The 450,172-nt window shown below is 66.7% G+C and carries 436 protein-coding genes, 10 tRNA genes, 5 pseudogenes and 1 riboswitch (2 of these 452 running past the window's edge); of the genes and pseudogenes, 193 read left to right on the top strand and 258 right to left on the bottom strand.

All coding sequences use genetic code 11. The features are described from left to right. Positions 1–327 carry the 3' portion of a pyridoxamine 5'-phosphate oxidase family protein gene (locus O5K39_RS14365; protein WP_271144299.1) on the top strand. The gene continues 189 nt to the left of window position 1, outside the view, so 327 of the gene's 516 nt are visible here — the last part of the coding sequence; its start codon lies beyond the left edge, outside the window; its stop codon occupies positions 325–327. Between the two features lie 2 nt (positions 328–329). On the opposite strand, the gene O5K39_RS14360 is transcribed toward O5K39_RS14365, so the two are convergent. Then, positions 330–635 carry a hypothetical protein gene (locus O5K39_RS14360; protein ID WP_271144298.1) on the bottom strand — a complete coding sequence of 102 codons (306 nt, stop codon included), beginning with the start codon at positions 633–635 and terminating at the stop codon, positions 330–332. A gap of 171 nt (positions 636–806) precedes the next feature. Between O5K39_RS14360 and O5K39_RS14355 the strand changes: the two genes are divergently transcribed. After that, positions 807–1,850, top strand: a complete 1,044-nt coding sequence (locus O5K39_RS14355; protein WP_271144297.1) for a histidine kinase dimerization/phosphoacceptor domain -containing protein — start codon at positions 807–809, stop codon at positions 1,848–1,850. Next, positions 1,847–2,824 (top strand): L-lactate dehydrogenase, encoded by a 978-nt coding sequence (locus O5K39_RS14350; protein WP_271144296.1) that lies wholly within the window; start codon positions 1,847–1,849, stop codon positions 2,822–2,824. The genes O5K39_RS14355 and O5K39_RS14350 overlap by 4 nt, the downstream gene beginning before the upstream one ends. Here the strand turns inward: O5K39_RS14350 and O5K39_RS14345 are convergent. The 5 genes from O5K39_RS14345 to ligA (O5K39_RS14325) form a co-directional block, all read right to left on the bottom strand. Continuing rightward, positions 2,808–3,458 (bottom strand): YoaK family protein, encoded by a 651-nt coding sequence (locus O5K39_RS14345; RefSeq protein WP_271144295.1) that lies wholly within the window; start codon positions 3,456–3,458, stop codon positions 2,808–2,810. The genes O5K39_RS14350 and O5K39_RS14345 overlap by 17 nt on opposite strands. Beyond that, on the bottom strand, positions 3,455–5,767 hold the full coding sequence (locus O5K39_RS14340) for a glycosyl hydrolase family 65 protein (RefSeq protein WP_271144294.1): 2,313 nt from the start codon (positions 5,765–5,767) through the stop codon (positions 3,455–3,457). The genes O5K39_RS14345 and O5K39_RS14340 overlap by 4 nt, the downstream gene beginning before the upstream one ends. Beyond that, positions 5,764–6,498, bottom strand: coding sequence for an HAD family phosphatase (locus O5K39_RS14335; protein WP_271144293.1), 735 nt, complete (start codon positions 6,496–6,498; stop codon positions 5,764–5,766). Before O5K39_RS14335 ends, O5K39_RS14340 begins: the two co-directional genes overlap by 4 nt. Before the next feature lie 106 nt (positions 6,499–6,604). After that, positions 6,605–9,127 carry a cation-translocating P-type ATPase gene (locus O5K39_RS14330; RefSeq protein WP_271144292.1) on the bottom strand — a complete coding sequence of 841 codons (2,523 nt, stop codon included), beginning with the start codon at positions 9,125–9,127 and terminating at the stop codon, positions 6,605–6,607. A 665-nt stretch (positions 9,128–9,792) separates the two neighbouring features. After that, positions 9,793–10,203: a protocatechuate 4,5-dioxygenase subunit alpha gene (gene ligA / locus O5K39_RS14325; protein WP_271144291.1), complete on the bottom strand. Its 411-nt coding sequence runs from the start codon at positions 10,201–10,203 to the stop codon at positions 9,793–9,795. Between the two features lie 162 nt (positions 10,204–10,365). On the opposite strand from ligA (O5K39_RS14325), the gene O5K39_RS14320 reads away from it, so the two are divergent. The 4 genes from O5K39_RS14320 to O5K39_RS14305 are packed head-to-tail and all read left to right on the top strand — an operon-like array spanning position 10,366 to position 13,439. After that, positions 10,366–11,442, top strand: a complete 1,077-nt coding sequence (locus O5K39_RS14320) for an aromatic ring-hydroxylating dioxygenase subunit alpha (protein WP_271144290.1) — start codon at positions 10,366–10,368, stop codon at positions 11,440–11,442. A 57-nt stretch (positions 11,443–11,499) separates the two neighbouring features. After that, the gene (locus tag O5K39_RS14315) at positions 11,500–11,904 is read left to right on the top strand and encodes a nuclear transport factor 2 family protein (protein ID WP_271144289.1); all 405 of its coding nucleotides are present in this window, start codon (positions 11,500–11,502) and stop codon (positions 11,902–11,904) included. A 51-nt stretch (positions 11,905–11,955) separates the two neighbouring features. After that, a complete protein-coding gene (locus tag O5K39_RS14310) occupies positions 11,956–12,714 on the top strand; it encodes a GntR family transcriptional regulator (protein ID WP_271144288.1) in 759 nt (252 codons plus the stop codon). 17 nt (positions 12,715–12,731) lie between these two features. Beyond that, complete coding sequence (locus O5K39_RS14305) at positions 12,732–13,439, top strand: alpha/beta hydrolase (RefSeq protein ID WP_271144287.1); 708 nt, start codon at positions 12,732–12,734, stop codon at positions 13,437–13,439. Between the two features lie 90 nt (positions 13,440–13,529). Here O5K39_RS14305 and O5K39_RS14300 read toward each other — a convergent pair whose 3' ends face one another. Next, positions 13,530–15,806: a TonB-dependent receptor gene (locus O5K39_RS14300; protein WP_271144286.1), complete on the bottom strand. Its 2,277-nt coding sequence runs from the start codon at positions 15,804–15,806 to the stop codon at positions 13,530–13,532. Between the two features lie 125 nt (positions 15,807–15,931). Between O5K39_RS14300 and O5K39_RS14295 the strand changes: the two genes are divergently transcribed. From O5K39_RS14295 to O5K39_RS14260, 8 genes are all read left to right on the top strand, one after another. After that, entirely contained in the window at positions 15,932–16,831 is a 900-nt protein-coding gene (locus O5K39_RS14295; RefSeq protein WP_271144285.1) for a LysR family transcriptional regulator, read from the top strand. A gap of 115 nt (positions 16,832–16,946) precedes the next feature. Beyond that, on the top strand, positions 16,947–18,065 hold the full coding sequence (locus tag O5K39_RS14290) for an FAD-dependent oxidoreductase (RefSeq protein ID WP_271144284.1): 1,119 nt from the start codon (positions 16,947–16,949) through the stop codon (positions 18,063–18,065). 17 nt (positions 18,066–18,082) lie between these two features. Then, on the top strand, positions 18,083–18,985 hold the full coding sequence (locus O5K39_RS14285) for a VOC family protein (protein WP_271144283.1): 903 nt from the start codon (positions 18,083–18,085) through the stop codon (positions 18,983–18,985). 3 nt (positions 18,986–18,988) lie between these two features. Beyond that, positions 18,989–20,149, top strand: coding sequence for an alpha/beta fold hydrolase (locus O5K39_RS14280; protein WP_271144282.1), 1,161 nt, complete (start codon positions 18,989–18,991; stop codon positions 20,147–20,149). Between the two features lie 4 nt (positions 20,150–20,153). After that, positions 20,154–20,645 carry a hypothetical protein gene (locus tag O5K39_RS14275; protein WP_271144281.1) on the top strand — a complete coding sequence of 164 codons (492 nt, stop codon included), beginning with the start codon at positions 20,154–20,156 and terminating at the stop codon, positions 20,643–20,645. 10 nt (positions 20,646–20,655) lie between these two features. Beyond that, entirely contained in the window at positions 20,656–21,444 is a 789-nt protein-coding gene (locus tag O5K39_RS14270) for a cyclase family protein (protein WP_271144280.1), read from the top strand. After that, on the top strand, positions 21,441–22,409 hold the full coding sequence (locus tag O5K39_RS14265; RefSeq protein ID WP_271144279.1) for a fumarylacetoacetate hydrolase family protein: 969 nt from the start codon (positions 21,441–21,443) through the stop codon (positions 22,407–22,409). The genes O5K39_RS14270 and O5K39_RS14265 overlap by 4 nt, the downstream gene beginning before the upstream one ends. Positions 22,410–22,559: 150 nt before the next feature. Further along, positions 22,560–23,609, top strand: a complete 1,050-nt coding sequence (locus O5K39_RS14260; protein WP_271144278.1) for an alpha/beta hydrolase — start codon at positions 22,560–22,562, stop codon at positions 23,607–23,609. A gap of 18 nt (positions 23,610–23,627) precedes the next feature. Here the strand turns inward: O5K39_RS14260 and O5K39_RS14255 are convergent, their stop codons facing one another. From O5K39_RS14255 to O5K39_RS14240, 4 genes are all read right to left on the bottom strand, one after another. Continuing rightward, positions 23,628–24,431, bottom strand: coding sequence for a FadR/GntR family transcriptional regulator (locus tag O5K39_RS14255; protein ID WP_271144277.1), 804 nt, complete (start codon positions 24,429–24,431; stop codon positions 23,628–23,630). A 74-nt stretch (positions 24,432–24,505) separates the two neighbouring features. Beyond that, positions 24,506–27,223: a glycoside hydrolase family 2 TIM barrel-domain containing protein gene (locus O5K39_RS14250; protein WP_271144276.1), complete on the bottom strand. Its 2,718-nt coding sequence runs from the start codon at positions 27,221–27,223 to the stop codon at positions 24,506–24,508. A 32-nt stretch (positions 27,224–27,255) separates the two neighbouring features. After that, the gene (locus O5K39_RS14245) at positions 27,256–28,578 is read right to left on the bottom strand and encodes an MFS transporter (RefSeq protein WP_271144275.1); all 1,323 of its coding nucleotides are present in this window, start codon (positions 28,576–28,578) and stop codon (positions 27,256–27,258) included. A 123-nt stretch (positions 28,579–28,701) separates the two neighbouring features. Further along, complete coding sequence (locus O5K39_RS14240; protein WP_271144274.1) at positions 28,702–31,605, bottom strand: TonB-dependent receptor; 2,904 nt, start codon at positions 31,603–31,605, stop codon at positions 28,702–28,704. Positions 31,606–31,882: 277 nt separating this feature from the next. On the opposite strand from O5K39_RS14240, the gene manD reads away from it, so the two are divergent. The 4 genes from manD to O5K39_RS14220 all read left to right on the top strand — a co-directional run bounded on the left by manD (position 31,883) and on the right by O5K39_RS14220 (position 36,899). Continuing rightward, the gene (gene manD, locus O5K39_RS14235; protein ID WP_271144273.1) at positions 31,883–33,091 is read left to right on the top strand and encodes a D-mannonate dehydratase ManD; all 1,209 of its coding nucleotides are present in this window, start codon (positions 31,883–31,885) and stop codon (positions 33,089–33,091) included. Next, positions 33,091–34,506 carry a glucuronate isomerase gene (uxaC, locus tag O5K39_RS14230; protein ID WP_271144272.1) on the top strand — a complete coding sequence of 472 codons (1,416 nt, stop codon included), beginning with the start codon at positions 33,091–33,093 and terminating at the stop codon, positions 34,504–34,506. The genes manD and uxaC overlap by 1 nt, the downstream gene beginning before the upstream one ends. Continuing rightward, entirely contained in the window at positions 34,503–35,972 is a 1,470-nt protein-coding gene (locus O5K39_RS14225) for a mannitol dehydrogenase family protein (RefSeq protein ID WP_271144271.1), read from the top strand. The genes uxaC and O5K39_RS14225 overlap by 4 nt, the downstream gene beginning before the upstream one ends. Before the next feature lie 276 nt (positions 35,973–36,248). Next, on the top strand, positions 36,249–36,899 hold the full coding sequence (locus O5K39_RS14220; RefSeq protein ID WP_271144270.1) for a PAS domain S-box protein: 651 nt from the start codon (positions 36,249–36,251) through the stop codon (positions 36,897–36,899). Between the two features lie 55 nt (positions 36,900–36,954). On the opposite strand, the gene istB is transcribed toward O5K39_RS14220, so the two are convergent. Further along, the gene (gene istB / locus O5K39_RS14215) at positions 36,955–37,683 is read right to left on the bottom strand and encodes an IS21-like element helper ATPase IstB (RefSeq protein ID WP_271143524.1); all 729 of its coding nucleotides are present in this window, start codon (positions 37,681–37,683) and stop codon (positions 36,955–36,957) included. Next, positions 37,670–39,181, bottom strand: coding sequence for an IS21 family transposase (istA, locus tag O5K39_RS14210; RefSeq protein WP_271143525.1), 1,512 nt, complete (start codon positions 39,179–39,181; stop codon positions 37,670–37,672). The genes istB and istA overlap by 14 nt, the downstream gene beginning before the upstream one ends. A gap of 120 nt (positions 39,182–39,301) precedes the next feature. On the opposite strand from istA, the pseudogene O5K39_RS14205 reads away from it, so the two are divergent. Then, positions 39,302–40,282: pseudogene (locus O5K39_RS14205) on the top strand (methyl-accepting chemotaxis protein); the annotation flags it as partial. Beyond that, the gene (locus tag O5K39_RS14200; RefSeq protein WP_271144269.1) at positions 40,283–40,756 is read left to right on the top strand and encodes a chemotaxis protein CheW; all 474 of its coding nucleotides are present in this window, start codon (positions 40,283–40,285) and stop codon (positions 40,754–40,756) included. It begins immediately after the preceding pseudogene. Positions 40,757–40,839: 83 nt separating this feature from the next. Here O5K39_RS14200 and hutC read toward each other — a convergent pair whose 3' ends face one another. Together hutC and O5K39_RS14190 are read right to left on the bottom strand one after the other, a co-directional pair. Continuing rightward, positions 40,840–41,565 (bottom strand): histidine utilization repressor, encoded by a 726-nt coding sequence (hutC, locus tag O5K39_RS14195; protein ID WP_271144268.1) that lies wholly within the window; start codon positions 41,563–41,565, stop codon positions 40,840–40,842. Further along, positions 41,562–42,968, bottom strand: a complete 1,407-nt coding sequence (locus O5K39_RS14190) for a formimidoylglutamate deiminase (RefSeq protein ID WP_271144267.1) — start codon at positions 42,966–42,968, stop codon at positions 41,562–41,564. The genes hutC and O5K39_RS14190 overlap by 4 nt, the downstream gene beginning before the upstream one ends. A gap of 87 nt (positions 42,969–43,055) precedes the next feature. Between O5K39_RS14190 and hutI the strand changes: the two genes are divergently transcribed. The 5 genes from hutI to O5K39_RS14165 are packed head-to-tail and all read left to right on the top strand — an operon-like array spanning position 43,056 to position 48,856. Beyond that, entirely contained in the window at positions 43,056–44,261 is a 1,206-nt protein-coding gene (gene hutI / locus O5K39_RS14185) for an imidazolonepropionase (RefSeq protein ID WP_271144266.1), read from the top strand. Beyond that, positions 44,258–45,805: a histidine ammonia-lyase gene (gene hutH, locus O5K39_RS14180; RefSeq protein WP_271144265.1), complete on the top strand. Its 1,548-nt coding sequence runs from the start codon at positions 44,258–44,260 to the stop codon at positions 45,803–45,805. Before hutI ends, hutH begins: the two co-directional genes overlap by 4 nt. After that, the gene (gene hutG / locus O5K39_RS14175) at positions 45,805–46,626 is read left to right on the top strand and encodes an N-formylglutamate deformylase (protein ID WP_271144264.1); all 822 of its coding nucleotides are present in this window, start codon (positions 45,805–45,807) and stop codon (positions 46,624–46,626) included. Before hutH ends, hutG begins: the two co-directional genes overlap by 1 nt. Next, entirely contained in the window at positions 46,623–48,290 is a 1,668-nt protein-coding gene (gene hutU, locus O5K39_RS14170) for a urocanate hydratase (protein ID WP_271144263.1), read from the top strand. The genes hutG and hutU overlap by 4 nt, the downstream gene beginning before the upstream one ends. Further along, positions 48,287–48,856, top strand: coding sequence for a HutD family protein (locus O5K39_RS14165; protein WP_271144262.1), 570 nt, complete (start codon positions 48,287–48,289; stop codon positions 48,854–48,856). The genes hutU and O5K39_RS14165 overlap by 4 nt, the downstream gene beginning before the upstream one ends. A 38-nt stretch (positions 48,857–48,894) precedes the next feature. On the opposite strand, the gene O5K39_RS14160 is transcribed toward O5K39_RS14165, so the two are convergent. Genes O5K39_RS14160 through O5K39_RS14150 form a run of 3 tightly spaced genes read right to left on the bottom strand, consistent with a single transcriptional unit; the run spans position 48,895 to position 51,313 of the window. Continuing rightward, on the bottom strand, positions 48,895–49,752 hold the full coding sequence (locus O5K39_RS14160; RefSeq protein WP_271144261.1) for a type II secretion system protein GspK: 858 nt from the start codon (positions 49,750–49,752) through the stop codon (positions 48,895–48,897). Then, positions 49,752–50,315, bottom strand: coding sequence for a prepilin-type N-terminal cleavage/methylation domain-containing protein (locus O5K39_RS14155; protein WP_271144260.1), 564 nt, complete (start codon positions 50,313–50,315; stop codon positions 49,752–49,754). The genes O5K39_RS14160 and O5K39_RS14155 overlap by 1 nt, the downstream gene beginning before the upstream one ends. After that, the gene (locus tag O5K39_RS14150; protein WP_271144259.1) at positions 50,312–51,313 is read right to left on the bottom strand and encodes a penicillin-binding protein activator; all 1,002 of its coding nucleotides are present in this window, start codon (positions 51,311–51,313) and stop codon (positions 50,312–50,314) included. Before O5K39_RS14150 ends, O5K39_RS14155 begins: the two co-directional genes overlap by 4 nt. Positions 51,314–51,327: 14 nt before the next feature. Between O5K39_RS14150 and O5K39_RS14145 the strand changes: the two genes are divergently transcribed. After that, positions 51,328–52,095 (top strand): hypothetical protein, encoded by a 768-nt coding sequence (locus O5K39_RS14145; protein ID WP_271144258.1) that lies wholly within the window; start codon positions 51,328–51,330, stop codon positions 52,093–52,095. Positions 52,096–52,101: 6 nt separating this feature from the next. On the opposite strand, the gene O5K39_RS14140 is transcribed toward O5K39_RS14145, so the two are convergent. Genes O5K39_RS14140 through gspL form a run of 4 tightly spaced genes read right to left on the bottom strand, consistent with a single transcriptional unit; the run spans position 52,102 to position 56,477 of the window. Next, positions 52,102–53,337, bottom strand: a complete 1,236-nt coding sequence (locus tag O5K39_RS14140) for a type II secretion system F family protein (protein WP_271144257.1) — start codon at positions 53,335–53,337, stop codon at positions 52,102–52,104. A gap of 4 nt (positions 53,338–53,341) precedes the next feature. Further along, positions 53,342–54,847 (bottom strand): type II secretion system ATPase GspE, encoded by a 1,506-nt coding sequence (gene gspE / locus O5K39_RS14135; RefSeq protein ID WP_271144256.1) that lies wholly within the window; start codon positions 54,845–54,847, stop codon positions 53,342–53,344. After that, complete coding sequence (gene gspM, locus O5K39_RS14130; protein ID WP_271144255.1) at positions 54,844–55,353, bottom strand: type II secretion system protein GspM; 510 nt, start codon at positions 55,351–55,353, stop codon at positions 54,844–54,846. The genes gspE and gspM overlap by 4 nt, the downstream gene beginning before the upstream one ends. After that, positions 55,350–56,477: a type II secretion system protein GspL gene (gene gspL, locus O5K39_RS14125; protein WP_271144254.1), complete on the bottom strand. Its 1,128-nt coding sequence runs from the start codon at positions 56,475–56,477 to the stop codon at positions 55,350–55,352. The genes gspM and gspL overlap by 4 nt, the downstream gene beginning before the upstream one ends. Positions 56,478–56,508: 31 nt before the next feature. On the opposite strand from gspL, the gene gspG reads away from it, so the two are divergent. From gspG to gspD, 5 genes are all read left to right on the top strand, one after another. Then, positions 56,509–56,988: a type II secretion system major pseudopilin GspG gene (gene gspG / locus O5K39_RS14120; RefSeq protein ID WP_348637109.1), complete on the top strand. Its 480-nt coding sequence runs from the start codon at positions 56,509–56,511 to the stop codon at positions 56,986–56,988. Positions 56,989–56,991: 3 nt separating this feature from the next. Further along, entirely contained in the window at positions 56,992–57,459 is a 468-nt protein-coding gene (locus O5K39_RS14115; RefSeq protein ID WP_271144253.1) for a prepilin-type N-terminal cleavage/methylation domain-containing protein, read from the top strand. Next, the gene (gene gspI, locus O5K39_RS14110; RefSeq protein ID WP_271144252.1) at positions 57,456–57,839 is read left to right on the top strand and encodes a type II secretion system minor pseudopilin GspI; all 384 of its coding nucleotides are present in this window, start codon (positions 57,456–57,458) and stop codon (positions 57,837–57,839) included. The genes O5K39_RS14115 and gspI overlap by 4 nt, the downstream gene beginning before the upstream one ends. Continuing rightward, the gene (locus O5K39_RS14105) at positions 57,836–58,645 is read left to right on the top strand and encodes a type II secretion system protein N (RefSeq protein WP_271144251.1); all 810 of its coding nucleotides are present in this window, start codon (positions 57,836–57,838) and stop codon (positions 58,643–58,645) included. The genes gspI and O5K39_RS14105 overlap by 4 nt, the downstream gene beginning before the upstream one ends. An 82-nt stretch (positions 58,646–58,727) precedes the next feature. Beyond that, entirely contained in the window at positions 58,728–60,728 is a 2,001-nt protein-coding gene (gspD, locus tag O5K39_RS14100; RefSeq protein ID WP_271144250.1) for a type II secretion system secretin GspD, read from the top strand. Here the strand turns inward: gspD and O5K39_RS14095 are convergent. From O5K39_RS14095 to hmgA, 3 genes are all read right to left on the bottom strand, one after another. After that, positions 60,722–61,918 (bottom strand): hypothetical protein, encoded by a 1,197-nt coding sequence (locus O5K39_RS14095; protein ID WP_271144249.1) that lies wholly within the window; start codon positions 61,916–61,918, stop codon positions 60,722–60,724. The genes gspD and O5K39_RS14095 overlap by 7 nt on opposite strands. A 91-nt stretch (positions 61,919–62,009) precedes the next feature. Then, the gene (locus O5K39_RS14090) at positions 62,010–63,116 is read right to left on the bottom strand and encodes a phytase (RefSeq protein WP_271144248.1); all 1,107 of its coding nucleotides are present in this window, start codon (positions 63,114–63,116) and stop codon (positions 62,010–62,012) included. Positions 63,117–63,231: 115 nt separating this feature from the next. Further along, entirely contained in the window at positions 63,232–64,536 is a 1,305-nt protein-coding gene (hmgA, locus tag O5K39_RS14085; protein ID WP_271144247.1) for a homogentisate 1,2-dioxygenase, read from the bottom strand. 152 nt (positions 64,537–64,688) lie between these two features. On the opposite strand from hmgA, the gene O5K39_RS14080 reads away from it, so the two are divergent. After that, the gene (locus O5K39_RS14080) at positions 64,689–65,180 is read left to right on the top strand and encodes a pentapeptide repeat-containing protein (RefSeq protein WP_271144246.1); all 492 of its coding nucleotides are present in this window, start codon (positions 64,689–64,691) and stop codon (positions 65,178–65,180) included. A gap of 62 nt (positions 65,181–65,242) precedes the next feature. Then, positions 65,243–66,136 carry a pentapeptide repeat-containing protein gene (locus tag O5K39_RS14075; protein ID WP_271144245.1) on the top strand — a complete coding sequence of 298 codons (894 nt, stop codon included), beginning with the start codon at positions 65,243–65,245 and terminating at the stop codon, positions 66,134–66,136. A 305-nt stretch (positions 66,137–66,441) separates the two neighbouring features. Here the strand turns inward: O5K39_RS14075 and aspS are convergent, their stop codons facing one another. Next, entirely contained in the window at positions 66,442–68,220 is a 1,779-nt protein-coding gene (gene aspS / locus O5K39_RS14070) for an aspartate--tRNA ligase (RefSeq protein WP_271144244.1), read from the bottom strand. 179 nt (positions 68,221–68,399) lie between these two features. Here aspS and O5K39_RS14065 point away from each other — a divergent pair, with 179 nt between their 5' ends. The 5 genes from O5K39_RS14065 (at position 68,400) to O5K39_RS14045 (ending at position 73,598) form a co-directional block, all read left to right on the top strand. Then, the gene (locus O5K39_RS14065; protein WP_271144243.1) at positions 68,400–68,687 is read left to right on the top strand and encodes a YciI family protein; all 288 of its coding nucleotides are present in this window, start codon (positions 68,400–68,402) and stop codon (positions 68,685–68,687) included. 85 nt (positions 68,688–68,772) lie between these two features. Beyond that, complete coding sequence (locus tag O5K39_RS14060) at positions 68,773–69,450, top strand: DnaA/Hda family protein (protein ID WP_271144242.1); 678 nt, start codon at positions 68,773–68,775, stop codon at positions 69,448–69,450. A 45-nt stretch (positions 69,451–69,495) separates the two neighbouring features. Beyond that, complete coding sequence (locus O5K39_RS14055; protein WP_271144241.1) at positions 69,496–71,709, top strand: RNA degradosome polyphosphate kinase; 2,214 nt, start codon at positions 69,496–69,498, stop codon at positions 71,707–71,709. Continuing rightward, complete coding sequence (locus O5K39_RS14050; RefSeq protein ID WP_271144240.1) at positions 71,706–73,193, top strand: Ppx/GppA phosphatase family protein; 1,488 nt, start codon at positions 71,706–71,708, stop codon at positions 73,191–73,193. The genes O5K39_RS14055 and O5K39_RS14050 overlap by 4 nt, the downstream gene beginning before the upstream one ends. 42 nt (positions 73,194–73,235) lie before the next feature. Next, the gene (locus O5K39_RS14045) at positions 73,236–73,598 is read left to right on the top strand and encodes a VOC family protein (RefSeq protein ID WP_271144239.1); all 363 of its coding nucleotides are present in this window, start codon (positions 73,236–73,238) and stop codon (positions 73,596–73,598) included. A gap of 44 nt (positions 73,599–73,642) precedes the next feature. Here O5K39_RS14045 and rnd read toward each other — a convergent pair whose 3' ends face one another. After that, complete coding sequence (gene rnd, locus O5K39_RS14040; protein ID WP_271144238.1) at positions 73,643–74,791, bottom strand: ribonuclease D; 1,149 nt, start codon at positions 74,789–74,791, stop codon at positions 73,643–73,645. 80 nt (positions 74,792–74,871) lie between these two features. Between rnd and purM the strand changes: the two genes are divergently transcribed. Continuing rightward, entirely contained in the window at positions 74,872–75,903 is a 1,032-nt protein-coding gene (purM, locus tag O5K39_RS14035) for a phosphoribosylformylglycinamidine cyclo-ligase (protein WP_271144237.1), read from the top strand. Between the two features lie 582 nt (positions 75,904–76,485). Here purM and O5K39_RS14030 read toward each other — a convergent pair. Then, entirely contained in the window at positions 76,486–77,262 is a 777-nt protein-coding gene (locus O5K39_RS14030) for an acetoacetate decarboxylase family protein (protein ID WP_271144236.1), read from the bottom strand. Between the two features lie 301 nt (positions 77,263–77,563). Here O5K39_RS14030 and O5K39_RS14025 point away from each other — a divergent pair, with 301 nt between their 5' ends. Both O5K39_RS14025 and O5K39_RS14020 read left to right on the top strand, forming a co-directional pair. Beyond that, positions 77,564–77,794, top strand: a complete 231-nt coding sequence (locus tag O5K39_RS14025; RefSeq protein ID WP_271144235.1) for a hypothetical protein — start codon at positions 77,564–77,566, stop codon at positions 77,792–77,794. Positions 77,795–77,802: 8 nt separating this feature from the next. After that, positions 77,803–78,483, top strand: coding sequence for a TetR/AcrR family transcriptional regulator (locus O5K39_RS14020; RefSeq protein WP_348637108.1), 681 nt, complete (start codon positions 77,803–77,805; stop codon positions 78,481–78,483). A gap of 182 nt (positions 78,484–78,665) precedes the next feature. Here the strand turns inward: O5K39_RS14020 and O5K39_RS14015 are convergent, their stop codons facing one another. After that, positions 78,666–79,136, bottom strand: coding sequence for a hypothetical protein (locus O5K39_RS14015; RefSeq protein WP_271144233.1), 471 nt, complete (start codon positions 79,134–79,136; stop codon positions 78,666–78,668). 118 nt (positions 79,137–79,254) lie between these two features. Here O5K39_RS14015 and O5K39_RS14010 point away from each other — a divergent pair, with 118 nt between their 5' ends. After that, a complete protein-coding gene (locus O5K39_RS14010; protein WP_271144232.1) occupies positions 79,255–79,656 on the top strand; it encodes a hypothetical protein in 402 nt (133 codons plus the stop codon). Here the strand turns inward: O5K39_RS14010 and O5K39_RS14005 are convergent. The 8 genes from O5K39_RS14005 to O5K39_RS13970 all read right to left on the bottom strand — a co-directional run bounded on the left by O5K39_RS14005 (position 79,647) and on the right by O5K39_RS13970 (position 86,929). Continuing rightward, positions 79,647–80,132, bottom strand: a complete 486-nt coding sequence (locus tag O5K39_RS14005) for a cupin domain-containing protein (RefSeq protein WP_271144231.1) — start codon at positions 80,130–80,132, stop codon at positions 79,647–79,649. The two genes, O5K39_RS14010 and O5K39_RS14005, sit on opposite strands and share 10 nt — an antisense overlap. Before the next feature lie 261 nt (positions 80,133–80,393). Next, a complete protein-coding gene (gene pobA, locus O5K39_RS14000; RefSeq protein WP_271144230.1) occupies positions 80,394–81,575 on the bottom strand; it encodes a 4-hydroxybenzoate 3-monooxygenase in 1,182 nt (393 codons plus the stop codon). Continuing rightward, positions 81,572–82,513 carry a Gfo/Idh/MocA family oxidoreductase gene (locus O5K39_RS13995; RefSeq protein ID WP_271144229.1) on the bottom strand — a complete coding sequence of 314 codons (942 nt, stop codon included), beginning with the start codon at positions 82,511–82,513 and terminating at the stop codon, positions 81,572–81,574. Before O5K39_RS13995 ends, pobA begins: the two co-directional genes overlap by 4 nt. Positions 82,514–82,530: 17 nt before the next feature. Further along, positions 82,531–83,373 carry a class III extradiol dioxygenase subunit beta gene (locus O5K39_RS13990; protein ID WP_271144228.1) on the bottom strand — a complete coding sequence of 281 codons (843 nt, stop codon included), beginning with the start codon at positions 83,371–83,373 and terminating at the stop codon, positions 82,531–82,533. Next, complete coding sequence (ligA, locus tag O5K39_RS13985; protein ID WP_271144227.1) at positions 83,373–83,786, bottom strand: protocatechuate 4,5-dioxygenase subunit alpha; 414 nt, start codon at positions 83,784–83,786, stop codon at positions 83,373–83,375. Before ligA (O5K39_RS13985) ends, O5K39_RS13990 begins: the two co-directional genes overlap by 1 nt. Beyond that, positions 83,783–84,808, bottom strand: a complete 1,026-nt coding sequence (locus tag O5K39_RS13980) for an amidohydrolase family protein (RefSeq protein ID WP_271144226.1) — start codon at positions 84,806–84,808, stop codon at positions 83,783–83,785. The genes ligA (O5K39_RS13985) and O5K39_RS13980 overlap by 4 nt, the downstream gene beginning before the upstream one ends. Continuing rightward, on the bottom strand, positions 84,805–85,692 hold the full coding sequence (locus O5K39_RS13975; RefSeq protein ID WP_271144225.1) for an NAD(P)-dependent oxidoreductase: 888 nt from the start codon (positions 85,690–85,692) through the stop codon (positions 84,805–84,807). The genes O5K39_RS13980 and O5K39_RS13975 overlap by 4 nt, the downstream gene beginning before the upstream one ends. A gap of 70 nt (positions 85,693–85,762) precedes the next feature. Next, on the bottom strand, positions 85,763–86,929 hold the full coding sequence (locus tag O5K39_RS13970; RefSeq protein WP_271144224.1) for a LysR family transcriptional regulator: 1,167 nt from the start codon (positions 86,927–86,929) through the stop codon (positions 85,763–85,765). Positions 86,930–87,030: 101 nt separating this feature from the next. Here O5K39_RS13970 and ligK point away from each other — a divergent pair, with 101 nt between their 5' ends. From ligK to O5K39_RS13950, 4 genes are read left to right on the top strand one after another with little or no spacing between them, the layout of a single operon-like run. Further along, positions 87,031–87,705, top strand: a complete 675-nt coding sequence (ligK, locus tag O5K39_RS13965; RefSeq protein ID WP_271144223.1) for a 4-carboxy-4-hydroxy-2-oxoadipate aldolase/oxaloacetate decarboxylase — start codon at positions 87,031–87,033, stop codon at positions 87,703–87,705. Further along, complete coding sequence (locus tag O5K39_RS13960) at positions 87,698–88,753, top strand: 4-oxalomesaconate tautomerase (RefSeq protein ID WP_271144222.1); 1,056 nt, start codon at positions 87,698–87,700, stop codon at positions 88,751–88,753. The genes ligK and O5K39_RS13960 overlap by 8 nt, the downstream gene beginning before the upstream one ends. Next, positions 88,750–89,640, top strand: coding sequence for an amidohydrolase family protein (locus O5K39_RS13955; protein WP_271144221.1), 891 nt, complete (start codon positions 88,750–88,752; stop codon positions 89,638–89,640). The genes O5K39_RS13960 and O5K39_RS13955 overlap by 4 nt, the downstream gene beginning before the upstream one ends. 11 nt (positions 89,641–89,651) lie before the next feature. Further along, on the top strand, positions 89,652–90,836 hold the full coding sequence (locus O5K39_RS13950) for an MFS transporter (protein WP_271144220.1): 1,185 nt from the start codon (positions 89,652–89,654) through the stop codon (positions 90,834–90,836). Positions 90,837–91,065: 229 nt separating this feature from the next. Here O5K39_RS13950 and O5K39_RS13945 read toward each other — a convergent pair whose 3' ends face one another. From O5K39_RS13945 to O5K39_RS13925, 5 genes are all read right to left on the bottom strand, one after another. Continuing rightward, positions 91,066–91,857 (bottom strand): ABC transporter ATP-binding protein, encoded by a 792-nt coding sequence (locus tag O5K39_RS13945; RefSeq protein ID WP_271144219.1) that lies wholly within the window; start codon positions 91,855–91,857, stop codon positions 91,066–91,068. Continuing rightward, entirely contained in the window at positions 91,854–92,840 is a 987-nt protein-coding gene (locus O5K39_RS13940; protein ID WP_271144218.1) for an iron ABC transporter permease, read from the bottom strand. The genes O5K39_RS13945 and O5K39_RS13940 overlap by 4 nt, the downstream gene beginning before the upstream one ends. Further along, entirely contained in the window at positions 92,837–93,721 is an 885-nt protein-coding gene (locus tag O5K39_RS13935; protein ID WP_271144217.1) for an ABC transporter substrate-binding protein, read from the bottom strand. The genes O5K39_RS13940 and O5K39_RS13935 overlap by 4 nt, the downstream gene beginning before the upstream one ends. 99 nt (positions 93,722–93,820) lie before the next feature. Further along, positions 93,821–95,812, bottom strand: coding sequence for a TonB-dependent receptor (locus O5K39_RS13930; RefSeq protein WP_271144216.1), 1,992 nt, complete (start codon positions 95,810–95,812; stop codon positions 93,821–93,823). 150 nt (positions 95,813–95,962) lie between these two features. Continuing rightward, positions 95,963–96,155: riboswitch (cobalamin riboswitch) on the bottom strand. A gap of 36 nt (positions 96,156–96,191) precedes the next feature. Beyond that, positions 96,192–96,283: transfer RNA gene (locus O5K39_RS13925), tRNA-Ser, on the bottom strand. 127 nt (positions 96,284–96,410) lie between these two features. Here O5K39_RS13925 and O5K39_RS13920 point away from each other — a divergent pair. From O5K39_RS13920 to O5K39_RS13905, 4 genes are read left to right on the top strand one after another with little or no spacing between them, the layout of a single operon-like run. After that, positions 96,411–97,982 carry an exopolysaccharide biosynthesis polyprenyl glycosylphosphotransferase gene (locus O5K39_RS13920; protein ID WP_271144215.1) on the top strand — a complete coding sequence of 524 codons (1,572 nt, stop codon included), beginning with the start codon at positions 96,411–96,413 and terminating at the stop codon, positions 97,980–97,982. Further along, the gene (locus O5K39_RS13915) at positions 97,982–99,433 is read left to right on the top strand and encodes a lipopolysaccharide biosynthesis protein (RefSeq protein WP_271144214.1); all 1,452 of its coding nucleotides are present in this window, start codon (positions 97,982–97,984) and stop codon (positions 99,431–99,433) included. The genes O5K39_RS13920 and O5K39_RS13915 overlap by 1 nt, the downstream gene beginning before the upstream one ends. Further along, positions 99,430–100,362 carry a glycosyltransferase family A protein gene (locus tag O5K39_RS13910; RefSeq protein ID WP_271144213.1) on the top strand — a complete coding sequence of 311 codons (933 nt, stop codon included), beginning with the start codon at positions 99,430–99,432 and terminating at the stop codon, positions 100,360–100,362. The genes O5K39_RS13915 and O5K39_RS13910 overlap by 4 nt, the downstream gene beginning before the upstream one ends. Position 100,363: 1 nt before the next feature. Then, complete coding sequence (locus O5K39_RS13905; protein WP_271144212.1) at positions 100,364–101,308, top strand: glycosyltransferase family 2 protein; 945 nt, start codon at positions 100,364–100,366, stop codon at positions 101,306–101,308. On the opposite strand, the gene O5K39_RS13900 is transcribed toward O5K39_RS13905, so the two are convergent. Continuing rightward, positions 101,305–102,006 (bottom strand): hfsB, encoded by a 702-nt coding sequence (locus O5K39_RS13900; protein ID WP_271144211.1) that lies wholly within the window; start codon positions 102,004–102,006, stop codon positions 101,305–101,307. The two genes, O5K39_RS13905 and O5K39_RS13900, sit on opposite strands and share 4 nt — an antisense overlap. Positions 102,007–102,067: 61 nt before the next feature. Then, a complete protein-coding gene (locus tag O5K39_RS13895) occupies positions 102,068–103,510 on the bottom strand; it encodes a chain-length determining protein (protein WP_271144210.1) in 1,443 nt (480 codons plus the stop codon). 147 nt (positions 103,511–103,657) lie between these two features. On the opposite strand from O5K39_RS13895, the gene O5K39_RS13890 reads away from it, so the two are divergent. Next, positions 103,658–104,365 (top strand): polysaccharide biosynthesis/export family protein, encoded by a 708-nt coding sequence (locus O5K39_RS13890; RefSeq protein ID WP_271144209.1) that lies wholly within the window; start codon positions 103,658–103,660, stop codon positions 104,363–104,365. A 50-nt stretch (positions 104,366–104,415) separates the two neighbouring features. Here O5K39_RS13890 and O5K39_RS13885 read toward each other — a convergent pair whose 3' ends face one another. Together O5K39_RS13885 and O5K39_RS13880 are read right to left on the bottom strand one after the other, a co-directional pair. Further along, positions 104,416–104,718: a sel1 repeat family protein gene (locus O5K39_RS13885; protein WP_271144208.1), complete on the bottom strand. Its 303-nt coding sequence runs from the start codon at positions 104,716–104,718 to the stop codon at positions 104,416–104,418. Positions 104,719–104,913: 195 nt separating this feature from the next. Further along, positions 104,914–105,633 (bottom strand): glutathione S-transferase N-terminal domain-containing protein, encoded by a 720-nt coding sequence (locus tag O5K39_RS13880; protein WP_271144207.1) that lies wholly within the window; start codon positions 105,631–105,633, stop codon positions 104,914–104,916. Positions 105,634–105,804: 171 nt separating this feature from the next. Here O5K39_RS13880 and O5K39_RS13875 point away from each other — a divergent pair, with 171 nt between their 5' ends. Continuing rightward, a complete protein-coding gene (locus tag O5K39_RS13875) occupies positions 105,805–106,902 on the top strand; it encodes an RcnB family protein (RefSeq protein WP_271144206.1) in 1,098 nt (365 codons plus the stop codon). A gap of 169 nt (positions 106,903–107,071) precedes the next feature. Then, entirely contained in the window at positions 107,072–107,533 is a 462-nt protein-coding gene (locus tag O5K39_RS13870; RefSeq protein ID WP_271144205.1) for an RcnB family protein, read from the top strand. Positions 107,534–107,594: 61 nt separating this feature from the next. Here the strand turns inward: O5K39_RS13870 and gatB are convergent, their stop codons facing one another. Next, complete coding sequence (gatB, locus tag O5K39_RS13865) at positions 107,595–109,097, bottom strand: Asp-tRNA(Asn)/Glu-tRNA(Gln) amidotransferase subunit GatB (RefSeq protein ID WP_271144204.1); 1,503 nt, start codon at positions 109,095–109,097, stop codon at positions 107,595–107,597. A gap of 100 nt (positions 109,098–109,197) precedes the next feature. On the opposite strand from gatB, the gene O5K39_RS13860 reads away from it, so the two are divergent. Next, the gene (locus O5K39_RS13860; protein ID WP_271144203.1) at positions 109,198–109,515 is read left to right on the top strand and encodes a hypothetical protein; all 318 of its coding nucleotides are present in this window, start codon (positions 109,198–109,200) and stop codon (positions 109,513–109,515) included. Between the two features lie 44 nt (positions 109,516–109,559). Here O5K39_RS13860 and gatA read toward each other — a convergent pair whose 3' ends face one another. The 3 genes from gatA to O5K39_RS13845 all read right to left on the bottom strand — a co-directional run bounded on the left by gatA (position 109,560) and on the right by O5K39_RS13845 (position 112,344). Next, entirely contained in the window at positions 109,560–111,038 is a 1,479-nt protein-coding gene (gatA, locus tag O5K39_RS13855; RefSeq protein ID WP_271144202.1) for an Asp-tRNA(Asn)/Glu-tRNA(Gln) amidotransferase subunit GatA, read from the bottom strand. A gap of 2 nt (positions 111,039–111,040) precedes the next feature. Next, positions 111,041–111,328, bottom strand: coding sequence for an Asp-tRNA(Asn)/Glu-tRNA(Gln) amidotransferase subunit GatC (gene gatC / locus O5K39_RS13850; protein WP_271144201.1), 288 nt, complete (start codon positions 111,326–111,328; stop codon positions 111,041–111,043). 437 nt (positions 111,329–111,765) lie between these two features. Beyond that, entirely contained in the window at positions 111,766–112,344 is a 579-nt protein-coding gene (locus O5K39_RS13845) for a hypothetical protein (RefSeq protein WP_271144200.1), read from the bottom strand. A gap of 117 nt (positions 112,345–112,461) precedes the next feature. Here O5K39_RS13845 and ruvX point away from each other — a divergent pair, with 117 nt between their 5' ends. The 4 genes from ruvX to pyrC are packed head-to-tail and all read left to right on the top strand — an operon-like array spanning position 112,462 to position 116,151. Next, a complete protein-coding gene (gene ruvX / locus O5K39_RS13840) occupies positions 112,462–112,941 on the top strand; it encodes a Holliday junction resolvase RuvX (RefSeq protein ID WP_271147163.1) in 480 nt (159 codons plus the stop codon). Continuing rightward, entirely contained in the window at positions 112,938–113,861 is a 924-nt protein-coding gene (locus tag O5K39_RS13835; protein WP_271144199.1) for an AEC family transporter, read from the top strand. The genes ruvX and O5K39_RS13835 overlap by 4 nt, the downstream gene beginning before the upstream one ends. A 23-nt stretch (positions 113,862–113,884) precedes the next feature. Continuing rightward, positions 113,885–114,877, top strand: a complete 993-nt coding sequence (locus O5K39_RS13830; protein ID WP_271144198.1) for an aspartate carbamoyltransferase catalytic subunit — start codon at positions 113,885–113,887, stop codon at positions 114,875–114,877. Next, the gene (gene pyrC / locus O5K39_RS13825) at positions 114,874–116,151 is read left to right on the top strand and encodes a dihydroorotase (RefSeq protein WP_271144197.1); all 1,278 of its coding nucleotides are present in this window, start codon (positions 114,874–114,876) and stop codon (positions 116,149–116,151) included. Before O5K39_RS13830 ends, pyrC begins: the two co-directional genes overlap by 4 nt. Before the next feature lie 28 nt (positions 116,152–116,179). Here pyrC and fabD read toward each other — a convergent pair whose 3' ends face one another. Both fabD and O5K39_RS13815 read right to left on the bottom strand, forming a co-directional pair. Next, positions 116,180–117,124, bottom strand: coding sequence for an ACP S-malonyltransferase (fabD, locus tag O5K39_RS13820; RefSeq protein WP_271144196.1), 945 nt, complete (start codon positions 117,122–117,124; stop codon positions 116,180–116,182). 37 nt (positions 117,125–117,161) lie between these two features. Then, on the bottom strand, positions 117,162–118,124 hold the full coding sequence (locus O5K39_RS13815) for a LysR family transcriptional regulator (RefSeq protein WP_271144195.1): 963 nt from the start codon (positions 118,122–118,124) through the stop codon (positions 117,162–117,164). Between the two features lie 123 nt (positions 118,125–118,247). Between O5K39_RS13815 and O5K39_RS13810 the strand changes: the two genes are divergently transcribed. Together O5K39_RS13810 and O5K39_RS13805 are read left to right on the top strand one after the other, a co-directional pair. Further along, on the top strand, positions 118,248–118,946 hold the full coding sequence (locus tag O5K39_RS13810; protein WP_271144194.1) for a pirin family protein: 699 nt from the start codon (positions 118,248–118,250) through the stop codon (positions 118,944–118,946). A gap of 68 nt (positions 118,947–119,014) precedes the next feature. Continuing rightward, positions 119,015–119,416, top strand: a complete 402-nt coding sequence (locus O5K39_RS13805; RefSeq protein WP_271144193.1) for a DoxX family protein — start codon at positions 119,015–119,017, stop codon at positions 119,414–119,416. A gap of 49 nt (positions 119,417–119,465) precedes the next feature. Here O5K39_RS13805 and O5K39_RS13800 read toward each other — a convergent pair whose 3' ends face one another. The 4 genes from O5K39_RS13800 to O5K39_RS13785 all read right to left on the bottom strand — a co-directional run bounded on the left by O5K39_RS13800 (position 119,466) and on the right by O5K39_RS13785 (position 123,322). Beyond that, on the bottom strand, positions 119,466–121,175 hold the full coding sequence (locus O5K39_RS13800) for a M56 family metallopeptidase (protein ID WP_271144192.1): 1,710 nt from the start codon (positions 121,173–121,175) through the stop codon (positions 119,466–119,468). Continuing rightward, complete coding sequence (locus tag O5K39_RS13795; RefSeq protein WP_271144191.1) at positions 121,172–121,558, bottom strand: BlaI/MecI/CopY family transcriptional regulator; 387 nt, start codon at positions 121,556–121,558, stop codon at positions 121,172–121,174. The genes O5K39_RS13800 and O5K39_RS13795 overlap by 4 nt, the downstream gene beginning before the upstream one ends. Before the next feature lie 83 nt (positions 121,559–121,641). Further along, entirely contained in the window at positions 121,642–122,445 is an 804-nt protein-coding gene (locus tag O5K39_RS13790; protein ID WP_271144190.1) for a chorismate mutase, read from the bottom strand. A 292-nt stretch (positions 122,446–122,737) separates the two neighbouring features. Beyond that, positions 122,738–123,322: a prephenate dehydratase domain-containing protein gene (locus O5K39_RS13785; protein ID WP_271144189.1), complete on the bottom strand. Its 585-nt coding sequence runs from the start codon at positions 123,320–123,322 to the stop codon at positions 122,738–122,740. A 130-nt stretch (positions 123,323–123,452) separates the two neighbouring features. Between O5K39_RS13785 and O5K39_RS13780 the strand changes: the two genes are divergently transcribed. Next, positions 123,453–124,655, top strand: a complete 1,203-nt coding sequence (locus O5K39_RS13780) for an FAD-dependent oxidoreductase (RefSeq protein ID WP_271144188.1) — start codon at positions 123,453–123,455, stop codon at positions 124,653–124,655. On the opposite strand, the gene O5K39_RS13775 is transcribed toward O5K39_RS13780, so the two are convergent. The 4 genes from O5K39_RS13775 to glmU all read right to left on the bottom strand — a co-directional run bounded on the left by O5K39_RS13775 (position 124,652) and on the right by glmU (position 129,865). Next, complete coding sequence (locus O5K39_RS13775; RefSeq protein WP_271144187.1) at positions 124,652–126,022, bottom strand: 3-deoxy-7-phosphoheptulonate synthase class II; 1,371 nt, start codon at positions 126,020–126,022, stop codon at positions 124,652–124,654. The two genes, O5K39_RS13780 and O5K39_RS13775, sit on opposite strands and share 4 nt — an antisense overlap. 79 nt (positions 126,023–126,101) lie before the next feature. Next, positions 126,102–127,496, bottom strand: coding sequence for a glutathione-disulfide reductase (gene gor, locus O5K39_RS13770; protein ID WP_271144186.1), 1,395 nt, complete (start codon positions 127,494–127,496; stop codon positions 126,102–126,104). A gap of 145 nt (positions 127,497–127,641) precedes the next feature. Next, complete coding sequence (gene rpiA, locus O5K39_RS13765) at positions 127,642–128,325, bottom strand: ribose-5-phosphate isomerase RpiA (RefSeq protein ID WP_271144185.1); 684 nt, start codon at positions 128,323–128,325, stop codon at positions 127,642–127,644. 178 nt (positions 128,326–128,503) lie between these two features. Next, entirely contained in the window at positions 128,504–129,865 is a 1,362-nt protein-coding gene (gene glmU / locus O5K39_RS13760) for a bifunctional UDP-N-acetylglucosamine diphosphorylase/glucosamine-1-phosphate N-acetyltransferase GlmU (RefSeq protein ID WP_271144184.1), read from the bottom strand. 75 nt (positions 129,866–129,940) lie between these two features. Between glmU and O5K39_RS13755 the strand changes: the two genes are divergently transcribed. After that, positions 129,941–130,657, top strand: coding sequence for an HAD-IA family hydrolase (locus O5K39_RS13755; protein WP_271144183.1), 717 nt, complete (start codon positions 129,941–129,943; stop codon positions 130,655–130,657). 339 nt (positions 130,658–130,996) lie between these two features. Continuing rightward, positions 130,997–131,443, top strand: a complete 447-nt coding sequence (locus O5K39_RS13750; RefSeq protein ID WP_271144182.1) for a hypothetical protein — start codon at positions 130,997–130,999, stop codon at positions 131,441–131,443. Between the two features lie 48 nt (positions 131,444–131,491). On the opposite strand, the gene O5K39_RS13745 is transcribed toward O5K39_RS13750, so the two are convergent. Next, complete coding sequence (locus O5K39_RS13745) at positions 131,492–131,893, bottom strand: helix-turn-helix domain-containing protein (protein WP_271144181.1); 402 nt, start codon at positions 131,891–131,893, stop codon at positions 131,492–131,494. 104 nt (positions 131,894–131,997) lie between these two features. Between O5K39_RS13745 and O5K39_RS13740 the strand changes: the two genes are divergently transcribed. Beyond that, positions 131,998–132,741 (top strand): SDR family NAD(P)-dependent oxidoreductase, encoded by a 744-nt coding sequence (locus O5K39_RS13740; RefSeq protein WP_271144180.1) that lies wholly within the window; start codon positions 131,998–132,000, stop codon positions 132,739–132,741. 148 nt (positions 132,742–132,889) lie between these two features. Next, a complete protein-coding gene (locus O5K39_RS13735) occupies positions 132,890–134,179 on the top strand; it encodes a dicarboxylate/amino acid:cation symporter (RefSeq protein ID WP_271144179.1) in 1,290 nt (429 codons plus the stop codon). On the opposite strand, the gene O5K39_RS13730 is transcribed toward O5K39_RS13735, so the two are convergent. From O5K39_RS13730 to O5K39_RS13715, 4 genes are all read right to left on the bottom strand, one after another. Then, positions 134,176–134,319, bottom strand: a complete 144-nt coding sequence (locus O5K39_RS13730; protein ID WP_271144178.1) for a hypothetical protein — start codon at positions 134,317–134,319, stop codon at positions 134,176–134,178. The genes O5K39_RS13735 and O5K39_RS13730 overlap by 4 nt on opposite strands. 45 nt (positions 134,320–134,364) lie before the next feature. Further along, the gene (locus tag O5K39_RS13725; RefSeq protein ID WP_271144177.1) at positions 134,365–135,405 is read right to left on the bottom strand and encodes a DNA adenine methylase; all 1,041 of its coding nucleotides are present in this window, start codon (positions 135,403–135,405) and stop codon (positions 134,365–134,367) included. Positions 135,406–135,412: 7 nt separating this feature from the next. After that, positions 135,413–136,858, bottom strand: coding sequence for a pyruvate kinase (pyk, locus tag O5K39_RS13720; protein WP_271144176.1), 1,446 nt, complete (start codon positions 136,856–136,858; stop codon positions 135,413–135,415). A gap of 122 nt (positions 136,859–136,980) precedes the next feature. After that, on the bottom strand, positions 136,981–138,639 hold the full coding sequence (locus O5K39_RS13715; RefSeq protein ID WP_271144175.1) for an alkaline phosphatase family protein: 1,659 nt from the start codon (positions 138,637–138,639) through the stop codon (positions 136,981–136,983). Positions 138,640–138,862: 223 nt separating this feature from the next. Between O5K39_RS13715 and O5K39_RS13710 the strand changes: the two genes are divergently transcribed. Then, a complete protein-coding gene (locus O5K39_RS13710) occupies positions 138,863–139,420 on the top strand; it encodes a hemerythrin domain-containing protein (RefSeq protein WP_271144174.1) in 558 nt (185 codons plus the stop codon). Between the two features lie 4 nt (positions 139,421–139,424). Here the strand turns inward: O5K39_RS13710 and O5K39_RS13705 are convergent. The 3 genes from O5K39_RS13705 to O5K39_RS13695 all read right to left on the bottom strand — a co-directional run bounded on the left by O5K39_RS13705 (position 139,425) and on the right by O5K39_RS13695 (position 142,030). Next, positions 139,425–139,569 (bottom strand) — tRNA-OTHER (locus O5K39_RS13705). Positions 139,570–139,583: 14 nt separating this feature from the next. Next, positions 139,584–140,048: a hypothetical protein gene (locus O5K39_RS13700; protein WP_271144173.1), complete on the bottom strand. Its 465-nt coding sequence runs from the start codon at positions 140,046–140,048 to the stop codon at positions 139,584–139,586. Between the two features lie 1,085 nt (positions 140,049–141,133). Continuing rightward, positions 141,134–142,030, bottom strand: a complete 897-nt coding sequence (locus tag O5K39_RS13695) for a LysR family transcriptional regulator (RefSeq protein ID WP_271144172.1) — start codon at positions 142,028–142,030, stop codon at positions 141,134–141,136. 112 nt (positions 142,031–142,142) lie between these two features. Here O5K39_RS13695 and O5K39_RS13690 point away from each other — a divergent pair, with 112 nt between their 5' ends. From O5K39_RS13690 to O5K39_RS13675, 4 genes are read left to right on the top strand one after another with little or no spacing between them, the layout of a single operon-like run. Next, complete coding sequence (locus tag O5K39_RS13690; protein WP_271144171.1) at positions 142,143–143,333, top strand: MFS transporter; 1,191 nt, start codon at positions 142,143–142,145, stop codon at positions 143,331–143,333. A 21-nt stretch (positions 143,334–143,354) separates the two neighbouring features. Further along, the gene (locus O5K39_RS13685) at positions 143,355–144,449 is read left to right on the top strand and encodes an alpha/beta hydrolase (RefSeq protein WP_271144170.1); all 1,095 of its coding nucleotides are present in this window, start codon (positions 143,355–143,357) and stop codon (positions 144,447–144,449) included. Next, positions 144,446–144,955 (top strand): cupin domain-containing protein, encoded by a 510-nt coding sequence (locus tag O5K39_RS13680; RefSeq protein ID WP_271144169.1) that lies wholly within the window; start codon positions 144,446–144,448, stop codon positions 144,953–144,955. The genes O5K39_RS13685 and O5K39_RS13680 overlap by 4 nt, the downstream gene beginning before the upstream one ends. Then, complete coding sequence (locus tag O5K39_RS13675) at positions 144,952–145,698, top strand: SDR family oxidoreductase (RefSeq protein WP_271144168.1); 747 nt, start codon at positions 144,952–144,954, stop codon at positions 145,696–145,698. Before O5K39_RS13680 ends, O5K39_RS13675 begins: the two co-directional genes overlap by 4 nt. Positions 145,699–146,211: 513 nt before the next feature. On the opposite strand, the gene O5K39_RS13670 is transcribed toward O5K39_RS13675, so the two are convergent. The 5 genes and pseudogenes from O5K39_RS13670 to O5K39_RS13650 all read right to left on the bottom strand — a co-directional run. Next, positions 146,212–147,129, bottom strand: coding sequence for a hypothetical protein (locus O5K39_RS13670; protein ID WP_271144167.1), 918 nt, complete (start codon positions 147,127–147,129; stop codon positions 146,212–146,214). Positions 147,130–147,299: 170 nt separating this feature from the next. Continuing rightward, on the bottom strand, positions 147,300–149,726 hold the full coding sequence (locus tag O5K39_RS13665) for an AAA family ATPase (RefSeq protein WP_271144166.1): 2,427 nt from the start codon (positions 149,724–149,726) through the stop codon (positions 147,300–147,302). After that, a complete protein-coding gene (locus O5K39_RS13660; RefSeq protein ID WP_271144165.1) occupies positions 149,726–150,268 on the bottom strand; it encodes a hypothetical protein in 543 nt (180 codons plus the stop codon). Before O5K39_RS13660 ends, O5K39_RS13665 begins: the two co-directional genes overlap by 1 nt. A gap of 23 nt (positions 150,269–150,291) precedes the next feature. After that, on the bottom strand, positions 150,292–152,001 hold the full coding sequence (locus O5K39_RS13655) for an SIR2 family protein (protein ID WP_271144164.1): 1,710 nt from the start codon (positions 151,999–152,001) through the stop codon (positions 150,292–150,294). Positions 152,002–152,219: 218 nt separating this feature from the next. Continuing rightward, a pseudogene (locus O5K39_RS13650) lies at positions 152,220–152,396 on the bottom strand (hypothetical protein); the annotation flags it as partial. Here O5K39_RS13650 and O5K39_RS13645 point away from each other — a divergent pair. The 3 genes from O5K39_RS13645 to O5K39_RS13635 are packed head-to-tail and all read left to right on the top strand — an operon-like array spanning position 152,342 to position 154,955. Then, positions 152,342–153,958, top strand: a complete 1,617-nt coding sequence (locus tag O5K39_RS13645) for a type IV secretory system conjugative DNA transfer family protein (protein ID WP_271144163.1) — start codon at positions 152,342–152,344, stop codon at positions 153,956–153,958. The pseudogene O5K39_RS13650 and the gene O5K39_RS13645 overlap by 55 nt on opposite strands. Positions 153,959–154,000: 42 nt before the next feature. Next, positions 154,001–154,387 carry a hypothetical protein gene (locus tag O5K39_RS13640; protein ID WP_271144162.1) on the top strand — a complete coding sequence of 129 codons (387 nt, stop codon included), beginning with the start codon at positions 154,001–154,003 and terminating at the stop codon, positions 154,385–154,387. After that, positions 154,371–154,955: a hypothetical protein gene (locus O5K39_RS13635; RefSeq protein WP_271144161.1), complete on the top strand. Its 585-nt coding sequence runs from the start codon at positions 154,371–154,373 to the stop codon at positions 154,953–154,955. The genes O5K39_RS13640 and O5K39_RS13635 overlap by 17 nt, the downstream gene beginning before the upstream one ends. Before the next feature lie 39 nt (positions 154,956–154,994). Here O5K39_RS13635 and O5K39_RS13630 read toward each other — a convergent pair whose 3' ends face one another. Together O5K39_RS13630 and O5K39_RS13625 are read right to left on the bottom strand one after the other, a co-directional pair. After that, positions 154,995–156,005, bottom strand: coding sequence for a hypothetical protein (locus O5K39_RS13630; protein ID WP_271144160.1), 1,011 nt, complete (start codon positions 156,003–156,005; stop codon positions 154,995–154,997). Continuing rightward, entirely contained in the window at positions 155,918–156,823 is a 906-nt protein-coding gene (locus O5K39_RS13625; RefSeq protein WP_271144159.1) for a hypothetical protein, read from the bottom strand. Before O5K39_RS13625 ends, O5K39_RS13630 begins: the two co-directional genes overlap by 88 nt. A gap of 59 nt (positions 156,824–156,882) precedes the next feature. Between O5K39_RS13625 and O5K39_RS13620 the strand changes: the two genes are divergently transcribed. Next, positions 156,883–157,482: a hypothetical protein gene (locus O5K39_RS13620; RefSeq protein WP_271144158.1), complete on the top strand. Its 600-nt coding sequence runs from the start codon at positions 156,883–156,885 to the stop codon at positions 157,480–157,482. Between the two features lie 13 nt (positions 157,483–157,495). Here O5K39_RS13620 and O5K39_RS13615 read toward each other — a convergent pair whose 3' ends face one another. After that, a complete protein-coding gene (locus O5K39_RS13615) occupies positions 157,496–158,395 on the bottom strand; it encodes an endonuclease/exonuclease/phosphatase family protein (RefSeq protein WP_271144157.1) in 900 nt (299 codons plus the stop codon). Positions 158,396–159,183: 788 nt separating this feature from the next. On the opposite strand from O5K39_RS13615, the gene O5K39_RS13610 reads away from it, so the two are divergent. Both O5K39_RS13610 and O5K39_RS13605 read left to right on the top strand, forming a co-directional pair. Continuing rightward, positions 159,184–159,537 (top strand): helix-turn-helix transcriptional regulator, encoded by a 354-nt coding sequence (locus O5K39_RS13610; RefSeq protein WP_271144156.1) that lies wholly within the window; start codon positions 159,184–159,186, stop codon positions 159,535–159,537. Then, complete coding sequence (locus O5K39_RS13605; protein WP_271144155.1) at positions 159,534–160,832, top strand: type II toxin-antitoxin system HipA family toxin; 1,299 nt, start codon at positions 159,534–159,536, stop codon at positions 160,830–160,832. Before O5K39_RS13610 ends, O5K39_RS13605 begins: the two co-directional genes overlap by 4 nt. 405 nt (positions 160,833–161,237) lie before the next feature. On the opposite strand, the gene O5K39_RS13600 is transcribed toward O5K39_RS13605, so the two are convergent. The 3 genes from O5K39_RS13600 to dnaE form a co-directional block, all read right to left on the bottom strand. Continuing rightward, entirely contained in the window at positions 161,238–162,521 is a 1,284-nt protein-coding gene (locus O5K39_RS13600; protein WP_271144154.1) for a site-specific integrase, read from the bottom strand. Between the two features lie 228 nt (positions 162,522–162,749). Beyond that, a complete protein-coding gene (locus O5K39_RS13595; protein ID WP_271144153.1) occupies positions 162,750–164,186 on the bottom strand; it encodes a M28 family peptidase in 1,437 nt (478 codons plus the stop codon). An 85-nt stretch (positions 164,187–164,271) separates the two neighbouring features. Next, positions 164,272–167,733, bottom strand: a complete 3,462-nt coding sequence (gene dnaE, locus O5K39_RS13590) for a DNA polymerase III subunit alpha (protein ID WP_271147162.1) — start codon at positions 167,731–167,733, stop codon at positions 164,272–164,274. A 288-nt stretch (positions 167,734–168,021) separates the two neighbouring features. On the opposite strand from dnaE, the gene O5K39_RS13585 reads away from it, so the two are divergent. Next, complete coding sequence (locus tag O5K39_RS13585) at positions 168,022–168,138, top strand: hypothetical protein (RefSeq protein WP_271144152.1); 117 nt, start codon at positions 168,022–168,024, stop codon at positions 168,136–168,138. A 23-nt stretch (positions 168,139–168,161) separates the two neighbouring features. Here the strand turns inward: O5K39_RS13585 and O5K39_RS13580 are convergent, their stop codons facing one another. From O5K39_RS13580 to O5K39_RS13555, 6 genes are all read right to left on the bottom strand, one after another. Continuing rightward, positions 168,162–168,686 carry a hypothetical protein gene (locus tag O5K39_RS13580; RefSeq protein WP_271144151.1) on the bottom strand — a complete coding sequence of 175 codons (525 nt, stop codon included), beginning with the start codon at positions 168,684–168,686 and terminating at the stop codon, positions 168,162–168,164. A gap of 124 nt (positions 168,687–168,810) precedes the next feature. Continuing rightward, a complete protein-coding gene (locus O5K39_RS13575) occupies positions 168,811–169,512 on the bottom strand; it encodes an ABC transporter ATP-binding protein (RefSeq protein ID WP_271144150.1) in 702 nt (233 codons plus the stop codon). Then, positions 169,505–170,794, bottom strand: coding sequence for a lipoprotein-releasing ABC transporter permease subunit (locus O5K39_RS13570; RefSeq protein ID WP_271144149.1), 1,290 nt, complete (start codon positions 170,792–170,794; stop codon positions 169,505–169,507). Before O5K39_RS13570 ends, O5K39_RS13575 begins: the two co-directional genes overlap by 8 nt. 11 nt (positions 170,795–170,805) lie before the next feature. Then, positions 170,806–172,119, bottom strand: coding sequence for a proline--tRNA ligase (proS, locus tag O5K39_RS13565; RefSeq protein WP_271144148.1), 1,314 nt, complete (start codon positions 172,117–172,119; stop codon positions 170,806–170,808). Positions 172,120–172,224: 105 nt separating this feature from the next. After that, positions 172,225–173,364 (bottom strand): DUF2336 domain-containing protein, encoded by a 1,140-nt coding sequence (locus O5K39_RS13560; protein ID WP_271144147.1) that lies wholly within the window; start codon positions 173,362–173,364, stop codon positions 172,225–172,227. Between the two features lie 93 nt (positions 173,365–173,457). Further along, positions 173,458–174,252 (bottom strand): transglycosylase SLT domain-containing protein, encoded by a 795-nt coding sequence (locus O5K39_RS13555; RefSeq protein WP_271144146.1) that lies wholly within the window; start codon positions 174,250–174,252, stop codon positions 173,458–173,460. A gap of 174 nt (positions 174,253–174,426) precedes the next feature. On the opposite strand from O5K39_RS13555, the gene O5K39_RS13550 reads away from it, so the two are divergent. Further along, positions 174,427–175,161: a TonB family protein gene (locus tag O5K39_RS13550; protein WP_271144145.1), complete on the top strand. Its 735-nt coding sequence runs from the start codon at positions 174,427–174,429 to the stop codon at positions 175,159–175,161. Here the strand turns inward: O5K39_RS13550 and O5K39_RS13545 are convergent. Next, positions 175,151–176,197, bottom strand: coding sequence for an FAD-dependent oxidoreductase (locus O5K39_RS13545; protein ID WP_271144144.1), 1,047 nt, complete (start codon positions 176,195–176,197; stop codon positions 175,151–175,153). The genes O5K39_RS13550 and O5K39_RS13545 overlap by 11 nt on opposite strands. A 50-nt stretch (positions 176,198–176,247) precedes the next feature. After that, positions 176,248–178,095 carry a phosphoenolpyruvate carboxykinase (GTP) gene (locus O5K39_RS13540; protein ID WP_348637133.1) on the bottom strand — a complete coding sequence of 616 codons (1,848 nt, stop codon included), beginning with the start codon at positions 178,093–178,095 and terminating at the stop codon, positions 176,248–176,250. A gap of 247 nt (positions 178,096–178,342) precedes the next feature. Here O5K39_RS13540 and O5K39_RS13535 point away from each other — a divergent pair, with 247 nt between their 5' ends. The 6 genes from O5K39_RS13535 (at position 178,343) to O5K39_RS13510 (ending at position 183,083) form a co-directional block, all read left to right on the top strand. Continuing rightward, entirely contained in the window at positions 178,343–178,954 is a 612-nt protein-coding gene (locus tag O5K39_RS13535) for a DUF938 domain-containing protein (RefSeq protein WP_271144142.1), read from the top strand. Positions 178,955–178,990: 36 nt separating this feature from the next. Beyond that, positions 178,991–179,464: a heme-binding protein gene (locus O5K39_RS13530; protein ID WP_271144141.1), complete on the top strand. Its 474-nt coding sequence runs from the start codon at positions 178,991–178,993 to the stop codon at positions 179,462–179,464. 86 nt (positions 179,465–179,550) lie between these two features. Continuing rightward, complete coding sequence (locus tag O5K39_RS13525) at positions 179,551–179,937, top strand: hypothetical protein (RefSeq protein WP_271144140.1); 387 nt, start codon at positions 179,551–179,553, stop codon at positions 179,935–179,937. Positions 179,938–179,981: 44 nt separating this feature from the next. Next, the gene (locus O5K39_RS13520; protein ID WP_271144139.1) at positions 179,982–180,737 is read left to right on the top strand and encodes a pseudouridine synthase; all 756 of its coding nucleotides are present in this window, start codon (positions 179,982–179,984) and stop codon (positions 180,735–180,737) included. Between the two features lie 56 nt (positions 180,738–180,793). Beyond that, positions 180,794–182,659, top strand: a complete 1,866-nt coding sequence (gene mutL, locus O5K39_RS13515) for a DNA mismatch repair endonuclease MutL (protein ID WP_271144138.1) — start codon at positions 180,794–180,796, stop codon at positions 182,657–182,659. Positions 182,660–182,807: 148 nt separating this feature from the next. Continuing rightward, positions 182,808–183,083: a YjhX family toxin gene (locus O5K39_RS13510; protein WP_271144137.1), complete on the top strand. Its 276-nt coding sequence runs from the start codon at positions 182,808–182,810 to the stop codon at positions 183,081–183,083. Here O5K39_RS13510 and rsmD read toward each other — a convergent pair. The 3 genes from rsmD to O5K39_RS13495 are packed head-to-tail and all read right to left on the bottom strand — an operon-like array spanning position 183,066 to position 185,657. After that, positions 183,066–183,641, bottom strand: coding sequence for a 16S rRNA (guanine(966)-N(2))-methyltransferase RsmD (gene rsmD / locus O5K39_RS13505; RefSeq protein ID WP_271147161.1), 576 nt, complete (start codon positions 183,639–183,641; stop codon positions 183,066–183,068). The two genes, O5K39_RS13510 and rsmD, sit on opposite strands and share 18 nt — an antisense overlap. After that, entirely contained in the window at positions 183,641–184,072 is a 432-nt protein-coding gene (locus O5K39_RS13500) for a GFA family protein (RefSeq protein WP_271144136.1), read from the bottom strand. Before O5K39_RS13500 ends, rsmD begins: the two co-directional genes overlap by 1 nt. Before the next feature lie 22 nt (positions 184,073–184,094). Continuing rightward, positions 184,095–185,657 (bottom strand): pseudouridine synthase, encoded by a 1,563-nt coding sequence (locus O5K39_RS13495; RefSeq protein ID WP_271144135.1) that lies wholly within the window; start codon positions 185,655–185,657, stop codon positions 184,095–184,097. Positions 185,658–185,669: 12 nt separating this feature from the next. On the opposite strand from O5K39_RS13495, the gene tadA reads away from it, so the two are divergent. After that, entirely contained in the window at positions 185,670–186,131 is a 462-nt protein-coding gene (gene tadA / locus O5K39_RS13490) for a tRNA adenosine(34) deaminase TadA (protein ID WP_271144134.1), read from the top strand. Between the two features lie 7 nt (positions 186,132–186,138). Then, on the top strand, positions 186,139–186,549 hold the full coding sequence (locus tag O5K39_RS13485) for an MliC family protein (RefSeq protein WP_271144133.1): 411 nt from the start codon (positions 186,139–186,141) through the stop codon (positions 186,547–186,549). 4 nt (positions 186,550–186,553) lie between these two features. On the opposite strand, the gene O5K39_RS13480 is transcribed toward O5K39_RS13485, so the two are convergent. From O5K39_RS13480 to O5K39_RS13470, 3 genes are read right to left on the bottom strand one after another with little or no spacing between them, the layout of a single operon-like run. Beyond that, a complete protein-coding gene (locus tag O5K39_RS13480; protein ID WP_271144132.1) occupies positions 186,554–187,141 on the bottom strand; it encodes a GNAT family protein in 588 nt (195 codons plus the stop codon). Next, on the bottom strand, positions 187,138–188,241 hold the full coding sequence (aroB, locus tag O5K39_RS13475; protein WP_271144131.1) for a 3-dehydroquinate synthase: 1,104 nt from the start codon (positions 188,239–188,241) through the stop codon (positions 187,138–187,140). The genes O5K39_RS13480 and aroB overlap by 4 nt, the downstream gene beginning before the upstream one ends. Next, the gene (locus O5K39_RS13470; RefSeq protein WP_271144130.1) at positions 188,238–188,801 is read right to left on the bottom strand and encodes a shikimate kinase; all 564 of its coding nucleotides are present in this window, start codon (positions 188,799–188,801) and stop codon (positions 188,238–188,240) included. The genes aroB and O5K39_RS13470 overlap by 4 nt, the downstream gene beginning before the upstream one ends. Positions 188,802–188,864: 63 nt before the next feature. Here O5K39_RS13470 and O5K39_RS13465 point away from each other — a divergent pair, with 63 nt between their 5' ends. After that, complete coding sequence (locus tag O5K39_RS13465; RefSeq protein WP_271144129.1) at positions 188,865–189,779, top strand: tyrosine recombinase; 915 nt, start codon at positions 188,865–188,867, stop codon at positions 189,777–189,779. A 20-nt stretch (positions 189,780–189,799) separates the two neighbouring features. Here the strand turns inward: O5K39_RS13465 and O5K39_RS13460 are convergent, their stop codons facing one another. Continuing rightward, positions 189,800–192,835, bottom strand: coding sequence for a calcium-binding protein (locus O5K39_RS13460; RefSeq protein WP_271144128.1), 3,036 nt, complete (start codon positions 192,833–192,835; stop codon positions 189,800–189,802). Between the two features lie 583 nt (positions 192,836–193,418). Between O5K39_RS13460 and O5K39_RS13455 the strand changes: the two genes are divergently transcribed. The 3 genes from O5K39_RS13455 (at position 193,419) to O5K39_RS13445 (ending at position 195,486) form a co-directional block, all read left to right on the top strand. Next, a complete protein-coding gene (locus O5K39_RS13455; RefSeq protein ID WP_271144127.1) occupies positions 193,419–194,369 on the top strand; it encodes an acetyl-CoA carboxylase carboxyltransferase subunit alpha in 951 nt (316 codons plus the stop codon). A gap of 62 nt (positions 194,370–194,431) precedes the next feature. Beyond that, a complete protein-coding gene (locus O5K39_RS13450; protein ID WP_271144126.1) occupies positions 194,432–195,007 on the top strand; it encodes a response regulator in 576 nt (191 codons plus the stop codon). Then, entirely contained in the window at positions 195,004–195,486 is a 483-nt protein-coding gene (locus tag O5K39_RS13445; RefSeq protein ID WP_271144125.1) for a chemotaxis protein CheE, read from the top strand. Before O5K39_RS13450 ends, O5K39_RS13445 begins: the two co-directional genes overlap by 4 nt. A gap of 1 nt (position 195,487) precedes the next feature. Here the strand turns inward: O5K39_RS13445 and O5K39_RS13440 are convergent, their stop codons facing one another. The 5 genes from O5K39_RS13440 to O5K39_RS13420 all read right to left on the bottom strand — a co-directional run bounded on the left by O5K39_RS13440 (position 195,488) and on the right by O5K39_RS13420 (position 200,027). Further along, positions 195,488–197,329 (bottom strand): ABC transporter ATP-binding protein/permease, encoded by a 1,842-nt coding sequence (locus O5K39_RS13440; protein WP_271147160.1) that lies wholly within the window; start codon positions 197,327–197,329, stop codon positions 195,488–195,490. A 97-nt stretch (positions 197,330–197,426) separates the two neighbouring features. Continuing rightward, the gene (locus tag O5K39_RS13435; RefSeq protein ID WP_271144124.1) at positions 197,427–197,786 is read right to left on the bottom strand and encodes a DUF5615 family PIN-like protein; all 360 of its coding nucleotides are present in this window, start codon (positions 197,784–197,786) and stop codon (positions 197,427–197,429) included. Continuing rightward, positions 197,783–198,004 carry a DUF433 domain-containing protein gene (locus O5K39_RS13430; protein ID WP_271144123.1) on the bottom strand — a complete coding sequence of 74 codons (222 nt, stop codon included), beginning with the start codon at positions 198,002–198,004 and terminating at the stop codon, positions 197,783–197,785. The genes O5K39_RS13435 and O5K39_RS13430 overlap by 4 nt, the downstream gene beginning before the upstream one ends. Positions 198,005–198,016: 12 nt before the next feature. After that, on the bottom strand, positions 198,017–199,033 hold the full coding sequence (locus O5K39_RS13425; protein ID WP_271144122.1) for a beta-eliminating lyase-related protein: 1,017 nt from the start codon (positions 199,031–199,033) through the stop codon (positions 198,017–198,019). 4 nt (positions 199,034–199,037) lie between these two features. After that, positions 199,038–200,027: a mechanosensitive ion channel family protein gene (locus O5K39_RS13420; RefSeq protein ID WP_271144121.1), complete on the bottom strand. Its 990-nt coding sequence runs from the start codon at positions 200,025–200,027 to the stop codon at positions 199,038–199,040. A 324-nt stretch (positions 200,028–200,351) separates the two neighbouring features. Here O5K39_RS13420 and O5K39_RS13415 point away from each other — a divergent pair, with 324 nt between their 5' ends. From O5K39_RS13415 to O5K39_RS13400, 4 genes are all read left to right on the top strand, one after another. After that, positions 200,352–200,549 carry a hypothetical protein gene (locus tag O5K39_RS13415; RefSeq protein ID WP_271144120.1) on the top strand — a complete coding sequence of 66 codons (198 nt, stop codon included), beginning with the start codon at positions 200,352–200,354 and terminating at the stop codon, positions 200,547–200,549. Between the two features lie 1,270 nt (positions 200,550–201,819). After that, positions 201,820–203,229 (top strand): magnesium transporter, encoded by a 1,410-nt coding sequence (mgtE, locus tag O5K39_RS13410; RefSeq protein ID WP_271144119.1) that lies wholly within the window; start codon positions 201,820–201,822, stop codon positions 203,227–203,229. Positions 203,230–203,364: 135 nt separating this feature from the next. After that, positions 203,365–204,909 (top strand): glycoside hydrolase family protein, encoded by a 1,545-nt coding sequence (locus O5K39_RS13405; protein WP_271144118.1) that lies wholly within the window; start codon positions 203,365–203,367, stop codon positions 204,907–204,909. 164 nt (positions 204,910–205,073) lie between these two features. Then, positions 205,074–205,802, top strand: a complete 729-nt coding sequence (locus O5K39_RS13400) for an exopolysaccharide biosynthesis protein (RefSeq protein WP_271144117.1) — start codon at positions 205,074–205,076, stop codon at positions 205,800–205,802. A gap of 6 nt (positions 205,803–205,808) precedes the next feature. On the opposite strand, the gene O5K39_RS13395 is transcribed toward O5K39_RS13400, so the two are convergent. Next, positions 205,809–206,264 (bottom strand): response regulator, encoded by a 456-nt coding sequence (locus tag O5K39_RS13395; protein ID WP_271144116.1) that lies wholly within the window; start codon positions 206,262–206,264, stop codon positions 205,809–205,811. A gap of 150 nt (positions 206,265–206,414) precedes the next feature. On the opposite strand from O5K39_RS13395, the gene O5K39_RS13390 reads away from it, so the two are divergent. Beyond that, positions 206,415–207,017: a sensor histidine kinase gene (locus O5K39_RS13390; RefSeq protein ID WP_271144115.1), complete on the top strand. Its 603-nt coding sequence runs from the start codon at positions 206,415–206,417 to the stop codon at positions 207,015–207,017. A 59-nt stretch (positions 207,018–207,076) separates the two neighbouring features. Here the strand turns inward: O5K39_RS13390 and O5K39_RS13385 are convergent. Next, a tRNA-Pro gene (locus O5K39_RS13385) sits at positions 207,077–207,153 on the bottom strand. Positions 207,154–207,434: 281 nt separating this feature from the next. On the opposite strand from O5K39_RS13385, the gene O5K39_RS13380 reads away from it, so the two are divergent. Beyond that, positions 207,435–207,508: transfer RNA gene (locus O5K39_RS13380), tRNA-Gln, on the top strand. A 17-nt stretch (positions 207,509–207,525) separates the two neighbouring features. Here the strand turns inward: O5K39_RS13380 and ilvC are convergent. After that, positions 207,526–208,545: a ketol-acid reductoisomerase gene (gene ilvC, locus O5K39_RS13375; protein ID WP_271144114.1), complete on the bottom strand. Its 1,020-nt coding sequence runs from the start codon at positions 208,543–208,545 to the stop codon at positions 207,526–207,528. On the opposite strand from ilvC, the gene O5K39_RS13370 reads away from it, so the two are divergent. The 3 genes from O5K39_RS13370 (at position 208,544) to O5K39_RS13360 (ending at position 211,207) form a co-directional block, all read left to right on the top strand. Further along, positions 208,544–209,086, top strand: coding sequence for a DUF924 family protein (locus O5K39_RS13370; protein WP_271144113.1), 543 nt, complete (start codon positions 208,544–208,546; stop codon positions 209,084–209,086). The genes ilvC and O5K39_RS13370 overlap by 2 nt on opposite strands. Positions 209,087–209,265: 179 nt before the next feature. Then, positions 209,266–210,363, top strand: a complete 1,098-nt coding sequence (locus O5K39_RS13365; protein ID WP_271144112.1) for an NADH:flavin oxidoreductase — start codon at positions 209,266–209,268, stop codon at positions 210,361–210,363. Positions 210,364–210,460: 97 nt separating this feature from the next. Further along, on the top strand, positions 210,461–211,207 hold the full coding sequence (locus O5K39_RS13360; RefSeq protein ID WP_271144111.1) for a sterol desaturase family protein: 747 nt from the start codon (positions 210,461–210,463) through the stop codon (positions 211,205–211,207). Between the two features lie 20 nt (positions 211,208–211,227). Here the strand turns inward: O5K39_RS13360 and O5K39_RS13355 are convergent, their stop codons facing one another. From O5K39_RS13355 to O5K39_RS13310, 10 genes are all read right to left on the bottom strand, one after another. Beyond that, a complete protein-coding gene (locus tag O5K39_RS13355) occupies positions 211,228–211,551 on the bottom strand; it encodes a YbjQ family protein (RefSeq protein WP_271144110.1) in 324 nt (107 codons plus the stop codon). Between the two features lie 2 nt (positions 211,552–211,553). Next, a complete protein-coding gene (locus O5K39_RS13350) occupies positions 211,554–212,081 on the bottom strand; it encodes a dihydrofolate reductase (RefSeq protein ID WP_271144109.1) in 528 nt (175 codons plus the stop codon). Between the two features lie 51 nt (positions 212,082–212,132). Then, on the bottom strand, positions 212,133–212,801 hold the full coding sequence (locus O5K39_RS13345; RefSeq protein WP_271144108.1) for an aquaporin: 669 nt from the start codon (positions 212,799–212,801) through the stop codon (positions 212,133–212,135). Positions 212,802–212,880: 79 nt separating this feature from the next. Continuing rightward, a complete protein-coding gene (locus O5K39_RS13340; protein ID WP_271144107.1) occupies positions 212,881–213,201 on the bottom strand; it encodes a phosphoribosyl-ATP pyrophosphohydrolase in 321 nt (106 codons plus the stop codon). 10 nt (positions 213,202–213,211) lie between these two features. Continuing rightward, positions 213,212–214,063 carry a thymidylate synthase gene (locus O5K39_RS13335; protein ID WP_271144106.1) on the bottom strand — a complete coding sequence of 284 codons (852 nt, stop codon included), beginning with the start codon at positions 214,061–214,063 and terminating at the stop codon, positions 213,212–213,214. Between the two features lie 324 nt (positions 214,064–214,387). Then, positions 214,388–215,044 (bottom strand): SMC-Scp complex subunit ScpB, encoded by a 657-nt coding sequence (gene scpB / locus O5K39_RS13330; protein ID WP_271144105.1) that lies wholly within the window; start codon positions 215,042–215,044, stop codon positions 214,388–214,390. Then, complete coding sequence (locus O5K39_RS13325) at positions 215,041–215,865, bottom strand: ScpA family protein (protein ID WP_271144104.1); 825 nt, start codon at positions 215,863–215,865, stop codon at positions 215,041–215,043. The genes scpB and O5K39_RS13325 overlap by 4 nt, the downstream gene beginning before the upstream one ends. A gap of 3 nt (positions 215,866–215,868) precedes the next feature. After that, positions 215,869–216,918 carry a beta-N-acetylhexosaminidase gene (gene nagZ / locus O5K39_RS13320; RefSeq protein WP_271144103.1) on the bottom strand — a complete coding sequence of 350 codons (1,050 nt, stop codon included), beginning with the start codon at positions 216,916–216,918 and terminating at the stop codon, positions 215,869–215,871. After that, a complete protein-coding gene (locus O5K39_RS13315; RefSeq protein ID WP_271144102.1) occupies positions 216,919–217,677 on the bottom strand; it encodes an SPOR domain-containing protein in 759 nt (252 codons plus the stop codon). 73 nt (positions 217,678–217,750) lie between these two features. After that, positions 217,751–218,956, bottom strand: coding sequence for a deoxyguanosinetriphosphate triphosphohydrolase (locus O5K39_RS13310; RefSeq protein WP_271144101.1), 1,206 nt, complete (start codon positions 218,954–218,956; stop codon positions 217,751–217,753). A gap of 125 nt (positions 218,957–219,081) precedes the next feature. Between O5K39_RS13310 and erpA the strand changes: the two genes are divergently transcribed. The 4 genes from erpA to O5K39_RS13290 all read left to right on the top strand — a co-directional run bounded on the left by erpA (position 219,082) and on the right by O5K39_RS13290 (position 221,441). Then, on the top strand, positions 219,082–219,399 hold the full coding sequence (gene erpA / locus O5K39_RS13305) for an iron-sulfur cluster insertion protein ErpA (protein ID WP_271147159.1): 318 nt from the start codon (positions 219,082–219,084) through the stop codon (positions 219,397–219,399). Between the two features lie 70 nt (positions 219,400–219,469). Further along, positions 219,470–219,766 (top strand): metalloregulator ArsR/SmtB family transcription factor, encoded by a 297-nt coding sequence (locus O5K39_RS13300; RefSeq protein ID WP_271144100.1) that lies wholly within the window; start codon positions 219,470–219,472, stop codon positions 219,764–219,766. Further along, positions 219,763–220,449, top strand: coding sequence for an SdpI family protein (locus O5K39_RS13295; RefSeq protein ID WP_271144099.1), 687 nt, complete (start codon positions 219,763–219,765; stop codon positions 220,447–220,449). Before O5K39_RS13300 ends, O5K39_RS13295 begins: the two co-directional genes overlap by 4 nt. 29 nt (positions 220,450–220,478) lie before the next feature. After that, complete coding sequence (locus O5K39_RS13290) at positions 220,479–221,441, top strand: alpha/beta fold hydrolase (protein ID WP_271144098.1); 963 nt, start codon at positions 220,479–220,481, stop codon at positions 221,439–221,441. Here the strand turns inward: O5K39_RS13290 and O5K39_RS13285 are convergent. Genes O5K39_RS13285 through O5K39_RS13275 form a run of 3 tightly spaced genes read right to left on the bottom strand, consistent with a single transcriptional unit; the run spans position 221,423 to position 224,483 of the window. Then, complete coding sequence (locus tag O5K39_RS13285; RefSeq protein WP_271144097.1) at positions 221,423–222,160, bottom strand: prephenate dehydrogenase; 738 nt, start codon at positions 222,158–222,160, stop codon at positions 221,423–221,425. The genes O5K39_RS13290 and O5K39_RS13285 overlap by 19 nt on opposite strands. After that, on the bottom strand, positions 222,157–223,491 hold the full coding sequence (locus O5K39_RS13280; protein ID WP_271144096.1) for a dihydroorotase: 1,335 nt from the start codon (positions 223,489–223,491) through the stop codon (positions 222,157–222,159). The genes O5K39_RS13285 and O5K39_RS13280 overlap by 4 nt, the downstream gene beginning before the upstream one ends. A gap of 29 nt (positions 223,492–223,520) precedes the next feature. Continuing rightward, positions 223,521–224,483: a glycosyltransferase family 9 protein gene (locus O5K39_RS13275; RefSeq protein ID WP_271144095.1), complete on the bottom strand. Its 963-nt coding sequence runs from the start codon at positions 224,481–224,483 to the stop codon at positions 223,521–223,523. A gap of 98 nt (positions 224,484–224,581) precedes the next feature. Here O5K39_RS13275 and O5K39_RS13270 point away from each other — a divergent pair, with 98 nt between their 5' ends. Continuing rightward, entirely contained in the window at positions 224,582–224,740 is a 159-nt protein-coding gene (locus O5K39_RS13270; protein WP_271144094.1) for a hypothetical protein, read from the top strand. 42 nt (positions 224,741–224,782) lie between these two features. Continuing rightward, the gene (locus O5K39_RS13265) at positions 224,783–225,586 is read left to right on the top strand and encodes a folate-binding protein (protein ID WP_271144093.1); all 804 of its coding nucleotides are present in this window, start codon (positions 224,783–224,785) and stop codon (positions 225,584–225,586) included. 289 nt (positions 225,587–225,875) lie between these two features. Here the strand turns inward: O5K39_RS13265 and O5K39_RS13260 are convergent. After that, positions 225,876–226,535 (bottom strand): annotated as a pseudogene (locus tag O5K39_RS13260) (alpha/beta fold hydrolase); the annotation flags it as partial. Positions 226,536–227,394: 859 nt separating this feature from the next. Between O5K39_RS13260 and O5K39_RS13255 the strand changes: the two are divergent. The 3 genes from O5K39_RS13255 (at position 227,395) to O5K39_RS13245 (ending at position 230,245) form a co-directional block, all read left to right on the top strand. Next, positions 227,395–227,964: a DNA-3-methyladenine glycosylase I gene (locus tag O5K39_RS13255; RefSeq protein WP_271147158.1), complete on the top strand. Its 570-nt coding sequence runs from the start codon at positions 227,395–227,397 to the stop codon at positions 227,962–227,964. A gap of 60 nt (positions 227,965–228,024) precedes the next feature. Then, positions 228,025–229,464 (top strand): beta-lactamase family protein, encoded by a 1,440-nt coding sequence (locus O5K39_RS13250; RefSeq protein WP_271144092.1) that lies wholly within the window; start codon positions 228,025–228,027, stop codon positions 229,462–229,464. Between the two features lie 97 nt (positions 229,465–229,561). Beyond that, positions 229,562–230,245, top strand: a complete 684-nt coding sequence (locus O5K39_RS13245) for a ribonuclease HII (RefSeq protein ID WP_271144091.1) — start codon at positions 229,562–229,564, stop codon at positions 230,243–230,245. A gap of 8 nt (positions 230,246–230,253) precedes the next feature. On the opposite strand, the gene O5K39_RS13240 is transcribed toward O5K39_RS13245, so the two are convergent. Then, entirely contained in the window at positions 230,254–233,112 is a 2,859-nt protein-coding gene (locus O5K39_RS13240) for a DUF6298 domain-containing protein (protein WP_271144090.1), read from the bottom strand. Between the two features lie 425 nt (positions 233,113–233,537). Here O5K39_RS13240 and O5K39_RS13235 point away from each other — a divergent pair, with 425 nt between their 5' ends. The 3 genes from O5K39_RS13235 to O5K39_RS13225 all read left to right on the top strand — a co-directional run bounded on the left by O5K39_RS13235 (position 233,538) and on the right by O5K39_RS13225 (position 237,400). Then, complete coding sequence (locus O5K39_RS13235; protein WP_271144089.1) at positions 233,538–235,028, top strand: family 43 glycosylhydrolase; 1,491 nt, start codon at positions 233,538–233,540, stop codon at positions 235,026–235,028. Position 235,029: 1 nt separating this feature from the next. After that, positions 235,030–236,625, top strand: a complete 1,596-nt coding sequence (locus O5K39_RS13230; RefSeq protein WP_271144088.1) for a pectate lyase — start codon at positions 235,030–235,032, stop codon at positions 236,623–236,625. Positions 236,626–236,734: 109 nt separating this feature from the next. Then, on the top strand, positions 236,735–237,400 hold the full coding sequence (locus tag O5K39_RS13225) for a hemolysin III family protein (RefSeq protein WP_271144087.1): 666 nt from the start codon (positions 236,735–236,737) through the stop codon (positions 237,398–237,400). 3 nt (positions 237,401–237,403) lie between these two features. Here the strand turns inward: O5K39_RS13225 and hflX are convergent, their stop codons facing one another. The 7 genes from hflX to O5K39_RS13190 all read right to left on the bottom strand — a co-directional run bounded on the left by hflX (position 237,404) and on the right by O5K39_RS13190 (position 245,484). After that, positions 237,404–238,726: a GTPase HflX gene (hflX, locus tag O5K39_RS13220; RefSeq protein WP_271144086.1), complete on the bottom strand. Its 1,323-nt coding sequence runs from the start codon at positions 238,724–238,726 to the stop codon at positions 237,404–237,406. A gap of 301 nt (positions 238,727–239,027) precedes the next feature. Further along, entirely contained in the window at positions 239,028–239,273 is a 246-nt protein-coding gene (gene hfq, locus O5K39_RS13215; protein WP_013269198.1) for an RNA chaperone Hfq, read from the bottom strand. Between the two features lie 141 nt (positions 239,274–239,414). Continuing rightward, entirely contained in the window at positions 239,415–240,275 is an 861-nt protein-coding gene (locus O5K39_RS13210) for a D-amino-acid transaminase (protein ID WP_271144085.1), read from the bottom strand. Further along, positions 240,275–241,684, bottom strand: a complete 1,410-nt coding sequence (locus O5K39_RS13205) for a sigma-54 dependent transcriptional regulator (protein WP_271144084.1) — start codon at positions 241,682–241,684, stop codon at positions 240,275–240,277. The genes O5K39_RS13210 and O5K39_RS13205 overlap by 1 nt, the downstream gene beginning before the upstream one ends. Positions 241,685–241,695: 11 nt before the next feature. Next, positions 241,696–243,963, bottom strand: coding sequence for a PAS domain-containing sensor histidine kinase (locus O5K39_RS13200; RefSeq protein WP_271144083.1), 2,268 nt, complete (start codon positions 243,961–243,963; stop codon positions 241,696–241,698). After that, positions 243,960–245,015 carry a tRNA dihydrouridine synthase DusB gene (gene dusB / locus O5K39_RS13195; protein ID WP_271144082.1) on the bottom strand — a complete coding sequence of 352 codons (1,056 nt, stop codon included), beginning with the start codon at positions 245,013–245,015 and terminating at the stop codon, positions 243,960–243,962. Before dusB ends, O5K39_RS13200 begins: the two co-directional genes overlap by 4 nt. 49 nt (positions 245,016–245,064) lie before the next feature. Then, positions 245,065–245,484, bottom strand: coding sequence for an MAPEG family protein (locus tag O5K39_RS13190; RefSeq protein ID WP_271144081.1), 420 nt, complete (start codon positions 245,482–245,484; stop codon positions 245,065–245,067). Positions 245,485–245,594: 110 nt separating this feature from the next. Here O5K39_RS13190 and O5K39_RS13185 point away from each other — a divergent pair, with 110 nt between their 5' ends. Next, positions 245,595–246,758, top strand: a complete 1,164-nt coding sequence (locus O5K39_RS13185; protein WP_271144080.1) for a bifunctional 2-C-methyl-D-erythritol 4-phosphate cytidylyltransferase/2-C-methyl-D-erythritol 2,4-cyclodiphosphate synthase — start codon at positions 245,595–245,597, stop codon at positions 246,756–246,758. Positions 246,759–247,539: 781 nt separating this feature from the next. On the opposite strand, the gene O5K39_RS13180 is transcribed toward O5K39_RS13185, so the two are convergent. After that, the gene (locus tag O5K39_RS13180; protein ID WP_271144079.1) at positions 247,540–249,843 is read right to left on the bottom strand and encodes a fused MFS/spermidine synthase; all 2,304 of its coding nucleotides are present in this window, start codon (positions 249,841–249,843) and stop codon (positions 247,540–247,542) included. A gap of 98 nt (positions 249,844–249,941) precedes the next feature. Between O5K39_RS13180 and O5K39_RS13175 the strand changes: the two genes are divergently transcribed. Then, entirely contained in the window at positions 249,942–250,430 is a 489-nt protein-coding gene (locus O5K39_RS13175; RefSeq protein WP_271144078.1) for a CinA family protein, read from the top strand. Continuing rightward, positions 250,427–250,657: a sulfurtransferase TusA family protein gene (locus O5K39_RS13170; protein WP_271144077.1), complete on the top strand. Its 231-nt coding sequence runs from the start codon at positions 250,427–250,429 to the stop codon at positions 250,655–250,657. Before O5K39_RS13175 ends, O5K39_RS13170 begins: the two co-directional genes overlap by 4 nt. On the opposite strand, the gene O5K39_RS13165 is transcribed toward O5K39_RS13170, so the two are convergent. Continuing rightward, positions 250,617–251,576 (bottom strand): YihY/virulence factor BrkB family protein, encoded by a 960-nt coding sequence (locus tag O5K39_RS13165; RefSeq protein WP_271144076.1) that lies wholly within the window; start codon positions 251,574–251,576, stop codon positions 250,617–250,619. The genes O5K39_RS13170 and O5K39_RS13165 overlap by 41 nt on opposite strands. Before the next feature lie 188 nt (positions 251,577–251,764). Between O5K39_RS13165 and O5K39_RS13160 the strand changes: the two genes are divergently transcribed. Further along, complete coding sequence (locus O5K39_RS13160; RefSeq protein ID WP_271144075.1) at positions 251,765–253,102, top strand: diguanylate cyclase; 1,338 nt, start codon at positions 251,765–251,767, stop codon at positions 253,100–253,102. A 14-nt stretch (positions 253,103–253,116) separates the two neighbouring features. Here the strand turns inward: O5K39_RS13160 and O5K39_RS13155 are convergent, their stop codons facing one another. The 6 genes from O5K39_RS13155 to O5K39_RS13130 form a co-directional block, all read right to left on the bottom strand. Continuing rightward, positions 253,117–255,150, bottom strand: coding sequence for a TonB-dependent receptor (locus tag O5K39_RS13155; RefSeq protein WP_271144074.1), 2,034 nt, complete (start codon positions 255,148–255,150; stop codon positions 253,117–253,119). Next, entirely contained in the window at positions 255,147–255,794 is a 648-nt protein-coding gene (locus tag O5K39_RS13150; RefSeq protein WP_271144073.1) for an ATP-binding cassette domain-containing protein, read from the bottom strand. Before O5K39_RS13150 ends, O5K39_RS13155 begins: the two co-directional genes overlap by 4 nt. Continuing rightward, positions 255,791–256,498 (bottom strand): molybdate ABC transporter permease subunit, encoded by a 708-nt coding sequence (gene modB, locus O5K39_RS13145; RefSeq protein ID WP_271144072.1) that lies wholly within the window; start codon positions 256,496–256,498, stop codon positions 255,791–255,793. Before modB ends, O5K39_RS13150 begins: the two co-directional genes overlap by 4 nt. Then, entirely contained in the window at positions 256,482–257,282 is an 801-nt protein-coding gene (gene modA / locus O5K39_RS13140) for a molybdate ABC transporter substrate-binding protein (RefSeq protein ID WP_271144071.1), read from the bottom strand. Before modA ends, modB begins: the two co-directional genes overlap by 17 nt. Before the next feature lie 57 nt (positions 257,283–257,339). After that, complete coding sequence (locus O5K39_RS13135; protein ID WP_271144070.1) at positions 257,340–258,851, bottom strand: tryptophan halogenase family protein; 1,512 nt, start codon at positions 258,849–258,851, stop codon at positions 257,340–257,342. A gap of 155 nt (positions 258,852–259,006) precedes the next feature. Then, positions 259,007–261,781, bottom strand: coding sequence for a TonB-dependent receptor (locus tag O5K39_RS13130; protein WP_271144069.1), 2,775 nt, complete (start codon positions 261,779–261,781; stop codon positions 259,007–259,009). Between the two features lie 352 nt (positions 261,782–262,133). Here O5K39_RS13130 and O5K39_RS13125 point away from each other — a divergent pair, with 352 nt between their 5' ends. Further along, positions 262,134–263,879 carry an alpha-amylase family glycosyl hydrolase gene (locus O5K39_RS13125; RefSeq protein ID WP_271147157.1) on the top strand — a complete coding sequence of 582 codons (1,746 nt, stop codon included), beginning with the start codon at positions 262,134–262,136 and terminating at the stop codon, positions 263,877–263,879. After that, entirely contained in the window at positions 263,876–265,507 is a 1,632-nt protein-coding gene (locus O5K39_RS13120; RefSeq protein WP_271144068.1) for an alpha-glucosidase, read from the top strand. The genes O5K39_RS13125 and O5K39_RS13120 overlap by 4 nt, the downstream gene beginning before the upstream one ends. A gap of 182 nt (positions 265,508–265,689) precedes the next feature. Here the strand turns inward: O5K39_RS13120 and O5K39_RS13115 are convergent, their stop codons facing one another. Beyond that, positions 265,690–266,748: a LacI family DNA-binding transcriptional regulator gene (locus tag O5K39_RS13115; RefSeq protein WP_271147156.1), complete on the bottom strand. Its 1,059-nt coding sequence runs from the start codon at positions 266,746–266,748 to the stop codon at positions 265,690–265,692. A gap of 64 nt (positions 266,749–266,812) precedes the next feature. Between O5K39_RS13115 and O5K39_RS13110 the strand changes: the two genes are divergently transcribed. From O5K39_RS13110 to O5K39_RS13080, 7 genes are all read left to right on the top strand, one after another. Further along, positions 266,813–268,885 (top strand): glycoside hydrolase family 97 protein, encoded by a 2,073-nt coding sequence (locus O5K39_RS13110; RefSeq protein ID WP_271144067.1) that lies wholly within the window; start codon positions 266,813–266,815, stop codon positions 268,883–268,885. Beyond that, the gene (locus tag O5K39_RS13105; RefSeq protein WP_271144066.1) at positions 268,882–270,402 is read left to right on the top strand and encodes an MFS transporter; all 1,521 of its coding nucleotides are present in this window, start codon (positions 268,882–268,884) and stop codon (positions 270,400–270,402) included. The genes O5K39_RS13110 and O5K39_RS13105 overlap by 4 nt, the downstream gene beginning before the upstream one ends. A 17-nt stretch (positions 270,403–270,419) precedes the next feature. Beyond that, on the top strand, positions 270,420–271,325 hold the full coding sequence (locus O5K39_RS13100) for an alpha/beta hydrolase-fold protein (RefSeq protein WP_271144065.1): 906 nt from the start codon (positions 270,420–270,422) through the stop codon (positions 271,323–271,325). A gap of 17 nt (positions 271,326–271,342) precedes the next feature. Continuing rightward, positions 271,343–273,829 (top strand): glucan 1,4-alpha-glucosidase, encoded by a 2,487-nt coding sequence (locus tag O5K39_RS13095; RefSeq protein ID WP_271144064.1) that lies wholly within the window; start codon positions 271,343–271,345, stop codon positions 273,827–273,829. A gap of 35 nt (positions 273,830–273,864) precedes the next feature. Further along, entirely contained in the window at positions 273,865–275,148 is a 1,284-nt protein-coding gene (locus O5K39_RS13090; protein ID WP_271144063.1) for a sugar MFS transporter, read from the top strand. A gap of 145 nt (positions 275,149–275,293) precedes the next feature. Further along, positions 275,294–276,160, top strand: a complete 867-nt coding sequence (locus tag O5K39_RS13085; protein ID WP_271144062.1) for an SMP-30/gluconolactonase/LRE family protein — start codon at positions 275,294–275,296, stop codon at positions 276,158–276,160. Further along, on the top strand, positions 276,157–277,020 hold the full coding sequence (locus tag O5K39_RS13080) for an aldose 1-epimerase (protein ID WP_271144061.1): 864 nt from the start codon (positions 276,157–276,159) through the stop codon (positions 277,018–277,020). The genes O5K39_RS13085 and O5K39_RS13080 overlap by 4 nt, the downstream gene beginning before the upstream one ends. Positions 277,021–277,029: 9 nt before the next feature. On the opposite strand, the gene mfd is transcribed toward O5K39_RS13080, so the two are convergent. Both mfd and O5K39_RS13070 read right to left on the bottom strand, forming a co-directional pair. Continuing rightward, entirely contained in the window at positions 277,030–280,479 is a 3,450-nt protein-coding gene (gene mfd / locus O5K39_RS13075) for a transcription-repair coupling factor (RefSeq protein ID WP_271144060.1), read from the bottom strand. Continuing rightward, positions 280,479–280,805, bottom strand: coding sequence for a succinate dehydrogenase assembly factor 2 (locus tag O5K39_RS13070; RefSeq protein ID WP_271144059.1), 327 nt, complete (start codon positions 280,803–280,805; stop codon positions 280,479–280,481). The genes mfd and O5K39_RS13070 overlap by 1 nt, the downstream gene beginning before the upstream one ends. Before the next feature lie 619 nt (positions 280,806–281,424). Between O5K39_RS13070 and recG the strand changes: the two genes are divergently transcribed. Beyond that, the gene (recG, locus tag O5K39_RS13065) at positions 281,425–283,521 is read left to right on the top strand and encodes an ATP-dependent DNA helicase RecG (protein WP_271144058.1); all 2,097 of its coding nucleotides are present in this window, start codon (positions 281,425–281,427) and stop codon (positions 283,519–283,521) included. Here the strand turns inward: recG and O5K39_RS13060 are convergent. Genes O5K39_RS13060 through kdsA form a run of 4 tightly spaced genes read right to left on the bottom strand, consistent with a single transcriptional unit; the run spans position 283,518 to position 287,964 of the window. After that, positions 283,518–284,627 (bottom strand): DUF3089 domain-containing protein, encoded by a 1,110-nt coding sequence (locus O5K39_RS13060; RefSeq protein WP_271144057.1) that lies wholly within the window; start codon positions 284,625–284,627, stop codon positions 283,518–283,520. The genes recG and O5K39_RS13060 overlap by 4 nt on opposite strands. Beyond that, positions 284,624–285,613, bottom strand: a complete 990-nt coding sequence (gene rfaD / locus O5K39_RS13055; protein WP_271147155.1) for an ADP-glyceromanno-heptose 6-epimerase — start codon at positions 285,611–285,613, stop codon at positions 284,624–284,626. Before rfaD ends, O5K39_RS13060 begins: the two co-directional genes overlap by 4 nt. A 5-nt stretch (positions 285,614–285,618) precedes the next feature. After that, complete coding sequence (gene rfaE2 / locus O5K39_RS13050) at positions 285,619–287,079, bottom strand: D-glycero-beta-D-manno-heptose 1-phosphate adenylyltransferase (RefSeq protein ID WP_271144056.1); 1,461 nt, start codon at positions 287,077–287,079, stop codon at positions 285,619–285,621. Positions 287,080–287,097: 18 nt separating this feature from the next. Then, positions 287,098–287,964 carry a 3-deoxy-8-phosphooctulonate synthase gene (kdsA, locus tag O5K39_RS13045; RefSeq protein ID WP_271144055.1) on the bottom strand — a complete coding sequence of 289 codons (867 nt, stop codon included), beginning with the start codon at positions 287,962–287,964 and terminating at the stop codon, positions 287,098–287,100. A 115-nt stretch (positions 287,965–288,079) separates the two neighbouring features. On the opposite strand from kdsA, the gene O5K39_RS13040 reads away from it, so the two are divergent. Next, positions 288,080–289,540, top strand: coding sequence for a deoxyribodipyrimidine photo-lyase (locus tag O5K39_RS13040; RefSeq protein WP_271144054.1), 1,461 nt, complete (start codon positions 288,080–288,082; stop codon positions 289,538–289,540). On the opposite strand, the gene O5K39_RS13035 is transcribed toward O5K39_RS13040, so the two are convergent. Beyond that, positions 289,531–291,108: a cryptochrome/photolyase family protein gene (locus O5K39_RS13035; RefSeq protein ID WP_271144053.1), complete on the bottom strand. Its 1,578-nt coding sequence runs from the start codon at positions 291,106–291,108 to the stop codon at positions 289,531–289,533. The two genes, O5K39_RS13040 and O5K39_RS13035, sit on opposite strands and share 10 nt — an antisense overlap. Here O5K39_RS13035 and sseA point away from each other — a divergent pair. Continuing rightward, on the top strand, positions 291,107–291,946 hold the full coding sequence (gene sseA / locus O5K39_RS13030; RefSeq protein WP_271144052.1) for a 3-mercaptopyruvate sulfurtransferase: 840 nt from the start codon (positions 291,107–291,109) through the stop codon (positions 291,944–291,946). The two genes, O5K39_RS13035 and sseA, sit on opposite strands and share 2 nt — an antisense overlap. Here sseA and O5K39_RS13025 read toward each other — a convergent pair. Beyond that, the gene (locus O5K39_RS13025) at positions 291,943–293,265 is read right to left on the bottom strand and encodes a dicarboxylate/amino acid:cation symporter (protein ID WP_271144051.1); all 1,323 of its coding nucleotides are present in this window, start codon (positions 293,263–293,265) and stop codon (positions 291,943–291,945) included. The genes sseA and O5K39_RS13025 overlap by 4 nt on opposite strands. Before the next feature lie 38 nt (positions 293,266–293,303). Further along, positions 293,304–294,410 (bottom strand): amino acid ABC transporter substrate-binding protein, encoded by a 1,107-nt coding sequence (locus tag O5K39_RS13020; protein ID WP_271144050.1) that lies wholly within the window; start codon positions 294,408–294,410, stop codon positions 293,304–293,306. Between the two features lie 82 nt (positions 294,411–294,492). Between O5K39_RS13020 and metC the strand changes: the two genes are divergently transcribed. Further along, positions 294,493–295,665 (top strand): cystathionine beta-lyase, encoded by a 1,173-nt coding sequence (gene metC / locus O5K39_RS13015; protein WP_271144049.1) that lies wholly within the window; start codon positions 294,493–294,495, stop codon positions 295,663–295,665. Here the strand turns inward: metC and O5K39_RS13010 are convergent. The 16 genes from O5K39_RS13010 to O5K39_RS12935 form a co-directional block, all read right to left on the bottom strand. After that, positions 295,662–295,925 (bottom strand): hypothetical protein, encoded by a 264-nt coding sequence (locus O5K39_RS13010; RefSeq protein ID WP_271144048.1) that lies wholly within the window; start codon positions 295,923–295,925, stop codon positions 295,662–295,664. The two genes, metC and O5K39_RS13010, sit on opposite strands and share 4 nt — an antisense overlap. A 20-nt stretch (positions 295,926–295,945) precedes the next feature. Beyond that, a tRNA-Arg gene (locus O5K39_RS13005) sits at positions 295,946–296,022 on the bottom strand. Positions 296,023–296,328: 306 nt separating this feature from the next. Continuing rightward, entirely contained in the window at positions 296,329–297,672 is a 1,344-nt protein-coding gene (locus O5K39_RS13000; RefSeq protein WP_271144047.1) for a hypothetical protein, read from the bottom strand. A gap of 240 nt (positions 297,673–297,912) precedes the next feature. Further along, complete coding sequence (locus O5K39_RS12995) at positions 297,913–298,464, bottom strand: hypothetical protein (protein WP_271144046.1); 552 nt, start codon at positions 298,462–298,464, stop codon at positions 297,913–297,915. Then, complete coding sequence (locus tag O5K39_RS12990; protein ID WP_271144045.1) at positions 298,461–298,622, bottom strand: hypothetical protein; 162 nt, start codon at positions 298,620–298,622, stop codon at positions 298,461–298,463. The genes O5K39_RS12995 and O5K39_RS12990 overlap by 4 nt, the downstream gene beginning before the upstream one ends. Then, positions 298,619–299,023, bottom strand: a complete 405-nt coding sequence (locus tag O5K39_RS12985) for a hypothetical protein (RefSeq protein ID WP_271144044.1) — start codon at positions 299,021–299,023, stop codon at positions 298,619–298,621. Before O5K39_RS12985 ends, O5K39_RS12990 begins: the two co-directional genes overlap by 4 nt. Continuing rightward, positions 299,020–299,586, bottom strand: coding sequence for a hypothetical protein (locus tag O5K39_RS12980; protein ID WP_271144043.1), 567 nt, complete (start codon positions 299,584–299,586; stop codon positions 299,020–299,022). Before O5K39_RS12980 ends, O5K39_RS12985 begins: the two co-directional genes overlap by 4 nt. A 325-nt stretch (positions 299,587–299,911) precedes the next feature. Further along, positions 299,912–300,736, bottom strand: coding sequence for an ASCH/PUA domain-containing protein (locus tag O5K39_RS12975; protein ID WP_271144042.1), 825 nt, complete (start codon positions 300,734–300,736; stop codon positions 299,912–299,914). 564 nt (positions 300,737–301,300) lie between these two features. Continuing rightward, positions 301,301–301,474, bottom strand: a complete 174-nt coding sequence (locus O5K39_RS12970) for a hypothetical protein (protein ID WP_271144041.1) — start codon at positions 301,472–301,474, stop codon at positions 301,301–301,303. Further along, complete coding sequence (locus tag O5K39_RS12965) at positions 301,471–301,803, bottom strand: DUF4326 domain-containing protein (protein ID WP_271144040.1); 333 nt, start codon at positions 301,801–301,803, stop codon at positions 301,471–301,473. Before O5K39_RS12965 ends, O5K39_RS12970 begins: the two co-directional genes overlap by 4 nt. 20 nt (positions 301,804–301,823) lie before the next feature. Further along, positions 301,824–302,456 (bottom strand): hypothetical protein, encoded by a 633-nt coding sequence (locus O5K39_RS12960; RefSeq protein ID WP_271144039.1) that lies wholly within the window; start codon positions 302,454–302,456, stop codon positions 301,824–301,826. A 2-nt stretch (positions 302,457–302,458) separates the two neighbouring features. After that, complete coding sequence (locus O5K39_RS12955) at positions 302,459–302,812, bottom strand: hypothetical protein (RefSeq protein ID WP_271144038.1); 354 nt, start codon at positions 302,810–302,812, stop codon at positions 302,459–302,461. Further along, a complete protein-coding gene (locus O5K39_RS12950; protein WP_271144037.1) occupies positions 302,809–303,633 on the bottom strand; it encodes a Nin-like protein in 825 nt (274 codons plus the stop codon). The genes O5K39_RS12955 and O5K39_RS12950 overlap by 4 nt, the downstream gene beginning before the upstream one ends. A 49-nt stretch (positions 303,634–303,682) precedes the next feature. Next, positions 303,683–304,342: a hypothetical protein gene (locus tag O5K39_RS12945; RefSeq protein WP_271144036.1), complete on the bottom strand. Its 660-nt coding sequence runs from the start codon at positions 304,340–304,342 to the stop codon at positions 303,683–303,685. Further along, on the bottom strand, positions 304,342–305,034 hold the full coding sequence (locus O5K39_RS12940) for a lambda exonuclease family protein (protein WP_271144035.1): 693 nt from the start codon (positions 305,032–305,034) through the stop codon (positions 304,342–304,344). Before O5K39_RS12940 ends, O5K39_RS12945 begins: the two co-directional genes overlap by 1 nt. After that, complete coding sequence (locus O5K39_RS12935) at positions 305,034–305,510, bottom strand: hypothetical protein (protein ID WP_271144034.1); 477 nt, start codon at positions 305,508–305,510, stop codon at positions 305,034–305,036. Before O5K39_RS12935 ends, O5K39_RS12940 begins: the two co-directional genes overlap by 1 nt. Before the next feature lie 94 nt (positions 305,511–305,604). On the opposite strand from O5K39_RS12935, the gene O5K39_RS12930 reads away from it, so the two are divergent. Beyond that, positions 305,605–305,997: a hypothetical protein gene (locus tag O5K39_RS12930; protein ID WP_271144033.1), complete on the top strand. Its 393-nt coding sequence runs from the start codon at positions 305,605–305,607 to the stop codon at positions 305,995–305,997. Positions 305,998–306,074: 77 nt separating this feature from the next. Here O5K39_RS12930 and O5K39_RS12925 read toward each other — a convergent pair whose 3' ends face one another. The 7 genes from O5K39_RS12925 to O5K39_RS12895 form a co-directional block, all read right to left on the bottom strand. Further along, on the bottom strand, positions 306,075–306,278 hold the full coding sequence (locus O5K39_RS12925; RefSeq protein WP_271144032.1) for a hypothetical protein: 204 nt from the start codon (positions 306,276–306,278) through the stop codon (positions 306,075–306,077). Beyond that, on the bottom strand, positions 306,275–306,454 hold the full coding sequence (locus O5K39_RS12920; RefSeq protein ID WP_271144031.1) for a hypothetical protein: 180 nt from the start codon (positions 306,452–306,454) through the stop codon (positions 306,275–306,277). Before O5K39_RS12920 ends, O5K39_RS12925 begins: the two co-directional genes overlap by 4 nt. Then, positions 306,451–306,672, bottom strand: coding sequence for a hypothetical protein (locus tag O5K39_RS12915; RefSeq protein ID WP_271144030.1), 222 nt, complete (start codon positions 306,670–306,672; stop codon positions 306,451–306,453). The genes O5K39_RS12920 and O5K39_RS12915 overlap by 4 nt, the downstream gene beginning before the upstream one ends. After that, positions 306,669–307,013: a hypothetical protein gene (locus O5K39_RS12910; RefSeq protein WP_271144029.1), complete on the bottom strand. Its 345-nt coding sequence runs from the start codon at positions 307,011–307,013 to the stop codon at positions 306,669–306,671. Before O5K39_RS12910 ends, O5K39_RS12915 begins: the two co-directional genes overlap by 4 nt. Beyond that, complete coding sequence (locus O5K39_RS12905; protein WP_271144028.1) at positions 307,010–307,369, bottom strand: hypothetical protein; 360 nt, start codon at positions 307,367–307,369, stop codon at positions 307,010–307,012. The genes O5K39_RS12910 and O5K39_RS12905 overlap by 4 nt, the downstream gene beginning before the upstream one ends. Before the next feature lie 360 nt (positions 307,370–307,729). Next, positions 307,730–308,125, bottom strand: coding sequence for a hypothetical protein (locus O5K39_RS12900; RefSeq protein ID WP_271144027.1), 396 nt, complete (start codon positions 308,123–308,125; stop codon positions 307,730–307,732). Continuing rightward, a complete protein-coding gene (locus tag O5K39_RS12895) occupies positions 308,125–308,493 on the bottom strand; it encodes a hypothetical protein (protein WP_271144026.1) in 369 nt (122 codons plus the stop codon). Before O5K39_RS12895 ends, O5K39_RS12900 begins: the two co-directional genes overlap by 1 nt. An 85-nt stretch (positions 308,494–308,578) precedes the next feature. On the opposite strand from O5K39_RS12895, the gene O5K39_RS12890 reads away from it, so the two are divergent. From O5K39_RS12890 to O5K39_RS12845, 10 genes are all read left to right on the top strand, one after another. Further along, the gene (locus O5K39_RS12890) at positions 308,579–308,782 is read left to right on the top strand and encodes a hypothetical protein (protein ID WP_271144025.1); all 204 of its coding nucleotides are present in this window, start codon (positions 308,579–308,581) and stop codon (positions 308,780–308,782) included. Positions 308,783–309,107: 325 nt separating this feature from the next. Further along, positions 309,108–309,458 (top strand): hypothetical protein, encoded by a 351-nt coding sequence (locus O5K39_RS12885; protein WP_271144024.1) that lies wholly within the window; start codon positions 309,108–309,110, stop codon positions 309,456–309,458. Next, positions 309,455–309,943: a hypothetical protein gene (locus O5K39_RS12880; RefSeq protein ID WP_271144023.1), complete on the top strand. Its 489-nt coding sequence runs from the start codon at positions 309,455–309,457 to the stop codon at positions 309,941–309,943. The genes O5K39_RS12885 and O5K39_RS12880 overlap by 4 nt, the downstream gene beginning before the upstream one ends. Further along, entirely contained in the window at positions 309,940–310,380 is a 441-nt protein-coding gene (locus tag O5K39_RS12875) for a RusA family crossover junction endodeoxyribonuclease (RefSeq protein ID WP_271144022.1), read from the top strand. The genes O5K39_RS12880 and O5K39_RS12875 overlap by 4 nt, the downstream gene beginning before the upstream one ends. Then, positions 310,380–310,631, top strand: a complete 252-nt coding sequence (locus O5K39_RS12870) for a hypothetical protein (RefSeq protein ID WP_271144021.1) — start codon at positions 310,380–310,382, stop codon at positions 310,629–310,631. Before O5K39_RS12875 ends, O5K39_RS12870 begins: the two co-directional genes overlap by 1 nt. After that, positions 310,628–310,795 carry a hypothetical protein gene (locus O5K39_RS12865; protein ID WP_271144020.1) on the top strand — a complete coding sequence of 56 codons (168 nt, stop codon included), beginning with the start codon at positions 310,628–310,630 and terminating at the stop codon, positions 310,793–310,795. Before O5K39_RS12870 ends, O5K39_RS12865 begins: the two co-directional genes overlap by 4 nt. Continuing rightward, entirely contained in the window at positions 310,792–312,210 is a 1,419-nt protein-coding gene (locus O5K39_RS12860) for a DnaB-like helicase C-terminal domain-containing protein (RefSeq protein ID WP_271144019.1), read from the top strand. Before O5K39_RS12865 ends, O5K39_RS12860 begins: the two co-directional genes overlap by 4 nt. Next, positions 312,203–312,724, top strand: a complete 522-nt coding sequence (locus tag O5K39_RS12855; RefSeq protein WP_271144018.1) for a hypothetical protein — start codon at positions 312,203–312,205, stop codon at positions 312,722–312,724. The genes O5K39_RS12860 and O5K39_RS12855 overlap by 8 nt, the downstream gene beginning before the upstream one ends. Beyond that, entirely contained in the window at positions 312,721–313,650 is a 930-nt protein-coding gene (locus O5K39_RS12850) for a DUF1376 domain-containing protein (protein ID WP_271144017.1), read from the top strand. The genes O5K39_RS12855 and O5K39_RS12850 overlap by 4 nt, the downstream gene beginning before the upstream one ends. A gap of 352 nt (positions 313,651–314,002) precedes the next feature. Next, positions 314,003–314,254, top strand: coding sequence for a hypothetical protein (locus O5K39_RS12845; RefSeq protein ID WP_271144016.1), 252 nt, complete (start codon positions 314,003–314,005; stop codon positions 314,252–314,254). Here the strand turns inward: O5K39_RS12845 and O5K39_RS12840 are convergent. The 6 genes from O5K39_RS12840 to O5K39_RS12815 all read right to left on the bottom strand — a co-directional run bounded on the left by O5K39_RS12840 (position 314,231) and on the right by O5K39_RS12815 (position 316,104). Beyond that, on the bottom strand, positions 314,231–314,524 hold the full coding sequence (locus O5K39_RS12840) for a hypothetical protein (protein WP_271144015.1): 294 nt from the start codon (positions 314,522–314,524) through the stop codon (positions 314,231–314,233). The genes O5K39_RS12845 and O5K39_RS12840 overlap by 24 nt on opposite strands. Next, on the bottom strand, positions 314,521–314,745 hold the full coding sequence (locus O5K39_RS12835) for a hypothetical protein (RefSeq protein WP_271144014.1): 225 nt from the start codon (positions 314,743–314,745) through the stop codon (positions 314,521–314,523). The genes O5K39_RS12840 and O5K39_RS12835 overlap by 4 nt, the downstream gene beginning before the upstream one ends. Next, positions 314,745–315,374 (bottom strand): hypothetical protein, encoded by a 630-nt coding sequence (locus tag O5K39_RS12830; RefSeq protein WP_271144013.1) that lies wholly within the window; start codon positions 315,372–315,374, stop codon positions 314,745–314,747. The genes O5K39_RS12835 and O5K39_RS12830 overlap by 1 nt, the downstream gene beginning before the upstream one ends. 3 nt (positions 315,375–315,377) lie before the next feature. Continuing rightward, positions 315,378–315,656 carry a hypothetical protein gene (locus O5K39_RS12825; RefSeq protein ID WP_271144012.1) on the bottom strand — a complete coding sequence of 93 codons (279 nt, stop codon included), beginning with the start codon at positions 315,654–315,656 and terminating at the stop codon, positions 315,378–315,380. Positions 315,657–315,749: 93 nt separating this feature from the next. After that, positions 315,750–315,935, bottom strand: coding sequence for a hypothetical protein (locus tag O5K39_RS12820; RefSeq protein WP_271144011.1), 186 nt, complete (start codon positions 315,933–315,935; stop codon positions 315,750–315,752). 4 nt (positions 315,936–315,939) lie between these two features. Then, on the bottom strand, positions 315,940–316,104 hold the full coding sequence (locus O5K39_RS12815) for a hypothetical protein (RefSeq protein WP_271144010.1): 165 nt from the start codon (positions 316,102–316,104) through the stop codon (positions 315,940–315,942). Between the two features lie 286 nt (positions 316,105–316,390). Here O5K39_RS12815 and O5K39_RS12810 point away from each other — a divergent pair, with 286 nt between their 5' ends. The 14 genes from O5K39_RS12810 to O5K39_RS12745 all read left to right on the top strand — a co-directional run bounded on the left by O5K39_RS12810 (position 316,391) and on the right by O5K39_RS12745 (position 328,091). Next, the gene (locus O5K39_RS12810) at positions 316,391–316,987 is read left to right on the top strand and encodes a hypothetical protein (RefSeq protein WP_271144009.1); all 597 of its coding nucleotides are present in this window, start codon (positions 316,391–316,393) and stop codon (positions 316,985–316,987) included. Positions 316,988–317,174: 187 nt separating this feature from the next. Next, positions 317,175–317,921 carry a hypothetical protein gene (locus O5K39_RS12805; protein WP_271144008.1) on the top strand — a complete coding sequence of 249 codons (747 nt, stop codon included), beginning with the start codon at positions 317,175–317,177 and terminating at the stop codon, positions 317,919–317,921. Between the two features lie 63 nt (positions 317,922–317,984). After that, a complete protein-coding gene (locus tag O5K39_RS12800; protein ID WP_271144007.1) occupies positions 317,985–318,443 on the top strand; it encodes a hypothetical protein in 459 nt (152 codons plus the stop codon). A 42-nt stretch (positions 318,444–318,485) separates the two neighbouring features. Then, entirely contained in the window at positions 318,486–320,027 is a 1,542-nt protein-coding gene (locus O5K39_RS12795) for a hypothetical protein (RefSeq protein WP_271144006.1), read from the top strand. After that, positions 320,024–320,434 carry a hypothetical protein gene (locus tag O5K39_RS12790; protein ID WP_271144005.1) on the top strand — a complete coding sequence of 137 codons (411 nt, stop codon included), beginning with the start codon at positions 320,024–320,026 and terminating at the stop codon, positions 320,432–320,434. The genes O5K39_RS12795 and O5K39_RS12790 overlap by 4 nt, the downstream gene beginning before the upstream one ends. Continuing rightward, positions 320,385–320,696: a hypothetical protein gene (locus tag O5K39_RS12785; RefSeq protein ID WP_271144004.1), complete on the top strand. Its 312-nt coding sequence runs from the start codon at positions 320,385–320,387 to the stop codon at positions 320,694–320,696. The genes O5K39_RS12790 and O5K39_RS12785 overlap by 50 nt, the downstream gene beginning before the upstream one ends. Next, positions 320,696–322,243, top strand: a complete 1,548-nt coding sequence (locus O5K39_RS12780; protein ID WP_271144003.1) for a portal protein — start codon at positions 320,696–320,698, stop codon at positions 322,241–322,243. The genes O5K39_RS12785 and O5K39_RS12780 overlap by 1 nt, the downstream gene beginning before the upstream one ends. Next, positions 322,240–322,524, top strand: a complete 285-nt coding sequence (locus tag O5K39_RS12775) for a hypothetical protein (RefSeq protein ID WP_271144002.1) — start codon at positions 322,240–322,242, stop codon at positions 322,522–322,524. The genes O5K39_RS12780 and O5K39_RS12775 overlap by 4 nt, the downstream gene beginning before the upstream one ends. Then, positions 322,496–323,245, top strand: coding sequence for a hypothetical protein (locus O5K39_RS12770; protein ID WP_348637132.1), 750 nt, complete (start codon positions 322,496–322,498; stop codon positions 323,243–323,245). The genes O5K39_RS12775 and O5K39_RS12770 overlap by 29 nt, the downstream gene beginning before the upstream one ends. Before the next feature lie 14 nt (positions 323,246–323,259). Further along, entirely contained in the window at positions 323,260–324,195 is a 936-nt protein-coding gene (locus O5K39_RS12765; RefSeq protein WP_271144000.1) for a major capsid protein, read from the top strand. 52 nt (positions 324,196–324,247) lie between these two features. Then, positions 324,248–324,637 carry a hypothetical protein gene (locus tag O5K39_RS12760; protein WP_271143999.1) on the top strand — a complete coding sequence of 130 codons (390 nt, stop codon included), beginning with the start codon at positions 324,248–324,250 and terminating at the stop codon, positions 324,635–324,637. Beyond that, positions 324,637–325,173, top strand: a complete 537-nt coding sequence (locus O5K39_RS12755) for a hypothetical protein (protein ID WP_271143998.1) — start codon at positions 324,637–324,639, stop codon at positions 325,171–325,173. The genes O5K39_RS12760 and O5K39_RS12755 overlap by 1 nt, the downstream gene beginning before the upstream one ends. A 108-nt stretch (positions 325,174–325,281) precedes the next feature. Continuing rightward, entirely contained in the window at positions 325,282–325,899 is a 618-nt protein-coding gene (locus tag O5K39_RS12750) for a hypothetical protein (protein ID WP_271143997.1), read from the top strand. Then, positions 325,899–328,091, top strand: coding sequence for a hypothetical protein (locus tag O5K39_RS12745; protein ID WP_271143996.1), 2,193 nt, complete (start codon positions 325,899–325,901; stop codon positions 328,089–328,091). Before O5K39_RS12750 ends, O5K39_RS12745 begins: the two co-directional genes overlap by 1 nt. Here the strand turns inward: O5K39_RS12745 and O5K39_RS12740 are convergent. Next, positions 328,088–328,882 carry an NUMOD3 domain-containing DNA-binding protein gene (locus O5K39_RS12740; RefSeq protein WP_271143995.1) on the bottom strand — a complete coding sequence of 265 codons (795 nt, stop codon included), beginning with the start codon at positions 328,880–328,882 and terminating at the stop codon, positions 328,088–328,090. The genes O5K39_RS12745 and O5K39_RS12740 overlap by 4 nt on opposite strands. 141 nt (positions 328,883–329,023) lie before the next feature. Between O5K39_RS12740 and O5K39_RS12735 the strand changes: the two genes are divergently transcribed. From O5K39_RS12735 to O5K39_RS12695, 9 genes are all read left to right on the top strand, one after another. Further along, positions 329,024–329,479: a hypothetical protein gene (locus O5K39_RS12735; RefSeq protein ID WP_271143994.1), complete on the top strand. Its 456-nt coding sequence runs from the start codon at positions 329,024–329,026 to the stop codon at positions 329,477–329,479. Beyond that, positions 329,480–331,699 carry a transglycosylase SLT domain-containing protein gene (locus tag O5K39_RS12730; RefSeq protein ID WP_271143993.1) on the top strand — a complete coding sequence of 740 codons (2,220 nt, stop codon included), beginning with the start codon at positions 329,480–329,482 and terminating at the stop codon, positions 331,697–331,699. Then, a complete protein-coding gene (locus O5K39_RS12725; protein ID WP_271143992.1) occupies positions 331,696–335,646 on the top strand; it encodes an LPD38 domain-containing protein in 3,951 nt (1,316 codons plus the stop codon). The genes O5K39_RS12730 and O5K39_RS12725 overlap by 4 nt, the downstream gene beginning before the upstream one ends. A gap of 42 nt (positions 335,647–335,688) precedes the next feature. After that, complete coding sequence (locus O5K39_RS12720) at positions 335,689–338,178, top strand: hypothetical protein (protein ID WP_271143991.1); 2,490 nt, start codon at positions 335,689–335,691, stop codon at positions 338,176–338,178. A 2-nt stretch (positions 338,179–338,180) separates the two neighbouring features. Next, positions 338,181–339,572, top strand: coding sequence for a hypothetical protein (locus O5K39_RS12715; RefSeq protein ID WP_271143990.1), 1,392 nt, complete (start codon positions 338,181–338,183; stop codon positions 339,570–339,572). After that, on the top strand, positions 339,569–339,853 hold the full coding sequence (locus O5K39_RS12710) for a hypothetical protein (RefSeq protein WP_271143989.1): 285 nt from the start codon (positions 339,569–339,571) through the stop codon (positions 339,851–339,853). Before O5K39_RS12715 ends, O5K39_RS12710 begins: the two co-directional genes overlap by 4 nt. 79 nt (positions 339,854–339,932) lie before the next feature. Further along, positions 339,933–340,196 carry a hypothetical protein gene (locus tag O5K39_RS12705; protein ID WP_271143988.1) on the top strand — a complete coding sequence of 88 codons (264 nt, stop codon included), beginning with the start codon at positions 339,933–339,935 and terminating at the stop codon, positions 340,194–340,196. Further along, on the top strand, positions 340,193–340,669 hold the full coding sequence (locus O5K39_RS12700) for a M15 family metallopeptidase (protein WP_271143987.1): 477 nt from the start codon (positions 340,193–340,195) through the stop codon (positions 340,667–340,669). The genes O5K39_RS12705 and O5K39_RS12700 overlap by 4 nt, the downstream gene beginning before the upstream one ends. A gap of 121 nt (positions 340,670–340,790) precedes the next feature. After that, positions 340,791–341,090, top strand: coding sequence for a hypothetical protein (locus O5K39_RS12695; protein WP_271143986.1), 300 nt, complete (start codon positions 340,791–340,793; stop codon positions 341,088–341,090). A 170-nt stretch (positions 341,091–341,260) separates the two neighbouring features. Here the strand turns inward: O5K39_RS12695 and O5K39_RS12690 are convergent, their stop codons facing one another. From O5K39_RS12690 to O5K39_RS12655, 8 genes are all read right to left on the bottom strand, one after another. Next, positions 341,261–341,566 carry an ETC complex I subunit gene (locus O5K39_RS12690; protein ID WP_271143985.1) on the bottom strand — a complete coding sequence of 102 codons (306 nt, stop codon included), beginning with the start codon at positions 341,564–341,566 and terminating at the stop codon, positions 341,261–341,263. Positions 341,567–341,637: 71 nt separating this feature from the next. Further along, complete coding sequence (locus tag O5K39_RS12685; protein WP_271143984.1) at positions 341,638–341,886, bottom strand: hypothetical protein; 249 nt, start codon at positions 341,884–341,886, stop codon at positions 341,638–341,640. A 183-nt stretch (positions 341,887–342,069) separates the two neighbouring features. Beyond that, a tRNA-Pro gene (locus tag O5K39_RS12680) sits at positions 342,070–342,146 on the bottom strand. Positions 342,147–342,193: 47 nt separating this feature from the next. Next, positions 342,194–342,667 (bottom strand): DUF192 domain-containing protein, encoded by a 474-nt coding sequence (locus tag O5K39_RS12675; protein WP_271143983.1) that lies wholly within the window; start codon positions 342,665–342,667, stop codon positions 342,194–342,196. Positions 342,668–342,695: 28 nt separating this feature from the next. After that, positions 342,696–343,259 (bottom strand): cold-shock protein, encoded by a 564-nt coding sequence (locus O5K39_RS12670; RefSeq protein WP_271143982.1) that lies wholly within the window; start codon positions 343,257–343,259, stop codon positions 342,696–342,698. A 239-nt stretch (positions 343,260–343,498) separates the two neighbouring features. Further along, positions 343,499–343,573 (bottom strand) — tRNA-Glu (locus tag O5K39_RS12665). A gap of 89 nt (positions 343,574–343,662) precedes the next feature. Continuing rightward, positions 343,663–345,468: a single-stranded-DNA-specific exonuclease RecJ gene (gene recJ, locus O5K39_RS12660; RefSeq protein ID WP_271143981.1), complete on the bottom strand. Its 1,806-nt coding sequence runs from the start codon at positions 345,466–345,468 to the stop codon at positions 343,663–343,665. 12 nt (positions 345,469–345,480) lie between these two features. After that, entirely contained in the window at positions 345,481–345,951 is a 471-nt protein-coding gene (locus tag O5K39_RS12655; protein ID WP_271143980.1) for a hypothetical protein, read from the bottom strand. A gap of 70 nt (positions 345,952–346,021) precedes the next feature. On the opposite strand from O5K39_RS12655, the pseudogene phaC reads away from it, so the two are divergent. Together phaC and O5K39_RS12645 are read left to right on the top strand one after the other, a co-directional pair. Beyond that, positions 346,022–348,024 (top strand): annotated as a pseudogene (gene phaC, locus O5K39_RS12650) (class I poly(R)-hydroxyalkanoic acid synthase). After that, on the top strand, positions 348,021–348,404 hold the full coding sequence (locus tag O5K39_RS12645; RefSeq protein ID WP_271143979.1) for a hypothetical protein: 384 nt from the start codon (positions 348,021–348,023) through the stop codon (positions 348,402–348,404). The pseudogene phaC and the gene O5K39_RS12645 overlap by 4 nt, the downstream one beginning before the upstream one ends. Here the strand turns inward: O5K39_RS12645 and msrB are convergent. The 6 genes from msrB to O5K39_RS12615 form a co-directional block, all read right to left on the bottom strand. Continuing rightward, the gene (gene msrB / locus O5K39_RS12640; protein ID WP_271143978.1) at positions 348,391–348,897 is read right to left on the bottom strand and encodes a peptide-methionine (R)-S-oxide reductase MsrB; all 507 of its coding nucleotides are present in this window, start codon (positions 348,895–348,897) and stop codon (positions 348,391–348,393) included. The two genes, O5K39_RS12645 and msrB, sit on opposite strands and share 14 nt — an antisense overlap. 68 nt (positions 348,898–348,965) lie before the next feature. Further along, positions 348,966–349,898 carry an N-acetyl-gamma-glutamyl-phosphate reductase gene (gene argC / locus O5K39_RS12635; RefSeq protein WP_271143977.1) on the bottom strand — a complete coding sequence of 311 codons (933 nt, stop codon included), beginning with the start codon at positions 349,896–349,898 and terminating at the stop codon, positions 348,966–348,968. Next, positions 349,895–350,119: a hypothetical protein gene (locus tag O5K39_RS12630; protein ID WP_271143976.1), complete on the bottom strand. Its 225-nt coding sequence runs from the start codon at positions 350,117–350,119 to the stop codon at positions 349,895–349,897. The genes argC and O5K39_RS12630 overlap by 4 nt, the downstream gene beginning before the upstream one ends. Positions 350,120–350,189: 70 nt before the next feature. Then, the gene (gene rpsI, locus O5K39_RS12625; protein WP_271143975.1) at positions 350,190–350,678 is read right to left on the bottom strand and encodes a 30S ribosomal protein S9; all 489 of its coding nucleotides are present in this window, start codon (positions 350,676–350,678) and stop codon (positions 350,190–350,192) included. A 2-nt stretch (positions 350,679–350,680) separates the two neighbouring features. Beyond that, positions 350,681–351,157 carry a 50S ribosomal protein L13 gene (gene rplM, locus O5K39_RS12620; protein WP_271143974.1) on the bottom strand — a complete coding sequence of 159 codons (477 nt, stop codon included), beginning with the start codon at positions 351,155–351,157 and terminating at the stop codon, positions 350,681–350,683. A gap of 419 nt (positions 351,158–351,576) precedes the next feature. Further along, entirely contained in the window at positions 351,577–352,638 is a 1,062-nt protein-coding gene (locus O5K39_RS12615; RefSeq protein ID WP_271143973.1) for a COX15/CtaA family protein, read from the bottom strand. A 151-nt stretch (positions 352,639–352,789) separates the two neighbouring features. Between O5K39_RS12615 and O5K39_RS12610 the strand changes: the two genes are divergently transcribed. Both O5K39_RS12610 and O5K39_RS12605 read left to right on the top strand, forming a co-directional pair. Beyond that, positions 352,790–353,050 carry a transglycosylase gene (locus tag O5K39_RS12610; RefSeq protein ID WP_271143972.1) on the top strand — a complete coding sequence of 87 codons (261 nt, stop codon included), beginning with the start codon at positions 352,790–352,792 and terminating at the stop codon, positions 353,048–353,050. Next, complete coding sequence (locus O5K39_RS12605; RefSeq protein ID WP_271143971.1) at positions 353,047–353,268, top strand: DUF2842 domain-containing protein; 222 nt, start codon at positions 353,047–353,049, stop codon at positions 353,266–353,268. The genes O5K39_RS12610 and O5K39_RS12605 overlap by 4 nt, the downstream gene beginning before the upstream one ends. 56 nt (positions 353,269–353,324) lie before the next feature. Here the strand turns inward: O5K39_RS12605 and O5K39_RS12600 are convergent, their stop codons facing one another. The 8 genes from O5K39_RS12600 to O5K39_RS12565 form a co-directional block, all read right to left on the bottom strand. Next, positions 353,325–354,197, bottom strand: a complete 873-nt coding sequence (locus O5K39_RS12600) for a hypothetical protein (protein WP_271143970.1) — start codon at positions 354,195–354,197, stop codon at positions 353,325–353,327. A 217-nt stretch (positions 354,198–354,414) separates the two neighbouring features. Then, a tRNA-Pro gene (locus tag O5K39_RS12595) sits at positions 354,415–354,491 on the bottom strand. Between the two features lie 60 nt (positions 354,492–354,551). Further along, positions 354,552–354,992, bottom strand: coding sequence for a MerR family transcriptional regulator (locus O5K39_RS12590; protein WP_271143969.1), 441 nt, complete (start codon positions 354,990–354,992; stop codon positions 354,552–354,554). Between the two features lie 4 nt (positions 354,993–354,996). Next, positions 354,997–355,305 carry an integration host factor subunit alpha gene (locus O5K39_RS12585; RefSeq protein ID WP_271143968.1) on the bottom strand — a complete coding sequence of 103 codons (309 nt, stop codon included), beginning with the start codon at positions 355,303–355,305 and terminating at the stop codon, positions 354,997–354,999. A 75-nt stretch (positions 355,306–355,380) separates the two neighbouring features. Continuing rightward, entirely contained in the window at positions 355,381–356,358 is a 978-nt protein-coding gene (locus tag O5K39_RS12580; protein WP_271143967.1) for a beta-ketoacyl-ACP synthase III, read from the bottom strand. Continuing rightward, on the bottom strand, positions 356,358–357,440 hold the full coding sequence (gene plsX, locus O5K39_RS12575; protein ID WP_271143966.1) for a phosphate acyltransferase PlsX: 1,083 nt from the start codon (positions 357,438–357,440) through the stop codon (positions 356,358–356,360). The genes O5K39_RS12580 and plsX overlap by 1 nt, the downstream gene beginning before the upstream one ends. A gap of 94 nt (positions 357,441–357,534) precedes the next feature. Then, complete coding sequence (locus tag O5K39_RS12570) at positions 357,535–358,056, bottom strand: DUF177 domain-containing protein (RefSeq protein ID WP_271143965.1); 522 nt, start codon at positions 358,054–358,056, stop codon at positions 357,535–357,537. Further along, positions 358,053–358,598 (bottom strand): ubiquinol-cytochrome C chaperone family protein, encoded by a 546-nt coding sequence (locus O5K39_RS12565; protein WP_271143964.1) that lies wholly within the window; start codon positions 358,596–358,598, stop codon positions 358,053–358,055. The genes O5K39_RS12570 and O5K39_RS12565 overlap by 4 nt, the downstream gene beginning before the upstream one ends. A gap of 87 nt (positions 358,599–358,685) precedes the next feature. On the opposite strand from O5K39_RS12565, the gene bamE reads away from it, so the two are divergent. Further along, positions 358,686–359,165, top strand: coding sequence for an outer membrane protein assembly factor BamE (bamE, locus tag O5K39_RS12560; protein ID WP_271143963.1), 480 nt, complete (start codon positions 358,686–358,688; stop codon positions 359,163–359,165). A 208-nt stretch (positions 359,166–359,373) separates the two neighbouring features. Here bamE and O5K39_RS12555 read toward each other — a convergent pair whose 3' ends face one another. The 16 genes from O5K39_RS12555 to O5K39_RS12480 all read right to left on the bottom strand — a co-directional run bounded on the left by O5K39_RS12555 (position 359,374) and on the right by O5K39_RS12480 (position 374,219). Beyond that, a complete protein-coding gene (locus tag O5K39_RS12555) occupies positions 359,374–361,521 on the bottom strand; it encodes a sodium-translocating pyrophosphatase (protein ID WP_271143962.1) in 2,148 nt (715 codons plus the stop codon). A gap of 167 nt (positions 361,522–361,688) precedes the next feature. Next, entirely contained in the window at positions 361,689–362,120 is a 432-nt protein-coding gene (locus tag O5K39_RS12550) for a hypothetical protein (protein ID WP_271143961.1), read from the bottom strand. A 42-nt stretch (positions 362,121–362,162) separates the two neighbouring features. Then, positions 362,163–363,152 (bottom strand): thiamine-phosphate kinase, encoded by a 990-nt coding sequence (thiL, locus tag O5K39_RS12545; RefSeq protein WP_271143960.1) that lies wholly within the window; start codon positions 363,150–363,152, stop codon positions 362,163–362,165. Between the two features lie 6 nt (positions 363,153–363,158). Then, positions 363,159–363,689 carry a transcription antitermination factor NusB gene (gene nusB, locus O5K39_RS12540; protein ID WP_271143959.1) on the bottom strand — a complete coding sequence of 177 codons (531 nt, stop codon included), beginning with the start codon at positions 363,687–363,689 and terminating at the stop codon, positions 363,159–363,161. Continuing rightward, on the bottom strand, positions 363,686–364,147 hold the full coding sequence (ribH, locus tag O5K39_RS12535) for a 6,7-dimethyl-8-ribityllumazine synthase (protein ID WP_271147154.1): 462 nt from the start codon (positions 364,145–364,147) through the stop codon (positions 363,686–363,688). The genes nusB and ribH overlap by 4 nt, the downstream gene beginning before the upstream one ends. After that, complete coding sequence (ribB, locus tag O5K39_RS12530) at positions 364,144–365,280, bottom strand: 3,4-dihydroxy-2-butanone-4-phosphate synthase (protein WP_271143958.1); 1,137 nt, start codon at positions 365,278–365,280, stop codon at positions 364,144–364,146. Before ribB ends, ribH begins: the two co-directional genes overlap by 4 nt. Next, positions 365,277–365,867: a riboflavin synthase gene (locus O5K39_RS12525; protein ID WP_271143957.1), complete on the bottom strand. Its 591-nt coding sequence runs from the start codon at positions 365,865–365,867 to the stop codon at positions 365,277–365,279. The genes ribB and O5K39_RS12525 overlap by 4 nt, the downstream gene beginning before the upstream one ends. A 55-nt stretch (positions 365,868–365,922) precedes the next feature. Further along, entirely contained in the window at positions 365,923–366,585 is a 663-nt protein-coding gene (locus tag O5K39_RS12520) for a RibD family protein (protein WP_271143956.1), read from the bottom strand. Beyond that, complete coding sequence (gene nrdR / locus O5K39_RS12515; protein ID WP_271143955.1) at positions 366,585–367,043, bottom strand: transcriptional regulator NrdR; 459 nt, start codon at positions 367,041–367,043, stop codon at positions 366,585–366,587. Before nrdR ends, O5K39_RS12520 begins: the two co-directional genes overlap by 1 nt. Before the next feature lie 7 nt (positions 367,044–367,050). Next, positions 367,051–368,337 carry a serine hydroxymethyltransferase gene (gene glyA, locus O5K39_RS12510; protein WP_271143954.1) on the bottom strand — a complete coding sequence of 429 codons (1,287 nt, stop codon included), beginning with the start codon at positions 368,335–368,337 and terminating at the stop codon, positions 367,051–367,053. Between the two features lie 75 nt (positions 368,338–368,412). After that, positions 368,413–368,592 (bottom strand): hypothetical protein, encoded by a 180-nt coding sequence (locus O5K39_RS12505; protein ID WP_271143953.1) that lies wholly within the window; start codon positions 368,590–368,592, stop codon positions 368,413–368,415. Further along, complete coding sequence (gene hemA / locus O5K39_RS12500; RefSeq protein ID WP_271143952.1) at positions 368,592–369,818, bottom strand: 5-aminolevulinate synthase; 1,227 nt, start codon at positions 369,816–369,818, stop codon at positions 368,592–368,594. The genes O5K39_RS12505 and hemA overlap by 1 nt, the downstream gene beginning before the upstream one ends. A gap of 201 nt (positions 369,819–370,019) precedes the next feature. Next, positions 370,020–370,784: a methyltransferase gene (locus O5K39_RS12495; protein ID WP_271143951.1), complete on the bottom strand. Its 765-nt coding sequence runs from the start codon at positions 370,782–370,784 to the stop codon at positions 370,020–370,022. Positions 370,785–370,850: 66 nt separating this feature from the next. After that, on the bottom strand, positions 370,851–371,633 hold the full coding sequence (locus O5K39_RS12490) for a hypothetical protein (RefSeq protein ID WP_271143950.1): 783 nt from the start codon (positions 371,631–371,633) through the stop codon (positions 370,851–370,853). A 748-nt stretch (positions 371,634–372,381) separates the two neighbouring features. Continuing rightward, positions 372,382–373,428, bottom strand: a complete 1,047-nt coding sequence (locus O5K39_RS12485) for an enoyl-CoA hydratase/isomerase family protein (protein ID WP_271143949.1) — start codon at positions 373,426–373,428, stop codon at positions 372,382–372,384. A gap of 86 nt (positions 373,429–373,514) precedes the next feature. After that, positions 373,515–374,219 carry a hypothetical protein gene (locus tag O5K39_RS12480; protein WP_271143948.1) on the bottom strand — a complete coding sequence of 235 codons (705 nt, stop codon included), beginning with the start codon at positions 374,217–374,219 and terminating at the stop codon, positions 373,515–373,517. Positions 374,220–374,340: 121 nt separating this feature from the next. On the opposite strand from O5K39_RS12480, the gene hemB reads away from it, so the two are divergent. Both hemB and O5K39_RS12470 read left to right on the top strand, forming a co-directional pair. After that, complete coding sequence (gene hemB / locus O5K39_RS12475; protein ID WP_271143947.1) at positions 374,341–375,345, top strand: porphobilinogen synthase; 1,005 nt, start codon at positions 374,341–374,343, stop codon at positions 375,343–375,345. Positions 375,346–375,405: 60 nt separating this feature from the next. After that, positions 375,406–376,614, top strand: a complete 1,209-nt coding sequence (locus tag O5K39_RS12470; protein WP_271143946.1) for a hypothetical protein — start codon at positions 375,406–375,408, stop codon at positions 376,612–376,614. A gap of 4 nt (positions 376,615–376,618) precedes the next feature. On the opposite strand, the gene O5K39_RS12465 is transcribed toward O5K39_RS12470, so the two are convergent. Then, entirely contained in the window at positions 376,619–377,710 is a 1,092-nt protein-coding gene (locus O5K39_RS12465; protein WP_271143945.1) for an alpha/beta fold hydrolase, read from the bottom strand. A 100-nt stretch (positions 377,711–377,810) separates the two neighbouring features. Between O5K39_RS12465 and O5K39_RS12460 the strand changes: the two genes are divergently transcribed. Continuing rightward, positions 377,811–378,452: a peptidylprolyl isomerase gene (locus O5K39_RS12460; protein ID WP_271143944.1), complete on the top strand. Its 642-nt coding sequence runs from the start codon at positions 377,811–377,813 to the stop codon at positions 378,450–378,452. On the opposite strand, the gene O5K39_RS12455 is transcribed toward O5K39_RS12460, so the two are convergent. The 3 genes from O5K39_RS12455 to O5K39_RS12445 are packed head-to-tail and all read right to left on the bottom strand — an operon-like array spanning position 378,430 to position 380,425. After that, positions 378,430–379,284, bottom strand: coding sequence for an NAD(P)-dependent oxidoreductase (locus tag O5K39_RS12455; RefSeq protein WP_271143943.1), 855 nt, complete (start codon positions 379,282–379,284; stop codon positions 378,430–378,432). The two genes, O5K39_RS12460 and O5K39_RS12455, sit on opposite strands and share 23 nt — an antisense overlap. Before the next feature lie 11 nt (positions 379,285–379,295). Next, the gene (locus O5K39_RS12450; RefSeq protein ID WP_271143942.1) at positions 379,296–379,802 is read right to left on the bottom strand and encodes a flavin reductase family protein; all 507 of its coding nucleotides are present in this window, start codon (positions 379,800–379,802) and stop codon (positions 379,296–379,298) included. A 59-nt stretch (positions 379,803–379,861) separates the two neighbouring features. Further along, positions 379,862–380,425, bottom strand: a complete 564-nt coding sequence (locus tag O5K39_RS12445) for a DUF922 domain-containing protein (protein ID WP_271143941.1) — start codon at positions 380,423–380,425, stop codon at positions 379,862–379,864. A gap of 102 nt (positions 380,426–380,527) precedes the next feature. Here O5K39_RS12445 and O5K39_RS12440 point away from each other — a divergent pair, with 102 nt between their 5' ends. Then, the gene (locus O5K39_RS12440; protein ID WP_271143940.1) at positions 380,528–381,430 is read left to right on the top strand and encodes a flagellar motor protein MotB; all 903 of its coding nucleotides are present in this window, start codon (positions 380,528–380,530) and stop codon (positions 381,428–381,430) included. Between the two features lie 196 nt (positions 381,431–381,626). On the opposite strand, the gene gmk is transcribed toward O5K39_RS12440, so the two are convergent. From gmk to fabF, 4 genes are all read right to left on the bottom strand, one after another. Continuing rightward, a complete protein-coding gene (gmk, locus tag O5K39_RS12435) occupies positions 381,627–382,268 on the bottom strand; it encodes a guanylate kinase (protein ID WP_271143939.1) in 642 nt (213 codons plus the stop codon). Further along, on the bottom strand, positions 382,258–383,145 hold the full coding sequence (locus tag O5K39_RS12430; protein WP_271143938.1) for a YicC/YloC family endoribonuclease: 888 nt from the start codon (positions 383,143–383,145) through the stop codon (positions 382,258–382,260). The genes gmk and O5K39_RS12430 overlap by 11 nt, the downstream gene beginning before the upstream one ends. Next, complete coding sequence (gene mltG / locus O5K39_RS12425; protein ID WP_348637131.1) at positions 383,142–384,290, bottom strand: endolytic transglycosylase MltG; 1,149 nt, start codon at positions 384,288–384,290, stop codon at positions 383,142–383,144. The genes O5K39_RS12430 and mltG overlap by 4 nt, the downstream gene beginning before the upstream one ends. 93 nt (positions 384,291–384,383) lie before the next feature. Beyond that, positions 384,384–385,664, bottom strand: a complete 1,281-nt coding sequence (gene fabF, locus O5K39_RS12420) for a beta-ketoacyl-ACP synthase II (RefSeq protein ID WP_271143936.1) — start codon at positions 385,662–385,664, stop codon at positions 384,384–384,386. A 164-nt stretch (positions 385,665–385,828) separates the two neighbouring features. On the opposite strand from fabF, the gene O5K39_RS12415 reads away from it, so the two are divergent. Next, entirely contained in the window at positions 385,829–387,004 is a 1,176-nt protein-coding gene (locus tag O5K39_RS12415; protein WP_271143935.1) for a hypothetical protein, read from the top strand. 151 nt (positions 387,005–387,155) lie between these two features. Here the strand turns inward: O5K39_RS12415 and O5K39_RS12410 are convergent, their stop codons facing one another. The 4 genes from O5K39_RS12410 to O5K39_RS12395 form a co-directional block, all read right to left on the bottom strand. Next, the gene (locus O5K39_RS12410) at positions 387,156–387,395 is read right to left on the bottom strand and encodes an acyl carrier protein (RefSeq protein ID WP_271143934.1); all 240 of its coding nucleotides are present in this window, start codon (positions 387,393–387,395) and stop codon (positions 387,156–387,158) included. Between the two features lie 174 nt (positions 387,396–387,569). Next, the gene (locus tag O5K39_RS12405) at positions 387,570–387,821 is read right to left on the bottom strand and encodes a hypothetical protein (RefSeq protein ID WP_271143933.1); all 252 of its coding nucleotides are present in this window, start codon (positions 387,819–387,821) and stop codon (positions 387,570–387,572) included. Continuing rightward, positions 387,818–388,558 (bottom strand): 3-oxoacyl-[acyl-carrier-protein] reductase, encoded by a 741-nt coding sequence (gene fabG / locus O5K39_RS12400; RefSeq protein WP_271143932.1) that lies wholly within the window; start codon positions 388,556–388,558, stop codon positions 387,818–387,820. The genes O5K39_RS12405 and fabG overlap by 4 nt, the downstream gene beginning before the upstream one ends. A 177-nt stretch (positions 388,559–388,735) precedes the next feature. Further along, a complete protein-coding gene (locus O5K39_RS12395) occupies positions 388,736–389,653 on the bottom strand; it encodes a glycerophosphodiester phosphodiesterase family protein (RefSeq protein ID WP_271143931.1) in 918 nt (305 codons plus the stop codon). Positions 389,654–389,787: 134 nt separating this feature from the next. Here O5K39_RS12395 and plsY point away from each other — a divergent pair, with 134 nt between their 5' ends. Continuing rightward, positions 389,788–390,426 carry a glycerol-3-phosphate 1-O-acyltransferase PlsY gene (gene plsY / locus O5K39_RS12390; RefSeq protein ID WP_271143930.1) on the top strand — a complete coding sequence of 213 codons (639 nt, stop codon included), beginning with the start codon at positions 389,788–389,790 and terminating at the stop codon, positions 390,424–390,426. Then, on the top strand, positions 390,423–391,508 hold the full coding sequence (gene dprA / locus O5K39_RS12385; protein ID WP_271143929.1) for a DNA-processing protein DprA: 1,086 nt from the start codon (positions 390,423–390,425) through the stop codon (positions 391,506–391,508). Before plsY ends, dprA begins: the two co-directional genes overlap by 4 nt. Here dprA and O5K39_RS12380 read toward each other — a convergent pair. The 10 genes from O5K39_RS12380 to folK form a co-directional block, all read right to left on the bottom strand. After that, positions 391,456–392,724 (bottom strand): serine hydrolase domain-containing protein, encoded by a 1,269-nt coding sequence (locus O5K39_RS12380; protein ID WP_271143928.1) that lies wholly within the window; start codon positions 392,722–392,724, stop codon positions 391,456–391,458. The genes dprA and O5K39_RS12380 overlap by 53 nt on opposite strands. Before the next feature lie 23 nt (positions 392,725–392,747). After that, a complete protein-coding gene (gene era, locus O5K39_RS12375; protein ID WP_271147153.1) occupies positions 392,748–393,701 on the bottom strand; it encodes a GTPase Era in 954 nt (317 codons plus the stop codon). Positions 393,702–393,706: 5 nt separating this feature from the next. Next, positions 393,707–394,420, bottom strand: a complete 714-nt coding sequence (rnc, locus tag O5K39_RS12370) for a ribonuclease III (RefSeq protein WP_271143927.1) — start codon at positions 394,418–394,420, stop codon at positions 393,707–393,709. Next, positions 394,420–395,193 carry a signal peptidase I gene (gene lepB, locus O5K39_RS12365; RefSeq protein WP_271147152.1) on the bottom strand — a complete coding sequence of 258 codons (774 nt, stop codon included), beginning with the start codon at positions 395,191–395,193 and terminating at the stop codon, positions 394,420–394,422. The genes rnc and lepB overlap by 1 nt, the downstream gene beginning before the upstream one ends. A 446-nt stretch (positions 395,194–395,639) precedes the next feature. Beyond that, on the bottom strand, positions 395,640–396,041 hold the full coding sequence (acpS, locus tag O5K39_RS12360; RefSeq protein WP_271143926.1) for a holo-ACP synthase: 402 nt from the start codon (positions 396,039–396,041) through the stop codon (positions 395,640–395,642). Beyond that, entirely contained in the window at positions 396,038–396,799 is a 762-nt protein-coding gene (locus O5K39_RS12355) for a pyridoxine 5'-phosphate synthase (RefSeq protein WP_271143925.1), read from the bottom strand. Before O5K39_RS12355 ends, acpS begins: the two co-directional genes overlap by 4 nt. Before the next feature lie 2 nt (positions 396,800–396,801). Further along, the gene (gene pyrE, locus O5K39_RS12350; protein ID WP_271143924.1) at positions 396,802–397,389 is read right to left on the bottom strand and encodes an orotate phosphoribosyltransferase; all 588 of its coding nucleotides are present in this window, start codon (positions 397,387–397,389) and stop codon (positions 396,802–396,804) included. Positions 397,390–397,405: 16 nt separating this feature from the next. Next, a complete protein-coding gene (locus tag O5K39_RS12345) occupies positions 397,406–399,586 on the bottom strand; it encodes a bifunctional (p)ppGpp synthetase/guanosine-3',5'-bis(diphosphate) 3'-pyrophosphohydrolase (protein ID WP_271147151.1) in 2,181 nt (726 codons plus the stop codon). Between the two features lie 110 nt (positions 399,587–399,696). Beyond that, positions 399,697–400,056 carry a DNA-directed RNA polymerase subunit omega gene (gene rpoZ / locus O5K39_RS12340; RefSeq protein ID WP_271143923.1) on the bottom strand — a complete coding sequence of 120 codons (360 nt, stop codon included), beginning with the start codon at positions 400,054–400,056 and terminating at the stop codon, positions 399,697–399,699. 291 nt (positions 400,057–400,347) lie between these two features. Continuing rightward, positions 400,348–400,911: a 2-amino-4-hydroxy-6-hydroxymethyldihydropteridine diphosphokinase gene (gene folK, locus O5K39_RS12335; protein WP_271143922.1), complete on the bottom strand. Its 564-nt coding sequence runs from the start codon at positions 400,909–400,911 to the stop codon at positions 400,348–400,350. On the opposite strand from folK, the gene O5K39_RS12330 reads away from it, so the two are divergent. From O5K39_RS12330 to O5K39_RS12315, 4 genes are all read left to right on the top strand, one after another. Then, positions 400,910–401,482 (top strand): NYN domain-containing protein, encoded by a 573-nt coding sequence (locus tag O5K39_RS12330; protein ID WP_271143921.1) that lies wholly within the window; start codon positions 400,910–400,912, stop codon positions 401,480–401,482. The two genes, folK and O5K39_RS12330, sit on opposite strands and share 2 nt — an antisense overlap. 88 nt (positions 401,483–401,570) lie before the next feature. Beyond that, positions 401,571–402,509, top strand: coding sequence for a hypothetical protein (locus tag O5K39_RS12325; protein WP_271143920.1), 939 nt, complete (start codon positions 401,571–401,573; stop codon positions 402,507–402,509). Between the two features lie 27 nt (positions 402,510–402,536). Then, positions 402,537–403,484 carry a hypothetical protein gene (locus O5K39_RS12320; protein WP_271143919.1) on the top strand — a complete coding sequence of 316 codons (948 nt, stop codon included), beginning with the start codon at positions 402,537–402,539 and terminating at the stop codon, positions 403,482–403,484. A 150-nt stretch (positions 403,485–403,634) separates the two neighbouring features. Then, positions 403,635–403,766 (top strand): hypothetical protein, encoded by a 132-nt coding sequence (locus tag O5K39_RS12315; protein ID WP_271143918.1) that lies wholly within the window; start codon positions 403,635–403,637, stop codon positions 403,764–403,766. A gap of 9 nt (positions 403,767–403,775) precedes the next feature. Here O5K39_RS12315 and smpB read toward each other — a convergent pair whose 3' ends face one another. Further along, the gene (gene smpB, locus O5K39_RS12310) at positions 403,776–404,279 is read right to left on the bottom strand and encodes an SsrA-binding protein SmpB (protein WP_077355737.1); all 504 of its coding nucleotides are present in this window, start codon (positions 404,277–404,279) and stop codon (positions 403,776–403,778) included. Next, positions 404,279–405,175, bottom strand: coding sequence for a 4-hydroxy-tetrahydrodipicolinate synthase (gene dapA, locus O5K39_RS12305; RefSeq protein WP_271143917.1), 897 nt, complete (start codon positions 405,173–405,175; stop codon positions 404,279–404,281). Before dapA ends, smpB begins: the two co-directional genes overlap by 1 nt. 111 nt (positions 405,176–405,286) lie before the next feature. On the opposite strand from dapA, the gene O5K39_RS12300 reads away from it, so the two are divergent. After that, entirely contained in the window at positions 405,287–407,356 is a 2,070-nt protein-coding gene (locus O5K39_RS12300; protein WP_271143916.1) for a lytic transglycosylase domain-containing protein, read from the top strand. 14 nt (positions 407,357–407,370) lie between these two features. Here O5K39_RS12300 and O5K39_RS12295 read toward each other — a convergent pair whose 3' ends face one another. Then, positions 407,371–408,018 (bottom strand): TetR/AcrR family transcriptional regulator, encoded by a 648-nt coding sequence (locus tag O5K39_RS12295; protein WP_271143915.1) that lies wholly within the window; start codon positions 408,016–408,018, stop codon positions 407,371–407,373. Positions 408,019–408,114: 96 nt separating this feature from the next. On the opposite strand from O5K39_RS12295, the gene O5K39_RS12290 reads away from it, so the two are divergent. From O5K39_RS12290 to O5K39_RS12280, 3 genes are all read left to right on the top strand, one after another. Beyond that, positions 408,115–409,521, top strand: a complete 1,407-nt coding sequence (locus O5K39_RS12290) for a glycosyltransferase (protein ID WP_271143914.1) — start codon at positions 408,115–408,117, stop codon at positions 409,519–409,521. 9 nt (positions 409,522–409,530) lie between these two features. Beyond that, on the top strand, positions 409,531–410,427 hold the full coding sequence (locus tag O5K39_RS12285) for a class I SAM-dependent methyltransferase (RefSeq protein WP_271143913.1): 897 nt from the start codon (positions 409,531–409,533) through the stop codon (positions 410,425–410,427). Positions 410,428–410,504: 77 nt separating this feature from the next. Next, a complete protein-coding gene (locus tag O5K39_RS12280) occupies positions 410,505–411,251 on the top strand; it encodes an RNA methyltransferase (RefSeq protein ID WP_271147150.1) in 747 nt (248 codons plus the stop codon). Here O5K39_RS12280 and O5K39_RS12275 read toward each other — a convergent pair. After that, positions 411,235–412,521, bottom strand: a complete 1,287-nt coding sequence (locus tag O5K39_RS12275; RefSeq protein ID WP_271143912.1) for an MFS transporter — start codon at positions 412,519–412,521, stop codon at positions 411,235–411,237. The genes O5K39_RS12280 and O5K39_RS12275 overlap by 17 nt on opposite strands. A 63-nt stretch (positions 412,522–412,584) precedes the next feature. Next, on the bottom strand, positions 412,585–415,047 hold the full coding sequence (hrpB, locus tag O5K39_RS12270; protein WP_271143911.1) for an ATP-dependent helicase HrpB: 2,463 nt from the start codon (positions 415,045–415,047) through the stop codon (positions 412,585–412,587). Positions 415,048–415,221: 174 nt separating this feature from the next. On the opposite strand from hrpB, the gene O5K39_RS12265 reads away from it, so the two are divergent. Next, the gene (locus O5K39_RS12265; protein ID WP_271143910.1) at positions 415,222–416,883 is read left to right on the top strand and encodes an amino acid permease; all 1,662 of its coding nucleotides are present in this window, start codon (positions 415,222–415,224) and stop codon (positions 416,881–416,883) included. A gap of 175 nt (positions 416,884–417,058) precedes the next feature. On the opposite strand, the gene O5K39_RS12260 is transcribed toward O5K39_RS12265, so the two are convergent. From O5K39_RS12260 to O5K39_RS12245, 4 genes are all read right to left on the bottom strand, one after another. Next, positions 417,059–417,143, bottom strand: a tRNA-Leu gene (locus tag O5K39_RS12260). A 37-nt stretch (positions 417,144–417,180) separates the two neighbouring features. Beyond that, entirely contained in the window at positions 417,181–417,483 is a 303-nt protein-coding gene (locus tag O5K39_RS12255; protein WP_271143909.1) for a hypothetical protein, read from the bottom strand. 25 nt (positions 417,484–417,508) lie between these two features. Continuing rightward, positions 417,509–418,906 carry a DUF6880 family protein gene (locus O5K39_RS12250; protein ID WP_271143908.1) on the bottom strand — a complete coding sequence of 466 codons (1,398 nt, stop codon included), beginning with the start codon at positions 418,904–418,906 and terminating at the stop codon, positions 417,509–417,511. 131 nt (positions 418,907–419,037) lie between these two features. After that, complete coding sequence (locus O5K39_RS12245) at positions 419,038–421,830, bottom strand: TonB-dependent receptor (protein WP_271143907.1); 2,793 nt, start codon at positions 421,828–421,830, stop codon at positions 419,038–419,040. Between the two features lie 458 nt (positions 421,831–422,288). On the opposite strand from O5K39_RS12245, the gene O5K39_RS12240 reads away from it, so the two are divergent. Then, positions 422,289–423,629 carry an MFS transporter gene (locus O5K39_RS12240; protein ID WP_271143906.1) on the top strand — a complete coding sequence of 447 codons (1,341 nt, stop codon included), beginning with the start codon at positions 422,289–422,291 and terminating at the stop codon, positions 423,627–423,629. Next, a complete protein-coding gene (locus tag O5K39_RS12235; RefSeq protein WP_271143905.1) occupies positions 423,626–425,488 on the top strand; it encodes a hypothetical protein in 1,863 nt (620 codons plus the stop codon). Before O5K39_RS12240 ends, O5K39_RS12235 begins: the two co-directional genes overlap by 4 nt. A gap of 10 nt (positions 425,489–425,498) precedes the next feature. Here O5K39_RS12235 and O5K39_RS12230 read toward each other — a convergent pair whose 3' ends face one another. Beyond that, positions 425,499–427,148: a M28 family metallopeptidase gene (locus O5K39_RS12230; RefSeq protein ID WP_271143904.1), complete on the bottom strand. Its 1,650-nt coding sequence runs from the start codon at positions 427,146–427,148 to the stop codon at positions 425,499–425,501. A 320-nt stretch (positions 427,149–427,468) separates the two neighbouring features. Further along, on the bottom strand, positions 427,469–428,275 hold the full coding sequence (locus tag O5K39_RS12225) for an RNA methyltransferase (protein ID WP_271143903.1): 807 nt from the start codon (positions 428,273–428,275) through the stop codon (positions 427,469–427,471). Positions 428,276–428,340: 65 nt separating this feature from the next. On the opposite strand from O5K39_RS12225, the gene O5K39_RS12220 reads away from it, so the two are divergent. Next, positions 428,341–428,415: transfer RNA gene (locus O5K39_RS12220), tRNA-Asn, on the top strand. 296 nt (positions 428,416–428,711) lie between these two features. Here the strand turns inward: O5K39_RS12220 and O5K39_RS12215 are convergent. The 3 genes from O5K39_RS12215 to O5K39_RS12205 form a co-directional block, all read right to left on the bottom strand. Continuing rightward, positions 428,712–428,906 (bottom strand): hypothetical protein, encoded by a 195-nt coding sequence (locus O5K39_RS12215; protein WP_271143902.1) that lies wholly within the window; start codon positions 428,904–428,906, stop codon positions 428,712–428,714. A 248-nt stretch (positions 428,907–429,154) separates the two neighbouring features. Further along, the gene (locus O5K39_RS12210) at positions 429,155–429,601 is read right to left on the bottom strand and encodes an AlpA family phage regulatory protein (protein WP_271143901.1); all 447 of its coding nucleotides are present in this window, start codon (positions 429,599–429,601) and stop codon (positions 429,155–429,157) included. Positions 429,602–430,248: 647 nt separating this feature from the next. Then, the gene (locus O5K39_RS12205) at positions 430,249–431,625 is read right to left on the bottom strand and encodes an Hsp70 family protein (RefSeq protein WP_271143900.1); all 1,377 of its coding nucleotides are present in this window, start codon (positions 431,623–431,625) and stop codon (positions 430,249–430,251) included. 84 nt (positions 431,626–431,709) lie between these two features. On the opposite strand from O5K39_RS12205, the gene O5K39_RS12200 reads away from it, so the two are divergent. Beyond that, positions 431,710–432,168, top strand: coding sequence for an MAPEG family protein (locus O5K39_RS12200; protein ID WP_271143899.1), 459 nt, complete (start codon positions 431,710–431,712; stop codon positions 432,166–432,168). Between the two features lie 93 nt (positions 432,169–432,261). Here the strand turns inward: O5K39_RS12200 and folE are convergent, their stop codons facing one another. Together folE and O5K39_RS12190 are read right to left on the bottom strand one after the other, a co-directional pair. Beyond that, complete coding sequence (gene folE, locus O5K39_RS12195) at positions 432,262–432,762, bottom strand: GTP cyclohydrolase I (RefSeq protein ID WP_348637130.1); 501 nt, start codon at positions 432,760–432,762, stop codon at positions 432,262–432,264. Between the two features lie 74 nt (positions 432,763–432,836). Next, a complete protein-coding gene (locus O5K39_RS12190; RefSeq protein WP_271143898.1) occupies positions 432,837–434,858 on the bottom strand; it encodes an FAD-dependent oxidoreductase in 2,022 nt (673 codons plus the stop codon). A gap of 323 nt (positions 434,859–435,181) precedes the next feature. Here O5K39_RS12190 and O5K39_RS12185 point away from each other — a divergent pair, with 323 nt between their 5' ends. Genes O5K39_RS12185 through O5K39_RS12170 form a run of 4 tightly spaced genes read left to right on the top strand, consistent with a single transcriptional unit; the run spans position 435,182 to position 438,242 of the window. Beyond that, on the top strand, positions 435,182–435,949 hold the full coding sequence (locus O5K39_RS12185) for an aldolase/citrate lyase family protein (RefSeq protein ID WP_271143897.1): 768 nt from the start codon (positions 435,182–435,184) through the stop codon (positions 435,947–435,949). Positions 435,950–435,991: 42 nt separating this feature from the next. Continuing rightward, a complete protein-coding gene (locus O5K39_RS12180) occupies positions 435,992–436,987 on the top strand; it encodes a thiamine pyrophosphate-dependent dehydrogenase E1 component subunit alpha (RefSeq protein ID WP_271143896.1) in 996 nt (331 codons plus the stop codon). An 11-nt stretch (positions 436,988–436,998) separates the two neighbouring features. Continuing rightward, on the top strand, positions 436,999–438,000 hold the full coding sequence (locus O5K39_RS12175; RefSeq protein WP_271143895.1) for a transketolase C-terminal domain-containing protein: 1,002 nt from the start codon (positions 436,999–437,001) through the stop codon (positions 437,998–438,000). Positions 438,001–438,002: 2 nt separating this feature from the next. After that, positions 438,003–438,242 (top strand): biotin/lipoyl-containing protein, encoded by a 240-nt coding sequence (locus tag O5K39_RS12170; protein ID WP_271143894.1) that lies wholly within the window; start codon positions 438,003–438,005, stop codon positions 438,240–438,242. A 51-nt stretch (positions 438,243–438,293) separates the two neighbouring features. Here O5K39_RS12170 and O5K39_RS12165 read toward each other — a convergent pair whose 3' ends face one another. Continuing rightward, positions 438,294–439,541, bottom strand: a complete 1,248-nt coding sequence (locus O5K39_RS12165) for an amidohydrolase family protein (protein ID WP_271143893.1) — start codon at positions 439,539–439,541, stop codon at positions 438,294–438,296. Positions 439,542–439,556: 15 nt separating this feature from the next. Further along, entirely contained in the window at positions 439,557–441,284 is a 1,728-nt protein-coding gene (locus O5K39_RS12160) for an amidohydrolase family protein (protein WP_271143892.1), read from the bottom strand. A 277-nt stretch (positions 441,285–441,561) separates the two neighbouring features. Between O5K39_RS12160 and O5K39_RS12155 the strand changes: the two genes are divergently transcribed. Next, the gene (locus O5K39_RS12155; RefSeq protein ID WP_271143891.1) at positions 441,562–441,858 is read left to right on the top strand and encodes an antibiotic biosynthesis monooxygenase; all 297 of its coding nucleotides are present in this window, start codon (positions 441,562–441,564) and stop codon (positions 441,856–441,858) included. Between the two features lie 40 nt (positions 441,859–441,898). Here the strand turns inward: O5K39_RS12155 and O5K39_RS12150 are convergent, their stop codons facing one another. From O5K39_RS12150 to O5K39_RS12115, 8 genes and pseudogenes are all read right to left on the bottom strand, one after another. Beyond that, positions 441,899–442,864: an alpha/beta hydrolase gene (locus tag O5K39_RS12150; RefSeq protein WP_271143890.1), complete on the bottom strand. Its 966-nt coding sequence runs from the start codon at positions 442,862–442,864 to the stop codon at positions 441,899–441,901. A gap of 153 nt (positions 442,865–443,017) precedes the next feature. Beyond that, positions 443,018–443,641, bottom strand: a complete 624-nt coding sequence (cofC, locus tag O5K39_RS12145) for a 2-phospho-L-lactate guanylyltransferase (RefSeq protein WP_271143889.1) — start codon at positions 443,639–443,641, stop codon at positions 443,018–443,020. Next, a complete protein-coding gene (gene cofD / locus O5K39_RS12140; protein ID WP_271143888.1) occupies positions 443,638–444,570 on the bottom strand; it encodes a 2-phospho-L-lactate transferase in 933 nt (310 codons plus the stop codon). The genes cofC and cofD overlap by 4 nt, the downstream gene beginning before the upstream one ends. Next, positions 444,567–445,333: pseudogene (gene cofE, locus O5K39_RS12135) on the bottom strand (coenzyme F420-0:L-glutamate ligase). The gene cofD and the pseudogene cofE overlap by 4 nt, the downstream one beginning before the upstream one ends. A 2-nt stretch (positions 445,334–445,335) precedes the next feature. Further along, positions 445,336–446,001 (bottom strand): NADPH-dependent F420 reductase, encoded by a 666-nt coding sequence (gene npdG, locus O5K39_RS12130; protein WP_271143887.1) that lies wholly within the window; start codon positions 445,999–446,001, stop codon positions 445,336–445,338. Between the two features lies 1 nt (position 446,002). After that, positions 446,003–448,327: a 5-amino-6-(D-ribitylamino)uracil--L-tyrosine 4-hydroxyphenyl transferase CofH gene (gene cofH / locus O5K39_RS12125; protein ID WP_271143886.1), complete on the bottom strand. Its 2,325-nt coding sequence runs from the start codon at positions 448,325–448,327 to the stop codon at positions 446,003–446,005. Between the two features lie 35 nt (positions 448,328–448,362). Then, a complete protein-coding gene (locus tag O5K39_RS12120; RefSeq protein ID WP_271143885.1) occupies positions 448,363–449,316 on the bottom strand; it encodes a TIGR03619 family F420-dependent LLM class oxidoreductase in 954 nt (317 codons plus the stop codon). Further along, positions 449,313–450,172, bottom strand: partial view of a Gfo/Idh/MocA family oxidoreductase gene (locus O5K39_RS12115; RefSeq protein WP_271143884.1) — the 3' portion only. It continues 220 nt past the right edge of the window; only the last 860 of its 1,080 coding nucleotides appear in the window; its start codon lies beyond the right edge, outside the window — the gene reads right to left on this strand; its stop codon occupies positions 449,313–449,315. The genes O5K39_RS12120 and O5K39_RS12115 overlap by 4 nt, the downstream gene beginning before the upstream one ends.

Here is a 450,172-nt window from a genome sequence, read left to right as displayed (position 1 = left end):
GCCAATCTTCAAGCCGACCCACGTGTCTCGATCGCGATCCATTCGAACATGGAGGTCGGCGGTACGGTCGGCGTCTCCATGGCAGCGCGCGCGGTCGAAGTCAGCGACCCGGCCGAGGTCGAGCGCCTTAACCGCCTGATGTTCGCGCGTTGGCCCCAGGTCAGCGTCTATTGTCCGGCGACCAGCTCGATCGCGATCATCTGCCTGAAGCCAGAATTGATCTGCGCCATCAGCGCATCGGCCGGGCGAAGCCAGACCGAATGCTTCTCTCTTGGCGATGCCGCAGCGGGCCCAGACGCAGTCAGCGCCGAGGCCCGCCTGTTCTGAGGTCAGGACTGCGAGAGACGGACCAGGGCGAAGGTGGCGAGCAGGGCCACGATCGCGCCGGTCACCACGCTTGTGCTGACGGGATAGGCCCGGACGGTCTCAGAAACCTGGGCGCGCGTTGTCGCCGCAGAATTTTCGGCCTCGTCACGCAGACGATCGGCGGCGCGGGTGATGGCCTTGGTCGATCGCGCGATGGCGTCGCTCGCTTCGGAGCCAGTCTTCTTCGCGGCGTCCTTCAGATGGTCGGTGGCTTCGTCGGCGAAATCATGAAGGTCGCGGCTCAGGGTCTTCAGGGCGGCATGGGTCATGGGGAGGCTCCTTTGGATGACGCGCCATCCAAGCGGATCGGTGGGGCGAAGTCGGTGATCTGGATCAAGGCGCGTGCGCGTCGATCGGACTAACTGATGATGACCGCCTCGAGATCGGGCCCACCGGGCCGGGCCCCCGGCGGGAGTAACGGCCCCCGGGGTGGGCCTACCATGCCGACGACACTCCTCGCTCCGCCCTCTGATGTTTCCCTGAATCTCGCACTGTCACTCATCTCTGCCTCGGTCGCCCCGGTGCTAATGCTGGACGGCGATCTGTGTGTCCTGGCCGCCAGCCGGAGCTTTCTGGAAAGCTTCAATGTCGGACCTGAGGATATTCCTGGCGCGCGACTGGTCGACTTGGGCACGGGCGAATGGAAGGTGCCTCAGCTCTGGTCGCTGCTGAAGGCGACAGCCTACAGTCAAGCGTCGATCCAGGCTTACGAGATGGATCTCAAGTCCTCGCGTGGTCTGCGCCGGCTGGTCCTGAATGCTCAGCGCCTGGATTATGGCGACGGGCATGGCGTCAGACTGCTTCTGTCCATTCAGGATGTGACTGACGCACGCGCCAGCGAACGTCAGAAGGACGACCTGATCCGCGACAAGGCGATCCTGGTGCAGGAGGTCCAGCACCGAACAGCCAACAGCCTGCAGATCATCGCCAGCGTGCTCATGCAGGGGGTGCGCAAGGTGGGCTCGGACGAGAGCCGCGATCACCTGCGCGACGCCCACCAGAGGATCATGTCGGTGGCAGCCGTGCAGCGCCAACTGGCCAGTTCGGATCTCGGTGACGTCGAACTCCGGGGCTATTTTACCGACCTGTGCCGCAGCATCGGCGACTCGATGATCCGCGACCACAACCAGCTCAGCCTGAAGGTCACCGTCGACGACAGCATTGCCTCATCGGGAAAATCTGTCAGCCTTGGCCTGATTGTCACCGAACTTGTGATCAATGCGCTCAAGCATGCCTTCCCGAATGATCGCGACGGTGAGATCGATGTCGACTACCGCTCGCATGGCGAGGGGTGGACCCTGACGGTCTGCGACGACGGCGTCGGGATGCCCGACGGCTCACAGGCCGCCAAACCGGGTCTGGGCACCGGCATCGTCCAGGCGCTCGCCAATCAGCTCGGAGCGACGATCGACATCGCCGATGCCAAACCCGGCGTACGCGTTTCTATCGTCTGCCGACCTCCAGCATCGGATCCGCCGGCATGACATCTGAACCGGTCGGTCCTGCCCAAGGCCGCATTGCGATCATCGGCGCGGGCCATGTCGGTGCGGCGGCGGCTTACGCCATCATGCTGCGCGCGCTGTTTCACGAGATCGTCCTCATCGACAGCAATCGCGCCCTGGCCGAAGCAGAGGCCGCAGACATCGCAGACGCCAACGCGCTCGCACGGCCTGTGCGCGTCCGGGCGGGCGACTACGCTGACGCCGCAGGCGCGGCCATTGCCGTCATCACAGCCGGGGGCGTCACACACGGGACTCAGAGCCGCCTGTCGGTGGCCGCCGAAAGCGCCGCGATCGTGGCCGAGTGCGTGGGCTCGCTGATGACCGCAGGCTTTCACGGCCTCATCGTGGTGTCGTCCAACCCGGTCGACCTGATGACATTCGTGGCCGTGCGGCGATCCGGCCTCAAGCCCGCTCAAGTGATTGGAACCGGCACTCTGCTCGACACCAGCCGCCTGAAACAGACTTTGTCCGAGGCGGTGGAGGTATCCCCCGCCTCCATCGAAGCCTTCGTCCTTGGCGAGCACGGAGACAGCGAGGTCGCAGCCTTCTCCACGGTCGGCATCGGCGGACAGACGCTTCAACAGTTCTGCGCTGGTTCACGAGTCCTCGACCAGGCTGCGATCGCGCGACAGGTCCGCGACGCCGGCTATGACATCGTCAAGGGCAAGGGCTACACCTCCTGGGGCGTGGCGACCGCGATCGTTCGCATTTGTGAGGCCATCATTCGCGACGAGCGGGCTGTTCTTCCGGTCTCGACCTTGCTGACCGGGCAATACGGCCTGTCGGATGTCTGCCTGAGCCTGCCCTGCATTCTGGGCGCGAAGGGTGTCGAGAGGATCCTTACTCCGGAACTCGACGAGGATGAGACGGCCGCTCTGGCGGCGTCCGCCAGCATCCTGAGGACAGCCCTCGCCGCCCTGACGACGGACGCCGTCCCCCTTACGCCCCAGGCTTGAGATCGGGGCCGAGGACGATGGTGATGGTCGTCAGCGTCGCCATGATGCCGACAGCCCCGACCAGGGCGTTCATGCCTAGCGCGCCGTAGGCCAGGGCACCCCCGACTGCGCCCGCGAGCAATCCCGTCCAGAGCAGGAGGAAAGGCACCCATCCATAGCGGTCCCCGCCGAGCAACGCCGCCGTGAGCCGTTTCCCCAGTTTGACCAGGGTTCCGGTCATATAGGTCAATCCGATCCTGACTTCGCCGTCCTCCGCAAACACCGTGTTTTCCGCGCCCATGGCGAGCACCATCGGGATCACGATGAATACGCCTTCTCCTGTCCAACTCAGGAGAAGCGCCGCCGCCAGGAGAAGTGTCACCAGCCCCAGAACCGCCGGCCTCCGATGGCGCCCCGCCAACCGTCCGACGACGGTGCCCAGCATGACACCCACAACAAAGGTGACGATCAGAACAGCGGCGAATCCCGCATCAGAGGTGTTCTCCGCGACTCCGATCCCCAGTCGTGTCGAGTTGCCGCTCATGAAGGAGACGAAGAAGCCGCCGGTCAGCAGAAAGCCTACGGCATCGACATAGCCGGCGACACACGAGAAGCAGACGGCGAGTGCGCGGATCCGATGGTCATAGTGCATCATGATTGCGCAGCGGCGGCATCGGCCGGCCCGCTCGACAGGTCGATGACAAGCGCCCGTCCCTGCTCCAGCCCGTAGCGAACAGCTCTCAGTTGAACCGTCATCGGTTCGCCCGACTCGAGAAGAATTCGGATCGATCCGGCCCCGATAGCGATCGACAGACGGCGTCCGCGCCACTGCAATGGAATCCGAAGGGCTGTCCATTCCTGCGGGATGCAGGGACTGAGCGCCACGCCGTCGTCCCGCAGAGACACGCCTGCGAAGCCCAGCACCGCCATCATCCAGACGCCGCCCTGAGCAGCGATGTGGATGCCGCCGGCGATCGCGGCCTTGTCGTCGCCGAGATCGATCGTTCCTGTTCGCTGGAACAGGTCGAGTGCTCTTTCGGTCTGCCCCAGCCGCGCAGCGACCAGGCCGTGCATCGCTGTGCTCAGAGAGCTGCCATGGCCGCACCTCGGCTCGTAATGGTCGAAATTGGTCTCGACGATCCCGGTCGAATAAGCCTCCGGCAGAAGCGCCAGAAGGGCGACCACGTCCGCCTGTTTGATGACCTGCGATCTGGCCGTCCGGTCGCGCCCGAGCACGACATCCATCGGCACCGACCGACCCGCGTAGGCATTGAGTTCGATGGTCTCAAGCCCGTTGTAGCCCTCGAACTGTTCGAACAGGCCGGTGTCGGGATTGAGACCTGTCTCGATGGTCCGTGACGCCTCAGCCCAGCAATCCAGTTCGTCCGGTCCGAGGTCGAGCCGTCCGGCCAACTCCGCCCAGTGATCCGGCCAGCGGCTTTGCATCAGACCCGCGATCTCCAGCCCTCGCTCGATGTTCCACCGGGCCATTCCATTGGTGAAGGCATTGTCATCGATCGTCTCATGATACTCGTCGGGCCCGATCACGCCACGGATGTGACGGCGTCCATCCGCTTCCAGGGCAGCGCGACTTTCCCAGAACCGGGCCGTCTCGAGGATGATCTCGGCGCCGGCGTCTTGAAGAAACGCCTCGTCGCCCGTCGCCATCCAGTACTGCCAGACTGCCCAGGCGACATCGGCGCTGATGTGCTGTTCCTGCATCCCGCACAGGATGGCGAGCACCTGCCGGTCGGGGCCGACGGTGTGATCCGGCGTCGCCTCGGCGCCGGTATCGGCGGATTCCCAGGCGTAGAGCGCGCCGCGCCATCCGAGCCGTTTCGCCTTGGCGCGGGCCTCGCCCAGGGTGTGAAACCGGTACATGAGCAGGGCCCGGGCCGCCTCCGGCCAGGTCAGGCAGTAGAACGGGATCAGGAAGATTTCGGTGTCCCAGAAGACGTGACCGGCGTAGTCGTCGCCGGTCAGGGCCCGGGCGGCGATCGAAACGGTCTCGTCGTCGGGATTGGCGGCGCTGTTCAGATGGAAGACGGCGAACCGCACAGCCTGCTGTGCCGCCGGGTCGCCCTCGATCACCACGTCGCTGGCCGCCATACGCATGGACCACGCCGCCTCATGGGCCGCCAGCGCGGCCCTCCAGCCCAGCCGCGTGACTTGATCGCAAACGTCCTTGGTTTCAGTGGCGAGATCCTCCACCTCAGGGCCGCCCCGGCCGAAAACGACCAATCGTGTGAAGGTGACGCTCTGGCCGCACGGGGCGGACCAGGTCCACGTCCCGCCCGGCGTTGTGGCGGGACCTTCGGGCTGGACCACGCCATCGATCGTAAGTGAATTGGAAAGCGCCATCGCAAGCCGCCAGAGCGATTGGCAGGTCCGCCAGACCCGCGGACCCGCTTCTTCATCGAAGGCTATCAGGGCCGGATCCGCGCTGCCGATCCCGGCGATGAGGCTGACGGTCCCTTCGCCCTCAAGCACATCGATCCGCAGCCGCTGCAGACCCAGGGATCGTCGGCTCACCGACACCAGACGAAGTTCACGAACCCGCAGGCTGATATCGGCATTGGCGTGATGACAGGTCGTCTGGAGAAGCCCCCGCTGCATATCGAGGCTCAATGCATGGGATGGATCGCCCGCCGGCTCGTGGGTCATCGGTCCCCCCGGCGAGATCAGCCGAACCCGGAGCCAGTCCGGGGCCGGGACGAGCCGGGGGACCGCACCCGGCGTGTTGGCCGTGTCGAAAAGCCCCGCCACCAGGGTCCTCGACGGCGAAACCCAGCGGTCGGCCTCGATGAACGGCCGCTCCCCGCGCACACCCAGAAAGCCGTTGCTGAGTGCGAAGCGCGACTGCCGGCTGCTTTCGCGCAAGGCATCGTAACCCAAGGCCTCGAGACGCCAGGCCGGGTCGAGCGTCGGCGCGAACTCGTTGTCGGGCGGTGGATTCCTCGTCATGCGGCATGTCTTTCGAGCTGGCCGTTCGCGAGGGCCTCGACGTCGATCTCATCCAGATCTTCGACGACCATGTCCGCGCCCGCCGAAGCCAGCTGATCGGCTTCGCCTGAGCGGGCCAACCCGATGACGCGCATTCCGCCCCGACGGGCCGCCTCGATGCCGACGACCGCATCCTCGATCACGACGCAATGGCGGGGCCGCCCCTTCAACGCCTCGGCAGCGAGCAGGAATAGGTCGGGATCCGGCTTGCCATGCGAGACGGGGCGGCCCGAGACGTCGGCGGTCAGGGCGTCCAGCAAGGTTTCGCCGTCGTCGAGGCGGATTTCGCGCATCATCGCGGTCGCATTCCGCGACGAGGACGCCGCCGCCATCGGGATGCCGCGCGTTCGGAGCGCGAGGACAAGGCGTAGAGCATCTGGAAAGGCCTCGACCCTTCCCTCCGCCATCATGGCTTCCAGCCGGGCCTGCTTGTGAGCGGCGTAGTCTGCTGCACGCTCGCTGGCGTCCGGCACGCCCAGGACCAAAAGCGCCGCAAGCGCACCGTCGAGTCTCGGCTTGCCCGCGACCTCTGAACGATAAAGCGCTGGTGTGAATCGCGCCGGATCGGCGAACCCCGCCAGCGCGTCGCGCCAGGCCCGCTCGTGCGGCGAACGCAGCAACACGCCATCGACATCGAAGATGATCGCCGTCCTGGGGCCGGCGTGGTCGCGATAAGGGCTGGCGGCGGTCAATGCGACGTCAGGATGGGCGGGCGCTTGGGCATGGGTCGGTCCTTCGGACTTCATGCTGTCGGGGTCGGCACCGCCTGTCGTTGAGACAGATCAACGACAGGACGGATCAACCGACCAGAACGGCTTGCGACCCTTGCTGTCTTGTGGACCTGGCCCTCGCCCACCCCATGATCCAGCGCCAGGGTCCGGCCCAGCCGCCGCTAACAACGGCCACAGCCATCGCCAGGAAGAGGTCTTCTCCAGACGGCGTGGCGAACCGGAACAGTCCCTCGACGAAGGGAACGCAGACGCAGACCGCAAGAACGGTCGCTGCGCTGGCGCAAATCAGCCAGAAGATCCGGCGGTGGGGATCGAACAGAGACACGCCCGACGTGGCCGAGTCCGTCAGAGCCAGCACCATGTTCGCGATCGCAAGGGCGATGAAGGCCGCGGCGCGAGCCTCCGTTTCCGGTGCCTGAGCGAGCATCCAGACATAGAAGCCGAGCACCCCGGACAGGATGACCAGGCCCTGCAGGGCCCCGAACGCGATCTGAAGTGGGCCGAACAGCGACGCTGTATCGGAACGGGGCGGCTTCTTCATCGCGTCAGCTTCGCTGGGCTCCGCCTCGAAGACGAGAGAGCAGACGGGACTGATCACCAGTTGAAGGAAGACGACATGAGCCGGAAAAAGCAGCGGCGGCGCGCCCATCAGGATCGGGATCAGCGCCAGTCCGGCCAGCGGCACATGAACTGCGACGATGAACGTCAGCGCCTTGCGAAGATTGGCGAAGATCCGGCGGCCCAGGCGAACCCCGCCGACGATGGCACCGAAACTGTCGTCCATCAGGACGATGTCGGCCGCCTCCCGCGCGACATCCGTCCCCCGTTTTCCCATGGCAATCCCGATGTCGGCCGCCCGGAGCGCGGGCGCGTCGTTGACCCCGTCTCCTGTCATGGCGACGATCTCGCCATCCGCCTTGAAGGCTTGGACCAGCGCCAGCTTCTGCTGAGGCTGGATGCGAGCAAAAACCCGGACCATGCGGATGCGTTCGGAAAGTTCGCCGGGCGACAAAGCCGCGATCTCGTCTCCCGTCATCACGCCCGGTCCCACATCGATGCCGGCCTGCCGGGCGATCTCGAGCGCAGTGGCGGGGTAGTCGCCCGTGATCATCGCCACACTGATTCCGGCGCGACGCGCATCCTGCAAGGTGCCCGGCACATCCTCTCGCACCGGATCGAGAAAGCCGATCAGCCCGATGAAGGTGAAGAGGGCCTGATCCGGATCGGTGAATCCAGCGTCGGCCTGACGGACCGTTGCAACGCCAAGGACGCGGAGCCCTCTGGCCGCCATCGCATCAAGAGCGTCTCTTGCCGGCGCGAGGGTCTTCTCCGAAGCCCTGCACAGGCTGAAGATCGCCTCCGGTGCCCCCTTGGCCGCAGCAGCCGGGCTGCCGTCCGCAAGCCGCCATGTCTGGATCACGGCCATCCGCTTGGCTTCAAGCGGCCAGGCCCGGGTCAATGTCCCGCCGCCCGTCGATGGCGCCCGCTCGCGAATGGCGCGGTCCATCGGGTCGGTCGGCTGCGACGCGCTTGCTAAGGCCGCCGCGTCAAGGACCAGACCGGCATCGGGCGGCAAAGGGCCGGCCGAGGCGTCGACACCCTTTCCTTCGACCCAGACCTCGGCCACCGACATCCGGTTCTCCGTCAGGGTGCCGGTCTTGTCGACGCACAAGAGGGTGGCGGATCCCAGAGTCTCGATCACCGCGCCGCGCCGTACCAGAACCTGATGGCGCGCCAGCCGCCAGGCGCCCAGCGCCATGAACACGGCAAGGACGGTCGGGAACTCTTCGGGAATGAGCGAGATGGCGACGGTAGTGCCCGCGAGCAGGGCTTCGATCCAGTCGCCCCGCATCAGCCCGTAGGCCAGGACGACCGTGGCGCTGAGCACAACCGCCAGAACGCCGAACAAGGCGACCAGGCGTCCCGTCGATCTCTCCAGATGCGTCCGGTCAGGCCCAATGGCGGCCAGTGAGGTTCCGATCTGTCCCAATCTCGTCCGGGCGCCGGTCTCCAGCACTTCGACCACGCCCTGGCCGGACACGACGAGCGTGCCGGAAAAGACGGCGTGGGCGGCGCTGTCTCCGCTGCCGCCGTGATCCGAGGTCGCCTGCCAAACGGTCTTGATGACCGGGGCGGACTCTCCCGACAGGGTGGACTCATCGACGCTCAGCACGTCGCCATCGACAAGACGACCATCGACGGGCAGCCGTTGGCCCTCGCTCACCAGCAGGATGTCGCCCTGAACCAGCCGGTCGATGGCGAGCGTGCACGCGACACCGGATCTCATGACCCGGGCGGTCGGCTCGGACAGGTCGCGCAGCGCCTTCAGAGCGCTTTCGCTCCGGGCTTGCTGCACCACGACCAGACTGATCGTTCCGAGTGCGGCAAGCGTCAGAAAGAGACCCTCGGCGAGACTGCCCAGAGCCAGATATAGCCCGGCCGCAACGACCAGCAGAAGGAACATTGGTTCTCTCAGGGTCGAAAGCAGAATTCTGACCAGGCTGCGGGCGTGCACAGGCGAAGGAATGTTCGGACCCGCGGCCAGGAGCCGTCGGTCGGCCTCATCTTTATCGAGACCGGGCCATGTCACGTCCACATCATCAAACCCGTCGCAGCCCCGATCGAGCCAGGCGCACCTTAGGTCAAGCGCACGACGACACCTTGATTCAGGTCAAGATCGGCTCGACAAAGCCTGAGTCAGGCAAAGACCACGGTTGCAGCAGAGGTAAACAGGTAGGACTTGCGCGAACGATCGACGGCCAGTCGACCGAATTCAGCCAATGTCGAGGCACGCCTTTCGCATTCATTGCTGCACAATTGCTCCGGATAGGAGATCGCCGGAAAGCGCTGTGAACTTAGTCCTAGCGCAACTGAAGGAGACACCCATGTCTGCTCATGCGGCGGCCTCGCGCCAAGCCTGGTGCGCGCTCCGCGAAGCCGTTAATGGTCTTGCGAGAGGTCAGATGTCGCTGTGTAGAAGGTTTTGTACACGACGCCGTGCCCGGTCGGAAACCGCTGCTCCGAGGCTGCGACTGAACGGCTGACAGTGTCACTCCCGCTTGCGAACAGGCAGGTGCGAGTTCTCGACCCGGTTGTTCTCACGCAGTCGCCGGGGATGATGGATATGCTTCGGGCCGAGGGCGTCCACCGCTTCGACGGAAGCCTTCAATCCATCGTCACGATGTGCTCCGGCTCAGTGGAGACGAATTTGTATTGGGCTGACAGCACCGCCAACCTGGCCGCACAAAACCCGGTTCAGTAGTTGTCCCTGATTGATCGCAGCCCCACCGGTGATCGCCCGCCGGCGATCATCATGGCGGTATAGTCCTCGAAGCTCATGTCGGTCATCGTCGACACCCCTTGTGCGAAGCTGATGCCGTCGGCGAAGATGAGTTTCGCCAAGAAGTATATGTTGCCGCCTAGCTCGATGGCGCGGTTGAAGTCCCTGACCAGGACAGCCTGCTTCTGTGCCTCCGTCATCGGCCATTGATCGAGATAGGCCCGCTCGTCGGATCTGAACCTGTCACGGTTGGTCGCCACCATCAGGCTCATGGCGAACTGGTTGAGGTGATAGCCCTGTCGCGCCCGGGCCGCGGTGAAGATGCGGGTACCGGGAATGTCGTCGAGGGCGTCCAAGTCGGTCTGCCGATCCCGATACACCGTCATGACAGGACACCGTCCGTTCGGATGCTGCCGAACCGGGTCGGTCGTCCGTGCATCGCAATCATGTTGCTATCTCCAAGATTGGATCCAATCCTTGACTGGTCCGTGCACAAATGCCCTTATTGGATACAATAAGCGCCATTCAAGGCCGTGTCGAGGATCACCATGGAACATCCGCCCGCCCCCTGGCCCCGAAATGCCTGGTACGTGGCCTGTACTCCCGACGAGATCGCGGAGAAGCCCCTGGGCCGTCAGATCTGCGGAGAGCGGATGGTGTTCTTCCGAGGTGCCGAAGGTCAGGTTCAGGCACTTGAGGACTTCTGCCCCCATCGGGGTGCGCCGCTGTCCCTGGGCTTCGTTCGGGAGGGCCATCTTGTGTGCGGCTATCACGGCCTGACCATGGGCTGCGACGGCCGCACGGTGAGCATGCCGGGTCAGAGGGTCAGCGCATTCCCCGCCATCCGCAGCTATGCCGTGATCGAACGCCACGGATTCATCTGGGTCTGGCCCGGAGATCAGGACAAGGCCGACGCCGGCGCGCTTCATCCCCTGCCCTGGGCCGAAAGTCCTGACTGGGTCTATGGCGGCGGTCTGTTTCACATCAAATGCGATTATCGTCTGATGATCGACAACCTGATGGACCTGACGCACGAGACCTATGTCCATGCGTCCAGCATCGGCCAGAAGGAGATCGACGAGGCACCCGTGAATACCGAGGTGTCGAACGATGAGATCATCACCAGCCGGTACATGGAGGACATCACGGCACCACCGTTCTGGGCGATGGCGATGCGGGAGGCTGATCTGGCTGAGGACAGTCTGGTGGATCGCTGGCAAGTCTGCCGGTTTTCCCTGCCCAGCCATGTGATGATCGAGGTCGGGGTCGCCCTGGCGGGCCAGGGTGGCAAGGACGCACCGGCAGCGGTCAAGGCCTCAAGTGTCGTGGTCGATTTCATCACGCCCGAGACGGAGACGTCGCACTGGTATTTCTGGGGCATGGCCCGGAACTTCAAGATCGAGGATGAAGCCCTGACCGAGAAAATCCGGCAAGGCCAGGGAGCGATCTTCTCGGAAGATTTGCAGATGCTGGAACAACAGCAAGCCAATCTGGACCGTCACAAGGACCGCAGACTGCTCAAGCTCAATATCGATGCGGGCGGAGTGCGATCCAGGATGCTGATACAGCGCGCAATCGCGGCGGAGGCGGCCACGTCTTCGGACGTGACTGAGGCGGTGGTTTGACGGTGGTTTGGGCGCGTGTCGCAGGGGCGGGTCGGCTAGCGCCCTCCGGATACCACCATGATTGAGACACTGGGGGCTGAAGCCGCTTGCACCCGACTGATCTTTCAGTTTGCGGCTGCGAACGATGCCGGGCGGTGGGAAGACGCTGCCGCCCTGTTCGTTGAGGACGGTCTGTTCGCTCGGCCCACCGCGCCCGACCAGCCAGTCGTGGGTCGGACGGCGATCCTCGCCGCGTTTCAGGCGAGGCCGCCTCGGTTGACACGCCACTTGGTTTCCAACGTCATCGTGACGACCGAGTCCGAGACCGAGGCACATGCCCACAGCCTGATCCAGCTGTATCTGGAGGGCGAGAATGGTCAGGCGAAGCCCCCTCTGATCGGGGAGTTCCACGACAGGCTCGTCTTTGTCACGGCCGGCTGGCGATTTCGCGAGCGCAGAGGCGCGCTCATTTTCCGACCATGAGTCAGCGGCTCAGCATTGACAGTCGACCGGCCTTCGCGCGTGTCTGATCGCATGTCAGACAAGCCGCTTGCCACGCGAATCCGGCAGATGATCCTTCAGGGTCAACTCAAACCCGGCGAGCGGTTGACGGAGACCGGCCTTGCCGAGCGGCTGGGCGTGTCACGCACGCCGATAAGGGGGGTCCTGCCGTCCCTCGCCGCCGAGGGGTTTCTGGTCCCCGTGGGTCGGCGTGGCTACGCCGTTGCGGCGTTCAGCGACCGTGAAAGCTTTGAGGCCCTCGAACTGCGTGCCCTGCTGGAAGGCCAGGCCGCGCGGATGGTTGCCCGCAACGGCCCGTCAGCAGACCTGCTGGCCCAGCTCGAACTCTGCCTGAAGCAGGGGGATGCACTGTTTGACCATAGCCGACCCGACCGCGTGGACCGCGACGCCTATGGTGAGATGAACGAACGGTTTCACACCTTGATCGTGGAGGCGGCTGGATCACCCCTGCTGGAGTCCATGATCGAGCGGCTGAATCACACCCCGTTCGTGGCCCCCTCGGTGCCGGTCTTCAATGACACCGAGGGCGAAGCGACGTTCACCCTGCTGTTCCGGGCGCACGGGCAACACCATGCCCTGGTCGAGGCCATTCGCGAACGAGACGGTACCCGCGCCGAGACCCTGTTTCGCGAGCATGCCTTCGCCCAGCGCCAGAGCCTGTCGGCGCGAGATGCAGGCAAGACCTCGGAACCGTCGCCCGTCCGCCCGGTGTCGCCACGACGGCGCGCGCCGATCGCCCAGGGTCGCCGCCCGCTGACTGCACTTGCCTGACTATTCGCAGGAAAATCATGCCCATCTCTTTAGCGGCTCCTCCGCTCTTTCTCCCGGGACTGCTCTGCGACGAGCGTATCTGGGCGGGCCAGCTCGAAGCGTTTGCTGCGTTCAATCCGGTCGTGGCGCGCTATGGATTGAGCCGCTCGCTGACGGAAATGGCCGAGGTCGCCCTGGCCGCCGCGCCGCCCCGCTTTTCTCTGATCGGGCATTCCATGGGGGCCCGCGTTGCCCTTGAAATCCATCGCCGAGCCCCGGAACGGATCGAGCGGCTGGCGGTGCTCGACACGGGAGTTCACCCGCCACAGCCCGGTGAAGCCGAGAAGCGTCACGCCCTCCTCGATCTCGGGAAGCGAGAAGGCGTGGACCGGATGGTCGATGTCTGGCTTCCGCCCATGGTTCACCCCGATCGCCAGACCGACCCGACCTTGATCGGTCCACTGCACGCCATGGCGACGTCGATGGGTCTGTCGGTGTTCGAGGCCCAGATCGAAGCCCTGCTGGGGCGACCGGACGCAGCGCCTCTGCTGTCCTCGATCGAGGTGCCGACGCTTGTCGGAGTTGGGCGTCAGGACGTCTGGAGCCCGCTGGCCCAGCACCAGGCCATCGCCGCCGGTATCCCCGGTGCCACCCTGTGTGTGTTCGAGGATAGCGGCCACATGTCCCCGGTCGAGGCGGCCGATCAGGTCAATGCTGCCCTCAAGGCCTGGTTGACCGCAGACTGAAACATCAAAGGCCGGAGCACTGCGATGCGCTCCGGCCTCCGATCCTGTCTCACGCCAGACCTTCGTTGTCTGGCCTTGCGATGCAGCCGCCTACATCTTGAACGATACGCGAAGGCCGAACGTCCGGGGCGGCCGAAGCTGATTGTAGATGGTGCCGGCCTTGGCCGGGCTCTGGAACGAGTTTGCAAACACCAGCTCGTCTTCGATGTTGTTGACGAAGCCGGTGACCGCCACGCCGCCTGACGGTGCTTCCCAGGTCACACGGGCATTCGACATCATGTAGGCGTCCTGCCGTCCGAGTTCGAGGTAATCGATCGAAAGGTACCGCGAGGATTCGAGGCGCGTATCGGCCGACAGGATCAGCCGGCCGCTGTCCCCGAGTTCGAGCGTCTTTTCGTATCCGAGTTGCAGCGACCATTTCGGCGCGTTCACCAGCGGACGCCCGGAACAATCGACGTTGTAGATCCTGGCCGCAGCGCTGGCCCCGGTCTGGGTGGTCGGGGTAACCGTACAACCGATGGACGGCGCAGCACCGGTCGTGGAATAGGCCTGGTACTTCAACTCGTCATACTGGGCGTCCAGATACTGAAGATTTGCCGAGAACAGGTCCGTTCCGGTGGGCTGGAAGACCATTTCCAGTTCAGCGCCCGCGATGGTCGCGGCCCCGGCGTTCTCGGTCAGGAAGATCGGTCCAAAGACCGGACCACCAGGGGTCGAGGCGACCTGGACAGGCCCGAGGTGCGACACCTGCTGGTCCTTGTAGTCCCAGTAGAAGGCCTCTGCATTCAGCTGCAGCGTATTGTCCAGAAAGCGGTTCTTCGACCCCAGGGTGAACGCTGTCATGTTCTCGGGCGCGGAGAACCCGTTGACTTGGGCGGGAAACAGAACCCCGGATTTGAAGCCCGTCGCAACCGACGCGTACAGAAGCGACGATTGGCCTGCGTCGAACTCGATCCCGGCTTTGTAGGTGACCTTCTCGAACTCGATCTCAGCGTCCGTGTCGCTGCGAATGTCGAGGATGATCGGGCGCAACGGGAAGACACCGGCGACAAAGCCAACGAAAGGCAGGGTGTGAGCTTCGGTGACCTGGCCCTTGGTATCCTTGGTGTAGCGCAGCCCGCCGGTGACCCGGAACCGATCGGTGACACTGTATGTGCCCTGGCCGAACAGGGCGACGCTGTCGGTTTTCAGATCCGAAAAGATCCGTGTGCCGTTGCTGCCCTGATCGAAATTCTGGTTGGCATCGACCGATTCAGAAAAGCCGTAGGCGCCCACGACCCAGGTGAGATTGCCGACGTCGCCGGCGAGCCGGGCCTCCAGCGAGGACTGTTCGGAGTTTTCCTCGACGTCGATCAAGAAGCTGGAAGCGAAGCTTCGGAAGTCGAGGTCCGTCTTGCGATAGGCCGGGATGACCGTGAGGCGCGCGAACCCCAGGTCCGCGTTGATCGTCGTGGCGATCCCCAGGAAGGTGTTGTCCTGATAGCCATTGCCGTCGGCGATGACCTGGGGCACGGGCGCGGTCGGGGTACGGGCAACATAGGCAGCGACGACGCGGGGATCGCTCGGTCCCAGGCGATTGTCGCCATCGAGAAGGGGCATGATCGTGCCGCCTGAACCCATGCCTCCGACGTTCGCGTAGTCGATCGACAGGGTGGCGTTCACCGCATCGTTGAAATCACCGCGTAGCTGGCCGCGAACGGCCCAGGTGTCTTCATCGTCGTAGCCGTCGCTGAAATAGCCGTCGTGCTGGGCCACTTGCCCGGCCAGGCGGAACGCGAAACGATCGCCGAGCGGCAGGTTGATCGCACCCGAGGACTTGATCGCGTCGAAGTTTCCATACTCGGCCGTCAGATTGCCGCTGGTCTCGCCGAGACGGGGCTTGGCTGTGATCACATTGACCGCACCGCCCGTGGCGTTGCGCCCGTACAGCGTGCCTTGCGGCCCTTTCAGAACCTCGAGACGCTCCAGATCATAGAAGAGGCCGGCGGGAGCGGCGGGGCGAGACAGATAAACGCCGTCCAGGTTGAACGCGACGCCCTGTTCGGCAAAGGCGTTGGCACCGAACGTGCCCACGCCGCGCAGGTAGATCTGGGTGAACGACGCCGCAGGGGCCACCTGTAGCGCGGGAACCAGGCGCGTCAGATCGGTGGCCTGGGTGATGCTCTGTTCGGTCAGGGTTTCGCCGGCAACGGCACTCACCGCGATGGCCGCGCGCTGGAGGTTTTCCTCACGCCGTTGTGCGGTCACGACGATATCTTCCAGTCCGGTGTACTGCTCGTCGGACTGAGGCGGGTTGGTTTGGGCATGGGCCGCAAACGGCATGATCGCACAGGCCATCGCTGCGCCTGTCAGCAGGAACTTCTTCACGGCATTCTCCCCGGATGTTTAGAGCCTCTGCTCTGCGGCAGATCGAACTTGACCGTGGACACCTGGCATCCATTTGTGAAATCATTTGTTTTGATTGGAATGGGCCAATCCCATGGATACATGAGTTGCGCTTCAAAGGACTTGATCTCAATCTGCTCGCCGCTCTCGACGTGCTTCTTGAGTGCCGCAGCGTGTCACGTGCTGCGGATGTGCTCAACCTGAGCCAACCGGCCGTCAGTGCCGCCCTGGGTCGATTGCGTACCTTCTTTGGAGACGAACTGCTCACGACCCACGGCAAAAGGATGTATCCGACGGCCTACGCCGAAGCCCTGATGCCGCAGGTGCGGGATTGCCTGAGGGGTGTCGAGCTCATGATCTCGTCCTCGACGGTGTTCGACCCGTTAACGAGCCAGAGGACGTTCCGGATCATTGCTTCGGACTATGTGATCGTGGCCGCCATCGTTCCGCTTGTCGCAAGACTGGTTGAAATCGCTCCGGCTGTTCGGCTGGAGATGGTTTTGCCGAATGAGGTGAGCATTGAGCATGTCGCCCAGGGCAAGGCCGACCTGCTGGTGACGCCGCAGGATTTCACGTCGCCAGAGCTCGCGAGCGAGCTTCTCTACGAGGAGCGTCACGTGGTCGCTGGCTGGTCCGAAAACCCGGTGTTCAAGAGGCCCCTGACCGAAGAAGACGTCATGTCGGCCGGTCATGTCGGGGTCGCCATGGGCAATGCCCGCCTCGGCGTCTTCAGCGACAAGCATTTCATGATGCTGGGCAGGGATCGACGGGTCGAGGTGACGACGGCCTCCTTCACCACCGTGCCCTGGTTGCTGAAGGACACGATGCGGCTTGCGGTCATGCACGAACGGCTCGCCGAGACCATGAGTGCCTGGTTTCCCATCGCCTATGCACCCCTTCCGTTCGAGATTCCGCTCATGCGCCAGATGATGCAGTTCCATACGACCCGACGCAGCGATGCGGGTCTGGCCTGGTTGAGAGAAGAGCTTCGCAACATCACGACATGATGCATCGGTCGTGCTGATACATTTTGATCCAAACAATAACATTTACAGATGTCGTTGCAGGATGTCTTTTGGTCAGACCAGGCTCTCGTGAAGAGGAGCGAGGGAGGATCAAGCGGTGCAGTCACTCAACATTCTGGTTATCGGCGGCGGCATCGGCGGACTGACTTCCGCGATCGCGCTGTGTCGCGAAGGCTATGCCGTCGACGTCATCGAGAAGGACCCGACCTGGTCGGTCTATGGCGTCGGGATCATCCAGCAAGGCAACGTCATTCGCGCGATGAAGGACCTCGGCATCCTCGACGACTACATCGAGGCGGGCTTTGGGTTCGACCACGTCGACGTGTTCATCCCGACAGGCCAGCAGGTCGCCCACATCCCGACTCCCAAGCTTGTCGAGGGCTATCCCTCCAACGTCGGCATCGGACGCAAGGCCCTGCACAAGGTGCTTGGGGATCGTGCCAAGGCCGCCGGCGCGGATATCCGTCTTGGGCTCACGGCGATAGGCCTGGACGACGATGGCGAAGGTGTCGATGTCACTTTCAGCGACGGAACCACGGGCGGCTATGACCTGGTGATCGGTGCCGACGGTCTGTATTCCACCACGCGCGCCGAAATCTTCCCCGACGCACCGTCGCCCGCCTTCACCGGACAGTCGGTCTGGCGCTACAACCTGCCGCGATCGCCCGACGTCACGGGCCTGTGCGCCTACGAAGGTCCGATCGGGATCGGCCTGGTGCCGTTGTCCGACGCCATCATGTACATCTATGTGACGACGCCCGAGCCGGGGAATCCCTGGTACCCGCGCGAGACCCTGGCCGCAGCGATGCGAGCGAAGCTGGACCGCGCGATCTCGCCCGCGATCGTCTCGATCAAGGACCAGATCACCGTTGATGACGCGGTCGTCTACAAGCCGCTGGAGTGGGTCTTTCTTGAGGGTGACTGGCACAAGGGTCGCGTGGTCCTCCTCGGGGATGCTGTACACGCTACGACCCCGCATCTGGGACAGGGGGCGGGGATGGCCATCGAGGACTCCATCGTCCTGGCCGAAGAACTTGCCCGCGCAGACACCATTGAGAGCGCCTTCAGCGCCTATCGCGAGCGCCGCTATGACCGGTGCCGCTACATCGTCCAGGCCTCGCGCGCGATCTGCGAAGGCCAGATCGGGACCGGGCCGCTCATCGAAAACGCAAAGGCGACCCAGGACATGTTCCGCGTCGTCGCCCAACCCATCTGAGTTCAAGGAAGCATACCGTGGCGAGAGTCAGCGATATTCGATACGTCGGTTACGGCGTCAGCGATCTGGAGGCAGAGCGCAAATTCTACGCCGACACCTGGGGTCTGACCGAGGTGGGCGAAAGCGACGGCATGGTCCACCTCGCAGCCCAGGGCGACGACGAATTGTTTGTGGTTCGGTTGCGCGCTTCGGATCGCAAACAGATCGACGTCATCGCATTTGCTGCCGACAGCCGTGACGATGTGGATGCCCTGCACCAGCAGGTCACCGATGCCGGGTGCAAGATCGTCTTCGCCCCCCGTGATCTCGACACCCTGGGGGGCGGCTATGGCTTTCGCTTCTTCAGCCCCGACGGCTTGCCGTACGAGATTTCCAGCGATGTTGCGCGCGGACCCTCGCGTGAACTGGTCCGTTGGGAGGGCATTCCCCAGAAGATCAGCCACATCGTTCTGCATTCGCCCAATCACAAGGCGGCCGCGGCATTCTTCGTCGATGTGCTGGGCTTCAAGGTCAGCGACTGGCTGGGCGATTTCATGGGTTTCCTGCGCTGCAACGAATGGCATCACCGGCTTGCCGTCCTCCCCGGACCGCCGTGCCTGAACCACGTCGCCTATGACATGCTGAGCGTCGACGACATGATGCGTGGCATCAGTCGCCTGAAGACCCAGGGCACCGACATCCAGTGGGGGCCGGGACGCCACACCGCCGGCAACAACACCTTCAGCTATTTCGTGACGCCCGGCGGCTTCACCGTCGAATACACGTCCGAGCTCGAAAGGGTCGATGACGAGACCTGGGTCGCCCAGGTCCACACCCCCAGCGCAACGACCATGGATCAATGGGGTATCGGCGTGGGTGGTCCACAGACCATGCCTCACCCCGAGCCGGACGCCGGTCTGTTCCAGCCCGTCGGAGTCTGACGCATGGCCTTGTTCGAATACTTTCCCAACTACGTCTGGAACCTGTCGGTCGCCATCGCCCTCGAGAGCGGTGGCCAGATCGGCGAGGTCGTCGATATGTGCAAGCCGCTGCTGGACGCGGCGGCCAAGGGCGAGGATGCGGGGACGGTCCAGTTCGCCGAGCAATGGGCGAAAAAGGCCGACACCCTGATCGGGCTCGCCGACGAGGATGTGGCGCGTGGCCGGTCCTTCTCGGCCGGAACGAAGCTGGAGCGGGCGTCGCTGTATCTGCTCTGTGCCGAGCGGATGCAGGGCCATGGCCACCCCGGGCGAGACGCGACATTTGCCAAGGCGCAGGATGCCTTCAAACGCGCCATGGTCCTGGGCGATACGGGCGTCGAACGCGTCGAGATCGCCTATGAAGGCTCCACCTTCCCGGCCCTCTTCTGTCGTGCGCCCGGCGAAGGGCCCAAGCCTGTGGTCGTCTATTGCAACGGCCTGGATAGCTCCAAGGAGCTGCTCTACTGGAGCAAGCTGCATCAGGCGCTGGCCCGGCGCGGCATCTCCACCCTGCTGGTCGACCAACCCGGAACCGGCGAGGCGCTGAGGCTGAAGAATTTGCCCGCGACCGCGCATTCCGAACGCTGGGCGACGCCGGCGCTGGAGTGGCTGCTGACCCAACCCGACGTCGATCCCGACCGCATCGGCATGACCGGCATCTCGCTGGGTGGCCACTATGCGCCGCGGGCCGTGGCCTTCGAACCCCGCTTTGCCGCCGGAGCCGTCTGGGGCGCGAACCACAACTGGGCCGAAGTCCAGCAGAAGCGGCTGCGTCGCGAGGGCGAGAATCCCGTTCCCCACTACTGGGGTCACGTCATGTGGGTGTTCGGGGCCTCCGACATGGACGATTTCCACGCCAGGACCCAGGACATGACCCTGAACGGCGTGATGGAAAAGATCACCGTCCCCTTCCTGGTCACCCACGGTGAAAAGGACCGCCAGATCAGCCTCGAATACGCCCATCAAAGCTACGACCAACTGACAAACAGCCCCAGCCGCGAGCTGAAGATCTTCACCGCCCGCGAAGGTGGCGTCGAGCACGTCGGGGCAGACAACATGTCCTTTGGCCGCGACTTTATTGCCGACTGGTTCGCCGAGACGCTCGGCGGACGGACCGGAGCGTGAGGTGATGAGCCCGTTGAACGCCTACATCGCCCGCGAATCTGCCATCGGCTCGGTCATCAATCTGGTGATCGGCTCAGCATTTTTCCTCGTGGTCTTTCGGGGTCAGAGCGATCCTGCCGTCTGGGGACCCGGGGGCCTGATCCTGGACTGTGTGCCCCAGGGCTTCATGATCGGACTGATGAGCATCATCCCCGCCATGCTGATTACGCGCATGCGCGTGGCCAAGGGACTGTCGCTTCCGGTCCCCTCAAAGACGGGAAGCGTCCTTCCGTCCAACCCCTTCCTGCGCGGAATCCTGGTGGCCCTTGCCAGCATGGTCTGCCTGGTCGGGGTCGCCGCTGCTCTCGCCTGGGCGACGGGCGCTCACAGCCTGCCCTTCTGGCCCGCGTTCGTCCTGAAGGCCCTGCCCGGTATCGCGGTCCCGTGGATCGTCTGTCCCTCGGCGATCAAGGTTGCCCTGGCCCCGCGCGCCGCACCCGTGCCGATTTCAAGCTGAGGAGAGGCCCATGCCTCGTCGCTTCGTCGATCTGTCGATCTATCTGGAAAACGACGTCATTACCGATCCGCCCTTCCTGCGGCCCAAGATAACCTACGAGACCCATGACGAAACCGTCGAGGGGATGAAGTTCTTCTTCAAGGACCTCGAGGCCAAGGATCTTCCCGGCGGGCAGGGATTCGCGGCGGCGGAATGGGTCACCCTGACCACGCACAACGGCACTCATCTGGACGCGCCCTGGCATTTCCATCCCACGATGGACGGCGGCCAGCGCGCCATCACGATCGACGAGGTGCCGCTGGAATGGTGCTTTCAGGCCGGGGTCAAACTGGACTTCCGCCATTTCGACAACGGCTACGTCGTGACGGCCGCCGACGTCGAGGCAGAACTGGCCCGGATCGGTCACACGTTGCGGCCGCTGGATATCGTCCTGGTCAACACGGCCGCCGGTGGAGCGATCGGCAATCCGGACTTCGTCAACATCGGCTGCGGCATGGGCTATGAGGCGACCATGTATCTGCTGGAGCGCGGCGTTCGGGTGACGGGCACCGACGCCTGGTCCTGGGACGCGCCGTTTGTCTACACGGCCCAGCGGGTGGCCGAGACCGGCGACACCTCCCTGATCTGGGAAGGGCACAAGGCGGGCCGCGACATCGGTTATTGCCACCTGGAGAAGATGCACAATCTGGAGGCCCTCCCCCCCTTCGGCTTCACAGTCTCCTGTTTTCCGCACAAGATCAAAGGTGCCTCGGCAGGCTGGACCCGCGCCGTCGCCATCTTCGAGGATGACGCCGCATGAGGCTGGCGACGGTATCCAACGGGTGTCCGGACGGCACCCTGATCGTCGTTTGCGAAGACGGCACCCGCTTCCTGACCGCGTCCGAATGGCCGACGCTTCAGGCCGCGCTCGACGACTGGGTGCGCGCCGAGCCGGAACTGACGGCCCTCGCGCGCCTGCTGGATGCCGGCGACGGCGATCCGCTGGCAAGTGACCGATTGATGGCCCCCCTGCCCCGCGCCTGGCAATGGCTGGATGGCTCGGCGTATCGAAGCCACGGCGAGTTGATGGAGCGGCTGTTCGGCTCCCCGCCCCCGCCGCCTGAACGGCCCCTGATGTATCAGGGGATGTCGCATCGGTTTCTATCGGCGACGGAAGACGTGATCCTGCCCCGGACCGAGGACGGTATCGACTTTGAGGGCGAGTTCGGCGTCATCACCGACTTCGTCCCCATGGGCGTCACTGCCGACCAGGCGATGGCTCACATCAAGCTGATCGTTCAGATCAACGACTGGTCACTGCGTGTCCTGGCCCAACCCGAGATGAAGACGGGGTTCGGTTGGGTCCAGGCCAAACCGGCTTGCTCGGTCGCTCCCTTCGCCGTCACGCCGGATTCGCTTGGCGAGCACTGGCGCGATGGGCGCGTTCACCTGCCGCTGCGCGTGGACTGGAACGACACATGGTTCGGTGCCCCCCTTGGAGGGCTGATGGGTTTCGGCTTTCATGAACTGGTCGCGCACGCGGCCGGGACCCGTGACCTTTGCGCCGGAACCATCATCGGATCAGGCACCGTTTCAAATCCCGATTTTCGGGAGGTTGGGTCCAGTTGTATCGCCGAGCGGCGCGGCATCGAGATGCTGGACGAGGGCCAGGCACGAACCGCCTATATGCAGTCCGGCGACCGGGTCCGGATGGAGGCGTCCTTTCCCGACGGGAAGCCCCTGTTCGGACCGATCGATCAGGTGGTCCGCGCACCAAACACGTGACCCCGCGCGCCGCACAGAATTGGCATGACCAATATCCGAAGCCGTGCTATCTGGACTAGCCTTTGGGGTGGCCTGCCTGAAGTGGCTCCCGCCCGCGGTCTCCGAAGTTTGCGAGACGGCCGCTGATCCTCATTTTCGTTTGGAAAGCCCATGACATCCGTTCTGCTCAGCCGCCGGACCCTCCTTTCCGCAGCAGGCCTGTCCACGGCCGCACTCGGCACTGCAGCACTCGCCCAGACCAGTCCGCCACAAGGCCGCAGCTGGCCGACATCCTGGCCCGCCGCCGGCCCCGACCTTGCGGGAACCCCTGCCGCCCCGGTCGTCATACCGTCGGCACCGGAACCCCAGGGCATCATATCCGACGCCAGCTTTCCCCTCTGGCCTGAAGCCAAAATGCCTGACGCGGCCCACACCGAGGCCGCACGTCTGGTTCTCGAGCGCGGCGCGCCCGGCGGCCATGACCGGGCTATCCTGCACGTCAACCAACCCATTCTCGAAGTCTTTCGCCCGGCGGTGCCGAACGGCGCTGCGGTGATCATCGCGCCCGGCGGCGGTTATTTCCGGTTGGCAATCGACAAGGAGGGCGCGGCCCCGGCACGGCGGCTGAACCAGTCTGGCGTCACGGCCTTCGTGCTGAACTATCGACTTCCCGCCGATGGCTGGGCCTCGGGATACGACGCACCGGTCCAGGATATTCAGCGTGCTATCCGGCTGGTTCGCGCACGTGCCGCGACCTGGAACCTCGACGTCGCTCGCATCGGCGTGATGGGATTTTCAGCCGGTGGAAACCTGGCCGCCGCCGCCGTGACGCGTTTCGACGATCAGATCTATGCGGCCATCGACGCCGCGGATGGCCTTTCGGCGCGGCCAGACTTCGCCTGTCTTTGCTATGCCGCCATGAGCATGGGCAACCGTCCCCAGGGCGACGCCAGCCCCGGCGACCTGCGCCCGCTGGACCAGCGCGTCCGATCGGGACTGCCGCCCGTCTTTCTCGTGCACGCGGCCGATGACGACACCGTGCCGGTCTCCCACAGCCTGGCCATGTTCACAGCCTGCAAGGCCGCTGGCGTCCCGGTCGAGATGCACGTCTATCAGGAGGGTGGGCACGGGTTCGGGCTGTCCCTCCCCGATGACCGGCCTGCATCGCATTGGCCGGACGCCTTCGACACCTGGGCCCGCAGAACCGGAATCTTCGGCTGACGATCCGGGCTGCCTTGCCTAAAGCGCGAGCGAACGTGCGTAGCGGGCGCGGGTCGAGGCGATCGCAAGGCGAGCCGTAGCCAACGCTTCTTCCTCCGTCGCGAACAGCAGGTGTTCGATCACCTGCCCAAGATGCGCGCGCATGGCCAACCTGGCCCGGGCCGGATCATGAGCCCTCAGGGCCTCGACAATCGCCAGGTGTTCCTCGACCACGGGCCGAACGTTGGCGGTTCGCGCCTTGGCGTGAAGCAAGGCGCACTCAGGGGCTTCGGAGCGCAGCCTCCACAACTCGGCGACCATGTGGACGACGGCGGCGTTTCGGCTGGCGGCAGCGATGGCCATGTGAAAAGCCCTGTCGGCCGTCTCGCTGACGCCGGGCCGGCGGTTCTCATCCTCGATCTGGCGAACGAGTTCGTCCAGTTCCGCCAGCTCCTCGTCGGTGATGAAGGTCGCAGCCAGACCGGCAGCCTCGCCCTCGACCAGCAATCGAGCCTCGGTCAGTTCGAAGGCTGACACGCCGAACCCGGGCTGATCCCGGTCGCCGGGCAGTCGCATCACATAGGCACCCGATCCGATCCGAACCTCGATCAGCCCCTGAACCTCGAGCGAGATGATCGCCTCGCGCACTGCCGGACGGCTGACCCCATACTCAGCGGCGAGCTCGCGCTCGGCCGGAAGGCGATCGCCGACCTTGAACTTGCCGGAGGCCAGTTCGTCGAACAGCTTGCGCGCCAGTTTCTGGTACAGCCGATCCGGCTGCACGGACTGTTCGTCAGGCTCACCATCGACGGCCGGACGGGTCGCGATCGGGCGTGCAGACATCAGGATTCCAATAAAAGGCCTTACCAGTTCAGGGTGACAGGCCACCCTGTCGTCGTCAATCGGCCGCCTCGGCTTCAGTTCCGCACGATTTCGATCCCGGAGACGATCGCATCCCCCGTTTTGGGCTCAAACCGCAGCGTCAGGATACCGTTGCGCACCGTCACGCGAACTTCCCGCTTGAGTTCGGTCAGGAGGCCGCCGGACAGCACGCGCACATCGAGTCCCGTCAGAACGGTCTTACCATCGGCCAGCACATCGAACACCCTTTCTCCGACATCGGCCTGGGGTTCGACGAAAGTCAGGGTGACCGTATAATCGCCGTCGGCCAGCGGTACGGCATATGTGAAGGTGCCGCTCCGGAAGGTGCGGGCCACGTCCGTATCGGACCCGACGATCGGTCGTGCCGTGGCTGGTCGGCCATAGCCGGCGGGCGGAATGTCGGTCGTGCCCGCCGTCCCTCCCTCGAAGAAGGTGTCCGAGCCGAACCGACCTCTTGGTGACCGGGCTGCCATCAAGGCCCCACTGTCAATCCGGACCGCACGGGCCGCTTCTTCATCCAAGGTCCATTCGACCTCATCCTGCACCGGTCCATCGGCGAAAGCGCCTCGTGCAACGACACGGTTCTGGCCGGGAGCCAGCTTGATTCGCCAGCTACAGGTGAACTGGGGACAGGCGGTCCTGACGCCGACGCTCTCGCCATTTACGAGCAGATCCGTAGACGCGGCGTTGCTGTAGACGCTCATGTCGACGAATTGGTAGGCCCGGTCGGTGTAGCGCCTCCCGTTGATATGGACCGTGGGCGAACCGCTCCAGTTGGCCTTGTAGAAATAGAAGGCGTCCTTGCGGACAGCCCGGTCATAGGTGACCAGGCCCTTGGTGTTGATGTCGTCGGCATCCCCTTCGCGGCGAATGGTCGTGGCAAAGTCGAAGCCGACCCAAAGCCAGGTCGCCCACAGGTAGGATCGATCCTTGATCTGGCGCCAGTTCTCCTCATGGACCCAGGACTGGTACTCCTCGGGCTGGCTGCGACCACGCATGTCGACGGGACCGCCCAGCGGGTTGTCGGTATGCATGGTGACGGCACCGCCGGCACCGTATTCACTCAACGAGATCGGCTGGTCGGGCCTCAGACTTCTGAACCGGTCCAGGTGCGGGCCCAGTTCCTCGGGGCGACCATAATACCAGCCGAAGTACCGATTGGCACCGTTCAGGTCCGCAGCGACCGCCGTGGTCGGCACAGCGGCGTCCGCGGCAAAAATCCGACCCTCGCAGCAGTTGGCCAGCGCCGTCGGGCGCGAGGGATCGAGCGTCTTTGCCAGATCGTCGAGCCTGTTCAGCAGCGGCATGGGGTCGGGCGGGACGACCGAAACACCGCCGGTCAGAAATCCGGGAAGGGAGTTGCCGAAATCGACTTCGTTCGCGATGCCCCAGGTCATGACCGAGGCGTGGTTCTGGTTCTGGCGGATCAACTCGGCCAGCTGCCGGTCGGCGTCGGCCAGCAGAGCCTCTGACGGCTCCGCCGCGCCGCCGTTGGTCCAGGCGGACACCAACGGGATCTCGTCCCACAGGATCAGGCCGTAGCGATCGGCCAGTTCGTGAATGACCGGACCATGCTGATAGTGGGTCAGACGGATCGTATTGGCGCCCATCTCCAGCAGCGTCCTGACGTCCTCCTCGACCTGTTCCGGACTGACCGCCCAGCCCTCCCCTTCCCGGTCCTGATGATATCCCACACCGCGAAGAGGCGTTTGACGACCGTTGAGGAACACCCCCTTTTCGGGATCAATCCGGATCTGGCGAACACCGAACGGCTGATCATGGGCATCGACCGGCGTGCCTTTGCTGTCCCGGACCTCGACCTCCAGCCGATACAGGTACGGGTCTTCGACACCCTGCCACAGCCGTGCGTCATCGAGCACGAGCGTCTGAATCGAGGTTCCCCCCTGCCCCGCTTCGACGCGGATGACCTGGGATTCCTGCACAGCCACCCGACCGGACACGTCGACGAGTTGGGCCATGATCGTCACGGCTTCGGCCTTCGGACCGTCGTTCCGTAGCCGCGTCTGGACCTCGATCTCGGCCCTGTCTCCTTCGATCTTCGTGGTGGTCGCGTAGACGCCAGGACCGCCGAAATCTTCCATATCGATGTGGATCGGGCTGGTCCCGATCAGGGCGACCGGCCTGTACAGGCCGCCGTGAACGAAGAAATCGCCCTTCAGAGGCAGGACATCCCGTGTCGAAGGGCTGGTGTTCGGGTCACTGTTGTCAGTCTTCACGACCAGGACGTTCGCCTGGCCGGGCCTGATCGCGGCGGTGGCATCAAGACGAAAGCGGGAGAACCCGCCCCGGTGATCTCCCAGGCGGACGCCGTTCAGCCAGACTTCGGCGGTGCGGCTGGCCGCGTCGAACTGGAGCCAGGCCCTCTTTCCCTCCAATGTCGACGGCGGCGTGAAAGTCAGCCGGTACCAGCCGATCCCTTGCGTCTTGTTGATCGTATCGACGGTGTTCGGATGCGGTCTGGACGTATCGAGATAGTTTCCGACGCGGTTCCACGTGTGCGGCACCTGAACCCGTTCCCACGCCTGGTCGGCAAAGTCGGGCTGTTCCGCACCTTGAAGGCCGTCGTCCTGGCGGAACCGCCATCCCGACGCCAGTGGCAGCGTTATCCGCAATGTCGAAGCCTCGGCCGGGCGGTTGGCTGAAGCCGGGGCGACGGACCCGCCGAGCGCTATGGGACCCGCACAGGCGGAAAGTACGCCCGCTGCTGCGGTGACCAGAAGGAGGGCTTTCATCATCAACTCCGAAAAGACTTACTCAGGACAGGTCAGGGAGGTGGAGATTGGGCACCGTCGCCAAGGCGCGCCGGTGCGTACCGCGGCGAGATCACATGGATCAGCAGCAGGGCCAGCAGATAGACCGTGCCGGCGACCACAAAGATGGGGGTATAGGTGCCGATCTTCTCCAGCACCTGGCCGACGTATTTGGAGAAGACCATGCCGCCGATGCCGCCCAGCATCCCGCCGATGCCCACGACCGACCCCACGGCCGAGCGCGGGAAGACGTCGCCGGGCATGGCATAGAGGTTGGCCGAGAAGCCCTGGTGAGCGGCCGTCGCCACGCCGATGATCAGGACCGCGATCCAGACGTTGGAGGCATAGGCCGCGAACATCACGGGCACGGCCAGCAGGGCGCAGATCAGCATGGTGGTCTTGCGCGCCCGGTTCAGGCTGATCCCCTTGTGCATCATCCGCGACGACAGCCAGCCACCCCCGACCGAGCCGACGTCGCTGAGCAGATAGATTGCCACCAGCGGCGGGCCGAAGGTTTTCAGGTCCAGTCCGTAGCGCTTGCCCAGGAAGTCCGGCAGCCAGAACAGGAACATCCACCAGACCGGGTCGATCAGGAATTTGCCGCCGGCATAGGCCCAGGTTTCCTTGACGGTCAGCAGCTTGAGCCAGCCCACCTTCTCGGCCGGATCGGCCGGGTCCTGTTCGATATAGGCCAGTTCGGTGGCCGACAGGCGCTTCTGGTCACGCGGCTTGCGATAGACCAGCAGCCAGATCGGCAGCCAGATCAGCCCCATCAGGCCGGTGATCACAAAGGCCATCTGCCAGCCGAAGGCCAGCACCAGGGCGGGCACCAGCAGGGGCGTGACGATCGCGCCGATATTGGTGCCGGCGTTGAACAGGCCGGTGGCCAAGGCGCGTTCCTTCTTCGGGAACCACTCGGTCACGGCCTTGATCCCGCCGGGAAAGCCGCCGGCCTCGCCGACGCCCAGCAGCATCCGCGCCATGATGAAATGCGTCAGGTCGCGCGCCCCGCCGTGCAGGATGTGGCCGACCTGCCAGATGGCGAAGGCGATGCCCAGGCCGAACCGGGCCCCGATCTTGTCCATCAACCGGCCCCAGATCGCATAGAACAGGGCGTAGGAGGCCTGGAACCAGAAGACGATGTCGGCATAGTCCGTCTCGGACCAGCCGAACTCCGTCGACAGGGTGGGCTTCAGCACCCCGATCATCTGCCGGTCGACGTAGTTGATCACCATGGCCGCGAACAGCAGCCACATGATCAGCCACCGGTACTTGCCCGGCGACGGCGCCTTGATCGAGATCGGGCCTGATGGACCTGACGTGGAATCTGCAGTCATGCCGGGTACTGACGTCCTTCGCAGCGAGACGCGGCCGATTGGCCGTCATGTCCCCAGTTTCCGCGTCGTGCGGGAGGCGGACCGGAACACGCCGTTCCGATCCGCCGCTTACGACGCCGCGTCTTAGAAGCTGACCCGGATGCCGGCCTTGAAGGCGCGGCCAAGCAGGTCATAGTAGGCCGTACCAAACGCCGGTTGAGGCGGCTGCTTGTCAAAGACATTATCGAGGTTGAAGAAGATTTCGCGCTTGTTCTCGTCGCCCAGATTGTAGCGAACGCCCAGATCGACGTAGGTGACGGCTGCGATCATGTTGTTGTTGATGCTATTGACCAGGGCAGGACTGTAAGCGTCCGAGTCCGGTCCGATCAGCCCCTTGTTCTGACGGCTTTCGGCGATGAAGCGCGCAGCCGCATTCACGGAAAGGCGATCCAGTTCGTAGGACACCGACGTGTTGACCAGCCATTTCGGCAGACCTGCGGTGCCCCCGAATTGAGCTCCGGTCTGGCCCGCACGGTTGATGCCGTTCGGGAACAGGGCTGAAACATCCGTCGAGGTGCGGAACTCGAAAGTCCGGGTCGCCTGAAGGTTCAAACCGACACGGCCCACCAGCCGGTCGCTGAAGTCGCCGAGATCGCGACGATAGTTGGCCTGGATATCGACGCCAGTGGTCTTGAACGCCGCGACGTTCGCGGTTGTCCCGACAACGGCCGTGATCTGACCCGTCGCGAAGTTGTTGCCTGCAAACGTGATCAGCGAACAGTAGGGCCCATTGTTGTAGACGCCACCCGGCAGGCAGTTGTTGATGACGGTCTGGGGAGAGGTCGAGGTGATCGCATCAGCAATCTCGATGTCGTAGTAGTCGGCCGACAGTTTCAGGCCCCGGATGAACTGCGGCTGATAAACCACACCAAAAGTTTGGGTCGTCGATTCTTCGGGAAGCAGGTTGGGGTTGCCCCCCACCGTCACGCCTGCCCCATTCGTGATCGGAGGGACGCCTGGCCGTGGGTCGGCCGGCAACGGCAGCGATGACGTCACGGGCGTGAACAGTTCCAGCAGGTTGGGGGCCCGGATATCGCGCGACCGGGTGGTGCGCACGGTAATCTCCGACGTCGGTTCCCAGGTCAGGCCCGCCTTCCAGGTCGTGACCTGGCCAGAGGTGCTGTAGTCAGTCACGCGGACCGCGCCGTTGAAGTCCAGCGACTGGGCAAGCGGCACGTCCCTGAGCAAGGGCACGATCGTTTCCACATAGGCTTCCGAGACAGTCTGCTCGACCCTTGGCAGGGCGCTGCCGCCCGACGTCAAAAAGCCGCCAGCCAACGAGATCGGGTCAGCCGTGACCTTGAGCGACTCGATCCGGTGTTCCACGCCCACACCGATCGACACTGGGCCCGCCCAGGTCGAGAAGGGTTCGCCCTGAAGGTTGGCGACGACCTCACGCAGACCGGATTCGCTGGTGCCCGACGCCGTGCCGAGCACATAGGCCCGGGCCTCCGCCGAGGGATTGGCACGCCCCAGGATATTCAGAGGAACGCAACCCGCCGCGCGCGCCGCGACATTGCGACAGACCGTGACGCCGCCGACGGAGATTGCGTCGATGGCGTTGCGGAAATTTGTGCTCAGAAAGTTGTTGGTGATCGTCCGGTCACTGACGTTCGACGCATAGGTGAACGCCGCGTCCCATTTCCATGTCTCGCCGAAATGGCCACGAAGACCGGTCTGGAGCCGCACCGTATCCTTGACGATATGGCTGACGTTCGGGCCGAAATCGCTGCCGATATAGCCGATCGAGATGCCGTTGGCGGGGACCAGCGCGTACTGGGCCGGGGTCAGGGCCTGTTGCAGGAAGATGTTGTCGCGGGCGATGGGCAATGCCGGCCCCGCCCCTGCGCCATCACGGCGGACCAGGATCACACCGTCGGCTGTCGCCTGGGAGACGAGCGGCTCGATGTAGGCCGAGATGTTGTCATTCAGGTCATAGGTCAGCTTGGCCAGAAAGTTGACGCGGCCGATTTCGGGCCTCAGTTGCTGTAGGTTTCGATGATTGATCCCTGCGGCGGCGTTGGCGGCCAGGGCGGCGTCCGTGAACACATCCAGCGACGTGCCCAGATTGCCGTAGAGCCCGGGCGTGAAGACTGCGGTTGTCACCGCCCCGTTGGCGCCCGGTACGAAGGCCAGGCCTCGCAGGCCCCCGGCCGTGACGATCAGACCGCCTGAGGTCGCATTGCCGAACAGAATACTGGAGTTCGGCGCGACGACGTTGGCGGCAATTCCCGAGGGGCGGACCGGGAAAGGGTTGTTGCCCACCGCCTCGCGGCCCCAATCCCGGTCATTGTAGGGGGAGGTGCCGTCGTCCTGATTGTACTCGAGGCCGGCGATGAGGTGTCCGCGTCCCTCGGCGAAAGATCTGCCCCCCGCAACACTGGCGAAATAGTTCTGGGCGTCACCGTATTCGGTCTGACCGTACTGGACCGTCGCGCGAACGCCTTCCATGCGGTCATCCAGGATGATGTTCACGACACCTGCCACGGCATCCGACCCATAGGCGGCCGATGCGCCGCCGGTCACGACATCGATGTTGCGGATAAGGGCCGTCGGGATGACGCTCAGATCGGTTGCACCCGGCGTATTGCCCTGGCCGGGGATGTTGGTCTGGGCCAGTCGTCCGCCTTCGAGCAGCACCAGGGTGCGCGCCGGCCCCAGACCTCGCAGATCAACAAGGAAGGCACCCGTATTGCCGATGCCTCCGGCGGCCGGGGTGACACCGGCACGGAACGAGGGAATGCGGTTCAGCGCGTCACCCAGGTTGACCGTCGCCCGCTCCAGCAGGACCTCGGCGCTGACGACCGTGGTCGGTGTCGGTGCCGAAAAACCGTCTCGTGCGATCCGTGATCCGGTCACCACGACATCGTCCACCGATGCCTCCTGAGGCACAGCCTCGGCTGCAGGCACAGCCTGCGCCATCGCCGCGGGTGCCAGCGCAAGCGCGCTCACGGCGGTCAGGCCAAATCTGTAGAGTGCTGAACGCATATCGGTCTCCCCTGATGTCACCTGGGCCTCGCCCGGCGGCTTTTGTCGTTGAGGTCAGAACTGACCTAGCCAATATCACCTGTCAACCAATTATTGGCTGTACCAAAATCGGCTCTGCCGCGCTTAATCATCTTACCTGTTCAAATTCAACTGATTAGGTTTAGAATGCATCCCACGCCGACACGATCGAGCGCTCCTTCACGGAAATATTTGGCATTACCAATCTGGATTTGTCCGATGAAACTGCTAGACGGCGATCAAAGATTGAGGAAACGCGATGAAGATCGAGTCGGCTAAAGTCATTGTCACCTGCCCCGGGCGAAACTTTGTGACGCTCAAGATCACGACGGATCAAGGCGTCTATGGCATCGGGGATGCGACCCTGAACGGCCGCGAGCTGTCCGTCGTGTCCTACCTTGAAGACCACGTCATTCCCTGCCTGATCGGTAAGGATCCCCGGCGGATCGAGGACATCTGGCAATACCTGTATCGAGGCGGCTACTGGCGTCGCGGTCCGGTCACCATGTCCGCCATCGCTGCGGTCGATACCGCACTGTGGGACATCAAGGCCAAGATGGCCGGAATGCCGCTCTATGACCTGTTGGGCGGCAAGAGCCGTGAGGCCGTCATGGTCTATGGCCACGCCAACGGCATCGATCTGGCCGAGACCGTCGATGAGGTCGGTCGGTATATCGACATGGGCTACCGCGCCATCCGGGCCCAGTCCGGTGTTCCCGGCATCAAGGACGCCTACGGCGTGGGCCGCGGCAAGATGTACTATGAACCCGCAGACGCCGCCCTGCCCTCCGAGACGGTCTGGGATACCCGGAAATATCTGAACTTCGTACCCAAGCTGTTCGACAAGCTGCGCGACACCTATGGGTTCGACCACCATTTGCTGCACGACGCCCACCACAGGCTGACCCCGATCGAGGCAGGCTCCCTCGGCCACCGGCTCGAGCCCTATCAGCTGTTCTGGCTGGAAGATGCGACCCCGGCGGAAAACCAGGAGGCGTTCAAGCTGATCCGTCAGCACACCACGACGCCACTCGCCGTCGGTGAGATCTTCAACACGATCTGGGACGCCAAGGACCTGATCCAGAACCAGTTGATCGACTATATCCGGACGACTGTGGTCAGGGCCGGGGGCATAACCCACCTGCGTCGAATCGCAGACTTTGCCGCGATCTGGCAGGTCCGGACCGGAAGCCATGGCGCCACCGACCTGTCCCCCGTCACTATGGGGGCGGCTCTGCATTTCGACGTCTGGGTCCCGAACTTCGGCATTCAGGAATATATGCGCCATACGCCCGAGACCGACGCGGTCTTCCCCCACGACTACACCTTCGACAAGGGCTTCCTCTATCCAGGCGAGAGGCCGGGTCACGGCGTCGATATCGACGAAGCCGAGGCGGCCAAATACCCTTACAAGCCCGCCTACCTCCCCGTCGCCCGGCTGGAAGACGGCAGTATGTGGAACTGGTAGTGACCCAGTCCCTTCGCCTTCATCCCGACCGCCTGTTCCCTGTCGATCCCGACACGCGCGGTGTGGCGCGGCGTCTGTATGCGCAGATCAGGGACCTGCCGATCATCAGCCCGCACGGGCATACGGACCCGGCGTGGTTTGCGCTGAACGAGAACTTCGCCAATCCGGCCGAGCTGCTGATCACGCCGGACCATTATGTCTTCCGCATGCTGCATTCCCAGGGGATGGCGATGGAGGATCTGGGCGTTCCGCGTGCCGACGGCGGCCCGGTCGAGACCGATCCAAGGGCGATCTGGCGGAGGTTCGCCGAGAACTATCACCTGTTCCGCGGGACACCGTCGCGGATGTGGCACGACTGGGTCTATGCCGAGGCGTTCGGCATTGATGTGCGGCTGTCAGCCGAGACGGCGGACCACTATTACGACGTCATCGACGCGGCGCTGAAGACCGAGGCCTTCCGGCCGCGCGCCCTGTTCGAGCGGTTCAACATCGAGGTGATCACGACGACCGAGTCGCCGATCGACACGCTCGAGCATCACAAGGCCATTGCGGCCTCGGGCTGGAAGGGGCGGGTCCTGACCGCCTATCGCCCCGATCCGGTGGTCGATCCCGACTATGAGGGGTTCCGCGACAATCTGAAGGTGCTGGCCGACCAGACCGGCTTCGACACGATGACGTGGGACGGATACCTGGACTCGCTGCGGGCGCGGCGAGCGTTTTTCGCGTCCATGGGGGCCACCTCGACGGACCACGGCCACCCGACCGCCTTCACCGCCGACCTGTCGAAGGCGGATGCGCAGGCCCTGTTCGCCCGCGTCTCGACGGGCCCGGCGACGCCTGCCGACGCCGAACTGTTCCGGGGCCAGATGCTGACCGAGATGGCGGCCATGTCGGTCGAGGACGGGCTGGTCATGCAACTGCATCCGGGCAGCTTCCGCAACCACTCGGCGACGGTGTTCGAGCGCTTCGGTCGCGACAAGGGCTGCGATATCCCGACCCGGACCGACTATGTGCGGGCGCTGAAACCCCTGCTGGACCGGTTCGGGTCGGACACCCGGCTGACCCTGATCCTGTTCACCCTCGACGAGACCTCCTACAGCCGCGAACTGGCCCCGCTGGCCGGGCATTATCCGGCGCTGAAGCTGGGGCCAAGCTGGTGGTTCCACGACAGTCCCGAGGGGATGCGCCGGTTCCGCGAACAGACGACCGAGACGGCCGGCTTCTACAACACCGTCGGCTTCAACGACGACACCCGGGCCTTCCTGTCGATCCCGGCCCGTCACGACGTGGCCCGGCGGATGGACTGCGGCTTCCTGGCCAAACTGGTGGTCGAACACCGGATGGAGGAGGACGAGGCGCATGAGCTGGCCCATGCCCTGACCTATGGTCTGGTCAAGGCGGCCTACAGGCTGTGAGCCGGCTGTCGGACGCTTCGCTGTCGCGCCTGCCGGCCGAGGTCGCCCGGCCCGGCTACGACCGGGCGGCGGTCAGGACCGGCGTGGTCCACCTGGGCATCGGGGCCTTCCACCGGGCGCACCAGGCGGTGGTGTTCGACGATGCCCTGGCGTCAGGCGACCTGCGCTGGGGGGTGCTGGGCGCGTCGCTGAGGTCGCCCTCGGTGGCCGAACAGCTGAACCCGCAGGACGGCCTCTATACCCTGGTGGTGCGCGACGGGGCCGAGGAGCGGCTGAGGATCATCGGGGCCGGCAAGGAGGTCATGGTGGGGCCGCAGGACCCGGCGGCGCTGGTGGCCGCCATGGCCGATGCGGACGTCCACATCGTCACCCTGACGGTGACCGAGAAGGGCTATCGCCTCGACCCGGCGACGGGCGACCTGATGCTGGACGACCCCGAGGTCGCGGCCGATCTGATCGACATCTCCAGGCCGATCACGGCACCCGGCTTCATCGTTGCGGCCCTGAAGGCGAGGAAGGCTGCGGGGCTCAAACCCTTCACCGTCATCAGTTGCGACAACCTTCCCCACAACGGCAAGCGGATCCGCGCCGGGGTGCTGGAGATGGCGCGGCGCATTGATCCGGAGTTGGCCGACTGGATCGCCGCCGAGGGGGCCTTCCCCCAGACCATGATCGATCGGATCGTGCCGGCGACGACGCCTGACGACATCGACCGGCTGGAGGCCCGCCTCGGCGTCCGCGACGAGGGCATGGTCAAGGCAGAGCCCTTTACCCAGTGGGTGGTGCAGGATCGGTTCGCCGGCGAGCGGCCCGACTTCGCCGCCTACGGCGTGCAACTGACCGAGCGGGTCGAGCCTTGGGAGGACGCCAAACTGCGTCTTCTGAACGGGGCCCATTCGGCGGTGGCCTATCTGGGGGCCCTGTCCGGGCATGCCCATGTGCACGAGGCGGTCGCGCAACCAGCCCTGCGCGCCGTGGTGCTGTGGCTGTGGGACGAGGCGCAGACGACGTTGAACCCGCCGCCGGGCCTCGACATCGCCGCCTATCGCACGGCCCTGATGGCGCGGTTCGACAACGCCGCCCTGATGCACCGGACCTATCAGATCGCCATGGACGGCTCCCAGAAACTGCCGCAGCGCCTGCTGCACACGATCGAGACCCGGCTGGCGGCGGGAGAGTCGATCGACGCCCTGGCCCTCGGCGTCGCGGCCTGGATGCGATGGCAGGACGGGGTGGACGAGGCGGGCAACCCCTATGTCGTGCAGGACCCGCTGGCCGAACAGACGGCGCGATTGCTGGCCGGGGCGGATACGGATGAGGCGAAGGTTGACGCGCTGCTCAGCCTGTCGGCCGTGTTCTCGCCCACGCTGGCGGCCGATGAGCGGTTCAGTTCCGCCTTGTCCACGGCCTATGCCGGTTTGCGGCGGGACGGGGTGCTGGGGGCGGCGAGAACGTTGTCCAACTAGACGTCAAACTCGGGTTGATGCTGTTGGCAAGAGGCCAACCTGTGCAGTTAGCAGGCCCTCCAGCAACTAGAAAGTGTGCGAAGTCAGAACCGTATCTGATTCAATATCCGTTAGATATCAAGATTTTAATCTCCAATAAAAGCAACGTTAAGCCTCCCCTGCGCGATCCAATGAGCGTTGCGTGGTCAAGCAACCGAAAGTTATATCGTCGTTAAGGGTATTACATTACGTCAGGTACGGAAGTCGCCATTTGGCTCGGAATTCGGGGGAACCAGAATGTTCGGACGCAGCAGAAAATCGGACACAACTGAAGCACGGGCTAGACGGGATCTTGAAAACAAGCTGGATTCCATCTCCCGATCGCAGGCCATCATCGAGTTCAGCCTCGACGGAACTATCCTGACAGGAAACGAGAACTTTCTGTCAGCAATGGGATACTCGGCGGCCGAGATCGTCGGCCGCCACCATAGTATTTTCATAGATCCCGTAGAGGCCGCGACCGACGGCTATCGAGAATTCTGGCAGAAACTGCGTGACGGCCAGTTCGTCTCTCAAAAATTCCGTCGCCTGGCGAAGGGTGGCCGAGAGGTATGGATACAGGCCTCTTACAATCCCGTCCTTGATGCCGACGGCAAGGCCTACAAGGTCATGAAGGTGGCCGTGGACATCACCCAGGCGGAGCAGGAAGCCGCTCGCAGGGAGGTTGCCCGCAAAAGCGCTGAGGAGACCCAACTGGATCTCGTCCGCACCCTGGCAGACAGCCTCAGTCGCCTGTCCGATGGAGATCTGACCGTGAGGATCGAGGGTGATCGGACCGGCTGTCAATCGGCGTCTAAAAGGGACCCCTTATCGGCGTGCAATAGGGACCCCCTTTTGGGGTTCGTGATGGACGTCACGAGCGCACCGCTTGCGAGGGTTGGGGCGTAGGGAGGGCGTAGCCCGACCGGAGGCTCAACCCTCGCTTGGCGTTCTTCGTGGTGGGTCAGCTGCGGTGTTTGAAGCGCCAGCTGTCGTTGCCGGTCTCGACGATGTCGCAGTGGTGGGTGATGCGGTCGAGCAGGGCCGTGGTCATCTTGGGATCGCCGAACACGGTCGGCCATTCGCCGAAGGCGAGGTTGGTCGTGACGATCACCGAGGTCCGCTCGTAGAGCTTGCTGATCAGGTGGAACAGCAACTGACCGCCCGAGCGGGCGAACGGCAGGTAGCCGAGCTCGTCGAGGACCACGACGTCGAGGCGGCAGAGGTGAGCAGCCAGCGCACCGGCCTTGCCCAGGCGGGTCTCCTCCTCGAGGCGGTTCACCAGGTCGACGGTGTTGAAGTAGCGGCCACGCGCCCCGGCGCGCACGACGTTGGCGATGATGGCCGTGGCCAAGTGGGTCTTGCCCGTGCCGGTCCCGCCGACCAGCACGATGTTGCGCCGGTTCGCCAGGAAGGAGCCGCTGTGAAGCGAGCGCACCAGTCCCTCGTTGATCGGCGTGCCGTCGAACACGAAGGCGTCGAGGTCCTTCACGGCCGGCAGCTTGGCTGCCGCCATCCGGTACCGGATGGAAGCCGCATGCCGGTGGGTCGTCTCGGCGCGGAGCAGGTCGGCGAGGATCTCCATGGTCGTACGCTTGCGCTGCAGGCCCGTGGTGACCGCTTCGTCGAAGGCGCCGGCCATGCCCTTGAGGCCCAGGCCGGTCAGGGCCGCCATCATCTCATGCCGCTGCATGCAGGCCTCGCAAGCTGTCGTAGCGGTCGCAGTCCGCCAGAGGCGGATGCCGCAGCGCCAGGTCGTCCGGTGTGACGATGCTCAGCGGCCGGGGCGGTTCGCGCCGGCGCGCCAGGATGTTGAGGATGACGTCGTCGCTGACGGTCCCGGCGGCGAGCGCCTCGCGCGCGGCAGCCTCGACCGGCTCCAGGCCGTCTTCCAGCACCGCCGCCAGCACCCGCACGAACCGGCGATCGGCCTCGTCGCCTGAGCCCAGCTTGCGGCGCAGGCGCGCCAGCGCGGGCGGCAACTCCCAGTCCTGGAACGGCGCGCCATTGCGCAGGGCCCCGGGCTTGGTCGCCAGCACCGGCAGGTAATGCCAGGGATCGTAGAGGGTCCGGTCGCGACCGAAGAACCGACGATGGTCGGCGATGACCTCTCCCTCGCAGCGCACGACGATCCGGTCGGCATAGGCGCGGACCTGCACCGTGCGTCGCCCGGCTCTGGCCATCACCGAGTAGCGGTTGCGGTCGAAGCTGATCAGGCAGGTCCCCGTCACCGCGTGTTCGCTCTCGTGGAAGCCGTCGAACGGGCCCAGCATGGGCTGCAGCGCCGGACGCTCGGCGGCCAGGGCCTGAGCGACCGTCAGGTCCTTCTGCTCGGGATGCTGGCGCAGCTCGCCCCAGCGACGGCATTCTGCCTCCAGCCAGCCGTTCAGCTCCTCCAGGCTGGTGAAGCGCAGGCGCGGCTGGAAGAACCGTCCCCGCGCCGTCTGGACCTGGTGCTCGACCTGGCCCTTCTCCCAGCCGGCCGCTGGCGAACAGGCCGTCGGTTCGACCATGTAGTGGCTCGCCATGACCAGGAAGCGCCGGTTGAACAGCCGGTCCTTGCCCGTGAACACCGTCGTCACCGCCGTCTTCATGTTGTCGTAGATCCCGCGCGTCGGCACCCCGCCGAAGAAGGCGAACGCCCGCGCATGCGCGTCGAACAGCATCTCCTGGGTCTCGCGCGGGTAGGCCCGAACATAGATCGCGCGTGACGCGCACAGTCGCATGTGCGCCACCTTCACCCGCATCGGCTTGCCCGCGATCTCCACGTCCTCGTGGCTCCAGTCGAACTGGTAGGCTTCGCCCGGCTGGAACATCAGCGGGATGAACGTCGGCGCATCGGCTACGCCCCGGCGTCGCTTCAGCCGCCACCCCGCCGCGTAGCGCCGGACCGCGTCGTACGACCCGTCGAACCCCTCGCGCACCAGCAGGTCATGGACCCGCGTCATCCGCAGCTTCTCGCGCCGCGGCCGCGCCTCGTCCTCTTCCAGCAGTTCATCGAGCCTGGCCTGGAACGGCGCCAGCCTCGGCAACGGCTGCACCGCCCGCCGATAGGCGAACTCCGCATCAGGCTCCCGGATCGCCTTGCGCACCACCTTGCGCGACAATCGAAGGTCACGCGCGATCGCCTTGATCGCCTTCCCGGACGCAAACTCGCGCCGGATCCTCAACACCGTCTCCAACACCAACATCCCGAACTCGCCGCCTGACATCCGCCAAGCCGCCACCGTTAGACCTCAGGGATGAGGGGTCCTTATTCGACGCCGATCACACCGCTAACGGGGTCCCTTTTCCACGCCGATCCACAGACCGGCACGCACAAGACCGTTCAGGATGATTTCAACGCAGCCATCGAAAGCCTCCGCGTCACCCTCGACGAAGTGTTGCAGAGCGTGGGCTCGATCCGCAGCGGTTCCGACGAGATCGCCGGGGCCTCCGATGACCTGTCCCGTCGCACCGAGCAACAGGCTGCCAGCCTGGAAGAGACTGCGGCGGCGCTGGATCAGATTACGGCCACGGTCAAACGCAGTGCCGCCGGAGCCATGCAGGCAGCGAACGTCGCAAGCGGCACCCGTTCGGACGCTGAAAAGTCCGGACTGGTGGTCCGGGAGGCGGTGATCGCCATGGGCGAAATCCAGCAGAGTTCCAACGAGATCGGCCAAATCATCGGCGTCATCGACGAAATCGCCTTCCAGACCAACCTTCTGGCCCTGAATGCGGGGGTCGAGGCTGCCCGGGCTGGGGACGCCGGTCGTGGCTTTGCAGTCGTCGCCCAGGAAGTCAGGGCTTTGGCCCAGCGATCCGCGACCGCGGCCAAGGAGATCAAGGCATTGATTTCGGCCTCGACGTCACAGGTTTCCAAGGGCGTGAAGCTGGTGGACGATACCGGCGCGGCGCTGGCAACGATCGCCGGCAGCGTCGCCGAGATGGACGGCCTGATTGCCGAGATTGCCGCTTCCGCGCAGGAGCAATCGACGGCGCTCGCCCAGGTCAACTCGGCTATCAATCAGATGGATCAGGTCACCCAGCAGAACGCGGCCATGGTCGAAGAGACGACGGCCGCCGCTGGAATCCTGCAATCTGAAACGGGCCAGCTGGCTGGACTGGTCAAACGGTTCAATACCGGGTCAGCCCTCGCGGGCCATGGTTCCATCAACAACCCGGTCCTGGAAGCGCGCGGCCGGATCGAGGCGTTTGCAAGGGCGAGCGCACCTTCCATTCCCGCAAGGCGAGCTGCGCCACGATCGGTCGGCAATACCGCGCTGAAAGCTTCCGAATGGGAGCAGTTCTAGATGTCGCCGCTTTCTATCGACGCTGCCGGTTCCGGCGGCATGCTGGAGTTGATCTCGTTCGAGATCGGGGGTCAGGAATACTGTATCGACGTCCGTTCGGTACGGGAGATCAGGGGCTGGACCCCCACGACGCCGATGCCTCAGACGCCGGACTATGTTCTGGGCGTCATCAACCTGCGCGGGGCGGTCATGCCTGTGCTGGATCTGCGTTGCCGCCTGGGTCTCGGACGGACCGAGCCGACATCGCGCCACGTCATCGTGGTGGTCCAGCATGATACGCGCATGGCCGGCATGCTTGTGGACGGCGTGCAGGAAACCTTCCAGTTGGCCGCCAACCTGCTCCAGGACCCGCCCGTGATGGGCTCCGACGCCAACGAGCAATTCGTCGATGCCATCATTCCGATGGAAGGACGAATGCTGTCCCGATTGGTGGTCGAATCACTGTTGCCCCAGGCGATAGCTCAGGCTGCCTAGTGCCAGACTGACATCGGGCGGACGGCCGCTTCCAAATCACTGGCAGAACCATGAAGGTCCGACGGATCGCCGGGTGTTGCACGTCAAGCCTTATCGGCCCGCGGGGTGAACCGGGCGACCAGATCATAGGCTTCACCCGGAAACGTCAGACGGACGTGGGTAACCGGGTCATGGCCTCGCCAGGTTCGCCTTTGCAGGCAAAGGCAGGCGACCGACGTCTCGATCAACAACCGTTTGGCCGTCGCCCTGGACGGATTGACCGCGCTGATTCTGTGCTCAGCCTCTGTCCACGGGACCGCACCCAGAAGCCAGGCACCGGGAGGCGTTATTCCGAAATCAACCCGCTCCGCGTCAGGCGCGGCGCCCAGACTGATCAGGCGAGCTTCATGGGCAAACGGTCGTCCGCTGGCCAGATGCAGACATTCCAGCACGAGCACCGGCCCCGACACCGCCCGGTCCAGTGCCTCGTCGTCATCCTGACTGGAGACCCTGATCGTTCGCGACAGGAGTTCATAGCCGTAGGGGTCGCCACGGCTCATGATCTCGGTCTGGATGTCCGGGATATCCAGAACCGCCGAATGAACGGGCGGCCGGGCGACGAAGGTTCCGGCACGGCGACGACGCACGATCAGGCCCTCATCCACCAGTGGCCCCAAGGCCTTGCTGACCGTCATCCGTGAACAGCCGTACTGGACCATCAGGTCGTGCTCGGTCGGGATCCGATATCCAGGCGGCCACTGACCCGACAGAATCCGTTCCGCGATTTCGGACCGGATCCGCCTGTGCAACGTCGGCTCGGCCGGCGTCATGCGTCGCTCAGCACCCGGGACAGCGCTCTGGCGTAGCCGCGGACAATGTCAGGGCGAGCGACGTGGCGCCCCTCCTTGACGACCTGCCGCCCCCGCCGCCAGACGGCGTCGATCGATCCGTCGCCAGTCACGAATATCCAGTGATCCAGAGCGTGGTCTCCAGGCGGGGCGGCGCTGCCGTCCGGAGCGGCCAGGGCGATGATGTCCGCGACCTGACCCTCGCCAAGGCCGGCGATGACGTCGGCTCCCGTGGCCTGTGCGCCGCCGGCCAGCGCGTCCCGCACCATCGCTCCGCCGGTGGAGCCGCCTGCCGGGTCGGCCATGACGTTGCGCGACCGCTGTAACAGCCGCTGGGAATATTCGAGCATCCGCAGTTCCTGGCCGGCGCTGATGGACACATTGGAATCCGACCCCACGCCCCAGACACCTCCCGCCGCCAGATAGTCCGCCGCCGGGAAGACCCCGTCGCCCAGATTGGCCTCCGTGATCGGACACAGGCCCGCGACCACACCGCTGGCCGCCATGCGCTGGAGTTCGCCGGGCGAAGTGTGTGTGGCGTGGACCAGGCACCAGCGGCGATCGACCTCGACCGTGTCGAACAACAGGTCCACGGGCCGCACGCCCGACCAGGCCAGACAATCCTCGACCTCCCGAACCTGTTCGGCGATGTGGATATGGATCGGCCCGCGAGACATGCCGCACACAGCGCGCAACTCTTCGCCCGTCACGGCGCGCAGACTGTGGGGGGCGACGCCGAGAACGGCGTCAGGCAGGTTTGAGGTCGCGCGACCGCTTTCCTGAAGCAGACGCTGAAAGCCGTCCAGGTCATTGACGAACCTGCGTTGTGCCTCGACCGGTGCCGCACCGCCAAACGCGGAGTGGGCGTAGAAGACCGGCAGCAGGGTCAGAGCGATCCCCGTCTGCTCGGCAGCCGCCGCGACGGCCTCAGCCATCTCGCCCGGATTGGCAAAGGGCCGGCCGTCGATGTTGTGATGCAGATAGTGGAACTCCGCCACGCGGGTGAACCCGCCCTCCAGCATCTCGGCAAAGGCCATGGCCGCGATGGCCGCGACCTCATCGGGTCTCAGCCGATCGACGAACCGGTACATGGTCTCGCGCCAGGTCCAGAAGCTGTCCCTTGACGAACCGCGAACTTCCGCCAGCCCCGCCATACCGCGCTGAAACGCATGGCTGTGGAGATTGGCCAGCCCCGGTAGCCCTGTCGCATGGACCGAGTCATCGGGCGCGGCGGCGACGTCGGTCACGATACTGTCGATCAGTCCGTTGCGAAGGCCTATGCGGACCGACCGGGCCCATCCTGTGTCCAGCAGGGCCTGTTCAAACCACAGCCAGGCCGGCGGTGAGGCGGTATCCGGTCCGGCTATCGGTGTATCGACTGTCACTGGACAATCCTCATCGCTCTGCAATATGTCTATACAATATCGAGCCGGTCGCCTAGCGATTCCTGTCTCGAAACAGGAGGGCTGAGGGTGGATTGCGATCGCGTCTGGACCAATGCCCGGCTCGCGTCCCTGGCTCCCGGGCGACCGGGGCTCGGCGTCGTCGACCACGGCCTCGTGGCATCGCGGGACGGCCGCATCCTGTATGCCGGTCCGGCGCAGGACGCCCCCGCCCTTAACCCCGCCAACATCGACGATTGCGCCGGTCGCTGGATCACACCGGGGTTGATCGACCCCCACACCCATCTGATCCACGGCGGCGACCGTGCGCATGAGTTCCAACTGCGTCTTGCCGGTGCGACCTATGAAGAGATCGCACGCGCGGGCGGCGGCATCGCCTCTACGGTCAAGGCCACGCGGGCGCTCGACGAGGCGGGTCTGATCGCCACCGCCCTGCCCCGCCTCGATGCCCTGATCGCCGAGGGTGCGACGACTGTCGAGATCAAGTCGGGATACGGCCTGTCGCTGGAGCATGAGCGACGTATGCTTCTGGCCGCCCGCCGCCTGGGCGAACTCCGGCCCGTGTCGATCAGCACGACGTTCCTCGGCGCCCATGCCCTGCCGCCCGAGTTCGCGGGCGACGCCGATGGCTATATCGATCTGGTCTGTCGCGAGATGATCCCGACCCTTGCGGCCGAGGGCCTGATCGACGCAGTGGACGCGTTCTGCGAAGGCATCGGCTTCACCCTGGACCAGACCCGCCGGATTTTCGACGCCGCACGCGCCCACGGCCTGCCCGTCAAGCTGCACGCCGAACAGTTGTCGAACCAGCATGGCGCTGCGCTGGCAGCCGAGTTCGGAGCCCTGTCCGCCGATCATCTCGAATATCTCGACGATGCCGGGATCGCCGCCATGGCAAAGTCGGGCGTCGTCGCAACCCTGCTGCCGGGTGCTTACTACTTCATGCGCGAGACACACCTGCCCCCGATCGCAGCCCTGAGGACCGCGGGCGTGCCGATGGCCCTCGCCACCGACTGCAACCCCGGCACCTCGCCCCTGACGTCGCTGTTTCTGACGATGAACATGGCGGCGACCCTGTTCAGGATGACGGTCGAGGAATGCCTGGCCGGGGTCACCCGCGAAGCCGCCCGCGCGCTAGGCCAGATCGACAACGTTGGCACGCTGGAGGTCGGAAAACGGTGCGACCTCGCGATCTGGGATATCGAACGACCGGCCGAACTGGTCTATCGCATGGGCCTCAACCCGCTCCATGCCCGCGTCTGGAGAGGCCAATGACCGCAGCGCCCGCCATCGAACACATCGTGATGCGCCCCGGCGAGGTCAGCCTGACCGACTGGCGCGCCATCTATCGCGGCGCATCCGCGACCCTGCACCGCGACGCCGCCGAGCCGATCCGGGCCAGCGCCGCTGCCGTCGAACGCATCCTGGCGCGTAGTGAGCCGGTCTATGGGATCAACACGGGCTTTGGAAAGCTGGCCGGGATCCGGATCGAGGCCGGCGACCTGGCGACCCTGCAACGCAATATCGTGCTGTCCCACGCGGCGGGCGTCGGCGAGCCGTCACCGACGCCGGTCATCCGCCTGATGCTCGCGCTGAAACTGGCCAGCCTGGCCCAGGGCGCGTCGGGCGTGCAGCCTGCGACCATCGCCTTGCTGGAGGCCCTGATCGTGCGGGGCCTGACGCCCGTCATTCCCTGCCAGGGCTCGGTCGGCGCGTCAGGCGACCTCGCCCCTCTCGCCCATATGGCGGCTGCGATGATCGGCGTCGGGGAGATCGAGGTCGACGGCGTCCGCAGGCCGGCCACCGACGCGCTAGCCGCAGCCGGTCTGGCCCCATTGACGCTGGGTCCGAAGGAAGGACTGGCGTTGTTGAACGGCACCCAGTTTTCGACGGCCAATGCGCTCGCGGCCCTGTTCGGTGCCGAGGCCCTGTTCCAGAGCGCCCTGGTCACAGGTGCCCTGTCCACCGAGGCGGCCAAGGGTTCGGATACGCCATTCGATCCGCGCATCCACACCCTGCGTCGCCACGTCGGTCAGATCGAGACCGCCGCTGCCCTGCGCACACTCATGAACGGCTCGGCCATCCGCGCCTCCCATGCCATCGACGACGAGCGGGTTCAGGATCCCTATTGCCTGCGTTGCCAACCTCAGGTCATGGGGGCCGCGCTCGACGTCCTGCGTCAGGCGGCGACGACGCTGTCGATCGAGGCCAACGGCGTCAGCGACAACCCCCTGATCTTCCCGGACACCGACGAGGCCCTGTCCGGCGGCAATTTCCACGCCGAGCCCGTCGCCTTCGCCGCCGACATGATCGCCCTGACCATCTGCGAGATCGGTTCGCTGTCGGAACGCCGTATCGCGATGCTGGTGGACCCTGCCCTGTCGGGTCTGCCCGCCTTCCTGACCGCCCGACCAGGCCTCAACTCCGGCTTCATGATCCCGCAGGTGACCGCCGCCGCCCTGGTGTCAGAGAACAAGCAGAAGGCCTATCCGGCCAGCGTCGATTCCATTCCGACCTCGGCCAATCAGGAGGATCACGTTTCCATGGCCGCTCACGGCGCGCGCCGCCTGCTGGCCATGGTCGAGTCCGCCAACGCGGTCGTCGCCATCGAACTGCTGGCCGCCGTCCAGGGATGCGACTTCCACCGCCCGCTGACGTCAAGCGCGGCGCTGGAAGCGGTCCGGGGCACTCTTCGAGATCAGGTTCCCCATCTGGATGAGGATCGCCATTTCCATCCTGACATAGACGCAGCGCTCGGCCTCGTGCGGTCGGGCAAGGTCGTCGCGGCGGCGGCTCATGCCCTCCCGGGGGTCTGCTGATGGACTGGCTGGAGGTCCATCGCGGGGACGCCCCCCTGATCGTCAGCCTGCCCCACACGGGCTTCGACCTTCCGCCTGAGCTGGCAGACGCCTTCGTCTCGCCGTGGCTGGCGACCCGTGATGCCGACTGGTGGATCGACAGGCTCTATGATTTCGCGAGAGATCTCGGCGCGACCACCATCCGCACGCGCCTGAGCCGGAGCGTCATCGACGTGAACCGCGATCCATCCGGAGCCTCCCTCTATCCCGGCCAGTTCACGACCGGCCTTTGCCCGACCGAGACGTTCGACGGAGAGGCCCTGTACGCTGGCGCTTCGCCGACGGCGGCCGAAATTGCGCATCGTCGAACGGTCTGGTTCGACCCCTACCACGCCGCCTTGACCGACGAGATCGACCGACTGCGCGGCCAGCACAAGCGCGTCGTTCTCTATGACGCCCACTCGATCCGTTCGGTTGTGCCGTCGCTGTTCGAGGGCGTGCTGCCCAATCTGAACATCGGCACGAATGGCGACGTCTCCTGTGACCCGGACTTGACCCGCGCAGTCGAGGCCGCCTGCGACGCCGGTCCCTTCAGCCGCGTCACTAACGGGCGGTTCCGCGGCGGCTGGATCACCCGTCACTACGGCGAGCCTGACGAGGGCGTCCACGCCATCCAGATGGAACTGGCCTGTCGCGGATATATGGACGACCCGGCCGAGGCCCCCACGTCCGCGACCTGGCCCTCCCCCTACCGTCTCGAACAGGCGGCACCGATGCGGGCTGTCCTGACCGATGTTCTCACCGCCTGCCTGACCTTCGCCCGCGCCGGGAGCCCGTCATGAACCGCAACGACCCCACCCGCGTCATCCGCGCCGCCACCGGTCCCGACCGCACCTGCAAGAGCTGGCTGACCGAGGCCGCGCTGCGGATGCTGATGAACAACCTCGATCCCGACGTCGCAGAACGGCCTGAGGAACTCGTCGTCTATGGCGGCATCGGCCGTGCGGCCCGCGACTGGAAGAGCTTCGACACCATCGTCGAGACCCTGCGCCGGCTTGAGGACGACGAGACTCTGCTGATCCAGTCGGGCAAGCCGGTCGGGGTCTTCCGCACCCACGCGGATGCACCACGCGTCCTGCTGGCCAACTCCAACCTCGTGCCGCACTGGGCGACGTGGGAGCATTTCAACGAGCTCGATCGCAAGGGCCTGGCCATGTACGGCCAGATGACGGCCGGGTCCTGGATCTACATCGGTGCCCAGGGCATCGTTCAGGGCACCTATGAAACCTTCGTCGAGATGGGTCGCCAGCATTACGGCGGAGACCTGTCGGGCCGCTGGCTGCTGACGGCGGGTCTCGGCGGCATGGGCGGTGCCCAGCCCCTCGCCGCGGTCATGGCGGGGGCATCATGCCTGGCCGTCGAGTGCGATCCCTCCCGCATCGCCATGCGGCTGCGCACCGGCTATCTGGATCGGGCGACCGAGAACCTCGACGAGGCCCTGGCCCTGATCCGAGCGGCCTGCGAAGCAAACACGCCGATCTCTGTCGGACTGCTGGGCAATGCCGCCGAACTCCTGCCCGAGTTGTTCCGGAGCGGCGTTCGGCCTGACCTGTTGACCGATCAGACCTCGGCCCACGATCCGATCAACGGCTATCTGCCCAGGGGCTGGACGCTGGACCGATGGACGGCCATGCGCGCCCAGGCCCCGGATCAGGTCGAGGCGGCCGCCCGCGCATCGATGGCCGAACACGTCCAGTCCATGCTTGATTTTCAGGCGGCGGGCGTCCCCACGGTCGATTACGGCAACAACATCCGCCAGATGGCCAAAGAGGCGGGCGTCACGAATGCCTTCGACTTCCCCGGCTTCGTCCCGGCCTATATCCGCCCCCTGTTCTGTCGAGGCATCGGTCCGTTCCGCTGGGTGGCCCTGTCCGGCGATCCCGAGGATATCGCCAGGACCGACGCCAAGGTGAAGGAACTGATCCCCGACAATCCGCACCTCCACAACTGGCTCGACATGGCCGCCGCCAAGATCAAGTTCCAGGGCCTGCCCGCCCGAATCTGCTGGGTCGGTCTGGGCGACCGCGACCGGCTGGGCCTTGCCTTCAACGAGATGGTGGCGTCGGGCGAGCTGAAGGGTCCTATCGTCATTGGCCGCGACCATCTGGATTCAGGCTCCGTCGCCTCGCCCAACCGCGAGACCGAGGCCATGCGCGACGGTTCGGATGCGGTCTCCGATTGGCCCCTGCTGAACGCCCTGCTCTCGACGGCATCGGGCGCGACCTGGGTGTCGCTCCACCACGGCGGCGGGGTCGGCATGGGCTTTTCCCAGCATGCCGGTCTGGTCATCGTCTGCGACGGGACGGAGGCGGCTGCGAAGCGGATTGCGCGTGTCCTCTGGAATGACCCGGCGACGGGCGTGATGCGCCACGCCGACGCGGGCTATGACATCGCCTTGAACACGGCACGCGAGCAAGGACTGGACCTGCCCGGCATCCTGGGATGACCACAACCATACTGCGGGCCGCCGACCGTATCGCCATGCCGTGGAAGAACGGCGGAGGCGTCACTCGCGAGGTCGCCGTCTGGCCTCCAGAGGCGGGACTCGATGATTTCGACTGGCGCATCAGCATGGCGGAGGTCGGTGAACCCGGCGCATTTTCTCTGTTCCCCGACGTGGACCGCTGCCTGACCGTGATCGAGGGATGCCTGCACCTGACGTTCGACGACGAGACCTCCGTTCCGCTAGATGCGCAGTCGGAGCCCTGGGACTTTCCAGGTGACCGGGCCTGTCACGGCCAGCCCATAGGTGGACCGGTGCTGGACCTCAATGTCATGTGGCGACGCGGTCGGTTTCGATCCCAGGTCAAGCGGGTGTTGGACATGACGTGGCGCCCGACAGGTGTCGCCTCACTCCTGATTGCCTTTGCACCACTGACAATCGCCGACGACCGTGTCTCGGCCGGGACAAGGCTTGGGCCGATGGATGCATGGCTTTGCCACGACCCTTCCACGCCCATCGATTTGGTAATCGACGGCCCGGCGCTCGCCATCGAGATCCAGGCCTTGTGACCACACCTCAGCCTGCTCATCTCGAATAGGCCGGCGCGTTACTTCGAGGCAGCTGCGGTCCTGCGTCGGGCGTAGACCAGAACTTCGGGTCCACGGCGTCCGGATTGCCTGATCAGCGAGCTTACGATCCTTTGACGCGTGTCACCGACCTGGACCTCTGAGGTCACCCGAAAGAAGTTCGAGGTGAAGCCGACGCCGGGCGGGGCGTAGATGTCCCTGCGTGCCAGATCCTGGGGCGTCAGCACCCCCCGGTTCCTTTGCCGCGTGCGAACCAGCAGACCCGCGGTCATGGGGCTATCGAACAACACGGCTATCATCCGCTCGTCCGCAGTATTCAGGTTGATGCTGGTATCCAGAGGCAGAACGGTGATTAAGGGTCGCAGCGCCGCGATCTCGGCCACCGTGAGGCCGACGGTGCTTAGTTGATCCAGATTGGCCAGAGGACCGCTGGCCCTCACGAGGGCGATGATCGGCGTACGCAGGGCCGGACGCAGACCGACGGCGGCCAGAATCTTGCCCAGTCGCTCTTCGGTCACCAGTCCACCGTTCGCCACGGTATTCAGATTGAACCGGGCCTGGTCGTCGGTGATGGTCAGGCTGAAGGTCCCGCCCTCGATGGCGATGTCCTGCTCCCGAATCGCGGCCCAGGGTTCGGCCGAGTTGTCCGTCTCGGGCGCGGTCGCGGCGTCGCGGCGCAGTGCCGTGACCGCAGAAAGCTCGCCCGATCGCGCGATCACCCCCGCCTGTGACGCCTCGCGCAGCCGCACCGTTCGGTCGATGGCATCCGACTGGGACGAGACCATCAGCAGCACGACCAGGGCGGACAGGGCGACGATGAAGAGCACATTGACCAGGATCAGCCCCGACCGCGCCTCGCGTGATTGTGGACGCGACATCAGGGCAGCCTCGGCAGTTCCACGACGCGACGCAGGGGCCCGCTCAGCCCCCCGCCGTCGGGGGCCAGGATCAGGGTCGCCTCGATGGCGCCCGGCCGTTCAGGCGACAGGCCTGCAGCCAGAGCCAAGGCTGGCGTTGGCACCACCCAGGCACCGGCCGGGTCCAGAAAGCGCAGGCTGATCCCCGATACTCCGCGGATCAGCACCTGCTCGCCGCCTGCCCCGGCCTGACGGACCAGATCGCGACCTTTCACGCCATATCGCACCGCCATCGTACCGCCCGCAGCCGCAGCGGGCGCGCGCTGGAACGCGATGGAGTCCGCAGTGATGACGACCGGGGCCGGCGTCATCGACTCGAAGTCCAAGGTCATCAGGTACATGGCCCGCTGGAGTTGAGCCAACTGCTCCAGCCGGCCGTCCAGCCTCTCCTGTGTCCGGATGATCCCGCTCAGCATCGCGAATCCGGCCAGCGAGATCAACGCGAACAGGGCCATGGCGACCAGCAGTTCGATCAGGGTGAACCCGTTGGCGACCGCTCGCTTTCGGGCATGCCCCTGGGTCATTGTCCGGTCGCGCGTGCGACCACGCGCGTTGCTCCCTGCGAAACCACCTGGATCGCCAGTTCACGGGCGCAGCCGCCGTCTGCGGTGAAGCGCACGGCGCCGAGTGCGCCCTGGAATCCTTCGGGTGCCAGCAATCCGTCGCGGCTCACTCGTCCCGCCGCATCCAGACGTCGAACGACGCCCGCGGCATCGAACGCCAGGGCCGCGAGCAGGCCCGGCGCACTGCTGTGCCTGGCCTCATAGGTCTGGGCGAAGCTGGCGAAGGCGGCGGGATCGGGTGCGGCGAACCATGCCCCCTCGACGGTGCCGAGGACAGCCCCTGTTCCCTCCGACCAGGACGACGGGCCCAACAACTGGATACCCAGTTCCACGATCCGCCCGCACACCTCGATCGTTGCCGGATCGGAACGGCAGGCCAGCACCGCGTCCGGCAAACTCCCGCCCGACGCCGTGCTCAGCAGGCCGGCCAGCCCCTCGCCTGCACCTAGGAGGCCGGCGATATCCGCCTCGAAGACTTCCACGCCGAGCCTGGACGCATGGGCGCGGGCGGCTGTGAGGGACTGAACAGACCATGTCTCAGCGTCGGTCAGGATGGCGATGCGGCGAACGCCACGACTGCGGGCATAGGCCAAGATTGCCGACACACCCTGGGATGCCGTTATGCCCATGCTGAAGGCACCCGTCGCGCGAACCGCAGCATCGTTGGAAAAAGCCAGGACCGGCCGACCCGCAGCAGCCGCTGTGACGGAGTCGACCTCCGCCGCAAAGACGGGGCCCATGATCAGGCCGATGCCGGCAGCGACGGCGCGGCCGGTTGCCAGAGCTGCACCCTCGGCCGTACCACCCGTGTCCAGCACGAGAAATTCGGGCTGTTTTCGATCTGCGGGCTGCGCCAGGGCGGCCGCCCGTGTCATGCTGACCGCAAGGTCGGCGGATGCGCCGGTCAGAGGCAACAGCAAAGCCGTCCGGGGCGGAGTTTCCGCCGCCCAGGCCGACATTGGAGACACCAGAGATGCCAACCCTGCTGCTGTCGAGAGGCCGAGCCAGCGACGTCGATCGAGTGTCATTTCAGTCCGTCCTCGCCGATCGGCTGCGTCGCATGGGGCCGATGACGTTCACGATCATCGGCCTGGTCACGTTCCTGCTGGCGCTTGTCGTCACCATGCCTGCCGCCATGCTTTTCAAGCTCGCCGGTATGAATGCACCAGACGCGGTGGGCACGATCTGGAAAGGCGAGGCCGCCATAGGAGACCAGACCGCCGTGTCCTGGCGCGTGCGCCCGGTCAGTTCTCTTCTGCGATTCGGGATCGTCAGTGACGTGCAGATGCGGGGCGGCACGACGGATCTGGTCGCGACCGGCCTGTGGCGTCCGGGCGCTGTGAGGCTTGAGGAGATGTCGGGGCTGGCCGGGCCGGGCCTGACCGACACCCTGACCGGGGACCTGCCCATCCGGTGCGATCTGACCTTCGTCGTCGATATGGACCGGATCGTCCTGGCCGGTCGCCGATCCGGTGCCGAGGGCCGCGTCCGCAGCGGACCTGGGTCGTGTTCGGCGCGCGATCTTGTCGGGGCGGGCTCGCTGCCGGTCCCCGCAATGACTGGGCAATCAACCATGGACGTCAACGGCACATCGGCCTGGCTTTCGTCAAGCAGCGCACAGGGCCGCCTCGCCCAGTTGACGATCGATCGGCAAGGCCGGCTGAAAGTCACTGTGCTGGACGCCGGTGCCGCGATCCTGCCGGCACTGATCGGGCGGCCGGTCATGGAAAGCCAGCTCTGACCCACCCTACATCCCCGCCAGATTGTTCAGATTGACGATCGGCATCAGGATCGCCAGCACCAGCAGCAGCACCACGCCGCCCATGAACAGCAGGATGGCCGGCTCGACCAGGGCGACCAGTGTGGCGCTGAGCGCTTCGGTGTCGGCGTCCAGATCACGGGCGGCACGGCCCAGGGCGTCGCCGAGGCGGCCGCTGGCCTCTCCGCTGGCGACGACGGCGATCAGCATGGGAGGGAAACAGTCGGCCTCGGTCATGGCGCGTTGCAGACTGGCCCCCTCGCGAACCCTCGCGCCGACCAGCCTGGCTCGCTCCCGCAGCCAGGCGTTGGGTGTCACGGCGGCAGCGGAGTTGACGGCATCCACCAAGGGAACACCGCTGCCGATCAGGGTCGCCAGACTGCCGGCAAACCGCGCGGCGTTCAGCTGAAGGCTGAACCGTGAGGTCGGGGGGCGGCGGGCGATGAAGCGGGCGAGCCGTATGCTGTTTGCCTCTACGGCCAGCCAGCGCTGGGCTGCGACCGCTCCGACCAAGGCCAGCAGCCCTGCTATCCAGCCAAAGCTCTGAATCCCGGCGCTCAGCCCGATCAGCAGACGGGTCAGCAACGGCAGCTGGACCCCGCGTGAAACGAACACCCGGGTGATGTCGGGCACCACGAAGACCAGCATCAGACCGATGATCAGGACCGACACCAGGGCCAGCAATGCCGGATAGATCAAGGCCAGCTGGACCTTCTTCTGCGATCGCTCGCGACGTTCGACGAAGTCGGTCAGATGCGACAGCACCTCCTCCAGTCGCCCCGACTGCTCACCTGCGGCGACGGAGGCGCGATAGAAGGCGGGGAAGACCCGGGGGTGTTCGCCGAGGGCTGAGGCAAAGCTGCGACCCTCCAGCACCGCACTGCGGACCCCGTTCAACACCGGGCCCTCGGGACGGTTCGCGTTCTGGACCCCGAGGATACGCAGCGCCTCCTCGATGCGGATGCCGCTGCCGATCATGGTCGATAGCTGACGCGTCAGGGCGGCCAGGGCGCGGGCGCCGACGCGCGGACGGAACAGATCGGTCAGGAATGAGGCTCCGCTCGACCGCCCGGCGTCGGTCGCTGAAGCGGTTGGGATCACCTCTGTCGGAATAAGGCTCCGCTCGCGCAATGCACGTCGGGCACCGGCCAGGCTGGCCGCTTCGATCACGCCGCGTTGCGCCTTGCCGCCGCCGTCGAAGGCCTTGAAGCTGTAGGCCGGCATGGGGTCAGCTCTCGTCCTGCACGACGCGCAGGACCTCCTCGATCGTGATCAGGCCCTCCAGGATCTTGGCGGCTCCGTCCTCGATCAGGCCGGTGCCGGAGCGCCGCGCCGCGCGGGTCAGGTCTGCCTCGGACGCGCCGTCGTGGATAAGCGTCTGGAAGGCCTCGTCGACCTCGACGACCTCATAGATGCCCAGCCGGCCCTTGTAGCCCTCATCGCGGCATTCGGCACAGCCGCGCGCGCGCCAGACCGTAGCCCCGACCGGTACCGCGCCGCCGAGCAGGTCGTGGTCGGACTGGGTCGCCGGATGCGGGACCCGGCAATGCGGACAGACGCGGCGCACCAGCCGCTGGGCCACCAGACCGACCAGCATCGGCGCCAGCAGATAGCGCTCGACCCCCATGTCGATCAGCCGCGTGACGCTGCCCACCGCGCTGTTCGTATGCAGGGTCGAAAGCACCAGGTGACCGGTCATGCTGGAACGCACGGCGACCTCGGCGGTCTCGTGGTCGCGGATCTCGCCGACCATGATGACGTCTGGATCCTGGCGCAGGATGGCCCGCAGGCCTCGGGCAAAGGTCATGTCGATGCGGGCGTTGACCTGGGTCTGGCCGATCCCCTCCAGTTCGTACTCGACCGGATCCTCGATCGTCATGATGTTGCGGCGGCGATCATTGAGCCGGGTCAGGGCAGCATAAAGGGTCGTCGTCTTGCCCGAGCCGGTTGGGCCGGTGACCAGGACGATGCCGTGCGGCCGGGCGATCATCCGCTCGATGGCCTCAAGGTCGCGAGTCCGCAATCCCAGCCGAGTCAGATCCAGCCGTGTCGCATCCCGGTCGAGCAGTCGCATGACGACCCGCTCGCCATGCTGGGAAGGAATAGTCGAAACACGGACGTCGAGATCCAGCCCACCGACCCTCAACTTGACCCGTCCATCCTGGGGCACGCGTTTGTCGGCGATGTCGAGGTGGGCCATGACCTTGACCCGGCTGACCAGCAGCGGTGCAAGGGCCCGATCCGGCTGGATCATGTCGCGCAGGACACCATCCACCCGGAACCGCACCACGACCCGCTTTTCCTGGGTCTCGATGTGAATGTCCGAGGCCCCTTCCCTCACCGCCTCGAGCAGCAGGGCGTTGATCAACCGGATGACCGGCGAGTCGTCGCGCTGATCCAGCAGGTCATCCACGGCCGCAGCGGAATCCGCCAGGGCGGCCAGATCGTCGCCGGAGGCCACGGTGAAGTCCGCCGACTGTCCGGCCAGGCTGCGGTAGCGCTCGCGCAGGGCCAGATCGAAGGGCCCGTCATCCAGCGGCGTAAAGGGGATCGCCGAACCGAACAGCCGCTGGACCTCCAGCAGCGCCTCCAACGCCAGGGGGCGACGGTGAACACAGGTCGGGCCGGTCGGCGTATCGACGATCATCACCCCGTTCTGGCGGGCGAACGCATAGGTCAGCTCGGGCGGGCCGGGCCGAACCTCGATGATGTCTTCGACGATCAGTTCGGTCATGGGCGGGTCAGGGTCAGGCGGGCATTCACGACCCCGGGCGAGGTCTGCCGTTCGATTTCCGCGCTCTGCGCCATCACGCCCTGCTCACGTTCCAGTCGATCGATCCAGGTCATGAGGGCGACGAAGTTCACACTTTCGAGGGCGACGACCGTCGTCTCGCCCTGCTCGGCGATCTCGCGGATCGGCAGGGCCGCTTCTGCGGCGGTCATCGTCGCCACGGTTTGGAGCGATCCGCCGGCGATCTTGCCCGTCGTTGGCCTCAGATTGGGACCGGCAGCGCGGAGCCGGACCTCCAGCGCGTCGAAAAGGGCAATCTCGGCCCTCGCTTCGCGCCGAACCTCGATCAATGGCCTGGCGATGCCGTTGATGATGACAGCGAGCGCGAGGAGGACGGCGAGGCCGCAGAGCAGCAGGCGCTCGCGCGGCTGGCGTTCGCTCCACCAGGACCGGCCTCGCACAATCCAGACATCGACACCACGACCGGCGTTCAAGAAGGCCACGGTCACGCTGGCGCTCCGGCGGAAATCACGATCCGGTCGCGAGCCTTGCCGCCCTCGACGGTCGCCCCGCCGGACACCGGGCTGAGCCCGGCACCGGCCAGCGCGCTGTGGGCCTGTTGCAGGGCCGCCGGATCGGCAGCCTCCAGTGCCAGGGTCAGACCGGCTTCGCCAGCATAGCCCACGGAGGTCAGGGTCACCGAAGGACCCAGGGGTTGCAACGCCCGTGCGGCTCGGCCCAGCAGAGGGGTCAGACCCGACGGAGCCACGGGCGGGCGTGGCAACATCGCCTCAGCCGTCACCGCCAGGTCGCCGCCGGGCGGCCCTCCGGCCTGCGTCACCAGGGTGGCCACGGACGCCCTCTTCTCATCGGCCGACCGCATCAGGCCCAGGGTGTCGATGGTCAGCAGGCCCGCGTGCGCGATCAGACCCAGAACCACGACGAGTGCCGCCTGACGCAACCAGGACCGGTTGGTCGAAACGGTCGCATAGGCCCCCTGACGCAGGTTCAAAGGCACGGTCCCGGCCATTACGGGCCAGACCATAAGCCCGTCGTCCATCCGGTCGTGGGCAATCCCGGCCGGCAACGGCTCACCATAGGAAGACAGTAGCGGACGACCCGCCTGGTGCCAGATCATTTCCAGCGCGCTGACCGGGATCGCAAAAGCCGATCCGTCCCCCGTGCGGACGAGAGCGCGCGCGCCCAGCAAGGCGATCGACCAGGCGTCGGCAGCCGGGATCGGCAAGGCCAGGGCGTCCGGAACCATGGCAGCCTGGCTGAGGTCAGCCTCGGCGGAGGCGCACCATGCCGCCATGCGATCGTGACGCACGACGCCAGCAAGATAGCGCCCCGGCGCCACGGCTTCGCCCAAGGCAGTGTGCGACAGTTCCGGCGACTCCGCGATCCTGTCCTCGATAACGAAGGGCAAGGCAGCGGCCCTCTGGGCACGCCCCGGCATCGGAAGGTCGAGCACAAGCACCCGGACGTCTTCGGTCGGGACCAGGATAACGGGCGCACCCGCCCAACTTACATTCACCAGAGCCAGACCTTCATGGCTAAACTGCCAGACGCCCTTGATAGACCCGCTATTGTGAAGGTTTTTTGGCCCATCTGGACTTTTCAGGTCAGGCATCATAGCCCCCGAGGCTGGGTAGATGGTGGTCATGATGTTACGAACGCCAAAGCGTCGGCGAGACAATTCCTGGACGGTCCATAGCCGAGAATCTGCGTCGAGGTCAGGCTTTACTCTGATCGAGATGATCGTGGTGCTGGCGATCATCGCCGTGGTCGCGCTCATGATCCTGCCCAATATCATCGGTCGTCCGGATCAGGCGCGGGTGACCGTGGCCAAGACCGATCTGCGCGCCATCTCCGCGGCCCTGAAGGTCTATCGCCTCGACAACGGCGACTATCCGACGACGGGACAAGGACTGGCCGCCCTGGTCGATCGACCGACCACGCCGCCAGTGGCAAGCAACTGGTCCGAAGAGGGATATCTGTCCGAGGTTCCGGTCGATCCCTGGGGGACGGCCTATGTCTACAGAAGCCCGGGCACCGGCCGGCCGTTCGATCTGATGAGCCTGGGCAAGGACGGCAAGGCCGGTGGCGAAGGCCTTGCCGCGGACCTCCTGGCGGATCGCTGAGGCATGGGCCAGCCCGCGGCAGCACGGATCCACGACCCACGCGCCGGCATGACGCTGGTGGAGGTGCTCGTGACCCTGGCGATCGTGGGCGTGCTGACGACGATGGTGGTCCTCGGGATGGGGCTGACGCGAAGCGGTTCCGACGCGCGAACCGAGGCGAACCTGCTGGCTGCACGGCTGGGTGGGGCCGTGGACGAAGCGCTGGTGTCCCGGCGGCCGGTCTCCCTGTCCTGGGACGCCGAAGGCTATGGGCTGATGACGACGGATGATGCCGGGCGCTGGACGGCGACCGGTGAAGGCCGACACCGCCTCCCCGCTGGGCTGACCCTGGGCGGCAACGCCCCGAACATGGTGATCGTGGACGGCGATGGAGGCGGAAACGCCATCGCCCTGTCCATCGGCGACGAGCGGGGCGGCTGGACCGTCGATTTCGACGGTCTGACGGCGACGACGCGGGCGGGGTCCACATGACATCGCTCTCCGCGCGCCATCGCGACGGCTTCACCCTGATGGAGGCCCTCGTCGCTCTTGCCATCCTCGCGATCGCAGGCGCTGGCCTGATCGGGGCGACCGAGGCCCATATCGATCAGGTGCGAGGGCTCCAGAACCGGGTCGTCGCCCAGTGGGTCGCCGAGAACCGGATGGCAGAGCTGAGTCTTCAGGGTGGAACGCCGACCGACGGCACCGACCGGGTCGATATGCTTGGCCGCTCATGGCGGGTCGAGGTCGAGGTCAGGCCGAGCGACGATCCGGACCTGTCGATGGTCAACATCGGCGTGACCCCCGTCGGCGCTCGCGGCGCGGCGGCGAAGCTGACGGGGTTCGTCGATCGTCAGGGTGGATCGGCATGATCCGTCACATCGTCATTTTCGACCGGCTGTTCGACGCCCGGCATGGGCCATTGGCGCTGAAGGTCTTGATCCTGCTGGTGGTGATCTCGGTCGGGGCGGCGGCCGCAGGTGTGTTCTGGCGCGTGTCCGGACTGGACGACGGGCGTGACAGGATCGCTGTCGCACCCCCGCCCCCTTCGTCGGCGGTATCGGCCGACCTGCCCGCCATTCTCGCCTGGTCGCCGTTCGGAGGAGCCGCAGCCACGACCCAGGCAGCAGGCGGTGGCCTGATCCTGAAGGCGATCTTCCTCGCGATTCCGGCCGAGGCGTCCAGCGCCGTGATCGCCGTCGGCGAAGCCCCCGCCGTCTCCGTCAGCCCCGGACAGACCCTGGCGACCGGTGCCGTCGTCCAGTCCATCCACGTCGATCACGTGATCCTGCAGGTCGGGGCCCAGACCGAGCGGCTGGATTTTCCTGCACCGCCCGCCCTGATCGACGCTGCGGCACCACCGGCGACCGGTCTGACCATCATCACGCCCGCGACCCCGGCCCCGTCGCCGGTGGTCGCCGGCACCGCCGCAAGCGCGCTCCAGGGCGCGGGCGTCGCTACGACCGATCAGGGCTACCGCATCGGCGACGCCGTTCCGCCCCCCCTCCTCGCGGCGGGTCTGCAGCCCGGCGACATCATCACCCGCGTCAACAATCAGACCGTCGCCGGCAACACCGACCCCCAGGCGATCCTGAACCAGGCCGTCCAGTCTGGCGGGGCCCGGGTCGACGTCATCAGAAATGGAAGGACGCTCACCCTGTCCTTCCCGCTGCGTTAGGAGACCCGCGATCAAACCGCTGCACCTTACCCGCACGGCCCCCCTTCGTAAGGTCCTGACGCTCTCGCTGAGCGCAAGCCTGTTGCTGGCCACGCCCGGTCTGGCCCAGACGCCTGCCCCCGACGTCTCGGGCGGGGTTGTGGTCAATATTCGCGGCACCGACATCAAGGATGTCGCTGAACAGATCTCTCGCATCACCGGCCGGACCCTGATCCTGGATCCCAGCGTGGCGGGCGTCGTCAACGTCACCTCGGCCGAGCCCTTGAGCGTCAACGGCGTCTGGGACCTGTTCCTGTCCGTCCTTCGTGTCCAGGGATACGGCGCGGTCCGCAGCGGCAACGCATGGCGGATCGTCCCCCAGGCGGCTTTGATCCAGAACGGCTCGACCGATCTGCGCCGGGCCCGGACCCAGGATATCGTCACCCGCCTGATCCGCCTGCGGAACCTTGCCCCCGATCAGGCCGTGCGAGTGTTGCGGCCGCTGGTCGCCTCATTTGGCAGTCTGGAATCGGTCAACTCGCCGCCCGCCATCATCGTCACCGACTATGCCGAGAACGTCCGTCGGATCGAACAACTGGCCCAGGCGCTAGACAGCGGCAGCGGCCAGGCGTTCGAGAGCATCAGCCTGCGCTACGCTAGCGCGACCGACGTCGGCCAGTCGATCACCAGCCTGCTGGCCCCCGTCGGCGAGGGCGCGGGCATCCGTGTCGCCGTCGACGAGCGCAGTAACATCGTATTGGTGCGCGGGGACGCCAACAGCATCCGCGAGGCCCGAAAGGTCGCCGAGGCGCTCGACATCCCCGGAGGATCGGCCCCGATCACCCGGGTCGTCCGCCTGAGCCACGGCGACGCCGAGACGGTCACCGACGTCATGCGCGGTCTTCTGGGTGCGCCGCAGGAAGCGACCAACCCCGTGGCCCGTGCTCTCGGATCGACTTCGCAACAGGCCCAGCTCAGCGCCGTCGCGCAGATGGCGGCACGCGCCCAGGGTGGCACCGCTGCGGTACCCGGTCAGGCCGGTCAGGCATCCGCTCCCGTCGTCGTGGCCGCGCCTCAGGTTACCGGAGCCGGCGGCATTCGATTGACCGACATCACGATCCAGCCCGCGCCCGAGTTGAACGCCATCGCCCTGCGCGGCTCACCCGCCGCCGTCGCCGAGATGGAGGCCCTGATCGGTGAACTCGACATTCGTCGGCCCCAGGTCACGATCGAGGCCGCCATCGTAGAGATCACCGGCGAACAGGCCGAACAGCTGGGCGTGCAGCTCGGTTTCGGCGGCGCGGCCATCGACTCCGCATCGTCGGGCGGGACGTCCTTCTCCTCGACCGGCGTCTCGCTGCGTCAGGTTCTGCTGGCACTGGGCGTGACGGCCGCATCGGCCCTGGCACCCGAGGGCGCGTCAGCGGTCATTCGGGGTGGCAGCGACTTCAGCCTGCTGGTTCAGGCTCTGGGCACCTCGGCCCGCGCCAACCTGCTGTCGACCCCCAGCATCACCACCCTGGACAACGAACCGGCCGAGATCGTCGTCGGCCAGAACGTCCCGTTCCGCACCGGCAGTTTCGCCACCGACGGCAACACCATCAACCCCTTCACAACGATCGAACGTCAGGACGTCGGCATCACTCTCAAGGTCATCCCGCGTATCCACGACGGCGACGTGATCCGGCTCGAGGTCGCGCAGGAGGTTTCCTCCCTCGTCAACTCGACCCTGGCCGGGGCGGCGGACCTGATCACCAACCGGCGCAGCATCGAGACGACCATCCTGGCCGACAACGGCCAGACGATCGTGCTGGGCGGATTGATCAGCGACGACAGGCTGTCGGCCGACAGCCAGGTGCCGATCCTGGGCGACATCCCGATCCTGGGCCGGGCGTTCCGCACCACGCGCGAGAGCACCTCGCGGCGCACCCTTTTCATCTTCCTTCGCCCGACCATCCTGCGCGATCCCGCCGATGCGGCTGCGGCGGCCCGGGCCCAGTTCGATCGACTGCGGACCGAAGAGACCGTCCCCACACGCGGCTGGAGCCTGCTGGCCTATCCCCCGGGCCCCCGACTGCCGGCCGAGATCGACGGGGTCTATTGACCGTTGACGTCGCCGGAGGCCTGACCCGCCTCTGCGGTGGACCGGCGGGCCAGAATGGCCTGGAGCAGGTGCGCTCCGTCAGGCCTCGGCCGCGACCAGGGCACGATCACGAGCGGGGCATGATGCTCCGAATCGGACGCGGCCCCGCCATCCGTCGCGATCTCGGACAGACACCCAACGCGCAAGGTCACCATTCGCCGCGCTGTCCGCGACAGGGCCGCATAGGTTCGATCATCGAGCGGGTCGGCGCAGGCCACGACCAGGGACCAGTCATCCAACTCCACGACACGCAGCGGATGCTTCTGGATGAAGGCGTCCAGAACCATGTCTCCTGAAGTATGAGCCGGTGTCGTCGCGGGATCCCAGCGCGACAGGCCCGTGATCGCACAATAGGCATCCGCCAGATTCGCATCCGTCACCGCACCGACATCGCAAAGCGCCTGCTCGACGGGTCGGGTGAGACGCGCGGCCCGGTCGCAGGCCGACGCCAGCAGGGGCAGCGGAACGCTGTGCCGGCTCAGCAACCAGTCCACAACGGCGTCGCGCTGGGTGGAGTTGGCCACGGCAGCAGGACGCGCGGAGGTATGAGCGAAGCGGCGGCTCAGACCCATGATCAGGGGTTGGCCAAAGCGAACAGCCAGACCGGCGACGACCGCTGCGACCAGTATCAAGGCCGCATACAGCCCCCACGCTTTCCCCCGGGGGTCGGAGACAACTGCCGGGCCGTCGTCTGAGGCAGGTTGCTGGGCGATCGTCGCCTTCGGGGTCGCCAAGGGTGCGCCAACGATCAGCGGCCTTGGCGTCTCGACCATTGCCACAGAGACATCCGCCAGACGATACCCCTCCCCATCCCGAACCAGGGCGATGCCGTGGTTGGACAGTTCGGCGGCGAAGGCGATCTCGAGGTCCTCGACCGTCATCGGCTCGGCGATCGACAGGGTGATGTCGGCGTCCACGCCCTGATCGATCCGCACGGTGGAGGCCAGCGATTTGACGAGGACGGCGTCAGCGGCCTCCGGCAGCGGCGTCTGGGACAGGCTGATCAGATAGAAGGATCGGGCATCCGGGCCCGGTGCCGCTCCTGCCCCGCCGGCCGAGCCGAAGAGGAGCACCGCGCCGATGCAAAGAGGCATGGCATACGAAGCGACCTCGGCCAGAAGCCGGCGACCGCGCCTCAGCCGTTCGATCATGTCCGCACCGACGGCGGCTGACTTGCAGGGCGGAAAGCCAGCATGGGCTCTCCATCGGGCAGGACGGTCAGATTGTCCAGACGAGCCCCGATCAGAGGCCGAGCGCCGCCTTGATCGCGGCCCAGTCCACCAGTTTGAAGTTCTGGCGCTCGCCGGTCGAACCGGGGATTTCATCGACGTCGTCCTGGACCACGATCAGGCCTTGGGCATAGCCGCCGATCGGGCCGGCGATGGCGGCAATGCCGTCCGTCCCGGTCACGGCGTCGATTCCGCCGCCGGCCACGACCGAGAACCGGCCGCGATAGGTGGTGGACCCATCGACGCGCCAGATCGAGAAGGCGGAATCGCCCTGGCTGGACGCCATGAGCCAGGTCGCGCCGTTCTCCTTCAGCAGGGCCAGGCCCTCGACATCGGGAGCCAGGACGTCGCTCGGCGCACGGGCAATGGACTCACGACGCGAGCCCCGCGCCGGATCCAGCGAATAGCGCCAGACGCCCCGGGCCTCTTCGCCGATGTAGACAACGCCCGCCTCTTCATCGATGACGCAGCCCTCGGTCTGGCTGCCGACGTCGTATCGCTTCTCGACCATGCCGACGGGATTGCCGTCGGGGCCGACGGATACGGCAACCTGGCGGACCTGACCGTCCGTCCCGTTGATGATCACGATGAAACCATCGCCGCGCTTGCCGACACACAGGCCGTAGGGCTCGTCGAGGTCGACGGGGATCAATCCCCATTGGCGGGTCTGGAGCGTCGCGGGATCCATGATGAACAGGACGATGCCGAACCGGTCGAGACTGCGGTCGCTGGTCGCGACCAGAACCTGCGCCCGGCCGTCGATCACGAAGCCTTCGCGCAGGTCGACGTTGTTCGGCTGTCCGCCAGCCAGGTTCTGCAAGACCGATCCGTCGAGCCGATAGGCGTAGAGGCCGGCCTTCTTGTCGGTGCCGAAGATCACGGCCCGGTTCGGGTCCGCCCGATCGACCCAGATCGCCGGATCGTCGGCGGCGTCGGCGTTGGCCGTGCCGACCGCGACCGTCTCGGCCGACGCGAGAACCGGCGTGCCGACGCCGACCGTCATCCCGGCCGAGTCTGACGCGCCGGTTTCTTCACCGGTTGGGGCCGTGGTGGCGCAGGAGGCGAGCATGAGGGCACTCGCGCCGGCGGCGACCAGCGCCAGGGTTTTCAAGCGATTCATGGCCCGTCCCAATCTCATCCGTTCGTCACGAAAGGCCGCCCGGCCCCCGCGCCGCCGCCTTAGGGGCGGTTGATGTCAGAGCCTTGTCAGTTTCACGACACCATCTTTGTGGTCGCTATGCGTTCGGAGGAACCCGCCCCTTGTCGAACCCGGCCCAGACGTCGTCGTAGTCGAGCTGCATCGTAGGAGCCTCCATCGCGAAGTCGGTCGGGCGGATCACCCAGCGGCTCTCGAACATGAATGCCAGGGTATCGGCGATCTTGTGCGGCTTGAGGTCGGCCTGGATGGCCCCGCCGTAGCTGGCCTGATCCGGGCCGTGACCGCTCATCTGGTTGTGCAGCGAGGCCCCACCGGGCGCGAAGCCGCCGGCCTTGGCATCATAGACCCCTGTCACCAGCCCCATGAACTCGCTCATGACGTTCCTGTGGAACCAGGGCGGACGGAAGGTGTGTTCGGCCACCATCCAGCGCGGCGGGAAGATCACGAAGTCGCAGTTGGCCGTGCCCGGCACCTCTGACGGGCTGGTCAGGACGGTGAAGATCGAGGGGTCGGGATGGTCGTAGCTGACCGTATTGATCGTGTTGAACCGTCGCAGATCATAGCGGCACGGGGCCAGGTTGCCGTGCCAGGCGACGACGTCGAACGGCGAGTGGTCCAGGATCGTCGCCCACAGACCGCCCTGGAATTTCTGGATCAGTTCGCAGGGTTCGTCGATGTCCTCATAGGCGGCGACCGGCGTCTCGAAATCGCGCGGGTTGGCCAGACCGTTGGAGCCGATGGGGCCGAGGTCGGGCAGGCGGAACAAGCCCCCGTAATTCTCGCAGACATAGCCGCGGGATGGTCCCTCGACGGCGACCCGGAAACGGACGCCGCGCGGGATCAGGGCCATCTCCTGCGGTTCCACCGCCATCACGCCGAACTCCGTCGTGATGGTCAGCCGGCCCTCTTGAGGTACGATCAGCATCTCGCCGTCGGCGTTGAAGAAGGCCCGGTCCTGCATGGACCGGTCGCAGGCATAGAGGTGGATACCGATGCCGGCCCCGGTCGCCACATCGCCGTTGCCGCCGTAGGTCACCAGCCCCTCGACGAAATCCTGCGACGCCTCCGGCATCGGCAGAGGATCCCAGCGCAGGCGGTTGGGGTCGGCCGGTCGGTCGAACGGCGCGGACTTCAGCAGCGATGCGCCGGCCCAGGGCCTGAAGGCGGCGTGGTTGGCGGCGGGGCGCAGGCGGTACAGCCAGCTGCGGCGGTTCTCGACCCGAGGCGCGGTAAAGGCGGTGCCTGACAGCTGTTCCGCATAGAGTCCGAACGGGGTGCGCTGGGGCGAGTTCTTGCCGACCGGCAGAGCGCCTTCGACCGCCTCGGTGGCGAAGTGGTTGCCGAAACCGGTCAGGTATCGAAGGCGGGCGTCCTCGCTCACGGCGTCTCCTTTTCGAGATCGTTTCCAGATGCCCGACTCGCCCCGGGTCGCGTTCGAGTCAAGCCGCCCGGCCCGACCAACCGTCTGAAAGGAGGATTGAAACCTTTTCGGTTCAGGATCGATCCGTGGTGCGCCACAGCCGGAGCCTGTCGATGAAGCCGATCCTGATTTCCACACTCGCCGCCGCCATCTTTGCGGCTGCCCTGCCCGCCTCGGCACAGAACGCGGGCCAGATCGCGCGAGTGCGTGGCGGGGCCAGTTGTTCGGGCTGCAACCTGTTCCAGGGCGACTTCTCCGGGCTGGAGGCGAACGGCCTGAACCTGTCGGGATCGCGGCTGCGCCAGTCGGACCTGAGCCTCAGCGTCATGAACCGCACCCGGTTTTCCGGTGCCGACATGAGGGATGTCGAAGCCTACGGCGCAGTGTTCTCGTCGTCGAACTTCTCGCGGGCCGATCTGACCAACGCCAGCTTCGTCGGGACCTATCTGGAGGGGGCCAATTTCGCAGGCGCGACCCTGGTCGGGACCAACTTCTCCGGCGCCGAGATGGCGCGGGCAACGGGTCTGACGCAGGCCCAGTTGAACCGCGCGTGCGGCGACGAAGCGACCGTCCTGCCTGGCAGCCTGCACATTCCCGCCTGCTGAAGACCTCCATTCTTACCGCGATTTAAGTAGGCCCCGTGGGCGTTCGGGGGCATTGAGAGCTCGTGAAACAGATCGCTCGCCCTCTCCATCGCCTCCTCGCCACGGCTCTCGGCGCGTCCGCCGTCCTGGCCGGAACGTCCGCGCTCGCCGAGGTCCGGCTGAGCGTTCAGGACCGCGACGTGGCCCGGACCATCTCGCTGGGCGGGTCGTGCAACCGGTGTGAGCTGTCGGGCCGGAACCTGTCGGGGGCCACCTTCAACGGTGCGACCTTCATTTCGGCGACCCTGGTCGGCTCGAACCTGCGCGGGGCAGAGATGGTCGGCTCCAACTTCTCGTCCAGCGACTTCACCCACGCCGACATGCGCGGCGCGGAGATCAACGGGGCCAACTTCACCGCCTCGGTGTTCGTGGACACGTCGCTGAGCGGAGCCTCGTCGGCCGGAGCCGTCTTCTCGCGGGCCAACCTCAGCCGGGCCAACCTGTCGGGTGCCGAGTTGATGGGCGTGAACATGAACGGGGCGGTCCTGGCCGACGCCAACCTGAACGACGCCGAGCTGATGGGCGCGACCCTGGCCAATGTCAGCGCGCGCAACGCTTCCTTCGTGGGGGCGGAGATGCAGGCGTCCAACATGGGCGGCGGCGACTTCTCGGGCGCGAACTTTCAGAACGCCGAGATGGACAACGCCCGCTTCACCGGCGCCGTCTTCGGTCGCGCCAACTTCGCCGGGGCCTCGCTGCGCCGCGTCGATATCCGGGGCGTGGACCTGTCGCGCGCCCGCGGCCTGACCCAGAGCCAGGTGTCGGAGGCCTGTGGCGACGACAATACCCGCCTGCCCGGGTCGCTGCGCGCCACGCCTTGCCGGAGCCGGATGATGGTCGTCCGGCCGGCGGTGCCGAGGCCACCCGCACCGCCGGCCCCGCCCTCGATCGTGCGGCACTACGCGGCAGCTGACTGAACCGATCGGCGTCCGAGCCGGGGTTCACGCGCGGCGCATGGCCTGCGGCGTTGCTTTTGTCACCGTGCCAAATCCCTGGGTGACATAGGGTGACATTGGCCTGGTCACGCACCTGAATTCAATGGCTTGGGTGGCCAAGCTCGGAGATCGCGTCAAGCTCTACTCTGCCTGCACGACGTAGCTTCGCAGAAGTTCGTCTCATCGCCTTGTCAAAGACCCGGCGACGAGATGGGAACGGATACAGCGATGAGCAAGGGATGAATAGGTCTTTTTTCCTATACTCCTACCATCGCCGCCTCGCCGGCCTATTTGAGCGGCAGGGCCGTGCGGATGTGGACGTCCTTCAGCTGACGTTCGCCGGCCTCGGTCGGGGCGTTCATCAGCAGATCCTCGCCCTGCTGGTTCAGCGGGAAGGCGATGACCTCGCGGATCGCGACCTGGTTGGCCAGCAGCATGACGATACGGTCGATGCCGGGGGCCAGACCGCCGTGCGGTGGTGCGCCGTAGCGGAAGGCGTTCAACATGCCGCCGAACTGATCCTCGACCACCGAGGCGTCATAGCCCGCGATCTCGAAGGCCTTCAGCATGATCTCGGCCTTGTGGTTCCGGATCGCACCCGAGCACAGTTCATAGCCGTTGCAGACGATGTCGTACTGATAGGCCAGGATATCGAGCGGATCCTTGGTCGTAAGCGCCTCAAGCTCGCCCTGGGGCATCGAGAAGGGGTTGTGGCTGAAGTCGACCTTCTTCTCCTCGTCCGACCATTCGAACATGGGGAAGTCGACGATCCAGCAGAACTCGAACCGACCCTCGTCGATCAACTTCAGCTCCGTGCCCAGCCGGGTCCGGGCCGAACCGGCGAACTTGTAGAAGACGGACGGGTCACCGGCGACGAAGAAGGCCGCGTCGCCCTTGCCGAGTCCCAGACCCGCCATCAGGGCATCGGTCGCCTCGGCACCGAGGTTTTTGGCGATCGGCCCGCCCCAGGCGTTGTTGTCGTCCGACCAGAAGATATAGCCGAGGCCCGGCTGGCCCTCGCCCTGGGCCCAGGAGTTCATCCGGTCGCAGAAGGCGCGCGATCCGCCGCCGGCTGCCGGGATCGCCCAGACGGCGTTCTTCGCATCCGCGCCGAGGATCTTCGCGAACAGGCCGAACCCGCCGTCGCGGAACTGCTCCGAGACGTCCGCCATCTTGATCGGGTTGCGGGTGTCCGGCTTGTCGGTGCCGTACCAGGCGATGGAGTCTCGGTAGGGGATGCGCGGGAAGGGATAGGGGGTGACCGACTTGCCGTCGGCGAACTCCTCGAACACCCCGTGCATGACGGGCTCGATCGCAGCAAAAACATCCTCTTGGGTAACGAAGCTCATCTCGACGTCGAGCTGATAGAACTCCAGCGAACGGTCGGCGCGCAGGTCCTCGTCGCGGAAGCAGGGCGCGATCTGGAAATAGCGATCGAAGCCCGAGACCATCAGCAGTTGCTTGAACTGCTGGGGGGCCTGCGGAAGGGCGTAGAATTTGCCGGGATGCAGGCGCGACGGCACCAGGAAGTCGCGGGCACCTTCAGGGCTCGACGCCGTCAGGATCGGCGTCTGGTATTCTAGGAACCCCTGGTTGACCATGCGCTGGCGGATCGACGAGATCACGCGGCTGCGCAGCACGATGTTCTTGTGCAGTGTCTCGCGGCGCAGATCGAGGTAGCGGTGCTTGAGGCGCAGTTCCTCGGGGTATTCCGGCTCGCCGAAGACCGGCAGCGGCAGTTCGGCGGCTTCGGACAGGACCTCGACGCCGGTGACCTTCAGCTCGATCTCGCCGGTCGGCAGGGTGGCGTTGATGACCGAGGCGTCGCGGGCCACGACCTCGCCGTCCACCCGGATCACGCTCTCGGCTCGCAGCCGCTCGACGGCCTCGAAGCCCGGCGTCTCGGGGTGCAGCACCAGCTGGGTCAGGCCATAGTGGTCGCGCAGGTCGATGAACAGCAGGCCACCGTGGTCACGCTTCCTGTGGACCCAGCCGGACAGGCGGACATTGGCCCCCGCATCCGCGATTCGGAGGGCGCCGCAGGTGTGGGAGCGATAGGCGTGCATGAGGGATTTCGTCTGTATCGGGCCGCGAAACGGCGGGAATTGGAAGGCGCGGAAGGGCGCATCATCGCCCCCGAAAGTCAAGGTCGGACGGGTGCGCGCCGCCTCTCCTGCCCCACATCGCATTGTGAACCTTCGGCCGAATCCACATATCAGCGAGATCGAAGCCCACGAGGAAGCGCATGTTCGTCGTCACCCTGACCTATACCGCTCCGGCCGAACGCGTGGACGCGGTGCGTGCCGAGCATCGTGACTGGCTGGATCAGCATGTCGCCAGTGGCCTGTTGCTGGTCGCCGGGCCTCAGGTTCCGCGCACCGGCGGCGTCTTCATCGTCAGCAGCAAGCTGGACCGGGAGGCTCTGACGGCCGTGCTGGAGGAAGACCCGTTCAAGATCCATGGCGTGGCGGATTATGCGATCGTCGAGTTCGAGGCGACCAAGGTCAATCCGGCGCTGGCGGCCCTCGTCTGAAGGCGATCCACAGGGCCAGGCGCTTGTCCACCTCACCGTCATCGCCGTTAACCGACATCCGGCCGATCGAGGCTAGGGTGGCGGCATGCTCGCGCGTCGAACCATGACCGATCAGCTTCGCCTCCCGCTGCAAAGTGACGGGGTCGATCCGGCGTTCGTCCGGTCGAACTGCAACGCCGAGGCCGCCGCCATCCTGGACCGCTGGCCCGACGACGCCGGGCGGGTCATGGCCCTGTGCGGACCCGCCGGTTGCGGCAAGAGCCATCTGGCCCGGCTGTGGGCGGAACGTGTCGGCGCCCTGGCCCTCGTCGGCGCCGAGGCGGCGACGGCCGATCCGATCGAGCTGGAAGGCCGGCCCGTGCTACTGGACATCGCCCAGGACGCCGACGACGAGACCCTGTTCCACCTGATCAACCTGGCCCAGGCGGATGGCGGGGCCCTGTTGCTGGTCTCACGCCCCTCCCCGCGCCGCTGGGACGTCAGCGTGCCCGATCTCAGGTCCCGGCTCGATGCCTTGAGGGTCGTAGCGATGGAGGCGCCCGACGACGCGGTGCTATCCGCCATCCTGCGGGCCCGGTTTGCCGAGCGAAGCATCACCCCGGCCGAGGACGTCATCGACTATCTGGTCCGTCGCATCGACCGCTCGGCCCAGGCGGCGGCGGACATCGTGGCGCGGCTCGACGCCGAGCACCGGCCCGTGACCCGGGTGCTGGCGCGTCAGGTGATCGAGGCCAATCCCGACAGCGGCGACCTGTTCGAGTGACTTTGGCGGTTGCAGCCGTAACAAACTGACCCCAGAACGCTCGTCATGTCCGACGCCGCCATCTCAGACACGACGACCGGGACCGAGGTCCCCGATTCCCGCGCGCCGCAGCTGGCGCTCGACGAAGCCCTGATGACCTCGCCCGAGCGGTTCTTCAACCGCGAGATCAGCTGGCTGAAGTTCAACACCCGGGTGCTGGAAGAGGCCGCCAACCCCGTCCATCCGCTGCTGGAACGGCTGAGGTTCCTGTCCATTTCGGCCAACAATCTGGACGAGTTCTTCATGACCCGGGTCGCCGGTCTGAAGGGCCAGGTTCGCGAGCGGGTGCGTGTGCTTTCCGCCGACGGCCTGACCCCGGCCGAACAGCTGGAACGGATCAACGTCCAGGCCGGCGAGCTGATGGCCGAGCAGCAGCTGCGCTGGGGCCAGTTGCGCAAGGAGCTGACGGAGGCCGGGATCGAGGTCATCCATTCGGCCAGGATCACCCGCACCGAAAAGGACCGGCTCGAACCCGAGTTCCTCAACCAGCTGTTCGCCGTGCTGACGCCGCTGGCCATCGACCCGGCCCACCCGTTTCCGTTCCTGCCCAACCTGGGCTTCTCGCTGGTGCTCAAGCTGAAGCGACGGGCGGACAGCCGGACCCTCTATGCCCTGGTGCCCGTGCCGACCCAGGTGCGCAGGTTCTGGGAGCTGCCGACCGATGGCCGGTCCAAGCCGGGTCGGCGGCGGTTCGTGGCGCTCGAGACCCTGCTCCTGCTGTTCATCGACCACCTGTTCCCCGGCTGCGACGTTCTGGAAAAGGGCCTGATCCGGCTGATCCGCGACAGCGACATCGAGATCGAGGAAGAGGCCGAGGATCTGGTTCTGGAATACGAGGAGGCGCTGAAGCAGCGCCGCCTGGGCGAGGTCGTGCGGATCAAGATCGAGGCCTCGACGCCGGACGACCTGCGCGATTTCATCGTCGGCGAACTGGAGGCCGCGCCTCAGGACGTGGTCATGGTCAACGGGATGCTGGGCCTGGCCCAGCTATCCGAGCTGATCCCGAACGGCCATCCTGAGCTGAAATTCCCCGGCTATGAACCCCGCTATCCCGAGCGGGTCCGCGACCAGGGCGGCGACGTCTTCGCCTCGGTTCGCGAGAAGGACATCCTGATCCACCACCCGTTCGAGAGCTTCGACGTGGTGGTGCAGTTCCTGCGTCAGGCGGCGCGGGACCCGAACGTCATCGCGATCAAACAGACCCTGTACCGCACCTCCAAGGACAGCCCCATCGTCGCCGCCCTGATCGAGGCGGCCGAGAACGGGAAAAACGTCGTCGCCCTGGTCGAGATCAAGGCCCGGTTCGACGAGGAGGCCAATCTGCGCTGGGCCCGGGCGATGGAGCGGGCCGGGGTTCACGTCGTCTTCGGCTTCGTCGAATACAAGACCCACGCCAAGCTCAGCATCGTGGTCCGGCGCGAGGGCGAGGCGCTGAAGACCTACTGCCACTTCGGCACCGGCAACTATCACCCGGTGACGGCCAAGGTTTATACCGACCTCAGCCTGTTCAGCTCGGACCCCGTGCTGGCCCGCGATGCGGGGCGGGTGTTCAACTACATCACCGGCTATGCCGAGCCCGACGACCTGGAAGCCCTGGTCGTCTCGCCGCTGAACATGAAGTCGACGCTGATCGAACTGATCGGTCAGGAGATGGCGGCGGCGGCCAAGGGCAAGCCGGCGGCGATCTGGGTCAAGCTGAACGCCCTGGTCGATCCCGAGATCATCGACGCCCTGTACCGCGCCAGCCAGTGGGGCGTGCGGATCGAGCTGGTGGTGCGGGGCATCTGCTGCCTGAGACCGGGAGTACCCGGCCTGTCGGAGAACATCCGGGTCAAGTCGATCGTCGGACGGTTCCTGGAGCACAGCCGGATCATCTGTTTCGCCAACGGCCGCGACCTGCCGCACGACAAGGCCAAGGTCTTCATCTCTTCGGCCGACTGGATGGAGCGCAATCTGAACCGGCGGGTCGAGCTGATGACGCCGATCAGGAACGCCACGGTCCATGACCAGATCCTGGACCAGATCATGGTCGCCAATCTGAAGGACGATATGCAGAGCTGGTCGCTGAACGCCGCCGGCGACTATGTCCGCGTCACCGCCGACCCTGATCGGCCCTTCTCTGCGCACCAGTATTTCATGACCAATCCCAGCCTGTCGGGGCGAGGCCGCAAGGTGAAAAACAAGCCGCAAGCGCTTCGCTACGTTCGGCAGGGTCGATGAACGTGATCTATGCGCCGCCCCGCGAGGCGGCCGTGATCGACATCGGGTCGAACTCGGTGCGGATGGTGCTGTACCGACTGGAAGGCCGGGCCATCTGGACCGTGTTCAACGAGAAGGTCCTGGCGGGTCTGGGCCGCGACCTGCCTGCCACGGGTCGACTGTCGCCGGCGGGCGTGACCATGGCCCTGACCACCCTGCGCCGGTTCGCGGCGGTGCTGGAGGGGGTCAAGCCGGCCTATACCTTCGTCGCGGCGACGGCGGCGGTGCGCGAGGCCATCGACGGCCCCGACTTCTGCGGTCAGGTGGCGGCCCAGACCGGGCTGCAGGTCCGCGTCCTGTCGGGCGAGGAGGAGGCGCACTATTCGGCGCTGGGCGTGATCGCAGGGGACCCGTCGGCGGCAGGGGTCGTGGCCGACATGGGCGGGTCCAGCCTGGAGCTGATCCGGATCGGCGAAGGGGCGCTGGAGGCCGGCGTCACCCTTCCGCTCGGCCCCTTCAGCCTGGCGGACGCCGAAGGGTTCGACGTCGATCGCCTGAGGGCCCGGGTCGGTCTCATCCTGAAGCCCGTAGCCAAGCCGTTCGCGGCCGATCATCTGCATGCCGTCGGTGGCGGCTGGCGCTCGCTGGCCCAGCTGCACATGGCGATCAGCGACTATCCGCTGAAGATCGTCCACCAGTATGCGATGACCGCCGACGATGCCCGCGACGTGGCGCGGCTGGTGGCGCAGCAGTCCCGGGCCTCGCTGGACCGGCTGCCGGGCGTGTCGCGCAAGCGGGCCGAGACCCTGCCCTATGCCGCCCTGGTGCTGGAGGGGCTGATCGATCGGCTGGGGCTGAAGACGATCCATTTCTCGGCCTGGGGCCTGCGCGAAGGTCTGTTGTTCGAGGCGCTGGACCGGGACGAGGCGGCAGAGGACCCGCTGATCGCCGGGTGTGAGGCGCTCGGGGCCCGGCAGGGGATTTCGCCCCACCTGCCCGCCGCACTCAACGGCTGGCTGACCAACCTGATCGCCGCCCTGCCGCCGGCGTTCGGCGCGCAGCGGGACGGGGTTCTGGCCGCCGCCGCCTGTCGCCTGGCCGATCTGGGGGCTCGGCTGCATCCCGATCACCGGCTGGAGCTGGCCTTCGACCAGGTGCTGAGGGCACCGATTCCGGGCCAGACCCATGCCGAACGGGTCTTCCTGGCCTGCGTGCTGAACGCCCGGTACGGCGGGGGCTCCGCGACGCCGAGCCCCGCCGTCACCGACCGGCTGCTGGGCGAGGACGCACGGCTGAGGGCACGGGCCCTGGGGCTGGCGATCCGGCTGGGGTGCGATCTGTCGGGGCGATCGCCGCAGTTGCTGGCCAATGCGGCGCTGACGGTGTCAGGCTCAACGCTGAAGCTGACCGCTTCGGACGGATATGCCGCCGTCCTGCTGGGCGAACAGACCCGGCGTCGGGCCAAGGCCCTGGCCGAGGCGATGAAGCTGAAGCTGGAAATCTGACGGGCGACGGTCCACGGTTGCGCCTTGATGGAGGGTGCGGACATGGCGGTCACCGGTATCGGCGGGTTCTTTTTTCGGTCGCAGGATCCCAAGGCCCTGGCGGCCTGGTATCTGACGCACCTGGGGGTCGGGGCGCCGGAGGGGATGTTCCTGTGGGACCAGCAGGCGGGGCCCACGGTGTTTTCGCCGTTCAAGGCCGACACGGACTATTTCGCCGCGGACAAGTCATGGATGCTGAACCTGCGGGTCGATGACCTGGACGGCATGCTGGCCACGCTGCGGGCCGCCGGGATCGAGATCACCACCAAGCCCGAGTGGGACGCCTCGCCAGAGATCGGCCGCTTTGCACGCATCCACGACCCCGAGGGCAATGCGATCGAGCTTTGGCAGCCGCCGGCGCCCTGATCTCTCCTCCCCATCGGCCAAGCGGCCGACGGGGAGGAGAACCGTCACTCGATCTCGACCACCTCGACCCGGGCACCGTTGAGGACCAGGGCGATTTCGCCGCGCTTGAGCTTCAGGGCGTCCTCGCCGAACAGCTGGCGGCGCCAGCCCTTCATGGCGTCGACATCGGCTTCGTCGGACAGGGCGATCTTTTCCAGGTCGGCGACATTGGCGATCAGTTTGGAGGCGACGCCGGCATTGTCGCTCTTTGCCTTGAGCAGGACCTTGAGCAGTTCGACGACCGAGGGCGGCGCCGGCTGGTTGTGGCTGGGCCGGTCCATCTTGGGCGCGTGGGCTTCGGGGTCGGCCATGACCCGCTTCAGTTCCTCGATCAGTTCGAGACCCAGGCGTGAGCCGCCGAATCCCTTGGGCACCGAGCGCAGGCGGTTGAAGGCCTCGACGTCGAGGGGGGCCTGGGTCGCGATCTCGTCGATGGCCTCGTCTTTCAGGATGCGACCGCGCGGCTGGTCGCGGTCCTGGGCCGCCTGTTCGCGCCAGACGGCGGTCGCCTTGAAGGCCGCCAGGTATTTGGCGTTGAACTTCTTGGGCTTCAGCCGCTTCCAGGCCTTGTCCGGCGTCGTGTCGTAAAGCTCTGGATCGACCAGATCCTCCATCTCCGACATGACCCAGTCCAGCCGGTTCTCCTTGATCAGCCGGTCGCGCAGCTTGGGATAGAGGGCCGCCAGATGAGTCACGTCACCGATGGCATAGGTCAGCTGGGCGTCCGACAGAGGGCGGCGCGACCAGTCGGTGAAGCGGCTGCCCTTGTCCAGGTCGATCCGCAGCATCTGACGCACCAGCGAATCATAGCTGACCTGATCGCCGAAGCCCGCGGCCATGGCGGCGACCTGGCTGTCGAACATCGGCTTGGGCATCGCCCCCAGCTTGACGAAGATCTCGGTGTCCTGACGCGCGGCGTGGAAGACCTTGATCACGACCGGGTCGCGCAGGATGTCCAGGAAGGGCCCCAGGTCCAGTCCCTCGGCCAGGGGATCGATGATCGCCTCATGCGTCGGGGTCGCCGCCTGGATCAGGCACAGCTTGGGCCAGTAGGTGGTCTCGCGCATGAACTCGGTATCGACCGCGATAAACGGTGCGGTCGATACGGCCTCGCAGAAGGCAACCAGAGCGTCATTGGTGGTGATCGGCGTCATTCGGATGCTATAGCCCCGCGCACAGGCGTTGTGGCAAGAGCCACGACATATTTCCGCACTGATTCAGGCCTCGCGAACCCATGAGCGATACACCAAAGCCGCTGGACAACGGCCTGACCTATGCCGACGCAGGCGTCGACATCGATGCGGGCGAGATGCTGGTCGAGGCGATCAAGCCCCTGGCCAAGTCGACGCGACGGCCGGGTGCCGAAGCGTCGCTGGGCGGATTCGGGGCCCTGTTCGACCTCAAGGCCGCCGGATTCGTCGATCCGCTGATCGTCGCCACGACCGACGGCGTCGGCACCAAGCTGAAGATCGCGATCGAGACGGGCCGTCACGATGGCGTCGGCGTCGATCTGGTCGCCATGTGCGTCAACGACCTGCTGGCGCAGGGTGCCGAGCCCCTGCTTTTCCTCGACTACTATGCGACCGGCAGGCTGGAGATCGACGCGGCGCGTCGGGTCGTCGCCGGGATCGCCGAGGGTTGCCGTCAGGCCAGCTGCGCGCTGGTGGGTGGTGAGACGGCCGAGATGCCGGGCATGTATTCGGGCGGCGACTACGATCTGGCGGGTTTCTCGCTGGGCGCCGTCGAACGGGGCCACGCCCTGCCCTATCTGGATCGCCAGTTCGCCGGCGACGTCATCATCGGCCTGGCGTCCTCCGGGCCGCACTCCAACGGCTATTCGCTGATCCGCAAGGTGGTCGAGAAGTCGGGTCTGTCGTGGGGCGATGACGCGCCGTTCGCCAAGGACCGGTCGCTGGCCCAGGCCCTGATGGAGCCGACGCGCATCTATGTGAAGCCGGTCCTGCCGCTGATGAAGGCTGGTCTGATCAAGGGCGCGGCCCATATCACCGGCGGTGGCCTGATCGAGAACCCGCCGCGCTGCATCGCCGAGGGCCTGACCCCGTCGTTCGACTGGGACGCTTGGCCGATGCCGGCGGTGTTCAAGTGGCTCGGCGAGGTCGGCGGGATATCGGATCACGAGTTGCGCCGGACGTTCAACTGCGGCATCGGCTTCATCCTGATCGTGGCTCCGGAGAACGTCGAGGCGGTGCTGGAAGGCCTGCTGGAAGCCGGCGAGGCGGCATTTGTCTGTGGGCAGCTGGCCTGACGCCTGGTTGGTGGCCGGTGGTTAGGTGTTCAGTCCCGAGGGGTGATGGACTCAGTATAGCTGGTCGCACAGATCGTGAGGAACTATGGGCCAGATACTTCACGGCAGCGCCACGGCCACGCACGCTGTCCGAGCCGGGATACAGCGATCGAAAGCTCCGCTCAAGAATCTAGCAGCGCGCTACGGCCGGAACCGAAAGCCCGTAGCGAAGTGGCGCAAGCGCGTCTTCGTCCGCGACGCGGCCATAGGTCCCCAGGCCCCTCGATCGATGGTGCTGACCGCCGACGAGGAGGCAATGGTCGTCGCCCTTCCACAAGCATGCCCTGCTTCCCTTGGACGACTGCCTTTGCGCCCGGCCGGCGACGATCCCGCACCGAAGCTGGTCAGCCCTGCACCGCTGTTTGCAACGGCAAGGCATCAGACGGCTGCCTAGGATCAAGGGCGACAGGATCGCCCTGAAGATCTTCAGGCCTTATGCGCTGGCCACTTCCACATCGACATCGACGAAGTGTGGATCGTGGCGGGTAAGCTGCACCTGTTCGTCGTGGAAACCAGCCAGGGCGGGGTCCGAACGATTTGCGGTCAGGCGGGCTCGACGGTTCGGTGGGAGTTCATCGCGACGGCGACACCGGGGCCCGAGAACTTGACCATCTCGACATCGACGATTTCGAGAATGTCGAGGTCGGCCATGCCGTTGACGACATGGAATGACAGGGGCAGCTGTGCCCAGGTGGCCTTGATCCAGGCCAGTTCACCCCTTCCGGTCCACCGCCGGAACTCGAAGTCGTCGAAGTTGATATTGGCGACCGTGCCGCCGCTGCCCGCCGGGGCGGCCGATGTCGTCACACAGGCGACGTCGGCCCCCTCCTTGCCGCCCGGGCTCGTGCGAGGCACATATTTGTAGTACATCTGGACACCACCGCCGGAGCCGGGAAGCTTGCGCTCCGGATTCTCTTCCTCGACGAGGTCGGTCAGGCGGATGTTGAAGAAGGTGTGATCATACCAGCTCACATCACAGGACGCGGTTCCGGCCGACTCGTCCCAGTCGATGTCGGTGAAGTTGGCGAACATCTTGGGGAAGCCCAGTTCATCGCGGCCCGTCATGATCGCGTCGGGGCTGCCCTCCCAGATCACGGGACACAGTGCCCCGTCGAGCCTTTCGGTCTTGCCCTGGTAGGTCACGGGAAAATCGATGGACAGGATGCCGTAGCCACGACCGGCCAGCCAGTAGAGGTCCTTGAACCAGGCGCAGCGGGCGGACACGAACGGGTCGCCACGCAGGCTGAAGCCGGGCGGGAGCAGCTTCTCCAGCGTTGCCGGATCGGTACGGAAGCTCGTCTTCATCCAGAGGGAGTTCATCCGCCCCCCTCCTCCGGCGTCCACATCCTGCCGTCGGGGTGCTGGCGGGGGCCAGGCGCGGGGCCGAACATGATCGGCATGCGGTAGCGGGATGCGGGGTTGGTTACGAAGGCCATGGTGATGTTGCCTTTCGTGGAAGCAGTTTGGCCGGCGATAAAGTCGCATCGCGTTTTTCGCGAACGCCCGCCGGTCTATGGGTTGGAAATCAGGGTGTAGGGACGAGATCCGGCCTGGGCGCTCCACTGACGGCTGCGGGCGCTCCGGTCAGTGCGGCGGTCCAGGCGGCCATCAGATCGACGGCGTGTCCGGTGCCAAAAACATGACGATCCGGACGGATCAGCACCGCCTCGGCACTCGCGTCCGCCAGCCAGAGAGCGATCTGTTGGGCGAAAGGCGCGGCTTCGGGCTGATCGAGGTCAAGAACCGCAACGCCCGACACCTTCGGCAGATCGCGCCCGATGAGGGGCGGTCCGATTCCGGGCAGGAGCGCCCTGCCGTCACGATATTGAAAAGAGGGTACAATTATGACTAGGTGGTCAAATGGCAAAGACTGGCACGAAAAAGTCCGACACACCGATCGAAATCCTTGCTGCACCGCGGGTCGATCGCCGGGTGGTCAGAACACGCGCCGCAATCATGGGAGCCGGCCAACGTCTCTTCGGGGCCAGAAACTTCGACGGCGTGACGATCGACGACATCGTGGAGTCCGCCGACGTCGCAAAAGGGAGCTTTTACAATCATTTCGAGGACAAGCAGAGCCTGGCCGACGCGATCGTCGAACTGGTCCAGAGCGATTGCGAACGCGAAGTGTCCATGATCAACACGGGCGTCACCGATCCAGCGACGCGCATGGCGCGGGCCATGGTCGGGCTTGTCCGGTATTCCCGTGAACACCCCGATCGATACCGGGCCATGGTCAACCTGACCAAGCGCGCCGATGTCGCCGCCCCGATCAATGCCGGCGTCAGGCACGATATCGAGATCGGCCTCGCAGCGGGCCAGTATCATTCCATCACGATCGAAGGTGGCGTCCTCGTCGCCTTCGGCATGATCGCCTACACCATCGACTACCTTTCGAACACGCAGGTGTCCAAGTCGCCCCAGGCGATCACTCAGGAGATGGCGTTCATGCTTCTGCGGGCCCTCGGCGTCAGAAGCCCCAAGGCGAAATCAGTTTCTCAGTCGGTCGTCACTGAACTGCTCGGTGAGCATACGGCCTGACCGGCTATCGACAGCGCGTCGGCGCGGTTTGAAAGCCGCAGTAGCGTTGCAGCCAGGCCGCGCCGGTCGGACGGCACCTTACGGTATCTGGCACCCGGCCAGACACGCCAGTCGCCCCCCCCCCCCCCCCCCGGCTTCAAGCACAACTCCGATTGATGGCCATAATCGAACTGTTCGGCTGTTCAGGCTCGCTTGTCGGGCGCAATCGGGTTGCCGACATCTCGCGGCAGGGCGCGTTGAACCAAGGTCGCCAGGTCGCCGTCGTGACGAAAGCCGAGTTCGTCCGCGACTCGTGTGTCCAGAGGCGGCTGGCTGGCGAACTGGCCCTCGACGGCGGGATCGGGCTCGTATCGAATCTGCGACGGACTGTCGGGAAGTCGCGCCTTGATGGCCGCCACCAGCGCCCCGATCATCACCCTCTGGGCCGGCAGATTGAACGCTCTGCGCTCGCCGAGACGTTGCCTCGGCAATTTCGCCGCGTGGATCAGGGCATCGACACAGGCCTGGATCGAAATCAACCATGAGGTCCCGTCGGCCGAGACAGGCATGCTGAAATCCTCGCCGGCTGCCACCGCGAAGAACACCTGGTTGAGAAAGGCTGACTTCAGCCGGGCGTCCGCGCCCGGACGCGCCACAATCCCGGGCAGACGCAAGGCGACGCCGTCGATCCAGCCCCGCGCTGTGAACTGCTGAAGCGCGACTTCGCAGATCAGCTTCTGGGCCCCCGTAGATCATCACGGGATCGGTCGGCGTATCGTCATCGATGCGGTCATGCCGGCGTGGTCCGTAAACGGCGATCGAACTCGCGAAGACGACGCGAGGGTTGGTCGACAGATCACGCAGCGCCTCGAACAGGGACAGCGTCGCATCGATATTGACGCGGCGCGCCAGCGCAGAGTTCGCTTCGGCCGCACCGCCCAGGATGCCGGCCAGATGAAAGACGAGGTCCGCGCCCCCATCGATCAACGCCTGCTGAATATCGGGGTCGCACAGGTCGCCTTCGACAAGGCGGACCCTCGGATCGTCCGGGGTACCCGTGAGATCCCGATCGTTGAGCGAGAACTCGGCCTGGGCGTAGGCCGGGTTGTTCAGCATCGCCCGCACGAGGGACGCCCCCACATAGCCGCCGGCACCCGTCACAACGACCCGCTGTGGCTGGCGGATCACGGATGAATCTCAGGCAGGACCCGGCCGCCGACTTCCACCGGAATGGCCTCGATCAACACGAACACGATCCGGCAGACCGTATCGACCGAGGGATTGCGCCAGAGGTGGTTGGTGCCACGCTGTACGACGATGTCGCCTGCGGACAGCGCGACCACGTCTCCGCCGTCGAGTTCCAGCTCCAGCTTGCCCGACACGATGATCCCGTAGTCGATCGAATAGCTGCGATGGAGTGGGGATGACTTGCCCGGCAGCATGTCGACGACCCGGATCACCGACCCGCCGTTCAGCGTGAGGCCCGCCGGGATGGGCCCGTCGCTGCCGTCATTGAGGTCGGCCGGCACCGCCGGTGTGGTCCAGATGAGCTGGAAGTCGGCGTCACCACTCGGGATCGGAGCAGGCGTCAGCTGCTCGTCGCTGCGGATGACCGACCGGCCCTCCGGATCGTGCGTCGTCACAATGCGGCGGACTGGCAGGGCAGACATCAGCGGGCGTCCGCCGAAAGACTGCCACGGCGCAGTGCAGTTGCAGCCATCGGTCTGAAGAGGCCGGCACTTTCAATGCGAATACACAGCGACTTCACAACCATTTCCCCACCCGCGACCCTTCTTTTGCGGGCCTGGGACAAAAGGCTAGTCTACGAAATGGATCTGTAAATGTGATTGTTTGGATCAATCACAATCCGTCTTGCGAATGCGGACGCCCGACCGCCGCAGCCTCAAGTCTCACCGCCGCAGCCTCAAGTCTCACAGAGGAAGACCGACGTAGTTCTCGGCAATCGCTGTCCTGGCCGAGCGGGAACCGGCGATATAGTCCAACTCCGCCTGCTGCATCCGCCGGTCAAAAGCGTCCGTCCCGGGGAACCGGTGCATCAGGGTCGTCAGCTGCCAACTGAACCGCTCGGACTTCCAGACCCGGGCAAGGGCCTTTTCCGAATAGCCCGCGACGCCGTCCTCATCACCGGACTTGAAGAACCGGATCAGGGCGTCGGACAGATAGGCGACGTCGGAGGCGGCCAGGTTCAACCCCTTCGCCCCGGTCGGCGGGACGATGTGAGCGGAATCCCCGGCCAGGAACAGCGACCCGTGCCGCATGGGCTCGAACACGAAGGATCTCAGCGGCGCGATCGACTTCTCGATCGCCGGCCCCCGTGTCATCCGGGCCGCCGCTTCCGGACCCAAGCGCACGGCCAGCTCGTCCCACAGCCGGTCATCGGGCCAGAGCGCGATGTCTTCATCCACCGGCACCTGGATGTAGTACCGGCTGCGCGTCTCTGATCGCATGGACGCCAGGGCGAAGCCGTTCGGATGGTTTGCGTAGATCAGTTCGTGGTGACACGGCGGCACATCGGCCAGAATGCCGAGCCAGCCGAACGGATAGACCTTCTCATAGACCCGCCCGACGCTGTCCGGGATGGCCTTGCGCGACGGTCCGTGGAAGCCGTCGCAGCCGCAGATGAAACGCGCGTCTAGCCGGTGCTCCACCCCGTCCCTGGAATAGGTCAGCCAGGGCGTGTCGCTCTCGATATCGTTGAGGGTCACGTCGCCCGCCTCATAGACGATCTGCAGTCCCCGCGCCTCGGCGACGTCCATCAGGTCGCGCGTGACCTCGGTCTGGCCATAGACGGTGACGGTCTTGCCGGTCAGTTCGCCGACGTTGATGTGGATCAGCTTCTCCCCGTCCGCCAGATAGAATCCGTCGTGCGGCAGGCCTTCGGCCTTCAGTCTTTCGTTGATGCCCAGCTTGTGCAGCAGGTCGGTCAGGGTCGCCTCCAGCACCCCGGCCCGAATCCGGCCCAGCACATAGTCGGCGCTGGCGCGCTCGACGATGACGACCTCGATCCCCTCCAGCCGAAGCAGATGGCCGAGCAGAAGCCCGGCCGGGCCCCCGCCGACGATCGCGACCTGGGTTTTCTGGACGGTCGTCATGCCTGCAACTGCTTTTCGAGCTGGTCGAGGATGCGGTAGCAGGGCAGCACCTGGGCGACCGAACTGTTGGGCTCACGGCCTTCGCGGATCGCGGCGATGAACTCGCGGTCCTGAAGCTCGATGCCGTTCATCGACACGTCGACGTTCGACACATCGACCTGTTCCTCCTTGCCGGTGAACAGGTCGTCATAGCGGGCAATCCACGTGCCGTTGTCGCCGATATAGCGGAAGAAGGTCCCCAGCGGCCCGTCGTTGTTGAACGACAGCGACAGGGTGCAGATCGCGCCAGATTCGCTCTTGAGCTGGATCGACATGTCCATGGCAATCCCAAGCTCGGGATGCAGTGGCCCCTCGATGGCATTGGCCTTGACGATGGGGCCGCACTGATAGGCGAACAAATCGACCGTATGGGCCGCGTGGTGCCACAGCAGGTGGTCGGTCCAGCTGCGCGGCTGGCCCTTGGCGTTCATATTCTTGCGGCGGAAGAAATAGGTCTGGACGTCCATCTGAGAGATGGCCAGTTCCCCGGCGACCACCTTCTTGTGGATCAGTTGGTGGCTCGGATTGAAGCGCCGGGTGTGGCCGACCATGCAGATCAGACCGGTCTCGTGCTGCTTGTCGTTGACGGCCTCGGCGTCGGCCAGGCTGTCGGCCAGGGGAATCTCGACCTGGACGTGCTTTCCGGCATCCATGCAGGCAATGGCCTGGGCGGCGTGCATCTGGGTCGGGGTACACAGGATGACCGCATCGACTTCGGGCATGGCCAGGCTTTCAGCCAGGTCGGTCGTGACGTGTTTGATGCCGTATTTGTCCGCGACAGCCTGGGTCGGCTCCAGAGTCCGGCCGATCAGGCTGACGACCTCGACACCGTCGATCAACTGCAGTCCGTCGAGGTGTTTTTCACCGAATGCGCCGGCGCCGGCGAGTGCGATCTTCATGGGGGAATCTCCTGAAATCAGGTGACGGGTTCGAGCACGATGTGCCCGACCGCGGTGTTGGAAGCGGGCACATGGTAGTGCCGGTGAAGTTCGCGGACGTCGGCGCCCAGCGCCCCGCGCATGATCAGCCACATGACCATCTCGATGCCTTCGGAACCGGTCTCGCGCAGGTATTCGATGTGCGGGATGTGACGCAGGCGCTCTGGATCGGCGGTCAGGTCGTCGAGGAAGCGCTGGTCCCATTCCTGGTTGATCAGGCCGGCACGCGGCCCCTGGAGCTGGTGGCTCATGCCGCCCGTGCCCCAGATCTGGACGTTCAGGTCTTCGGGATAGGAGGCGACCGCACGCGCGATGGCTTCGCCCAGGGCGTAGCAACGATTTCCCGTAGGAGGCGGATATGTAACCACATTCACCGCCAGCGGCACGACCTTGCACGGCCAGGCCTCGGGCTGGTTGAACATCAGACTCAGCGGCACGGTCAGGCCGTGGTCGACGTCCATCTTGTTGACGATGGTCATGTCGAAATCGTCGAGGATGCACGACTGGGCGATGTGCCAGGCCAGATCCGCATCGCCGATGACGTCGGGCACCGGGCGCGCGCCCCATCCCTCGTCGGCCGAGGCGTAGCGTTCGGCGCACCCGATCGCGAAGGTCGGGATGAAGTTCATGTCGAAGGCCGTAGCGTGGTCATTGTAGACCAGGATCACGACGTCGGGTTTCTGGGCCTTCTCCCACGCCCGTGTCCATTCATAGCCGGCGAACACGGGGGCCCAGTATGGCTCGCCCGTCCTGTCGTGATCGATGGTCGCGCCCAGGGCGGGTACATGGCTGGTGGCAACGCCGGCGGTGATACGGGCCATCAGAGGGATTCCTTCTTGGAACGAAGACCCACCGGCGAGCGACCGCCGGCGATCATCATCGCCTGATAGTCAGGCTGGCTCATGCCGGTCATGGTTCCGACGGCCTGCAGGAAGCTGATCTCGTCGGTGAAGAAGACCTTGGCGAGGAAGTAGATGTTGCCGCCTTCGTCGAGCGCAGCATTGTAGTCGCGGGCCAGGACCGCGGCCTTCTGCGCCTCGGTCATCGGCCATTCGTCAAGGTAGGCGCGCTCGTCCGCCTTGAACCGCTCGCGGTTGTCGGCCTGCATCAGTGTCATGCAGAACTGGTTCAGCCAGTAGCCCTTGCGTGCGCGGGCGGCAGTGAATACGCGGGTGCCGGGGATATCCTCCAGTTCTTCCAGATACTCGTGGATATCCTGCGTCTCCGCGATCATCGCCCCTGCCCTTTCAGGATCGCGTCGAGGCGGGGAAACACGCGACGCGCATTGCCCTCGAAGATCGCGTGGCGCTGGTCGTCCGACACGTCGAGCGCATCGACATAGCGTTTGGTGTCGTCGAAATACTGGCCGGTCTCGGGGTCGATGCCGCGCACCGCCCCGACCATTTCCGAGCCGAACAGGATGTTCTTGGTCTCGATCACCTTGACCAGCAGATCGACACCCGGCTGGTGATAGACACAGGTGTCGAAGAAGACGTTGTTCATCAGGTGCGACGCCAAAGCCGGCTTCTTGAGCATGTCGGCCAGGCCGCGATACCGGCCCCAGTGATAGGGCACGGCCCCTCCCCCATGCGGGATGATCAGCCGCAGGGTCGGGAAGTCCTTGAACAGATCGCCCTCGATCAGCTGCATGAAGGCGATGGTGTCGGCGGCGATGTAATAGGCACCGGTGGCGTGCAGGGCGTGGTTGCAGCTGCCGGAGACGTGGATCATGGCCGGAACGTCCAGCTCGACCATCTTCTCGTAGAACGGATACCAGTAGCGGTCGGTCAGGGGCGGATGCTGGAAATGGCCGCCGCCGGGGTCGGGATTCAGGTTGCAGCCGATGAAGCCCAGTTCGTTGACGCACCGTTCCAGCTCGGCGATCGAACCGGCCAGATCGGCTTTGGGCGACTGGGGCAGCATGCAGACGCCGACGAAGGTTTCGGGGTACAGGCCCACGACCCGCGCGATCAGATCGTTGCAGCGCCGGGCCCATTCCAGGCTGACCGCTTCGTCCCCGACGTGGGGCGCCATGGTCGAGGCGCGCGGCGAGAAGATCGTCAGGTCGGCACCCCGTTCCCGGAGTAGCTTCAGCTGGTTCTTCTCGATCGTCTCGCGGATGTCGTCGTCGGAGATATCGGGATAGGCGGGCGCGGGCTCACCGGCTCGATACGCCGACACCTGCGCCTCGCGCCAGGCCGTGTGGGCCTCGGGTGCCGTCGTATAGTGGCCGTGGCAGTCGATAATCAGGGTCATGCGGCTTTCGCCCTTCTGTTCAGCACCGAGGCGATCTTGGAGAGCAGGCCAACGGGAGGCGTCTTGAGACCGAGCGATCCGACGGCGGCCTGACGGACCACCGTGCCCCGGCTCATGTCCGACCCGACGCCGAGGTCGTCCAGCGTGCGAACCACCTCCTCCATCTCGGCCGAGCGACGCAGGCCGTGGACCATCATCCGGTCGAGGTTGTAGTCGGCGCGCGGGCCCCAGTCGGCACCGGGCCAGCTGGCATCCAGTGAGGCGATCACCTCGTCGAGCACCCCCGCCTCGCTCGCGGCCAGGACGCATTCGGTGCTCAGGGCCTCGAGCCCCTTGATCATCACCGAGCGGATCATCTTGATCGAGGACGCTCGACCGACCTCACGCCCCACGACGCGGATGTTGGTGAACCCCAGACGGTCAAGGGCCTGGGCCGCGTCTTCGGCCTTGGCACCGCTCAGCAACAGAGGCGCGACCATGGCGGCGGGTTGGACCGGGGACATCACGGCGACGTCGACATAATGGCCACCCGCAGCCTCGATGGCCCGGGCGCCGGCGCGCTTGGTCTCGGGGGCGACGCTGTTGAGATCGCAGTAGAGGGCACCGGGCGCCATCGACCTGGCGGCCTCGACCGCAACGGCCAGAGCCTGATCGGCGGTGACCAGCGACAGGATGACGGCGGCCCCTGCGACGGCGTCGGCCGCAGCGTCGCTGCCGACGACGCTCGCGGCCTGATAGTCGGCCCATTTCGCATCGCGCGTCGCCGCGTCGTCGGTCAGGCGATCGTAAACCCGCGCCCGATTCCCCCAGCCGCCCGCAGAGGCGAACGTCTGCCCCGCCTCGCCGAAGCCGATCACGGCTATGCCATCAAGGTTCAGAACCATGGGACGGGGATAGGCAGGTCCGCCTCAACCGGCCAATCGGATTGTCCGCCGCCCTATCAAGAAATACGAACTATGGGTTCATAGCGATAAGCCGGGCCTGCTCGCCGAGCACATCGAGAAACCGGCGCTGAAGCGCGGTGGGCCGCCAATCCGCACGGGAAGTGACGCCGATCGTGCGGCTGACGTCGCCGGGGGCGTCGGCGACCTTGACCAACCAGCCTGCATCCAGCTCGACGGCCACCTGATCCGGTGACAGCAGGGTCAGGAAATCACTCTGCAACAGCATCTGGCGGATCATGATGACCGACCCGCACTCGATCGGCACGCGCGGCGCGACCGCGCCCGCCGCCTCGAACATCGCCTGCCACTGGGAACGCAGTGGCGTTCCGGGCGCCGGTGTGATCCATGGATAGGCCAGCATCCTCTCAGGTGTCATCGGCTCCGCCGCCCCGGCGAGCGGATGGCCGGCCCGCGCCAGGATGACGGGCCGATCCTCGAACAACGGTGTCTGAATGAGACCCTCGTCCGTGATGCTGGAGCGAAGCGCGCCGACCATCATGTCGATCTCGCCATCCCTGAGCGGCCCGATGAGTTCGGCATGAGACCCCTCGATGATCCCGACGCTGACCTCGCCATGCAAGGCGTGGAAAGCCCCCACGGCCGCTGGCAGCAGGCGGGCGCGCGACAGGGGCATGGCACCGACGGTGATCCGGCCGACCTCGCGCCCCTCGAGCAAGGCCAGTTCCGACATCGCCGAGCGCAGTTCAGCCTCGCCCAGCCTGAACCGTCGCGCGACCCCCGCGCCCCGCGCCGTCAGCGCGACCCCCTTGCCACGCCGCTCGACCAGGATATGGCCGATCGCCAGCGAGAGGTCGCCGACCGCCCGATGCAGGGACGGCTCGCTGAGCCCGGTCTCGGCGGCGGCACCGGAATAGCTCCCGCGCCGCGCCAGGGCAAGGAAGGCGCTGATCTGGGCCGCCGTCGCATGGCGGCTGTCCATCAGCCTGATCGCCGCCGCGACACGCGGTGCCAGCAGGGTCGCCGCCGCCGTCGGCGTCATCCCGCCGGGCCGTCTCTCGAACAGGGGCAGGCCGATCTGCCGCTCCAGCTTGGCGATACCCTGGGTGATCGCGGGCTGGGTCAGGTTCACGACGCGAGCGGCCGCGCTGATGCTTCCGGTCTCCACGACAGCAGCGACGGCACGCAGATGGCGGATATTGAGAGCGAATGGTTCCACGGACGAGACTTAGCACAGGCTAATATGCACACCAGCTTTCCCATTAGCGCTGAACACCGCGCGCTCGCATCACCTTCGGTGCTGAACTCAAGGGAGCCGTCATGGCGGGCATCGTCGTCCAGAACATCCACCGCGTTGACCTCGCAACCATCGACGGTCTCGCCGCCTGTGGCGTGGCCACGGTCCACGAGGCCCAGGGGCGCACCGGACTGCTGGCCCCGCACATGCGGCCCATCTACGTCGGAGCCCGGATCGCCGGATCGGCGGTGACCATCTCCGCCCCTCCGGGCGACAACTGGATGATCCACGTCGCCATCGAACAGCTTCGTGAAGGCGACGTCCTGGTTCTGGCACCGACCAGCCCCTGCACCGACGGCTATTTCGGCGACTTGCTGGCCACCTCGGCCCAGGCGCGCGGTTGCCGTGGCCTGATCATCGACGCCGGGGTGCGTGATGTGCGCGATCTGACCCAGATGAACTTTCCGGTCTGGTCGAAGGCGGTCCACGCCCAGGGCACGATCAAGGGCACCCTGGGCTCGGTCAATGTGCCCATCGTCTGCGCCGGTGCCGTGGTGAACCCCGGCGACGTGGTCATCGCGGACGACGACGGCGTCTGCGTCGTGCCCCGCACCGACGCGGTCGAGGTACTGAAGAAGGCCCAGGCCCGGGAGGCGCTTGAAGAGTCCAAGCGCCAGCGCCTCGCCGCTGGCGAACTGGGCCTCGACATCTATGACATGCGCGGCAAGCTGGCCGAGATGGGCCTCAAGTATGTCTGACTCCGCTCGCGTGATGTGGATGCGGGGCGGGACGTCCAAGGGGGGCTATTTCCTGGCCGACGACCTGCCCGCCGATATCGCCGAACGGGACGCCTTCCTGCTGCGGGTCATGGGCTCGCCCGATCCGCGCCAGATCGACGGCATGGGCGGCGCCGATCCGCTGACGTCCAAGGTCGCCGTGGTGTCGAGGTCGGACCGCGACGGCGTCGATGTCGACTATCTGTTCCTGCAAGTCTTCGTGGACAAGGCCATCGTCACGGACCAGCAGAACTGCGGCAACATCCTCGCCGGGATCGGTCCCTTTGCCATCGAGCGCGGCCTGGTCCCCGCGACCGGGGACGAAACCCCCGTCACCATCTTCATGGTCAACACCGGCCAGATCGCCGTCGCCTCGGTCCGGACGCCGGACGGAGCGGTGACCTACAATGGAGACGCCCGCATCGACGGTGTGCCCGGAACCGCCGCCCCCGTGCCGCTGGAGTTTCGCGACACGGCCGGATCGAGCTGCGGAGCCCTGCTGCCCACCGGCAACGCCGTAGACGAGGTTAACGGCGTCCGCGTCACCCTGATCGACAACGGCATGCCCTGCGTCGTCTTCAAGGCCGAGGACGTCGGCGTGACGGGATACGAAACGCGGGAGGAGCTCGACGCCGACGAGATCTTGAAGGCCAGGATCGAGGCCATACGGCTGATCGTCGGGCCGATGATGAATCTGGGCGACGTGGCCGACAAGTCGGTGCCCAAGATGATGCTGGTCGCCCCACCCCGGAACGGTGGCGCGGTCACGGTCCGCAGCTTCATCCCCAAACGCGCCCACGCCTCGATCGGCGTCCTGGGTGCCGTCAGCGTGGCCACCGCCTGCCTGATCGACTGCTCACCCGCCGCTGAGGTCGCGGTCATTCCGGACGGCCGCAAGAAGACCCTGTCGGTCGAACATCCGACCGGCGAGACCACCTGCGTCATGGAACTGGACGAGGCCGGCACCGTCGTCACCTCGGCCATGCTCCGCACTGCCCGCAAACTGATGGATGGGATTGTCTTCGCATGAGTGAGCGCATTGTCAGCTGGCACGCAAACGCGTCGAAGCCAAAGTTCACGCCGCCCCCCGGTGCCGTTGACGCCCACTGTCATGTCTTCGGGCCCATGGCCGAGTTCCCGTTCAGCGCCAAGGCCAAATACCTGCCCGAGGACGCAGGTCCGGAGATGCTGTTCGCCCTGCGAGACCATCTCGGCTTTTCCCGCAACGTCATCGTCCAGGCCAGTTGCCACGGCACGGACAACGCAGCGACCCTGAATGCCATCGCGAAGTCGAACGGCATGGCGCGCGGTGTCGCCGTTGTCGATCCGGCAATCACCACCCAAGAGCTGAACGCCCTGCATGACGGCGGCATTCGTGGCGTCCGCTTCAACTTCCTCAAGCGGCTCGTGGACGACGCGCCCAAGGACCGGTTCATCGAGGTCGCAAAACGCATCCAGGATCTGGACTGGCATGTCGTCATCTATTTCGAGGCCGACATCCTGGACGAGATGCTGCCCTTCCTCGATGCTATTCCGACGCCCATCGTCATCGATCACATGGGTCGGCCGTCGATGTCGCAGGGCCCCGACGGTCCGGAAATCACGGCGTTCAAGGCCCTGCTCGACAGCCGCGACGACATCTGGACCAAGGTCACCTGCCCCGACCGGCTGTCGGCACAGGCCGACCCGTGGGACGACTTCGTCGAGGTCGTGCGGCCCATCGTCGAACGCTATCCCGACCGGATCCTGTGGGGCACCGACTGGCCGCACCCGAACATGCAGGACAATATCCCCGACGATGGCCATCTGGTCGATGTCATCCCCCGCATTGCCGTCACAGCCGAACTGCAACACCGGCTGCTGGTCGCCAATCCGATGCGCCTCTACTGGCCTGAACAGCCCGTGAGCGCTCGATGAGAGCCGCCAGTATGGCGATCATCATCGGGCTGTGTTTCGCCGTCGCCGTGCTGGAAGGCTTCGACATCCAGGCGATGGGCGTCGCCGCGCCGCGCATGGCCCCCGAACTGGGGCTTGGGCCGGACCAGATGGGGATGGTTTTCGCCATCGCCAATGTCGGTCTGGCGATCGGGGCTGCCTTCGGAGGCTGGCTGGCCGACAAGGTGGGGCGCAAGCCCGTCTTCATCGGCTCCGTCGCGGTGTTCGGGGTCTTCACCCTGGCGACGATGGTGGCGGACACCTTTCCGGTCCTGACCGCCGTCCGCTTCCTGACCGGCCTAGGCCTCGGCGCGGCCCTGCCCAATATGGTGGCGATCGCGTCAGAGATCAGCCCGCCGGGACGACGCACCCTGATAACGTCCCTGATCTTTTGCGGCATGCCCGTGGGGGGCGCGACCTCGGCCCTTGTCGCCGCCAACCTGCCCCAGGGTGTGGACTGGCGCGCCCTGTTCCTGCTGGGCGGTGCGGCACCGCTGATCCTGATCCCGGCCTTCGTGATCCTACTGAAGGAGACCCGCGCCGTCGTCGATGCGACCAGGGCCAGGCCGCCATCCCTGGCGAATGTCCTTTTTGGCGGAGGACGCGCGGCCCCGACCCTGCTGATCTGGCTGGCCTTCTTCCCGACCCTGATGATCCTGTATCTGCTGCTGAACTGGCTGCCGACCCTGGCCGTCGCCAAGGGGCTGTCGGCGTCCGTGGCGCCGCAGACCGCCCTGTATTTCAATCTGGGCAGCGTGGTGGGATCGATCGTCCTCGCCGCCTGCGCGGACCGGTTCGGATGGCGCTGGCCCCTGGCCCTGGCCTTCGCCCTGTTCATCGCGGCCATCGTCGGTATGGCAACCGTCACCACGGCGACCCCGATCCTGATCCTCAGCGCCGGCGCCGGCTTCTGCCTGCTAGGATCCCAGTATGCCCTGTACGGCGTAACGGCCGGCTACTACCCGGCCCTGGGGCGGGGTGCCGGTGCCGGCGCGGCGATCAGCGTGGGGCGGCTGGGATCCATCGCCGGCCCCATCCTGGCCGGGGCCATGCTGGGTGCCGGCGCGCCGGTCGCAGACGTCTTGAGGGTCATGATCCCCATCGCCGCTTTCGCCGGCCTCACCGCCTTTGCCCTCAGCTTCATCCGGCCGGGCGGCGACAGAGACCAGACGGCCTGATCCCCCGCATCGCGGCCTTGGCGCATCAAGGGGCCGTCTGGTGAGGATCGCTGCATTAACAGGCGAGCCAGCACGAGCTGGCGATGCTTGTCGGCGAAAATCACGGCCGACTGATCGAAGACCTGAAACGGATCGTCGAACACTCCACGTGACCGGGCCGGACGGTGATCTGCGCGAAAGTCGTCGTCAGGCGCACCGCTGAGCAGGCCGCGCGGTGCGCTACTGGCCGCTACTCGACTTTTGCACGCGACGACGTCCGGCTCTGCACGTCGATCAGCGGGCCGCCAGGGCCTTCGATCCGCGTCGACTCGACACCGTAGGCACGGCGCAAAATCTCGGGCGTCAGCGCGGCATCGGGGCGGCCGTCGGCCAGGACCTGGCCCTGCGACAGGACAACGACTCGGTCCGATATCCGGAACGCCATGGACAGATCGTGCAGGGTGACGACGACGCCGACACCATCACGGGCCAGTCTTCCGAACAGAGCGGCGGCATCGAGTTGATGGGCGGGGTCCAGGCCCGTCAGGGGTTCGTCGGCCAGCAGCCATTCCGGCTCACTGGCAAGCGCGCGCGCCATCAGCACCCGTGCGCGCTCGCCGCCCGACAGGCTGTCGACCAACCGGTGCTCGAACGCCGTCACATCGGCAGACGCCATGGCCCTGTCGACGGCAGCGCGATCCCCATCCGTCTGGCCTCGTGCGCCGATGAAGGGGGTCCGCCCAAGTTCAACCAGGGTGCGGCATTCGATGGGCCAGGCGATCTCAGGAGTCTGGGGCAGGTAGGACAGGCGACGCGCGCGTTGGCGAGGCTTGACCCCGGTGAGGTCGGCTCCATCCAGCGTAACCCGGCCAGAGTTTGGCTCGCGCAGGCCTGCCAGACAGGTCAGCAGGGTCGACTTGCCCGCACCGTTGGGACCGACGATGGCCGTCACGCCCCCGGCAGACAGGCTCAGGTCGATGCCGGAGAGGATCGATCGCGAGCCGATCGTCACACCCAGATTTTCGCAGGCCAGGACGCTCACGTCATCGTCCTCCGCAGGCGGAGCAGGAGCACCAGGAAGAAGGGGGCACCGAGCACGGCCATGGCGACGCCCAGTTTCACCTCCACCGCCGCCGGGATGACCCGGACCACGATATCGCCGGCCAGCACGATGACGGCACCGCCCAGCAGGCTGGGGCCCAGCAAGGCCCCCGGCCGGCCCCCGACGAAAGGCCGCAAAAGATGCGGCGTGACCAGTCCGACGAAGCCGATGACGCCCGTCACCGCCACGCTCGCCCCCGCTGCCAGACCGACGCCGAGCGCCAGAAACCAGCGCGTGCGCGACATCGAGACGCCGAGCGACCGTGCGCCCATCTCGCCCAGGGTGAGGGCGTCGAGGACCCGGCCTGTGGCGAGCAGCAACCCACATCCGACGGCGATGAACGGCAGGGCCATCGTCACCTCATCGAAGCTGCGATCCGCCAGCGATCCCATCAGCCAGTCTACGATCTCGCTGACGGCCCAGGGGTTGGGGGCGAGCGACAAGGCCAGCGACAGTCCGGCGCTGGACAGGACGTTCAGGATCGCTCCCGCCAGGATGAAGGTCACCATGCTGGACGCCGCGCCCGACAGCAGCATCAGGAGGCCGACCCCGATGAGGGCACCGCTGATCGCCGCGACCGGCAGGGCCCACGGCGCGACCGCCGTGACCCCGTAATAGAGGGTCAACACCGCTCCCAGAGCGGCCATGCCCGAGACACCCAACACGCCCGGATCGGCCAAGGGGTTGCGCGTGTATCCCTGCAAGGCCGCACCCGACAGGCCGAGCGCTGCACCGACCCCGATCCCCAGAAGGGTCCGCGGAAGGCGAAGCTCGAACACGATCGACCAGCGGGGGTCGGCGCCGAACGAGGTCCACGCGCTCCATGGGGCCCAGACCCGGCCCGCCAGCAGGCTGACCATCGACAGGATCACCAACAGGCCGATCAGGCCCGCATAGAGAAGGGGACGGCTGACCGGCTTCATGCGGAGCTCGTCTCTGCTGCGTCGCGCGCCCGCGCCAGGGCCGCCGCCGTCTGGATCAGCACCGGGCCGCCACAGAACAGCAGACGCTCCGGAAAGGTCGCCCGCCGGATCCGCTCGGAGACGGAGGCCAGCGCCGGATGGCGGACCAGCCGCTCGGCCCGGCTGGGGGCACCGGCGGTCGCTTCGCCGGACAGCAGGACATCCGGCGGATCGGCGATGATCCGTTCCAGCGGCACGCTCATCGACTGGCGCAGCCCATAGTCGGTCGCGGCGTTGCGGAACCCGGTTCGGGTCAGCATCTCGTCCATCAGGGTGCCGGGCGCCGATGCGAAACCGCCCGGCATGAAGACCAGGGCCGACAGGGGCTTTGCGCCGGGGGATGGGTCTGCGGCCTGCAAGGCGGCCTCGATCCGCGCGACGACCGCCTCGCCGCGATCGGGATGGCCGATCAGGGTCGCCACCTCACGCACCTGTTTCAGACTGTCGGCAACCGTCTCCGGCACAGGGAACACCCCGGACCGGACACCGAGGCGTTCCAGCAGATCGACCCGCGCCTGACCCGGCCCGGACAGCACAAGATCCGGCGTCAGATTGATGATCTCCTCGATCGTCCCGCGCGTGGACGGCAACTGGCGGGCCTGTGCGGCGATGGTCGAGTTGTAGGCGTCGGAGGAATAGTGGCTGAGCGCCGCGATCTGCGACCGGTCGGCGACCTCCAGCAGGATGACGTCCAGGCACGGATTGACCGACACGATGCGTCGCGGCGGACCGGCAGCCGACCCGACGGGTGCCACCGGATGGGCCGACCCGCACGCCGCTGTGGCGAGCGCCAGCGTCAGCCCACCCGAGACGGCCGCGCGGCGGTCCAGTGTCTTGGTCAACTGTCCCTCCCCTGCTGCCGGGCCCACACTGGCCGCTCCACACTGTGATGCAAGCACGGCTCGGCGCGGACGGATCGAACCGTCCGCGCCACCGTCACTCTAGAAACGCGCCCGGACACCGATGAAGGTCCCGCGACCCGCGACACCATAGGTCCGCGTCGTCTCATAAACCTCGTCCCCGACGTTCTCGATCCGGCCATAGATCTCGACCGTGTCGTTGACCGGATAGGACGCCCTCAGATCGACCAGGGTGTAGGCGTCGAGCCGTGCCGTGTTGGACGCATTGTCGAAGCTTTCGCCCGCATAGCGCGCCGCCACCGTCGTCGACAGGCGGAAAGGCCAGACATAGGTCGCCGACAGGTTCGCCATGTCCTGGGGCCGACGCGCCAGTTCCCTGCCACGGTTGGTGTCGGGGGATTCGTTCATCGTTTCAGTGAAGGTATAGTTGGCGTCCAGTTGCAGCGCGCCGAACGTCCCCTGGGCCGCCAGCTCCACGCCATTCGCGCTGGTTTGGGCGATGTTGGCGTAATAGCCGAAGCGCCGGATTAGGACGGGGGGGGAGCCCGGGGCCGCCGTGCTTCGGAAGCACAGCGGGTTCGAAACGATGGTTTCTGTGCCCGTGCAGGAGGCGAAGTCGATCTGGTTGGTCGTGTCCCGATCAAAGTATGTCGCCGAAACGACCACCGCGCCGCCGAACAGGTGCTGCTCGACACCGGCGTCCCACCCATCCGCCTCTTCCGGAGCCAGGGCGACATTCCCGTACTCGCTGTAGAGCTGATACAGGCTGGGGGCCTTGAAGCCCTGGCCGAAGCTGGCACGCAGCACCGTCGAACCACCGTTAGGCGCCCAGGCGGCCGCCGCCTGACCCAAGGTCTTGCCGCCAAAGGCATCGTGTTCGTCACGGCGCACACCGCCGGTCAGGGTAAGCCCATCGACCACCTCGGCCTGAAGCTGTGCATAGAAGCCATCGAGCCCGACTGAGGCCGTTGCCGGGACAGGGTTCGGGGTGAAGGACGACGGCGAGGCGCTGCGGAACTCCGAGTCCTCGTGTTCGGCCCCAAAGGTCGCGGTCCAGCCTTCGCGGATGTCGAACACGCCCTGGTATTCGTAGCGCCTGTTCTCACCGCGCGAGTCGAAGGTCAGGGTGGTGTTGGCCTGGGCCGGGTTGAAGCTCTGGCGATCGGTGCGCGTGAAGCCATAGGCCACCCGGTTCTTCAGCCGGTCCTCGAACAGGTCGAAGTTGACGCCCGCATAGGCGACCAGATCCTTGGTCGTTCCATATTCGTTGGTATCGGCGAAGGAGAACGCCGGGGCCGGGAATCCATCGAAATCGACCGTGCCACTCGAATAGACGGCGCGCAGGTCGAGCGAGACATCTTCGGTCACCTTGACGTTGACGCGCCCGCTCAGGCCCGTGTTCTCATAGGCGTCGTCCTCGGTTCCGCGTGCGAAGGCCGAGAAACCATCCGTCTGATAGTGAGAGGCCGCGACGCGCCAGTCGATCCGGTCGCTCGCGCCACCGATCCCGCCGCGCAGAGAGTGCGTGCCTCGCGAACCGGCCTCGGCGTCCAGCGACGCCTGGAACGGTCGGGTCGGCCGGGCGGTGACCAGGCTGACGACGCCGCCGATCGCCTGTGATCCCCACAGGGTCGACTGGGCCCCACGCAGAACCTCGATCCGGGCGACGTCGCCGGTCAGCAGGTTGCCGAAATTGTAGCCCGCGCCGGGCGCGGACGGATCGTTCAGCTTGACGCCGTCCACGACGACCAGGGTCTGGTCACCCTCTGCCCCGCGAATGCGCAGGGCCGTGGGCTGGCCCGGCCCGCCGTTTCTGGTGACGCCGACGCCGGGTGTGCGGGCCAGAAGATCGACCACCGCTACGGCCTGGCTGGCCTCGATCTGACTCGTGGTCAGGACGGTGACCGACTGGCCGACCCGATCGGCAGGCTGAGCGGAGCGGTTGGCCGTGACGACGACGTCGCCCAACAGGGCCGTATCCTGATCGGTTGTCTGAACGGCCTGCGCCGAAGCCGTCGTGGCGGTGAGGAGAAGCGCGGCCGTGGCGGCACTGAGGTGGAGTGCGGTCTTCATTTCGGGTCCAATCCCTTGCTCGACAACGAGCCGGCCGAGATCGATCGCGATCGGACACCAGACGCGCCCGGTCGCGACCGCGCTCGCACGCGGCCCAACAGACGTCGTCATTCGGGTAGATCCCGTTCCGCTCGGCACACCACGTCCGCGCGAAGGACGACCACGACGGGCAGGTCTCCTGGCTCACGGGTCAATGCCGGTGCGCACCGCCTTCCCAGACCCGGGGGTCCAGTGGCTGATGGTGCGCGGGCTCGCCGCTTACAGTTGCGTGGGCAGTCCGGGATTTACACCCGAGTTCCCTTTTCATCCTCATCGCTGAGGAACCTGTCGCGGGGCTGCCCTTAGGGCAGGTCGTTCACATAGGCAACGGGAAAGGTTCTGGCGGAGACGGAGGGATTCGAACCCTCGGTACCCCTTACAGGGTACGACGATTTAGCAAACCGTTGCCTTCAGCCACTCGGCCACGTCTCCGGCAGGCGCTGTCGATAGCGAAGACCGTCGCCGGGCGCAATCGGGGGAGCGCCAAAGTTCGCGCGTTAACGCGACATCCATGGGGGTTGTGCAGGATGGGGCGTCCTTGTCACCGCGCCGGTTGTCCATGTCCTCCACCCTGAATGCCAGCCGCCAGCCCTCCCGCGAGCGCAGGCCACTGGATGTGAGCGGGCTCCAGGCCCTGGCGGCGACGGCCGCCCGTGGCGGGTCGGACGCAGAGGTCGCGGGTTCTGCGCGACGCGGCCCCTTCCGACCCGAAGTCTGGCTGAACGCCCGGCAAAGGCATGCCTCGCGCCTCGCGGGCCACTATTTCCGGGCGATCGACGTACTGGCGGTCCTGTCCGTGACTCTTGTCTGCGGCTGGGCGGCGGGGTCAGGCAGCCTGCTGCAGGACCGGCTGGCGCTGGTTCTGCCGTTCGGGCTGGGCGCGATCATCGTCCTGGGCCTGATGCGGTCGCTGAGCCTGTACCGGTTCTCGCGCGGCGAAGCCGTGCTGATGCATCTGGGCCGCGTTGCTGCCGTCGTGATGGCAGGCGGAGCGGTCGCCATGGCCATCGGCCTGCTGATCGACCCGGTGGAGGCCGATCTGGCTTGGCTGCTGATCTGGGCGGCCACCACCCTGCTGACCCTCTATACCCTGCACCTGATCTGGAGCGGGACGGTCGCGCGCTGGCGCGCCTCGGGCGCCCTGACCCCCAACGTGGTGCTGGTGGGTGCCACCAAACATGCCGAACGCCTGATCAAGGAGGCCCTGAAGCGGCGTGACATCAATGTTCTGGGCGTGTTCGACGACCGTCTCGCGCGATCGCCCCAGAGCATCGAGGGCGTGCCGGTGCTGGGTGGATCGAACGACCTGCTGACCCACAAGATGACGCCCTATGTCGACCGCATCGTCCTGGCCATCGATCCCAACGCCCAGGCCCGGGTGCGCGAACTGACCGCACGCCTGCAGACCCTGCCCAACGAAGTCATGCTGCTGGTCGATCCGCAGGGGTCGGATGAGCGCAATGCCGCCCTCGAACGGCTGGCGCGGGCACCGCTGGCATCGCTGGACGGCCCGCTGGACGCCGACCGCCGCGCGTTCAACAAGCGGATGCAGGACATGCTCGTCGGGGGCCTTGCGCTGTTTCTGCTGGCCCCTGTGATCGCCCTGACAGCATTGGCCGTACGCCTCGACAGTCCCGGCCCGATCTTTTTCCGCCAGCGTCGCCACGGCTTCAATCAGGAAGAGATCGTCGTGTGGAAATTCCGCTCCATGCGCCAGGAGACGGCCGACGCCACCGCCTCGCGTCAGGTCACGGCCGACGACGACCGGGTCACCCGTGTCGGCAAGATCCTGAGGTCCACCAGTCTGGACGAACTGCCCCAACTGCTCAACGTGCTCAAGGGCGAGATGTCGCTGGTCGGCCCGCGCCCGCACGCCATCGGCATGAAGACCGGCCAGATCGAATCGGCCCTGCTGGTCGCCGAATACGCCCACCGCCACCGGATGAAGCCCGGCATGACCGGCTGGGCGGCCATCAACGGCTCGCGCGGCCCGCTCCATAATGCCCAGGACGTGCGTCGCCGCGTCCAGCTCGACGTCGAATACATCGAGCGCCAGTCGCTGTGGCTCGACCTGTGGATCATGGCCCTGACCGTGCCGGTCCTGCTCGGCGATCGTCTGGCGGTTCGCTGATGTTCTGGCGGGGCGTCTGGGGCTATCTGCCGGCCAACATCGTCCAGGGCGTCGTCGGGTTCGGCGCGATCTGGGTCTTCACGCGTCTGTTGAGCGCCGACGATTTCGGCCGCTATGCCCTGGCCTTTTCGATCACGATCCTGGCCCACGTCCTGGTCTTCAGCTGGCTGGAAGCGGCTATGGCGCGCTACTGGGCGGCCCAGACCCCGGGTCAGTCCATGGCGGCCCATTTCGCCAGCCTGTACCGTACGACCTTCATCCTGATCGCCCTGTTCGTGCCAGTGGCCGGGATCACCCTGTGGCTCGTGCCGCTGGATCCGGTATTCAAGATCGCCATCGGCGCGGGATTGCTGGGCTGTCCGGTGCGCTGCCTGACCAAGCTGGCACAGGAGCGCTATCGCGCGGCGGGAGAGGTCTCGCGCTCGGCCCTGCTCGACATCGCCACTACCATCGGCGGCCTCGCGATCGGCGTGGGTTTCGCCCTCGGCGGCGCGGGCGGCGCAGCGCCCCTGATCGGGCTGGGGCTCGCCCCCCTGTGCGCCCTGCCCTTCATCCTGCCGGGCGAGCTGCGACAAGCCAGGGCCGGTGTCGTCGAAGTGGCGCGGCTCAAGACCTATGCCGCCTATGGCTATCCGATCGCGGCGTCGCTGACCCTGGCGCTGGTGCTGGCCTCGACCGACCGGTTCCTGCTGGCCATCTTCATGGATGAGGCGGCGGTCGGCGCCTATCACGCGGGCTATTCCATCGCCAACCGGACGCTAGACGTGCTGTTCCTGTGGCTAGGCGCGGCGGGTCAGCCGGCGCTGGTCATGGCGCTGGAGCGCGGCGGGCTGGATCGTCTCAAGGAAGCCGCAAAGGAACAGGCCTCGACCTTCTTCCTGATCGGCATTCCGGCGGCGGCCGGCGTGGCCCTCGTGGCGCGCCCCCTCGCCGAGGTCATGATCGGCCCGGACCTGCGCGACGCCGCCACCCTGGTGACGCCGTGGATCGCCCTGTCGGCCCTCCTCTACGGCATGACCGCCTACTATTTCGGCCAGGCCTTCACCCTGGGCCAGAAGACGCGGCTGCTGCTGGTCGCGATGATCATCCCCGCGGTGGCGAACGTCCTGCTCAACCTCGTCCTGATCCCCCGCTTCGGCCTGGTCGGCGCGGCGTGGTCGACGGCGATCAGCTTTGGTCTGGGGATGCTGGCGACCCTGGCCATGGGTCGCAAGGTCATCCCCCTGCCCATTCCGTGGGACTGTCTGATCCGCTGCCTTATCGCGGCGGGATTGATGTCGCTTGTGGTATGGACCCTGCCTCCGATCGGAGGCTTCCCCGAGCTGATGCTGGACGCCACCGTCGGGGCCCTCGTCTATGGCGCGGCGGCGGTCACCATGAACGCGGCGGGCGTACGGGACCTGATCCTGCGCCTCGTCGCCCAGGCCCGGCAGCGCAGGGCCCCCGCATGATCGTCAGAACCTTCTCCAACCCGGCCAGCCTGACCGCACAGCCGATCCTGTCGGTCCTGATCCCGTTCCTGCGCGACGACCCCCTGCCCCTGCTCGAGGCGCTGGAGACCGAAGCTGCTGCGCTGACCGGAGCCGTCGAGGTCGTGGTCATGGACGACGGCACAGCTGATCCAATGCTGACCCAGGCAATCGAGACCCGGATCGCGACCTTCGCCCTGCCCGCCACCCTTTTGACTCTGGCCACAAACGAAGGCCGATCCAAGGGCCGCAACCGACTGGCTACGGCGGCGCGGGGAAACAGCCTGCTGTTCCTCGACAGCGACATGCGGCCCGACACGCCGCATTTTCTCGGGACCTGGGCCGATCTGGTGCGGCGCGACGATCCCGCCGTCGCCTTCGGCGGCTTCTCACTGTTGCAGGCCCCGACCGACCGGCGCTTCGCCGTCCACAGGTCGATGGCGGCGAAGTCCGAATGCGTGCCCTGCGATATCCGCGCCCTGACGCCCGAGAAATACGTCTACACCTCCAACCTGCTGGTCCGCCGCAACGTCTTCGACAGCGAAGGCTTCGATGCCGCCTTCGCCGGCTGGGGCTGGGAGGACGTGGAGTGGGCCATGCGGGTGTCGCGACGATATCCCGTCATCCACGTCGACAATCCGGCGACCCACATGGGCCTCGACACCGTCCAGGCCCTGGCCGGGAAGTATGAGCAGTCGGCCGCCAACTTTGCCCGCGTCATCGCCAAACACCCCGACATCATCCAGACCTACCCCAGCTTCAAGGCTGCCCGGTTGCTGAAACGCATCCCGGCACTGGGGGCCATCCGCCCCTGGATCCGCCGCGCCGCGATGATGCAGCCCCTGCCGGTCGCGACCCGCGCCTTCGCCCTGCGCCTCTACCGCGCCGCCCTCTATGCCGAGGCGGTCTGAGATGGGCGATGTCGCGGTCCTGATCCCCACGATGCGGCGGCCCGAAAGCCTCGCCCGCGCGCTGCGGTCGGTCTTCGCGCAGACTGGCGTGGCCGACCGACTGGCCGAGATCGTCGTCATCGACAACGACCCGACCGGCAGCGCGGCAGGGGTTGTGGCCGGCTTGGCCGCCGAAAGCCCCTGCCCCCTGATCTATCACCACGAGCCGCGACCCGGCGTCGCGACGGCGCGCAACGCCGGTCTGAGCCGCACCTCAGTCCCCCTGATCGCCTTCCTCGACGACGATGAGGCGGCCGAGGCCGACTGGCTGGCTCGTCTGATCGCGGCGCGCGAGGCCCTGGGCACGGACGTCGTCTTCGGCCCTATCCACGGGCGGGTGCCCGAAGGAACGGGCTGGGCCGGTGCCTATCTGGAACGGTTCTTCGGCCGCGAGGGGCCGGCAGCGACGCAGGTAATCGACCACGCCTACGGCTGTGGCAACTCCCTGATGGTGCGGGCCACCGCCCTGCCCGGCGCAACCCCGTTCGATCCGGCCGCCGACCGCAGCGGCGGCGAGGACGACGCCCTTTTCCAGGCGCTGGAAGCGCGTGGCGGCACCTTCGGCTGGGCCGCCGACGCCTGGGTCGACGAGTTCGCCCCGCCGCACCGCGCCACCATGCGCTACGCCCTCGCCCGCGCCTTCGCCTATGGCCAGAGCCCCAGCCAGTTGGCGGCACGAGACCGCAAACCCTTCGCCGTCGCCCGCTGGATGCTGATCGGTGCCGCCCAGGCCTTCGTCTGGGGTTCCGTGACGGTCGCCTTCAGTGTGATCGGCAGCTCACGGCGGGCAGAGATGATGGACCGGACCGCAAGGGGCATGGGCAAGGTCCTTTGGTTCAAGGGCTTCGAACCCCAGTTCTACGGCGCGCGCGAACTGGCCCGCCTGGATGCGCTGAAGCCCGCCTAGCCGGTCAGGCGCTTCAGGAACGGCGGGGCCTTGTAGGTCGAACGGTTGACCACGATCCCGGCGATCCGCCCGCCCACGGCCTCGATCTCGTCGCGCAAGGTGACCGGCTCATTGGCCGGCGTCGATCCGGCCGAAACTACCAGCACGGTGGCGTCCACATAGGGGGCCAGGGTCAGGGCGACGTCGTTCCGGTCGGCGGCGGGGGCGTCGATGATGATGGTATCGCCGTGCTTGCGCATGGCGTCCCAGTAGCGGGGATCCGGCAAGGGCTCGGCGCGCTGTCCCGAACGCAGCCCCTCGGCTCTGAACCGGGTGACCCATAACCGACCGCCGAGACAGGCGCGGGCGGTCATCAGACGCGACGGCGCGACCGGCTTGTTGTCGCGTCCCAGCACCGGCGGGGTCACGACATAGAAGACCGATCCGTCGGGAGAGGCCGCCGCAGAAGGTCCCAGTCGCCCGAACCGTTCCGGCTCGGCGGCCACCGCCTCCTGCTGACCCTGCTGGATCAGGTCCGCGTCGATCAGCCAGGCGGGCTTGCGCGCCCTGACGGCGGCCAGTCGGGCGAACTCACGGGCGACCGTCGAGGTTCCTTCACCAGTCGTGGCGCAGGCGAACTGGATCACCCGGCCGCGATGAGCGGGTGCCGGTCCCAGCGCGGCCCAGAGGCCCGCCATCTCGGATGTCAGATCAACCATCGAATCGGTTACGCGTTACACGGGTTCTCAAGGCTAACACGCAGACCTCACGGCGCGCGCCTCAAGCCTTCATCGGCGCGACCGCGAGCACCGGCAAGTCCAGGGTTCGGCCGGCCGAGGCCGGGGTGATGAAGCCCCGCCGGCTGAACACCCGCAGCAGACCGACGCACAGGGCCGTGAACCCGGCGAACAGGAAGACCAGGGCCAGCAGCGGTGCCTTCAGGCTGGACCCCCGTGTCGGCGCGGCGGGGTCGGAGATCACGATGACATTATCCGCCCCGTTGCGGACCAGATCGTTCTCGGCCCGGCTCTGGCTGCCGCGTTGCTGGAACTCGCGGATGCTGGCCGTCAGGTTGTCGCGGTTGCCAGCCAGGATGGTGTTCTCGGATTCCAGCGCCGTCAGCCGCGCCTGGCGTTGGCCGATCGTGGCAAGCTGCCCATCGAGCACCGCCAGCTTGGCGGCCAGGGCGTCGCGGTCGGCCTCGGCCGTGGTGCGGGTGGTTTCCAGCGCAGTCCAGTTGGTGTTGGGCCCGGTGCGGACCTCCTTGGCCCCGACCGTGTCGCCCCCGGCGACATAGGCCTGCATGGCCGCGATCTCGGCGTCCTTGTCCTTCACCGGCTGGGCATCGGGCGTATAGCGCGCCAGCAGTTGCTCCCGCTCGGTGCGCAGCGTCAGGATCCGGTCCTGGGCCGAGATGTTCAGGTCCTGCTGCAGCACGATCTCGGCGGGCGTCATGGCCAGTTGTTGTTCGATCGTGGCCAGCCTCTGCGTCGCCTGGGTCAACTGGGCCTGGGTGCTCAGCCGGTCTGCGAAGGTCGTCTGATAGCTCGCCGCCGCCGCCGCCTTGGCCGTGGTGAAGTCGCCAATGTCGTTGGAGGCCAGGAACTGCTCATAGGCCGCGTCCACCTCGGCCAGTTCGCCCTCGAAGGCGGTCTTCTGGCGATCGATCGCCGACGTCGATCCATCCTGGAACACCTCGCGGCGATAGCCCCGATAGGCCTCGATGATCGCGGCCAGGACGTTGGCCGACTTCTCGGCGTTGTCGCTCTCATAGCCCAGGGAGATGATGCCGCTGGTCGGGGTCGTGCCGATCGACAGGCTGTCGTTGATCTCCTTGATCGCGTCGCCTTCCTGCTTGGCCATCGGCGCGGTGGAGGGCTTGGTCTGGAAGGCGGAGACGCCCAGGGTGCGGACGGCGCGCAGCTTGACCTCGCGGCTGCCGATGATCTGGGCCTCGGTATTGGCGATCTCGCCGGGCGTCGGCGGTGCCGGCCGTTCGGTCAGGGTGCCGACCCGCGACTGATAGACATATTCCTGACCGGCCCCGGCATAGATGGTGGCCCCGGCCACATAGGTCTTCTTGATCGTCAGAACCGCCGCCGCACCGATCGCGAACACGACCAGGAAGATCAGGATCATCAGCCCCAACTCGCGGAACAACAGGCCGATCACGTCCAGAAGGCCGTAACGCGGTCGGGTCGATACGGTGGCCGTCGAACGCATGACTGGGGCGAATCCGAAGAATCTGGGAATGATGCCGATCCTTGGCGGACCCGCATTAACCATTGGTTACCCATAACCGGCGAGCCTCACCGATATCGCTTCCCGGCCGAACGAGACCCCATGATTCCCGACCGCCGACACCTGTTGATGCTCATCGGCGCCGCGGCCCTGACTGGGTGCGGCGCCGCCCAAGGCATGACGCGCCAGGATCGCGGCCTGACCGGCGAGCGGATCACGACCGAAGGGTTCGAGCCCGTCGGCTTTTCCGACTGGACGGACGCCGAGCCGGAGTACCTGCTCTATCCCGGCGACGAGATCGAGATCGCCACGCCCACAGCACCCGAACTGACCCGTACGCTGAAGGTCGGCCCGGACGGCCGCGTCGCCCTGCCCCTGATCGGCCAGGTGATGGCGGCGGACCGCACCCTGTTCGAGCTGGAGACCAACGTCTCCTCGGCCCTGGCGTCACAGCTGGTGCGTCCGGTGGTCGAGATCACCCTGAAACAGGCCGGGCCGTTGAAGGTCTGGGTCACGGGCGAGGTGCGGACACCGGGCGTCTACGACATGCCGGGTGACATCGATGCGCTCCAGGCCGTCGTCATGGCCGGCGGCTATCTGCCCAGCGCACGGTCGAACAAGGTCGGGGTGATCCGTAGAGGGCCGGGCGGAACCCGCATGTTCCGGGCCATCGACCTGCGCGAGCGTCGCGGCGAGGTCGTGGCCCTGCGTCGGGGCGACATGATCTGGGTTCCGCGCTCGACTCTTGGGGAACTGGCCAACTTCTTCACCCAGGTGAAGGCGGCCCTGCCGGTCGGCTTCAACTACACGATCAACGGCCAGTACCAACAGTTTTAGGGGCTACCGCTCCCGACGCGGTCGCTCGCTGCTTGAGCCCGGCGGTCTCGTCAGGCGGCGAACTTAACCACGCCGGCGTCGACATAACGGCGGGCCGCGGCCTGGGCCTCGGCGATCTCCTCGCGTTCCATCTCGGCCGACATCTCGCGGCGATAGACGCGGGCTTCCATCGAACCCTTCATGGCCGCCAGATTGAAGATCATGTGGGCCGAGACCCGGTCCATCGGACATCCGCCCGACCCGGACGAATACATCATCCCCAGGCGGAACAGGGCGTCACCGTCCATCTCGGCGGTCGGCAGGGGGAGACCGGCAACGTCGGCGGTCTCGAACTCAGGCATCGCTTCTTGCATCACCAGATCCTCGTTGACGCCGCCCTTTCTGGGCCCGTCCTTGTAGGTCTGATCAAATACCCGTGGTTTGAAGTTAAAGTTAACGGCGCAGAGGCCCGCGAATTCTTTTCAGTAAAGGCGAAGTGAACACTGAAGTCGACGTTCACATCCTCTCAAGTCGCCGGTAACGCGGGATTCATATAGGTACAGGCGGGGTTAACGCGCGCGCTGACCGAACAGAAGTTTGCGGGCGTCTTCGGCCGCCTTGCCCGAGGCCGCCAGATTGCCTCTCAACGCCTCGCCCAGCGCGCGCCCGGCGATCACGGCAGGGCGCGACCCCACCCGATCCAGCCAGGCCTTCAGGTTCGGGAACTCATCGATGTTCTGCCCCTGGAGTTCCGGCAGGACCCAGGGCCAGGCGGCCATGTCGGCGATGGAGTAATCCCCGGCCAGATAGTCGCGGTCGGCCAGCCGCCGATCCATGACGCCATACAGCCGATGGGTCTCGTTGGTGTAGCGGGCGACGCCATAGGCGATGTGGCGCTGATCCGGCGTGATCGCCCGGGCATACTGACGGAAATGATGGGTCTGGCCCGCCATCGGGCCCAGCCCGCCGACCTGCCAGAACAGCCACTGATCGATCTCGGCCTTGCGGCGCAGGTCGGTCGCATAGAATTTGCCGGACTTGGCGGCCAGGTATTGCAGGATGGCCCCGGATTCAAAGATCGACAGCGGCAGGCCGTCGGGCCCGTCTGGATCGATGATGGCGGGCATCCGGCCGTTGGGGCTGATCTTCTGGAAGGCCGGCTCGAACTGCTCGCCCTTGCCGATGTTGACCGGCTTTAGCTCATAGGCGAGGCCCATCTCCTCCAGAGCGATGGACACCTTCCAACCGTTCGGCGTGGGCCAGTACCAGAGTTCGATCGGACGGGGCATGGCGATCCTGATGGGGGGGCTGAGGCGGCGATCCGCACGGGTGAAGCTGGGTGTCTCCGCCTCGTTACGCAACCCGGCTTCTGGCCCAACGCGACATTCAGCCGGGGTTCATGCGACAAGGACGACACCTGTCCACAAGCCGCCCGGGAAGGGCGTGCGGGGAAAACGACCATGAAACGCTCTCTGATGGTGTTTGCAGCCATCTCCGCCTTTGTCCTGCCGGCTCTCGCGCCGGTGGCGACCCTCGCCCAGGACATCGGCGACCGGGGTCAGGACGACCGCGCCCAGGGCCCCCGTCGTGACGGTGGGCGTCCCGGCAACCGCGAGGAAACCGCCGGCGGCGATCGTGGAGGCCGCGACACCAGCGGCGACCGCCGCGGCGGTGACGGCGACCGTGGCGGCGGAGGTGGCGGAGGCCGACCGGCTCGCGACGAAACACCTGCACCGCCGGCTCCGCAGCCTCAGCCAGACCGCTCGGGCGGTCAGGACAGGGTCAGCAGGCCCGACCTCGGGGGCGGCAATGCCGGCCAGGATCGGGGCGGACGTGATCGCGGCGATCGCAACGGTGGCAACAGCGGATGGAACGGGGGCGGCCAGAACCGTCCCGACCGGGACCGGCCCGACAACGGCAACGGCAACGGGGGCTGGAACGGCGGCAACCAGGGTCGCCCCGGCCAGGATCGGCCAGGCCAGGACCGCCCCAATCGCCCCGGCAACGACAATGGCGGCTGGAACGGCAACGGTGGCTGGAACGGCGGCAATCAGGATCGCCCCGGCCGGGACCGCCCGGGCCAAGATCGTCCCAACCGGCCGGACAACAACGGCGGCTGGAACGGCAACGACCGCAACCGTCCGGGCGACTGGAACAACGGCGGCGACCGCAGCCGCGACCGGGACCGGACGCGCCAGGAGTACCGCAGCCGCTTCGATTCCAATCGCTGGCAACAGAACTGGAACCGCAGCCACCGCTCCGACTGGTGGCGGTCGGACCGTCGCTTCAACGGCTGGTCCGGCGTCCGCTTCGGCTTCTATTTCGCGCCCGGCTACGGCTACTACAGCGTTCCCCGGAACTACTATGGCCGCCACTACACGATCGGCGACTACCTGCCCTCGATCTTCTGGCGCTATTCGGTGAACGACTATCGCACCTATGGGCTGGGCTATCCGCCCCCGGGCACGCGGTGGGTCTATGTCGACAATGCGATCTATCTGATCGACGAGTACGACGGCTATATCATCGATGTGATCCGCGACGCCTGGCGCTGGTAGACAGGCCATCCGCGACGATTTCGGCCCCTCTTCGGAGGGGCCGTTTTCGTATGGGCGCGCCGGTTAACCCTGAATGGGGCGTTCAGGATCGGTTCAGGCGCGGCCGACGATCCTGTCCTCACGGTGGGGTTCAACGGCCGCTGCAGGCGGCTCAGCTCAGGAGACCGAGATGAAGAGGATGATCAAGTTCGCCGCGCTTGCCGTCGCCACGGTGGCGATGACCGCAGCGCCCATGGCCGCGTCGGCCCAGTCGTGGCGCGGCGGTGGCGACCGGGACCGCGACGGCCGCTACGAGCGCTGGGAGCGCCGCGCGGACCAGAACCGCCATGACGGCGGCCGTTATACCCGCAACGAGCGTTACAACGACTACCGGCGCGGCCAGCGGGATCAGTACCGGGACAACCGCTACTACGGCCCGCCGCACGGCAACGCCTATGGCTATAACCAGCGTCGCTGGTACCGGGGGGCCACCCTGCCCTATCAGTACCGGTCCAACTGGTACATCCGGGACTACAACCGCTACGGCTATGCGCCTCCGCCGCGTGGCTACGGCTACTACCGCACCGACACCGGCGACATCGTCGTCGCGGCGCTGGCGACCGGGGTGATCCTGTCGCTGCTGGGAAACTGAGCCCCGCAAGCCATTGATATGAAGAGCCCGCCCGGAGCGATCCGGGCGGGCTTTTCGTTGCCTACAGCCCCAGCTTGGCCTTCAGGATCGCGTTGACCGAGGCCGGGTTGGCCTTGCCGCCGGTGGCCTTCATGACCTGGCCGACGAACCAGCCCAGCGCCTGGGGCTTTTCGGCGACGGCGGCGGCCTTGTCGGGGTTGGCGGCGATCAGGTCGTCGACGGCCTGCTCGATGGCACCCGTGTCGTTGACCTGAACCAAGCCGCGCGCCTCGACCACCTGACGGGGCGAGCCTTCGCCGTTCCAGACGTGGTCGAAGACTTCCTTGGCGATCTTGGAGGAGATGACACCCTCCTCGATCAGGGCGACCAGTTCGGCGACGTGGGCGGCCGGGAGCGGGCTGGCGTCGAACTCAAGCCCGTCCGCCGACAGCCGGGCCGACAGTTCGTTGGTGACCCAGTTGGCGACCAGCTTGGCGTCGCGACCGGCGGCGGCGGCCTCGAAATAGTCGGCCTTGGCCTGGTCCGAGATCAGGACGACGGCGTCGTATTGCGACAGGCCGTACTGGCTCATCAACCGGCGGCGCTTCTCGTCGGGCAGTTCGGGCAGGTTGGCCTTGATGTCGTCGATCCAGGCCTGTTCGAGTTCAAGCGGCAACAGATCGGGATCGGGGAAGTAGCGGTAATCATTCGCCTCTTCCTTGGACCGCATCGACCGGGTCTCGTTCTTCGTCGGATCATACAGGCGGGTCTCCTGGATGATCTTGCCCCCGTCCTCGAGGATCTCGATCTGGCGGCGCGCCTCGATGTTGATGGCTTGGCTGATGAAGCGGAACGAGTTGACGTTCTTGATCTCGCAGCGCGTGCCCAGGTGCTTGAAGTCGCCGTCCGCCTTGAACTTGGCATACTGGCCCTCGCGGCAGACCGAGACGTTGACGTCGGCCCGCAGGTTGCCCTTTTCCATGTCGCCGTCGCAGGTGCCCAGATAGATCAGGATGGTCCGGATCTTCTTCACATAGGCGACGGCCTCTTCCGGCGAGCGGATGTCGGGCTTGGAGACGATCTCCATCAGGGCGGTGCCGGCGCGGTTCAGGTCGACGAAGCTCTCGGTCGGCGACAGGTCGTGGATCAGCTTGCCCGCGTCCTGTTCCAGGTGCAGCCGCTCGATGCCGACGTTGAAGAACGACCCGTCCTCGGCCTCGACCTCGACGACACCCTCGCCGACGATGGGGAAGTACAACTGGCTGATCTGATAGCCGGTGGGCAGATCGGGGTAGAAATAGTTCTTGCGGTCGAACTGGCTGCGCTTGTTGATCTGGGCCTTGAGGCCCAGGCCGGTCTTGACCGCCTGTTCAACGCAGTGGCCGTTCAGGGTCGGCAGCATGCCGGGAAAGCCCGCATCGACCAGCGACACCTGCTCGTTCGGCCCCGCGCCGAAGCCCACGGCAGCGCCGGAGAACAGCTTGGCCTTCGACGCCACCTGGGCGTGGATCTCCAGCCCCATGACGATTTCCCAGGCTCCGGTGCGGCCCTGGATGAGGTTTGATTTGGTCGTGGTGTCGGTCATGGGGCTTGATTAGCGTCCTGAAGCGATCGGCGAAAGTTGCTGTCTTGAGCCTGTCTCAAATCAATGTTCTCGTAACGTTGGGAAACAGCCAGGAAACACCATGACCAAGACCCTCGCCGCCTTCGCCGCGCTCGCCCTCGTCGCGGCGCCCCTGACCAGCGCAACGAGCGCCGCCGTGGCCCAGACCGCGCCGGCACCGGCTCCGCTGACCGTGAACAGCCCGATCAAGGCGCTGCTGGCCAACCCCGCGACCAAGGCCATCCTCGACAAACACCTGCCCGGCCTGGCGAACCACCCGGCCCTGCCTCAGTTCCAGGACATGACATTGACCCAGGTCATGCCGATGTCGCAGGGGGCGGTGACCGCCGAGATCATCGCTGCCATCGACACCGACATCAAAGCTCTGCCGGCCCGTTGATCAGACCGGGCCTCTCCCCCAAGGAGAGGCCCGGGCTCGCTAGTTCACCACCACTTATCCGCCTTGCCGGTAAAGCCCGCCGCCTTTTCCAGCGCCGACGCCACCTGGAACACCGTGGCTTCGTCCAGGGCCTTGCCGATGACCTGAAGGCCCAGCGGCAGTCCGTTCGGATCGACGCCGGCGGGGACCGAGATGCCCGGCAGGCCCGCCAGGTTGGCGGTCACCGTGAAGATGTCGTTGAGGTACATGGTCACCGGATCGACCTCCTTGTCGCCGATGGCGAAGGCGGCCGACGGGGTGGAGGGGGTCAGGATGGCGTCGACCTGGTCCCAGACGTTGTCGAAGTCCTCGGCGATGCGGCGGCGGACCTTCAGCGCCCGGACGTAGTAGGCGTCGTAGAATCCGGCCGACAGCACATAGGCGCCGATGGTCAGGCGGCGCTGGACCTCCTTGCCGAAGCCCTCGGCGCGGCTGGTCTCGTAGAGGTCGGTCAGGCTGGTGGCGTTCTTCGCCCGATGCCCGAAGCGCATTCCGTCATAGCGGGCCAGGTTGGACGAGGCCTCGGCCGGGGCGACGATATAGTAGGTCGGCAGGGCATATTTGGTGTGCGGCAGGGAGATGTGGACGATCTCGCAACCGGCGTCCTTGAGCCAGGTCATGCCCTGGGCCCACAGGGCCTGAATCTCGTCAGGCATGCCGTCGACGACGTATTCGGCCGGGACGCCGATGCGCAGGCCCTTGACCGAGTTGCCGACGAAGCGGGACCAGTCGGGTGTGGGGATGTCGAGGCTGGTCGAATCCTTGACGTCGAACGAGCACATCGACTTCAGTAGCAGGGCCGCGTCCTCGACGTTCTTGGCGATCGGCCCGGCCTGATCCAGCGAACTGGCGAAGGCGACCATGCCGTAGCGGCTGGCCCGGCCGTAGGTGGGCTTGATCCCGACCGTGCCGGTGAAGGCGGCCGGCTGGCGGATCGAACCGCCGGTGTCCGACGCCGTGGCGGCCAGGCAGAGGTCTGCGGCGACGGCGCAGGCCGATCCGCCCGAGCTGCCGCCCGGGGTCAGGTCAGCGTTTGAACCCTTTGATTTCCAGGGGTTCACGACCGGACCGAAGGCCGATGTCTCGTTTGACGAGCCCATGGCGAACTCGTCCATGTTCAGTTTGCCCAGCATCACCGCCCCGTCGCGCCACAGGTTGGCGGTGACGGTGGATTCATACGGCGGGACGAAGCCGCGCAGCATGTTGGAGCCGGCCGTGGTCTGGACACCGTCGGTGCAGAACAGGTCCTTGATGCCCAGCGGCGCGCCTTCCAGGACGCCGCCCTGGCCGGCGGCGAGGCGAGCGTCGGATGCCCTGGCCATGTCGATCGCCTTGTCGGCGGTGACCTCGACATAGGCGTTCAGGGTCGGGTTGGCGGCCTCGATGTTGGACAGGAAGGCGCGGGTGATCTCTTCCGAGGAAAAGGTCTTCGCCTTGAGGCCGTCGACGGCCCCCTTGAGGGTCAGTTGGGTCAGGTCGCTCATGACTATTCCACCACCTTGGGCACGGCGAAGAAGCCGTCGGCGGATTTGGGGGCGTTGGACAGGACGTCGGCGACCTTGTTGCCGTCGGTGACGACGTCGTCGCGCAGACGCAGGGCCTGGGCGACGTTGGAGGTCATCGGTTCGACGCCCTCGACGTCGACCTCGCTGAGCTGGTCGATCCAGGCCATGATGCCGTTCAGCTCGCCGGCAAGCGGCTCCAGCCGGTCTTCGGGCGTCTTGATGCGGGCGAGAAAGGCGACCTTGCGCACGGTCGCTGCGTCGATGGCCATGCGGCCCTCCGGATAGTCGAGGCGAGAGGGCCGGTGACTAGCCGTCCGGGGCCGGAATCACAAGGATTCGCGCCAAGGACGGGCGGTGCGGCCGGAGCGTTCAGACAGAAAAACAGAGTCCGAAAGGTCTGAATGGTCCGAACTCGCCGATAGCCGGACTCAAAAAACGGAGTCCGATGAGTCCGGAGAGTCCGGACTCAAAAACAGAGTCCGGTGAGTCCGTTGAGTCCGGACTCTGCCGGTGCCGCGGGTGGTTTCTGGCTGCGATTGTCAAAGACCGGGGTCGAGCGGGCAGTCTACCACGGCCGCGACCGGCGCCAGGTCGAAGGGCGCGAGATCGCGGCAATCCCTTGCAGGACAAGGGATTGGTGAGGCGAAGTTGGATAGATGGGCCCTACTCCCCGTCACGCTCATCCCCGCGACGGCGGCCTGACGATCTAATCCGCCGGCATCATCCGCACATTGACCGGCTGGGTCTCGTGGATGGGGCCGACGGGGAAGACGATGATGGCGCGGCGTTTGCGGCTGCCTATCGTGCCGTCGGCATCCATGGTGCTTTCCTCGATTTCCAGATCGACCTGGCCCGGCACCTCGTTCAGCACCTTGAAGTCGAGGAAATCGCCGAGGCCATAGACCCACCAGCCGTCGGCCGGGCTACGGTAGAAGGCGATATAGGTCTGGAGCCCGTTCATGGCGGGATCGCCGCCGGCCGTGCCGAAGATCTTGGCCCCAACGCCCTGCTGCTTTTCCAGAGCATACAGTTCGACCACCCCGGCCGAATATTGCAGGGTCTCGTCCGGCAGGGCCTTGACCGGCAGGCCGCGCGACGTGGGCGTCAGGGGTGCGATGGTCGGCGGCGTTCCGGCCGTTTCCGGCACGACGGTGGGCGGTGCCGGGGTCGCAGCCGTCGGCGCGGCGGGCTGCTGGAAGGCGGTCCAGGCGGCGGTCAGCCGGTCGCAGCCCGCCAGGGATACGGCGGCCAGCAGGGCGGCGGCGGTGATCAGGCGCGTGGTCATCGGTTCCTCCGGTTCGGCGCGACAGTGGCGCGACACACGGCGCGATACAACGGCGTTCGCCCACAAGGACGTCGCGCGACCTTTGACGCAGACCTGCGCGGGGTCTACCGCACCGCCGTGCCCGTACTCGACCTTCTCGACCTGTCCGCCGCCTGTCCGCCCAATACGGCGTGGATGGGCCTCGACCTCGGTGAACAGACGATCGGTGTGGCGACGTCGGACACATCCCGGATGATCGCCAGCCCGCTGGAGCTGGTGCGCAAATCGAAATTCACCCAGGACGCCGAACAGCTGTTCCGGCTGATGGCGCATCGCAAGGTGTCGGGGCTGGTGATCGGCCTGCCGGTCAATATGGACGGGACCGAGGGGCCGCGCGCCCAGTCGTGCCGAGCCTTCGCGCGCAACCTGATCCGGTTGCGGGACATTCCCATCGCCTTCTGGGACGAGCGGCTGTCGACCAGCGCGGTCGAGCGGTTCCTGATCGACGAGCTGGACCTGAGCCGCAAGCGCCGTGCGGGGGTCGTCGATCGCACCGCCGCCGCATGGATCCTGCAAGGGGCGCTGGACCGCGTGCGTGACCAGGCGACCTGGGCATGAACGGCTTGCTGCTTGGCGTCCTGCCCGTCTTCGCCCTGATCGCCATCGGCTATGGGCTGAAGAAATCGCATTTCCTGCCGGACGAGACCTGGCGGCCGATCGAGAAGCTGTCGATCAACCTGCTGTATCCGGGATTTCTGATCCCGGCGATCTGGGACGCGGACCTGTCGGGCGACAGCGCGGGCGCGGCCGGGGCGGCCGCTGTCACCGCCGTCATCATCGTCGGGGGGGTGCTTCTGGCGGCCAGGCCGCTGCTGAAGATCGACGGCCCGGCCTTCACCAGCGTGTTCCAGGGCTCGATCCGCTGGAACAGCTTCGTCTTCCTGCCGGTGATCCAGGTCGCGTTCGGGGCCGAGGGTCTGGCGCTGGCGGCCGTGATGATCGCCTGCATCATCCCGGTGACCAATATCGCCTGCGTCGCGGTGTTGGCGCGCTGGGGGGCGGACCAGAAGGGGGTGTCGCCCGTGGCCCTGGCCCAGGCCATGCTGGCCAATCCGATCCTGGTTGCCTGTCTGATCGGGCTGGCGCTGAACCTGCTGAAGGTCCCGCCGGTCCCTGGAATCTACGAGACCCTGAAGCTGATCGGGTCCGCCGCCCTGCCGCTGGGCCTGATCGTGGCCGGAGCGGGCCTGAGTTTCGCGGAGGTCGCGCGCCGCAAATGGACCATCGCGGGCGTGACCCTGGTCAAGTTGGGCGTGATGCCGCCGCTGATGTGGGGCCTGTGCATCCTGTACGGCGGCGATGAACTGGCCCAGGCGACAGCCCTGCTGTGCGGGGCCGCACCCGGCGCTGCGGCCGCCTATCTGCTGGCGCGACAGATGGGTGGGGACGCGCCCTTGATGGCCGGGATCGTCGCCCTGACGACCGTGCTCAGCGCGCTCAGCATCCCGATCCTGCTCGCCCTGTTCCATATGGCCTGACGAATCTCTATAGGCGGGCCTCGATGACCCAGCCCCATGCCGTCACCGACCTGATCTCCGAGCGGCTGGTCCCGTTCCCGACCCCCCATTTCCTGTCCGCCGGCGACCTGAACCCGCCGGCTGCACTGGCCCTGCTGGATGTCGCCGACGTGTTCGTCGATCTGAACCGGCTGGCGGCCAGCGAGGGCGGCAAGACGCTGGACCTGCTCAGCGGGCGCACGGTCGTGAACATCTTCTTCGAGAACTCGACCCGGACCAGTTCGTCGTTCGAGATCGCGGCCAAGCGGCTGGGGGCCGATGTGGTGACCATGCCGGTGCAGGCGTCCTCGGTGGCCAAGGGCGAGACCCTGATCGACACGGCCGTGACCCTGAACGCCATGAAGCCCGACATTCTGGTGGTGCGTCACGGGGCGTCGGGCGCGGCGGCCCTGCTGAGCCAGAAGGTCGGCTGCGCGGTCGTCAATGCAGGCGACGGACGGCACGAGCATCCGACCCAGGCGCTGCTGGACCTGCTGTCGCTGCGACGCGCGTTCGGGGATGTGGGCGGGCTGACCGTCGCGATCTGTGGCGACATCACCCACAGCCGGGTGGCGCGGTCGAACGTGGCGTTGCTGTCGATGATGGGGGCTCGCGTCCGGCTGATCGGGCCGCCGACCCTGGTGCCCGGCGACGCCGACCGCTGGGGCTGCGAGGTGTTCCATGACATGCGCGAGGGGCTGGAAGGCTGCGACGTCGTGATGATGCTGCGGCTGCAGCTGGAGCGGATGGAGGGGGCGCTGGTGCCGTCCACGCGCGAGTATTTCCGTTTCTGGGGCCTGGACCGCGAGAAACTGGCCTGGGCGAAATCCGGCGCGAAGGTCATGCATCCGGGGCCGATGAACCGGGGCGTGGAGATCGATTCGGACGTCGCAGACGACCTGTCGGTGTCGCTGATTCAGGATCAGGTCGAGATGGGGGTGGCGGCGCGGATGGCGGTGCTGGCCTCGCTCTGGGCCCGGTCGGGAGCCGCCCGATGACCGCCATCGCCATCATCAACGCCCGGCTGCTGGACCCCGCCAGCGACTATGACGGTCAGGGCGGGATCCTGATCGCCGACGGGCGGATCGTCGAGGTCGTGCGCGGCGGCGACGTCCGTGTGCCGGCGGGCGTCGAGGTCGTGGACGCGCGGGGCCTGTGCCTGTCGCCCGGCCTGATCGACATCCGGGTCAAGACCGGCGAACCCGGTTTCGAGCCCAAGGAGACGCTGAAGTCGGCCAGTCTGTCGGCGGCGGCGGGGGGCGTCACCACCATCGTCATCCAGCCGGACACCGATCCGGCCGTGGACGACCCGGCCATGGTGGACTTCATCCAGAGGCGAGGCGCGGCGCTGAACCTGGTCAATGTCTATGCGGCGGGCGCGGCGACCCAGCGGCGCGAGGGCCAGCGGATGGCCGAGATCGGCCTGATGCACGAGGCGGGGGCCCTCTATTTCACCGACGGCGACCGGGTGATCGCCTCGAGCCGGACCCTGCAGCGGGTGATGAGCTATGCCGCCGCCTTCAACGCCCTGATCGCCTGTCGGCCCGCCGATCCATGGCTGAGCGAGGGCGGTGTGGCGACCTCGGGGGAACTGGCGATGCGTCTGGGGCTGTCGGGCGTACCCGCCATCGCCGAGCGCATCCAGCTGGATCGCGACCTGGCCCTGGTCGAACAGACGGGCGCGCGGTTCCTGGTCGATCAGATCTCGACCGCCGATGCGCTGGACAGTCTGGCGCGGGCGCGGGGCAAGGGGCTGGAGGTCGCGGCCAGCGTCTCAATCAACCACCTGTGCTTCAACGAGATCGACATCGGCGACTACCGGACCTTCTACCGGCTGGACCCGCCGCTGCGGCCCGAGAGCGACCGACAGGCGCTGATCGAGGCGGTGCGCGACGGGCTGATCGACGTCATCACCTCGGCCCACGCCCCCCTGCCCGCCGAGGACAAGCGCCGTCCGTTCGCCGAGGCGGCGCCGGGGGCCATCGGGCTGGAGACCTTGCTGGCGGCCGCGCTCAGCCTGCACCACGAGGACGGGGTTCCATTGCTGGATATCCTGCGGCCGATGACGGCGGGACCGGCGGCACTGCTGGGGCTGGACAGCGGCGTGCTGGAGCCGGGCGCACCGGCGGACGTGGTGCTGTTCGACCCCGACGCGCCGGTGATGGTGGATGCCGCGACGCTGAAGTCCAAGTCCAAGAACTCGCCCTTCGACGGGCGGCGGTTGCAGGGCAAGGTCATCGGGACCTGGGTGGGCGGCCGGAAGGTTCACTGACCCTCTCCCCCGCCGGGGGAGAGGCAGATCAGAGGCTCTTGGCGAACGCTTCCAGATCCTCGGCCGTGTTCAGCGCCACGGCCTCCGCGTCGGGCGCGCCGCGCTTGGCCATGCCGGTCAGGACCTTGCCGGAGCCGACCTCGGCGAAGCGGGTGACGCCGCCCTCGCCCGTCATCCAGTTCAGGCTCTCGCGCCAGCGGACGCGGCCGGTGACCTGTTCGACCAGCAGGCGGCGGATGACCTCGGGATCGGTCTGGGGGCTGGCGGTGACGTTGGCGACCAAGGGCACGGCGGGGGCCAGGATGGTGGCCGAGGCCAGGGCATTGGCCATCTCGTCGGCGGCGGGCTGCATCAGCGGGCAGTGGAAGGGCGCCGAGACGTTGAGGTGGATGGCGCGGGCGCCCAGTTCCTTGGCCTTTTCGATGGCGCGTTCGACGGCGGGCTTGTCACCCGAAATGACGATATTGCCGCCGACATTGTCGTTGGCGACGACGCAGGTTCCGACCTCGGACCCCGCCGCCGCAGCCGCCTCGGCCAGGACCAGATCCGTCTTGGGCCCGATCAGGGAGGCCATGCCGCCGACGCCGACCGGCACCGCGCGCTGCATGGCCTGGCCGCGCAGCTTCAGCAGGCGCGCGGCGTCGGTCAGGGTGATCGACCCGGCGGCACACAGGGCGGAATACTCGCCCAACGAATGGCCGGCGACATAGGCGGCCTGGGTCACGTCGAAGCCGAACTCGGTCTTCAGCACCCGCATCGCCGCCATCGACACCGCCATCAGGGCCGGCTGTGCGTTCTCGGTCAGGGTCAGCAGGTCCTCGGGCCCCTCGCGCATGATCTGCGACAGGTTCTGGCCCAAAGCCTCGTCGACCTCGGCCAGGACGTCGCGGGCGACGGGGAAGGCGTCCCCCAGCAGACAGCCCATCTTCAGGCTCTGACTGCCCTGACCGGGAAACAGCAATGCAAGCGACATTCGAGGCGCCCTCTGATTATTGATTTGGCGCGGAGGGCTAGGCCAATCGTGACGCGGGGGCAAGCGGGGCGCGCCGCCCGACCGTATCGCCGGGCCAGAGCGGTGCCGTGAAGACGGCCGCCAGATGGTCCATGAGGGCCGCGACCCGGGCCGGCCGGGGCCCTCCCCCCGGTGCCACCAGATGCAGGTTGATCTCCGGCAGAGACCAGTCCGGCAGGATCACTTCCAGCCGCCCCTCGGCGATGTCGCGCCAATGGATGAACTCCGGCTGTTCGGCGATGCCGAGGCCCGCACAGAGGGAGGCGGTCAGGGCATCGGCGTTGTTGGCGCGCAAGGGGCCGGCCAGCCGCACCACGGCCTCCTCACCCGTCGTCACATGCCGGAACCGCCAGGTGTTGGGCGTCGGCAGATAGGCATAGCCGAGGCAGGCGTGGCGCACGAGGTCATCGGGATGGCTGGACCGGCCACGCTGTTCCAGATAATCGGGCGAGGCGACCAGATGCCGCCGGATCGGGCGTAGCTTGCGCGCCGTCAGCGACGAATCGGGCAGGGCCGCGATCCGGAGCGCGCAGTCGAAACCGCCGCCGACCAGATCGACGGTCTCGTCCGACAGATGCAGATCGATCGACACGTCGGGGTGACGGGCCAGGAAGTCCGGCAGGGCAGGTGCCACATAGGTCATGCCGAACGACATCGGCGCCGCCAGACGCACCAGTCCGCGCGGCGTGATCGACTGATCCAGGGCCTGGGCCTCGGCTTCCTCCGCCTCATGCACCATCTGGGCGGCGCGGGCGGCCAGGGTGCGCCCCGAATCGGTGAGGGCGAAGCGGCGCGACGTCCGGTGCAGCAGGGTGGTGCCCAGCCTCTGTTCCAGCCGCGTCACAGCCTTGGACACGGTCGCCTTGGACAGGCCCAGCGCCTCGGCGGCCCCGGAAAACGACTGCGTCTCCGCCACGCGGGCGAAGATGGCGAGGGCTTCGAGGTCGGGGAGTTTGGACATGATTTCGGAAACCGTGTGTTTCGGCCGTTTCTATTTCTGAACCTAAACCGATCGCTATCTTGTCCTCAAGCCACAGCGGCGCCGACATCGGCCGGCCGCATAGATCAAGACAGGGACAAGACCATGATCGAACTCCGACCTTTCGACAGCCTCGGCGGCGCGAACCACGGCTGGCTGAACGCCAAGCATCACTTTTCCTTCGCCAACTACTATGATCCCAAGCGGATGAGCTGGGGCAATCTGCGGGTCTGGAACGACGACGAGATCGCCGCTGGATCGGGCTTTCCGCCCCATCCCCACGCCGACATGGAGATCATCACCTATGTGCGCGAAGGGGCGATCACCCACGAGGACAGCTTGGGCAACAAGGGCCGCACGGTCGCGGGCGACGTCCAGGTGATGAGCGCCGGCACCGGCATCCGTCACGCCGAATACAATGCCGAGCCCGACCTGACCCGGATCTTCCAGATCTGGATCGAGCCGACCCGGCGCGGCGAAAAGCCGACTTGGGGCGCCAAGCCCTTTCCCAAGGGCGACCGCGCGGGCCAGTTCGTGGTCCTGGCATCCGGCTTTGACGAGGACGCTGATGCACTGCCGATCCGCACGGATGCCCGGGTCGTGGCGGCGACGCTGAGGGCCGGCGAGACCGCGACCTATCCGCTGGGCGCGACGCGACGCGGGTATCTGGTCCCCGCTGTGGGCTCCATCGAGGTGAACGGCGTGCGCGCCAACGCCCGCGATGGACTGGCCATCACGGGCGAGGAGACGATCACCGTCACCGCCGTCAACGACAGCGAGATCGTGCTGGTCGACGCGGCCTGAGCTCCATCCCGTCCGGCCGCGTGACGCAGCCGGACGGATCTTCCTTCAAGCCCTGAAAGGCAAAAGACATGACCACCTTCAATACCTCGGCCCTGGCACCCAAGACCCTGGCCGCCCTACGCATCGTTGCCGGACTACTGTTCCTCGCCCACGGCCTGATCAAGCTGTTCGGCTTTCCGGAAGGCGCAGAGCCCGGCCAGGTGCCGCTGCTCAGCCTGATGGGCGTCGGCGCGGTCCTCGAGGCGGTCGGCGGAGCTCTGCTGGTGCTGGGCCTGTTCACCCGGCCCACAGCCTTCGTCTTGTCGGGCGAGATGGCCGTGGCCTACTGGATGTTCCATGCGCCCAGCAGCCCCTATCCGGCCGTGAACGGCGGCGATGCGGCCATCCTGTTCTGCTTCATCTTCCTGTACCTGGCCTGTGCGGGTGGCGGCGCCTGGACGCTCGACAGCCGGATCCGCACACGGCGCTAGACGGATCGGCCGCGACGCGTGATCGACGCGTCGCGGCCCTCCCCGGTTCTCAGTCGGCGCGACCCGCGTCGGCCGCCAGGCGAGCCGCGCGCTGGTCCAGCGTGTCCGCACGCGACCGCAGACGGGGCGCAGCGGCCTGAAGCTGGGCGTCAGTGACCGTTCGACCGTCCGCCTGGGCGCGGGCGATCTGTTCGGCGCGGAAGGCGGGATCTTCCAGTTGTGCGGCGGCACGGCGCATCTGTTCGGCACCCTGATGCATCTGCTCGGCACCGCCCTGCATGTGAACGCGAGCGTTGGTCCGGGCGTGCATGGCCTGTTGGCGTGCCGTGCGGGCCATCTCGCGCGCATGCTCGGCCTGCATCCGGGCGTCCGCCCGCAGGGGCGCAGCGGCTCGGGCATGGACGCGCGCCTGAGCGGCGTGAGCACGAGCCTGGGCGGCGGCGGCGCGGGCGTGACGGCCGGCCTCGCGTGCCTGACTGCGGGCACGGGCGAACTCGGCGCGTTCGGCGGGGGTGGCCTGACGGCTGACGCCGTTCTCGGTGATGACCCAGTTGTGGCGGCCGTGACCTGCGGGCGGCGCCGGGGGCGCGGGCGGAGCGGGCGGCGCGGGCGGCGCGGCCCAGTTCGCAGTCGGCGGTGCGGGCGGGGCCGGTGGGGCGTTACCGTCCCGAGGTTCCGGCGGAGCAGGCGGAGCGGGCGGAGCCGGTGGCGCTGCAATCTGGAGCAGGGCCGGAAGCGCTGCGATCGGTCCCGCCGGCGGCGCTGACACCGCGACCGGCGGGACCGGGGGAAGCGGCGCGGTCGGGGCCCGGTCGTGCAGTTCCAGGGCGGCGAGCGGCGTGGCGACGACGACCAGGGCGGCGATGGACAGGCCGATGGCCAGCGGGCGACGTGGCGTGCGAGAGGCGGTCATGAGGCGTTTGATCCTTCTTTTGAGCGAGCGGGGGTCGGCCGCCATGGCGAGCGCGACGGGGGAGTTGGGGACGGCGGCGAGGCCGATCAGGGTGCGGGCATAGGCATGACGATCGACGTGGCGCACGGCCTCAGCGTCGGCGGCGTCCTCGGAGGCTGAGGCCAGGTCGGCGACCGCCTTCCACACCAGGGGATTGAACCAGAACAGGGCGAGCGCCAGCCGCGACAGCATCAGGAACAGCCAGTCGCGCCGCCTCAGGTGCGCCAGTTCGTGGGACAGGATGGCGGCGGCCGTGTCGGGCGCGGACAGGCTGGCGCGGTCGATCAATATGGCACCCGGCGACAGACCCCAGCTCAGCGGCCCGGCAACGCGGAGACTGGCCGACAGGCGCGGCGGACGACGACCCCCCAGCCGGCTCAGGGCCGCCGTCCAGTCGGGACAGCGCACGACCTGTGACTGTCGCGTCCAGACCGCCAGGGTCCAGATGCCCGCAACGAGCCGCGCGGTAATGCTGAGGGCGCCGACGGCCCAGACCCACCCGGCGACGACGATCGCCGATGGCCAGCGCAGTTCTCCGGACAGGGCGACGCCCGCCACCGCCGCTGTGGTGCCCGACCAGAGGGGTTCGACGGGGGTGGGTGCGACCTGTGATGCCGGCAGGACGTCGAGCGCCAACGTCGGCAGGATCAACATGGCCACCGGCAGGAGCAGCAGCAGCATCAGGGTCGCCCGCAGCACCAGCACACGGTCGGTGGGTCGTCGGGCCACGCCGTGGGCCATGGCCAGACCGGCGGTGGCGATCAGGCTGGACTTGAGCAGCAGGCCGATCAGCAGGGACAGGGTCACGACCGCCCCTCCCCGCTCTTGGCTTCAGCCGTGTCGATCAAGGCCTTGAGTGCGGCGGCGTCCTCGGCGCTCAGCCGGTCTCCCAGACCCAGAAGGGCCGTCGCGGCGCTGGCCGCCGACCCGGCGAAGAAGGTGTCGACCATCCGGCGCAGCACACCCTCGGCCACGTCGTCGGGGCGGGAGACGGGCTTGAACGCGACCCCTGCCCCGCCCGCCTGACGGCTGACCAGCCCCTTGGCCTCCAGCCGGGTCAGCATGGTGCGGACGGCCGAATCGCTGAGGGGATCGGACAGGGCGGCGCGGACGTCGGCCGCCGTCGCGGTCTCCAGACGACACAGGGTCTCGAAGACCTCGCGTTCGCGTCGGGGCAGGGTTTCGATCATGGCCGACCTCGCTACAAGTGTGGCGCTACACTTGTAGTGAAATCAGGCCAGATCAAGGCGTCATGATGAACTCGGCGACAGGCTCAGCCGATAGCGCCGACGCAGCCTTCGGCCTCGCCGGGCGCCAGATCGGCGTCCGTGAGGGCCAGGGACCAGCCGTGGTGGGTGGACAGGCCCCAGCGGCGCGCGCCGCCACCGTCACCGGCATCGCCGCCGGCGGTGACGATGACGCGACGGCCGGTCGGCAGGGCCGGCGGGTCGATCTTGCCGACGGCCAGCGCCGTGGGCTCACCACCGCCCAGGCCGAATCCGTCGAACACCGAAAGACCCGACCATTCGCGGCGCAGGCCGACCCACCAGGCGTCGTCGTTGTTGATGGCCAAGACGGCGACGCCGTGACCCTCGGCAGCGAAGGCGAGCGCCTTCTGGGGGTCGCGGACCATGCGGATGTCGGCGGCCATGCCGAAGCGCTGGCGGGCCCCGTCGAAGGCGCGGGTCGGCTCGGTCGGGGCCCAGACCTGGACCTGGAGCTGGCCCTGGCGTGCCAGGCCCCAGCCGACGATCTCGCGCCACAGGCTCGATACCGCCTCGGCATTCTGCGGGTCACAACGCGACAACATGCGCGCCTGGACCGTCTGTTCGCGATCGGGCCGCAGCTTCGTGTGGGGGCCGTGCGGGGCGTCCTTGGCCTTGCCGACCATGGCGGCGACGGCGAGGCGGCGCTCAAACAGCTCCAGCAACTGGTCGTCGATCAGGTTGATCTCATCGCGCAGGGCGGCCAGGGCCATCTGCTCGGGGGTCATTTCGGCGGGGTTCATGTCAGGCCAGAGCTCATGGGTGGGGGCCTGCTTGAGGGCTTGGTCGGATTCGATGATGGAGACGGACATTTAAGAGGGGCTTTCGATACGGAAATTTCGATGATGGGCGAATGGGTGCGCCGCCGCCCCGGTCAGGGCGGTCGCCGGCGAGGCTGTCAGGAGCGGGTGCCGCTCGAGGCCTCAGCCGGCGTATCGAAAGCCGTAATAGGTGCCGCCGAAATAAAAGGAGGCAACCGCGCGCGAACGGGTCGAAAGGGTCAGAACGGTTGCGCGCAGCGGGGACATGGTCGAATCCAGATGCAGATCATGACGATCTGCCGGTCAGGTAACGGCCCTTAAGACACGCAATGATCGTGCGTCGTCAACCCCGTGCGGGGGCCAGCAGCACAAAGCGCGTCCGATTGTCCGGCGAATCCTGCAGATCGTTGCGCAGAATCTCCAACCCATAGGCCTCGGCGGCGGCTATCGGGGCGAGCGCCGCGCGGGTGCTGTCACCGGCCTCGGCGACGTCGCGGGCCGCGCCGGCGGTGTCGAAGGCGACGACGATGTCGCAGTTCAGACCGGCCAAGGTCTTGCGGCACTGATCCAGGGCGATCGGGTGGCTTTCGATAGTGCGGATCTCGGACAGGCGAGCCCCCGGCAACGCCATCAGGGCGTGGCGGATCGGACGCCAGACATCGGCCAGCACCGCATAGCCCCCTTCCCGCACCAGGGTCGCGGCGGGCTCGACCGCACCGATGGTCGAGTTCTCGATCGGGATCAGGGCCAAGTCGCAATCGCCGGATGCCAGCGCCCCAAGCGCCAGATCGAAGCTCTCGAACGGCACGGCGATGTCCCAAGGCCGCAGGGCCATACAGGCCTCGTGGCTGAAGGCACCGGGCGCGCCCTGATAGGCGACCCGGCCGGGCGTATCGTCATTCTCGGGTCGGCCGATCTGGTCGGGCATCGCGGGTTCCTTGGTTCGCCGCTGCATTTGAGGCGCCGGTCGCCGCGCCACAACCCCCTGCCGGCGCGATGAGGCACTGGCGAGGCGGATGGGGTCACGCTAGGTTCGCGGACCGTATCCGTGAGGCGTCATGACCCCTTCAGCCCAGACCAGCCGACGCGTCCTGTTGTCGGGGTTGGGCGGCCTGGGGCTGAGCAGCGCGCTGTCGGCCTGCGCCTCGACGGCGCCGGTCACGATCGCACCGTCACGGCCCCGGTTTCTCGCCCCGGCTGCTCTCGCACCATTGCGGCTGGATGCACGGCTGATCACCCGCACCACCGTCTGCCTCAGGCCCTTCCGCGCGGCCGGCCCCCGGATCGAGGTCGAACCCGTCGGCGACAAGCGGGTGGTCCACAACTATGGCCACGGCGGCTCGGGCTGGTCCCTGTCCTGGGGGTCGGCAGCCATCGCGGCGGCCTATGCGATGCAGGGCGGCACGCGCGAGGTCGCCGTGATCGGCTGCGGCGCGATCGGTATCACGACGGCCATCACACTCCAACGCGCCGGGGCGAAGGTGACGATCCATGCCTCCGAGCGGCTGCCCGAAAGCCGGTCGGCGCGGGCGTCGGGCATGTGGACGCCGGATTCGCGGATCGCCGATGCGGACAGGGTCGATGCCGCCTTCCCGGCGCTGTGGGAGCGGATGGCGCGGCTGTCCTGGGCGCGGCACCAGACCTATGTCGGACTGCCGGGCGAGCCGGTGTCGTTTCTGGACCGATACATCCTGGCCGACGCGGCCGGCCCACCCAAGCCGGCCGCCGCGCCCCGTCCCGAGGCCGATCGCAAGGAGGTCCGGTTCGCGGTCTACCCCGACGCCCTCTACGACATCGTGCCGCGCTCACGCCAGCTGACGGCGGAGGAACACCCCTTCCCCGTCGCCTCCGCACGGCGGCTGACGCAGATGCAGTTCAACGTCGCCGACCTGGCCGACCGGCTGACCACCGAGTTCCTGAGAGAAGGCGGGCGGATCGAGACACGGACCTTCCATTCACCGGCCGAGCTGGCGACCCTGCCCCAGCCGGTCATCGTCAACTGTACCGGATACGGCGCGCGGGCCCTGTTCGGAGACGATAGCGTGGTGCCCGTGCGGGGCCAGATCGCATGGCTGCCGCCCCAGCCGGAGGTCCGCTACAGCCTGTACTACAACGGCGTGTCGGTGATCCCCCGGCCTGACGGCGTGGGGATCCAGGGCCTGCGGGGCGGCGACATGCTCGGCTATGGCGACGACGACGAGACGCCGGATCGCGCCGACGCCGAGGCCGCCATCGCCCGGGCCGCGACCCTGTTCGTTTAGGCCGCCCGCGACTGGTTCAGACGCCCGAGCTTGAGCCGCTCGGCCACCAGGAAGGCCAGTTCCAGCGCCTGATCGGCATTCAGGCGGGGATCGCAGTGGGTGTGGTAACGGCTGGACAGGTCGTCCTCGGTCACGGCCGTGGCCCCGCCCAGACATTCGGTCACGTTCTGGCCGGTCATTTCCAAGTGGACCCCGCCGGGGTGGACCCCCTCCGCCTCGGCCACGTCGATGAAGGTGCGGACCTCGCTCATGATCCGGTCAAAGGGCCGGGTCTTGTAACCGTTGTCGGCCTTCAGGATGTTGCCGTGCATCGGGTCGATCGACCACACCACCTTGCGGCCCGCCGCCTTGACCGCCTTCATCAGGCCGGGAAGGCGCTTGCCGACCTTGTCGGCGCCGAAGCGGCCGATCAGGGTCAGGCGTCCGGGCGTGTTGTCCGGGTTCAGGACGTCAGCGAGACGCAGGATGTCGTCGGCCTCCATTGTCGGGCCGCATTTGACGCCGATCGGATTCCTGATGCCGCGCATGAACTCGACGTGGGCGCCGTCCAGCTGGCGGGTGCGCTCGCCGATCCACAGCATGTGGGCGGATGTGTCGAACCATTCGCCGGTGCCTCCATCCAGCCGCGTCAGGGCACTCTCGACATTCAGCAGCAAGGCCTCGTGCGAGGTGAAGACCTCGACGCGGCTGAGATCCGGATGGGTCTCGGGCGTGACGCCGACCGCCTCCATGAAGGCCAGGGCCTCGGTGATCTTGTCGGCCAGCTCGCGATACTGGGCCCCCGCGCCATTGTCGGCGAACCCGAGCGTCCAGCGGTGGATGTTGTACAGGTCCGCGTAACCGCCGCTGGCGAAGGCCCGCAGCAGGTTCAGGGTCGACGCCGACTGGTTGTAGGCCTTCAGCAGACGCTGCGGATCGGGAATGCGATCTTCCGCCGTGAAGGCCGAGCCGTTGATATTGTCGCCGCGATAGGACGGCAGGGTGACGCCATCGATTTCCTCGACCGGAGACGAACGCGGCTTGGCGAACTGACCGGCGATGCGGCCGACCTTGACCACCGGCTTCCTGCCCGCGAACGTCAGGACCACGGCCATCTGCAGGATCAGGCGGAAGGTGTCGCGGATGTTGTCGGTCGAGAACTCCTTGAAGCTCTCGGCGCAGTCGCCGCCCTGCAAAAGGAAGGCGTCGCCGGCCTCGACCTGGGCCAGTTTGGCGGTCAGGGTCCGCGCCTCGCCGGCGAAGACCAGCGGCGGCATGGCGCGCAGCTCGTCCTCGACGGCGGTCAATGCGCGCGCGTCCGGATAGTCCATCGGCATATGCACGACGGGCTTCGATCTCCAGGATTCAGGGGTCCAGCGACTGTTCATGCCGCGCGATATAGTCCTGAAGGCCTGTTCCGACAATAAAACTCCGCACGTTGCCGCTGGTAGCGGAACTTCAACCTCGTCACCCCGCGCTCATCGTCGGGGACTGCTTCTCCTTCAGGGTGACCAGTTCCTCGGCCATGGTGGGGTGGACCGCGCAGGTGGCGTCCCACTGGGCCTTGGTCAGGCCGGCCTTCACGGCGATGGCAGCCAGCTGGATCATCTCGGGGGCCTCGGGGCCGACGATATGGACGCCGACGACTTTCTGCGACGCGGCATCGACGACCAGCTTCATCAGGACGCGCTCGTCGGAGCCGGTGAAGGCGTATTTCATCGGCCGGAAGCGGGTCAGATAGACATCGACTCCCGCCGAACAGGAGTGCCGCGCCTCGCTCTCGCTGAGGCCGACCACGCCGACCGGCGGCTGGCTGAACACCGCCGTGGCCACGGCCTCATAGTCGAAATGCTGAGGGTTGTCCTTGTAGACCGTCTCGTGAAACGCCACCGCCTCGCGGATGGCGACGGGGGTCAGGTTCATCCGGTCTGTGACGTCGCCGATGGCCCAGATGTTCTCCGCCGTCGTCTTTGACAGCTGATCGACGACGATCGCCCCTTTGTCGTTCAGGTCGACGCCCGCCGTCTCCAGCCCCAGATCCTTCACGTAGGGCACGCGGCCGGTGGCGAACATGATGACGTCGGTCTCCAGCGTCATGCCGTTCTCGAGGTGGCTGACCAGACCGGTTTCCGTCTTCTCGATCGACCTGTGCTGGCAGCCCAGGACCACCTTGATGCCGCGCTTCTCGATCTCTCCAGCCAGATGCGCGCGCACGTCGTCGTCGAAACCGCGCAGGATGTTGGGCCCGCGATAGATCAGGGTTGTCTCGACGCCCAGCCCGGCGAAAATCCCTGCGAACTCCACCGCGATATAGCCGCCGCCTGCGATCATGATCCGCCTGGGCAGTTCCGGCAGGTGGAAGGCTTCTTCGGATGTGATCGCGTGTTCGATCCCGGGCAGGCCCTCGGGCATCCACGGTCGACCGCCGGTGGCGATCAGGATCTTCTCGGCGGTATAGGTCCTGGGTTCGCCGCCGTCGCGGTGGGTGACCTCGACCGTGTGCGCATCCTTGAGCACGGCCCGGCCATGAACCAGATCGACACCGGCCTTGCCCAGGTTGGCCGCATAGATGCCCGACAACCGGGCGATCTCGACATCCTTGGCCTCAAGGAACTTCGGCCAGTCGAAGCTGGCCTCGACCGTCCAGCCATAGCCCTCGGCCGTGTGGAACTGGTGGGCGAAGTCGCTGGCCATCACCATGAATTTCTTGGGCACACAGCCCCGGATCACGCAGGTGCCCCCGACCCGGAACTCCTCGGCGATCGCCACCCGCTTGCCGCCCAGCGCCGTCAGCCGCGCCGCGCGGACGCCGCCGGAGCCCGCGCCGATGACGAAGAGGTCGTAGTCGTAGGTGTCGGTCATGAATATCCGCTCATCCCGGCGAAAGCCGGGACCCAGTGTTTTGGGCGATCGGTCGCCCCGATCCAGAAGAGCCGCTTATCCCACGCACCCTGCCCCGCGAAAGAACTGGGTCCCAGCTTTCGCCGGGATGAGCGGATTATTGTGTTCAGGGAAGTAGGACGTCCACGCCGGAATCCAAGCCGATGATCGCCTCATCTGCCAGATCGAGGAACAACCCGTGTTCGACCACCCCGGTGATCAGCTTCAGATCATCCGCCAGCCGCACCGGATCGTGGATCGCCCCACAGGCCGCGTCATAGATCAGGTTGCCGCCGTCGGTACGCACCAAAGCCCGGTCGGCTTGGCGCAGGCGCGCGGGCATGGCGATCTCGTGGTCCAGAAGGACATCGGCGATGCGGTTGGCGGTGGTCTTGTGGCCGAAGGCGACGACCTCGATCGGCAGGGCGAAAGCGCCCAGCACCGGCACGACCTTCGCAGCGTCCGCGATGACGATGCAGGACCGCGACGCCTCCCACACCAGTTTCTCGCGCAACAGGGCCGCCCCGCCGCCCTTGATCAGGGCCAGGCCCGGGCCGATCTCGTCGGCGCCGTCGACGGTCAGGTCGATCTTCGGCGTATCGTCCAGGGTCGACAGGGTCAGCCCCAGTTCCCGCGCCAGGTCGGCCGTCTTCTCCGATGTCGGGACGCAACGGAGATCCTTGAGCCCCCGCGCCGCCAGCGCCTTGACGAACCACGCGGCGGTCGAGCCGGTGCCGAGGCCGACGATCATGCCGGACTCGACACGAAGCGCGGCGGCTTCACCGGCGAGACGTTTCTGGAGGTCGCTCATGTCATCTCCGTCCCCTCTCCCATCGGGAGAGGGCTTGAGGCTCGCGGAGCGCAGCGATGCGCAAGCCGAAAGGGTGAGGGGTTAGGGTGCGAACCAGTGAAGGCAGAACCCCTCACCCTTTCGCGTTTCCAATCGCTTCGCTCTTGGACGCTCAAGCCCTCTCCCTCTGGGAGAGGGGTCATTTTCGCGACTCCTTCTTCGCCTTGGCCTTGTCCCGGAACGCAGCACCCGCTCCGGCCTTGTTGACCTGCCGCCCACGCGCCAGGGCCAGGGCATCGGCCGGCACGTCCTCGACGATCACCGAGCCCGATCCCACGATCGCCCCCGCCCCGATCGTCACGGGCGCGACCAGGGCCGAGTTGGAGCCCACGAAGGCCCCCTCGCCCACCACTGTCTGCGCCTTGTTGAAGCCGTCGTAGTTGCAGAAGATCGTGCCCGCGCCGATGTTCGCGCCAGCTCCGACCGACCCGTCGCCCAGATAGGACAGGTGATTGGCCTTGGCACCCGCGTCCATGCGGACGTTCTTGACCTCGACGAAATTGCCCACCTTGGACCCCTCCCCCAGGTCGGCGCCGGGTCGCAGGCGTGCATAGGGACCGACCTCGGCGCCCGACGCCACTGCCGCCCCCTCGATGTGGGAGAAACTGCGGATACGGGCCCCGCCCTCGATCCGCGCGCCGGGGCCGAAGACCACGAACGGCTCGATCACCGTGCCGGGGCCGACCTGGGTGTCCCAGGCGAAATGGACGGTGTCGGGGGCCGACATGGTGACGCCGGCGGCCAGGAAGGCGTCTCTCTGCACCGACTGGAACAGGGCCTCGGCCTGGGCCAGTTCGGACTGGGCGTTGACGCCCATGACCGAGTCCTCCGACGCCATGGTCACCAGCGTCGGCGCCCCACGCTTACGGGCCAGTTCGACCACATCGGTCAGATAGTATTCGCCCTTGGCGTTGGCGTTGGTGACCTCCGACAGCAGCTCGAACAGCAGGCCGACCGGCGCGGCCATGACGCCGGAGTTGCAGGTGGTGATGGCCAGGACCTGTTCGGACGCCTCCTTCGCCTCGGTGATGGCGGCCAGGGTGTCGCCCTCCATGACCAACCGGCCATAGGTGCCGGGATCGCGCGCCTCGAACCCGATCACGGTGACCCCGTCGTGAGACGCGAAGACCGGCTCGATGTCGGCGGCCTTCAGCAGGGGCACGTCGCCATAGGTGATGACCACCTGGCCGACGAAATCGCCCAGCACGCCTTGTGCGGCACGGACGGCATGGCCGGTGCCCAGCGGCGGGTCCTGGACCGCGATGGCGTCCTCGCCCAGACGCGCGACGACATGGGCGCGGACCTCCGGCGAATGGCTTCCGACCACCACCACGATCCGCTCGCACCCCAGGGCCTCGGCCGCATCGATGGCGTGGTCCAGCATGGCGCGGTGGCCGACCGGATGCAGAACCTTGGGCAGGGGCGACTTCATCCGCGTGCCCTGGCCGGCGGCGAGGATGATGGCGGCCCTCTTTGATGACGGCTGGGTATGGGTGGTCATGAATCGGTCCGGCGGCTAGTCGGTACGACTTAACCCCATCCCTGTCCCGGCGGGAGGGGGAACAGAGGATGAAACATGACCGATCGCGACCTGGAAGGCTGGACCATCGCCTTCGACCTGGACGGCACACTGGTCGAGACGCACGGGGATCTGGTCGGGACGCTGAACCGGATGCTGGTTCGGCACGGCCTGCCGACCGTGCCGATGGAGGGGGCGGCCGAGCTGATCGGCGGGGGCGCGCGGCCTCTGCTGGAGCATGGCTTCGAGCGCACCGGAGCGCCGGTCGAACAAGCCCGCGACCCCGCCCTTTATGACGCCTTCATCGCCGACTATATCGAGCATATCGCCGACCATTCGCAGCCTTACGAAGGCTGTGTCGAGACGCTGGAGGCGCTGAGCGCGCGCGGCGCCCTGCTGGTCGTCGCCACCAACAAGCGGACGGATCTGTCCGAACTGCTGCTCAACAAGCTCGACCTGACCCGCCATTTCGCCGCCGTCGTCGGGCCCGACAAGGTCAGCGCGAGAAAGCCCGCAGCCGCCCACCTTCAGGAGGCGGTCCGATTGGCCGGAGGCGACCCATCGATGGCCATCATGATCGGCGACGCCGCCCCCGACGTCGGCGCCGCCCGCGCCGCCGACATGCCCTGTATCGTCGTCACCTGGGGCTACACCCCGATCCCGCCCGAAGACCTCGGCGGCGACGTCCTCATCGACCATTTCGACGACGTCGAGGAGGCCATCGACGGGTTGCTGGCGGACTTCTATGTGACGCGGGCGTTAGCGGGGGTTTGAATCGTGGGGGAAGCGAAATCGAGGAAAGCCCGCTTCCTGGCTGCAAACCCGATCTGTTGCTACTGCGGCTCCTCCCCCTCAACGGAGGAGGATCATTGCCCTGCAAGAATATGCTTTCGAGAAAAGGTCGGGCCTGACGGCTGGAGTTTCCCTAGTTGTTCAGCTTGCAATCGGGCGATTAGCGGGACCGAACAGGTCGTAGCATTTTACATTCGCGCGTTGGATCACACGGACGAGAACTATCGGGAAGCCGATATCCAAAGATTGACAGCAGGTATTAGAAACAACGCGCCTGAAGTGTTTCCCAAGCTGGACCAATCGGCAGCTGAGAAACGTCGAATGATGGCCGATCTCGGAATTCAGAGGACACCCGGAGTATTTCTTTCGGACGAGCCAGTCCTTCCTATTCCAGCTGGCATTGATCGGCATTTTGAGTACTTCGCTAGAAAACTCACGGCAGCCCTATTTTATCGAAATAATGGGCGGTCGCTGACCGAAAGCCATTTTGTCATGAATCAGTGGTTTCAGACGCAAAGCGGGACGCTGGCCGACGTTCTAGAAACTCTGGCACCAGTCTGGAACCGCACCCTCATCGGCTCACGACCCAATCTGGATTTCGGAGATCAGCTTTCGATTGTCATCGGTACCGCCCACGACAGCGACGTGTTCACTTACGTTGCACAGTTTGGGACGTCTCTTTGCTTTTGGGGCGGCGCTGGAAAGCCGGAAAATGAAGAACAACATCCCGGTTGGAAATCCTATCGTCCAATCAAAGACGGAATTTGATGCTTTTGGTCACTACGTCGATCTACGGCCAGTGACGGCATGAATGACTTATAACCCCGCCTTCGCCGCATCGAACGTCGCCCGCGCCGTCTCGATCCGTTCCAGATGCTCGGCGGCCCAGCCCCACACCCCGCAGAACGCTTCGGCCAGGCTGAACCCCATGTCCGTCAGCCGGTACTCCACCTTGGGCGGCACCACCGGATGCACCGTCCGCACCACCAGGCCGTCGCGCTCCATCTGGCGCAGGGTCTGGGTCAGCATCTTCTGGCTGATGCCGTCGGACAGCTGGCCGATGCGGGTGAAGCGCAGTTCGCCGTTCTCGGCCAGGACATCCAGCACGATCATCGTCCATTTGTCGGCGACCCGGCCGATCACCTCGTTGACCAGGGCCTCGACGCGCGGATCGACCTCTGGATAGTCGGTTCGGGGCTGAAACGCAGGCGCGGTCATTGGTATCCTTCCGGTAAGTACCGAACGTTCCGGTGCCTACTTTCCAATGGAGAGCGACAGGCATACATCGCCGGACATCGTTGTTCCAGCCCCGGAGAATTCCCATGAACACCGCATCCGACACCGTCCTGATCACCGGCGGCGGCACCGGCATCGGGCGCGCGTTCGCCGAGGCCCTGCACGCGAAGGGCGCCAAGGTCATCATCGCCGGCCGACGCGCCGCCCCGCTGGAAGAGGTCGTCGCCGCCAATCCCGGCATGGCCCATGTCGTGCTCGACGTCGCCGATCCGCAGGCCATCAAGACCGTCGCCGCCCGGGTCATCGCCGACCACCCCGACCTGAACGTCGTCATCAACAACGCCGGGATCATGAAGCCGGAGGCCCTGTCCGGCGGCGTCTTCGACCTGTCGATCGTCGAGGAGACGATCGGCATCAACCTGCTGGGCACGATCCGGCTGACGGCGGCCCTGCTGCCGCATCTGCTGACCCGGCCCTCGGCCACGGTCGTCACCGTCTCGTCCGGCCTCGCCTTCGTGCCCCTGGCCGCCACGCCCACCTACAACGCCACCAAGGCCGCCATCCATTCCTGGAGCCAGTCCCTGCGCCATCAGCTGAAGGACACGACGGTCAGGGTCGTCGAATGGGCCCCGCCCGGCGTGGCCACCGACCTGATGCCCGGACACGCCCAGGACCCCCGCTCCATGCCGTTGGACGAATTCACCGCCGAAAGCCTGGCGCTGTTCGAGGCGGGCCACGACGAGGTGCTGGTCGAGCGGGTGAAGTTCCTGTCGGGTGCCGAGGGTCGCGGGGAGTATGCACAGGTGTTCGAGATGCTGAACGCGCACTGAGCCTTCCTTCTCCCCTTGCTGGAGAAGGAAGGAGGCATCGACTTTTTCTAAACCCTGCGGACCGATCCGTTCGCCGCCCGCTGTGTTGCTGTTTTCGGTTAGAGTCCGCACATTCGCGGACCTTCGCTCCCCCGAAAGCCGTTCGCCGATGATCGCCCGCTTCTTCGCCATCCCGCTGTGGATCCGCACCGCCGTGGGCTTCGGGCTGGGCATCGTCGCGGGGCTGATCCTGCGCGAACAGGCCGAGGTCTGGCTGCAGCCGATCGGCGACCTGTATCTGAACCTGATCCGCATGGTCGTCGCGCCGCTGGTGCTGTTCACCATCGCCTCGTCGATCGCAAAGCTGGGCGAAGGGGCCGGGGCGGTGCGGCTGGGGGTCAGAACCATCGTCTGGTTCGCGATCACATCCTTGCTGGCCGTGCTGGTCGGGTTCGCCTTCGGGCATCTGATCAACCCAGGGATGGGCCTGGCCAACCTGCCGCTGGGCGAGGTCAAGCCGCGCGAGATTCCCACCCCGCTGGAAGTGCTGCTGGGCGTCGTACCGAGGAATCCGTTCGCGGCCCTTAGCGAAGGCAAGGTGCTGCAGATCATCTTCTTCTCGGCCCTGGTCGGGGTGGCCCTGGTGGCACTGGGCGAGCGGGCGGCGACGGCGCGGCGGTTCGTCGATGAAGGGGCCGCGATCATCTTCCGCATCACCCGCTGGGTGATCCAACTGACGCCGTTCGGGGTCTTCGGCCTGATCGGCTCGGTCGTCGGGGGCTATGGCTGGGAGGCGCTGCTGCCCCTGATCAAATTCATCGTCGCCATCTATGCGGCCTGCCTGTTCCACATCCTGGTGGTCTATTCGGGGCTGCTGAAACTGCACGGGCTGAAGGTCACGGCCTTCTTCCGGGGGGCCTTCGCCGCGCAGCAGACGGCGTTCGCGACCTCGTCCTCGCTTGGCACATTGCCCATTACGCTCCGCCAGACGGTCGAGCGGCTGGGCGTTCCCCAGGCCTATGCGGCCTTCGCCGTGCCGCTGGGCGCCAACGTCAAGATGGACGGGTGCGGGGCCATCTATCCGGCCATCGCGGCCATATTCATCGCCCAGTATTTCAAGATCGACCTGACGCTGACCCAGTACGTCCTGATCGGGCTGACCGCGGTACTCGGGTCGCTGGGGACGGCGGGAGTGCCGGGCACCTCCATCGTCATGCTGACCCTGACATTGTCCACGGCGGGCCTGCCGCTGGAGGGGATCGGCTATATCGTCGCCATCGACCGGATCATCGACATGATGCGCACCGCCACCAATGTGACGGGCCAGATGCTCGTCCCCGTGCTGGTCGCAAAGGAAGAAGGCATCCTGAACGAGGACATCTATGACGGCCGGGTCGCCTGGCTGCCCGGCGATCCCGAGGCCGAGGGGCCTGCGGCGGTGCCGGCCGGAGGCATCTAGATGTGCAGCGCGCCGCCCAGCATTGCCCCGACGACGGCGGCGACCACGCCACCAGCGGCGATCGTGACCCAGGCGGGCAAGGCCTGAAGCGCTTGCGACACGGTCGGCTCAGGCGACCGGCGGACGGGGGTGGCATTCACGGCTTCCATAGGTCGGGTAACGGACTGAGGCCGGATTGTGTTCCGTCAGGCCGCGACCGGCAGTTCCTCGGGCCGTTCGGTGACCACGAACAGGTATTCGACATTCCGTAACCGCCCGACCGTGCCGACCTTCTCGCCCTTGGGGCTGTGAATGCCGATGCGGGCCCCGACGTAGCGAGGCCGGGCGATCTCGACGACCCGGACATGGCCGCGCGAGGACAGGATGGCGACCAGCTGATCGCGCGACAGATAGCCCTCATCGTTGAATGACACGATCAGATTGGGGGCCCGGATCGCCGCCACCACCGCCTCCAGCGCCGGACCGATACCGGGCTTGGAGTTGAAGGCACTCTTCCTCGTCCGCACATCGACCCGCTTGTTGGCGATGCCATAGGTCTCGGGCCTGTCCCACAGCACCAGGCTCTCCCAGCAGTGGTAGTTTCCCAGATAGGAGTGCTGATTGTACGGCGGGTCGAGGTAGACGAGGTCGCCGTCGAACTGGCCGGCGACGTCCAGCGCGTCGGCGTGGGTGGCGCGGCATGGACCGCCGGGCACGGCCGGCAACAGGTCGGGCATCCGCAACATCAGCGGCTTCAAAGCGCGCGGGGCCCAAGACTTCATATAGGCCATGTGGACGCCGGCGGTGGAATCCACACGGTCAGCCGCCTCCATGAGCGAGACCAGGGCGATGGCCTTGAGTTCGGGCTCCAGCCCCATGGCCTCGATCCGGTCGCGCATCGCGTCGATCCGGGCGCCGTTGTCGGGATGGAAGAAGCGGGCGTCCTCGCAGAAGGCCTTGGTGAACCAGCCGGGCTCGGGGGTCGTTGCGGCAAGGTCGGCGAGGACTACGGCGGCGCGGTCGGCCCAGACCTCGCGATCGGCCTGGACGTAGGCGGTGGCCAGGGTGTGGGCATAGGCGTTGTGGTCGTTCGACCATACCCGATGACCCTGGCCCTTCAGCGCATGGCCGACGCGGGCCGTGCCGGAGAACAGGTCGCAGACCACGCCCCGCTCGGGCAGCAGGGCGTTCACCGCCTCCAGGATCGGGGGCAGCAGCGCACGCTTCGACCCCAGATATTTGATCATTCGCCCGTCAGGTTTTCCGCGACCGTTTCGCCGCCTTGGCCGGAGCATGGGCCAGTCGCAGCAGATTCGCAGCCCCCGGCGCACCGAAAGGCGTTCCGGCGAGCACCAGGATACGCTGGCCGGGTTGGGCCAGGTCGAACTTGACCGCGCTTTCGACGGCCAGATCGGTGACGTCCTCCAGCGAGGCGGGATCCTTGCCCAGACGAGTCTCCAACCCCCAGACCAGGGCCAGACGACGCGCCGTCGCAGGGTTCGGGGTCAGCGCCAGCACCGGCTGCAGCGGCCGCTCGCGCGACATCCGCCGCGCCGTGCCGCCCAGGCTGGTGAAGACCACGATACAGGCCGTCGACTGGGCCTCGGCCGCCTTGCGCGCCGCCGCGACCAGGGCGTCGGCGTCGATGTCGTCCATACCTGCGTGTTCGGCGTCCATCAGGCTGGGCCACAGCGGGTCCTTCTCCACCCGCTCGATGATCCGGCTCATGATGCCGACCGATTCCAGCGGATAGTCGCCCGACGCCGTCTCGGCCGACAGCATCAGGGCGTCGGCACCTTCATAGACCGCATTGGCCACGTCCGACGCCTCGGCCCGGGTCGGGGCCGGGGCCGAGGTCATCGACTCCAGCATCTGGGTCGCCACGATGACCGGGATGCCGCGCTGACGGGCGGCGCGGATGATCATCTTCTGCGCGACCGGCACCTCTTCGGGGTCGAGCTCGACGCCCAGGTCGCCGCGCGCGACCATGACGCCGTCGGAATAGTCCATGATCGCCCCCAGGTCGGCCAGGGCCTGGGGTTTTTCGATCTTGGCCAGACAGGCCGCCTGACCGTTCACCAGCCGCTTCAGCTCGGCCATGTCCTCGGCCTTCTGGACGAAGCTGAGCGCGACCCAGTCGACGCCGATCCGCAGGGCGAAGGCCAGGTCCTCGCGGTCCTTGGGCGTCAGGGCCGAGACCGGGATCACCGCCTCCGGCACCGCCACGCCCTTGCGGTCACTGAGCTTGGAGCCGCTCTCGACCGTGACGTCGGCCCATTCGTCGGTACGATCGCCGACGCGCAGCCGGACCCGGCCGTCGTCGAGCAGCAGCAGCATCCCCTTCCTCAGGGCCTTGAAGATCTCCGGATGCGGCATCTGCACCCGTGTCGCGTCGCCGGGCGTGGGGTCCAGGTCGAACCGCATGGTGTGGCCGGGCTTGACCGAGATCTCGACATCGGCGAACCGTCCGAGCCGCAGCTTGGGCCCTTGCAGGTCGGCCAGCACGCCCAGCGGACGCTGCAGCGCCATCTCGGCCCCGCGCACGGCCTTCAGGGCGGCGGCGTGATCGTCATGCGAGCCGTGGCTGAAGTTCAGGCGAAAGACATCGACCCCGGCCTGGGCCAGTTGCTTCACCATTCCGGGCGCGCGGCTTGCGGGCCCCAGGGTCGCGACGATGCGACCGCGTCTTGCTCTGTTCATCTGTGTCCCGTTTGACGGAAGCGTTTCCTCAGGATTCGCTTCTGCCCCCCAAACGCGCACGGCGTAAGCCCGGGCTCAAGCCGGAAACGAGAAGTGACGCCCTGTAACGCGTCAACGATCCATCACGGCGCGACGGGACAGGGTGCCTCGTCGAACAGATGCAGGCAGCGCCCATCGATCTCGGCGGGCGGCGTCAGGCCGACCAGATGCGCCAAGCTGGGGGCGATATCGACGGTGCGGATTGGCCAGAACCGTTCCTGCGCCTGACCTCCGGGGCTCCAGAAGATGATCGGCACGCGCCGGTCATAGTCCCAGGGCGAGCCGTGACTGGCGATCGAGCCTCCGATGCGCGCGCCGGACGTCAGGTTGGGTGCATAGGCGCGCAGGATGTCGGCCCCCCTGCCCTGTACGGCGCTGAGGCGCAGGCGCTCGCGTACCGTCAGCTCTTCGGGATCGGCGTCCCGCGCCGGCATGGGTTCGGCCAGCAGTTCGTCGCGGGGTACCGCAAGGACGATATTGGGCTCCGCGTTCAACAGCGGCACGGCGGCGGCGATGACCTGGCTGCGCAAGGGCTCGGCCAGGGACACCCGCTCAGCGTCGGCGACGATGAAACCGGTTCCCCCGCTCTGGAGCGGCGGCGCGGCCAGACTGAACTGGGCCATCAGCTTTTCGTTGATGCGTGGCAGCAGGGTCGGGTCGTATCGGCCGGCGACCGCGCCCCGGTCGCTCATTCGCTCGGGAAAGTCCGAGCCGCCGTGGTCGGCGGTCAGGACGACGACCACACCGCCGGGAACCTCGGTCAGCTGGCCAAGGAAGTCGCCGAGCGCGGCATCCAGGCGCATCATCTGCTCGCACATCTCCGGCCCCTGGGTGCCATAGCCGTGGCCGATCTTGTCCGTGCCCGACAGGCTGACGCCGAGCATGTCGGTGACGCCACGACGGCCCAGTTGCTGACGATCCAGCAGGTCGGAGGCGGCCGCTAGGGTCGTTTCATCCAAGGCCGGCGAGTTCTCCAGCGAATAGTTCATCGGCGGCAGGCCGGCGGTGAAGGTCTGGCCGCTGATCGTTGATGTCCCGGCCATCTCCAGACAGGCCGGATGCCGCACGGTCCAGGTCGTCACCGGCGTGGCCTTGAAGTGCGATACATAGGCTGCGTTGAACTCGGCGATGGGAGCCAGGCGCTCCGCCGCCGTCTGGCCCGGTTCGAGATAGGTGGTCATGCCGAAGCCTTCGGCCAGCCAGAAAGCGCCGTCGGGCCTGTGGCCAGCCAGGGTAATCGCACCTCGATCCTTGCCCGAGACGGCATAGACACGGCTGGTCGGGCTCTTCGCCTTCAACCAGTCGGCCATGGTGGTGACGCGCATGTTGTCGGGACCGACCGGACCGTTCTCGCCCGCCGAGCCGTCGGCGATCGTGTTCTTCGGCGCCGCCAGGCAATAGGCCTCCTGACCCGTCGCAGGGTCGATCCATTCGTTGGCGGGGATGCCCGTATGGGTCGGGAAGGCACCAGTCAGGACGGTCGAATGACCGGGGCAGGTCGTGGTCACGCCCTGGGCCTGATAGCCGTTGACATAGACCACGCCCTGATCGGCGAGGGTTTTCAGACCACCGCTGAATCGACCGCGATACTGGTTGAATAGATTGGCGCTGAACTGATCGATGACGATCGTCACGATGAGAGCGGGTTGAACCGGTGCCGATGCCTCGCGCGGCGTCTGGGCCTGAACCGCGACCGGCAGGGTTGCGACCAGGGCAGCGGCGATCAGTGGCGCGAGGTTCAAGGCGGGGCTCCAGCGAGTTGGTTCGGCCGACCCTGTACCGGGTCGGTATTGCGCAGGCGTGACAGTGGCGAGAAAGGCCATGGCCCGGCAAGGACGATCTGGAGCCAGTGCCTCTTCATTTGTGCGGAACTGGACAATTCCTCAACGATTTCTGCGAGTCATTCTCTGTGGAACCGGTGTTCTCTTGCCGCTTTTTCGATCAGCCAGTGCAAGGAGAAACCCCATGGCCCAGTCATACGAAGAGATGGATGCCGTCGCCCTGCTGAAGGCGGATCACCGCAAGGTCGAGGAAATTTTCGAAGCCTTCGAGAAGGCCACCAACTCGTCGAAGAAGCAGACCCTGGCCAACCAGGCCTGTCTGGAGCTGAAGGTCCACACCGCGATCGAAGAGGAGATCTTCTATCCGGCCTGTCGCGGCAAGATCGAGGAGGACCTTCTGAATGAAGCCTATGTCGAACATGACAGCGCCAAGCTGCTGATCAACGAAATCGAGGCGATGAGCCCCGACGAGGACTTCTACGACGCCAAGGTCAAGGTGCTGTCCGAAGCGATCGAGCACCACGTCGAGGAAGAGGAAAAGCGCGCCGAAGGCATGTTCGCCCAGGCCCGCGCCGCCGGCCTCGACATGGACGCCCTGGCTGACGCCATGCGGGCCCGCAAGGCCACCGCCATGGAAGAGTTCCAGGCCGGCAAGCCCGCCGTCACCCTGACGATGGAGGGCGACGACACCGAAAAGGCCATGATGACCCGGTCTGACGACGCGCCAGCCGCGCCGAACTGAAGACTGGTGCGGGCGGCCGGGCTCGAACCGGCACTCCGTGAGGAAGCAGATTTTAAGTCACACACGCCAGCATCAATGGATTGATACTTATCATGTTTCTATCACACACCATTAGAATGTGTAAGGTTCTGTGTAACTTCAACGCCCACTTCGCGTACTGAATTCAGCCTTCGTACGCCTGCGTTACCCCCAACGAGCAAGCGCGACACGCATCTAGGATCAACAGACATTTGGGAATCAGGAAGTCGGCGCGCTCCGGGGCAAACCAGACGCCGTTGAACTTACCGCCGTGGAACAGGTTGTTTCGAACCCGCCGAACATATTGAAGCAGAAGGTCAGTCTCTGAGGCCGCCTGCGGCTGAACTTCAGACCAGCTCAACACGCCGTTAGTCACAATCTGCTTGTTGGGAGGGGCAGCCAACAAGCCCTCGGCTGCGTCTCGAACGGCGGCGTCATTCTGCCGCTTCACCTTGAATTCGTCCTGAATCGCCGCAGCAAAAGCTTCCCAATTTGCCTCTGCATTCCCGTCAGGGCGTCTCAGGAAGCCAGCAGCCTTGAGCGCGTACTCCGTGCGGGCAAACGCGACGAAAAGTTCATTTCCCAATCTGTGGAGCCGAGCGTCTTCCATCAGAACAGCTTAGCATGACAGCCTTGGTTTCCACCGCGCCACGGCTCTCATTAAGGCCCTTATCCCTCGACGTAATTTTCCCATGATCCTGCTAGGGAGGATCAGCGTGGATCAGTACTGGACTCTCCTCGGGTGCGGGTCACGCCAGTTAGATCGTGTTTGCCAAGTGGCCGCAGATCGCCCTGATTGTCGCCGCATCTATGATGCCTCCGTTGGAGAGGCACGCGGTCGCAACGCTTTCTACAGCATACCAAACGTGCGCCTTTGCGAGGTGGAAGTCCGCCGTTGCCAAGCCAACCGCTACCACACTGATAATGTCTGCCGCAGGTACGCACGGATGGGTAGTTAGGTGGCTGTGAACGAACCCATGATCTCCCGGCTGAGCAATCAACGCTTGGTTCAGCCCTATTGCGTGAAGCTTCGCGTCACTCGCTGCCCCAGCGCAGATAATGGCGGCGTTTCTGACTGCGTCGCGTTCTTGAACGCCGATTGGTTGATTGGCGTCGGGTGCAAATAGGTTGACCTTCGTGTTCCCGAATGCGCCAGCGACCGACGTCGCGGCATTGAGGTCGATCCCTCCCGATACGCCAGGCCCGCAACAAACAGCGATTACAGAATGTGCCGCTTCGTGGTGAGCGACGATTTCACGGTGAGTCAGAGCGCTAGCCATGCGCCCGTCACAACATGATTCTCAGCGGGACGCTCATCGGCTCACCGATCTCAGTTTGCGATAACCGAACGAGACATCAACTGAGACGTCAAAGCGCGTCCTACATGGGTCGCGCCATGGATTGCGAGACGTTCCAGGGTTGGGTCGAGAACCACGCGGTCGCGACGACCGGGAAGTGACGCAGCGGGTCAAAACCCGGACAACCACAAGTTCCGCAGAGAGTGAGATGCAGACGTACTGGGTTCAGGTTCCAGCGCCAGCCCAAGAGCGGACCTGCCAAAGGTCGAATGAGATTCAGAGGCGGCCCAATTCCGCGGCCCACACGTCAGCATGAGACTTGGGCCGGGAGGCGGACCTTCTCAGCGTCAGCGATGAATCAGAAGCAGGCGTTGCCTGCTAGCCGGAAAGACGGCTCTCAACTGTCCCGATACCGCAGTGAGTCCACGACGATTTGGAAGGCAGCAAGGTTCTGACGACGGCTTGGGTAGTAGAGGAAATAGCCTTCGAACATTGGGGACCAGTCGTCCAGAACCAGTTCCAGCGCGCCTGACGCCAGATGGGACGCGACGATGTCGTCGGGCACATAGGCGATCCCCAGCCCGCTGACGGCGGCTTCGATCATGGCATAGGAGTTGTTGAAGGTGACCTGGCCGTCGACGCGGACGCGCAAGGCCTGACCGTCCCTCTCGAACTCCCAGGCGTAGAGGCTGCCCGCCGACTCGTGGCGCATGTTGATGCACGAATGGGCGACAAGGTCCTTGGGATGAACCGGCCTGCCGCGTTCGGCCAGGTAGCCGGGTGAGGCGACGGCGACGAGCCGCCAGTCGGGGCCGATGCGCACGGCGATCATGTCCTTCTCGACGCTTTCGCCGAGCCGGACGCCGGCATCGAACCGCTCCTCGACGATATTCCGGAAGGTGCTGTCGAGGATCAGTTCGACCTTGATGTCGGGATAGGCGGCGAGGACCGGTTTGAGTTTGGGCCACACCACGCTTTCCAAAGCGTGGTCGGACAGGGTCAGTCGGATGGAGCCTGCCGGCCTGTCCCGCACGCTGGTCAGGCTTTCGATTGCCTGCTCGATCTCGGCCAGGCGCGGGGTGATCGTTTGCAGCAGACGCTCGCCCGCCGCCGTGGGCGCCACGCTACGCGTCGTGCGGGTCAGCAACCGGATGCCCAGACGCGCCTCAAGCTGACGGATGGCATGGCTGAGCGTGGACTGGGCCACACCGATCCGGGCGGCGGCCTTTGTGAAGCTGCGCTCCTCGGCAACGATCTGGAACCAGGTCAACTGGTTCAGGTCTGGTCCGGCCATGGACGGCCTCCGCGATTAATCGTCTGCATCGATTAGTTCATACCGATCTCTCTGGCTAATCGCTTTGAACGCCAGAGCCTAGTTTGTCCCTCGACGAAAGAGGGAGACGACCATGCTCGCCGCCGCAGCACCGACATCCGAAGCCACGACGCCGACCGCCGCCTGGGGCGCGGTGCTGTCGATGGCGCTGTGCGTCGCGTTGCTCATCGCGTCGGAGTTCATGCCGGTCAGCCTGTTGACGCCCATGGCCGAGGGTCTGGGCGCCTCCGTCGGGCAGACCGGTCAGGCTATCTCGATCAGCGGCCTGTTCGCCATCGTCGCCAGCCTGGCGGTCACCACCGTGGCGGGACGCCTGAACCGCAAATGGGTCCTGATCGCGATGACGGGTTTGATGGCGATCTCGCTGGTGCTGGTCGCCGCCGCGCCGAACTTCGAGGTCCTGATGGTCGGACGCGCCCTGCTCGGTCTCTGCATCGGCGGCTTCTGGGCGCTGGCGACCTCTGTCATCATGAGGCTGGTCCCGGCGTCGGACGTGCCGCGCGCCCTGGCCCTGATGTATGGCGGTCAGGCCATCGCCGCCGCCTTCGCCGCGCCGATCGGCAGCTATCTCGGCGGCCTGTTCGGCTGGCGCGAGGTCTTCTGGGCCTTGACCCCGATCGTGGTCGCCAATCTCGTCTGGCACGTCGTCGCACTGCCGTCGCTGCCCGCCCGTGGACGGCGGGGGATCGGCGATATGCTGGACCTACTGCGTCGCCGATATTTCCTGACCGGCCTGATCGCCTCGATGCTGTCCTGGGGCTCGGCCTTCACCCTGTTCACCTATCTGCGGCCCTTCCTCGAACAGGTGACGGGCGTGGGCGTCACCGGCCTGTCGATCCTGCTTCTCGCGCTCGGCTGCGCCGGCTTCCTCGGCACCTGGGCCTCAAGCCGCTTCATCACCGGCGACGTCTCCAGAGTTCTGCGTCTGCCGGCCCTGGTGATGGGCGCGGTCACCGCAGGACTGTTGGCTTTCGGCGGCTGGCCGATCGCCGTTGGTCTCCTCTTGGTCGTCTGGGGCGCGATGAACACCGCCATGTCGGTGATCTGGATGACCTGGATGTCCCAGAACGCCGAGGACGCGCCCGAAGCCGCAGGCGGCCTGATGGTCGCCGCCGTCCAGGCCTCGATCCTGTTGGGCGCCGTCGTCGGCGGCCTGCTGCTGGATCACCTGTCCATCAACGCCGTGCTGATCGCTAGCGTCACCCTCGCCGTCACCGCGGTCCTGATCGTCCGCGACGGCCGCACCCTCCTGAAACCCCGCTGAGCAGAAACCACGGAGCCCGACATGACCCCGACTTCCCCCGACCTTCAGACCCGGCCGTCCCCCGCGATGGACCGTCGCGGCCTGATGAAACTGACCGGCGCCGGCGTGACCGCCCTGGCCGCCGCCTCCCTCCTCCCCACCTCCGATGCAAAGGCGCAAACCATGACCAGCGACTGGGACAAGGTGTTCCCCCGCAACGATGCCGTCGACCACCAGAAGGTCAGCTTCTCCAACCGCTACGGCATCACTCTGAGCGGCGATCTGTATCGACCCAAGGGGCGCGACGGCCAACGTCTGGCGGCCCTCGCGGTCGGCGGGCCGTTCGGTGCGGTCAAGGAACAGTCGTCGGGTCTCTATGCCCAGACCATGGCGGCGCGGGGCTTCGTGGCCCTGGCGTTCGATCCGTCGTTCACCGGCGAAAGCGGCGGACAGCCGCGCAACGTCGCATCGCCCGACATCAACACCGAAGACTTCATGGCGGCGGTGGACTTCCTCGGCCTGCACCCGTCGGTCGATCAGGAGCGGATCGGCGTGATCGGCATCTGCGGCTGGGGCGGCATGGCGCTGAACGCCGTCGCGGCCGACAAGCGCGTCAAGGCCGTCGCGAGCAGCACCATGTATGACATCAGTCGCGTGTCGGCGCGCGGATACAACGACAGTGTCACGCCCGAACAGCGGGCGCAGTCGCTGGAGCAGATGAGCCGCCAGCGCTGGGAGGATGCGCGCAACGGCAGCCCTGCCTACGGCCCTGCATCAAATGAACTGAAGGGCGGCGAGCCGCAGTTCATGGTCGACTACCACGCCTACTATATGACGCCGCGCGGCTATCATGCGCGGGCGGTCAACTCGGGCAATGCCTGGACGCAGACCAACCCGCTGTCCTTCATGAATATGCCGCTGCTCACCTACATCGCCGAGATTTCCCCGCGACCGATCCTGCTGATCCACGGCGAGAACGCCCACTCTCGCTATATGAGCGAGACGGCCTTCGGGGCGGCGGCGGAGCCGAAGGAACTCCTGATCGTCCCCGGCGCCAGCCACGTCGACCTCTATGACCGCGTCGACGTTATCCCGTTCGACCGGCTGACGCGCTTCTTCGAGGAGCACCTGGCTTGATCGGTTCAGTTCTCTCAGCCACGGCCGCCCTGTTGGGCACCGAAACCCTCACGCAGTCGCAAGAAGGCGCTCCCGCCATGGAAATCACCCGCGAGGCCGACCAGACCACCATCGAAGGTCCGGCCGAATGGTTCACCGGTCGCGTCACCATCAGCGGCCAGTTTCAGCGCGAGGCACCCTCGCGTGTCGGCGGCGCCATCGTCCGCTTCGAGCCCGGAGCCCGCACGGCCTGGCACGTGCATCCGCTGGGCCAGACCCTGATCGTCACCGAAGGCGTTGGCTGGACCCAGATCGAGGGCGGCCCGAAGCTGGAGTTCCACGCCGGCGACATCCTGTGGTGCCCACCCGAACACAAGCACTGGCACGGGGCCAGGCCGCACGAGGCCATGACCCACATCGCCATCCAGGAAAGCCAGAACGGCTCGCCCGTCACCTGGCTGGAGCATGTGACCGACGAACAGTATCTCGCCGACACGTCGGCCGGCGAAGCAGAGGCAGATCAATGACCGACAACATCACAGGCAAGACCATCGTCATCACCGGCGCGTCCTCCGGCATGGGTGCGGCGGCGGCCCGCCACCTGGCTGCGAAGGGCGCCAACGTCGTCCTCGGCGCGCGGCGCACCGATCGCATCGAGGCCCTCGTGGCCGAGATCTCCGCCGCAGGCGGCAAGGCCATCGCCGTGGCGACCGACGTGACGGAGCGCGATGACCTGAAGCGTCTGGTTGATGCGGCGATCGAGACCTATGGGCGGATCGACGTGATCATCAACAACGCCGGCGTCATGCCCCTGTCGCCGCTGGAGCGGGTCAAGGTCGACGAATGGAACCAGATGATCGACGTCAACCTGAAGGGCGTCCTCTACGGCGTCGCCGCCACCCTGCCCCACATGATCGCCCAGAAGTCCGGCCACATCATCAACGTATCGTCCGTCGCGGGCCACAAGCTGTTCGGCGGTTCGGCGGTCTATTCCGCGACCAAGTTCGCGGTGCGCGCCTTATCGGAAGGTCTCCGCCAGGAGATGGCGCCCCACAACATCCGAACCACGATCATCTCGCCGGGTGCGGTGAAGACAGAACTCCTCGACCACATCAGCGAGACCGACGTTCAGAAGGCCAATCAGGACTATGTCGCCGAGATCGGCGTGCCCGCCGAAACCCTGGCCCGGCTGGTCGCCTTCGCCATCAACGAGCCCGAGGATGTGGGCATCAACGAAATCCTGTTCCGACCCACCGCCCAAAAACTCTGAAATCCAACGTCCAACATCGCCGGGCGGTCGCCAGATACCAGCCGATGCGAAGCAGAAAGCGGACACTCCGAAAGTCGCCTCAGAGTCAGAAGCAGACTGCTAGCCGGAAAGACGACCTTCAACTGTCCCGAAACCGCAGTGCATCCCCCACGATCTGGAAGGCAGTAAGGCTCTGACATCGACTGGGATAGTAGAGGAAATACCCCGTCGAACAGAGGCGACCAGTCGTCCAGCACCAGTGCGCCTGACCCGCGAACAGTTTGCGTGATTGCCCTTGACGGGATTTCCGGGCCAGATCGCCACTAACAAGATGCGAGGCTTCGTTGAGGTGGGGCAGCAACAGGAACGACCATGATCCGATACTCGCGATCTGGCCGAGCTATCGCCCGATCATGAGCCGCTACCACATGATCGAATTGGTTGAGACGCAGGGCGACGGGTTAGGTGGCACGAAAGACGCGTTCAAATCGATCGCGGGTTCGTGATGGATGGAGAGATAACCACACGCATAACCTAGGTGAACCGCTGGGCAGCGTCGTTGAGGTGGTTTGCGAGCCTCAACCCCCCAGTCGTGTCAGGTGAGGGGGTCAAGTAAGTCATCATGCACTTAAGGCTCATGAAATAAGGCTGGCGGCCTTCCGCCGGAATCGCTGAGGACACCGCTTGGCCAAAGAAGAGAACCGGTGGTACCGCCTTCCGGGCCGGACCTAGGATGTCACGCCACTCCTCAGGTTCGAACACGTCCAGCTGGTGAGCGATGGCGCAGATCTGATGGTGGAGCTCAGCCTTGACCATCTCCTCCGGCTGCGAAGATGAAGCCGATGGCCACAGCGCCCCGTAGTCGAGCTCATTCTTGACGTTGAGGACGACTAGACCGTGGTCAGCCGCCGACGCCTCGATCTGATCGGATGCCTTTTTAATGTTGTCGAAAAGGGTCTGCGGCTTCCGACTGTGCAACGTCTTCAACGCCAGCGCCCAGCGCTTGCCTCTGAAGTCCAGCATCACATCGGGATTATCGCCCTTCGAGTGATTGGGGTCATCGAGCGAAATGTTCGAGCCAGCGGTCATGGCCAGCGCGGCGATATAAAGCTCAATCACCTTGTTTGCGTCGCCGTCCGTTACAACGCTCGGCGCGTTTTGGACGACAGTCGTCCCCGCCAGCATCTTTAGGTGCGAGAGGAGCTGTGGAAAATCGACATGGTTCTCGACCGCCGCTACCTTGCCCGCGAGGTCTACAAAACCCATCGCTTGGCTGACGACGGAGCGCGCGTCGGCAGGGCGACTATCTGGGCGACGCCACATATTCAGAACGTCGGTCATCGCCAGCGCCTCCGTTTCCGAAGACGCCCTAAGATCCACCCCGCTTGCGCTCAGGATCGTCAGGAACCGATCGACCGTTTCGTTGGCGCTTTCGAAGGTGGGATACGACATCTTTGAGCCTCTCAACGAACCTGAGCGCCTATTCCAGGCACTTGGCTGGCCCTTAGCCAGCTCACGGAAACCAGTTTGGTGTTGTCCCGCCACCGCTCGACATTCAACTGTCGGAACCAGTATTGCACGATACCTCGACGGGCCTGCTCTCAGCAGTTAACCCGTGGACGTTACGCGGCTATCGCACGGTCGGCGACGAACAGTTTCGGATCCCAGCGACTGGTGGTCTGACCTACGGCGTTGCGGCCGAGCTCTATGATGTTTAGCCGGTCGCCTTCGAAGGCTGGGCTCAGTTCCAAAGCTAGATAGTCGAAGAGGGACCGCTCATGCACAGCGATGATTACCTGCCGCTTCATCTGCTTTGACAGCGTCCGGAGAAGCGCCGCGAATTGCGCGATATGGACCTCATCCATGCTTTGTACCGGATCGTCGATCACCAGCATGGGTAACTTCGCGTCCATGGAAAGGTGGAGAGCGAGGAAGAGTGTCAGAGCAGCGGTGTTCAGATTTCCCGCGCTCAACATTGCTCGGGGGTTACCACCCTTGCCACCGCGTCTGTGGTGTGTCTCGAGAATAGCCTCAATATCCGCAGCGCCGACGTCGGGAATGGCGAAGGCAGGAATAAAAGGCTCCTCAGGGGCCAGGCGCACGAACAGGTCACGCCACACCGCGTTGAGTTCATCGTTAAACACTCGCCGTACAACGTGACCACGCGCTTCGCGGGTTTGCCTCACGAGATCCTTTCCAAGCTCGATGATGGCATCCGCCGAGCTCTTTTGATGGCGGAGGATCGTCAATCTGGCCTCGGCCTGCTGACGCAGCTCGCCCAGTCGTTTGCGCTCGATAACGTCTTGGCTCAGGATGGATACAGCCTCTATTGCGGAACGGCGCGCGCCTTGACGGCCAGTCAGCGCAACCTCCTTCTCGACGAGCTTGATCCGGACTGCGTCGAGAAGGGCGCTTGTCGGCATGCCGTCGAGGACGGTTACATCGACGCGTGCCGCGAGCTCTTCTAGGCTCAACCTCAACACGACGGACGATTGATCCGCGCTTTGAACCGCTATGACCGATCGAGCGACGCGCTCCGCTTCGGCGCGAAGACCATCCCCCGACTGCATCGCTGGCAGCATCTGCACGAGTTGGGTGCCTACCTCGGAGAGATCCGCGGCACGGCGTTTGAGAAGGTTGAGATCCGTGTCCGCGACGACCTGGGCTGATGCGGCCACCAGTTCGCGTTCGAGCCGGTTCACCTCGGCGTTGTTTTGCGCTCGTCCCTGTACGAGCGACTGCAGCCGGCCAGACTGCTCGACCAACGAGGCGATCTTCGCAGTCAGATAGGCGTGCAGCGGAGTCGTGGAAACCTGCGAAAAATCCCGGTCGCATACTGGGCACTGTTCCCCGTGGATATGCTCAGCGAGTTCCGACAGCCCCTCCGCCAAGCCGTCATCGCTCTCGGCGGCGGCTTCAATCTCCGTGTCCAACCGTGCGACACGCGCGCGAACTTCGTCGAGCTGTTGAGATGTCTCGTTGCGCCGCGCGAGCGCCAGTTCGTGGCTTGAGATAAGCTGACCTACCCGAGTGAGGTCACCCGTGATCCGGGTTTCCAGAGATCTGGCTCGATCCACAAAGGACGCTTCCTCCGAAACAGAGAGGTCGACGAATAAGCCGGCGGCGCGCGTCAGGAGGGCGTTGATCGCAGGAGCCTGCGATTGCCTCCAAGCTTCGAGATTACTGCGGGCGATTTGTTGGTCGGCCTCGGCCTTGGCCCGTTCAGCGGCTCCGGGTGACGTACTCGTTGCCGCCATGCTCGCTTGCGATACGTCAAGCTCGCGCCGCGCCCGAACCAGGTCCACAAGCTCGAGCTCTTCTGGGTCGGTCTTCAGGCGGCGTGCAAGTTCTGGAAGATCGGCGACGACGACGAGCAGCGACGGATCGACGGTCGAGAGCGTGTCCCGCAGCTTCGGCTCTGTTTCGGCCAGACGCGCAGCGATCTCATCGTCTTGTCGCCGGAGATCGGCGACGCTTTTCTCGATTACGGGAATGTCGTCTCGGCCGAGGCCATAGGCGGGCACCGGGATCTTGAGCCTGGCGATGTTTCCTGCAGAATACAGGCCGCCGATCATCGCTTCCATCCGATCCAACCCCAGCAGCTCCTTCACGAAGCGCGTCAGCGGCGAGTCCGATTTCTTGTCAGTGTGCTGATAGATCTCAAGAAGGCGACCTAGAGTCGACTGAGCGAGGTAGCTGCGCTCGCTGAAAAAACTGGCTTCAGGTTCCTGAAGAAGCGGCGCTCCTGAGATGCCGTCAGTCGTAACCCTGAACTCCCCGGAACGAAGAGCGCCATCGGCCTCTGAGATCTCCAGACGGATTTCTCCGAACGGTCGATCCTTGTGGGGAAGATAGGCTAGATAATCCGGCTCGGCGCGCGACAGCGCAGGAACGCCACCCGTCAGAGCCAGTTCGATAGCCGATAGGAGGCTAGTCTTTCCGGCACCGTTTGGGCCGTGGATGAGAACGATTGGCGCATCGAGCGAGACGTCGACAACCCCGTCGATACTGCGAAAATCCTTCACGTAGAGCGACTTCAACCGATACATCAGACGGTCTCCCCGTCATCCGGATCGCCGGGATCGAAGATTTGGGATATGGCGGCGTGAAAACGGGCGCGCACCGAGTCTTCGCCGAACTTCGACGCCTCGAACAGCTCACGCGCGAGCGGGTCGTCAGGTAGCGCCAACGACTCGCCTGTTCCTAGGTCACGATCGAGCGAGAGCGAGGCAGGCAGCTCAAGCGGTAACAGGATCGCCAGCTGGTCCCTGAGGTCGGCGGGATTGGCGGCTTCCTCCACCGCCAGAACACGGCCGACCTGAGCCAGCGCTTCCAGCGCTTTACCCACAGGCCGGGGGCCGACGACGATCGTGGTTAGAGGGCGATGGGACCGCATCACATCGAGCGCTCTGGCGATTCCGTCTACCTGCAACAGAACCTTGCGCTCACCATCAGCCATATCACCGATGATGACGAGGTCCGCCGAATGATCGACACCGGTGAAGGCACCTGCCACATCGAAGGTGAGGCCGGCAATCTGAAGAGGCGTGCCGATCCGTCGGTATCCGGCGCTGACGAGAAGGTCGGCCACGCGCTCTGCAGGAACAACAGCTGTCACAGCGCCACCTTGCTGCGGAAGCGTTCGAGAAGATCCTCAACCTCGGAACCTGAAGCCAGCAACTCCTCGAGGCTGACCTCTCGCACGGTCGCGAGGCCCGTTCGGCCAGGAGGCCGGCGCGGAGACCGCGGCATTGCCGGCGGATTCTCGTGACTGTGGATGATCACCGCGTCGTCATTGTCCGCAATCAGTCCATTTGTGCCGAGGCGGATCGCCGCGCGCTGACTGGCGGCGAAATAGACGCGGGCGGGTCCGCTTCGTCCGGACAGTAGAAGCGCGCCTGAAGTCGCATCCGCCGCGTCCGGCTTCTCCGCGGTCCACAGACCACGCTCCAGACCCAAGCCGATCAGGCCTGAAGCGATGGCGAACTCACAGACGCCGCTGCCTGCCAGTGTCGGATCGGCGGGCATGCGGTCGATGGCATCCGGCGAGATCGGCACATAAACGCCACCCGATGCGTCCGGCAGGGTTCCATCACGCAACATGGTCATCGCGCGGCCCGAAAGGGTGAGAAGCTCGCTCACCGCAATGGCAGTCGGCTCAAGCCCTTCGGAGATATGATTGCGCGCGTGTTCGAGCCCTCTGTGCAGCTTTTCCCGATCTGCATCCGCTAGATCCGGCAGCTTGTGGGTCACCAGCATCTTCAGCTTCGCCGTGATGACAAAAAGGTACAGCGCGAGAAGTAGCGGCTTGGCGTAGGCTTGGACCAGAGCCTCGGCTTCCATCAGCGGTCGATGTTCGGGGGTGTAATCAAGGTGGTAGACGTTCTGAAGCAGGCTTTCCTGATCGCCTCCGAGTGCATTCTCGGAGAAGGCGTACGCCGGCGGATGGGACGGCCAACGCCACGCCAGCTGAGCTTCGGCCGCAGCGAAGAGCCCCTGAATGTTTGAGTCCTGAGCCGACAGACCCAGCATGAGGGTGGGTCTGGTGACGATAAGATGAGTGAGGAACGGCGCCACGACAGGGTTGTTCGCCACCCAGCCATTGATCTGGCTCTGGCGCGCTATGAGATGCTTGCGGAATTCACCGGGGTTGTTGAGCGCAGCCAGGGCGCAGCCGTGAAACTTGTAGAGATTGGCGCGGCGCCGAGCGCTTCGGACATCCGACGGTGCGACTGCGACGCGCAATATCGGCTGTGCGCCAGCGAGCGAGCTTATCGCCCGCTCTACCAAGGGGTCCCAGTTCGCCGACGGCATTTCAGAGGCGGCGCCCTCAATCGCCAGCGCCGCAAGGCAGAGGTGTTCAGCATCCGGCTCTATCGTCGCGTCGGCGTAGATACTGGCCGCATTGAGAATGTCCCAGAGCAGATAGTCGGCCTCTTCCCCGTCCACGGTCACATTCAGCATGCGGGCGTAGTTGTTGATCAAGCGGGCGGCCAAAATATCAAACGCCGGCCACTGGTCGGGGGAGAGGGAGAAATCGATCCCCGACTGCTCATCATCGCTCGGAGTGGTGAGCGCAACGACAGCAGTAAGCGCCTTGCGGAAGCGGCAGGCGTTGTCCGCCGACACGACCCGCGCTTGCAGTTCGATCAGGATACGCTTCGCCAGGTCTCGGAGGTCAGGCATCCGCTCTCGCGAGATCCCTGACCCGAGCCAGAAGGCGTAACGATCATTGGCGACGCCGTCCGCAAGTTCGCGTTTGGGTCCGTCCAGCATGTCGAGCGTGGCGCGGACCGATATCGTAGCTGCCGGCGGCGCGGGCATTCAGCTCGCCGCCCGAGATGGCGTGGAAACGACGCTTATGCATCTGGGCGCCTGCCGCCAGCTGCATGGTCCATATTCGGGGTGAAGCCGGGACTCAGTCATCCTCTCATCATTAAACAACCGGAAGGACACGTCGATGACCGTTTCGTCCTTGGCGCAAAATGCGGTCAGGTCGGAGGTGAGGCGGCGGCACGGCCTCACCTCCACATTTCGTCTACCTATGCCCAGACTTTGTTCAACACGGCTGCCGCCAGCGCTGCCTTGTCCTGAGGAAGAAACCGGCCGTAGTGCGCCTGAACGGTGGCCGGCGTGTCCTGGATCGCATAGCTGGCCTGCTCATATGAGCCGGTCGTCTTCAGAACATGGGTCGCGAGCACATCTCGGACACTGTGAGGACTGTGGATCGGCGTGGAAAAGGGACCCCGTTAGTCATGCCGACCCGTTCTGGGCTGAAGCGGCCCGTACCGGCTTCATCGGTGTGGGCGCCTATGTCGCCGCGACCCCGGACCTGCCCTTCACCCTGGGCGAGATCTACCGCCAGCTGACCGACGGCGACCCGCGCGACCGGCTGCCCAAACTGCTGGAGCAGCGCCGCAAGGACGGCGATCCCCTGCCCGCCGGAGCGGTGACGGCCCTGAACGACTTCTGCAGTTCGGGCGAAAACACTTTCGCATCGATCCGGCAGTCGATCACCACCCGCATGGGGCTCTGGCTCAATCCGCTGGTGGATGCTGCGACCAGCCAGAGCGACTTCGATCTGCGCGGGATCCGCGGCGGCCGGCTGTCGCTCTATCTGGCGGCCTCGCCCGAGAACATGGATCGGGTCGCTCCGCTGTACGCCCTTCTGTTCCAGCAGCTCGTCGATCTCAATAGCCGCGCCCTGCCTGACGCGAGCGATCCCCAGACCCTGGTGCTGCTGGATGAGTTCGCGCGGCTCGGTCGCGCGCCTGTGCTGGCGCACGCCTTCGCCTGGGTTGCCGGATACGGCCTGCGTCTGCTGCCGGTCATCCAGAGCCCCTCCCAACTCCGGGCGCTTTATGGTCCCGACGTGACCGAGGATATTCTCACCAACTGCGGGCTGGAGATCGTCTTCGCGCCCAAGGAGCTCAAGGTGGCGCAGGAGCTGAGCGAACGGCTCGGCTACTACACCTACCGGGGACGCAGCCGCAGCCGGCCGATGGGACTGGGGCAGGGCCGGCGAAGTCTCACCGATTCCGATCAGAAGCGCGCCCTCATGCTGCCGCAGGAGCTGATGCAGTTCCCGCAACACGCCCTGATCGTGTTGAAGGCGGGCCTTGCTCCGACGCGCGGACGCAAGCTCGTCTACTTCTCGGACCCCCGCTTCACCGCCAGGCAGCGCCCACCGCCGGATGTGCCGGTCGCGCCCACGCCTGCGCGTTCGACAGCGACCGTCCCACCAACAACGATGTCCTCAGATGGGGAGACAGACATGGATTTCGACAGCATCGTTCGCCGCTTCGCTGCCGAGGGCCTGACGCCTCCACCGCCCGGCGCCTCCGAGAAGGACGTGCAGGCGTGGCTCGATCGGGTGACCGAGCACCCTGACCTCCTCTATGTCAGACAATGCGTCGAAAAATTCCGAGTGCCGGGACAGGATTGCCTCGGCCGGTTTGAAGGTCGCCGCGAAGTAGCGGTCGAGGATGTCCTCACCTTCCAGCACCCGGAAATCCATGTCGGCGTCGGCTTCCGACCGCTTGCGGGGTTCATACTCTCTCGCGTGACCCAGGATGACGGCATCTTCCGGATCCGTCGTGCGTCCATGGATATGCAAGATGCGATCTTCGGGCACTCCGTAGAAACGCGTCAGCGTCGGAGTATAGTTGAAGGAGAGGTAGCGTGCCGTCGTTGGAATCGCGAGACGCGGTCCGCTCCAGCTCTCGCCCAAGGGAATCGGAAGCGTCCTCAGCCAAGCATGAAAACTCGCTTTCAGCCGTGAGGACAGGGCCGCAGCGATCTGCTCGACCTCATACTGGTAGGCATGGTTGTCGGCGTCGCTCCAGTCGTCGGCGCCGGGGCTGTTCAGGAAGATCGAGGCCTGATCGGTGACGTGGTCGGTATCGAGCCAGGCGAGGTTTTCCTCCAGCCGCGACCAGAGGGTCTCGCCGACCGGCGCTGGAATGAAATCCTCGGCAGTGTCGGCGAGGCGAGCGTCGGTCGCCCGCACATACGCCCCGAAGTGGGCGTAGCTCGACGGTATCTGATGATGCAGATCGAAGCCGTTGCCGATTATGTAAAGACGTCGACGTTGATCGACAGGGGTGGTGCGACTGCCGATAGTCGGCGCTTCTGGCTGCATGACGTCTATCCCCCTATTCTTTCAAAGGCGGATTCGCGGGGAGAGTTCAATCATGATGGAACCGGATGAAGTGGACCTCGACTTCGGTGCGTTCGGCGACGGCGGGAACGACGGCGGTGGTGGCGGTCGTGGCCCGGAGCGTCCGGAGGACGAGGGCGGCGGTCTGATCGGCTTTCTGGTCGATCTGGACGTGGCCCTCCGCGAGGTCGGCGGCGAGCTCCAGAACCTCGAAGATGTCGATTATGACTTTGCCTTCCCGGGACTTGGGGGGCTTTCCTTTATGGGCGGTCAGCTCGCCCTCGAGGATGCGCGACCGCGGGTCAAGGTGCTCATCCGTGACCTGACCGAGAACTATCCGCTGCGCCAACCCCAACTGGCGGCCGTTGGCCTGACCGGACAACCTGTCGTCTACAAGACCCGCATGGCCGGTCGCCGAAACTCGGTTCGCCAACAACTGCAGGAACTCGGCGAACGGTTTCGGGCCTGGCAGCGCTATTTCGACCTGGCGGCCTCGATCGTCAGCAGTCTTCTCGAAGCGATGCAGGAGATACCAGGAATGAAAGCGCTCATCGAAGCCCTCAAAGAGTTGCTCGAATTTCTCGCGTTCAATGCAGAGGAAATATCGGAGCTGCACTAGCGCCCCGCAGCACCATCGAACGATAGCGGTCGCGAACCCTCAGCTCTGGACAGGGAACTCAGTGCCACCCGGCAGGCCGCGCCCTTCGCTCAGGCGATCTTGCGCATCTCTCAGCGCGGCCAAAAGCTGCGCATTACTGTCGCCCCGGCTGTAGTAAAGCATCTCGGGGACAAGCGCGGAAGGGTACTGGATGACCTTCGCCCACTCCTCGATGAAGTCGTTGCAAGCCCACAGCAGGTTATGAATCAATAGGCCGAGTACGGGCTTGAGTGGCCCTAACTCGTTTGGCTCCATCTCATCGTCACGCCAGATGCGAATGTCCTCGAATGGGCCGAGGTTTCGCGCGATGAGGAAACCGTCGTCGCCGGTGTACAGCGCCTTGACCGCATAGCCCTTGTGCACAAGATCGTCGCGGAACTTACGTAGCCGCAGGAAGAGCGGCGCATGACGCGCGTAGCACTCGGCGATCCCTTGCGGCAGGCCGTAGATGCGAGCGATGTCTGTGGCCGCACGCGGCACAGCGCCCTTCACCGCCATCTCGGCAAAGCTGCGCTTCAGGGCGCGCTTCGATGCCCTCGGATCGGTCAGCCGGACGTTCTCCCAAAGACAGGACAGCATCTCCTGAAGCAGATCGAACATGCTTCGGCATACAGTCAGTATGTACTCAACCTCCGTGCAGGCCATGCGTGATCGAGCCGCCGAGCCAGAGGCGTGAATGAGGTCGAGCTTCGCAAGAGAAGCAGCCAGGTTGAACAGATCGTCTTGGAACGCGCCGAATGACCGCGTAAGACCTTTGATGAGGGCATGCTGGGCGATGAAGTTGAGGTGGATTGTCGTAAAGTCCCCCTCCTTTTCCGCTTCCACGGCGAAGTAATAAGACTCGGCAGGCTCTCCAAGAATTTCGACAAATGCATTGTCACCGGTCTGGACCCAGACCCTCCAACGACCATCGACGTGGAACGTTAGCGACGGCACGAAGAGAGACCGCTTAAGCTGTTCCTTGTCGAGGTATGGGATGTCCTCGATTTTCGAGATTTGACCTGGCGCCATGGTCCTGATCTGGCGGGATGGGGCTGTCGGCGCAAGATACTGCTCCACGCCACGGAGTTAGCGACGTCGAAGGGCTTGCCCTGGACATGCGGCAGCTGGTCATAACGCCGATGGAGCTTGTTCCCGATGGTCTTGGCAAATCTTAGCGCCGCCGGGCCGAAGAACAGGGCGTCCCGGTCGGCTGGCGGCGCGACCCTGGGCGCGTTGAGGTGGTCGAAACGCTTTTCAGGATTGGCGGTCACGGCTTCGACCCAGGCCTCGCCGCCGTGGCGATTGCGAATGTGAAAGTCCGGAGACTCGAACGGCTGGCTGACATGCAGGCCCTGCTCTCGGAACGCCGCCAGCAATTGGGCTTCCCACATGCGGGTATGGAAATTCCCGGTCTGGCAATCTCCGGCCCAGTTCCGGTCCGGATTGGGGAGAGCGAGGTAGAGCTGGTTCAGTATCCACGCGGCCAGATGATGCGACGGCGTGCGCAGGGAGTCGAAGATGGGACTGGGGGTACGGCCCTGAAGGTCGTGAAGGCCTGCCCGTGGGGCGGTGTTGGGCGGCAGCGGTTCGGCCGGCGCGCCGATGCGCAGCAGGGCTTCAAGGCGCTCCTGCGCATGCTTGAGCGATCGGAATCCGAACTCGCGCGCCGTCTCGGTCCAGACGTCATCGACCCGACGCCGCATGGCGATGACGCCGAGCTCGCCGGTCTCGGCATGCCGTGTCACGATCCCGCAGGTGGCTCCCTCAGGATCGCCCCAGGCGCCGACGGGCACCCGGTCGCCGAACCCGTGCCCGGCCGGCAGGGCAAGGGCGATGATGCGGAGCATGTTCTCCGGAATAAGATCCATTTCCGCATTATGACGCGAAGGTTCGACAGGAGGACAGGATGAGTTTCGAGGCGCTTCTCAGCAAACCGTTCCGTTGGCCACAGGCCGGTGATCGACTGTTCACCGTCTCACCTGACTGGGACGGCAACGCCACCCTCGTGAAGCCGCCCCACAGCCGGATGGTTCTGATGATGACCGGCTACAAGCGGGCGGGGGACCTGATGGTAGCCCACGCGACCGACGACCGCGGCGATCGGGACACGCTCGTGTTTCCGATCCTGTTCAACTACCGCCAGTTCATAGAGCTGTCGCTAAAGTATCTGATCGCGACCTATGGCCCCTCTGTCGAGGTCGAAGCGATCTGGAAATCTCACGACCTCTCCGTTCTCTGGACGCGGTTCAGGACGGTCGTCGAGGGCTTCGGCGTCGCCGACCCCGACGGCGCCGACGAGGCGGTCGGCCGCATCGTCGCGGAGTTCGCGGTCGTGGATCCCGGCTCGTTCTCTCACCGCTATCCCGTCGATACCAAGGGCCGCCCGATCGCGCTCGCCCTGGACCATGTTGACCTTGTCGCCCTGGCCGATGTCATGAACACCGTAGATGACTATTTCACGGGCTGCGACGGCTACCTGGATGCGCTTGAAAGCGCGGCTCCCTGATTGCTGCGGGACCTCAGCCGGCGATGCGAACCGAGATCGGGCAGTGGTCCGAAGGATGCTCAGTCTCCGCGATCCCGCCATAGCGATACTCTTCGAATGACTCCGGCTCGACGCGTGCGGTCGCGACCGATCCGGTCGCGATGAAGTCGATGTACTCACGATAGCGGGCCTTGCAGCCCGCCGGCCTGTCGCCGGAGGCCAGCGTAAGCCCCGATCCGGCCGGTTCGCCATCGTTTAGATCGGCCAGGAAAGCGTCATTCCGGCTCGCGAGACGGCGGTTCCAGTCCCCAAGCACGACGAAGGCCTCCCCTTTCGCAGCCCGCGCCTCCGTCCATCCTTCCAGCACCGGGAGCTGGTCGAACAGGACAGGGCAGTCAGGATCCGTCGGTTCGCGGCCAGAGTTGCAGCCGGATTTCAGATGCACCGCCAGCAGCCGCACGGGCCGACCGCGAGACACGGTCACATCCACGCCCCAGCGCAGGTCCGGACTTCCGAGCGCCAGCGCGTTGAGGTCGGGATGGCGTGTCCAGGGCACGCCCCTGCGGATCGCGAAGCCGACGGCCTGGTTCTGGATGAACAGGCCCGGCTGAGCCCGGCATTCGCTGCTGCGCGTGCTGGGCGAGCGGCCTGACATGACCACGTCATAGATCGCCGGGTCGAACACCCGTTCCGCAGCTGCCTTGTTCTGAACCTCCTGGAAGGCGATCACATCGGCGTCCAGTGCGCGGACATGATCGCGCAGTCGGGCGTAGTCCGCCTCGGTACGGGGGCTGCAGCCCTCGCCGTCACGCTCGGCGAGGTGCTCGATATTCCAGCTCGCGACCTTGAGGCTCCCGCTATCGCGGTTCGGCGTCATGCCGATGCATCCGGACAGGACGATAGCCGAGAGTGAAAGCGCGATGAGGGGTTTCATGTTCGAGGTCCTCGCCGGGAAGGGTGCGGCCCGGCCGACGGCGGGTCGGCGCGGGACCGCAGCCGGGCGCGAGGTCGGTCGCGGTCCGGCAGTATCGCCTATCGTATCGAACCGATTCCCGCGATGCGTCATTCCAAGGCCGCGCCGTCGATTGCGTCGTAGCCACGACCCTGTAGGCTGGCCGCGACGGGTTCCGGAACGATAGGGGCCGACCGAGAGCCGGGGGACGCTTGGCGTCGGCGGCGGCTGGTCCTGAAACCCCGGGCTTCCTCGCAGAAGTTCCAGGCCCGTCCCCCATTCGACTGCCCGTCAACTCAAGGGAGCGTTCACTGACAAGCTCCAGCCTCTGAGCCCAGCACGAAGAGGGCTCACGAAAAGCGCCATCCTGCTGCGGCACTCGGGCTTGGGTCTCATCGGAGTGGCGGTGGCGTTCGCCGCGACTTCCACGGGCGGGGGCATCGCGATCGGACACGGCGCCGAAGCCCTGCCGATTGCCCCATTCGCCGCAGTTCCGATCGCGCTTGGCACCTTGTCCTCCCTGACGCCAGCATCCCTGACGCCAACATCCTGACAGGCAAGGCCAGCGACAACCGCTCGCGACAGGACGCTACAGACCTATTGATAGCTTTCACGTCCCTTAAGTCGCCAGACTTGGCGACTTAAGGGCTTAAACGACCCGAAGTCGCCATCTATGACGAGTTAGAAGGAAAGGACTTCCTACGTATAAGTCGCCATTGTTGACGAATTAACCCCTTAAGGGGTATATAAGTCGCCGAAGGTGGCGAATTATGAAGGTAACCAATCTTACCACAGATCAGGCGGTTCTGACCGAGGTCGGGCGCAGGATGGCGGACTACCGCCTGCAACGCCACATGACCCAATCGCAGTTCGCTGAGGCCGCTGGGGTGTCGAAGCGCACAGTAGAGCGCCTTGAGGCCGGAGACTCTGTCCAATTGATCAATCTGGTTCGCGCGCTTCGGGTGTTGGAGAAGCTGGACGGTCTCGACCGGTTCCTTCCGGATGCGCCGGCCAATCCGATCGACCTGCTGGAGCGGCAAGGCAAGGTTCGCCAACGGGCCCGGCCTGACGCGCGCCCGGACGACGACGCGACCCAACCCTGGCGCTGGGGTGACGAGGCATGACCATCGCCGCCGTCAATCTGTGGGGCCGCCGGATCGGGGCCGTCTCGCTGGCTGAGGGCGCCGACGTCGCGACCTTCGCCTATGAACCCGCCTTCCTGCGCTCGCAGATTGAGGTGGCACCGCTGTTCATGCCGCTCAGCGACCGAATCTACAGCTTTTCCGGCCTGAACCCCGAAAGCTTCTACGGCCTGCCGGGCATGCTCGCGGATGCCCTGCCCGACCGCTACGGCCACACACTGATCAACGCCTGGCTGGCGACGCAGGGGCGAACTCCGGACAGCGCCGACGCCGTCGAACGGCTCTGCTACATGGCCTCTCGCGGCATGGGCGCCCTGGAGTTCACGCCTGCCGCCGGCCCGCGCACGCGCAAGTCCGAGCGAGTTCACATCGAGACCCTCGTCGAGCTGGCGTCGGAAGTGCTGACCAACCGCAACACCCTGCAGGTCTCTTTCGGAGACCCGGACAAGGCCGACGCGCTGCGGGAAATTCTTCAGGTCGGCGCCTCGGCCGGGGGCGCCCGCGCCAAGGCGATCATCGCCTGGAACCCGGATACGAACGAGGTCCGGTCAGGTCAGGTCGATGCCGGCGACGGCTTTAGCTACTGGCTGCTCAAGTTCGACGGCGTCAGCGACAACCGGGACCGCGGCCTGGCCGACCCGCAAGGGTTCGGCGCTGTGGAGTTCGCCTATTCGGAAATGGCCAAGGCGGCCGGCATCAACATGACCGACTGCAGGCTACTGCCGGAGGGCGGCCGCAGACACTTCATGACCCGCCGCTTCGACCGCACGGAGACCGGCGGCAAGCTGCACATGCAGTCATTGGCCGCCCTCGCCCACTACGACTACTGCAGCCCGGACAGCTACACCTATGAGCAGGCCTTTCAGGTCATGCGGCAGCTGAACCTGCCGATGGACCAGATGGAGGAGCTGTTCCGACGCATGACGTTCAACGTCGTCGCCCGAAATCAGGACGATCACGTCAAGAACATCGCCTTCCTGATGGATCGCAACGGCGTCTGGTCCCTGTCCCCCGCCTACGACGTGACCTGGGCCCTGGACCTGACGAACCAGTGGCTGCGGCAGCACCAGATGTCGGTGAACGGCCGGCGCAAGGACATCTCACGGGCGGATCTCGAAGCCTGCGCGGCCACCGCTTCGATCAACGCCACCCGCGCCCGCGCCATCATCGACGAGGTCGTCGCGACGGTCGCGGACTGGCCCCGGTTCGCCGAGGCGGCCGAGGTCGATGACTTCATGCGGAAGTCGATCGACCCCAGCCTCAAGGCGGATTTCTAGCGACAAGCGACGGGCGCCGCTGGCCCATTTCAGGAGCAGCGTTCATCGGATTAAGTTTGGTGCGGGCGGCCGGGGTCGAACCGGCATGGGCAAAGCCCGACGGATTTTCATACCACTTCGACTTTCGCCGCCGCGCCGAAGCGCGTTCGTGGTCTGGACTATCCCTTCGTCGTAGCCCGAAGGCCTTAGACGCCGCCCGTCTAGTCTCTACACCTTCCCGTCCGGAGACGGGCTTGGCTCGGGATCGCCATTTGACAGGGTTCCCCGACTTTGAGCGGTTCTACGTCCGGGATTTCCCCCGGCGCACTCAATCCTCAGCTTAAGTCCGTTGCGTCTACCAGTTTCGCCACGCCCGCGGGCCGAACCGCTCTATAGCCGCGTTCGATCACTATCGCCAAGGCGAGTTCAGTCGACGTCCGTCGCCAGAGCCTTCGCCACCCGCCGTTTGGCGGGCTTTAGCTTGCGGACATTGATGGCCGATGCGTCGAGCACGTTCTTGATGTGGGAGGCGTAATATTTCTCGATCATCTCCACGCTGGTGCGGCAGTTCTTGGCCACCTGGTAGATGTCGGCGCCCTCCATCAGTCTCATCGAGATGTAGGTATGACGCAGGCTATAGGCCGTCCTTGGCTTGCCATCCCGATCCTTCTTGAGACCTAGTTCGTCAAGGATCGCGTTGAGAAGCTCGCGTTGCACCAGCCCGAAGACGAGATCGGTGGGCTGACCATTCTTGCGTTTCAGCACCCGCTCAAAGGGGCGGACGGCTCCCGGCATGCTCTTGCAGTAGCCGACGCCGCGCTTGCCACGCACCTCGATCTCGAGGATCCGTTCGCTGGTCGCCTCATCCTTGACGATCGAGACGTCCCTGAACTCCAGGCGCTGCGCCTCGTCGGGACGCAGCCCGGTATTGACCATGAATATTACGAAGTCGTGAAACTGCTCGCATTCTTCGCGCCAGCGTTCCTTCTTCGGGTTCTTCGCGCGTTCTCGGGTCGCTTCGTAAAGACGCTTGTATTCTTCGGGTGAGAACCAGGCCCGGTGGCTCACCTTGCCGGAAGCTCGATATGGGTTGCTCATATCCGGAAGCGCCGAAATCCATCCTTTCCGGTTCGCGGTCTTCAGAACCTGCCGGAGACAGACCATCTCGTTGTGGAGGGTCTGGCGGCTCGGCCGTTTCCAGACCCTGGCCTTGCCGATCCGCTCCTGACCATCCGAGACGAAGCGCACCCGCTGCGGTTCGTCGGGAGGCGTGACGCGGTGCAGCCGGTAATCCTGGATCCGACCGGCGGAGACTTCGGAAATCGGCAGGTCGCCAAAGAACGGATTCAGATAAAGCCGGATCACCCGCCCCTTGCCGGCGACGTAGTGGGTGTTCCGCTCACCGAGCGTCATCGCCTCGAACTCCTTTTCGAAGACGGCCGCGGCCTCACGGAAGGTCTTTTCGCCCGGCCGTTTCGGCGCGACTCGTGCAGGAATGACGACAGACGTCTCCGGCGCCGCCGGTAGCTTCCCGGACTTGCGAAGACGATCCTCGGCGACCCGGTCGAGATACCACTCGCGCGCAAATTCTCGCGCGAAAGCGATGTTCGTTTCCTTCGTCGACTGACGATGGTTGCGACCGTTGAGATAGGTCGCGCATTGCCAGAACCGGCTGTTCTCGCGACGGTACACGTGAAGCTTGCCGTCCATGAGGGAGTGAGACTCCGGCACATGACCTCCTTGCCGCATGCGGCAACTGTGTAAGGTATGTGTAAGTCTCTACCCTTCGCAACCAGTTGATTTAGCTACGTAAATCTACGGTAGTGGGTTTTAAGTCTGCTGCGTCTACCATTTCGCCACGCCCGCAACGCCGCCGGAGACCCTCCGGCGGCGTTTCTGCGCTACCTGCACGGGGCGCGGTCGTCCACCGGTTTCGGTTCAGGGAGCCGGCGGCGTCACCGGCTTCATCGCGCGGAAATCGACATCCGAATCGGCGGCCAGCCAGACCAGGGCAGTCCAGGCGGCGACGTTCTGGGTCATCTGGACCGGGTCGATCTTGTCCAGGGTGTCGTCGGCGGTGTGGTGCAGGTCGAAATAGCGGATGCCGTCCTGGTTCAGGCCGAACACAGGCACCCCGGCCTGGACGATCGGGCCGATGTCGGCGCCGCCGTTGAGCTCGGGCTGACCGGCAGGCAGGACGCCGATCGGAAACAGCACCCGTCCGGCGATCCGCGCGAATTCCGACGTCTGCGCGCCGACAGGCAGGCCCAGCGAATAGATGCGGTCGGCCCCAAAATCGCTCTCGCCCGTGAACACGTGACCGGCCAGTTCGGCGGGGCTCAAGGACCGCAGATAGGCGCCGCCGCCATTGCCGGTATTGGTCGGCTGGGCCACCTCTTCGGCCCCGAACAGGACGACCCGGACCGTGCGCTCGGCTCCGCCCTTGTCGAGGATGGCCTTGGCCGCCGCGATGGTGATGGCGCCCCCCGCCCCGTCGTCGATGGCGCCGGTGCCCAGGTCCCAGCTGTCCAGGTGGGAACCCAGCAGCACGATCTCGTCCGGCCGCGCCCGGCCGGGCACATCGGCGATGACGTTCTGGGAGGTCGTCTCATAGGTGCGGGCCGTGGACGACAGGCGCAGGCGAACCGGCTCGCCCATGGCCAACAGACGGCTGAGCTGGTCTGCGTCGGGCGCGCTCAGCGCAAAACCCGGCAGCGGCACCTTGCCGTCGACATAACGGGTGGTGCCGGTGTGCGGCATGCGGTGTTCGTCCGACCCGACCGAACGCATGATGAAGGCCAGCGCGCCCTTCTTGGCCGCCTCGTTCGGGCCGGCACCCCGGATGCGGGTCAGGGGTCCGTAGCCGGAGCCGTCCTGGTTCGCGACCAACTGGCCTGCATCGACATAGGCGATCTTGCCGGTCAACGATCCCGCCGGGGCCGCGATCAAGGCCTCGAGCGTGGCGAAGCGGACCACCTCGGCTTCGATGCCTCCCGCCGGGGTCGGGATCGAGTGGCCCAGGGCGGCGACGACCAGCCTTTGGGGATGATCACCGAGGATCGACGCGCTCTCCTCGCCCCGCTCCCACCCGACCAGGGGGAAGGACTGGATGCGTACGTTCTTGAACCCGAGCCCCTTCAGATACTCGGCGGACCAGGCGGCGGCCGCCTGCTCCGACGGGGAGCCGGCCGGGCGAGGGCCGAACCGGGTGGTCAACTGAGTGACGTAGTCCAGGGCCACGTTGTCGCTCAGCACCTGGTCACGCAGCTGTTCGGCCGTCGCGATCGTCGCCGCATCCTGTGCGACGGCCGGGGCCGACAGGCCGCACACGGCGGCAAGTGCGAGGGCGGAAACAAACAGGGTGCGGGCGGACATGGGGGCGACTCCGGACAGGACGAGCGACGGGCTTAGCGGGTCAGGGCGGAGGCGGAAAGCGGGGAAGCACCACTATGGCCGGCCGTCACGCGTCCTCCAGCATCAAGACACCTGGCGCAGACTTGAGCGCGCCGCGCAGGGCACCGTCCAGCCGATAGCGGCCGGGTAGTTTCAGCTCGACCTCGCGCCGGCCGTCGAGCGAGGCGACCAGCGAGACCTCGCCACCCTTGCCGCCCCGATCGGTCGACAGCGATCGTTCCAGCCGGGAGCGGATCGCCTCCGGGTCCGTGCCGCGCGCCGAGACGTGGACACGCAGGCCCGCCGTCGAATCGTCGATCATCGCCTCCAGCCGCGAGGCGTCGTCGCCGAAGAACCGCACCTCGCCGTCCGCGGCCTTGGCGCGGATGCGGACGAGGACAGAGGTTCCGACCTCCAGCACCTCGCGGCATTTGCGCAGCTGTTCGGGCGGAAACAGGCATTCGAACTCGCCGGTCGGGTCCGAGAAGGTGACGAAAGCGAATTTCTCGCCGGTGCGCGCGCTGGCCCGCTCCTGACGACGCCGCACCACCCCGGCCATCATGAAAGCCTCGTGCCCGCTTTCGGCCAGGGCCGTGGCCTCTGCGACGAAGGTGACGCGCTTGCGTTTCAGGGCCGGGACCATGTCCTCCAGCGGGTGACCCGACAGGTAGAAGCCGACCGCTGACAATTCGTGATCCAACTGCTCCGGCCCGATCCACGGTTCGACGGCCTTCAGCCGTGGCCGCGCGGCATGGGCCTGATCGGCGCCGAACAGACTGACCTGGGACGAGGCGCGTTCCGCCGCGACCGACTGGCAATAGGCCATCAGGACGTCGGCCTGTTCAAACAGCTGTCGCCGGTTGGGGTGGAAGGTGTCGAACGCGCCCGCCTTGGCCAGCCCTTCCAGCGCCCGCTTGTTGACGCTTCGCGGATCGACCCGTTCGAGGAAGTCGAAGATGTCGGCGAACCGTCCGCCGGTCTCGCGCACCTCGACCACATGCTTCATGGCCTCGAGGCCCACGTTGCGGATGGCCCCCAGGGCATAGAGGACGACGCCCTTGTCGTCTTCCTGGGCTACGTCGAAGTCGGCCGAGGACCGGTTCACGTCGGGCGCGCGCACCGGCACGTCGAACTTGCGGGCGTCCTGATAGAAGACCGCCAGCTTGTCGGTGTTCGACAGATCGAGCGACATCGAGGCGGCGAAGAACTCGACCGGGTGGTTCGCCTTGAGCCAGCCCGTCTGGTACGAAATCAGCGCATAGGCGGCGGCGTGCGACTTGTTGAAACCATAGCCGGCGAACTTGGCGACGAGCTCGAAGATGCCGTCCGACTGCTGTTCCGGCACGAATTTCTCTGAGGCGCCCTTGATGAAGCGCGCCTTCTGGACGTCCATCTCCTCCTTCTTCTTCTTGCCCATGGCCCGGCGCAGAAGATCGGCCTCCCCCAGCGAATAGCCCGCCAGGATCTGGGCTATCTTCATCACCTGTTCCTGGTAGATGATGACGCCGTAGGTCTCGGACAGCGTCTCCTTCAGCGAGGGATGCAGATAGTCGACCTCGGCCCGACCGAATTTCCGGTCGATATAGGTGTCGATCATCTCCATCGGGCCGGGGCGATAGAGGGAAATCAGCGCGGTGATCTCCTCGATGGAGCCACAGCGCATCTTGCGCAGAGTGTCGCGCATCCCCTGGGATTCCAGCTGGAACACCCCGACCGTCTGGCCCGAGGCCATGAGCTCATAGGTGCGCGTATCGTCCAGCGGCAGCAGGTTGAAATCCTGCGCCGCGCCACGCCGCTTCAGATAGGTCGAGGCGCGGTCCAGCACCGTCAGGGTCTTCAGGCCCAGGAAGTCGAACTTCACCAGACCGGCCGGCTCGACCCATTTCATGTTGAACTGGGTGGCCGGGATGTCCGAGCGCGGGTCCTGATACAGGGGTGTCAGCTCGACCAGCGGCCGGTCGCCGATGACGATGCCCGCCGCGTGGGTCGAGGCGTTGCGGTAAAGGCCTTCCAGCTCCAGCGCCGTGGCCAGCAGCTTGGCCACCGCCGGCTCGGCGTCGCGCGCCTCCTTCAGCCGGGGCTCGATCTCGATCGCCTGGGCCAGGGTGGTGGGGTTGGCCGGGTTGTTCGGTATCATCTTGGCCAGGCGATCCACCTGCCCCAGCGGCATCTGCAGCACCCGGCCGACGTCGCGCAGCACGGCGCGGGCCTGGAGCGTGCCGAAGGTGATGATCTGGGCCACGCGGTCGCGGCCGTAGCGCTGCTGGACGTAGTCGATGACCTCCTCGCGGCGCTCCTGACAGAAGTCGATGTCGAAGTCGGGCATGGAGACCCGTTCGGGGTTCAGGAACCGCTCGAACAGCAGGCCGAACCTCAAGGGATCCAGATCGGTGATGGTCAGGGCCCAGGCGACCAGCGACCCGGCCCCCGACCCCCGGCCCGGCCCCACGGGGATGCCGTGCGACTTGGCCCATTTGATGAAGTCCGCCACGATCAGGAAATAGCCGGGGAAGCCCATCTGCTGGATGATCCCGACCTCCCACTCCAGCCGGGTCCAGTAGTCGGCCTCGGGCGCGGAGGGCGCGACCTGTCGCAGCCGTTCCTTCAGCCCCTCGCGGGCCTGGTGCATCAGTTCGTCGGGCTCGGACCGGCCATCACCGGTGTCGAAACGCGGCAGGATAGGGGCGTGGGTCCTGACCAGAAAGGCACAGCGCCGCGCGATGTCGATGGTGTTGTCACAGGCCTCGGGCAGGTCGGCGAACAGGGCGCGCATCGCCTCGGCCGGCTTGAACCAGTGCTGGTCGGTGATCCGGCGGCGATCCTCCTGTCCCGTGAAGGCCCCGTCGGCGATGCACAGCAGGGCGTCGTGCGACCGGGCCTGGGACTGTTTGGCGTAATGGACGTCGTTGGTGGCGACCAGCGGCACGTCATGGTCATAGGCCCAGGCCACCAGACCCTGTTCGGCCTGTCCCTCGCTGGGCAGGCCGTGGCGTTGCAGTTCGACGTAGAAGCGGTCGCCGAAGACCTCGGCCATCGTGGCCAGTGCGGCATGGGCCTCGGCGGGCTTTGACTGGACGAACAGGGGATCGACGGGGCCGTCGGGGCCGCCGGACAGCAGGATCAGCCCCTCGGAATGGGCGACCACCCTTGACCAGGGCACGCCGGGTTCGTCGTCGCCGGCGTCCAGATAGGCCGAGGACGACAGGGCCGACAGGTTCAGCCATCCCGTTTCGTCCTGGGCGATCAGGACGATGGTCGCGACCTTGGCCCACCGCTCGGCGATCTTGCCGCCGATGCCGGTGACCGGCAGGGCGCAGGCGATCAGCGGCTGAACCCCCGCCCCCTTGGCGGCCTCGGAAAACTCCAGCGCCCCGAACAGATTGGCCCGGTCCGCCACCGCCACGGCCGGCATCCCGGCCCCCGAGGCCAGGCCCGGAATCTTGCCCGCCTTGATCGCGCCTTCCAGCAGCGAATAGGCCGAACGGACGCGGAGGTGGACGAAGCCCTGGTTTCCGGTGGTGTCGGTGATGGCCTGTTCCTCGCGAGCAGGCCGAAAACGACTCACGCGACCAGAGTCGCCGCCTGCCAGACCATCCAGACAAAGCCGCCGCACGATGCAAGCGACAGCATATCCCTGACCCACCTCGACATCGTCTTATCCCCAGATTGCGTGTTCCGGGAATGTTCTATGTTGGCTTTTTGTTCTCGTCAACAGGCTTTGGGGCGAGTTTTCCACGACAGACGACGGGATCACACGTTAGACTGATCCGGACGCCCCTCCCCGCCATCCCGGCGGGCGGCGCACGGAGTATCGGTCATGGCCAAGGGTCAGGTGCGCAGCAACAAGGAAACGCGGAAGCCCAAGGCCGAGAAGGCCAAGCCCGCCGTGGTCGTAGGCACCTCGCCCTTCACCCAGGTTCCCGGCAAGAAGTAGCCACTCGCTGAGGGAGCGGCCGCTCAGTGCGGCCAGACCTCCTTCAGGACGTCGACCTTGCCGTCCTTCTGGCGGACTTCCAGCGAGGGCACGTCGGGCTTGCCCTCGGCGAACAGCTCATAGATCACCGCGCCGTCGGCGGCCTGGGTGCTTTCGATGACGCGGACGGGGGTCAGGCCGGCGCGGGCGGTCTCGGCGGCGGCGCGGACGGCGGCGGGGGCCTCGGTCCAGACGATGTCGCGCTGGATCTCGACCACGGTCCAGCCCTGGGGCGTTTCCAGCAGATCGAACTCGATCTCGGCGCCGTTCAGCGTGCCCTCGACGTCATAGTAGCTACGGCCCTCGCGTTCCTTCAACTCGGCCTCGGCAACGATGAAGCCCGGCCGAGCGGCCTGGACGACGGCGACGACCTCGGGCGGGATGTCGGCGGCGGCGGTGGGCGTGATATCCGTGACCGGGGCGACGGGTGCCGATGCGGGCTCGGACGCCGGCTGCTGACAGGCGGCCAGGGTGACGGCACAGGCCGATATCAGGACGAGGCGGATCATGGGCGGTCTCCGGCGACGGTGAGGGCGCGAGCCTAGGCCCGCCCCTGCCGAACCGCAAAGACCGGATCGCCACACCCCGGGGATCGATCCAGACCCCGAAAGCATCGATCAGCCCACCCTTGGCTCAGTAGGCGTGGCTCTCCGCCGGGCGTTCTTCCAGATGGCCGTCCTTCAGGGCGAAGACGCGGTCCATGTGGCCGGCCAGCTCCATGTTGTGGGTGGCGATCAGGGCGGCGACCCCTGTGTCCTTGACCAGTCTCTGAAGCGACTCGAACACCGTCTGGCTGGTGGTGGGATCCAGGTTGCCGGTCGGCTCGTCGGCCAGCAGCAGGCGCGGCTGGTTGGCGAGCGCCCGGGCCAGAGCGACGCGCTGTTGCTCGCCCCCCGACATCTGTGCCGGCTGGTGCAGGACGCGTTCGGCCAACCCCAGCGACCCCAGCGCCGCCTCGGCCATGCGCCGCGCCTCGGCCTGGGGCCGACCGGCGATACGGATCGGCAGGGCGACGTTGTCCCGCGCGTCGAACTCGGGCAGCAGATGGTGGAACTGATAGACGAAGCCGATCCGGTTCAGGCGGATGCGGGTCCGGGCCCGTTCATCCAGCGCGCCGACATCCTCGCCGTCGATCATGACCGTGCCGTCGGTGGGCCGTTCCAGCAGGCCGGCGGCGTGCAACAGGCTCGACTTGCCCGACCCCGAAGGCCCGATCAGGCCGACGATCTCGCCCGGCATGACGTCCAGATCGACGCCGCGCAGTACGGTCAGCTCGCCGCGCCCGGTGACATAGGTGCGGGTGATCCCGCGCAGGCTCAGGACCGGATTACTCATAACGCAGCGCCTCGACCGGATCGATCCGGGTCGCCAGCCACGACGGGATGATGCTGGCCACGCAGGACATGAAGACGGCCCACAGGGTGATCCAGACGACGTCCATCGGGTCCACCTTGGCCGGGATGGCGTCCAGCATGTAGACGTCGGCGTTGAACAGCTGGGTCTGGAAGACGAACTCCAGGAAATGCTGGATAGCTCCGATGTTCAGGCAGAACAGCAGGCCCAGGATCAGGCCCACGATCGTGCCGGCCACCCCGATCGACGCCCCAGCCATGAAGAAGACCCTCAGGATCGACGACGGGCTGGCTCCGATGGTCCTCAGGATGGCGATGTCACGGGTCTTGTTCTTCACCAGCATGACGATGCCGGAGATGATGTTCAGCGCCGCGATGGCGACCACCATCCCCAGGATGATCGACATGGCCACCCGCTCGACCTTCAGCGCGCCCCAGAAGGCGGCCAGGCGCTGGGTCCAGTCGGTGACGAGTGATCCGGCGCCGGCCGCGTCACGGACAGGGGCCAGGTAGTCCTGCACCCGATCGGCCTCGTCGACCTTCAGCTCGATGACGTCCCACAGGCCCTCCTTGCCGAAGAACAGCTGCGCCTGTTCCAGGGGCATGAAGATGAAGGCGCGGTCGTAGTCTGCGGTGCCTGAAGAGTAAGTTCCACCAACAAAGTAGGTCTTGGACTGCCCGCCCAGATTGCCGAGAGCGCTCTCTGCCCCCGTCGGCGAATAGACGGTGATCGGGTCGCCGACCCGTACGCCCAGTTGGTCGGCCAGAGCCTGTCCGATCAGAATGTTATTGCCGCCGTAAAAGCCGCGCCCGAAGCTCGCTTTAGCCTCGTCCGACAGGCTGGCCGACACATACTGCATCGTTTCGAGGTCTTCAGGTCGCAGACCGCGGACGTAAGCACCGGTCGTCTGGCCCGCAGCGCGGATGATGGCCTGGGCCTCCACCAGGGGGCTGACACTTACGACGCCGGGCACGGCCTTGATGCGGGTCAGGGCCGCGTCACGCTCGGGCGAGGTCAGGACCGCGCCCTGAACGTACATATGGCCGTTGAAGCTGAGCATCCGGCCCAGCAGTTCGGAGCGGAAGCCCGACATGATGCTGAGCACCACGATCAGGGCCATCACGGCCAGCATGATCCCGAAGAAGGAGATGATCGCGATCAGCGCCACCCCGCCCTCCTTGCGCTTGGCGCGCAGGTAGCGAAGGGCCAGGCCGATTTCCCACGACGAGAAGGCACCGGCGGGTTTGGAAGGCTTCGCGGCCAAGGAAGCGTCCGTCAAGCCAGCTTCTCCAGCGCCTGATCCAGCGCCACCGACACCTTCTCCCCCGTCGCGCGGCGCTTCAGCTCGACCACGCCGTCGGCCAAGCCCTTGGGGCCGATGGTCAGTTGCCACGGCACGCCGATCAGGTCGGCGGTCGCGAACTTGCCGCCCGGGCGTTCGTCGGTGTCGTCGTACAGGACGACCTTGCCGGCCGCCTCTAGCCGCGCGACCGCATCCTCGCACGCCGCGCTTACGGCTTCGTCGGAGGCGCGCAGGTTGATGACCACCACGTCGAACGGGGCCACGGCGTCGGGCCAGATGATGCCGGCATCGTCATGGCTGGCCTCGATGATGGCCCCCAGCAGACGCGACACCCCGACGCCATAGGAGCCCATATGGACCTCGGTGTCCTTGCCGTCGGGACCGGCCACCTTCGCCTTCATCGGCGCGGAATATTTGGTGCCGAAGTAGAAGATGTGGCCCACCTCGATGCCGCGCGCGGTCAGGCGATCGGCCTCGGGCGTCTGGGCCTCAAAGGCGGCGGCGTCGTGCATCTCTTCGGTGGCGGCGTACATGGACGTGCGCTCGTCGAAGACGCCTTGCAGGTCATCCCAGTCCACGTCGTTGCCGGGGGCGGGCATCTCGACCAGGCGGCGGTCGCAGAAGACCTGGCTTTCGCCCGTATCGGCCAGGACGATGAACTCGTGAGACAGGTCGCCGCCGATGGGTCCGGTGTCGGCGCGCATAGGCACGGCCTTCAGCCCCAGCCGCGCGAAGGTGTTCAGATAGGCCGTGAACATGCGGTTGTAGGCCTTCCTCGCCGAGGCCTCGTCGACGTCGAACGAATAGGCGTCCTTCATCAGGAACTCGCGGCCGCGCATGACGCCGAACCGTGGCCGGCGCTCGTCGCGGAACTTCCACTGGATGTGAAACAGGTTCAGCGGCAGGGCCTTGTAGCTCTTGACGAAGCTGCGGAAGATGTCGGTGATCATCTCCTCGTTGGTGGGCCCGTACAGCAGCTCACGCTCGTGCCGGTCGGTGATGCGAAGCATCTCCGGACCATAGGCGTCGTACCGGCCGCTCTCGCGCCACAGGTCGGCCAGTTGCAGCGTCGGCATCAGCACCTCGACCGCCCCCGCCCGTTCCTGCTCCTCGCGCACGATCTGCTCGATGCGGTTCAGCACCCGCAGCCCCAGCGGCAACCAAGCATAGATACCGGCCGCCTCCTGCTTGATCATCCCGGCGCGCAGCATCAGCTGGTGCGACACGATCTGGGCGTCCGAAGGGGCTTCCTTCAGGATGGGCATGAAATAGCGCGACAGGCGCATGGGGCAGACTCTCGTGGCGAACGGCGTCCCTCGCTTTAGCGGGTCACCAAGGGCGAAAGCTAGGCAGAACGATCCTTCTCTACCCGCAAGGGCAGAAGGACGGGTTCAGGCCGCGTTCGCCGCCTTCATCACCGGCGGAGCCGCCTGATCCAGCCGCTCCATCAGATAGGCCAGATCGTCGCGCGGCGCGTTCGGCCGCTGGGTCAGGAACCGTTCCAGCATCCGCTCGCGGAAGGCCTCGCCCGACGTATCCGCCCCCTCGGCCTGAAGCGCGCGCCAAGTGTCGACCCCGGCCCTATAGGCTTGGAACAGCCGCGGCGGCAGTCCCGCCCGGTCATACAGGGCCTTCAGCCCCAGCGGTCCGGCGTCGTGGATCATCAGCCAGGCGCGCGAATGCGGCGTGGACGTCAGCTCGGCCAGGCCGTGCTCGAACAGGGTCATCTGCCCCCGCGCCAGCGCCCGCAGCAGCAGCGACGCCGTCAGCGCCTTCCTGGCGTTCAACTGCGCCACGAACCGGGGCAGGTCTGCGCTGGACGCCGCCTGATCGACCAGATCGACGGTGGCCCGCTCCCGCGCAAAGGTCGCCAGACGGATCGCCGTCTCGGGCGCCACCGCATGACGGCTGACCAGATGCTCGCGCACCGCGTCGCTGGCCAAGGCGATCAGCTTCTCGGTGATGTCCAGCGGCAGGACCTGGCGATAGGCCAGGGCCGCCACGATCTCCGGGGCGTCGCCGAACCGGTCGATGGTCCGCGCCATGGCCCGCTCCGACAGGTCGGCGTTGTCGTTGGACGCCAGGGTCCGCACCGCCTGTTCGCAGCCGTCGACGCTGAGCGCCTCGGCGACATCGCGCGAGACCCTGGGCCGGGCCGCGATCGCGATCTGGCGCACGGCCGATCCCGCCTGGATGATCTCGATCAGGTCCTCGTCGGTGAAGACGGGCGAAAAGCCGATGATGGGCAGGGCGACACTGTCCACGTCGGCCGCCAGCCGCCGCGCCACGTCATGGGGGATCAGGTCGGACGCCTTCAGCGTCACCGCCATCGAGCGCCGCACCAGCTCAGCGGCATCGTTGGCCAGTACCCTCAGGATCTTCTGCGCCGCCTCGCGGTCCTCGTCGGTCAGCTCGGCCCGGTCGATGGAGCGGCACAGCTTGTGCGCCGCCGCCGCCCGCTCGTCCTCGTCGGTCGCCTTGATCAGGCGACGGATATCCATGTCGGTCAGCCGGGCGCGGAAGGCGGTCATGGACGAACTCGTTTCAGGGAATCGGACGCTGAGGCGTCACCTTCAGCCTGCCATGCTTAATGGCCGGTTTACTATCCGCCGCCCGCGCTGAATTCAGACCCTGTCGGGTCCCGGCGAAAACGCCCCACCGAAGCCCGAGGATTTGCCGTCCTCGCCCTGCCCCAGCAGCATGGCCAGCAGGTTCTGGTTCTGCTTCAGCCGTTCCAGCCGCGCCGCCAGCATGATGTCGCGTTCCTGGTCGCTCGGCGGCGTACGGGGCGCGCCCGTGACCGCCGCCGGAGCACCGTCGCCCGCCGTCTTCTGCAGATTGGCGTGAACCTCGGCCACCGTCGCCGGCCGCCCGTCACGATAGAAGATCGACCGGTTCGCCTGTGCCGCCTCCGGGAACAGGGCCGCCGCGCTCGATCCCGGACGCGAGCTCATCGCTTCCATCAGCCGCCCCGCGCCTGCGGGGCCCAGGAAGTGCGCCGCATACAGGTCGCCCGCCCCCGGCTCGCGACCGGTCCGGCCCCTCAAATAGGCTGCGTTCGACGCCGTCAGCTCCGCCGCCATGGTCGAGGCGGCCTGGGGGTCGAACCTCAGGTCCATGACCACATTGCGTGCCGAACCCTCGACCCGCCAGCGCCCGTCCGAGCCCCGATGGATCAGGTCGGCATACTGGCCGTATCCGTGCTTGGCGCCCGCCGACTTGACCGTGGCCAGCCAGGTCTGCTCGATGAACTGGAACAGCCCCGCCGCCGACGAGGTCCGGGCCTTGGCCGACGGGTTCATCGAACTTTCGCGCCGGGCGGTCTTCATCAGGAAGTCGAAATCCACGCCGGTCGCATGGGACGCGCGCCGGATCGCCGCCTCCACGCCCCCTGCCGATGGAATCGCTCCGACTGTCATAATGAGCCGGAAGCTGACGGATCGTGGTTAACGGAACCTTAATATCGCGCCCCGGTGGCAGGCCTCCCAACTTACCGACGATAAGCTGAAACACCGCCGAAATCCCGCCACAAGCTGCGCGCGAACTTCCGTCGTGGCGGGCCGGGGGCGGCTTCCAACGAGGGAGTGACGGCCATGATGATAAGAGCTGCCGGCGGACCGGGATTGATCAGCCCGCTCGACTACGGCGAACGCAAGGGCTTCCGGTTCAACCGCAACACCTGGATCGCCATCGGGGTGGTGACCCTGGGCCACATCGGCGTCGGGGCGGCCATCTACTACCAGCGGTTCGAGGCGCCGGCCCAGCCGGAGTCCCCTCCCGGCAATCCGATCGACGTCACCATGATGACCCGGCCCCAGCCGCCGGTCGTCGATCCGATCGACGAGCCCAGGCCGGTTCCGCCGAACCTGCCGGTCCACATCTCGCCCATCCCCGTGCCCACCACCATCGAAACGATCGCCGCGATCCCCGGCCCGCGCACCGAATCGAACACCTTCACCATCGCGACCCCTGTGCCGGTGCCGACGCTCGATGCCACGCCGGCGCCGGTCGATCCGCCCCGGCCGCCCGCCGTCATCACCCGCCCCCGCTGGGCCAGCCAGCCCAGCGCAGCCCAGATGGAGCGGGCTTTCCCCCGCCGGGCGCTGACCGACGGCATCCCGGGCACGGCCTCCCTGAACTGCCTGGTCTCGGCCGCCGGGACGCTCAGCAACTGTTCGGTGGCGTCCGAAACCCCGCGCGGCCAGGGCTTCGGCCGCGCGGCCTCCAGCCTGACGCCCTTCTTCCGGATGAGCCCCGGAACCGTGGACGGTCAGGCGATCGACGGCGCTCGCGTCGCCTTCACCGTCCGCTTCGCCGTCAGCGAGTAAGGAACCGCCGAGGGTCCAGGGCGGCGGCGTGGGGCGATCCCGCGCCCCCGTCCTGGATTTCGCCTTCGATCGCCTCGGCCACGACCCGGGCGACCAGCGGCCCCAGCAGCCAGCCGTTCCGACGCGGTGCCAGGGCCAGGTACAGCCCCGGCTCGCCGCTCGCCCCCGCCATGGGCAGGCCGTCCGGTGTCGCGCCGCGTATCCCGACCCGCCACTCGACAGGTCCGGCGAGCGGCCGGCCCAGAAGCTGTTCGGCCGCATCGATCAGTTGTCGGCCCGCCGCCGCGTCCGGCTCCAGATCCCGTCGTCCCGGCTCCATCGTCGCCCCGATCAGCGCCCCTTCGCCCGACGGCGCGACATAGATGCCCAGCCCCCTGAGCACGGCGTCGGTCCGGTCCGGCACAGACCCGATCTGGCCCCGGATCGGCTGGATCCGCGCGATCAGCCGCGCCACCTCGGGCGGCAGGCCCGTGACCGGCTTCGAAGCCCCCGTGGCCAGCACCAGGGTCCGCGCCTCGATCTCGCCCTGCCCAGTCGCGACCTTCCAGCCGGTCGCCGTGCGCGCCACGGACCCGACCCACGCCGAAATCACCGGACGCGACAGGACCGCCCGCATCGCTGCCAGCGCCGGGCCCGGCTCGATCAGCACATCGGACGTAACCGAGACCCGACCGTCGTCAGTCACCGAACCGGGCTGGATTTCGAGCTGTTCTATGGCCTTGTTCATGGCCGTCGTCTGACGCCCGGCCCAGAAGGTCCTCGCCGGATGGATCGCGATCCCCACACCTTTCGCAAATCCGTCCCAGAGCGACCGCGCGTCCCGCATCAGTACGGCGCGCTCAGGCGTCACCCGGTCCATGACGGCTTCCAGGGTCGGCGCGATCATGCCCGCCGCGACAGACGAGGCGTTGGACACGCCCGTATCCACCACCCGCACGTCATGGCCCCGCCGCGTCAGCTCGACGGCGGTACACAGGCCCAGCACGCCCGCGCCGATGATCAGGATGTCGTTGGGGATGTTGTCGGACTGCGGCACGGGCGGTCCTTCGACCGCCCGCACTCCGATTTCAAGACGTCAAAGCGTCCTCAGGCCGAAACGGCCAGCGCGCCTTCGGCATTCAGCCGCTCGACCAGGGCCTCGTGCTGCTTCCACAGTGTCCTGGGCAGGCGGTCGCCGAACTTCTCGTAGAAGGCGGGGATCAGCGAGGCCTCTTCGCTCCACACCTGGGCATCGACGTCGAGCAACAGGTGCAGGTCCGCGTCAGACAGGCTCAGACCCGATAGATCCAGCGCCTGCGCCGACGGTACCCGCCCGACCGGCGTGTCGACCGCGCTGGCTTCTCCGTCCAGACGGCCGGCGATCCATTTCAGGACCCGCGCATTGTCGCCGAATCCCGGCCAGACGAACTTGCCGTTGTCGTTCTTGCGGAACCAGTTGACGAAATAGATGCGCGGCAGCTTGGACTTGTCCGTCGCCTTCTCACCCAGCTTCAGCCAGTGCGCGAAATAGTCGCCCATGTTGTAGCCACAGAAGGGCAGCATTGCGAACGGGTCGCGGCGCAGCTCGCCGATGGCGTTTTCCGCCGCCGCCGTGCCTTCCGACGCCACGGTCGAGCCCAGGAACACCCCGTGCTCCCAGTCGAAGGCCTCGGTCACCAGCGGCACGGCCGAAGCGCGGCGTCCACCGAACAGGATGGCGTCGATCGGCACGCCCCTCGGATCTTCCCACTCCGGCGCGATGGTCGGGCACTGGGACGCGGGCGAGGCGAAGCGGGCGTTCGGGTGGGCCGCGGGCTCGCCGGATGCGGCGTCATAGGGAACGCCCTTCCAGGTCGTCATGCCGTCGGGCGCTTCGTCCGTCATCCCTTCCCACCAGACGTCGTTGTCAGCGGTGAGCGCGGTGTTGGTGAAGACGGTGTTGGACGCCAAGGTGGTCATGGCGTTGGTGTTCGACTGATGGCTTGTGCCCGGAGCTACGCCAAAGAAGCCGGCCTCGGGGTTCACGGCATACAGGCGGCCGTCATCGCCGAACCGCATCCAGGCGATGTCGTCGCCGACCGTCTCGGCCTTCCAGCCCGGCAGGGTGGGTTGCAGCATGGCCAGGTTGGTCTTGCCGCAGGCGCTGGGGAAGGCGGCGCAGACGTATTTTACCCGGCCCTTGGGATCGGTGAGCTTGAGGATCAGCATGTGCTCGGCCAGCCAGCCCTCGTCGCGGGCCATGACCGAGGCGATCCGTAGCGCGTAGCATTTCTTGCCCAGCAGGGCGTTGCCGCCGTAGCCCGAACCGTAGGACCAGATTTCCCGCGTCTCGGGGAAATGAACGATCCATTTGTCGGCGTTGCACGGCCACGGCACATCGGCCTCACCCGCCTTCAACGGCGCGCCCAGCGTATGCACGGCCGGAACGAACACGCCGTCGTCACCCAGCACGTCCAGCGCCGCCTTGCCCATCCGCGTCATGATGCCCATCGACACGGCGACGTAACCGCTATCGGTGATCTCGACGCCGAGCGCCGAAATCTTGGAGCCGAGCGGCCCCATCGAGAACGGCACGACATACATCGTGCGCCCGATCATGCAGCCGTCGAACAGCCCGTCCAGCCGCTCGCGCATCTCGATCGGATCGGCCCAGTTGTTGGTCGGGCCGGCGTCCAGTGCGTCCTCGGAACAGATGAAGGTGCGGCTCTCCACCCGCGCCACGTCGCGCGGATCGGACACGGCGTAATAGCTGCCGGGCTTCTTGACCGGGTCCAGCGCCTTCAGCGTGCCCCGGGCGATCAGATCGGCGACGATCGCGCTCTTCTCGGTCTCGGAACCGTCGCACCAGTGGACCCGGTCCGGCTTGGTCAGGGCGGCGATCTGCTCGACCCAGGCGATCAGCCGTTTATGCCGGGTCGGGGCCGGCAAAAGGCCGGGAATCGCGACCGATTCGATCTCGAGTGCTGACAATCTGGTGCTCCTGAACCATCGGCCGGGCGCTCTTTGAACGGCACCTCGGATACCCTGAAACGTAACATGACGTGATATTTCAGTTACAAAGACACGTCGGCGGACCTTGCGTCAACCGCCTGCACCCGGGCGATTCCGATGACACCGGTTTCCATCGTCCGAGCGCGGGTTTGTGTCGCAACCGAGCCTCACGCCCGCTAACGAAGACGGCATGGAGACCCTGGACCCCGCGATGACCCGATCCGCGACGGCGCTGCATTCCCCTGCCGCAGAGCGGAACGCCGCCGCCATCCTCGCCGTCCTGCGCACCCATCTGCCGGCGCGGGGCCGGGTGCTGGAGATTGCCTCAGGCACGGGCCAGCACGCCCTCGCCTTCGCCAGTGCCCTGCCCGACATCGACTGGACCCCGTCGGACCCCAGCGAAGACGCCCGCGCCAGCATCGCCGCCCACGCCGCGTCCGGCCCGCCGAACCTCAAGGCCCCGCTCGCGCTCGACGCCGCCGACCCCGCGACCTGGCCGTCCGGCCCCCTGGACGCCGTCATCTGCATCAACATGATCCACATCAGCCCCTGGGCCGCGACCGAAGGCCTCATGGCCGGTGCCGGCGCGGTCCTCGCCAATCCCGGCGGCCTGCTCGTCCTGTACGGCCCCTATAGCGAGCCTGACGTGCCCCTCGCCCCGTCCAACGCCGCTTTCGACGCCGATCTTCAGGCCCGCGACCCCGTCTGGGGCCTGCGCGACCGCGACGCTGTCGTCGGCCTGGCGAGATCGCACGGCCTGCACCTGACGCGCCGCGTCCCGATGCCCGCCAACAACATCATGCTGCTGTTCCGCCGCGCCTGAGCTATAGCGGACCGAATGACACCGGAGGACATCCCCATGAAAGCCGCCCTGATCGCCACCCTCGCCCTGGTCACCACCACCACGGCCACCCAGGCCCAGACCCCGCCCGCATACGGCGAGCCGATCCGCCTCGAACTGGCCCAGGCCCTGATCGACCGGGCCGTCGAGGCCGCCGCCGCCCGCAATTTCCGCATGGCCGTCGCCGTCGTCGAGCCGTCCGGCGAACTGGTCGCCTTCGTGCGCATGGACGATACCCAGTACGGCTCGATCTTCGTCGCGCAGAAGAAGGCCGCGACCTCCGCCCGCTACCGCCTCTCCACCCTGACGATGGAGGAGCGCACCCTGGCCGGCCGGACCGTCAGCCTGGCCAATGAGGACGCCCTGCCGATCGCCGGCGGCCTGCCCATCGTGGTGGACGGCCGGATCGTCGGTGCCATCGGTGTCTCGGGTGCCTCGGCCGCCGAGGACAACGAGATCGCCCTGGCCGCGCTCGCTCCCCGCGCGGACTGACGGCACGCCGTTCGCAACCGTCAGGGATCGTCACTCGCGCCTGCGGCCCTGTCGGTTCAGCTTCGGGCTCCACGGGGGACCCGACGATGCCGAACCGAACCATCCACTGGGGCCTGATCACCCTGATCGCCGCAACTCTCGCAGCCGGTTCCGGGGCCCTGGCGCAGGACGGCCCGCGATCCGGCGGATGCGCGCCGTCCGACACGGCCTGTCGCCTCGACGGACTGGAGCGTCGCCTCGACTATCTGATCGACCTTATGGAGCGCCAGCGGCCGGATCGTCAGGGCGGCGGACGTTTCGGGCGGGCCATCGACATCCCCGTCAACCGGTCCTGCGGCGGCGGCTCCGACGGGTGTTCGACCCTTGCCGCCCGCCTGTGCAGTCAGGGCGGCTTCGCGCGCGGTGTCCCCGCCGAGACCATCCTCGGCACGTTCGGCGACACCACCCTGGTGCGCGCCACCTGCATGGATTGAGGGCCGGGCATTGACCTGATGGTCTGCGCGCGCGAGGGCAGGCCATGGCCCTGACCCGCACCTATGACGGCGACGAACCCGTCCGCCTGAACAAATTCATGGGCCAGTCCGGCCTGAGTTCGCGGCGCGAGGCCGACGCCCTGATCGCCGACGGCCTGATTTCGATCGACGGCGTGGTCGTGACCGACGCCGGCCGCAAGATCGAGCCCGGCCAGACCCTGACCCTGGCCGACCGCGCGACGGAAGCCCTGGCCGCCGGCATGACCATCCTGCTGCACAAGCCGACCGGCTTCGTCTCCGGCCAGCCCGAGCCGGACAAGACCCCCGCCGTCACCCTGATCCACCAGGCCAACCAGATCGGCGGCGGCCCCGTCCCGGCCGAAGACGCCTCGCTTCCCCCCATCGGCCGACTGGACGAGGACTCGCGCGGCCTGCTGATCCTGTCGACCGACGGCGTGGTGGCCAAGGCCGTGATCGGTCCCGAGAGCGAGCTCGACAAGGAATACCTGGTCCGCGTCTCCGGCGACGTCACCGAGCAGAAGCTCAAGACCCTGCGCTACGGCCTTCGCCTCGACGGCCGCCAGCTGAAACCCGCCCGCGTCAGCCGCATGGAGCAGCAGCGCCTCAAGTTCATCCTGCGCGAGGGCCGCAACCGCCAGATCCGCCGCATGTGCGAGATGGTCGATCTGGAGGTCACCGACCTCATCCGCATCCGCATCGGCCCCATCCGCCTCGACGGCCTCGAAGAAGGCCGCTGGCGTCACGCCACGCCGGAGGAACGGGCGGCATTGGTGGGGTGACAGGTTTCGGCGAAGCCTCGCACCGAGGGCCGCCAGCGCCTATCTTCCCGACTCACATGCCCATCCGCCGCCTCCCGCCCGAGACCGTCAACCGCATCGCCGCCGGCGAGGTGGTCGAACGGCCTGCCAGCGCCATCAAGGAACTGGTCGAGAACGCGCTCGACGCCGGTGCGACCCGGATCGAGGTCCAGGCCGACGGGGGCGGCCTGTCGCGCATCCTGATCGCCGACGACGGCCATGGCATGGCCCCGGACCAGCTGGCCCTCGCGGTCGAGCGCCATGCCACGTCCAAGCTGGAGCCCGACGACGCCGGTGACGTCGACCTGCTGCGGATCTCGACCCTGGGCTTCCGGGGCGAGGCCCTGCCTTCCATCGGCTCGGTCGCGCGCCTGACCATCACCAGCCGCTCCGCCGGTGGCGATGCGCATCAGATCACCGTCGAGGGCGGCGACCAGAAGCCCGTCGCCCCCGCCGCCTTCCCCGGTCCCCACGGGGCCCGTGTCGAGGTCCGTGACCTGTTCTACGCCACCCCCGCCCGGCTGAAGTTCATGAAGTCGGAACGCTCCGAGGCCATGGCCATCTCCGACGAGATCAAGCGCCAGGCCATGGCCCACGAAGCCGTCGCCTTCACCCTCGACCTCGACGGCCGGACCACGCTTCGCCTGCCCGCCGAACATCCCGGCGACGAAGGCCGCCTGAAACGCCTCGCCGCCCTGTTGGGCCGCGACTTCGAGGCCAATGCCCTGCTGATCGACCAGGCACGCGACAACGTCCGCCTGACCGGCTACGCGGGCCTGCCGACCTACTCCAGAGGCAATGCCGCCCACCAATACCTGTTCGTCAACGGCCGCCCGGTGAAGGACCGCCTGCTGCAAGGGGCCCTGCGCGGGGCCTACGCCGACTTCCTGGCGCGCGACCGACACCCGGCGGCGGTCCTGTTTCTCGACATCGACCCGCTCTATGTCGATGTGAACGTCCATCCGGCCAAGGCCGAGGTGCGGTTCCGCGACCCGGCCCTGGTGCGCGGCCTCATCGTCGGGGCCCTGCGTCACGCCCTCGCCGCCGCCGGCCACCGCGCCTCCACCACCGTCGCCGCCGACGCGCTTGCGGGCCTGACCCCCCATACGGGCGTTCCGGCCTGGAACCAGGGTACTTGGCAAGGGGCCGCCTACAGCCCGACCAGCCCCTCCGCCGTCGGCTTCAGCGGCTGGCAGGGCTGGGCCGCCCCGGCATCGGCCACAGCCCAGGTCCTCCCCGGCCTCAACGAGCGCACCGCCCGCGTCGAACCCGGCTTCGACGCCCTCGCCCCTCACCCCTCGCCCCTCGCCCCTTCAGACATCGACCACCCCCTTGGTGCAGCCCGCGCCCAGGTCCACGGCACCTATATCGTCGCCCAGACCCGCGACGGCATCGTCGTGGTCGATCAGCACGCCGCCCACGAACGCCTCGTCTACGAAAAGATGAAGGTCCAGATGGCCGCCGGCGCCGTCGCCCGTCAGGCCTTGCTGACCCCCGAGGTGGTCGAGCTCGACCCGTCCGAGGCCGACCGCGTCGCCTCGCGCGCCGACGAACTCGCCGAACTGGGCCTGATCGTCGAGGCCTTCGGCGCCGGTGCCGTCCTGGTCCGCGAGACCCCGGCCCTGCTCGGCGACACGGACGTGCAAGGGTTGATCCGCGACATCGCCGACGACCTGGCCGAACACGGCGCGGCCCTGGCCCTGTCCGAGCGCCTCGCCGAGGTCTGCGGCACCATGGCCTGCCACGGCTCCGTCCGCGCCGGCCGCGTCCTCTCCGCACCCGAGATGAACGCCCTGCTGCGCCAGATGGAGGCCACGCCCCACTCCGGCCAGTGCAACCACGGCCGCCCGACCTATGTGGAGCTCAAGCTGGGGGATCTGGAAAAGCTGTTCGGACGCCGCTAGAAGACCCCATCGGGATCACCCCGACAGGAATGCCTATGTCCGGGATTGTGCGTCAGGCCTGAGGCCGACGTCCTCCGTCGAGCCTCTGATGAACCCGTCGGCGTGACTGCGCCGACGAGAGCCTTCACGCCCTCTACGGACATCACCCATGAACATCTCCCGTGCGGAACAACGCACGCTTCACGCCCTGGCCCAGGGCGGTCGAATCCAGCTGGAACGCGACGACCGGGGCCGCATCCTGTCGGCCGCCTGTCTAACGCGCGACGGCCTTCTGCTCACCGACTGCAACACCCAGACCTGGCGCAAGCTCAAGGCCAAAGGGCTGATCGGCTCGATCGACGGCGGCCCCTATCGGGTCAACCGCGAGGGTCTGGCCCGCATGCGCAGCCAGGTCGACAACCGCGTCTCAGCTCGCGGTTGGTAGCACCCTGAGGAAGAGGACGCGTGCGGCACCATAATCGCGCGCGTCCAGCCGCTCATAACCCGGTGTCTCGATGTCGGGCTCGCCGGAGCCGCGCTCGAGCATCACGACTGCCGCCGGCTTGAGCCAGCCACCGGCTCGTAGCCCCGACAGAGCCTGTTCGCCCAGGCCCTTGCCATAGGGCGGGTCGAGGAAGGCGAGGTCGAACGCCGGTCCCGTCGAGGCCGGACGCTCACCCAGATCGACCGCACTGCGCCGATGCACCCGCACCGAGCCCGTCACTCCGAACGCCTCCGCGTTCTCGCGGATCGCCCCTCGCGCCGCATCGTCCACCTCGACGAACAGACAAAAGCCCGCACCCCGGCTCATGGCCTCGAAGCCCAGCGCGCCCGAGCCGGCGAACAGGTCGATGACCCGGATCCCCGACAGGCCCGGTGCCCAGGCCGCATGCTCCAGCACGTTGAAAACCGCCTGCCGCGCCCGATCCGAGGTCGGCCGCGTGCCTTGCCCCTCAGGCGCGAGGATGCTCCGGCCGCGCAGGGTTCCCGCCACGATCCGCATCAGGTCTCGCCCGCGCACCGGGCCTCGACCTCGGCGCCGGTCAGGCGGGCCCGATCGCCCGCGAAGGCATAGTTGTCAGGCTTGGCGTCAACATAGATTTCGCTCCCGAACGCGAAGACCGAGGGATCGTCGAACGCTTGGGCCGACACCACCGTCATGCCACCGGCCTTCAGCTTCCAGAACAGCGACGCGCCGCAGGTCCGGCAAAACTGTCGCTCGGCCCAGTCGGACGATCCATAGGTCGCAAGCGTGCCCGCATCGGCGACCTCGACGCTGTCGCCGCAATCGACGCCCAGATAGACTCCGCCGCTCCAGCGCCGGCAGCGCTCGCAATGACAGGCGTGCATGCCGTGGACCGGCACGGCGGTGAAGGTCACGGCTCCGCACAGGCAACGGCCGGGCAGCCGCGTCTCGCTGGCGTTCGCATCCATGGGATCGCTCCGGTTTTAGGCCTCAGCTCCCGCCGCGCGGGCCGCCGGGTTTGACGCCGGATCGACCGGAGGGTCGCGCCGGGCCCGACCCCGTCGTCCGGGGCTTGAAGTCTCGCTTGGCACCGTCCCTGGGTCCGCTCCGGGGGGCCTTGTCATCCCGCGCCCAGGTCGAGGACTTGGGCCCGATGATCTTGTCCTCGCGCGGCTTGAAAGCACGCTTGGGCCGATCGTCGGCGGGGGCCTCGCCGTCGGGCCGGGCCCGAGGGGTGAAGTTCTTCTTGGGATGTTCGAACTTGGGCCCCGCCTTGGCCCAGCCGGCCTTCTTGGGTGGTCGGTTGGCGCGTTCGGTGGCCTGGGCCGTCGCTGTCCCGGCCGCGCGGACGCGGCTCGGCTTCCTGGACGGATCCGAGATGGCCGAGCCGGACTTGCCGGTGACCAGCGGCATCCCGCCCCGACGACCGGGCACCGGCGCAGGTGTCTGGACCGCATTGCCCTCGGGCAGGTTCTCGGGTCGGATATGTTCGCCCAGCAGCTCGCGGATCACCCGGGGGCCCACTTCCTCGACGGCACCGACCGGCAGCGTTCCCAGCTGGAACGGCCCATAGGCCAGACGGATCAGCCGGTTGACCGTCAGGCCGATCGACTCCAGCACCTTGCGAACCTCGCGGTTCTTGCCCTCGCTGATCTGGACGCTGATCCACAGATTGGCGGACTGCAGCCCGTCCTCGTTGGTCTTGGCCTTGTCGATGGTGGCCAGGACCGGGCCATAACGTTCGCCGTCGACCGTCACCCCGTCCTTCAGCGTGTCCAGGTCGGCTTGCGTGATCCGCCCGCGCGCCCGCGCCCGGTACTGCCGAACCAGGGCCGTCGCCGGCAGCTCCAGCGCCCGCGACAGCTCCCCATCGTTGGTCAGCAGCAGCAGGCCCTCGGTGTTGATGTCCAGCCGCCCGACCGAGATCACCCGGGGCAAGCCGGCCGGCAGGCTGTCGAACACGGTCGGTCGCCCGCCCGGATCGTTGTGCGAGGTCAGCAGGCCCACCGGCTTGTTGTAGCGCCACACCCGCGTCGCCTGCACCGCCGCGATCGGCTTGCCGTCCACGGTGATCACGTCGTCGCGCGTCACCAGCGTCGCCGGCGTGTCCAGGATGCGGCCATTGACCGCCACCTTGCCCAGTCCGATCAGCCGCTCGACCTCGCGGCGCGAGGCGATCCCGGCGCGGGCCATGGCCTTGGCGATCCGCTCGCTGCGCTTGGGCTCTTCCGGCGTCTTGGCGGCGAACTTGCCGCCCGGTTTGTCGGCCCCAGGCTTGTCAAATCGCGGCGAGGCCTTGGCGTCGTCGGAATAGCGTTTGCCCTTGATCGGCTTTTCCGGCCGCGCGCCCTTGTCGGCGGCATAGGATCGCCCCGTGCCGGCACCGGGCCGGGCCTGAGCGCCGCGCGTGGTCTTGCCCTCGCTGGCGGTGAAGGCGGCGCTGGCCGAGCCGGGGCGCGCGGCCCCGCTTTTCGGGCGATCGCCGGGCTTGTGCGGACGCAGCCCTTGACTGGGGCTGGGCTTCTTGTCGTTGTCGTCGGGATGGCGGGCCATGATGAGCGGTTCATGCGCATGGCGATGGCCTTGGCGCAAGCGGCGGCGGACGCCGGCGAGGTTCCCGTCGGCTGCGTGATCGTCGACGAGACCACCGGCGAGGTGGTGTCAGAAGGCTCCAACGGCCCTGTCGCCGCCCATGATCCCACGGCCCACGCGGAGATCGTCGCCCTCCGTCGGGCGGCCCAGGCCACCGCAAACTATCGCCTCACCGGCCTGACCCTCTATGTGACGCTGGAGCCCTGCGCCATGTGCGCCGGCGCCATAAGCCACGCCCGAATCGGCCGTGTCGTCTGGGCCGCCGACGATGCGAAGGGCGGTGCCGTCGTCCACGGCCCCCGCCTGTTCGAGCAACCGACCTGCCATTGGCGACCCCAGGTCGAGGGCGGATTGCTGGCAGAGGAGTCCGCGACGGCGCTGCGCGACTTTTTCCGCGCCCGTCGCGCCGGAACGGCAAGGCTTGCCGAACGTTGACCGCGCCATGACCCTTCGCCTCCTTCTCGCCGGCGCGCTCGCCGTCCCCGTCCTCGCCGGCTGCGGCCCCGATCAGAGCGAGGCCCCGACCGACAGCGCCGCCGTCGAGGCCCGCGCCATCGAGGCCCAGACGACGCGTCGCCGCACCGGCGCGGAGATCCAGGAACGGGCCATGAGCCGCGTCATCCGCACCGTCTATCTGTGCGAGAACGGAGAGCGACTGTCGGTGGACTTCGACAACCCCCGCTCCATGGCCACGGTCCGCAACGCGCGCGGCGAGGCCATCGACCTGTTCCAGGAACGCACCGCCGACGGCCTCTGGTACAAGGCCAGCGCCTATGAGCTGCGCGGCAAGGGCCTGATGGCCACCTGGACCGCCGACGGTGCTCCCGCCACAACCTGCCGCGCGGTGGACTGAAGCCTCAGCCGAAGGCCGCCAGACGCCGGTCCAGTCTGTCTCGGACCTCGGGCCAGTCCTCGTCCAGCACGGCGAACAGGGCCGTGTCGCGTATCCGCCCTGTCCAGGTGATCTTGTGCTTCCTCAGCACGCCCTCGTCCCGGGCCCCCAGCTTGCGGATTGCCGCCTGGCTGTGGGGATTGATCGCGTCGGTCAGGATCTCGACCCGCACCGCTCCGGCGTCGAAGGCATGGCCGAGCAACAGGCGCTTGCAGGCCGGATTGATCGCCCCGCCGCGCGCCTCGGGCCTGTAGAAGGTCGCTCCGATCTCGCAGCGACGGTGCTCGGGCTTGATCTCATACAGGCTGGTCGTGCCGACGATCACGTCATCCGACGCCCGACGCACGGCCCAGGCGACCTTGGTGCCCTTCTCCATATCGGTCAGCGCCGAGTCGAAGAAGGCGTCGAACCGCTCGCCACAGGCGCTGCCCACCATCAGAGCCCATGCCTCGGGATCACAGTTCAGTGCCGCTCGCAGGGGCTCCCGGAGCCGTTCCGACAAGGGCTCCAGCCGGACGTAGTCGTCCTCCAGACCCACGACTGCGATCTTCACGCCGCGCCTTGCTCGCACAGGAAGGCGGTCAGGTCGGCGGCATCTACCGTCTTCTCGACGAAGGCGTCGCCGATGGCGCGGGCCAGCACCAGCGTCACCCGCCCGCCCTCGGCCTTCTTGTCCCCGGCCATCCGCGCCAGCAGCGCCTTGGCCTCGAACGTGCCCGCCTGTTCCAGCCGGATCGGCAGCCCGGCCGCCGCAATGACCGTCTCGACCAGATCGACATCCGCAGGCTGACACAGCCCAAGCCGCGCCGAATAGCGGAAGGCCAGCACGCACCCCAGGGCCACCGCCTCCCCATGGGCCAGCGCCGCCTCCTCGAAGCCCAGTTCGGCCTCGACCGCATGGCCGAAGGTGTGCCCCAGGTTCAGCAACGCGCGCCGTCCCGACTCGCGCTCGTCCTCGCCGACGATGGCGCTCTTGATCTCGACCGAGCGCACCACGGCCCGTTCCAGCGCCGCCGGATCGCCCGTCGCCCCGCCCGCGCCGTCTCCCGCCAGCCAGTCGAAGAACTCGGCGTCGCAGATCAACCCATGCTTCAGCACCTCGGCCCACCCCGACCGCAACTGCACCGGCGGCAGGGTGCTCAACACATCGATGTCGGCCAGCACCAGACGCGGCTGGTGAAAGGCCCCGACCAGGTTCTTGCCGCGCGGCGTATCGATCGCCGTCTTTCCGCCCACCGATGAATCCACCTGGGCCAGCAGGGTCGTCGGCACCTGCACGAAGTCGATGCCGCGCATGTAGAGCGCCGCCGCCAGACCCGCGAGATCGCCCACGACGCCGCCGCCCAGCGCGACCACCACATCCTTGCGGTCCAGCCCGATGGCCAGCAGGGCGTCCAGCACCCGCTCCAGCTCGGCGAAGGACTTGGACCCCTCCCCCGGCGGCACCGTCACCATCTGAGTGGCCACCCCGGCCGCCTCCAGCGAGGCCTTGAGCGCCGGGCCGTGCAGGGCCGCCACCGTCTCGTCGCTGACGATCACGGTCCGTCCCCGCGCGAACGGCGCGATCCGGCCGCCGGCCTGGGCCAGCAGCCCGCGCCCGACCACCACCTCATAGGGCGCGAAACCCGCCCCCCCGACACGGATCGCGGTCATGCCGAGGTCTTCGCCGTCTGCCGGTAACGCTCCAGCGCCCTGATGATCGCCTCCACTGCCTCGGCATGGGCCCCGCCGCCGACGTCGACGGTCACATGGGCCTCGCCATAGACGGGGTAACGGACCTGGGCCATCTCCGACAGGGCCTCATAGGCGTCCTTGCCGCGCAGCAAGGGGCGGGTGTCCCGCCGCTGCACCCGCGCCGCCACGACCTTTAGATCGGCCCTCAGCCACACCATGGTCGCCCGTTCTTTCAGCAGGGCACGAGTCTCGTCGTTCAGCACCGCCCCGCCCCCGGTGGCCAGCACGATCGGCGGCCCTTCCAGCAGACGCCTCATGACCCGCGCCTCGCCCTCGCGGAAGGCCGTCTCGCCCATGGTCGCGAAGATCTCGGACACCGACATCCCCGCCGCCTGTTCGATCTCGTCGTCGCCGTCGGCGAAAGGCAGCCCCAGCCGCGCCGCCAGACGTCTGCCCACGGTCGATTTCCCCACGCCCATCAACCCGACCAGGGCTATGGTGCGGCTCTGCAACAACTGGGATTCGGCGGCGAGAGGCATGACGGATCAACCCTCTACACGATGCGCCAGCGCTCGCCAGAGCCTGAAAACCTGCGCCGTACGATGAGCGGCCCTGTCAGTTCGCCCCAGGTCGAGGCCTTCCTGGAGATGATGGCGGTCGAGCGCGACGCCTCGCCCCACACCCTGTCGGCCTATGCCCGCGACCTCGCCGACGCCGAAGGCGCCCTGCCCGCCGGCGGCCTACTCAAGGCCGACGAGGCCGCGATCGAGGCCTGGTTCGCCTCCCTGTCCACGCGCGGCCTTTCGGCGGCGACGGCGGCGCGCAGGCGCTCTGCGGTGCGCCAGTTCTACCGGTTCGCGCTGGGCGAAGGCTGGCGCACCGACGATCCGTCCCGCCGCATCGACGCCCCCAAACAGGGCCGCCCCCTGCCCCGCACCCTGTCGCGGGATGAGGTCGAACGGCTGCTGGCCGCCTCCGCCGGGCGCGAAAACGGAGGCCGCGAACGCATGCTGGCTCTCGTCGAGATGGCCTATGCCTCGGGCCTGCGCGTCTCCGAACTGCTGGCCTTGAAGGTCGAGGCCGTGCGTCGCGACCCCGCTTGGCTGATCGTCCGGGGCAAGGGTGGCAAGGAACGGCTGGCTCCCCTCAACACGGCGGCGCGACAGGCCGTCACCGCCTGGCTGACGATCCGCGACGCCACCCGCAAGCCGAAAACCCCGGACAGCCCCTGGCTCTTCCCCTCACGCGGCGCATCCGGCCACCTGACCCCGCGTCGCTTCGCCCAGATGCTGGACCAGGCCGCCATCGACGCGAACATAGACCCCGCCCGCGTCAGCCCCCACGTCCTGCGCCACGCCTTCGCCACCCATCTGCTGGAGGGCGGCGCCGACCTGCGTGTCGTCCAGACCCTCCTGGGCCACGCCGACATCGCCACCACCCAGATCTACACCCACGTCGCCACCGACCGCCTGACCCAGGTCGTCAACCAGCATCACCCGTTGGCGCGGGAGGAGTAGGCGCTCAAGCCGTCAGCGCCTCACAGATACCAGTCGTGCCCGCGCGCCGACGCCAGCGCCCCGTCGGCCAGGAACCGCATCTCGCCGCCGTCCATCGCGCCCAACCCGCTCAAGCCGAGATCGCCATCGTCCGACACCGGCAGCACGTCCGGCCCCGCATCCTTGACGGTCGGCTCCAGCTCCCCCGCACTCGCGCTCCAGCGAATATCCGACGCCACCAGCGTCGTCCCCGCCAGCTGGATCAGCATGTCGTTGGTCCCGTTCCCGCCCAGATCGACGAACAGGAAGCTCCCGCCATTGGCATAGGCGATGCCGTAGGTATCGCTCGCCCCGGTCCGCACCGCACTGAGATCGAGCCGGTCCGTTCCCGACACGAAGCCGAAGATCGTATCCGCCGCCGCCACCGTCGAATCCGACGCCGCGCGATAGACGAACGTATCCGCCCCGCCTTCGCCGAACAGCACGTCTGCCCCGCCGCCGCCGGTGATGGTGTCATTGCCAGCACCCCCCTGGATCGGATCGGCCAGGCTGGAGCCGGTCAGCACGTCGGCACCACTGGAGCCGATCAGATAGATTCCATGCTGGTTGCCGTACCGGAAGTCGGTTCCATTGATCGCGCGGCCTGCGGCGGTGATCAGCATCGAGCCCTCGGTCGTCTCGACAGAAACGAAACTGGATCCGTTGTCGCTACGAATGATGCTGATCGCGGTCGTCGTGGGGCCCGAGACATTGATCAGGTCGATACCCGTCTGAAAGTCATACAGATTGTCAGCGCCGGCTGCGTTCGAGTCCGCCGCTGAGGTGTATCTGAACACGTCCGCACCCGCTCCGCCGGCGAGGGAATCTGCCCCTCCGTCGCCGGTCAGGGTGTCATCGAGACCTCCGCCGATCATCAAGTCGGCCCCGCTGGACCCGACCAGACTGGTGCGCATCGCCGCGCCGTTCGCGCCGACCACATCACCGCCCTGGATGACGCCGTTGACGCCGATCACCGTTTGCGGCTCCGCTCCGTGACCCGCGAAGACCAGGGTGGCGGTGCTGCTGACCCGAACCAGGCTCAGCCCCGTGACGGTTCCTTCCAGCACGATCCGGTCCGATCCGGTCTGAAAGTCGGCGATGGAGTCGATCGCGGTCTGGGTCGAATCCCCCGCCGCATAGACGAAACTGTCCGCACCCGCTCCGCCCGTCAGCTGATCCAGGCCCCGGCCGCCGCGCAGTACGTCGTCTCCCGTTCCGCCGATCAGGGTGTCCTGCGCCTCCGATCCGATCAGGGTGACGTTTCGGAACAGGGAACCGGTCCGATAGACGTCGCCTGCGTTGACGTCGCGCCCCAAGGCGAGGACCTGCGAGCTTCCCAAACTCGACTCCGAGAAGACAAAGCTGGATCCGGCGGATCGCACGATGGTCACGGCTGTGACGGTGAACGCGAGAGGGTCCCCGAAGTAGTCGATCCTGTCGATTCCGGTTTCGAAGTCGACGATGGTGTCATAGGCTGAGGCCGTCGAATCCGATGCCAGGGCATAGGTGAACCTGTCTGCGCCGGCTCCGCCGAACAGCACGTCCGCACCGCCGCGGCCCTGAAGGTTATCTCCGCCGTCCAGACCATAGAGGGTGTCGGCCCCGCTCCCACCGATCAGAAAGTCGCCTTGGGTGGAACCGATCATGGTCACGGTAGCACCGGCCGCAAGGATGAGGTCGGACCCGCTGAGCCGCCCGGAAGACCCCACCTGCAAGACGCCATCACCCGTCGTCGCGAACAGGACAGTCTCGAAACTGCCGGTTCGCAACAGGGTGACCTGGCTGGCGCCCAGTCCGGTCAGGTCGACCCGGTCTCCGTTCCCACTCAGCGCGTAGTCATCTTGAAAATCCGTCAGGATATCGTAGCCGTTGGTGGCGTTCGACTCGGCCGCCGAGGTGTATCGATAGGTGTCGCGACCTTCGCCCCCCGTCAGCACATCGGCCCCAAGGCCGCCGATCATCACGTCACTGCCGTCGCCGCCCAGAAGCGTATCGCCGCCGGCGCCGCCTTCCAAGGTATCCGCCCCGACCCCGCCTCTCAGGGTATCCGCACCATCGGCGCCGACCAGGCGATCGTCACCGGCGTCACCGCTCAGGATCGAGTTCCCCGTTCCGGCCCGCAGTACGTCATTGCCGCCCTGACCGAACATGAAGCTGGCCCCGACGCCCTGGATCGTATCGGCCTGATCTGTTCCCGCCGTATAGATGGGGCCGCTCAGATCCAGGTAGGTGGCCGGCGCGATGAACCCCGGACCGCCCGGATTCTCGAGGAATGTCGAGGCCGTCAGCGTCGCAGGATCAACATTGGTCAGCCGCGCGAAGACCCTGGACCCGTCTCGCGACAGCAACAGGGTGTCGCTGCCCTGACGCGCCATGATGATATAGCCGTTATGGCCGAACCCCTGAAGGTTCGGATTACTGTTGTGCAGATTGAGGCGATCAACCCCCACCTCGAAGTCGGTGATCAACACCGCGCCGACAGGGTTCTCGATGTTGAAGACGTCCGCCCCGGCACCGCCGGTTACACGAATGGTCCTGTCTTGACCGCTCGGCACGGAGTAAAATCCCGGGCCACCCAGCAGCCAATAGTAACCAAGGCCTACGGTGATGTAATCATCTCCGTCACCCCCATCGATGATCGCGTGGCCCCTGGCTCGAATCTGGTCGTTTCCAGCCCCTCCAAAAATCTGGATCGGATCGCCGTCAACACCCGTGTAGACGGTGGAGGTTATGGGATTCCCGCCCGGAAAAACCCTGTACGGGGCGGCCACGCCCGGAAAATCCGCGGTGATCCGATCATCACCGTCGTCTCCGGACAGCATCGTCCCGTTGTTGATGCCCGAGGCCGTGATCACATCGTTGCCGGCCCCGCCCCGCACGACGTCGCGCACATTGGTGACGGGCAGAGGCGTGGTGGGCTCCGCGATATAGACCTCACCCGTGGACAGGGTGTCATTCCCGTCCAGGCCCAGGACGATATCTTCCCCCACGCCGCCGGTCAGAGTGTCGTCGCCAGCAGTTCCGGTGAAGGTCGGCATGATAGAAATCCCTGTTTTCGGACAAAGCCTAAGCAGCGTTCGTGACGGTTACAACTCACGATAGGGGGATCGCCGGCGCGGCTCGCGCGGTGCCGTACCCTCGATCGGGTCGAGACCGGCTTTGGTCCCGCAAGACCCCGGTGAACTTTCCAACTTCGGCCGCCCAATCCCTTGCGCCACAAGGGATTGGGCGATTCTCGAGGCCTTCGACCTGGCACCCGTCCCGGCCGTGGTAGACTGCGGCCTCGCCCCGGTCTTTGACAATCAGCCCGCGTCCACCCCGGAAGGGACAGGAGTCCGGACTCAACGGACTCAACGGGCTCTTCGGACTCTGTTTTTTGAGTCCGGACAGTCCGCAAGAGTCAAGCTTGCTTTACATATTCAGACTGTTCAGACCTTTCAGACCCGCTTTTCCGCCGCATGGTCCGTCGAACACCGCCAGACCCGCCGGCCGAACCGCCCACCTCCACCTTGCCCGCCCGGATTTCCGCCCCTTCCGAACCCCCGCTTGCCCGAAGACGTTACCGGCACTAGGTTCCGCCGCTTCCAGCGCGGCCTCCCCGCCCGCCTCATCGGACGCCCCATGGCCACCCACTATCTCGAGTTTGAAAAGCCGATCGCCGAGCTCGAGGAGAAGATCGAGGAGCTGGGTCTGCTCAGCTCGACCTCCGGCTCGTTCGAGACCGAGATCGCGGGCCTGAAGAAGAAGGCCGATCAGCTTCGTCGCAAGACCTACGCCGACCTCGACCCCTGGATGAAGACCCAGGTCGCCCGCCATCCCGAACGGCCCCACTTCATCGACTACCTGGACCAGCTGTTCACCGACTATGTCGAGCTGCGCGGCGACCGTCAGTTCGGCGACGACCAGGCCATCCTGGGCGGCCTCGCCCGCTTCCGGGGCCAGGCCGTGGTCGTCATGGGCCACGAAAAGGGCCACGACACCGCCACCCGCCTGACCCACAATTTCGGCATGGCGCGGCCGGAAGGGTACCGTAAGGCCGTGCGCCTGATGGACCTGGCCGACCGGTTCGGCCTGCCGGTGCTCAGCTTCGTCGACACCGCCGGTGCCTATCCGGGCCTGGGGGCCGAGGAACGCGGTCAGGCCGAGGCCATCGCCCGCTCGACCGAGCGCGGGCTGACGCTCGGCGTGCCCTTCATCACCACGGTGACGGGCGAAGGCGGATCGGGCGGCGCCATTGCGCTCGCCGCCGCCAACAAGGTGCTGATGCTGGAGCACTCGATCTATTCGGTCATCTCGCCCGAGGGTGCCGCCGGCATCCTGTGGCGCGACGGGGCCCGCGCCCGCGACGCCGCCATGGCCATGAAGATCACCGGCCCGGACCTGCTGGGCCTCAAGATCGTCGATCGCCTGATCCCCGAGCCGGTCGGCGGGGCCCATGCCGACCCGACCGCCGCCGTAGATGCCGTCGGCGACGCCATCTCCGAGGAACTGGCCGCGCTCAGCCCCCTGGATCCCGCCGCCCTGCGCAAGCAACGGTCCGACCGGTTCTATGCGATCGGTCGTCTGGGCTGAGCGTTAACCGCTTCTCCATCGCGGTCTGACAGCGTTCCGGCGTCTTAAGTCCGGCGTCGTCCATGAGCTTTTCCGAGAACCTGCGCGAGAGCGCGGTCTTCAACTTCACCGACGCCGTCACCATGGTCGTCGACGACTCGCCGTTCAGCATGGAGCTGACCGTCGCGGCCCTGCGCGGCTTCGGCGTCCAGGCGCGCTATACCTGCTCCACCGCCGCTGCGGCGATGGAGATCCTCAAGCAGCACACCGTAGACCTGGTCTTCGTCGATACCGAGATGCAGGGCATGGACGGCCAGGATCTGGTCCGCTGGGTGCGCAACTCGAACCTGGAGCCCAACGCCTTCGTCCCGATCATCATGACCGCCGGCCACGTCCGCAAGTCCAAGGTGGGCGACGTGCGGGACTGCGGGGCCAACTTCCTGATCACCAAGCCCTTCAGCCCCGCCAGCCTGCTGCAACGGCTGATCTGGGTGGCCCGCGACGCCCGCCCCTTCCTGCAGGTCGGCGACTACCGCGGCCCCGACCGCCGGTTCAAGGACGCCACTCCCCGCGACGAGAACGAGCGGCGCAGCGACATGCGCAAGCTGGCCGAGTTCAACAGACAACAGGCGGCCGAGGTCGCGGAGAACGGCTCATGAGCGTCGTCCTGACCATCCCCCGCACCTCGCGCCTGTCCAGCATGATCAATGCGCCCGGCGGCATCAGCATCGGCGTGGCCCTGACCCAGGCGCGCGACAATGTTCAGGCCTTGCAGGCCCGGGGCATGGAGATCGTCGCCGACCGGGTCGCGGCCCTGATGGCGCTGGTGCCGCCGGAGCCAGGCAGCCCGGAGGCATTGGGACGGCGTGTCACGGCCTATGAGCTGGCCAGCGCCGTCATCGACGCCGCCCATCCGTTCCAGCGGGACGACCTGTGTACCGCCGCCTCCAGCCTGTGCGACCTGGTCGACGCAGCCCCCGAGGACAGGCCCTTCGACTGGCGCATCGTCACCGTCCACGCCCAGGCCATGCAATTGATCCTCGCCCTGCCGCCCGAGGCCGGCGACACCCGACGCCAGATCCTCGACAGCCTGGCCCAGGTCGTAGCGCACAAGATCCCGGGCGCGTCGGCCGACTGATCTATTCGACGGCCGGAACCGGATTGCGGGCACCCCGCGTCTGCTTCTTCCACAGCGAGGCGTATTCGCCGCCGACCCGGGCCACCAGTTCGTGGTGCGCCCCACGCTCGACGATACGCCCGGCCTTGAGCACCAGGATCTGGTCGGCGTCGGCGATGGTCGACAGGCGGTGGGCGACCACCAGGGTCGTGCGGCCCGCCTGGGCGCGACGCAGGGTCTTCTGGATCGCGGCCTCGGTACGGCTGTCCAGCGCGCTGGTCGCCTCGTCCAGGATCAGGACGCAGGGATCGGCCAGCAAGGCCCGGGCGATCCCCACCCGCTGACGCTCGCCGCCCGACAGCTTCAGGCCGCGCTCACCCACGCGGGTCTCCATCCCGTCCGGCAGGGCCCGGATGAAGGCCGCCAGTTCCGCCGCCTCCGCCGCCGCCCAGATCGCCGCATCGTCGGCCTCGGGCCGGGCAAAGGCGATGTTGGTGCGGATGGTGTCGTTGAACAGGGCCACGTCCTGGGGCACCAGCGATACCGCGCGGCGCAGCGAGGCCTGGGTGACGTCGCGCATGTCCTGACCGTCGATCAGCACCCGCCCGCCCTGCGGGTCCAGCAGGCGCAGCGCCAGCTTGACCATGGTGGACTTGCCCGCGCCCGACGGTCCGACCAGGGCCGTGGTCGTGCCTGGCGCGGCGATGAAGCTGACATCCTCCAGCCCGCTGGCCCGGGCGTCGTGCTGGAACGACACGTCCTCGAACACCACCGAAGCCCCCCGCGCATCACGCGGCGGCGGCAGGTCGGGGGCACCATGGGCGTCGGCGACCTGAGGGCTCTGACGCGTGATCTTGAGCATCTCCTCCATGTCGATCAGCGACTGACGGATCTCGCGATAGGCAAAGCCCAGGATGTTCAGCGGCGCATAGAGGGAGATCATGATCAGGACGGCGGCGGTCACGTCGCCGGGCCCCATCCGCCCCGCCGCCGCCTCGAACCCGGCCATGACGGCCATGACGCCCAGGCCCACATTCATGATCAGGCCCTGCACCCCGTTCAGCAGGGCCAGGGAGGTATTGGCCTTCAGCGAGGCCTGATTGTAGACGCCCAGCGCCCGGTCATAGTCGGCGGCCGCACGGGTCTCGGCCCCGAACGACTTGACGGTCTCGTAGTTCAGCAAGGCATCGACCGCGAGACCGGCCGCCTCGGTGTCGGCGGCATTCATCGTTCGCCGGTGCTCGATCCGCCAGTTGGAAATGGCGAAGGTCAGGCCAGTATAGATCACCACCACGACCACGGCGACGGCCGCGAACCGCCAGTCGTACTTGCCCCCCAGGACAGCCGCCGCCATTACCAGCTCCAGCACCGTGGGGATCAGGTTGAAGGCCAGGATCCGCAGCAGGAAGTCCACCGCCCTCGATCCCCGGTCGACGGTGCGCGACAGGGATCCCGACCGCTTGGTCTGATGGAAGTCCAGCGACAGGTTCAGGGCGTGGGCAAAGGTCTCGGCCGCCGTCCGCCTCTGGGCCGCAGCCCGCACGGGCGCGAAGACTACGTCCGAGATCTGGGGTGCCGCCGACGACAGGAACCGGACCAGGGCCCAGCCGACCGCAAACCCGGCAAAGCCCAGGCCGATCGCCACCTCGGTCGGCTGATCCCGGGCCAGATGATTGACCGCCGCGCCAAGCACCAGCGGCGCCACGACGCCCAGCGCCTTGCCGCCGAGGGTCAGCAGGATCGACAGGACCAGCCGCAGGCGCAGCTGCGGTGCCTCGGAACGGCCGACCAGCCGCACGAGGTCGGTGAGGGCGGCCAGGGTGTTGGGGTCCTCGGCCTTCTCGACCGGCGGCTTGCCGATCATGGCCTTGGTGTCGGGGTCCCGGCTCCTGCCCCCGCGCTCGACGCCTCTCATGGTCATGGGGTGCCATATGGGCTGCGTCGGGGAGATGGGAAAGCCATCAAAGGGGTCGTTCGCGAACCCTTTCGGGTTCGAGGATCAGGATGTGCCCGGTCGCCCGAAGAAGACAGTCGTGAATACGGTGGGCCAGCACCTCAGTGGCTTCCCCTTCCATCTCCAAACTCGGCGACAACAGAATAAGCCCGATGAAAGGTTCCATCCGCCGAGCAGCCAGTTCACCAAAATCATAGTCGGCGGACACCGCGATCCGCTTCTCCGTGAACGCCCGGCGGGCCTGCTCGACATCCGACAGTCCGTGGCCGTCTTCCAAGGCCCAGAGAACGTCATGGCCGAGTGACCGGAGCATCAGGACCAAGCTGCGCGCACAACATTCATCGGCAAACAACCTGTGACGTGTCACGCAGCAATGAGACCTTCCTGGCGGAGGTAGTCGGCAGCGTAGGCGACGGCAGCGAGCACGTCTTCCCGCTTCAAGCGGGGATACTCCTCAAGAACGACATCGATGGACACGCCTTGAGACAGCGCCCGCAAGATGTGTTCAACCGTCAGCCGTGTGCCTGTCACACAGGGCTTACCCATCATGATCGCGGGGTCACGAGAGATGCGAGGGTGTTCCATCCCCACACCCTATCACGAAATGCCAGAGATCGCCTCCAGCAGTTCGTCCACCGCCTCGGCCTGCGTGGCCCAGGAGCAGACGAAGCGGACGGAGCCGTCGTCGAAGCGGTAGCAGGCCCAGCCGAGCCCATTCAGGCGGGCGTGGGCGGCCTCGGGCATGCGGACGAAGACGGCGTTGGCCTCGACCGGGTGGGCGAGGACGAAGGGGGACCGGGTGGCGATCCCTTCGGCCAGACGCTGGGCCATCAGGTTGGCATGGGCGGCGCCGCCCTCCCAGTCGCCGCTCTCGAGCAGGCCGAGGAAGGGGGCGGCGAGGAACCGGGCCTTGGACGCCGTCTGGCCGGCCTGTTTCAGGCGGTTGTCGAGGCGCCGGGCCAGTGACTTGTCGAACAGGACGATGGCCTCGGCGCAGTTTGCACCCGCCTTGGCCCCACCGAACACGAGCACATCGACGCCCAGCCGCGCGATCTGGGTCAGGTCGAAGCCCGCTGCCGCCGCGTTGGCGAGGCGGGCACCGTCGAGGTGGACGCCATAGCCGCGCGCCTTCACCGGCTCGATCAGGTGGCGCAGTTCCTCCTCGGAATAGACGGTGCCGTATTCGGTGGACTGGGTCAGGGACAGGGCGGCGGCGGGCTGGCGATGGCCGACCTCGGGCTCTTCAAGGGCGGCCAGCAAGGCGGTCTCTTCGATCCGTCCCGACAGACCGGGCAGTCCGATCAGGCCCAGGCCCTGGCCGAAGAAGCCCGGGGCACCGGTCTCGTCGGTGCAGACGTGGGCGGCGTGGTGGGCCAGGACCGCCTCGAACGGAAAGGCCAGCATGGACAGGGCGATGGCGTTGGCGGCCGTACCGCTGAACACGAACCGGACCTCCGCGTCGGCGTCCAGGCGGGCGCGGATCTGGTCGGCGGCCCGGGCAGTAATGTCGTCGGCGCCATAGGCCCGGGCGAACCCGGCATTGGCGGCGACGACGCCCTCAAGGGCGGCGGGGGCCATGCCGGCGGTGTTGTCGGAACCGAAATCGTAACGCATGGGGTCAGGCTTCACTGGGGTCTTGGTGATGGTCGGCGGAGGTCTCGTCGGGCGAGGTCGAGGACCGGTGCGGCAGGGCGGCGGCCCCCTCGACATAGGCGGACAGGCCAGGTTCGGAGCCGTAGGGAACGGCGACCTGGTGCGGGAAGGGGATCTCGATTCGGGCGGTATCCAGCGCCTCCTTGGCCGCCTGGAAGACGTCGGCGCGGGCCTGCCAGTAGTCGCCGGACAGGGTCCAGGCCTGAAGCGTCACCTCGACCCCGCTGTCCAGCAGATTGGTGACCCCGGCCCAGGGCGGCGGGTCCTTGAGCACTTCCGCGATGCCGGCTGCCGCCGCGACCAGCACGTCGCGGGCCTGGCTGAGGTTGGCCCCGTACCCCACGCTGATCTTCAGCTCCATGCGGCGGGTCTTCTGGCCCGAGAGGTTCAGGATGGTGTCGTCGAAGGCCAGTTTGTTGGGCACGACGATCTTGACGTTGTTGGCGTCCACCATCTGGGTCGTGAACATATCCAGCCGCGTGACCTTGCCGATGTTGCCGTTGATATTGATCAGATCGCCGACGCGGTAGGGACGCAGGATCAATAGCATCATCCCCGCCGCCACGTTCGACAGCGTGCCCTGCAACGCCAGGCCGACGGCCAGGGAGGCGGCCCCCAGGACCGCGATGATCGAGGTCGTCTGGACCCCCAGCCGTTGCAGCACGGCGATGAAGCCGATCAGCAGGACGATCACCCGCACCACCTGCACGGCGAAGCTGAGCACCGTGGGGTCGTGCCGGAACCCCCGCACCCGCCCCAGCGCCCGCCGCGTCCCCGCCGCCGCCCATTTCGAGGCGAAGATGGTGACGATCAGGATGATGACGGCGATAGAGGCGCTGACCGCGAACTGACCGGCCAGGTCGGTGATCTTGGCGATCATGGCGGCATCGAAGGCCACGGCCTTCTGACCGGCGGCGACGGCCTGGGAAACGGAGTTTGAGACGGGCGACGACATGCAGCGGGGTCTAACGCCTCAGGCCCGGAATGGAACCCGGTGGGTGGGATTTCGTAGTGATGCGGGTTGGGGTGGGGGGCTGAGCGGCCGGGGACTGCCGTGCTGAAAACAGGAGTCTGAAAAGTCCGAATGGTCTGAAACCTGGATTTGGTGCCGGCGCTGCTGCGAAAAATGCAGGGTCTGAAAGGTCTGAATGGTCTGAAATGACGGGTCGGGCAGAGGGCTGGCCTTGAGGGCACGGCACCGAAGGTCAGCGGGTGGGCGGCATGACGATGACGGCTTACGACCCTTAGCTGACAAGACCCATCCCGCTATACGGATCGCATGGACAAGCAGCCCGACTACTCGGCCATGACGACCAACGAGAGATTGGTCACGGCAGGTCTGATGGATGCCTTCTCGGTCGCGACACGCTCTCGCGACCGTGACGCCATGATCCGCCTGCTGGCAGAAGTCGATCTATCCCAGCCGGCTTGGATAGCGGACACGATCCTGAAAGACCCCACCCGGTACGGCTACTGAAATTCCCCCGCGCTCGCCCGACTGCGTTCCGGCATGGCGTGTTTGACGGGTTTCGACCCATTGCGGACCTTCAGAAGGTCGCCTCATATGAGCGGGTGAGCAAAGCTAGCCTGCAAACCATCTGGGCGACGTTCGTCGCATTTGCCGCCTTATGTGCGTGTGCGAACCCGCCCCTCTCTCGCGAGGAATTCGTTTCTCTCAACGACCAAGGGGCCGTGATAGCCACCGTGAAGCTTCGGCAGCCGTTACCGCCTCGCGACACCAGCTTTACGTTCACCGGGCCATCCGCTTTGGGTCAGCCTTCCACGACTGTTCAGCCAATGACATTCGAGGTGGCCGGAGCATTTCACTGTCACTGGTCCACTCTCATCACGATTTGTGAGACCGGCGAAAGAAAACCTGTCCCGGTCCGTGTGGATGGGGGCGGCTACGTTCGTCGTTTGGACGCTGAAACCATCCTCGTAGCGAATCAGCCTGGAGGTTCGGCAGGCGACTTCGCCAAGTTCAGGAATGGACGGCTCGTTGCATTTGGCGTTCGCGATGAAACCGGAAAAGAACCTTGGCGGTATGATCGTCGGTAGCGTTCGCTGAGGTCCGCTCCTCCCCCGTAAGAGACATCTGAAGGGTCCGCTTAGGAGGCGAACGATCCCGCTCGCTCCTGAACGGCCGCTTCGTCAGGTTAATCTGACGACCATCGGACAGTTCGGACTCAAAAAATAGAGTCCGAAGAGTCCGAAGAGTCCGAAGAGTCCGGACTCAAAAGACAGAGTCCGTTGAGTCCGTTGAGTCCGTTGAGTCCGGACTCGCATTGCCCTGTGGGCGATCTGGCGATGTCAAAGACCGGTGCGAGACGAGCCTAACACACCGTGGACCCTGGGCGCGTTCGGGGGCCTCGAATTCGGTACGATCCCTTGTGCGGCAAGGGATCGGGCGGCCGAGTTATGCAACTTCGGCCGCCGCGAGCAGCCGTCCGACCACCTTGATGGCGTCCAGGATGGTGGGGTCAAAGGTCACGGCCTTCCCGGCCGCTGCCTACCTCAACCCCTTCGGCCGCATGACCCAGTCCACCTGTCAGACCGAAATAGGACGCGCGGCATCGACCACCTCCGGACTGGACCGCCCAAAGCCTTGCGGCGCTTGACCTTTGAGCCGGCATGGGCAACTAGGCGACGCCGATGGCGTGCGTTTCGACCGCACCAGCGATCGACGAATCAGGGATAGATACCGGCTTCCACCAAGGCTGAGACCATCGAGAGAGGGAGGCCCCCGCGTGAGCGACCAGACCACTCTCGACCCTGACGTCATCATCGAAGACCACGAGGCGCTGGACGAGGACTATGTCCTGACCGCCGCCTTCGTCGAGAAGGTCGTCGATGCCGCCGACGATGGCCAGGGCATGCGGCTGCGGTCGCTGCTGGAAGACCTGCACCCTGCCGACGTCGCCGACCTGATGGGCTTTCTGACGGCCGAGCACCGGGCCGTGGTCGTGCTGTGGCTGCCGCCCGAACTGCTGGCGGAGACCCTGCCGGAGCTCGACGACAACATCCGCGAGGAGGTGCTGGAGCGCGTTCCCAACGCCACCCTGGCCGAGGCGCTTCAGGAGCTGGATTCCGACGACGCCGCCGCCGTCGTCGAGGACCTGGAGGACGACCAGCGCGAGAAGGTCCTGTCGGCCATGCCGGCCGGCGACCGCGCCGCGATCGAAAGCTCGCTCGGATACGCCGAGGATTCCGCCGGTCGCCTGATGCAGCGCGAGGTCATGGCCGCGCCCGCCTTCTGGAACGTCGGCGACACCATCGACCATATCCGGCGCCAGGGCGACGACCTGCCCGAACTGTTCTTCGACATCTATGTGGTCGATCCGCTGAACCGGCCGGTCGGGGGCCTGCCCATCAGCCGCCTGCTGCGCAGCGCGCGCAGCGTCGCCCTGACCGAGATCATGGAGCCGATCAACGACATCGCCGTCGATCAGGACCAGGAAGAGGTCGCCTATATCTTCGAGAAATACCACCTGATCTCGGCGCCGGTGATCGATTCCGCCGGACGGCTGGTCGGCCAGATCACCGTCGATGACATCGTCAACATCATCCAGGAAGAGAACCGCGAGGACATCCTGCGCCTGGCCGGGGTGCGCGACGAGGACCGGGGCTCGTCGGTCACCGAGATCGTGCGCGGTCGGGTGCCATGGCTGGCGATCAACCTGTTCACCGCCGTGATCGGGGCCAGCGTCATCGGCTGGTTCGAGGGCACCATCCAGCAGATCGTCGCCCTGGCCATCCTGATGCCGATCGTCTCGGCCATCGGCGGCAATGCGGGCACCCAGGCCCTGACGGTGACCGTGCGCGCGCTCGCGACCCGCGAACTGAACAGCTCGAATGCCCCCCGGACCTTCATGCGCGAGCTGGTGGTCGGCGTGGCCAACGGCCTGATCCTGGCCCCCCTGATCGGCGTCGCCACGGCCATCTGGTTCCGGGACGAGAACTGGAAGATCGGTCTGGTCATCGGCGCGGCCATGGTGCTGAACCTGATCGTCGCGGCCACCGTCGGGGTGCTGACGCCCATCACCCTGTCGAAGCTGAAGTTCGACCCGGCCGTGTCCTCGGCGGTGTTCGTCACGGCGACGACGGACTTCTTCGGATTCCTGATCTTCCTGGGGCTGGCGACGATCGTCCTGATCTGAGGTCGGCCGCCCGCCGGTGGAATTCGGTTTGCGAACCTCGGCGCCTGCGCATAGTGGCGGCGCGGCCCTTGCTGGTTCCCTCCCCGGGCGAGCGCGTCCGTCTCGATTTGGGTCAATCCAGTGTCCGAACCCGTCATGCAGCGACTGAAAATTTCCCGCGAGGGGATCATCCTGATCAAGAGTTTCGAGGGTTTCCGGCCCCATGCCGTGCGCCGCGACGACGGCCGCTGGGTCATCGGATACGGCCACACCCTGTCGGCTCGCGAAGGCGGGGTGGTGTCGGAAGGCGATGCCGAGCTGTTGCTGCAATACGACCTGCTGCCTGTCGCCGCCGCCCTGAACGACGTTCCCTCCTCGCTGAACCAGCACCAGTTCGACGCCCTGGCCAGCTTCGTCCATTCGATCGGCCTGGACCGTTTCCAGGCGTCCGACGTGCTGTCGCGCCTGACTGCCGGTGCTCAGGGCGAGGCCGCCGACGCCATCATCGGGTGGGCCGACCCGTCGCCGGCCGATGCGGGGATGCGTCGCCGCGCCGCCGAACGCGCCCTGTTCGTCGCCGACCCGGACCGGCCGGTCGCCCTGGCCGAACTGCTGTCAGCGCCCCTGCCGCCACCGCCCCTCAGCGTGCCCGAGATCAGCGCCCCGGTGTCCGAAACCGACGCTGACGCCAACACGGTGCCCGCGGCGGAAAACACGATCCCGGCACCCGCGTCGCCCGAGCCCGAAGTCGAGACCGCAGTTGCGGACACGGCATTGATCGATCGGCCCGCAAGCGACGATCGTCCGAATGACATCGAAACCTCTCGCGTCGAGGCAGACGATTCAGCCGCCGTTCTCGAAACGCCGAGCGCTAACGATACCGGCGAAGTCCCTGCCGATCCGACCCCGGTGCTGGACGCCGGAGAGGGACCGCCCGACGACGTCACGGACGACGCCTCGCCTCTGGACGCCGACGCCATCGCGGCCGATCTGCCTGAGCCGCATCATCCCAGCGTGTTCGATCCGACGGCCCAGGCCTCCGACGATTTCCTGGCCGGTGCCGACGCCGAAGTTGCGCCCACCAGCCTGTCGCCAACCGGGACCGTTCCTGGAAGCCAGAGGTACTCGGCCTATGCCGGCGACATCGTCGGCCCCCTGCCCGGGCTGACCGCCCCCGTGCCGGGCCTCGAGCTGATCAAGCCCGTTCCGGTCGAGCCGGCCGACACCGATGGGATCACAGAGCCCGCGCCCATCGAGATCCCGACGTTTCAGCCCTCGATCGCGGCCGCCGCGCCTCAGGCTGCGGAAAACCTGCTGGTCCTGACCCCGCTCGACGAGAGTGCGATGGTGACGACGCCGCGTCTGGTCTGGCCCCACGACGAACCGACATCGAGCGACACCCCGCTGTTCGAGGATGACGGTGCCTTGCGGCTCGGCGCGCACCAGATGATCCGGCACGAGATGATCGGCGATGCGCCGCTGAAGCTCGAATGGCGCGAGACCGGCCTGTACCTCGTCATGGGCGCCTTCGGCCTGCTGTCCTTTGGCATGTCGATGGCGGCCTTCCGCAAGGCGTCGCAGGCGGATTCGGGCTCGAGCGACATCACCATCATCGCCTGGGTTCTGGCCGTCATCGGTGCCGCCTGCGTCGGGGTGTCGGCCTATAATCTGTATCGCCGCCTGGGTCGTGCCGACGACTGAAGCCACGCCTGCGATCCTTTTGCGATTTCCCGCACCGATCACGATCGGACGGGTGGCGCGCGGACGCCGCCGATCCTAAATGACGGCACGGGCCGGTTGGGTCCCGCTCCTGACCCCGCATGTCTTCGCCTCGTCCCATTTCCACCTCCCGAACCTTTTCCCAGGTGCTCGAAGACCTCGGCGGCGGCGAGAACCCGTCGCTGACGCTGGACGAGGTGGTCGAGGCCTTCGGCGATCGGGGCATCGGGGCCCTGATCCTGGTCCTGGCCCTGATGGCGCTGCTGCCGTGGCCCCCGGGCGGCAAGGCGGTGTTCGCGGCCCCCATCATCCTGCTGGCCCTGGAGCTGGCCTTTCAGCGCAACGAGGTCTGGCTGCCGCGCTGGCTGCTCAAGGCCTCGGTGAGCCGGACGGCCTACATCAAGCTGCTGACCACCCCGTTCGCGGCCCCCGGCTGGCTGAGGCGATGGGTTCTGACGCGGGAGTTCCGGATCGGCCTGGGCGGCACCCAGGCCCGCTATCACTTTGCCCGCTGGGTGCGGCGACTGGTCCGCAGGCATCCGCGCGGGATGACGGTGATCCGCGCGCTGAGATCGGCGGAGAACCTGACCCGGCCGCGCCTGCCACTCCTGAACGGGCCGGTCGCCGAGGTGCTGATGGGCATCGCGTGCGTCCTGCTGGCGATGATGATGGCCCTGCCGGTGCCGCTGGGTGACGCCCTGCCCGGCCTGGCGATCGTCTTCTTTGCCTTAGGAGTAATGCAGAAGGACGGGGTCGCGGTTCTGCTGGGCGTGGCCGGGACCGCGCTCAGCGCCGGCTATCTTTTTCTGGTCTGGGCGACGGTGTCGGAGATCGTCCATCGTCTGGCCGGCTGGGCCGTGGGGCTGTTCAACTAGGCCCGCTCAGTGCGGCGCGACGTCCGCAGGCGGCGTCGTCAGCCATGGGGCCAGCCGGAACCGGCGCGGCGGTGCCCCGACGGTCTTCAGGCGGATGAACTGCCGGGCAAAGGCGACGACAGCGCAGATCGTCTGTTCATCGAACGGCTTTGACACGGCGCCGAGGGCACCGGCGAAACCGTCCGGGATCTGTTCGGGATTGGCGGTCAGGAAGACGACGGCGGATCCGTATTCCTCGACCAGCCGCTTGGCGATCTGGGGGCCGGTCAGTCCGTCCAGCAGATTGACGTCGACCAGGGCGAGGTCGGGTCGTTCACGATCGGCGACGGCAAAGGCCCCGGCACGGTCCATGGCGCAGCCCACGACGTCGCAACCGGCGTCGGTAAGCACCATCTCCAGCTCCATCGCGAGGATGGCCTGGTCTTCCACGATCATGACCCGCAGGTCGGCTGTGCCAGCCAAAATTCGCCCCAGTCCAGACACCCGGCATACAGCCCCGAAAGCCGGTTAACATTACTCTGTCGGTTACCGAACACTTCAAACGCGCGCTTGGCGATTTGGTTCTCGCCACGCTATGAAATGCTTCGATTTCTCGACGTCCTGGAGAGGTGCATGGCCGCAGAAGCGGAAACCCGTATCGCCGAACTCCAGCGAAGAATGCTGGGCGGCTATCAGTTGCTCCAGGCGCTGGTTGGGATTCGGCTGCGCAGTGTCGACGATCCCGAGAGCCGCCGTCACCTGACCTGGCTCAGCGACGTGACCGCCGCCCTGACCCTGATCAACCGCAGAATCACCGAGGCCGGGCCGATCGATTTTTCAGGCTATCTGGAAGACGCCGTCGATTTCTGGCGACGTACGGGCACCGCCGACGCGATCCGCATCGATGTGCGCGCCGCCTCGTCCGCGATCCCGGAAAGCCATGCCCTGCCGATGGCCATCATCGCCCATGAACTGATCTCCAACGCCGTGCGCCATGCCTTCCCGGATGGGCGGCGGGGCTCGATCGCCGTGGCCTGTTCCCAGTCGCCGGACGGCGTCAGCCTGGTCGTGCGCGATTCGGGCGTCGGGGTAGTGGAGATGGTCCATGGCGACGGGCTGGCCCTGGTCGCGGGCCTGGTCGAGCATCTGGGCGGGGTGATGACGGTCGAGACGGCACCCGAGGCCGGTGTCGGCGTCCGCATCCGGCTGCCCTTGGGGCCCCAGCAACGCCACTGACGATTTGTGGGAACAGCGACCCGGGCTCTGGCAGCCCCGACGACGTCGCTTCTAGAAAATGGTCGGAGTGAGAGGATTCGAACCTCCGACCCCTGCGTCCCGAACGCAGTGCTCTACCAGACTGAGCCACACTCCGACTTGAGGCGCGGCTTATAGCGACGGGGTTTGACCCTCGCAAGCAGACTTCGCCCCGAGGCGAAAAATGTCCCGCGCTCAAGTAGCCCGAAGGGCGATAGCGCAAACAAGAATGCTCCGCGCTCAAGCCGGCTGACGGTCGCTAGCGCAACTAGAAAACCCAATGCGCTCAACTAGCCCTATGGGCGGTAGCGCAACGCAAAAAGTGCTGTTGCATCCCCCGCCCCCTTGGCGTATTCGACCGCCTCCCGCGAGCCGAGGCCCGCGGGACGCCGGACCTGCTGGGGAATGGTGTAATGGTAACACTCCGGTTTTTGGTACCGTCATTCTAGGTTCGAGTCCTAGTTCCCCAGCCATCCGCCTTCCTGAGTCGTCAGGCATCATTCGCTGCCGAGGCCATCGCCGTCAGGTGAGCCCCGACCCCTTCGATCGTCCGTTCACCCAGGGCCCGACGCCGCGCCAGCAGCTCGGGCGAGCCTGCGTCATAGTCGGCCATCAGACGACCGACGAAAGCGCCGGACCGAACCTCCGACAGCACCTGATCCATGGCGGCGCGTGACGGCTCGCCGATGATGCGGGGTCCGGTCAGATAGGCCCCGTATTCGGCGGTGTTCGATATCTTGGCGAACGCCCCGGCGATGCCGCGCTCGTACATCAGGTCGGTGACCAGCTTGACCTCGTAGAAGCATTCGAACCAGGCGACCTCGGGCGGATAGCCGGCGTTCACCAGCTTCATGAAGGCCGCGTCGATCAGTTCGCCGACGCCGCCGCACAGCACGACCTGTTCGCCGAACAGGTCGCTCTCGCACTCGGCGGCGAAGGTGGTCTCCAGAATGCCCTTCCTCCCGCACCCCAGGGCCGCCGCATAGGACAGGCCCAGGGCGTGGGCCCCGCCCGTCGCGTCCTGATGCACGCCGAACAGGCAGAAGACCCCCTCCCCGGCCTCGTACAGGTCGCGGATGCGCGGCCCGATGCCCTTGGGCGAATCCAGGATGACGTCGAGATCGGCGCGCGGCGTCACCAGGCCGAATCGGACCGACAGTCCGTGGGCGAAGATCAGGGCCGCGCCTGGCTTCAGATTCGGCTCAAGCTCGTTGCGATACAGGTCGCGGTGGGCCTCGTCCGAGACCATGAACGCGACCACGTCGGCACCGGATGCCGCTTCGCCTGCGGTCATGACTGGAAAGCCGTCGCCTTGCGCCTTGGCCCGGGTCGCCGAGCCGGCCTTCAACCCGACGACGATGTCGGTGACACCGGAGTCCCGCAGGTTCAGCGCGTGGGTTCGGCCCTGGCTGCCGTATCCGATGACGGCGACCCGCTTGCCCCGAATGATCGACAGGTCGCAGTCGCGATCGTGGAAGACGGGCAATGGATTGGGTAGTGTCTCGGTCATGGCCAACCTCATAACGCCTTCATCCGTCGTCGCCTTCTGGAAAGAGGCCGGTCCGAAAAAGTGGTACGCCAAGGACGAGGCGTTCGACCGCGAGTTCCGCGACGCTGGCCACGCCCTGCACTGGGCCGCCGCCCGGCGCGAGCTGGACGACTGGACGGAGACGGCCGAGGGTGCCCTGGCCCTGATGATCCTGCTGGACCAGTATCCCCGGAACAGCTTTCGCGGCACGGCGCACCAGTTCGCCACGGACGCGCTGGGCCTGATGTTCGCCCGACAGGCCTGGGATCGCGGCTGGCCTCAGACGTTCGATCCGGACCTGCGACAGTTCTTCGTGACCCCCTTCGAGCATTCCGAAGAGTTGACCGACCAGGACACGGCCGTGACCCTGTCCTCCGATATGCCAGAGGTCCTGAAGTTCGCCCATATCCACCGCGACATCATCGTCCGCTTCGGCCGCTTCCCGCATCGAAACAAGGCTCTGGGGCGACAAACGACAGCAGAGGAACAGGCTTTCCTGAATCAGGGCGGGTTTGCGGGGTAACCGATGATGCCGCCCGTCTCCCCGGGAATGGAGACGAGAAACGAGACAGGGCCGTGGACCAAATTCCCTGCTTCCCTTCGCACGACCCAAAATCGCTTTCAGAAAATCGTCCGCCAAGGGTTTTCAAACGCAACGGCCATAGCCACCTTGTCTGTTCCAGATCACTGCAAGGCTTTCCCATGTCTCTCGACGCCCTGTTCCGTCCGTTCACCGTCAAGTCCCTGACCTTGCCAAACCGCATCGTCATGGCCCCGATGACCCGGTCATTCTCACCCAACGGCGTGCCGACCGAGGATGTCGCGGCCTATTACCGGCGGCGGGCCGAGGGCGGGGTCGGGCTGATCGTGACCGAGGGTACGGTGGTCGAGCGTCCCGCTGCCCGCAACGACGTCCAGGTGCCCTTCTTCCACGGCGCGGCCCTGCCCGAATGGAAGAAGGTGGTCGAAGAGGTTCACGCCTCCGGCGGCAAGATCGCGCCCCAGATCTGGCACGTCGGCTCGGCTCGCGGCCAGGCCCCGGACTGGACGCCCGAGGGTCAGGTCGACAGCCCGTCGGGCATGACCGCCCCCGGAAAGGTCAAGTACGAGCCCATGACCGAGGAAGACATCGCCGACACCATCTCGGCCTTCGGCAAGTCGGCCCGCGCGGCGAAAGAGCTCGGCTTCGACGCCGTCGAGATCCACGGGGCCCATGGCTATCTGATCGACCAGTTCTTCTGGAACGGGCTGAACGGGCGCGAGGACGCCTGGGGCGGATCGACCATCGCCGACCGCAACCGCTTCGGCGTCGAGGTGGTCAAGGCCGTGCGTGAAGGCGTCGGCGAGGACATGGCCCTGATCCTGCGTCTGTCCCAATGGAAGCAACAAGATTACGACGCCAGGATCGCCGGCACGCCGGACGAGATGGCCGAATGGCTCAATCCCCTGTCCGAAGCCGGGGTCGATGTCTTCCACTGCTCGCAGCGCCGCTTCTGGGAACCGGAGTTCGAGGGCTCCGACCTGAACTTCGCCGGCTGGGCCAAAACGATCACCGGCAAGCCGACCATCACCGTCGGCTCTGTCGGTCTGGACGGCGAGTTTCTGGCCGCCTTCGCAGGCCAGGGCTCGAAGCCCGCCTCGCTCGACGGTCTGCTGGAACGGCTTGAGCGCGACGAGTTCGACCTCGTCGCCGTCGGTCGCGCCCTGCTGGCCGATCCGCAGTGGGTCGAAAAGGTCCGCGACAGCCGTCACGATGACCTGAAGGACTTCACCCGCGAGGCGCTGGGCGTGCTTTACTAGGCGTCGCGCGCGCGGTGGTTCGTGGCTGGTGGTTGTTGATTGAAGCCGGTCGACCTCAGCCACTAATCACGAGCCCCTAAGCACCGATCACGTCCCCATGCTCCTCCCCGTCGCCATCACTACAGCCTGGCTCAGCCTCATCATCGGGGCGCGTTATCTGCTGGTCGCGGGCGGGGTCTGGTGGCTGCTGTGGGGTCGGGCGAACGATCTCGGCCGCCGCCTGAACCGGGATCGGCCGTCGCGCAAACTGATGCTGCACGAGGTCCGCTACTCGCTGCTGTCCACGCCGATCTACGCCTTGCCCGCCGCGATCGCCCTGGAGGCCTGGAAGGCGGGCGGCACGAAACTGTATCTCGATCCGGCGGCGTATCCGCTGTGGTGGTTGCCACTCAGCTTCGTCCTGCTGCTGATCGTACAGGACACCCACTACTACTGGACCCACCGGCTGCTGCATCACCGGAGCCTGTTCCCCTGGGCCCATGCCGCCCATCACAGGGCCCGCGACCCCAGTCCCTTCGCCAGCTTTGCCTTCGATCCGGCGGAAGCGGTGCTGACCGCCTGGCTGCTGCCGGTACTGGCGTTTGTGGTCCCGTTGAACATCTGGATGCTGGCGGTGCTGTTGACCGTGATGACGGCCAGCGCGGTCATGAACCACTGCGGCTGGGAGCTCTGGCCCGACCGCTGGGTGCGATCAGGCCCGGGCAGCCAGTTCATCACCGCCACCCACCACAGCCGCCATCACACCCACATGAAGACCAATTTCGGCCTGTTCTTCCGCGTCTGGGACCGCCTGTGCGGCACCGATGCGATGCCTGAAATCAGGGACCAGCCCGGCCTCAAGTAACGCGACTGCGCGGTAGCCGACTAAGTTGCCGGCTCGACGACGACTGCCGTGCCATAGGCCAGCACCTCGGTGATGCCCGGCATGATCTCGTTGGCGTCATAGCGCATGGCCAGGATGGCGTTGGCGCCCTCGGCCTCGGCGTGCCGGATCAGTTCGGAGAAGGCCTCCTGCCGCGCCATCTCGGCCAGCTTCACATAGGCCCCGACGCGGCCGCCCAGCATGGACTGCAGGCCACCGACCATGTCGCTGAGCGCGTTTCGCGACCGCACGGTGATGCCGCGCACCACCCCGATGTGGCGCACGATGCGATGGCCGGCGATGTCATTGGTGGTCGAAGTCAGCATGGTCAGATCCTCTCCAGAACGCGGAAGGTAAAGCCGTGGTCGTCCTTTTCGCCCGCATCGTGCCGCTCTTTCTCGGTCTCCTGAAACCGGCTTTCGTCGAAGGTCGGGAACCAGGCGTCGCCTTCAGGCGAGGCGTCAACCTCGGTGATATAGAGCCGCTTCGCCTTGGGCAGGACCGCCTCGAACACCCTGGTGCCGCCGATCACGCAGACCTCGTGGACGTCGTCGTCGACGGCGGTCTCGCGGGCGATGTCGATGGCCTCGTCCAGGCTGGAACAGACGACCGCTCCCTTGGCCTTGCCGCTTTCCTGATAGCTGAGGTCTCGCGTCAGCACGAGGTTCAGCCTGCCGGGCAGCGGCTTGAGCGGCAGGCTTTCCCAGGTCGACCGCCCCATGATGCAGGGCTTGCCCAGGGTCACGGCCTTGAACCGTTGCAGGTCGGACCTCAGCCGCCAGGGCAGGTCGCCGTCCACGCCGATCACGCCGTTCCTCCCACGCGCGACGACAAGGGCGATGGCGGGGACGATCATGGGGCAGCTCCGGTGGGCGGGCGCAGCGTCATCCGCTGCGCCCGATCCTGCTTAGGCGTCCGGGTCCAGCACTTTCAAGCGGAACAGCAAACCGCCGATCGCAGCACCGACCAGCGGCGCCACGATGAACAGCCACAGCTGGCCGATCGCCGTCCCGCCTGCGAGCACCGCCGGGCCGAAGCTGCGGGCCGGATTGACCGAGACGCCGGTCACCTGGATGCCGACGATGTGGATGACCGCCAGGGTGATGCCGATGGCCACGCCCGCGAACGGCCCGTGCGCCTTCTCGCCCGTAACGCCCAGGATCACGACCACGAAGATCGCCGTCATGACGACCTCGAAGATCAGCGCCGCGTGCATTCCGTATTCGCCCAGATAGCCCGGCCCCCAGCCGTTCTGACCCAGGTTGCTCATCCCCGTCTTGGCGATCAGCGACAGGATGAAGGCGCCGATCAGGGCGCCGATGACCTGGGCGACCCAGTAGACGAGCATGTCCCTGGCCGACATCCGCCCGGCCATGAAGGCCGCGAAACTGACCGCCGGATTGACGTGGCATCCCGACACCGGCCCGATGCCGTAGGCCATGGCCACGATGGCGAACCCGAAGGCCAGCGACACCGCCAGCTGGTCGAACGGCGCGGGACCCAGCACCGCCGCCCCGCACCCGAACAACACCAGAACCATCGTCCCGACCAGTTCGGCCGAAAACTTCTTCACCATGACGCCCTCCCGAGGCATGTCGTCCGCAGTCGTGCAGACTCAGCGGTCAGGATGCGCCGGATCTTATGGTCAAGCTAGATCAGAAAACGACGTTCTCCGGCTCCAGCCAGCGCAGCCATTTGCGTGCCATCGCCGTCTCCAGATCGATCCCGACCCGGTCGCAATAGATCAGCAGCATCCCCAGCACATCGGCCGCCTCATTGCCCAGAGCCTCCGCATCCGCTGTCCCTCGCGCCCTGCCCGACATCCGCAGATGCTCGGCGGTCAGCTCGCCCAGTTCCTCCTGTAGCTTCAGCAGCGCCCAGTCACCTGCCCCCGCCTTGTCGCGATCGATGCCGTGCTCGCGGGCGTAGATATCGGAGATTCGGGTGACGTCGGCCGACAGCGATTTCAGATGCACCGGCTCCGCCTCAGACCGCCACCGCCGCCTTGATATGCGGCCATGGCGTATAGTCGCTCAGCACGAAATCGGCGGCCTCGAAGTCGAACAGGTCGGTTCTCGACGCAATGGTCATGGTCGGCAGGGGCAGGGGCTCGCGGGTCAGCTGCAGCTTCGCCTGATCCAGGTGGTTCAGATACAGGTGGGCGTCACCGAGGGTGTGGACGAAGTCGCCGGGCTTCAGGCCCGTGACCTGGGCCATCATCATCGTCAGCAAGGCATAGGAGGCGATGTTGAACGGCACGCCCAGGAAGACGTCGGCCGAGCGCTGATACAGCTGGCAGCTGAGCTTCCCGTCGGCGACGAAGAACTGGAAGAGGCAGTGGCAGGGCGGCAGGGCCATGTCCTCGATGTCGGCGGGGTTCCAAGCCGAGACGATGTGGCGCCGGCCGTTCGGATTGGTCTTCAGGCCTTCGATCAGCCGGGCGATCTGGTCGATGCTCTCGCCGTTCGGGGCGGCCCACGACCGCCACTGCTTGCCATAGACGGGACCCAGCTCGCCCGCCTCGTCGGCCCATTCATCCCAGATCGAACAGCCGTTGTCCTTGAGCCAGCGGATGTTGGTCTCGCCGCGCAGGAACCACAGAAGTTCGACGATGATCGACTTCAGGTGCAGCTTCTTGGTCGTCAGCAGGGGAAAGCCCTTCGACAGGTCGAAACGCATCTGACGCCCGAAAACGCCCAGCGTCCCGGTGCCGGTCCGGTCGCCGCGTTCGACGCCGTTGTCGAGGATGTCCTGGAGCAGGTTCAGATACTGCCATTCCGGGTGATCAGCGGAGGCTGTTTCGGACTTCAGATCGGCATGGGAGAGGGCGACGGTCATGGGGGGAGGATGCCTGTGATTCGCCCGGTTGGCACGGCAGCGATTCGGTTGCCCACAAGGGAGTGGTGGCTGGTGGCTGGTGGCTGGTGGCTGGTGGCTCGAAGTTCGCAAGTTCGAGGCGGCGGACAAGCCGTCTCCTCCCTGTCGCGAAGCGATGGGGAGGTGGCAGCGAGCCTCTTGCGAGCTGACGGAGGGGGCGACTCGGTGCCCAAGATGAGGGCTGCGGGACGCACCTCGATCGCTGCGAGAGTCCTCATCGGTCAGACCCCGTCGCCCCCTCCGTCACGGCGCTGAAGGAGCGCCGCGCACGGGGAGGAGATTCGTTCAATCCCCGACGAAATCCTGGGCGAATTCCGGGGTGTCGCCGTCCTCGATGGGGTCTTCGTCGTCGGCGTCCATGCCGCGCGAGGGGTCGGGCACCTCGAAGCCGGTGGGAAGGGACAGGTCGAGCAGGCCGGCGGCCTTCATCTCGGCGGCACCGGGCAGGTCGTGGATGTTGGCCAGGCCGAAATGTTCGAGGAAGCGGTCGGCGGTGGCATAGGTGACCGGTCGACCGGGGGTGCGGCGACGACCGCGCAGACGCACGAACCCCATCTCCAGCAACAGGTCCAGGGTGCCACGCGAGATGGAGACGCCGCGCACGCTTTCGATCTCGGCGCGGGTGACCGGCTGGTGGTAGGCGATGATGGCGAGGGTCTCGAGCGCGGCTTTCGACAGGCGGCGGGGTTCCTCGCGCTCCTCGGTCATCAGGAAGCCGAGATCGGGGGCGGTGCGGAACCGCCAGCGGTCGGCGACGCATTCCAGCTCGACCCCCCTGCCCGCATATTGGGTTTGCAGATCGGTGATGGCGGCGGCGACGTCGGCCCCCTCGGGCAGGCGGCGGGCGATCTCGACGAGGGACAGGGGCCCGGCCGCCGCGAACAGCAGGGCCTCGACCCGGCGGGCCATCTCGATCTCGTCCGGTTTGAAATCGAGGGTCATGGCGTCAGCTCCAGCGCCTGACCCAGACCGCGACGCTTGAGCCAGACGTCCTCGAAGGACTGCTCCTGACGCACATCCATGGCCCCCTCCTTCACCAGTTCCAGGCTCGCAGACAGAGTGGAGGCCAGGTAGCTGGCCTGGGTCGGGCCGTCGCCCGTGGCGTCGCGTTCGGGGGCCACCCGATCCAGCGGCGTCCAGTCAGACAGCCTGGGCAGGACGTCGCGCAGCCAGTCGCGCGCCGCCTCCAGCCCGAAGGCTTCGACCCGCTGGCCGGGATTGTAGTGACGCGCCTGTTCGCGGCGGCGCTGGGTCACATAGGCGCTCATCAGGTCGTACAGGCTGGCGTCGATGCGGTCGGACGGGACGATAACCGTGGCCTGGGGGTCGCCGCGGGTGAAGACGTCACGCTTGAGCTGGGGGCGGCTGGTGATCGCCTCGACGGCGGTGCGCATGGCCTCCAGCTTCTGCAGGCGGAAGGCGAGCGCGGCGGCCATCTGTTCGGCGGGGGGTTCGTCCCCCTTGGCCTTCTCCGTGCGGGGCAGCAGAAGACGCGACTTCAGATAGGCCAGCCAGGAGGCCATTACCAGATAGTCGGCGGCGAGCGAGAAGTTGCGGCGACGCGCCTCGTGGACGAAGGCCAGATACTGTTCGGCGAGGCGGGTGATCGACAGTTTGAGAAGGTCGACCTTCTGGGTGCGGGCCAGGGCCAGAAGGACGTGAAGCGGGCCTTCATAACCGTCCAGATCGACCACGAAGGCCTCGCCCGCGTCGATCTGTTCAACGGCGGTGAAGTCCAGGTTGGGCTGGAAGGCCTCGGTCATGGATCAGGCCTGCGCCTCCGCCACGTCCGGGCCCCTTGCGGCGTCGAGGCGGCCGGCGAGCATGGCGTCGAGGCGGTCGCGGGCCTCGACGGGGTCCAGGGGCTCGGGGGTGTGGACGATGCGGGCCAGGGCGGCGGCGGCACGGCGGGCGGCCCCGCCTTTCAGCTTGCCGACACCGTCGGCGACCTGGCGCATCTGATCCATGTCGCCGTTCCAGTGGATGACCAGATCACAGCCGGCCTTGAGCGACTTGGCGGCGCGTTCGGTCAATGTGCCGCTGAGCGCGTTCATGACGAGGTCGTCGGACAGCAACAGGCCCTTGAAGCCGAGGGTCTCGCGGATCAGGCGGATAGCCTTTTTCGACTGGGTCGCTGGCCGTTTGGCGTCGATGGCGGTGAAGACGATGTGGGCGGTCATGCCGATGGGCATGTCAGACAGGGCCTTGAACGGCGCGAAGTCCCAGGCGTCGAGGGTGGCCAGGTCCGCGTGGACGGTCGGCAGTTCCTTGTGGGTGTCGCCGAACGCGCGGCCGTGGCCGGGCATGTGCTTGATCACCGGCAGGACGCCCCCGGCCAGAAGCCCCTCGGCGGCGGCCCGGCCCAGCTGGGCGACCAGCACCGGATCGCGGGCATAGGCGCGGTCACCGATGATGTCGTGGGCGCCGGGGGTCGGCACGTCCAGAACGGGGGCGCAGTCGATGTCGATGCCGACGGCCTTGAGGTCATGGGCCATGAGCCGGGCACCCAGCCGAACCAGTTCACGGGCGGCGAGCGGATCGTTGGTCGCCTTCAAGTACGCGTCGGCGGGCGGGTATTTGGCCCAGTGCGGCGGGCCCAGACGCTGGACCCGGCCGCCCTCCTGATCGACCAGGATCGGGGTCTTCGGGTCATCGACGCTGGCGCGCAGGGCGGCGGTCAGGGCGCGGACCTGATCGGGGGTGTCGATGTTCCGGCGGAACAGGATGAAGCCCCAGGGCCGCTGTTCGGCGAAGAAGGCGCGCTCGTCCTCGGTCAGGACGTGACCGGCGCACCCGTATATCGCCGCCGTGCGCACCTAGCGGACCAGGCAGTCGTCGCCGGCGGCGCGGATGGCCGCACAGAAGGCCTGGGCCCGCTCGCGGCTGAGGCCGGTGAAGGTGGTGCGATAGACGGTCGATCCGTTGGACGCCGTCACCTCCTGCACCCGTTTGGCCGACCCGCGCGAGAATTGCGGGAACCGGGCGGCGACGGCGGCGAACTCGCGGTCGGCAATGGCAGTGGTCGAGAAGGCGCCGATCTGGACCGCCGAGGTTCCTGTCGCGGTCGAGGCGGCGGGGGCCGGGCTTGCAGCCGGGGCTGTCGGCGTCACCGGGCGCGGAGCGGGTGTGGTGGTCTTCGCGGGCGGCGCGGCCGGCAGGGTCGCCGTCGGTGCAGGCAGAGGCTGGGGCGTCGGGCGGGGCTGCACCTCTTCGGGCGGCGGGGTGAAGGTGGGCGCGGTACCCGGGGCCTCGGCACCGTCGCGATAGACGTCGATCCCGGCCTCGGCGTCCACCGGCTGGGCGTCCACCGGGGCTTCAATCTTGAGGTTGCCGACGGGGGTGCCGACGGCGGGCGGCACGTCGTTGGAGGCGCGCAGGCCCGAGCGATAGAACAGCACCACGGCGACGATCAGCACGACCAGAACCACGCCCGAGATGATCAGGGTGACCGGCGGGGCCTTGGTCGGCGGCGTGCGACGGGCATCGAAGCCGCGATTGAACGGCAGGTCGTCGTCGGTCGGCGGCGTATAGGCCCCCCGGTCGCGGCCGTCGGGTCGTTGATCGTCGTGGGACATGGCGTGGTCTCTGAAGGCGTCGCGCGAATCACGCGCGATTGGGCATCCTAACCCCTGAGCGCGCACAGACGAATCACAGTTGGCGGCGTGACCGCGCCGGGGCCAGTCTGCGTTGCTCATCGGTGGCGAAGCGGTCGGTCATGCCGGCGATATAGTCGCAGACGGCGCGAGCGCGCCTCGGCCCGTCGTCCAGTCGCGCCCGGCTCGACCATTCGGGCGGCAGCAACTCCGGATCCGTCATGAACCGCTCGAACAGAGCCGCCACCGTGCGCCGGGCCCGGGCGCGGGAGCGGTTGACGGTCGCATGGCGATACATGCGCTCGAACAGGAATGCCCGCAGGACCCCCAGGTCCGCCATCATGGCGTCGGAGAACTGCACCTGGGTGCGGCCGGCGCGGCGGACCGCCTCCACGCTGTCGATGCCGTCCTGGGCCAGGCGGCGCGATGTCTCGGCCAGGACATCGTCGACCATGACCCCGATCATCCGGCGCACGGCCTCGTAGCGGGTCATTCGGGACGTCAGGACCGGCCAGTCGGCACGAACCCCGGCGACCACCGGGCCGATCAAGGGAAGGGTCGCCAGATCGTCGAGCGTGAACAGGCCGGCGGACAGTCCGTCGTCCACGTCGTGGTTGTTGTAGGCGATATCGTCGGCGATCGCGGCGGCCTGGGCCTCCAGCGAGGCGAAGCCGTCGAGTCTCAGGTTCCAGTCAGGCCGACCCTCGGCATAGTCGGCGATGGCGCGCCAGGCGGGTTCATCCAGCCGGTGGCTGACCGGGCCATTGTGCTTGACGATCCCTTCGACGGTCTCCCACGTCAGGTTCAGGCCGTCGAACGCCGGGTAGCGGCTCTCCAGCCGCGTCACGATGCGGAAGGTCTGGACGTTGTGATCGAAGCCGCCCCATGGGGCCATCCGGACCTTCAGTTCATCCTCGCCTGCGTGGCCGAACGGCGAATGGCCCAGGTCGTGGGCGAGGGCGATGGTCTCGGCCAGATCCTGATCAAGGCCGAGCGCGTGGGCGAGCGACCGCGCGATCTGGGCCACCTCCAGGCTGTGGCTGAGGCGGGTGCGGTAATGATCACCCTCGTGGGCGACGAAGACCTGGGTCTTGCCCTTCAGCCGTCGAAAGGCCGTGGAATGGATGATCCGGTCACGATCACGCGAGAAGGCATTGCGGGTCCGGCTCGGTTCTTCGGGCGTCAGACGGCCTCGCGAGGCGGCGGGATCCTCGGCATAGAGGGCGCGGAACGCGGGCGTGACGGCGGTGAACGGGCTCAATCGATCGCTTCGATGACAGGGCGGTCTTTCGCTATGGACCGGCGCGCCTCATATAGACAGCCGTGAGCACCGTCCAACCCACCGCCCCGTTCAAGCTTCAGGTCGCCCGGCGCGCGCCCGAGGGCATCGTGCTGTCCGACACGGCGGCACGACGGCTGGCCCGGCTGGCCGAGGCCGAGGGCCATCCGGTGATGCTGCGGGTCGCGGTCGAGGGCGGCGGCTGTTCCGGCTTTCAGTATCGGCTCGACCTGGTCGAGGCGGCAGAGGCCGACGACCTGCTGATCCAGACCGACGGCCAGACGGCCCTGGTCGATCCGGTATCGGTTCCGTTCCTGAAGGGGTCCGAGATCGCCTACGTCGACGAACTGGCCGGTGCCCAGTTCGTGGTGCGAAACCCGAACGCGGCGACCAGCTGCGGCTGCGGGGTCAGCTTCTCCATCTAGGTGCGGTCGATTAGGGTATCGCCTAAACAGGTCTTGACCTTAGCCTGATCGCTAATTAGCTTCTAGCCTTATGAACACCCTGTTCAAGGCCCTGTCGCATCCGGTTCGTCGGCGCATCATCGAGATGCTGCGGCCCGGGCCGATGGCGTCCGGGGATATCGCGGCGGCCTTCGACATGAGCTGGCCGACGATCACGGGGCATCTGAATGCGCTCAAGGAGGCCGGTCTGGTCAGTCCCGAGCGGGAGGCCCAGACGATCCGCTATCGGCTGGAGATATCCGCCGTCGAGGAGGCGCTGGCCTTCCTGATGGACATCGCCGGGACCGGCCAGACCGCAACGCAAGCCCAGGAGGATCCCGCCAAATGACCCGCCCTCGCCTTACCCTGCTCGACACCGCCACCGTGGTGATGATCGCGGTCATCGCCATCCTCGCTGTCTGGGTCGCCGTTGCGGGGCCGACCGGACCGATCGCCATGCATTTCGACCTTGAGGGTCGTCCCGACCGATGGGGTGATCGACGCGAGATGGCCGGGTTGCTCGCCTTCATGACCGCGATGACCGCGCTGACGGCCGGTGCCATGAGCTGGTACGCCAGACGATCGGATGATCCCTCGCGGCGACGTGGCCTGGAGATCGGGCAGTTGATCGCATTGCTGGCGATCGGCGGCACCACGGCGATCCTGTGGACGGCCATACTGGGCCAGAGCTCCGTGGGTGCCGGGGCGGAGGCGACTACGGGCTGGACCATGGCGCTGATGGGCGCGATCTTCGTGGCGACGGGTGCCTTCCTCGGCCGGGTCGCACCCAATCCCCTGATCGGGGTGAGAACGCCATGGTCGTTCAAGAGCCGCCGCGCCTGGGATCGGTCGAACCGCCTGGCGGGCCGACTGTTCTTCTGGCTGGGGCTGGTCACCTTGATCGCCGCGCCTCTCGTTCCTCAACCGGCAGGCTTCGTGACCTTGACGGCCGCCGTCCTGATCGCCGCCGCCTGGTCCGTGTTCGAAAGCTGGCGCGTGTGGAAGAGCGACCCCGACCGCCAGCCGTTCTGATCTATCCCACTTGAACTCGGAGACCTTCGATGCTGACCCTGCTGATCGCGGGCGCGATGGCGCTCGCCCCCCTGCCCGCCTCTGTTCAGAGCGAGACGCCCTTGGCTCTCACCGGCATGCCGACACTCCACGGCACGCTGCGGACGCCCCATATGGACACCCGGGCCGTGGCGGTGATCCTGCCGGGTTCCGGCCCCACGGATCAGGACGGCAACAGCCTGAACAACGGCACGCCGTTGCAAGTGCGGGCGGCGACCTATCGCCTGCTGGCCGAGGGCCTGGCGGGACAGGGCGTGGCGACGTTGCGGATCGACAAGCGCGGCATCGGGCAGAGCCTGCTGGCGGGCGGCGATGAGCGTTCGCTGCGGTTCGACGCCTTCATCTCCGACGCCCGGGCCTGGGCCGTCGAGGCGGCGACGCGAACCGGCCGGCCCTGCGCCTGGTTGATCGGACACAGCGAGGGTGCCCTTGTCGCGTTGGGCGCTGTTCGGGAGCCGGACGACAGGATCTGCGGCCTGGTCCTGCTGGCACCCGCCGGCCGCCCCGCCGCCACGGTGATCGCCCAACAACTGGCGGGCCTCCCGGAGCCGTTGAAGGCCCAGGCCATGGCGGGGCTGGCCGACCTGGTCGCCGGGCGGGAGACGGCGAACATCCCCGGTCTGGAAAGCCTGTTCCGGCCGTCGGTCCAGCCGTATCTGATCTCGTGGTTCGCGCTCGACCCGGCCGGGCTGGCGGCGGCCTATTCGGGGCCCGTGATGATCGCGCGGGGTACGACGGACATTCAGGTCGCGGCCGCCGATCTGGACGCTCTGGCGGCGGCCCGGCCGGATGCGACCGTGGCCCGGTTCGAGGGGGTCAACCATGTGCTGAAAATCGCGCCTGCCGACCGCGCCGGCAACATCGCGACCTATTCCGATCCGGACCTGCCGCTCGCGCCCGGCGTTGCAGAGGCGGTCGGCGACTTCATCCTGGGTCACTCCCCCGAGCGGTGATCCAGTTCGGCCCGCGCCTCATCGGCGAGGGCGAAGAAGCGGTCGCGGACTTCGGCCGAGAAGGGGTTGTCGCGTTCGATGGCGCGGAACACGGCCGGGCTGTCGTGGCGGACCATCTCCACCGCCTGCATGATCCGCTCGAAACTGGTCGTGGTCATGCGGGTCGGCAGGGGCTCCATGGCCAGCAGGACGCGCGCGATCAGGTGGGTCAGGCCCTGGACCACGGCGGCTTCGCGGTCGTGATCCTCGGCCGAGACGCGGAAGACCCTGAGCTTCAGCGCCGAGCGACAGAAGGCGGCGACGCGGCGGGCGGCGCGGTCGTCCCGGACCGGGCAGACGGCGATGCGGTGACCGGCGACGCCGTCCTTCGCGCTCTGTGGGCCGAACAGGGGGTGAAGGCCGACGAGGCTGATGCCAGCAGGCAGGCGCTCGGTCATGACCCGACTGGGCAGGACCTTCACCGAGCCGACGTCGAGGACCAGGGCGTCGGGCGTCAGGTGCGTCGAGATCGCGTCGCAGGTCTCGGCCAGGGCTTCGACCGGCACGGCGAGGATTACGACGCGACAGGCCGCGGCTGTGGCCAGGTCGGTCAGGACGACCGTGCCCTCCCCCTCTTCGGCCGCTGGATCGTGGGCGATGATATCGAACCACAGCGACAGATGGCGCGCGGTCAGCCGCCCGAAGGCGCCGTATCCGATCAGGCCGAGCCGGGGTTTCACGCCGCCAGGGTCTCCTGGAAGCGGACGGGGCGGCCCGCCGCCTTTGCGGCCAGTTCGCCATCGCGCATGACCATCTTGCCCCGAACCATGGTCCCGACGGGCCAGCCTTTTGCCTCGAAGCCGTCGAACGGGGTCCAGCCCGAACGGGTGGCCATGTCGGCGTGGACGATGGTGCGGCGCGCCTTCAGGTCCACCAGGGTCAGGTCCGCGTCATAACCCTCGGCCATCCGCCCCTTGCCCGCGATACCGAAGACGCGGTTGGCGCCGGCGGAGGTCAAGTCGACGAACCGCTCGATCGACAGCCGCCCCTCGGCGACATGGGTCAGCATCACCGGCACCAGGGTCTGCACCCCCGGCATCCCCGACGGCGAGGCCGGATAGGGCCGTGCCTTCTCTTCCAGCGTATGGGGCGCGTGGTCCGAACCCAGCACGTCAGCGACGCCGTGGGTGATGCCGCGCCAGAGCCCGGCGATATGCGGCGCGTTGCGGATCGGCGGGTTCATCTGGGCCAGACCCTTCAGGCGTTCGTAGGCCTCGTCGCCGTCCAGGGTCAGGTGCTGGGGAGTCACCTCGACGGTGGCGACGTCCTTGTTGTGGCTGAGGAAGTCGATCTCCTCGGCCGTCGTGACGTGCAGGACGTGGATACGGGCCCCGGTCTCGCGCGCCAGCTTGACCAGGCGGCGGGTGGACATGATCGCGCTCTCGGCATCGCGGACCTCCGGGTGGCTGGTCCAGTCGCCGGTGCGGGCCAGGGGGCGGCGGTCAGCCAGGCGATACTCGTCCTCGGAATGGAAGGTGGCACGGCGCTTCACGTGCTTCAGCACCTCGCGGACCCCGTCGTCGTCGGCGACCAGAAGCGTGCCGGTCGAGGCCCCCATGAAGACCTTGATCCCGCAACAGCCGGGCAACCGCTCCAGCTCGCCCAGATGCCGCGCATTGTCGTGGGTGCCGCCGATGTAGAAGGCGTGATCGGTCCACATCCGGTCGCGGGCGCGGTTCAGCTTGTCGGCCAGGGCGTCGGGATCTGTGGTCGCCGGCTCGGTGTTGGGCATCTCGAACACGGCGGTGACGCCGCCCAGGGCCGCAGCGCGCGACCCGGTTTCGAGATCTTCCTTCCACTCCAGGCCGGGCTCGCGGAAATGGACCTGGGTGTCGATGACGCCGGGCAGGACGGTGAGGCCGGTCGCATCGACGATCTCTTCGGCCGAGGCCTGGGACAGGTCGCCGACCTTGACGATGCGGCCGTCGGTGATGCCGACGTCGGCCATGCCGCGACCGGCGTGGTTGACCACCTCGCCGCCCCGCACGATCAGGTCGTAGGTTTTCGCCATGCCGCCGCTCCTCGCTATGCCGGGACCGGTTAAGGCGTCGCGGGCGCTTGCGCCAGTATCTTCCGCGCCGCCTTCAGCACGCGTTCGGCAGGCAGGTCCATCATGTGCTGGATGGCCTGGTTCAGGCGGGGGTCCAGTTCACGGAACTCGGCGAGGGTCCGGGGGCCCCGGACGGAGACCCCGCCCCATGGCCCGACGACCGTCTCGTCGGACGGACCATAGACCCCGATCGAAGGGACGCCCGCCGCGACCGCGAGCTGGGTCCAGATCGAATCGGCCCCGATATAGAGCGAGGCGTGCGTCAGGGCGGCGGCCGTCTGGAGCGGGGTCAGGCGGCCCTGAGCCTCGATCACCCGGGTCCGCGCGACGGACAGGCGGATGGTGTGGACCAGTTCGCGATCGACCTCGTCGCCGACGATCAGCAGCCGCCCCCCGGCCAGCTGACCGTCCGGCCCCAGCAGGGCGGCGGCAATCTTGGAATAGCGTTCGGCGGGCCAGCATTTGCCGATCCAGTCGGTGCCGGGACCCACCGCCAGGATCGGCCTGTCGTCCGGTTTGATCAGGGCGTCGGCGGCGGCGCGCGTTGCATCGGAGACGAACAGATGCGGGGCCGGAACCTCGTCCAGGGTCAGGACGTCGGCGGCCTGTTCCACGGCGTGGCGACCGGGTTTGGCCTTGCCGCGCACGGCCCGCTTGTCGCGCCGCAGCCGGGTCGAGATGGCGGTGCCGCGCATGTCGACGATCAGGTTCCATTTGGTGTCGCGGACCTGGTTCCACAGGCCGATCCAGTCCAGTCGGCCTTCGGTCTCCAGCACCAGCAGCCGGTCGAGGCGTGGCATGTCGGCGAACAAAGGCGCGGTCTGGGGCGAGCCGACGATGGTGAAGCGCGCGTTCGGCATCGACCGGGCCAGATAGGCCGGCACGCCCGAGGACAGGACGGCGGCTTCCGGGTCGGCCTCGGCGATGTACAGAATCGAAAAACGCGCGGGCATGGACGGACCGTATACGGATTCTCGCGTCGGTTCAGCGTCTGGTTGACCGAAGGGAATATCGGTGATCTTTGATCGGTGAGCGGTTGGAGGGAGCCCGGATGTCGAGATCGATCGTTGTGACGATGCTGGCGGCGGCGGCGCTTCTGGGCGGCTGCACCAGCTATGGCGCGCGGCACTATCCGCCCGGCTGCCCTCAGTCCTCCGCGCCATGGCCGCCACCCGCACCCCTGCCGCCTCCCCCGCCGCCGCGGCTGTAGGGCGTCCTCGCGTATCGTGCCGGGTCGCCCTATCTAGCGACCATGACGCACATCGCTCGCCTCGACAGTCGTTCCCTGATCCGGGTCGCAGGGCCCGACGCCCGGCCCTTCCTGCACAGCCTGCTGACCCAGGACGTCGACACGCTGAAGGACGGCGAGGTGCGGTTCGGGGCTTTGCTGTCGCCGCCGGGACGGCTGCTGTTCGACCTGTTCCTGATCGGCGAGGCGAATGCGGTGCTGCTGGACGTTGCGGCGGAGCGGCGCGAGGCCCTGTTGCAGCGATTGTCGATGTACCGGCTGCGCGCGCAGGTCGAGGTCACCGTCGATGACCGGCCGGTGTTCGCGAGCTGGCCGGAGGCCGCGCCGGGATTCGTGGTCGATCCACGACTGAGCGCGCTCGGCGGGCGGGCGCATGGCGGTGTTGTGGCCACGACCGCGACCGAGACGGACTACACCGCGCATCGACTGGCGCTGGGGGTGCCCGATCCCTTCGGCGACGCCGGGTCGGATCGCACCTATCCGATCGAGGCCAATTTCGACCTACTGAACGGGATCGATTTCGCCAAAGGGTGTTTTGTCGGTCAGGAGACGACGTCGCGGATGAAGCGGCGCGGGGCGATCAAGAACCGGATGCTGCCCCTGGCCTTCGACGGCCCTCCCCCGGCCTTCGGGGCCGAGGTGCTGAACGGCGAGCGACGCGCGGGCGAGGTGATGGGCGGCGTTAGGAACGCGGCGATCGGCCTGATGCGGCTCGACCGGTCGCAGGGCGAGCTGACGGTCGACGGCCGGCCTGCGCGGGCGTGGCGGCCGGACTGGATGCCGGAGTGGCAACCGCCCGAGGCGTAGGCGCGGCCAGGCCGAACATGACGGCCAGCCGCTCGCGCTTGCGGATCAGGGCGTCGCGAGCCAGGGCGGCGGCCTTGGACGCATCGTCGTCGAGCCGGGCCAGGGCCTTTTCGATCGAGCCGTCGGCCCGAACCGTCTGGGTGTCCTCGACGAACTCTTCCTCCGGACAGCCGCCGCCGAAGGCCCAGTAGCGGCGGCCGGCGGTCTCGGCGGTTTCCAGCACACAGCGCCGTTCGGGGGCGAGCGACAGCCACATCACCGCGCGGAAGTCGGCCAGGGCGCTGCCGGCGAAGTCGTCGTGACCCAGCAGGCCGCCCGAGGCCGAGGTGGTGTCCACGGTCTGGAGGCCCTCGCGGACCACGACGTTGCGGGCATCGCCGACGCGCTGCATCCGGTTGATCTGTTGCGATATCTGCAGCGCCCGGTCGCGCTGGGAGGCATAGAGGGTGAACCTCTGGCCGGTCGGCAGGATGCGGGGGAAGGTCGCCTCGAACTCGTCCACCCCGACGTCGGGGGCGGCGAAGACCACCTCGTTGAACATGGGGGGGCGACCCGGCGTGCGGGCGGCGATGACGTCGAGCGCCCGCTCCAGCACCCGGTTTCCCATCGAATGCGCGACGAGGTGGACACGCCCGGCCCCCGTGCGATTGGCGACGTCGGTCAGGAAGTCGGCGACCTCGTTCAGCAGGGCTCTGTCGGCCACGGCGCGGGTATCGGCCTGATAGCCCAGCAGACTGGCCCGCGACGGCCAGGAATAGAGAATCGGCGCGCCGTCCAGGTTCATGTCCACAGCCAGCTGCGCCGTGCGGATCGCCGCCCCCTCGAACGAGGTGTTGTAGCCATGGATGAAGACGAAGACCTCCTTGCGCTCGGTCCCCGCCACCACGCCGGACACGCGGTTGAAGAAGGCGTCGCGGTCGGTCACCGGCGTCACGCTGTTCAGGATCATGTGCTTATTGGGGTCGGGCCGGAACTCCAGCGTCCAGATCGACGGCCGGGGGATGGAGCCCGGTGCCCGGTCGCGCGGTACGCTGACCTCGGCGACGCCGAAGCTGAGCGGCGCACGATCGCCGCCGAACATCCCTGCGGGAGTGGCCTGAGCGGTGCGAGCGCGATGGGTCGCGTAATAGACGTCGACAAGATCGAAGTTGGCCGAACCGTCGGCCGGGGCCGCGCGGGTGCCCAGCGGGCTGAGGTTTGCGGCGCGACGGGCGGCGTCAAGCTCGGCGCGATAGGGGGCCAGGTTGGGGTTGTTAGCACCGTAGACGCTTTCGCGAATCTCATAGGCCCTCAGGAACCAGTCGGCCTTCAGGCTGGGTTCGGTGGCCAGCCGCCCCACGGCCTCCAGCGGCTCGATCATGGACACATGACCCTGACCCCGGAACTGAAGGATCGAGACCAGGGCCTGGACATAGGCGGCGGTCGCTTCGTCCTTCAGTCCGGCCTTGTCGTAGGCCTCGGCCAAGGACAGCTGGAACTCGATCAGGGTGTCAGGGTCTGTGGCCCGCAGTTGGTCGATCAGGTTGCGGTCCATGGCGGCGGCGCGCAGGGCAGCGATGTCGCCCCGGTCCATGGCCTGGGCCACGGCCTCGAGCGAGACGGGTTGCGCCTCCGCCGTGGCGGGTGTCGGTTGCGGCGTCGTCTGGGCCTGAGCGCCCGTCCCGGCCAGCAGGGCGCCGATCATCGCGACGGCGGTCCAGATCCTGATCGTCATGACGGCGCTTCCCCAAGTCTTCCCCGAGTCGATCCTGTGCCAGAATTCGCCCGGCGACCACGACTTTCCGAACATGACGGCGATAGGATGGGCCATGGCCGATTCGATCCATCGCTGCGCCTGGTGCGGGACCGACCCGCTCTATGTCGCCTATCACGACACCGAATGGGGGGTGCCCGAGTACGACGCGCGTGCCCTGTGGGAAAAGCTGGCGCTGGACGGGTTCCAGGCGGGGCTGGCCTGGATAACCATCCTGAGAAAGCGCGAGACCCTGCGCGCCGCCTTCGACGGCTTCGATCCGGAAAAGGTAGCCCGGTACGACGACACCGACCGGGCACGGCTACTGGCCGATCCGGGCATCATCCGCTCGCGCGCCAAGATCGATGCGACGATCCGGGGGGCCCAGGTCTGGCTGGACATGCGCGACAACGGCGAGGACTTTTCCGCCTGGCTCTGGTCGTTCGTCGATGGCCGACCGGTGCAGGGCAGCCCGGTCGGCCTGACCCAGAGCGACGCCTCAGTCGCCATGGCCAAGGCGTTGAAAAAGCGCGGGTTCAGCTTTTGCGGTCCGGTGATCGTCTATGCGTTCATGCAGGCGACCGGCATGGTCAACGATCACTTCCCGTCCTGCTTTCGCTGCGACGAGGTTCGGGCAAATTACTAAAGGTTCACTGGCAGCCGGGCGGGCGAGGTGATCTTTCCAGGCTCTTGAACCGGAGCCGTCATGTTGTTTCACCGTCTTGTCTTCGCCCTGACGATCGCCGCCTGCCTGATCGGCGCGCCGCTCCAGGCCCGAGCGCAATCCGAGACGCGATCTTCGATCGATGCCGAACTCGACGTCTGGGTGCAGCGTCAGATGGAACTTCGTTCGATCCCGGGATTGCAGGTCGCGGTCGTGAAGGACGGCCGGATCGTCTACTCCCGCGCTTACGGACTGGCCAATCTGCAGACGCCGGTGCCGGTGACCGAAGACACCGTCTTTTCGATCAACTCTGCGACCAAGAGCTTCACCGGGGTCGAGGTCATGGGGCTGGTCGAGCGCGGTCAGGTCGATCTCGATGCGCCGCTCTCGACCTATCTGGCGGACCTCCCTGCGACCTGGCGTCCGATCACCGTTCGCCAGATCCTGACCCATATGTCCGGCCTGCCGGATATCGTCACGCCGGATGAAGGCTATGTCGGGCAGGACGAAGCGGGAGCCCTGGCGGCCCTCGCCGATCAGCCCCTGCGTTTCGCGCCGGGCGAGCGGTTCGCCTACAACCAGACCAACTACATGCTGCTGCGGATGATCATCGAACGGGTACAGGGGCGCCCCTTCGAGACGGTCGTGGGCGAGGACGTCTTTCGGACCCTGGGTATGGCGGACTCCGGTTTCGGCGACTCGCTCGACGTCATTCCAGGCAAGGCGGACAGCTATCGTTTCAGCCGTGGCGAACGGCCGGTGCTGAAGAACGTGTTCGAGACCTTTCCGGCCTTCGCCCGCACCGCCGCCGGCATCAACAGCTCTGCTCAGGACCTGGCTCACTGGCTGATCGCCCTGCAATCAGGCGGAATTCTGAAGCCTGCGACGTTGGAAGCGCTCTGGACGCCGGCACAGTTCAATGACGGCAGGACAGGCGAATGGGCCAACGGGTGGGTGGTCGTCGACCGACAGAACCATCCGGCCGTCGGGATGTCGGGCGGAGCGCGATCCGCCTTTTCGGTCTATCCCAAAGACGGCGTGGCCGTCGTCATCCTGACCAATCTTGCCGGGGCCTTTCCTGAGGAACTGACCGACCCGATCGCCACCCGCTTCATACCCGGCATGAGGCTGACCGGCGTGCCAGCCCTGCGCGAGCGCCTGGAGGCGGAAGGGTTCGAACAGGCCGAACGCGCGGCGGCTGAACTCATCGCCCGTGACGGAGCCGCGTCTCTTCCAGAGGTTGATCTGAACAACTGGGGCTATCGGCTGCTCGGCCGGGGCAAGGTCGCCGAGGCCCTGACGGTGATGAAGGTCATCGTCGGCCTCTATCCGGAAAGCGGCAACGCCTACGACAGCCTGGCCGAGGTCTACGCCCGTTCCGGTGACCGGACACGTGCCATCGAAAACTACCGCCGCTCGCTCGCTCTCGACCCCGGAAACGCCAATGCCGAGGACCAGTTGAAGACGCTGGGGGCCGAGTAGAGGTCGATCCGAGATCGACTGATCCGGGCGACCCGCGAGGCGGAAATCACGTCTGGTCCTGCTTTCGCTGCGAGGACGTTCGTGCGATGGGCGAGCCATGACGGCCCCGAAGACTCCGACACCCCGCAAGCTCAAGCCGCCTGCGCGCGCGTTTCCGACCCTGACGCTGGAGACCCTGCTGGCCCAGTCGGCGGGCGGGCTGGTGTGCGGCGTGGACGAGGCCGGTCGCGGGCCGTGGGCCGGGCCGGTGTCGGCGGCGGCTGTGATCCTGAACCCCGAAGACGTGCCCCTCGGCATCGACGACTCCAAGGCCCTGACCCACGCCCGGCGCGAGGCGCTGGAGGTCGAGATCAAGGCGCGCGCTGTCGCCTGGGCCGTCGGGTTCGCCTCGGTCGAGGAGATCGCGGAGCTGAACATCCTGCACGCCACCGGCCTGGCCATGTGCCGGGCGGTCGAGGGGCTGGGCACACCGGTCGCAGCGGCCCTGGTGGACGGGAACTACCGGTTCAAACTGCCGTGCGAGGTCCAGACCGTGATCGGCGGCGACGGCCTGTCCTTGTCGATCGCGGCGGCCTCGATCCTGGCCAAGACGGCGCGCGACCGGCTGATGGTCGAGCTTGACGCGACCTATCCCGGCTACGGCTTCGCCAGCCACAAGGGATACAATGCGCCGATCCATCAGGCGGCGCTGAAGGCGATGGGCCCCTGCCCGGCCCACCGGGGTGCCTGGGCCCCGATCCGGGCCTTGCTCGAGGCCGACCGGGCCGACGTACCGGCCTGAGCGACGGATCAGGTTTCCGGCCGGATCCACACCGCAGCGGGCTGTCCCGCCATGGCCGGCGGCGGCGTCAGCGTCGTCGTCCCGGATGCTAGGGCTACCTCGACCGGAGCGACGTCCTCAGCGATCCAGACGGCTCTCGCCGCGCCCCCGAGCGGTTGCGAGAGCGTGACGACGCCACCGTCCAGGCTGTAGGTCAACGACGCCCCGCCTGCCGTGCCGAGGCTCCATGCCTTGGCGGTGTCAGCGACCGGGCCTGTGCCTGACCGCATCGTCGCGCGAACGGCGGTCGGGACGATCTGCTCGACGGCACGACTGAGGCCCGGCCAGACATCCTCGGCCCCGACGACCACGAGGCCGCCGCGCCGGTCGCGGTATTCGCGATAGAGCCGATAGCGCATCTCGGGCGTCGATCGCCAAAGCGCCTGGCGCACAGCACCGATATCCGCCTCTGCTACCCCGACCAGGTCTTGCGGCCTCGCGATGGCGTCGACCTGCTCACGCGGGGCCTTGTTGATCCCGCCGACGACGGCGAACAGGCTGCCGTCCGGGCGATAGGTCCAGTGGTGGATCTCGATACCATCGACGATGCGCGACCGGACCGGGTCGTCGAGGACGGCGTCGACCTGATCCTTCGGCGCTTCCAGCACCACATGAAGCGCTGATCCGGTTTCGGCCTCCCACGCCGCGATGGTGTCCAGCCAGAACCGGGTGAACGCGAGCGGGCCGGTGTATTCGGGGTCCAGACCGATGACGACGTTGGGGCGGTCCTTCAGCACGTCCAGGGTGTGGCGGATGTAGAGGCGGTGCAGGTCGCGGCGCACCGGGTCCGACACGTCCCAGAAGGTGGTCGCGGCCGGGACCTCCATCGGCATGCCCGTCGCCTGGATCGCGTTCATCGGCCGCCACGGGAAGTCGACGTAGTGCGACCGGCTCTCCAGCAGCCAGTGCTGCATGTACATCTGATGATACAGGACCACGCCTCGCTGCTCGGCCAGGTCGGCGAAGGTCCGGATGCGGTCGAAGAACCAGGGATTGAAGCGGGTCAGGTCGTACTGGCTGAGCCCGTCCCAGGCGCGTCCGGTCCCGCTGCGGGCCCAGGGAAGCTCCATGAACGGGCCCCAGACTTCTCCGTCCTTCTGGTCCGGCGAGCCGTAGAAGTCGTGATCGACGCGCCGCCGGTCGTACCAGAGGCCATAATTGTGGCCGACGACGTCCCCGGTGTTCAGCGAGGCCGCCAAGGCCGGCAGGTCGTCGGTCAGGCCGACCCCCTCCAGTCCCGGTGCGAACCGGGTCAGGGCGGGGCCGAAGGCAGGGGCCAGTGCCGGAACCATCTGGGCCTGGAAGAAGGAGAAGCTAAGGACACGCCGCCAGGCCGGCCGGCCGTCGATGACGAACTGGCCGTCGACGATGGTCAGCGGGTGGCTTTCCGGCGTCGGATGGGCGGTGCGGGCATAGGCCTGGACCTCGGCCTCGGTCAGACGCCGGGCATTCGCGGGCACCGGGGGCAAGGCGACGGGGGCGAGCGCGGCCAGGGCGGCGGGGCCCAGTCGGGCCTCCAGTTGGGCGCGATACAGGCTGGCCGGCTGTTGCGGGGTAGCGCGGTAGAAGTCGCGGCCGGGCTGGATGCGGGGATCCTCGATCACGCCGTCGCCGGACACCTCACCGCGACAGCCGACGGCGGCGTTGAGGGCTCCCGGCGGGCTGCTTACATCAACCTGGGTCGCCTCGCAGTTCCACAACAGGGAGTTGGCCGCGGACCAGCCGGAGCCCTGGGCATCACGTCCCCGGTGAGTGAGGTTGAGCCCGCCACCGCGCACCTTGACCCCGTCGTACAGGGCGCCCGAGGCCCAGCTTTCAAGGGGTCCGGAATCGCCGTGGGCGTCGATCGCCGTGCAGTCGAGGAAGACGTTCGGCCCGGCCGCAGCGTGGCCGAGGGCGAAGTCGTGGATGCCGTCGCGGCTGTCGCAGCGAACGAACAGCGCCTGTTGTCCGGCCGTGTAGAAGACGCGGCGACGCAGGCCGCCGAGCTCCGACACCGGACGGGACGCCGAGACGTCCTGGACCGTCACCCGGCGGCTGGTCGCGCCCAGATCGACGACATAGCTGGCAAAGCCCTCTGCCGCGACATTGCGGATCCAGACGTCCTCGGCCCGGTCCACGGCGATGGCGAACCAACTGTGGTCCTCGTCCAGCGGGCGGGTCGGATCGGAGGCGGAGACCAGTTTCAGCCCCTCGACCCCGACCTCGTTCAGCCGATCGGCCGAGGCGCCCTTGCGCAGCACACCACCGCCCCAGACCGTCTCGATGGCCGTGGTCAGGGGGGCGTCGAGCGTCACCGTCAGGCCGTCGATGGCCGTGATCCGGCGATCCCAGACGATGTCGCGCGATCCCGGCTTCCAGTTCAGCCGCCCCTCGGGCCGCCAGCCCTGAAACGCGTCCATGCCCAAGCTCGTGATCCAGTCGGCGTTGGAGGGACGCACCACGGTGACCGCATCCCCGATCCGCAGGCCGGTGACGCTGTCGAGAGTGACCGTCCGGGTTCCGACGGCGGCCTCCGCGACGGTATAGGCGACACCCTCGGCCGCCACGGGACGGTCCGGTGCCGCTATGGCGATCAAGGCGCGGCGGTCATGACCGGTCGCGATCAGCACGGAGCCAGCCTCGCCCGCGCCGGCACCGCGCAGCACCACCCCGCCCGTTTCGATGCGAACCTGACCGCCGATCTCGAATTCGCCGGGTGCCAGCTGAACCAGGCCGCGATGACCCTCAGAATCCACCGGCATCCGCTCGACGATGCGTATTGCGGCCATGATCCGATCGGCGTCGTCGCCGGGTCCGGGTTTGACGATCAGAGTCGCAGGCCGCATCGGCGGCGCCACGCCGCCGCCCCGGTATCCCGCATGCGAAAAGTCGATCTGAGGCGCGCGCCAACCGGCCAGAATCCCGCTCTCGGCGGCTTGCGCGCCCCGGCCAGCACGGTCGACAGACCCGCGATGATCGCCACAAAACTCAGACGCATCTAGCTTTCCCAACCTCAGTCATGTTTACTCGCCTCATCCGCCCGGGCTCGCCCGCGTCTTGAGACCGCCGCAGAGCGGTCAGAGGAAATCCAGTGATCCCCATGCCCAGTACCCCAGCGTCACAACAGTTTCGCACCAAAATGACACCGCTTACCAGACGTTCGTCGCTCTCTCTTTTTCTGGGCGGTGTGGCCATGTCGGCCGTGTCGTCGGGGCGTGCCTTTGCGCAGACAAATGAGGAGGCTGCGCCGCTGGGACGCGAGTGGTCGCACATGAAATGGGCGCGCGGGATCGAGAACCAGAGGAAGGCCGATCTGGGGAACGGAACCTTCCTCAACCCCATCCTGGCCGGCGATCACCCGGACCCGTCGATCCTGAAGGACGGCGACGACTACTACATGACCTTCTCGTCGTTCGAGTCGGTGCCGGGCATCCACATCTGGCACTCGAAGGACCTGGTGAACTGGCAGCCGGTGGTGGCGGCCCTGACCAAGAACATTGGTTCGGTCTGGGCGCCGGAGCTGTGCAAGCATGACGGCCGCTATTTCGTCTACATCCCCGCCCGCTTCCCCGACTACCGGTCCAGCTATGTGATCTGGGCCGACCGGATCGAGGGGCCGTGGTCGGAGCCGGTCGATCTGAAACTGCCCGCCCACATCGATCCGGGCCACATCGTCGGCGAGGACGGCAAGCGCTACCTGTTCCTGTCGGGCGGCGACATGGTCGAACTGACCGACGACGGCATGGCCACGGTCGGCGAGATCAAGCACGTCTATGACCCCTGGCACTATCCGGAAAACTGGATCGTGGAGAGCTTCTCACCCGAGGGCCCCAAGGTCATGCGGCACGGCGAATATTTCTACATGATCACCGCCGTGGGCGGCACCTCGGGCCCGCCGACCGGTCACATGGTCATCGTGGCGCGGTCCAAGTCGATCCATGGGCCATGGGAAGACGATCCCGCCAATCCGATCGTGCGCACCGCCTCGGGAGCCGAGAAGTGGTGGTCGCGGGGTCATGCGACCCTGGTCGAGGGCCCGGCAGGTGACTGGTGGATGGTCTATCACGGCTATGAGAACGCCTACTGGACCCTGGGGCGCCAAGCCCTGCTGGATCCCATCGAATGGACTGCGGACGGCTGGTTCCGGGCCAAGGGCGGCGACCTGGCCACGCCCCTGGCAAAGCCCGCGGGCGGCGAAGCCGTGCCGCACGGCATGGCGCTGTCCGACGATTTCTCGACCGACAAGTTCGGCCTGCAATGGAGCTTCTACGCGCCGGAAGGTGACGAGAAATCCCGGCTGCGACGCGAGAACGGCACCCTGCACATGCGCGCCAAGGGCACGGCACCCAGCAGTTGCTCGCCTCTGACCTTTGTCCAGGGCGACCAGGCCTATGAGATCACGTGTGAGATTGAGGTCGATCCGGGCGTCACGGCCGGGCTGATCATGTTCTACGATCGCGAACTCTATGCCGGGGTCGGGTTCGACAAGGGCCGGTTCGTGACCCACCAGTACGGCATCGAGCGCGGCCGTCCGGCCAATCCGTTCGGTACGAAGATGCACCTGCGGATGACCAACGCCTACAACGTCCTGTTCTTCGACTCGAGCGCGGACGGGGTGACCTGGCGGCGGTTCGACCGGCATATGGAGGTGTCGGGCTATAACCAGAACGTCAGGAACGGCTTCATGATGCTGAGGCCCGGGATCTACTCGGCCGGAAACGGCGAGGCGCGGTTCCGGAACTTCACCTTCAGGGCGCTCTGAGATGCTGAACCGTCGCACTTGGCTGCTGTCCGCCGCCGCCCTGCCCCTGCTGCCCACCACATCTGCGTTCGCTGCCGACGCGACGCCGGAGACGGTCAGGGCCGCCATGGCGCGGGCGACCCGTTTCATGACCGACAAGGTGGCGGTGGGGGGCGGCTATGTCTGGTCCTACCTGGCCGATTTCTCGCGGCGGTGGGGTGAGATGGAGGCCTATCCATCCATGATCTGGACCCAGGCACCGGGCACGCCCGAAATGGGCCAGACCTTCCTCGACGCCTGGCACGCCACGGGCGACGAGATGTATTATGCGGCGGCCGAGAGCACGGCGGCCGCCCTGATCGCGGGCCAGCATCCGTCCGGCGGCTGGAACTACATCATCGACACGGCTGGCGAGGCCTCGCTGAAACGCTGGTACGAGACGATCGGAAAGAACGGATGGCGGCTGGAGGAATTCCAGCACTACTACGGCAATGCGACCTTCGACGATCATGCGACGGTCGAATGCGGGCGGTTCCTGCTTCGCCTGCACCTCGAAAAGGGCGATCCGAAATACCGGGCCGCGACCGACAAGGCCGTCGATTTCCTCCTCGAGAGCCAGTATCCGAACGGCGGCTGGCCCCAGCGTTACCCGCGCATGGGCGCGTTTTCAAACCACGGCCGCCCCGACTACACCGGCTTCATCACCCTGAACGACGAGGTCGCGGAGGAGAACATCGCCTTCCTGCTGCTGGTGCTCCAGCAGTTGAAGGACGAGCGGGTGCGGGCCCCCGTGGTCAAGGCGATGGAGCTGATCATCACCCTGCAACAGCCGGCACCGACGCCCGGCTGGGCCATGCAGTATACCCCCGACCTTAAGCCCTCGGGCGCACGGACCTATGAACCGGCGGCGATCACGCCCCACGGCACGGCGGCGGCGATCGGCCAGTTGCTCGACTACTATGGCCAGACCGGCGAACGGAAATATCTGGCGCGCATCTCCGAGGCCATCGACTGGCTGGCCAGTGTCGAAATTCCTGCGGATCAGCGGGCCGCCAACGGGCTGAACTTCCACCGCAACTACGAGCCCGGCACCGGCCGGTTGATCGGGACGCACCGGCGGGGCTCGAATGCCCAGAACGGCGAATACTGGTCGGATTTCGACACCCGCGACACCCGCGCCGAGAAACGGGTCGACGTGGCGGCCCTGCGCGCGCGGTTCGAGCGGACCGCGGCCCTGTCCACCGAGGCGGCGACGGCCGGGTCGGTGCTTATGGGGCGCGGCCCCTCCCTGCTCCCCCGCTATGTGGTCACGCGGGCGGTCGGCGGGTCGGACCTGAACATCACGGCGGCCCGGACCCAGGCGGCCAATGATGCGGCCGTGCTGATCGGTGAGTTGAACACCGAGGGCTACTGGCCGCTGGAACTCCGCACCACCAGCCACCCCTACCGGGGCGACGGCCCGCCTACGCCACCGCCCGGCTTCGTTGATCGTGGTCAGGTCGGCGACGAATGGGACACTTCGCCCTTCACCGAAGCGACCGGACCGGTCGGGATCTCGACAGGGCTTTACATCAACAACATGAGCCGGTTGATCGGCTATCTTGAGGCGCACCGGTAGGACGACCCCGGCCGAAACGGCGTCGGGTGACATCGTGACGCCTTGATCAACGGCCATCCGGTCTTAGGTTTAGGCACACCTTTCAAACGACCGGCTCGACATGGCGGACATGAGAGACATTTTCCGGATCTCGGCCCATTATCCGACGTCGGGGGCCCGGCTGGCGGACTTGATCGTGCATTTGACAGGCCTGACGCTCGCCCTGTTCGGGGGCGGGGTTCTGCTGGGCCTGTCGGTGTCACGCGGGGATGTCGGCCTGATCGCGGCGACCAGCGTCTATGCGGCCGGTCTGCTGGCCATGCTGGGTTTCTCGACCGCTTATAATTTCGCCGCCCCCCGGTTCCAGCCGATCATGCGCCGGCTGGACCACGCGGGCATCTTTCTGATGATTGCGGCCTCCTACACTCCGTTCACGACCCACACCCTGACCGGGGCCTGGGCCTGGGCGATGACCGGGGCGGTGTGGGGGCTGGCGACGCTGGGGGCGCTGGGCAAGCTGTTCCTGCCCGGCCTCGGCAAGGGCTTCTGGGTCGCAATCTATATCGCGCTGAGCTGGCTGGTGCTGATCGCCTTCCAGCCGATGCTGGCGCACGGATCCTGGGTCGCCCTGCTGCTGCTCGGCATCGGCGGGCTGGTCTATACGACCGGCGTCCTGTTCTACGTCCAGAAGCGGCTCAAATATTTCCGGGCCATCTGGCACGGGCACGTCGTCGCCGCCGCCAGCGTCCACTGGGTCGCGGTGCTGGTCGGGGTGGTCCTGGCCGCCAAGGCCTGAGCCTCAAGACGCGCTGAAGCAGACTCTCTGGAACTGGCGCTCGAACCGACCCAGGGCCTGTGGCGCGAGGCGGACCGTCAGGTGGGTGCGGCCCTCCTCATCCGTATCCCGCCCTGTGACCCGGCCGTGCTCGTACAGCCAGGCCAGGGCCTCGCCTTGGGACGGATCGAGCGTCAGTTCGGTCTCGGGGTCGTCGTCGATCAGGCCGGTGATGATCTGGCGCAAGGCCTCGACCCCCTCCCCGGTCCAGGCCGAGACGGCGGCGGCCTTGCCCTCGACGGACAGCCGTTCGGCCTGACCCAGCACCGCCTCACGCAGATCGGCGTCGAGCAGGTCGGTCTTGTTCCAGACCTCAAGGATTCGGCGGGTCTTGCCCTCGGGAATCTCGATCTGTTTCAGCACCGCCTCAACATCCTTCGACTGGGCGTCGGAATCGGGGCTGGCGATGTCGCGCACGTGCAGGATCAGGTCCGCCTCGCCCACCTCTTCCAGGGTGGCGCGGAAGCTCTCGACCAGTTCGTGCGGCAGGTCGGAGATGAAGCCCACGGTATCGGCGACGATCGCCGGCCTGCCTTGCGGCAAGCGGATGGTGCGCTGGGTCGTGTCGAGGGTGGCGAACAGCAGGTCCTTGGCCAGGACCTCCGACCCCGTAAGCCGGTTGAACAGGGTCGACTTGCCCGCGTTGGTGTAACCGACCAGGGCGATCGTCGGGAACGGCACCTTCTGGCGCTGTTTCCGGTGCAGGCCGCGCGTGCGGCGGACCTCTTCGAGTTCGCCCTTCAGCTTGACGATGCGGTCGGCGATCAGGCGGCGGTCGAGTTCGATCTGGGTCTCGCCGGGACCGCCGGTCGACCCGGTGCCGCCGCGTTGCCGCTCCAGGTGGGTCCATGTGCGGACGAGGCGGGATTTCTCATAGTCCAGCCGGGCCAGTTCGACCTGCAGCCGACCTTCCTTGGTGCGGGCGCGACGACCGAAGATTTCGAGGATGAGCCCGGTGCGGTCGATGACCTTGCACTCCCATTCCTTCTCAAGATTGCGCTGCTGAACAGGCGTCAGGTCGTCATCGACGACGACGGCCTCCGCCTCGGCCGCGCGCACGAGGGCGGCCAGTTCCTCGACCTTGCCCGAGCCGAACAGGGTGGCGGGGGTGATCTTGCGGATACGCACGATCTCTTCGGCGCGGACGTCGAGGTCAAGCGCTCGGGCCAGGCCCACGGCCTCTTGCAGGCGCTCCTCGGCCAGCCGCGTGCTGTCGCCGCGTCCGTCGGGATGGATGACGATGGCCCGGATGAGGGGGACGGAATGGTCGATCAGTTTTGAGGTCAAGAAGGCTCGTGGGTTGGAGACGGAGGCAGTCAATAGATGGGCCGTTTCGCCACGCGTTCAAGCTTGTCATCCCGGCCGGAGCGAAGCGAAGAGCCGGGACGGAAAGGCGTTCCCTCATTTCCGCCCGGAAGACGCGAAGCGGCTATCCGGGAAAATGCCGAGAGCGGGCAAGTTGTCTCCCGGACAATCGCTGGCGCGATTTCCGGGAGGCCTTAATGTGTGCGTCAGCGTCCCGGCTCTACGTTTCGCTGCGGCCGGGATGACAAGCGCTTTCCTACGGCTGGAGGACCGTGACGGGCGCTCAGTCCTCGTCGGCTTCGGGCTCGTAGAGCTGGACCGGAGCCGAGGGCATGATGGTCGAGATGGCGTGTTTGTAGACCAGCTGCGACTGGCCGTCGCGACGCAGCAGCACGCAGAAATTGTCGAACCAGGTCACGATGCCCTGGAGCTTGACGCCGTTGACCAGGAAGATGGTCAGCGGGGTCTTGGTCTTGCGGACCGAGTTGAGGAAGGTGTCCTGAAGGTTCTGACGCTTGTCTTGCGACATGGCAGGTTTGTCCTGTTCTTGCTTGTTACGCCGCGTCGGGGAGAGCGCGGGTCCGGATCGATTGCCCGGCGCGCCTACCCTAGACGAGGGTTCGCGACCGCCGCAACCGTCCCGGCAGCTTATTCAGGGACTTGTCGGCCTTCAGACTGCGTCGCGGCGGGCGTCGGCGACGTAGCGTTCTCGCAGGCGGGTCGCGATCGGACCGGGCTTGCCGTCGCCGATCTTGGTGCCGTCCAGCGACACCAGCGGCATGACGAAGGTCGAGGACGCGGTGACGAAAACCTCCCGTGCCCGCTTGGCCTCCTCGACCGAAAAGGGCCGTTCGTCCAGTTCGACGCCTTCCTCGGCGATCATGGCCAGAAGCTGGGTCCGGGTGACGCCGCGCAGGATGTTGGCCTGGGTATCGCGCGTCCGCAGCTTGCCGTTCTCGTCCACGATCCAGGCGTTGGTCGAGGAGCCTTCCGTGATCAGGCCCATTTCGTCGTACATCAGACACTCATAGGCACCGGCCTCGCGCGCCGCCTGTTTGGCCAGGACGTTGGGCAGCAGGCCCACCGTCTTGATGTCGCAACGGCCCCAACGGATGTCGGGACGGGTCACGCCGGCGGCGCCCTTGGCGGCCAAGGCCTCGCCCTTGCGCAGGTCGATGCGTTTGGCGGTGACGACGACGCTGGGCGGGGTGTCGATGGGAAAGGCATGGTCGCGAGGCGCCGTGCCCCGGCTGACCTGGAGATACAGGATGCCGTTGGTCACCCGGTTGCGCCGGATGGTCTCGTCCAGCACGCGCTTGAGCGCCTGTTTCGTCATAGGGATCGGGATCTTCAGCTCGGTCAGGCTGCGATGCAGGCGGGTCATGTGGCCGTCGAGGTCGCCCAGACGGCCGTCGAACACCGACCAGACCTCATAGACGGCGTCGGCGAACTGATAGCCCCGATCCTCGATATGGACCGTGGCCTGGCTGTGGGGCAGGTAGTTTCCGTTGACGTAGGCGACCCGCGACATCAGTCGATACTTCCTTCTTCATCGTCGCCGCCGCGCGAGGGCGACACGCCCAGCGACTTCAGCTTTCTGTGCAGCGCGGAACGCTCCATGCCGATGAATGCGGCCGTGCGCGAGATATTTCCGCCGAAACGCATGATCTGGGCCGCCAGATATTCGCGCTCGAACACCTCACGGGCCTCGCGCAGAGGCAGGGCGATGGTGCGTTCGGCGCCCGCGCCGCCGCCCGACGACCCCGAGGCGACTTCCTGAGGCAGCATTTCGGCCGAGATCGGGTCGTTGATGTCGCCTGTGGCCAGGATCAGCAGCCGTTCGACATTGTTCCTCAACTGACGCACGTTGCCGGGCCAGGGATTGACCTGAAGCACCGCGATGGCGTCGTCGCCCAGGGTCCGGCGCGGCAGCCCCTGCGAGGCGCTGAGGGTGTCGATGAAATATTCGACCAGTTCCTGGATGTCCTCGCGGCGTTCGGACAGGGCCGGGACCCGGATCGGCACGACGTTCAGCCGGTGGAAAAGGTCCTCGCGGAACCGTCCCTCGGTGATCTCGATCTTGAGGTCGCGCGAGGTCGAGGTCACGACGCGGACATCGACCTGGACGTCCTGTTCTCCGCCGACCCGACGGAACCGCTGTTCGACCAAGACGCGCAGGATACGGCTCTGGCTTTCGCGCGGCATGTCGCCGACGTCGTCCAGATAAAGGGTGCCGTTGTGGGCGCGCTCGAACACGCCGATCTTGCGCGGGCGGCCGTCGTGGCCCTCCTCGCCGAACAGTTCGAGGTCGAGGCGTTCCGGTGTCATCCCGGCGGCCGAGATGGCGACGAACTCGCCCCGCGAACGGGGGCTGGCCTCGTGGATCTGGCGCGCGACCAGTTCCTTGCCCGATCCGGGCGGGCCCGAGATCAGGACGCGACTGTTGGCCGGCGCGACCTTGGAGATCGTTGTGCGCAGGATCTGGGCGGCGGCGGATCGGCCGATCAGGCCGGTCGGCACCGAGGCCTGAGCCCTTAGACGGCGGTTCTCGCGCTTGAGGCTGGCGGCTTCCAGCGCGCGCTGGATGACGACCACGAGACGGTCGGACTTGAACGGCTTTTCGATGAAGTCATAGGCGCCGCGCTTCAGGGCGCTGACCGCCGTTTCGATATTGCCATGGCCCGAGATCATGACGACGGGCAGATCGGCGTCCAGGGACTTGACCATGTCGAGCAACTCCAGCCCGTCCATCCCCCCGCCCTGCATCCAGATGTCGAGCACCAGCAGGGTCGGTTTGCGCGCCCGGATACCCGCGAGGGCCTCTTCGGCGTTGGAGGCGACACGGACCGCGTGGCCCTCGTCTTCCAGCAGGCCCGAGACCAGCTCGCGGATGTCGGCCTCGTCGTCAACGACCAGGATGTCGGCGCCAGTGGATCGCATATCGCCTCGCTCTATTCAGCCGCGACCACGCCGGCCGGGAGAGCGCCCGCCGTGGTCCTTGCATTGGGGTTGAGGGGGAAGATCAGACAGATTTTCGCGCCGTTCAGCGTGTCGGCATCTGACAGTTTCAGCTCGCCGCCATGGTCCTCGCAGATGCGTTTGACGATGGCTAGGCCGAGGCCGGTGCCCTTTTCGCGGGTCGTGACATAGGGCTCGGTCAGGCGGTCGCGGTCGCGCGTCGGCAGGCCCTTGCCGTCATCCTCGATGATGAAGGTCGCGACCGCGTTCTCGACGGTCAGCCGCGCGCGGATGGCGACGGCACCCGCCTCGGCCGGGGTCGCCAGACGCCGCGCCGCCACGGCCTCGCCGGCGTTCTTGAGGATGTTGGCCAGGGCCTGGCCGATCATCCGGCCGTCGGCACGCCCCTTGGCGGCCGGCAGGGGCTCGACAAGCTCCACCTCCAGATCGGGGGCCGCCACGCGCTGGGCGAAGACGGCTTCGTGCAGCAGTTCCGCCATGTTGACCGAGGTGAAGCGCGGAGTCGGCATCCGGGCGAAAGACGAGAACTCGTCCACCATCCGGCCGATGTCGCCGACCTGGCGGATGATGGTGTCGGTGCAGCGGTCGAAGATCTCGACGTCCTCGGTGATACCAGGCCTGAATTTGCGCTTCAGCCGCTCGGCGGACAGCTGGATCGGAGTCAGGGGATTCTTGATCTCATGGGCGATGCGGCGGGCGACGTCGCGCCAGGCGGCGTTTCTCTGGGCCACGACCAGCCGGGTGATGTCGTCGAAGGTCAGGACCATCTCGCCGCCCTGCCCGCCCTCGATGCGGACACGCAGCCGCCGGGTCTCGCCCTCGCGCGCCACGTCGAGGTCTTCCTCGATATGGGCCTCGGCCCGGCCGACCAGATCGGACAGTTCCGGTGCCACATCACGCAGCAGCTTGCCGTGGACGTCGGCCTCGGCGACCGAGAGCAGTTGCAGGGCGCTATCGTTGATCGCGGAAATCCGGCCGCGCTTGTCCAGGCCGATGACCCCGGCCGAGACGCCCGACAGCACGGTCTCGATGAACAGACTGCGCGCCTGGGCGTCCTCGCTGGCGGTCTTGAGCGCCGCCTGCTGGTGCTGCAAGTCGCCGGTCATGCGGTTGAAGGCCTCGGACAGGTCGGCGATCTCGCCCGGTGCGCCGTCCGAGTCGACCCGCACGGTGAAGTCCCCGGCTGCGACCTGATCCGCCGCCTTGACCAGCCGGCCGATGGGGGCCGAGATCGCGCTGGCCGCCGACATGCCCAGCCACACCGCCCCGACCAGCACCAGCAGCGCCGTCTCAAGATAACTGAGCGCAAAGGCCGCCTGGATGCGCGCCCGGCTCTCTTCGGCCTGGCGGTAGCTCTGGATGGACACGTCCGACGTCCGCATCCGCTCGACCAGCCCGGGAGCCAGTGGTCGCACGATATAGAGGTAGGCGTCGCCATACTCGGGCAATGGATAGATGGCGCGGATGACGTCGGGGTTCTCGGTGACCGCGACCGGGATTTCCTCGCCCGCAGCGGCGCGCTCCAGTGCGTCACGGGACGGGGCGACATAGGGCGGGGCGTCGGGAGCCACGCCTTGCGCCATCACCTCGCCGTCGGCGTTCAGGACATAGACGGCCGGATAACCGAAGAAATCGGCCATCTGACCCAGGGCGCTGGAGAACTCGATCCGGTTGTCGAAGACTTCCCGAACGCCGCCGAGTTCGTTGGCCATACTGCCCAGGTCGCGCTGCATGCCCGAGCCGACGTCGGCGACATAGGCCTTGCCGATCTGGGCCCCGTTGTTGACGGCGGATCGGACGTTTTCACTGAACCACTGGTCGACGCCCCGGTTGACCAGCACCCCGAACACCAGGGCGATCAGGATGGCGGGCACCACCGCCACCAGAGAGAAAAGGGCCACGAACCGAAGATGCAGCCGCGCGCCTGGATCGGACCGGCGTTCAGCCGACAGCCGCATCACCCGGGCCCCGATGATCACGGCCATGCCGCCGATCAGGACCAGATTGGCCAGCAGGATATAGAGCACCGCCTGCCCCGCCAGCGCCCTGACCCCACCGTCGATCTCCGCGCCGGGCGCGACGGCGACCAGCCAGATCGCGGCGGCGGCGATGATGACGGCCAGACCATAGACGGCTCCGAACAGGGCGCGGGCGCGTCCTTCCGAAAACCGGGTCCAGGCGGACGTTCGGTCGGCAGGTTCGCGATCGTGTTCACTGGTCGTGGCGGGTGTGTCCGTCATGCCGCATGGTTGTCGGCCAACTGTGGCGAAAAATCAACATTTGAGTTGCGCAAATGCGGCAGGTCCGTGCGCCATAACGCCGTCAGACCCCGGGCGACCTCGGCCGAATTGTCCAGACGGCACAGGCGAGCCTTGGCGGCCCGGCGCTCCGTCGGGTCCACGGGCCACGGTGCCTGTTCGATATACCAGCCCAGATGTTTCTTGAATGTCTTCAAGCCAACAGGCTGGCCGTAGAAGTCGATCGAGGCCTGCATATGCTCCAGCACGATCGCCAGCCGTTCGTCGGCATCGGGTTCCGCCAACTGCGTCCCGTCGGCTAGGGCCCGGTCCAGGTGCGCCGCCAGCCACGGCCGGCCATAGACGCCCCGCCCCAGCATCACGGCGTCGGCCCCTGACTGGTCCAGGGCCTCGCGCGCCTCTTCGGCGGTGATGATGTCGCCGTTGACGATGACCGGGATCGACAGGGCCGCCTTGACCTCGCCCACCGCCACCCAGTCGGCGACGCCGGTGTAGAACTGCTGGCGCGTCCGGCCGTGGACCGTCACCGCCGCGACGCCCAGATCCTCGGCCCGTCTGGCGATATCGACCGCGTTGCGATGGGCGTCGTCCCAGCCCAGTCGCATCTTGACCGTCACCGGCCGCGTCGTCGCCCCGACCGCCGCCGCCATCAGCCGCGCGGCCAGCTCGGGCGTCCGCATCAGGGCCGAGCCCGAGGCCGAGCCGGTGACCTCCTTGGCCGGACAGCCGAAATTCAGGTCGATGATGTCGGCCCCCGCCGCCTCGGCCATGCGACAGCCTTGCGCCATCGCCTCGGGATCGCGACCGACCAGCTGGATCACCGTCAGGGGCAGGCCCTCGCCCACGGCCGCGCGCCGCACCACATCGGGCCGGGCGCGGGCCAGCTCAGCCGCCGCCACCATCTCGGTCGCCACATAGGCAGCACCCAATCGCGAAGCCAGTTGCCGGAACGGCAGGTCGGTGACCCCGGTCATCGGCGCCATCAGCACCCGCCCGGGGATCGACACGTCTCCGATGGTGAGGGTGTGGGCCATAGGCGGCCAGATAGAGGCTTTGCCCCCGGCGGTCCACGTAAGGCGCGGATCAGAACACAGCGATCGCCGCATGCAGCGCCAGGGCGAACAGACACAGGCTGCTCAGCACGAAGACCGAGAACCGCAGGATGATCACATTGACGGTCGTCTGGATCAGACTGTGGACTACCCGCAGACCCACATAGGCCCAGGCGATGGCGGCATTGATGCCGTCGCCTTGCCCAAGGATCGCAAGGGCCAGGGCGATCGCATAGAACAGCGTCGGCTGTTCCATCAGGTGGTTGTAGTTGTCGGCCTTCCAACGCACCCCGGCGGGCAGACCGGACAAGAGGTTCGCCGGAGGAATGGTCGGGTCCAGCCTGATCCTGGCCTTCAGCATGGCCGGGATGCGGGTGGCATACATCCACAGCCAGATCACCAGCGACCAGCAGACCAGCGCCACCACCGGCGCGATGATTCCCGACGACATGGACTTCCCCTCCTTCAAGCTTGGCCGTGAATGGGGCCCCGGTGCCGCGCGAATGTCAAATCCTGTGGCCCGGGGTCGTCAGGAAGCCGCCCTCCGATTAGAACCGCCGCATGACCTTCTCCGCCATCGTCGTCGCCGCCGGAACCGGCTCCCGTGCGGGAGGGGACAAGCAGTGGCGGACGCTGGCAGGCAAGCCCGTACTTCGCTGGTCGGTCGAGGCGCTGCTACAGGCGGGTGCCGAGGTCGTGGTGGTCACCGCCCCCGGCGACGGCGAGCGGGCGGCCGAGGCTCTGTCGGGGCTGACCGGCTGGCGTTCGGTCGACGGCGGTGCGACGCGGGCGGACTCGGTGCGGAACGGCCTGGCGGCGCTGGACGGGCCCGACAATCAGGTCGTCATGATCCACGACGCGGCCCGTCCGGGACTGAGCCCGGCGGTGATCGGGCGGCTGCTGACCGCGCTCGACGGGGCGGACGGTGCCCTGCCCGCCTTGCCTGTCGCCGATACGCTCAAGCGCGGTGTAGGCGGCGACGTGGCGGGCACCGTGGATCGCGCCGACCTGTGGCGGGCCCAGACGCCCCAGGCGTTCCGGCTGGGTCGCCTCCGCGCGGCGTGGGCCAACTGGCCGGATGATCAGACCCCGACCGACGACTGCGCCGTGGTCGAGCGGGACGGTGGCCGTATCGTGCTGGTCGATGGCGAGGCGCGACTGATGAAACTGACCTACCCCGAGGATTTCGAGATGGCCGAGGCCCTGATGGCGACACGGATGCAGACGCGGCCCGTCCAGACGAGGGTCGGCATGGGCTTCGACGCCCACCGTTGGGGCTCGGGCACGTCGGTGTGGCTGTGCGGGGTCGAGATCCCCCACGACCAGACCCTGATCGGCCATTCCGACGCCGACGCCGGCCTGCACGCCCTGACCGACGCCATCCTGGGCGCGATCGGCGAAGGCGACATCGGCGACCACTTCCCCCCGACCGAGCCCCAGTGGAAGGGCGCGCCCTCGGACGTCTTCCTGAAACACGCGGCCGGACTGGTGACCGCGCGCGGCGGCCGGGTCGTCCACGTCGACGTCACCCTGATCTGCGAACGCCCCAAGGTGAAGCCGCATCGTCAGGCGATGCGCGAACGGCTGGCGGAGATTCTGGACCTGCCCCTGGACGCCGTGTCGGTGAAGGCGACCACCACCGAGGCCATGGGCTTTACCGGCCGCGGCGAGGGCCTGGCGGCCCAGGCGGTGGCGACGGTGGAGGTTCGGGTATCGGCCCGATGATCGTCATTCACTCCGAGGTCACACCGGACAGGATCGGCGAGAATTCGGGACCAGAGGTTGGGGCGGAGCAACCACCAACATCTGTGTCTCGCGTGGCTCGGACCCCGCTTGCTTAGCGAAGAGTCGGTTCCTCACTTCTGGCGTCAGGGTGTCGATATTCACTGCATTCCAGCGCTGACCCTCGTCGTCTTCAACCGCCAGGACAAACCGACCTCCCTCCGCTGCGGCGTCCAAGATTCCGGGCGTGGCGGGGCCGCCGTATCTGTCGCTACCATTTCCCCCACTCGACCAGTGCTGAGGATGTTCCGGTCCAGCAGGCACGAACACGCGATAGCCCCGCCAAACCTGACCCGAGGGACCGGTGACGACAGACTGGACCCAACTGTCACGATTGCGACAATAGTTCCGAAATCCGATCGACCACGTCACCGATTTCGGATTTGAGAGATCCGTGGCGTGGTTGTCGAAACCGATGGCAAACGAAAAGCCCGACACATCGACATAGTACCCCGCTCTGAGTGAGAGCTCTCCTGCCGGTTCCAGTCTGACGGTTTCCGCACGAAATCGCTGCTCAACAGGGCTGGGCGGCGTCGAACAGGAGGGGATAACAAGGGCTGTGATGGCAAAAAGTAGCGGCCGCATCCGTTGCCCTCTCGAATTCAGCCGACGTTGATGCGTCAAGACTGATCCCGTCAAGTACGCTTGGCGCAGTGAGGAAATCGCTGTCGGGCTTCGGGCGGCAACTTGCATTCTTCAGCCCGTGTAAGCGGCCTGCCGCAGCCTACCCCTGCCCCCGGATATGCCGCCACAGCGAACCGAACAGGTTCACATAGTCGTCGGTCCACGGCCGCACCCCCGGATCGGGCAGGGTCTGCCAGCGCGGATCGGCCCGGAACTCAGCCAGGCCCGCTTCAGTCGGAGACAGGATGATGGCCTCGGTCGAGGCCTCGGCCATGTCGGGGGCGTTCTGGTTCTCGTAATAGATCTGATGCAGGTGCGGCGCGTTCAGGGCGCGGGCCGCCGCCTCGGCCGGGCCGGTGATGTCGAGGTTGCGGTTGGACAGGTGCAGGATCACCACCCCCGTGGGTTTGAGCAGCTTCAGGTATCCGGCGATGGCCTCCCGCGTCAGCAGATGGGTCGGCACCGAGTCTGACGAGAACGCGTCGATCAGCAGCAGGTCGTAGGTCCCCGCCGGCTGATCCGCCATGGTCAGCCGCGCATCGCCCAGCACCGTATCGATCGCCCCGCCGGGCCCCGCCGTCTGGGCGCAACCGTTGATGTAGGTGAACCATTTCGGGTCGCGGGAGAGTTCGTCGACCATCGGATCGATCTCGAAGAAGGTCATCCGGTCCTCTGCGCGCTTGTAGGCGCCCATGGCACCGGACCCCTGCCCCACCACCCCGATGCGGACGCCGGGGGCCCTGTTGCGGACCGCCAGCATGGTCTGGCCGATCGGCGAGACGGGGGCATAGTACAGGGTGGGCGTACAGGCGAAGCGCGGGTCGCGGGCCTGGGCCCCATGCAGGGTCGTGCCATGGGTCAGGACGTGAACCGACCCGCCCAGCCGTTCATCCTGCCGGTCGGCCACCCGCATGACGCCGAAGAAGCTGCGGTCGACCAGGGCCCAGTCATAGCCCCGCGCGATATACTGGGCCGACAGGGTCATCGCGGCCAGCAGGGCCACGTAGGCATAGGACCTGTCCCTGAGGATGAAGGCGATCACGGCGACGATGCCCAGCACCAGCATGGTCACCTGCTCCATCCGCAGCGGGACATTGCGGCTGAAGGCCCAGGCCAGGTCCCAGTCCACCGCGAACATGGCCGACATCAGAGGCGGGATCGCTGAGATCACCAGCGCCGCGACCCAGGCGATGACCTCCCACGGCTTGATCTCCCCGCCCTTCCACGGCCGCGCGAACCCGACCAGCACGAGCACCAGCGGATACTCCCAGACGAAGTCGAAGATCACCGGCGCCAGCAGGGCTGTGAAGGCCCCGCCCACGACCCCGCCGAGCGACATCAGCAGATAGAACTCGGTCAGCCGGTCCGGCGCGGGCCGCCTGGCAGCAAGCCTCTGGTGACACATCAGGGCCAGCAGGAAGAAGGCCGCCAGATGGATGCCGAACATCGCCGGCCAGGACCCCGAGTGAAAGGCGGTGAACACCACCACGATCGCTCCGACCGCGCCGCTGAGCGCCAGGGTCACGGGCAGCGGGATCCACGGCCGGTCCTGGAAGGCGATCACGAAGGTCAGCAGGTACAGGGCCAGCGGAATGACCCACAGAAACGGCGCCGAGGCCACGTCGGTCGAGAGGTGGGCGGTGACCCCCAGCATCAGGCTGGACGGGGCGGCGGCCAGCAGAACGAGAATGCCCTTGTCCTTCCAGGCGATCGGGGCGCTGACCGCAAGCGGCGCGGGCTCTGCGGTCTGGTCCAGCCGCCTGCGCCAGACGATCACGGCCAGAGCCACGACCATCAGCAGGAAGGCGCCGTACCCCCCGCTCCAGCCGAACCTCTGGCCCGACAGCGACATCAGGGGCTCGATGACGACCGGATAGGCCAGCAGGGCCAGGAAGCTGCCCAGGTTCGACGCCGCATAGAGGACATAGGGGTTCTGGCCGTCCGCATGGCCGACGCGGACACGGGCGTACCAGGCCTGAAGCAGGGGCGCGGTCGCCGACAGCACACCGAACGGGGCCCCGACCGACAAGGCCAGCGTCGCCAGCAACCAGCCGATCGGTGCCGACGGGTCTGGATCGCCCAGCAGGCCGTTGATCTTGAGTGGCAGGAACAGGGCGGCGACCAGCAGCAGGCCCAGATGGATCGCCACCTGGACCTTCATCGCCTTCACCCGCTGCAGGGCGTGGGCATAGGCGTATCCGGCCAGCAGCGCCGCCTGGAAGAAGACCATCGCCGTGTTCCACACGGACGGCGATCCGCCCAGCATCGGCAGGATCAGCTTGGTCACCATGGGCTGGACCACGAACACCAGGGCGGCCGAGGTGAAGATGGCCACGGCGAACAGCACGGGCGTGACCCGGTCGGGCCGGACCGCGACGGCCGGGTCGAGCGTGGAATCGGTCATGGGCCCTCCGATGCGTCGCACGGCTCGACAGCCGCACGCTGGGCCGCCACGTTAGAGTGACTCGCCGCCGTGGCGAGGCGTCACAAGGCCGGTCCCGGATGTTTCCCGACGATATTCAAGCCCTCGCCCAGACGGTCGTCGAGGCCGCGACCCGGCGCGGCGTCATGGTGGCCACGGCCGAGAGCTGCACCGGGGGACTAGTCGCCGGAGCCCTGACCGCCGTCGCGGGGTCTTCGGCGGCGCTGGACCGAGGGTTCGTGACCTATTCCAATGCGGCAAAGGCCCAGATGATCGGGGTCTCGCCTGAACTGATCGAGGCCTGTGGGGCCGTGTCCGAGCCGGTCGCCCGGGCCATGGCGACGGGGGCACTCGCCCATTCGGATGCCGGGGTGTCGGTTTCGATCACAGGCATCGCGGGTCCCGGCGGCGGCTCCGACGAAAAGCCCGTGGGACTGGTGCATTTCGGGGTCGCGGACGGTTCGGGCGTCGATCACGTCGAGCACCGCTTCGGCGACCTGGGGCGAGAGGCGGTGCGGCTGGCTTCGGTCAGGGTCGCCCTGACGCTGCTGCGGAACCGGCTGGCGTGATCGTCGATGCCCGTGGACACCTGTGTCCGGTGCCGTCGCTGAGACTGCGCAAGGCGATCGAAGGCCTGCCACCCGGCGCACGCGCGACCCTGCTGGCGACCGATCCGATGGCGCGGATCGACGTGCCCTATCTGATGGCTGAGCTCGGGGGTCGGGTGGTGGAGACGACCGAAGCCGACGGCGTCCTTACCCTCGTCGTCGAGACTGGCGACGCTCCGACAGGCTGACGACCGACCCGTTTCCGGACGGGGTCTCCAGCAGGGGTGCGCCCCGGGCGCGTCCGGCGATCTCCATCTCGGTGGCGAAGGCCCCGCCGTAAAAGACCGCGTTGATGTTCCACGACAGCCAGATCAGCAGCACCACCACGGCACCGACCGAGCCATAGGTCGCCCCCAGTGACGCGATCTGTTCGACATAGATGGCGCAGAGCCACGACGAGATCATCGACATCACCGTCGCCACCACACCCCCGGCGACCGACGGGACCCAGGCCACCGGCGTCCGATGCGACATGGCGTACCGGTACAGAAGCGTCAGCCCCAGACACAGGCCCAGCGCGGGCCACAGGGTGTCGAACTGAAAGCTCCAGCCCCTTGCCGCCGCCTTGGCCTGGGCTGCCGCCGTGTGCTCCAGCAGGCGCGAGGTGACCACCGCCCCCGACACCACGGTGAACAGGGCGAAGGCGAACAGGGCGACGATGAAGGCCAGCAGGTTGAACTTGAAGAAGCCGTGCGGCTCCTTCTCATCGTGGATCAGGTTGAGCCCGGCCAGCAGGGCCTTGAATCCCCGGTGCGCGGCATAGGCGCCGATGACGAGGGCGAAGGCCGATTGGGCCGACACAGTGCGGGCCCCGACGCTGGCCAGTCGCTCGACCTCGGCCCGAAAGATGGTCCGAGCCGCATGAGGCAGCATGTCGGCCAGCGCCACGGCCTGTTCCGAAACCTGGCTGATCGACAGCACTGCCTTGTAGAAGCCGATCAGGATGGCGATCGCGGGAAACACGGCCAGGAGGGCGAAGAAGGACACCCCGCCTGTGTAGAGCATGACGTCACGGCCCCAGCTGCGCGCGAAGGCCCGCACGGCCAGCTTCCCCCAGAACGCGGGGTTCAGACCCCGCGCGCCGTCCTCGTTCGTCTGTCCGCTCAATACGGTCCCCACCGCAGCCAAACCGGGACAGTAGCGGATTTCCCGCGCGGGGGAAGCCGGCCCTTCCGAACGAAGTTTTCCCGTGCAAACACAGCAGGGGCGTTGCGTCGTCACAGCGGCCGTCGCTATGGTCCGCGCGCCGCGAGGGGCCGCTGCGAGCGGTGGCCGTCGCGTCTGGAGACGTCTGGTTGGGCCCCGATCCGCGCGTATTGATTGTCGCCGAAACCGACGACCGGCTCGGTGCCCTGTGCCGGGGGCTGGACGCCGTCGGCTGGCGCACCCTGACCGCGAGGTCGGGCGCGGCCGCCGAGGCGGCGCTGAACGATTTCGTGCTCGAAGCCGCAATCCTGGACACCGCCCACCCCGACTATCCGGCCCTGGCCGAGCGTCTGCGTCAGGCGGCGGGGGACCGGCGGCTGTCCATCATCGCGGTCGGTCAGGCCACGGCCGCGCCCGGCGTCGACCTGGCCATGTCCGAGCCGCCCCATCCCGCCCAGGCGGCGCTGCGCCTCGAACAGCTGGTCCGCGCCGCCATCGCGGAGGAGGAATTCCGACTGCGTCAGGCGACCTTCGCCATGCGCGGAGCGTCGCTGAACCTGACCGACGACGAGGCAAGGCCACTCAAGATCCTGGTCGCGGGCGGGGTCGATGCGCGCTTCCTGGCCCTGTCCAACGCCCTGTCGGCGGGTGGAGCCGAGGTGGTGGCCGCGCCGACGCCCTATACGGCCTTCGATTACCTGCACGAAACAGCGTTCGATGCGGCCGTCCTGTGGGGCTCGCCCGACCATGCGCCGGCGCTGTCGATCGCCTCGGGCATGAAGCGGAACACCCGGCTGTATCACATCCCGCTGACCCTCTATCTGCGCCATCCCGGCGAGATCAACCTGGCCGAGCTGTTCAACCGGGGCTTCGCCGACGTCGCCTCGGCCGAGACCCCCGAGGCCGAGATCGCCGCGCGGGTGCTGGCCCTCGCCGACGCCCACCGCCGTCACGTGAACGTCCGCAGGGCGCTGGAGGCCGCACGCGGCTCGGGTCTGATGGACCCCTCGACGGGCCTGTTCACGCCCGAACTCTTCGCCGCTCACCTGGCCCGACTGGCCGAAGGCGCGCGCAATCGCCGGCGCCCGCTGTCGGTCTGTGTTCTGCGCGTCGCCGAGACCGATGTGCTGGCCCATGCAAGGGTGGGCGGCTGGCTGGACCGCGCCATGCCCCAGATCGGCGCCATGGTGTCGCGTCTGGTCCGGGTCGAGGACACGGCGGCGCGCCTGGCCCCCGAGGTCTTCGCCTTGGCCCTGCCCGCCACGGCCGGTCCCGCCGCACGCCTGGCGGCAGAGCGGATCGCCGCCGTGGTCGGCTGCACCGCCTTCGACGCCGGCCCTGAACGCTCGCCCTTTGTGGTCGAGTTCGACATCGGTTCGGCCGAGGTGGCCCCCGGCGAAAGCCCCGCCTCGGTGCTGGAACGCGCCTCGGCCGATCTCGCCACCCGTCGCGCCCAGGCCATCGTCGCGGCGCGCTCTGCGGGCTGAGCCGCCCGGCAGGCTCACCAGTCGAGGGTGATCCCGACCCTGGCCACGCGCGGCGCTGCATATCCGGCGACACCGTCCCCGGTCAGCGAGACCTCGACGTTCCGATCGAACAGGTTGTCGACGGCCGCATACAGGCTGACGCCCTCCCCGACCCGATACCCGGCGCGCGTATCGGCCGTGACGGCTGCATCGAGCGTGCGGCTGTTCAGGTCGTCGTCGAACCGGGCGCTCTCGTAGCGGGCGTTGATCGACAGGTTCAGCCGGTCGGTCGCCTGCCAGTCGAAGCCGGCGGTGGCGCTCCATTCGGGGGCCTGGGCGGGACGCAGGCCGGTCAGCTGGGCCGCCGCCGTCCCGCCGTCGACCTGGGCGTCGGTCCAGGCCAGTGCGGCCGAGAGGGTGATCCGGTCCAGCCGATGTTCGGCGTTCAGCTCCAGTCCGGTCGCCTCGATGGTCCCGGCATTCTGACGCTGCCGCAGAACGCCACCGGCCGGCACGAAGCCCCCGCGCGGCAGGACTGCGATCACGCCGGGGCCGGTCCCCAGGGTGACGTTGACGATGGCGTCCTCGATCCGGTTCCAGAACAGGGTGGCCCCCAACCGCGTGGAGGTGCCGTCCCAGCTCAGCCCGGTCTCGCCCCCCTGCAAGCGCTCGGGCTCCAGCGCGGCATTGGCCTCGGTGATGTCGTTGCCGACGCGGAACGGCCGGTGCAGTTCGTTGATCGTCGCGGGGCGAAAGCCGGAATAGGCGGCGGCGCGGGTGGCGAACCCTCGACCCAGATCACGCCGGACACCCAGTCTCGCCGAGGTCACCTCGCCGGATCGGTCGGCAGATGTCTCGTCCAGCAGGTTCGCGCCCGTCGCCCGGTCCAGTTCCAGCCGCCGCCCCTCGGCATTGCCCCAGCGATCGATCCGCAGGCCGCCGGCCACCAACCAGGCGTCACGCGTCCACGACGCCTCGACATAGCCACCGACCACCGAAGTCTCGCCGCCGGCGAATCGATCCCGAGTGAAGCGGTTCAGCGGCACGGACCAGCTGAACCGTTCCTGCGTCTCGCCCTCGGCCAGCCGGGCATCGGCCCCGACTTCCCACTCCAGCCGACCGCCGGCGACGCCGAGGCCCGGCTGGCGCAGAGCCAGATTGCCGCCCCATCCGGTCGCGGGCGTGGCGTACTGGTCGTTCGCAGGCGTCGTGCCGGACCGGTTGGCAGCGACCGAGGCGGAGCTGTTGGCGAAATCGCTCTCTCGCCGCCACGCCTGGATGCGCCAGCCGAGGCGACCCCGCGCCGGCGTCCGGGCCAGGGTCGCCGAATAGCTGTGCCCGGTGGCGGTCGACCGGGTGTTCAACAGCCCCGAACCCCGATCCTCGTCATAGGCCGACGCCCGCATCGACAAGGCCGTCGCGCCGTCCAGCTCGGCGTCGGCGCGCAGGGCCGCGCTCCGGGTGTCGAGGTCCAGCGGGGTGTCAGCGGCCCCGGCGGCGGCGGAGCGCACCGGCGTGTACCCATCGGAATGGTCCGCGAGCACGGAGGCGGTGATGGCCACCCGGCCGGTCCTCAGGCCGGTGACGGCCGCGACCCGACGCCCTCCGTAGCCCCCGGCCGAGACGTCCAGCCGCCCGCCTTCGCCGTCCCGTTCGCGCAAGGCGATGACGCCCGTCAGGGCCCCTGCGCCATAGGCCCCTGCCCCCGCACCGCGCACGATGTCGAGACTGTCGAGGCTTTCCGGCGCGATCTGTGACCACAGCACCCAGCCGCCGAAGGAATCGTTCAGCGGCACATTGTCGAGGGTGACCAGTGCCCGGCCGGCACCCGACGGGGCAATGGCCCGCAGTGAAATCCCCTGGGTCGTGGGATTGGCGGCCAGGCTGGACGTCCTGCGGAACAGGGACACCGCCGGAACACGGCCCAGCGCCTCGTCCAGCCGCGTCGAACGGTCCAGCGCGGATCGGTCCAGACGCGTGACCGAAAAGGCCGCATCCCCGGCAGCGGGTGGAAGTCGAGCCCCCGTAACCACGACCTCGGGCAAGGCAGGCGGCGCGTCCTGGATCATGCGGGTTCGGGCCGGGCCGCCGCACGGCCGTCCTCGATACGCAATACGGCTTGGCTCAGGGCCGAAACGTCGCGGGGGTCATGCGTCACAATCACCATCGGCGTGCCGACCTCGTCTCGCAGTCTGATCAGGTAGGGAATGAGGGCGTCGCGGCGGCGGACGTCCAGACCTGCGAACGGCTCGTCCAGCAAAAGGATGCGCGGTCGCGCGGCTATGGCGCGGGCAAAGGCGACGCGTCGCATCTCGCCCCCCGAAAGGGTCGCCGGCCACCGGGTCTCGAACCCGTCCAGATCGACGAGGCCGAGCGCCTCGGCCACGTCCATCGGATCGGTCGCATAGGGGCGGGCAAAGGAGACGTTGGCCTCCACGTTCAGGTGCGGGAACAGCCGCCCCTCCTGAAACAGATAGCCCACGCCGCGCCGGTGCGCAGGCGGGACGGCCCCGGTCGCGCTGTCGATCAAGACCTGACCGTCCATGGCCAGATGAACCTCATCGACGGGGCCCAGCCCGGCCAGACCCTGAAGCAGGGTCGTCTTGCCCGCGCCGGACGGTCCGACCACCACCAGCGACCGGACGTCGCCTGCAAAGGCCACGTCGAGCGAGAAATCCCCGCGTCGGGCGCGGACTCGGAACGACAGGCTCATGCGCGCGGCCGCCCGCGCAGACTGCGCCGATTGGTCCATTCGGCGAGGACCAGGGCCAGGACACAGACGGCGACCGAGACGACCGCCAGACGGATTGCGGCCGGTTCCCCGTCGGCCCGCTGTAGCGTGGCATAGATGGCGACCGGCAGGGTCTGGGTCTCGCCGGGAATGGCCCCGGCAAAGGTCACGGTGGCCCCGAACTCCCCGAAGGCGCGAGCGAACCCCAGCACCAGGCCCGCGATCATGCCCGGCGCGGCCAGCGGCAGGGTGATGCGGGCAAAGACATGCCACGGCGGCGCGCCCAGGCTGGAGGCCGCCTGTTCCAGCCCTCGGTCGACACCCTCCAGCGACAGCCGCATCGGCCGCGCCACGAGCGGCAGGGCCATGATCCCGGCGGCCAGGGCGGCCCCGGTCCAGTGAAAGGCCAGGGTCACGCCGAAGACGTCATGCAGCCACCCTCCGATCGGCCCCCTCACGCCGAACAGCATCAACAGGACCAGTCCCGTCACCACCGGCGGCAGGACCAGCGGCAGGTTGACCAGGGTCTCGACCATCCATTTGCCGGGAAAGGACCCGCGCGCCAGCAACCATGCCAGCCCCAGCGCCAGGGGCGCGGTTACCAGCATCGCCGCCCCCGCCACCTTCAGCGACAGCAGCGCAGCCTCGATCTCGAAGGACGACAGCGGCTCAAACAGAGGGGGCACTCCCGTCGGCGGGGGCGTCGAAGCCGTGACGGCGAAAGACCGCCATCGCCTCCGCCGATCGCAGATAGGTCAGGAAGTCCGCCGCCTCGGGCTTCGCAGGGATTGTCAGGGCGGCGGGATAGACGATCCGGGGCTGTTCCGACATCGGCGGTGTGAGCACGATCCGGACCTGACCGGCCCCGACGACATCGCTGGCATAGACGATACCCAGGGGGGCCTCTGCTCGCGCGACGAAGGCCCGCACGGCCCGAACATCCGCGGCCAGCACCAGCCGCTCACGAACCGCGTCCCACCGCCCGGTCTGCTGCAGCCAGGTCCTGGCATAGGCCCCGGCGGGAACGCTGTCGGGGTCGCCGATGACCAAGCGTCCGTCGGTGCGGGCTAGCCAGTCGAACGGATCGCCCTCGATCGCGGCGGCGTCGGCACCGATCACCACCAGCCGATTGCCGACCAGATCGACCCGGGTCTCCGGCATGATCCGTCCACGCTCGATCAGCCGATCCATCCAGACGGTATCTGCCAGAACTACCACATCGGCCGGAGCACCCGCCTCGACCTGTCGTGCCACGGCACCGCTGGCGGCGAACGACGACCGGATCGTCACGCCCGTCGCGGTCTGCCATGCGGACCCGATTTCCGTGATGGCCTCGGCCAGGGACGCCGCCGCGAAGAGGGTGACCACGCGCGGCACAGACGGCGCAGAGCCACATCCGGACACGCCCAGCAGGGTACCCGCCAGGGCCGCGCGCCGCGTCGGCCGCCATGCTGCAAAGTCTTGCGCCATCCGCCCTCCTGCGCGCCGGTTAGCACAGATCGGGATGCGGGAAAGGCGCGGCTGACCCTATGTCGCAGCCCACATGCCGCGTGCCTTCAGGAAGTCGTCGTGCATGGGCATTCGCGCGACCGTATCGCGCCAACCTTTCGCGATCTGGCCAAAGCCGGCCTGGACCTGATCCAGAGCCTGAAAGTCATAGAGCGGATTGCGCCCGACCGGAGTGATGCCCTGGCCGTACATGACCGCCATCCATGAGCCCTGGCTGAAATATTCGTCGGCACCCGACTGATACAACAGGCCCCGATCACGGAAGGCCTCGACGCGCTGGCGCAAGGTGTCGGGGATCGGCATGGCGGCGGCGTGCCGCCAGAACGGCGTGTCGTCCCTCCGGGTCGCGTGGTAGTGCAGGATGACGAAGTCGCGGATCAACTCGACCTCGGCCCCCAGGCGGCGATTGTAGGCCTCGATATTGACCGGGCTGAACCGGCTGTCGGGAAAATGCTGCAACAGCCGATAGATGCCCGACTGGACCATGTGGATGCTGGTCGATTCCAGCGGCTCGATGAAACCGCTCGACAGGCCCAGGGCCACGACGTTCCTGGCCCAGAACGCCTTCCGGCGCCCCGTCGTGAACCGCAGCGGCCGGGGCTCGGCCAGGGCCGGGCCGTCCAGATTATCGAGCATCACCTGACGCGCCGTGTCGTCATCGACGAAGTCGTTGCAATAGACATGACCGTTGCCCGTGCGATGCTGGAGGGCGATCCGCCATTGCCAGCCGGCGTCGCGCGCCGTCGATCGCGTGAAGGGCGTCGTCGGCGATACCCGCTCGCACGGCACGGCCCAGGCCCGGTTCATCGGCAGCCAGTGCGACCAGTCCTCGAAGCCGGTCTTCAGCGCACCCTCGATCAACAGGCCGCGAAATCCGGTGCAGTCGATAAACAGGTCGGCGGTCAGCTCGCGCCCGTCCTTGAGCCGCACCCGATCGACAAACCCGTCGTCCGGGCGCTGGACCACCTCGATGATCTCGCCTTCCAGCCGTTCGACGCCACGCGCTTCGCAGACCTTTCTCAGGTATCGCGCATACAGGCCCGCGTCGAAATGATAGGCGGTGAACAGGGCGCTCAACGGCGAGCGGGGATCTGGATCACGCAGGGCCGCCCGACCGGCCTTCATCGCCTGGGCGCAAAGGGAATAGGCCTCGATGTCGTCGGCGATCCGGTCCTTGGCCCTCAGCGCCAGAAAGGACTGCTGAAACTCCGCCAGCGTCGGGCCGGGGCCGAAGGTACCGAAGGGATGCAGATAGGTTTTGCCCTTGATGCCCCAGTCGACGAACTCGATGCCCAGCTTCAGCGTCGCCTGGGTCTCCCGCATGAACTCTGCCTCGTCGAGGTCGATCAGGGCGTTGAAGTCGCGGATCGGCGGCACGGTCGCCTCCCCCACCCCGACGATGCCGATGTCGTCGCTCTCGACCAGCGTCACCTTGCAGTGCGGCCCCAGCGACCGGTTCAGGGCGGCGGCCGCCATCCATCCGGCGGTGCCCCCACCGACGATGAGGATCGACTTGATCGGTTCGGCCATGCCTTGCATTTCCTCAATACGCGGGCCCGTGTTTCCCGGGCTCCGCCTCGACCCTAGCAGCTTGCGCTGCGGCAAAGAAAACGCCGCTCGTCGGGGTCGACGAGCGGCGCAAGGTTCAGTCGGCGGGACAGGGGGGAGCGCCCGCCGCTGTGGTCTCAGTATTTGAAGCTGACGCCGAACAGGAAGGTCCGGCCGTAGCGCTGGAAGTCGATCGTGCGACGCTCGTCGCCGTTCTCGAACGTCTTGAACGGCTCGTCGGTCAGGTTGTTGACCTGAGCCAGGACGGACAGGTTCTCCAGAGGGCCGGACTGGAACTCGTAGCCGATCTGGGCGTCGATGATGTTCTCGGCGGCGACCGAACGCAGGGTCCGGCCGTTGCCGAAGCCGGCAACCTCACCCAGGAAGTCCGACCGATAGCGGTTGGACACCCGCGCCTGGAAGCCGTTCGCCTCATAGTAGACGGTGACGTTGGCGACGGTTTCCGACAGACCCGGCAGGGCCGTCGGGGCTTGCGTCGGGTCAGGCTGGATCTCGCTATCCGTCTGGGAGACGCTGAACTGACCGCCGAAGCCTTCCAGCATCGGCGAGATGATCTCGAACGGCACGGACAGGGCAAACTCGACACCTTGGACCCAACCGCCGGAGCCGTTGTCGGGTGCGCTGACCAGACCGGTCCGCAGGGCGGGCTCGGGGCTGGTGCCGATCGGATAGCCGGTGAAGTCGAACAGCTGGTTGCGGGTGTAAACGAACGATTCCAGGTGCTTGTAGAAGGCAGCGACCGAAACGTAACCGCGACGGTTGGCGAAATACTTCTCGTACGAAACGTCGAAGACATCGGCGATGTAGGGCTTCAGCTCGGGGTTACCGCCGCCACCGCCCCAGGGGGAGTTGTTGATATCGGTCGAGGTCCGCTTGGACAGATCGTAGCCGAAGTTCCGCGAGGCCCGCATGTCGTCCATCCGGGGCCGCGCCAGGGTGCGGGCCAGGGCAAAGCGCAGGAACTGGTTTTCACCGACCTCGAGGATGAAGTTGGAGCTCGGCAGGATCTCCAGATACTTCGCGCCGCCCTCGACGGCGACCGAAACGCGAGACGCGCCGTTGCCGCTAGCCGAGAAGCCGGACGAGCTCTGGTCAGTCATCACAGCCTGGACGCCGACGTTGCCGGTCAGGGGAATACCGAACAGGTTATGGTCGATGTTGGCCTTGATGTAGCTGGTCGAGACCGTCTCGTTGACGGCCCAGTTGCCGGCCAGAACATCGGCGTTCGGGTTGCGGACAATGTTGTAGAAGCCGCTGTTGACCAGACCCAGGGCGTCATAGCTGATCACCGAGGAAATCCCCAGGTAACCCAGGTTGGTCGGGGCCAGCAGGAAGGCCGACGGCACCGCCACGGTCGCGCCGCCGGGCACGCCGAGGAAGAACTGGTCGTTGACGAACTCCTTGTCGCGTTCGGAGTAGTTGAACCCGAATTCGATCGCGCTGAACGGCGACTGGTGCAGTTCGCGGCGGCCGCTGACGCGGATGGCCTTCAGTTCATCGTTGACGGTCGGGGTGTTGAAATAGCCGTCCTGGCCGCCCGGGATCACGTCGCCGCCCCACCCTTGCGGGCTCGTCAGGCGGATCAGGTTGGGATCGGCGTAGTTCAGACGGCTGGAAAAGGTCGGGACGCCGTCGTTGTCGATCGTGAACCCGAGGGTATCCAGAGTGCCCGTCACGTCGCGGCCCGTGCCGGAATAGGTCTCCAGGATGATGTCGCTGCGTTCGACCTTGGAATAGTTGAGGTCCAGGGCGAAGCCCCAGTCGTCCGACGCCTGGAACTTCGTGTTCCAGCCCAGCGAGGTGATCGTGCTGTCGCGAGTGTTGACGTCGTTGCGGACCACGCCCTTCACGTTCGAGAACGAGCCGGCCGTAACGAAGCCGTCCTCCGTCGTGGTGGTGGTCAGGACCGGGCCCGGACGGCAGGTCGCCGTCTGAACCTGCGGCGTACCGCACGTGCCCGACGATCCACCCCAGGCCAGCGGGAACTCGATGCCACGCAGGATCTGGGTGTTCTGGAACTCGGAGTAGAAGGCGTCGATGGTCGAGGAGAAGCGATCGTTCGGACGCCATTCGAGGGTGCCGGCGAAGCCGTCCCGCTCAAGCTCGCTGGACATGACGTAGGGCTTGGTCCCGCCGATCACCAGCGAGGTCGGGGTGGCGTTCGGATAGCCCCAGGCGTTGAAACGCTCGGACTGATAGGGGCTGGTGATGTGGGCATAGCCGATGGCGACGCCGATCGTGTCATCGGCGAACTGATCGATGTAGGACAGGCTGTAGCGGGTGCCGGTGTCGGTCGTGCCGGCGTTCAGCGCGCCGATGTCGTTCATCTCATAGCGGACGTTGCCGGCGATGGTGCGACGGCCATAGGCCAGCGGGCGGATGGTCTGAAGATCGACGGTCCCGGCCAGACCCTGACCCACCAGGGCGCTGTCAGGGGTCTTGTAGACGGTCACGCCGCCCAGCAGTTCCGAAGGATACTGGTCGAACTCGACGCCGCGGTTGTCGCCGGTGGTGACCTGTTCACGGCCGTTCAGCAGGGCGGTGGTGAAGTCGGGGCCCAGGCCGCGGATCGAGATCAGCTGACCGCGACCGTCCAGGCGCTGGACCGTCAGACCGGGCAGGCGCGCCAGCGATTCGGCGATCGAGACGTCCGGCAGCTTGCCGATGTCCTCGGCCGTGATGACCTCGACGATCGAGGTGTTGCGGGCCTTGGCGGCGATCGAGTTGGCGATCGAGGCGCGGATGCCGGTGACGACGATCTCGTCGACCTGGGTCGCGTCCTCGTCCTGTGTGGTCTGGGCGTAGGTGGGGCCGGCAAGCGCCAGCAGCAGGCCTGCGCCGACGGCGGCGCCGGTCATCAGACGCGAACGCGTGGTGAAACGATTGGTCATTGTCATCTCCCTGGGGCTGTCCGCGTTTCTGACGCTGCCGATCAAGCCTTCGCAAGAATATGCAAAGAATGACGGTTCTTGCAAGCCCGTAATGATCGGGGTGTAAAAAAGACGCTTCTGCCGCAGCGTAACACGCACTTTCCACGCCCATATTGCGGCGCAACACGGCGATCCGTGCCGAATCCGGGCGCTCTGGAAACGGTTGACAGCGGCAATCTGTTTTGCAAAATCTTGCAAAGACGCTGGGTGGACGATGTATCCCCCACACGCATTTGAGGGACGGATGGATCGATCGGCACCACGAACTCGGCACAGGAATGCAGCGGTCGGCCTGCTGGGTGCGCTCGCCTGCATGATCATGCCGTCGAGCGGCACGGCCCAGGCGTCGGCCGACTTCCGCGCGCGCCTGCCGCAGGACGAGGTGATCTACTTCCTGCTGCCCGACCGGTTCGAGAACGGCGACCGATCCAACGACACCGGGGGGATCGCGGGCGGCAAGCTCCAGCACGGCTTCGACCCGACCGACGAGGGCTTCTATCACGGCGGTGATCTGGCCGGACTGACCGCGCGTCTGGACTATATCCAGGGCCTGGGCGCCACCGCCGTCTGGCTGGCACCGGTGTTCAGGAACAAGCCGGTCCAGGGCGAACCCGGCCGCGAGTTCTCGGGCGCGCACGGCTACTGGATCACCGACTTCACGACCGTCGATCCCCACTTCGGCACCGACGCGGAGTTCAAGGCCTTCGTCGATGCCGCCCATGCACGCGGAATGAAGGTCTATATGGACATCATCGCCAACCACACGGCCGACGTGATCCGCTACCGCGAATGCCCGGCCAACGACTGTGCCTATCGCAGCCGCGCCGACTATCCGTACTCACGGCAAGGCGGGATCGAGGGCGCGGCGATCAACGCCGGCTTCGACGGCACGAACTTCGAGCGGCTGACCCGACCCGACTACGCCTACACCCCCTATGTGCCCGAGGCCGAGGCGACGGTGAAGGTTCCGGCGTGGCTGAACGACCCGATCTACTACCACAACCGTGGCGACACGACCTTCAAGGGCGAGAGCTCGCTGGACGGCGATTTCGCAGGGCTGGACGATCTCTACACCGAGAACCCGCGCGTGGTTCAGGGGATGATCGAGATCTACGGCGACTGGATTGACCGCTACGGCATCGACGGTTTCCGCATCGACACCGCCCGCCACGTGAACTCCGAGTTCTGGCAGGCCTTTGTCCCCGCCATGCTGGAGCGGGCCCGCGCGAAGGGCATCCCCAACTTCCACATCTTCGGCGAGGTCTATGACCACGACCCGGGCATCCTGGCGCGGTTCACCCAGGTGGATCGCTATCCGGCCGTTCTCGACTTCGCCTTCCAGACCACGGCCACCGATGTCGCCAACGGGGTCAAGGGGACCGACGCCCTGGCCAGACTCTATATGGCCGACGCCCTCTATGCCGGGGGCGAGGCGGGGGCGATGCAGTTGCCGACCTTCCTCGGCAACCACGACATGGGCCGGATCGGCGGCTTCATCGCCAAGGCCCATCCGGACGCTTCGGCCGACGAACTGCTGGCCCGCACGACCCTGGCCCACGCCCTGATGATGTTCGGCCGCGGCGTGCCGACGATCTATTACGGCGACGAGCAGGGTTTCGCCGGGATCGGTGGCTACGGCGCCGCGCGGGCGGACATGTTCCCGAGCCAGGTCGCCGACTATGCGACCCACCCCCGGATCGGCGGTGCCGGCCAACCCTTCGCCACCTCCGCGCCCATGTATCGCCGTCTCGCCGAGATGGCCCGCATCCGCGCCGCCTCCCCGGCCCTGCGCCGGGGTCGCCAGATCGTGCGCGCGACGAGCGAGACGCCCGGCCTGTTCGCCGTGTCACGCGTCATCGACGGCGAGCCCGGTGAGACCCTGATCATCTACAACTCGGCGACCACGCCGATCACCGTCAATATCGAGGTCGCGACGGCGTCACAGGACTGGAGCAGCCTGCGCGGGTCCTGCCCCGCGACCGCATCGGCACCCGGATCGATCCGGGTTACCGTTCCCGCCCTCGACTACATGATTTGCGTATCGAAAGACCCTGCGTGACCGTCCAGACCCTGAGCCATCCCGACACGACGACCACAACCGCGACCGAATGGTGGCGGGGCGCGGTGCTGTATCAGGTCTATCCGCGCAGCTTCGCCGACAGCAATGACGACGGGATCGGCGACCTGCCGGGCATCACGGCCCATCTGGATCATATCGCATCCCTGGGCGTCGACGGCGTCTGGCTGTCGCCCTTCTTCACCTCGCCGATGAAGGATTTCGGCTATGACGTCGCCGACTATACCGACGTCGATCCGATCTTCGGGACCCTGGCCGATTTCGACGCCCTGGTGGCGCGCGCCCACGAACTGGGGCTCAAGGTCATCATCGACCAGGTCTATTCCCACACTTCGGACCTGCACGCCTGGTTCCAGGAAAGCCGCCAGAACAGGATCAATCCCAAGGCCGACTGGTACGTCTGGGCCGACGCCAAGCCGGACGGCTCCCCGCCCTCGAACTGGCAGTCGGTGTTCGGCGGGCCCGCCTGGACCTGGGACGCGCGCCGTCACCAGTACTACATGCACAATTTCCTGAAGGAGCAGCCGCAGCTCAATGTGGCCAATCCCGAGGTGCAGGATGCCCTGATCGACGCGATGCGGTTCTGGCTGGACCGGGGGGTGGACGGGTTCCGGCTGGATGCCATCAACTTCGCCATTCACGACCCGAAACTGACCGACAATCCGCCCCTGACCTCGAACGGCAAGCGGACCCGCCCTTTCGACTTCCAGGACAAGATCCACAACCAGTCCCAGCCGGGCATCCCGGTCTTCCTCGGCCGGCTGCGCGCCCTGGCCGACAGCTATGCCGGCGACCGGTTCCTGGTCGCTGAGGTCGGCGGCGACCGCGCCAATGCGGAAATGAAGCAGTACACCCAGGGTGACCGGCTGCTTCATTCCGCCTACGGATTTCTTTATCTGTATGCGGATCATCTGGACGCTGAGCTGGTCCAGAAGGGCCCCGCGATGTGGCCGGGCGTGGATGGCGAGGGCTGGCCATCGTGGACCTTCTCCAACCATGACGCGCCGCGCGCCATCTCGCGCTGGTCCGAAGGCCGCGATGAAAAGGCCTTCGCCGAGATGGCCATGCTGCTGCTGATATCCCTGCGCGGCAACGTCTTCGTCTATCAGGGCGAGGAACTCGGCCTGCCCCAGGCCCATGTGCCGTTCGACCGCCTCGTCGACCCCGAGGCCATCACCAACTGGCCCGAGACCCTCGGCCGCGACGGTGCCCGCACCCCGATCCCGTGGCGGTCCGACGCCGTTCAGGCGGGCTTCTCATCCGTCGAGCCCTGGCTGCCGATCGACCCGCGGCACTATCCGCTGGCCGTGGATGCACAGGAGGCCGATCCGACCTCGATCCTGCACTTCAGCCGCCGCCTGATCGGGTTGCGGCACCGCTATGGCGCCCTGCGGACGGGTACGATGAGGATGGTTCAGGCCGGACCGCTGCTGGCTTTCGAGCGTGGCGAAGGGGACGAGATCATGTTGTGCGTCTTCAACCTGGGGCACTCGTCGGAGGCGTGGTCAGTGCCGGAGGGCTGGCGCGTGGTCGAGGCGGTGAATGTCGAAGATGTTGCGACCGGTGCCCTGCCCCCGCTCGCCGGCCTGCTGTTGGCGAAGGGCGAGTGAAGGCTCGCAGACATCTTCCTTCTCCCCTTGCGGGAGAAGGTGGCTCGCGGAGCGAGACGGATGAGGGGTACGAAGACGCTCGACCGCCGTTGGAAGCGAGACACCGCAACTTTCGACACCGAGTGGCACCCCTCATCCGTCAGGCTCCGCCTGCCACCTTCTCCCGCAAGGGGAGAAGGAATCTACCCCCCGCACGTCTCCCGGACGATCAGGTCCGTCGGGATGCGTTCGGACCGGCCGGCGCGATCGCCTGTGGAATCCAGCAGCTTGGACACCATCAGCCGGCCGGCCTTCATCGTGTCCTGAGCAATGGTGGACAGGGCGGGACGGCTGTAGCGGCTGAAGGGGACATTATCGAAGCCGATCACGGACACATCGCCCGGCACGCTCTTGCCGTGGTGCAGCAGGGACCGCACGGCCCCGAGCGCGATCAGGTCGGACGCCGCGACGATGCCGTCGAAATCCAGGCCGCGCGCCAGCATGGAATCGACCGAGGCCTCGGCCGACTCGACCTCGAAATGGGCGGGAACGACCAGGTCGGGATCGAGCGCCAGCCCCGCGTTTTCCAGCGCCTCCGCATAGCCGCGTTGCCGCTGCATGGCCTCGGGCGGATCGAGGTCGCCCAGGAAGACGATGCGCTTGCGGCCCAGTCGGGCCAGATGAGACGTCGCGCGCCGACCGCCGTTGATATTGTCGGACCCGACAGAGCAATAGTTCTGGTCCGGCAGTTCGGCGCCCCAGACCACGAACCGGCTCTCGGTCTCGGCCATCCGGTTGAAAGCACCGTGCAAGGTGCTCTGGCCCAGAAAGATCACCCCGTCGGCGCGACTGGTGGTCATGGCAACCGACAGATCGTCCAGATTGGCCGGCGAGACGTGGCTCATGACCAGGTCGCAGCCTCGCTCGCGCGCCGCCTCTCCGACCCCCGCCAGCAGTTCCAGGAAGAAGGGATCGCTCAACCGCCCTTCCCGACCCTGAGGTCGCGGCGTCACCAGTGCGATCGTGCCCTGGGCTCCGATCGGACCGGCCGGCATGTAGCGACGGAACGGGTAGTCATGCTCGCGCGCCAGCTTCCAGATCGCCTGTTTGGTGCGGTCGTTGACGGCGGGACTGTCGTTCAGGGCGCGCGACGCCGTGGCGATCGACACCCCGGCCAGCCGGGCCAGGTCTTCCAGACGGGTCGTCTTGCGGCTCAAGGATCGCGGGCTCCGACAGCGGTGTCTGCAAATTTTTCTGCAAATCTTGCTTACTCATGCGACGCCTCGGCCTCGCTTGGCAAGACCCTGTAATCAAGGAAGCGTCGCCATGATGAAACGTCGTCAATTTCTGGCCCTCTCGGCCGCCGCCGCGGGCACATCGGCCCTGATCTCAGGCCCCGTGCGTGCCCAGACCCCGGCGACCCGGGCCAGCGCATCGTCCCCCGGCGGCGTCCTGACCGTCCAGGCCTTCACCGACAATGATGGCCGCCCGATGTACGCCGTCAGCCGCCAGGGCCGGCCGGTGGTCGAGGACTCGCGGTTGGGCTTCCTGCTGACCGATGCGGTGGCGCTGGAGCGCGGCATGGCCATGACGGTCTCCCAGCCGATGACCTTCGACGACACCTGGGAGCAGCCCTGGGGCGAGCGCCGGTTCATCCGCAATCACTACACCGAATGGCGCGTCGCCTTCGCCGAGACCGGGGTGCTGGGACGCCGCGTGGACGTGGTCTTCCGCCTGTACGACGACGGCCTGGGCTTCCGCTACGAGTTCCCGGAACAGCCGGGGTTGAAGACCGTCCGCATCGGTTCGGAGCTGACCGAGTTCAACCTGACGGAAAACGGCACGGCCTGGTGGATCCCGGCCTGGGAATGGAACCGCGAGGAATATCTCTACAACCGCTCGTCCATCGACGCGGTCGGCAGCGCCCAGACCCCGATGACGGTCAAGGGCACCTCCGGCCTGCACGTCTCGATCCACGAAGCGGCCTGCGTCGACTATGCAGGCATGAATCTGCGTCGCTCGGAGGGCACGAAGTTCCGTGCCGCCCTGACCCCCGGCCTGACCAACGCGGCGGTGGTGCGCGAGGCGCCGTTCAACACGCCCTGGCGTACCTTGCAGGTTTCGGACACGGCCGCAGGCCTGGTCGAGTCCAGCCTGATCCTGAACCTGAACGAGCCCAACAAATTGGGGGATGTCTCGTGGTTCAAGCCGATGAAATACGTCGGCGTCTGGTGGGAAATGCACCTGGAGCTCAAGAGCTGGAACGCCGGTCCCAAGCACGGGGCGACCACCGAAAACGCGATCAAGCACATCGACTTCGCGGCCGAGCACGGCTTCGGTGGCGTGCTCGTCGAGGGCTGGAACGTCGGCTGGGACGGCAACTGGTTCGGCAACGGCTCGGACTTCAGCTTCACGCAGACCTACCCCGATTTCGACATCGAGGCGGTCACCGCCCACGGCCGGGCCAGGGGGGTCGAACTGATCGGTCACCACGAGACCGGTGGCAACGCCTTCCACTACGAACAGCAGATGGACGCCGGTTTCGCCCTGTACGAGCGGCTGGGGATGCATTCTGTGAAGACCGGCTACGTCGCCGACGCCGGCGGAGCCCGTGTCGCAGGACCGGACGGCACGCCCGTCATGGCCTGGAACGAAAGCCAGGCCATGTCCCAGCACCATCTACGAGTCGCAGAGGCCGCCGCCCGGCACAAGGTCGCCGTCAACGCCCACGAGCCCTTCAAGGACACGGGCCTGCGTCGTACCTATCCCAACATGATCTCTCGCGAGGGCGCGCGGGGCATGGAGTTCAGCGCCTGGGGCCAGCCCGGCAATACGCCCGAGCATGAGGCGAACCTGGTCTTCACCCGCCTGCTGGCCGGGCCGATGGACTATACGCCCGGCATCTTCGGCATGGAGACGCGCAGTCCCGGCGGGGTCCAGACCACCTGGGCCAAGCAGCTGGCGCTCTATGTCGTCATCTACAGCCCGATCCAGATGGCGGCCGACCTGCTGGTCAACTACGAGGCCAATCCCGGCCCGTTCCAGTTCATCAAGGACGTGCCCGTCGACTGGGCCGAGACCCGCGTCCTGAACGGCGAGGTCGGTGACTATGTCACCATCGCGAGGAAGGACCGGGCCTCCGACATCTGGGCCCTGGGCGCGGTCACCGACGAGCATCCGCGCGTCCTGAACGCCCCGCTCGACTTCCTCGACGACGGCCGCCGCTACCGCGCGGAAATCTATCGCGACGGGCCGGACGCCGACTATAAGACCAAGCGCGAATCCATCGTCATCGAACAGCGCGAGGTCACCTCGGCCGACGTCCTGACCCTGGCCCTTGCCCCCGGCGGCGGTCAGGCGATCCGCTTCGTGCCATTGGGACGAGGCCGCCGCGCATGACTCTCCAGGCGTCCATCCTGTCCGACCGCCCCCGGCTGTCCCCCGCCGCCATCGTGAACATGTGCGTGGGCTTCTTCGGCATCCAGATCGGATTCGGCCTTCAGAACGTCAACACGAGCCGCATCTTCCAGACCCTGGGCGCCGAGGTCGACAGCCTGGCCATCCTGTGGATCGCCGCGCCGATGACGGGCCTGCTGGTCCAGCCGCTGATCGGTCATCTCAGCGACAAGACCTGGGGACGGCTGGGGCGGCGCAGGCCCTATTTCCTGTTCGGGGCGATCCTGACGACGATCGCCCTGATCGCCATGCCGAACTCGCCGAGCCTATGGTTCGCCGCCCTGATGCTCTGGGTCATGGACGCCGCGATCAACATCACGATGGAGCCGTTCCGCGCCTTCGTCGGCGACAATCTGAACGAGGACCAGCGCACCTCCGGCTATGCGATGCAGAGCGTCTTCATCGGCGCGGGGGCCGTCTTCGCATCGGTTCTGCCGTGGGTGCTGTCGAACGTGTTCGACGTGGCTTCGGTCGCGCCCGAGGGCGTGGTCCCCGACAGCGTCCGCATCGCCTTCTACGTCGGTGCCGGGTGCCTTCTGGCCGCCGTCCTGTGGACCGTGTTCACCACCCGCGAATACAGCCCCGAGCAACTCGCCGCCTTCGACCGCGCCGCCACGACCACGTCGCAGGCCGACGCCGAGGCCCCGGCCCGCTCGATCCGCGCCTATCTGATCGGCGGCCTGATCTGGCTGGCGGTCGGCGCGATCGGTTTCGCCGGCGTCGCCGTTTCCGGGATCGAGAAGGAGCTCTACGTCCTGTTCGGCGGCCTGGCCGTCTTCGGCCTGCTCCAGATCGCAGTCGGGCTGATGCACCGGGCCCGGGCCTCGAACGGCCTGTCCGAGATCGTCGACGACATCTTCCGCATGCCCGCCACCATGCGCGATCTGGCCATCGTCCAGTTCTTCAGCTGGTTCGCCCTGTTTGCCATGTGGATCTACACCACGCCCGCCGTCACCGCCGTCCACTATGGCGCAGCGTCGCCGACCTCGACCGGCTATGGCGAGGGGGCGGACTGGGTCGGCGTCCTGATGGGGGTCTATAACGGCGTCGCGGCGCTGGCGGCCTTCATGATCCCGGTTCTGGCCAAGCGGATCGGCCGCCGCGAGACCCATGCGCTGAATCTTGGGCTGGGCGGGTTCGGCCTGATCGGCATCTTCCTGATCCGCGATCCGGCCCTGCTGTGGCTGCCGATGATCGGGGTCGGCTTCGCCTGGGCCTCGATCGTGTCCATGCCCTACGCCATCCTGTCTGGGGCGGTGCCGTCCAGAAAAATGGGCGTCTACATGGGCATCTTCAACATCTTCATCGTCGTGCCCCAGCTTATCGCCGCCACCCTGCTGGGCCTGATCCTCAAGAGTGTGTTCGACGGCCAGGCCATCTGGGCCCTTGTGATCGGCGGCGTCAGCTTCTTCATCGCTGCGCTCGCCGCACTGCGCGTCAAGGAAGTGGTGCGCGCCTGATGTCGCCTGATCGCCGCTTGATCCTCAGCCTCCTCGCCGCCCTGCCCTTCGCGGGCGCGGCGCGGGCCGACATCCCGACTGCCGGTCGTCTGGTCGAACACCCCGACATGGCCTCTGCCCATGCGGCGACCCGCAACGTCACCGTCTGGCTCCCGCCCGGCTATGACGCGTCGCAGGCCCGGTATCCGGTCCTCTACATGCACGACGGCCAAAACCTGTTCGATGCTTCGAAGGCCGCCTTCGGCGAATGGGGCGTGGACGAGCATCTGGCCCGGCTGGCGCAGACAGGTCAGGTCCGCCTGCCCATCGTGGTCGGGGTCTGGAACACACCGCTTCGCCTGCGGGAATACGTCCCCGCCGACCTGATCGCCGCCCTGCCCGTCGAGGTCCGCGACAGCCTGCTGACCCTGTACGGCGGCGCGCCCCTGTCCGACGGCTATCTGCGCTTCCTCGAGGAGCTGAAGCCGAAGATCGACGCGACCTATCGCACCCTGCCCGGCCGCGACGACACCTTGATCGCCGGATCCAGCATGGGCGGGCTGATCTCGCTCTATGCGATGATGAAGCATCCGCAGGTGTTCGGCTCGGCCGGCTGCCTGTCCACCCACTGGCCGCTGCGGCTTGAGCGGCTGGAGGGCGACGCCCTGGAGCGGTGGCGCGAGACGGTCGTCGACGCCTGGTCCCGCGTCATCGCCGCCGGCCTGCCGGACCCTGCGACCCACCGCCTGTATTTCGATCGCGGCGACGAGACACTCGATCAGTTCTACGCCTTCTTCCAGAGCCGGATCGATACCGTCGTCCGCGCCGCCGGCTGGGGCCCCGAGCGGTTCCGCACCCTCGTCTTCCCCGGTGCCGAGCATAACGAGAAGAGCTGGAACAGCCGGCTCGACGCTCCCCTGACCTTCCTGCTGCCCCCCTCCTGATGTTCGCGAGTATCCCGATGACCCTGTCCCGCCGCCTCGCCGCCTCCGCCGCCGCCTGCGCCCTGCTCGCCACCGGAGCCTGCGCCTCGATGGCCGCTGCGCCTGCTACGATGCCGGAGATCACGCCTCCTGTCGCAGAAGCCATTGCGCCCGGCGCGCCGGGTGTCGCCCCGACCTGGTCGAGCGCCGCCAAACAGGGTGCCGGCGCATCCTACGAAGCCTACGTCGACGGCCAGTATCGCGACGGCGGCTCGACTGGAAACGTCTCGCGCGTCTGGTTCTCCATCGCCGACGGCATCCTGACCGAGACCATGTACGGTCTGATCCACGAGGCGCAGATCAAACAGATGCGCTTTGCCGTCATGACCGAGACCGGTCTGTCCGTCGAAGGGACCGACACCACCGAGCGCACCGAATACCTAGACACGGACACCCAGGGTCGTCCCCTGTCGCCCGCCTACCGAGTGATCACCACCGACAAGGGCGGCTACTACGAGATCGAGAAGCGCATCTACACCGACCCCGATCAGCAGTCGCTTGTAGTGCGGACATCGATCAAGGCGCTCAAGGGAAAGATCACCCCCTATTTGCTGCTCGAGCCGCATATAGCCAACACCGGCGTCGGCGATCTCGGTAGCGTCGCGAAAGGCAATAGATCGAGCCAGAGTGACGTGTCCGCCAACAATCCCGGCGCGCTGTACGCCCATGAGGGTGACGTACACCTCTGGCTCACAACTGATCGCCCATTCGAGGCCGCAAGTGCAGGCTTCGTCGGCGCGTCTGATGGTCTGACCGACCTTTCCGACGGTCGTCTTGACCACGTCTATGAGTCAACCGGCGATCAGGGCGGCAACATCATGCTTACGGCTCAACTCCAGTCTGTGAAAGCTGGAGACGCGCTAAGCCAAGACTTCGTGATCGGCTTCGGCGCTTCGCGCAGGATGGCCCAAACAGCAGCTTGGAACAGTTTCACGACCGGGCTCGACGAGGTCCTGGCGCGCTTCAACGGCGAGGGCGACCGCGTCGGCTGGCAGGACTGGCTCGGCACCCTGAGCGAACTGCCCCGCATGGCCGAACAATCCACCGACGGCGGCAAGCTGGCATATGCCTCCGCCCTGATGCTGAAGGTACAGGAGGACCGGACTCACGCCGGTGCCCTGATCGCCTCCCTGTCCAACCCGTGGGGCGACACGGTGGACGCGACGACCGCCTCGACCGGCTACAAGGCCGTCTGGCCCCGCGACTTCTATCAGGTGGCCATGGCCCTGCTGGCGCTCGGCGACACCGAGACGCCGCTGGCCGCCTTCCGCTACCTGCCCCAGGTCCAGGTCCGCGCCGACACGCCCGGCAACACCGGCACCACCGGCTGGTTCCTGCAAAAGACCCATGTGGACGGCCAGATCGAATGGGTCGGGGTCCAGCTGGACCAGACCGCCATGCCGATCATGCTGGGCTGGCGGCTGTGGAAGGCCGGCGAGGTCTCCGACGCCGAGATGGCGACCATGTACACCCGCATGATCAAGCCCGCCGCCGACTTCCTGGTCGACGGCGGCAAGGTCGGCCTGCTGTGGAACGATGCGACCATCACCCCGCCCTTCACCCAGCAGGAGCGGTGGGAGGAACAGGACGGCCATTCGCCCTCGACCACGGCCGCCGTCATCACCGGCCTGACCGTCGCGGCCGACATCGCCACGGCATCGGGTGATCCGGCCTCGGCCACCCGCTACCTGGCCGCCGCCGACGACTATTCGAGCAAGATCGAGGCGCGGATGTTCACGACCGACGGCGCGTTCGGCGACGGCGACTATTTCCTGCGCCTGTCCAAGACCGAGGATCCGAACAGTCACGCGAAGATGGGCGACAACAACGGCCAGCCGGGTCAGGCCCAGGACCGGGTCGTGGACGGCGGCTTCCTGGAGCTGGTCCGTTACGGCGTCCGCGCCGCCGATGACGCCGAAATCCTGGCCACCCTGCCCGAATACGACGACCAGACGCGCGAGGACCTGACCCGCGTCCGCTACGATTTCGGACCTGTCGGCGACACGACCCCCGGCTGGCGGCGCTACGGCATCGACGGATACGGCGAGGACACCACCAGCGGCGGCAACTACGGCATCGACGGCGTCATGGCACCGGGTCAGCGCGGCCGGGTCTGGCCGATCTTTACCGGCGAGCGTGGTCACTATGAACTGGCGCGCGCGCTGCGCGGGAACGCTACCGACCGGGCCATCGCCGACATTCGCCGCACCTATGTCCGGGGCATGGAGCGGTTCGCCAACGACGGCCTGCTGATGCCGGAACAGGTCTGGGACGGCGTCGGCGCGAACGGGGTCCACACCTACACGACGGGCGAAGGCACCGACTCGGCCACGCCCCTGGCCTGGACCCACGCCGAGTATCTGAAACTGCTCCGGTCCCTGGCCGACCGTCGCGTCTGGGACCTCTATCCGCCGGTCGAGGCCCGCTTCGCCTCTGGCGCGACGCCCGCCGACACGTCACGCTGATACACAGCCGAATCCGAGCCTCCGGGGAGACCTCAATGACCACGACCACGACCAGCCCGCCCAAGGGGGCCGGCGCTGCCTTCGCCTATGTGACGACCCTGTTCTTTGCCTGGGGTTTCGCGACGTCCCTGCTCGATCCCCTGGTCGCGGCGGTGAAGCGGGTGTTCGACCTCAGCTATACCGAGGCCTTCCTCACCGGATCGGCCTGGTTCATCGCTTACGGCGTGGCCTCCCTGCCCGCCGCGGCCATCCTGTCGCGGCTCGGCTATTCCCGGGCGATCCTCGGCGCACTCGGCGTCATGGTGCTGGGCTGTCTGATCGTTCCGGCCGCCACGGCCCTGGACCAGTACGCAGGCGTGCTTTTGGCCCTGTTCGTCATCGCCTCGGGCGTCACCCTGTTGCAGGTTGCGGCCAATCCGCTGGTCGCGGTGCTGGGCGAGGCCAAGCGCACCCACTTCCGCCTGAACCTCTCACAGGCCTTCAACTCGCTGGGGACCGCGATCGGTCCCTGGCTGGGTTCGCACGTCCTGTTGACCGGCGGCGTTTTCGCGGCCGGCGCGGCCGTCACGGCGGCGACGCGGGGTCAGTCCCTGCGCAGCATTGACATCGCCTTCCTGGCGCTCGGCGGCTTCTTCCTGCTGGTCGCCCTGTTCATCTTCTCGGCGCGCAAGCGGATCGACGCGGCGGCGCCCGAGGCGGCTCCTGCCGGTGAGTCCTCGCCGCTCAAGGCCCTGGGATCGCCCTGGGCCATCCTCGGCGCCCTGGCCATCTTCGTCTACGTCGGGTCCGAGGTCGCCATCGGCACGATGATGACCAACTTCCTCAACAGCCCCGACATCCTGAACAAGCCCATGGAGGCCGCCGGCAAGATGGTCGCCCTCTACTGGCTGGGGGCCATGGTCGGGCGGTTCATCGGCGCGGTCGTGCTGCGCTACGTGAAGGCCGGGATCGTGCTGGCCTTCTGCACCGTCGTCGCCGGCCTGCTGTGCCTGTATGTGACGCAAGGCGGCGGCGTGTCGGCGGCCTATGCGGCCCTGTCGATCGGCCTGTTCAACTCGATCATGTTCCCGACCATCTTCACCCTGACGCTGGAGCGATCGACCGCGCCGACGTCCGCGACCTCGGGCCTGCTGGTCTTTGGTATCATCGGCGGGGCCTTCCTGCCGCCGCTGGCGGGCCATATCGCCGACCTGTCGGGACGGGTGTCGCCGGCCTTCGTGGTGCCCCTGATCGGCTATGCCCTGCTGACGGTCTTCGCCGTGCTGTGCATCCGTTCGCGTCCGCGCAATGAGGCCTCGGCTCCGGTCGCCGGGCACTGATGGATTGGAGGGACGCAGGTTTGCCGCCTGCGTCCCTGCTTATCAGCCTCCGCCATCCACGGCGACGGCAAGGCTGGCGACCCTTCATTTGTATGAGTATAGGCGGTTCAGAGGCTTGTCTGATGCACCGGAAGATCACGAACTCATGCCGATTCAGGACGCTGCACCCGAGCTTGTCTGGGACATTCAGGCCGAACTCGGCGAAGGGCCCGTGTGGGACGCGGAACGCCGCTGTGTCTGGTTCGTCGACATCAAGGGCCGCAGGCTGCATCGCTACGGCCACGACGACGGCGCGACCGACAGCTGGGACACGCCGGACCAGACCGGCTTCGCCCTGCCCGCCACCGACGGCGCACTGGTCTGCGGCGTGCGCAGCGGGCTCCACCGCTTCGATCCCGAGACCGGCCGGTTCGATCTGATCGTCGCCGTCGAGGCCGACCGACCCCAGAACCGGCTCAACGACGGCTTCGTCGCCCCGGACGGCTCCCTGTGGTTCGGCTCCATGGACGATTCGGAAGAGCAACAGACCGGTGCCCTCTACCGCTTCGCCGACGGGCTCGTGACGCGCCATGACGACGACTATGGCGTCACCAACGGCCCGGCCCTCAGCCCCGACGGCCGCACCCTCTATCACCACGACACGCTCCAGAAGCGCATCTACGCCTTCGACCATTCGGACGGCGTCGTCTCGAACAAGCGACTGTTCGCCGAGACCCCCGACGGCTACTGCGACGGCCCCAGTGTGGATTCATCAGGCGTCCTGCACGTCGGCCTGTTCAACGGCTGGGGCGTCGCCCGGTTCGCCCCCGACGGCGAGCGCATCGGCACGATCCGCTTCCCGGTCCAGACCGTGACCAAGGCCGCCTTCTGCGGCGACGACCTGCGCGACCTCTACTGCACCACGGCCTGGCTTGGGAACGCCGACAAGCGCCCTGCCCAGCCGACGCTCGGTGGCCTGTACCGCCTGCGGGTCGAGACCCCCGGCCTGCCGCAGAACCGGGTCAGACTGTGATCACCCTGACCCACGGCGACTGGCGACTGACGGTGTCGCCCGACCTCGGTGCCTCCATCCTGAGCCTGACCTGGCAGGGACGTGATGTCCTACGACGCGCGCCGGACAATGCGAGTGATCCCCTGTCGACCGGCAACTTCCCCCTGGTGCCCTACGCCAACCGCATCGCGCAGGGCCGGTTCGCCTGGGACGGGGCCGACACCACCCTGCCCGCCACGTCGGGGTTCGAGCCCCACGCCCTGCACGGCATCGGCTGGCACCGGCCATGGACGGTCGAGCGGCAGACCGACCACGCAATTCGCCTGACCCTGCCCTGCGAGCCGTCGCCGGAGTGGCCCTGGGCCTGGAGCGCCACTCACGACATCGCCCTCGACGAGCAAGGCGTCACCCTGGGCCTGACGATCACGAACCAGGGCGATCGGGCCATGCCCGCCGGGCTGGGTCTGCATCCCTATTTCGCGACCGAACCCGGCACGATCCTGACCCTCCCGGCCCCTCGCGTCTGGCTGAACGGTGCCGACGAGATCCCGACCCGTCTGGCCGAGGCCTCGGCGATCCACGACTGGAGCAGGGGCGCCCCGGTCGCCGCCGCCCCGTTCGTCGACAATGCCTATGCCGACTGGACCGGCACCGCCCGCCTGACCCACGCCGGCCACGTCGTCGAGATCACCGCCTCGCCCAACGCGCGCTGGGCCCAGGTCTATGCGCCACAGGGGGCCGACTTCATCTGCATCGAGCCCGTGACCCACCGCCCGGACGCCCACAATGCCCCGCCCGGCGAGAACTCCGGCCTCGTCCGGCTCGACCCAAGCCAGACACTGGAGATGACGGCACTGATCAGCGCCTTCGCCACGCCCTGACGCAACCCGTCAGGCCGTCGCCACCCGCGCCAGATCCCGGGTGATCCGTTCGGCCACCTTCAGCCGGTCCTCCGGCGTCGGCCAGTCGCCCATGACGACGATCTTCTGGTCCGGCCGGATCTTCCACGAGGCGTGGTTCTTCTGGATCAGCCCGACCAGCCCCATCGGATTGGGGAAACTGCCGTTCCTCAGGGTCAGCACCGCCCCCTTGGGCCCCGCATCGATGCGCTCGATACAGGCGATCTTGCAGTTCGCCTTGACGCCCACGATGCGCAGCAACTGCTTCGCCTCATCCGGCAATGGCCCGAACCGGTCGATCAGTTCGGCGGCCAGGGCCTCGCGGCTCTCGGTATTCTCGGCGTCGGACAGGCGGCGGTACAGGGTCAGACGGACATTCAGGTCCGGCACGTAATCCTCTGGAATCAGGACTGCCGCCCCGACATTGATGGCCGGGGACCAGCCGCGATCCACGACCTCCTCGCCCGCCACGCGCAGGGATGCCACCGCGTCCTCCAGCATCTGCTGATAGAGCTCGACGCCCACCTCGCGGATATGGCCCGACTGTTCGTCGCCCAGCAGATTGCCGCCGCCGCGCTGGTCCAGGTCGTGGCTGGCCAGCTGGAACCCGGCCCCCAGGTTGTCGAGCGACTGCAGCACCTGCAACCGCCGCTCGGACGACAGGGACAGCGGCTTCTTCGGATCTGTGGTCAGATAGGCGAAGGCGCGGGCTTTCGATCGCCCGATCCGGCCCCGGATCTGGTGCAACTGGGCCAGGCCGAACATGTCGGCGCGGTGGACGACCAGGGTGTTGGCGGTCGGAATATCGATGCCGCTCTCCACGATCGTGGTCGAAACCAGCACATCGTAGGACCCGTCGTAGAAGGCGCTCATCACGTCCTCCAACTGGGTCGGCGACATCTGGCCGTGACCGACGACGAACCTGATCTCGGGCACCTGTTCGCGCAGGAATTTCTCGATCTCGGGCAGGTCCGACAGGCGCGGACAGACATAGAAGGCCTGGCCCCCGCGATATTTCTCGCGCAGCAGAGCCTCGCGGATCAGCACCGCATCCCACGGCGTCACATAGGTCCGCACGGCCAGGCGATCGACCGGCGGGGTGGCGATGATCGACATCTCGCGGATGCCCGACAGGGCCATCTGGAGCGTGCGCGGGATCGGCGTGGCGGTCAGGGTCAGCAGGTGGACGTCGGCCCGCAGGGACTTCAGCTTCTCCTTGTGCTTGACCCCGAAATGCTGCTCTTCATCAACGATAACAAGGCCCAAGTCCTTGAACCCGACCTGTTCGCTCAGGACCGCGTGGGTGCCCACGACGATCTCGAACATCCCGTCCTTGAGGCCGCTGCGCGTCTCGCCCGCATCCTTGGCCGTGACCATGCGCGACAGGTGCCGCACCGTGATCGGCCAGCCGGCGAACCGCTCGCTGAAGGTCTTGAAATGCTGGCGCGCCAGAAGCGTCGTCGGACAGACCACCGCCACCTGCTGGCCCGTCATGGCCACAACGAACGCCGCCCTCAGCGCCACCTCGGTCTTGCCGAACCCGACGTCGCCGCAGATCAGCCGATCCATCGGCGTGCCCTTGCCGAGATCCTCCAGCACGTCGCCGATGGCGTTCAGCTGATCGTCGGTTTCCTCATACGGGAAGCGCGCGCAGAACTCGTCGAAGAGGCCGTGCGGCGGCACGATCGGATCGGCCGTCTTCAGCGCGCGCTTGGCCGCGAGCGCGATCAGCCCCTCGGCCATGTCGCGCAGCCGGGCCTTGGCCTTGGCCTTCCGCGCCTGCCAGCCGGCCCCGCCCAGCCGGTCCAGCTGGACATCGTCCGAACCGGTCCCGTACCGGGTCAGCAGATCAATGTTTTCAACGGGTAGATAGAGTTTGCTCTCACCCGCATAGAGAAGCTCAAGACAGTCGTGCGGGGCCTGCTGGATCTCCAGGGTCTTCAGACCCTCGTACCGCCCGATGCCGTGATCCAGGTGGACGACCAGATCGCCGGTCGTCAGGGCCGAGGCCTCTGCCAGGAAGTTGGACGCTCGGCGCTTCCGCTTGGGCCGCGCCAGCCGGTCGCCCAGCATGTCGGTCTCGGAGATCACGGCCAGGCTGTCGGTGACGAAGCCGTGCTCGACCGGCAGGACGGCGCGCAGATACAGATCCCTGGGGGCCTTCTGCACATCGGCCCAGTCGCGAACCGCGACGACGTGATCCAGCCCGTGGTCGGCCAGCATGACCGACAGCCGGTCCGAAGACCCCTCGGTCCAGGACGCGAACACCACCCGCCTGCCCTCGGCTTTCAGCGCCGCGGCATGGGCGGCGACGGCCTCGAACAGGTTGACGCTGTCCTGGGCCCGCTCGGCCGCGAACGTCCGACCCAGCCGGCCGCCCGCGTCCTCGCCCGACCCGGCAAACGGCGTCAGCCGCCGTACCTCGCGCCCGGCCAGGACCGCATTCCACTCGCCTTCAGGCAGATACAGTCGCTCGGGCGGCAGGGCCCGGTTCGCCGCACCGCCCTTGGCCTTGGACGCCTCGCGCCGCGCCTCATAGGCATCGGCCGTCAGGGTCCACCGCTCGCCCCGCGCGCTTTCGACCTGATGATCCAGGAATATCGCCGCATCGTCCGGCAGATAGTCGAACAGGCTTTCCAGCTCCGGATACAGCAGCGGCAGCCAGTGCTCGAACCCCTGACGCCGCGCGCCCTCGGACACGGCGGCATACAGCGGGTCGTCCCCGCCCGCCCCGAACAGGCTCAGATAGCCGGTGCGGAACCGCGAGATGCTGTCGGCGTCCAGCAGCGCCTCGGACACCGGCGACAGCGATATGGCCTTGCGCTGGCCCGTCGACCGCTGGGTGCCGGGATCGAAGGTGCGGATCGATTCAAGCTCCGATCCGAACATGTCCAGCCGCACAGGCTCCTCGAACCCCGGCGGGAAGACGTCGATGACACCGCCGCGCACGGCATACTCGCCGCGCTCGTTGACGGTCGAGGCGCGCATATAGCCGTTGACCGCGAAATACCGTTCGAGCGCCGCCTGATCGAGGTCCAGCCCGACCTTGGCGTCGAAGCCGGCCCCTTGCGTCACCTCGCGCGGCGGGGTGCGCTGCATGGCCGCCCCGATCGTGGTCACCACCAGCAGCGGCGAACGGTCGCTGTCAGGCCGCCCCGCCAGTTCGGTCAGGGCCGCCATCCGCTCGGCCGAGACCGACGACGTTGGGCTCAGCCGATCGTAAGGCAGACAATCCCAAGCCGGAAAATCTAGAACTTCAATGTCTTTTGAGAAAAACCGCACCGCCTGCGCAAAGACGCCCGCGCGTTGATAATCGCGCGCCACGAACACCGCGACGCCGCCCCGTGCCTTCAACCGTTCGGCGACGGTGACCGCATCCAGACCTTCGGGCGCGCCGCCCAGCTCCAGGTCGGATCGACGCTTCAGGACGGCACCGTCCATCAGCCGATCCCCTCATTGACCGCATGGGCGACGTGGTCGCGCATGAAGTCGCGGATCTTGCCCATCAGGATCGTCTCATGCTCGGGCGGCGGGATTTCCGTCCCCGTGATCCAGGCATAGAGCTGATGATCGTCGTCCTGACCCAGCAGGGCCTCGAACGCATCGAGTTCCTCCACGCTCAGGCTTGGCCCCACCGCATCGGCGAACGGCCCCAGCACCATGTCGCACTCCCGGAACCCCCGCCGCCATGCGCGAAAGGTGATCCGGCCCAGTCGCTGGGTCGCGGCTGTGTCGTCTGAACGTGCGTCGGTGTCGGCCACAAGCATCCTTGCCCGGTCGGGAATCGAGAAATGCGCCGAGCCGGCGATCCGGCAGGGCGCGTCAGGGAATGTCGCGCTTCAGATAGCGTTCCCGATGTGTTTCCGCCAGACGGCAACTCACCTCCACATGCGCGAAGGCGCGGGGGGAGGACAGATCGGCGGCTTCGCCGATCAGGAGGGGGCGGCCCGGTCGATGACGTCACACTCTGTCGATGCGATCTGCTGACACCGTGTCGCCCCCGCCTGACCGCTTCGCGGTCTGTCCTCCCCATCGCCCTTCGGCGATGTGGAGGTGAATGCCCCAGCCAACTTTCAAACTTCGCCGCCCCAATCCCTTGCGCCACAAGGGATCGTGGGATTCTCGACCGCTCCGACCTGGCGACGGTTCGAGGCATGGTAGACTGCCGTTGCGATCCCGGTCTTTGAAATCCTGCGCCAGGTGCCCCGTCCGCTTCAGAGAGTCCGGACTCAACGGACTCTTCGGACTCTGTTTTTCGAGTCCGGACAGTCCGGACTCTTCGGACTCTTCGGACTCTATTTTTTCGAGCCCGGAGAGTCCGGCCGCAGCCTGATCCACCGTTCCCCGGTGCGCCTCCCCACGCGCGCCGCTATAGCTTGACCAATCATGCGGCCCCAGATTCTCTTTCCCCTGTTCGCGGAGGTCACCAGCCTGAAGGGGGTGGGGGCCAAGGTCGCGCCCCTGGTCCAGAAGCTGGCCGGGCCGCTGGTCCGTGACATGGTCTTCCTGGGCCCGACCGGCCTGATCCGACGCCGCCGCACCACCGCCGCCGAGGCCGTCGAGGGCGAGACCGGGGTGTTCGACGTGACCGTCGACCGCCTGATCGTGCCGGGCAAGCCGGGCGCCCCGCTCAAGGTCCGGGCCTCGGACGAGACCGGTTTCGTGCATTTGGTCTGGTTCGGTGGCAGCCCCCAGCATATCGACCGCCAGCTGCCGCGCGGCGAGCGCCGTCTGGTCTCGGGCAAGGTCGAGCGCTTCAACAACGAGGTCCAGATCGTCCACCCCGACTGGATCGTGCCGCTGGACAAGGGCGAGGACATCCCGGCGATCGAGCCTGTCTATCCCGGCACCGCGAACCTGTCGTCGCGTGTGGTGCGCAAGCTGGCGATCGGTGCCCTCGCCGCCGCGCCCGACCTGCCTGAATGGCAGGACGCGGCCTGGATGGCGAAGCAAGGTTGGCCCGGCTGGCGACCGGCGCTGGAGGCCCTGCACGCCCCCCAGTCCGAGCTCGACCTCGGCCCCGAGGCCCCGGCGCGGCAACGACTGGCCTATGACGAACTGTTCGCGCACCAGCTGGCCCTGGCCCGGCGGCGACGGGCCCGCTCGATCACCCCCGGCCCTCGGGTCGTGCCCGGCCCGGTGTCGGCGGCGGTCGAGGCGGCCCTGCCCTTCCGTCTGACGAATGCCCAGGCCCAGGCCGTCGCCGAGATCCGCCGCGACATGGCCTCCGGCGAACAGATGGGGCGGCTGCTGCAAGGTGACGTGGGCTCGGGCAAGACGGCGGTGGCCCTGCTGGCCCTGGCGGATGCCGCCTCCAGCGGCTTTCAGGCGGTTCTGATGGCTCCGACCGAGATCCTGGCCCGCCAGCATTTCCAGCGTCTTGCCCCAATGCTGGAGGCCGCCGGTGCCCCGACCATAATGCTGACTGGCCGTGACACCCCGGCCGAACGCCGCGACCGGCTCGACGCCCTGGCCACCGGCAGGGCCCAGGTCGCCATCGGCACCCATGCCCTGTTCCAGGATGCCGTCCGCTTCGACCGCCTGGCCCTGGCCGTCATCGACGAACAACACCGGTTCGGCGTCAACGAGCGCCAGCGGCTTCAGGCCAAGGGCGATCCCCGCATCGGCGGCGTCCACCTGCTGACCATGTCGGCGACCCCCATCCCCCGGACGCTGGAGCTGACCCAGTACGGCGAACTGGACGTCAGCCGCCTGATGGAAAAGCCGCCGGGCCGTACCCCGGTCGCCACCGCCGTTCTGCCGCTCGCCCGGATCGGCGAGGTCGCCGCCCGACTGAAGGCCGCGATCGAGGGCGGGGCCCAGGCCTACTGGATCTGTCCCTTGGTGGCCGAAAGCGAGGCCTCCGATCTCGCCGCCGCCGAGGAACGCGCCGCCGACCTGCGCCGCATCCTGGGGCTCGAGGTCGGCCTCGCCCATGGCCAGATGCCGGGGGCCCAGCGCGAGGCCGTCATGGCCGACTTCGCTGACGGCCGCCTGCCCCTGCTGGTCGCCACCACCGTGGTCGAGGTGGGCGTCGACGTGCCCAATGCCTCGATCATGGTCATCGAACACGCCGACCGCTTCGGCCTGGCCCAGTTGCATCAGCTGCGCGGCCGGGTCGGACGTGGGGCCAAGTCCAGCGCCTGTATCCTGCTGTACGGCGGCGGCGGGACCGACGGCGGCTTGGGCGACACCGCCCGCGAGCGGCTGGAGACCCTGCGCCGCTCCGAGGACGGGTTCGAGATCGCCGAGGAGGACTTTCGCCTGCGCGGCGGCGGGGATCCCCTGGGCCTCAAACAGAGCGGCTTTCCCGCCTACCGCTTCGCCGACCCGATCCGGCATCGCGGCCTGATGCTGGCCGCCGCCGACGATGCCCGGCTGGTGCTGGGCCGCGACCCCGACCTGACGTCGCCGCGTGGGGAAGCGGTTCAGGTGCTGGAAGCCCTGTTCGACTGGCGTAACGACCGGACGGGGCTGGATTAGCCGTTCGGATTCCTCGCCTGCCAGGCCCCCAGCCGGGCCTGCACATCCGCCTCAATATCGGCGTAGAACAGGTTGTATTGACGCGCCTTTCGTCGATCAGCCCAGTCACCGACCTCCTTGAAGGCCTCGGATTTCGGGAAGCTGTGACGCAGCAGGCCGCCCCGGCACTGGGTCGTCACCAGCCGGTCCAGGAAGGCCGGGCGGACGCCCCATTCCAGCCCCGTCGCGTTGGCCGCCCCCAGATGCCGCCGCGCAGGCACCAGTTCGCCCGACGGACTGCCGGTCACCGGGTTGACGCACAGGGCGGCCCGGCCAGTGAGCTCGACCAGCCTGCCCTTCTCGTTCCAGACCAGAGCGCGGCGCAGCCGGCGCCCCGCCGCCCCGTTGTCGTCGTCCCCGACCTGGGAGAAGCCGACGACACAGCCCACCTGCCCGCGCGACGCGCAGCCAGGCACCGCCGGGTTCAGGGCGTCCACGGCAACGATCGTGTCCATCAGATAGGCGGCGACCAGACGGCTGCGCAGGGCTGCATCCGGCGCGATCCGCTCGCGGACCAGCCAGTCGATTAGCTCGCCCCCCTGCTCCACCCCCGCGAGCACGATCGGCCCCGTGGGATGGGCCGCCACGAAGGCGTCGAAGGCGGCCGCGATATCGCGATAGGCGAAAGCCCGGGCGTCCCTGGCATCGGCCCGCAGCGTCAGCCGGGTATAGAGGCTGGCCTGTCGATAGCGGGGCGCCGAGACCGCGCCCGACCGCTCGAACGGCCCGGCATAGTTGGGGATCACCACCCGCTTCAGATAGGCGTCGGCCTCGCGGTCATCGATCGGCCCGTTCCACTCCCGCCCGCCGTCGTAGGTGGTCGAGTGGACGAAGAAGACGGCCGCCGGTCCCGCCCCCGGTGTCCGCGCCTCCAACAGGGCCCAGCTGTCGGAGCGACCATAGTCCGGGGCCGGCGGTGGGTCATAGGTCTGGAACGGGACCTGGGGGTCCAGCGCGGCCCGCAGGATGTCGCCCCGCCACACCCCCACGGCCACGACCAGCAGCCCGACCAGGGCGAAACCGGCCCAGCCGATCGTCTGCCGCAGGGTCAGGCGGGACCGCTTCACCGATTTGGATCCGGAGTGGCCAGATAGTCCTGCACATAGCGCCGGACACCCTCTTCCAGCGGTGTGGACTGACCGGGATAGCCCGCCGCGCGAAGCCGCTCCATCCGGGCCTCGGTGAAATACTGATACTTGTCGCGGATGACCTCGGGCGTGTCGACATAGGCGATCGACGGCGTCTTGCCCGCCGCCGCGAAGGTGGCTTTGGCAAGATCAAGGAAGGACCGCGCCTGTCCCGAACCGGCGTTGAACACACCGAAGACGTGCGGGCTGTCCAGCAACCAGATGACGATATCGACCACGTCGTCCACGAAGACGAAGTCCCGCATCTGGCCGCCGTCGGCGTAGTCGGGGTTGTGCGAGCGGAACAGGGTGACGGTCTCGCCCGCCGCCACCTTGGGCCATATCTGGGCCACGACCGACTTCATCGACCCCTTGTGACCCTCGTTGGGGCCATAGACGTTGAAGAATTTCAGCCCCGCCCACTGGCTGGGCGACTGGCCCCGATCAGACTGCCGAGCAGCATACTGATCGAACAGCATTTTCGAATAACCATAAGCGTTTAGAGGACGCAGCAAAGACAAAGCCGAAAGACTGTCGTCGTCCTCGAACCCGTCCAGACCGTCGCCGTATGTCGCCGCCGACGACGCATAGATGAACCGCGCGTCGCGGATCGAGCACCAGTCCCACAGGTCGCGCGACAGGGTGAAGTTGGTCCTCAGGATCAGGTCGGCGTCCGGCTCCGTCGTCGCCGATATCGCCCCCATATGCACCACGGCCTCGATGACCTCAGCGTGACGCTCCAGCATCTCGAACAGGTCTTCGGGGGCCCAGAAGTCGGCGATCGGGTGTTTGGCCAGGTTCTTCCACTTGGCCAGATCGGCGGTCTCCAGCCGGTCGCAGACCACCACGTCGTAAGTGTCCTCGGCCGTCAACCGGGCGACGATGTTGGAGCCGATGAAGCCGGCCCCGCCGGTGACGACGATCATCTTCCTCATGTCGCATCTCCCGACAGCTTCTCGATCGTCTTCGTCGTCGAATACCCGTCCTGAAAGGCCGCCAGACGGACCTCGCCGCCCCAGCTCTCGACCAGATCGCCGCCGACCACACCCTCGCGCGTATAGTCGGCTCCCTTGATCAGGACGTCGGGGCGCAGCCGTTCGATCAGGGCGATGGGCGTGGGGTCGTCAAAGCTCGTCACCCGATCGACGCTGGCAAGGCCGCCGATGACGACGGCGCGGCTGTCAAGGTCGTTGACCGGCCGACCCTCACCCTTCAGCCGCTTGACCGAGGCGTCGGTGTTCAGCGCCACCACCAGCCGGTCGCACCACGACCGCGCCTGCGCCAGATAGGCGACGTGCCCCCGGTGGAGGATGTCGAAACAGCCGTTGGTGAAACCGACCTTGAGACCCATCGCCCGCCACGCCTCGACCTGGGCGGCCAGATCGTCCAGCGGCGTGACCTTTGCGTGGGCGAGAGAGGCGTGCTGGCTCATCTCGGCGTCGATCAATTCGGTGGGGCTGACCACCGCCGTTCCGCTCTTTCCGACCACGACGCCGGACGCCAGGATGGCCAGCTGAACCGCCTGCTCCAGCGACGCCCTTGCCGCCAGGGCCAACCCCAAAGCCGCCAGCCCGGTGTCGCCGGCACCCGAGACGTCGAACACTTCCCGCGCCCGGCCGGGGAAATGCTTCACAGGCTTGCCCCGCTCGGCCAGCGACATCCCCTTGCCGGCTCGGGTGACGACGATGGCCTTGGCCGTCGTGGCCTCCAGCAACGCAGTCAGCGCCGCCTCGATCTCGGCGTCTGTGTCCACCGGCAGGCCCGTGGCCCCTGCCAGTTCGGAGGCGTTTGGCTTGATGACGGTCACCGCACCATAACGAGCAAAGTCCCGTCCTTTGGGATCGACGATCACGGGCGCGCCCGAACCTTCTGCCGCCCACAGGGCCGACCGTATCAGCCGTTCGGTGACGACCCCCTTGTCGTAGTCGGACAACAGAATGGCCGAGGCTCCCGTGAAGACCTGCTCGCGGTCGAACACCCCAACCGAAACCTGCTCGTCATCCAGTCTGAGCAGTTGTTGCCCGGCCGAGACGAAGCGCGTCTTGACGATGGTCGAGGCGGCGTCCGGCCGGTCGATAAAGTCGGCCACGCCGGCTTCAGCGGCGACGAGGGCGACCAATTCGTCACCGGCGACATCCTGTCCCGCAACAGCACCCAGTCGCGCCCGCCCGCCCAGGGCCGCGACGTTGCGAGCCACGTTCCCCACCCCGCCGGGCATGGACACGGTCCGCTTCGACTTCAGCACAGGGATCGGCGCTTCCGGCGACAGGCGCGTCACGTCGCCGTAGACATATCGATCCAGCATCAGGTCGCCGACGCAGGCGATCTCTAGCCCGCGCACGCGGTCCAGCAGGCCCTGAAGTGCGCCGAGGTCGAGGGTGTGTTCAGCCATGTCGCCGAACTACCGGATTCAGGCGGCCTTCGCCATCCGGGCCTTGGTCAGGTCGTCATAGGCCAGAAGTTCGGCGCACAGGGCCTCGAACTGGTTCAGCGGCACCATGTTGGGGCCGTCGGACGGGGCGTTGTCCGGGTCCTGGTGGGTCTCCATGAAGACGGCGTCCACGCCGACCGCGACGGCCGCACGCGCCAGCACCGGCACGAACTCCCGCTGGCCGCCCGACGACGTCCCCTGCCCGCCCGGCTGCTGCACCGAATGGGTCGCATCGAACACCACCGGGCACCCGATGTCGCGCATGACCGGCAGGGCCCGCATGTCGCTGACCAGGGTGTTGTAGCCGAAGCTGGCACCGCGTTCGCACGCCATGACGTTCGGGTTTCCCGCGCCGGTGACCTTGGCGATGACGTTCTTCATGTCCCAGGGGGCCAGGAACTGGCCCTTCTTGACGTTGATCGCCTTGCCGGTCGCGGCGGCGGCCAGCAGCAGGTCGGTCTGACGACACAGGAAGGCCGGGATCTGCAGCACATCAACGGCCTGGGCCGCGATCCGGCAGTGTTCCTCGGTATGGACGTCGGTGAGTACGGGCAGACCGGTGACCTCGCGGATTTCGGCGAAGATCGGCAGCGACCCCTCCAGCCCGAAGCCCCGCGCCGCGCCCGCTGAAGTGCGGTTCGCCTTGTCGAAGCTGGTCTTGTAGATGATGCCGACGTTCAGCCGCTCACCGATCTCCTTCAGGGCGTGAGCCATCTCCAGCGCGTGCTGGCGGCTTTCCAGCTGGCAGGGGCCGGCGATGAAGGCGATGCGGGCCCCGCCGCCGATGACAACCGGCCGGGTGATCCCGTTTCCGGACAGGGTGATGACGGTCTGGGGAGCACTCACGGGCGAAACCTTCGGACTTGATGCGGGCTTATGGCGTGCGGCCCTTGCCACGGCTATGGGGCGCTGAGGTGGCGTCTTCGCCAGCTTGATTCAAGATATCACGGAGTTCGCCCGCGTGACCACCGACGACGCCGCCCCGGTCATCCTGTGGTTCCGCCGCGACCTGCGCCTGGCCGACAACCCCGCCCTGAACCACGCGGCAGAGACGGGACGGCCGGTGATCCCGGTCTACATCCTGGACGATGCCGGCGATGGGCGGTCCAGGGGCGCGGCGTCCATGTGGTGGCTGGACAAGTCGCTGCGGGCTTTGGCCGAGAGCCTGAAGGAACGCGGGGCCGAACTCATCCTGAGGCGCGGCGATTCGGAAGCCGAGCTGCGTCGGCTGATCGATCAGACCGGGGCCGACACCGTCTTCATGAACCGGCTGTTCGAGCCCGACGCCTGGGCCCGCGACGCAGACATCGCCCATGGGCTGAAGGCCGACGGGGTTGAGTGCAAGGGCTACAACGGGGCGCTGATGGCGCGGCCCGGTTCGGTGCTGAACGGTTCAGGCGGGCCGTACAAGGTGTTCACACCCTTCAAGAACGCCCTGCTGGCCGCCACCGAGGCGCCGCCGCACACCACGGGGCCGCGCGATCTGTCGGGCGGGCCGAAGCTCGAGAGCGATGACATCGACACATGGGGTCTTCACCCCACACGACCCGACTGGTCGCGGGGCTTCGACTGGACGCCGGGCGAGGCGGGGGCGACGGCGGCGCTCGGTCGGTTCGTGAAACATGGACTGGACCACTACGGCAAGGGCCGCGACATCCCGTCCCTGCCAGCCACCAGCCGCCTGTCGCCCCACCTGCATTGGGGCGAGATCAGCCCGTGGCGCGCCATCGCGGCGGCCCGGGACGCGGCGGCGGACGGCAAGGTCCCGGCGGCCGAAGCCGACAAATTCATCGCCGAGATCGCCTGGCGCGAGTTCTCGGCCCACCTGCTGCACCACTTCCCGCAGATGACGGACAAGGCGTTCCGGCCCGAGTACGACGCCTTCCCCTGGCTGGACGACGACGCGGGCTTCACGGCCTGGACGCGGGGCCAGACCGGCTATCCGATCGTCGATGCCGGGATGCGGCAGTTGTGGAAGACCGGCTGGATGCACAACCGGGTCCGGATGATCGTCGCCTCCTTTCTGATCAAGGACCTGCTGGTCGACTGGCGGCGGGGCGAGGCCTGGTTCTGGGACACATTGGTCGATGCAGACCTGGGGTCCAACGTCCAGAACTGGCAGTGGGTGGCGGGGTCCGGTGCCGACGCCTCCCCCTATTTCCGCATCTTCAACCCGATCACCCAGGGCGAGAAGTTCGATCCGGACGGCAAGTATGTCCGCAAATGGGTGCCCGAGATCGCCCGCCTGCCCGACAAATACCTGCACGCCCCCTGGACCGCGCCGGTCGAGGTCACGCGGGGCATCGGCTTACGGCTGGGCCACGACTATCCGAGGCCGCTCGTGGATCATGCGCAGGCGCGTGACCGGGCGCTGGCCGCGCTGAAACGGGTCAGCGGCAAGACCGAATATCCTCACGATTGAGGCACGGCCCCCAGCATCGTCCGCGTCGCCTCCGCCTCGGCCAGCAGGGCCGCGCGTCGCTCTTCGCCGAAACCGTCCAGCGTCCGATAGGGCATGGCGAGGCGGTGGTTGTCGCGCAGGCGCGGCCGATTGCGCTCCAGGAACCCCCAGTAGAGCCGGTTGAACGGGCAGGCCCCCTCCCCGGTCCTGGCCTTCACGTCATAGCGACAGCCGCTGCAATAGTCGCTCATCCGGTCGATGTAGGTCCCGGACGCCGCATAGGGTTTGGTGCCCATGATCCCGCCGTCGGCGAAGGTCGCCATGCCCCGCGTATTGGGCATCTCCACCCACTCATAGGCGTCGGCATAGACGGTCATGTACCAGTCATCGACCGCGTCCGGATGCACGCCCAGCAGCATCATCAGATTGCCCGTGACCATCAGCCGCTGGATATGATGGGCATAGGCGTTGTCTCGGCTCGTCGCCACGACGTCGGCGACGCAGGTCATGTCGGTCTCACCCGACCAGAAGAACCAGGGTAGCACCCGGTCTGCGTCGAGGAAGTTGCGAGCCCCGTACTCCGGCATCTTCAGCCAGTAGATGCCCCGCACGAACTCGCGCCAGCCGATGATCTGGCGAATGAAACCCTCGACCGCATTCAGCGGCGCCCGGCCCGAGCGATACTCCGCCTCGGCGCGGCGACAGACATCGAGCGGATCGAGCAGGCCGAGGTTGATCGAGGTCGAGATCAGCCCGTGCCACATCCACGGCTGGCCGTGCGCCATCGCATCCTGCCAGTCGCCGAAACCCGGCAGGATGTTCGCCAGGAAGTCGGTCAGCACCACCTCGGCCTGTTCCGCCGTCGTCGGCCAGCCGAAGGCATCCAGATCGCCGAAATGGTCGGGAAACAGCCGCGCCACGTCGGCGATAGCCTCGAGCGCTACAGCGTCGGGCGGCGTCCGCAGCCGTTCGGGCGGCCGGATGCCCTTGGTCAGTTTCCGTCGGTTCTCTGCGTCGTAGTTCCACTGCCCCCCGACCGGCTTGCCGTCGTCGAGCAAGATACCGGTCTCGCGACGCATCTCGCGATAGAAGAACTCCATCGTCAGCTGCTTCTTGCCCGAGGCCCAGCGCCGGAACCGGTCGTGAGAGCAGATGAACCGGTCATCCTGGCGGATATCGACGGCAATGCCGCGCCCCTCGACCACAGCGGCAAACCCCGCAAGCGCCTGGGCCAGCCGCCACTCCCCGCATTCGGTCATCACGATCGCCTCGCCCGGCTGATCGTCCAGGACCCGGTGCATTTCGCCGACGATCGAATGAGTGTTGGCCGGGTCGTCGATCCGGATATACCGGACCGTGATCCCCCGCGCCTCCAGCCGCAGGGCAAAGCTGCGCATGGCGGCGAAGGTCAGGGCGACCTTCTGCTTGTGATGGCGGACATAGGTGGCCTCGTCGCGCACCTCGGCCATCAGCACGATGTCGCGGTCCGGATCGAGGTCGGCGAGCGCGCTGAGATTGTCCGACAGCTGGTCGCCCAGCACGAGCCGGAGCGTTCCGCCCCGCGGACCGGCCGTGTTAGTGTTCGCCATGGCTGACACATCCCCCCTCATCTCGACCACCGACCTCGCCGCCCGGATCGGCGATCCCCGGCTGAGAATCGTCGACGCCAGTTGGCATCTGGACGCCCGTGACGGTCGAACGGAGTTCGAGGCCGAACGTATCCCCGGCGCGGTCTTCTTCGACCTCGACGCCGTGTCTGACCACACGACCGACCTGCCGCATATGCTGCCAACCGCCGCAGCCTTCGCCGATGCTGTCGGCGCGCTGGGGATCACGGAGACGGACGCCGTCGTCGTCTACGACAGCGTCGGCCTGTTTTCGGCGGCGCGGGCCTGGTGGACGTTCCGGCTGATGGGAGCGACCGATGTGCGGGTGCTGGACGGGGGCCTGCCCCAATGGCGCGCCGAGGGTCGTCCGGTCGAGACCGGGACGCCCGCGGTCCCCACGGCAGCGACCTTCACACCGTCGATGCGGCCCGGGGCCGTCGCCGACCTTCCTTCGATGCTGTCGGCCCTGACCGGCGATGCCCAAATCCTGGACGCCCGTCCCCCTGCGCGGTTCAAGGGCGAGTCCCCAGAGCCGAGGCCCGGCCTGCGGTCTGGCCACATGCCCGGCGCGCTCAGTGTACCGTTCAAGTCGGTCCTGTCCGAGGCGGGTACCCTGCGCCGTGGCGACGACCTGGCGTCGGTATTCCGCAACGCCGGCGTGGACATCGACCGTCCCCTGATCACCAGCTGCGGCTCGGGCGTCACCGCTGCGGTGCTCACCCTAGCCCTGGCGGAACTGGGTCAGGACAGCCGCCTCTACGACGGCTCCTGGGCCGAATGGGGTGGGCGGGCGAATACGCCGGTCGTGGTCGGCGCTTAAGCCTTCGCCGCCCAGGGCTCCGGCTCGTCGGCCGGGACGATGTCGTCGGTCTCGCCGCGCGATACCACCGTTGCCAGGACCAGGTCGCCGGTAACGTTCAGCGTGGTCCGGCACATATCCAGGAACCGGTCGACGCCCAGGATCAGGCCGATGCCTTCGGCCGGCACCCCGACCATGACCAGGATCATTGCCACCACCGGCAGGGAACCCGCCGGAACCCCGGCCGTCCCGACGCCGCCCAGGATGCAGACCAGCATCACGATGAACTGCTGGGTCAGGGACAGCTCGATCTGGAAGAACTGGGCCAGAAACAGCACCGTCACCCCCTCGAACAGGGCCGTGCCGTTCTGGTTGGCGGTAGCCCCGACGGTCAGGACGAAACGGGCGATCTTGCGCGGCAGCTTCAGCTCGGTCTCGGCGGCCTTCAGCGACACCGGCAGGGCGGCGTTCGATGACGCGGTCGAGAAGGCGACGACCATCGGCTGGCGCACACCCCTGAAGAAGGTCACCGGGTTCATGCCGCCGCCGATCCAGACGACCAGCGGATAGACCACGAACATGTGGATCAGCATGGCCCCCACAGCCACGCCGACATAGGCCGCCAGCCGGACCAGCAGATCCCAGCCGAACAGCGCCGCCAGGTTGAACATCAGACAGGCGATCGCATAGGGGGCCAGTTTGATGACCATGTTGATGAGCTTCATCGTGACCTCGAGGATGCCCTCGATCACCGTCTGAAGCCGGTCGGTCGCCGGCGACTTGGCCATCACCAGCCCGATCCCGAAGAACAGGGCGAAGATCATGACCGGCAGGATCTGGTTCTCCGACGCCGCCGTGAAGACATTCGACGGGATGAGGTCGAGGAAGAACTGGCCGAACTGGATGCTCTCGGGGGCCTTCTCCACGATCGCGGCCGCACCCGCAGACCCTTGAGCCAGCAGGGCACGGGCCAGTTCCGGATCGACGCCATCGCCGGGCCGGAACAGATTGACCATGCCCAGGCCGATGACGACCGCAATGCCCGACACCACTATGGTCAGAAGCAGGGTCTTGATCCCCGCCCGCCCCAGCGATTTCAGGTCACCCATCTCCGCCACCCCGACCACCAAGGCCGAGAACAGCAGCGGAATCACCAGCATGAACAGCAGCCGCAGGAAGATCTGACCGGCCGGGCCCGTCACGTTGGACGTCAGCCAGACGACCCAGGGGGTATCGGCGCCCACCAGCATGTTGACGGCCAGTCCGCCGCCCAGACCGACCAGAAACCCGATCAGCATCAGCCAGTGAAGCGGCAGGCCGCCCTTTTTCGTCTCGGTCATTCAGCCCCCACGGACGCCTGGGCGTCCTCGAAAATCCGTCAGCGTACCGGCAGGGCGTAGATCAGACCGCCCGGCCGCGCATTCCATTGTGCATTCAAGCCACGCGCCAGGTCGAGCGCCGATTGCGACCCCACGTTCCGCTCGAAGATTTCACCATAGTTGCCGACTTCGGCCACCGCGTCGACGGCCCAGGTCCGGGACAGACCCAGCCGGGCACCAAAATCGAGGTCGAGGCCGACGAGGCGACGCACACGCGGGTCGCGGGCGTCCCTGGCCATGGCCCTCGCATTGGCCTGGGTCACGCCCAGTTCCTCGGCGAGGATGACGGCGTCCAGCGTCCAGCGAACCAGCGCCGTCCACGATTCGTCGCCACGGCGAACGACGGGGCCCAGCGGCTCCTTGGAGATGACGTCCGCCAGGATCACATGCTGCTGCGGATCGCCCAGGGTCGTGCGCGCCGCCGCCAAGGCCGAGATGTCGGCGGTGAAGGCATCGCAGTCCTCCCGCCCATAGGCCTGACGCGCCGCCTCTTCGGTCGGAGCGACGACGGGGGTGTAGGCGATGCCTCGCGATCGGAAATAGTCGGCGGCGTTCAATGCGCTGGTCGAGCCGGCCGCGACGCAGATCCGCGCGCCGTTCAACTCGGTGGCGCTGTTCAGGTCCAGAGCACGGCGGACCATGAAGCCCTGGCCGTCATAGTAGTTGATCCCGGCGAAGGTGAACTGACCGCCCGTATCCCGGTCCATGGTCCATGATGTGTTGCGCCACAGGACGTCGATCCGGCCCGACGCCAGGGCTTGGAACCGGTTGTCGGCGGTCAGGGGCATGAACCGGACCTTGTCGCCGTCGCCGAATATCGCCGCCGCCATGACGCGACAGAAGTCCACGTCGAACCCGCGCCATTCACCCCGATTGTCGGTGTAGGCGAAACCGACCAGCCCCTGGTGGACCCCGCAGTTCAGATAGCCGCGCGCCTTGACCGCCGCGAGGGTCGCACTGGCCGCATTGGGCGCAGCGTTGGGGGTCAGGGATGGTGCCTCAACGGGTGGAGCCGTCGGCACGGACGGGCGATCACACCCCGCCAGCGTCAGGAAAACAGAGCCCAGCAACGCCAGGCCTCGCAATCCGTTCGCCGCTCGCGTCATCGCATCGCCTCGTCGTGCTTGCGCCCCGTGGGCTTTAGAGGCCTTTAGGGGCTGTTTCGCAACCGCCCGGGCCACGCCGCTGATGAAGACCCCGACCGACCGTACCCGCCTGATCTCCGGCGCCACCCGCCGGGGACAGGGTCGCCGCCCCGTCAATCCGCCGATCGAGCGCGCCTCGACCATGCTGTCGGATCGGGTCGGGGATATGCGCGACGACACCCTGGGGCCGACCTATGGGCTGGACGGCACTTCGGCGGCGCGCGAACTGCGCGCGGCCCTGGCTGATCTCGAAGGCGCGGAGGAGGTCTTTCTGGTCCCGTCAGGGCTGGCGGCGGTGACGGTCCCGGTCATGGCCCTGGTCCGGCCGGGCGACGAGATCCTGACCACGGACGCCTGCTACGGACCGACGCGGCGGTTCCTGTCGCGATGGATGGCGGCGCGCGGCGTGACGGTGCGCTATCATGCGCCGGACGCCGACGCCGAGGCGGTCGCCGCCATGATTTCGGACAGGACACGCGTCGTACTGATCGAATCGCCCGGCTCGCTGACCTTCGAGATGCTCGACGTCGCCCGTCTGGCTGAGGCGGCGACGGCGCGTGGCGCCCTGACCGTCATGGACAACACCTGGGGTGCCGGACTGGCCTACAAGCCGCTCGAACACGGTGTCGACGTCAGCGTCCAGGCCGTGACCAAATACGTCTCGGGCCACTCCGATGTGCTGATGGGCGGAATCGCCGTTCGCGACGCCGGGATCGGGCGGGCCATCGCCGAGACCATGGAGGACCACGGCTGGCACGTCTCGCCCGACGACGCCTGGCTGGCGCTGAGGGGCCTGCGGACCATGCCGCTGCGGATGAAGGAGCAGGCCCGGTCGGCGCTGACGATCGCCGCCTGGATGCAAGGCCGGCCGGAGGTGTCGCGCATCCTCTATCCCGCCCTGCCGGGCGACACGGCGCATGACCTTTGGGCTCGCGACTACTCCGGTGCCGCGTCGTTGTTCGGCGTGGTCATGAAGGGCATGGGCAAGGTCCGGGCGGAGGCCTTCCTTGATGCGCTCAGCCTGTTCGGCCTCGGCTATTCCTGGGGCGGGTTCGAGAGCCTGGTCACCCACGAGACCCACCAGATGGCGTATCGCGAGGGACCGACGGCGCTGGAAGGCGAGCTGATTCGGATCAGCGTGGGACTTGAGGACCCCGACGACCTGATCGCCGACCTCGAGATCGGGCTGGCCGCCTGGAATGCCTCAACCGGCTAGTTCTGGCGCAACTCGGGCATCAGGCCGAACACGACCTCGCGCATGTTGGACCGTGCGGGCAGCATGGCGCGCAGGAAGTTGACGGTGTTGCCCGCCGACTTGTCGAACATGAAGTGCGATGCGGTGAAGCTGGTGTTGATGAACTGCGGGGGTGTGCCGCCGTCGTAGATCATCCGCGCATTCTCGAAGACGCAGTCTTCGTAGATGCCGCCATCGATATGCTGATCGCCGGTCAGGGTCTGATTCTTGATATGGGCCACGGGGCCTCCGGTGGTGTGAATGGCGCGCCCAGCAGGACTCGAACCTGCAACCGTCCGCTTAGAAGGCGGGTGCTCTATCCGGTTGAGCTATGGGCGCTTGGGGTCTGGAAAGTCAGGCCGGATAAGAGTTTGCGGGGTGAGACGCAAGGGCTGGATCAAGGGACCGTCGGACTCGCATTTGGGCGACCGTCGGACTGGCGAGCCTGATATGTTCTGATGGCATCAACTGCGGCCTTGGCGAGGGCTCGAACTTCTGGGTCGCTCAGTTCCCCGTCGTCACAGTGATCGGAATGAAAAGGGCGGTCGCCAAAGTCTGGATCGAGCCCCAGCATTGGAAGTTTGTCGTGCGGCGAGCGTGCATCGCATAGAGCCTGAGCGACGCGCTCGATCAATGCCTCGTCCGTCACGCCGTTCTCCTCGCCACAAGCCCACGCTTCTCCTGCGCGTTCCTGGCCACCGTACTATCACGGGGCATATAGATTTTCAGCACCTCGGCCGCGCTGGCTGGCGTGTGCCCGGTGATCGCGGCGATCTCAGGAATCTCGCAGCCGCAACGGGCCAACTGCACGACGCACGAATGCCGGAGCGCACGCAGCATCAGGTGACGTCCGCCGGCGGGGATGACGAACCGGGACCGCACATCGGCGAACACCTTGGACAGGCGCCCGAAGTCGGCGAACGGACGGAGGCGTGCGGCATAGTCGTTCGCCATGACCTGGATGCCGTTCGGTGTGCGGCGGATCGCGCGCTCGGCCTGGAGCTTCGAGATTGCCTTGCCGACCGCGACGTCGCTGATCCCGATGCGTCGTCCCATTTCCAGCGCCGACGGGATGCGACCCGCCGCCTGTCCGTCGGCGAGCATTTCAAACACCTGTTCGGCCGTCGTGCGGGCCGATGTGGCGTCGTGGAAGAGGTACAGGCTGCCGGACTGCTCAATGTGGGCCAGGACGCCCCTCAGGCGGTCGCTGACAGGGATCGCGACGGGGTTGGCGGTCTTGGACTGGTCGAAGCTGAAAACGCCCTCAGCGGCCAGATATTCGGCCCCACGGCGAAACAGCACGATGTCGGTCAATCGCTGGCCGATCTCCCACTCGGTCAGGATGATGGCGGCGAGGTCGGGGTTGCCCGCCGCGATCGCCGCCCATGCATACATTTCGACGTCGGACTCTTCCCAGATCGTGACCCGCGTCTTCGGCATCGGGGCCCGAACCTCGTCGACGGGGTTGTCGGTGCGCCATTTCAGCCGGACGGCCTGACCCATGACCATGCGCAGAACCTTGCGCACGTGGTAGCGGGTGGTCGGCCGGTCGTCGTACATGCCGATGAAGGCCTCGACGTCCGGCACGGTGATGAGGGTCGGGTCGGGATTGTCGGCCGACTGCCAGGCCCGGACCTCGCGTAGATAGTCCTCGTAGCCCCGGTTCGTGATCGGCTTGTTGTCCTTCCACGCCTGCGATCCCTGCCATGCGCGGATCAGGGTCTCGAGAGTGCGGGCATTCGGGTCGACGCCCTTCTCCACGCCGTTCCGGGCATCCATCAACTCGGCATAGAAACGCTTCGCATCAGCCTTGATCCGGGCGACCTCGAACGCGTCGGTCAGATCCCCGCGGCGACCCTCAGTCGGCAGCGGTCGCGTCGAAGGCCAGTCGGATGGGCGGATGCGCGCCGGCACCTCGAACAGGACGCGGTATGTCCCGTCCTCGCGCGGGCCCCGGACGCTGACGTACTTGCCCAGCTCTTGCTGCACGGATGGCATCTGGTGTGACCCTCGGCTTCTCGGGTTCGGCGACGGGCGCCGGTTGATCTTGGTACAGGTTCAGCGCCTTGAGAACGGGATCGCGCGGCCAGGTCGTCACGCCAGTCATGCCGCACGGCTCGACCAGCCATTCGCCACTGCGGCGCCGGCGGTTGAAGGTACGCAGGGAGAACCGGCCCAGGCTGCACACTTCGCGGGTGGTCAGGCGCGGAGGAAGGTCAGCAGCCCCCATCACCCACCCCCATGATGATCGGGCTGGGCGGTCCACAGACAATGAAACCGTTCGTCGTCGCCCTGCTGATCAACGTCGGTGGCTAGGGCGAGGAGTCCAACGAGATATTCGCGGGCGCAGCAGCCGGCCCGCATCATGACGTTCGCGTAGTTTCTGATCTCGCGACCGGCACGACACCTGGTTTCTTGATCGAGTGGGTTCCGGGCTTGGCTGACCCGAAGGCCGGGCAGGTGTTGCTGGACAAAGTTGCGATACCGCTTGTTCGCCAACCGGACCCGTTCGGCTTTCGCCTCAGCTTCCTTCAACGCCTCCTGCATGGCCTCTAGGTCTGACAGGAGGGAGGTTATCGTATCAGCAGCTTGATCCATGACGCGAAGGTCAACGCCCTTGCAGACATCGGGCGCGGCATCGTCGTTCAACTGACCGCAGAACTTGCAAGGGTCCGTGTCGTTCGTCGTCCAGTAGTCCGGCGAGCGCGGGTCGTATGGACAAACCGTCATGCCTTTCTTTGATCGAAGGCAGGCTATCAGTTCTTCACGATCCTGGGTCATTGGGCTTTGTCTCGCTCTACGTTGCCGATGGCTTCGGCGTGTTGCTGTTCCCAAAACTGTTGAACCGATCCATCAGCCATCTGGACGAACCACGCGACATCACCACCCCAAGTGTCATCGTCCCACCAAACCTCTCCGGGCTTACGTTCGTCGCTCATGTCTCGCCCTTATTGTTTACTGTGGTTGGAGAGGGCTCGCTGACAAGCGGCGACCACAAGTCCATCAGGTATTGCATCCGAGGAAGTAGCCATGCGCGGATTTCAGGCTCGTCGGCTCGGCAAACCTGAACGGTGGCGAAACGATAAATGCCTTTTCGCTGGCCCATATAGAACAGTTTCAGTATACCATTCCTGTAGTTCACGTCACCATTAAACTCTTCCGCGCCTTCGTCTGTGCCCTCGACCCAATCCCAGCGAAACAGAAGATTGTAGTCCATATCCGCGTCGCCTTCAGCGGCATGATAGTCGGACCACCTCTTGTATTCCGCGCCGCACCCTTGAAGGCAATAGTTGCCCTCATTGCAATAGTATGCGTGGTCAGCTTCCCATAGGCGCATCATTCGCCCGCTCCTTCTGTAGCCGGGGGAGTGGAGAGGGCGAGGATGGCGTCGGCCATTACGCCGATGACGCTTTCGTCAACCACGTCGCTTGCAGACCATAAGACAGGACATTCACGCCGCATTTTTGCTGGCAAAACAGCCGAGCTAATCGCTGCGACCACTTCATCCCTCCCCGGCTTCCATGCCGAGGCGGGGGATGGGGCTGGGTGGTCGAATAGGGGGCGATAACCCGGCATTTTGATATGGGTCAGATGCGTGATTTGACCGCCCGTCACGCGCATCCAAGCCACCGCCTCCGACACGGGGGCTTCTGCCTCCCTGGTGGAAGGTTTGGGTTCACTCGCTGCGCTCGTACCTACCGAGTGCGTGGAGGTGTTGCCTGTCACCTTTGAGATTATGTCGAGGACTTCACCGGCTGCGTCACAGGCTTCATCGTTCAGGAGGCCGTAGGTTACAAGGAAATGCGCCCACAAGGCATTGGGCAGAGGATCATTCCAATCGACCGCCCCCTCGCTGGGGATTACCGCCTCTTGCGGCTGGGCCTTGGCAGCGTCACGTTTCAAGATCGCGCAGTCCTGACAGCGAGAGGACCGCTTGTCGCTTCCATCATGCGGGAAGCCACAGTCGGGGCACTTGCGGCAGACGTACTTGCCCGGAGCCCACCCCCACGGCACTAGCGCGCTCGGATCATCGACAGGAGCGGGGTGCTTCACGGTGTCGTACCACGAAGGCTCTTGCGGCTGGGGTGTGGGGGTCATTTTGTGCGCTCGACTTTCGTTAGCGTGAACAGTCCGTAGCGAGGCCGCATCATGCGGTTGACGCGGTGCGTTCGGGTCCAGCCCGGACCAGACCAAAAGCCATCGATGATGTAGGGAACCCAGAACACCATCACGCCGCTCCTTTCCGGGCGAGGGCGAGGGCTTCTATAAATACGCGGTGAGCCTTGGCCCAACGCATCGCATAGGGCACACCAGCAGCAGGCATTTCGCCCCGTTCCAGCATAGCCGCTGCGGCTTCCATGAAGGCCACGGCTCCGGCGAGGCCGCCATGAAATGCTGGCTCCGTCCTGACGTTCGCCCCAAAGGCCGCGCTATGGCCGAGGGTTTCGACGCCGGGGAGCATGGCTGTGGTCTGGGGGCGCTGGAGGGAGGCGGAACGAACGGCGTCATGAAGGTTGAGTAGTGCGCTGCCATACCAGCTTGCAAAACGCTCATTGTCCTCGCTGTCTGGCTCGCAGCGCAAATCGCCAGCGCGTTCGCGGTCCTCGCGATTTAGCAGCAGCTTGTCCAAGCCCAGCAGACGGATCATTCGAGGCGGATCGTTCGCGAGACTGTAGCCGCCACAGTCGCACGGGCCGTTGGGCTGCGCAGGCTCATTGTGAACCGCACAGTCAGACCAGTGCTTAGGCTCTCCCGCCCCCTCCGCTTCAGGGGAAGGAGCGGCGGCTAGGGTCATGATGCAGTAGCCTTCAGGGAGACCGAACGCCGGGCCGGTCAACATCCATGTGACGACACCCTTGATCTCGCCGTCAGTGAACCGGGCCTGATCGGGATCGAAACGGAACAGGTGGAGAGTGTCGCCGACCTGATAGTCGCGATCATTGAGCCGCAGCTCCCAAGTCTTTAGCCCGCTGGCGACGGCATCAAACGGGACGGGCCACGTCTTCAGTTCGTGCGTCTGCGGAACCCTCACGGTTTGGTCAGGACGGGTCATTGGTCGGCCTTGAAGGTGAAAGCCCACACGGGGACGGGAAGGCTGATTGGCGAACCTTTGACCCACGCAGGCCACGTCGCTGCGATGTATGCGGCCCCAGCAAGATTGATTGCGGGCATGGCCTGCGAGAGAAGAAGGGCGACGGTGAATCCGATGCCGACATAAACTCCGGCCACCACCCGAAGCCAAAGCTTGAACCTGCGAGGCATCAGCCTAACCCTCCCTGTCATCGGTCGGCTCCATTGAGGAGGGCTTCAGATACGATCGCTTGAAGGTCTGTCATTTTGTCGATGACGTAAGACATGTCCGCGTATTCGTGACCATCCTTGCCAGTCCAAGTCGGACCATTCTTGTCGTAAAGGTCTTTCGGTACTTGGCACTCAGCGTTGATCCGCTCTAGCGCCTCCTTGTATGCGGAGGCTTGGGCTAGAACGATGCGGAGGTCGGACTGTTTGACTACGATCCATCCGGGGCATGATCCGTCAATCGCAGCCGCGTCCGTCAACCGCTCCACGGATCCCTTCACGCTCTCGGAGTCCAGAGCCAAGCCTGCTACTGGAGCGGTCATCGGGCACCCATATCGCTATCGTGGAACCAATCTTCGGCGCGCACGGCATCCTCCAGATCATCCAGGGTCGGGCCGGGGTCTTGGCCCATCGCCTCCAGCATGGCGGCGTCTTCTCGCAAGGCCGCATCCATCACGGGATCAGTGCTGTGTCGTGCTACTGGAGTGGTCATGATTGCTCTCCGGTGGCGGCGAGGATGGCGGCTTCCTCAAGAAGCACGTCGGCATGGCAGGGAGCGTCGAGCGCACACCAGCAGGCGAGGTTCTTGCCGACCAGGGGACGAAGGTATGCCTCGAACTGATCGGGGTGGAAGACGCTGAACTTGTCGAGGTCGTGGTGAAACATCTCGACGCATTCGCGCGGGTCGTCATGGTACTCACCGACGACGAAATCATGGTTTCCCCAGCGCGTGGTGCGATCCACCTTCACGGTGTTCTCGGGCATCCTCCAGCCCTTCGCCCGCGAAAGCCGAACGCGGACAGGCTTGTGTTCTTCAGTCATGTCAGCGGTCCTTGGGGGTTTCATGCTGCCCTCGATTGGTCTTCGGCCGGCAACAGGCCGCCCCACTGAGAAGCCATCGCGTCGGCAATGCCGGTGAAGAACCTGGACCGCTCTTTCCAGCGGTTCGGGCCGGGGCTCATGTGGTGGACGCGAGGATCTCGACCGGACACGATGTTCGTCGGCGTCAGGACCGGCAGGCCTTTCAGCCAGAGACAGGTCCGCTTCACCTCGCCATGGCCGAACTGCCACGGCTGGACGCTCTGCGCCGGCTCCTGATAGCCGACGATCCGTTCCTTGGCGTGGCGGTGCATGACCGGGTTCTCGACGGCGATGCGATCGATCGGCGCGTTCCAGAAGGTCGAGAACAGGGCGGCCCCTTCGTCCAGATCGGCCCACATTTCGGTGAGCGTCTTCCCGGCAGGCGGTGCCGACAGCCAGCGGACGCCCGAGTTGCACAGCCGGGTGCAAGGCGGGTGCGCGACCATCAGCAGATCCCAGCCGTCGTTCAGGTAGTCGCGGGCATCCCCCGTGATGTGGCGGTTCGACCCGTCCTCGCTGGGGAGCAGATCACAGGACCAGGCATCGTGACCCAGCCGCGCAAAGGCGTTGCGGACGGTCCCGCTGAACTCACAGGCGACGAGAACCTTACCCATGGTCACGCCCCCTCTGTATTGGTGGAGGCCGGTTTGGCGGGGCGATTGCTTAGCCAGACGGTGCGATCGGTCGCGACGATGCTGGCGGACTCTTGGCCGAGGTCGTCGATCAGCATGACCGCGAGGCGTTCCGCATGGGCAAAGATCGCATCGGGCTCGCTCGGAAACCGCCCGTAGTTGATGAGGCCGACGCGAACGCCATCGGTCGTGCCGCCAGTGTAGATGAAGCTGACCGGCTCGACGGTGACACACAGACCAACCGCATCGCAGTAGCCCCGCGCCGTGACCATGGCATCGGCCAGAGGGCCGCCGACATAGATCAAGGCCGTGTAGGTCGAAACCTCGATGCGGGTCATGCGGCACCACACGTTAGGCCGCACTCGACATCGTACTCGTCGTCGGGCACCGGCGGCTTAACCAGTAGCGGCGACTGACGGACGTATTCCATGATTTCAGCGTAGGATCGGCGGCCTTTGCGGAAGCGATAGCCCTTGCTGTTGTTCTCTTTATCGGCCCACCACTGCGAGCTTCCGGGGCGGTCGTACTCAAGCCGCGTCAAAATGGCCTCCCCCTTAAGGAAGCACTTGTCGCAGTTGCCTTCCCAAGGCTGGAGGCCGAGGTCGAAGTCCTGCTCCGACCAAAACTCCATCACGTCGTCAACGGTCACTCCGGCGTCGTAAAGCGGGGCATGCACTGTCCACAGCGCGTCCGGCCGCGCGCGTTGTCTGGCGACTCGCTTCCCCTCATCTGCCCGCAGACCGACAGGGTTGTTGCAGTGAGACCAGCCCAGCGTTTCCGTGAGGAAGCGACGCACCGTCAGCACCTTCAGTTGCTCGGTGCAGAAGCGCATGAACGAGTTCGGGATCGCCTGCTTCCACGCTATAAGGGCGTCGAAGGGCTCCCCATTTCTGGACGCGGTTTCAAAGCTGACCTCGACGTATTTTCCGCCCGTCCGAAACTCCAGCCAACGGACCTCGACGCCCCAACGGGTCGCGCACTCATTGACGAACACGAGGGTTTCTTCGCGTTCCTTACCGGTGTTGCAGAAAACGACCACGTGGCTATTCGGCAGCTTCCCGCCATACGATTGCAGCGCGCGCCACAGCATATAGGCCGAGGTACGGCCGCCGCTGAACGACCACAAGCAAGGCCCGTCGATGATGAACGGATCGCTCATCATCCTTCTCCAGCAGATTGAGTGGAGCCTTGGGCTCGGAGGGTGCGGATCACGGCTGGTCACCGGGGAAGCCGTCATCGGGCGGGGTGGTGTCGAGCTCGGTGTCGCGGGCCCGCCAGAGACGCGTCAAATCCTCCAGGCGCAGCGGCTTGTTCTGGGCCAGGTCGGCACGCAGAACACCGGCGGACTGCCAGATGGACGTCAGCTTCGCGAGATCGGGCGCGTCGTTCAGTGCGATCTGGAGCCGGTCAGCCCGCGCATCGAGCGTCGCGGTTGGGTGCGTCGACGGCTTCTCGGGCTCGGAGCGCGTCGTCTCGGCGGTCAGAGGCTTGACCACGAACGGCGCGCGCTTCCCCTTGGTCTCGGTCAGGGCCATCGTCATCTGCCGATCGATGTCCGACATGTGGCTGATGCGGATGCCGCCGACCTGCATGCCGCCCCACTTCACCGACGGGTCGCGGTAGAGGGTCACGCTCCGTCCGGCATAGGCGTTGGCGTCGGCACCCCAGCCGTTCACCAGGACGCGCGACATCGACTTGCACGGGCGCCAGACCTTGCCGTTCTCGCCCTCGAACTTGATCGAGACGGGCTGGTCGGCCCCCGGGCTGATGTTGACGCCGGTGATGCGGATGGTGCGCGGGCCGCCGATCAGATCGTCGGCATTGATCTGGTCGGACTTCGGGATGATGGCGCTGGTCATGTCGGACATCAGGTGAACATTTCCATTTCGATGCGGCGCTCGGTGGGGATCAGCCGGCGCTCGGTGGCGATGATGTTGGCGTAGGCGGCCATGCGTTCGGCCAGACGCGCCTCGAAGGCGGTCGCGGCGTCGATGATGGCGTTCTGGATGATCGGGTCGGGCCACATGCGGATCGTGACCATGGGCAGGCCTCCGCAGTAGGAGACGAAATCGATCCACTTCCGCTCGCTGACCAGCAGTCCGGTCTGGAGTTGCAGGACGTACTCGGCCGGAACCTCGCGATCGGCGATGGTCTGGATCTGGAACTTCTGGCGGCGGCCCTTGCACTCGATCAGCCCGTCGTCGCCGACCAGGCCGTCGGGCGAATAGCCGATGGTGAAGCCCCAGCGATTGTTCGTGACGAATCCGACCTCGGTCACGGGCGCATAGGTCTGCGAATACAGGTCGCGGGCCTCGATCTCGTCGTCCCTGCCCCGCAGCATGTCGTCGGACACATAGGACGGCTCGACGTACTTGGTGATGCGCTGGGCCATCAGCTCGTACAGGTGCGTCCGCTCCTTCTCGTTGGACGCGGCCTTCAAGGTCGGCGTGACGATGTGCTTCATTTCGGAAGCCGTCAGCAGGCCGCAGCGCAGGGCCAGCCATTCATCGCCGCCCTGCGGGATGTCGTCATGGATGGTGATGTGGCTGGCCCCGGGCATCAGGCGGCGGCCTTGGTGTTGTCGAAGACCACGCCGTCTTCGTCGTGCAGGTCGGCCTGATCGGGCACGGCCACGATCTCGGCGCGCTCGCCCTTGAACTCGGCGATGTCGCCGAAGACCAGGTGGGCGATCTTGCCGCCATGCAGCAGGGCCATGGCGTTGCCCTCGGAGGCGATGGCTTCGGTGGCGATCTTGAGCGCGTCGCCGACCTTCCATTCCTTGATCTGCACGGTGACCGACGGCCGGCCCATGATGGCGATCTCGCGCACCACCTTGGCGACGAGGGAGGTGGCGAACCGGTCGGCGCGATCGATCATCGCGTCCTGGTCATCCTCGTTGCGCTCGGTCCACGGACGGTGATCCTTGGCGTCGCGCATTTCCTGAAGGATCAGATCCTTCACGTCGCCGACGAGCGTGTCGGTCTCGATGTCCTCGATGCTGGTGACCAGTTCGAGGCCGCTGGGCTGGGTCTTCATGCACGTTCTCCTGGGTTGAAGGCGGGTGGTCTTGTCAGACGCGTCGAACGCAGCCATTTCAGGCGCGGGGGCGCTCGCTGTTCGGGGTGCTGTGATGTCGGTCAAACCTGTGATCGTCCGCGACGAGGACGCGCTGGTCGCGCTCCTTCGCAGCCGCCGCGAGGCGCTTGGGATTCCCCAGCAAGACCTCGACTGTCGGATCGGTTGGGCGGACGGCTACTGTGCCAAGCTCGAGTCCTTCGGCCGGTCGTGCGGTCGTCGTGCCGCATGGGGATTCACCGCCACGCTGAGCTGGTGGCTGGAGAGCCTGGGTCTCGCGCTGGTCGTCATGGACAAGGCGCAGGCCGACGCATTGATTGCCGACAGCACCGACCCCGACATCGGCCAGAGCGTGCATCAGCCCTACGCCAACCGTGGCCGCGACCGGCAGCTGGTCCAGAAGCGCGTCGTGCGGTTCGCGTACAGCTTCCCCCGGCAGGCTGCCTAAGCCGAACAGCCACAGTTCCGTCGGCGACATGGCGCCGGTGCTGGCCAGGTGGCGCAGGGCGTTGGGGGCGAGCGGGGTCACTGACCCGCCTCGAACATATCGAACCCGGCGTTTCCGACTTCATCGTTGGGGTTCTCGGGGTCGAAGATGATCGGCTCGCCATCATGCGTGAGCCGTATCCATGCGCCATCGCAGCAGGAGCATGCGCTGACGGCCATCTGGAAGCCGTGGGTGGCCAGAAGCTCTTTCGCGCGAGCGATCTGTTCGGCGAGCGGGGTCACTCGCTGACCGCCCTGCCCGCTTCCGCCCGGGCCCAATAGGCGAAGGCCTCGCGCTCGGAGGCGGGGATGCCGAAGGTCTCGCCGACAGCCGTCACATCGGCCGATGCGAGCGCCTTTCCGGCACTGACCAGCATGTCGAGCGACCATGCGGGATTGCGGTTCGGGGTATCGGTCATTTCATGAACTCCAGGCCCACAGCCCAAACGGCCATGAGGAAAATGATCACAGCGCACGCCGACAGCAGGGTGTGGTTGCTGATCAGGGGGCGTTCGGTGCGGACGCGTTCTTCGGCTGCGCGCTCCATGACCTGGGCGCAGTAGCGGTCGTTCCAGCGGTCGCGGACGTTGCGCCATTCGGGGTGATAGGCGACGCCGAGGGGGTGTTTCGCGATCATGCCGCGACTCCAGTGCTGGCGATGTCCATCATGGTCGCCACCAGATCGGCGCGGCGGATTTGCTCGGGGCTGAGGACGGTGGGGGGCTCGGGATTGGTGGCTGCTTCGAGGCCGGCCAGAGCCAGCCGTGCAGTTTGAATGACATCCACGAGCAACTCCCGCGCCTCGACGATATGCTCGTCGCGCTTCAGGTCGTTGCGGGCGTCCCAGGCAATCGCGGTGCGGATGCGATGGGCGCCAGATGTCGCGGTTCCGATCAGGCGGCTGACCCGTTGGGCGGCGATCTCCAGCGCGATCAGATCGACGGGTGCGCCGGTGCGAAAGCTGTATGCGTCGCTCATGCCGGCACCCGCGCGCTGGTGACCTCGACCATGGCGTTCTGGAAATCCAGCAGCGCCAGCTCGAAGTCGGCCCACATGAGGCCCGCGTTACCAGGCTTGCTGGCGGTATCCTTCGCCGCGTCCAGCCAGTTTGCCTCGGTCTGGGCGATGCAGGCCCGCAGATGCTCGACGGCGACGGCCGGATGCATCTTGCGGGCATTGGCGATGTTGCGCTCGACGAACGCCCGCATCTTCACGCGGTTGGGGTGGTCGGGGTCGCCATGGTGGCGCACGGCGGCGTCGGCGATGTTGCGCACGACCAGCGGCATGACGGCGCTGATGTGGGTCGGTTCGGAATCTGTGGTGGTCGGTGACACGGCAATGCCTCCCTTTCGAGAGACGACATTACCGAACGTAATACGAAGCGCAAGGGAAAAATCTTACGGGTCGTAATGCGCGTTGCAGCCGATACGACAAGATCGGTCGCATGGTCGAAGGCTGGGACTCGACTCTTGAACGCCAGCGTGGCGATTCGGGGATCAGTTCAGGAGGCAGCTTTGGCGACCGTATTCATCACCCAGACTTTCAGGCCCAGCCGTCTAAGCCCCGGGTCATTCGTTCGCGGACCTGGCCAGCAGTTCGGCACGATCGGCGAGGCCTTGATCTATGCCCGCACGGCATCTGCGCTAGGATCGCGCGCCGAAGTATCCAAGGTCACCGGGGATCCAGCAACCGACCTATGGGATGGGCCGCACCTTCTGAAGACTATCGCTCCGAGGCCAATGGCAGAGGCAGGCTGTGCCAATGACAACGCCACTCCAGATGACGCCGTAGAGGGTCGGAGCCGCGACATCACCCAGGAAAGCGATGCCGAGACCGCACAACGCCACGAGAAGGTAGATGGCCAGCACGGGCCCGTCGGCGTGGGCCGGTAGCCAGCGATCAAGACCTCGGGCGATCAACCAGATCGAAAGAGCCGGCGGAAGCCACGAGAGAAGAAACAAGACATCGGCTGGCGCTTGAAAGTTCATCGCGGCGAGTCCGGCCGACATGCCGATGGCCGCCACGCCTACCGGGAACGCGACGATTGTGGCGATGCAGGCCAGGACAGTGTGACGGTGCCCGACGGTCATCAGCTCACCTTGCGGACCATCATTTCTACGATGTCGGCGATGCGCCTCTGTTCTTCCGGTGTCTGATCGGCGACCGCTGCTGCGAGGCGGGCCTGCGATTCCGTCAGCACGCCATCGAACGGCGTGCCCTCCCCTGTCAGCAGCCAGACCCAGTTGACCTTGAACCGGCGGGCGCATTTCTGGGCCCACGCTGTGTCGAGCACTGACCATTTCGACGAGCCTGGGGCCCGCTCGTATGCGCCGTAGGTGCCTTCCTTCTCGCCGAGACTGTCGGCCGCCGCCCTAACGGTAGGATACTGCGCATGGCGCCGCGCCCACTGGAGGCGTTCGTGTGGCTCTTTCGCCTGTGACCAGCCGGTATCGATCATACCAACGTCTTACCAAATGTAATGTTGCGTTGGGTAAGGCGGTCGTGCATAGATGCCATTACCGAACGTAATACCGGATGGTGACGTGCAAGCCCGAGAATGGATCGATGCCAATGGCGGCCCAACGGCCGTTGCCCGCACCCTCGATAAGAAGGTCGGGACGGTCTGCGTCTGGAGCTTTCGCAACGTGCTGCCGCGAAGCGTCTGGCCTGAGATTCTTCAATCCTTCCCCGACACCACCATGGATGTGCTGCTCGAGACCGAGACAGACAAGATCCAGGCGGCCTGACGATGCGGTCGGGGGATCACCATTCACGCGGCTCTATCGAAGCCCCCCTGTGTGGGTCGCGTGGAGTGGCGGACGGCGGGTTGATCCCTGCCGTCCGTCGCGAACTCTTTCAGGAGAGCGGTTGCCGCCGCCGTCCTGTTCTCAGCGTGCGCCCTGAACTGCGCCGCGCTCTGCGGACCCTCGAACCGGGCCGCTATCCTCCATCGCGATGCAGCGATGGCGTTGTCGATTGCCAAACCGATCTTCTGACTGACCTCCATGTCCGGGCCCTCCAAGGCCTCCGTTTCCGACAGGTTCACTAATGGCCTGGTCGGAGACGCATTGCATGGTCGACGAATCCCAAGTTTTGCAGGCCCGCCTGCGACGCTTCCTGCGCCCCCGCGTCACGGCCAAGGCCCTGGCTCGTCAGATCGACTGCGATCCGAGGACGGCGCAGAATATCCTCGCTGGCCACTGGCCGTCCGCGCGGCACTGGCTGAACATCGTCCAGGCTTTCGGCAAGGACGTGACCGAGGCCGTGTTTCACCCCGACGACGCCGCCGCGCGCCTCGAACAGGAGGTACAAGCCCTTGAACGTCAACTCGCCGAAAAGCGGGCCCTGGCTGCGGAGGTGGCGCGCACTACGCCTCGCCCTTCGCGTGCTGTGGCTGCGTCTGACCACAGGCCCTCCCGTTGACCGGGGCCCTTGAGCCCCAGCTGTCGAACGAGACGCCGCCTGTGCTTCAGGCGGTGCACGCCCACTATGTCTGGGCCGCGCGCGCCGATGCGCAACGCGCCCAATCCCGACTCCGACAGGCCGAACGCCGGGCCGTCCTCGCGGGCATCCCCATGGATGCACTGCGGCACGCCATGGAGGTCATGGCCCTCGGACCCGAGAAGTTCGAGCGACGCCTGATCGATCGGCAACGCCTGCTGGCCAGCATTAAGTGCGGCGAGCAGATGGAAATGACCCTGGCGCTGGAGTCCACGACCGACGTCGGCGAGGACGAGCGCCAGAAGATCATCTTCAACAAGGGCTATGCGTGCGCCGTGCAGGGCTATCCCCGCAGCGGCTCCGGCTATGCCGACGGCGGCGACATCATGGTCTGGGAGGCCGGTTACGACGCCTTCCTGCGTGATCTGGCCGACTACGAACAATCCCAGAAGCGAGACGCCGCATGACCCTGATCTGCGCCTTCACCTACTACGGCAAGTCGGTGCCCAAGATGCGGGCCGGACGGAATGGGGTCCAGTCGTTCACCCCCAAGCGCAACGCCGCTTTCGAGGCCAAGATCAGGGCGATAGCCGCGGTCGAAATGGCGCGGTCGGGGATGCAGACCACGCCGGACGCGTGCGTCGCGACCATGGCCTTCGATCGCGAAATGCCGAAGTCGTGGAGCAAGGCGAAGAAGCTGGCCCTTCGCGGCGAGCCCATCGTCGGCCGGCCTGACATCGACAACCAGGTCAAGGCCATCCTCGACGCCCTGAACGAGATCGTCTGGGAAGACGATGCCCAGGTGTCCGACCTGCATACGAGCCGCCGCTGGGCAGAGACGGACAGCGTGCGCATCAGCATCAGCCTGGCCACGGGGCCGGGCGTCCTAGCCGAGGCCGCGTGATGAGCGGCCACAAGACCCTCGCCCCGGTCCCCGAGCGCGCGTGGGCCATGATGAAGACGGGCTTCACGCTGAAGACGGCGGCCGATCACTTCAAAATGGAGCCCGGCCGTCTGGAGATCATGATCTGGGATTGGCGCGCTTCGGTCACCGGCTCCAGCGTCGAGGCACGGGCCCGTCGAGAGCGCGACCGTCGCGAGGCCTATGACCGCCGGATGCTGGCCGGAACCGTGGCGCGGGTGGTGACGGCATGAACCAAGCCCCACGCGGCACAGTCGAGCGCACCTATGAGAACGCGGCAGGCCAGACGGTCGCCGTGATCCGCTGGACGCGCGGTGCCGGTCCTGCGTCCGCCGTCGGCCAGTTCCGCGTGGGCCAGGCTGTCACCACGCGCGGGCAGGAGGTCGTCGGCGCATGACCAGCCTCGCCATCATCGCAGCCCAGCCCATGCCCGAGGCTCTGGAGGCCGAGCACGCGCTGCTGGGCATCGTCCTGAACGACAACGGTGCCATCGCCCGCCTGGGTGAGGCCGTGACGGCTGACAGCTTCGGCGAGCCCTACCATGCGCGCCTGTGGGACATGATGGCCGGGCTTATAGAGCGGGGCCGCCTTGCCGATCCAGGCGCACTGAAGGCCCGACTGGCGGACGATCAGTCGTTCCATGACTACGGCGGCATCCGGTACATGGCCGACCTGATGTCGTCGGCACCGCCTGTCACGACGGCCGGTGAGTTTGCCCGCCGCGTGAACGACGCCGCACGCCGGCGCGAGATCATCCGCATCGCCGGGGAGGCCGCGAACAGCGCGCGAGATCCAGAGCGGGAGCCGTTCGAGCTGTTGACCGAGATCGAAGCGGCCATGTCGGCGCTCACGGTGTCGGCGGCACCGGACGGGCACACCCTGGTCGACGCCCGCGACGCTGCTGTCGAGCTGGTGCGCGAGCTGGACCACGAAGCCGAGACCGGCGTGTCACCGGGCCTGATGACCGGGCTGGACTGCATCGACCGGGCGCTGGGCGGCATCTTCCCGAACGAGTTGATCATCTTGGGCGGGCGTCCGTCCATGGGTAAGACCGCCCTCGCCCGCGCCATCGCCATGGCCGTGGCCCGGCGCTATCCCGATCGGCTGGTGCCGGTCTTCGCGCTGGAAATGGACCGGCGCCAGATCAGCCGCCGCAACCTGTCGGCCCTGTCTTTCGAGAATGGCCACGGAATCCCCTACCGCGACATGAAGCGCGGGCGCGACCTATCCGGCGAAGACCGTGCGCACCTGTCAGACATGGGCCAGCGTGTGCCCCGGAACCTGCTGCTGGATGACACCGCCGTCCTCACCCTCTCGCACGTTCAGCGCCGGCTGCTGTCCCTGTCCAAGCGCGGACCCATCGGCCTGGTCGTCATCGACTATCTCCAGATCATGGACATGCCCGGCCTGGGCTTCGGCGTGAACATGACCACGGCGCTGGGCCAGATCACCAAGGGGCTCAAGCAGCTGGCCAAGCAGCTGGGCTGCACGATCCTGTTGCTGTCTCAGCTGTCCCGCAAGGTCGAGGACCGCGACAACAAGCGGCCGGTGCTGTCAGACCTGCGCGAGTCCGGCTCGATCGAACAGGACGCATCGATCGTCCTCTTCACCTATCGCGAGGCCTACTACTTGGAGCGCGAGGGCCCGCGCAAAGGTCAGTCGCGCGAGGAGCATGACCTGCACCTGGCTGGTTGCGCTCGCACCATGGAGGTCATCTGCGGCAAGTCCCGCGAAGGGCCCGTCGGCACCACGCGCCAGACCTATTTCGCCGAGTGCGACGTCATCCAGAACGAGGACCGGCACCATGGGTAAGCGGTCATCCTTCGAGCGCCTGCCGCGCGATTTCTATCCGACGCCGGCCGAGGCGGTGAAGCCGTTGCTGGCCCACCTGCGCCCCGGAACCGTCTTCGCGGAGCCGTGCGCGGGCAACGGGGCCCTGGTCGACCACCTGACCGCCGCCGGACACGTCTGCGCCTGGGCGAGCGATCTGGAGCCACAACGGGCCGACATCCACGAGAACGACGCCCTGACCTGCGGGATCGGTGCGGCGGAATGCTACATCACGAACAGCCCATGGCGCCGGGACATCCTGCACCCGCTGATCGTCCACCTGTCCAATCTCGCGCCGACGTGGCTGCTGCTGGACGCCGACTGGATTCACACCCGACAGGCCGCGCCGTACCTCTCTCGCCTTCGCCGCATCGTGTCCGTCGGCCGGGTGAAGTGGATCCCGGACTCGCCCTTCACCGGCAAGGATAACTGCGCCTGGCACCTGTTCGACGTGCCGCGCGAGGGTGCCGCCGCATTTTATGGACGCGCCGCATGACCCAACCGCTGACCCCGCCAGACTGTGATCTGACCGACTTCGCGTCGATGTTCTTCGACGTGCGTCGCCTGCTGACGTCCGAGACCTGGATCGAAGCCGCTGAAACGCCGCGCTTGGGTCACGTGCTCATGAGCCTCTGGATGGAGTCGTGGCACCAGCGCCCGGCGGCGAGCCTACCGGACAATGACGCGGTGCTCGCGCGACTCGCGATGTGCGATCTAAAAACATGGCGGCGCCTCCGAAACGCAGCACTGGCGGGCTGGGTGCTCTGCGACGATGGCCGCTTGTATCACCCTGTCGTCGCCGAGAAGGCCCTGGAAGCATGGGAACGCAAGGTCTCCTACAGGGGCCGCACAGCATCTGCGAGAGCAGCGAAACAGGCTAAGAAAACCAGTCCGACAGGCTATGTGACAGACGATGTGACAGGCTCTGTGACAGTGGCTGAAACAGGGCCTTTGACAGGTCTAAAAGGGAGAGGGAGAGGGAGAATAGATTCCGTTTCTAACGAAACGGGCGCCGATGCGCCGATCGATCCGAACAAGCGAGCCTGGGATGATGCCCGAGCTGTCCTGACCGGACAGGGCGGCATGGCGAAGGGCCAAGCGGCGAGCCTCTTCGGAAAGCTGCTGAAGGACCACGGGCTTGAGGCGAAGGACATGCTGCCCTCGCTGGCCAAATGCATTGAGAACCAGACCCAGGATCCGGCCGCCTATCTGACCAAGGCCGCCTCCGCTCTGTCCGACCGCCGATCCGGCGGCGCTCCAGCACCACGACCAGCCGACGAGCCCGAGAGCGATGCGACATGGCGGCGACGTCTGGACGCGTTGAGGGGGCCGGATCGGGTCTGGATCGAATCCACATGGGGACCGGCACCTGGTCGCGATGGGTGTCGGGTGCCGGCCGATCTTTTGGAGGACGGAAAATGAAACTGTTCGGAACGTCGGTCCCCGCAACACCGGAGCCCCAGCCAAGCGGGTTCGACCACCTGCTGAACGTCCCACCGACCAGAACTTGCACCGTGATCCCGCCCGACGCCAAGTCCGGGCCGTGGGAGGACTATCACGAGTGGCACAAGACCGCTCCGGCACCCGTCAGGACGTGGGGTTGCGTGTCGTACCCAGAGCCGCCACTAGCTATGATCTGCCCGGAATGCAGCGCGCGACAGCCGGTCATTAGTGGCCGCCCATATGTTCTCGGCGTCGGCGCTGTCTGGCCATCATGCTCGTACTGTGGGCTGCAGATCATGCAGCACGGCACGCGCCTGTTCTGGTGGCGGTGATGACCGAGCCGCCCCGCTGCGAGACGTCCGGCAAGCTGATCCACGAGACGCCCGCCATCGCCAAGCGCGTGGCCAGGAACATGCGCCGGTTCGGAAAAGCGGTCGAAACGTACCGCTGCCCGTTCTGCAATCTGTGGCATGTCGGGCGTCAGAAGCACCTCGGGCGCAAGACGAAACGGCCCCGCCAGCATGAAGCCGACGGGGCCGATGATCCATGGGACGCGCTGTCAGGGTTTCGGCTGAACCGGTGAGGCCTTGGCCGCCGCAGCCCGCAACGTCTTCGCCATGGCCTTCGATTGGGCTGATCGGACCTCCATCAAGCCGGCGATTTCAGTCAGGACGCCGGGCGCGATCCGATATTCCTCCCCAGCATCCGCCGCGGCCTTGATCCGCTGAACGGTGCGGTTCTGGCCCCTCTCGTCGATCGGCCAGTTGAGCGCGCGGGCCATGTTCTGTTGCCAGTTGTCGCCGAAAAGCTGTTTTCCGGCCTGGGCGAATAGCTGGGCGTTGGTGGTGGTCATAGGTCCATTTCCGTCTGTGCCGGGTCCGGCTTTTCGACGGGCTCCAGCATGGTGAACAGGTCGGGCGCGCGACGGGCCGTGACGCCGAAGACGACCGCTTGCGCGGCCGCTCCGTCCCATAGCTCGACGTAATCCCATTTGTCAGGCTCGGAGGCCATGATCGCGCGGGTTTCGGCGGACAACGGGTGCCAGCCGCGCATTCTGGATTGCTTGCGCGCCATCACGCCGCCTCCCGCCAATCGCCCGGAAAGTCGGAACCGTACCGCGCGACCATATCGGCCTCGCTCGCCCGTTCCGCGTTGCCTGTCGCCCATGGATAGCAGGGCTTGCCTGCCAGCTCGCGACGGATGCGCTCCAGCAGCTGCGCAGACGTGACGGCGTGTTGATTGTCGGCCGAGTCCCATTCGGGAAAAGGCAGGTCGTCGAAATAGCCCGCATCGTGCGCAACGTCGGCCGCCTCGCATAGGGACATGCCGCCGGGCTGGATCAGCTGGCGACGGAATGGCCGGGCCTTGTGCCACAGGTGCGCATCCATGGCCTGCAGGTCGCCGCCGGTGTCATCGATCCCGCCACGCTTTGACAGGTATTCCAGCAGGGTGGCGGCCTTGGGCTCTGCGATGACGCGGACGGGCACAGCCTCGCCAAGCGTCGCCGCCATGGCCTTTGCAGCGTCGCGCCAGTCTGCCCGCTTGTGCGTCTCGCAGGCCTTGGCATAGGCGGTCAGGCTGGATCCGGTGGCGTGCATGGCCAGGGCGTGACAGGCCAGACGCCACCGCTTGCGGGCGCCCTCCTGACCTTGCCCGGCCATGGCGTCGCGGTAGAGTTTCAGGGCGGCTTGTTTCGTGGTCATGGTTCAGCCCTCGATGTCGCGCGTGGGAGCCATGAAGACATATCCGTCATCGAATCCGCCGTTGACGTAAACGGGCCCGGTGACGACGCGTCCGGTCTTCATGCAGATGGCGGCGAACGCGGCGGCGTGGTTGTCGCCGCTGTTCAGGGCGTGATCCCAATCCAGCGTGACGGACTTGCCCGTCACCGTGGTGGCTTTCACCCGCGATCCGCGATGATTGGTCGGGCCCATGAACTTGGTGCGGACATGGAATCCGAGGGTCATGTAATCGAGCTTGGTCATTGTCGGTCTCTCCGAATATCCGCCTCGGACCATTCCGTGGCGGCGAGCTGATCGCTCAATGTGAGGGCCGGTGAAGGCCCCCAGGTTGAGGGGTCAGGCGGTGAAGGGCGTGATCGAGGTGACTTCGCGGTCGTACTCATCCTCAAGGCTGCGCTCGAACAGGAAGTCCGCGGCGCCAGTGTCGAGAGCCTCGCGAGCCGCGTCCTCGCTTTCGGCCTCGACCGACCATTCCTCCTCCATGGTCACGCTCACGACGGTCTTGATCAGGTAGCGAGCCATGGTCTCAGTCCTCCAGTTGATCGGCGATGACGGTGACAACGAAGCCGCAAACCATGACGACGATGCCTGCGAGCGAGACGCCCGGATTGGCCGTCTGCGCACCGGCGGCGATGGCGAACACGCCCAGGCAGATCGTCAGGAATGAGGAAAAGGCAATAGCTGTTTTCATCTCGGTCTCTCCGTTCTCGACCTCGGCCCCTGCCGTGGTCAGTGACGTATCATTACGACAGCACCGGACGATCTGTCAACGGGGAAAATGAAGAAAGTGACGTAGGATCACGACAGGAGCCCAAAACCGGTCAATCCTGTATGTCGCGCAGTATCAGGTCCGGCCGCGCTGATAACGCTCGCCTTTTCGGCGGTGCATAGTCACACCCCGCCGAAATCGCGCAAACCCCTCGCGACCTCCTCGCGCGCACTCCCTCCCCAGACGCCAGACCCACACACCGCACCCGATGGCCGGAACACCCCTCAAGCGAGCCCGAGCCGCCGAACGCCAGGCCGACCAGCTGGCCACCTACGAGACCGTCAAGCGCGCCCCGCTCCCCGCTCCCCACACGACGCCCGCCGAATACGGCCCCGAGCGCATCCCCGAGCTGCTGGCCCTCGCCTCCGAAGGCTATGACCTCGCCGAGATCGCCGCTCACTGGTCCATCAGCGAAGACGAGGTGAAGGCATGGGGGAAGGCGTGTTCAGCGTTCCAGACCGCGCTCAGCCACGCACGTGCGCGCGAGAAGGCCTGGTGGTCCAGCCGGGCGCGGCTGGCGATCAGGGACGACAACAACCGGTTCCCTGCCGGTGCCTGGTCCCACGTGATGCGGGCGCGGTTCCCAGAGTACGACGACAAACAGGGCGTGACGGTCAACATCGACCTCGGATCACTGGTCGTGGTGCGGCTTGATGCACCCGAACCGCTTGGCGAGCGGGTGCCGCAACCTGCTAACCCATTGATCGAAGGCGAGTGCGTCAGACTGATGCCGAGTCCGACGGTTGAAGGGAGCCCTGAAACGGACCTCTCCGACGCGTCCGACGACGGCTCGCCCTCGGCATAGCAGGCCCCCAGGTGAGCGACCCCCGGCATGGGGGCAAAAACGCGCCGGCCCCGCACCCCACGGGCCTCCACCCACTGACCGCGACCCCCCTCCCCCGACAAGGCGGTCCAGATTTTTGGATACCCCCACCCCCGGTTTGTGGACGGGTGCATTCGCCGCCGTTCATGGGGTCGGCATGGTGGGCAGCATGAACAACGGCACCCCCATGGCGCGGATGGCGGCTCGGTCGCGGGCTGGGGTGGATCTGGTGCGGGTGGCGTATCTGGCGAAGCGGGGGCTTGAGCTGGATGTGGTGGCGGCGCAGGTGACGGCGGACGTGGCGGTCGAGGATGCGGCGGCTGCGCATGACGCGGCGGACGAGGCGCAGTTCGACATCGACGACACGCTGAATGGTGATCTGCCCTTCACGGCGCTGAACGTGGGCGGCACGGACGTGAAGCCGTTCCTGGACAAGACCGATGGCGAGAAGCTGACGGATTCGACGGCGCTGGATGCTGGCGTGGTTGTGACCGAGGCGCTGGAGGCGAACGCGGTCACTGCTCCGAGCGAGGATGCGACGGGTGGGACGGTGGACGGCAAGTTCACGACGCAGGTCGTGCTGGCGACGAAGGTGGTGGACTGCGAGGCGGGGGATTCGGTGATCTTGCTGGGCTCGTGCTCTGCCACGGCGAAGGGGAGCGGGACGCCGATCGGGTCTCAGGCGCAGTTTCCGCTGCTGCGGCTGTACCGTGGCGCGACCCTGCTCTCGACTGTCGTGCCGCTGAGCATCATCAACGGGGTGACGGTCTCGACGGCGCCGGGGATCAACAAGGTCGACACGCCGGGCGCTGGGTCGTTCACCTACACGCTGGTCTCGGAACTGACGAGCACGACCGACGTCGACTTCCTGACCTACCTGTCGCGCCAGCTGATCCCGCTGAGGCTCAAGCGGTAGCGGTGCATTCCGGGCGACCGGTGGCCGCGCGACGCTGGAGCCTCAAGATCAAGGACCACACCGATGGCGACGACCTACGACGGCGAAGAACGAGTCCTGCCGATGCGCATTGTTGGGTCAGAGGCGGTCCCGGGCTCGAACGCGACCTCCGCGACGGCCGTTCAGGGCGTGGACGGCGGGAAGGCTGTAAGCGTGGCCCGCACGGGCATCGTTCCGATCAAGAACGCGGCGGCCGACTTCAAGCTGGTCGCCAAGGGATCAGCGGGGAACCTGCATGGATTCAACCTCTGCAACGGCGCATCGGCGGGGTTCCTGTTCGTCTATGATGGCGTCGCCGCCCCTATCGACGGCGTTGGAAAGCAGCCGGTCCTCGTCCTGCCGGTCGCCGCCAATGCCGCGCTGTCGGCCGCATACGACCCGCCGCTGGCGTTCACAACCGGGATCACGCTGGTCTTCTCGACGACCGGTCCGTTTGAACAAACCGCCGCCAACACCGGCCTGATCACAGCTTGGGTCGCCTAACGGTGCATTCCGCCATGGCCATGGCAAACCCACGGTGCGGCCATGTCGCAATCGCGGGAATATCGGCCGGACGGGGTGACGCTGCGGCGCTATCTGATGTCGACGGCCAACGTGGTCTGCATCCAGGGGCCCGTCCGTAGCGGCAAGTCGGTCGCCTCAATCATGCGCATCTACATGGCCATGATGGCGGTGGAGCCGGACCATACGGGCAAGCGCCGGTCGCGCTGGCTGGTCATCCGCAACACCTACACCGACATCGAGCAGTCGACGCTGAAGACCTGGCTGGAGTGGTTTCCCGAGAAGGCCTATGGCCGGATGAAGTGGACGCCGCCGTATGTGCATCACATGCGGTTCGGCGACGTCGAGGCCGAGGTGGTGTTCGAGTCCTTCGCCGGCGAAGAGGACATCCCGAGCCTGAAGTCGCGGGAATACACGGGCGCCTGGATCAACGAGGCGCAGTTCTACAACCGCAAGTTCGTGGTGGCGGTGCTGGAGCGGACGGGATGGTTCCCCCGCGCTGGTGGTCGCAAGTTCCTCCAGATCGACATGAACGCCCCGCCGCTGGGCCATTGGGTGCCGATCATGCGCGGAGACGCCCCGCCGCCCGAGGACTGGACCGAGAGCGAGCGCAAGGCCCACATCAAGCCGTCGACCTGGGATTTCATGGTGCAGCCGGCCTGGTTCGTCGAGACCATGGATCCGCAGGGCGCGGTACTGGACTATCAGATCAACCCGGCGGCCGAGAACATCAACATCGTCGGCGAGCGGTCGGTGTTCGAGCTGCTGGAGGGCCGGACCAAGGACGAGATCGACGCGGACCTGATGAACCGGGTCATGATCGCGCAGGCGGGCCTGCCGGTGTTCCCGATGTTCGTCCGCGACGTGCACATCGCCAAGAAGCCGCTGGTGGCCAACCCGGACTTCGCGCTGTCGGTCGGGCTGGACTTCGGCCGGCGTCCGGCGGCGATCATCATGCAGAACGTGGGCGGGCGCTGGTTCGTGCTGGCCGAGTTCACCGGCATGAACATGGCGGCCGAAGAGTTCGCCCCGGCGCTGAAGCGGTTCCTGGCCCGGCACTTCCCGGCATGGATGTCTGCCGATGGCCCGCCGATCCATTTCTGGGGCGACCCGTCGGGCGACGAGAAGCGCAGCGAGGTCAATGACGGGACCGCGTTCGGCATCTTCCAGAAGCACGGCATGCTGGTCCGCAAGGCTGACAAGGGGAACCGGCGCACCATCCGCCTGGAGACCATGACGGCGGTGCTGAACCGCATGGTCCATGGCCAGCCGGGCATCGTGTTCAACAGCGTCATGTGCGCCAAGGTCACGACCGCCATGGCCGGTGCCTATGTGTACCAGCGCAAGAAGGTCTCGGGCTCGCCGACCTACCATGACGAGCCGCTGAAGAACGAGTTCTCGGACCCGGTGGACGCCTGCATCGAGGTGCTGATGGGCGGTGGCGAAGGTCGTGCCACGGTCGGCAGGGCGGTGAAACCCCAGCCGGTGAACACCCTGCGCAAGGCGGACGTCTTTGCCCGGGGCGGTGGAGGCGGTGGGGCCCGGGCGTCGGTCTATCGCCGGTGAAGCCGTCGGCCCGCCAGAACACGGTCTGGAATGTGGCGATCGAGCGCGGACGGACGCCATGGGGCCATGTGCTCGCCTTCGCGTGGAGCGGCCATGCCTGGGTCGTCCATGACCCGCACGTCCGCTGGACCGAGGTCTTCACCCTGGCACCGGGCCCCGAGTTCGACGCGTGGATCGCCGACCTGACCACCCGGGCGACCATCTGGCGCATCCAGGGCCGGGCGGATTCGCACCCTCTCGCCGGCCTGTTCTGCGTCGGCGAGGTCAAGCGGCTGACGGGAATCCGCAGCGGTGCATTCTCCCCGGCCGGTCTGAGGCGCGACCTTGTGAGGCAAGGCGCCAGACAGGTATTCGTCCGTGAAGGTCAAGACTCCCAAGGAAGACCCAAGGATCGCATCGGCTCGTGATCGCGAGGAACGCCGCGCCGATGCGGCCTTCGTCGAGAACGCGTCCGGCATCCTCGACGACGAGACCCGCAAGCGCATCCGCCGGTTCGGCAAGCGCGGCGGGTCTGTACGCGCGACCGCGACAGGAGCCTCCGCGTCGACTGGCGGCAGCGGCGCGTCGTCCTCAGGCGGCGGCAGCTTCGACCCCGGTGCCTTCGGTGGAGTTGGCGGCGGATCGGGCGGCTTCCAGTCCGGCGGCGCCACGAACCAGCAGCAGGTCTGATGGCCCTCCCCGCCGAACTTCTCCAGCGCATCCAGGTCGCAAAGAACGATCGCGCCAAGCACCAGAGCGCGATCAACGACTTCCTGCGCCTGGCCGATCCCGTGCGGCCGCGCATCGGGGACACCGGGCTGACCGTTCGGAGCGACGAGGCCGACGATCTGTATGACGCCATGTTCCAGGAGGTCGCGGAGGATTTCGCGTCCGACGTCCTGCACCGGGCCATGCCGCGCGCATCGGATTGGGTGAAGTACGAGCCCGAGGATGTCCTGCCCGAAGAGGTGCAGACGGTCCTCAAGGATCCGCTGGCCAAGCGGACCAAGGCGATCTTCTCGGCCGTCCGCCAGTCCAACTACTATTCCGAAGCGGGCGCTGAGTGGGCGTTCGACCTGGGCCATGGCACGGCGGCCCTGACCTGCAACGACTACGGCGCCGGCCAGCCCCTATGCTTCGAGGCCGTCGGTCCTCACCAACTGCTGATCGAACGCGGTGCCAAGGGCCAACTGTCCCTCAAGGGCCGCGAGTTTCAGATGCCGCTCGAGGAAGCCATGGCCCAATGGCCGGGCGGAAACTTCTCGGCCAAGCTGCGGCGCGAGGCGACCCAGAAGTCGAACAAGCGGCGCATGGTCACCTGCCTGGAGGTCGCAACCCGGATCTACGACGCCGGTGACGAGAAGTGGCAATGGCGCGTCGCGGTCGACGACCACATCATCGTCGACATCGAGCTGACCGGTCGGGGCTCGTGCCCCATCATCGTGACCCGCTGGCGCTCGATCTCGACGACGGCGTGGGGGGTCGGGCCGCTGCGCAAGGCGATCGCCGATGCCAAGTCGCTGGACCAGGTGGCGTATCTGCGGCTCAAGAACCTCGGCCGGCAGGTCGATCCGCCGATGTTCTATGACGACGACGGTGTGCTGAACCCGGAAGGCGGGCTTGGGCCCGGCCAAGCTATCCCCCGCCTGCCTGGTTCAAAGGTCGACTTCATGGAGGCGGGCCAGATTGAGCTCGCGTACTACGAGGGCGGACAACTCGGAGACAACATCCGCCGCGCCGGGTTTCAGTCGGGCCCGCGTCAGGAGGGCCTGACCCCCCCGACCGCGTTCCAGTGGCGCGAGCAGCAGCAGGAAGAAGGCCGCCGCCTGGAGCAGCCCACCGGCAAGCTCTACGAGGAAGGCGTCATCGCCATTCTGGATCGCGTCGAGTTCCTGCTGACCAAGCGCGGCGACATCGATCCGATAGTGGCCGCCGGCAAGCAGTCGGTGAAGGTTCGCCCCCTGAACCCGCTCGCCAAGCAGCAGGAGGGCGAGAACCTGACGAACGCCGCCAACCTGCTGAACATCGCCCGGTCGACGTTCGATCCGCAGACCCTCGCGGCGACCGTCGACATGGGCGCCACGTTCGAGAATATGAAGCGCGCGGCCGACGACGAAATCATCGTCATTCGGTCGAAAGACCAGCGCGAAGAAATGATGCGCGGCGTGCTGGGTCAGCCTGGCATGGCGCCGGGGCTTGAGACCGCCCCGGCCGGCTCACAGGCCCCCGCAGCATGACGCGTCGCGCCGATGTCTTCGCCCGGGTGGCGCGTGGCCAGAACCGGATCGACCCTGACCGGCAGGCCGTTCGTCTGGCGCTCCAGTTCGTCACGGCGCTGCCGGAATGGGCGGTATTGCTGGATTACCTGGATCACCGCGAGCGCCAGATCACCGCTCGATCGGATGCCGAGGACGCCGGTGCATTGTTGCGGTCCGCCGGTCGCCGCAGCCTGCTGAGAGAGATCGAGGGTCTCGACGAGCGGGTGATTGATGACGACCGAAGCGACCAGCCTGAATGATGCAGCCCCCGCCGAAGCCCAGATCACGGGTGCGGCGACCGAAGGAACTGCGTCTGAAGCCGTGGTCACCGGAGCCGAGACGGCCGCTCCCGCCGCACAAGCAGAGACTACGGGCCATGTCCGCCCTGAAGGACTCCCTGACGAGTTCTGGGATGACGCCACCGGCCTGAAGGCGGGCGACCTTGCCGTCGCCTATCGCGACATGAAGGCGGCGAATGAAGCCCGCCTCGCCGACGTCCCAGCCGCCGATGCGTCCTACGACCTGGCCCTGCCCGCTGATTTCGTCGTGCCGGAAGGGTTCGCCGTCGAGATCAAGGCCGACGACCCCCTGTGGGCCGACTTCCAATCCATCGCCAAGGACGCCGGTCTGCCCAAGGGCGACTTCGGCAAGTTCGTCGGTGCCTTCGCCAAATACCAGATCGCCGCCCAGGAAGCCGACGTCGCGACCTACGTCGCCGAGAAGACCAAGCTGGGCACCAATGCCGATGTCCGCATCAAGGCCGCCGAGACCTATCTGGGCGCCAACCTGAAGGCGGATGAAGCGCAGGCCCTCGGCGGCGCACTGATCTCCGAAGCCGGCGTCCGCGCCCTGGAACGGCTGATCGCCCTGAAATCGAGCCCGACCGCCGCGACCGGCGTCGGCGCTTCCAACGTCCACAAGTTCGACGGTCTCCATGGTGGCGACCTGCTCGATGCCATCCGCGCCAGCAAAGCTGCCTAGAGGAACCCTGAGTCATGGCTACCGCCCAAAACATCGTCGAATACGCCAAGGGCCTCGAAATGGGCGTCGAGCGCGCCATGATCGAGCTGTTCGCGCAGACGTCCGATCTGATCGCGGCTCTGCCGATGGTCGCAGCGCCCGGCGGTGCCTACCGCTACAACCGCGAGGCGGCCCTGCCCGGCGTCGCGTTCCGTGGCATCAACGAGAGCTACACGGCGACGACCGGCGTCATCAACCCGCTGGTCGAGCAGACCTTCATCGCCGGTGGCGAGATCAAGGTCGACACCGCCCTGATCCGCCGCTTCGGTGAGCAGCGTCGTTCGCGCGAAGAGAAGATGCAGGTCAAGAACCTGGTCCGCACGATGACCTCCAAGATCATCAGCGGCGCGAACGCGACCTCGATCCGCGAGTTCGACGGCATCAAGACCCGCCTGACCGGCACCGCGACCTCGGCCAACTCGGCGGCCGACGGCGGCGCTGCGCTGTCGCTCTACAAGCTGGACCGCGCGATCGACAAGGTGATGGAGCCCACGCACATCATGATGTCGAAGGCCATGCGCACCCGCCTGACCCAGGCCGGCCGCAACACCGGCGTCGGTGGCTATGTCGCCCAGACCAAGAACGACTTTGGCCAGACGATCACCTCCTATCGCGGCCTGCCCATCCTGGTCGGCTACGAGGACGAGGTGAACGACACCGTGCTGTTCCCGTTCGACGAGACCACGGCCGGCGGTTCGACTGCCACCGCCACCTCGATCTACGTCGGCTCGCTGAAGGAAGGCATGTTCTCCGGCCTTCAGGTCGCGCCGATGAAGGTCGACGACCTGGGCCTGATGCAGTCGGAGCCCAAGTACCTGACCCGCATCGAGTGGGACTTCGGCATCTGCATCGAACATCCGTCCGCCCTTCACCGCCTCACCGGCATCACCGACGCCGCCATCACCGCCTAATCTGCTGGCCGGGGGAGACCTCGGCCAGACCGCCCTTCTGGAGAGCGCCACCATGGCCACCCTGTATCCCTATGACGCCAATGCGGCGCTCCACGACGGCACGGCCCTGACCGCGACCGGCGTCGGCACCGTCGCCTACTACGATGTCGGCGCCTCGGCTCGCTTCCCTGCCGTCGCCGTTGCGAGCATCACCGCGCTGGACGCCACGACCGGCAATGAGACCTACGATCTGGTCATCGAAGGTTCGACCGACACCGCCTTCACCACGCCGGTGCAGCTGGGTTCACGGGTGATCACGACCACGGGCCGCCACACCATCCTGTTCGACAACGACCAGGCCGGTGTCGTCTATCGCTACATCCGCTACAAGCCGGTCCTCGCCGGCACCACCCCGATCCTGACTGGCCCGGTCTTCCTGGCCCCGCTGGATCCGGTGTGCTGATGAGCGTCGTCCTCGACGAGCACGGTCGCGCGGTGACGTTCAACCGCGCGACCGGCGATGTCCTTGTGTGTTCGGTCCCGACCGCACTCGAGAACGTGGCCAACGGCGGCGGCATCTGGGTTCACGGTGCGACCGGCGAGCCTTGGGATGGCGTCAAGGTCGTCGCCCCGGTCCCGGCCCCCGAGCCAGTCCCCCCTGTGTTCGACCTCAACCTGTCGCAAGAGGACGTCCTGCCCCTCCCGGCCGAAGATCAGCCTGCGCCGGTCGAGCCCGAGGTCGACGAACTCGCTCCCTTCCGCACCGAGTCGGGCGACTCTCCCGAGAAGCTGGCCAAGATCGAGGCCGAGGTGGACGACGAACAGGCCCGCCTGGACGCCGCCCCGGCCCCCGAGCCGGTCGTCGCCCCCAAGCCCGCCCGCGAACGCAAGCCTGTCGATCCCGAAAAGGTCGCCGTGATGGCTCAGCTGGACGCGGCCGGGATCAAGTATTTCAAGGGCGCCGACCTCGCCAAGCTGAAGTCGCTGCTGCCCGCCTGACCTCCTGACCGGAGTCTCCCCGACTGGCCCGCCTGGTTTCGACCGGCGGGCCTTTTTCGTGGGCGGGCGGTGCATTCCGAACTGGCCGCTATACCGGACACTTGGGGCATGGCCACCTCCAAGATCGAGATCATCAAGCGGGCCGCGTCGGCAACCGGCAACGGCGGACTCGTGTCGATCGACGACAACGCCGAGATCGCGCGCCTGACGTCCGAACACTATGAGGCGATCGTCGAGGAATACCTGACGCAGCACGGGTGGAAGTTCGCCCGTCGGTCGGCCGCCTGCCAGCTCACCACCATCACACCTGAGCTTCCGTGGACCCAGGTCTGGCGCAAGCCGGTCCTGCTGCTGTCGCTCCAATACGCCGCCACGGCCGAGGGCCAGCGCGTCGACGCCGAGGAACGCGACACGCCGCAGGGACCGGGGATCGCGGTCAACTGCGACCAGACCAGCCTGAACGCGGTCGGCACCTATCGCGTCGCCGAAGACCGCTGGCCCGGTGATTTCGCCATGGCCGTGCAGCACCGCATGGAGGCGATCTTTCTCTCGTCCATTGCGGAGCAGCGCAGCGAGGCCGAGAGCCGCGAGAAGCTGGCCGAGGCCAAGCTGCAACGCGCCCGCGTCCGTGACCAGCGCGCCAGCACGGCGTCCGATCCGGGCGAGTGGGATCTGGCCGCCGCGCGCAACCGTCGGGGCGCGTGGGACAACCGGGCCTATCGCTGATGCCCAGCCGTCAGGTCGAGCAGAAGACATTCGAGACCGGCGAGGTCGGCGAGGCGCATCTGTTCCGCGCGGACCTGGACGTGCGGGGCAAGTCCCTGCGCCGGGCCCGCAATGTGCGAATCCTGGTCAGCGGCGCGGTCGAGGCACGGCCAGGCACCGAGCGCATCCACACGGCGGCGGGCGATGGCCTGGTCACCATCATGGTCGTGCAGGATACCGCGTTCGTCCTGCTGCTGACCGCCGGCCGGCTGGACGTGTTCGACATGGCCACCCGCGCGCTGATCGAGAGCGAGACCGGCTGCGCATGGACGCTAGCCATGATCCAGGATGACGTGACGCCGCTGGTTATCGAGCCGTACGACAATGAGGCGCGGGTGTTTCACCCGACGATGGCGGAACAGCTCATCACCCGGGCGGTGGCCGGAACGTGGAGCGTGGCGGCGGATGCGGCGGCAGACGGAATCGGTGGCTCGATCCGCCAGCCCTACTACCGGTTCGCGGCTCGCAGCGTCAGCCTGACCCCCAGCGCCACGACCGGCTCGATCACCCTCACGGCGAGCGCGGCCTATTTCGTCGCCGGGCATGTGGGCCTGCGGTTCCGGCTCCAGAGCCGCGAGGTCGAGATCACGGCGGTGACGGATTCGACGACCGCGACTGCGACCGTGATCCAGACGCTCTATCCGACCGTGACCGTGGCCGTGACCAGCGGTGCCGGGTTCGAGGTCGGCGAGGTAGTTCAGGGCCGGGACACCGCGTCCGAGGGCGAGGTGGTGGCGGTCGGAGGCTCCAGCCTGACGATCCTCATGCAGTCGTTCACGCCGTTCTTCTACGACGCCGCCGCGACCCCAACTGGCGAACAAATCATCGGCCGCAACGCCACCACGCGCGTGACGGCGGCCCCGACCAACACCACGAACGCCGCTGTCCTGGATTTCGACGAGGTGGCCGAGTCCGCGGTTCGGGGCTATGCCGCAACCGGTGCCGTGCACCGCAACCGGCTGTGGAAGGCCCGCCTGCCCGAGGTGCCGTTCGGGGTGCTGGCCAGTGCCGACGGCGACTTCCAGGACTTCCAGGCAGGCGTCGCCGACAATGACGCGATCTTTGTCCTGTTGGGCGACACGCGCGGCGGGGTGGTGCGCCATGTCGTAAGCGCCGAGCAACTGCTGCTGGCCACCTCGCGCGGCGTCTTCTACGTGCCGGAATCCGAGGCCAACCCGATCCGCCCGACCAGCTTCAGCGTGAACCAGATCGGTCCCGACGGCGCGAGCCCGTGCAAGCCGGTGCTGATTTCCGAAGGCGTCGTCATGGTCGAGGACGGCGGCGGGTCCGTCATGGGCATCTTCCCGACCGGCGACGTGCGGCGTTCATGGAAGACGGCCGACCTGTCGCTGTTGTCCGCGCACCTGATCGCCGCGCCCCGGTCGCTGGCCTATGTGTCCGGCGGCGAGACCGACCCCGAGCGGTATGTCTATGCGGCCAACGCGGCGGGCACGATGCCGGTTGTCTACTATTCCGACAGCGCCGAGGTGTTCGGCTGGACTCTGTGGGAATCGGCCGGGGTCGCCCGCAGCCTGGCCGCCTACAAGGGCGAGTGCTGGGCCGTGTTCAGCCGCGACCATGGCGGCACGACCGTCTATTCGCTCGAGGTGTTCGATCCGGCCCGGTTCATGGACGCCTGTGTCGATGTCGACGACCTTCAGGGCCCGGCGTCCGGTGAGGTGATCGTGGGGCCCGACGGCAGCATTCCCGCAGACCTGATCCATCGCTGTGCCGCTCTGGCCGGCGCGACGTGCAGCCTGATGATCGGCGAGGCCTATATCGGCGAGGTGACTCTGGACGCCGACGGCGACTTCGGCGTTCTCGATATCGACGGGACGATAACGCTGGGCCGCAACTTCGTGCCCGAGATCGAACCCTGGCCGCCACAGCCCGCGCAAGACGATCGCGCCCACCGCCGGAAACAGCGCATCCACACCGCGCGCGTCCGGTGGCAGGGCCGTTACATGGCCGTGCAGGGCCAGCTTCTCCCGCCCTATCGCGGCGGCGAGGACACCAGCGCCGCCCCTCCCCTGCGCGACGAGATCGCCCCGGTGCCGATCTTCGGCTGGGCGTACGAGCCGACGGTGACGTACACCCGGCCATATCCCGGCCCCTGGCGAGTCATGGGTACAATTCACGAAGTCAGGGACTAAGCGACGCTGGCCCACGCCGTGCGCCGAGCAATGCGCGAAATTGCCTGCGCTGAAATCCCATAATCGCTTGCGATGCTGACTCGCTTCTCCCCTTCCGCCGACCGTTTGCGGATGACCAACACATCGGCCTCGGTGATTTTCACGTTCGGGTTTCCCGCACCCGTGTTGATTTTGCTCATGTGCTTACTCAGGGCGGCACGGTGCTCTGGTGTTCGCTCATAGACGACTGGCACAGACCCCATTTTCGCGGCCGACATCTTGGCGATCGACTCCGCTCTATGTCTCTTTCCGACCCACCTCTTGTGACCCTTGGCGGCGGCAGACATTCGCTCCAGTGTGGCAGCAGAAAACACCCTACCCTTCATGGCGGCAGACATTTTCGCGCGCGCCTCTGGGGAGTTGGTCATCCCAGTGCGGGACTTGTTTCCCATCTTACTGGCAGAGTATTTTGCGCGAGTTTCGGCGGTGTGCTTGTAGCCAAAAAAGTTCTCGGCCTTCGGCTTCATGTTGAAGCCTTTCGAGACACACTCAGTCAGGTCCATCCAGTGCTGTTCCCGCGCCACCAGGACTGACCGGTCGTGGACTTCCTCAAGGACAACAAACTCAAAAGCATCCGCACCGTGTTTTTGCCAAGCCCGGAGCAGTTTGAGGTTTTCATGGCGACCGCAGGCCAGGTCGGATTTGTGGCGAGCCCAACGCTCATTCCGACGGATAGTCGAGCCGACGTAGTGGCGTCCGTCAAAGCAACGGATGGCATAGATGCACTGCTGTGGTAGGGCGGGTTTAGCCATGGTCGATCCTTCCGTGATCGGGCTTGGTTAGGGCCGAAGAGACGCGTCCAACGTCTTTTCGGCCCGCCGAATCTATCACATCGCGGGTTGCCCACCTAGCGGTGCATTCCCCGCACCCATGCGCGGCGCGACTTTCCCGCTATGGCCCTCCCTCTGCTCGCAATCGCCGCCGGTGCCGCCGCCCTGCAAGGTATCGCCACTATCGGATCCGGCATCATGTCGGCCAAGGCGAACGCGTCCCAGAAGCTCGGTGCCGAGATCGAGCAGAAGATGGCGCTGCTGCGTGGCAAGCAGATCGCCGAACGTTCGCGGCAAGACCTGTCGACCGCGCTGGGCAACATCCAGGTGATCCAGAGCGCGCGCGGGGTGTCCAACGATTCCCAGACCTCGCGCCTGATCGAACGCCGCACCATGCAGGACGCCTATCGCGATGAAGGCGTCGCGGTGCTGGGCGAGTTGAACCGGGCCCAGAACGCGGGCATGGCGGCGAAGGGCTACGGCACGGCCGCCAAATGGGCGATCCCTCTGTCGGTGCTGAACAGCGCTGGGTCGTTCGCCAACGCCGCGTCTTATGGCTCCATGGCGGGCAAGAAGTAGATGGCCGGCGCAGGAACGGGGATCGACACCGGCCGCCGTGGAGACGTCGCGACCACACTGGCCGACACGCGCGGGTTCGGCGCGGGTGAAGCTGCTGCTTCCGAGGCATTCGGACAGGCCGCGCAAGGACTCGGCCGCCTGGTCGACGTCATCGAGCCCGCCGTGCAGCAGCAGGCCGTAGAGATCGCGAACCACGACTTTGCGGCGGGCGAGTTCAACCAGCGCACGGTCATCACCGGCGCCGACGCCCGTTACAACGCCGCGCTCCAGCAGGGCACGATGGCGCGGCTATCGAACCAGCGTGACGCCGACCTGGACGCGCTGAAGGCCGAACACCTCTACGATCCCGAGGGATACCAGAAGGCCGCCGCCGACTATCGATCGAACGCCATCACGGCCGCCGTTCCCGCCGCGCTCGCGATGGACTGGAGCGCCGATTTCGATCAGCGCAGCAACGGCATCCTGTCGACCATCCGTGGCGCCCGGGCCCAGGCGGACCTTCGCGAGGCCGAGGGCGCGACGGTGGCCCGTATTGAGCGGCTGACGACCGAGACGATCGGCCTCGCCACCGGCCAGCCGCTCGCCGATGTTCTGGCCAGCGAGCAGGTGCAGGGCAACCTGCTCCAGATCCAGCTCATGTACGACGGACTGGCCGACAACCCGGCCTTCCAGATGTCGCCCGAAGAAGCCGCCCTGAAGCGTGACGAGACGGTCGGCCGCATCAAGGCCGGCGCGGTGTCGGCGCACATCCTGAACATCCAGCGCACCGAGGGCACGGACGCGGCCTATGCCGAGTTGCAGGCGCTCCAGACCACGGACATGGGCCTGTCGCCGACCGAGAAGGCGCTGGCCAGCAGCAGCGCCCGCGACGCCCTGAACCAGGAAGTCGGGCTGGCCAACCAGCGCCGCAACGCCGCCGAGGCCGAACGCAATGCGGCCGAGCGCGAAATGGACCGGCAGGTCGAGGAAGACGTCGGCCGGATGCAACTGACCGGCCAAGGCTCCGGCCTGACCGAGGACATGGTGCGGGCCGTTAGCGGCAATGCCGGGGTCGCCGCTTGGTACAAGAAGCGCGCCGATGCGCTGGAGTTTCACCAGCTGGTCGGCGACCTGTCCAATCTCGGGCCCGAAGAGGCGGCGGCTCGCATTGCCGAGCGCACAGCCCAGCGCACGACCCTGGCCAACATGCCGATCGTCGGCGACGACGCGGACCTGAACACCGTCGCCGCAGCGGTCATGCAGGTCGAGAGCGGCGGCCGAAACGGACTCATGAGCGCGGACCCCGACGGCGCGGGTCCGGCCGGTGGCGGTGCCATGGGTGTCATGCAGGTGATCCCTGAGACCGCCCGCCGCATTGCGGGCTCGCTGGGCCTGGCCTTCGACGCCAACCGCCTGCGGAACGATCCGGCCTACAACCAGCAGATCGGGAAGGCCTACCTGAAGGAACTGCTGGACCGCTACAACGGCGACACCTTCCTCGCCGTCACCGCCTATCACGCGGGCGAGGGCAATGTGGACGGCTGGCTGCGGTCGGTCGGCGATCCGCGCTCCGGCGGTATCACGCGCGAGGCATGGCTTGCGGGCGTGGAGTCGCGCGGGAATCCGCGGTCGGCCGAATATCCGCGCAAGGTGCTGGCGGCGTTGGGCGCCGGTCGTGCGGCACAGGCCTATGACGCCTATCAGGGCCAGCGCTCCGTTCGCAACGCCGACCCGGCCGTCAGCGTCCAGCAAGACTTCGCCGTGAAGGCAGCGCGCGAACGGTATATGGCGGCGCCCAACAGCGTCCCGGCGGTCGAGGGCTATGTGCAGGCCAATCTCGATGCGCAGGAGCGCACGGGCATAGCCTCTGGTCGTCGCCAAACCCTGCCGGTCCAATCTCTGGCGGTCTATGCCGGTGACCTGGAGCGGTTCGCCCGGGCGAACGACACCGACGGCTTCACGCGCTACCAGCAGCGCGTCGTTCAAATGCACGGACGCTATGGCCAGCAGGTCTTGCAGGACGTGCTGGAGGTCCGGGGCGATACGCGGTTCGCGGCCATGATCTCGGCGAGGCTTACGCAGACGGCGACGGCTGGCCAGCGTCCGACGCCCCAGCTTGTCCAGCAGGCCGGGTCCGCCGCGCGCGCCGAGACCATTAACCGTGCCGGCGCGGGCGCATCCGGCCGTAGCGTGAGCGCCATGTCGGTCGAAGAACTGAACCGCATGGCGTATGGCCAATGAGCGAGCGCGAGGCGGCGATGGCCGAGCTCTACCGCCGCAATGCCATGCGGCCCGAGCAGAAGGCGGCCTATGAAGAACTGATGCGGCGCGGCATGGTCAAGGATCCGCCGCAGCGGTCATGGGGCCAGCGGTTCCTTGAGAACGTGCAGGACGGCTGGGAACGGTCGGGTGCCGGCCAACTCCAGAGGTCGCTCGATCCCCAGAATGATGGCGTGGACCCGATGGCGGACTTCTTCCTGACCCCTCAGATTCTTGAGGGCGGAAATACCGACCGCGTTCTGGACGCCACCCTTGGGCAGGATCGGGGTTACCTCCGCAGCGTGAACGACCAGACCCGCCGTGACGCGCCCATGATCGCGCGCGAGCGGGCCCGTCGGGCATCATACGATGCGCGCGCAGCGGCCGATCCGATCGGGGGTGTGGGCGATTTCGCGGCCTTCCTTGCCGGTCAGGTGGTCGGTGCTGGCGTTTCGCCGGATTCATGGGTCGCGCCCGGGAAGACCGTGGTCGGGCGTGCGGCCGGGGCTGCTGGCGTCAACGCAGGCGCCGACGTGCTGCTCCAGGGCAACGACGTCGGGTCCGGCGTGCAGGACGAGTACAGCCCGCTCCAGACCGCCGGGGCCGCCGTGTTCGGGGCCGTCATCAGCGGGGCCACGGATGCCGTGCGTCCGGTATCCCAGATGGTCCGCCGCGCCTTTACCGATCCTGTCGCCCCACGCCCCGATCTGGTCGGCACCGGAACCGAGGGCATCAGCGTCGTGGGCCCTGACGGCATCGAGGTGGACGTGCCCGCCGTGCCGCGTGCCGACGGCACCGTCGACACCCCGGCCGCCCCCGTCGTTCCCGAGTTCGGCATCGTCCAGCGTGTCGATCGCAAGTCGCCGATCAAGGACGCGCTGGCCCGCGTGCGCGAGGGCGAGATTCCACAGATGGTCGGCGACTTCCTGGGTCGCGCCTATACCGCCGTCGTGTCGGACCAGCATCCGCTCTACCGCGCCACCGAAGACCTGCGCAGCGGCATCGAGGGCATCACCGGTGCACCCGAAGACCTGCTGCCCAGCCAAGACCCGCGCAAGCTGGCGCGCGGCCGGTACGATTGGGCCGCGATCGGGCATCAAGACCTACTGCATGGCGTGCATGCCTATCGCGGCATGGAGCCGACCACGCCCGCCATGTCGGACGTGCTGTCCGCCGTATCCGTGCGCGCCAAGCGGGCCGGTGAGGTGCCCGAGGTCGCGCTGCAACGGTTCAACGAATACATGGTCGCCCGGCGCGCGAGCATCGAGTGGGACCGGTTCGGCCGCGGCGAGATCGAGAAGCCGCCCGTCGCCCGCACCAAGGAACAGGCCGACGCCTTCGTTCAGCACATCGACACGCAAGATCCCGAGTTCCGGGCGCTGTCGGACTCGGTCAACGAGTTCAGCGGCGGGCTGTTGAAGAAGGCCTTGGACGGCGGGCTGATCGACAAGGTGACCTACGACGCCTCGATCGCCGGTCGGGACTTCTACGTGCCCCTGCGCCGGGTCATGGACGACCAGGTGAAGACCGGCAAGGGCGGGTCGGCATCGAACAAGGGCGAGACGGTCAAGGCGTTCAAGGGGTCGGAACGCGATGTCGTCGACCCCACATCCGTGCTGATCGAACGCACCTATCGCCTGTCGCAGCGCATCCGCCAGAACGAGTTGAACCTGTCGCTGATCCGGCTGGGTGAACGGTTCGATGCCGTGGCGAAGGCGGTCGGCGACCCGGATGCGGCGAACGCCTGGATCCGCAAAGTCCCTCGCCCTGTCCGCAAGGTCGAGGGCGCGCGCGGTGACGACACCATGGACCTGTTCGACACCGAGGCCGCCGATGAATGGCGCACCGGTGAGGTCAACGACGCGGGCCAGGCCATCCTGTACGCATGGCGCAATGGTCAACGCGAAGCATGGGAGATCGTCGACCAGGAGTGGGGCAAGGACGTCTTCGAGGCCATGGGCGGCATGTCCAAGGACATGCAGGACACCTTCCTGAATACCGTCGCCGCCGGGACCACCCTGCTGGCCCGCACGATCACCCGCGACCCGGCGTTCCTGTTCTCCAACTTCATCCGCGACCAGCTGTCGACGTGGATCGTGACCGACGTCGGGTTCAAGCCCGGCGAAGGGGCCAAAGGCGTGATCGACGAGTTCACCGGCGCCGATGCCTCGCGGGTCTACAACCTGGGCGGCGGGCTGGCAGGCGGTGCGAACACGGCCATGCTGGGCGAGGCGCTGCACAAGGCCGACGTGCTGGCGCTGGCGCAGAAGGGCATCAAGGCCAAATACCTGTCGAGCCTCGGCGGCCTGCTCCAGCTGAGCGAGGTCACCGAGGTCGGCACCCGCCTACAAATCTTTAAGCGCGGGTTCGATCGTGCGCGGAAGGCCGGGCTATCGGAATACGATTCCCTGATCGAGGCGTCGTTCACGGCGCGCGACGTCATCGACTTCGGCCGCCACGGCTCGAAGATGCACTACACCCGCCGCTTGGTGACCTTCCTGAACGCCTATGTGCAGGGCCTCGACAAGACCTTGCGCGTGCTGGGCACCGACGGAGCTTTGACGCGCGTGCCGCTGAAAGATGCCCTGCGCCCACTGATCTCCGGCCAGCCTGGCGGCAACATGCGTGCCGAGGACGCGGCGGCCCTCAAGCTGGCGGGCAAGGCGTGGACCAAGGTGGCGGCCATCGCGACGTTCGGCGCGGCCATCGCGGCCATGTTCCATGACGACCCGGACTATCAGCAGGCCAACGAGAAGACCCGGGCGACCCACTGGACGATCCCGTTCGCCGGCAACCTGTATCGCATCCCCAAGCCGTTCGAGCTCGCCTTCCTGTCCAACATCGCCGAGCGCGGGATCGAGGCGACCGTCGGTCAGGACGAGGAAGCGTGGGGCAAGATGTGGAAGGGACTGGCCATGCTGTTTGCCCCGCCGACAGGGATCCCGCTGGCCGATGTCTTCGGCGGCCTGAAGTCGAACACCAATGCCCAGACCGGCCGCCCGATCGTGCCCGAGTACCTGGAGTCCATGCCGCCCGAGCTTCAGTACCAGGTCTGGAACAGCAGCCTGTCGAAGTCGCTGGGTGATCTGCTGAACATCAGCCCGGCCAAGATCGACTATGCGATCCAGGGTTTCGGCGGCCCGTTCGGCTCGTACATCATGGGCGCGAGCGACGCGGCCGATCCCGACCGTCCGAGCGGGTCATGGACTGATCTGCCTGTGGTCCGACGCTTCGTCAGCCCGGCCTTCCGGGGCTCGCAGGACAAGCGCGAGTTCTACGACCGCGCCGGGGCCAAGTCGTCGGAACTGCGCCGGGCCCTGAACGGCATCAAGGAGTATCAGGAGCGCGGCCGTCCCGAGGCGGCGCAGGCGATCTTCACCGAGCTTGACGACGCCGGGCAGGCGTTCGTCATGAGCCAGCAGGGCGAGGCGTCAACGCGCCGGCTGCACCCCCTGATCCGCGCCGAGGTCTTCGCTCGCGAGGCTAGCCGGATGATGGGCGAGCTGAACGGTGCCGAACCCAAGGACGGCGGCGCCCCCCTGCCCCCGATGAACCGCACGACCCGCCAGACGATCGAGGACGCGATCGAGCGCGTGACGGTCGCCGAGCTGCGCAACGCCATGGTGGTGACGCGCCAGCCCGGATTCCAGAACAAGGCGCTGGAGGATCGCAACGAGCTTTGGGGCCAGCTTGAGGCGATGGCGCCCGAGGTCGCGGCCGAGTTGCAACGCCGCCTCGGCGTCGGTCAGGACAAGGCCTATGACTACGATGCCCTGATCGAGCTGTGGCCCCAGGTGGAATCCCGCCTGCGCACCGAGGGATCGGCCGCCTACCTCGACGACCTGGCCAGCGATGCGCAGGGCCGCACGACATCGTGGGGCGAGAAGGTCGAGGGCGAGGACGCGCCGGCCATGCTGCTGCGCCCATAGCGGTGCATTCCGGCCCCGCGTCGCAGGCCCGACCCTGCGACCATGGCCAACGTCGTCGTCCCAGCCTTCGATACCGCGCCCGATACGGTTGTCGGCGCGACGCCCCAGGCGGTGTTTCCGTTCGACTTCCCGTTCTGGGATGCGGCCGACGTCCTGATCTACATCGACTCCGGTGACGGCCCGGTCCTGCTGGATGCGAGCCTCTACACCGTCGAGGGCTTTTTCATCCAGAACGGCGAGACCGTCGAGGGCGGATACGGCTCCGGCGAGGTGACGCTGAACACCCCGGTGGCCAATGTCACCGTGACGGTGGACCGCTTCGTGGTCGGCGAGCGCGAGAGCCAGTTCAGCCGGTCGGCCCCGCTGGGCATGCCCGCGCTGAACAGCGACCTGAACAAGGTCACGGCGCGTCAGCAAGACCTGGCCCGGCAGCAACTCGCCATCGACACGTCCGCATCCGCCGCCGCCGTATCGGCCGCCGAGGACGCTCTGGTCGCACAGAACGCGGCCGCCGTCGCGGTGGCTGCTGCTGCTGCGATGGTCACGGCCAGCTATCCGATCGACACCGATCAGGACTTCACGGCCGCCACCTTTACCCTCCCGGTCGCCGTGTCTGCGGCCACTGTCCGCCGTGTACGCCTCTGGGTCGCGGGCCTCCCGCAAGAGGATGCGATCACCTGCGACGGCACAACGACCGCAACCTGGGTGACGATTCCCACTTCGGGCGCGAGCGTATCCGGCTATGTCGAGCCCGCCGCCGTGGTGGCCGACATCACGGCGAACGCCGAGCGGGTCGTGCCGTCGGGCCGCCTGTTGCGCTCCGACGTCCGGTTCAGCCGCGTCATCGACGTCTATGACTACGCCACGATCTACCGGGATGGCGTCACCGACGACAGCGCCGCGCTGGTCACGGCCCTGTCGACGGGCCGGTATCTGACCCACCACAGCGGCGTCCTCTACGTCAACGACGACGAGACGCTGCCGGAATACTGCACGCTCGACATCACGCGGGGGCAGGTCAGCATCGCGTCCGGCAAGACCCTGACCGTTCCCCCCACGTCGCGGATCATCGCCCCGTCGTGGGCCAACTGGTGCATCGGCGCAGGCGAAATGCGCGGCCTGGTCGAGGCCTGGGCTCCGTGGTTTGGCGCGTTCGGCGACTATGACGAGGCCGAGGTCGACGGGGATTCCCCGACTCCGGTGGCCGCCAAGCTGAATCGCATGGCGCGGGCCTCCCAGAAGATGGCCTTCCTCGACGAGGCCTATGCGCTCGAAGACCCGTTCCTGCTTCTTCCTGAGTTGAACCGACCCCAGCATGTCCACGGCGCCGGCGTTTCGCCGGACGGCTCGGGCACACGCTTCTATCCGATCGGCGGCTCCGGCGACGCGGCGGCCATCTATGTGCGTGGGGCCCAGACGGGCAACGCGGCGATCTGTGAATACAGCCTGCAAGACTTCTCGGTCGTCCCGTCCAGTACGCCTACCGACGTCGGCATCCTGATTGCTGGCGACGGCGGCGCGAACGCGGACGGGTCCAACGACAAGCGCCTGACCGGCCTGATCCCGAACATCGTTCGGAATGTTCACGCGACCGACTTCACCCGCTGCTTCGAGATCCGGTCGCTCAACCGCCTGCACCTCAAGAACTGCACGGCGATCTCGAACACCAAGGCCGTATCCACCGGCCTGCACGTCGGCCTGTCGCCAGGCGGCGCACAAACGACCGAGGTTGACGTCGAGTCCTGCACCTTCGCTCCGCCGCAGACCGGCGCGGGCGGCGGCTATGGCGTGCGCGTCGTCAACAGTGAAACGGGCGCCGGTGCCCCCAACGTCGCAGAGATCCGCAACGTCTCCTTCTTCGGCGACACGCAATCGTACGGCGGTCGCGCGGGCATCGCATACGACTTCTATGGCGAGGCCGCCTCGGGCAAGGCCAAGACCATGGGTGATTTCACCTGGTCGGAGGACTGCAAAGTCCAGGGCGACGGCGCGGACGGCACGATCACGGCCCTGCACGGGCTGCGGATGAACGCGCGGAACGGCGCGAAGCTCAGCACCTTCAAGTTCAACCCGGGCCAGATGGAAGGATTCGCCGGCAACGCTATCGACGCTCGGATCACCGCGTCTGCGGCGACCTTCGGCAAGATCGAAGACTTCGATGTCCGCACGACCTTCCGCTACCACAAGGAGCGGTCTGGCTATTTCGATGGCGTGGTCGGCCTCGATCTCACCGGCAAGCTGCAATACTGCGGGATCACCGGCGCGACATCCGACGAGCATTTCCTGCTGGTCAACTGCATCGGGGCCCGAGCCTACGATCTGCGCACTTCTGGGTCCGATGCTGCATGGGTCGGCCTCGACGTCGGTGTGACTGTGACCGGCGCCAGCACCCTCGACACGAAGACCTACCGCAACGCGATCGGCACCGTCACGCCGGTCGATTTCGACGCGTCGGTCACCGACCCGAACAGCGGCGACGGAGCGGCCGGCGACGGCACCGGCTTCTTCGCATCCATTCTCCAGCAGGTGTAACGATGGCCGGGATCACCTACACCGAGCCTGCGGGGCTGTCTGCCGACCCCAAGGGATTCCGGGACAAGACCGGCGGCGGCGTCAAGGCACGGACGTTCGAGGACGTCAGCACGGGCCTCGCATCCGGGCCGTACACGGTCGCGATCGAGGCGATGATCCAGGCGTCGATCAACGAGGGCGGCACGGCCATCATGCCGCCGAACGTCTTCTCGCTGGCCGATGGGATTGAGCTGGAGGGCGTTCCGAACCTTGTCGGATTTGACGAGGCGTCGGTGTGGACGATCCCGACCAACAAACCCCACATGACCTGTGCCGTCGCCGCCCCCCAGCGCAACCGCACGATCGGCCGGTTCAAGGCCGTCAACACCATCGGCTCGATCTCCAACACGGCGACGAGCGCGCTCAAGCTGACCGGCGACTCGCACCTGGTCGAGAACTGCAAGTTCAACCGCATCACGTCGATCGGCTGCTTCACGACCATGCACAACGCGCTCGGTACGCGCGCCTCGATCCACGGCGAGGAAAACTGGTTCAACAACAACCTGATCGAGGATCTGTGGACGTTCTACGACCCGGCCCTGGTCGGCGCGATCAACGCCAAATACACCTTCCTCGCCGAGGACGGGTCGGGCACCGGGAACCACTTCCGGTCCTTCAAGGGCAATCAGGCGTGGGATACCGGCGTCACGGCCGGCGATCTCGAAACCAAGCCCGCCGTCCTGCGGTTCAAGGTGTCGTCTCCGTCCACGGTCATCGGCGACATCACGTTCGAGCCGGGCCAGATCACAGCCGCTGAGGCCGCTCTGATCTCCTGCGACGTCGGCGAATATATGACCAACGTCCGCATCACGAACGGGCAACTGGACGCCCAGGCTCGCTATCTGGCGCGCTTCACCACGACGCCGCCCGAGAGCATCCACGGCTGGGTCATTGACGTCGCGGTCGGCGGGGAGATCGATCCGGTCTCGTCCATGCCGCTCATGACCGAGAGCCGGGTCAAGACTCAAGGCGTCGATAGCCGGGGCACCGGTGTCTACAAACAAGGCCTCGCGACCGGCGCGCACACCCGCTGGCTGTATCAGATCGACATCGCCGCATACACGGGCGTCGAGTTCACCTTCACTGCCCACGGTCTTGTTCAGGGCGTGGCGGGCGGGAGCCTGAAGGTCGTCGGCCGGGTTGAGGACAACACCGGAGCCTTGGCTGCGGTCACCATCGACTCAACAGAAGTGTCCTCGGGAAATGCGAACTTCTTCGCCCTGACCTGCACGCCGGTCGGCCTGACCATGAAGTTCGAGCTTGTGTTCACGGCGTCTGGGACCGGCAGCTACTACCACTCGAACATTGTCACCGAAGGCCTTCGCTACAAGCTCATCAGGAAGCCACAGGCATGATCCATTTTGAACACGCGAGCCTTCCCGGCACGTCGAACAGCTTCATCATGAACGTGCTGCGTGACGGGGAAAAGATCGGGGTCGTCCGATGCCTGGCGCAACGCCCGCAGGCGATCGAGGGGATGCGCCCGGAAGACGCCGCCGAGATCATCGACGACGTTCTGGACGCCCAGATCAGCGAATCCGAATGGGCGGCGTTCACGGGGCGATATGTCTGCCTCGGCCGCTTCCCAGACCGTCAGTCGGCCGCCGAAGCCCTTGCTGCTCCCCGCTCAGAATGACGCCGGTGCATTCCCGCTAACGGCCCCTATCGCGATGGTGCAGCAACCGAAGATTGCCCCCGCGCGAAAGGCCACGGCGATGACCGACTTTTTCTCGAATCCGATCACCGTCAAGGCCGGCACCGCGCCCGTTGCAGCGGCGGCCCGCTATCTCATCGTGATGCTGGGCACCGCCGCCGTCTCGCGCGGATGGGTCGATCTGACCAACGTGGAAGGCCTGGCCACCGCTCTCGTGACCCTCGGCACCGCCGGATACGGGCTGTGGCGCACGCACCGGGCCAAGAAGGATCTGGTCACGGTGGCCAGCGCCGTGTCGGATGCCGTTGCGGTCGTGAAGCCGTGACGAATATCCTCGGGGCGGGCTCGCTCAAGGAATTGCAGGGCGTCCACCCCGACCTCGTGCGGGTCGTGAAGCGCGCCATCGGCCTGTCGACCCAGGACTTCAGCGTTCACGACGGCCTGCGCACGCTGGAGGAACAGAAGCGGCTTGTCGCGGCCGGTGCATCGCAGACGCTCAACTCCATGCACCGCGCACAGGCCGACGGATTCGGCCATGCGGTCGACCTCGTGCCATACATCAACGGCAAGCTGCGCTGGGAATGGCCCGCGATCTATCCCATCGCGGCGGCCATGTGGCAGGCGGCCAAGGATGAGGGCGTGGCGATCCGGTGGGGCGGCGCCTGGATCGATCTGGCCGACATCAAGTCCGGCACGCCCGGAGCCATGGTCTCGGCCGTTGAGGCCTATGGAGCCGCGCGTCGCAAGATCGGCAAGCGGGCGTTCACGGATGGCCCTCATTTCGAGCTGGCCCGATGAACCCGCGCGTCGCCTTCTCGATCATCCTCGGCATCGCCGGGCTATGCTTCCTGATGGCGGCATGGCTCGTGCTGGCGGGTTGAACCCAATGAGCGTGCATCCGTTTAAGCAAGGGCCCGAGGTGACCGAAGGACGGCAGACCGTGGCAGGAGCCTATGCGAAGATCGAAGGCCACGAGCGGGAATGCGCTCTGCGGTATGAGGCGCTAGGCAATGCCATCCTCGACGTGAAGAACGGATTGAAGTGGGCGATCAACCTCGCCGTCCTGATCCTGATCAGCCTGTTCGCCTGGATGGCCATGCAGCTGTACGGGTACATGCAGCGCGACATCGCAGCGGCCCGGACCCCTCCACCGGCCGTCGCGACCGTCGGACTCCCGAAAATAGTTACGTCATTTCAAGGCCCGGTTCGCCAGTATTGACCCGCCTTTTTCCGACGGCCATCTGACATTTCAACGACATCGGTCCGCTTAGAAGGCGGGTGCTCTATCCGGTTGAGCTATGGGCGCTGGAGCGTGGAGACGGTTAGCGGCAACGGCCCCGCGGCTCAAGCCGGGAGCGATACCCGCTGGTTCGCGTTCCCACCTATCGCTCAGTGCGTCCAGGATTGCTTGCGGCTGGTGGCGAAGTTGTCGGCGTAGGCTTTGAGAATAAGCGGCGCTTCCTGGGGCTCGCTGAGGCGGAAGGCGATGCCATGGCGCTCGGCATAGGCGACGGCCTCTTCCTTGGTCTCGAACGACAGCCGGACCTGGCCGTTCATGTCGGAAGAGGATGTCCAGCCCATCAGGGGATCGACGGTTCGAGCCGAAGCCGGCTCGAACTCCAGCCGCCAGTCCTTGGTCTTGGCCTTGCCCGACTGCATCGCGGTCTTGGCGGGGCGGTAGATGCGAGCCAGCATGGGTTCCTCGGGCGAACAGGTCGGACAGCCGGTCTTATAGCGTCCCGCATCCCGCCGTCGAGACGTCGATTTCAGCGGACCAGATGCGGTTCCCAACCGTCGGCGGCCGTCGCCTCATAGACCTTGCCGTCATCCATATAGACCTGGCGCACGCCGGGCTCGACGTAGCGAGCGATGTGGCCGGATCGGATGTCGGCGGCGATGCGCTTGACGGACGGCGGTCCAAGAACACGACCGACAAGGTTGTCGATCCAAGCACCCAGCCGCGCGGCCGTGGGACGGGTGTGATCGGTGTGGAGATGGAGAGGTGCGTAGCTCATGATGGCCTCCAGAAGTCCTCGAATCGTTGTCATTGAAAACGCAGCACGACCGAAGACGTTCACTATGCGCCCGCTCCTCCTGCGAATTTGCTAACGATGGGGAGGATCGAGGCGGTGCGGGCCCACCGAGGGGCCGGCCAGCCGTCCGCATGGGACCTGACGCAGAACACTTCCGGGTGGGGATGGTCGGAGTGAGAGGATTCGAACCTCCGACCCTCTGGTCCCAAACCAGATGCGCTACCAGGCTGCGCTACACTCCGGCGGCGGGATTTGGCACAAACGGCGCCGCGCCGCAAACGCGAACCGATCAGTTGCCGAAGAAAGGGTGCCGGACCGTGTCGCCGGGCTTGGCCCCGATCTGGTCCATCCGGCCGGCGCGGACCTCCAGCACACCCTTGGCCGGCCCGTTCGACGGCAGGGTCGCCTCCGAGAAGGGCGTCGTGTGGCCGGCGATAGAGACGATCTTTCCGTCGGCCCCGATGTAGACGATGTCGAGAGAACTGGGCGTATTGCGCATCCAGAACCCCTGTTCCTCGGCGACGTCGAACTGGAACAGCATCCCGCGATCAGCCTCCAGCGGGGGACGATACATCAGGCCGCGCTGGCGCTCTGGCTCATCGTCCGCGATCTCGACCCAGAAGGCGTGGGGACCGGAGGCGGTGACCACCGTAAGCGCCTCCATCGGACGACCGGCGCTGTCCTCCGGAGGCTTGGGCCCCTGCGCGCAAGCGGTCAGCGCAAACAGCACGCCGGCCAGGATCAGGTTGCGCAGTCCAGACATTCGCTCGCCCTTGTCGAGGGCGACGAGATCAGTCGCCCGGTTTGATCTCGGCCACCACCAGCCCCTTGGGACCTTCGGCGAACAGAACCCTGACCGTCTCGCCCGGAACCAGATCGTCCAGGCCGAAGCGACGCAGGGTCTCGATATGAACGAAGATATCGCCTGGATCGCTGGCGCGCACCACGAATCCATAGCCCTTGGTGCGATTGAACCATTTGACGGTGGCGGATTCGAGCTCACCCGACGCAGCGGTCGCGGCCCCTTCCAGACCTCGATGATCGCTGCGCAGGCTTTCGTAGCCGCCGGAGCGAACGCGCGGGGACACCGGGGCACCCTCGCCGACCTCATGGACCTGGGTGACCTGCCAGCCCTTGGGGCGGCGCACGCAGTCACAGGTGATCGGTGCGCCCTCGCCCACCGTCTCGTGACCGCTGTCCCTCAGGCTGCTGACGTGCAGAAGCACGTCACGGGCATCCGTGTGCGCGGGCTCGTCCGGCACAATGAAACCATAGCCCTTGCCCGGATCGAACCATTTGATCCGGCCGGTGATCCGGACGATGTCCGCGACCTCCGTCCCCTCGAAATCAGACACAACAACACTTCCCCCATCCGCTCCTGACGCGGACGGGTTTCATTTACCACGGTTCCGCGAGCTGTGGAAAAGACAAAAACGCACGTTTCCATCCGCATCGATACCGTTTGGGAAACGTCCTTGCCCGGAAAGGCCATTCAGGTCCTTCGGCAGCCCAAAATCGTCCGTGCGCCATGGACGGACGATGCCGTTATCACACGCACTGCGAGCGAAACTGTCGATGTCGGGGAAATCCCGCGTGGCAGTCCCTAGGGGAGTCGAACCCCTCTCTTCAGGTTGAAAACCTGACGTCCTAACCGATAGACGAAGGGACCGCTGCGCGAGAGCGGGCGATATAGCGGGCGATTCCGGAGGGCGCAAGCATCGAAACGCGGTATTTCGACAGGGACGATCGAGACGCCGTCTATTGGGCCATGCGGGGGTCGGCGATGTCCTCGATCTCGAACTGCACACCCTTCCGGCCGTTCCAGTCGTCGGCCTTCAGGCGACCGGCCACGTTCAGACCGCCCTGCCCGGCCAGCAACGCCTTTCCTCCCGGCAGGTCGGCGCAGCGCCAGGCGATGGCCTTTACCGAATGACCGTCGGCACCGACCAGACGACAGCGGACATGCCCTCCCGCCATGGCGACCGGTTCTCGCGCCTGGACACCGCTGATGGCGAACAGCGGCTCCGGGTTGGCCGGGCCGAACGGGGCCAGTTGCTCGAACGATTCGAACAGGGCCCGGGTCGCGCCGAAGGGTCCTATCAGGGCATCGATCTCGACCCGGTCGATCGCCTCGGCCTCGGCCTGTTCGCCGGACAGTCGATCGTTCAGAAAGTCGCGAAGCTCGTCGATGCGATCAGCACGCACGGTCAGGCCCGCCGCCATGGCGTGACCGCCGCCGGCCATCAGCACTCCTTCGTTCCAGGCCGCCTGGATTGCGCGCCCCAGGTTCATGCCCGGCTGAGACCGGCCCGAGCCCTTGCCGATCCCGTTGACCGCATCCACGCCGATGACGATGACCGGCTTTCTCCAGCGTTCGCGCAGACGACCCGCAACGATTCCGACTACCCCTGGATGCCAGTCGTCGCCGGCGATCACGACGACCGCAGAGCCGTCGGCGTGGCGACCCGTCTGTTCGACGCGACGCGTGGCCTCCTCGGTCACATCTCGCTCAACCTCGCGGCGGGCGATGTTCAGGGCGTCCAGCTCCTGCGCCAGCGTCCGCGCCTCATCCGGATCGTCGGTAGAGAGCAGTCGCGCGCCGAGGTCCGACTTGCCGATTCGACCCCCGGCATTGATTCGCGGCCCGAGGATGAAGCCCGCATGATTCGACTTCGCCGGGCCCTCGACCGCTCCCGATGCGGCCAGCAAGGCCTTCAGGCCGGGATTGCCCCAAGACGACATTACGCCCAGCCCCAGCCCCGTCAGTGCGCGGTTGAAGCCGGTCAGGCCGGTGACGTCACAGATCGCCCCCATGGCAGCGAGATCGAGCCATTGCCGGATGTCCGGCTGATCCCGGTCGGCGAACAGGCCCCGGCTGCGCGCCTCACGGTTCAGGGCGGCCAGCAGGACGAACACCACCCCGGCCGCCGCCAGATTGCCCTGGCCGGAGTTGCAGCCCGGCCGGTTCGGATTGACTACTGCGAGGCAATGCGGTGGTTCCTCGCGCATCATGTGATGGTCGATGACCACGACATCCAGCCCGATCTCGGTCGCATGGGCCACCGCCTCGTTCGCCGCAGCCCCGCAATCGACCGTGATGACCAGATCGGCTCCCGATGCCTTCAGGGTGTCAAAGGCCTTCGCGCTGGGGCCATACCCTTCGGTGATCCGGTCGGGGACATAGATCGGCAGCTCGGCCCCCATGGCCCGGAACCAGCGCACCAGCAGGGCCGCGCTCGAAGCCCCGTCCACGTCATAGTCGGCGAAAACGTGGACACTGCGACCTTGGACCAGGGCCTCGATGATGGCGGTCGCCGCCGCGTCCATATCCATGAAGCTGGACGGATCCGGAAACAGGGCCTTCAGCGTCGGCTTCAGAAAATCGGCACCCTGATCCGACCGGACGCCCCGAGCCGCCAAAGCCCGCGCCAGCGGCTCGTCGAGGCCAAGCGCCTGCATATGAGCGCGGATGACGGCAGGTTCGGCCGGACGCTGTCGCCAGGTGCGACCGGACAGCGATCGTGTGACATCGAGGAAGGCGGGAATGGGTGAGCCGTCGGCCATGCGCAAGGCGGCCTAAGGGCGAGGCCGGTCGATGGACGGCGGTGCCGCAGCCCGGGCGCGCAGGGCCGCAGCGCGTGCCTCGATATCTTCGGTCGTCTGGACGGCATCAGGCGAGACCGGGGTGGCGGCGATCCGCGCGGCGACGTCACGCTGGAAGGCCTCGGCGTCGCCCAGGGTCCACTCCAACCGCTCGACCTCTCCAGCCAGGGCACCGCCAGTGGCGCGCAGGGTGTTGACGCGAGCCGCCACCTGGACAGGCTCGGGGGCCGGGGTCGCCTTGGGGAAGTCTTCCCAGCGCGGATAGGTTCGGTTGGCCTCGACCAGGGCCACGACTCGGGGCGCGACGGGTGACGCGGCATCCACTTCGGGGTCGAACGCGCCGACACAGCCGGAAAGGCATACGCCAGCGGCCAGCAGTGCCGCCAACGAGACCGGCCGAAGAATCTTTTTCCGCGCGCACACGTTCATTTCGGGGTCGGTCATATGCCATGATCGCGACCGGCGGAAGGCGGCATCCCGTTCGCTCCGCCAGGAAACGCCAGAAGGACACCCGATGGCCAAGCGCCCGACCCCGGCCTCCGACCTGCCCTCCTCTGCCGATCTGCCGCCTGCTGCGCCGCGAAAGTCGGGTCGCCCGACCTCGGCCAAGCCGCCTCGCCCGCGCGCCAAGAAGGCGGCCGCCGAAACGGCACCGTCCCTGCCGCCGCCCGAGCCGAAGCCCCAGCCCGAGACCCCGCCCTCCTTGGCCGACACCGTCGAAGCGGCGGCCAACCCATTCGGCACCATGGGGGCCGAGCAGCAGGCCATGCTGGAGACCCTGTCCCTCAACCTGGCCAAGGCCGCGATGACGGCCCAGGCGGCGATGGCCGAGGCGGCGCTTTCCGGCAGGGGCAAGGACCCCGTCGCGGCCATGAACCCCGACCCCTTCAACGTCGGTCCGGCCATGTCCGAGGTGATGACCAGCCTGGCCGCCAAGCCCGAGAAGCTGTTCACCGCCCAGGCCGACCTGTTCAATCGCTATCTGGACCTGTGGGCCACCACGACCCGCCGCGCGGCGGGACAGGAGGCGGCACCGTCGAAGGACAAGCGGTTCAAGGATCCGGCATGGTCCGAAAATCCCATGTTCGACATGATGCGTCAGTCCTACATGGTCACGTCGGACTGGATGAACGGACTGGTCGCCTCGGTCGAGGATGTCGATCCCCTGACCAAGCGCCGCGCCGAGTTCTTCACCAAGCTGCTGACCGACGCCTTCTCGCCCGCGAACTTCCTGGCCTCCAACCCGGCGGCGCTGAAGGCGATGGCCGAGACCAACGGCGAATCCCTGGTCAAGGGGATGCAGAATTTCGCCGCCGACCTGGAACGCGGCGCAGGCAAGCTTCAGATCAGCCAGGCCGACTATGGCAAGTTCGTCGTGGGCGAGAACGTCGCCACGGCCCCCGGTCAGGTCGTCTGGCGAGACGAGTTGTTCGAACTGATCCAGTTCGACGCTGCGACGGATCAGCAGCACAGGATCCCGCTGCTGATCTTCCCGCCGTGGATCAACAAATTCTACATCATGGATCTGCAGCCGGCCAACTCGATGATCCGCTGGCTGTCGGCACAGGGGTTCACGGTGTTCGTCTGTTCCTGGGTCAATCCGGACGTGGACAAGGCCGCGTTCGGCTTTGACGAATACCTGCACAAGGGCATCTATCGCTGCACCGAAAAGGCGATGGAACAGGCCGGGGTCGATCGGCTGAACACCGTGGGCTACTGCATCGGCGGCACCCTGATGGGGATCGCCCTGGCCGACATGGCGGCCAAGGGCGACACGCGGATCAACGCGACCACCTTCTTCGCCGCCCAGCATGACTTTGCCGAGGCGGGCGACCTGCTGCTGTTCACCGACGAACACTGGCTGGCCCAAGTCGAACAGATGATGGATGACGCGGGTGGCGTGCTGCCCGGCGCGGCCATGGCCGAGACGTTCAACGCGCTCAGGGCCAACGACCTGATCTGGTCCTTCTTCGTGTCCAACTATCTGATGGGCAAGTCGCCTGCCGCCTTCGACCTGCTGTTCTGGAACGCCGATCAGACCCGGATGCCCAAGGCCCTGCACATGGACTATCTGCGCAGCCTGTACGGCCAGAACAAGCTGTCGAAGGGCGAGTTCGAGGTCGGGGGGCAGCGGATCGACCTGGGGAAGGTCAAGACGCCGCTGTATTTCCAGGCGTCGCGCGAGGACCATATCGCGCCGATGAACTCGATCTATCGCTCGGCCAAGGTGTTCGGGTCGGACGACCTGACCTTCACCCTGGCAGGATCGGGCCATATCGCCGGTGTCATCAATGCGCCGGCGGCCAACAAGTACAACCACTGGACCAATGACGCCTTCCCCGACACCCTGGCCGAATGGCAGGCGGGTGCGGTCGAGCATCCGGGCAGCTGGTGGCCGCACTGGGCCAAATGGCTGGCTGCGCGTTCGGGTGAGATGATCCCGGCCCGCGACCCGAAGACCGGCCCCTGAAGGCGATCGAGCCGGCGCCGGGGTCCTATGTGAAAGTGAAGTCTTGAAGCGTATCGAACCCAACCTGCTGCTGGCCGTCGCCACCGGTATTCCCCTGCTCCTGCTGACCCTGACCGCGACCGTCTATGGCGAGGCAGGGCCTGCGTGGCGCTATCCGTTCCTGGCCGGGCTCTACACGGTGATGTTCGTGTTCCTGAACCGGCCGCTGGCGCGGCTGATGAAGATCCGGGTCGATCGGCCGCCGATGATCAGCCTGGAAGCCCCGACCTCGGCCTTGTGGGCCGGCATCTTTCCGCTGGTGGTCATGGTGATGGCGGCCGTGCCCTTCTTCGTGCGCGGCTGGGACTACGGCCTGCTGGTGGTCATCGCCTCGATCATGTTCGGCTTCACCGTCGACTCGGCGATGAAGGCCCTCAGCCGGGCTTGAAGATCAGGGCGACGCCGTTGTTGCAGTAGCGTTTGCCGGTCGGGCGCGGCCCGTCGTCGAAGACGTGACCCTGATGCCCCAGGCAGCGGGCGCAGTGGTACTCGACGCGGGGGATGCCCAGGGCCAGGTCGCGCTTGGTGCCGATATTGGCCGGGTTGACCCGGAAGAAACTGGGCCACCCGGTGCCGCTGTCGAACTTCCAGGCCGACAGGAACAGCGGCAATTCGCACCCGCGACAGACGAAAGTGCCGGCGCGGTGTTCCTCGTTCAGCGGGCTGGTGTAGGGCCGCTCGGTGCCCTCGTGCCGCAGCACGTCATAGCTGGCGGCCGGCAGCCGCGCACGCCACTGGGCGTCGGTGATCCGGCGGAAGGGCGACGAGGCGAACGCGGCTTCGTCAGCGCTGGCGGCCTGGGACGAAAACGCTGTGATGGCCAGGGCACCGGTGCCGGTCAGCAATGCACGGCGGTGAGGGATCAGAGTGGCGTGGGTCATACCTCTACATACGGCGCGCGATGGCGGAAGGTTTCAAGCCATCTTCCTTCTCCCCTTAGGGAGAAGGGTCAGGTCAGGCCGGTGTCTTCCGGCAGCCCCAGCATCAGGTTCAGGTTCTGCACCGCCGCCCCCGACGCCCCCTTGCCGAGGTTGTCGAGCAGGGCGACCAGCCGCGCCTGTGATCCGGACCGATCGCCGAAGACGTGCAGGCGCATCCGGTTGGTGCCGTTGAGGCCCTCGGGGTCGATGCCGGTCAGGGCCTCGGTGGTCTCCAGGTCGGCGACCTCGACGAAGCGAGAGCCGGCATAGTGTTCGGCCAGGGCACCGTGGATGACCTCGATCGAGGGCGAGCCCGGAAGGGAGGCCAGATGCAGCGGCACCTCGACCAGCATCCCCTGGCGATAGGCGCCCACAGCCGGGGCGAACATCACGTCGTGGCTCAGGCCGGTGTGACGGGTCATCTCCGGCACATGCTTGTGGTGCTGGGTCAGGCCATAGGCGCGGAACGCGGGCGCCCCGCCTGCTTCGAACTCAGCGATCATGGACTTGCCGCCGCCGGAATAGCCGGACACGGCGTTGACGGTGACGAACCGGTCGGCGGGCACGATCCCGGCCTTCACCAGAGGCCGCATCAGGCCGATGAAGCCGGTCGGATAGCAGCCTGGATTGCTGACCCGCGTCGAGCCCGCGATCGCCGCCCCCTGCCCCACATCCATCTCGGCGAAGCCATAGGTCCAGCCGTCGGCGACCCGGAAGGCCGTGGAGGCGTCGATGACCCGAGTAGTGGCATTGTCGATCATGCCGACCGCCTCTATCGCCGCATCGTCGGGCAGGCACAGGATCACCGCATCGGCCGCGTTCAGCGCCTCACGCCGCGCGGCCGGATCGCGCCTGCGATCGCCCAGCAGGATCAGTTCCAGGTCGGCGCGAGCCTCCAACCGCTCGCGGATCTCAAGCCCCGTGGTGCCGGCTTCGCCGTCGATGAAGATGGTGTGGGTCATGGTCTAGGTTCACGCCAGAGGCCGATTTCGCGGCCAAACAAGTGGGGCTCCCACCCCGCAAATGACTGGACTACCGCGTCGCATTCGAGCGGCTCGTCCACTAGGAAGATGACGATGCGCTCGCCGATTTCTACGCCGCCAGCACTCTTGATGGCATCATCACTCAGGTGATGTGCTCCCGAGGGATCTCGGTCTGCGCCGGAAACTGCGATCCGTTTCATCCGAACCTCCAGAAGAAAAAGGGCGCTCCGGTTTCCCGAAGCGCCCCCAATCCAAACCGTACGAAACGACTTAACGCTTCGAGAACTGGAAGGACTTGCGGGCCTTGGCGCGGCCGTACTTCTTGCGCTCGACCACGCGGCTGTCGCGGGTCAGGAAGCCGTGGGGCTTCAGGACCGGGCGCAGGGCCGGCTCATAGTGGGTCAGGGCGTGCGACAGGCCGTGGCGGATGGCGCCGGCCTGGCCCGACAGGCCCGAACCCTCGACCGTGCAGACGACGTCGAACTGGGTCTCGCGGCCGGTGACGACCAGGGGCTGGGCGATCATCATGCGCAGGATTTCGCGGGCGAAATACTGGAGCTGGTCCTTGCCGTTGATGGTGAACTTGCCGGTGCCGGGCTTGACCCAGACGCGGGCGATCGCGTTCTTGCGCTTGCCGGTCGAATAGGCGCGGCCTTGCGCATCCAGCTTCTGCACATATTCGGGGGCGGCTTCGGCGGTGGTGCCGAGGCCCTTCAGGGCGTCGAAGCCGGTCGCTTCGGTGGCGGTGACGTCGGTCATGCTCAGATGTTCCGGAAGTTCTTGGCGGACATCGACTTGAAGTCGACGATTTCCGGCTGCTGGGCTTCGTGGGTGTGGGTGGCGCCGGCGAAGATGCGCAGGTGCGTCATCTGCAGGCGAGCCAGCGGGCTTTCCTTGGGCAGCATGCGCTCGACGGCCTTTTCAAGGACGCGCTCGGGGAAGCGGCCGTTCAGGACCTTCTGCGGGGTGGTCGATTTGATGCCGCCCGGGTGGCCGGTGTGGCGATAGTAGACCTTGTCGGTCAGCTTCTTGCCGGTGAACACGACCTTGTCGGCGTTGACGACGATGACGTGGTCACCCAGGTCGACGTGAGGCGTGTAGGTGGGCAGGTGCTTGCCGCGCAGGCGGTTGGCGATGAACGTCGCGAGGCGACCGACAACGACGCCTTCGGCGTCGATGACGATCCACTTCTTGTCGACGTCGGCCGGCTTGAGCGCGACCGTGGTGCTCTTCAGCATGTCGGTGGATTCCTGGAAAACGAAACGGGCGGCCCGAGCCAACAGCGGTCGGAACGAGCGGAAGGCGCGCTAGTAGAGGATGGGCGTGCGGAGGTCAATGCGGGCGAAATGCATGACCCGCATCTACATCACTGTTTTTACATCGCTTTTCTAATACGGTACTAAAATACCGCATCTATCAGCACTCGTCATGCCGGTCTTGGCCTGACTTGATCGTCTTGTGGCCAATCCTTGGAGTGGCGGTGGCGGTCTGAAAAACACACCGCCAAAGCGCCAAAGCGCCAGGAATGACGCGGCTCGCGACCGGATCGAACCTGTTCGGCCCGCTTCATTGGACGTGTCAAAGACCGTCACGCGAACATGGAGACGTCAAACGGAACCGCAAGGCCGAGGCCGGATTATTTTCCTAAACGATAGCCCTATCGACGCCTTGGGCCCGACATGAACAGTCTCGGCTGCGAGCGACGCACCATCCACAGGTTCATCGTCGCCAACATCAACACGATGGCCGCGCCTGCCTGGTGCAATCCGCCCAGCCACAGCGGCACGGCGTGGATCAACGTGACAACCCCCAAAAGCGCCTGAAGCCAGAGCGCGCCCGCCACCACGAAGGCGAAGGCGCCGAGTCCCTCGGCCAGCCGCCAGCGCCAGCCCTGGATCGCATAGGCCGTGCCGAACGCCACCAGCAGGTAGCCCCAGATGCGGTGGTTGAACTGGACCAGGGCCTGGTCATGCAAGAAGGCCAGCGCTCCCTTGCCCCATTCCACCGGCGGGAAGAACCCACCGTTCATCATCGGCCAGTCGGTATAGACGAACCCCGCCTTGGCCCCCGCGACCAATCCGCCCAGCAGGCACTGCACGAAGACCGCCCCCAGCAGGACGGCGGCACCCCGGCTCCAGCCCTCGGGCGAGCGCGAATGCTCTTCTCCGGCCCAGGCCTCCAGCCCCGTCCAGATCAGGCCGGCGAAGATGGCGAGCGCCAGCCCCAGGTGGACGGTCAGCCGCTCCGGCGCGACATCGACCCGCTCCGACAGGCCCGACGACACCATCCACCAGCCGATCAGGCCCTGAAGGCCGCCCGCCGCCAGCAGCAGGAAACAGCGCCAGACCAGCCGACGGGGAATCTTTCGCATCAGCAGGAAGACGACGAACGGAACGGCGAACACGACCCCGATCAGCCGGCCGAACAGACGGTGCGCCCACTCCCACCAGAAGATGCCCTGGAACTCGGCCATGCTCATGCCGGCGTTGACCTGGGCGTACTGGGGGATGGCCTTGTATTTCTCGAACGCCTCGGCCCAGGCGGCCGGATTCATCGGCGGCAGGGCACCCATGATGGGCTTCCATTCGGTGATCGACAGGCCCGACCCGGTCAGGCGGGTGATCCCGCCGATGACCACCATGGCGAACACCATGGCCGCGCAGACGAACAGCCATACCGCGACCGATCGACTTTGTTCGCGATAGCCCAAACGCTTCATTCGACGCCTGCCGTCCTGACGGATACACTGTCGTTCTGAACGGAGGCGACAGATCGTCCCCGGACCTTGGCGGTATGCCCGGCCATCAAGGCAAGATCAAAGCGGTTTTCCGAACCTCGTCGTCGCAGGCGGGATCGGGCGGGCACGGAGAATGGACGCCTTGCAGTACGCCGACATCCTCATCGCCGTCGTGGGCGTCCTGATCGTGGCCGGGATCGCCGACATGCTGGGCGGCAAGCGCGGCTTCGGCGGGGCCCTGCTGGTCGCCTCGGTCGGGGCGGCCTGCGGCTGGTTCCTGGTCATCCGGGTGTTTGCCCTGACGACCATGGACGACTGGAACTGGATCCTGTGGGCGCTGGGCGGGGCCGCGCTCAGCCTGCTGGCCTATTACCTTTTGAGGAACAAGCGATGAGCGCGCCCGTCGAACGGCCCAGCCCCCGCCGCGCTCTGGCCGCCCTGCTGACGCTGATCTTCCTGGCCGCCTATGTCTGGACCGTCATCGCGATCGGCGACCGGCTGCCGGACCGCTGGTGGATCGACCTGCTGCTGTTCGGCGGCGCGGGCCTGGTCTGGGGCGTACCGCTGATCCCGCTGTATTCATGGGCTGAGAGGGGGCCTAAGCGCCGCTGAACGAAAAACGGGGCCGTCTTTCGACGACCCCCGACGTCTCTTCTTTTTAGAACGGGTCAGACGAGCTTTGGGTTAATCCAGTATTGCTCGCCGTCTTTGATAGTCATGCCTTCTAGAGTTGGCTTGCAGCTGTCGTATCGCAAACGGCAGGGCTGTTCCCATGCGAGGTGCCAGCCGAGCCCGTATAGGGCGTCCATGATACGGCCCTCAATGCTCCGGCTATGGGTCCCAATGAACAATCGGCGCACTCGGCTGTCTAGAAGTTCTAGGTTGCTCTGGACTAGGCGGACCTCGGCCCCTTGAACATCCCAGTGCATAAAGTCGATGATCCCTAGGCCTTCGCAGATCATATCCAGAGTCAGCCCTGGCACATCGACCATTGGTGTCTCATGGCCCCGATAGTCGCCGCCCGTCTGACCCGCTGCCGCACCATAATCGACAGGCGCGACCCAAGAGGGGATTTGCACGGTCTCCGGCTGATCCCATGCCGCTCCATGCAGGACGCGGATCGTGTGATGTCCCAGCCCATTGCTCCAAAGATGATCCTGAATCATCCCAAGCTTGTTCTCGACGGCCTCAACGGCGACGAGAGTGACGTCTCCAATTCCCCAACGTCGGCAGGCGACCCCAGCCGCACTGATCCAAGGCCCCCAGCCAGCGCCTAACTCTACGATTGTGAATCGTTCCTTGCTGGCCTCGACTGCCGAGAGGATGGCAGAGTACTCTCCAACTCCACCATAAATCCCGTCGTCGGGATCAGGAACCTGGTTGAAGATCGCACCGTCATGAGTGTCCCCTCCGGCGAAGAAATCAACCCGCGTCCGTAATCCCATGAAGTTGATGAAACGACCCGATTCGGAAACCATCTCATGCGGTGGAGCCCGAAAGCGCTCAAGAATACCGCTACGGATGCTGTCCATGAGGTCCATGGCGCGAACATAGAGGAATCAAGATTCGCCGACTAGAGAATGCATGTCCTGCCCGTATCAAAGCATCGACAGGTCGGCGACGGCCAGCAAAGCTTATCCCAAGCCCGTGGCATCATTCGAATGGAGGTGAAGGTCCGATGGCACGTCGAGTTGGATGCGGCCTCAAACTGTAGCAGCGACCGCATCCATGTTCTCGATACCCACCATCGTTTCGCGATGGTCGGAGCGACAGGATTCGAACCTGCGACCCCTTGACCCCCAGTCAAGTGCGCTACCAGGCTGCGCCACGCTCCGAGAGGCGGTCCTATAGCGGGGCACCCTCGCCGCCGCAAACCGAAAATCGGGAAAAGCGCGTCAGGCGGCCAGGACGGCGTCCAGGCGAACGCGAGCGGCCTCCAGATCGGCGATAATGGCCGTCAGGCCTTCGTGGTCGCCGAGGGTTGCGGTGGATGCATCCGACTCAGCGGACGTTGTGGAATCCGGCTCGGCATCCATGACGAAGGTCGAGTCGGGATCGCCATAGGCGGCCAGACGGGCCAGGCCCTGATCCTTGTGCAGGCGCTGGACGCCCTTGATGGTCAGGCCCTCGTCATGCAGCAGGCGCTTGATGGCCTTGAGCACCACGATGTCGTTAGGGCGATAGAACCGACGCCCGCCTGCCCGCTTCACCGGAGTCACGAAGGTGAATTTGGTCTCCCAGAAGCGCAGCACGTGCTGGGGCGCGCCGACTGCGTCCGAGGCTTCGGATATGGTACGAAAAGCCTGAGGGCCTTTTGTGGCGGGCTTGACGGCCAAGGGATCAGGCCCCGACGCCCGCGTCGTGTACCTTGGACTTCATGATCTGGGACGCGCGGAAGCTGATGACCCGGCGCGGATTGATCGCCGCCGGTTCGCCCGTCTTGGGGTTGCGCCCCATGCGGGCACGCTTGTCGCGGACCTGGAAGACGCCGAAGCCCGACAGCTTGACCGTCTCGCCGCGTTGCAGCGCCTCGACGATCAGCTCCAGAGTGCGTTCAACCATGGTGGAGCATTCCTGTCGCGACAGACCCACATCCTCGTGGACGGCCTCGCAGAGGTCGGCTCGGGTCAGGGTGCTCTGTTCGCCCAAGATGTTCGCTCCAATGATCCTGACCCGTTCATAAAGCGGTGAAAACCGCGCAAAGTCAAAGTCGGAAGCGTCACCTTACAGGCGAATTGCGCAGGCGCCCCAGGTCAGGCCGCCCCCCATGGCCTCCAGCAGCACCAGATCGCCGCGCTTGATGCGCCCATCCTGGATCGCGGCATCCATCGCCAGGGGTATCGAGGCGGCCGAGGTGTTGGCGTGCAGGGCCACGGTGGTGATCACCTTGTCCTCGTCCAGACCCAGTCGATCGCCGACGCCCTTGATGATTCGCTGGTTAGCCTGGTGCGGCACGAACCAGTCGACGTCGGCGATCTCGATATCCGAGGCGGCGCAGGCGGCGGTGATGGCCTCGGCGATGTTCACCACGGCATGGCGGAACACCTGATTGCCCAGCATCCGCAGATGGCCAACCGTCCCCGTCGTCGTCGGCCCGCCATCGACATAGAGCAGGTCCGTCTTGGTGCCGTCGCAGCGCAGGGCGAACCCCAGCAGGCCTTGGTCCGCCTTGGTCCCCTGCCCCTCGCGCGGCTCGACCACGAACGCTCCGGCCCCGTCGCCGAACAGGACGCAGGTGGTCCGGTCGGTCCAGTCCATCAGCCGGGTCATCTCCTCGGCGCCAATGACCAGGGCGCATTTGGCCATGCCCCGCGCCACGAACCCATCGGCGACGCTGAGCGCATAGACGAAGCCCGAGCACACCGCCTGGACGTCGAAGGCGATGCCGACCGGACAGCCCAGCTTACGTTGGACGATCGAAGCGGTGGCTGGAAAGGTCATGTCCGGCGTCGTGGTCGCGACGATGATCAGGTCCACGTCGGCCGGGGTCTTGCCCGCGTCGGCCAGGGCGCGGCGCGCGGCCTCGGTCGCCAGGTCGCTGGTCGGCTGGTCGTCGCGCGCCTGATGGCGCTGGCGGATGCCGGTGCGCTCGACGATCCATTCGTCGGAGGTGTCGACGAACTTTGACAGGTCCGCATTGGTGACGACCTTTTCCGGCAGGAAAGAGCCGACGCCGGTCACGGCGCTACGGGTGACGCTCACTACAGACTTTCTCCGGAAATCGTCGGGCTTTCGGGGGCGGGTTGGGCGGCGTGCATGACGGCGTCGAGCTTGCCCATCTTCTCGCCGACCTTGACCAGATAGTCGCTGCGGGCCAGGTCGACGCCGATGCGGATGGCGTTGCCGAAGCCCTTGGCATTGGCCCCGCCGTGGCTCTTCACGACGATGCCGTTCAGTCCCAGCAGCGGCCCGCCATTGATGGCGCTCGGGTCGATCTTCTGGCCCATGGCCTTGAGCGCCGGCAGGGCGATCAGGGCCCCCAGCTTGGCCTGGACCCCCGACGTCAGGGCTTCCTTCAGCAGGGCCGAGATGAAGCGCGCGGTGCCTTCGGCCGTCTTGAGCGCGATATTGCCGGTGAAGCCGTCGGTCACGACCACATCGACCGTGCCCTTGGCGATGTCGTCGCCCTCGACGAAGCCGTGGTAGTTCAGGTCGAGACCACCGGCGCGCAGCACCGCATGGGCCTCGCGTACATCCTCATGGCCCTTCATGTCCTCTGAGCCGACGTTCAATATGCCGATGGTGGGACGGCCGGAGCCATGGACGGCGGCGTGAAACGCCTCGCCCATGATGGCGAACTCGATCAGTTGTTCGGCGTCGCTCTCGATATTGGCACCGACGTCCAGCACCGCCGTCACGCCCTTCAGGGTCGGCCAGCTGGCCACGATGGCGGGTCGCTCCAGGCCCGGTGCCGACATCCGCAGGATCAGCTTGGAGATCGCCATCAGGGCGCCGGTGTTGCCGGCCGACACGACGGCACCCGCCTCGCCCGACTTCACCGATTCGACCGCGTTCCAGAGGCTGGAGCCCTTGCCGCGGCGCATGGCCTGGGCGGGCTTCTCGTCCATGGCGACGACCTTGTCGGTATGACGAATCTGGCAAACGTCGTCGCCCAGTCGGCACGTCGCCATCTCGGCCGCGATCGCCGCCTCGTCACCATGCAGCAGGAACCGCACCCCTTCCCCGCCGTGACGTCGGATGTAGTCGCGGACGCCGGGCACCACCACGGCCGGGCCGTGGTCGCCGCCCATCGCGTCGAGGGATATCAGGACTGGGGATGGCAAGAGGCTGTTCGCTCCGGACGCGTGATCGCGTCGCTCATCTATTGGGCGAGGCATACCGCCGCAACGGCGACGATGCAAAGCGGCTGTCGTTACGTCAGGTTTCCCCGGCGTCCTTCGCCTTGAATTGCTTGAGGACCGCAAACGGCGAAATCTCTGCCGGCTCCTCGGGCTGGACGAACTCCGCGCCGGGTTTTCTCGGAAAGGGATCCAGCGTCAGCGCCAGTTGTTCGACGGCGTACTGGCCCAGATCGATTCGCCCGTCCTCGATCACGTCGGGGGCGTCATCGTCCAGGGTGATCTCGATTTCGTCGGTCTCGATCGGGTCGACAGCCTCGACAAGATCGATCGAGAATCGTTGATCGATCTCGACCGGCAGGGGCTCAAGGGTGATGCCGCAGGTCTGGACGGCACTGGCCCGGACGCGGCCGGTCAGGCGATATCCGGCGTTGGCGGCCGGGGCCACCGACAGGTCGGCGACGAAGGCGTCCAGCGACGCGAGGTCCAGAGCCTTGGCGATTTTCGCCCGCGCCGCCGCGTCCGGTTCCAACGTCCGGTCCAGACCCTTGCCGATCTCGTTCAGGCGGACCGGCTCGCTCAGGGGCAGGGTCGGGGTCATGCGGCGATCTCCGGCCAGGCTGGCGTGGCGAGCACATCGGCGAACGGCTGAGCGCCCAGAGTCCGACGCGCCGCAAGGGCGTAGCGGGCCAGCGGCTCGGCCCGCGCTGCGTCCTCGGTCCCATAGACGTTGCGCGCCAGGTTGGCGGACAGGGCACCGACGTCCTCAGCCCGCAGCGGTCCCTCATAGGCGGTCATCCGGCCGTAGAGGGCCTCACCCAGCTTGCGCATCTTCTTGGCCATCGAGACATCTCCGACGCCGAGTTCGCGCAGTACATTGTCCAGAGCCGAAACATAGACGTCGAACAGGCTCTGGGCGGCCGCTGCGCCCTCGGCCGGCCCTTCACTGTCCTCGTCGCGCAGCCGCAGGATCAGCAGCAGGGCGTGCAGGGTGTAGAGCTCGAACCGCGCATCGATCCGGTCCTCGACGCCCAGGTCGGTATAGAACGCCGGTTGGCGCGCCTGCGCGGACACCGCCGCATACAGGGCCTCGCCCACCGGGGGCGGCGATTTGGGTCGTTTTCTCAGCAGAGCAGTCAGCATGTCATGCGGCCCCTTTTCCGCCGCGACGTTGAACTAGGACGCGGGTCCGGTTAGGTCAAAGACCTTGTTGCTCGTCAGGCCCCATCCATGACCCGTATTCCTGCCCTCGTCGCCGCCGTCGCCGTGCTCGGAACCCTGGGCGCCTGCGCTCCCGTGGTTGGGCTGCACGGGTTCCAGGTCGTCGACGTGGCACCGTCGGACATCGTCGCGGGCACCGACACCAAGGAGACGGTGCTGGCTCGCCTGGGCACGCCCTCGACCACCTCGACCTTCGAGAAGGACCAGATCTGGTACTATATGAGCCAGACGACCGAGCGTTACACCTACAACCGTCCCCAGGTTTCCCAGCGCAGCATCACCGAGATCACCTTCAACGAGGCCGACGGCAAGGTCGCCGCTGTGCGCACCCTGGGCCTGGACGACGGCGAGAAGATCGCCATGGAACGTCGCGAGACCCCGACCCGCGGTCGCGCCCTGACCATCATGGAACAGCTGCTTGGCAACGTCGCCCGAGGCCAGTTGCCCCGCACCGACGAAGACGTCCCGGGCGCGCGCCGTCCGGACTAGGAACTATCTCTCCCTCCCCCTGCGGGGGAGGGCAGATCGCGAAGCGATCGGGTGGGGGCGGCAAAGCGATACGGCGCTGTCTTGCCTTGCCCTTCCCACCCGGTCTTCGCTGCGCTTCGACCACCCTCGCCCGAGGGGGAGGGAGACAGAAAACGCCCCGGAGATCGCTCTCCGGGGCGTCTTTCATTTCAGCGGCCTGATCCTGGGATCAGAACACCTTGCCGCTCGCCAGCACCGCCAGCAACAGCAGGGCCACGATGTTGGTGATCTTGATCATCGGGTTCACGGCAGGGCCTGACGTGTCCTTGTAGGGATCGCCGACCGTGTCGCCGGTGACAGCGGCCTTGTGGGCCTCTGAACCCTTGCCGTGGAGGACGCCGTCCTTGTCGGTGAAGCCCTCCTCGATCACCTTCTTGGCGTTGTCCCAGGCCCCGCCGCCACTGGTCATGGAGACCGCGACGAACAGGCCGGTGACGATGACGCCCATGAGCATGGCACCGAGAGCCGCGAACGCCGTGGCCTTGTCCGTGATGGCCAGGATCGCGACGAACAGGACGATCGGCGACAGCACAGGCAACAGCGACGGCACGATCATCTCGCGGATCGCGGCCCTGGTCAGGATGTCGACCGCCTTGCCGTACTCGGGCTTGACCTCATAGGTCATGATGCCCGGGTTCTCGCGGAACTGGCGACGCACCTCGGCGACGACCGCCTCGGCCGCGCGCCCCACCGCCATCATCGACATCCCGCCGAACAGGAAGGGCAGCAAACCCCCGAACAGCAGGCCGACGACGACATAGGGGCTTGTCAGGTCGAAGGTGACCTCGCCCAGACCGTAGAAGAACGACCCCGGCAGGGCTTCGGCGGCGAAGTACTTCAGGTCCTCCGTATAGGCCGCGAACAGCACGAGCGCGCCGAGACCCGCCGAACCGATCGCATAGCCCTTGGTCACGGCCTTGGTGGTGTTGCCCACGGCGTCCAGCGCATCGGTGGAGTGACGCACTTCGGGCGGCAGGCCCGCCATTTCGGCGATGCCACCCGCGTTGTCGGTGACAGGACCGAAGGCGTCGAGCGCCACGATCATCCCGGCGACACCCAGCATGGTCGTGGTGGCGATGGCGATGCCGAAGGAGCCGGCCAGCTGGAAGCTGGCCACGATGCCGACGATGATGACCAGGGCGATCGGGGCGGTCGCCTCGAGCGAGACGGCCAGACCCTGGATCACATTGGTGCCATGGCCCGAGACCGAGGCCTGGGCCACCGAACGGACGGGACGGTAGTTAGAGCCGGTGTAGAACTCGGTCACCACCACGATGGCGGCGGTGACGGCCAGGCCCACGACACCCGCCCAGAACAGGCTCATCGGCTGGATGACAAGCCCGCCCGTAGTCGTGATCGCATCCGGAACCAGCTGCGAGATCACCCACCAGACCGCGCCGACCGACAGGACGCCGGTGACGATGAGGCCCTGGTACAGCGCCCCCATGATGTTCTGGTTCTTGCCCAGACGCACGAAGAAGCTGCCGATGATCGAGGTCACGATGCAGACGCCGCAGATCGCCAGCGGCAGCAGCATCATTGCCCCGACATACTCCGAGCCGCGGAAGAAGATGGCGGCCAGCACCATGGTCGCCACGGTCGCGACCGCATAGGTCTCGAACAGGTCGGCGGCCATGCCGGCGCAGTCGCCGACGTTGTCGCCGACGTTGTCGGCGATGGTCGCGGCGTTGCGGGGATCATCCTCGGGGATACCCGCCTCGACCTTGCCCACCATGTCACCGCCGACATCGGCGCCCTTGGTGAAGATGCCGCCGCCCAGACGCGCGAAAATCGAGATCAGCGAAGCCCCGAAGCCCAGGGCCACCAGACCGTCCACGACCTCACGGCTCGTGGGCTCCAGGCCCATATGGACGACCAGGACGGCGAAATAGCCGGCGACCCCCATCAGGGCCCCGCCCGCCACGAACATGCCGGTGATGGCGCCCGAGCGGAACGCCAGGTCCAGGCCCTTGGCCAGGCTCTGGGATGCCGCATGGGCCGTGCGCACATTGGCGCGCACCGAGATCAGCATCCCGGCATAACCGGCCGCACCCGACAGGACCGCGCCGATCAGGAAGCCGGCCGCCGCATAGGGTCCGATCAACAGCCAGGCCGCGATCAGGACGACCACGCCGACGATACCGATGGTGAAATACTGACGCTTCAGATAGGCCGACGCCCCTTCCTGGATGGCGGCGGCGATCTCTCGCATCTTGTCGTTGCCCGTCCCGGCCTTCATCAGGACGAAGGTCTGGATCGCCCCGTACAGGACTCCCAGAACGCCGGCCCCGAAGGCCAGCGTGAGTATGTGATTCATTGGCGTTTCCGTGCCTAAAAAGCCCCCGGCTCCTTGGCGCGGCGGGCCTTATGACCTCTGTCCGCCTTCCGGTACCCCCCGGGTGCATCGGACGCTGAGATTGCGCCCACTCGGGAATTGCCCACAGACCGTGCCAAATGCGGCGCGATGACGCAAGCGGAACAAATTCAGGCCCCTCCGGGCACTCCGGTCCGGCGACGGGGCGTCTGCATCAGGACTTCGGACTTCACGACCGAACCGGGACCCGACACCACATTGGCGATGGCCATCATGGCGGCGTTGATCGCGTTCTCATTGAGCTTCGTCCAGTCGCCTGGCACGGTGAAGGGCGCGCGATGGGCGGTCCGGACCAGGGCGTCGCGGAAAAAGGGATCCTTGCCCCGCATGGCGGTGGCGTCGGCACCCGGACCCAGGGTCAGTTTGACCGTGACGAAGACGTAGTTGCGCAGGCGGCCGTCGGCGACGACCGGCAGGCCGACCCCGCTGATGTTCAGGGTCACGCCCTCGGCCGGGGCGGCGCTTTCGCTGGCCAGGGCGGATGTGGCGGCGGCACCTGCGAGGGCGACGGTTCCGACGGCGATGAGGTCTCTGCGGCGCATGATCGGACCCTACAGCTCAGCCGTTAGGATTGGGTTTCGAGCCTAGCCGTGGGTGAAGCCCGGTTTCGACAAGGTGATCGGCTGGCCCCCGAACCTCGTGGTCACCCCCTGCCCCTCCGTAACCCGGCCCAGTCTGGTCAGGCGGACGTGCCGCCGTTCGGCCTCACGCCGCAGTTGGGCTTCGTCCGAGGCCGGAGTGGTGAAGGCGATCTCATAGTCGTCGCCGCCGGTCACCAGTTGCTCCAGTGCCGCCTGTTCATCGACCCGGCTGTCGAACCAGGCCTGGCCGGCAAGGGACAGGGGCGTCAGTTCCAGATCGATCTCGATTCCCACGCCGCTGGCCGCTGCGATGTGGCCGAGGTCCGCGACCAGGCCGTCCGAGACGTCCAGCGACGCGCTGGCCAGGTCATGGATCACCGACGAAAAGGCCAGTTGCGGCATGGGCCGACGGTAGTGGTCGATCAGGGCGGTCATCCGCTCGGGCGCAAGCTTCAGATTGCCGCGCGCCGCCTGAAGGCCGAGGTAGCCGTCGCCGATCTGGCCGGTGACGAAGACCAGATGGCCAGGACGGGCTCCATTGCGGCCCACGACGCGCCCCTTGGCGGCCCAGCCCAGCATCGTCAGCGAGAACGAGGCCGGTCCCGGCGTGACGACAGTGTCTCCGCCCAGCAGGGCCACGCCGAACGCCTTCTGATCCCGCGCCAGTCCTTCTGCAAAGGCGACCCGCTCTGGCCAGCCGCAGCGTTCCGACCAGTGGCAGGCCAGCAGATAGCCGAACGGCTCCGCCCCCTTGGCGGCCAGATCCGACAGGTTCACGCGCAGCAGCTTCTGGGCCACCGTGTCGAGCGGGTCGTCGGGCAGGAAATGGACGCCTTCGACGATGGCATCCTTGGTCAGGACGAGGTCGTAGCCGGGTCGCGACGGCAGGACGGCGACATCGTCCTTCAGCCCCCGGCCCCACTCCGGATGGGCCAGCGGGGCCAGCAGTCGGGTGATGGTCTCGAACTCGCCGGCGACATCGACCGCGGCCATGGCAGCTTACGCCTTCGGGCGGACGTCGCGGGCCACGCCGTCAAGGGCGGCGTTGACGAACTTGGCCTCGGCCTCGTCGAAGAAGGCCTTGGCCAGCTCGACATACTCGTCCAGCACGATCTCGCGCGGCACGTCCGGCTTGTGCGCCAATTCCCAGGCCCCCGACCGCAACAGGGCGCGCAGGGTCGCGTCGAGCCGCTCCAGCCGCCAGTTGGAGGCCAGACGCGCCTTGATGGCGGCATCGATATCGCGCTGGTTGGCGATGACGCCGCGCACGATCCCGGCGAACCATTCCTCATCGGCCTCGGCCAGGGGCTCGCCCTCGATGTCGGCATCGAAGCGGTGGTTGGAGAACTCGGAGATGACCGTCTCGACCCCCTCCCCGGCCAGTTCCATCTGGTACAGGGCCTGAACGGCGGCCAGACGCGCGACGGTGCGGGCCCGACGCTGGCGCGAACTCAGCTGCGGCTCGGCCCGGGCCTTCTCGGCCTCGGCCAGTTGTTGCAGCACGGCCTGAATGGAGTTGGGTTCGGTCATCCGCCGAGCCCTACGCGCAACCGCTTGCGCAGCGCAATCAGGTCCATGCAGGCGCGGGCCGCCCCGCCGCCCTTGTCGCCCTCGCTGATCCGGGCGCGGGCCCAGGCCTGATCCTCGTCCTCCGTGGTCAGGATGCCGTTACCGATGGCCAGACCCTTCAGCCCCAGTTGCATAAGGCCGGCCGCCGACTGATCCGAGACGATCTCGAAATGATAGGTCTCGCCACGGATGATGCAGCCCAGGGCGACGAAGCCGTCGTAGCGCGGTGCGGTCGGAAAGCGGCCGGCCTCGTCGGCCATGGCGATGGCGGTCGGGACCTCCAGCGCGCCGGGCACGGTCACGACGTCGAAGTCGGCACCCTGGGCGCGCAGGGCGTCCTTCGCCCCGTCCAGCAGAGCGTCGGCCAGATCGTCATAGTAGCGCGCCTCGACGATGAGGACGCGAGGGGGATCGGTCAGGATTGGTCTTCTCCGTTCATGCCGCGCCAGCCGACGATGCGCAGGCCGTAGCCCTCCAGCGCCGTGGGTTCGGGGCGGGTCGAGCTCATCACGATCATGTCGCGCACCCCGAGGTCCAGAAGGATCTGGGCACCCAGGCCATAGACCTTGATGGCGCGGTCGCTGACGGCGGGTCTCTCTGCGCCGGCGAGGCGCTCGGCCAGGCTCTGCAGCGAGGGGTCGCGCAGGAAGACCACGACGCCCGGTTCCGCAGAGCCGCTGATCGCCTTCAGGGCCGAGGGAATATAGTTCTGGCGGTCCTCGCGATGACCCAGAAGGTCGGCGGCGAAATCGACCTGGTGCATCCGCACGACGACCGGCTTGCCCGGCTCGATGCGACCATGGACGAGCGCGACGTGCTCTCCGCCCTCGATGGTATCGCGATACAGCATCAGCCGGAACGGTCCGCCGTGGACGCTTTCGAACGGCGTGTCCATGACCCGCTCGACATAGCGTTCGGTGCGGCGGCGATAGGCGATCAGGTCGGCGATGGTGCCGATCTTCAGCCCGTGCAGCTGGGCGAAGGCGACCAGGTCCGGCATCCGGGCCATGGTGCCGTCCTCGTTCATGATCTCGCAGATCACGCCCGCAGGGGTCAGGCCGGCCATGCGGCTGATGTCCACCGCCGCTTCGGTATGGCCGGTGCGGACCAGAACCCCGCCGTCGCGCGCCACCAGCGGAAAGACGTGGCCCGGCGAAACGATGTCATCGGCCCCTTTGGACGGGTCCGAGGCCACCTGAACCGTTCGCGCCCTGTCCGCCGCCGAGATGCCGGTCGTCACCCCTTCGGCCGCCTCGATCGAGACGGTGAAGGCGGTCGCCATGCTCTCGCGGTTCTCGGAAGCCATGGGCGGCAGGCGAAGCTGGCGCGCGCGCTGGGCCGTGATGGCCAGGCAGATCAGGCCGCGCGCATGGCGGGCCATGAAGTTGATCTGGTCCGGGGTGGCGAACTGGGCCGGGATAATGACATCACCCTCGTTCTCGCGGTCTTCGGCGTCGACGAGGATGTAGGGACGGCCGTTGCGGGCGTCCTCCAGAATGTCCTCGATCGGGCTGATCGGGCTGTCGTTCATATTGCTGGCGAGCTGCATCATGCCGTCTCCTGCCACCGCGCGAGATATCGCGCCAGCATGTCGATCTCGAGATTGACCGGATCACCGACCTTCAGGGCACCCAGGGTCGTCGCCTCCCAGGTGTGGGGGATGATGTTCAGGTCGAAACGGCAACCGTCCACGGCATTGACCGTCAGCGACACGCCATCGACGGTGATCGAACCCTTGGCGGCGATGTAGCGGTGCAGGGGCTCCGGGGCCTCGACGACGACCTTGTGCGATCCACCGACCCGTTCGATCGAAACCACGGTTCCCAGACCATCGACATGGCCCGACACGACATGGCCACCCATCTCGTCACCGAGCTTGGCGGCGCGCTCCAGATTGACCCGGTCGCCGGCCGCCCAGCGCCCCAGCGTCGTCTTGTCCAGCGTCTCGCCCGAGACCTCGACCGCGAAGGCACCGTCGAGACGTTCGACCACCGTGAGGCAGCAACCCGCGTGGCTGATCGAGGCACCCAGGTCGATGCCCGACACGTCCCAGGCTGTATCGATCTCGTAGCGCCGGTCGCGCTCGGTCTGCCGGACCGCGCGGACGCGACCGATATCGGTGACGATGCCCGTGAACATTACCGCGTCGCCCCGAAAAGTGGTCGCCGGTTCTCGGATAGGGTGACGCGCAGCATCAGGAATGCCTTTCGTAGCGTTCCCACAGGTCGTTACCCAGAGCCTCGACCGCAAGGCGCCGGTACTTCGGAGCATTGGCCAGTCGCGCCAGTGACAGGGCGGCGACACCCGGTCGACCGTCCCCGCCCAGCAGGATCGGGGCCCGGAACCACTCGATGGCGTCCACCAGCCCGGCCGTCACGAAACAGGCCGCCACCCGGCCGCCACCCTCGATCATCAGCTCCTTGACGCCACGCTCGGCCAGCAGGGCCATGACGGCGGCGATCGTCGGGCGGTTCTGGGCGTCGCCTGCGACCCGGACGATCTCGGCCGCGCCGATCGGGCCTGTCGTGGCCGGATCGCGGGTCGTGACGATCAGGGTGCCTTCCACCGCCAGCCGGGCGAACGGAGGCGTGCGCAGCCGGCTGTCGAGCACGACCCTCAAAGGATTGCGTCCAGGTGTCTCGCCCTCAGGCAGCCTGACGGTCAGGCGCGGGTCGTCGGCGAGCACGGTTTCGACCCCGACCAGGACGGCGTCGCTCTGGCTGCGCAAGCGATGGCCCTGCAGTCGGGCTTCGGGACCTGTGATCCACTGGCTCTCGCCCGAGGAGGTGCCGATACGCCCGTCCAGGGATGTCGCGATCTTGAGGGTCACGCGGGGCCGCGTTTCAGGCGCCGACATCAGCTTTCGTCCAGGCCTTCGGCACCGAGGAAGCGCGCGAAATCCCCCGTGTGCCTGAAGTCCTTGTAGACCGAGGCGTAGCGGACATAGGCGACCTCATCGACGCTCTTGAGGGCCTTCATGATGAAATCGCCGACGACGCTGGAGGCGATCTCGGTTTCGCCGAGGCTTTCGAGTTGACGCGTGATGCGGCTGACCAGCTGCTCGACCTGTTCGGCCTGGACCGGGCGTTTGCGAAGGGCCACCGACAAGGACCGCTCCAGCTTGTCGCGGTCGAAGGGGGCGCGGCGGCCGTTCCGTTTCAGGATGACCAGTTCACGCAACTGGACCCGCTCGAAGGTCGTGAAGCGCCCGCTGCATTGCGGGCAGGACCGCCGACGCCGGATGGCCGAGCCGTCGTCCGACGGTCGGCTGTCCTTTACCTGCGTATCCTGATGGCCGCAAAACGGGCACTTCATCGTCGGCCTATCCGTAGATCGGGAAGCGGCGCGTCAGTTCGCGCACCTTGCCGGCGACCTCGGCGATCACGGCCGGATCGGCCTCGTCGCCACCGTTCATCGAGGAGACGACGTCGGCGATCCAGTGACCGATCGACTGGAACTCCTCGACGCCAAAGCCGCGCGTGGTGCCGGCCGGCGTGCCCAGGCGAACGCCCGAGGTGACGGTGAAGGGTGCCGTGTCGAACGGCACGCCGTTCTTGTTGCAGGTCATCAGGGCGTGTTCGAGCTGAGCCTCAGTCGCCTTGCCGGTGACGCTCTTGGGCCGCAGGTCGACCAGGACGATGTGGCTGTCGGTGCCGCCCGACACGACCGCCAGACCGCGCTCGATCAGCACGGCCGACAGGGCCTGGGCGTTGGCGACGACCTGTTTCGCATACAGCTTGAACTCGGGCTTGAGCGCCTCGCCGAAGGCCACGGCCTTGGCGGCGATGACGTGTTCAAGAGGCCCACCTTGCAGGCCGGGGAAGACGGCCGAGTTGATCTTCTTGCCCAGCTCGACGTCGTTGGACAGGATCATGCCGCCCCGTGGACCCCGCAGGGTCTTGTGCGTCGTCGTGGTCACGACATGGGCGTGGGGAAGCGGATCGGGATAGGCGCCGCCCGCTACCAGACCCGCATAGTGGGCCATGTCGACGAACAGATAGGCCCCGACGCTGTCGGCGATCTCGCGGAAGCGCTTGAAGTCGATGTGACGGCTATAGGCGCTGGCACCCGCCACGATCAGCTTGGGCTTTTCCTTCAGCGCCATTTCGGCGACGTGGTCGTAGTCGATCAGGTTGTCGTCCTCGCGGACCTTGTAGGTCACGGGCCGGAACCACTTGCCCGACTGGTTGGCCGGCGAGCCGTGGGTCAGGTGGCCGCCGCAGGCCAGGTCCATGCCCAGAAAAGTGTCGCCGGGTTGCAGCAGGGCGAAGAACACCGCCTGGTTGGCCTGCGCCCCCGAGTGCGGTTGTACATTGGCGAAAGCACAGCCGAACAGCGCCTTGGCTCGCTCGCGCGCCAGGTTCTCGGTGATATCGACGTATTCGCAGCCGCCGTAATAGCGCCGCCCCGGATAGCCCTCGGCATATTTGTTGGTCAGGACCGACCCCTGCGCCTCCAGCACAGCCTTGGAGACGATGTTCTCGGAGGCGATCAGCTCGATCTGTTCCTGCTGACGCGCCAGCTCGCCTTGGATGCCGCCGAAGACATCCGGATCGGCGTCGGCCAGCGACTTCGAGAAATAGGCGTCGTGGACGAAGGATGCGGTCACGGGCGGCGGTCCTGAAAGCAGTCGGAAACGGAGGGCCTATCTAGGCCCGACAGGGTTCCACCACAACATGTAGTGTCAGGGCCGCGACAACAGACGCTGAAGCTTGGCGATGGCCAGCCGTTCGACGGCCCTGGGTTCCACGGCGGGGCCGACGGCGGTGGCCTCTGTGCCGGTCGCCACATGGACTGCGGTGACCTTCAGATAGGTCCCGTTGCGGGTGGATTCGACGATGACCTCGCCGAGGTCGTCGGCCATCACGCCGCCGCCGGCATCCGGGCGATGTGGCAGTGGGTCCAGAGCTTGTCCATGGCGCTGACCAGGGCGTCCATCATGCCGTCGTCGTGGTTCGGCGAGGGGGTGAAGCGCAGGCGTTCGGTGCCCTTGGGGACGGTCGGATAGTTGATCGGCTGGACATAGACGCCGAACTCTTCGAGCAGCATGTCCGAGATCATCTTGGTGTGGACCGGGTCGCCGACGAAGACCGGGACGATGTGGCTTTCGCTCGGCATGACCGGGATGCCGGCGGCGGCGAAGCGGTCCTTGAGCGTCTGGGCGCGCTCCTGATGGGCGACGCGCAGTTCGGGGTGGGCCTTCAGGTGACGCACCGAGGCCAGGGCCCCGGCGGTCAGGGCGGGCGGCAGGGACGTCGTGAAGATGAAGCCGGAGGCCCACGACCGCACAGCGTCGATGATCACGGCATCGGCGGCGATGTATCCGCCCATGACCCCGATGGCCTTGCCCAGGGTGCATTCGACGATGTCGATGCCGTCGAGCACCCCGTCGCGTTCGGCGACGCCCGCGCCGGTCGCGCCGTACAGGCCGACCGCATGGACCTCGTCGAGATAGGTCATGGCACCGTACTTTTTCGCCAGCGCGATCGTGCCCTTCAGGTCGGCGATGTCGCCGTCCATCGAATAGACGCTCTCGAAGGCGATCAGCTTGGGCGCATCGGCGGGGGCCGAGGCCAGCAGGCTTTCGAGGTGTTCGAGGTCGTTGTGCAGGAAGACGTGGCGTTCGCCGCCGCCATTCCTGATGCCGGCGATCATAGAGGCGTGGTTCAGCGAATCGGAGAAGGTGATCAGGCCCGGCAGGATGCGTTGCAGGGTCGTCAGCGTCGCCTCGTTGGCCACATAGCCCGAGGTCATCAGCAGGGCGGCTTCCTTCTGGTGCCAGCTGGCCAGCTCGGCTTCCAGATCGACGGCCGAACGCGTGGTGCCCGAGATGTTGCGCGTGCCGCCGGCACCGGCACCCACGGCGTCGATCTCGGCCTGCATGGCCTCGAGCACCGCCGGATGCTGACCCATGCCGAGATAGTCGTTCGAGCACCAGATGACGACGTCCTGCTCGGTCCCGTCGTCACGGCGGCGCACGGCCCTGGGGAACTGACCACGAACGCGCTTCAGATCGGCGAAGACGCGGTATCGCCCCTCGCCCTTGACCTGGTCGACTGCGGATTCGAATGCGGCCTTGTAGTCGAACACCTTGGGCGATCTTTCGGAGAGCGATCTTTCGCGCGCAAAAAACGTGGCGGGTCTTTGCGCCGATTGGCGCTTTCTGTCCATGAAACGGCAAGGACAAAACGCCGCAAACCCCTAATTGATAACGATTATCAATAGACGTTGGCAGCGCTCGCCGATGTCGCTTCTCTTCTCAGCACCAGAGTCTTGCGTGAGATAGGTGCCCTAACTCCGGGGCTTTCTGAACCGCAGCATGAACTGGCTGGTCTTGCCCCGGATCGCCTCGTCGAAGACGTTTGCCGTCAGAGGATCGGTGGTGTTGGCCAGGATGTCGCTTTCGCCGTCCAGGACGAAGCCGGCGGCCTGGACCTCGGCCTTGACCGACTCGATGTCGATACGGTGCAGGGTGTTGGCCTGGGTTATCGCGGTTCCGGCGGCGGCGTGGTGGTCGACGATGACATAGAGGCCGCCGGGCTTCAGAGCCGCGAAGGCCGCCGCATTGACCCTGGTCGCCGTACCCGGACCGAATGGCGTCAGATGGAGGTCGTGATAGTTCTGGGCCGTGAAGATCAGGTCCAGCCCGGCCGGGAACTCGGGGGCGCCGATCGGCGAACGGATGGCATCGACGTTGGCGAGCTCATCGACCTTGGTGATGCTGGTCCCGTAATCGGCGGAAAAACCGATGAACTCGGCGGGCTGCCATGCCGTCACACGACCGGTCGGGCCCACGGCAGCGGAGAAGACGCGGGTGAAATAGCCGCCGCCGATGATCATGTCGGCGATCTTCTGGCCCGGCGCGACCTGGGCGAAGGCCAGGGTTTCGGCGGTGTGGCGGGCCGCGTCGCGGGCACGGTCCTCGGCCGGGCGAGCCGGGTCAGCGAGGGCGGCGGCATAGGGCGTCGGTGTCTGGGCGGTCTGGGCGGACACGGCACCGCCGATGCCGGCGGCCAGCACCGCGATCGACGCGGCCAGGATCAGTGAGCGACGCATGAAACCCTCCCTCATCGGCGCCTGACTGCGCCCTTGACCCAATCTACGTCGGATGGGCGACGATTGTTACCCGGGCTTCCGGAAACGATAGACGAACTGATCGCTCTTGCCCCGGATGGCCTCGTCGAAGACCGACAGGGAGTGGTCATCGTAGGGGTTGGCCACCGCCGTCGTCTCGCCGTCGAAGATGAAGCCCGCCGCCTCGACCTGAGCGCGCAGGGCCGAGCCCTCGATGCGGTGCAGGGTGCCGACCACCGAGGTGCCCGCGCCCGGCGCGGCCTGGTGGTCCAGGATGACGTAGAGGCCGCCGGGCTTGAGCGCGGCGAACACCTGGGCATTCATCTTCGCCACGTCCACGTTGAAGCGGGGGATGACGAAGTCGTGGTATTCCTGGCCCATGAAGACCACGTCAAGCGGCTCGGGGAAGGTCATGACGTTCAGGTCGCCGGTGATCCGGTTCACGTTCGGATAGGCCGCGGCGAGGGTATCGCCGAAGGCGTTCTCGCGCGCCGCCGTCTGGTTCGGCACGAAGGCATAGACCCGGCCGGCCCCGCCCACGGCGCGGGCGAACAGGCGGGTGAAATAGCCTTCCTCGGGGCGGATGTCGGCGATCCGGTCGCCTTCGTTGATTTGGGCGAAGGCCAGCATCTCGGCCGGATGACGCAGCGGATCGCGCGCGACCTCGCTCTCGGGACGCAGCGGATCGGCGATGGCGGCGGCATTAGGATCGGTCGGCTGGGCGGTCGCGGCCTCGTCGGCCGTGGCCACGGTCTCCATGCCTGCGGCCATGCATCCGGACAGGGCCAGCGCACCGACGGCGCAGGCGGCGAGGAGAAGCTTGGTGTTCATGGCGATGTCCCGATCGGTTCCGACCGACAAGCTACGCCTTAAGGCGGGAAAGGATGCAATGCCGAAGGTAGTGATTGGTGGTTGGTGGTTGTCGCATCCTCTACGCCATGACGACGGCCGCCGGTCGGGCGCGCTGCCAAATCCAGCAGCCGCTAACTACCAGCCACCAATCACTCTCCACACACGCCTCCTTGCCTTCACGCGCCGATGCGCTGAAGTCATGGGAAGGGCCGGCGGAGCGTCCGGGCCTTCGCCCGGAGAAGAGATAGAAAATACCGTTTCGGCGAAAGACGAACGCTCCGCGTGCGTGGTTTTCGCAGGAGCTGTACGGCTCGTGTCGCCACGAACCAGCGGGGGTATTCGCCCCTTGCCGCTACCGCGCCCCCGGCGGGAGGGCGGGCGCCTTGCGTGCCCGTCCCCTGAACGATCCGACTCTCTGCGCCAGATCCTTTATTAGATCCCGGCTTGACACGGGCGCTTACGACCGTGACGCGACCGGTACCGATCCCGCTCCACACACCCCCGTCGCAACAAGATCGCAAGGCCTTGCGCCCTTCCCCGCGACGGGACGAAGGGCAGTATAGGCGGCTTTTGGACCTGGGCGGGTTTGAGAGGGTCAGAAATCTGCAATCCCTTGCCGGGCAAGGGATTGGACGCTCGAAGTTTGAAACCTGGAGGCGTTAGACGAGCCGAAATATCCTTCTCCCCATGCGGGAGAAGGCGATCAGCACGAGAAGCCGATCTGAACTCAAAGCGGCGTCCATTCCTCGCCGGGCGGCAGCGGGGCGAACAGGGCGTCGATGGCGGTGTCGGTGACCTCTTCCAGCCGGGCCGGGGACCATTGAGGGGCGTTGTCCTTGTCGACGATGACGGCGCGAACGCCTTCCTGGAAGTCGGGGGTCGAGACGACGCGGCCACCGAGGCGGTACTCCATGGCCATGGTGTCGGCGAAGTCGGTCTGGGTTCGGCCAATGCGGAGCTGTTTCAGCGTCACCTTCAGAGACTGGGGCGACTTGGTCTTCAGCGTCGCCAGTTGGGACAGGGCCCAGTCCGATCCGTCCGACTCGAGCGCCGCGAAGATGTCCTCGACAGTGTCGAAAGCGAACAGGCGGTCGATGGCCTCGCGGTAGGGGGCGAGCGGCGCAGGTCCAGCATCGCCGGCGTGGCGGTCAGTTGTCGCGGTCGGGTCGGTGGGGTCAGCCAGCAGATCGGCGGTCAGCGCCGCCAGACCCTCGCTCGACACGAAATGGGTGTGGATGCCCAGGGCCACCGTATCCGCCGCCTTCAGCCGCGCACCGGTCAGGGCCAGCCAGGTGCCGGTCTCTCCGGGCAGGCGCGGCAGGAACCAGCCGCCGCCGACGTCGGGGAACAGCCCGATGCCCGTTTCGGGCATGGCGTAGGTGGTGCGTTCGGTGGCGATGCGGACGGCGGCGGGTTCCGAGATTCCGACGCCCCCGCCCATGACGATGCCGTCCACGATGGCCGTGATCGGCTTGGGATAGCGGAACATCAGATGGTTCAGCCGGTATTCCGTTTTGAAGAAGGCCTTGGCTTCGGACGCATCCCCTGCCCCGCTTTCTGCGATCATGCGGATGTCGCCCCCGGCGCAGAAGCCGCGCTCGCCAGCATGGTCGATGAGTACCGAACCCACCGCCGGATCGTCGCGCCACGCCAGCAGGGCCTCGGTCATGATCTCGCACATGGCCAGGTTCAGGGCGTGCAGGGCCCTGGGCCGGTTCAGCGTGATCCGCCCGACGGCACCCTCGATACGGGTCAGGACTTCGGGTTCGGGCATGGGGCCTCCTCAGACACGGTCGCTGATAGCATCACCGCGTTCGGCGTCGAGCCGCAGGATTGCATTCCAAGCCTGCAACTCCGCCTCTAGGGCTTTGGTGTGATCGTCAACTCATACGAGATGAACATCGACAGATCGAGCGGTCCCGATTGTCGCCAAGTCACGCGGTTCGACATGCCCTCGACCTGCACCGCATAGCCGGGTCCAAATCTTGCCGCCGTGGTCTGTGCATCGGCCGCAATGAGTTCCAGGATAGGCGTCCGGTACTGGGCCGGGTTGATGATCGACAACTCCCAGTCCCCAGACACTGCCACCAGCGTCCGCCCAGTCATCCGGGACTGCTCGACAAAGTCCTCGATCCGTTTCGACGCGGCGTCCAATGTATCATCAGCACGGATCGGTGTTTTGACGACCAGTATCGCCCGGCTGGTGTCGCTGCGGCCGGGATCGACGCCAAGCGTGAGAGTCGAGACCATGTCTTCTGTCAACGACACCAGCGTGCCCTCGTCCTCAATGCTCAAGTCGATGTCGGCGCGACCCTCTGCGGCGCTGGCCATGCTGCGCAGGCTCGCAATCAGTTCCTGACGCCGCTGCGCGGCCTCGCGCGTGTCGTTCACCGCCGCGATCTGAACGATTAGATTGTCTGCACGCCGGGCCAACTGAATGACCGGCACATTATCAGGATCCCATTCGATGGCCCGTGAGCCGGTGACGACGATCTCTTCCATGGTGCTGTCCTGAGCGGCAGCGACCGAAGCGGTCATCGCCAACCCCAATGCCAAGGCAAGCATCGTAGGAGTCCTGATCATTGTCTTTCCTTCCGGTTGTCACCGAACAGATCATGGTTCCGTCGGGCTGTCAGCGAATACCGGCATTTTGCACCCGACGCCCCCTTGGTCTAAGCCGCGCACCATGACCCTGCCCTTCCCGCCCGCCGCCTTTCCCATGGCCCGTCCCCGCCGGCTGCGCGCCAGTCCCTGGGTGCGCCGGCTGGTGGCGGAGACGACGCTGACGCCGGCCGATCTGATCTGGCCGCTGATCGTGCATGACGGGGCCGAGGACCGGGTCGCCGTGCCGTCGATGCCGGGGGTGTTCCGCCTGTCGCCCAAGGCCGCCGCGGAGGCCGCGGTCGAGGCGCGGTCGCTGGGGATTCCGGTCGTGGCCCTGTTTCCCAATGTGGACGCCTCGACCAAGGACGCGGTCGGCACGGGCGCGACGGACCCCGACGGCCTGATCCCCGACTGTATCAAGGCGATCAAGGACGCGGTGCCCGAGATCGGCGTGATGTGCGACGTGGCGCTGGATTGCTATACCGACCATGGCCACGACGGGGTGGTCGAGGATGGGCGGATCCTGAACGATGCCAGCCTGGAGCGGCTGGCCGAACAGGCCTTCATCCAGGCCCATGCGGGGGCGGACATCGTGGCGCCGTCCGACATGATGGACGGCCGGGTCCAGGCGATCCGCGAGGCGCTCGAGGCCAACGGGTTTCACGACACGATGATCCTGTCGTACGCGGCCAAGTTCGCCTCGGCCTTCTATGGCCCGTACCGCGACGCGGTGGGGTCGGCGAAGATGCTGAGCGGCGACAAGAAGACCTATCAGATGGACTATGCCAACGCTGACGAGGCCCTGCGCGAAGTCGCCATGGACATCGCCGAAGGGGCCGACGCCGTCATGGTCAAGCCGGGGATGCCCTATCTGGATATTGTGCGGATCGTGGCGGACACGTTCAAGGTTCCCACCTTCGCCTACCAGGTGTCGGGCGAGTATTCGATGATGCAGGCCTCAATCGCCCAAGGCTGGCTGGACGAGGACCGCGCCATTCTGGAAACGCTCCACGGGTTCAAGCGCGCGGGCTGCGCCGGGGTGCTCAGCTATTTCGCACCCAAGGCGGCGCGGTTGCTGGCGGGCTGATCGGCCTTTCCCGAATCTTCACCTCCACGCGCGACAAGACCGTGTGGCGTGAGGTGGAACATGGCGGCGATTGCGTGCCTGCGGGTCTTGCTGGACGGAAACCGGACGGAAATGCCGGCCGAGGCCCTGGGTCCGCTGGTCGCCAAATTCGCCAACATCTTCCTGGAGGTCCGCTGGACCTTTCCCCGGCTGTCGGAACAGCTGAACTTCTATGCCTACAAGCTGACCGATCCCCGGGCCGAGGCCCTGGACACCGTCGAGCTGGCCCATCTGTCGCAGGAACTGCAGGAGCGGCTGTTCGGCACGGGGGTCGAGGATGCCGTGAAGCTGATGCTGTTCGAAGGCGATGCCGAGGCGATCGACGCCTTTGCGGGATATTCGGCCGACGACGTGCTGGCGGCCATGCAGGACCCGAGCGCGCTTCCGGCCGGGGGGCGATTGCGCCGGATCGCCGCCGACGGCTCGCTGGTCGATGTACCGGAGGCGCCGGTCAGCACGCCGGTCGCCGAGGCCCTGGGGTTCGGCCCGACGGTGGACGGGGCACAGGGCGTCTATTTCCCGGTGGGCCAGGCCTTCATCGGCGATGTGCTGAGTTGCACCCCAGTCGGCGCGGCGACCTATTACAGCATGGTCGACGGGGACGAACACCGCCCCGATGACGCCGAGGCGTTCGACGCCGCCTGCGTCATGACGGCCCTGAGATATCTGGTGGATTTTCAGGTGACGGCGCAGCTGTTCGTGCCGATCTCGTTCTCTACCCTCGTCCGCCCCAGCGCCCGGGCGGCCTGGCTGGAGCTCGCCTTCATCCTGCCGCCGGAGATGCGAAACAGGCTGTCGGCCAGTGTCTATGACGTTCCGCGATCCCCGACCTATCAGGCGCTGAGCACCGTGACAGGCGCCCTGGACGCCACGTTCGGCGCGGTCGATCTGTGTACCCGCGACCCGGATTTCCAGATCCAGCAACTGGGCGAGCGGGCGGTCACCAGCGTCACCCTGATGCTGCCGGAGGCGAAGCCCGACGTGCGGCTGGCCGCGCTGAGGCGGTTCGCGAGCCACGGTCACGACTATCGACGGCGCAAGATCGCGGCCGGGGTGACCAACATCCGGTTCCGGGCCGAGCGCGAGCTGGCGATCGAACTGCGGATCGCCTTCCTGTCCGGTCCGGGCATCTGCCGGATCCAGAGCGAGCCGGTCGGGGGGCGGTCGTGGCCGATCGCGGCCCTGCCCCTGCTGTCGCTCCACAGTCCCGCCCTGGCCGCGGCGGGCTGATCCCTCAGGGCTCCGATCGCGCCAGAAGCTCGACCAGATCGGCCTTCCAGAAGGTGGCCCAGGTATGGGTTCCGTGGCCCTTGCCGCCGACGCTGTTGGGGATCAGGCGATAGCGGCCGTGGGCGATACGGGGGGCGAACTGCTCCGACAGGCCCAGCTCCGGCGGATTGATGAAGTCGTCGGCGGAGTTGATCCAGATGACGGGTGCGGCGATCCGCTCCAGGTTCGCGGACGGGTCGTAGTCCCAGGAGGCGTTGACCTGGTACCACAGGTCGTTGGCGTCGAGCGCGGGCAGCCGGCGGTCCATCTGGGCGCGGGCGAAGGCGTCGACGGCGTCCTTCGTCGCCAGATCCTGTTGCATGGGCATGACCGCGCCCCCGGCCAGCACCAGAAGATCGACGGCCGTGCGCAGGCCCTGGACCGGCTGTTCGACATAGTCCCCGCCCGCCCAGGCCGGATCGGCGCGGATGGCGTCCCTGAGCATGGTGCGCCACAGGCGATTGCGACCGACGATAGCCGTCGGCTGGCAGGCCAGGGGCATCAGGGCGTCGGCGAAGTCGGGATGGGTCTCGCCCCAGACGAAGGCGTGCATACAGCCCATCGACGTCCCCAGGATCAGCCGCAGCCGATCGACCTTCAGCCCTTCGACCAGCATCCGGCGCTGGGCCTCGACCATGTCGGCATAGCCGTATTCCGGAAAGCGGGCGCGCAGGCCGTCGCTGGGCTTGGACGACAGGCCGTGACCGAGATTGTCGGGCATGATGATGAAATAGCGGTTCGTATCCAGCGGCTGGCCGGGGCCGAACAGCTCGGTCGCGAACTGGGGCGACAGGAACTGGGCACCCGTGCCGCCGGTGCCGTGCAGCAGCAGGACGGCATTGGTCACCCGGCCCGAGGCGTCGCGCATCGGCGCGCCGAGGGTGCGGTAGTGGATCTTCAGTTCGGGCAGGACGGCACCCGAGGTGGTGTTCAAGGGACCGCCGACATAGTCGCCCTCAGCGGGTGCCCAGGTCGGGGTGGTCTGGGCGGTCTGGGCGATGGCGGGGGCCGGGGCGGTCCACAGCGCGAGCAATATCCCCATCAACACGATACGCATGGTCGTCCTTTACTCGCGGGCGGTCGCCGACGCGGCTATCCTGCACGTCGGCCGGACCGGATCAACCGGACGTCAGCCGATGGAAGCCCGAGAACAGCCCATGCCCAGACGCCCGTTTGTCGCCGCCCTCGTCATCGCGCTGATCTCGGTGCTGGGCTGGCCGATCCTCGTCGTGGCGCAGGAGGCCTCGGTGCCGGCCCTGCCCCAGGTCGTGCTGGAGACCTCGGCCGGGCGGATCGTGATCGAGGTGAATGACGTCAAGGCACCGATCACCGGAGCCAACTTCCTGCGCTATGTCGACGAGCACCGGTTCGACGGGGCGACCTTCTATCGCGCCATGAAGTCGGCACCGGGGATGGGGCTGGTCCAGGGCGGGACCAACTACGACCCGGTGCGCACCCTGCCGCCGATCGCGCACGAGCCGACGACGCAGACGGGGCTGGTCCATGTCGATGGAGCCGTGTCGATGGCACGCCACGATCCGGGCACGGCGACCGGTGACTTCTTCATCTCGATCGGGGCGACGCCCTCCTATGACGCCGGGCGGCCGTTCTCGGTCGATCCGCTGGGCTATGCGGTGTTCGGCCGGGTGGTCGAGGGGATGGAGGTCGCGCGCGCCGTGCTGGTCGCCCCGACCTCTCCGACCGAAGGCGAGGGCTTCATGCGCGGGCAGTTCCTGGAGCCGCGCATCGTGATCGTGTCGGCGAGGCGAGAGGTCGCTACGGAACCAGTCGCACCTTGAGGCTGGAAGTGTCCCAGCGATTGCCGCCCAGGGCCTGGACCTCGGCATAGTAGCCGTCGACGAGGGCGGTCATGTCCAGACGCGCGCCGTTGGCCCGGGCCTCGTCCAGCACCAAACCCAGGTCCTTGCGCATCCAGTCGACGGCGAAACCGAAGTCGAACTGGCCGGCAGCGGCGGTCTTCCAGCGGTTGTCCATCTGCCAGGACTGGGCCGCGCCCTTGGATACGGCGTCATAGACGGCGTCGGTGTTGAGCCCGGCCGACTGGGCGAAATGGATGGCCTCGGCCAGACCCTGGACGACACCGGCGATGGCGATCTGGTTGACCATCTTGGTCAGTTGACCCGCGCCTGCGGGGCCCATGTGCTTGATCGCCTTGGAATAGGCCATGACGGCGGGCTCGACGCGGGCCAGGGCGGCTGCGTCGCCGCCTGCCATGACGCTGAGCTGGCCGTTCTCGGCACCGGCCTGACCGCCCGAGACCGGGGCGTCGATGAAGGACCGGCCGCTGTCGGCGGCAAGCGCCGCCATGTCGCGCGCGACGGTCGCCGAGGTCGTGGTGTGATCGACGATGACGGCCCCGGGGGCCAGATGCGGCAGGGCCTCGGTCACCACAGCGCGAACGTCATCGTCATTGCCGACGCAGAGGATGAACAGGTCGACGCCCGCAGCGGCCTCGGCGACCGTGGGGGCCCAGGCGGCACCGTTGGCCCCGGCCCAGGCCTGGGCCTTGGCGGCGGTGCGGTTGAAGCCGGTGACGGCATGGCCTGCGGCAACCAGGTGGCGGGCCATGGGTCCACCCATGACGCCCAGGCCGGCGAATGCGATCTTCATGTCCGTGTCCCTCAGGCCTGCGGTTCGGTCGCCACGCCATAGCGGCCCCGGAAATAGGTCAGGGCCTCGCCGCCCCAGTCCTCGAACCGGGTGACCCGGCCGACGATGACCAGGTGGTCGCCCATCTGGATGCGGTCGTGGGTCCGGCATTCCAGGCGCGCCAAGGCCTCGGGCAGACAGGGCGGGCCGTCGTCGGGGCGGACGAACTCGTGCGGATCCAGCACCGAGACCCCCTTGGCGAACCGACCGGCCATGGCCTTGTCGGAGGACGGCAGCATGTGGATGGCGAAGGTCTCGGCGGCGGCGAAGACGGGCCAGCGGTCGGAACGCTCGTCCAGGCACCACAGCACCAGACGCGGAGTCAGGGACACCGAGGTGAAGGAGTTGATGGTGATCCCCAGCGGCCCCGCCGGGCTGTCGGCCGTGACGATGCAGACACCGGTCGCAAAGGCTCCCAGCGCCCGGCGATAGGCGGCCACATCGGCGGCGGGGTGTTCGGGCGGGGGTTCCAGGCTCACCCGCCCGACCTAACCCGGATCGCGGCCGTGTGCGAGCCGTCGGAGGCAGGAATTCGACGTCATTGCAGCGGCCGCATGTTGCGGCGCGCCCGTGCGGTGGCGAGGTCGTAGTCGCGGTTGGCCTGAACGATCGCCGCCTCGCCCGCCCGGCGCGCCTCGATCAGGGCGTCACAGTCCGGGGCCGCGCGCATCGCCGCCAGGGTCGCCTCCATGCCTGCGTTGATGCGCTGGGCGCGTCCGTACTCGAAGGCGTCGAGTTGTTGGCGATAGCGGTCGAAGCGCGCGCGCATCCGGGGGCCAGCCTCGGCGTCGGCGGCGATCACAGGGGCGGTCGTCTCGATCTGCCAGGTCATCCGGGCCGTCTGCGGCAGGCAGCCGTTCGCGTCGTTGGACCAGCGGACCTGATTCCGCCACTGGGTCCGCACCGGAACGCGGACACCGTTCGACATCATCGGACCGAGCTCATCCATCGCTCGACGCAAGCCGGGGGCCAGGTCGCCCCGGATTTCATAGGGGATCACCGTCACGTGCGGCATCTGTTCCAGCGGTGTCGGCGGCCGGGTCGGGACATCGATCTGGGCCACGGCCTGCATGGCCAGAACGAAGACGAGCGTGGCGAGCATCGGCGAGCTCCGAACCGTTTTGCGTCGATGCGAAACATCGCAAACGCCTTCTTAACGTCAGGCTGCGATGACGAAACAGCCTTAACAGCGAGCTACCGCCGAATGTCCGCGAGCGATCGCCCGATCATCATCAAGAAGGTCAAGAAGGTGGTCGGCGGCGGCCACCACGGGGGTGCCTGGAAGGTCGCCTATGCCGACTTCGTGACCGCGATGATGGCCTTCTTCCTGCTGATGTGGCTGATCAATACGACCGACCCGGAGCAGAAGCGCGGCATCGCCGAATATTTCGCGCCCGCCAGCGTGTCCCAGACGACCTCGGGGTCCGGCGGCATCCTGGGGGGCACATCCCTGGGTGACGACGGGGCCAAGAGCTCGGGCTCGATGTCGGTGTTGCAACAGATGGCACCCGAGGCTCCGCAGGACGCCCCGCCTGACGCCGGCCAGAGCCAGAACGTGGCCTCGGCCAGCGACGAGGCCCTGCGCGCCGAGATCGCCCGCCGCGAGGCCGCCGAGTTCCAGAGCGCCGCCGAATCGCTGCGCCAAGCCATGCAGCGGATGCCGGAACTGGCCGAGCTGTCCAAACAGATGATCATCGACCAGACGCCGGAGGGGCTGCGCATCCAGCTGGTCGATCAGGAAGGCCGCTCGATGTTCGAACAGAACTCGGCCCGGCCTAACGCCCGCGCCCAGGTGCTGCTGCGCGCCATCTCTACCGTCATCAACCGCCTGCCCAACCGGATTTCGATCACGGGTCACACCTCAGCAGTGGCCGGATCAGGTCGGGCCTCGGTGGCGACCGACTGGCCGCTGTCGGCCGAGCGGGCCAATGCGTCGCGCCAGATCCTGCAGACGGCGGGCGTCGACGGGGACCGGGTCTATTCCGTAGCGGGCAAGGCGGGGTCCGATCCGCTGTATCCCGACGATCCGTCGCTGGCCGGCAACCGCCGTATCGCGATCGTCCTGTTGCGGGAAGCGCCGGTGCTGCCGATGGATACGTCGCTTTAGTCAGGGCCACTCTCCTCCCTGTCGCGCATCGATGGGGAGGTGGCGCGATGCGGCTTCGCATCGTGACGGAGGGGGCGACTCGGTGATCGGAGTGGGGGCCTGGCGAGGTTGACCGGAAAGACCGTTTCGCCCCCTCCGTCACGGCCCTGAAGAAGGGCCGCGCCACCTCCCCATTCCTGCGGAACGGGGAGGAGACTTACACGTCTTCGGCCAGCAGGCCGTCCCTGTAATCCTCGACCCAGGTGTTCCTGAACCGCGCGCTGCGTTCGGCGTGATAGATGTGCGCCAGTTCGGCGTAGCTGCGGTCGAAGTCGTCGTTGACGAAGACGTAGTCGAACTGGTCGCAGTGCTCGATCTCGCCCTTGGCGTTCTTGATGCGGCGTTCGATGACGTCCTCCGCATCCTGCGAGCGGGTGACCAGACGGCGGCGCAGCTCGGCCAGGCTGGGGGGCAGGATGAAGACGCGGACGGCGTCCTCCGGGCATTTCTCGGCGACCTGTCGGGCGCCCTGCCAGTCGATGTCGAACAGGACGTCGCGGCCCTCGGACAGGGCCTTGTCGATGGGGGCGCGGGGCGAGCCGTAGCGGGCGCCGTGAACGTCGGCCCATTCCAGGAAGGCGTCGGCGTCGATCAGGGCCTGAAACTCTTCGGGCGTGACGAAATGATAGTCGCGATCGGCGACCTCGCCCGGGCGGATGCCGCGCGTGGTCATCGAGATCGACAGTTCCAGCCCACCGTGGTCGGCCATCAGGCGGCGGCACAGGCTGGTCTTGCCCGCGCCCGAGGGGCTGGCCACGATCAGCAGGACGCCCCGGCGGGGCGTACGATCATTCGACATTCTGAACCTGTTCGCGAAGTTGCTCGATGGTCGCCTTGAGCTCGAGCCCGACGGCGGTGAGCGGCGTCGTAGCCGATTTCGAGCACAGGGTGTTCGCTTCGCGCATGAACTCCTGCATCAGGAAGTCGAGTTTGCGGCCGGCGGGGGGTTCCAGCAACAGTTGGCGGGCCGAGGCGACATGGGCCGACAGCCGATCCAGCTCCTCACGCACGTCCGCCTTGGTGGCCAGGGCGGCGGCTTCGAGAAAGATGCGGTCTTCGAGACCCGGTGCATCGGGTGCCAGCTCAGTCATGCGGCGGGCGAATCGATCACGGACGTGCAAAGTCTGGGCCGAGGCGTCGCCCTCGGCGGTCTGGGTCAGGGACTCGATGCGGTCGATGAAGGCGGTGATGACGGGGGTAAGCTGTTCGCCCTCGCGTTCGCGGGAGATTTTCAGGGCGTCCAGCGCATGTTCGATCGTCGCGGCCATGGCGGCCTCGATGAGCGCGCGGGCCTCGGCGTCGTCAGTGTCGTCGTCGGGCACGTCCAGCACGCCCCGCAGGGCCAGCAGACCGTCGGCCGAGGGCGGGGTCGTGCCCTGTTCGGCCAGGGCATTGGCAATCTCCAGATAGCGGGCCAGGACGGCCTCGTTGACGCGAACGGCGGCGGCACCGGCATCGCTGCGCCGGGCCTGGACGCCCAGGGTAACCTGGCCCCGGCTGAGGCGGGCCTGCGCCGCAGCCTTGGCCAGACGTTCGAGATTGTCGAAGCCGTTGGGCCCGCGAAACCGGACCTCCAGATTGCGGCCGTTGACCGAGCGGGCCTCAACCGACCAGGTCCAGCCGTCCAGCGCCCCGTCCGCCCGGCCGAAGCCGGTCATGCCCGAGATGGCGCTCATCGCGGGGCCGTGGCGGGCTGGGCCGGGCGAAGGGCGGTTCGCGAGGGCGTGACGGCGCCCGGGGCCTGCATGGTGATGACGGCCTGACCCGTGATCGGGGCCGGTGCTGGTGCGGGTGTTTCCGGCGCGGTGCCGGGGGCCAGGGCACCGGGGGCCGCGGGCGGTGTCGCGCCCGGCGGAAGGCCGGCCTTGCGGCGTTCGATCTCGCGCCAGCGGAGTACGTTCAGCTGGTGCTGTTCATAGTTGGAGGCAAAGGCGTGGCCGCCCGAGCCATCGGCGACGAAGAACAGGTCGGTCGAGCGCGGCGGGTTGAGGACCGCCCGGATGGCATCGACCCCCGGATTGGCGATCGGCGTCGGCGGCAATCCGTCGATCAGATAGGTGTTGTAGCCGGTGTCGGCCTGAAGTTCAGACTGGCGGATGCCGCGCCCCAGCGGTCGCCCCCTGGTGATGCCGTAGACGATGGTCGGATCGCTCTCCAGTCGCATGCCGATGCGGATCCGGTTCGAGAACACGGCGGCTACGCGCGGGCGTTCGGCGGCAAGGCCGGTCTCCTTCTCCACGATGGAGGCCAGGATCACGGCTTCCTCGGGCGAGGTCACGACGGTCATCGGCGAGCGGGCCGCCCACAACCGGGCCAGGTTCTCGGTCATGGCGCGCTGCATGCGCAGCACCACGGAGGCACGGGTCTCGCCGCGCGCGACCTCATAGGTCTCGGGCCACAGACTGCCCTCGGCGGGAACCGTCTCGACGGCACCGGTCAGGACCGCCTCCTTGTTCAGGATGTCCACCGCCTGGGCCGAGGACCACCCTTCCGGGATCGTCACGAAATGGCGGACGACCCGGCCGTCGGTGAGCAGGGCCAGGACGGCCTTCAGCGAAGCCTTGTTCGGCACCCGGTATTCGCCCGCGCGTAGGCGACGGTCGGCCCCGGTCAGGGTGGCGGCGGCCTTGAACATGTCGGTCGAGCGGATCACGCCCGCGCTCTTCAGCCGCGCCGCGATGGCCGAGACGCCCGAGCCGCTGGGCAGGGTGACGATGGTGCTGTCGCCCTGACGCGCCGAGGGGCCCGGCGCATAGTAGACGCTCCAGCCCCAGGCCAGCAGGGCGATCAGGAACAGGCTGAAGGTCGCCGAGGCCGCCAGAAGGGCCGCCACCACGCCGGACCGCTTGCCCCGACCCGGGGACCGGGGCCGTTGCGGTGCCGGCCCCTTGATCCCGTCCCGACGTCCGAACACCTAGCGGACCTTGCGGAAGATGATCGAGGCGTTGGTGCCGCCGAAGCCGAACGAGTTGGACATGGCGACGTCGATCTCCATCGGCTTGCCCTTGTGGGGCACCAGGTCGATGGCGGTCTCGAACTCGGGATCGTCGAGATTGATGGTCGGGGGCGCGATCTGGTCGCGGATGGCCAGGATGCTGAACACCGCCTCGATGGCCCCGGCCGCCCCCAGCAGGTGGCCGGTCATGGACTTGGTCGAGGACATGGCCATGTCCTTGGCGTGATCGCCGACCAGCCGCTCGACGGCGCGCAGCTCGATCCAGTCGGCCATGGTCGAGGTGCCGTGGGCGTTGACGTAGTCGATGTCCTCGACCGCGATCCCGGCCCGTTTCACCGCCGCCTTCATGGCGCGATAGGCCCCGTCGCCGTCCTCGGACGGGGCGGTGATGTGATAGGCGTCGCCGCTCATGCCGTAGCCGATGACCTCGGCATAGATCTTCGCGCCCCGTGCCACGGCGTGTTCGTATTCCTCGAGGATGACGACCCCGGCCCCCTCCCCCATCACGAAGCCCGAATGGTCGCGATCGTAGGGACGCGAGGCCTTTTCCGGGGTGTCGTTATAGGCGGTACACAGGGCCTTGCAGGCCAGGAAGCCGGCGATGCCCAGAGGCACGATCGACCCCTCGGCCCCGCCCGCGACCATGACGTCGGCGTCGTCGAGCATGATCATCCGTGCCGCGTCGCCGATGGCGTGTACGCCGGACGCGCACGCGGTCACCACCGCGTGGTTCGGGCCCTTGAGGCCGTGGCGGATCGAGATCTGGCCGCTGGCCAGGTTGATCAGGGACGACGGAATGAAGAAGGGGCTGACGCGGCGCGGGCCTTGGTCCCTCAGGATCAGCGAGGTCTCGGCGATGGGGCCCAGCCCACCGATGCCGGAGCCCATCATGACCCCGGTGCGTTCCTTGTCCTCGTCGCTCTCGGGCTTCCAGCCCGCGTCGGCCAGGGCCTCGTCGGCGGCGGCGATGCCGTACAGGATAAAGTCGTCGACGCGCTTCCTGTCCTTGGCCGACATGATCGCGTCAGGATCGAAGCTGCCGGGCACGCCGGGGCCACCCCCGCCGCGGCCATCCACGCTGGGGATCTCGCCCGCAATGGTGCAGGCATAGCCTTCGGTGTCGAAGTTGGTGATCGGGCCGATGCCCGACCGTCCTTCGACGATACCCTTCCAATTGTGATCGACGCCACAGCCCAGGGGTGTGACGAGGCCGAGGCCGGTAACGACGACGCGGCGCATACGCAGCGCTCCTTGATGGTCCTTGAGTCTCTCGGCGCAAACCATAGGGATCGCGAAGCGGCGCCGCTAGGGCATCGGCCGTCCCCATCGGGGAAGTTCGCAGAACGCGGGTGCTTGATCTGGCCCCACAGCGCCGCTTACGGTCGTGCAAACACGGGTGGACCATGACAGATCCGGCAGACCCCCAGAACGCCCCCGTCGTCCAGACGACGCCGACACGCGCAGACCCTGCAACCTCCCATCCCGTCAAGCGCGCCCTGTGGCGGATCGGCGACGGAACCGCCCGGCTGATCGGAAACGGTCGCGAGGCGCTGAACGAGGGGCTGGAAAGCGCCGGTGCCTCGATAGACCGTCTGCACCGACGGCTGGCATTCGCCGTCCTGGCCCTGGTGGGGGTGATGGTGATCGGCGCGGCCTTCAGGGCCTGGGGCTGGCAGGAGGGGAACTATGCCCTGATCGCCCTGATCGGCACGGCGGCCCTGTGGGCGGTGATCAATCCGCTGCATCTGATCGGGATCGCGCTGGCCGGTGGCGGTCTGGCGGCATGGAAGGGCAAGGACGAGGCCAGGTTGGGCCTGCTGGCCTATGCGCGGGTGCTGGCGGTCGTGCTGCTGGGGTGCCTGACGCCGCTGGTGCTGTTTGCGGTGGCACCCGGCGACACATCGTTCTGGCTGTCGATGCGACTGCTGGTGCTGACACCCGTCGTCATCCTGGCGCTATGGCTGGTCGGCAAGATCGCGCCGAGGGCCGAACAGCTTGTCTTCATCGCCGTGCCGGCCTTCGCCCTGGTTCTGGCGTTGGGCAATATGCTGGTGCCGGAACAGACCCTGGCCGGGCTGGGCATCCCCGCCTGGCTGCGCGCGCCGCGCCCGCAGGACGAGGAACTGGCGCGCCTGGAGCGGGTGATCGAACAGCGCCGGAACGAGGCCCGCGCAGCCCGGCTGCGCGACATCCGGATCAAGATCGAGAGGGGCGTCGCCCTGACGCCGGAGGACGAGGCGACGATCGCCGAGGCCCAGAGAGACCGCGTCACCCTGACCGACTGGGTCGGCACCCGATCCCAGGCGGTGCTGGAGGAGGTCCGCCGTCGCTCGGCGACCGCGCCAAAGCCGGCGGCCCTGACGGCACCGGCCGCAGGCGTGGTGGTCGCACCGTCAGGCGCGTGGTCCAAGCCGATCGCGGCCCCGGCGGGATCCCGCCTCTGCGCCGGCACGGACCGGGGCGAGGCCGCCTATCTGACCCAGTGCGCCATGGGCGACGGCGAATGGACGAGGCGCTCGGCCGGCGGCTGCGAGCCGGGTTTGTTCGACACGGCCCGGTTCATGGGAAGGGGCGGCTAACGGACGATCCGCTATCGTTTCGTGCCGGAGGCCGCGACCTGCGAGGCCTTCCCGGGCTGACGCCAAACGAAAACGGCCGCCCTGCCCTCCTCGACGGAGAACAGGGCGGCCGGTTCAAAAGCCCGTGATCCGAAGCGGATCACGCCTGAAATCAGGCGGCGGTCTTTTCCGAGATGAACTTCACGGCGTCGCCGACCGTCTGGATGTGTTCGGCGGCGTCATCGGGAATCTCGATGTCGAATTCTTCTTCGAAGGCCATGACCAGTTCGACGTTGTCGAGCGAATCGGCGCCCAGGTCGTCGATGAAGCTGGCCTTTTCGGTGACCTTGTCGGGATCGGCGTCCAGATGGTCGATGACGATCTTGCGGACGCGTTCCAGGGTGTCGGACATGGGGGTCTCTGCCTTATGGGGCCGCGGGGAAGCGGCAGTTGTCTCAAATCCTGCCGTCTCATGACAGCGACGCTTGTGCAAGACCCTAACGAGCCAAGCCTTCTGCGGTTGCGCCCCTCTAGCACAGCCGTCGGGGCTGGGAAGGGGCGTCACCGTATTTGACCGCGCCTGTGATCAGCGTCTGACGGAATTGACCCACCAGACCAGGGCCGCGCCGACCAGGGCGAGCGGCGCGCCGTAGATGGCCCAGATGATCTGGCCGGTCATGAAGCTGCCCGGCAGGATGTTCAGGCCCTGAAGCACCCAGGCGATGCCGATCAGCAGCATGGGTCCGCTGACAATGGTGGCCAGGACGCGCAGAACGGTGACGAAGACGGTACCGGCCCGGGGTTCCTGAACGAAGATCCGGCGTTCGCGCGTCATCATATCATCGCCATCCCGCCGTTCACGTGAAGCGTCTGGCCGGTCACATAGGCGGCCTCGTCCGACGACAGATAGACGGCGGCGGCGGCGATCTCGTCACCTGTGCCCAGCCGGCCCGTCGGAATGTTCTTCAGGATGGTCTCGCGCTGGGCGTCGTTGAGGACGTCGGTCATGGGCGAGGCGATGAAGCCGGGCGCGATGCAGTTGACGGTGATGCCGCGCGACCCGACCTCCTGGGCCAGGGACTTGGAAAAGCCGATCATGCCGGCCTTGGACGCCGCGTAGTTGGTCTGGCCGGGGTTGCCGGTGACGCCAACGACTGAAGTCACCCCGATGATCCGGCCCGACCGGCGCTTCATCATCCCCTTCATGGCCGCGCGGCTGAGGCGGAAATAGCTTTCGAGGTTGATGGCGAGGACCGACTGGAAATCCTCGTCCTTCATCCGCATCAGCAGGCCGTCCTTGGTGATGCCGGCGTTGGCGACCAGGATGTCGAGCGGTGCGCCCGCGGCCTCCTCTGCTGCGGCAACCAGACCATCGACCGAGGCCGGGTCGGACAGGTTGGCGGTGGCGAAATGGGCGCGCTCGCCCAGTTCGTCCTTGATCCCGGCCAGCACGGCTTCGCGGGTACCGGACAGGACGACGGTGGCACCCTGGGCATGCAGGGCGCGGGCGATGGCCCCGCCGATGCCGCCGGTGGCCCCGGTCACAAGCGCGGTCTTGCCGGTGAGATTGAACATAAGGATGGGCTCCACTGTCTTTCTTCTGCCCTTGCGGGAGACTGAGGCCCGAAGGGCCGGATGAGGGGTCACACGGACCTCAGAGGTGAATTTTCGAGAGGCCGACCGTCAACAGCGGCGTGACCCCCAATTCGTCAGGCTACGCCTGCCACCTTCTCCCGCAAAGGAGAAGGTCGGTTATCTGTCACATGTCGCCGCTGCCGCGACCTCGGCGGCCAGCACGCCCTTGACGGCCAGAGGCGCGTCGGTGGCGATGACGGTGACACCCTGTTCGTACAGGCGGCGGTATTCCGACACGTCGCCGTCGGCGGCATAGACGTCGTCGAGACGACGCCCCGCTGCGCCCAGGGTGCCGAACTGGGCCTCGACGCCGCGCGCCTTCAGGGCGGCCCACTGCGCCGGGTCGGGCGAGCCCGCGCCGGTCCAGCCGAGGATCTGGGCGTCGTTCAGGCCGTCGAGATTGCCCATCGACTTGGCACCGGCCGAGATCATCATCTCGGGCGCGAGGGCGGCGACGGCGCGGGCGGTCTCGGGGGAATAGGTGATCAGGATGACGCGGCCTTGCGCGCCCACCCGTCGGACCTCGTCGACCACGGCGCGGGCCAGGACCAGGGTCGCGGTCTCGTCGGCGGGCTTGAGGTCGATGGAGGCGATGGTGCCGGCCGCGTCGGCCGCGGCGAGCGCCTCGGCCAGGGTCGGCGGGGCTTCGTCGGTCAGGGTGCCGTCGGGGGCGGTCAGGCGGGTGGCCTTGACCTCGGCCAGGGTCAGGTCGGCGACCTTGCCGGTGCCTGTCGTGGTCCGGTCCAGGGTGTCGTCGTGCATGAGGACCAGCTTGCCGTCGCGGGTCAGGACGGCGTCGATCTCCACGATGGCACCGGGAATGGCGCGGCCGGTGGCGGTGATGGCGGCGACGGAGTTCTCGGGCTGGTCGTCGGCGGACTGGGCCCGGTGGGCGGAGATGGCGACGCCGCGTTCGCGCACGCAGTCGAAATAGGCGGCCAGGATCGGGTCACCCGGCACCGCCGGCCGGTCGAGCCGCACATAGCAGGCCGTGAGAGACAACAGCGCCACGCTGGCGAGGATTGGACGGATCATGGCTTGGCCTCTGCGAACGAGCGCGGACCAGTGCCACATTCGGTCGCGTCGTCAAGCGTCACCCCAAGTTGCGTCTTGCTCGCAAGCCGGCCCCGACGCATCTTGCGGCTCAAGACCAAGGGGAGCGACTCACCGTGCAGGATCTCGTGGCGCCGGCCATCGGCGGGCTCGCCTTCGTGGCGGTTGCCGGATACCTGCTGGGATCGATTCCGTTCGGAGTGCTGATCACCCGTGCGGCGGGCACAGGCGACGTTCGCAACATCGGTTCGGGCAATATCGGCGCCACGAACGTGCTGAGGACCGGCCGCAAGGACCTGGCTCTGGCGACCCTGCTGCTCGATGCGGGCAAGGGGGCGGTGGCGCTGCTGCTGGCGCGCTGGCTGTTCAACAGCGACCTGGCCGGAGCGATCGGCGGCGGCGCGGCGTTTCTGGGGCACCTGTTTCCGATCTGGCTGAAGTTCAAGGGCGGCAAGGGGGTGGCGACCTTCTATGGCCTGTTGCTGGCGGCGCACTGGCCGCTGGGGCTGCTGGCGGCGGCGATCTGGCTGCTGGTGGCGTTCGGGCTGCGGTATTCATCGCTCGCGGCCCTGGTGTCGGCGGCCTGTGCGCCGGTGCTGGCGGTGCTGCCTCTGGAGATGCTGGGACTGCCCGCGCCGAACCCTGTCGCGGCCCTCGCCCTGTTCACGGCGGTGCTGATCTACATCCGGCATCATGAGAATATCGGCCGGTTGCTGAAAGGTCTCGAACCTCGCATTGGCGCCAAGAAGGCGTGAGCGCACCGCTGGACGAGGCGGAGCGGTTCGCGCGGCTGAGGCTGGCGCGCACCGACCGTGTCGGGCCGGTGTCGTTTCGTCAGTTGCTGGACCGGTTCGGCACGGCGCTCAAGGCGCTGGATGCCCTGCCCGACCTGGCACGACGGGCCGGATCGACCGGATATGACCTGCCCCCGGTGGAGCGTATCGAGGCCGAACTGGCGGCGGGGGACCGCGAGGGTGCGGTCCTGCTGGTGCTCGGCGATGCCGCCTATCCCGACCGGCTCGCCGCCGTCGATCCGCCGCCGCCGGTGCTGTGGACGCGCGGCGACGTCGCCTTGTTGTCCGGCGAGACCATCGCCATGGTCGGGGCCCGGATCGCCTCGGCGGGTGGCCAGAGGATCGCGCGGGGGCTGGCCCAGGCCTTGGGTCAGGACGGTTTCGTCGTGGTGTCGGGTCTGGCGCGCGGCATCGATGCGGCGGCGCATCTGGGGGCGCTGAAGACCGGGACGGTGGCGGTGCTGGGCGGCGGGGTCGACGACGTCTATCCGCCCGACAACGCCGAACTCTATGACCAGATCGTCGATCAGGGTTGCGTCGTGTCCGAAAGTCCGATGGGGGCGCGGGCCCAAGCGCGGGACTTTCCCCGGCGCAACCGCATCATCTCGGGCCTGTCGCGCGGGGTGATCGTGGTCGAGGCGGAGTTGAGGTCCGGGTCGCTGATCACCGCACGGCTGGCAGGAGAACAGGGCCGCGATGTCTTCGCTGTGCCGGGATCACCCCTCGACCCGCGCTCGAAGGGCCCGAACGAGCTGCTGCGTCAGGGCGCGATCCTGTGCGAGGGCGTGGACGATGTACGGCGGGGTCTGGAGACGCTGCGGACCCTGCGCGAGCCGCCGGGCGACCGGTTCGAGGCCATGCCGGACGATGTGGATCAGGCCCTGATCGAACGGGTCGCCGCCCTGCTCTCGCCCACACCGACGCCGCGCGACGAACTGGCCCGGGCCTGCGGTGCACCGGTGGCCCATGTGGCGGCGGCGCTGCTGGAGCTCAGTCTTGCGGGGCGGGCGACGCTTCTGCCGGGCGGGCTGGCGAGCCTCTAGACAGGGCGGTCGGGAACGGCCGTCCCAACGCTTCGGCCAGGGCCTGCTGGGCCAGCAGGAAGACCTCGTCGCGCTGGTGGTAGTTGTTCGACAGGACGATCACCGTGATGTCCTCTTCCGGCTGATGGATCACCAGGTTGCGGAACCCGGACCAGCTACCGGTGTGATAGATCTGCTGGGCCTCGAACGCGGGCTGGACCTGTCGGCCCAGCCGGTTGGCGAAGATGCCGTAACCCCAGGCGCGATGCGGACGGCCACGTTCGTCGGGGGTGTCGGGCGGCGAATGGTCGGCGATCATCTGGGCGTAGCCGTAGGGGCTCAGGATGCGCCCGCCGTGCAAGGCCCTCTGCCAGGCCAGCATGTCGTCCAGCGTCGAATACAGGGCCCCGGCTCCGGTCACGACGCTGACGTTCGCCTGGGGCTGGGCGGCGAGGCCGCTGGGGAAGTTGGCGTAGCCCATGGCGAGGCCCGGTGTTTCGCCCAGACCGGTGTGGCTCAGGCCCAGGGGCTCGAACAGGGCCGTGTTCAGATAGGTCTCGAAAGGCATGCCGCTGGCCTTCTCGACGATGGCGGCGGCGAGGTTGAAGCCGGCATTGTTGTAGCGGATCTTGGTCCCGGGCTCGAACTGGAGCGGATAACGGGCGGAATCAGCCGTCAGTTCGGCGAGATTGGTCGGCGCCACCCGCCTCAGACCCCAGGCCGGACGAGCCATCAGGTCCGGGATGCCCGAGGTGTGGCTCAGCAGGTGGTGGATGCGGATGTTGGCCCAGGCGGCGGGGCACGGCTGGATCCATTTGCAGACCGGATCGCTGATGGTCAGCCTGCCCTCGTCCTGCAGCTTCAGGATGGCGACGGCGGCGAACTGTTTGGACACGGAGGCCAGTCGGAAGGGCGTGTCGAGCGCCAGCGGCCGGCCTTCATCGGCATTGGCCGGCCCCTGGACCCAGCGGAACAGCACCTGGTCGCCCCGCGCCACCAAGATGCCGCCCATGAAGCGGGGATGCCCGGTCAGGCTGGCCGACAGTTGCGGCAGGTCATCGACCGGGACGATCGGCGGGCGCTTGAGCTCGGCGACGGGTGCCTGAGCCAGCGCGGTCGGCTCGGCCGTGCGCACACCGGTCCAGGCAGCCAGGGCCAGGACGCCGCAGACCAGGACGATCAGGACGGCGGCGAGGCGACGGGGATGGTTCCCGGCGCGGCGGGGGACATGGAACACGGACTTTACGCGAACTCTTGGAACTAGACGTCGTACTCGAGGCCGAACTGGGCGTAGAGGGCCCGGCTGTCCTGCCATTTGGGGTCGACCTTGACGGTCACGAACAGATGCACGGGCCGGTCGAGCAGCTCGGTCAGCTCCTCACGCGACTTCTGGCCGATCCATTTCAGGGTCTGGCCGCCCTTGCCCAGGATGATCGGGCGCTGGCTCTCGCGCTCGACATAGATGGTCTGTTCGATGCGAGCGGAGCCGTCGGCCTTTTCGTCGAAGGCCGTGGTCTCGACGGCCGCCGAATAGGGCAGTTCCTCGTGGACGCGCAGATAGAGTTTCTCGCGGGTGATCTCGGCGGCCAGGACGCGGATGGGCACGTCGGCGCTCTGGTCCTCGGGGTACAGCCATTCGCTGGGCGGCATCGACAGGGCCAGCCGTGCCTTCAGGTCATCGACCCCGTCGCCGGTCGCGGCCGAGATCATGTAGACTTCCGAGTAGACGCCGGTCTCGAACAGGGCATGCGACAGGGCCAGCAGGGTGTCGCGGCGCATGCCGTCGATCTTGTTGAGCGCCAGGATGACCTGGGTGCCGGAGCCCTTCAGGTTCTCGATGATGGTCTCGGTGTCCTCGGCCGAGCGGCGGTCGGCGGCGGCACCCTCCTTGCCCTCGGACGCGATGTGCGAGGCGGCGTCGATCAGGTGGACCACCACGTCGGCGTCATGCGCCCCGCCCCAGGCCGAGGCGACCATGGCGCGGTCGAGGCGACGACGCGGGGTGAAGATACCGGGGGTGTCGACCAGCACGATCTGGGCGTCGCCATGGATGGCGATGCCGCGCACGGGGAAGCGTGTGGTCTGGACCTTCTGCGTGACGATCGAGACCTTGGAGCCCGTCAGCCGGTTGACCAGGGTGGATTTGCCGGCGTTCGGCGCGCCGATGATGGCGGCGAAGCCGGCCTTTCGCGCCGGGTTCGGGCTATGGGTCATGTCGGTCAAATCACGCCTTCTCTCTTGAGCATCGCCATGGCGGCGGCCTTCTCTGCGTCCTGACGCGAACGCCCCTGGGCGGTCAAGGGTTCGAGCCCCTCGACCGTCACCGCGACGGTGAAGGTCGGGGCATGGTCCGAACCGGTACGGTTCGCGATTTCATAGGTGGGCAGCGGCCGCCCCTGCCCCTGCGACCATTCCTGGAGCGCCGACTTGGGATTGGTCAGGGACCGTTCCGGCGGCTTGGCCAGTTCCTCGGCCCAGGCGATCTCGAACACATTGCGCGCCGCGTCGATGCCACCGTCCAGGTAGACCGCCGCCAGAACGGCTTCGACCGCGTCGGCGATGACGCCTTCCTTGCGGCGACCGCCGGACTTGGTCTCGCCCGGCGACAGACGCACGGCCTCGCCAATGCCCAGGGCGGCACCCACGCGCCCGCAGGCGTGTTTGTCGACCAGGGCGTGTAGGCGCGACGACAGCTGGCCCTCGTCGGCCTCGGGAAAGTCGTTGTGCAGCCGTTCGGCGACCAGCAGGCCCAGCACCCGGTCGCCCAGGAACTCGAGCCGCTCGTTGTCGCGCGGGGCACTGGAGGTCTGGGGCGCAACGCCCTCGCCGACGCTGGAATGGGTCAGGGCCCGGTCGAGCAGACGGGCGTCCTTGAACCCATGGCCCAGACGGCGGACCAGCTCGGCCACCGCCTGTGCCCTGGCGTTTGCCATCAGTGGAGGACGCTGAAGAAGCGGCTGGGCCGGATCTTCGTGAACCAGCTGACCGGGTTCAGCAGCGACGCGCCCGGCTCCCACGAGAAGGCGATGATCTGGGCCTTGCCGACCAGGTTCTGCGCCGGAACGAAGCCGACGCCCGCCGACTGCTCGACCCGGCTGTCGATCGAGTTGTCGCGGTTGTCGCCCATCATGAAATAATAGCCGGCCGGAACCGTGTAGACGCCGGTGTCATCCAGATCGCCGCCGGGGCCGAAGTCTTGGGTGTTGAAGCTCTTGCCGCCCGGCAGGGTCTCGCGGGCGCGAACGACCGAGCGGGGGCCGAAGACGTCGGCGGCCTCGGATTCGCCGATGACCACGTCCTGGACGGCTGCGCCGTTGATATACAGCTTGTTGGCGATCATCTGGATATGGTCGCCGGGCAGGCCGATCACACGCTTGATGTAGTCGGTCTTGTCGTCACGCGGCAGTTTGAACACCACGATGTCGCCGCGCGCGGGGGCCGAGCCGAAGATGCGGCCTTCACCGACGGGCAGGTTGATCGGCAGGCCGCTCGAGAATTTCGAATAGCCGTACGACCACTTGGACACGATGATGTAGTCGCCCTCATACAGGTTCGGCTCCATCGAGGCCGACGGGATGGTGAAGGGCTGGAACAGCAGCACGCGCAGCACGAAGGCGATCAGCAGGGCGAAGACGATCGTCTTGACGATCTCCAGCGTCTCGGACCCCGCGGTAGGTTCGGGGCGGACGGGCTTGGGGCCCTTGATGTTTTTCGTCTTGATCGGCTTGTCGCGCAGGGTCAGGGGCTCGTCGCCGTCGTCGAACGGGGCATCGCCCTGGTCGCTCCAGATCGGGCGCTTGCCGTCGGCGGTGACGGCGGCAGCGGTCGCGGCGGCCGCAACCACCGGGGCGACGGGAGCGAGATCGTCCTGCGGTTCCAGGCTGACCGTGTCAGACGACACGACCGGCGCTGACGGTTCGAGGTCGACGGAAGGTTCGACCGGGGCTTCCGCCGGCAGGTCTGATACTGGAGCGGAGGACGCAGCTTCGGGTGTGGCTTCGATATGAGCCGGCATGACCCCGTGGTCGTCCGGCGCAACGGGCTGCGGCGCGTCGTCGGGCGCGTGCGGCTTGTGGTCTTCGCTCATCGTCGGAAAGGCCTGTCCCCAGCCCCCATTCGGCGGCGTTGTCGGTCGTCGCACCTATAGCCTGATTACGACAGCGGCAAGGCCTCGATCACCACGAAGGCGAGTGCGTATGGGTGCTCGTCGCTGAGCGTCAGGTGGATGTGAGGGCAATGCCCCTGTGGCGTCAGGCGGGCCAGGTGCTCGGCGGCGTGTCCGGTCAGGGCAAGGGTCGGCTGGCCACTGGGCAAGTTCACCACCCCCATGTCCTTCCAGTAGACGTCGCGGCGCATCCCGGTCCCGAGCGCCTTGGCGCAGGCCTCCTTGGCCGCGAACCGCTTGGCATAGCTCCAGGCCGCGTCGGGCTTGCGGTCAGAGCGGGTCCGCTCGATCTCGGTGAAGCAGCGCGCCTTGAACCGGTCGCCGAAGCGGTCGAGCGAGGTCTGGATGCGGCGGATGTCGCATAGGTCGGCGCCGACGCCGATGATCACGCCGCGATCTCTCTGCCTTCGTCCATCAGAGCCCTCATCCGGGCGATGGCGGGGCCCAGGCCGACGAAGATGGCCTCTCCGATCAGGAAATGGCCGATGTTCAGCTCCATCACCTGCGGGATGGCAGCGACGGCGGCGACGGTCTCGTAGTCGATGCCGTGCCCGGCGTGGACCTCAAGGCCGAGGCTCGTGGCCAGGGCCGCGCCGGCCGACAGCGATGCCAGTTCCGCCTCGGCCTCCTCCGGCCTGCCCTCGCGCACGGCGTCGCAATAGGCCCCGGTATGAAGCTCGACCACCGCCGCCCCGGTCCGGTAGGCGGCCTCGATCTGGGCTGGGTCAGCGCCGATGAACAGCGACACCCGCGACCCGGCCTCGTTCAGACGCCCGACGAAGGGGGTGATCCAGTTGTGGCCGCCGACGACGTCGAGCCCGCCCTCGGTGGTCCGTTCCTCGCGCTTTTCGGGCACCAGGCAGACGGCGTGGGGCCGGTGATGCAGGGCGATGGCCAGCATCTCCTGGGTCACGGCCATTTCAAGGTTCAACGGCCGCGCCTCGGCGTTCAATAGGGCCGACAAGCCGTCGATGTCGCCGTCCGAGATGTGGCGCCGATCTTCGCGCAGGTGGGCGGTAATGCCGTCGGCCCCGGCCGCCAGCGCCTCGCGTGCCGCCCGGACGGGATCGGGATAGAGGCCACCGCGCGCATTCCGCACGGTCGCGACGTGGTCGATGTTGACGCCGAGGCGCAGACGCTCGCTCATTTTCAGGCCGTGGCCAGCCGCCGGCTACCCGGATCCTGCACCGGGATGGCGGCCAGTTCGGGCGGCAGGGCGTCGGCGGGATAGGCCGGCACGTCCAGGGTCGCGAGCGCGATCAGGGGCACGCCGACATCGGCCCGTCCGCCCGAGCGGTCGACGATACAGGCGGCAGCGACCACCTCCCCTCCGGCCTCCTTGATCGCGGCGATGCATTCGCGCGACGACAGGCCCGTGGTGACGATGTCCTCAACCATCACCACCTTCTGGCCCGGCTCGATCTGGAAACCGCGCCGCAGCTTGAATACGCCCCCTTCCCGCTCGACGTAGAGCGAGGCGACGCCCAGCCAGCGGGCGGTCTCATAGCCGGGGATGATGCCGCCGACCGCCGGGGAAATGGCGACATTGACCGGGCCGACCGTGGCCGTGATCTTCTCGGCCAGGGCCTTGCACAGCCGGGCGCAGCGGTCGGCGTGCATGAAGACCAGGTTCTTCTGCAGAAATACCGGACTGTGCAGCCCCGAGGACAGCACGAAATGCCCCTCGCGCAGGGCACCGGCGGCGCGGAACTCGTTCAGGACGTCTTCGGTGTTCATGGAAGGGCTCTTAGCCCTAGCCCTTCAGCCGCTCAACCGTGTCCACCGATGGATTGGTGCGCAGGGCGGCCATGATCATGGTGGCGTGTTTGGCGTCCTCGACCTCGACGTCGAAGTTGAGGTCGAAGAAGTCCTGGTGGCGATGGGAGAGGTTCAGGTTGCGGATGTTTCCGCCCGCATCGCCGATCAGGGTCGTGACCTGGCCCAGGACGCCGACGCCGTTGCGCACCGTGGCCTTCAACCGCGCGATGCCCAGGGCGCTCTGTTCGGCCTGGGGCGTCCATTGCAGGTCCTGCCAGACGGTGTCGTCGTCGGCGTATTCGGCCAGCTGCTGGCAATCGATGGTGTGGACGGTCAGGCCCTTGTTGGGCTCCAGGATACCGACGATGCGGTCTCCGGGCAGAGGCGTGCAACAGGCCCCGAAATGGACGCTGACGCCGGGCGTCAGGCCCCCGCCGCGCACGAACAGGCGGGCGCGCGCGTCCTGAATGGGCTTGCGCTGCTGGGCCGGCTTGATCTTGCCCATCAGGGCGGGGAACAACAGTTCGGCGACCTTGACCGGCGAGATCCGGCCCCGTCCGATCGCCTCGAACAGGTCGGCCTCGGTGGCGACGCCGAGGACTTCGAGCACAGGCTTCAGCGAGACCTGTTCCAGGGCCTTGCCGGCCTTGGTGACGGTCTGATCCAGACTGGCGCGGCCCAGACGCAGGAACTCCTCGCGCTCGGCCCCCCGGATGTGGCGGCGGATCGCCGAACGGGCTCGGCCGGTCACGGTCAGGGAGCGCCAGTCGGCCGGGGCCTCGCGCTTGGAGCCCCGGATCACCTCGACCACATCGCCGTTCTGGAGGGCGGTGCGCATCGGCTTGAGCTCGCCGTTGATCTTGACGCCGACGGCCGTGTCGCCGACCTCGGTGTGAACGGCATAGGCGAAGTCCAGCGCCATGCCGCCGCGCGGCAGGGTGATCAGCCGGCCCTTGGGCGTGAAGACGAAGACCTGATCCAGGTACATCTCCAGCTTGGCGTGTTCGACCCAGTCCTCGCCCCCCTCCCCGTGCTCGACCACCTGGACCAGGTGACGCAGGTTCTGGAGCGGATCGCGCCCGCCCTCGGCGGCCATGGCTTCCTTGTCCAGACCGTAGGACTGGTTCTTGTAGGCCCAGTGGGCGGCGACGCCGTCCTCGGCGATCCGGTCCATCGTCTCGGTGCGGATCTGCATCTCGATGCGCAGGCCGCCCGGGCCCACGACGGTGGTGTGAAGGGATCGATAGTTGTTCGACTTGGGCGTCGAGATGAAGTCCTTGAACCGCTCGGGCACCATGGGCCAGGCGCGGTGGATGACGCCCAGCGCGCGGTAGCAGTCGTCCTCGAACGGCACGATCACGCGGAACCCGTAGATGTCGGACAGGGACGAGAAGCCGACGGTCTTTCGCTGAAGCTTTCGCCAGATCGAGTAGGGCGTCTTCTGGCGGCCGAAGACGCGGGCGACGATCCCGGCCTCGGACAGCACCTGCTCGACTTCGTGGGCCACGACCTCGGTGGCGCGGCCGTGTTCAAGCTTCAGCGCTTCCAGCCGCCGCTCGATGGCAGTGCGGGCGGTGGGGTTCAGGTGCTCGAAGGCGAGTTCCTCGAGCTCGGACGCGATCGAGTGGATGCCGATGGAGCGACCCAGGGGCGCATAGACCTCGAGCGTCTCGCGGCTGATGCGCTCGCGCTTCTCGGGCTTGACGTATTTCAGCGTCCGCATGTTGTGCAGACGGTCGGCCAGTTTCACCAGCAGGACGCGGACGTCCTTGGAGATGGCCAGGATGAATTTGCGCAGGTTCTCGGCCTGGCGGGTGTGCTCGGCCTGAAGTTCGAGACGGGACAGCTTGGTCACGCCCTCGACCAGGACGGCGATCTCCTCGCCGAACATGGCCGCGATGTCGTCACGCGTCGCCGAGGTGTCCTCGACCACATCGTGCAGCAGGGCCGTGACGATGGTGGCGGTGTCGAGCTTGTAGTCGGTCAGGATGCCCGCGACCTGGATCGGGTGGGCGAAATAGGGATCGCCCGAGGCCCGCAACTGCGAGCCGTGCATCTTCATCGCATAGACATAGGCCTTGTTGAGCAGGGCCTCGTCGGCGGTGGGGTCATAGGCCTTGACCGCCTCGATCAGCTCGAACTGGCGCAGGACCGGAATGCGTTTCGCCGCCGGCAGGGGCTCTGCGGGCGGCGAAACGGGATCGTTGTTGTTGGCGACGTTCTGCGGCGGCGGGGACTTGGCGACCCGCGCCGGGAGGATGGTGATACCGTTGGCGGGTTCCGCCGTCAGTAGCGTTCCTCCTGCCCGCCGTCCCGGTCGCTCTGCAGGGCGCGAATCAGCTCCTGCTCGGCCATGTTCATGTGCTGCGGCTCGGCCAGCAGACCGACGATTTCCGCCTCGTCCTCGGCTTCGGTACGCTCGTCGACGCGTTGCAGGGCGACCACGACGGTCTCCAGCAGGTCGGCGGGGATCACGGTCTCGTCGGCGATCTCGCGCAGGGCCACGACGGGGTTCTTGTCGTTGTCGCGATCCAGGGTCAGCGGCGCGCCGTTGGCGATCGCGCGGGCGCGGTTGCCGGCCAGCAGGACCAGTCCGAAACGGTTCGGAACCTTCTGGATGCAGTCTTCGACGGTGACGCGAGCCATGGGAATCCTTCGGTGTCGGGACGATTGTCGGCGGGAGAACCGCGCCCCATACAGATATGCACTGATTTGTGCAACGCCACAGGGGCGGATTTGGGGCAGCTCAGTCGATCAGACAATCTGGGTCGACCATGGCACGATCGGGGAATGCGGCCGTTACGCAGGTCGAATGCGCGTGTAGCCCTTGAACCGATTTCGGGTGCCACAGGTTTGAGAGCACGATCTCGACGGCGGCGTCGTCCGACCTTTCGATGGCTTGACTACAAAAACAACAGGCGCGCTTGAAGAACATGGTCAGGAACTCATCGACCGTGCGTCGATGCCCACCGTTGCACTGTCTTTGAGACTAGCCGCCGTATCCCCCGCCGGATGCACCCACTCCGGCGCGATCTCCGCCAGCGGTCCCATGACGAACAGCCGTTCCGCCGCCCGAGGGTGGGGCAGGATCAGGCCGGCGCAGTCGCCCTGTTCACGGCCGTAGGCGATCAGGTCAAGATCGAGGGTGCGCGGGGCGTTGCGGATGGAGCGTTGGCGGCCAAAGGCGTCCTCGATCCGGCCGAGGGCCTGCATCAGGGCGTGGGGGTCATGGGCGGTGCGGACGATGACGACGCCGTTCAGGAAAGGCGGGTCGGTCGGGTCGGGCCAGGCCTGTGACCGCCACCACGACGACCGGGCGACGATGTCGATGCCCTCGGACCGGAACCGCGCCAGGGCCGCCCCCAGCGCCTCGGTGCAGGACGCCCACACCCCCTTGTCATTGCAGCCCAGAGCGATGATGACGGCCTGATCCAGGTCAAGCGCCACGCCGGGCTCGTCGATGACGGCAAGGTCTGCAGCTTCATTCACGGCGGTGTCCATGACGTTTCTTCCGCACGAGCGCATCGCCCTGTTCATCGACGGGGCCAATCTCTATTCGGCGGCCAGGGGGCTGAACGTCGATCTCGACTTCGCCAGGCTGCTCGCATCGTTCCGCGATCAGGCCGTCCTCATTCGCGCCCATTATTACACGGCCGTGGTCGAGGGCGAAGAGTTCTCTCCGATCCGGCCGCTGGTGGACTGGCTGGGCTACAACGGCTTTTCGGTCGTGACCAAGCCGGCGAAGCGGTTCACCGACCCGCAGGGGCACAGCCGGATCAAGGGGAACATGGACATCGAGATCGCGGTGGACATGCTGGAACTGGCCCCGCGTCTGGATCATGTCGTGCTGTTCTCGGGCGACGGCGACTTCCGCCGGCTGGTCCAGGCGGTGCAGGCCAGGGGGGTGCGGGTCACCGTGGTCTCGACGCTGAAAAGCCAGCCGCCGATGCTGTCGGACGACCTGCGCCGACAGGCCGACGCCTATATCGATCTGGCCGACCGCCTGGGGGACTGGGGCCGGCCCCGGACACCGGCGGCGAGCCCGACAGTGCGGACCTTCGACAGGGATTAGACGGCGCCGTTTCTGCTCCACCGATAGTTGTCGAAAACCGCGTTATCGCGTAGCGTCGTGTCCAGTATATCGACCGGAGGGAATGTTCATGCTGGCCCTGGCTCTCGCAGCTTCGTTGTTCGCCGCTCCCCTGCCCCAGACGGTTCCGGCGCCGCCGGTCGATCCCGCGACGGCTCCCGTCGATCTGGAAGACATCGTTGTCGAGGGCAGCAGGCTGGAGGACACCACCGAGCGGTTCGTGCGCGAGGTCGGGGCCCCGTCGCGGCGTCGGGGCCTGGCCCGCTGGCGCAACGGCATCTGCGCCGGGGTGGCCAATCTGCAGAACGATGCGGCGCAGTTCATCGTCGACCGCGTGTCCGACACCGCCCGCGACCTCGACCTGAAGGTCGGTGCGCCCGGCTGCGAGCCCAGCATCCTGATCGTCGCGACCACCGACGCCAAGGCCTTCACGCCCCAGTTCGTGGCCTCGCGCCCACGCCTGTTCCAGGTCGGCGGTGCCGGCATGGATCGGGGCGACGCAGCCCTTGCGGCCTTCGAGACCTCCGACAGCCCCGTTCGCTGGTGGCACGTCAGCGTCCCGGTCACCGAAACCGGCCAGATCGCGGTGCGGATTCCGGGCTTCTGCCAGAATTCCTGCGAAGGTCCGATGGACTTTGCGCCCCAGGTCGAGACCCTGTCGTCGCGCCTGATGAACCGGACCGAGGACGACCTGAAGCGCGTCTTCATCATCGTGGACGTGGACAAGATCGCCAATGTGTCGCTGGACCAGCTGGCCGACTATATCGCCATGGTCGCTCTGGCCCAGATCGACCCGGAGGCCGACACCTCGGGTTATGCGACTATCCTGAACCTGTTCGACGACCCGGCCTATGCACCCGGTCTGACGCAGTGGGACAAGGCCTATCTGAAGGGTCTGTACGACGCCCAGCGCACCCGCGCCAGCGTCGGAGCCGCCCGCGCCGAAGTCGTCTCTTCGATCATCCGCGTGCGTCAGGGCATGACGAACGAGGAAGACGCGACTCAGTAGCCCAGACCCCGCCGCCGGGAGCCCGTCATGTTGATCGCCGCCATCCTCAGTGCCGTCCTGTCCGCCACGCCTGAAGCCGCGACGCAGGAAGTCTCGCCCCGTCCCGCCCCGTCTACGCCGACCGTGGATGCCGTTGACCTCGGCGAGCTGACTGTCACGGGACGCACTCTGGAGACGGCGACACGCGAGTTCGTGCGCGAGGTCGGGGCACCGTCCCGTAATCGGGGTCTGGCGCGGTGGCGCGGCGCGATCTGCGTCGACGTGCTCAATCTTCAGGCCCCGGCGGCCCGGTTCATCGTGGAGCGTGTGTCCGAGACGGCGCGAACCGTGGGGCTGACGCCCGGCGGCGCAGGCTGCACGCCCAATGTCATCATCGTCGCCACCGACGACGCCGCCGTCTTTACCCCGCAGTTCGTCGCCATGCGCCCCCGCCTGTTCCGCGTCGGCGGGGCCGGCATGGATCAGGGTGCAGCCGCTCTGCGCCGGTTTCAGGCGACCGACCGGCCGGTGCGCTGGTGGACCGTGACCCTGCCGGTCGATGAGATGGGCCGGAACGCCGTTCGTATTCCCGGCTATTGCAGCGGGTCGTGCCTGCTGCCGTCGGACATGGCACCGGGCGTGAAGACGCTGGGGTCGCGACTGTCGTCGCCGACCGAGGATGATATCGAGCGGGTCTTCATCATCGTCGATGTGGATCAGGTCGCCGCACTGTCGGCACATCAGCTGGTCGACTATCTGGCCATGGTGACCCTGGCCCAGGTCGATGCCGACGCCGACACCGGCGGCTATGCTACGATCCTGAACGTCTTCGATGATCCCGAAGGCGTCGCCGGCCTGACCCAGTGGGACGAGGCCTATCTGAAGGGGCTGTATCAGGCGCAGCGGATGTCGGTGAACCAAAGGGCCAGTGCCAGCGAGATTGCGGGCTCGATCGTCCGTGCAAGGCGGGCGATGGACGTGGCAACGCAGGACTGAACAAACGTCCGCTACCCGACCTTCGCCATACGGAACAACGGTGATCCGCACCGGTTGAACAGGTCCGCCCTCCCCCGCGTAACCGCTTGTTTCACTGTGAAAACCGTCAGGGAATGCCGCGCTGCCATCAGCGACCTCATTGCGGAGGCCGTGCCCGAAGATGACGCGGCGCGTCGCGAGGGGCTGTTGACGCTGGCCGACGGCTGGATCGGCCTGATCGAGCGGCGCGAGGCGATCGACGAGCCGGGGCCGCAGTGCGCGCTGGACGACCCCGAGGCCTGAACCCCGACTTCAGCCCTTGTCGCGCATCAGCCGGGCCTTGTCGCGCGCCCAGTCGCGGTCGGCCGACGCCTCGCGCTTGTCATGCAGCTTCTTGCCCTTGGCCAGGGCGATCTCGAGCTTGGCCTTGCCGTCGTCGTTCAGATACAGGCGCAAGGGAATGATGGTCTGGCCGTCCTTCTGGACCGCACCGATGAGCCGATCGATCTGCTTTCTGTGCAGCAGCAGTTTCCGGGGCCGGCGCGGCTCGTGATTGAATCGGTTGGCCTGGGCGTAGGGCGGGATGTCGGCGTTGATCAGGACGATTTCGCGGCCTTCTACCGCCGCATAGCTCTCGGCGATGTTGGCGCGGCCCATCCGCAGGGCCTTGATCTCGGTGCCCAGCAGCATGATCCCGGCCTCGAGGTTGTCCTCCAGGAAATAGTCGAACCGGGCGCGGCGGTTCTCGGCGATCAGCTTGGCCTTGGTGATCGGGGCCTTGGTCGCCGCCGCCGCCTTTTCCTTCGTCGTGGCCATCAGCCAAGCCCGGCGGCGTCGAGCGCCGCGTCGATGGCCGGCTTGACCTCATCGCGGGTCGGCACCAGCGGCAGACGGATTTCCTCGGTGCACAGCCCCAGCTTCGCCAGGGCGTACTTGGACGGCGCCGGCGAGGCGTCGAGGAACAGGGCCTTATGCAGGCCGATCAGGCGGTCCTGCCACGACCGGGCCGCCGCGTAGTCGCCTGCGACCACGGCATTGTAGAGGGCGACCATGGCCTCGGGCGCGACGTTGGAGGTGACCGAGATCACCCCGACCCCGCCACAGGCCAGATACCCCAGGACGCTGGGGTCATCGCCGGTGATCAGGTCGAACTGGACCCCGGGCTGGCGACCGATGTTGGCATGCATCCAGCAAACCCGGCTCATGTCGGCGGTCGCATCCTTGATGCCGACGATGTTCGGATGGGCCGCCAGCCGCGCCACGGTCTCGTTCGACATGTCAACGCCGGTCCGGCCGGGCACATTGTAGAGCACGATCGGCAGCTGGACCGCATCGGCCACCGCCTCGAAATGCGCGGCCAGACCCGCCTGGGACGGACGGTTGTAATAGGGAGTGACGACCAGGGCCCCGTCTGCGCCGACGGTCTTGGCATAGCGGACCAGGTCGATGGCCTTGTCGGTGGCGGTCGAACCGGCCCCGGCCATGACACGAATCCGCCCACGGACGATCTCCACGGTGCGCGCGACGACATGCTTGGCCTCGTCGGGCGTCAGGCTGGCGCTTTCGCCGGTGGTGCCCATCGGCACGATGCCGTGGACGCCTGCGGCGATCTGGCGCTCGATCAGGCGTTCCAGCGCGGCATCGTCCACGTTTCCGTCACGAAGAGGTGTGATCAGGGCGGTGATCACGCCCTTGAACAAAGGGGCGGTCATAGAAACAGTCTACCTGCGTGGGAAATGGGCGGCGGGCGCCCGTGACAGGCGGTAGAGGGTAGGTGGTGGGCCCAAAGCCTGCAACCGGGTTGAATGGGGTTTGTACGAACGATGCTGGCGACGACGATTGCGGCCGCTCTGGCGGTCCTGGCTCCCCCTGTTGAGTCGATGCTTCCCCAGTCGACGGCGGAGCTGAACGGTGCCCAGCCCTACAGCCAGGTCTCGACCGCGACCTATCAGCCGCGCGTGCTGAACGATTCGGACACCATCGCCTTTCGACGCGGCCTGACGCTGGCGCGGTCTCGCGACGTTGTCGGCACCCAGGACGCCATCAGCCGGATCGGCGATCCGACGGCACGCAAGCTGGTCGAATGGGCCCTGATCGATACCTCGGGCTCCCAGATGTCCTATGGCGACCTGTCGCGCGACCAGCGCGCCCTGAACGGCTGGCCCCGGGTCGAGGCGCGCCGCAGCGCCGGTGAGATCGCGCTGGACCGCGCCGGCGGATCGCCCGACGCCGTGCTCGCCTTCTTCGGCAGCAGCGCGCCCACCACCGTTCAGGGGGCCATTGCCCTGGCCTGGGCGCTGGACCAGTCGGGCCGCTCGTCAGAGGCGCAGTCGTTGGTTCGCGACTGGTGGCGGACCCGGTCGTTCGAGGCTCCGGAACAGACCCGCATCCTGAACCGGTGGAGCGGCTGGCTGAGCACGGCCGACCACGACGCCCGGCTGTCGATGCTGCTGCTGGGGCCGCACGGTCCGGCGACGCGCGCCATGGTCAACCTGGCCTCGCCCGAGAAGGCGTCCGTGGCCAATACGGTGATGGCGCTGCGGTCGGCCTACAGCCCCGATTCCATGGTCGCCAACCTGTCGGCATCCCAGGCGACGGACCCGGCAGTGGCGCTGGAGCGTGCGCGGATCCTGCGTTCGCAGAGCCGCCAGCGCGATGCCTATTCGATCCTGCGCTACCTGCCGTCCGCGCCCTCGCACAAGGAGGGCCAGGACACGCTGTGGAGCGAGCGCCGCAACTATTTCCTCGATGCCTATCAGGACGGCAACTACCAGGCCGCCTACGACGCCATGGCCGGTCACGGCTTCCCGTCCGGCGACCGCAAGGTCGATGCCGAGTTCTTCGCCGGCTGGGTCGCCCTGACCAAGCTCAACGACCCGGCCCGCGCCGCCCGCCATTTCGAGACCCTGCGAACCGTGTCCTCGACGCCGATCACCCAGGGGCGCGCCTGGTACTGGCTGGGTCGCGCGGCAGAGGCTCAGGGCGATCAGGCCGGTGCGCAGCAGGCCTATCGCAACGGGGCCCAGCACATCCAGACCTTCTATGGCCAACTCGCCGCCGAGAAGGCCGGCATGACGACCCTGACCCTGCCCGCCGATCCCCGGCCGACTTCGGCCGACGCCGCGGCGTTCGAGGACAATGAGGTGGTGCGGGCCATGCGCATCCTGGGCGAGACCGGCGAGACCAGCCTGCTCAGGGTCTTCGCCTATCACCTGGACGACACCCTGCCGAACCCGACCGACCTTGCGCTGCTGATGGACACCATGCGGGGCTATGGCGACGGCTTCGGGGCCATGATGGTTGGCCGTGCGGCCAGCCAGCGCGGCATCCTGTTGCCCGAACGCCAGTACCCCTTGCGCACCCCGCCTCAGGTTTCTGGCGCGGCCCCCCTGCCCTTCACCCTGGCCATTACCCGCCAGGAATCCAGCTTCGACCCCCGCGCCCGGTCCGGTGCCGATGCGCGCGGCATGATGCAGTTCCTGCCGGCCACGGCCTCGGGAGTCGCACGGCGTCTGGGCATGAGCTATTCGGCCGAGCGGCTGTGGGACGCCGACTACAACATGACCCTGGGCAGCTATCACCTGGGCGAGTTGATGGGCAATTTCGGCGGGTCGATGCTGATGACCACCGTCGGCTACAACGCCGGTCCCGGCCGCGCGCCCCAGTGGGTGGCCCGTTGCGGCGATCCGCGCGGCAGCGTCGAGGCCGCCATCAACTACATCGAATGCGCGCCCTTCACCGAGACGCGCAACTACATGATGCGGGTGATGGAGAACCTGTCGGTCTACAAGGCGCGGCTCAACGGCGGCTCGGCACCGCTGAGCCTGTCGTCGGACATCTCGCGCGGTTCGCCTCCGGGACCGACGGCCTATCAGGCCTACAGCGGTAACTGACGGGCGCTACCGATTCAGGCCTTCAGCAAGCCCCTGATCAGGGCGTCGATCATGCCGTCGCTGAGCACGCGGGTGTCGCCCCAGTCGAAATAGGGCTTGGTGATGATCAGCGAGACGATGCCGTGCGTGCCCGCCCAGAACAGGCGCGCCGCGCCGGCCGCATCGTCACCGCGCAGCCTGCCTGCGGCCTTGATCTCTTCCAGCACGACCTGGAACGAACGGAACAACTCGGGGCCCTGAGTCTCGGCGGCGTTCTGGGCACCGCTGCGCGCCTCGATCGGCCGGGTCAGGTAGATCAGCCGGTAGGCGTTCGGCTGGGCGAAGCCAAACGCGACATAGGCTTGCAGCATCGCGCGCAGCCGGGCCTGGGGGTCCGGTTCATCCGTCGTGATCCGTCGGTTGGCGGCCAGCAGTTCTTCAAAGGCCTGGCGACAGATGTCCTGGAGGATCTCGCCCTTGTCGGCGAAATGCATGTAGAGCGCTGTCGAAGACAGGCCGACCTCATCGGCGATCTTGCGGATCGTCGCGCCCTCATAGCCGTGCTCGACGAAGATTCGCTCGGCGGCGGCCAGGATTTCGGCACGCCGTGAATGCCCCTCACCCTTGGGTTTGCGACCGGACCGCACGGGACCTTGCGGCGAGGATGAAACGAGGACGCTCAAACGCGACACTCCTGTGAACCTGCGTTTGAATAGCGCCATTGGCAGGCGTTCGCCAATGGCTTGCCCAAGTCTGATCGGGTCACTAGCGTTTTCGTGATGCCGAGGGATTTCGCGCCGCCGAAAATCGACCCGACTGCGCCCGCCCGGATCGGCGCCCGCCGTCGGGGAATGACCGTCGGTCAGGCGATCGTCACCTGCGGTCTGATCGGGGCGTTCACGGCCTCGGCGATACGCGCGCCGGCGGCATCATTCGCCATACTTCTGTTCGCGTTGCAGACCGGATTTCTGATCCTCGCGGCATGGCGCATCTATCTGATCACCGGGAGCGGCTATCGTCCGTCGGACGAGGTGCTGGATCTGGAGGCATCAGACAGGCTGCCGCGCTACACCATCCTCGCGGCCCTGCATGACGAAGCCGAGGTGGTCGGCCAGTTGATCGAACGCCTGGCCGAGATCGACTATCCGCCCGACAGGATCGAGGCCTTCCTGTTGCTGGAAGCGCATGACCTGGAGACCCTCGACGCGGCACAGGCGGTCGAGCGCCCGGACTGGCTGAAGATCATGGTCGTGCCCCCCGGTCGGCCCCTGACCAAGCCGCGCGCGCTCAACCATGGCCTGGCCCACGCCACGGGAGACCTGCTGGTCATCTATGACGCCGAGGACGACCCGGACCCGTTTCAACTGCGCGAGGCGGCCGCCCGGTTCGCGGCCGACAAGACTGAAGCCTATGCCTGCCTGCAATCGCCGCTGCGTATCCGACGCCGCAGCGACAGACGCGCCTCGCCCTTTCTCGATCGCCAGTTCGCGGTCGAATACGCCGCCCTGTTCGAGGTCAAGCTGCCGGCCATGGCGCGGCTCGGACTTCCGTTTCCGCTGGGTGGCACCAGCAATCATTTCCGCGTCGGTCCCTTGCGCGAGGTCGGCGGCTGGGACGCCTGGAACGTCACGGAGGATGCCGACCTGGGGTTCGAGCTGTGGCGACGCGGGTGGCGGCTGGGCGTGCTGAGCCGGCCCACCTATGAGACCCCGCCGGGCGACCTCGACAACTGGCTGCCGCAAAGGGTGCGCTGGCTGAAGGGCTATATGCAGACCTGGGGCGTCCATACGCGCGACCTGCGGACGCTCGGACTGCGGGGCATGTTCGCCATGTCGATGACGATCGGCGCAGGGCTGGTCTCGGCGGCGGCCCAGGCGGTTGCGCTGGCCTGGGTGCTCGCCTGGGTGCTGGTGTCGGTCACCGCAGGCCTGCCGCCGGCACCGCCGCTGTTCTCGATGAGCGTGCTGGTCCTGGCCCTGGCCGCAGCCTGGCTGCAATGCGCAATCGGAGCCTACCGGGGGCGCGTGCCCTATGGGCCGTGGGACATGATCGCGGCGCCTGCATACTGGTCGCTGCTGACCCTGGCCTTCGCCCACGCCCTGTGGCGGCTGATCCGCGAGCCTTTTGCCTGGGACAAGACGCGCCATCACCGCGACGAGGATGCACAGCCCGCTGTGATCGTCTAAGCAGCCCCGATGCCTCCCGTCCTGTCGAAAACGCCCGAAACCCTGCTGACCACCGGCTGGTCGGATTACGCCCTGCTCGATAGCGGTGATGGCAGGAAGCTGGAGCGGTACGGACGCCACACGGTCGTGCGGCCGGAGCCGCAGTGTTTCTGGGCACCGCGTGATCCGGCGGCCTTCGACGCCGCCAATGCCGTGTTCGATCCTCAACAGGAAGAGGAGGACGCCGGACGCTGGCGATTCGACCGGCACGGGCCGATCGATTCCTTTCCGCTGAGTTGGGGGCAGACCCGGTTCACCGGGCGGTTCACGCCGTTCCGGCATCTGGCCTTCTTCCCGGAGCAGGCGGCGAACTGGGCCTGGCTGGACGCTCGAATTCGGACTCTCGACAAGCCGCGCGTGTTGAACCTGTTCGGCTATACCGGCGTGGCGTCACTGGCCTGTCTCGCCGCCGGGGCCGAGGTGACGCACGTCGATGCGTCCAAGAAGTCCGTCGCATGGGCGCGGGAGAACGCCGAGATGTCGGACCTGGCCGACCGGCCCGTCCGCTGGATCGTCGAGGACGCCCGCAAATACGTCGCCCGCGAGGTCCGGCGCGGCGTGAAATACCAGGGCATCATCCTGGACCCGCCAAAGTATGGGCGCGGGCCGACCGGCGAGGTGTGGCGGCTGTTCGAGGACATGCCGGCCTTGCTCAAGGACTGCGCGGCCCTGCTGGCCGACGACGCGTCCTTCCTGTTGCTCAACGCCTATGCCGCGCGAGTGTCGGGCCTGTCTCTGGCCCATCTCATGGCCGAGGCGACGGCGGATCGCGGGGGACGCATCGACTGGGGCGAACTGGCCCTGTCCGAGGACGGGGCGGACGGTCGGGCGATCGGTCTGAGCTTCTTCGCGCGGTGGTCGGCGTGAGCGCCCCCATCGAGGCAGAGGGCCGCCTCATCACCTCCCTGACCAACGACACGGTCAAGGCCGTGCGTGCCCTGCATATGCGCAAGGAACGCGAGGCGACCGGCCTGTTCCTGGCCGAGGGGCTAAAGTTCATCGGCGAGGCCCTGGATCAGGATCGCGCGCCCCGCACCCTTCTGGTCGGGATGGAGGCTCGGCCGCATCCGTTGCTGGACCGGGCGAAAGCCGAGACGATCCGCAGCGGTGGCGAGGTCGTTACCGTCACCCACCCGATCCTGGAAAAGATCAGCCGACGCGACAATCCCCAGACGGTGCTGGGCGTGTTCGAGCAGGCCTATACGCCGATCTCGGCGATCACGCCGGGCTCCGCGCCCTGCTGGATCGCGCTGGAGCAGGTGCGCGATCCCGGCAATCTGGGGACCATCATCCGCACCGCCGATGCGGCGGGATGTGGTGGCGTGATCCTGATCGGCGACTGCGTCGATCCCTTCTCGGTCGAGGCGGTCAGGGCTACGATGGGATCGGTCTTCGCGGTTTCGATCTCCAGGGTCTCGGTCGCCGAGTTCCTGGCCTGGCGTCACACCTGGCCGGGCAGCGCGATCGGAACCCGCCTTGATGGATCGGTGAACTACCGTGAGGCAGCGCTCCAGTCGCCCGCCCTGATCCTGATGGGCAACGAACAGGCGGGGCTGACCGACGAACTGGCCGCCGCCTGCGACGTCAACGTCAAGATCCCGATGCGCGGCCGGGCCGACAGCCTGAACCTGGCCATCGCCACGGGCATCATGGCCTATGCGGTCACGGACGCCCTCAGTCCTCGACCTTAAGCCGCCCCATCCCGATCAGGGCCAGCAGGGTGATCACCGACGCCGCCGCCAGATAAAGCCCCACCGACGGCAGGCCCACATTCTTGGCCAGCCAGGTCGCCGCGAACGGCGCGACCGAGGCCCCCACGATGCCCGCCAGATTGAACGCCATCGAGGCCCCGGTATAGCGCACCGCCGTCCGGAACGGCCGGGCCATGGCCGCGCTGAGCGGCCCATAGGTTGCCCCCATCAGGGCAAACCCGAGCGAAAAGAAGATCAGCAACCCCGTCAGACCGCCCGAGAACAGCGGCGCCAGCGTCAGGCCGAAAAGGCCGATTCCGACCGAGGCCGTGCCCAGCACCTTCAACTGGCCCCACTTGTCGGCCGCCAGCGCAGAGATCGGGATGAAGGCCCCGAAGAACAGCACTCCGATCAGCTGGATCGGCAGGATGTCGCCGCGCGTATAGCCCATCGACGAGGTCGCCCAGCTGAGGGCGAACACCGTCATCAGATAGAACAGCAGGAAGGTCGTCGTGGCCCCCAGGGTACCGAGGATCAGCGCGCCCTTGTAGCGGGCCAGCAGGGTCAGGATCGGGGCCTTGACCCGTTCGGCGCGCTCTATGACCCGGCTGAACTCGGGCGTCTCGGTGATCCGCAACCGCACCCACAGGCCGACCAGCACCAGTACCGCCGACGCCAGGAAGGGCAGTCGCCATCCCCAGGCCAGGAAGTCGTCCTCGGCCATGAAGCCCGTCAGGATCAGGAACGATCCCGTCGACAGGACGAAGCCGATCGGCGCGCCCAGCTGCGGGAACATCCCGAACCAGGCCTTGCGTCCCGGCGGCGCGTTCTCGGTCGCCAGCAGCACCGCCCCGCCCCACTCCCCGCCAAGGCCGAACCCTTGCCCGAACCGGCACAGGGCCAGCAGCAGCGGCGCGATGATCCCCGCCGCCTGATAGGTCGGCAACAGGCCGATCGCGACCGTCGACAGCCCCATGGTCATCAACGCCGCCACCAGCGTCGCCTTGCGCCCCACCCGGTCCCCGAAATGTCCGAAGACCACGGCCCCGACCGGCCGCGCGAAGAAGGCCAGACCAAAGGTCGCGAACGACTGCAGTTGCGCCGTCGTCGCATCCTCGCCGGGGAAGAACAGCGCCGGAAACACCAGCACCGCCGCGGTCGCATAGATGTAGAAGTCGAAGAATTCGATCGTCGTCCCGATCAGGCTGGCGAACAGCACCCGACGCGTCGAGGCCGGGCTGGGAGCCGTCAGGAGATGGGTGTCGGTCAAGGCATCGCTTCCTTAAATCAGGCCAGCGATTGAGCCGGAGAGCCGCGAAAGGTCAAGCTGGTCTCACGTCCCCCTCGGCTTCACCCGGTTGGTGGGATCGGCGTTGGCGGGGTCTTCGGGCCATGGGTGGCGGGGGTAGCGGCCGCGCATCTCGGCGCGGACGGCGCTCCAGCTGCCGGACCAGAAGCCGGGCAGATCCCTGGTCATCTGCACGGGGCGGCGAGCGGGCGACAGCAGGGCGAGGGTCAGTGGCACGCGGCCACCGCCGACCGTGGGATGGGTCTTCACACCGAACAGTTCCTGGACCCGGATATCCACGCGAGGTCCGCCCTCGGCCGCATAGTCGATGGCAACGGAGCCCAGCGGCGTCGTCAGGCGCGCGGGGGCCGTCTGATCCAGCGCGCGCTGGCGATCCCAGGGGATCAAGGTCCGAACCGCCTGTTCCAGATCGCCGTCCGAGATCGCCTCCAATGACCGCGCCGTCTCCAGCAGCGGCCAGAGCCAATCCTCCCGCGCCGCCGTCAGGCCGGCATCCGACACGTCGGGCCAGCCGTCCTCCAGCCTCGCGACGAAGGCCAGCCGGTCGCGCAGCCCTTTCGACCGCTCGCCCCAGTTCAGACCTGCGAGCCCCTCCCGTTCGACCTGGGCCCTGAGGGCAGCGGTGAGGGTCTCGCGGTCCGGCGGTCCCATCAGCCGCTCGTCGAACACGAGAGCCCCGACCCGGCGGATGCGGCGGACGACCATCCGGCCGGAGGGCTCCTTGGATAGCCGGTCTTCGACGGTGATCCGGTGCTCCAGCGCGGCCGGGTCCAGCGTCGCGCACAGACGGATGCGGTCGCGTGCCTCCCCTCCGCCCAGGTCCGCGACGGCCAGCCACGGCTCGCGGGCCAGAGCGTCGGTGGGATCCAGAAACGCGCCGCGTCCCGAGGCCAGCAGGACTTCGCCCGGCTTGCCCCGCGCCTTGGCTACCCGCTCAGGAAAGGCTTCGGCCAGCAGGGCTCCGACCTCGACCGCGCCGCCCTTGCCGCTGCCCGCCGCCTTCGCCCAGCGTTCGGCCAACTTTCGAGCGTCGTTGGCGCGGGGCGACCGGTCTCGATCAAAGGCCTTCAGCCGGTCTCTCAGATCGACGTCGTTGCCGCCGAGGCCCGGCTCGCTCAGCACCGCCGCGATCCGCGCGCCGGTCATGGCGTCGCCTCCGTCCGAGGCCACGGCGACCAGATGACCGAGGCGCGGACCCAGCGGCAGGGTCGCCAGCCGACGACCATGCACCGTCAACGCCCCCTCCCCGTCCAAAGCCCCCAGTCGCGTCAGGACCGCCCGCGCCTCGGCGAAGGCCCCGGCAGGGGGCGGGTCCAGCAGGGCCAGCCCTAGCGCCGACCGCGAGCCCCAGCGGGCCAGATCAAGCGCCAGTCCCGTCAGGTCGGCCTCGAGAATTTCCGGCCGCTGGTGCGGGACCAGACCCCGCGTCGCCTCCTCGTCCCACAGCCGGTAGCAGACTCCCGGCTCGGTGCGCCCGGCCCGCCCCCGCCTTTGCGCGGCCGAGGATCGGCTGACCCGCACGGTGGCCAGTCGGGTCAGGCCGCTGGACGGCTCGAACCGGGGCACGCGCGACAGGCCGCCGTCGATCACCACCCGCACGCCTTCGATGGTAAGGCTGGTCTCGGCGACCGAGGTAGCCAGGACCACCTTGCGGCGACCGGGCGGCGCGGGCTCCAGCGCCCGATCCTGGGCCACCTTGTCCAGCGCGCCGTACAGTGGCGCGATATCGACATCGGGCGGCAATCGATCGGCCAGGGCCTGACCCGTGCGGTGGATTTCGCCCTGCCCCGGCAGGAAGGCCAGGACCGAACCCGTCTGCTCCGACAGCGCCAGCCGACAGGCCCGCGCCACCGCAGCCTCGATCCGTTCCGCGGGGTCGCGGCCCAGATAGAGGGTCTCGACCGCGAACATCCGACCCCTGGCCTCGACGACCGGCGCGCTCGTTCCATCGGAGTGGGCGAGCAATCGCGCGATCCCGGTGATATCCAAGGTCGCTGACATCACCACCAGCTTCAGGTCCGGCCGCAGCACCGCCTGGCTGTCGCGCGCCAGGGCCAGACCCAGGTCAGCATCCAGAGACCGTTCGTGGAACTCGTCGAACAGCACGGCCCCGACGCCGTCCAGCCCCGGATCGTCCAGGATCATCCGGGTGAAGACGCCTTCGGTGATGACCTCGATTCGCGTCGTCGGGCCGATCCGGCTCTGCAACCGCGTACGATAGCCGACCGTCTGGCCGGCCGCCTGGCCGAGGATCGCTGCCATCCGCTCGGCGGCGGCCCGGGCTGCCAGCCTGCGCGGCTCCAGCACCAGAATCTTGCCCCCCGTCAGCCACGGCGCGTCCAGCAAGGCCAGAGGCACGACCGTGGTCTTGCCCGCCCCCGGCGGCGCGGCGAGCACGACGGAGTCATGTCCGGAAAGCGCGGCCATCAGCGCGTCCAGAACGTCGTGGATTGGAAGCCGGGGTTGGCTGGCGGGGCGCGGAATCACAGGTTCACCTAGCGCGAACGACCCCCTCCCACCAAGAATCCCGCATCACGAAAGCGTCGCCCGGCCGTCACGGTTCGTAAACCGCGTTGCGCGCCGCACAATCCCTCGCTAGCGTCCGGCCAGGAAGGCGGCCCGGGGAGGGTCTGCCGTGCAATTTTTCGGGGGCGCGACTTCATGTCGGCAAACGGCGTCAAGCCTGGGGGGAACCAGTTGTTCCTCAAGAAATCGGTGGCCCAGATCCAGAAGGAAGCGGCCAAGAGCGAGCTGAAGCGCTCGCTCGGTCCGATCAATCTGATGAGCCTGGGCATCGGGGCCATCATCGGCGCCGGTATCTTCGTTCTGACCGGTCAGGTCGCGGCCGCCAATGCGGGCCCGGCGATCATGCTGTCCTTCATCGTCGCCGGCGTCGCCTGCGGCCTGGCGGGCCTGTGCTACGCCGAGCTGGCCTCGACCATGCCGGTATCCGGCTCGGCCTATACCTACGCCTACGGGACGCTGGGCGAGGTCTTCGCCTGGATCATGGGCTGGCTGCTGGTGCTCGAATACGGGGTCGCGGCCTCGACCGTGGCGGTCGGCTGGTCCGGCTATGTCGTCTCGATCCTGAAGGATTTCGGCCTGTCGGAAACCCTGTTCCCGATGATCCAGTACGCCGGCGGCGAAGGCCCCTCATGGGCGACCCCGCTGGTCCAGGCCGTGGTGTCCGAAACGGGCAGCACCTTCCCCCTGACGGGAACCTTCAACCTGGTCGCCGCCGTCGGCATCGCCGCCGTGTGCGGCCTGCTGGTGCTGGGCGTCAGCGAGTCGGCCCGGATCAACAACATCATCGTGCTGATCAAGATCGTGGTGCTGCTGACCTTCATCGCGGTGGGGATCGGCTATGTGAACCCTGCCAACTGGGTGCCCTTCATCCCCGAAAACACATCCGGCAACTTCGGTGAGTTCGGGGCGACCGGCATTCTGCGTGGTGCATCGATCATCTTCTTCGCCTACGTCGGGTTCGAGGCCGTCTCGACCGCCGCCGCCGAGGCCAAGAACCCGTCCAAGGACGTCCCCGTCGGCATCCTGGGCGCCCTGTTCGTCTGTACCCTGATCTATATGGCCGTCGCCGCCGTCATGACCGGCGTCGTTCCCTATCTGGAACTGGCCAGCCCGGCCCCCGTCGCTGTCGCCATCGACCGCATGGGTCTGGAGTGGGCCAATGTGCCGCTCGCCTCGGCCGCCGGCGGACAGCTGAACCTGATCAGCTTCCTGATCAAGATCGGCGCGATCACGGGCCTGACCTCGGTCATGCTGGTGCTCTGCTACGGCCAGACGCGGATCTTCTACACCATGGCGCGTGACGGCCTGCTGCCGCGCGCCTTCGCCGTGATCCATCCCAAGTTCCGCACGCCGTGGATCGGCACCATCCTGCTGGGCATCCTGATCGCCATCGCGGCCTCCTTCCTGCCAATCTCGATCCTGGGCGATCTGGTCTCGCTGGGCACGGCCGTGGCCTTCTCGATCGTGTGCCTGAGCGTGATCTTCCTGCGCATCAAGCACCCGGAAATGGAACGTCCGTTCAAGGTGCCGGGCGGTGTCTGGACGGCAGGCGCAGGCATCTTCGCCTGTCTGGCGCTGGCCGGCTTCAACTTCTGGCCGATGATCCAGCATGCGATGAACGGCAATCCGCTGCCGCTCACCATCCTCGGCATCTATGCCGTGGTCGGTGCGATCATCTACGCCGCCTACGGCTTCGCCAACTCCAAACTGGCCAAGGGCATCGACATCACCGAAGAGACCACGATGTCGTCCCCCGCCGAAGCCATGGGATCGGGCGTCGACAACCAGAAGGACTGATCTTCCGATCAGCCCAGAACGACAAAGGCCCCGGAGCGATCCGGGGCCTTTTTTTTGATAAAGCAGAGCGCTCGCGCTCAAGCAGCGAGCGACCGCGTCACGAGCGGTAGCGCATCAAAACCCATGCCCTCAAGCAGCGAGGCTCCTCGAGCCGAGCGGTAGGGCCCTAAATACATGGTGCGGATGAGAGGACTCGAACCTCCACACCTTGCGATGCCAGAACCTAAATCTGGTGCGTCTACCAGTTCCGCCACATCCGCATTCGGTAGGCCGCAGCCCTTACAACACGGGCCTCGCTCACGTCCACAGCCGGATGGCGTCGCGCGAGATCGGGCCGTCGCTCTGGGCCGTGTTGGCGGTGTAGGACAGGGTGGCCTCGCGCGAGCCACAGCGACAGCGGAAGCGGCGGGTCCGCCCCGCCTGGGGCCAGGCATGGCGACCGCCGAACAGGGGCCGGGGATCCATCAGGGCGGCGTGATCGCACCCCGGGGCCTCGCAGACCACGATCATGCGCGTCCCGACACGGGGGGCCACGTCCTCGCGCGCGGGCTTGCGTTCGGCGGGATCCTTCCAGTGCCAGTCGGTGCGGATGTCGCGCATCAGATGATCTCCTCGGCCGATCGGTCTAACGCCAGCCGGGGCGACCGGGTCGCGATAAGGCTTCGAGTTCATCGATGAACTCCGCGTGAGGAACGATCCCATCGAGGGCACCGGGCGTCTCGGTCATGCCGGCGGCTTCGGCCGAAAGGACGCGGACCTCGTCGGAGCGACCCAGACCCTGGCGGCACAACAGGCGGGCACGGGCACGGATCAGACTCAGCGCGGCATTGGGATAGCGGCCGGCCAGACGCCCCGACCACAGCGCGGTCTGATCGGCGTCGAGCCGCAGGTCGGCCGCGCGGTTCAGGACCATGGCGGCGGCCTCGCGCAGCGCAGGCCAGTCCATCAGGAAGGCCATCCCCTTTGCCGCGTCGGGCCAGGCGGCGGCGACGGTCTGCGCACGGTCGAGGGCCTCGACATCGTCGAAGTCGGGCAACCGGCCGATGAAGGCGCGCAAGGTCTCCGCTGACAGGTTGCGCTCGAACAGGGCCCAGCGCCGGGCCTGGGCCTCATCTGCCGCGCCTTCGGCTTCCAGCACAACGATTTCGGCGGCATCCCAGGCGTCGGACGGTTCGGCTTGGGGGAGCGAACCGGTGCGCAGCGCCCATTTCGAGGCCGTTGGTGGGCGGGGTCGGGAGGCCTCCAGCGCGATGCGGGCCTCGATGACACGGCCGGAGGCGGCCAGTCGGCGGGCGATCTCGGCTCCCACATCCGGCTTGGACTTCTCGATGTCGGGGATGGCGTCGGCCCACGCCTGGACGTCGCCGGTGCGGTCGGCGAGCTTTCGTACCACCAGTGCCAACCGTCCCGTCGGGCGCGGGCGTCCCTCGGTCAGACGGGCCAGCAGGTCGCCCGCCATGGGCTCGCTCAAGTCGGGCGCGGCCCGGCCGATCCAGCCGCCCCAGTCCGACAGGCGGGTCTGCAAGGCGTCGAACATCATGGGTCCGGCGGCCTCGGGACCGGCGGCAGAAGCGACACGCGCCAGGTCCGGTGCCGCGTCGAAGAACAGGGCCGAGATTTCGCCCTTGGGATCCTTCACCCGGGACGCCAGACCCGGATATAGGGCGAACCAGGCGACGATCCGGTCCAGCGCCAGGCCTGCGTCCAGGCCGGCCAGCCGATCGGCGATGAAGTCCAGATGGATCGACATGTCGTCGATCAGTTCCGGCCGCTTGCGCCACGACACCCGCGTCCGGCTGGCCGCCAGGGCCGTCAGCCGCTTGTCGATCTCCAGCGCCAGATCGGCCGCCCCGACCTCGGCGGCGAGTTCAAGCTTCAGGCGACGCTTCAGGTTCGCATTGCCGGTCGCCGCCTCGAGCAGCAGGACGGCCAGCCGATCCGCGCCCAGTTCGATCAGGTTGGCGCTCGACACTGTCTTGCGCGCCGCTGCGGATTTCTTGGCCATGATCTTCCTGTGGAACATGGCCGCCCGGGCTTCAACCACCGATCCAATCGGCCAACCCATCGGACAAAAAAACGCCGACCCGTTCTGCGGGCCGGCGCGAAGTGCGGAGACTCTGGGAGGAGCGTCCGTTCGGGAGAGAGGGTTTGAAATCAGAAGGTGTAGCGAATGCCCGCGAAGAACTGACGCCCGGTGTGGCTGTAAACGTTCAGGCGGTTGGACGCGTCGACGTACTGGTCGTTGAACTCGTCGGTCAGGTTGATGCCCTCGACGCTGACCTTGAGATTCTCGGTGATGTTGTACGAGGCCTGGGCGTCGAAGTTCAGGGTCTCGTTGGTGCCGTGAACCGAGTTGCCGTCGTTGCCCGGAACCTGGGTCAGATAGCCTTGGCGATAGGCGGCCGATCCCCGGACCGAGAACTTTTCGGTCTCGTAGTAGAGGGTGAAGTTGGCGGCGTTCTTGGACAGACCGACCAGGGTCTCGTTGATCGTCGGCGCCCCGGCGGTCGTCGAGGTCAGGTACTCGATGCTGGAGTCCACGAAGGTGTAGTTGGCCTGGACGCCGAAGTTGGACATCCAGCCGGGCAGGAAGTCGAGGCGCTTCTGGGCGTTGATCTCGAAGCCTTGCAGGGTGCCACCCGGCGAATTGACCGGCTGGGTGACGACGAACAGATCGGTCGGCAGAGCCGTGGTGCCGGTCAGCAGCGAGGTCGGCAGGCCCAGTTGGTTGAACGGAATGTCCTGGCGCAGGGTCTGAACGAAGGTGTTGATCTTCTTGTAGAAGACACCGAGCGCGAACAGGCTGTCCGCGTCCGGATACCATTCCAGCGAGAAGTCCACATTGTCCGACTTGGTCGGCATGATGTTGGGATTGCCCGACGAGAAGCTGCGGTTCGCGCCCTGGATGCCGACGTCACCGCCGGGGGTCAGGACCGAAATGGACGGCCGGGCGATGGTCTGGGCGGCCGACAGGCGCACCACCACGTCGTCGGTCAGATCGACGGCCAGGTTGGCCGACGGCAACCACATGTCATAGTCGCGGCGGGCCCGAACGAGTTGGATCGTTCCGCCCGTGGCGGCGAAGCCGTCCGAATACTGCTCGGTCAGGACGTATCGAACACCAGCGTCACCCCGCCACGGCATACCGAAGGCGTCGAAGCGGAAGTCGGCCTGGGCATAGGCACCCAGATCCTTTTCGTCGACCGTGACGTACTGACCGCGCGCCGACGAGTTGTTGAGCCCGGTCAGGGCGTAGATGCCGGTGTTGGAATAGATGTTGTAGGTGGCGATGAACTTGTCGAGGTCGGGGGCCAGCCAGCTGGTCGGCGAACCGGTGGGCAGGCCCAGGTTCTGGCCGAAGCCGGAGAAGACCCGCGACACCGCCGCCAGCTCCGACGCGGTCAGGGTCTGGACGACGGTTTCCGTGGTCCGGTACTGGCCTTCGGAGTCGAAGCTGAACCGGCGATAGTCGAGGCCGCCCTTCAGGGTGACGTTCTCGTTGGCGTCGAACTCGAAATAGCCCTTGGCCGTGGTGAAGGTGTTGGTCACCGCGTTGGGGCGGATTCGGACTTCCGACGTGCCGTTGATCATCGACCAGTTGGCCGGGTTGGTCAGATCGAAGCCGAAGTCGAACTTGGGCATCCGCGACGTAAAGTCGTAGGAGAAGCCGTTCGTATTGGCCCGGTCGAAGGTCACGATCGTCGAGACGGGGTTTGAGAACTCCGAACGCGAATAGCCGCCGACGAAGCCGGTGCGGAACCGGTCGGTCCAGTTGCGCGTGGCCGTCAGGGTATACTGCTGGAACTGGGTCTGAAGCTCGTCGTGCGCCGACTGGGTGCGGACATCGACGGCGTCGAACACCCCCGCCACGATGTTCCTGCCGTCGACCGTACCCGAACGGATGATGGTCTGGGGCTTGCCGGTACCGGCCCGGCTGAAACCGATCGCCTGAAGTTGGGCTTCGTCGCGGGTCGATTTCACGTCGGAATAGAGAACGTCCAGCGAGATGGTCGTCTGGTCGTCGGGGCGGAACTGGAACGAGCCCGTCAGGCCCAGACGCTCGGTGTTGTGGTCATACTGGACGTAGGCCGGGATGCGCGGGTGATAAAGCGCCGTTGCCGTGTTGGTGTTGTTGATCTGGGCCGTCGTATAGCCCGCGAGGGTCGAGGCCGTGTTGAAGCCTCCGTTGGCACCGCCGAAGGTCCAGCGCGTGATGTTGGCGCCTTCTTCCAGGATGTGACGCTGCTCGTACGCCGCCGAGATCAGGGCACCGAACTTGCCGTCCAGCCAGGTGTCGGAGGCCAGCAGGGTGAAGCGCGGCTTGGCGTCCTGGGCCAGGTCATTGTAACTGACCTGGGCACCCATCACGAGGGTGGGTTCACGATAGTCGAACGGGCGAGCGGTCTGCAGATCGACCGTGGCCCCCAGCGAGCCCTCCTCGACGTCCGCCGAGGCCGACTTGCGCACCGTCAGGCTGTTGAACAGTTCGGACGCGAACATGTTGAAGTCGAAGCCGCGCGAGCGGTTGGTGCCGCCCGAGTTGACCGTGCCGCCGGTGGTGGCGATCGCCTCCATGCCGTTGACGCGAACGCGGGTGTATTCCGAACCCAGTCCGCGCACCGAGATCTGGCGGCCTTCGCCGTTGGCACGGCTGATGGTGACGCCGGGCACGCGTTGCAGCGACTCGGCCAGGTTCAGGTCGGGGAAGTCGGCGATGTCTTCGGCCTTGATGACATCGACGACGCCGCTTTCGCGACGCTTGGCGCTGACGGCGCTCTGCAGCGAGGCGCGGAAGCCGGTGACGACGACTTCGTCGACCTGGGTCTCTTCCTGGGCGTCCGAGGCCGGTGCGGTCTGGGCGTGAGCGGCGCCGGCGAGCGCCAGCGTCATGGCCAGAGCCGAAGCCCCGGTCGTCAGTGCGAACTGGAATGTCTGCGAGGTGCGCATCGTAGTCGTCCTTCCCCATGGCGCCCGCATGCTGCGGATCGTTCTTGGCGGCGCGGTTCAGCGCCAGATGTGGGCCGGTCGGGTTTCCCCTCTGGCTTCGAGCGGACCATAGGAGCGCGACATTGGGCGAGGCCAATCCTAATCGGGCATCGACCCATGCAGGACGCGCACTGATGTGGGCTTCAGTTGGCGTGTGGCGTCATCGATGACGTGAACAGCGAGGTCATCCATCGCCGGCTGCGACAATCTGGCACCTTATCGATACCCAATCTGGATCGGTCGATAGTCGTATTGGCTTGGACCCGATGCGAACCCATCCCTATCGTCCGTCGGGATCAGTCGCCCGCGAGAGGCGACGGTCGGCGCCGCCGGCGCCCCTGGGAAACGAACAGGTCGAGGATGCGGTCTTTCCGCGCTTCGTGTCGCTCGTGATCCCGCGACGCTTGAGGAGCCGACCGATGACCGACGCCGCGACCCCCCAGCCCCCCGTCAGCAAGCGCACCAAGGTGCGGTTCCTGATCCTGCTGCTGATCTTCCTGATCACCACGATCAACTATGCCGACCGGTCGACCTTCTCGATCGCAGGCAAGAGCGCGGCAGACGATCTGGGGCTGGATGCGATCGAGATGGGTTACATCCTGTCCGCCTTCGCCTGGGCCTATGTTCTGGGCCAGATCCCGGGCGGTGCCCTGCTGGACCGGTTCGGGACCAAGCTGATCTACGCCATCGCCATCGCGACCTGGTCCTTCTTCACCATGATCCAGGGCTTCTCGGGCTTTCTGGTCGGCGGGGCGATCTTCGCGGGCCTGTTCGCCATGCGGTTCGCGGTCGGTCTGGCCGAGAGCCCCTCCTTTCCCGGAAATGCCCGTCTGGTCGCGGCCTGGTTCCCCGGTTCCGAACGCGGCTTCGCCTCGGCCGTGTTCAACTCGGCCCAGTATTTCTCACTGGTGGTGTTCGCGCCCCTGATGAGCTGGCTGGTGCATACCTTTGACTGGCATTCGGTCTTCTTCGTCATGGGTGGGCTTGGGCTCATCGGTGCCCTCGTCTTCTGGTGGATCATCCGCAGCCCCAGCGACCATCCCGGCGTCAACCAGGCCGAGCTCGACTACATCGAGGCCGGCGGCGGACTGATCAACATGGAGACCAAACAGGCGACCAAATCCGCAGCGTTCAACTGGGCCAACGTCTCCCAGGTGCTGGGCAGCCGGATGCTGATGGGCGTCTTCGTCGGCCAGTACGGGATCAACGTCCTGACCTATTTCTTCGTCACCTGGTTCCCGATCTATCTGGTGCGCGAGCGTGGCCTGTCGATCATGGACGCCGGCTGGGCGACGGCGGCGCCGGCCCTGTGCGGCTTCGTCGGCGGGGTGCTGGGCGGGGTCATCTCGGACCAGTTGCTCAAGCGCACCGGCAGCCTGACCATCGCGCGCAAGACACCGCTGCTGATCGGCATGCTGCTGTCCTGCCTGATCATCGCCTGCGCCTATGTCGAGCAGGGCTGGCTGGTGATCGTGCTGATGGCCGTGGCCTTCTTCGGCAAGGGGATCGCCTCGCTGGGCTGGGCCGTGATCTCCGACACCTCGCCGCGCGAGTTCGTCGGCGTGACCGGCGGCATCTTCAACACCTTCGGCAACACCGCGGGCATCGTGACCCCCATCGTCATCGGCTACATCGTCCAGGCGACGGGATCGTTCGACCTGGCCCTGTGGTTCGTCGGCCTGCACTGCGCCCTGGTGATCGCCGCCTATTTCCTGATCACCGGCAAGATCGAACGCCTGACGCTGAAGGCTGCCGCATGAGGCGGGCCCTGCCGCAGGCGCGTCGCCGAGACGTCCTGGGCGGCGCCGCGCTGGCTCCGCTGGTCGCCGCCCTGCCCTGCGCGGCATCGGCCGCGACGGCGATAGAGGTCTCGACCCCGATGCCCGCCCCGACCTGGGCCCTGTTGCAGCGCGAGCTGCTCGACGCCAACGCCGAGGCCTGCAAGGTCTTCTACCACCGCTATTTCGACGAGCGGGGATACCTGCTGTGCTTCGAGCGGTGGGGGGCCAACGACGGCCCGGACGACGCGATCGAGAACGTCAACGACTGGCCCCTGCTGCATGCCCTGGGCGGGGCCGAGGTGGTCAAGACGATGTACACCCAGGCCTGGGAAGGCCACCTGCGGCAATACACGGCCGCAAAGACCGTCGAGGTCGAGATCGCCCGCGACGGGATGTTCCACAAGGAGTTCTGCGTCCAGCTGGACTGGCAGCACCATGCGGAAGAGATGACGCTGTTCAACGTTCAGGGCCTGTCGGACCCGAACAGCCCCCGCTTCATCGATCGTGCCCGCCGCTTCGCCGGTCTCTACATGGGCGAGGATCCGGCCGCTCCGAACTACGACCCCCAGCACAGAATCATCCGCAGCCTGATGAATGGCTCCAAGGGGCCGATGCTGAGAAAGGCCACGGCACTGGACTGGGTCGGCGACCCATTCGACCCGTCCGCCTTCTTCATCGAGCATGGCGAGGAGACCTACGAAGAATTCCTGGCCCACTACGAGGAATACACCGACGTCGTCGGCGACCACCCGCTGAACCTGTTCGCCACCACCCTGGCGCTGAACGCCTTCCTGATTACGGGCGAGGCCAAATATCGCGACTGGCTCCTCGGATACGTCGATGCCTGGGCCGAGCGGGCCAAGGCGAACGACGACCTGCTGCCGTCCAACGTCGGGCTCGACGGGGTGATCGGGTCGTCGGCCGAAGGCAAATGGTGGGGCGGAGCCTATGGCTGGGGCTTCTCGCCGGTCAATCCGGTGACGGGCGAGCGCGAGGATCGCAGCCGGGTGTTGCGGACCATCCTGGGCTTCTTCAACGCCTATCTGCTGACCGGCGACGACAAGTATCTGGAGACCTGGCGCAAACAGACCGATCGTATCAATGCCGCACGACGTACCGAGGGCGGCAAGGTCCAGACCCCGACGATGTACGGCGCGGAGGGCTGGTATGGCTGGAAGGACGGGCTGAACCAGACCAACAGCCTGGATCTGTGGTGGTTCTCGATGAAGCCGTCGGATCGGGCGCGGGCCCCGGATCATCCGTGGGTCGCCTATCTCGAAGGGCGAAACGCGGCCTGGCCCGAAACCGCGATGCGCGCCGACCTGGCCCGTGTGGCCGAGATGGCCAGGGCAGAACGCGAGGACACCTCCACGCCCGACACCCGATTGGCTGACGCGCGGATCGAGTTCAACCCGGCCAGTGTGACCTCACTGATGCACGCGATGATGGGGGCGCTGCATATTGCGCGCCCCTCCTGGGCACCGACCGCGCCGAACGCCGGGGGATCGCCGCTGTATGCCCGGCTGCGCTATTTCGATCCTGTCGCCCGGCGGGCGGGCGTGCCCGAGGACGTCGCCGCCCTGATCGACGGCATGACCGCCGTCGAAACGGCCGTGACCCTGGTCAATCTGTCACCGACGCAGAACCGCACAATCGTGGTCCAGGGCGGAGGTTATGGGGAACACCGGATTTCGGCCGTCTCGATCGACGGCAAGAGCCAGCCGGTGGACGCCGCGACGTTCACCGTCCGGCTGGCTCCGGGCAGCGGCGCGCGTCTGGTGCTTGCCATGGACCGCTATGTGAACGTCCCGACCCTGAAGTTTCCCTGGGACCGGTAAGTCCGGCAGCCTAGCGACGCCGGGCCACGCTGATCTCACGCACAGCCTCGAACTCATTACCCGGCGTCCATTTGGGCCAGTTGCGCCCCTCCGCCAGCCAGCGACCGACGCCGTAGAGCAGTTGCACGTCCTCGGCGGCGCCCTCCATCGTCCAGGTCGTGTCCCAGTCGTCGGTCGGCTGGTGATAGCGATCGCGCACATAGACCCGGCTGCGTTCCGACGCCCCGGTGAAGCCCGCCGCCGCGAACAGGGCCGGCACGCCCATCTTGGCAAGGGGGAAGTGGTCCGAGCGATAGAAGGCCCCGACCTGCGGTGCGGGATCGGCGATCAGGGTGCGGCCCACGGCGACGGCGTCACGCTCCAGTCTGTCCTGAAGGTCGGTCTTGCCATAGCCGATGACTACGATCTGCGGTTCGGCCGGGCCGGGCAACAGCGAGTCCATGTTGATGTTGGCCACCGTCGTCTCCAGCGGCACCAGCGGTTGGGCCGCATAGTGATACGCCCCCAGCAGCCCCGCCTCCTCCGCCGCCCACGACATGAACAGGGTCGAGCGTTCGGTGCGGGGGGCCTCCGCGAACAGCCGCGCCAGTTCCAGCAGACCCGCGACGCCCGAGGCGTTGTCGACGGCCCCGTTGTAGATGTCGTCGCCCGCCGCATTGGCCGTGGCGTGTCCGAACGCGTCCCAGTGGGCCCCGAACATCACGGTCTCGTCCGGCCGGGTCGTGCCGGTCAGTCTGGCAGCGACGTTGCGGGTCGTCAGCCGTTGATATGTCTGGCCGAAGTTCAGCGACATCGTCACTCCGGTCAGCTCGACGGGGCGGAAATCGGCGCTCTGGGCCGCGCTTTTCAGCGTCGCGTAGTCGAGACCCGCCGCCTGCATCAGCCTGGCGGCGATCGGCTGCTGGACCCAGCCTTGCGCCTGGACCCGCTCTGCCTCGACGTCGGCGCGGACGATGTCGAGCAGGGCCGCCGTGGACGAGTTCTGCAGAGTGTTCCACGGATAGCCGGCCCCGGCCGTCTCATGGATCACCAGAACGCCCGCCGCCCCGCGCCTCGCTGCCTCCTCGAACTTGTAGACCCAGCGGCCGTAGTAGGTCATGCCGCGCCCGTCGAACTTGCCTGCCACGGGACTGTCGGCGGCGACCTCGAAGTCCGGGTCGTTGACCAGCATCAGCACGATCTTGCCGCGCACATCGACGCCCTTGAAGTCGTCCCAGCCGCGCTCGGGTGCCGTCACTCCATAGCCGACGAAGACGACCGGCGTGTCGGTCAGTGTGATCCGGGGAACGGGCCGGTGGCTGCCGACGATGACCTCGGTGCCCCGTTGAAAGGTCAGGGTCTCGCCGCCCGCCTTGGCGGTGATCACGGCGGGGCCGTCCTGGGTGAAGCGGTTGATCGGCACGGTCTGGAACCAGGTGCCGTCGTCGCCGGCGGGCTCAAGCCCCAGGGCCTGGAACTGACCGGCGATCCAGGTAACCGCCTTCTCCTCGCCCGGCGTCGTGGGCCCCCTGCCCTCGAAGTCGTCGCCGGCCAGGATGCGCACCGTCTCGTTCAGCCGCGCCGGATCGACCCGGCCATCGGAGCCGCCCTTTCCCGCCGTGGCGCACCCCGCGAGCAGGCCCAGGGCCGAGACGGCAGCGATAACAAGGCGAGGCGACATGACGGAACTCCACGGACGCAGGCGACCTCGCGAACCTGCCCTTCCCGGTGCCGTATGTCGACCGCGCTCAGACCGGCGCGGTCATCCAGCCGATAGCGCCTGCCAGCACGACACCGACCGCCATCGCCGCCATGGCGACGGTCCGGGCGTTCCTGTGCGCGAAATGGATCAGATGGGTCATGATGACGTCCCCCTGCAAACAAGGCGCCACAGAAACAGCGTTCCATCAAGCGGATGTGCATCTTTGCACAAAGAATTCCGCAACTTGTCACGTAGCGGGCGCATTCGGCCGTGCCCGTTTCGCCTGACCGGAGAGTGGGTCAGTCCGCCAGCGCCGTGAGCTGATGCAGGGCCACCGCGCTGGTCACCGCGACGTTGAGCGAATCGAAGCCGCCGGACATCGGGATGCGCACAGCCCGGCAGCGGTCGATGACGGCCTGGGGCAGTCCCGGCCCCTCCGATCCCAGCAGGATCGCACGCCGACCGCCGGGCGTGAGCGACGCCAGGGTCTCGCCGCCTCCCGGCGTCAAAGCAATGACCTCGAACCCGGATGCGATCAGAGCATCGACGAGCGCGTCGACAGGCAGGGGCTCGATCCGCGCCGTCCTCAGCACCGCCCCGACCGACACCCGGATCGCCTTGCGATAGAAGGGGTCGCCGCACAGATCGTCCAGCAGCACAGCCCCGGCCCCAAAGGCCGCCGCATTGCGGTACAGGCCGCCGATGTTGTCGTGATTGCCGATCGCGGAGGCCGCGACGACGACGGTTTCCTCCGGCAGCCCCGACAACGCCTCTGCGATTGTCAGGACCGGCGGCTTTTCACCCAGCGCCAGAATGCCCCGGTGCAAGGGAAATCCCGCCACGACGTCCAGAACGGCCTGCCCCACCACATAGACTGGCGTCTCGACCGGCAGCCCAGTGATCAGGTCTGAAAGGCCGGCGACCCGCTTCTCGGCCAGCAGCATCGATCTCATCCGACAGCGCGAGGCCGACGACGCCAGGGTGCGAACCACGACCTCACCCTCGGCGATGAACAGGCCCTCGCGGCCGGTCAGATCGCGTTCCTTGATGTCGCGATAGGCGGTGATGCGGGGGTCGTCGGGGTCGTCGATCCTAATCGGGTCCATGACCGACATTAGCCGTTGCACAGCCGCGCGCGCCACTGCTATAGGCCCGCCTCCCGAGCCTCTGTTCCGCGGTAGCTCAGTGGTAGAGCAGCCGACTGTTAATCGGCTGGTCGTAGGTTCGAATCCTACCCGCGGAGCCACTCTCGGACTTAAGGCGCTGTTTTTGCAGCGCCTTTTGTTTTTTTCCTACGCAGCCCCCAAAGGCACCCGAAAATCAAACCGCGCTAGGCGGCTGTTTTCCACAGCTTTCCGCTTGGTTTCAGGTGACGCCAGGTTGAGGTCTCCATTTTTGAGGCTGCACCGGGGCAACACGAATCACGCGTCGACACGTTGTGGGTCGCCCATTGCAGTCGTGTTCACATGACGCGGGGAAAGCCGGGCCAGTGAACCGATCTGCAAAGTACAGAATGCTCGCGACGGCCCCAGGATCGACCCGTCACCTGACGGAATCGCGACACTCGGGATAGGCATATTCCAAAAGACCATCATCGGAGACCAGTCGAGCGCGCGCCGCCTCGGGGCGCGATTCGAGAGCCTGCCGGCACCAGTCGCGCAGGGACTCGATCGGCGCGTCGACCACGACCTGATCGATCGCGTCGCCCGCCGCGTTGGTCAGAACGATTCCCCACATGGTACGACTCTGTTTTGCCAACACCGTTCCGTCAACAAGCGTCGGCTCGCGAACGCCGATCCCACCCAGAGACGGTAACGGCGTACACAAGAGCGAGGACCGACGAGAGCGTGACACACGGCGGGGACCTTGAAAGCCTCGCCTTGTCGATCGTCGAAATCTGCATGCTCGACACCGGCCTGGAGGACCTTCCGTCTCGGACACCCCGATCCCGGAGCCGGCGCCTCAGATCCCGAAATCGATCTGATCTACCGAGGCCGGACGCTTGCGACCGGCGCGGCGGGAGACAGCTGCGGGCGCCGGCGCGCCAAGCGGCAGAACGCGCTGGGCCCTCGCGGTGGGATCGGACTGAGCTCTCTCGGGCGATCGATCGCCTGATGCTGCTGACGACCTAGAAGCGGTCGAGGGCTTGCGGGCGATCGCGCGGTTTCGATCAGCGTGGGTTTTCGGGGCGGTGCCAACGACCGGGCCTTCCCGCCGGCCTTGCGCGTGGCTTTCCAGGGCGTGAGCTCGCACTCCCACCATCCCACCCGCTTGGGCGAGATGGCCACGGGCTCCGGGAAGTCGCCGGCCTTCTGCATCCGCCGGGCCGTGGTTCGGCTGATGCCGGTGATGTCCTTGACCCGAGCCCAGGTCGGCAAGCGATCCTCAGGTCCCCCGGTAGGCACAGGCGCGCCATCTACTGCGAACGTCATGACGTTCCCCCCACCAGCCAGGCGAGGACCGCAGCCTGACACACGAGCTGAAGCACCGCCGCATCGTTCGCGGCGTCCACGACATCCCGGTCAGCCCAGGCGCGCAGAACCTGCTTGCGCGCAAAGCTCGCCGAAGGGTCGTCAAGGACTTCAGTCGCCGTCACAAACGGGGCGCGGATGTAGAGCCTCAACCACGAGGGCGCGGCTGCGCGGCCGCCGGCGAAGCGGTCCGCAGATCCGAGATCTGGACGCCTCCAGCAGCTCACGCGGGTAGAAGGGTTTGGAACGGATGTGCTGACAGGGCGGTCCGCCTCCCCCGGTGGACCACAGCCGCGGCAGGGTCGCGGTCTTCATACGAATTCCGAGCGTCCCCAGGTGGGCGGTCGCCTCCGCGCGCGTCAACAGGAGTTCGGCCTTCGCCTCGGGGCCGTACCCTTCTACGTCCGGGGTCATGGGAGCGCCTCCATCGGACCGCACTGGGTCGACCTGCGCACGCCCCGGCCCGCGGTCAGGGCGAGGTAACACTCCACGACCGAAGAAACGTATGCCCTGGTCTCGGCGATGTCGGGAATGCGCCCGAGGCGGGCGACCCGGGTCGGTCCCGAATTATATGATCGAGGACGAGCGTGGCGTCGCCCCCATGGCAATCACACCACCTCCGACGAGAACGACCCCGTGACCGGGCTAGACGACCTGTCCGCCCCTCTCCGCTCGGTCCACAGCTTGAGCTCCGGCTCGCGACCGATCAGGGCCAAGCCCACCGCGATCGACTCGAACTCGCCCCCGGTTTCGATCCTATTGGGCTCAAAGCGACGTCGGAAGATGTCGCGTACGGCCGGTACGAAGGACGATCCGCCGGTCAGGAAGATGCGATCGATCTGGTGTGGCTCGAGATGCGACGTGGCGATGGCCTGGTCGACGGCACGTTCGATGGCAGCGAGCTCTGGGGCGATCCAGCCTTCGAAGTCCGATCGGGCGACGGGCGTCTCGATCCGGATCGTGCCGGCCTCGAAGCAGAACGTCGCCACCTCGTCGCGTGACAGATCCATCTTCAGACGGGATACAGCCTGGTACAGGGCGTAGCCGTGATTATCGTCCAGTACCTCGATCAGTCGACACAGCCTTTCAGGCTGCAGGGCGTTACGTGCGATATCGCGGATATCTTTCATGTCCCGAGACGCCCGCAACAGGGCGAGCTGATCCCACCGGGCAAAGGCGGCGTAGTACCGCTGGGGAATGGGCAGCACCTTTTCGAAGCTGCGGTACTCGCCGCCCTTGCCCAGCTCCGGCGACACCAGCTGGTCGATGATGCGGTAGTCGAAGGCGTCCCCGGCCACCCCGACCCCTGCGCGCGCCAGGGCGGTGGAGCGGAGGCCGGAGGACGACGGTTCGAATCTCACGATGGAGAAGTCGCTGGTGCCGCCGCCGAAGTCGGCGACGAGGACCGTGGCCGCAGTCGTCAGCTGACGCGCGAAGAAGAAGGCGGCCCCAACCGGTTCATAGGCATAGCGGATGTCGGTGAACCCCATCCTGGCGAAGGCGGTCTCGTAACGATCCAGCGCCAGCTGCTCGTCCGACCCACCGGCGAAGGTCACCGGCCGTCCAACGATAACCCGCGCTGGGAGCACGGACATTGCCGGCCCACCACGCTGACGCAACCGGAGCAGGAAAGACGATAGCAGGTCCTCGAAGCCGTATCTGCGGTTGTCGATGACGGTCTCAGTGAAGGCTGGACTGGCGGCGAAGGTCTTGAATGACTGAATGAAACGGGTGTCGAGGGGATCCTCGACATAGGCGTCTATGGCCCAGGGACCGGCCTCGACCACCCGTTCGGCCACGCCGTCGGCGTCCTCATGGATCTGGAAGCTCAAGGTCGAGCGGAAGGCGGTCAGATCGCCGTCCGGCGCTGCGAACCGCAACACCGCGACCGCACCGTCCGCGCCGGTCATGGCGACCACCGTATTGGTCGTGCCGAAGTCGATGCCCAGCGTCATCTCTGGCGTCATCGCGCAAGGTGGCGTCATGATCGTCTCCAGCCCTGTGGAGCGCGTTCCTGAGCCCGCGCCTCGGTCCAGCCGGATGTACCCATCGCCGCGCCGATAAACGACTTGGCCTGGATTGACAGCTTGCCCGGGCGATCTTCCAATCTGATCCTATCGAAGGGCGGCGTCATGAATCCTGAACTCCTCATCTTGGCGCTGGCTGCCGTTCTTCTGATGGTTCACATCTTCGCAGCCGCTCACCTGAAAACAAAACAGTACGGCGTCGACTGGAATATGGGGGCTCGTGATGATGTCCTCGTCCCGCTCAATCCCGGTGCAGGACGTCTCGTGCGCGCTCAATCGAATTACCTGGAGACGTTGCCGATTGCCGTCATCGCTCTGCTCGGCGTGGTCGTCAGCGGCCGTGGCGATCTTTGGACTGCGATCGGCGGCTGGATCTGGCTCGGTGCGCGTCTCGTATACCTCCCCGTCTATGCGGCTGGAATCCCCAAGGTTCGTACGCTCATTTTTCTGACAAGCCTGGTCGGCCTCGGCATGGCGATCTGGCCGCTCTTTCGCCTCTAGCCGCCGGTGATCCTGAACAGATTCACTCCTGCAGCGGGGCCGGTGTTGGGGTTCTCTGGGTAAAGAGGATCGCTTGGACGCCGGAATACGGTGTCACCGCGTGAGACGCAGGAACTCCTCGCGCGTGCGCGGATCATCGCGCACCACGCCCCGCAGGCTGGCGGTGGTCAGCTTGGCACCAGGAGAATTGGTCCCGCGCAGTGTCATGCAGCTGTGCCCAGCCTCGATGACCACACCGACGCCGGCGGGGTGAAGGACCTTTTCGATGGCCGTGGCGATCTCGGCCGTCATCTTCTCCTGAATCTGTAGTGGTTTCGCATAGTCGCGCACGACGCGCGCCAGCCTGGCGATGCCGACTAACCGATCCGTGGGCAGGTAGCCGACATGAACGACCCCGACGACCGGCAGCATGTGATGCTCGCAGAAGCCGACGAAGCGGATATCCTTCAGAGCGACGAGATGGTCGTAGCCGCCGACCTCCTCGAAGGTACGTTCCAGATAAACCCTAGGGTCGCCCTCGTAGCCGTCGAAAAGCTCCTTTTCGCTGCGAGCGACCGCGGGCGGGCGTGTCGAGCAGACCTTCGCGGTCCGGATCGTCTCCGGCCCACCGGATCAGGGTAGCGACGGCGGCTTCGGCCTCGGCGGCGGAGACGGGATCGGTCATCATTCTAAATGTTGCGAGCGAGGTACGCCGCTTCGTGGATCGCATTTCCATAAGACCGAGGCGAGCGGGCGTCGCCGATCACCTGAACGGTGATCCCTGTACCATACAGCGCCATGGAAAGCGGATCATGCGCCGTACGGCCCGGCGCGATGATGAGCGCGCCGCAGGCGATGTCCTCCGCCCGCCCGTCCGGGTGACCGACGCGGACCGACCCGCCGCCGATGGAAGTCAGGGTCATGCCTTGCTCGGACGTCAGTCCAGCCTGCCCGGCCCAACGCATCACCGCCTTGGACCGCGATCCGATATAGGGGGCCGGAGCCAGCGCCGACCTGGGATCGAGCAGCCGAACGGTTCGACCCTCCCGCGCCAAGTCCAGTGCGAGTTCGATCCCTTCGCCGGCACCCCAGATGACGATGGGGCCTGCCGGCAGGACCGACCGGTCTTTGAGAACGTCATCGATCAGGAGCGCGAACCCGCCATCCAGGGCTGCGTCCAGACCTTCGGCTTGCACTGGCGTCGGTCGAGCCCCGGTCGCGATCACGACCACGTCGGGTTTTTCGGCAATCAGTTGCTCGGCATCAACGTCCTGCCCTAGCCTGACCTCGACGCCGCTCTTTGCGATCATGGTGCGGTGCCATTCGGGCTGGTAGGCGATCTGCTCCATGTTGGGCAGATGGGGATAGTTGCCCGCCCAGTTCATGACGCCGCCTAGCGCGTCGGACTTCTCGAACAGGATGACGTCGTGACCGATCGCGTCGGCAACGATGGCGTATTCCATGCCGCCAGAGCCGCCGCCGACGATCGCGACCTTCCGCGGCCTATGAGTGGGTCTGATCCGGTATTCCCGGTCTCGTCCGAAGCTGGCGTTCTGGGCGGAACCGGCCCAGCCCTTGTTGAATATGTTGCCCTGAAGGAGCGAAGACCCCGTGCGGGTAGACCTTCTAATATCTTCCTCGCGGCCCTCGGCGATCTTGCGAGGAAAATCAGGGTCGTCGAGTGACTGACGGCAGGAGGCGAACAGATCGGCAGCGCCCGTCCGGATCATCGTGCGCATCTGGTCGGGCGTATTGATGTTGCACGACCCCATCAGGGGCATATCGATGCCCTTGGCCTGAAGGCCGGCCCGAAGCTTTTCGACGCTGGGAAGCGTGACGAGATTGGGGGTGTAGAAGCCGCCGCCGATCATCTCGCCCGAACTCAGTTCCGGGTTGCGGTCTTTGGCCGGCAGCATGGAACCGAATGTCGCGTCGATGCCCTCAACGCCAAGGGCGTGGAGACGAGGCGCGTAGTGCTCGACGAAATAGTCGATGTCGTAGCCGCCCTCGTAGTTCTCGTCGCAGCACATGCGTGGGAACTGGGCAAAGTCCTTGCCGCAGAGTTCCTGGGTCCGCTGGATGATCTGCTCGCAGAACAGGAAATGGTCCGAATACTCGTCGTTTCGTCCCTTGTTGGCCAACAGCGACAGCGTCACGTGCGGCAATGATCCGTGGCAGAAATGGTATGAAATGTAGTCGTACCCGGCTTCGCGAGCCCGACGGGCGGCCTGGGCAAAATCCTCGACCAGGCTGCGATAGACCTCGGTGGGAACCACGCCGGGCTCCTTGTTGCCGATCGCATAAGCCGCCGTCGGCCCCCAGGCCACAGTGCCCGGGATCCAGCCCTTGCCGGGATCGATAGGGAAGGATGCGCCGACGCCGGGGATCAGGCCACCGTAGAACAGCTGGATACCGGCCAGAGCACCATTATTGTGGATCACCTCAACCAGGTCGCGCTGTCCGATGATGTAGGTGTCGTCGTAGAGGCCCAGCATCCGTTCGTTGATAAGCCCGTCATAACGAACGCAGGTGGCACCGACGCAAACCGCGCCGAAACCGCCCGCCCCGAAGCTTTCGTAAGCGCCGGTGATCTTGCCCGTGACGTGTCCCGTCGGATCGGACATGTTCATGGTCGTCGGCGCATGAACGATGCGGTTCTTGAACTTCAGGTTCTTGGTCTGGAAGGGCTGAAGCAGCGGATCGTTGATCATGGCGTATCCTGGGGTGCGGGTGCGCAAGGGGAGATGCGCGTCTCCAAGGTCGTTCTACAGCTGGGCCTCTCAGCGGATCTCAGGTGATAAGGACCTCAAACCGCCCGACGGACCGCGTTGGACCTTTATTGCTGGCCTGCGAGCGACGGCAACGACGCCGCCGCGATTACCGCCCGTACGATGCCTTGCCGCCGCTGCGGTCGATATCAGAGCCGGGTCTGATCGGGCGTGATACCTGTGCCCGACAGCTTACAGGCGTTCGTCGATCGTAAGGGCCGCAGACGCTTACGCTGGCCCATCGATTTCGACATTTGGAGCGGCGCATGAATCCGATACGCAAGGCGCTGGAGAATGACGCAGCCACTCTTGGCACCTGGTATGGCATCCGGTGCAATCTGATCGCGGAGCGTTGCGGCGCAATCGGCTTCGACTGGGTCATCGTTGATCTCCAGCACGGCACCGCGAGCTGGGATGGCCTGCTGTCGCTGCTGCAGTCTTTGCAGCTCGGGGGGACCCATTCGCTCGTGCGCGTCACGGGGCATGATCCTGCCGAAATCGGGCGGGCATTGGATATCGGCGCGATCGGCGTCGTGGTACCGATGGTGTCCACCGCAGACCAGGCGAAATGCGTCGCGGACGCTACCCGTTTTCCTCCGCATGGAACCCGCTCGATCGGAGCGGCCCGAAACACCTTGGGCGGCGATCCCTTGAGCCAGGATCCCTTCTGCATGGTGATGATCGAGACCGTTGAGGGGATGGAGAACCTGGAGGCGATCGTGGCGACGCCGGGTGTGGACGGCGTCCTGCTGGGAGGAGCTGATCTGGCCGTCAGCATGGGTCTGACCAAGGACCAGATCTATGCCTCCTTGCCGCCTCCGCCCGTGGTGGAAGCGATGGAAAAAATCGTGGAGGCCTGCCGCAGGCACGGCAAGGTCGCCGGCAACGCGGCGATGGAGGCGTCAGAAGTCGAGGTGCTGCTCGCCCGCGGCATCCGCTTCATACCCATCTCCGCCGCCGCTCTATTTCTGATCAGCGGGGCCAAACGCGCCTTGATGGATTGCCGCACGGCTGTCGCCGCCTTCGCCGGCTGACCGTCCTGTAGCCCCTTTCCCGCACACATCCGCAGGAAGACCATGACCCATAGACCCAACGACCTCGGGCTCGAGAAATACCGCAGGATGATGCGCATTCGCGAGTTCGAGGCCGTCGCCGAGGCGATCCACGCCGCCGGGGAAGTTCCGGGATCGCTTCACACCTATACCGGTCAGGAGGCGACCGGCGTCGGGGCCTGCATCGCCCTGCGCGATGACGACTACATGGTCGGCAACCATCGCAGTCACGGCCACCCGATCGCCAAGGGCGCCGCGCTCGGCCCACTCATGGCTGAGCTGCTCGGCAAGGTGACAGGGGTCTGCAAGGGCAAGGGCGGCTCGATGCACCTGTCGGACTTCTCGGTTGGCAGCCTGGGCGAAACAAGCATTGTCGGATCCGGCATCCCTGTGGCCGCCGGGGCGGCGCTCGGAGCCAAGCTTCAGGGCACGGACCGGGTATCGCTGTGCTTCTTCGGCGATGGGGCGACCAATGAAGGCGCGTTTCACGAGGGCCTGAACCTGGCGGCCGTCTGGAGCCTGCCGGCGATCTTCCTGTGCGAGAACAATGGCTATGCGGTTTCGACGCCGGTGAGCCAGGTGGTGTCCATTCCCGATATCGCCGATCGCGCCAAGTCTTACGGCATGCCGTCGGCCATCGTGGACGGGCAGGACGTCGATGCTGTCGAGGCGGCGGTGGCCGAAGCTGTCGCGCGCGCCCGTGCCGGAGGCGGGCCTACCCTGATCGAGGCCAAGACCTATCGTTACGCCGAGCATGCAGTGAACATGGGCCGGGTATTGCGGGATCGGGGTACTGAAGTCGATGCGTGGCGCGAACGAGATCCGATCACGCTCTACAAGGCGCGCTTGACCGCCAATGGAACATCGCTCGAGGCGATCGAGACCATTGAACGAGAGGCCAAGGCCGATGTGGAGGCCGCCTTGGCCTTCGCACGCGCCAGTGACTATCCGGACCAACTGGCCGCGTTCGATGATGTCTTCGTCGATCGTCTCCCCATCCCTCACTATCTCGTGAACTGAAAGGCGAGCTTATGGCCAGAGGCAGTTACATCGAGGCGATCCGTCAGGCGCAGATGGAGGAGATGCAGCGCGACGAGCGCGTCTTCATCATGGGCGAGGACATCGTCTGCAACGTGTTCGGCACGACGACTGGCTTCACGGAGATGTTCGGCAAGGAGCGGGTCCGCGACACACCGATTTCGGAGAACGGATTCATCGGGGCATCGGCCGGCGCAGCCATGGTGGGAATGCGTCCCATCGTCGACGTGACGATTTCGTCCTTTCTGTATCCGGCCATGGATCAGATCATGAGCATCATTGCGAAGTCCCGCTACATCTATGGTGGCCAGGCGCGGCTGCCTCTCGTCATCCGCAGTTGCCTTTTCTACGGAAACTCCAACGCGGCCCAGCATAGCGACCGCCCCTACTCCATGTTCATGAACATGCCGGGGCTGAAGATCATCGTGCCGTCCGATGCCCGGGACATGAAGGGCCTGCTCAAGGCCGCGATCCGGGACGACGACCCGGTCCTGTGTTTCGAAGACAGTACCTGCTGGTCTAGCAAAGCCGACCTGCCCGACGACCCGGACTTTATCATCCCCCTAGGTGAGGGAGAGGTGAAGCGCGAGGGAACCGACATCTCGGTCATCGCCGTGGCGGGCGGCGTGCCAATCGCGCTGAAAGCCGCACAAAAGCTCGCAGCGGAGGGAATTTCACTTGAGGTCATCGACCCACGAACTCTCGTGCCGCTCGATCGCGCAATGATCCTCAAGTCAGTCCGCAAGACCGGTCGGGCGATTACCGTCGACCCCGCGCATCAGACATGCAGTGCGGCCAGCGAGATCTCGGCCCTGATCGCGGAACAGGCGTTCGACGCCCTGCGTGGCCCGGTCCTGCGGGTCGCGACGGCCGACACCCACCTGCCCTTCAGTCCGGCGATCGAGAAGGCGCTCTACCCCTCCGTCGATCGCATCGTGGCCGCCGCCTATCGCTTGGTGGGCGCCGAACATCGCCTTCCAGCCCAGGGAATCTAGTCATGGCCAAGATCAAGGTGCTTCTGCCGCAGTTCGGCATGGGAATGCAGGATGGTGAAATCGCCAACTGGCTGAAAGCGGTCGGCGATCGGGTCGAAGCCGGCGAAATCCTGCTTGAGGTGGAGGCCGCCAAGACCACTGTGGAAGTCCCTTCGCCCGGCAGCGGAGTCCTCACGGAAATCCTGGTTCAGCAAGGCGAGACTGCCGACGTCCGCAGCCATATCGCGACGATCGAGACCTGAACACAGCCAGGCGGACGCGATCCGGGACGCGCCGAGGATCGCGTCGAGCCGTCAGGCGTAGGTTAGTTCCCGTGCGTTATCGCGCATGATCCGACGGACGGCGTCGTCTGAAAAGTTCTCGATGTTGTCAAAGAAGTCCAGCGGATGAGCCACGCCCTCGCCGTGCGGCCAGTCCGATCCGAACAGGATGCGTTCAACCGGAATGTGCTTGGCAAGTTCATCGACGTCATCCTCGACGAAGGGTGCGACCCAGCAGTTGCGGTGGAATTGATCCACCGGATTGGTCTTGAACATGCCGGGGTACTGACCGTGCGCCAGCTGAAGGCTGTGCAGAAGCGGTCCAACCCAGGTTCCCCCGAACTCGACGAATGCCACCCGGAGGCGCGGGAACCGGTCAAAGAGGCCGTGTGAAATCATCGCCGCCGCATGGTCGTGAACCAGACGGTGTTTCAGCAACATGCTGACGAAGTTCGGGGCGTAGTCGTCTTTGCCCAAAGGTGGTGGGGCGTTGGTGGGGTCGAACGTGCGGGACAGATCGACATTCAGGCCCCAGGCCTTCACGACGGCATCGGCGACTCCCGAGTAGGCCTCTTCCTGACCGGCGTGCAGCGCCAGGGTGATGCCGGCCTCTTCAAGCCTTGCCCAGAAGGGGTCAAACAGGGGGTCCGCCGGCGACTTGTAACCCGCGCGGGTGAAGACCGGTCCGTGCCGCATCGTGACGATGCGAGCCCCCTTCTTCAGAGCCCATTCAAGCTCGGCGACCGCAGCGTCCGGATCTGAAAGCGTCAGGAAGGGCGCACTGAAGATGCGGTTCTGATAGGCGAAGCCCCATTCCTCCTCGATCCATTTGTTGAACCCGGTCAGGATGTTCATCGACGCTTCGGGATCGATCTGCAGCGGACCCTCGATGCAGACCCCGTGGGACGGAAACATCCAGCACGCCTCCACCCCCTGCTGATCCAGCGCCTGGAGGCGCTTTTCGCGATCGTAGTATTCGGGATGATCGGCGGGCTTCTGGGTGAACGCCCGGCGCATCGCGTCCTGGGAGTCGCGGCCCGCGAAGAAATCGAACATGGAACCCGGCACGGGTCGCAGATGCTCGTCGCCGGGACCCGGCAGCATCGTCCAGAGCTTGTCGCCCATGAAATAGCGGGTCGCGCCCTCGTGCTCGACCAACCGCAGGCCGCGATCCCTGTATTTCGGATCGCGGTAGCGCATGAATGCCTCGGCGGACTCCCAGTAATGATGGTCGGCGTCGAAGACGGGACCGAAGGTCTCGCGGGTCAGGGTTCTGGTCATGGCGCGTCCTAAGGCTCAGGCGGTTCCGTGCCGCAGCAATTTGCCGGGCGTGGCCTGGGTGCATTCGCCGTCGATGAAGGTGATTTCGCCGTTCACGATGATGTAGTGATAGCCGACGGCTTTCTGGATCAGCCGCCATTCGTTGGCCGGATAGTCCCAGACCCTTTCCTGGGGTCCGGCGTCCACGGTTTCAGGATCGTAGATGATGATGTCCGCCGCCATGTCCTCGGCGATGAACCCCCTGCCCTTCAGCCCCGCCGCCTGGGCGGGATAGGCCGACAGCCGCCAGTGGGCGTCTTCGAGAGACATCAGATCGTGCTCCCGGATCCAGTAACCCAGAAGCTCGGTCGGGAAACGTCCCGTGGTGATGAATTTGGTGTGGGCGCCGCCGTCGCTGATGCCCGGCAGGGCCATGGGCGAGTTGACCACCAATCTCATGCTCTCGGGCGGCGTCATGATCATCTCGGTCTCGAAGCCGCTCTTGAGTTCACCCCACAGCGCGATGTCGAGCAGCACGTCGATCGGATGCTTGTTCTCGCGCGCCGCGATCTCTCCGATCGTGTATCCCTCATAGGTCCGCTGCAACTCCAGCCCATTGGGAACATCGAGCGGAATCCAGCCGACCTTGATCAGGTCCAGGACGTACCCGGACCCGAACAGGCCGTTCCGTTCCGCCAGATTCTGCTTCATCCCCGCACGGCGTTCGGGGTCGGCCAGCTTGACCATCTTCTCGGCGATGGTCCCCATGCAGGCCTCTTTCCAGACCGGGACGGCATCGAGCAGATTGTAGTCCTCGAACGTGAACTGAGAGCCGAAATTGACAGTCTGGGCCTGGGCGTAGACGCGCAGCCCCTCCTCCTGGTTCAACACGTTCAGACGGTCGATCGCGGTCTGGGCGGTCATGGTGGCTCCGCCGTGCTGGTTGAGGGCGCCATCGGCCATGAGGGCGTTCCAGATCACGGGACGGCCGCTTTCGCGCGCCATCGTCTCGGCGAACTCCATATTGCCCGTGACCTGGGAAACCCCTCGCCCGGTCGAACCCATGGCGCGCGAGAAGGCCTTGAGATCGCGCTCGCTCATCAGGTCCGTGACCATGGGCGTTCCGTCGAAATCGAGCTGGACATTGCCCTCTATGCCGAGGATCTGGGCGCTGATGCCACAGCCTCCGACCTCCATGCCTTCGACGAGCAGGTCGCACATCTGCTGCAACTCTTCCTCGGTCGCCTGCCGCTTCTTGGCCTCGTCGGTGCCGACGACATAGCCGTAGAGGGGCGCGAGGGGCACGAAGGACATGACGTTCACGCCCTTGGGCGTACGCTCGACACTTTCCAGATACTCCTTGAAGGTCACCCAGTCCCACGGCATCCCCTCGCGCATCGTTTCGAGCGGGACAGCCTCGTTGCGGGTCAGCGAGAGCATGGCGCGCTCGCGATCCTCGGGCTTCACGGGCGCGAAGCCGAACCCGCAGTTGCCGATGACGACGCTGGTCACCCCGTGCCATCCCGACATCGTGCACCACGGATCCCAGAACAGCTGGCTGTCATAGTGGGTGTGCAGATCGACGACGCCCGGAGCCACGACCTTGCCCGCCGCATCGATAACCCGACCTGCGTCATCGACCGGAATATTTCCTCCGATCTGAACGATCTTGTCATCCTTGATCGCGATGTCACCGCGGAATCTCGGGGTGCGAAGACCATCGATGATGGTCCCGCCCTTGATGACGATATCGAATTTGGGCATCGGACAATCCAGTTGGCAGCACGTAACCTGTCACGTCCAGCTAGCGCTCACTGAAGCCGATTTACAATCTATCGGTCGGATCTTCGCAAAAGTCCGCCCGGACGATTACATAGTTATTTCAATGCTTAAGGCCTGAAAACCGAGAGGTTGAGGCGAGCCGTCACGTCAAGGTCTTCTGTCGTGCATGCGCATAGTCTGGCGCTGGCGCGACTTTCGGGTCATCGCGTGGCCCACCTCTCGACCCACCCGCTTTCAGCCTTTTCAGGGACGTTCTGACATGATCTTCGAGCAAGCCACGATCCAGGTCGCGCCTGAGAAGGCAGAGGCGTTCGAGGCCGCCATCGCAGCGACCGCGCCGCTGTTCCGCAAGGCTCAGGGCTGCACCAGCCTGGCGCTGGAGCGGATCGTGGAAACGCCCGGGCGCTATGTTCTCAGGATCGGCTGGAACACCGTCGAGGACCACACCGAGACCTTCACCAAATCCGCCGATTTCGCAGAGTTCGTGGCGACGGCTGGACCGTTTATGACCGAGACGCCCTCCGTCATCCATGTCGTGCCAACTTCGCTGTTCTAGGCCGGCGGGCGGCTTTTGAGGCCGCCCGCAGATCTGGACTTCAGCCGAGGCATTCTGCGATGAATCGCCGGACTTCCTCGTCGATCGCCAGGCCCTCCGGCGCCCCGGGGAAGCCAGTGTGCGGCCCGGCTTCGGTGACGTGCAGTTCCGCCCACACGCCCGCGGCCCGCAGGGCGCGGTGCATCCGAACCGTATTCGAGAGGTAGAGGTCGCGGGTGCCTGTCGTCAGGATAGTCCGAGGCCACCCCTTGGTCAGATCGCCGAACAATGGCGACAGATAGGGATGGTCCAGGTCATGCCCGTCGGCATACAGGAGGTTGACAGGCATCAGGCTTCTGAGCCCCGGGTCAACGCCGTTGTTGGTGTGGAAGCTGTCGCCGGATTCCGTCAAATCGATCTCGGGTGTCGCCAGGACCAGACCGGCTGGCAGGGGCAGACCTTCATCCCGGGCTCTCAGGATCAACGCGGCAGCCAGGTTGCCGCCGGCCGATCCTCCGCTGACGATGATGTCGGTCGCGGACACCACGCTCAACAGCGCGCGATAGGCTGAGATGCAGTCGTCCAGGGGGGCTGGATAGGGATGGTCCGGCGGCATCCGGTAGTCGACCGCCCAGATTCTGCGTTGGAGGCGCGCTGCGGAACCGATACCCATCATGCGGCACAGTTCTCCGCCGCACATGATCAGCCCGCCACCATGCAGGTCGAGGACGACACCACGACTGTCCGACGCGAGGCCTTGCGGTTGGATATCGTAGACGCGCACACCATCGGCGTCCCGGGTTTCCACCTCGGCCTGAAAATGAGCCATCATGCCGCTCAGGAAGGGCAGCACAGCCTCATCGGTCGCCGACACCAGCGCCCGCCAAGCCGTCTTGTCCTCGATCGGCGGATAGGGTGGGCTAGGCATGCCCGGACCCAGATAGGCGCGGGCGATGTCGCTCAGAAAAGCAGGGATGGGAATATCCCGCGCCGGCACATGCTGCATCGGGGGGGTGGCGTCCGTCATGTCCGTCGTCTCCTGCTAACCTTGATTGTGACTGAAGAGACCCGGTCAGCCGGGTCGCTTCCTATAATGTGCAACCCGTGGCCGCTCCTGCGCCCGTTGCCGAATGGCCGGACGATCGACCTACCAAACCTGGGCAATACGAGAACCATCAAGCTAACAGGTGAAAGCTTGAAGCGAAATGTCAAACGCGGTCGACACCTTGGCCCCGAGCGACGTCGGTGGAAGAAATCCCTGCCCAACGGCGTCCTCCAGATCGCGTGGAAGGTCGAGGTCGAGAGCGAGGCCAGGCCGGCGCACGATCGCCGCGCTCGGCATGAGGCTCCTGTGAAGCGCCAGACTGTCGGGACCGAAGGCAAACCTTAGATTGCCGGCCTCGCGCGCGGCCAAGGCGTTGGTCCCGCGTGACCAACGATCAGGTGCGATGGCCGCGCCACCCTCACCCATCGCGACCAGGGTTTCCACGTCAGCCGGGGCCAGGGTCGGCAGATCTGCGTGGACAACCATCAACCGGCCGGCAATGCCCCGGGCAGCAGCCGCCAGTTCCGGGTTCAGGCCGCGACCGTGATCGACGCTTAATCGCCCGCGCCAACCCTTCGGGCGCACCGACGAAAGCACGATGACCTCCCTCACCGATGGTGAGGCGGCCAGCGCCGCCAGCACTCGGTGCAGCATGCGATCCGCGAGTTCGTCTCGCGCATCCTCGCTGAACACCGAGCCCAGCCGGGTCTTGCGCCGGCCTGCCGACTTGATCGGCACAAGAGCGGTCCAGGCGGTCATTGCAGCCGGTCCGCCAACGCCAGCGCCGCCCTGGCCACCCGCGCGCGGTCAGCCAGAGTGTGCATTAGAGTGTCGCAGACATCGTAGGGCACGCCGAGGTCAAGAACGGCGTCGCGCTCGTCGACCAGCATCGCGTCAACCACATCCCCATAGTGCGCGAGCACGGCTTCGGGCGACACAGCACTCCCGAGTTCTCGCATGAGCTTGGCCGTTGGCCCCTTGACGGCATTACCGCCGACGACGGGCGACACCACCACCACGGGTGCCCGCGCTGAATGGAGGGCGTCTCGAATGCCGGGAACCGCCAGTATCGGGTCGATGCTCAGATAGGGGTTGGACGGCGCGATGAGAATGGCCCGTACGTCTTCGGCCAGGATCGTGGAGATTACATCGGGTCCTGGCCGGGCGGCAGCCGCGCCCTGAAAGTCGATGCGACGGACGACGGGCAGACACCGCTTCTCGACGAAATAGGTCTGAAAGGCCAGGTCGCCCTCGTCGGTATCGAGATGAGTCGATACCGGCTGATCGCTCATGGGCAGGATGCGCGCGCCGATACCCCACGCGCTTGCGAAATCGGCCGTGATCGTCGTCAGGGTGTCTCCTGTCGCCAGCCGAGCCGACCGAAGGACATGAAGCGCCAGGTCACCGTCCCCCAGGGCAAACCAGTCCTCGCCCCCCAATCGGCGAAGGGCTTCCATGAAGGCCCAGGTTTCGCCCTCGCGTCCCCACCCCTGAGCTGCATTGGCCTGTCCGCTGAGGGTGTAGAGCAGGGTGTCGATATCGGGTGAGACCCACAGGCCTAGGTGGCGAAAATCGTCGCCCGTGTTGACGATGGCGGTGATGCTGGAGGGTTCCACGACCTGCTGAAGTCCGAGCACCAGCTTGGCGCCGCCGACCCCGCCCGTCAGGACAAGGGTGCGCCCGCTCATCGAAACAGGTCCTGTTCAGCGGGCCGGACAAGTGCAGTCGCCGGAAAGCTCTGGCCGCTCCATCGATAGCCCCTGACAAGGGCCGCAGGAATGCCCTCGTCGCCCTCGCCGCACACCAATCCGGCCGCCGTTGCGATCATGTCGCCCAAGGCGATCTGGGTCACCTCGAGTGTGCGCCCGTCACGATCCGGTTCCCCACGCCTGTCAAGCAGCGCCGGAAGTCCGCTGGCCCCGATGGCGACATTGACGACGCCATGTCGCCAAGGCCTGCCAAAACTGTCGGAGATGACGATGGCCGGAGCGACGCCAAAATGCTTCGCCATGGCTGTTCTCAAACGATCCGCTGACTGGTCAGGATCGAGGGCAGGAGCAGTACTTGCTCGGCCGTCGCGTTCCCGAGATTGGATTGGTCTATCCCGGCATTGGCCATCACCAATCCCAGGCGGTGACGTGTAATCAGGACGTGGGGAACGGCACGAACCACCGAGGCCGACTCGCCGAGGACCAGTTCGACAAGCCGCGGGTCCTTTCGCGTCATCTCGGCCAGACGACGCGCTTCATTTCCCGGCCGAACGGTCGCAAGATCGACCAGGCGACCCTCGGCCTTGGACACGATCTTGGAGGTTACGACGAGGATGTCGTGGCCTGTCACCGTCAGGCCCGCCTCATCCAGGGCGGCGACGAGCAGGTCCTCGAGGATTTCGCCCGGCCGGACTTCCCCGATTCCGACAAGCGGATGGATCTCGACGGACCGCGCGCCCATGCTCAGTCGGCCGGCTCTGTCAGCGTGCCCGTGATCTGCAACCCGGCGCCGTCGACCGCATAGGTCTTGTTGATGAAGATGAGCAGCGAGGTCATGGCCTCGGCCGCCGCCGAATTCACCAGGGCCCCGCCATGCAGGCCCCGCAGGGCGCAGTCACGGACCAGACTGATCACCTTCGTGCGCGCAGCCTTGTCATCACCGAACACCAGAACGTCGCAGGCGACATCCTCGTCCTTGATCAACTTGTGGGCCGCCACATTGTGGAAGGCGGAGACAACCGTCACACCATCCCCGAGAATTCCCTGAGCCCGCACGGCGGCGCTCCCCTCAGGCGGCAGTTGGACGCGCATGACCTTTGGTGGGACCAAGGGCACCGTGGTGTCGACGACGATCTTGCCGGTCAGATGAGGCGCGATCTGGCGCAGCGTATCGCCTTGGGCGGCGAAGGGGACCGTGACGATCACGATGTCGGCGGTGGCGGCGGCGTCTTCGTTGGCCAGGCCGGTGATTCCGAACCCGAGAGTTTCAGCTGCCGATGCAGCGCTTTCCAGCGTCCGCGACCCCACGATGACCGTCCGGCCGGCCTTTGCGAGTCGTCGGGCAATGGCGGAACCAAGGGCCCCCGTTCCACCGATGACCCCGATCTTGCCGATATTCGTCTCGCTCACGTCAAGCTCCTGTTTTGAGAGGAGCGCGGCTGGCGACGCTCCCGTAGGTCGTGGTGCGCTGAACCAGGGGCCGACCGGCCCTGATAGCCAACGCACTCATCTGTTCGGCACCACAAAGCTGGCCGTGCCGGCCGCCGGCAGCCCGGGTTATCGACTCATCCATCAGCGTCCCGCCTAGATCGTTGGCACCGGCTCGCAAGGCCGCAACCACACCATCCGGCCCCATCTTCACCCAACTGGCCTGGATGTTCGGAATGAAGGAATGCAGCACCAACCGGGCGACCGCGTGCATCAGCAGGGCCTCGCGGAAACTGGGGCCCGAACGAGAGCCGCCCTTGCGCCACATCGGCGCTTCCATATGCACGAACGGCAAAGGCACGAACTCGGTGAATCCACCAGTCTGTTCCTGCAGATCGCGGATGGCCAACAGATGCCTCGCCCAGTGTCGATAGCCGTCGACATGGCCGAACATGATGGTGGCGGTCGAGCGCAGGCCCACCTCGTGGGCGGCCCGCATCACGTCCAGCCACCCCTGGGTGTTGACCTTGTCCGGACAGATGAGCGCGCGAACCTCATCGTCAAGGATCTCGGCGGCGGTGCCCGGCAAGGTCGAGAGCCCCGCCTCTTTCAGCCAGGCAAGATAGGCGTCCAGAGGCATGCCGAGGCTGCTGGCACCGTGGCTGATCTCCAGGGGCGAGAAGGCGTGAATATGCACATCGGGAGCAGCGGTACGAACAGCGCCCAGAAGTCGGTGGTAGGTGTGCCCGTCAAACTTCGGGTGAATGCCACCCTGCATGCAGACCTCGGTAGCGCCACGGGCGACCGCCTCTGCCGCGCGCTGCCCGACCTCGGCATCCTCGACCAGATAGGCAGGCCCCCGCAGGTCTCGCGTCCCGCCCTTGGAGAAGGCGCAGAAGGTGCAGCGGTACAGGCAGATGTTGGTGTAGTTGATGTTGCGGTTCACCACATAGGTGATCGCATCGCCCGACGCCTGACGGCGAAGCTCGTCCGCCGCGGCGCACAGGCGCGCAATGTCAGGTCCATCGGCCAGAAACAGCGTTGTGATGTCGGACACGTCGAGCCGTTCACCGACCGATGCCCGCGCAATGAGTTCGTCGATCCGCCTCGACGACGTCGTGACGCCTGTCTGCAGGATCGAGGGCGCAGGCTCGACGCCTCCCGCGCGCCAGGCTTCAACCACCGGTAGTCCTCGGGCATCGACGGCGCGGCGGACGCGGGTGGCCAGTTTCGGATCCAGCCAATGGCCCGTCTTGAGGGCAAACCGGGGCGCAACGGCGAGACGTTCGACCAGGACCCGTCCGGCAGCGGCCGTGACCTTGGCGAGGGCATCCAGGTGCGGCCAGGGCGCTTCAGGATTGACGTGATCAGGCGTGACGGGCGACACCCCGCCCCAGTCGTTGACCCCGGCTGCGAGCAGTTGCGGCAGAGCGTCGGACTGCAGGTTGGGCGGGGCCTGGATCGTCATCTCTCCGCCCAGGATCAACCGGGCCGCCGCGACCGTCCAAAGGTGATCGCCGAGCGAGGGCTCCGGGTGATCCGCCATTTTCGTACCGGGCTTGGCGCGGAAATTCTGGACGATGACTTCCTGGATATGACCGTAACGCAGATGCAGATCGCGGATCGCGACCAGGGTCTCGACCCGTTCAGCCCGGGTTTCGCCGATGCCGATCAGCAACCCGGTGGTGAACGGCACGGCCGCACGGCCCGCCGCCTCGATCGAAGCGAGGCGATGGCCCGGCGCCTTGTCGGGCGACCCGTAATGGGGCCCACCGCGCTGACCCAACCGTTCTGACGTGGACTCCAGCATGAGGCCCATGGACGCCGCGACCGGCCGAAGCGCGGCAAAGTCTGCATCGCTCATCAGGCCCGGATTGAGATGGGGCAGCAGCCCTGTCTCGTCGAGGACCAGTTGGGCCACCTCGCGCAGATAGGACAGGGTCGTCTCGTGACCCAGGGCTTCCAGCGCCTTGCGAGCGGCCGGATGGCGGGCCTCGGGGACATCGCCGAGCGTGAACAGAGCTTCGCGGCAGCCGGCCTTGGCTCCCGCCCGCGCAATCGTCAGCACGGCTTCACGATCCAGATAGGCGCTCTCGACGTGGCTCGGCGTCGTGGCGAAGGTGCAGTAGTGACAGACGTCTCGGCAGAGACGTGTGAGCGGGATGAACACCTTGCGCGAATAGGTGACCATGCTTCCGTGATGCGCCAGCGTCAGGGCCTCGGCGTCGCGGACCAGGCTGTGCAGCGGCGTGGCCTCCACCACTGCAGCGATCGCCCCGGCGGACAGGTCTGACGCGAAGCCCGACATTCACATGCTCCGCTGGCGCAACGAAAGGACTGTCGTCACCACTCTTCTCCGGGCGACGCGGCTGTATCGGACCGGCTGGACGGGAACAGGCGACCGACGATCTCCTCGCCGAACCACTGCACGTGTTCAATATAGGCCTGTCGGCTCGGGTGTGGAGGCTCGACCATGGCCCAGGTCACGCCCACGGATGCTAGCTCGCCGATGTCATCGATATATTTCTGGATGCCGTCGCTGGAGCCGAACACCAGCTTCTCTTGCGGTCCGATGCAGATATCGAACTGCCCCGCCTTGTTCTGGGCGGCCCTCATCTCCTGGAGATCCGAAATCTTGCCACTCAGTTGCTCGACCGAATGGATGCCGGACTCCTGATTGAGGGAAGTCATGCCGGGCGCGGCAAAGAACGGCGACCAGCCGTCCCCCCATTTGGCAGCGCGCTCCACGGCCTTGTCGCTGCCGCCGCCGATCCAGACGGGCGGCTGGGTGTCGGGCGTGGGCCGGGGCTCGTTGCCTCGGGCAATGAAGTTGCGGCCTTCCTTGACCACGGCGCCCCCGGCCCATGCCAGACGCAGGACTTCGAGGCCTTCGTCGAAAATCGCGCCGCGCTTGTGAAAGTCCACGCCCAGGGCCTCGAACTCGATCTTCTGGTAACCGGCTCCCAGGCCGAGGATCAGCCGACCACCCGACAGAACCTGCAAGGTGGCGGCGGCCTTCGCCGTCAGGAATGGATTTCGGTACGGCATGACCAAGATGTTGGTGTGGAACTTCAACCGCGTCGTCATCGCCGCAAGGAAGCCGAATGTCGTGAACGGATCGACCGCGTCATGGCCATTGGCGTGCAGCCACTCCGCTGAAGGGGCCGGATGGTCGGTGAGGTAGCAGGCGTCGACCTTCGCCGCTTCAAGCGCGACCGCCATCTCGCGCAACGCCTCTGTGGTCTGAAATTCGCCGGGCGTGATATCGCCGACGGGGATGGCCATGGTGAATTTCATGTCGTTGCTCCTGTCGTCCGGTGGCCGGACGTCGATGCTAGGTCGATGGTCTCAAGCAGTCGGCTCAGCCGAACCGCGCGTTCAAAGTCGGGGACTGTTCGCTGTCCGGCGCGGATGTCCGAGGCCAGGCGCGCATAGCTCTCGGCCAGGTTCGCCGGCGGCCCGGTCAGGTCTGTAGTCGCAACGACAGGCGGCGGATCGTTCACGCTGGTCTCCAGGGTCAGAACGCCCCCCTGGAACCCACCGACGAAATCCCCGGTGATGCGGATCCATCCCGCGTCACCGTCCAACTCCAGCCGGAAGGGCTTTCCGGTGACGCCCCCCGCGACTTCGAGGGTCGACACACAGCCCCCGGCATGACGCCCCAGGACCATCATGTGATCGGCGCAGGTCCGCTCGACAGCCCCCTCCCCGACCACATCGATTTGACTGTGCAGGATGCTGTTGCGCGCATCCACCTCGACGAACGCACCGACGAGCGCCTCCATCACCGCCAGGGTGTGACCGCCCGCGATGGTCTCCAGGGTTGCGCCGTTTCGCTTGTCTTGAAGATAAGCATAGTGAGGCGGTGCTTGAATGCCCCATCCGGCCGTGGGGGAAAACACCCGCATCGCCAGCGGACGCCCGACGGAGCCGCTCTGTACAAGATCAATCGCCGCGCGCACCGCGGGAGACGAGAGGCCCTGTAGGCCGATCATCACATGGCTCTCTGGACCGACTGCTGCGGCCATCTCCTGCGCCTCTGCAAGGTCGCAACCCAGAGGCCATTCACAATAGACGTGCTTGCCTGCCGCCAGGGCCGCGAGGACGACGGCGCGATGTTCGGGCACCTTGACCACCACGCAAACCAGATCGA

This window comes from Brevundimonas sp. NIBR10, from assembly GCF_027912515.1.
In the GTDB taxonomy this organism is placed as follows: domain Bacteria; phylum Pseudomonadota; class Alphaproteobacteria; order Caulobacterales; family Caulobacteraceae; genus Brevundimonas.
Note: the sequence above shows the minus strand (reverse complement) of the source record. Positions and strands in the feature narration are given on the sequence as shown.

What these genes read in the sequence shown, in the direction of transcription:
- O5K39_RS14360 (WP_271144298.1), bottom strand. Translation starts at nt 635, where the DNA reads ATGACCCATGCCGCCCTGAAGACCCTGAGCCGCGACCTTCATGATTTC.
- O5K39_RS14355 (WP_271144297.1), top strand. Translation starts at nt 807, where the DNA reads ATGCCGACGACACTCCTCGCTCCGCCCTCTGATGTTTCCCTGAATCTC.
- O5K39_RS14350 (WP_271144296.1), top strand. Translation starts at nt 1,847, where the DNA reads ATGACATCTGAACCGGTCGGTCCTGCCCAAGGCCGCATTGCGATCATC.
- O5K39_RS14345 (WP_271144295.1), bottom strand. Translation starts at nt 3,458, where the DNA reads ATGATGCACTATGACCATCGGATCCGCGCACTCGCCGTCTGCTTCTCG.
- O5K39_RS14340 (WP_271144294.1), bottom strand. Translation starts at nt 5,767, where the DNA reads ATGACGAGGAATCCACCGCCCGACAACGAGTTCGCGCCGACGCTCGAC.
- ligA (WP_271144291.1), bottom strand. Translation starts at nt 10,203, where the DNA reads ATGACGGTGTATCGGGATCGGCAGACCGACTTGGACGCCCTCGACGAC.
- O5K39_RS14320 (WP_271144290.1), top strand. Translation starts at nt 10,366, where the DNA reads ATGGAACATCCGCCCGCCCCCTGGCCCCGAAATGCCTGGTACGTGGCC.
- O5K39_RS14315 (WP_271144289.1), top strand. Translation starts at nt 11,500, where the DNA reads ATGATTGAGACACTGGGGGCTGAAGCCGCTTGCACCCGACTGATCTTT.
- O5K39_RS14310 (WP_271144288.1), top strand. Translation starts at nt 11,956, where the DNA reads ATGTCAGACAAGCCGCTTGCCACGCGAATCCGGCAGATGATCCTTCAG.
- O5K39_RS14305 (WP_271144287.1), top strand. Translation starts at nt 12,732, where the DNA reads ATGCCCATCTCTTTAGCGGCTCCTCCGCTCTTTCTCCCGGGACTGCTC.
- O5K39_RS14280 (WP_271144282.1), top strand. Translation starts at nt 18,989, where the DNA reads ATGGCCTTGTTCGAATACTTTCCCAACTACGTCTGGAACCTGTCGGTC.
- O5K39_RS14275 (WP_271144281.1), top strand. Translation starts at nt 20,154, where the DNA reads ATGAGCCCGTTGAACGCCTACATCGCCCGCGAATCTGCCATCGGCTCG.
- O5K39_RS14270 (WP_271144280.1), top strand. Translation starts at nt 20,656, where the DNA reads ATGCCTCGTCGCTTCGTCGATCTGTCGATCTATCTGGAAAACGACGTC.
- O5K39_RS14265 (WP_271144279.1), top strand. Translation starts at nt 21,441, where the DNA reads ATGAGGCTGGCGACGGTATCCAACGGGTGTCCGGACGGCACCCTGATC.
- O5K39_RS14260 (WP_271144278.1), top strand. Translation starts at nt 22,560, where the DNA reads ATGACATCCGTTCTGCTCAGCCGCCGGACCCTCCTTTCCGCAGCAGGC.
- O5K39_RS14255 (WP_271144277.1), bottom strand. Translation starts at nt 24,431, where the DNA reads ATGTCTGCACGCCCGATCGCGACCCGTCCGGCCGTCGATGGTGAGCCT.
- O5K39_RS14250 (WP_271144276.1), bottom strand. Translation starts at nt 27,223, where the DNA reads ATGAAAGCCCTCCTTCTGGTCACCGCAGCAGCGGGCGTACTTTCCGCC.
- O5K39_RS14245 (WP_271144275.1), bottom strand. Translation starts at nt 28,578, where the DNA reads ATGACTGCAGATTCCACGTCAGGTCCATCAGGCCCGATCTCGATCAAG.
- O5K39_RS14240 (WP_271144274.1), bottom strand. Translation starts at nt 31,605, where the DNA reads ATGCGTTCAGCACTCTACAGATTTGGCCTGACCGCCGTGAGCGCGCTT.
- manD (WP_271144273.1), top strand. Translation starts at nt 31,883, where the DNA reads ATGAAGATCGAGTCGGCTAAAGTCATTGTCACCTGCCCCGGGCGAAAC.
- O5K39_RS14220 (WP_271144270.1), top strand. Translation starts at nt 36,249, where the DNA reads ATGTTCGGACGCAGCAGAAAATCGGACACAACTGAAGCACGGGCTAGA.
- istB (WP_271143524.1), bottom strand. Translation starts at nt 37,683, where the DNA reads ATGCAGCGGCATGAGATGATGGCGGCCCTGACCGGCCTGGGCCTCAAG.
- istA (WP_271143525.1), bottom strand. Translation starts at nt 39,181, where the DNA reads ATGTTGGTGTTGGAGACGGTGTTGAGGATCCGGCGCGAGTTTGCGTCC.
- O5K39_RS14200 (WP_271144269.1), top strand. Translation starts at nt 40,283, where the DNA reads ATGTCGCCGCTTTCTATCGACGCTGCCGGTTCCGGCGGCATGCTGGAG.
- hutC (WP_271144268.1), bottom strand. Translation starts at nt 41,565, where the DNA reads ATGACGCCGGCCGAGCCGACGTTGCACAGGCGGATCCGGTCCGAAATC.
- hutH (WP_271144265.1), top strand. Translation starts at nt 44,258, where the DNA reads ATGACCGCAGCGCCCGCCATCGAACACATCGTGATGCGCCCCGGCGAG.
- hutG (WP_271144264.1), top strand. Translation starts at nt 45,805, where the DNA reads ATGGACTGGCTGGAGGTCCATCGCGGGGACGCCCCCCTGATCGTCAGC.
- hutU (WP_271144263.1), top strand. Translation starts at nt 46,623, where the DNA reads ATGAACCGCAACGACCCCACCCGCGTCATCCGCGCCGCCACCGGTCCC.
- O5K39_RS14165 (WP_271144262.1), top strand. Translation starts at nt 48,287, where the DNA reads ATGACCACAACCATACTGCGGGCCGCCGACCGTATCGCCATGCCGTGG.
- O5K39_RS14160 (WP_271144261.1), bottom strand. Translation starts at nt 49,752, where the DNA reads ATGTCGCGTCCACAATCACGCGAGGCGCGGTCGGGGCTGATCCTGGTC.
- O5K39_RS14155 (WP_271144260.1), bottom strand. Translation starts at nt 50,315, where the DNA reads ATGACCCAGGGGCATGCCCGAAAGCGAGCGGTCGCCAACGGGTTCACC.
- O5K39_RS14150 (WP_271144259.1), bottom strand. Translation starts at nt 51,313, where the DNA reads ATGTCGGCCTGGGCGGCGGAAACTCCGCCCCGGACGGCTTTGCTGTTG.
- O5K39_RS14145 (WP_271144258.1), top strand. Translation starts at nt 51,328, where the DNA reads ATGCCAACCCTGCTGCTGTCGAGAGGCCGAGCCAGCGACGTCGATCGA.
- O5K39_RS14140 (WP_271144257.1), bottom strand. Translation starts at nt 53,337, where the DNA reads ATGCCGGCCTACAGCTTCAAGGCCTTCGACGGCGGCGGCAAGGCGCAA.
- gspE (WP_271144256.1), bottom strand. Translation starts at nt 54,847, where the DNA reads ATGACCGAACTGATCGTCGAAGACATCATCGAGGTTCGGCCCGGCCCG.
- gspL (WP_271144254.1), bottom strand. Translation starts at nt 56,477, where the DNA reads ATGCCTGACCTGAAAAGTCCAGATGGGCCAAAAAACCTTCACAATAGC.
- gspG (WP_348637109.1), top strand. Translation starts at nt 56,509, where the DNA reads ATGATGTTACGAACGCCAAAGCGTCGGCGAGACAATTCCTGGACGGTC.
- O5K39_RS14115 (WP_271144253.1), top strand. Translation starts at nt 56,992, where the DNA reads ATGGGCCAGCCCGCGGCAGCACGGATCCACGACCCACGCGCCGGCATG.
- gspI (WP_271144252.1), top strand. Translation starts at nt 57,456, where the DNA reads ATGACATCGCTCTCCGCGCGCCATCGCGACGGCTTCACCCTGATGGAG.
- O5K39_RS14105 (WP_271144251.1), top strand. Translation starts at nt 57,836, where the DNA reads ATGATCCGTCACATCGTCATTTTCGACCGGCTGTTCGACGCCCGGCAT.
- O5K39_RS14095 (WP_271144249.1), bottom strand. Translation starts at nt 61,918, where the DNA reads ATGATCGAACGGCTGAGGCGCGGTCGCCGGCTTCTGGCCGAGGTCGCT.
- O5K39_RS14090 (WP_271144248.1), bottom strand. Translation starts at nt 63,116, where the DNA reads ATGAATCGCTTGAAAACCCTGGCGCTGGTCGCCGCCGGCGCGAGTGCC.
- O5K39_RS14080 (WP_271144246.1), top strand. Translation starts at nt 64,689, where the DNA reads ATGAAGCCGATCCTGATTTCCACACTCGCCGCCGCCATCTTTGCGGCT.
- aspS (WP_271144244.1), bottom strand. Translation starts at nt 68,220, where the DNA reads ATGCACGCCTATCGCTCCCACACCTGCGGCGCCCTCCGAATCGCGGAT.
- O5K39_RS14065 (WP_271144243.1), top strand. Translation starts at nt 68,400, where the DNA reads ATGTTCGTCGTCACCCTGACCTATACCGCTCCGGCCGAACGCGTGGAC.
- O5K39_RS14060 (WP_271144242.1), top strand. Translation starts at nt 68,773, where the DNA reads ATGCTCGCGCGTCGAACCATGACCGATCAGCTTCGCCTCCCGCTGCAA.
- O5K39_RS14055 (WP_271144241.1), top strand. Translation starts at nt 69,496, where the DNA reads ATGTCCGACGCCGCCATCTCAGACACGACGACCGGGACCGAGGTCCCC.
- O5K39_RS14050 (WP_271144240.1), top strand. Translation starts at nt 71,706, where the DNA reads ATGAACGTGATCTATGCGCCGCCCCGCGAGGCGGCCGTGATCGACATC.
- O5K39_RS14045 (WP_271144239.1), top strand. Translation starts at nt 73,236, where the DNA reads ATGGCGGTCACCGGTATCGGCGGGTTCTTTTTTCGGTCGCAGGATCCC.
- rnd (WP_271144238.1), bottom strand. Translation starts at nt 74,791, where the DNA reads ATGACGCCGATCACCACCAATGACGCTCTGGTTGCCTTCTGCGAGGCC.
- purM (WP_271144237.1), top strand. Translation starts at nt 74,872, where the DNA reads ATGAGCGATACACCAAAGCCGCTGGACAACGGCCTGACCTATGCCGAC.
- O5K39_RS14030 (WP_271144236.1), bottom strand. Translation starts at nt 77,262, where the DNA reads ATGAACTCCCTCTGGATGAAGACGAGCTTCCGTACCGATCCGGCAACG.
- O5K39_RS14020 (WP_348637108.1), top strand. Translation starts at nt 77,803, where the DNA reads ATGGCAAAGACTGGCACGAAAAAGTCCGACACACCGATCGAAATCCTT.
- O5K39_RS14010 (WP_271144232.1), top strand. Translation starts at nt 79,255, where the DNA reads ATGCCGGCGTGGTCCGTAAACGGCGATCGAACTCGCGAAGACGACGCG.
- O5K39_RS14005 (WP_271144231.1), bottom strand. Translation starts at nt 80,132, where the DNA reads ATGTCTGCCCTGCCAGTCCGCCGCATTGTGACGACGCACGATCCGGAG.
- pobA (WP_271144230.1), bottom strand. Translation starts at nt 81,575, where the DNA reads ATGACGACCGTCCAGAAAACCCAGGTCGCGATCGTCGGCGGGGGCCCG.
- O5K39_RS13995 (WP_271144229.1), bottom strand. Translation starts at nt 82,513, where the DNA reads ATGAAGATCGCACTCGCCGGCGCCGGCGCATTCGGTGAAAAACACCTC.
- O5K39_RS13990 (WP_271144228.1), bottom strand. Translation starts at nt 83,373, where the DNA reads ATGGCCCGTATCACCGCCGGCGTTGCCACCAGCCATGTACCCGCCCTG.
- ligA (WP_271144227.1), bottom strand. Translation starts at nt 83,786, where the DNA reads ATGATCGCGGAGACGCAGGATATCCACGAGTATCTGGAAGAACTGGAG.
- O5K39_RS13980 (WP_271144226.1), bottom strand. Translation starts at nt 84,808, where the DNA reads ATGACCCTGATTATCGACTGCCACGGCCACTATACGACGGCACCCGAG.
- O5K39_RS13975 (WP_271144225.1), bottom strand. Translation starts at nt 85,692, where the DNA reads ATGGTTCTGAACCTTGATGGCATAGCCGTGATCGGCTTCGGCGAGGCG.
- ligK (WP_271144223.1), top strand. Translation starts at nt 87,031, where the DNA reads ATGGCGGGCATCGTCGTCCAGAACATCCACCGCGTTGACCTCGCAACC.
- O5K39_RS13960 (WP_271144222.1), top strand. Translation starts at nt 87,698, where the DNA reads ATGTCTGACTCCGCTCGCGTGATGTGGATGCGGGGCGGGACGTCCAAG.
- O5K39_RS13955 (WP_271144221.1), top strand. Translation starts at nt 88,750, where the DNA reads ATGAGTGAGCGCATTGTCAGCTGGCACGCAAACGCGTCGAAGCCAAAG.
- O5K39_RS13950 (WP_271144220.1), top strand. Translation starts at nt 89,652, where the DNA reads ATGGCGATCATCATCGGGCTGTGTTTCGCCGTCGCCGTGCTGGAAGGC.
- O5K39_RS13940 (WP_271144218.1), bottom strand. Translation starts at nt 92,840, where the DNA reads ATGAAGCCGGTCAGCCGTCCCCTTCTCTATGCGGGCCTGATCGGCCTG.
- O5K39_RS13930 (WP_271144216.1), bottom strand. Translation starts at nt 95,812, where the DNA reads ATGAAGACCGCACTCCACCTCAGTGCCGCCACGGCCGCGCTTCTCCTC.
- O5K39_RS13920 (WP_271144215.1), top strand. Translation starts at nt 96,411, where the DNA reads ATGTCCTCCACCCTGAATGCCAGCCGCCAGCCCTCCCGCGAGCGCAGG.
- O5K39_RS13915 (WP_271144214.1), top strand. Translation starts at nt 97,982, where the DNA reads ATGTTCTGGCGGGGCGTCTGGGGCTATCTGCCGGCCAACATCGTCCAG.
- O5K39_RS13910 (WP_271144213.1), top strand. Translation starts at nt 99,430, where the DNA reads ATGATCGTCAGAACCTTCTCCAACCCGGCCAGCCTGACCGCACAGCCG.
- O5K39_RS13905 (WP_271144212.1), top strand. Translation starts at nt 100,364, where the DNA reads ATGGGCGATGTCGCGGTCCTGATCCCCACGATGCGGCGGCCCGAAAGC.
- O5K39_RS13900 (WP_271144211.1), bottom strand. Translation starts at nt 102,006, where the DNA reads ATGGTTGATCTGACATCCGAGATGGCGGGCCTCTGGGCCGCGCTGGGA.
- O5K39_RS13895 (WP_271144210.1), bottom strand. Translation starts at nt 103,510, where the DNA reads ATGCGTTCGACGGCCACCGTATCGACCCGACCGCGTTACGGCCTTCTG.
- O5K39_RS13890 (WP_271144209.1), top strand. Translation starts at nt 103,658, where the DNA reads ATGCTCATCGGCGCCGCGGCCCTGACTGGGTGCGGCGCCGCCCAAGGC.
- O5K39_RS13885 (WP_271144208.1), bottom strand. Translation starts at nt 104,718, where the DNA reads ATGCAAGAAGCGATGCCTGAGTTCGAGACCGCCGACGTTGCCGGTCTC.
- O5K39_RS13880 (WP_271144207.1), bottom strand. Translation starts at nt 105,633, where the DNA reads ATGCCCCGTCCGATCGAACTCTGGTACTGGCCCACGCCGAACGGTTGG.
- O5K39_RS13875 (WP_271144206.1), top strand. Translation starts at nt 105,805, where the DNA reads ATGAAACGCTCTCTGATGGTGTTTGCAGCCATCTCCGCCTTTGTCCTG.
- O5K39_RS13870 (WP_271144205.1), top strand. Translation starts at nt 107,072, where the DNA reads ATGAAGAGGATGATCAAGTTCGCCGCGCTTGCCGTCGCCACGGTGGCG.
- gatB (WP_271144204.1), bottom strand. Translation starts at nt 109,097, where the DNA reads ATGACCGACACCACGACCAAATCAAACCTCATCCAGGGCCGCACCGGA.
- O5K39_RS13860 (WP_271144203.1), top strand. Translation starts at nt 109,198, where the DNA reads ATGACCAAGACCCTCGCCGCCTTCGCCGCGCTCGCCCTCGTCGCGGCG.
- gatA (WP_271144202.1), bottom strand. Translation starts at nt 111,038, where the DNA reads ATGAGCGACCTGACCCAACTGACCCTCAAGGGGGCCGTCGACGGCCTC.
- gatC (WP_271144201.1), bottom strand. Translation starts at nt 111,328, where the DNA reads ATGGCCATCGACGCAGCGACCGTGCGCAAGGTCGCCTTTCTCGCCCGC.
- O5K39_RS13845 (WP_271144200.1), bottom strand. Translation starts at nt 112,344, where the DNA reads ATGACCACGCGCCTGATCACCGCCGCCGCCCTGCTGGCCGCCGTATCC.
- O5K39_RS13835 (WP_271144199.1), top strand. Translation starts at nt 112,938, where the DNA reads ATGAACGGCTTGCTGCTTGGCGTCCTGCCCGTCTTCGCCCTGATCGCC.
- O5K39_RS13830 (WP_271144198.1), top strand. Translation starts at nt 113,885, where the DNA reads ATGACCCAGCCCCATGCCGTCACCGACCTGATCTCCGAGCGGCTGGTC.
- pyrC (WP_271144197.1), top strand. Translation starts at nt 114,874, where the DNA reads ATGACCGCCATCGCCATCATCAACGCCCGGCTGCTGGACCCCGCCAGC.
- fabD (WP_271144196.1), bottom strand. Translation starts at nt 117,124, where the DNA reads ATGTCGCTTGCATTGCTGTTTCCCGGTCAGGGCAGTCAGAGCCTGAAG.
- O5K39_RS13815 (WP_271144195.1), bottom strand. Translation starts at nt 118,124, where the DNA reads ATGTCCAAACTCCCCGACCTCGAAGCCCTCGCCATCTTCGCCCGCGTG.
- O5K39_RS13810 (WP_271144194.1), top strand. Translation starts at nt 118,248, where the DNA reads ATGATCGAACTCCGACCTTTCGACAGCCTCGGCGGCGCGAACCACGGC.
- O5K39_RS13805 (WP_271144193.1), top strand. Translation starts at nt 119,015, where the DNA reads ATGACCACCTTCAATACCTCGGCCCTGGCACCCAAGACCCTGGCCGCC.
- O5K39_RS13795 (WP_271144191.1), bottom strand. Translation starts at nt 121,558, where the DNA reads ATGATCGAAACCCTGCCCCGACGCGAACGCGAGGTCTTCGAGACCCTG.
- O5K39_RS13790 (WP_271144190.1), bottom strand. Translation starts at nt 122,445, where the DNA reads ATGTCCGTCTCCATCATCGAATCCGACCAAGCCCTCAAGCAGGCCCCC.
- O5K39_RS13785 (WP_271144189.1), bottom strand. Translation starts at nt 123,322, where the DNA reads ATGCCCGACCAGATCGGCCGACCCGAGAATGACGATACGCCCGGCCGG.
- O5K39_RS13780 (WP_271144188.1), top strand. Translation starts at nt 123,453, where the DNA reads ATGACCCCTTCAGCCCAGACCAGCCGACGCGTCCTGTTGTCGGGGTTG.
- O5K39_RS13775 (WP_271144187.1), bottom strand. Translation starts at nt 126,022, where the DNA reads ATGAACAGTCGCTGGACCCCTGAATCCTGGAGATCGAAGCCCGTCGTG.
- gor (WP_271144186.1), bottom strand. Translation starts at nt 127,496, where the DNA reads ATGACCGACACCTACGACTACGACCTCTTCGTCATCGGCGCGGGCTCC.
- rpiA (WP_271144185.1), bottom strand. Translation starts at nt 128,325, where the DNA reads ATGAGCGACCTCCAGAAACGTCTCGCCGGTGAAGCCGCCGCGCTTCGT.
- glmU (WP_271144184.1), bottom strand. Translation starts at nt 129,865, where the DNA reads ATGACCACCCATACCCAGCCGTCATCAAAGAGGGCCGCCATCATCCTC.
- O5K39_RS13755 (WP_271144183.1), top strand. Translation starts at nt 129,941, where the DNA reads ATGACCGATCGCGACCTGGAAGGCTGGACCATCGCCTTCGACCTGGAC.
- O5K39_RS13750 (WP_271144182.1), top strand. Translation starts at nt 130,997, where the DNA reads ATGATGGCCGATCTCGGAATTCAGAGGACACCCGGAGTATTTCTTTCG.
- O5K39_RS13745 (WP_271144181.1), bottom strand. Translation starts at nt 131,893, where the DNA reads ATGACCGCGCCTGCGTTTCAGCCCCGAACCGACTATCCAGAGGTCGAT.
- O5K39_RS13740 (WP_271144180.1), top strand. Translation starts at nt 131,998, where the DNA reads ATGAACACCGCATCCGACACCGTCCTGATCACCGGCGGCGGCACCGGC.
- O5K39_RS13735 (WP_271144179.1), top strand. Translation starts at nt 132,890, where the DNA reads ATGATCGCCCGCTTCTTCGCCATCCCGCTGTGGATCCGCACCGCCGTG.
- O5K39_RS13725 (WP_271144177.1), bottom strand. Translation starts at nt 135,405, where the DNA reads ATGATCAAATATCTGGGGTCGAAGCGTGCGCTGCTGCCCCCGATCCTG.
- pyk (WP_271144176.1), bottom strand. Translation starts at nt 136,858, where the DNA reads ATGAACAGAGCAAGACGCGGTCGCATCGTCGCGACCCTGGGGCCCGCA.
- O5K39_RS13710 (WP_271144174.1), top strand. Translation starts at nt 138,863, where the DNA reads ATGGCCCAGTCATACGAAGAGATGGATGCCGTCGCCCTGCTGAAGGCG.
- O5K39_RS13700 (WP_271144173.1), bottom strand. Translation starts at nt 140,048, where the DNA reads ATGGAAGACGCTCGGCTCCACAGATTGGGAAATGAACTTTTCGTCGCG.
- O5K39_RS13695 (WP_271144172.1), bottom strand. Translation starts at nt 142,030, where the DNA reads ATGGCCGGACCAGACCTGAACCAGTTGACCTGGTTCCAGATCGTTGCC.
- O5K39_RS13690 (WP_271144171.1), top strand. Translation starts at nt 142,143, where the DNA reads ATGCTCGCCGCCGCAGCACCGACATCCGAAGCCACGACGCCGACCGCC.
- O5K39_RS13685 (WP_271144170.1), top strand. Translation starts at nt 143,355, where the DNA reads ATGACCCCGACTTCCCCCGACCTTCAGACCCGGCCGTCCCCCGCGATG.
- O5K39_RS13675 (WP_271144168.1), top strand. Translation starts at nt 144,952, where the DNA reads ATGACCGACAACATCACAGGCAAGACCATCGTCATCACCGGCGCGTCC.
- O5K39_RS13670 (WP_271144167.1), bottom strand. Translation starts at nt 147,129, where the DNA reads ATGTCGTATCCCACCTTCGAAAGCGCCAACGAAACGGTCGATCGGTTC.
- O5K39_RS13665 (WP_271144166.1), bottom strand. Translation starts at nt 149,726, where the DNA reads ATGTATCGGTTGAAGTCGCTCTACGTGAAGGATTTTCGCAGTATCGAC.
- O5K39_RS13655 (WP_271144164.1), bottom strand. Translation starts at nt 152,001, where the DNA reads ATGCCCGCGCCGCCGGCAGCTACGATATCGGTCCGCGCCACGCTCGAC.
- O5K39_RS13645 (WP_271144163.1), top strand. Translation starts at nt 152,342, where the DNA reads ATGAGCCGGTCGTCTTCAGAACATGGGTCGCGAGCACATCTCGGACAC.
- O5K39_RS13640 (WP_271144162.1), top strand. Translation starts at nt 154,001, where the DNA reads ATGGTTGTCGGCGTCGCTCCAGTCGTCGGCGCCGGGGCTGTTCAGGAA.
- O5K39_RS13635 (WP_271144161.1), top strand. Translation starts at nt 154,371, where the DNA reads ATGATGGAACCGGATGAAGTGGACCTCGACTTCGGTGCGTTCGGCGAC.
- O5K39_RS13630 (WP_271144160.1), bottom strand. Translation starts at nt 156,005, where the DNA reads ATGGCGCCAGGTCAAATCTCGAAAATCGAGGACATCCCATACCTCGAC.
- O5K39_RS13625 (WP_271144159.1), bottom strand. Translation starts at nt 156,823, where the DNA reads ATGCTCCGCATCATCGCCCTTGCCCTGCCGGCCGGGCACGGGTTCGGC.
- O5K39_RS13620 (WP_271144158.1), top strand. Translation starts at nt 156,883, where the DNA reads ATGAGTTTCGAGGCGCTTCTCAGCAAACCGTTCCGTTGGCCACAGGCC.
- O5K39_RS13615 (WP_271144157.1), bottom strand. Translation starts at nt 158,395, where the DNA reads ATGAAACCCCTCATCGCGCTTTCACTCTCGGCTATCGTCCTGTCCGGA.
- O5K39_RS13610 (WP_271144156.1), top strand. Translation starts at nt 159,184, where the DNA reads ATGAAGGTAACCAATCTTACCACAGATCAGGCGGTTCTGACCGAGGTC.
- O5K39_RS13605 (WP_271144155.1), top strand. Translation starts at nt 159,534, where the DNA reads ATGACCATCGCCGCCGTCAATCTGTGGGGCCGCCGGATCGGGGCCGTC.
- O5K39_RS13600 (WP_271144154.1), bottom strand. Translation starts at nt 162,521, where the DNA reads ATGGACGGCAAGCTTCACGTGTACCGTCGCGAGAACAGCCGGTTCTGG.
- O5K39_RS13595 (WP_271144153.1), bottom strand. Translation starts at nt 164,186, where the DNA reads ATGTCCGCCCGCACCCTGTTTGTTTCCGCCCTCGCACTTGCCGCCGTG.
- O5K39_RS13585 (WP_271144152.1), top strand. Translation starts at nt 168,022, where the DNA reads ATGGCCAAGGGTCAGGTGCGCAGCAACAAGGAAACGCGGAAGCCCAAG.
- O5K39_RS13580 (WP_271144151.1), bottom strand. Translation starts at nt 168,686, where the DNA reads ATGATCCGCCTCGTCCTGATATCGGCCTGTGCCGTCACCCTGGCCGCC.
- O5K39_RS13575 (WP_271144150.1), bottom strand. Translation starts at nt 169,512, where the DNA reads ATGAGTAATCCGGTCCTGAGCCTGCGCGGGATCACCCGCACCTATGTC.
- proS (WP_271144148.1), bottom strand. Translation starts at nt 172,119, where the DNA reads ATGCGCCTGTCGCGCTATTTCATGCCCATCCTGAAGGAAGCCCCTTCG.
- O5K39_RS13560 (WP_271144147.1), bottom strand. Translation starts at nt 173,364, where the DNA reads ATGACCGCCTTCCGCGCCCGGCTGACCGACATGGATATCCGTCGCCTG.
- O5K39_RS13555 (WP_271144146.1), bottom strand. Translation starts at nt 174,252, where the DNA reads ATGACAGTCGGAGCGATTCCATCGGCAGGGGGCGTGGAGGCGGCGATC.
- O5K39_RS13550 (WP_271144145.1), top strand. Translation starts at nt 174,427, where the DNA reads ATGATGATAAGAGCTGCCGGCGGACCGGGATTGATCAGCCCGCTCGAC.
- O5K39_RS13535 (WP_271144142.1), top strand. Translation starts at nt 178,343, where the DNA reads ATGACCCGATCCGCGACGGCGCTGCATTCCCCTGCCGCAGAGCGGAAC.
- O5K39_RS13530 (WP_271144141.1), top strand. Translation starts at nt 178,991, where the DNA reads ATGAAAGCCGCCCTGATCGCCACCCTCGCCCTGGTCACCACCACCACG.
- O5K39_RS13525 (WP_271144140.1), top strand. Translation starts at nt 179,551, where the DNA reads ATGCCGAACCGAACCATCCACTGGGGCCTGATCACCCTGATCGCCGCA.
- O5K39_RS13520 (WP_271144139.1), top strand. Translation starts at nt 179,982, where the DNA reads ATGGCCCTGACCCGCACCTATGACGGCGACGAACCCGTCCGCCTGAAC.
- mutL (WP_271144138.1), top strand. Translation starts at nt 180,794, where the DNA reads ATGCCCATCCGCCGCCTCCCGCCCGAGACCGTCAACCGCATCGCCGCC.
- O5K39_RS13510 (WP_271144137.1), top strand. Translation starts at nt 182,808, where the DNA reads ATGAACATCTCCCGTGCGGAACAACGCACGCTTCACGCCCTGGCCCAG.
- rsmD (WP_271147161.1), bottom strand. Translation starts at nt 183,641, where the DNA reads ATGCGGATCGTGGCGGGAACCCTGCGCGGCCGGAGCATCCTCGCGCCT.
- O5K39_RS13500 (WP_271144136.1), bottom strand. Translation starts at nt 184,072, where the DNA reads ATGGATGCGAACGCCAGCGAGACGCGGCTGCCCGGCCGTTGCCTGTGC.
- O5K39_RS13495 (WP_271144135.1), bottom strand. Translation starts at nt 185,657, where the DNA reads ATGGCCCGCCATCCCGACGACAACGACAAGAAGCCCAGCCCCAGTCAA.
- tadA (WP_271144134.1), top strand. Translation starts at nt 185,670, where the DNA reads ATGCGCATGGCGATGGCCTTGGCGCAAGCGGCGGCGGACGCCGGCGAG.
- O5K39_RS13485 (WP_271144133.1), top strand. Translation starts at nt 186,139, where the DNA reads ATGACCCTTCGCCTCCTTCTCGCCGGCGCGCTCGCCGTCCCCGTCCTC.
- aroB (WP_271144131.1), bottom strand. Translation starts at nt 188,241, where the DNA reads ATGACCGCGATCCGTGTCGGGGGGGCGGGTTTCGCGCCCTATGAGGTG.
- O5K39_RS13470 (WP_271144130.1), bottom strand. Translation starts at nt 188,801, where the DNA reads ATGCCTCTCGCCGCCGAATCCCAGTTGTTGCAGAGCCGCACCATAGCC.
- O5K39_RS13465 (WP_271144129.1), top strand. Translation starts at nt 188,865, where the DNA reads ATGAGCGGCCCTGTCAGTTCGCCCCAGGTCGAGGCCTTCCTGGAGATG.
- O5K39_RS13460 (WP_271144128.1), bottom strand. Translation starts at nt 192,835, where the DNA reads ATGCCGACCTTCACCGGAACTGCTGGCGACGACACTCTGACCGGCGGC.
- O5K39_RS13455 (WP_271144127.1), top strand. Translation starts at nt 193,419, where the DNA reads ATGGCCACCCACTATCTCGAGTTTGAAAAGCCGATCGCCGAGCTCGAG.
- O5K39_RS13450 (WP_271144126.1), top strand. Translation starts at nt 194,432, where the DNA reads ATGAGCTTTTCCGAGAACCTGCGCGAGAGCGCGGTCTTCAACTTCACC.
- O5K39_RS13445 (WP_271144125.1), top strand. Translation starts at nt 195,004, where the DNA reads ATGAGCGTCGTCCTGACCATCCCCCGCACCTCGCGCCTGTCCAGCATG.
- O5K39_RS13440 (WP_271147160.1), bottom strand. Translation starts at nt 197,329, where the DNA reads ATGATCGGCAAGCCGCCGGTCGAGAAGGCCGAGGACCCCAACACCCTG.
- O5K39_RS13430 (WP_271144123.1), bottom strand. Translation starts at nt 198,004, where the DNA reads ATGGAACACCCTCGCATCTCTCGTGACCCCGCGATCATGATGGGTAAG.
- O5K39_RS13425 (WP_271144122.1), bottom strand. Translation starts at nt 199,033, where the DNA reads ATGCGTTACGATTTCGGTTCCGACAACACCGCCGGCATGGCCCCCGCC.
- O5K39_RS13420 (WP_271144121.1), bottom strand. Translation starts at nt 200,027, where the DNA reads ATGTCGTCGCCCGTCTCAAACTCCGTTTCCCAGGCCGTCGCCGCCGGT.
- O5K39_RS13415 (WP_271144120.1), top strand. Translation starts at nt 200,352, where the DNA reads ATGGACAAGCAGCCCGACTACTCGGCCATGACGACCAACGAGAGATTG.
- O5K39_RS13405 (WP_271144118.1), top strand. Translation starts at nt 203,365, where the DNA reads ATGCAGCGACTGAAAATTTCCCGCGAGGGGATCATCCTGATCAAGAGT.
- O5K39_RS13390 (WP_271144115.1), top strand. Translation starts at nt 206,415, where the DNA reads ATGGCCGCAGAAGCGGAAACCCGTATCGCCGAACTCCAGCGAAGAATG.
- O5K39_RS13370 (WP_271144113.1), top strand. Translation starts at nt 208,544, where the DNA reads ATGGCCAACCTCATAACGCCTTCATCCGTCGTCGCCTTCTGGAAAGAG.
- ilvC (WP_271144114.1), bottom strand. Translation starts at nt 208,545, where the DNA reads ATGACCGAGACACTACCCAATCCATTGCCCGTCTTCCACGATCGCGAC.
- O5K39_RS13365 (WP_271144112.1), top strand. Translation starts at nt 209,266, where the DNA reads ATGTCTCTCGACGCCCTGTTCCGTCCGTTCACCGTCAAGTCCCTGACC.
- O5K39_RS13360 (WP_271144111.1), top strand. Translation starts at nt 210,461, where the DNA reads ATGCTCCTCCCCGTCGCCATCACTACAGCCTGGCTCAGCCTCATCATC.
- O5K39_RS13355 (WP_271144110.1), bottom strand. Translation starts at nt 211,551, where the DNA reads ATGCTGACTTCGACCACCAATGACATCGCCGGCCATCGCATCGTGCGC.
- O5K39_RS13350 (WP_271144109.1), bottom strand. Translation starts at nt 212,081, where the DNA reads ATGATCGTCCCCGCCATCGCCCTTGTCGTCGCGCGTGGGAGGAACGGC.
- O5K39_RS13345 (WP_271144108.1), bottom strand. Translation starts at nt 212,801, where the DNA reads ATGGTGAAGAAGTTTTCGGCCGAACTGGTCGGGACGATGGTTCTGGTG.
- O5K39_RS13335 (WP_271144106.1), bottom strand. Translation starts at nt 214,063, where the DNA reads ATGACCGTCGCCCTCTCCCATGCCGATCTGAAGTCCGAAACAGCCTCC.
- scpB (WP_271144105.1), bottom strand. Translation starts at nt 215,044, where the DNA reads ATGACCCTCGATTTCAAACCGGACGAGATCGAGATGGCCCGCCGGGTC.
- O5K39_RS13325 (WP_271144104.1), bottom strand. Translation starts at nt 215,865, where the DNA reads ATGACCGAGGCCTTCCAGCCCAACCTGGACTTCACCGCCGTTGAACAG.
- O5K39_RS13315 (WP_271144102.1), bottom strand. Translation starts at nt 217,677, where the DNA reads ATGTCCCACGACGATCAACGACCCGACGGCCGCGACCGGGGGGCCTAT.
- O5K39_RS13300 (WP_271144100.1), top strand. Translation starts at nt 219,470, where the DNA reads ATGAACACCCTGTTCAAGGCCCTGTCGCATCCGGTTCGTCGGCGCATC.
- O5K39_RS13295 (WP_271144099.1), top strand. Translation starts at nt 219,763, where the DNA reads ATGACCCGCCCTCGCCTTACCCTGCTCGACACCGCCACCGTGGTGATG.
- O5K39_RS13290 (WP_271144098.1), top strand. Translation starts at nt 220,479, where the DNA reads ATGCTGACCCTGCTGATCGCGGGCGCGATGGCGCTCGCCCCCCTGCCC.
- O5K39_RS13280 (WP_271144096.1), bottom strand. Translation starts at nt 223,491, where the DNA reads ATGGCGAAAACCTACGACCTGATCGTGCGGGGCGGCGAGGTGGTCAAC.
- O5K39_RS13275 (WP_271144095.1), bottom strand. Translation starts at nt 224,483, where the DNA reads ATGCCCGCGCGTTTTTCGATTCTGTACATCGCCGAGGCCGACCCGGAA.
- O5K39_RS13270 (WP_271144094.1), top strand. Translation starts at nt 224,582, where the DNA reads ATGTCGAGATCGATCGTTGTGACGATGCTGGCGGCGGCGGCGCTTCTG.
- O5K39_RS13265 (WP_271144093.1), top strand. Translation starts at nt 224,783, where the DNA reads ATGACGCACATCGCTCGCCTCGACAGTCGTTCCCTGATCCGGGTCGCA.
- O5K39_RS13255 (WP_271147158.1), top strand. Translation starts at nt 227,395, where the DNA reads ATGGCCGATTCGATCCATCGCTGCGCCTGGTGCGGGACCGACCCGCTC.
- O5K39_RS13250 (WP_271144092.1), top strand. Translation starts at nt 228,025, where the DNA reads ATGTTGTTTCACCGTCTTGTCTTCGCCCTGACGATCGCCGCCTGCCTG.
- O5K39_RS13245 (WP_271144091.1), top strand. Translation starts at nt 229,562, where the DNA reads ATGACGGCCCCGAAGACTCCGACACCCCGCAAGCTCAAGCCGCCTGCG.
- O5K39_RS13240 (WP_271144090.1), bottom strand. Translation starts at nt 233,112, where the DNA reads ATGCGGCCTGCGACTCTGATCGTCAAACCCGGACCCGGCGACGACGCC.
- O5K39_RS13235 (WP_271144089.1), top strand. Translation starts at nt 233,538, where the DNA reads ATGAAATGGGCGCGCGGGATCGAGAACCAGAGGAAGGCCGATCTGGGG.
- O5K39_RS13230 (WP_271144088.1), top strand. Translation starts at nt 235,030, where the DNA reads ATGCTGAACCGTCGCACTTGGCTGCTGTCCGCCGCCGCCCTGCCCCTG.
- O5K39_RS13225 (WP_271144087.1), top strand. Translation starts at nt 236,735, where the DNA reads ATGAGAGACATTTTCCGGATCTCGGCCCATTATCCGACGTCGGGGGCC.
- hfq (WP_013269198.1), bottom strand. Translation starts at nt 239,273, where the DNA reads ATGTCGCAAGACAAGCGTCAGAACCTTCAGGACACCTTCCTCAACTCG.
- O5K39_RS13210 (WP_271144085.1), bottom strand. Translation starts at nt 240,275, where the DNA reads ATGTCGCGGGTCGCCTACGTCAACGGAAACTACCTGCCCCACAGCCAG.
- O5K39_RS13205 (WP_271144084.1), bottom strand. Translation starts at nt 241,684, where the DNA reads ATGCGATCCACTGGCGCCGACATCCTGGTCGTTGACGACGAGGCCGAC.
- O5K39_RS13200 (WP_271144083.1), bottom strand. Translation starts at nt 243,963, where the DNA reads ATGACGGACACACCCGCCACGACCAGTGAACACGATCGCGAACCTGCC.
- dusB (WP_271144082.1), bottom strand. Translation starts at nt 245,015, where the DNA reads ATGGCCCACACCCTCACCATCGGAGACGTGTCGATCCCCGGGCGGGTG.
- O5K39_RS13190 (WP_271144081.1), bottom strand. Translation starts at nt 245,484, where the DNA reads ATGTCGTCGGGAATCATCGCGCCGGTGGTGGCGCTGGTCTGCTGGTCG.
- O5K39_RS13185 (WP_271144080.1), top strand. Translation starts at nt 245,595, where the DNA reads ATGACCTTCTCCGCCATCGTCGTCGCCGCCGGAACCGGCTCCCGTGCG.
- O5K39_RS13180 (WP_271144079.1), bottom strand. Translation starts at nt 249,843, where the DNA reads ATGACCGATTCCACGCTCGACCCGGCCGTCGCGGTCCGGCCCGACCGG.
- O5K39_RS13175 (WP_271144078.1), top strand. Translation starts at nt 249,942, where the DNA reads ATGTTTCCCGACGATATTCAAGCCCTCGCCCAGACGGTCGTCGAGGCC.
- O5K39_RS13155 (WP_271144074.1), bottom strand. Translation starts at nt 255,150, where the DNA reads ATGATCCAGGACGCGCCGCCTGCCTTGCCCGAGGTCGTGGTTACGGGG.
- O5K39_RS13150 (WP_271144073.1), bottom strand. Translation starts at nt 255,794, where the DNA reads ATGAGCCTGTCGTTCCGAGTCCGCGCCCGACGCGGGGATTTCTCGCTC.
- modA (WP_271144071.1), bottom strand. Translation starts at nt 257,282, where the DNA reads ATGGCGCAAGACTTTGCAGCATGGCGGCCGACGCGGCGCGCGGCCCTG.
- O5K39_RS13135 (WP_271144070.1), bottom strand. Translation starts at nt 258,851, where the DNA reads ATGGCCGAACCGATCAAGTCGATCCTCATCGTCGGTGGGGGCACCGCC.
- O5K39_RS13130 (WP_271144069.1), bottom strand. Translation starts at nt 261,781, where the DNA reads ATGACCAATCGTTTCACCACGCGTTCGCGTCTGATGACCGGCGCCGCC.
- O5K39_RS13125 (WP_271147157.1), top strand. Translation starts at nt 262,134, where the DNA reads ATGATCATGCCGTCGAGCGGCACGGCCCAGGCGTCGGCCGACTTCCGC.
- O5K39_RS13110 (WP_271144067.1), top strand. Translation starts at nt 266,813, where the DNA reads ATGATGAAACGTCGTCAATTTCTGGCCCTCTCGGCCGCCGCCGCGGGC.
- O5K39_RS13105 (WP_271144066.1), top strand. Translation starts at nt 268,882, where the DNA reads ATGACTCTCCAGGCGTCCATCCTGTCCGACCGCCCCCGGCTGTCCCCC.
- O5K39_RS13095 (WP_271144064.1), top strand. Translation starts at nt 271,343, where the DNA reads ATGACCCTGTCCCGCCGCCTCGCCGCCTCCGCCGCCGCCTGCGCCCTG.
- O5K39_RS13090 (WP_271144063.1), top strand. Translation starts at nt 273,865, where the DNA reads ATGACCACGACCACGACCAGCCCGCCCAAGGGGGCCGGCGCTGCCTTC.
- O5K39_RS13085 (WP_271144062.1), top strand. Translation starts at nt 275,294, where the DNA reads ATGCCGATTCAGGACGCTGCACCCGAGCTTGTCTGGGACATTCAGGCC.
- mfd (WP_271144060.1), bottom strand. Translation starts at nt 280,479, where the DNA reads ATGGACGGTGCCGTCCTGAAGCGTCGATCCGACCTGGAGCTGGGCGGC.
- O5K39_RS13070 (WP_271144059.1), bottom strand. Translation starts at nt 280,805, where the DNA reads ATGCTTGTGGCCGACACCGACGCACGTTCAGACGACACAGCCGCGACC.
- recG (WP_271144058.1), top strand. Translation starts at nt 281,425, where the DNA reads ATGCGGCCCCAGATTCTCTTTCCCCTGTTCGCGGAGGTCACCAGCCTG.
- rfaD (WP_271147155.1), bottom strand. Translation starts at nt 285,613, where the DNA reads ATGATCGTCGTCACCGGCGGGGCCGGCTTCATCGGCTCCAACATCGTC.
- rfaE2 (WP_271144056.1), bottom strand. Translation starts at nt 287,079, where the DNA reads ATGGCTGAACACACCCTCGACCTCGGCGCACTTCAGGGCCTGCTGGAC.
- sseA (WP_271144052.1), top strand. Translation starts at nt 291,107, where the DNA reads ATGGCTGACACATCCCCCCTCATCTCGACCACCGACCTCGCCGCCCGG.
- O5K39_RS13035 (WP_271144053.1), bottom strand. Translation starts at nt 291,108, where the DNA reads ATGGCGAACACTAACACGGCCGGTCCGCGGGGCGGAACGCTCCGGCTC.
- O5K39_RS13025 (WP_271144051.1), bottom strand. Translation starts at nt 293,265, where the DNA reads ATGACCGAGACGAAAAAGGGCGGCCTGCCGCTTCACTGGCTGATGCTG.
- O5K39_RS13020 (WP_271144050.1), bottom strand. Translation starts at nt 294,410, where the DNA reads ATGACGCGAGCGGCGAACGGATTGCGAGGCCTGGCGTTGCTGGGCTCT.
- metC (WP_271144049.1), top strand. Translation starts at nt 294,493, where the DNA reads ATGAAGACCCCGACCGACCGTACCCGCCTGATCTCCGGCGCCACCCGC.
- O5K39_RS12995 (WP_271144046.1), bottom strand. Translation starts at nt 298,464, where the DNA reads ATGACCCAGGATCGTGAAGAACTGATAGCCTGCCTTCGATCAAAGAAA.
- O5K39_RS12990 (WP_271144045.1), bottom strand. Translation starts at nt 298,622, where the DNA reads ATGAGCGACGAACGTAAGCCCGGAGAGGTTTGGTGGGACGATGACACT.
- O5K39_RS12985 (WP_271144044.1), bottom strand. Translation starts at nt 299,023, where the DNA reads ATGATGCGCCTATGGGAAGCTGACCACGCATACTATTGCAATGAGGGC.
- O5K39_RS12975 (WP_271144042.1), bottom strand. Translation starts at nt 300,736, where the DNA reads ATGACCCGTCCTGACCAAACCGTGAGGGTTCCGCAGACGCACGAACTG.
- O5K39_RS12970 (WP_271144041.1), bottom strand. Translation starts at nt 301,474, where the DNA reads ATGACCACTCCAGTAGCACGACACAGCACTGATCCCGTGATGGATGCG.
- O5K39_RS12965 (WP_271144040.1), bottom strand. Translation starts at nt 301,803, where the DNA reads ATGACTGAAGAACACAAGCCTGTCCGCGTTCGGCTTTCGCGGGCGAAG.
- O5K39_RS12960 (WP_271144039.1), bottom strand. Translation starts at nt 302,456, where the DNA reads ATGGGTAAGGTTCTCGTCGCCTGTGAGTTCAGCGGGACCGTCCGCAAC.
- O5K39_RS12955 (WP_271144038.1), bottom strand. Translation starts at nt 302,812, where the DNA reads ATGACCCGCATCGAGGTTTCGACCTACACGGCCTTGATCTATGTCGGC.
- O5K39_RS12950 (WP_271144037.1), bottom strand. Translation starts at nt 303,633, where the DNA reads ATGAGCGATCCGTTCATCATCGACGGGCCTTGCTTGTGGTCGTTCAGC.
- O5K39_RS12945 (WP_271144036.1), bottom strand. Translation starts at nt 304,342, where the DNA reads ATGTCCGACATGACCAGCGCCATCATCCCGAAGTCCGACCAGATCAAT.
- O5K39_RS12940 (WP_271144035.1), bottom strand. Translation starts at nt 305,034, where the DNA reads ATGCCCGGGGCCAGCCACATCACCATCCATGACGACATCCCGCAGGGC.
- O5K39_RS12935 (WP_271144034.1), bottom strand. Translation starts at nt 305,510, where the DNA reads ATGAAGACCCAGCCCAGCGGCCTCGAACTGGTCACCAGCATCGAGGAC.
- O5K39_RS12930 (WP_271144033.1), top strand. Translation starts at nt 305,605, where the DNA reads ATGTCGGTCAAACCTGTGATCGTCCGCGACGAGGACGCGCTGGTCGCG.
- O5K39_RS12920 (WP_271144031.1), bottom strand. Translation starts at nt 306,454, where the DNA reads ATGACCGATACCCCGAACCGCAATCCCGCATGGTCGCTCGACATGCTG.
- O5K39_RS12915 (WP_271144030.1), bottom strand. Translation starts at nt 306,672, where the DNA reads ATGATCGCGAAACACCCCCTCGGCGTCGCCTATCACCCCGAATGGCGC.
- O5K39_RS12910 (WP_271144029.1), bottom strand. Translation starts at nt 307,013, where the DNA reads ATGAGCGACGCATACAGCTTTCGCACCGGCGCACCCGTCGATCTGATC.
- O5K39_RS12900 (WP_271144027.1), bottom strand. Translation starts at nt 308,125, where the DNA reads ATGACCGTCGGGCACCGTCACACTGTCCTGGCCTGCATCGCCACAATC.
- O5K39_RS12895 (WP_271144026.1), bottom strand. Translation starts at nt 308,493, where the DNA reads ATGATCGATACCGGCTGGTCACAGGCGAAAGAGCCACACGAACGCCTC.
- O5K39_RS12885 (WP_271144024.1), top strand. Translation starts at nt 309,108, where the DNA reads ATGGTCGACGAATCCCAAGTTTTGCAGGCCCGCCTGCGACGCTTCCTG.
- O5K39_RS12875 (WP_271144022.1), top strand. Translation starts at nt 309,940, where the DNA reads ATGACCCTGATCTGCGCCTTCACCTACTACGGCAAGTCGGTGCCCAAG.
- O5K39_RS12870 (WP_271144021.1), top strand. Translation starts at nt 310,380, where the DNA reads ATGAGCGGCCACAAGACCCTCGCCCCGGTCCCCGAGCGCGCGTGGGCC.
- O5K39_RS12865 (WP_271144020.1), top strand. Translation starts at nt 310,628, where the DNA reads ATGAACCAAGCCCCACGCGGCACAGTCGAGCGCACCTATGAGAACGCG.
- O5K39_RS12860 (WP_271144019.1), top strand. Translation starts at nt 310,792, where the DNA reads ATGACCAGCCTCGCCATCATCGCAGCCCAGCCCATGCCCGAGGCTCTG.
- O5K39_RS12855 (WP_271144018.1), top strand. Translation starts at nt 312,203, where the DNA reads ATGGGTAAGCGGTCATCCTTCGAGCGCCTGCCGCGCGATTTCTATCCG.
- O5K39_RS12850 (WP_271144017.1), top strand. Translation starts at nt 312,721, where the DNA reads ATGACCCAACCGCTGACCCCGCCAGACTGTGATCTGACCGACTTCGCG.
- O5K39_RS12845 (WP_271144016.1), top strand. Translation starts at nt 314,003, where the DNA reads ATGACCGAGCCGCCCCGCTGCGAGACGTCCGGCAAGCTGATCCACGAG.
- O5K39_RS12840 (WP_271144015.1), bottom strand. Translation starts at nt 314,524, where the DNA reads ATGACCACCACCAACGCCCAGCTATTCGCCCAGGCCGGAAAACAGCTT.
- O5K39_RS12835 (WP_271144014.1), bottom strand. Translation starts at nt 314,745, where the DNA reads ATGGCGCGCAAGCAATCCAGAATGCGCGGCTGGCACCCGTTGTCCGCC.
- O5K39_RS12830 (WP_271144013.1), bottom strand. Translation starts at nt 315,374, where the DNA reads ATGACCACGAAACAAGCCGCCCTGAAACTCTACCGCGACGCCATGGCC.
- O5K39_RS12825 (WP_271144012.1), bottom strand. Translation starts at nt 315,656, where the DNA reads ATGACCAAGCTCGATTACATGACCCTCGGATTCCATGTCCGCACCAAG.
- O5K39_RS12820 (WP_271144011.1), bottom strand. Translation starts at nt 315,935, where the DNA reads ATGGCTCGCTACCTGATCAAGACCGTCGTGAGCGTGACCATGGAGGAG.
- O5K39_RS12815 (WP_271144010.1), bottom strand. Translation starts at nt 316,104, where the DNA reads ATGAAAACAGCTATTGCCTTTTCCTCATTCCTGACGATCTGCCTGGGC.
- O5K39_RS12810 (WP_271144009.1), top strand. Translation starts at nt 316,391, where the DNA reads ATGGCCGGAACACCCCTCAAGCGAGCCCGAGCCGCCGAACGCCAGGCC.
- O5K39_RS12805 (WP_271144008.1), top strand. Translation starts at nt 317,175, where the DNA reads ATGAACAACGGCACCCCCATGGCGCGGATGGCGGCTCGGTCGCGGGCT.
- O5K39_RS12800 (WP_271144007.1), top strand. Translation starts at nt 317,985, where the DNA reads ATGGCGACGACCTACGACGGCGAAGAACGAGTCCTGCCGATGCGCATT.
- O5K39_RS12795 (WP_271144006.1), top strand. Translation starts at nt 318,486, where the DNA reads ATGTCGCAATCGCGGGAATATCGGCCGGACGGGGTGACGCTGCGGCGC.
- O5K39_RS12780 (WP_271144003.1), top strand. Translation starts at nt 320,696, where the DNA reads ATGGCCCTCCCCGCCGAACTTCTCCAGCGCATCCAGGTCGCAAAGAAC.
- O5K39_RS12775 (WP_271144002.1), top strand. Translation starts at nt 322,240, where the DNA reads ATGACGCGTCGCGCCGATGTCTTCGCCCGGGTGGCGCGTGGCCAGAAC.
- O5K39_RS12770 (WP_348637132.1), top strand. Translation starts at nt 322,496, where the DNA reads ATGACGACCGAAGCGACCAGCCTGAATGATGCAGCCCCCGCCGAAGCC.
- O5K39_RS12765 (WP_271144000.1), top strand. Translation starts at nt 323,260, where the DNA reads ATGGCTACCGCCCAAAACATCGTCGAATACGCCAAGGGCCTCGAAATG.
- O5K39_RS12760 (WP_271143999.1), top strand. Translation starts at nt 324,248, where the DNA reads ATGGCCACCCTGTATCCCTATGACGCCAATGCGGCGCTCCACGACGGC.
- O5K39_RS12755 (WP_271143998.1), top strand. Translation starts at nt 324,637, where the DNA reads ATGAGCGTCGTCCTCGACGAGCACGGTCGCGCGGTGACGTTCAACCGC.
- O5K39_RS12750 (WP_271143997.1), top strand. Translation starts at nt 325,282, where the DNA reads ATGGCCACCTCCAAGATCGAGATCATCAAGCGGGCCGCGTCGGCAACC.
- O5K39_RS12745 (WP_271143996.1), top strand. Translation starts at nt 325,899, where the DNA reads ATGCCCAGCCGTCAGGTCGAGCAGAAGACATTCGAGACCGGCGAGGTC.
- O5K39_RS12740 (WP_271143995.1), bottom strand. Translation starts at nt 328,882, where the DNA reads ATGGCTAAACCCGCCCTACCACAGCAGTGCATCTATGCCATCCGTTGC.
- O5K39_RS12735 (WP_271143994.1), top strand. Translation starts at nt 329,024, where the DNA reads ATGGCCCTCCCTCTGCTCGCAATCGCCGCCGGTGCCGCCGCCCTGCAA.
- O5K39_RS12730 (WP_271143993.1), top strand. Translation starts at nt 329,480, where the DNA reads ATGGCCGGCGCAGGAACGGGGATCGACACCGGCCGCCGTGGAGACGTC.
- O5K39_RS12725 (WP_271143992.1), top strand. Translation starts at nt 331,696, where the DNA reads ATGAGCGAGCGCGAGGCGGCGATGGCCGAGCTCTACCGCCGCAATGCC.
- O5K39_RS12720 (WP_271143991.1), top strand. Translation starts at nt 335,689, where the DNA reads ATGGCCAACGTCGTCGTCCCAGCCTTCGATACCGCGCCCGATACGGTT.
- O5K39_RS12715 (WP_271143990.1), top strand. Translation starts at nt 338,181, where the DNA reads ATGGCCGGGATCACCTACACCGAGCCTGCGGGGCTGTCTGCCGACCCC.
- O5K39_RS12710 (WP_271143989.1), top strand. Translation starts at nt 339,569, where the DNA reads ATGATCCATTTTGAACACGCGAGCCTTCCCGGCACGTCGAACAGCTTC.
- O5K39_RS12705 (WP_271143988.1), top strand. Translation starts at nt 339,933, where the DNA reads ATGACCGACTTTTTCTCGAATCCGATCACCGTCAAGGCCGGCACCGCG.
- O5K39_RS12690 (WP_271143985.1), bottom strand. Translation starts at nt 341,566, where the DNA reads ATGCTGGCTCGCATCTACCGCCCCGCCAAGACCGCGATGCAGTCGGGC.
- O5K39_RS12685 (WP_271143984.1), bottom strand. Translation starts at nt 341,886, where the DNA reads ATGAGCTACGCACCTCTCCATCTCCACACCGATCACACCCGTCCCACG.
- O5K39_RS12675 (WP_271143983.1), bottom strand. Translation starts at nt 342,667, where the DNA reads ATGTCTGGACTGCGCAACCTGATCCTGGCCGGCGTGCTGTTTGCGCTG.
- recJ (WP_271143981.1), bottom strand. Translation starts at nt 345,468, where the DNA reads ATGGCCGACGGCTCACCCATTCCCGCCTTCCTCGATGTCACACGATCG.
- O5K39_RS12655 (WP_271143980.1), bottom strand. Translation starts at nt 345,951, where the DNA reads ATGACCGACCCCGAAATGAACGTGTGCGCGCGGAAAAAGATTCTTCGG.
- msrB (WP_271143978.1), bottom strand. Translation starts at nt 348,897, where the DNA reads ATGACCCACGCCACTCTGATCCCTCACCGCCGTGCATTGCTGACCGGC.
- argC (WP_271143977.1), bottom strand. Translation starts at nt 349,898, where the DNA reads ATGACCCACACCATCTTCATCGACGGCGAAGCCGGCACCACGGGGCTT.
- O5K39_RS12630 (WP_271143976.1), bottom strand. Translation starts at nt 350,119, where the DNA reads ATGAAACGGATCGCAGTTTCCGGCGCAGACCGAGATCCCTCGGGAGCA.
- rpsI (WP_271143975.1), bottom strand. Translation starts at nt 350,678, where the DNA reads ATGACCGACGTCACCGCCACCGAAGCGACCGGCTTCGACGCCCTGAAG.
- rplM (WP_271143974.1), bottom strand. Translation starts at nt 351,157, where the DNA reads ATGCTGAAGAGCACCACGGTCGCGCTCAAGCCGGCCGACGTCGACAAG.
- O5K39_RS12615 (WP_271143973.1), bottom strand. Translation starts at nt 352,638, where the DNA reads ATGAAGCGTTTGGGCTATCGCGAACAAAGTCGATCGGTCGCGGTATGG.
- O5K39_RS12610 (WP_271143972.1), top strand. Translation starts at nt 352,790, where the DNA reads ATGGACGCCTTGCAGTACGCCGACATCCTCATCGCCGTCGTGGGCGTC.
- O5K39_RS12605 (WP_271143971.1), top strand. Translation starts at nt 353,047, where the DNA reads ATGAGCGCGCCCGTCGAACGGCCCAGCCCCCGCCGCGCTCTGGCCGCC.
- O5K39_RS12600 (WP_271143970.1), bottom strand. Translation starts at nt 354,197, where the DNA reads ATGGACCTCATGGACAGCATCCGTAGCGGTATTCTTGAGCGCTTTCGG.
- O5K39_RS12570 (WP_271143965.1), bottom strand. Translation starts at nt 358,056, where the DNA reads ATGACCCCGACCCTGCCCCTGAGCGAGCCGGTCCGCCTGAACGAGATC.
- O5K39_RS12565 (WP_271143964.1), bottom strand. Translation starts at nt 358,598, where the DNA reads ATGCTGACTGCTCTGCTGAGAAAACGACCCAAATCGCCGCCCCCGGTG.
- bamE (WP_271143963.1), top strand. Translation starts at nt 358,686, where the DNA reads ATGACCCGTATTCCTGCCCTCGTCGCCGCCGTCGCCGTGCTCGGAACC.
- O5K39_RS12555 (WP_271143962.1), bottom strand. Translation starts at nt 361,521, where the DNA reads ATGAATCACATACTCACGCTGGCCTTCGGGGCCGGCGTTCTGGGAGTC.
- O5K39_RS12550 (WP_271143961.1), bottom strand. Translation starts at nt 362,120, where the DNA reads ATGCGCCGCAGAGACCTCATCGCCGTCGGAACCGTCGCCCTCGCAGGT.
- thiL (WP_271143960.1), bottom strand. Translation starts at nt 363,152, where the DNA reads ATGGCCGCGGTCGATGTCGCCGGCGAGTTCGAGACCATCACCCGACTG.
- nusB (WP_271143959.1), bottom strand. Translation starts at nt 363,689, where the DNA reads ATGACCGAACCCAACTCCATTCAGGCCGTGCTGCAACAACTGGCCGAG.
- ribB (WP_271143958.1), bottom strand. Translation starts at nt 365,280, where the DNA reads ATGATGCAGCTCGCCAGCAATATGAACGACAGCCCGATCAGCCCGATC.
- O5K39_RS12525 (WP_271143957.1), bottom strand. Translation starts at nt 365,867, where the DNA reads ATGTTCACGGGCATCGTCACCGATATCGGTCGCGTCCGCGCGGTCCGG.
- O5K39_RS12520 (WP_271143956.1), bottom strand. Translation starts at nt 366,585, where the DNA reads ATGTCGGCGCCTGAAACGCGGCCCCGCGTGACCCTCAAGATCGCGACA.
- nrdR (WP_271143955.1), bottom strand. Translation starts at nt 367,043, where the DNA reads ATGAAGTGCCCGTTTTGCGGCCATCAGGATACGCAGGTAAAGGACAGC.
- O5K39_RS12505 (WP_271143953.1), bottom strand. Translation starts at nt 368,592, where the DNA reads ATGGCCGACGACCTCGGCGAGGTCATCGTCGAATCCACCCGCAACGGG.
- O5K39_RS12495 (WP_271143951.1), bottom strand. Translation starts at nt 370,784, where the DNA reads ATGCGTCGCTCACTGATCCTGGCCGCGTCGATCGCGGTGCTGGCCGCC.
- O5K39_RS12490 (WP_271143950.1), bottom strand. Translation starts at nt 371,633, where the DNA reads ATGAACACCAAGCTTCTCCTCGCCGCCTGCGCCGTCGGTGCGCTGGCC.
- O5K39_RS12485 (WP_271143949.1), bottom strand. Translation starts at nt 373,428, where the DNA reads ATGCCCGAACCCGAAGTCCTGACCCGTATCGAGGGTGCCGTCGGGCGG.
- O5K39_RS12480 (WP_271143948.1), bottom strand. Translation starts at nt 374,219, where the DNA reads ATGCTTGCCTTGGCATTGGGGTTGGCGATGACCGCTTCGGTCGCTGCC.
- hemB (WP_271143947.1), top strand. Translation starts at nt 374,341, where the DNA reads ATGACCCTGCCCTTCCCGCCCGCCGCCTTTCCCATGGCCCGTCCCCGC.
- O5K39_RS12470 (WP_271143946.1), top strand. Translation starts at nt 375,406, where the DNA reads ATGGCGGCGATTGCGTGCCTGCGGGTCTTGCTGGACGGAAACCGGACG.
- O5K39_RS12465 (WP_271143945.1), bottom strand. Translation starts at nt 377,710, where the DNA reads ATGCGTATCGTGTTGATGGGGATATTGCTCGCGCTGTGGACCGCCCCG.
- O5K39_RS12460 (WP_271143944.1), top strand. Translation starts at nt 377,811, where the DNA reads ATGCCCAGACGCCCGTTTGTCGCCGCCCTCGTCATCGCGCTGATCTCG.
- O5K39_RS12455 (WP_271143943.1), bottom strand. Translation starts at nt 379,284, where the DNA reads ATGAAGATCGCATTCGCCGGCCTGGGCGTCATGGGTGGACCCATGGCC.
- O5K39_RS12445 (WP_271143941.1), bottom strand. Translation starts at nt 380,425, where the DNA reads ATGCTCGCCACGCTCGTCTTCGTTCTGGCCATGCAGGCCGTGGCCCAG.
- O5K39_RS12440 (WP_271143940.1), top strand. Translation starts at nt 380,528, where the DNA reads ATGTCCGCGAGCGATCGCCCGATCATCATCAAGAAGGTCAAGAAGGTG.
- gmk (WP_271143939.1), bottom strand. Translation starts at nt 382,268, where the DNA reads ATGTCGAATGATCGTACGCCCCGCCGGGGCGTCCTGCTGATCGTGGCC.
- O5K39_RS12430 (WP_271143938.1), bottom strand. Translation starts at nt 383,145, where the DNA reads ATGAGCGCCATCTCGGGCATGACCGGCTTCGGCCGGGCGGACGGGGCG.
- fabF (WP_271143936.1), bottom strand. Translation starts at nt 385,664, where the DNA reads ATGCGCCGCGTCGTCGTTACCGGCCTCGGCCTCGTCACACCCCTGGGC.
- O5K39_RS12415 (WP_271143935.1), top strand. Translation starts at nt 385,829, where the DNA reads ATGACAGATCCGGCAGACCCCCAGAACGCCCCCGTCGTCCAGACGACG.
- O5K39_RS12410 (WP_271143934.1), bottom strand. Translation starts at nt 387,395, where the DNA reads ATGTCCGACACCCTGGAACGCGTCCGCAAGATCGTCATCGACCATCTG.
- O5K39_RS12405 (WP_271143933.1), bottom strand. Translation starts at nt 387,821, where the DNA reads ATGATGACGCGCGAACGCCGGATCTTCGTTCAGGAACCCCGGGCCGGT.
- fabG (WP_271143932.1), bottom strand. Translation starts at nt 388,558, where the DNA reads ATGTTCAATCTCACCGGCAAGACCGCGCTTGTGACCGGGGCCACCGGC.
- O5K39_RS12395 (WP_271143931.1), bottom strand. Translation starts at nt 389,653, where the DNA reads ATGATCCGTCCAATCCTCGCCAGCGTGGCGCTGTTGTCTCTCACGGCC.
- era (WP_271147153.1), bottom strand. Translation starts at nt 393,701, where the DNA reads ATGACCCATAGCCCGAACCCGGCGCGAAAGGCCGGCTTCGCCGCCATC.
- rnc (WP_271143927.1), bottom strand. Translation starts at nt 394,420, where the DNA reads ATGGCAAACGCCAGGGCACAGGCGGTGGCCGAGCTGGTCCGCCGTCTG.
- O5K39_RS12355 (WP_271143925.1), bottom strand. Translation starts at nt 396,799, where the DNA reads ATGAGCGAGCGTCTGCGCCTCGGCGTCAACATCGACCACGTCGCGACC.
- pyrE (WP_271143924.1), bottom strand. Translation starts at nt 397,389, where the DNA reads ATGAACACCGAAGACGTCCTGAACGAGTTCCGCGCCGCCGGTGCCCTG.
- rpoZ (WP_271143923.1), bottom strand. Translation starts at nt 400,056, where the DNA reads ATGGCTCGCGTCACCGTCGAAGACTGCATCCAGAAGGTTCCGAACCGT.
- O5K39_RS12330 (WP_271143921.1), top strand. Translation starts at nt 400,910, where the DNA reads ATGACGTTTCTTCCGCACGAGCGCATCGCCCTGTTCATCGACGGGGCC.
- folK (WP_271143922.1), bottom strand. Translation starts at nt 400,911, where the DNA reads ATGGACACCGCCGTGAATGAAGCTGCAGACCTTGCCGTCATCGACGAG.
- O5K39_RS12325 (WP_271143920.1), top strand. Translation starts at nt 401,571, where the DNA reads ATGCTGGCCCTGGCTCTCGCAGCTTCGTTGTTCGCCGCTCCCCTGCCC.
- O5K39_RS12320 (WP_271143919.1), top strand. Translation starts at nt 402,537, where the DNA reads ATGTTGATCGCCGCCATCCTCAGTGCCGTCCTGTCCGCCACGCCTGAA.
- smpB (WP_077355737.1), bottom strand. Translation starts at nt 404,279, where the DNA reads ATGGCCACGACGAAGGAAAAGGCGGCGGCGGCGACCAAGGCCCCGATC.
- dapA (WP_271143917.1), bottom strand. Translation starts at nt 405,175, where the DNA reads ATGACCGCCCCTTTGTTCAAGGGCGTGATCACCGCCCTGATCACACCT.
- O5K39_RS12300 (WP_271143916.1), top strand. Translation starts at nt 405,287, where the DNA reads ATGCTGGCGACGACGATTGCGGCCGCTCTGGCGGTCCTGGCTCCCCCT.
- O5K39_RS12290 (WP_271143914.1), top strand. Translation starts at nt 408,115, where the DNA reads ATGCCGAGGGATTTCGCGCCGCCGAAAATCGACCCGACTGCGCCCGCC.
- O5K39_RS12285 (WP_271143913.1), top strand. Translation starts at nt 409,531, where the DNA reads ATGCCTCCCGTCCTGTCGAAAACGCCCGAAACCCTGCTGACCACCGGC.
- O5K39_RS12280 (WP_271147150.1), top strand. Translation starts at nt 410,505, where the DNA reads ATGCGCAAGGAACGCGAGGCGACCGGCCTGTTCCTGGCCGAGGGGCTA.
- O5K39_RS12265 (WP_271143910.1), top strand. Translation starts at nt 415,222, where the DNA reads ATGTCGGCAAACGGCGTCAAGCCTGGGGGGAACCAGTTGTTCCTCAAG.
- O5K39_RS12255 (WP_271143909.1), bottom strand. Translation starts at nt 417,483, where the DNA reads ATGCGCGACATCCGCACCGACTGGCACTGGAAGGATCCCGCCGAACGC.
- O5K39_RS12250 (WP_271143908.1), bottom strand. Translation starts at nt 418,906, where the DNA reads ATGTTCCACAGGAAGATCATGGCCAAGAAATCCGCAGCGGCGCGCAAG.
- O5K39_RS12245 (WP_271143907.1), bottom strand. Translation starts at nt 421,830, where the DNA reads ATGCGCACCTCGCAGACATTCCAGTTCGCACTGACGACCGGGGCTTCG.
- O5K39_RS12240 (WP_271143906.1), top strand. Translation starts at nt 422,289, where the DNA reads ATGACCGACGCCGCGACCCCCCAGCCCCCCGTCAGCAAGCGCACCAAG.
- O5K39_RS12235 (WP_271143905.1), top strand. Translation starts at nt 423,626, where the DNA reads ATGAGGCGGGCCCTGCCGCAGGCGCGTCGCCGAGACGTCCTGGGCGGC.
- O5K39_RS12230 (WP_271143904.1), bottom strand. Translation starts at nt 427,148, where the DNA reads ATGTCGCCTCGCCTTGTTATCGCTGCCGTCTCGGCCCTGGGCCTGCTC.
- O5K39_RS12225 (WP_271143903.1), bottom strand. Translation starts at nt 428,275, where the DNA reads ATGGACCCGATTAGGATCGACGACCCCGACGACCCCCGCATCACCGCC.
- O5K39_RS12215 (WP_271143902.1), bottom strand. Translation starts at nt 428,906, where the DNA reads ATGTGGGGAATCGTTCTGACCAACGCGGCGGGCGACGCGATCGATCAG.
- O5K39_RS12210 (WP_271143901.1), bottom strand. Translation starts at nt 429,601, where the DNA reads ATGACGTTCGCAGTAGATGGCGCGCCTGTGCCTACCGGGGGACCTGAG.
- O5K39_RS12205 (WP_271143900.1), bottom strand. Translation starts at nt 431,625, where the DNA reads ATGACGCCACCTTGCGCGATGACGCCAGAGATGACGCTGGGCATCGAC.
- O5K39_RS12190 (WP_271143898.1), bottom strand. Translation starts at nt 434,858, where the DNA reads ATGATCAACGATCCGCTGCTTCAGCCCTTCCAGACCAAGAACCTGAAG.
- O5K39_RS12185 (WP_271143897.1), top strand. Translation starts at nt 435,182, where the DNA reads ATGAATCCGATACGCAAGGCGCTGGAGAATGACGCAGCCACTCTTGGC.
- O5K39_RS12180 (WP_271143896.1), top strand. Translation starts at nt 435,992, where the DNA reads ATGACCCATAGACCCAACGACCTCGGGCTCGAGAAATACCGCAGGATG.
- O5K39_RS12175 (WP_271143895.1), top strand. Translation starts at nt 436,999, where the DNA reads ATGGCCAGAGGCAGTTACATCGAGGCGATCCGTCAGGCGCAGATGGAG.
- O5K39_RS12170 (WP_271143894.1), top strand. Translation starts at nt 438,003, where the DNA reads ATGGCCAAGATCAAGGTGCTTCTGCCGCAGTTCGGCATGGGAATGCAG.
- O5K39_RS12165 (WP_271143893.1), bottom strand. Translation starts at nt 439,541, where the DNA reads ATGACCAGAACCCTGACCCGCGAGACCTTCGGTCCCGTCTTCGACGCC.
- O5K39_RS12160 (WP_271143892.1), bottom strand. Translation starts at nt 441,284, where the DNA reads ATGCCCAAATTCGATATCGTCATCAAGGGCGGGACCATCATCGATGGT.
- O5K39_RS12155 (WP_271143891.1), top strand. Translation starts at nt 441,562, where the DNA reads ATGATCTTCGAGCAAGCCACGATCCAGGTCGCGCCTGAGAAGGCAGAG.
- O5K39_RS12150 (WP_271143890.1), bottom strand. Translation starts at nt 442,864, where the DNA reads ATGACGGACGCCACCCCCCCGATGCAGCATGTGCCGGCGCGGGATATT.
- cofC (WP_271143889.1), bottom strand. Translation starts at nt 443,641, where the DNA reads ATGACCGCCTGGACCGCTCTTGTGCCGATCAAGTCGGCAGGCCGGCGC.
- cofD (WP_271143888.1), bottom strand. Translation starts at nt 444,570, where the DNA reads ATGAGCGGGCGCACCCTTGTCCTGACGGGCGGGGTCGGCGGCGCCAAG.
- cofH (WP_271143886.1), bottom strand. Translation starts at nt 448,327, where the DNA reads ATGTCGGGCTTCGCGTCAGACCTGTCCGCCGGGGCGATCGCTGCAGTG.
- O5K39_RS12120 (WP_271143885.1), bottom strand. Translation starts at nt 449,316, where the DNA reads ATGAAATTCACCATGGCCATCCCCGTCGGCGATATCACGCCCGGCGAA.